At 69.3% G+C, this 461,373-nt stretch carries 412 protein-coding genes, 5 tRNA genes, 2 pseudogenes and 1 riboswitch (1 of these 420 running past the window's edge); of the genes and pseudogenes, 263 read left to right on the top strand and 156 right to left on the bottom strand.

Annotation, left to right across the window (positions count from 1 at the left end; genetic code table 11):
• Window positions 1-36 precede the first annotated feature (36 nt).
• The 3 genes from JOE30_RS15985 to JOE30_RS15975 are packed head-to-tail and all read left to right on the top strand — an operon-like array spanning window position 37 to window position 3,979.
• Window positions 37-1,941 carry a VWA domain-containing protein gene (locus JOE30_RS15985; RefSeq protein ID WP_204867811.1) on the top strand — a complete coding sequence of 635 codons (1,905 nt, stop codon included), beginning with the start codon at window positions 37-39 and terminating at the stop codon, window positions 1,939-1,941.
• Window positions 1,942-1,952: 11 nt separating this feature from the next.
• Window positions 1,953-2,573 carry a cob(I)yrinic acid a,c-diamide adenosyltransferase gene (cobO, locus tag JOE30_RS15980; protein ID WP_204867809.1) on the top strand — a complete coding sequence of 207 codons (621 nt, stop codon included), beginning with the start codon at window positions 1,953-1,955 and terminating at the stop codon, window positions 2,571-2,573.
• Complete coding sequence (locus JOE30_RS15975; protein ID WP_204867806.1) at window positions 2,567-3,979, top strand: cobyrinate a,c-diamide synthase; 1,413 nt, start codon at window positions 2,567-2,569, stop codon at window positions 3,977-3,979. Before cobO ends, JOE30_RS15975 begins: the two co-directional genes overlap by 7 nt.
• Here JOE30_RS15975 and JOE30_RS15970 read toward each other — a convergent pair.
• On the bottom strand, window positions 3,952-4,368 hold the full coding sequence (locus JOE30_RS15970; RefSeq protein ID WP_204867804.1) for a helix-turn-helix domain-containing protein: 417 nt from the start codon (window positions 4,366-4,368) through the stop codon (window positions 3,952-3,954). The two genes, JOE30_RS15975 and JOE30_RS15970, sit on opposite strands and share 28 nt — an antisense overlap.
• A gap of 151 nt (window positions 4,369-4,519) precedes the next feature.
• Here JOE30_RS15970 and JOE30_RS15965 point away from each other — a divergent pair, with 151 nt between their 5' ends.
• Genes JOE30_RS15965 through JOE30_RS15955 form a run of 3 tightly spaced genes read left to right on the top strand, consistent with a single transcriptional unit; the run spans window position 4,520 to window position 8,959 of the window.
• Window positions 4,520-6,202 carry an alkaline phosphatase D family protein gene (locus JOE30_RS15965; RefSeq protein WP_204867802.1) on the top strand — a complete coding sequence of 561 codons (1,683 nt, stop codon included), beginning with the start codon at window positions 4,520-4,522 and terminating at the stop codon, window positions 6,200-6,202.
• Between the two features lie 58 nt (window positions 6,203-6,260).
• On the top strand, window positions 6,261-7,493 hold the full coding sequence (cobA, locus tag JOE30_RS15960; RefSeq protein WP_204867801.1) for a uroporphyrinogen-III C-methyltransferase: 1,233 nt from the start codon (window positions 6,261-6,263) through the stop codon (window positions 7,491-7,493).
• Window positions 7,494-7,501: 8 nt separating this feature from the next.
• Window positions 7,502-8,959 (top strand): MFS transporter, encoded by a 1,458-nt coding sequence (locus JOE30_RS15955; protein WP_204867800.1) that lies wholly within the window; start codon window positions 7,502-7,504, stop codon window positions 8,957-8,959.
• On the opposite strand, the gene JOE30_RS15950 is transcribed toward JOE30_RS15955, so the two are convergent.
• Window positions 8,950-10,176: a DUF2786 domain-containing protein gene (locus tag JOE30_RS15950; protein ID WP_204867799.1), complete on the bottom strand. Its 1,227-nt coding sequence runs from the start codon at window positions 10,174-10,176 to the stop codon at window positions 8,950-8,952. The genes JOE30_RS15955 and JOE30_RS15950 overlap by 10 nt on opposite strands.
• Window positions 10,173-10,916 (bottom strand): peroxide stress protein YaaA, encoded by a 744-nt coding sequence (yaaA, locus tag JOE30_RS15945; protein WP_204867798.1) that lies wholly within the window; start codon window positions 10,914-10,916, stop codon window positions 10,173-10,175. Before yaaA ends, JOE30_RS15950 begins: the two co-directional genes overlap by 4 nt.
• Window positions 10,917-10,960: 44 nt before the next feature.
• Between yaaA and JOE30_RS15940 the strand changes: the two genes are divergently transcribed.
• Both JOE30_RS15940 and JOE30_RS15935 read left to right on the top strand, forming a co-directional pair.
• Window positions 10,961-12,715, top strand: coding sequence for a proline--tRNA ligase (locus JOE30_RS15940; protein ID WP_204867797.1), 1,755 nt, complete (start codon window positions 10,961-10,963; stop codon window positions 12,713-12,715).
• Complete coding sequence (locus tag JOE30_RS15935) at window positions 12,712-13,218, top strand: hypothetical protein (protein WP_204867795.1); 507 nt, start codon at window positions 12,712-12,714, stop codon at window positions 13,216-13,218. The genes JOE30_RS15940 and JOE30_RS15935 overlap by 4 nt, the downstream gene beginning before the upstream one ends.
• 25 nt (window positions 13,219-13,243) lie before the next feature.
• On the opposite strand, the gene JOE30_RS15930 is transcribed toward JOE30_RS15935, so the two are convergent.
• Window positions 13,244-13,690, bottom strand: a complete 447-nt coding sequence (locus JOE30_RS15930) for a ferritin-like domain-containing protein (protein ID WP_027505072.1) — start codon at window positions 13,688-13,690, stop codon at window positions 13,244-13,246.
• Window positions 13,687-14,226 (bottom strand): hypothetical protein, encoded by a 540-nt coding sequence (locus JOE30_RS15925; protein ID WP_307806199.1) that lies wholly within the window; start codon window positions 14,224-14,226, stop codon window positions 13,687-13,689. The genes JOE30_RS15930 and JOE30_RS15925 overlap by 4 nt, the downstream gene beginning before the upstream one ends.
• Window positions 14,227-14,388: 162 nt before the next feature.
• Between JOE30_RS15925 and rimP the strand changes: the two genes are divergently transcribed.
• The 11 genes from rimP (at window position 14,389) to truB (ending at window position 25,250) form a co-directional block, all read left to right on the top strand.
• Entirely contained in the window at window positions 14,389-15,003 is a 615-nt protein-coding gene (gene rimP, locus JOE30_RS15920) for a ribosome maturation factor RimP (RefSeq protein ID WP_204867793.1), read from the top strand.
• Between the two features lie 4 nt (window positions 15,004-15,007).
• Window positions 15,008-16,012, top strand: a complete 1,005-nt coding sequence (gene nusA / locus JOE30_RS15915) for a transcription termination factor NusA (protein ID WP_204870453.1) — start codon at window positions 15,008-15,010, stop codon at window positions 16,010-16,012.
• A 158-nt stretch (window positions 16,013-16,170) separates the two neighbouring features.
• Window positions 16,171-16,374: a YlxR family protein gene (locus JOE30_RS15910; protein WP_371831722.1), complete on the top strand. Its 204-nt coding sequence runs from the start codon at window positions 16,171-16,173 to the stop codon at window positions 16,372-16,374.
• Window positions 16,375-16,560: 186 nt separating this feature from the next.
• Window positions 16,561-19,434 carry a translation initiation factor IF-2 gene (gene infB, locus JOE30_RS15905; protein ID WP_204867791.1) on the top strand — a complete coding sequence of 958 codons (2,874 nt, stop codon included), beginning with the start codon at window positions 16,561-16,563 and terminating at the stop codon, window positions 19,432-19,434.
• Between the two features lie 94 nt (window positions 19,435-19,528).
• Entirely contained in the window at window positions 19,529-19,819 is a 291-nt protein-coding gene (locus tag JOE30_RS15900) for a DUF503 domain-containing protein (protein ID WP_027505078.1), read from the top strand.
• A gap of 19 nt (window positions 19,820-19,838) precedes the next feature.
• On the top strand, window positions 19,839-20,288 hold the full coding sequence (rbfA, locus tag JOE30_RS15895; protein WP_027505079.1) for a 30S ribosome-binding factor RbfA: 450 nt from the start codon (window positions 19,839-19,841) through the stop codon (window positions 20,286-20,288).
• Window positions 20,289-20,295: 7 nt separating this feature from the next.
• The gene (locus JOE30_RS15890) at window positions 20,296-21,261 is read left to right on the top strand and encodes a bifunctional oligoribonuclease/PAP phosphatase NrnA (RefSeq protein WP_307806198.1); all 966 of its coding nucleotides are present in this window, start codon (window positions 20,296-20,298) and stop codon (window positions 21,259-21,261) included.
• Entirely contained in the window at window positions 21,258-22,628 is a 1,371-nt protein-coding gene (locus JOE30_RS15885) for an MATE family efflux transporter (RefSeq protein WP_307806197.1), read from the top strand. Before JOE30_RS15890 ends, JOE30_RS15885 begins: the two co-directional genes overlap by 4 nt.
• A 2-nt stretch (window positions 22,629-22,630) precedes the next feature.
• Window positions 22,631-23,590 carry a metallophosphoesterase gene (locus tag JOE30_RS15880; RefSeq protein WP_204867789.1) on the top strand — a complete coding sequence of 320 codons (960 nt, stop codon included), beginning with the start codon at window positions 22,631-22,633 and terminating at the stop codon, window positions 23,588-23,590.
• Between the two features lie 20 nt (window positions 23,591-23,610).
• Window positions 23,611-24,285, top strand: coding sequence for a 4'-phosphopantetheinyl transferase (locus JOE30_RS15875; RefSeq protein ID WP_204870449.1), 675 nt, complete (start codon window positions 23,611-23,613; stop codon window positions 24,283-24,285).
• A 47-nt stretch (window positions 24,286-24,332) separates the two neighbouring features.
• Window positions 24,333-25,250, top strand: coding sequence for a tRNA pseudouridine(55) synthase TruB (gene truB / locus JOE30_RS15870; RefSeq protein WP_204867787.1), 918 nt, complete (start codon window positions 24,333-24,335; stop codon window positions 25,248-25,250).
• A gap of 21 nt (window positions 25,251-25,271) precedes the next feature.
• Here truB and JOE30_RS15865 read toward each other — a convergent pair whose 3' ends face one another.
• On the bottom strand, window positions 25,272-25,940 hold the full coding sequence (locus JOE30_RS15865; RefSeq protein ID WP_027505084.1) for a metal-dependent transcriptional regulator: 669 nt from the start codon (window positions 25,938-25,940) through the stop codon (window positions 25,272-25,274).
• Window positions 25,941-26,006: 66 nt separating this feature from the next.
• Between JOE30_RS15865 and JOE30_RS15860 the strand changes: the two genes are divergently transcribed.
• The 4 genes from JOE30_RS15860 to JOE30_RS15845 all read left to right on the top strand — a co-directional run bounded on the left by JOE30_RS15860 (window position 26,007) and on the right by JOE30_RS15845 (window position 31,394).
• Window positions 26,007-26,975 carry a bifunctional riboflavin kinase/FAD synthetase gene (locus JOE30_RS15860; protein ID WP_204867785.1) on the top strand — a complete coding sequence of 323 codons (969 nt, stop codon included), beginning with the start codon at window positions 26,007-26,009 and terminating at the stop codon, window positions 26,973-26,975.
• A 139-nt stretch (window positions 26,976-27,114) separates the two neighbouring features.
• The gene (gene rpsO, locus JOE30_RS15855) at window positions 27,115-27,384 is read left to right on the top strand and encodes a 30S ribosomal protein S15 (RefSeq protein ID WP_027505086.1); all 270 of its coding nucleotides are present in this window, start codon (window positions 27,115-27,117) and stop codon (window positions 27,382-27,384) included.
• 361 nt (window positions 27,385-27,745) lie between these two features.
• Complete coding sequence (locus JOE30_RS15850; protein ID WP_204867783.1) at window positions 27,746-30,028, top strand: polyribonucleotide nucleotidyltransferase; 2,283 nt, start codon at window positions 27,746-27,748, stop codon at window positions 30,026-30,028.
• Between the two features lie 61 nt (window positions 30,029-30,089).
• Window positions 30,090-31,394, top strand: a complete 1,305-nt coding sequence (locus JOE30_RS15845) for a pitrilysin family protein (RefSeq protein WP_204867781.1) — start codon at window positions 30,090-30,092, stop codon at window positions 31,392-31,394.
• Window positions 31,395-31,400: 6 nt separating this feature from the next.
• On the opposite strand, the gene JOE30_RS15840 is transcribed toward JOE30_RS15845, so the two are convergent.
• From JOE30_RS15840 to JOE30_RS15830, 3 genes are all read right to left on the bottom strand, one after another.
• Window positions 31,401-32,483 (bottom strand): fused (3R)-hydroxyacyl-ACP dehydratase subunits HadA/HadB, encoded by a 1,083-nt coding sequence (locus JOE30_RS15840; protein WP_204867779.1) that lies wholly within the window; start codon window positions 32,481-32,483, stop codon window positions 31,401-31,403.
• Window positions 32,484-32,603: 120 nt separating this feature from the next.
• The gene (locus JOE30_RS15835) at window positions 32,604-33,773 is read right to left on the bottom strand and encodes an FAD-dependent oxidoreductase (protein ID WP_307806196.1); all 1,170 of its coding nucleotides are present in this window, start codon (window positions 33,771-33,773) and stop codon (window positions 32,604-32,606) included.
• A complete protein-coding gene (locus JOE30_RS15830; protein ID WP_204867777.1) occupies window positions 33,770-34,099 on the bottom strand; it encodes a bifunctional 3-phenylpropionate/cinnamic acid dioxygenase ferredoxin subunit in 330 nt (109 codons plus the stop codon). The genes JOE30_RS15835 and JOE30_RS15830 overlap by 4 nt, the downstream gene beginning before the upstream one ends.
• 212 nt (window positions 34,100-34,311) lie before the next feature.
• Here JOE30_RS15830 and JOE30_RS15825 point away from each other — a divergent pair, with 212 nt between their 5' ends.
• The 14 genes from JOE30_RS15825 to JOE30_RS15760 all read left to right on the top strand — a co-directional run bounded on the left by JOE30_RS15825 (window position 34,312) and on the right by JOE30_RS15760 (window position 52,934).
• Window positions 34,312-36,786 carry an FAD-dependent oxidoreductase gene (locus JOE30_RS15825; protein ID WP_204867775.1) on the top strand — a complete coding sequence of 825 codons (2,475 nt, stop codon included), beginning with the start codon at window positions 34,312-34,314 and terminating at the stop codon, window positions 36,784-36,786.
• Window positions 36,783-37,925, top strand: coding sequence for an N-methyl-L-tryptophan oxidase (solA, locus tag JOE30_RS15820; protein WP_204867773.1), 1,143 nt, complete (start codon window positions 36,783-36,785; stop codon window positions 37,923-37,925). The genes JOE30_RS15825 and solA overlap by 4 nt, the downstream gene beginning before the upstream one ends.
• Complete coding sequence (locus JOE30_RS15815) at window positions 37,922-39,079, top strand: aromatic ring-hydroxylating dioxygenase subunit alpha (RefSeq protein WP_204867770.1); 1,158 nt, start codon at window positions 37,922-37,924, stop codon at window positions 39,077-39,079. The genes solA and JOE30_RS15815 overlap by 4 nt, the downstream gene beginning before the upstream one ends.
• Window positions 39,080-39,102: 23 nt before the next feature.
• Window positions 39,103-40,638, top strand: a complete 1,536-nt coding sequence (locus JOE30_RS15810; protein WP_204867767.1) for an aldehyde dehydrogenase family protein — start codon at window positions 39,103-39,105, stop codon at window positions 40,636-40,638.
• A gap of 91 nt (window positions 40,639-40,729) precedes the next feature.
• On the top strand, window positions 40,730-42,274 hold the full coding sequence (locus JOE30_RS15805) for an APC family permease (RefSeq protein WP_204867766.1): 1,545 nt from the start codon (window positions 40,730-40,732) through the stop codon (window positions 42,272-42,274).
• On the top strand, window positions 42,271-43,788 hold the full coding sequence (locus JOE30_RS15800; protein WP_204867765.1) for a GMC family oxidoreductase: 1,518 nt from the start codon (window positions 42,271-42,273) through the stop codon (window positions 43,786-43,788). Before JOE30_RS15805 ends, JOE30_RS15800 begins: the two co-directional genes overlap by 4 nt.
• On the top strand, window positions 43,766-45,670 hold the full coding sequence (locus JOE30_RS15795; protein ID WP_204867764.1) for a putative nucleotidyltransferase substrate binding domain-containing protein: 1,905 nt from the start codon (window positions 43,766-43,768) through the stop codon (window positions 45,668-45,670). Before JOE30_RS15800 ends, JOE30_RS15795 begins: the two co-directional genes overlap by 23 nt.
• 31 nt (window positions 45,671-45,701) lie before the next feature.
• Window positions 45,702-46,535 (top strand): IclR family transcriptional regulator, encoded by an 834-nt coding sequence (locus JOE30_RS15790; protein WP_204867763.1) that lies wholly within the window; start codon window positions 45,702-45,704, stop codon window positions 46,533-46,535.
• A 120-nt stretch (window positions 46,536-46,655) separates the two neighbouring features.
• Window positions 46,656-47,372: an AMP-binding protein gene (locus JOE30_RS15785; protein WP_204867762.1), complete on the top strand. Its 717-nt coding sequence runs from the start codon at window positions 46,656-46,658 to the stop codon at window positions 47,370-47,372.
• Between the two features lie 54 nt (window positions 47,373-47,426).
• Window positions 47,427-50,120, top strand: coding sequence for a glucosidase (locus JOE30_RS15780; protein ID WP_204867761.1), 2,694 nt, complete (start codon window positions 47,427-47,429; stop codon window positions 50,118-50,120).
• A gap of 9 nt (window positions 50,121-50,129) precedes the next feature.
• Entirely contained in the window at window positions 50,130-51,236 is a 1,107-nt protein-coding gene (locus JOE30_RS15775; RefSeq protein WP_204867760.1) for a zinc-binding dehydrogenase, read from the top strand.
• 35 nt (window positions 51,237-51,271) lie between these two features.
• A complete protein-coding gene (gene dapB / locus JOE30_RS15770; protein ID WP_027505103.1) occupies window positions 51,272-52,024 on the top strand; it encodes a 4-hydroxy-tetrahydrodipicolinate reductase in 753 nt (250 codons plus the stop codon).
• On the top strand, window positions 52,024-52,485 hold the full coding sequence (locus tag JOE30_RS15765; protein WP_204867759.1) for a hypothetical protein: 462 nt from the start codon (window positions 52,024-52,026) through the stop codon (window positions 52,483-52,485). Before dapB ends, JOE30_RS15765 begins: the two co-directional genes overlap by 1 nt.
• A complete protein-coding gene (locus JOE30_RS15760) occupies window positions 52,482-52,934 on the top strand; it encodes an NAD(P)H-dependent oxidoreductase (protein ID WP_307806195.1) in 453 nt (150 codons plus the stop codon). Before JOE30_RS15765 ends, JOE30_RS15760 begins: the two co-directional genes overlap by 4 nt.
• On the opposite strand, the gene JOE30_RS15755 is transcribed toward JOE30_RS15760, so the two are convergent.
• Together JOE30_RS15755 and JOE30_RS15750 are read right to left on the bottom strand one after the other, a co-directional pair.
• Complete coding sequence (locus JOE30_RS15755) at window positions 52,935-53,588, bottom strand: DUF3105 domain-containing protein (RefSeq protein WP_204867758.1); 654 nt, start codon at window positions 53,586-53,588, stop codon at window positions 52,935-52,937.
• Window positions 53,589-53,627: 39 nt separating this feature from the next.
• The gene (locus JOE30_RS15750; protein WP_204867756.1) at window positions 53,628-54,398 is read right to left on the bottom strand and encodes a trans-aconitate 2-methyltransferase; all 771 of its coding nucleotides are present in this window, start codon (window positions 54,396-54,398) and stop codon (window positions 53,628-53,630) included.
• Window positions 54,399-54,572: 174 nt separating this feature from the next.
• On the opposite strand from JOE30_RS15750, the gene JOE30_RS15745 reads away from it, so the two are divergent.
• From JOE30_RS15745 to JOE30_RS15730, 4 genes are read left to right on the top strand one after another with little or no spacing between them, the layout of a single operon-like run.
• On the top strand, window positions 54,573-55,814 hold the full coding sequence (locus JOE30_RS15745) for a winged helix-turn-helix domain-containing protein (protein WP_204867754.1): 1,242 nt from the start codon (window positions 54,573-54,575) through the stop codon (window positions 55,812-55,814).
• A gap of 26 nt (window positions 55,815-55,840) precedes the next feature.
• The gene (gene thyX, locus JOE30_RS15740) at window positions 55,841-56,614 is read left to right on the top strand and encodes an FAD-dependent thymidylate synthase (protein WP_204867752.1); all 774 of its coding nucleotides are present in this window, start codon (window positions 55,841-55,843) and stop codon (window positions 56,612-56,614) included.
• A 57-nt stretch (window positions 56,615-56,671) separates the two neighbouring features.
• Window positions 56,672-57,628, top strand: coding sequence for a 4-hydroxy-tetrahydrodipicolinate synthase (gene dapA / locus JOE30_RS15735; RefSeq protein ID WP_081821173.1), 957 nt, complete (start codon window positions 56,672-56,674; stop codon window positions 57,626-57,628).
• Window positions 57,628-59,652 carry a ribonuclease J gene (locus JOE30_RS15730; protein ID WP_204867749.1) on the top strand — a complete coding sequence of 675 codons (2,025 nt, stop codon included), beginning with the start codon at window positions 57,628-57,630 and terminating at the stop codon, window positions 59,650-59,652. Before dapA ends, JOE30_RS15730 begins: the two co-directional genes overlap by 1 nt.
• Before the next feature lie 80 nt (window positions 59,653-59,732).
• Here the strand turns inward: JOE30_RS15730 and JOE30_RS15725 are convergent, their stop codons facing one another.
• A complete protein-coding gene (locus tag JOE30_RS15725; RefSeq protein WP_204867747.1) occupies window positions 59,733-60,506 on the bottom strand; it encodes a sulfite exporter TauE/SafE family protein in 774 nt (257 codons plus the stop codon).
• A gap of 36 nt (window positions 60,507-60,542) precedes the next feature.
• On the opposite strand from JOE30_RS15725, the gene JOE30_RS15720 reads away from it, so the two are divergent.
• The 3 genes from JOE30_RS15720 (at window position 60,543) to JOE30_RS15710 (ending at window position 65,318) form a co-directional block, all read left to right on the top strand.
• Complete coding sequence (locus tag JOE30_RS15720) at window positions 60,543-61,172, top strand: TIGR03085 family metal-binding protein (protein ID WP_204867745.1); 630 nt, start codon at window positions 60,543-60,545, stop codon at window positions 61,170-61,172.
• 66 nt (window positions 61,173-61,238) lie between these two features.
• Window positions 61,239-63,950, top strand: a complete 2,712-nt coding sequence (locus JOE30_RS15715) for a DNA translocase FtsK (protein WP_204867743.1) — start codon at window positions 61,239-61,241, stop codon at window positions 63,948-63,950.
• Window positions 63,951-64,214: 264 nt separating this feature from the next.
• Window positions 64,215-65,318 (top strand): TerC family protein, encoded by a 1,104-nt coding sequence (locus tag JOE30_RS15710; RefSeq protein WP_204867742.1) that lies wholly within the window; start codon window positions 64,215-64,217, stop codon window positions 65,316-65,318.
• 76 nt (window positions 65,319-65,394) lie between these two features.
• On the opposite strand, the gene JOE30_RS15705 is transcribed toward JOE30_RS15710, so the two are convergent.
• Both JOE30_RS15705 and JOE30_RS15700 read right to left on the bottom strand, forming a co-directional pair.
• On the bottom strand, window positions 65,395-65,679 hold the full coding sequence (locus JOE30_RS15705; protein ID WP_027505116.1) for a YciI family protein: 285 nt from the start codon (window positions 65,677-65,679) through the stop codon (window positions 65,395-65,397).
• 38 nt (window positions 65,680-65,717) lie between these two features.
• The gene (locus JOE30_RS15700) at window positions 65,718-66,206 is read right to left on the bottom strand and encodes an amino-acid N-acetyltransferase (protein ID WP_037185496.1); all 489 of its coding nucleotides are present in this window, start codon (window positions 66,204-66,206) and stop codon (window positions 65,718-65,720) included.
• Window positions 66,207-66,484: 278 nt separating this feature from the next.
• Here JOE30_RS15700 and pgsA (JOE30_RS15695) point away from each other — a divergent pair, with 278 nt between their 5' ends.
• The 9 genes from pgsA (JOE30_RS15695) (at window position 66,485) to JOE30_RS15655 (ending at window position 73,129) form a co-directional block, all read left to right on the top strand.
• Complete coding sequence (pgsA, locus tag JOE30_RS15695; protein ID WP_239532845.1) at window positions 66,485-67,039, top strand: CDP-diacylglycerol--glycerol-3-phosphate 3-phosphatidyltransferase; 555 nt, start codon at window positions 66,485-66,487, stop codon at window positions 67,037-67,039.
• A gap of 201 nt (window positions 67,040-67,240) precedes the next feature.
• Window positions 67,241-67,591 (top strand): helix-turn-helix domain-containing protein, encoded by a 351-nt coding sequence (locus tag JOE30_RS15690; RefSeq protein ID WP_204867739.1) that lies wholly within the window; start codon window positions 67,241-67,243, stop codon window positions 67,589-67,591.
• 161 nt (window positions 67,592-67,752) lie between these two features.
• A complete protein-coding gene (gene pspA, locus JOE30_RS15685; protein WP_027505120.1) occupies window positions 67,753-68,571 on the top strand; it encodes a phage shock protein PspA in 819 nt (272 codons plus the stop codon).
• Between the two features lie 31 nt (window positions 68,572-68,602).
• Window positions 68,603-69,442 carry a hypothetical protein gene (locus tag JOE30_RS15680; protein ID WP_239532393.1) on the top strand — a complete coding sequence of 280 codons (840 nt, stop codon included), beginning with the start codon at window positions 68,603-68,605 and terminating at the stop codon, window positions 69,440-69,442.
• 198 nt (window positions 69,443-69,640) lie between these two features.
• Complete coding sequence (locus JOE30_RS15675; protein WP_204867738.1) at window positions 69,641-69,814, top strand: hypothetical protein; 174 nt, start codon at window positions 69,641-69,643, stop codon at window positions 69,812-69,814.
• A gap of 34 nt (window positions 69,815-69,848) precedes the next feature.
• A complete protein-coding gene (locus JOE30_RS15670; RefSeq protein WP_204867737.1) occupies window positions 69,849-71,027 on the top strand; it encodes a glycosyltransferase in 1,179 nt (392 codons plus the stop codon).
• Window positions 71,028-71,062: 35 nt separating this feature from the next.
• Window positions 71,063-71,257 carry a DUF3046 domain-containing protein gene (locus tag JOE30_RS15665; RefSeq protein ID WP_027505125.1) on the top strand — a complete coding sequence of 65 codons (195 nt, stop codon included), beginning with the start codon at window positions 71,063-71,065 and terminating at the stop codon, window positions 71,255-71,257.
• 166 nt (window positions 71,258-71,423) lie between these two features.
• Window positions 71,424-72,470 carry a recombinase RecA gene (gene recA / locus JOE30_RS15660; protein WP_027505126.1) on the top strand — a complete coding sequence of 349 codons (1,047 nt, stop codon included), beginning with the start codon at window positions 71,424-71,426 and terminating at the stop codon, window positions 72,468-72,470.
• A 17-nt stretch (window positions 72,471-72,487) separates the two neighbouring features.
• Window positions 72,488-73,129, top strand: coding sequence for a regulatory protein RecX (locus tag JOE30_RS15655; protein WP_204867735.1), 642 nt, complete (start codon window positions 72,488-72,490; stop codon window positions 73,127-73,129).
• 4 nt (window positions 73,130-73,133) lie between these two features.
• Here the strand turns inward: JOE30_RS15655 and JOE30_RS15650 are convergent, their stop codons facing one another.
• The 4 genes from JOE30_RS15650 to gluA all read right to left on the bottom strand — a co-directional run bounded on the left by JOE30_RS15650 (window position 73,134) and on the right by gluA (window position 76,426).
• Window positions 73,134-74,063, bottom strand: a complete 930-nt coding sequence (locus JOE30_RS15650) for an amino acid ABC transporter permease (RefSeq protein ID WP_204867734.1) — start codon at window positions 74,061-74,063, stop codon at window positions 73,134-73,136.
• Window positions 74,060-74,740, bottom strand: a complete 681-nt coding sequence (locus tag JOE30_RS15645; RefSeq protein ID WP_027505128.1) for an amino acid ABC transporter permease — start codon at window positions 74,738-74,740, stop codon at window positions 74,060-74,062. The genes JOE30_RS15650 and JOE30_RS15645 overlap by 4 nt, the downstream gene beginning before the upstream one ends.
• Before the next feature lie 86 nt (window positions 74,741-74,826).
• The gene (locus JOE30_RS15640) at window positions 74,827-75,660 is read right to left on the bottom strand and encodes a glutamate ABC transporter substrate-binding protein (RefSeq protein ID WP_027505129.1); all 834 of its coding nucleotides are present in this window, start codon (window positions 75,658-75,660) and stop codon (window positions 74,827-74,829) included.
• Between the two features lie 37 nt (window positions 75,661-75,697).
• Window positions 75,698-76,426 carry an amino acid ABC transporter ATP-binding protein gene (gene gluA / locus JOE30_RS15635; RefSeq protein ID WP_204870443.1) on the bottom strand — a complete coding sequence of 243 codons (729 nt, stop codon included), beginning with the start codon at window positions 76,424-76,426 and terminating at the stop codon, window positions 75,698-75,700.
• A gap of 184 nt (window positions 76,427-76,610) precedes the next feature.
• On the opposite strand from gluA, the gene miaB reads away from it, so the two are divergent.
• Both miaB and JOE30_RS15625 read left to right on the top strand, forming a co-directional pair.
• On the top strand, window positions 76,611-78,152 hold the full coding sequence (gene miaB / locus JOE30_RS15630; protein WP_204867733.1) for a tRNA (N6-isopentenyl adenosine(37)-C2)-methylthiotransferase MiaB: 1,542 nt from the start codon (window positions 76,611-76,613) through the stop codon (window positions 78,150-78,152).
• On the top strand, window positions 78,140-78,721 hold the full coding sequence (locus JOE30_RS15625; RefSeq protein ID WP_204867732.1) for a hypothetical protein: 582 nt from the start codon (window positions 78,140-78,142) through the stop codon (window positions 78,719-78,721). The genes miaB and JOE30_RS15625 overlap by 13 nt, the downstream gene beginning before the upstream one ends.
• 18 nt (window positions 78,722-78,739) lie before the next feature.
• Here the strand turns inward: JOE30_RS15625 and JOE30_RS15620 are convergent, their stop codons facing one another.
• Entirely contained in the window at window positions 78,740-80,203 is a 1,464-nt protein-coding gene (locus JOE30_RS15620) for a DUF349 domain-containing protein (RefSeq protein WP_204867731.1), read from the bottom strand.
• A gap of 155 nt (window positions 80,204-80,358) precedes the next feature.
• Here JOE30_RS15620 and JOE30_RS15615 point away from each other — a divergent pair, with 155 nt between their 5' ends.
• The 6 genes from JOE30_RS15615 (at window position 80,359) to JOE30_RS15590 (ending at window position 86,311) form a co-directional block, all read left to right on the top strand.
• Complete coding sequence (locus tag JOE30_RS15615) at window positions 80,359-81,081, top strand: hypothetical protein (RefSeq protein WP_209993101.1); 723 nt, start codon at window positions 80,359-80,361, stop codon at window positions 81,079-81,081.
• Window positions 81,078-81,992: a tRNA (adenosine(37)-N6)-dimethylallyltransferase MiaA gene (gene miaA, locus JOE30_RS15610; RefSeq protein WP_204867729.1), complete on the top strand. Its 915-nt coding sequence runs from the start codon at window positions 81,078-81,080 to the stop codon at window positions 81,990-81,992. Before JOE30_RS15615 ends, miaA begins: the two co-directional genes overlap by 4 nt.
• Window positions 81,989-82,843, top strand: coding sequence for an RNA methyltransferase (locus JOE30_RS15605; RefSeq protein WP_204867727.1), 855 nt, complete (start codon window positions 81,989-81,991; stop codon window positions 82,841-82,843). The genes miaA and JOE30_RS15605 overlap by 4 nt, the downstream gene beginning before the upstream one ends.
• A 4-nt stretch (window positions 82,844-82,847) precedes the next feature.
• A complete protein-coding gene (gene dapF, locus JOE30_RS15600) occupies window positions 82,848-83,720 on the top strand; it encodes a diaminopimelate epimerase (protein WP_204867725.1) in 873 nt (290 codons plus the stop codon).
• An 84-nt stretch (window positions 83,721-83,804) separates the two neighbouring features.
• A complete protein-coding gene (hflX, locus tag JOE30_RS15595; RefSeq protein WP_204867723.1) occupies window positions 83,805-85,268 on the top strand; it encodes a GTPase HflX in 1,464 nt (487 codons plus the stop codon).
• The gene (locus JOE30_RS15590; protein WP_204867721.1) at window positions 85,265-86,311 is read left to right on the top strand and encodes a hypothetical protein; all 1,047 of its coding nucleotides are present in this window, start codon (window positions 85,265-85,267) and stop codon (window positions 86,309-86,311) included. The genes hflX and JOE30_RS15590 overlap by 4 nt, the downstream gene beginning before the upstream one ends.
• A 65-nt stretch (window positions 86,312-86,376) precedes the next feature.
• Here the strand turns inward: JOE30_RS15590 and JOE30_RS15585 are convergent, their stop codons facing one another.
• The 4 genes from JOE30_RS15585 to JOE30_RS15570 all read right to left on the bottom strand — a co-directional run bounded on the left by JOE30_RS15585 (window position 86,377) and on the right by JOE30_RS15570 (window position 90,540).
• Window positions 86,377-86,634, bottom strand: a complete 258-nt coding sequence (locus JOE30_RS15585; protein WP_027505136.1) for an HPr family phosphocarrier protein — start codon at window positions 86,632-86,634, stop codon at window positions 86,377-86,379.
• Between the two features lie 73 nt (window positions 86,635-86,707).
• Window positions 86,708-88,744, bottom strand: a complete 2,037-nt coding sequence (locus tag JOE30_RS15580) for a fructose-specific PTS transporter subunit EIIC (RefSeq protein ID WP_204867718.1) — start codon at window positions 88,742-88,744, stop codon at window positions 86,708-86,710.
• Window positions 88,745-88,792: 48 nt separating this feature from the next.
• A complete protein-coding gene (locus tag JOE30_RS15575) occupies window positions 88,793-89,776 on the bottom strand; it encodes a 1-phosphofructokinase family hexose kinase (RefSeq protein WP_204867716.1) in 984 nt (327 codons plus the stop codon).
• Window positions 89,773-90,540: a DeoR/GlpR family DNA-binding transcription regulator gene (locus JOE30_RS15570; RefSeq protein WP_204870441.1), complete on the bottom strand. Its 768-nt coding sequence runs from the start codon at window positions 90,538-90,540 to the stop codon at window positions 89,773-89,775. Before JOE30_RS15570 ends, JOE30_RS15575 begins: the two co-directional genes overlap by 4 nt.
• Window positions 90,541-90,721: 181 nt before the next feature.
• On the opposite strand from JOE30_RS15570, the gene JOE30_RS15565 reads away from it, so the two are divergent.
• From JOE30_RS15565 to JOE30_RS15545, 5 genes are all read left to right on the top strand, one after another.
• Window positions 90,722-92,416, top strand: a complete 1,695-nt coding sequence (locus JOE30_RS15565; RefSeq protein WP_204867714.1) for a phosphoenolpyruvate--protein phosphotransferase — start codon at window positions 90,722-90,724, stop codon at window positions 92,414-92,416.
• A 24-nt stretch (window positions 92,417-92,440) separates the two neighbouring features.
• Window positions 92,441-93,724 (top strand): uracil-xanthine permease family protein, encoded by a 1,284-nt coding sequence (locus JOE30_RS15560; protein ID WP_204867712.1) that lies wholly within the window; start codon window positions 92,441-92,443, stop codon window positions 93,722-93,724.
• Window positions 93,725-93,747: 23 nt separating this feature from the next.
• Complete coding sequence (locus JOE30_RS15555; RefSeq protein WP_204867710.1) at window positions 93,748-94,233, top strand: hypothetical protein; 486 nt, start codon at window positions 93,748-93,750, stop codon at window positions 94,231-94,233.
• 9 nt (window positions 94,234-94,242) lie between these two features.
• The gene (locus JOE30_RS15550) at window positions 94,243-94,866 is read left to right on the top strand and encodes a YigZ family protein (RefSeq protein WP_204867709.1); all 624 of its coding nucleotides are present in this window, start codon (window positions 94,243-94,245) and stop codon (window positions 94,864-94,866) included.
• A gap of 163 nt (window positions 94,867-95,029) precedes the next feature.
• The gene (locus JOE30_RS15545; RefSeq protein WP_204867708.1) at window positions 95,030-96,172 is read left to right on the top strand and encodes an acyl-CoA dehydrogenase family protein; all 1,143 of its coding nucleotides are present in this window, start codon (window positions 95,030-95,032) and stop codon (window positions 96,170-96,172) included.
• Between the two features lie 61 nt (window positions 96,173-96,233).
• Here the strand turns inward: JOE30_RS15545 and lexA are convergent, their stop codons facing one another.
• Entirely contained in the window at window positions 96,234-97,016 is a 783-nt protein-coding gene (lexA, locus tag JOE30_RS15540) for a transcriptional repressor LexA (RefSeq protein WP_204867707.1), read from the bottom strand.
• Between the two features lie 263 nt (window positions 97,017-97,279).
• On the opposite strand from lexA, the gene JOE30_RS15535 reads away from it, so the two are divergent.
• Together JOE30_RS15535 and nrdR are read left to right on the top strand one after the other, a co-directional pair.
• Window positions 97,280-97,696 carry a hypothetical protein gene (locus JOE30_RS15535; RefSeq protein ID WP_204867706.1) on the top strand — a complete coding sequence of 139 codons (417 nt, stop codon included), beginning with the start codon at window positions 97,280-97,282 and terminating at the stop codon, window positions 97,694-97,696.
• A 112-nt stretch (window positions 97,697-97,808) separates the two neighbouring features.
• Window positions 97,809-98,306, top strand: coding sequence for a transcriptional regulator NrdR (gene nrdR / locus JOE30_RS15530; RefSeq protein ID WP_204867705.1), 498 nt, complete (start codon window positions 97,809-97,811; stop codon window positions 98,304-98,306).
• Between the two features lies 1 nt (window position 98,307).
• Here nrdR and hrpA read toward each other — a convergent pair whose 3' ends face one another.
• Entirely contained in the window at window positions 98,308-102,234 is a 3,927-nt protein-coding gene (hrpA, locus tag JOE30_RS15525) for an ATP-dependent RNA helicase HrpA (protein ID WP_204867704.1), read from the bottom strand.
• A gap of 20 nt (window positions 102,235-102,254) precedes the next feature.
• A complete protein-coding gene (gene map, locus JOE30_RS15520) occupies window positions 102,255-103,022 on the bottom strand; it encodes a type I methionyl aminopeptidase (protein WP_204867701.1) in 768 nt (255 codons plus the stop codon).
• 79 nt (window positions 103,023-103,101) lie between these two features.
• On the opposite strand from map, the gene JOE30_RS15515 reads away from it, so the two are divergent.
• The 4 genes from JOE30_RS15515 to JOE30_RS15500 are packed head-to-tail and all read left to right on the top strand — an operon-like array spanning window position 103,102 to window position 105,683.
• A complete protein-coding gene (locus JOE30_RS15515; RefSeq protein WP_204867700.1) occupies window positions 103,102-103,368 on the top strand; it encodes a helix-turn-helix transcriptional regulator in 267 nt (88 codons plus the stop codon).
• Window positions 103,369-103,416: 48 nt separating this feature from the next.
• Window positions 103,417-104,073, top strand: a complete 657-nt coding sequence (locus JOE30_RS15510) for a Pr6Pr family membrane protein (protein ID WP_204867698.1) — start codon at window positions 103,417-103,419, stop codon at window positions 104,071-104,073.
• Between the two features lie 57 nt (window positions 104,074-104,130).
• Window positions 104,131-105,336: an aspartate aminotransferase family protein gene (locus tag JOE30_RS15505; RefSeq protein WP_204870439.1), complete on the top strand. Its 1,206-nt coding sequence runs from the start codon at window positions 104,131-104,133 to the stop codon at window positions 105,334-105,336.
• A 5-nt stretch (window positions 105,337-105,341) separates the two neighbouring features.
• Window positions 105,342-105,683, top strand: coding sequence for a hypothetical protein (locus JOE30_RS15500; RefSeq protein ID WP_204867696.1), 342 nt, complete (start codon window positions 105,342-105,344; stop codon window positions 105,681-105,683).
• Window positions 105,684-105,758: 75 nt separating this feature from the next.
• Here JOE30_RS15500 and zapE (JOE30_RS15495) read toward each other — a convergent pair whose 3' ends face one another.
• Window positions 105,759-106,754 carry a cell division protein ZapE gene (gene zapE / locus JOE30_RS15495; protein WP_204867694.1) on the bottom strand — a complete coding sequence of 332 codons (996 nt, stop codon included), beginning with the start codon at window positions 106,752-106,754 and terminating at the stop codon, window positions 105,759-105,761.
• A 204-nt stretch (window positions 106,755-106,958) separates the two neighbouring features.
• Between zapE (JOE30_RS15495) and JOE30_RS15490 the strand changes: the two genes are divergently transcribed.
• On the top strand, window positions 106,959-107,540 hold the full coding sequence (locus JOE30_RS15490; protein WP_204867693.1) for a dihydrofolate reductase family protein: 582 nt from the start codon (window positions 106,959-106,961) through the stop codon (window positions 107,538-107,540).
• Window positions 107,537-108,409, top strand: a complete 873-nt coding sequence (locus JOE30_RS15485) for an SDR family NAD(P)-dependent oxidoreductase (RefSeq protein WP_204867692.1) — start codon at window positions 107,537-107,539, stop codon at window positions 108,407-108,409. The genes JOE30_RS15490 and JOE30_RS15485 overlap by 4 nt, the downstream gene beginning before the upstream one ends.
• Here JOE30_RS15485 and JOE30_RS15480 read toward each other — a convergent pair.
• The gene (locus JOE30_RS15480; protein ID WP_037185345.1) at window positions 108,406-108,597 is read right to left on the bottom strand and encodes a hypothetical protein; all 192 of its coding nucleotides are present in this window, start codon (window positions 108,595-108,597) and stop codon (window positions 108,406-108,408) included. The two genes, JOE30_RS15485 and JOE30_RS15480, sit on opposite strands and share 4 nt — an antisense overlap.
• Before the next feature lie 37 nt (window positions 108,598-108,634).
• On the opposite strand from JOE30_RS15480, the gene JOE30_RS15475 reads away from it, so the two are divergent.
• Entirely contained in the window at window positions 108,635-109,333 is a 699-nt protein-coding gene (locus tag JOE30_RS15475; RefSeq protein ID WP_204867691.1) for a hypothetical protein, read from the top strand.
• On the opposite strand, the gene JOE30_RS15470 is transcribed toward JOE30_RS15475, so the two are convergent.
• The 5 genes from JOE30_RS15470 to sthA form a co-directional block, all read right to left on the bottom strand.
• On the bottom strand, window positions 109,330-110,010 hold the full coding sequence (locus JOE30_RS15470) for a PhzF family phenazine biosynthesis protein (RefSeq protein ID WP_204867690.1): 681 nt from the start codon (window positions 110,008-110,010) through the stop codon (window positions 109,330-109,332). The genes JOE30_RS15475 and JOE30_RS15470 overlap by 4 nt on opposite strands.
• 10 nt (window positions 110,011-110,020) lie before the next feature.
• Complete coding sequence (locus JOE30_RS15465; protein WP_204867689.1) at window positions 110,021-112,519, bottom strand: RNA helicase; 2,499 nt, start codon at window positions 112,517-112,519, stop codon at window positions 110,021-110,023.
• A 9-nt stretch (window positions 112,520-112,528) separates the two neighbouring features.
• On the bottom strand, window positions 112,529-113,566 hold the full coding sequence (locus JOE30_RS15460; protein WP_204867688.1) for an alpha/beta fold hydrolase: 1,038 nt from the start codon (window positions 113,564-113,566) through the stop codon (window positions 112,529-112,531).
• Between the two features lie 109 nt (window positions 113,567-113,675).
• Window positions 113,676-114,653, bottom strand: a complete 978-nt coding sequence (locus tag JOE30_RS15455) for a proteasome assembly chaperone family protein (RefSeq protein WP_204867686.1) — start codon at window positions 114,651-114,653, stop codon at window positions 113,676-113,678.
• 149 nt (window positions 114,654-114,802) lie between these two features.
• Window positions 114,803-116,218: a Si-specific NAD(P)(+) transhydrogenase gene (gene sthA / locus JOE30_RS15450; protein WP_027505160.1), complete on the bottom strand. Its 1,416-nt coding sequence runs from the start codon at window positions 116,216-116,218 to the stop codon at window positions 114,803-114,805.
• A gap of 153 nt (window positions 116,219-116,371) precedes the next feature.
• Between sthA and JOE30_RS15445 the strand changes: the two genes are divergently transcribed.
• From JOE30_RS15445 to JOE30_RS15430, 4 genes are all read left to right on the top strand, one after another.
• Window positions 116,372-117,457, top strand: a complete 1,086-nt coding sequence (locus JOE30_RS15445) for an S-(hydroxymethyl)mycothiol dehydrogenase (RefSeq protein ID WP_204867684.1) — start codon at window positions 116,372-116,374, stop codon at window positions 117,455-117,457.
• Entirely contained in the window at window positions 117,454-118,092 is a 639-nt protein-coding gene (locus tag JOE30_RS15440) for an MBL fold metallo-hydrolase (protein WP_204867682.1), read from the top strand. The genes JOE30_RS15445 and JOE30_RS15440 overlap by 4 nt, the downstream gene beginning before the upstream one ends.
• 124 nt (window positions 118,093-118,216) lie before the next feature.
• The gene (locus JOE30_RS15435; protein ID WP_245217937.1) at window positions 118,217-119,023 is read left to right on the top strand and encodes a sensor domain-containing protein; all 807 of its coding nucleotides are present in this window, start codon (window positions 118,217-118,219) and stop codon (window positions 119,021-119,023) included.
• 4 nt (window positions 119,024-119,027) lie between these two features.
• Window positions 119,028-119,675 (top strand): trimeric intracellular cation channel family protein, encoded by a 648-nt coding sequence (locus JOE30_RS15430; RefSeq protein ID WP_204867678.1) that lies wholly within the window; start codon window positions 119,028-119,030, stop codon window positions 119,673-119,675.
• A gap of 11 nt (window positions 119,676-119,686) precedes the next feature.
• On the opposite strand, the gene dtd is transcribed toward JOE30_RS15430, so the two are convergent.
• Entirely contained in the window at window positions 119,687-120,118 is a 432-nt protein-coding gene (gene dtd / locus JOE30_RS15425; protein WP_204867676.1) for a D-aminoacyl-tRNA deacylase, read from the bottom strand.
• Between the two features lie 141 nt (window positions 120,119-120,259).
• Between dtd and JOE30_RS15420 the strand changes: the two genes are divergently transcribed.
• Entirely contained in the window at window positions 120,260-121,330 is a 1,071-nt protein-coding gene (locus JOE30_RS15420; protein WP_204867673.1) for a DUF4192 domain-containing protein, read from the top strand.
• A gap of 9 nt (window positions 121,331-121,339) precedes the next feature.
• On the opposite strand, the gene galE is transcribed toward JOE30_RS15420, so the two are convergent.
• Both galE and JOE30_RS15410 read right to left on the bottom strand, forming a co-directional pair.
• Window positions 121,340-122,323, bottom strand: a complete 984-nt coding sequence (galE, locus tag JOE30_RS15415; protein WP_204867671.1) for a UDP-glucose 4-epimerase GalE — start codon at window positions 122,321-122,323, stop codon at window positions 121,340-121,342.
• Window positions 122,324-122,371: 48 nt separating this feature from the next.
• Window positions 122,372-123,058 carry a metal-dependent transcriptional regulator gene (locus tag JOE30_RS15410; protein ID WP_027505168.1) on the bottom strand — a complete coding sequence of 229 codons (687 nt, stop codon included), beginning with the start codon at window positions 123,056-123,058 and terminating at the stop codon, window positions 122,372-122,374.
• 163 nt (window positions 123,059-123,221) lie between these two features.
• Here JOE30_RS15410 and JOE30_RS15405 point away from each other — a divergent pair, with 163 nt between their 5' ends.
• Together JOE30_RS15405 and JOE30_RS15400 are read left to right on the top strand one after the other, a co-directional pair.
• Window positions 123,222-124,487 carry an acetoin utilization protein AcuC gene (locus JOE30_RS15405; protein WP_204867669.1) on the top strand — a complete coding sequence of 422 codons (1,266 nt, stop codon included), beginning with the start codon at window positions 123,222-123,224 and terminating at the stop codon, window positions 124,485-124,487.
• 124 nt (window positions 124,488-124,611) lie between these two features.
• The gene (locus JOE30_RS15400) at window positions 124,612-127,197 is read left to right on the top strand and encodes a GNAT family N-acetyltransferase (RefSeq protein ID WP_307806305.1); all 2,586 of its coding nucleotides are present in this window, start codon (window positions 124,612-124,614) and stop codon (window positions 127,195-127,197) included.
• 79 nt (window positions 127,198-127,276) lie between these two features.
• Here the strand turns inward: JOE30_RS15400 and JOE30_RS15395 are convergent, their stop codons facing one another.
• The 3 genes from JOE30_RS15395 to JOE30_RS15385 form a co-directional block, all read right to left on the bottom strand.
• Window positions 127,277-128,245: a sigma-70 family RNA polymerase sigma factor gene (locus JOE30_RS15395; RefSeq protein ID WP_027505171.1), complete on the bottom strand. Its 969-nt coding sequence runs from the start codon at window positions 128,243-128,245 to the stop codon at window positions 127,277-127,279.
• A 147-nt stretch (window positions 128,246-128,392) separates the two neighbouring features.
• Entirely contained in the window at window positions 128,393-129,883 is a 1,491-nt protein-coding gene (locus JOE30_RS15390; RefSeq protein ID WP_204870437.1) for a class I SAM-dependent methyltransferase, read from the bottom strand.
• Between the two features lie 87 nt (window positions 129,884-129,970).
• On the bottom strand, window positions 129,971-130,372 hold the full coding sequence (locus JOE30_RS15385) for a DUF3099 domain-containing protein (RefSeq protein ID WP_056444840.1): 402 nt from the start codon (window positions 130,370-130,372) through the stop codon (window positions 129,971-129,973).
• A 94-nt stretch (window positions 130,373-130,466) separates the two neighbouring features.
• Between JOE30_RS15385 and JOE30_RS15380 the strand changes: the two genes are divergently transcribed.
• Window positions 130,467-130,703: a DUF3039 domain-containing protein gene (locus tag JOE30_RS15380; protein WP_027505173.1), complete on the top strand. Its 237-nt coding sequence runs from the start codon at window positions 130,467-130,469 to the stop codon at window positions 130,701-130,703.
• Here the strand turns inward: JOE30_RS15380 and JOE30_RS15375 are convergent.
• Window positions 130,676-131,818, bottom strand: coding sequence for a YihY/virulence factor BrkB family protein (locus tag JOE30_RS15375; RefSeq protein ID WP_204867668.1), 1,143 nt, complete (start codon window positions 131,816-131,818; stop codon window positions 130,676-130,678). The two genes, JOE30_RS15380 and JOE30_RS15375, sit on opposite strands and share 28 nt — an antisense overlap.
• A gap of 222 nt (window positions 131,819-132,040) precedes the next feature.
• Here JOE30_RS15375 and JOE30_RS15370 point away from each other — a divergent pair, with 222 nt between their 5' ends.
• Window positions 132,041-133,804 carry a DEAD/DEAH box helicase gene (locus JOE30_RS15370; RefSeq protein ID WP_204867667.1) on the top strand — a complete coding sequence of 588 codons (1,764 nt, stop codon included), beginning with the start codon at window positions 132,041-132,043 and terminating at the stop codon, window positions 133,802-133,804.
• Between the two features lie 111 nt (window positions 133,805-133,915).
• On the opposite strand, the gene JOE30_RS15365 is transcribed toward JOE30_RS15370, so the two are convergent.
• A complete protein-coding gene (locus JOE30_RS15365) occupies window positions 133,916-134,116 on the bottom strand; it encodes a hypothetical protein (protein ID WP_204867666.1) in 201 nt (66 codons plus the stop codon).
• Window positions 134,117-134,357: 241 nt separating this feature from the next.
• On the opposite strand from JOE30_RS15365, the gene JOE30_RS15360 reads away from it, so the two are divergent.
• A complete protein-coding gene (locus tag JOE30_RS15360; RefSeq protein WP_204867665.1) occupies window positions 134,358-135,305 on the top strand; it encodes a DMT family transporter in 948 nt (315 codons plus the stop codon).
• Complete coding sequence (locus tag JOE30_RS15355) at window positions 135,302-135,649, top strand: DUF952 domain-containing protein (protein ID WP_204867664.1); 348 nt, start codon at window positions 135,302-135,304, stop codon at window positions 135,647-135,649. The genes JOE30_RS15360 and JOE30_RS15355 overlap by 4 nt, the downstream gene beginning before the upstream one ends.
• Before the next feature lie 12 nt (window positions 135,650-135,661).
• Here JOE30_RS15355 and JOE30_RS15350 read toward each other — a convergent pair whose 3' ends face one another.
• Window positions 135,662-137,038 (bottom strand): RNA polymerase sigma factor, encoded by a 1,377-nt coding sequence (locus JOE30_RS15350; protein WP_056444837.1) that lies wholly within the window; start codon window positions 137,036-137,038, stop codon window positions 135,662-135,664.
• A 247-nt stretch (window positions 137,039-137,285) separates the two neighbouring features.
• Window positions 137,286-138,098, bottom strand: coding sequence for a polyphosphate--glucose phosphotransferase (gene ppgK / locus JOE30_RS15345; RefSeq protein WP_204867663.1), 813 nt, complete (start codon window positions 138,096-138,098; stop codon window positions 137,286-137,288).
• Between the two features lie 146 nt (window positions 138,099-138,244).
• Here ppgK and JOE30_RS15340 point away from each other — a divergent pair, with 146 nt between their 5' ends.
• Window positions 138,245-139,156, top strand: coding sequence for an inositol monophosphatase family protein (locus JOE30_RS15340; protein WP_204867661.1), 912 nt, complete (start codon window positions 138,245-138,247; stop codon window positions 139,154-139,156).
• 6 nt (window positions 139,157-139,162) lie between these two features.
• Here JOE30_RS15340 and cei read toward each other — a convergent pair whose 3' ends face one another.
• Window positions 139,163-139,843 (bottom strand): envelope integrity protein Cei, encoded by a 681-nt coding sequence (gene cei, locus JOE30_RS15335; protein WP_204867659.1) that lies wholly within the window; start codon window positions 139,841-139,843, stop codon window positions 139,163-139,165.
• Window positions 139,844-140,471: 628 nt separating this feature from the next.
• On the opposite strand from cei, the gene JOE30_RS15330 reads away from it, so the two are divergent.
• A complete protein-coding gene (locus JOE30_RS15330; protein ID WP_027505182.1) occupies window positions 140,472-140,774 on the top strand; it encodes a DUF4193 domain-containing protein in 303 nt (100 codons plus the stop codon).
• A gap of 15 nt (window positions 140,775-140,789) precedes the next feature.
• On the opposite strand, the gene JOE30_RS15325 is transcribed toward JOE30_RS15330, so the two are convergent.
• Window positions 140,790-141,335: a DUF3093 domain-containing protein gene (locus tag JOE30_RS15325; RefSeq protein WP_204867657.1), complete on the bottom strand. Its 546-nt coding sequence runs from the start codon at window positions 141,333-141,335 to the stop codon at window positions 140,790-140,792.
• 120 nt (window positions 141,336-141,455) lie between these two features.
• Here JOE30_RS15325 and dut point away from each other — a divergent pair, with 120 nt between their 5' ends.
• On the top strand, window positions 141,456-141,944 hold the full coding sequence (gene dut / locus JOE30_RS15320; RefSeq protein ID WP_204870436.1) for a dUTP diphosphatase: 489 nt from the start codon (window positions 141,456-141,458) through the stop codon (window positions 141,942-141,944).
• 2 nt (window positions 141,945-141,946) lie between these two features.
• Window positions 141,947-142,789 (top strand): DUF3710 domain-containing protein, encoded by an 843-nt coding sequence (locus JOE30_RS15315; protein ID WP_204867656.1) that lies wholly within the window; start codon window positions 141,947-141,949, stop codon window positions 142,787-142,789.
• 6 nt (window positions 142,790-142,795) lie between these two features.
• On the opposite strand, the gene JOE30_RS15310 is transcribed toward JOE30_RS15315, so the two are convergent.
• A complete protein-coding gene (locus JOE30_RS15310) occupies window positions 142,796-143,473 on the bottom strand; it encodes an alpha/beta fold hydrolase (protein ID WP_204870435.1) in 678 nt (225 codons plus the stop codon).
• 163 nt (window positions 143,474-143,636) lie between these two features.
• Between JOE30_RS15310 and JOE30_RS15305 the strand changes: the two genes are divergently transcribed.
• Together JOE30_RS15305 and JOE30_RS15300 are read left to right on the top strand one after the other, a co-directional pair.
• Window positions 143,637-144,014, top strand: coding sequence for an OB-fold nucleic acid binding domain-containing protein (locus JOE30_RS15305; RefSeq protein WP_027505186.1), 378 nt, complete (start codon window positions 143,637-143,639; stop codon window positions 144,012-144,014).
• Window positions 144,015-144,051: 37 nt separating this feature from the next.
• A complete protein-coding gene (locus tag JOE30_RS15300) occupies window positions 144,052-144,741 on the top strand; it encodes a DUF3159 domain-containing protein (protein WP_204867655.1) in 690 nt (229 codons plus the stop codon).
• 23 nt (window positions 144,742-144,764) lie between these two features.
• Here the strand turns inward: JOE30_RS15300 and JOE30_RS15295 are convergent, their stop codons facing one another.
• Complete coding sequence (locus tag JOE30_RS15295) at window positions 144,765-145,430, bottom strand: TrkA family potassium uptake protein (protein WP_027505188.1); 666 nt, start codon at window positions 145,428-145,430, stop codon at window positions 144,765-144,767.
• Between the two features lie 59 nt (window positions 145,431-145,489).
• Window positions 145,490-146,152: a TrkA family potassium uptake protein gene (locus JOE30_RS15290; RefSeq protein ID WP_027505189.1), complete on the bottom strand. Its 663-nt coding sequence runs from the start codon at window positions 146,150-146,152 to the stop codon at window positions 145,490-145,492.
• Window positions 146,153-146,275: 123 nt separating this feature from the next.
• Between JOE30_RS15290 and JOE30_RS15285 the strand changes: the two genes are divergently transcribed.
• Both JOE30_RS15285 and JOE30_RS15280 read left to right on the top strand, forming a co-directional pair.
• Window positions 146,276-148,288 carry an APC family permease gene (locus JOE30_RS15285; RefSeq protein WP_204867654.1) on the top strand — a complete coding sequence of 671 codons (2,013 nt, stop codon included), beginning with the start codon at window positions 146,276-146,278 and terminating at the stop codon, window positions 148,286-148,288.
• The gene (locus JOE30_RS15280; protein WP_204867653.1) at window positions 148,285-149,544 is read left to right on the top strand and encodes a class I SAM-dependent RNA methyltransferase; all 1,260 of its coding nucleotides are present in this window, start codon (window positions 148,285-148,287) and stop codon (window positions 149,542-149,544) included. Before JOE30_RS15285 ends, JOE30_RS15280 begins: the two co-directional genes overlap by 4 nt.
• A 4-nt stretch (window positions 149,545-149,548) precedes the next feature.
• Here the strand turns inward: JOE30_RS15280 and JOE30_RS15275 are convergent, their stop codons facing one another.
• Window positions 149,549-150,394, bottom strand: coding sequence for an ABC transporter permease (locus JOE30_RS15275; RefSeq protein WP_056444823.1), 846 nt, complete (start codon window positions 150,392-150,394; stop codon window positions 149,549-149,551).
• A 2-nt stretch (window positions 150,395-150,396) separates the two neighbouring features.
• The gene (locus JOE30_RS15270; RefSeq protein ID WP_204867652.1) at window positions 150,397-151,401 is read right to left on the bottom strand and encodes an ATP-binding cassette domain-containing protein; all 1,005 of its coding nucleotides are present in this window, start codon (window positions 151,399-151,401) and stop codon (window positions 150,397-150,399) included.
• Between the two features lie 304 nt (window positions 151,402-151,705).
• Here JOE30_RS15270 and JOE30_RS15265 point away from each other — a divergent pair, with 304 nt between their 5' ends.
• Window positions 151,706-152,389, top strand: coding sequence for a sigma-70 family RNA polymerase sigma factor (locus tag JOE30_RS15265; protein WP_268788561.1), 684 nt, complete (start codon window positions 151,706-151,708; stop codon window positions 152,387-152,389).
• On the top strand, window positions 152,382-153,236 hold the full coding sequence (locus tag JOE30_RS15260) for an anti-sigma factor domain-containing protein (RefSeq protein WP_204867651.1): 855 nt from the start codon (window positions 152,382-152,384) through the stop codon (window positions 153,234-153,236). Before JOE30_RS15265 ends, JOE30_RS15260 begins: the two co-directional genes overlap by 8 nt.
• 14 nt (window positions 153,237-153,250) lie before the next feature.
• Here the strand turns inward: JOE30_RS15260 and glsA are convergent, their stop codons facing one another.
• Window positions 153,251-155,095, bottom strand: a complete 1,845-nt coding sequence (gene glsA, locus JOE30_RS15255; RefSeq protein WP_204867649.1) for a glutaminase A — start codon at window positions 155,093-155,095, stop codon at window positions 153,251-153,253.
• A gap of 149 nt (window positions 155,096-155,244) precedes the next feature.
• On the opposite strand from glsA, the gene dxs reads away from it, so the two are divergent.
• On the top strand, window positions 155,245-157,134 hold the full coding sequence (dxs, locus tag JOE30_RS15250; RefSeq protein WP_204867648.1) for a 1-deoxy-D-xylulose-5-phosphate synthase: 1,890 nt from the start codon (window positions 155,245-155,247) through the stop codon (window positions 157,132-157,134).
• Between the two features lie 6 nt (window positions 157,135-157,140).
• On the opposite strand, the gene JOE30_RS15245 is transcribed toward dxs, so the two are convergent.
• From JOE30_RS15245 to JOE30_RS15225, 5 genes are all read right to left on the bottom strand, one after another.
• A complete protein-coding gene (locus tag JOE30_RS15245; protein ID WP_204867646.1) occupies window positions 157,141-158,151 on the bottom strand; it encodes an iron-siderophore ABC transporter substrate-binding protein in 1,011 nt (336 codons plus the stop codon).
• Window positions 158,152-158,241: 90 nt separating this feature from the next.
• Window positions 158,242-160,341: a 3-hydroxyacyl-CoA dehydrogenase NAD-binding domain-containing protein gene (locus JOE30_RS15240; RefSeq protein ID WP_239532390.1), complete on the bottom strand. Its 2,100-nt coding sequence runs from the start codon at window positions 160,339-160,341 to the stop codon at window positions 158,242-158,244.
• A gap of 5 nt (window positions 160,342-160,346) precedes the next feature.
• Entirely contained in the window at window positions 160,347-161,573 is a 1,227-nt protein-coding gene (locus tag JOE30_RS15235) for a thiolase family protein (RefSeq protein ID WP_204867642.1), read from the bottom strand.
• 65 nt (window positions 161,574-161,638) lie between these two features.
• Window positions 161,639-162,958 (bottom strand): ribonuclease D, encoded by a 1,320-nt coding sequence (locus JOE30_RS15230; RefSeq protein ID WP_204867640.1) that lies wholly within the window; start codon window positions 162,956-162,958, stop codon window positions 161,639-161,641.
• Between the two features lie 26 nt (window positions 162,959-162,984).
• Window positions 162,985-163,593 (bottom strand): DUF3000 domain-containing protein, encoded by a 609-nt coding sequence (locus tag JOE30_RS15225; protein WP_027505202.1) that lies wholly within the window; start codon window positions 163,591-163,593, stop codon window positions 162,985-162,987.
• Between the two features lie 82 nt (window positions 163,594-163,675).
• On the opposite strand from JOE30_RS15225, the gene hemE reads away from it, so the two are divergent.
• Genes hemE through JOE30_RS15200 form a run of 5 tightly spaced genes read left to right on the top strand, consistent with a single transcriptional unit; the run spans window position 163,676 to window position 169,870 of the window.
• Window positions 163,676-164,746, top strand: a complete 1,071-nt coding sequence (gene hemE / locus JOE30_RS15220; RefSeq protein WP_204867638.1) for a uroporphyrinogen decarboxylase — start codon at window positions 163,676-163,678, stop codon at window positions 164,744-164,746.
• The gene (locus JOE30_RS15215) at window positions 164,743-166,110 is read left to right on the top strand and encodes a protoporphyrinogen oxidase (protein ID WP_204867636.1); all 1,368 of its coding nucleotides are present in this window, start codon (window positions 164,743-164,745) and stop codon (window positions 166,108-166,110) included. Before hemE ends, JOE30_RS15215 begins: the two co-directional genes overlap by 4 nt.
• Window positions 166,111-166,148: 38 nt before the next feature.
• Complete coding sequence (gene hemQ, locus JOE30_RS15210; protein WP_204867634.1) at window positions 166,149-166,844, top strand: hydrogen peroxide-dependent heme synthase; 696 nt, start codon at window positions 166,149-166,151, stop codon at window positions 166,842-166,844.
• On the top strand, window positions 166,841-167,536 hold the full coding sequence (locus tag JOE30_RS15205; protein WP_204867632.1) for an HAD family hydrolase: 696 nt from the start codon (window positions 166,841-166,843) through the stop codon (window positions 167,534-167,536). Before hemQ ends, JOE30_RS15205 begins: the two co-directional genes overlap by 4 nt.
• A 36-nt stretch (window positions 167,537-167,572) precedes the next feature.
• Entirely contained in the window at window positions 167,573-169,870 is a 2,298-nt protein-coding gene (locus JOE30_RS15200) for a molybdopterin-dependent oxidoreductase (RefSeq protein WP_204867630.1), read from the top strand.
• Here JOE30_RS15200 and JOE30_RS15195 read toward each other — a convergent pair.
• Entirely contained in the window at window positions 169,861-170,319 is a 459-nt protein-coding gene (locus JOE30_RS15195; RefSeq protein WP_056444801.1) for a MaoC family dehydratase, read from the bottom strand. The genes JOE30_RS15200 and JOE30_RS15195 overlap by 10 nt on opposite strands.
• A 111-nt stretch (window positions 170,320-170,430) precedes the next feature.
• Between JOE30_RS15195 and JOE30_RS15190 the strand changes: the two genes are divergently transcribed.
• Window positions 170,431-170,931, top strand: a complete 501-nt coding sequence (locus JOE30_RS15190; protein WP_204867628.1) for an SRPBCC domain-containing protein — start codon at window positions 170,431-170,433, stop codon at window positions 170,929-170,931.
• Here the strand turns inward: JOE30_RS15190 and msrB are convergent.
• Genes msrB through JOE30_RS15170 form a run of 4 tightly spaced genes read right to left on the bottom strand, consistent with a single transcriptional unit; the run spans window position 170,909 to window position 174,983 of the window.
• Window positions 170,909-171,331: a peptide-methionine (R)-S-oxide reductase MsrB gene (gene msrB, locus JOE30_RS15185; protein WP_027505209.1), complete on the bottom strand. Its 423-nt coding sequence runs from the start codon at window positions 171,329-171,331 to the stop codon at window positions 170,909-170,911. The two genes, JOE30_RS15190 and msrB, sit on opposite strands and share 23 nt — an antisense overlap.
• A gap of 9 nt (window positions 171,332-171,340) precedes the next feature.
• Window positions 171,341-172,615: a glycosyltransferase family 87 protein gene (locus tag JOE30_RS15180; RefSeq protein ID WP_204867626.1), complete on the bottom strand. Its 1,275-nt coding sequence runs from the start codon at window positions 172,613-172,615 to the stop codon at window positions 171,341-171,343.
• 21 nt (window positions 172,616-172,636) lie between these two features.
• Window positions 172,637-174,214, bottom strand: a complete 1,578-nt coding sequence (locus JOE30_RS15175) for an alpha/beta hydrolase (RefSeq protein ID WP_239532388.1) — start codon at window positions 174,212-174,214, stop codon at window positions 172,637-172,639.
• A gap of 4 nt (window positions 174,215-174,218) precedes the next feature.
• Window positions 174,219-174,983 carry a pyrimidine reductase family protein gene (locus JOE30_RS15170; RefSeq protein WP_204867624.1) on the bottom strand — a complete coding sequence of 255 codons (765 nt, stop codon included), beginning with the start codon at window positions 174,981-174,983 and terminating at the stop codon, window positions 174,219-174,221.
• A 25-nt stretch (window positions 174,984-175,008) separates the two neighbouring features.
• On the opposite strand from JOE30_RS15170, the gene zapE (JOE30_RS15165) reads away from it, so the two are divergent.
• Window positions 175,009-176,019, top strand: coding sequence for a cell division protein ZapE (zapE, locus tag JOE30_RS15165; protein WP_204867621.1), 1,011 nt, complete (start codon window positions 175,009-175,011; stop codon window positions 176,017-176,019).
• A 7-nt stretch (window positions 176,020-176,026) separates the two neighbouring features.
• Here the strand turns inward: zapE (JOE30_RS15165) and JOE30_RS15160 are convergent, their stop codons facing one another.
• Both JOE30_RS15160 and JOE30_RS15155 read right to left on the bottom strand, forming a co-directional pair.
• Entirely contained in the window at window positions 176,027-176,524 is a 498-nt protein-coding gene (locus JOE30_RS15160; RefSeq protein ID WP_307806194.1) for a GNAT family N-acetyltransferase, read from the bottom strand.
• Between the two features lie 42 nt (window positions 176,525-176,566).
• Window positions 176,567-176,863 (bottom strand): hypothetical protein, encoded by a 297-nt coding sequence (locus JOE30_RS15155; protein ID WP_204867619.1) that lies wholly within the window; start codon window positions 176,861-176,863, stop codon window positions 176,567-176,569.
• A 185-nt stretch (window positions 176,864-177,048) separates the two neighbouring features.
• On the opposite strand from JOE30_RS15155, the gene JOE30_RS15150 reads away from it, so the two are divergent.
• Window positions 177,049-177,291 (top strand): hypothetical protein, encoded by a 243-nt coding sequence (locus JOE30_RS15150; protein WP_204867617.1) that lies wholly within the window; start codon window positions 177,049-177,051, stop codon window positions 177,289-177,291.
• A 46-nt stretch (window positions 177,292-177,337) separates the two neighbouring features.
• On the opposite strand, the gene JOE30_RS15145 is transcribed toward JOE30_RS15150, so the two are convergent.
• The 3 genes from JOE30_RS15145 to JOE30_RS15135 all read right to left on the bottom strand — a co-directional run bounded on the left by JOE30_RS15145 (window position 177,338) and on the right by JOE30_RS15135 (window position 177,626).
• Window positions 177,338-177,412 (bottom strand) — tRNA-Val (locus tag JOE30_RS15145).
• Between the two features lie 21 nt (window positions 177,413-177,433).
• Window positions 177,434-177,504 (bottom strand) — tRNA-Cys (locus JOE30_RS15140).
• Between the two features lie 49 nt (window positions 177,505-177,553).
• Window positions 177,554-177,626, bottom strand: a tRNA-Gly gene (locus tag JOE30_RS15135).
• 236 nt (window positions 177,627-177,862) lie between these two features.
• Here JOE30_RS15135 and JOE30_RS15130 point away from each other — a divergent pair.
• The 10 genes from JOE30_RS15130 (at window position 177,863) to pdxS (ending at window position 186,785) form a co-directional block, all read left to right on the top strand.
• Window positions 177,863-177,934 (top strand) — tRNA-Val (locus JOE30_RS15130).
• A 150-nt stretch (window positions 177,935-178,084) separates the two neighbouring features.
• Window positions 178,085-178,522 (top strand): TIGR02611 family protein, encoded by a 438-nt coding sequence (locus JOE30_RS15125; RefSeq protein ID WP_204870432.1) that lies wholly within the window; start codon window positions 178,085-178,087, stop codon window positions 178,520-178,522.
• Window positions 178,501-179,256, top strand: a complete 756-nt coding sequence (locus tag JOE30_RS21695) for a (2Fe-2S)-binding protein (RefSeq protein ID WP_204867615.1) — start codon at window positions 178,501-178,503, stop codon at window positions 179,254-179,256. Before JOE30_RS15125 ends, JOE30_RS21695 begins: the two co-directional genes overlap by 22 nt.
• A 137-nt stretch (window positions 179,257-179,393) precedes the next feature.
• Window positions 179,394-181,457 (top strand): threonine--tRNA ligase, encoded by a 2,064-nt coding sequence (gene thrS, locus JOE30_RS15115; RefSeq protein WP_204870431.1) that lies wholly within the window; start codon window positions 179,394-179,396, stop codon window positions 181,455-181,457.
• Complete coding sequence (locus JOE30_RS15110; protein ID WP_027505217.1) at window positions 181,454-182,014, top strand: HIT domain-containing protein; 561 nt, start codon at window positions 181,454-181,456, stop codon at window positions 182,012-182,014. Before thrS ends, JOE30_RS15110 begins: the two co-directional genes overlap by 4 nt.
• 7 nt (window positions 182,015-182,021) lie before the next feature.
• Entirely contained in the window at window positions 182,022-182,705 is a 684-nt protein-coding gene (gene pgsA, locus JOE30_RS15105) for a phosphatidylinositol phosphate synthase (RefSeq protein WP_204867614.1), read from the top strand.
• Complete coding sequence (locus JOE30_RS15100) at window positions 182,702-183,616, top strand: phosphatidylinositol mannoside acyltransferase (protein WP_204867611.1); 915 nt, start codon at window positions 182,702-182,704, stop codon at window positions 183,614-183,616. The genes pgsA (JOE30_RS15105) and JOE30_RS15100 overlap by 4 nt, the downstream gene beginning before the upstream one ends.
• Window positions 183,613-184,737 (top strand): glycosyltransferase family 4 protein, encoded by a 1,125-nt coding sequence (locus JOE30_RS15095; RefSeq protein WP_204867609.1) that lies wholly within the window; start codon window positions 183,613-183,615, stop codon window positions 184,735-184,737. The genes JOE30_RS15100 and JOE30_RS15095 overlap by 4 nt, the downstream gene beginning before the upstream one ends.
• Window positions 184,737-185,753: an NUDIX domain-containing protein gene (locus JOE30_RS15090; RefSeq protein ID WP_204867607.1), complete on the top strand. Its 1,017-nt coding sequence runs from the start codon at window positions 184,737-184,739 to the stop codon at window positions 185,751-185,753. The genes JOE30_RS15095 and JOE30_RS15090 overlap by 1 nt, the downstream gene beginning before the upstream one ends.
• Window positions 185,754-185,849: 96 nt before the next feature.
• Window positions 185,850-186,785: a pyridoxal 5'-phosphate synthase lyase subunit PdxS gene (gene pdxS / locus JOE30_RS15085; protein ID WP_204867606.1), complete on the top strand. Its 936-nt coding sequence runs from the start codon at window positions 185,850-185,852 to the stop codon at window positions 186,783-186,785.
• Between the two features lie 150 nt (window positions 186,786-186,935).
• Here the strand turns inward: pdxS and JOE30_RS15080 are convergent, their stop codons facing one another.
• Window positions 186,936-187,547, bottom strand: a complete 612-nt coding sequence (locus tag JOE30_RS15080) for a hypothetical protein (RefSeq protein WP_204867604.1) — start codon at window positions 187,545-187,547, stop codon at window positions 186,936-186,938.
• 135 nt (window positions 187,548-187,682) lie between these two features.
• Here JOE30_RS15080 and JOE30_RS15075 point away from each other — a divergent pair, with 135 nt between their 5' ends.
• The 12 genes from JOE30_RS15075 to JOE30_RS15020 all read left to right on the top strand — a co-directional run bounded on the left by JOE30_RS15075 (window position 187,683) and on the right by JOE30_RS15020 (window position 200,907).
• A complete protein-coding gene (locus JOE30_RS15075) occupies window positions 187,683-188,534 on the top strand; it encodes an acyl-CoA thioesterase II (RefSeq protein ID WP_204867602.1) in 852 nt (283 codons plus the stop codon).
• Complete coding sequence (gene pdxT / locus JOE30_RS15070; protein ID WP_204867600.1) at window positions 188,531-189,154, top strand: pyridoxal 5'-phosphate synthase glutaminase subunit PdxT; 624 nt, start codon at window positions 188,531-188,533, stop codon at window positions 189,152-189,154. Before JOE30_RS15075 ends, pdxT begins: the two co-directional genes overlap by 4 nt.
• A 41-nt stretch (window positions 189,155-189,195) precedes the next feature.
• Window positions 189,196-189,951 carry a YebC/PmpR family DNA-binding transcriptional regulator gene (locus JOE30_RS15065; RefSeq protein WP_027505225.1) on the top strand — a complete coding sequence of 252 codons (756 nt, stop codon included), beginning with the start codon at window positions 189,196-189,198 and terminating at the stop codon, window positions 189,949-189,951.
• A 107-nt stretch (window positions 189,952-190,058) separates the two neighbouring features.
• On the top strand, window positions 190,059-190,655 hold the full coding sequence (gene ruvC, locus JOE30_RS15060; protein ID WP_204867598.1) for a crossover junction endodeoxyribonuclease RuvC: 597 nt from the start codon (window positions 190,059-190,061) through the stop codon (window positions 190,653-190,655).
• A complete protein-coding gene (ruvA, locus tag JOE30_RS15055; protein WP_204867595.1) occupies window positions 190,652-191,254 on the top strand; it encodes a Holliday junction branch migration protein RuvA in 603 nt (200 codons plus the stop codon). The genes ruvC and ruvA overlap by 4 nt, the downstream gene beginning before the upstream one ends.
• Window positions 191,255-191,295: 41 nt before the next feature.
• Window positions 191,296-192,333, top strand: a complete 1,038-nt coding sequence (ruvB, locus tag JOE30_RS15050; RefSeq protein ID WP_056445240.1) for a Holliday junction branch migration DNA helicase RuvB — start codon at window positions 191,296-191,298, stop codon at window positions 192,331-192,333.
• A gap of 113 nt (window positions 192,334-192,446) precedes the next feature.
• On the top strand, window positions 192,447-192,851 hold the full coding sequence (gene yajC / locus JOE30_RS15045) for a preprotein translocase subunit YajC (protein WP_204867593.1): 405 nt from the start codon (window positions 192,447-192,449) through the stop codon (window positions 192,849-192,851).
• A 182-nt stretch (window positions 192,852-193,033) separates the two neighbouring features.
• A complete protein-coding gene (gene secD, locus JOE30_RS15040; protein WP_204867592.1) occupies window positions 193,034-194,830 on the top strand; it encodes a protein translocase subunit SecD in 1,797 nt (598 codons plus the stop codon).
• 3 nt (window positions 194,831-194,833) lie between these two features.
• The gene (gene secF, locus JOE30_RS15035) at window positions 194,834-196,030 is read left to right on the top strand and encodes a protein translocase subunit SecF (protein WP_204867591.1); all 1,197 of its coding nucleotides are present in this window, start codon (window positions 194,834-194,836) and stop codon (window positions 196,028-196,030) included.
• A 1-nt stretch (window position 196,031) separates the two neighbouring features.
• The gene (locus JOE30_RS15030) at window positions 196,032-197,753 is read left to right on the top strand and encodes an ABC transporter substrate-binding protein (protein ID WP_204867590.1); all 1,722 of its coding nucleotides are present in this window, start codon (window positions 196,032-196,034) and stop codon (window positions 197,751-197,753) included.
• On the top strand, window positions 197,750-198,310 hold the full coding sequence (locus JOE30_RS15025) for an adenine phosphoribosyltransferase (RefSeq protein ID WP_204867589.1): 561 nt from the start codon (window positions 197,750-197,752) through the stop codon (window positions 198,308-198,310). Before JOE30_RS15030 ends, JOE30_RS15025 begins: the two co-directional genes overlap by 4 nt.
• Window positions 198,311-198,405: 95 nt before the next feature.
• A complete protein-coding gene (locus JOE30_RS15020) occupies window positions 198,406-200,907 on the top strand; it encodes a RelA/SpoT family protein (RefSeq protein ID WP_239532387.1) in 2,502 nt (833 codons plus the stop codon).
• Window positions 200,908-201,056: 149 nt separating this feature from the next.
• Here the strand turns inward: JOE30_RS15020 and JOE30_RS15015 are convergent, their stop codons facing one another.
• Entirely contained in the window at window positions 201,057-201,929 is an 873-nt protein-coding gene (locus JOE30_RS15015; protein WP_204867588.1) for a peptidylprolyl isomerase, read from the bottom strand.
• A 192-nt stretch (window positions 201,930-202,121) separates the two neighbouring features.
• Here JOE30_RS15015 and JOE30_RS15010 point away from each other — a divergent pair, with 192 nt between their 5' ends.
• From JOE30_RS15010 to JOE30_RS15000, 3 genes are read left to right on the top strand one after another with little or no spacing between them, the layout of a single operon-like run.
• Entirely contained in the window at window positions 202,122-202,790 is a 669-nt protein-coding gene (locus JOE30_RS15010; RefSeq protein ID WP_204867587.1) for an MBL fold metallo-hydrolase, read from the top strand.
• A complete protein-coding gene (gene hisS, locus JOE30_RS15005) occupies window positions 202,787-204,076 on the top strand; it encodes a histidine--tRNA ligase (protein ID WP_204867586.1) in 1,290 nt (429 codons plus the stop codon). Before JOE30_RS15010 ends, hisS begins: the two co-directional genes overlap by 4 nt.
• A 2-nt stretch (window positions 204,077-204,078) precedes the next feature.
• Window positions 204,079-204,705: a hypothetical protein gene (locus JOE30_RS15000; protein ID WP_204867584.1), complete on the top strand. Its 627-nt coding sequence runs from the start codon at window positions 204,079-204,081 to the stop codon at window positions 204,703-204,705.
• On the opposite strand, the gene JOE30_RS14995 is transcribed toward JOE30_RS15000, so the two are convergent.
• From JOE30_RS14995 to JOE30_RS14985, 3 genes are all read right to left on the bottom strand, one after another.
• On the bottom strand, window positions 204,695-205,378 hold the full coding sequence (locus JOE30_RS14995; protein WP_204867582.1) for a TetR/AcrR family transcriptional regulator: 684 nt from the start codon (window positions 205,376-205,378) through the stop codon (window positions 204,695-204,697). The two genes, JOE30_RS15000 and JOE30_RS14995, sit on opposite strands and share 11 nt — an antisense overlap.
• 3 nt (window positions 205,379-205,381) lie before the next feature.
• Window positions 205,382-205,885, bottom strand: coding sequence for a DUF3237 domain-containing protein (locus JOE30_RS14990; protein WP_204867579.1), 504 nt, complete (start codon window positions 205,883-205,885; stop codon window positions 205,382-205,384).
• A gap of 162 nt (window positions 205,886-206,047) precedes the next feature.
• Window positions 206,048-207,313 carry an FAD-binding domain-containing protein gene (locus tag JOE30_RS14985; RefSeq protein ID WP_204867577.1) on the bottom strand — a complete coding sequence of 422 codons (1,266 nt, stop codon included), beginning with the start codon at window positions 207,311-207,313 and terminating at the stop codon, window positions 206,048-206,050.
• A 138-nt stretch (window positions 207,314-207,451) separates the two neighbouring features.
• Between JOE30_RS14985 and JOE30_RS14980 the strand changes: the two genes are divergently transcribed.
• A complete protein-coding gene (locus tag JOE30_RS14980) occupies window positions 207,452-208,489 on the top strand; it encodes an Rv2578c family radical SAM protein (protein ID WP_204867575.1) in 1,038 nt (345 codons plus the stop codon).
• A gap of 9 nt (window positions 208,490-208,498) precedes the next feature.
• Here JOE30_RS14980 and JOE30_RS14975 read toward each other — a convergent pair whose 3' ends face one another.
• Window positions 208,499-209,320: an MBL fold metallo-hydrolase gene (locus JOE30_RS14975; RefSeq protein WP_204867573.1), complete on the bottom strand. Its 822-nt coding sequence runs from the start codon at window positions 209,318-209,320 to the stop codon at window positions 208,499-208,501.
• A complete protein-coding gene (locus JOE30_RS14970; protein WP_204867570.1) occupies window positions 209,320-210,237 on the bottom strand; it encodes a neutral zinc metallopeptidase in 918 nt (305 codons plus the stop codon). Before JOE30_RS14970 ends, JOE30_RS14975 begins: the two co-directional genes overlap by 1 nt.
• 143 nt (window positions 210,238-210,380) lie before the next feature.
• Between JOE30_RS14970 and aspS the strand changes: the two genes are divergently transcribed.
• The 14 genes from aspS to aroB all read left to right on the top strand — a co-directional run bounded on the left by aspS (window position 210,381) and on the right by aroB (window position 228,762).
• Complete coding sequence (gene aspS, locus JOE30_RS14965) at window positions 210,381-212,204, top strand: aspartate--tRNA ligase (RefSeq protein ID WP_204867568.1); 1,824 nt, start codon at window positions 210,381-210,383, stop codon at window positions 212,202-212,204.
• A gap of 49 nt (window positions 212,205-212,253) precedes the next feature.
• Window positions 212,254-213,177, top strand: a complete 924-nt coding sequence (locus JOE30_RS14960) for a DUF389 domain-containing protein (RefSeq protein WP_204867566.1) — start codon at window positions 212,254-212,256, stop codon at window positions 213,175-213,177.
• 56 nt (window positions 213,178-213,233) lie between these two features.
• Window positions 213,234-215,861 (top strand): circularly permuted type 2 ATP-grasp protein, encoded by a 2,628-nt coding sequence (locus tag JOE30_RS14955; protein ID WP_204867564.1) that lies wholly within the window; start codon window positions 213,234-213,236, stop codon window positions 215,859-215,861.
• Window positions 215,858-216,760, top strand: coding sequence for a transglutaminase family protein (locus JOE30_RS14950; protein WP_204867562.1), 903 nt, complete (start codon window positions 215,858-215,860; stop codon window positions 216,758-216,760). The genes JOE30_RS14955 and JOE30_RS14950 overlap by 4 nt, the downstream gene beginning before the upstream one ends.
• A 237-nt stretch (window positions 216,761-216,997) precedes the next feature.
• Window positions 216,998-218,170, top strand: coding sequence for a kinase (locus JOE30_RS14945; RefSeq protein ID WP_204867560.1), 1,173 nt, complete (start codon window positions 216,998-217,000; stop codon window positions 218,168-218,170).
• Window positions 218,171-218,177: 7 nt separating this feature from the next.
• The gene (locus tag JOE30_RS14940) at window positions 218,178-219,539 is read left to right on the top strand and encodes a replication-associated recombination protein A (protein WP_204867558.1); all 1,362 of its coding nucleotides are present in this window, start codon (window positions 218,178-218,180) and stop codon (window positions 219,537-219,539) included.
• Between the two features lie 9 nt (window positions 219,540-219,548).
• Window positions 219,549-222,221: an alanine--tRNA ligase gene (alaS, locus tag JOE30_RS14935; protein ID WP_204867556.1), complete on the top strand. Its 2,673-nt coding sequence runs from the start codon at window positions 219,549-219,551 to the stop codon at window positions 222,219-222,221.
• Window positions 222,222-222,223: 2 nt separating this feature from the next.
• Window positions 222,224-222,802 carry a Holliday junction resolvase RuvX gene (ruvX, locus tag JOE30_RS14930; protein ID WP_204867554.1) on the top strand — a complete coding sequence of 193 codons (579 nt, stop codon included), beginning with the start codon at window positions 222,224-222,226 and terminating at the stop codon, window positions 222,800-222,802.
• Window positions 222,799-224,184, top strand: coding sequence for an endolytic transglycosylase MltG (mltG, locus tag JOE30_RS14925; RefSeq protein WP_204870856.1), 1,386 nt, complete (start codon window positions 222,799-222,801; stop codon window positions 224,182-224,184). The genes ruvX and mltG overlap by 4 nt, the downstream gene beginning before the upstream one ends.
• Entirely contained in the window at window positions 224,181-225,020 is an 840-nt protein-coding gene (locus JOE30_RS14920) for a shikimate dehydrogenase (RefSeq protein ID WP_204867552.1), read from the top strand. Before mltG ends, JOE30_RS14920 begins: the two co-directional genes overlap by 4 nt.
• Before the next feature lie 78 nt (window positions 225,021-225,098).
• Window positions 225,099-225,650, top strand: coding sequence for a prepilin peptidase (locus tag JOE30_RS14915; RefSeq protein ID WP_204867550.1), 552 nt, complete (start codon window positions 225,099-225,101; stop codon window positions 225,648-225,650).
• Window positions 225,651-225,662: 12 nt separating this feature from the next.
• The gene (aroC, locus tag JOE30_RS14910; protein WP_027505250.1) at window positions 225,663-226,850 is read left to right on the top strand and encodes a chorismate synthase; all 1,188 of its coding nucleotides are present in this window, start codon (window positions 225,663-225,665) and stop codon (window positions 226,848-226,850) included.
• 119 nt (window positions 226,851-226,969) lie between these two features.
• Window positions 226,970-227,656, top strand: coding sequence for a shikimate kinase (locus JOE30_RS14905; protein ID WP_307806303.1), 687 nt, complete (start codon window positions 226,970-226,972; stop codon window positions 227,654-227,656).
• Window positions 227,653-228,762 (top strand): 3-dehydroquinate synthase, encoded by a 1,110-nt coding sequence (aroB, locus tag JOE30_RS14900; RefSeq protein WP_027505251.1) that lies wholly within the window; start codon window positions 227,653-227,655, stop codon window positions 228,760-228,762. Before JOE30_RS14905 ends, aroB begins: the two co-directional genes overlap by 4 nt.
• A gap of 12 nt (window positions 228,763-228,774) precedes the next feature.
• On the opposite strand, the gene JOE30_RS14895 is transcribed toward aroB, so the two are convergent.
• Window positions 228,775-229,368, bottom strand: a complete 594-nt coding sequence (locus JOE30_RS14895; RefSeq protein ID WP_204867545.1) for a B-4DMT family transporter — start codon at window positions 229,366-229,368, stop codon at window positions 228,775-228,777.
• A 119-nt stretch (window positions 229,369-229,487) separates the two neighbouring features.
• On the opposite strand from JOE30_RS14895, the gene JOE30_RS14890 reads away from it, so the two are divergent.
• The 25 genes from JOE30_RS14890 (at window position 229,488) to JOE30_RS14770 (ending at window position 254,782) form a co-directional block, all read left to right on the top strand.
• A complete protein-coding gene (locus JOE30_RS14890; RefSeq protein ID WP_204867543.1) occupies window positions 229,488-230,597 on the top strand; it encodes a Xaa-Pro peptidase family protein in 1,110 nt (369 codons plus the stop codon).
• A 100-nt stretch (window positions 230,598-230,697) separates the two neighbouring features.
• On the top strand, window positions 230,698-231,261 hold the full coding sequence (gene efp / locus JOE30_RS14885) for an elongation factor P (RefSeq protein WP_027505254.1): 564 nt from the start codon (window positions 230,698-230,700) through the stop codon (window positions 231,259-231,261).
• The gene (nusB, locus tag JOE30_RS14880; protein WP_051613217.1) at window positions 231,262-231,822 is read left to right on the top strand and encodes a transcription antitermination factor NusB; all 561 of its coding nucleotides are present in this window, start codon (window positions 231,262-231,264) and stop codon (window positions 231,820-231,822) included.
• 90 nt (window positions 231,823-231,912) lie between these two features.
• Complete coding sequence (gene pyrR / locus JOE30_RS14875) at window positions 231,913-232,488, top strand: bifunctional pyr operon transcriptional regulator/uracil phosphoribosyltransferase PyrR (RefSeq protein ID WP_204867541.1); 576 nt, start codon at window positions 231,913-231,915, stop codon at window positions 232,486-232,488.
• Complete coding sequence (locus tag JOE30_RS14870; protein WP_307806193.1) at window positions 232,485-233,444, top strand: aspartate carbamoyltransferase catalytic subunit; 960 nt, start codon at window positions 232,485-232,487, stop codon at window positions 233,442-233,444. Before pyrR ends, JOE30_RS14870 begins: the two co-directional genes overlap by 4 nt.
• The gene (locus JOE30_RS14865; protein WP_204867539.1) at window positions 233,441-234,757 is read left to right on the top strand and encodes a dihydroorotase; all 1,317 of its coding nucleotides are present in this window, start codon (window positions 233,441-233,443) and stop codon (window positions 234,755-234,757) included. Before JOE30_RS14870 ends, JOE30_RS14865 begins: the two co-directional genes overlap by 4 nt.
• Window positions 234,758-235,261, top strand: coding sequence for a transporter (locus JOE30_RS14860; RefSeq protein WP_204867537.1), 504 nt, complete (start codon window positions 234,758-234,760; stop codon window positions 235,259-235,261).
• Window positions 235,258-236,412: a glutamine-hydrolyzing carbamoyl-phosphate synthase small subunit gene (carA, locus tag JOE30_RS14855; RefSeq protein ID WP_027505259.1), complete on the top strand. Its 1,155-nt coding sequence runs from the start codon at window positions 235,258-235,260 to the stop codon at window positions 236,410-236,412. The genes JOE30_RS14860 and carA overlap by 4 nt, the downstream gene beginning before the upstream one ends.
• On the top strand, window positions 236,412-239,807 hold the full coding sequence (gene carB / locus JOE30_RS14850; protein WP_204867535.1) for a carbamoyl-phosphate synthase large subunit: 3,396 nt from the start codon (window positions 236,412-236,414) through the stop codon (window positions 239,805-239,807). The genes carA and carB overlap by 1 nt, the downstream gene beginning before the upstream one ends.
• Entirely contained in the window at window positions 239,804-240,646 is an 843-nt protein-coding gene (gene pyrF, locus JOE30_RS14845; protein WP_307806192.1) for an orotidine-5'-phosphate decarboxylase, read from the top strand. Before carB ends, pyrF begins: the two co-directional genes overlap by 4 nt.
• Before the next feature lie 192 nt (window positions 240,647-240,838).
• On the top strand, window positions 240,839-241,159 hold the full coding sequence (mihF, locus tag JOE30_RS14840; protein WP_027505261.1) for an integration host factor, actinobacterial type: 321 nt from the start codon (window positions 240,839-240,841) through the stop codon (window positions 241,157-241,159).
• Window positions 241,160-241,232: 73 nt separating this feature from the next.
• Window positions 241,233-241,802, top strand: a complete 570-nt coding sequence (gene gmk, locus JOE30_RS14835; protein WP_056445214.1) for a guanylate kinase — start codon at window positions 241,233-241,235, stop codon at window positions 241,800-241,802.
• A 64-nt stretch (window positions 241,803-241,866) separates the two neighbouring features.
• Window positions 241,867-242,172: a DNA-directed RNA polymerase subunit omega gene (rpoZ, locus tag JOE30_RS14830; RefSeq protein WP_027505263.1), complete on the top strand. Its 306-nt coding sequence runs from the start codon at window positions 241,867-241,869 to the stop codon at window positions 242,170-242,172.
• The gene (coaBC, locus tag JOE30_RS14825) at window positions 242,169-243,479 is read left to right on the top strand and encodes a bifunctional phosphopantothenoylcysteine decarboxylase/phosphopantothenate--cysteine ligase CoaBC (protein WP_204867534.1); all 1,311 of its coding nucleotides are present in this window, start codon (window positions 242,169-242,171) and stop codon (window positions 243,477-243,479) included. The genes rpoZ and coaBC overlap by 4 nt, the downstream gene beginning before the upstream one ends.
• Window positions 243,480-243,584: 105 nt before the next feature.
• On the top strand, window positions 243,585-244,799 hold the full coding sequence (gene metK, locus JOE30_RS14820) for a methionine adenosyltransferase (protein WP_204867532.1): 1,215 nt from the start codon (window positions 243,585-243,587) through the stop codon (window positions 244,797-244,799).
• A gap of 110 nt (window positions 244,800-244,909) precedes the next feature.
• Entirely contained in the window at window positions 244,910-246,877 is a 1,968-nt protein-coding gene (locus JOE30_RS14815) for a primosomal protein N' (protein WP_204870427.1), read from the top strand.
• A gap of 5 nt (window positions 246,878-246,882) precedes the next feature.
• Window positions 246,883-247,806, top strand: coding sequence for a methionyl-tRNA formyltransferase (fmt, locus tag JOE30_RS14810; RefSeq protein WP_204867530.1), 924 nt, complete (start codon window positions 246,883-246,885; stop codon window positions 247,804-247,806).
• Entirely contained in the window at window positions 247,803-249,335 is a 1,533-nt protein-coding gene (locus JOE30_RS14805; protein WP_204867528.1) for an RsmB/NOP family class I SAM-dependent RNA methyltransferase, read from the top strand. Before fmt ends, JOE30_RS14805 begins: the two co-directional genes overlap by 4 nt.
• Before the next feature lie 46 nt (window positions 249,336-249,381).
• Complete coding sequence (locus tag JOE30_RS14800; RefSeq protein ID WP_204867526.1) at window positions 249,382-250,107, top strand: SGNH/GDSL hydrolase family protein; 726 nt, start codon at window positions 249,382-249,384, stop codon at window positions 250,105-250,107.
• Between the two features lie 30 nt (window positions 250,108-250,137).
• A complete protein-coding gene (gene rpe / locus JOE30_RS14795; protein WP_204870425.1) occupies window positions 250,138-250,806 on the top strand; it encodes a ribulose-phosphate 3-epimerase in 669 nt (222 codons plus the stop codon).
• A gap of 29 nt (window positions 250,807-250,835) precedes the next feature.
• A complete protein-coding gene (gene ribD, locus JOE30_RS14790) occupies window positions 250,836-251,834 on the top strand; it encodes a bifunctional diaminohydroxyphosphoribosylaminopyrimidine deaminase/5-amino-6-(5-phosphoribosylamino)uracil reductase RibD (protein WP_204870426.1) in 999 nt (332 codons plus the stop codon).
• Between the two features lie 47 nt (window positions 251,835-251,881).
• Window positions 251,882-252,484: a riboflavin synthase gene (locus tag JOE30_RS14785; protein WP_204870423.1), complete on the top strand. Its 603-nt coding sequence runs from the start codon at window positions 251,882-251,884 to the stop codon at window positions 252,482-252,484.
• 86 nt (window positions 252,485-252,570) lie between these two features.
• Window positions 252,571-253,842, top strand: a complete 1,272-nt coding sequence (locus JOE30_RS14780; protein ID WP_051613220.1) for a bifunctional 3,4-dihydroxy-2-butanone-4-phosphate synthase/GTP cyclohydrolase II — start codon at window positions 252,571-252,573, stop codon at window positions 253,840-253,842.
• Window positions 253,842-254,327 carry a 6,7-dimethyl-8-ribityllumazine synthase gene (gene ribH / locus JOE30_RS14775; RefSeq protein ID WP_027505272.1) on the top strand — a complete coding sequence of 162 codons (486 nt, stop codon included), beginning with the start codon at window positions 253,842-253,844 and terminating at the stop codon, window positions 254,325-254,327. Before JOE30_RS14780 ends, ribH begins: the two co-directional genes overlap by 1 nt.
• Window positions 254,324-254,782: a PH domain-containing protein gene (locus JOE30_RS14770; protein ID WP_204867525.1), complete on the top strand. Its 459-nt coding sequence runs from the start codon at window positions 254,324-254,326 to the stop codon at window positions 254,780-254,782. The genes ribH and JOE30_RS14770 overlap by 4 nt, the downstream gene beginning before the upstream one ends.
• A gap of 6 nt (window positions 254,783-254,788) precedes the next feature.
• Here the strand turns inward: JOE30_RS14770 and JOE30_RS14765 are convergent, their stop codons facing one another.
• A complete protein-coding gene (locus JOE30_RS14765; RefSeq protein WP_307806191.1) occupies window positions 254,789-256,747 on the bottom strand; it encodes a gamma-glutamyltransferase family protein in 1,959 nt (652 codons plus the stop codon).
• 83 nt (window positions 256,748-256,830) lie between these two features.
• On the opposite strand from JOE30_RS14765, the gene uvrC reads away from it, so the two are divergent.
• The 9 genes from uvrC (at window position 256,831) to ppc (ending at window position 268,310) form a co-directional block, all read left to right on the top strand.
• A complete protein-coding gene (uvrC, locus tag JOE30_RS14760) occupies window positions 256,831-259,035 on the top strand; it encodes an excinuclease ABC subunit UvrC (protein WP_371831678.1) in 2,205 nt (734 codons plus the stop codon).
• Window positions 259,032-259,949, top strand: a complete 918-nt coding sequence (rapZ, locus tag JOE30_RS14755) for an RNase adapter RapZ (protein WP_371831677.1) — start codon at window positions 259,032-259,034, stop codon at window positions 259,947-259,949. Before uvrC ends, rapZ begins: the two co-directional genes overlap by 4 nt.
• Window positions 259,946-260,977 (top strand): uridine diphosphate-N-acetylglucosamine-binding protein YvcK, encoded by a 1,032-nt coding sequence (gene yvcK, locus JOE30_RS14750; RefSeq protein ID WP_307806189.1) that lies wholly within the window; start codon window positions 259,946-259,948, stop codon window positions 260,975-260,977. Before rapZ ends, yvcK begins: the two co-directional genes overlap by 4 nt.
• Window positions 260,974-261,951, top strand: a complete 978-nt coding sequence (gene whiA / locus JOE30_RS14745) for a DNA-binding protein WhiA (RefSeq protein ID WP_197027771.1) — start codon at window positions 260,974-260,976, stop codon at window positions 261,949-261,951. The genes yvcK and whiA overlap by 4 nt, the downstream gene beginning before the upstream one ends.
• A gap of 175 nt (window positions 261,952-262,126) precedes the next feature.
• Window positions 262,127-263,146: a type I glyceraldehyde-3-phosphate dehydrogenase gene (gene gap / locus JOE30_RS14740; RefSeq protein ID WP_027505278.1), complete on the top strand. Its 1,020-nt coding sequence runs from the start codon at window positions 262,127-262,129 to the stop codon at window positions 263,144-263,146.
• A gap of 4 nt (window positions 263,147-263,150) precedes the next feature.
• Window positions 263,151-264,362, top strand: coding sequence for a phosphoglycerate kinase (gene pgk, locus JOE30_RS14735; RefSeq protein WP_204867524.1), 1,212 nt, complete (start codon window positions 263,151-263,153; stop codon window positions 264,360-264,362).
• Between the two features lie 3 nt (window positions 264,363-264,365).
• Window positions 264,366-265,151: a triose-phosphate isomerase gene (tpiA, locus tag JOE30_RS14730; protein ID WP_204867523.1), complete on the top strand. Its 786-nt coding sequence runs from the start codon at window positions 264,366-264,368 to the stop codon at window positions 265,149-265,151.
• Between the two features lie 89 nt (window positions 265,152-265,240).
• Window positions 265,241-265,474 (top strand): preprotein translocase subunit SecG, encoded by a 234-nt coding sequence (gene secG, locus JOE30_RS14725; RefSeq protein ID WP_027505281.1) that lies wholly within the window; start codon window positions 265,241-265,243, stop codon window positions 265,472-265,474.
• Window positions 265,475-265,541: 67 nt separating this feature from the next.
• Window positions 265,542-268,310: a phosphoenolpyruvate carboxylase gene (gene ppc, locus JOE30_RS14720; RefSeq protein ID WP_204867522.1), complete on the top strand. Its 2,769-nt coding sequence runs from the start codon at window positions 265,542-265,544 to the stop codon at window positions 268,308-268,310.
• Between the two features lie 221 nt (window positions 268,311-268,531).
• On the opposite strand, the gene pgl is transcribed toward ppc, so the two are convergent.
• The 5 genes from pgl to tkt are packed head-to-tail and all read right to left on the bottom strand — an operon-like array spanning window position 268,532 to window position 274,955.
• Window positions 268,532-269,272 carry a 6-phosphogluconolactonase gene (pgl, locus tag JOE30_RS14715; RefSeq protein WP_204867521.1) on the bottom strand — a complete coding sequence of 247 codons (741 nt, stop codon included), beginning with the start codon at window positions 269,270-269,272 and terminating at the stop codon, window positions 268,532-268,534.
• Window positions 269,265-270,170, bottom strand: a complete 906-nt coding sequence (gene opcA, locus JOE30_RS14710; RefSeq protein ID WP_204867520.1) for a glucose-6-phosphate dehydrogenase assembly protein OpcA — start codon at window positions 270,168-270,170, stop codon at window positions 269,265-269,267. Before opcA ends, pgl begins: the two co-directional genes overlap by 8 nt.
• On the bottom strand, window positions 270,167-271,726 hold the full coding sequence (gene zwf / locus JOE30_RS14705; RefSeq protein ID WP_204867519.1) for a glucose-6-phosphate dehydrogenase: 1,560 nt from the start codon (window positions 271,724-271,726) through the stop codon (window positions 270,167-270,169). Before zwf ends, opcA begins: the two co-directional genes overlap by 4 nt.
• A 3-nt stretch (window positions 271,727-271,729) precedes the next feature.
• Window positions 271,730-272,851, bottom strand: coding sequence for a transaldolase (gene tal / locus JOE30_RS14700; protein ID WP_204867517.1), 1,122 nt, complete (start codon window positions 272,849-272,851; stop codon window positions 271,730-271,732).
• A 4-nt stretch (window positions 272,852-272,855) separates the two neighbouring features.
• Window positions 272,856-274,955 carry a transketolase gene (gene tkt / locus JOE30_RS14695; RefSeq protein WP_204867515.1) on the bottom strand — a complete coding sequence of 700 codons (2,100 nt, stop codon included), beginning with the start codon at window positions 274,953-274,955 and terminating at the stop codon, window positions 272,856-272,858.
• A 337-nt stretch (window positions 274,956-275,292) separates the two neighbouring features.
• On the opposite strand from tkt, the gene JOE30_RS14690 reads away from it, so the two are divergent.
• A complete protein-coding gene (locus tag JOE30_RS14690; RefSeq protein WP_204870419.1) occupies window positions 275,293-276,270 on the top strand; it encodes a heme o synthase in 978 nt (325 codons plus the stop codon).
• 13 nt (window positions 276,271-276,283) lie between these two features.
• Here the strand turns inward: JOE30_RS14690 and JOE30_RS14685 are convergent, their stop codons facing one another.
• Window positions 276,284-277,249 carry a quinone oxidoreductase gene (locus JOE30_RS14685; protein ID WP_204867513.1) on the bottom strand — a complete coding sequence of 322 codons (966 nt, stop codon included), beginning with the start codon at window positions 277,247-277,249 and terminating at the stop codon, window positions 276,284-276,286.
• A gap of 104 nt (window positions 277,250-277,353) precedes the next feature.
• On the opposite strand from JOE30_RS14685, the gene JOE30_RS14680 reads away from it, so the two are divergent.
• On the top strand, window positions 277,354-277,734 hold the full coding sequence (locus JOE30_RS14680; protein WP_204867510.1) for a hypothetical protein: 381 nt from the start codon (window positions 277,354-277,356) through the stop codon (window positions 277,732-277,734).
• An 11-nt stretch (window positions 277,735-277,745) separates the two neighbouring features.
• Here the strand turns inward: JOE30_RS14680 and JOE30_RS14675 are convergent, their stop codons facing one another.
• The 4 genes from JOE30_RS14675 to mptB all read right to left on the bottom strand — a co-directional run bounded on the left by JOE30_RS14675 (window position 277,746) and on the right by mptB (window position 282,241).
• Window positions 277,746-278,729 (bottom strand): heme A synthase, encoded by a 984-nt coding sequence (locus JOE30_RS14675; RefSeq protein WP_204867508.1) that lies wholly within the window; start codon window positions 278,727-278,729, stop codon window positions 277,746-277,748.
• 76 nt (window positions 278,730-278,805) lie between these two features.
• Entirely contained in the window at window positions 278,806-279,606 is an 801-nt protein-coding gene (locus JOE30_RS14670; RefSeq protein WP_371831676.1) for an ABC transporter permease, read from the bottom strand.
• Window positions 279,603-280,577 (bottom strand): ABC transporter ATP-binding protein, encoded by a 975-nt coding sequence (locus JOE30_RS14665; protein ID WP_307806187.1) that lies wholly within the window; start codon window positions 280,575-280,577, stop codon window positions 279,603-279,605. Before JOE30_RS14665 ends, JOE30_RS14670 begins: the two co-directional genes overlap by 4 nt.
• Window positions 280,574-282,241: a polyprenol phosphomannose-dependent alpha 1,6 mannosyltransferase MptB gene (gene mptB, locus JOE30_RS14660; protein ID WP_204870417.1), complete on the bottom strand. Its 1,668-nt coding sequence runs from the start codon at window positions 282,239-282,241 to the stop codon at window positions 280,574-280,576. The genes JOE30_RS14665 and mptB overlap by 4 nt, the downstream gene beginning before the upstream one ends.
• 283 nt (window positions 282,242-282,524) lie before the next feature.
• On the opposite strand from mptB, the gene JOE30_RS14655 reads away from it, so the two are divergent.
• Genes JOE30_RS14655 through JOE30_RS14625 form a run of 7 tightly spaced genes read left to right on the top strand, consistent with a single transcriptional unit; the run spans window position 282,525 to window position 288,970 of the window.
• On the top strand, window positions 282,525-283,409 hold the full coding sequence (locus JOE30_RS14655; protein ID WP_204870413.1) for a metalloregulator ArsR/SmtB family transcription factor: 885 nt from the start codon (window positions 282,525-282,527) through the stop codon (window positions 283,407-283,409).
• Window positions 283,406-284,857, top strand: coding sequence for a Fe-S cluster assembly protein SufB (gene sufB, locus JOE30_RS14650; protein WP_027505295.1), 1,452 nt, complete (start codon window positions 283,406-283,408; stop codon window positions 284,855-284,857). The genes JOE30_RS14655 and sufB overlap by 4 nt, the downstream gene beginning before the upstream one ends.
• On the top strand, window positions 284,854-286,071 hold the full coding sequence (sufD, locus tag JOE30_RS14645; RefSeq protein ID WP_204867506.1) for a Fe-S cluster assembly protein SufD: 1,218 nt from the start codon (window positions 284,854-284,856) through the stop codon (window positions 286,069-286,071). Before sufB ends, sufD begins: the two co-directional genes overlap by 4 nt.
• A gap of 49 nt (window positions 286,072-286,120) precedes the next feature.
• The gene (gene sufC / locus JOE30_RS14640; RefSeq protein ID WP_027505297.1) at window positions 286,121-286,894 is read left to right on the top strand and encodes a Fe-S cluster assembly ATPase SufC; all 774 of its coding nucleotides are present in this window, start codon (window positions 286,121-286,123) and stop codon (window positions 286,892-286,894) included.
• Window positions 286,891-288,159: a cysteine desulfurase gene (locus tag JOE30_RS14635; RefSeq protein WP_204867504.1), complete on the top strand. Its 1,269-nt coding sequence runs from the start codon at window positions 286,891-286,893 to the stop codon at window positions 288,157-288,159. The genes sufC and JOE30_RS14635 overlap by 4 nt, the downstream gene beginning before the upstream one ends.
• Window positions 288,156-288,626, top strand: a complete 471-nt coding sequence (gene sufU, locus JOE30_RS14630) for a Fe-S cluster assembly sulfur transfer protein SufU (RefSeq protein WP_027505299.1) — start codon at window positions 288,156-288,158, stop codon at window positions 288,624-288,626. The genes JOE30_RS14635 and sufU overlap by 4 nt, the downstream gene beginning before the upstream one ends.
• Window positions 288,623-288,970 carry a metal-sulfur cluster assembly factor gene (locus tag JOE30_RS14625; RefSeq protein ID WP_027505300.1) on the top strand — a complete coding sequence of 116 codons (348 nt, stop codon included), beginning with the start codon at window positions 288,623-288,625 and terminating at the stop codon, window positions 288,968-288,970. Before sufU ends, JOE30_RS14625 begins: the two co-directional genes overlap by 4 nt.
• A gap of 7 nt (window positions 288,971-288,977) precedes the next feature.
• Here the strand turns inward: JOE30_RS14625 and JOE30_RS14620 are convergent, their stop codons facing one another.
• The 7 genes from JOE30_RS14620 to JOE30_RS14590 form a co-directional block, all read right to left on the bottom strand.
• The gene (locus JOE30_RS14620) at window positions 288,978-290,168 is read right to left on the bottom strand and encodes a GNAT family N-acetyltransferase (RefSeq protein WP_204867502.1); all 1,191 of its coding nucleotides are present in this window, start codon (window positions 290,166-290,168) and stop codon (window positions 288,978-288,980) included.
• Window positions 290,165-290,926, bottom strand: a complete 762-nt coding sequence (locus JOE30_RS14615) for a phosphatidylserine decarboxylase (RefSeq protein WP_204867500.1) — start codon at window positions 290,924-290,926, stop codon at window positions 290,165-290,167. Before JOE30_RS14615 ends, JOE30_RS14620 begins: the two co-directional genes overlap by 4 nt.
• Window positions 290,923-291,162, bottom strand: coding sequence for a hypothetical protein (locus tag JOE30_RS14610; protein WP_204867498.1), 240 nt, complete (start codon window positions 291,160-291,162; stop codon window positions 290,923-290,925). The genes JOE30_RS14615 and JOE30_RS14610 overlap by 4 nt, the downstream gene beginning before the upstream one ends.
• A 40-nt stretch (window positions 291,163-291,202) precedes the next feature.
• Window positions 291,203-292,453: an SDR family oxidoreductase gene (locus JOE30_RS14605; RefSeq protein WP_239532384.1), complete on the bottom strand. Its 1,251-nt coding sequence runs from the start codon at window positions 292,451-292,453 to the stop codon at window positions 291,203-291,205.
• Between the two features lie 183 nt (window positions 292,454-292,636).
• Window positions 292,637-293,659 (bottom strand): Ku protein, encoded by a 1,023-nt coding sequence (locus tag JOE30_RS14600; protein ID WP_204867496.1) that lies wholly within the window; start codon window positions 293,657-293,659, stop codon window positions 292,637-292,639.
• Between the two features lie 43 nt (window positions 293,660-293,702).
• Entirely contained in the window at window positions 293,703-294,830 is a 1,128-nt protein-coding gene (locus JOE30_RS14595; protein ID WP_204870410.1) for a lycopene cyclase family protein, read from the bottom strand.
• The gene (locus tag JOE30_RS14590) at window positions 294,827-295,597 is read right to left on the bottom strand and encodes an SDR family oxidoreductase (RefSeq protein WP_204867494.1); all 771 of its coding nucleotides are present in this window, start codon (window positions 295,595-295,597) and stop codon (window positions 294,827-294,829) included. Before JOE30_RS14590 ends, JOE30_RS14595 begins: the two co-directional genes overlap by 4 nt.
• A 140-nt stretch (window positions 295,598-295,737) precedes the next feature.
• Between JOE30_RS14590 and JOE30_RS14585 the strand changes: the two genes are divergently transcribed.
• Window positions 295,738-297,369 carry an ABC-F family ATP-binding cassette domain-containing protein gene (locus JOE30_RS14585; RefSeq protein WP_027505305.1) on the top strand — a complete coding sequence of 544 codons (1,632 nt, stop codon included), beginning with the start codon at window positions 295,738-295,740 and terminating at the stop codon, window positions 297,367-297,369.
• Between the two features lie 6 nt (window positions 297,370-297,375).
• Here JOE30_RS14585 and JOE30_RS14580 read toward each other — a convergent pair whose 3' ends face one another.
• Both JOE30_RS14580 and JOE30_RS14575 read right to left on the bottom strand, forming a co-directional pair.
• Window positions 297,376-297,945 carry a TetR/AcrR family transcriptional regulator gene (locus JOE30_RS14580; RefSeq protein WP_027505306.1) on the bottom strand — a complete coding sequence of 190 codons (570 nt, stop codon included), beginning with the start codon at window positions 297,943-297,945 and terminating at the stop codon, window positions 297,376-297,378.
• A 135-nt stretch (window positions 297,946-298,080) separates the two neighbouring features.
• Window positions 298,081-300,885, bottom strand: coding sequence for an aconitate hydratase (locus JOE30_RS14575; protein ID WP_307806186.1), 2,805 nt, complete (start codon window positions 300,883-300,885; stop codon window positions 298,081-298,083).
• Between the two features lie 379 nt (window positions 300,886-301,264).
• On the opposite strand from JOE30_RS14575, the gene JOE30_RS14570 reads away from it, so the two are divergent.
• The 8 genes from JOE30_RS14570 (at window position 301,265) to JOE30_RS14535 (ending at window position 309,985) form a co-directional block, all read left to right on the top strand.
• The gene (locus tag JOE30_RS14570) at window positions 301,265-301,834 is read left to right on the top strand and encodes a DUF6676 family protein (protein ID WP_204867492.1); all 570 of its coding nucleotides are present in this window, start codon (window positions 301,265-301,267) and stop codon (window positions 301,832-301,834) included.
• A 288-nt stretch (window positions 301,835-302,122) separates the two neighbouring features.
• Window positions 302,123-303,733: an NlpC/P60 family protein gene (locus tag JOE30_RS14565; RefSeq protein WP_371831675.1), complete on the top strand. Its 1,611-nt coding sequence runs from the start codon at window positions 302,123-302,125 to the stop codon at window positions 303,731-303,733.
• Window positions 303,734-303,828: 95 nt separating this feature from the next.
• On the top strand, window positions 303,829-305,109 hold the full coding sequence (locus JOE30_RS14560; protein ID WP_204867491.1) for an AAA family ATPase: 1,281 nt from the start codon (window positions 303,829-303,831) through the stop codon (window positions 305,107-305,109).
• Window positions 305,106-306,116 carry a DUF58 domain-containing protein gene (locus JOE30_RS14555; protein ID WP_371831721.1) on the top strand — a complete coding sequence of 337 codons (1,011 nt, stop codon included), beginning with the start codon at window positions 305,106-305,108 and terminating at the stop codon, window positions 306,114-306,116. Before JOE30_RS14560 ends, JOE30_RS14555 begins: the two co-directional genes overlap by 4 nt.
• A complete protein-coding gene (locus JOE30_RS14550) occupies window positions 306,113-307,108 on the top strand; it encodes a VWA domain-containing protein (protein WP_204867489.1) in 996 nt (331 codons plus the stop codon). Before JOE30_RS14555 ends, JOE30_RS14550 begins: the two co-directional genes overlap by 4 nt.
• A gap of 109 nt (window positions 307,109-307,217) precedes the next feature.
• On the top strand, window positions 307,218-307,976 hold the full coding sequence (fabG1, locus tag JOE30_RS14545; protein WP_204867488.1) for a 3-oxoacyl-ACP reductase FabG1: 759 nt from the start codon (window positions 307,218-307,220) through the stop codon (window positions 307,974-307,976).
• 68 nt (window positions 307,977-308,044) lie between these two features.
• Window positions 308,045-308,869, top strand: coding sequence for an NADH-dependent enoyl-ACP reductase InhA (inhA, locus tag JOE30_RS14540; RefSeq protein ID WP_204867487.1), 825 nt, complete (start codon window positions 308,045-308,047; stop codon window positions 308,867-308,869).
• A gap of 63 nt (window positions 308,870-308,932) precedes the next feature.
• Entirely contained in the window at window positions 308,933-309,985 is a 1,053-nt protein-coding gene (locus JOE30_RS14535) for a ferrochelatase (RefSeq protein WP_204867485.1), read from the top strand.
• A 105-nt stretch (window positions 309,986-310,090) separates the two neighbouring features.
• On the opposite strand, the gene JOE30_RS14530 is transcribed toward JOE30_RS14535, so the two are convergent.
• Window positions 310,091-310,912: a hypothetical protein gene (locus tag JOE30_RS14530; protein WP_204867483.1), complete on the bottom strand. Its 822-nt coding sequence runs from the start codon at window positions 310,910-310,912 to the stop codon at window positions 310,091-310,093.
• 133 nt (window positions 310,913-311,045) lie between these two features.
• Between JOE30_RS14530 and JOE30_RS14525 the strand changes: the two genes are divergently transcribed.
• The 3 genes from JOE30_RS14525 to JOE30_RS14515 all read left to right on the top strand — a co-directional run bounded on the left by JOE30_RS14525 (window position 311,046) and on the right by JOE30_RS14515 (window position 313,619).
• Complete coding sequence (locus JOE30_RS14525; RefSeq protein WP_056444639.1) at window positions 311,046-311,894, top strand: DUF3097 domain-containing protein; 849 nt, start codon at window positions 311,046-311,048, stop codon at window positions 311,892-311,894.
• A gap of 63 nt (window positions 311,895-311,957) precedes the next feature.
• Window positions 311,958-312,389, top strand: a complete 432-nt coding sequence (locus JOE30_RS14520; RefSeq protein WP_204867481.1) for an NfeD family protein — start codon at window positions 311,958-311,960, stop codon at window positions 312,387-312,389.
• The gene (locus JOE30_RS14515; RefSeq protein ID WP_204867480.1) at window positions 312,390-313,619 is read left to right on the top strand and encodes an SPFH domain-containing protein; all 1,230 of its coding nucleotides are present in this window, start codon (window positions 312,390-312,392) and stop codon (window positions 313,617-313,619) included. It begins immediately after the preceding gene.
• A gap of 3 nt (window positions 313,620-313,622) precedes the next feature.
• On the opposite strand, the gene JOE30_RS14510 is transcribed toward JOE30_RS14515, so the two are convergent.
• The 3 genes from JOE30_RS14510 to JOE30_RS14500 all read right to left on the bottom strand — a co-directional run bounded on the left by JOE30_RS14510 (window position 313,623) and on the right by JOE30_RS14500 (window position 315,537).
• Window positions 313,623-314,204 carry a hypothetical protein gene (locus JOE30_RS14510; RefSeq protein ID WP_204867477.1) on the bottom strand — a complete coding sequence of 194 codons (582 nt, stop codon included), beginning with the start codon at window positions 314,202-314,204 and terminating at the stop codon, window positions 313,623-313,625.
• A complete protein-coding gene (locus JOE30_RS14505; protein ID WP_204867476.1) occupies window positions 314,201-314,797 on the bottom strand; it encodes a hypothetical protein in 597 nt (198 codons plus the stop codon). The genes JOE30_RS14510 and JOE30_RS14505 overlap by 4 nt, the downstream gene beginning before the upstream one ends.
• 116 nt (window positions 314,798-314,913) lie before the next feature.
• Complete coding sequence (locus JOE30_RS14500) at window positions 314,914-315,537, bottom strand: TVP38/TMEM64 family protein (RefSeq protein WP_307806299.1); 624 nt, start codon at window positions 315,535-315,537, stop codon at window positions 314,914-314,916.
• 274 nt (window positions 315,538-315,811) lie between these two features.
• On the opposite strand from JOE30_RS14500, the gene JOE30_RS14495 reads away from it, so the two are divergent.
• The 3 genes from JOE30_RS14495 to meaB are packed head-to-tail and all read left to right on the top strand — an operon-like array spanning window position 315,812 to window position 321,032.
• Entirely contained in the window at window positions 315,812-317,743 is a 1,932-nt protein-coding gene (locus JOE30_RS14495; RefSeq protein WP_204867474.1) for a methylmalonyl-CoA mutase family protein, read from the top strand.
• Window positions 317,740-320,019 (top strand): methylmalonyl-CoA mutase, encoded by a 2,280-nt coding sequence (gene scpA, locus JOE30_RS14490; RefSeq protein ID WP_239532382.1) that lies wholly within the window; start codon window positions 317,740-317,742, stop codon window positions 320,017-320,019. Before JOE30_RS14495 ends, scpA begins: the two co-directional genes overlap by 4 nt.
• A gap of 2 nt (window positions 320,020-320,021) precedes the next feature.
• The gene (meaB, locus tag JOE30_RS14485) at window positions 320,022-321,032 is read left to right on the top strand and encodes a methylmalonyl Co-A mutase-associated GTPase MeaB (protein WP_204867472.1); all 1,011 of its coding nucleotides are present in this window, start codon (window positions 320,022-320,024) and stop codon (window positions 321,030-321,032) included.
• Window positions 321,033-321,034: 2 nt separating this feature from the next.
• On the opposite strand, the gene JOE30_RS14480 is transcribed toward meaB, so the two are convergent.
• From JOE30_RS14480 to JOE30_RS14455, 6 genes are all read right to left on the bottom strand, one after another.
• Window positions 321,035-322,078, bottom strand: coding sequence for a nucleoside hydrolase (locus JOE30_RS14480; RefSeq protein ID WP_204867470.1), 1,044 nt, complete (start codon window positions 322,076-322,078; stop codon window positions 321,035-321,037).
• Between the two features lie 12 nt (window positions 322,079-322,090).
• Window positions 322,091-323,515, bottom strand: coding sequence for a CoA transferase (locus JOE30_RS14475; protein ID WP_204867468.1), 1,425 nt, complete (start codon window positions 323,513-323,515; stop codon window positions 322,091-322,093).
• Window positions 323,512-324,831, bottom strand: a complete 1,320-nt coding sequence (locus JOE30_RS14470) for a trans-acting enoyl reductase family protein (RefSeq protein WP_204867466.1) — start codon at window positions 324,829-324,831, stop codon at window positions 323,512-323,514. The genes JOE30_RS14475 and JOE30_RS14470 overlap by 4 nt, the downstream gene beginning before the upstream one ends.
• Window positions 324,832-324,869: 38 nt before the next feature.
• Window positions 324,870-326,366, bottom strand: a complete 1,497-nt coding sequence (locus tag JOE30_RS14465) for a glutamate-cysteine ligase family protein (protein ID WP_204870406.1) — start codon at window positions 326,364-326,366, stop codon at window positions 324,870-324,872.
• Between the two features lie 57 nt (window positions 326,367-326,423).
• Complete coding sequence (locus JOE30_RS14460; protein ID WP_204867464.1) at window positions 326,424-327,896, bottom strand: SDR family NAD(P)-dependent oxidoreductase; 1,473 nt, start codon at window positions 327,894-327,896, stop codon at window positions 326,424-326,426.
• A gap of 78 nt (window positions 327,897-327,974) precedes the next feature.
• Window positions 327,975-328,060 (bottom strand) — tRNA-Leu (locus tag JOE30_RS14455).
• Window positions 328,061-328,213: 153 nt separating this feature from the next.
• On the opposite strand from JOE30_RS14455, the gene JOE30_RS14450 reads away from it, so the two are divergent.
• Together JOE30_RS14450 and JOE30_RS14445 are read left to right on the top strand one after the other, a co-directional pair.
• Entirely contained in the window at window positions 328,214-329,578 is a 1,365-nt protein-coding gene (locus JOE30_RS14450) for a M20/M25/M40 family metallo-hydrolase (RefSeq protein ID WP_204867462.1), read from the top strand.
• A gap of 39 nt (window positions 329,579-329,617) precedes the next feature.
• Window positions 329,618-330,148 carry a YbhB/YbcL family Raf kinase inhibitor-like protein gene (locus JOE30_RS14445; RefSeq protein WP_027505328.1) on the top strand — a complete coding sequence of 177 codons (531 nt, stop codon included), beginning with the start codon at window positions 329,618-329,620 and terminating at the stop codon, window positions 330,146-330,148.
• Window positions 330,149-330,159: 11 nt separating this feature from the next.
• Here JOE30_RS14445 and JOE30_RS14440 read toward each other — a convergent pair whose 3' ends face one another.
• From JOE30_RS14440 to JOE30_RS14430, 3 genes are read right to left on the bottom strand one after another with little or no spacing between them, the layout of a single operon-like run.
• Window positions 330,160-331,245 carry a quinone-dependent dihydroorotate dehydrogenase gene (locus JOE30_RS14440; protein WP_307806185.1) on the bottom strand — a complete coding sequence of 362 codons (1,086 nt, stop codon included), beginning with the start codon at window positions 331,243-331,245 and terminating at the stop codon, window positions 330,160-330,162.
• 55 nt (window positions 331,246-331,300) lie between these two features.
• Complete coding sequence (locus JOE30_RS14435) at window positions 331,301-331,519, bottom strand: DUF5703 family protein (protein WP_037185612.1); 219 nt, start codon at window positions 331,517-331,519, stop codon at window positions 331,301-331,303.
• Between the two features lie 48 nt (window positions 331,520-331,567).
• Window positions 331,568-332,611 (bottom strand): YncE family protein, encoded by a 1,044-nt coding sequence (locus JOE30_RS14430; RefSeq protein ID WP_204867460.1) that lies wholly within the window; start codon window positions 332,609-332,611, stop codon window positions 331,568-331,570.
• 140 nt (window positions 332,612-332,751) lie between these two features.
• On the opposite strand from JOE30_RS14430, the gene JOE30_RS14425 reads away from it, so the two are divergent.
• Window positions 332,752-333,108 (top strand): hypothetical protein, encoded by a 357-nt coding sequence (locus tag JOE30_RS14425; protein ID WP_204867458.1) that lies wholly within the window; start codon window positions 332,752-332,754, stop codon window positions 333,106-333,108.
• Between the two features lie 3 nt (window positions 333,109-333,111).
• Here JOE30_RS14425 and JOE30_RS14420 read toward each other — a convergent pair whose 3' ends face one another.
• Window positions 333,112-334,041, bottom strand: a complete 930-nt coding sequence (locus JOE30_RS14420) for an aldo/keto reductase (protein ID WP_204867456.1) — start codon at window positions 334,039-334,041, stop codon at window positions 333,112-333,114.
• 161 nt (window positions 334,042-334,202) lie between these two features.
• Between JOE30_RS14420 and JOE30_RS14415 the strand changes: the two genes are divergently transcribed.
• The 6 genes from JOE30_RS14415 to JOE30_RS21545 all read left to right on the top strand — a co-directional run bounded on the left by JOE30_RS14415 (window position 334,203) and on the right by JOE30_RS21545 (window position 339,612).
• Window positions 334,203-335,048, top strand: coding sequence for an undecaprenyl-diphosphate phosphatase (locus JOE30_RS14415; RefSeq protein WP_204870404.1), 846 nt, complete (start codon window positions 334,203-334,205; stop codon window positions 335,046-335,048).
• A 47-nt stretch (window positions 335,049-335,095) separates the two neighbouring features.
• The gene (locus tag JOE30_RS14410; RefSeq protein ID WP_204867455.1) at window positions 335,096-335,824 is read left to right on the top strand and encodes a histidine phosphatase family protein; all 729 of its coding nucleotides are present in this window, start codon (window positions 335,096-335,098) and stop codon (window positions 335,822-335,824) included.
• A 64-nt stretch (window positions 335,825-335,888) separates the two neighbouring features.
• Window positions 335,889-336,485 carry a DUF3090 domain-containing protein gene (locus JOE30_RS14405; RefSeq protein ID WP_204867454.1) on the top strand — a complete coding sequence of 199 codons (597 nt, stop codon included), beginning with the start codon at window positions 335,889-335,891 and terminating at the stop codon, window positions 336,483-336,485.
• Complete coding sequence (locus JOE30_RS14400; protein WP_371831719.1) at window positions 336,482-337,321, top strand: SCO1664 family protein; 840 nt, start codon at window positions 336,482-336,484, stop codon at window positions 337,319-337,321. The genes JOE30_RS14405 and JOE30_RS14400 overlap by 4 nt, the downstream gene beginning before the upstream one ends.
• A gap of 47 nt (window positions 337,322-337,368) precedes the next feature.
• Window positions 337,369-338,607, top strand: a complete 1,239-nt coding sequence (gene mshC, locus JOE30_RS14395) for a cysteine--1-D-myo-inosityl 2-amino-2-deoxy-alpha-D-glucopyranoside ligase (RefSeq protein WP_204867452.1) — start codon at window positions 337,369-337,371, stop codon at window positions 338,605-338,607.
• A gap of 177 nt (window positions 338,608-338,784) precedes the next feature.
• Complete coding sequence (locus JOE30_RS21545) at window positions 338,785-339,612, top strand: DUF559 domain-containing protein (protein WP_204867451.1); 828 nt, start codon at window positions 338,785-338,787, stop codon at window positions 339,610-339,612.
• A gap of 78 nt (window positions 339,613-339,690) precedes the next feature.
• On the opposite strand, the gene JOE30_RS14385 is transcribed toward JOE30_RS21545, so the two are convergent.
• The 8 genes from JOE30_RS14385 to JOE30_RS14350 all read right to left on the bottom strand — a co-directional run bounded on the left by JOE30_RS14385 (window position 339,691) and on the right by JOE30_RS14350 (window position 351,920).
• Entirely contained in the window at window positions 339,691-343,833 is a 4,143-nt protein-coding gene (locus JOE30_RS14385) for a TIGR02680 family protein (protein WP_204867450.1), read from the bottom strand.
• The gene (locus JOE30_RS14380; protein WP_204867449.1) at window positions 343,830-345,161 is read right to left on the bottom strand and encodes a DUF2398 family protein; all 1,332 of its coding nucleotides are present in this window, start codon (window positions 345,159-345,161) and stop codon (window positions 343,830-343,832) included. Before JOE30_RS14380 ends, JOE30_RS14385 begins: the two co-directional genes overlap by 4 nt.
• A complete protein-coding gene (locus JOE30_RS14375; protein ID WP_307806184.1) occupies window positions 345,158-346,648 on the bottom strand; it encodes a TIGR02677 family protein in 1,491 nt (496 codons plus the stop codon). The genes JOE30_RS14380 and JOE30_RS14375 overlap by 4 nt, the downstream gene beginning before the upstream one ends.
• A gap of 17 nt (window positions 346,649-346,665) precedes the next feature.
• Complete coding sequence (locus JOE30_RS14370) at window positions 346,666-346,983, bottom strand: Rieske 2Fe-2S domain-containing protein (protein ID WP_056444601.1); 318 nt, start codon at window positions 346,981-346,983, stop codon at window positions 346,666-346,668.
• Window positions 346,980-349,466 (bottom strand): nitrite reductase large subunit NirB, encoded by a 2,487-nt coding sequence (gene nirB, locus JOE30_RS14365; protein WP_204867447.1) that lies wholly within the window; start codon window positions 349,464-349,466, stop codon window positions 346,980-346,982. Before nirB ends, JOE30_RS14370 begins: the two co-directional genes overlap by 4 nt.
• Window positions 349,466-349,813, bottom strand: coding sequence for a molybdopterin oxidoreductase (locus JOE30_RS14360; RefSeq protein WP_204867445.1), 348 nt, complete (start codon window positions 349,811-349,813; stop codon window positions 349,466-349,468). The genes nirB and JOE30_RS14360 overlap by 1 nt, the downstream gene beginning before the upstream one ends.
• A gap of 90 nt (window positions 349,814-349,903) precedes the next feature.
• Window positions 349,904-351,037 carry an MFS transporter gene (locus tag JOE30_RS14355; protein WP_204867443.1) on the bottom strand — a complete coding sequence of 378 codons (1,134 nt, stop codon included), beginning with the start codon at window positions 351,035-351,037 and terminating at the stop codon, window positions 349,904-349,906.
• Between the two features lie 16 nt (window positions 351,038-351,053).
• On the bottom strand, window positions 351,054-351,920 hold the full coding sequence (locus JOE30_RS14350) for a PAC2 family protein (RefSeq protein ID WP_204870400.1): 867 nt from the start codon (window positions 351,918-351,920) through the stop codon (window positions 351,054-351,056).
• Between the two features lie 189 nt (window positions 351,921-352,109).
• Here JOE30_RS14350 and metH point away from each other — a divergent pair, with 189 nt between their 5' ends.
• The 4 genes from metH to hisG all read left to right on the top strand — a co-directional run bounded on the left by metH (window position 352,110) and on the right by hisG (window position 357,630).
• Window positions 352,110-355,679, top strand: a complete 3,570-nt coding sequence (gene metH, locus JOE30_RS14345) for a methionine synthase (protein WP_204867441.1) — start codon at window positions 352,110-352,112, stop codon at window positions 355,677-355,679.
• 53 nt (window positions 355,680-355,732) lie between these two features.
• Window positions 355,733-356,401, top strand: a complete 669-nt coding sequence (locus JOE30_RS14340; RefSeq protein ID WP_204867439.1) for an HAD family phosphatase — start codon at window positions 355,733-355,735, stop codon at window positions 356,399-356,401.
• Window positions 356,402-356,440: 39 nt separating this feature from the next.
• On the top strand, window positions 356,441-356,704 hold the full coding sequence (locus JOE30_RS14335) for a phosphoribosyl-ATP diphosphatase (RefSeq protein ID WP_027505348.1): 264 nt from the start codon (window positions 356,441-356,443) through the stop codon (window positions 356,702-356,704).
• A 74-nt stretch (window positions 356,705-356,778) separates the two neighbouring features.
• Window positions 356,779-357,630 carry an ATP phosphoribosyltransferase gene (gene hisG / locus JOE30_RS14330; RefSeq protein ID WP_204867437.1) on the top strand — a complete coding sequence of 284 codons (852 nt, stop codon included), beginning with the start codon at window positions 356,779-356,781 and terminating at the stop codon, window positions 357,628-357,630.
• A 6-nt stretch (window positions 357,631-357,636) separates the two neighbouring features.
• Here hisG and JOE30_RS14325 read toward each other — a convergent pair whose 3' ends face one another.
• Both JOE30_RS14325 and JOE30_RS14320 read right to left on the bottom strand, forming a co-directional pair.
• Window positions 357,637-358,440: a thioesterase family protein gene (locus JOE30_RS14325; protein ID WP_307806183.1), complete on the bottom strand. Its 804-nt coding sequence runs from the start codon at window positions 358,438-358,440 to the stop codon at window positions 357,637-357,639.
• Complete coding sequence (locus JOE30_RS14320; protein ID WP_027505352.1) at window positions 358,437-359,312, bottom strand: RecB family exonuclease; 876 nt, start codon at window positions 359,310-359,312, stop codon at window positions 358,437-358,439. Before JOE30_RS14320 ends, JOE30_RS14325 begins: the two co-directional genes overlap by 4 nt.
• A 128-nt stretch (window positions 359,313-359,440) precedes the next feature.
• Between JOE30_RS14320 and JOE30_RS14315 the strand changes: the two genes are divergently transcribed.
• On the top strand, window positions 359,441-360,322 hold the full coding sequence (locus tag JOE30_RS14315; RefSeq protein ID WP_204867433.1) for a tRNA (adenine-N1)-methyltransferase: 882 nt from the start codon (window positions 359,441-359,443) through the stop codon (window positions 360,320-360,322).
• 138 nt (window positions 360,323-360,460) lie between these two features.
• Window positions 360,461-362,254, top strand: a complete 1,794-nt coding sequence (gene arc, locus JOE30_RS14310) for a proteasome ATPase (protein ID WP_204867431.1) — start codon at window positions 360,461-360,463, stop codon at window positions 362,252-362,254.
• Here arc and JOE30_RS14305 read toward each other — a convergent pair.
• A complete protein-coding gene (locus JOE30_RS14305) occupies window positions 362,242-362,772 on the bottom strand; it encodes an NUDIX domain-containing protein (RefSeq protein ID WP_204867429.1) in 531 nt (176 codons plus the stop codon). The genes arc and JOE30_RS14305 overlap by 13 nt on opposite strands.
• Before the next feature lie 57 nt (window positions 362,773-362,829).
• Between JOE30_RS14305 and dop the strand changes: the two genes are divergently transcribed.
• The 4 genes from dop to prcA all read left to right on the top strand — a co-directional run bounded on the left by dop (window position 362,830) and on the right by prcA (window position 366,261).
• On the top strand, window positions 362,830-364,329 hold the full coding sequence (dop, locus tag JOE30_RS14300) for a depupylase/deamidase Dop (protein ID WP_027505356.1): 1,500 nt from the start codon (window positions 362,830-362,832) through the stop codon (window positions 364,327-364,329).
• A gap of 116 nt (window positions 364,330-364,445) precedes the next feature.
• Entirely contained in the window at window positions 364,446-364,637 is a 192-nt protein-coding gene (locus tag JOE30_RS14295) for a ubiquitin-like protein Pup (RefSeq protein ID WP_027505357.1), read from the top strand.
• Entirely contained in the window at window positions 364,634-365,512 is an 879-nt protein-coding gene (prcB, locus tag JOE30_RS14290; protein WP_027505358.1) for a proteasome subunit beta, read from the top strand. Before JOE30_RS14295 ends, prcB begins: the two co-directional genes overlap by 4 nt.
• Complete coding sequence (gene prcA / locus JOE30_RS14285; protein ID WP_204867427.1) at window positions 365,509-366,261, top strand: proteasome subunit alpha; 753 nt, start codon at window positions 365,509-365,511, stop codon at window positions 366,259-366,261. The genes prcB and prcA overlap by 4 nt, the downstream gene beginning before the upstream one ends.
• A gap of 22 nt (window positions 366,262-366,283) precedes the next feature.
• On the opposite strand, the gene JOE30_RS14280 is transcribed toward prcA, so the two are convergent.
• Window positions 366,284-367,567, bottom strand: a complete 1,284-nt coding sequence (locus tag JOE30_RS14280; protein WP_371831718.1) for a bifunctional phosphatase PAP2/diacylglycerol kinase family protein — start codon at window positions 367,565-367,567, stop codon at window positions 366,284-366,286.
• 272 nt (window positions 367,568-367,839) lie between these two features.
• On the opposite strand from JOE30_RS14280, the gene pafA reads away from it, so the two are divergent.
• The 7 genes from pafA (at window position 367,840) to JOE30_RS14245 (ending at window position 376,339) form a co-directional block, all read left to right on the top strand.
• Entirely contained in the window at window positions 367,840-369,198 is a 1,359-nt protein-coding gene (gene pafA / locus JOE30_RS14275; RefSeq protein ID WP_197027762.1) for a Pup--protein ligase, read from the top strand.
• A 93-nt stretch (window positions 369,199-369,291) separates the two neighbouring features.
• Window positions 369,292-370,308 (top strand): YafY family protein, encoded by a 1,017-nt coding sequence (locus tag JOE30_RS14270; RefSeq protein WP_204867425.1) that lies wholly within the window; start codon window positions 369,292-369,294, stop codon window positions 370,306-370,308.
• Window positions 370,305-371,267 (top strand): YafY family protein, encoded by a 963-nt coding sequence (locus JOE30_RS14265; protein WP_027505363.1) that lies wholly within the window; start codon window positions 370,305-370,307, stop codon window positions 371,265-371,267. The genes JOE30_RS14270 and JOE30_RS14265 overlap by 4 nt, the downstream gene beginning before the upstream one ends.
• 140 nt (window positions 371,268-371,407) lie before the next feature.
• Window positions 371,408-371,683: a Sec-independent protein translocase subunit TatA gene (gene tatA, locus JOE30_RS14260; protein ID WP_204867422.1), complete on the top strand. Its 276-nt coding sequence runs from the start codon at window positions 371,408-371,410 to the stop codon at window positions 371,681-371,683.
• A gap of 145 nt (window positions 371,684-371,828) precedes the next feature.
• A complete protein-coding gene (tatC, locus tag JOE30_RS14255; RefSeq protein WP_204867420.1) occupies window positions 371,829-372,770 on the top strand; it encodes a twin-arginine translocase subunit TatC in 942 nt (313 codons plus the stop codon).
• Window positions 372,771-372,876: 106 nt separating this feature from the next.
• Complete coding sequence (locus JOE30_RS14250; RefSeq protein WP_204870396.1) at window positions 372,877-375,606, top strand: RNA helicase; 2,730 nt, start codon at window positions 372,877-372,879, stop codon at window positions 375,604-375,606.
• 49 nt (window positions 375,607-375,655) lie between these two features.
• Window positions 375,656-376,339: a DUF4333 domain-containing protein gene (locus JOE30_RS14245; RefSeq protein WP_204867418.1), complete on the top strand. Its 684-nt coding sequence runs from the start codon at window positions 375,656-375,658 to the stop codon at window positions 376,337-376,339.
• Between the two features lies 1 nt (window position 376,340).
• On the opposite strand, the gene JOE30_RS14240 is transcribed toward JOE30_RS14245, so the two are convergent.
• Window positions 376,341-377,303, bottom strand: a complete 963-nt coding sequence (locus tag JOE30_RS14240; protein WP_204867416.1) for a 5'-3' exonuclease — start codon at window positions 377,301-377,303, stop codon at window positions 376,341-376,343.
• 42 nt (window positions 377,304-377,345) lie between these two features.
• Between JOE30_RS14240 and JOE30_RS14235 the strand changes: the two genes are divergently transcribed.
• The 3 genes from JOE30_RS14235 to JOE30_RS14225 all read left to right on the top strand — a co-directional run bounded on the left by JOE30_RS14235 (window position 377,346) and on the right by JOE30_RS14225 (window position 379,512).
• On the top strand, window positions 377,346-378,470 hold the full coding sequence (locus tag JOE30_RS14235) for a Xaa-Pro peptidase family protein (protein WP_204867414.1): 1,125 nt from the start codon (window positions 377,346-377,348) through the stop codon (window positions 378,468-378,470).
• Window positions 378,467-379,225 carry a maleylpyruvate isomerase family mycothiol-dependent enzyme gene (locus tag JOE30_RS14230; RefSeq protein ID WP_204867412.1) on the top strand — a complete coding sequence of 253 codons (759 nt, stop codon included), beginning with the start codon at window positions 378,467-378,469 and terminating at the stop codon, window positions 379,223-379,225. The genes JOE30_RS14235 and JOE30_RS14230 overlap by 4 nt, the downstream gene beginning before the upstream one ends.
• An 89-nt stretch (window positions 379,226-379,314) precedes the next feature.
• On the top strand, window positions 379,315-379,512 hold the full coding sequence (locus JOE30_RS14225) for a LuxR C-terminal-related transcriptional regulator (protein ID WP_204867411.1): 198 nt from the start codon (window positions 379,315-379,317) through the stop codon (window positions 379,510-379,512).
• A gap of 54 nt (window positions 379,513-379,566) precedes the next feature.
• Here the strand turns inward: JOE30_RS14225 and JOE30_RS14220 are convergent, their stop codons facing one another.
• Window positions 379,567-379,968, bottom strand: a complete 402-nt coding sequence (locus tag JOE30_RS14220) for a PPOX class F420-dependent oxidoreductase (RefSeq protein ID WP_204867410.1) — start codon at window positions 379,966-379,968, stop codon at window positions 379,567-379,569.
• Window positions 379,969-380,000: 32 nt separating this feature from the next.
• Between JOE30_RS14220 and JOE30_RS14215 the strand changes: the two genes are divergently transcribed.
• From JOE30_RS14215 to JOE30_RS14200, 4 genes are read left to right on the top strand one after another with little or no spacing between them, the layout of a single operon-like run.
• The gene (locus JOE30_RS14215; RefSeq protein WP_307806181.1) at window positions 380,001-380,783 is read left to right on the top strand and encodes an SDR family NAD(P)-dependent oxidoreductase; all 783 of its coding nucleotides are present in this window, start codon (window positions 380,001-380,003) and stop codon (window positions 380,781-380,783) included.
• Window positions 380,780-382,006, top strand: a complete 1,227-nt coding sequence (gene cbiE, locus JOE30_RS14210) for a precorrin-6y C5,15-methyltransferase (decarboxylating) subunit CbiE (RefSeq protein ID WP_204867409.1) — start codon at window positions 380,780-380,782, stop codon at window positions 382,004-382,006. Before JOE30_RS14215 ends, cbiE begins: the two co-directional genes overlap by 4 nt.
• The gene (gene cobM / locus JOE30_RS14205; protein ID WP_204867408.1) at window positions 382,003-382,752 is read left to right on the top strand and encodes a precorrin-4 C(11)-methyltransferase; all 750 of its coding nucleotides are present in this window, start codon (window positions 382,003-382,005) and stop codon (window positions 382,750-382,752) included. The genes cbiE and cobM overlap by 4 nt, the downstream gene beginning before the upstream one ends.
• A 27-nt stretch (window positions 382,753-382,779) precedes the next feature.
• Window positions 382,780-383,577: a cobalt-precorrin-6A reductase gene (locus tag JOE30_RS14200; protein WP_204867407.1), complete on the top strand. Its 798-nt coding sequence runs from the start codon at window positions 382,780-382,782 to the stop codon at window positions 383,575-383,577.
• Here the strand turns inward: JOE30_RS14200 and cobJ are convergent.
• Together cobJ and JOE30_RS14190 are read right to left on the bottom strand one after the other, a co-directional pair.
• Window positions 383,506-385,032, bottom strand: coding sequence for a precorrin-3B C(17)-methyltransferase (gene cobJ, locus JOE30_RS14195; RefSeq protein ID WP_204867406.1), 1,527 nt, complete (start codon window positions 385,030-385,032; stop codon window positions 383,506-383,508). The two genes, JOE30_RS14200 and cobJ, sit on opposite strands and share 72 nt — an antisense overlap.
• Window positions 385,029-385,655, bottom strand: coding sequence for a precorrin-8X methylmutase (locus JOE30_RS14190; RefSeq protein ID WP_056444549.1), 627 nt, complete (start codon window positions 385,653-385,655; stop codon window positions 385,029-385,031). Before JOE30_RS14190 ends, cobJ begins: the two co-directional genes overlap by 4 nt.
• Before the next feature lie 183 nt (window positions 385,656-385,838).
• On the opposite strand from JOE30_RS14190, the gene JOE30_RS21540 reads away from it, so the two are divergent.
• The gene (locus JOE30_RS21540; protein WP_275581302.1) at window positions 385,839-385,967 is read left to right on the top strand and encodes a hypothetical protein; all 129 of its coding nucleotides are present in this window, start codon (window positions 385,839-385,841) and stop codon (window positions 385,965-385,967) included.
• A gap of 15 nt (window positions 385,968-385,982) precedes the next feature.
• On the opposite strand, the gene cobG is transcribed toward JOE30_RS21540, so the two are convergent.
• On the bottom strand, window positions 385,983-387,116 hold the full coding sequence (cobG, locus tag JOE30_RS14185; RefSeq protein ID WP_204867404.1) for a precorrin-3B synthase: 1,134 nt from the start codon (window positions 387,114-387,116) through the stop codon (window positions 385,983-385,985).
• A gap of 40 nt (window positions 387,117-387,156) precedes the next feature.
• Window positions 387,157-387,221, top strand: a riboswitch (cobalamin riboswitch).
• Between the two features lie 58 nt (window positions 387,222-387,279).
• Here cobG and cobN point away from each other — a divergent pair.
• The 3 genes from cobN (at window position 387,280) to JOE30_RS14170 (ending at window position 392,978) form a co-directional block, all read left to right on the top strand.
• Complete coding sequence (cobN, locus tag JOE30_RS14180) at window positions 387,280-390,888, top strand: cobaltochelatase subunit CobN (RefSeq protein ID WP_204867402.1); 3,609 nt, start codon at window positions 387,280-387,282, stop codon at window positions 390,886-390,888.
• A gap of 19 nt (window positions 390,889-390,907) precedes the next feature.
• The gene (locus JOE30_RS14175; RefSeq protein WP_204867401.1) at window positions 390,908-391,288 is read left to right on the top strand and encodes a PPOX class F420-dependent oxidoreductase; all 381 of its coding nucleotides are present in this window, start codon (window positions 390,908-390,910) and stop codon (window positions 391,286-391,288) included.
• A gap of 265 nt (window positions 391,289-391,553) precedes the next feature.
• The gene (locus JOE30_RS14170) at window positions 391,554-392,978 is read left to right on the top strand and encodes an HNH endonuclease signature motif containing protein (RefSeq protein ID WP_204867400.1); all 1,425 of its coding nucleotides are present in this window, start codon (window positions 391,554-391,556) and stop codon (window positions 392,976-392,978) included.
• A gap of 5 nt (window positions 392,979-392,983) precedes the next feature.
• Here JOE30_RS14170 and JOE30_RS14165 read toward each other — a convergent pair whose 3' ends face one another.
• From JOE30_RS14165 to JOE30_RS14155, 3 genes are read right to left on the bottom strand one after another with little or no spacing between them, the layout of a single operon-like run.
• The gene (locus JOE30_RS14165; protein ID WP_204867399.1) at window positions 392,984-394,378 is read right to left on the bottom strand and encodes a metallopeptidase TldD-related protein; all 1,395 of its coding nucleotides are present in this window, start codon (window positions 394,376-394,378) and stop codon (window positions 392,984-392,986) included.
• The gene (locus JOE30_RS14160) at window positions 394,375-395,901 is read right to left on the bottom strand and encodes a TldD/PmbA family protein (RefSeq protein ID WP_204867398.1); all 1,527 of its coding nucleotides are present in this window, start codon (window positions 395,899-395,901) and stop codon (window positions 394,375-394,377) included. The genes JOE30_RS14165 and JOE30_RS14160 overlap by 4 nt, the downstream gene beginning before the upstream one ends.
• 10 nt (window positions 395,902-395,911) lie before the next feature.
• On the bottom strand, window positions 395,912-396,679 hold the full coding sequence (locus tag JOE30_RS14155; protein WP_204867397.1) for a TSUP family transporter: 768 nt from the start codon (window positions 396,677-396,679) through the stop codon (window positions 395,912-395,914).
• A 43-nt stretch (window positions 396,680-396,722) separates the two neighbouring features.
• Here JOE30_RS14155 and JOE30_RS14150 point away from each other — a divergent pair, with 43 nt between their 5' ends.
• The 6 genes from JOE30_RS14150 (at window position 396,723) to JOE30_RS14125 (ending at window position 416,296) form a co-directional block, all read left to right on the top strand.
• Complete coding sequence (locus JOE30_RS14150) at window positions 396,723-397,937, top strand: sensor histidine kinase (protein ID WP_204867395.1); 1,215 nt, start codon at window positions 396,723-396,725, stop codon at window positions 397,935-397,937.
• Window positions 397,938-397,947: 10 nt separating this feature from the next.
• A complete protein-coding gene (locus JOE30_RS14145; RefSeq protein WP_204867393.1) occupies window positions 397,948-398,610 on the top strand; it encodes a response regulator transcription factor in 663 nt (220 codons plus the stop codon).
• A gap of 77 nt (window positions 398,611-398,687) precedes the next feature.
• The gene (locus JOE30_RS14140; RefSeq protein WP_204867391.1) at window positions 398,688-399,224 is read left to right on the top strand and encodes an FxsA family protein; all 537 of its coding nucleotides are present in this window, start codon (window positions 398,688-398,690) and stop codon (window positions 399,222-399,224) included.
• 43 nt (window positions 399,225-399,267) lie between these two features.
• The gene (locus tag JOE30_RS14135; RefSeq protein WP_307806180.1) at window positions 399,268-400,857 is read left to right on the top strand and encodes an amidohydrolase family protein; all 1,590 of its coding nucleotides are present in this window, start codon (window positions 399,268-399,270) and stop codon (window positions 400,855-400,857) included.
• Window positions 400,854-402,434: an apolipoprotein N-acyltransferase gene (lnt, locus tag JOE30_RS14130; protein ID WP_307806179.1), complete on the top strand. Its 1,581-nt coding sequence runs from the start codon at window positions 400,854-400,856 to the stop codon at window positions 402,432-402,434. Before JOE30_RS14135 ends, lnt begins: the two co-directional genes overlap by 4 nt.
• Before the next feature lie 338 nt (window positions 402,435-402,772).
• Window positions 402,773-416,296, top strand: a complete 13,524-nt coding sequence (locus JOE30_RS14125) for an amino acid adenylation domain-containing protein (protein WP_204867389.1) — start codon at window positions 402,773-402,775, stop codon at window positions 416,294-416,296.
• A gap of 78 nt (window positions 416,297-416,374) precedes the next feature.
• Here the strand turns inward: JOE30_RS14125 and JOE30_RS14120 are convergent, their stop codons facing one another.
• Window positions 416,375-416,719: an RNA polymerase-binding protein RbpA gene (locus tag JOE30_RS14120; RefSeq protein WP_027505388.1), complete on the bottom strand. Its 345-nt coding sequence runs from the start codon at window positions 416,717-416,719 to the stop codon at window positions 416,375-416,377.
• A 141-nt stretch (window positions 416,720-416,860) separates the two neighbouring features.
• Between JOE30_RS14120 and JOE30_RS14115 the strand changes: the two genes are divergently transcribed.
• Complete coding sequence (locus JOE30_RS14115) at window positions 416,861-417,229, top strand: hypothetical protein (protein ID WP_204867387.1); 369 nt, start codon at window positions 416,861-416,863, stop codon at window positions 417,227-417,229.
• Between the two features lie 6 nt (window positions 417,230-417,235).
• On the opposite strand, the gene JOE30_RS14110 is transcribed toward JOE30_RS14115, so the two are convergent.
• The 5 genes from JOE30_RS14110 to JOE30_RS14090 all read right to left on the bottom strand — a co-directional run bounded on the left by JOE30_RS14110 (window position 417,236) and on the right by JOE30_RS14090 (window position 423,019).
• On the bottom strand, window positions 417,236-418,102 hold the full coding sequence (locus JOE30_RS14110; RefSeq protein ID WP_204867385.1) for an oxygenase MpaB family protein: 867 nt from the start codon (window positions 418,100-418,102) through the stop codon (window positions 417,236-417,238).
• Window positions 418,099-419,547, bottom strand: coding sequence for an aldehyde dehydrogenase family protein (locus JOE30_RS14105; protein ID WP_204867383.1), 1,449 nt, complete (start codon window positions 419,545-419,547; stop codon window positions 418,099-418,101). Before JOE30_RS14105 ends, JOE30_RS14110 begins: the two co-directional genes overlap by 4 nt.
• Before the next feature lie 110 nt (window positions 419,548-419,657).
• Window positions 419,658-420,938: a lipase family protein gene (locus JOE30_RS14100; RefSeq protein WP_204867380.1), complete on the bottom strand. Its 1,281-nt coding sequence runs from the start codon at window positions 420,936-420,938 to the stop codon at window positions 419,658-419,660.
• A 91-nt stretch (window positions 420,939-421,029) separates the two neighbouring features.
• Entirely contained in the window at window positions 421,030-421,584 is a 555-nt protein-coding gene (locus JOE30_RS14095) for a TetR/AcrR family transcriptional regulator (RefSeq protein WP_204867378.1), read from the bottom strand.
• A gap of 25 nt (window positions 421,585-421,609) precedes the next feature.
• A complete protein-coding gene (locus JOE30_RS14090) occupies window positions 421,610-423,019 on the bottom strand; it encodes a cytochrome P450 (RefSeq protein WP_204867376.1) in 1,410 nt (469 codons plus the stop codon).
• A 116-nt stretch (window positions 423,020-423,135) separates the two neighbouring features.
• On the opposite strand from JOE30_RS14090, the gene JOE30_RS14085 reads away from it, so the two are divergent.
• Window positions 423,136-423,714 carry a TetR/AcrR family transcriptional regulator gene (locus tag JOE30_RS14085; protein WP_204867374.1) on the top strand — a complete coding sequence of 193 codons (579 nt, stop codon included), beginning with the start codon at window positions 423,136-423,138 and terminating at the stop codon, window positions 423,712-423,714.
• A 13-nt stretch (window positions 423,715-423,727) separates the two neighbouring features.
• Here the strand turns inward: JOE30_RS14085 and JOE30_RS14080 are convergent, their stop codons facing one another.
• The 3 genes from JOE30_RS14080 to JOE30_RS14070 form a co-directional block, all read right to left on the bottom strand.
• Window positions 423,728-424,918 carry an FAD-dependent monooxygenase gene (locus JOE30_RS14080; RefSeq protein WP_204867372.1) on the bottom strand — a complete coding sequence of 397 codons (1,191 nt, stop codon included), beginning with the start codon at window positions 424,916-424,918 and terminating at the stop codon, window positions 423,728-423,730.
• 236 nt (window positions 424,919-425,154) lie between these two features.
• A complete protein-coding gene (locus JOE30_RS14075; RefSeq protein ID WP_204867370.1) occupies window positions 425,155-425,715 on the bottom strand; it encodes a dihydrofolate reductase family protein in 561 nt (186 codons plus the stop codon).
• Window positions 425,716-425,727: 12 nt separating this feature from the next.
• Window positions 425,728-426,291: a dihydrofolate reductase family protein gene (locus JOE30_RS14070; RefSeq protein ID WP_204867368.1), complete on the bottom strand. Its 564-nt coding sequence runs from the start codon at window positions 426,289-426,291 to the stop codon at window positions 425,728-425,730.
• A 109-nt stretch (window positions 426,292-426,400) separates the two neighbouring features.
• On the opposite strand from JOE30_RS14070, the gene JOE30_RS14065 reads away from it, so the two are divergent.
• Window positions 426,401-427,006: an FKBP-type peptidyl-prolyl cis-trans isomerase gene (locus tag JOE30_RS14065; protein ID WP_371831674.1), complete on the top strand. Its 606-nt coding sequence runs from the start codon at window positions 426,401-426,403 to the stop codon at window positions 427,004-427,006.
• A gap of 35 nt (window positions 427,007-427,041) precedes the next feature.
• Here the strand turns inward: JOE30_RS14065 and JOE30_RS14060 are convergent, their stop codons facing one another.
• Window positions 427,042-427,383 carry a nitroreductase/quinone reductase family protein gene (locus JOE30_RS14060; RefSeq protein ID WP_204867364.1) on the bottom strand — a complete coding sequence of 114 codons (342 nt, stop codon included), beginning with the start codon at window positions 427,381-427,383 and terminating at the stop codon, window positions 427,042-427,044.
• Window positions 427,384-427,542: 159 nt separating this feature from the next.
• On the opposite strand from JOE30_RS14060, the gene JOE30_RS14055 reads away from it, so the two are divergent.
• Entirely contained in the window at window positions 427,543-427,947 is a 405-nt protein-coding gene (locus JOE30_RS14055; RefSeq protein ID WP_239532770.1) for a Fur family transcriptional regulator, read from the top strand.
• Between the two features lie 93 nt (window positions 427,948-428,040).
• Entirely contained in the window at window positions 428,041-430,221 is a 2,181-nt protein-coding gene (gene katG, locus JOE30_RS14050) for a catalase/peroxidase HPI (protein ID WP_204867360.1), read from the top strand.
• A gap of 61 nt (window positions 430,222-430,282) precedes the next feature.
• Here katG and JOE30_RS14045 read toward each other — a convergent pair whose 3' ends face one another.
• The 4 genes from JOE30_RS14045 to JOE30_RS14030 are packed head-to-tail and all read right to left on the bottom strand — an operon-like array spanning window position 430,283 to window position 434,153.
• Complete coding sequence (locus tag JOE30_RS14045; protein ID WP_204867358.1) at window positions 430,283-431,611, bottom strand: lipase family protein; 1,329 nt, start codon at window positions 431,609-431,611, stop codon at window positions 430,283-430,285.
• A 59-nt stretch (window positions 431,612-431,670) separates the two neighbouring features.
• Window positions 431,671-432,660: an ABC transporter substrate-binding protein gene (locus tag JOE30_RS14040; RefSeq protein ID WP_204867356.1), complete on the bottom strand. Its 990-nt coding sequence runs from the start codon at window positions 432,658-432,660 to the stop codon at window positions 431,671-431,673.
• A 56-nt stretch (window positions 432,661-432,716) separates the two neighbouring features.
• Window positions 432,717-433,631 carry a TIGR03620 family F420-dependent LLM class oxidoreductase gene (locus JOE30_RS14035; protein ID WP_204867354.1) on the bottom strand — a complete coding sequence of 305 codons (915 nt, stop codon included), beginning with the start codon at window positions 433,629-433,631 and terminating at the stop codon, window positions 432,717-432,719.
• 27 nt (window positions 433,632-433,658) lie between these two features.
• Window positions 433,659-434,153, bottom strand: a complete 495-nt coding sequence (locus tag JOE30_RS14030; RefSeq protein ID WP_204867352.1) for an SRPBCC family protein — start codon at window positions 434,151-434,153, stop codon at window positions 433,659-433,661.
• A gap of 126 nt (window positions 434,154-434,279) precedes the next feature.
• On the opposite strand from JOE30_RS14030, the gene JOE30_RS14025 reads away from it, so the two are divergent.
• Entirely contained in the window at window positions 434,280-435,104 is an 825-nt protein-coding gene (locus JOE30_RS14025; RefSeq protein ID WP_204867350.1) for an SDR family oxidoreductase, read from the top strand.
• A gap of 17 nt (window positions 435,105-435,121) precedes the next feature.
• On the opposite strand, the gene JOE30_RS14020 is transcribed toward JOE30_RS14025, so the two are convergent.
• Window positions 435,122-435,841 carry a Clp protease N-terminal domain-containing protein gene (locus tag JOE30_RS14020; protein WP_204867349.1) on the bottom strand — a complete coding sequence of 240 codons (720 nt, stop codon included), beginning with the start codon at window positions 435,839-435,841 and terminating at the stop codon, window positions 435,122-435,124.
• A gap of 72 nt (window positions 435,842-435,913) precedes the next feature.
• On the bottom strand, window positions 435,914-437,443 hold the full coding sequence (locus JOE30_RS14015) for an NAD(P)/FAD-dependent oxidoreductase (RefSeq protein ID WP_204867348.1): 1,530 nt from the start codon (window positions 437,441-437,443) through the stop codon (window positions 435,914-435,916).
• A 90-nt stretch (window positions 437,444-437,533) separates the two neighbouring features.
• On the opposite strand from JOE30_RS14015, the gene JOE30_RS14010 reads away from it, so the two are divergent.
• The gene (locus tag JOE30_RS14010; RefSeq protein WP_204867347.1) at window positions 437,534-438,538 is read left to right on the top strand and encodes an AraC family transcriptional regulator; all 1,005 of its coding nucleotides are present in this window, start codon (window positions 437,534-437,536) and stop codon (window positions 438,536-438,538) included.
• Between the two features lie 6 nt (window positions 438,539-438,544).
• Here JOE30_RS14010 and JOE30_RS14005 read toward each other — a convergent pair whose 3' ends face one another.
• Window positions 438,545-439,222, bottom strand: a complete 678-nt coding sequence (locus JOE30_RS14005; RefSeq protein WP_204867346.1) for an SDR family oxidoreductase — start codon at window positions 439,220-439,222, stop codon at window positions 438,545-438,547.
• 1 nt (window position 439,223) lies between these two features.
• Window positions 439,224-440,099, bottom strand: coding sequence for an LLM class F420-dependent oxidoreductase (locus JOE30_RS14000; protein WP_204867345.1), 876 nt, complete (start codon window positions 440,097-440,099; stop codon window positions 439,224-439,226).
• Between the two features lie 90 nt (window positions 440,100-440,189).
• Between JOE30_RS14000 and JOE30_RS13995 the strand changes: the two are divergent.
• Window positions 440,190-441,140: pseudogene (locus JOE30_RS13995) on the top strand (NADP-dependent oxidoreductase).
• A gap of 78 nt (window positions 441,141-441,218) precedes the next feature.
• Window positions 441,219-442,557 (top strand): annotated as a pseudogene (locus JOE30_RS13990) (NAD(P)/FAD-dependent oxidoreductase); the annotation flags it as partial.
• A gap of 169 nt (window positions 442,558-442,726) precedes the next feature.
• On the opposite strand, the gene JOE30_RS13985 reads toward JOE30_RS13990, so the two are convergent.
• From JOE30_RS13985 to JOE30_RS13950, 8 genes are all read right to left on the bottom strand, one after another.
• Window positions 442,727-443,506 (bottom strand): urease accessory protein UreD, encoded by a 780-nt coding sequence (locus JOE30_RS13985; protein ID WP_307806177.1) that lies wholly within the window; start codon window positions 443,504-443,506, stop codon window positions 442,727-442,729.
• Between the two features lies 1 nt (window position 443,507).
• Window positions 443,508-444,188, bottom strand: a complete 681-nt coding sequence (ureG, locus tag JOE30_RS13980; RefSeq protein WP_204867343.1) for an urease accessory protein UreG — start codon at window positions 444,186-444,188, stop codon at window positions 443,508-443,510.
• A gap of 26 nt (window positions 444,189-444,214) precedes the next feature.
• Window positions 444,215-444,877: an urease accessory protein UreF gene (locus JOE30_RS13975; protein ID WP_204867341.1), complete on the bottom strand. Its 663-nt coding sequence runs from the start codon at window positions 444,875-444,877 to the stop codon at window positions 444,215-444,217.
• Window positions 444,877-446,598, bottom strand: a complete 1,722-nt coding sequence (locus tag JOE30_RS13970; protein WP_204867340.1) for an urease subunit alpha — start codon at window positions 446,596-446,598, stop codon at window positions 444,877-444,879. The genes JOE30_RS13975 and JOE30_RS13970 overlap by 1 nt, the downstream gene beginning before the upstream one ends.
• Window positions 446,598-446,930, bottom strand: coding sequence for an urease subunit beta (locus JOE30_RS13965; RefSeq protein ID WP_204867339.1), 333 nt, complete (start codon window positions 446,928-446,930; stop codon window positions 446,598-446,600). The genes JOE30_RS13970 and JOE30_RS13965 overlap by 1 nt, the downstream gene beginning before the upstream one ends.
• A gap of 10 nt (window positions 446,931-446,940) precedes the next feature.
• Window positions 446,941-447,243, bottom strand: a complete 303-nt coding sequence (locus tag JOE30_RS13960) for an urease subunit gamma (RefSeq protein ID WP_027505419.1) — start codon at window positions 447,241-447,243, stop codon at window positions 446,941-446,943.
• Window positions 447,244-447,324: 81 nt separating this feature from the next.
• Complete coding sequence (locus JOE30_RS13955; protein WP_204867333.1) at window positions 447,325-447,762, bottom strand: PaaI family thioesterase; 438 nt, start codon at window positions 447,760-447,762, stop codon at window positions 447,325-447,327.
• A gap of 159 nt (window positions 447,763-447,921) precedes the next feature.
• Window positions 447,922-448,635 (bottom strand): hypothetical protein, encoded by a 714-nt coding sequence (locus JOE30_RS13950; RefSeq protein WP_204867331.1) that lies wholly within the window; start codon window positions 448,633-448,635, stop codon window positions 447,922-447,924.
• A gap of 172 nt (window positions 448,636-448,807) precedes the next feature.
• Here JOE30_RS13950 and JOE30_RS13945 point away from each other — a divergent pair, with 172 nt between their 5' ends.
• The 3 genes from JOE30_RS13945 to JOE30_RS13935 are packed head-to-tail and all read left to right on the top strand — an operon-like array spanning window position 448,808 to window position 452,288.
• Entirely contained in the window at window positions 448,808-450,343 is a 1,536-nt protein-coding gene (locus JOE30_RS13945) for an iron ABC transporter permease (protein WP_204867329.1), read from the top strand.
• A complete protein-coding gene (locus JOE30_RS13940; RefSeq protein ID WP_307806176.1) occupies window positions 450,340-451,434 on the top strand; it encodes an iron chelate uptake ABC transporter family permease subunit in 1,095 nt (364 codons plus the stop codon). The genes JOE30_RS13945 and JOE30_RS13940 overlap by 4 nt, the downstream gene beginning before the upstream one ends.
• A complete protein-coding gene (locus JOE30_RS13935; protein WP_204867327.1) occupies window positions 451,431-452,288 on the top strand; it encodes an ABC transporter ATP-binding protein in 858 nt (285 codons plus the stop codon). The genes JOE30_RS13940 and JOE30_RS13935 overlap by 4 nt, the downstream gene beginning before the upstream one ends.
• 3 nt (window positions 452,289-452,291) lie before the next feature.
• On the opposite strand, the gene JOE30_RS13930 is transcribed toward JOE30_RS13935, so the two are convergent.
• Window positions 452,292-454,727, bottom strand: a complete 2,436-nt coding sequence (locus tag JOE30_RS13930) for a bifunctional lysylphosphatidylglycerol flippase/synthetase MprF (protein WP_204870390.1) — start codon at window positions 454,725-454,727, stop codon at window positions 452,292-452,294.
• 164 nt (window positions 454,728-454,891) lie between these two features.
• Window positions 454,892-456,190, bottom strand: coding sequence for an alpha/beta hydrolase-fold protein (locus JOE30_RS13925; protein WP_307806175.1), 1,299 nt, complete (start codon window positions 456,188-456,190; stop codon window positions 454,892-454,894).
• Between the two features lie 130 nt (window positions 456,191-456,320).
• On the opposite strand from JOE30_RS13925, the gene JOE30_RS13920 reads away from it, so the two are divergent.
• From JOE30_RS13920 to JOE30_RS13900, 5 genes are all read left to right on the top strand, one after another.
• Window positions 456,321-456,710 carry a BlaI/MecI/CopY family transcriptional regulator gene (locus JOE30_RS13920; protein WP_027505427.1) on the top strand — a complete coding sequence of 130 codons (390 nt, stop codon included), beginning with the start codon at window positions 456,321-456,323 and terminating at the stop codon, window positions 456,708-456,710.
• Window positions 456,711-456,752: 42 nt separating this feature from the next.
• Window positions 456,753-457,706 (top strand): M56 family metallopeptidase, encoded by a 954-nt coding sequence (locus JOE30_RS13915; RefSeq protein ID WP_027505428.1) that lies wholly within the window; start codon window positions 456,753-456,755, stop codon window positions 457,704-457,706.
• A gap of 284 nt (window positions 457,707-457,990) precedes the next feature.
• A complete protein-coding gene (locus tag JOE30_RS13910) occupies window positions 457,991-459,532 on the top strand; it encodes a DEAD/DEAH box helicase (protein ID WP_239532377.1) in 1,542 nt (513 codons plus the stop codon).
• Window positions 459,533-459,596: 64 nt separating this feature from the next.
• On the top strand, window positions 459,597-461,045 hold the full coding sequence (gndA, locus tag JOE30_RS13905; protein ID WP_027505429.1) for an NADP-dependent phosphogluconate dehydrogenase: 1,449 nt from the start codon (window positions 459,597-459,599) through the stop codon (window positions 461,043-461,045).
• 8 nt (window positions 461,046-461,053) lie between these two features.
• Window positions 461,054-461,373: the beginning of a DMT family transporter gene (locus JOE30_RS13900; RefSeq protein WP_307806174.1), read on the top strand. The gene runs 544 nt beyond the window's last position; 320 of the gene's 864 nt are visible here — the first part of the coding sequence; the start codon lies at window positions 461,054-461,056; the stop codon falls past the right edge of the window.

Below are 461,373 nucleotides of genomic sequence, written 5' to 3'. Positions count from 1 at the left end.
TCGGCGCGGTCACCGAGGTCGAACAGGACCACACGCGTGAATCCCGGATATCCGTTCTCCGCCATCGTCGGTCAGGACCGACTGCTGTTGGCGCTCTCACTCTGTGCCGTTCACCCCGGTATCGGCGGTGTGCTCGTACGCGGCGAGAAGGGCACGGCGAAATCGACCGCCGTGCGCGCGCTGACGGCGCTGATGCCCCCCGTCACGGACTCGGCGGGCACCCGGCCCGCTCGGCTCGTCGAACTGCCCGTCGGTGCGACCGAGGATCGAGTCGTCGGATCCATCGACTTCGAACGCATCGTCCGTGACGGCGAACGCGCCTTCACCCCCGGTCTGCTCGCGGCCGCAGACCGTGGCCTGCTGTACGTCGACGAGGTCAACCTCCTGCACGACCATCTCGTCGATCTGTTGCTCGATGCGGCGGCCATGGGCCGGGTTCACGTCGAGCGGGACGGCATCTCGCACTCCTACCCGTCGACCTTCGTGCTCGTCGGCACCATGAATCCCGAGGAGGGGGAGCTACGACCGCAGCTGCTCGATCGCTTCGGCCTCGCCGTGGACGTCTCCGCCTCCCGCGATGTCGACACGCGGATGACGGTCGTCCGCCGTCGACTCGACTACGAACGCGACGCCGAGGCGTTCGCCGAGGCGCATGCCGACGCCGACGCAGAGATCGCGGCCCGCATCGCCCTCGCGCGGGACCGTGTCGCCGACGTCGAGCTCCCCGACTCGGAACTGCGCCGTATCGCGGCCGTGTGTGCGGCCTTCGACGTCGACGGGATGCGCGGTGACCTCGTCGTCGCGCGCACCGCGACCGCTCACGCCGCGTGGCGGGGTGGGGCCACAGTGACCGAGGACGACGTGCGCGTCGCTGTCGAACTGGCGTTGCCGCATCGACGTCGGCGCGATCCGTTCGATGCGCCGGGGCTCGCGGACGGCGAGCTGGACGACGCGATGTCTCGAGCGGACGAGGACGTGCGGAACTCGGACCCCGACCCCGACCCCGAGCCCGATCCGGACCCGGACGGCGGTGGCGCACCCGATCCCGCTACCGAGGACGGTGCTCCTGAACACTCGAGCTCCGACGATGCACCGCCGGCCGACGAACCGCCCCCGCGGCCGTCGACCGGTGGCAGCTCCGGAACCGCCGCGTCCGGGGACGGCTTCGATGCTCGACTCCTGCAGATCGACGGTGTCGGCGACGGCGCACCCGGCCGTCGCTCGCGCGCGCGGGTGTCCTCGGGTCGTGTCGTGCGTTCGACCGACTTCACCGGCGGCTCACTCCATCTCGTCGGCACTCTGATGCGTGCCGCCGAGCGCAGGGGAGCGGCCGAGTCCGGCCGGTTGTCCATCGCGGGCGGTGATCTGCGCGGCGTCGATCGCGAAGGGCGCGAAGGCAATCTGATCGTCTTCGTCGTCGACGCGTCCGGTTCGATGGCGGCGCGTGATCGACTGTCCGCGGTCACCGGTGCCGTCGTGTCGTTGTTACGCGACGCCTACCGACGCCGCGACCGCGTCGCTGTCGTCTCGGTGCGTGGCACCGACGCGGAGGTGATCCTTCCGCCGACCCGGTCGGTGGACGTCGCCGTCACCCGTCTCCGCGACGTACGCACCGGCGGCCGAACGCCGCTCGCCTCGGGCTTCCTGACGACACGCGATGTCGTCGCACGCGAACGGGTCCGGGAGCCGGGACGTCGTGCCCTCGTCGTCACCCTGACCGACGGTCGAGCCACCGGTGGACCCGATCCGGTGGGGAGGGCCCGTCACGCCGCCGCACTGCTGGCCGCGGACAAGGTGGCTTCCGTGGTCGTCGACTGCGAATCCGGGATGGTTCGCCTCGGACTAGCCCGCGACCTCGCGACCGCCCTGCGCGGCACCTACATCTCACTGCCCGAACTGTCGTCGGCGAGCGTGGCCGGCGTCGTCCGGGCCGCAGCCTGAGGAGATCGTCCATGCCACAGGGAGTTCCGGCACCCGGCACCGTTCCCGACGACGGCCTGACCACCAGGCAGCGTCGCAACCTTCCCATCCTCGCCGTCCACACGGGCCCCGGGAAGGGGAAGTCCACCGCTGCGTTCGGCATGGCGATGCGCGCGTGGAACCAAGGCTTCGACGTCGCGGTCTTCCAGTTCGTCAAGAGCGCCAAGTGGAAGGTCGGCGAGGAGTCGGTGTTCCGCACCCTCGGCGATCTGCACGACGAGTCCGGCGTCGGCGGCGCCGTGGAGTGGCACAAGATGGGCTCGGGATGGTCCTGGTCGCGCAAGCGCGGCGACGAGGTCGACCATGCCGAGGACGCCCGTGAAGGGTGGGCGGAGATCGCGGCGCGCATCCGCGACGAACGGCACCGCTTCTACGTCCTCGACGAGTTCACCTATCCGCTGCACTGGGGATGGATCGACGTCGACGACGTGGTGCGCACCCTCACCGACCGGCCCGGCAACCAGCACGTCGTCATCACCGGCCGCAACGCACCCACCGCGCTGCTCGATGCCGCGGATCTGGTCACCGAGATGTCGAAGGTCAAGCACCCCATGGACGCGGGTCGCAAGGGTCAGCGCGGCATCGAATGGTGAACGACCTGCCCGCCGTCGTCATCGCTGCCCCCTCGTCCGGCAGCGGCAAGACCACCATCGCCACCGGCATCATGGGCGCACTGCGCGCCGCCGGACAGCGGGTCGCCCCGTTCAAGGTCGGCCCGGACTACATCGATCCCGGGTATCACGCCGTGGCTGCGGGCCGGCCCGGTCGCAACCTCGACGCCGTCATGATGGGCCGCGACGCGATGGTGCCTGCGCTGCGCTGGGGTGCGAGCGGTTGCGACATCGCGGTCGTCGAGGGCGTCATGGGTCTCTTCGACGGTCGCATCGACCCCCACGCAGCGGAAGCAGCTGCGGAAGGGTCCACGGCCGCGGTCGCGGCCGCGATCGGTGCGCCGGTGATCCTCGTGGTGGATTCGCGAGGGCACAGCCAGAGCATCGGCGCGCTGGTCCACGGGTTCTCGACGTACGACCCCTCGGTCCGCATCGCCGGGGTGATCCTCAACCGGGTCGGCAGCGAGCGACACGAGGCGGTGCTGCGACAGGCCTGCGACCGGGTCGGCATTCCCGTGATCGGGTCGGTGCCTCGCGCCGGCGCGCTGGAGGTGCCGTCGCGTCACCTCGGCCTGGTGACCGCCGCCGAGCACGGCTCCGCCGCGGTGGACGCCGTCGCGGCGATGACCGAGCTGGTGTCTCGCCATGTCGACGTCGACGCGCTCGCTCGCATCGCGGCGACGGCGCAGGTTCCGACCGCGGAGCCGTGGAGTCCGGACGCCGCGGTGGGGGAGCGGATGGAGGGTCCGCGTCCGGTGGTCGCCGTCGCCGGCGGCCCGGCGTTCACGTTCGGCTACGCCGAGCAACCGGAGGTGCTGCGTGCCGCGGGAGCGGACGTGGCGGTGTTCGATCCGCGCCACGACCGGTTGCCCGAGGGCGCCACCGGCCTGGTCGTTCCCGGCGGTTTCCCCGAGCTCCATGCCGCCGAGCTGGCATCCAACGAGTCACTGCTGGACGACATCCGCGCTCTCACCGACGCCGGGTGGCCGGTGCACGGTGAGTGCGCCGGCCTGCTGTACCTGGCCACCTCGCTGGACGGGCACCGCATGGCGGGAGTGCTCGACCTCGACGTCGAGTTCGGGTCGCGGCTCACCCTCGGCTATCGGGAGGCGGTGGCGCTGACGGAGTCGGTGATGTTCGACGTCGGCCAGCGCATCACCGGCCACGAGTTCCACCGCACCCACGTCGTCCGGGCGGGGGCGTTCGATCCCGCGTGGGCCTGGCGGCGCGACGGCAGCACGGTGCAGGAGGGATCCGTCGGAGTGGGCGGACGGGTGCACGCGTCGTATCTGCACACCCATCCGGTGGCGACGGCCCGCGGATTCGCTCGGTTCGTGGCGGCCTGTCGGCCGTCCGCCGATCACGCCGCGAGCAGTCCCTCCAGATAGTCCAGGAGCCGGGACACCTCGCGGGGGGCGCCGAGGACGACGACCTTGAGCCGGTCGCGTTGCGCGTCGTAGGCGGTGTTGACGCGCAACGGTTCGCTGTCGGGTCGCGCCTCCCCGGTGGCCCTGGCGAGCAGTGCCGTCAGCCGATCTGCGGTCTCGCGGTCGACGGTGTCGATGTCGACGATCGAGGTGACCTCGACGCGATGCTCGGTGCGCAACGTGGAGGCGGACTGCCCGGTGAACGTCTCGAGGTCCTCGCCGGAGATGCGGTACTGCTTGCCGATGCGGACGGCCGGGAGGCGCCCGGACCGCACGTAGCCGCGGACGGTGCGCACGTGCAGCCCCAGCATGTCGGCGACATCGTCGACCGAATACATCCGCACAGTCATCCAAACAACGTAAACATCCCCTGTCGCACACGTCAATTGGGACATCTACGTGCCCCGCGGCGGCTTTTCCCGGACATCTCGTCGGGAGACTTTTCCGACAGGTTGCCGGTGAACGGCGCGGAAATCGGGCAATGGTGGCAATCTGGATCGAATGACCGACATCGACCAGAGACTGATCCTGGGGCCGTTCGTCCGCTACGTCAGTACCGATCGCGCGACCTTCTGGGTGGAGACGTCGCACTCCTGCACCGTCACGGTCACCACGTCCTCGGGCGCCTCGGTGGACGAGCGCACGTGGGGTCTCCACGGGCACCACTACGCCCTCGTCGCCGTCGAGGATCTGCCCCAGAACTCCCTCGTCGACTACACCGTCGCGATCGACGGCGAGCAGGTGTGGCCCACTCCCGATCGCCGGGCCGCCGTGCACACGATGTGCGACGACGAGCCCGTCACCGTCGCCTTCGGATCCTGCAGGCGGGGTGACACCTACAGCGACGAGGCGTTGACGCGCATCGGCGCCGACGCGCTGGTCGGGCTCGCCGACCGCGTCGCGAGCGAGGAGCCCGACACCTGGCCGGATCTCCTGGTCTTCCTCGGCGATCAGGTCTACGCGGACGATCCGTCGCCCGAGATCGTCGAGCGCCTGCACGCCCGGCGCGAGGCCGGCGAGCGTGCTGCCGGTGCCCGCTCGGAGGAGGTCGAGGACGAGATCTGCGACTTCGAGGAGTACACCTGGCTCTACCAGGAGTCGTGGGGCGACGACCGCGTCCGCCACCTGATGGCCACGGTCCCGACGTGCATGATCCTCGACGACCACGATCTGCGGGACGACTGGAACTCCTCCGCGGACTGGCGCGCGGAGGTGACACAGGCGTCCTGGTGGGAGGACCGCGTGATCGGCGCCTTCTCGTCGTACTGGGTCTACCAGCACCTGGGCAACCTGTCCCCGCGCGAACTCGAGGACGACGCGATGTACGCGGCCGTGCGATCCGCCGCGAGCGACTGCGAGCGTGAGACGCTGCTCGCCGAGTTCGCCCTGAAGGCGGACGCGGAACCGTCCTCGGCGCGCTGGAGCTATCACCGTGACATCGGCAACACGCGTCTGGTGATGATCGACAGCCGGTGTTCGCGTGACCTGTCGCCCGAGCGCAGGGCCATGGTCGACGACGTCGAGTGGGCGTGGGTGCGCGAGCACACGCTGAACTCGGGCAAGGAGCACGTGCTCCTGGGGTCGTCGCTGCCCTTCCTCATGCTTCCGGGGCTGCACGCGGTGGAGCAGTGGAACGAGGCGGTGGCGCAGGGCGCGTGGGGGAAGCGGTTCGGTCGGATCGGGGAGAAGCTGCGTATCGCGCTCGATCTCGAGCACTGGGCCGCGTTCGGAAAGTCCTTCGGCGACATGGTGGATCTGGTCGACGAGGTGGTCGTGGGACCGGACGCGCCGAAGTCGGTGGTGTGGTTGTCGGGTGATGTGCACTGCTCCTACGTCGCGAAGGCGGAGACCCGTGTGTCGACGTCGACGTCTCTGTACCAGCTGACGATGTCGCCGTTCCGCAATCCCTTGAACCTGCCGATCCGGGCGGTCAATCGCCTGGCGATCCGTCGCCCGGTGGCGAGGATGCTCGCGCGCCTGGCGCGCGGAGCGAAGGCAGAACCGGTGCACGCGGAGTGGAGCACGGAGGCGGGTCCCTGGTTCGACAACGGGGTGATGTCGTTGACCACGGACTCGCAGGCGCTGCGGCTCGAGGTGAACCACGCCGCGGTGGTGGACGGGCGTCAGACCCTCAGCACCACGGCGCGCTACGACCTCACGCCGTCCGGGGTGCGGCAGCGCTGATCGTGCCCGTGCAGCGCGAGAAGTTGCGCTCGTGCCACGACAGGTAGGGTCTTCCGACGTGGACGCGACCGATTCTCCCTACCTCTCAGGGCTCGATCTGGCCGGTCGTCGCGTGGTCGTCGTCGGCGGGGGCAGTGTCGCGCAGCGGCGGCTCCCGCTGCTGGTGTCGTGCGGCGCGAAGGTCGTCGTCATCACCCGCGAGGCCACCCCGGCGGTCGAGGGCATGGCGAGCTTCGGTCAGATCGAGCTGGAGCTGCGCGACTACCGCGACGGCGATCTGCACGAGGCCTGGTACGCCATCGCCTGCACCGACGACGCCGAGACAAACGCGGCCGTCGTCGCGGAAGCGGCGCGCTCCCGAATCTTCTGCGTGCGCGCGGACGTGGCGAGAGACGGCACGGCGGTCACGCCTGCCAGCGCGGAGTACGACGGTCTGACCGTCGGCGTGCTCGCCAGCGGAGAACATCGCCGGTCCGCCGCCGTGCGCAACGCCGTGCTGGACGGGCTGCAGTCCGGGGCCATCGCGGACGCGCCGGAGACGTCGATCGCGGGGGTCGCACTCGTGGGCGGAGGACCGGGAGACCCGGACCTCATCACCGTGCGGGGACGCCGTCTGCTGGCGCGTGCCGACGTGGTCGTCGCCGACCGTCTCGCGCCACCCGAGCTGTTGGCCGAACTGGGACCGCACGTCGAGGTGATCGACGCATCGAAGATCCCGTACGGCCGGTTCATGGCGCAGGAGGCCATCAACGACGCGTTGATCACGCATGCCCGCGCCGGCCGGTTCGTGGTCCGCCTCAAGGGCGGCGATCCCTACGTCTTCGGTCGCGGGTACGAGGAACTCGAAGCGTGCACCGCAGCGGGCATTCCCGTCACCGTCGTTCCCGGCATCACCAGCGCCATCTCGGTGCCGTCCGCCGCAGGCATCCCGGTCACCCACCGTGGAGTCACGCACGAGTTCGTCGTCGTCAGCGGTCATCTGCGCCCGGATCACCCGGACTCACTCATCGACTGGCCGTCCCTGGGTCGGCTGCGCGGCACGATCGTGCTGCTCATGGCGGTCGAGCGCATCGGAGCCTTCGCGGACGTGCTCGTGGAGAACGGGCGCGCCGCGGACACGCCGGTGGTGGTGGTCCAGGAGGGCACGACGCGGTCGCAGCGGGTGGTCCGGGCAGATCTGGCCACCGTCGCCGAGCGGGTGCGCTCGGAGAACGTGCGCCCACCGGCCATCATCGTCATCGGACCGGTGGCGGGATTCGACGCCGCGGCCGAGATCGGCGCGGCCTCGTGACCCGGCCGATGACCTATCCCGTGACCGAGCGGGCCTTCGGGCTCGCGATCATCGCGCTCAGCGGCATGCAGTTGATGGCCGTGCTCGACGGCACCGTGGTGAACCTCGCGCTCGCCCCGCTGCAGGCCGAACTCGGCCTCAGCGATGCCGGTCGCAACTGGGTCGTCTCGTCGTACGTGCTGGCCTTCGGCGGTCTGATGCTCCTCGGCGGGCGCCTGGGCGACGCCTTCGGGCGCAAGCGCATGTTCCTCGTGGGAGTCGCGCTGTTCACGGTGGCGTCCGCGGCCTGCGGACTCGCGCAGAACGAGGCGATGCTGGTGCTGGCCCGGGTGATCCAGGGCGCCGGCGCCGCCGTCGCGTCGCCCACGGCGTTCGCACTGGTGGCCACCACGTTCGCGCCCGGGCCCGTCCGCAATCAGGCCATCGCCATCTACGCGGCCATGACCGGTGTCGGCTCCTTCTCCGGTCTCATCATCGGCGGCGCGCTCACCGAGGTCTCGTGGCGGTGGATCTTCCTCATCAACGTGCCGATCGGACTCGCCATCCTGGCCCTGGGGTGGCGCGCGCTCACCGAGACGGCCGGCGAACGGGCGCCCCTCGACGTGCCGGGGGCGATCCTCGCGACGCTCGGATCCACCGGTGTCGTGTTCGGCATCGTCGAGGGTCCGGAGCGAGGCTGGACGGACGTCGTCACTCTCACCGCGATCGTCGTCGGTCTGGTCCTGCTGCTCGCGTTCCTCACCGTCGAGCGGCGCGCCCGGAACCCACTGCTCCCCTTCGAGCTCTTCCACGACCGGGACCGCGTCGCCACCTTCGTCGCCATCTTCTTCTCCGGCGGCGCCCTGTTCGCGATGACCGTGATCGTCGCGGTGTTCGTCCAGGACGTGTTGGACTACAGCCCGCTGCGCGCCGGCATCTCCTTCATCCCGTTCGGAGGCGGCATGGCGCTCGCCGCCGTCGCGTCGTCGTGGCTGGCGCCGCGGGTCGCACCGCGCTGGATCATTGCGACCGGTGCGGTCCTCACCGTCGGGTACCTGATCTTCGCGTCGACCATCACAGTGGAGTCGACGTACTGGAAGAACCTGTTCCTGCCCATCGGCGGCATCGGTTTCGGTGTCGGACTCGCCGTCATCGCCCTTCCGCTGTGCGCGATCGCCAACGTCGACCAGAAGAACATCGGGCCCCTCACCGCCATCTCGCTCGTCGCGCAGAACCTGGGTGGCCCGCTCGGCCTCGCGGTGGTCAGCGCGATGGCGGCGTCGAAGACGCTCTCACTGGGCGGTCGGACGGGCTCGGCCGTCGACATGACGCGACCGGAGATCGTCGCGCTGGGAGAGGGCTACACGTTCGCTCTTCTCGGTTGCGCCGTACTCGCCGCCGTCGCCGCGGTCTCGGCGCTGTTCATCCGCTACAGCGCGGCCGACGTCGCCCAGGCCAAGGCAGCCCAGGACGCCGTTCACCGCTGACGGTCGGCGGGCAGCTCCGCCTCGTTCGCCGCCGCCCGGCCGGACTCCGATCCCGCGAGGTCCAGCCGGGGTCCACGGACCGACCGGGTGGCCGGGAACAGCCGCTCGACCTCGGCCTCGACGGCCACGGTCTGCATCGCCAACATCGGCAGCAGATCGCCGGAGCGTCGAGTCGCCTCCTCGAGGGCCAGTGCGTCCGACTCGGCGAGGCGTTCACCCAGCCGCACGGCGTAGGCCCACAGGAACGCGGTGTCGAACCCGGATGCCGCCTTCTTCCGCCGAGCCGGTCGGGGAGCGCGAGCCAGGGCGCGCGCCGCCTGCACCGAGAGCGAGGTGAAGAGCATCTCGGTCTGCTCCACGTCGACGGGCGCACCCACCACCGTCGCGATGGCGTGATCGGTGTCCCACACCACTCGCGTGCGGTTGACCGTCGCCACCACGTGCAGCAACTGCGCACGCGCATCCGCATGCGGATTGTCGACATGCACCCGCCTGCTCACGACGTCGGTCCGGCCCTCGGCGAGCACCAGGGTGTCGACGGAGTACTTCGTCATCAGTTCCTGCGCCTTCGCGGTGAACGCATCGGCCTCCTCCTCGAACTCGGTCGAGTCCGCCTTGGCGAGAAGCCCCCTGATGCGCCCGAGCATGCCGGACCCGACGACGGTGTCGGGCGGCAGCAGGCGTGCGGTCCGGGCCGACGGCCACTGCGAGGGCAGCGCACCGATCCGGGTGAGTCGGGGCAGGCTCTGCCACCGCCCGAGCAGCGTGAGCACAGCGATCCACTGGTCACTGACGGCAATGTAGTCGGACGCACCGCCGAGGCGTAGACGCGCGGCGAGCAGGCTCGGAGTCGCATCGACCGGTGACTCGACGTCCGGGCGCAGTGCCCGGATCTCCTTCACCTGGCGCACCCAGCTCGCGGGCGCGCGCGAGGTGGCGTCGGACAGCTCGGCCTCGTGCAGGAGAGCCGCCGCGGCGAGCCCGGTGACCTCGGCGGTGCAGTGGCGGCGGACCACGTGCAGCAGGTCGAGCGGTTGCCACCCCTCCTCGTACAGCGCGGTGATCGTGGACAGGAGCGTGACGGACCCCTGAGCGAGGGGATCCGCGTCGGTGCAGGCGACCAGCTGGTCCGCGACGTCGTCCACCACGCGTTGCGAAGCGGTGCGACCGACGGCGGCATCGGCGCCGCGCTGCAGCAGTTCCGGGACCGGGTTCATTCGGTCAGCACGATCACCTCGGTCGGCGATGCGACCTCGGCTCGGAGTCCCGCGCGGACGGCGACCGCGGCGACGGCCCGTGCGCTCGTGGGTTCGGCGCGGGTGACGGTCAGCGCCCGTGCCAGCAGTCCCTTGTGATGCTTGTTGAAGTGGCTGACGACGGTGCGGGATCCGTCGGGTTGCTCAGTGAGGACGGTGGCGGTGACGGCGCCGGGTATCAGGCCCAGGTTGCGGTAGATTCCCGAGCGCAGATCGACGACGAGACCGTCGGCGGCCGCGGTGACCGCCGCGGGCAGCACCGGCTTCCACAGGGCGCGGAGCGTGGGGAGCCCGGGCAGTGCGGACCCGCCCGAGAGCCGGTACGCCGGAACCGGATCGTCTGCTCGCACCGCACCGAAGAGGGCGGACCCGATCGCGAGGCGCTGCCGAGCCCTGGCCTTCTGCGCGCGGGTGAAGGATGCCGCGTCCAACGCGTCGAACAACACTCCGGTGTAGCGCTCGAGGGCCGGTCTCGTCGCCGAGACCGTCAGGGCAGCGTTGCGCTCGATCTCGTCGTCCTGCTTCGGCGAGAGACCCAGGGCCGTGCGGGAGGCCACGGGATCGTCGGCGAGGGACACCAGAGCGTCCACCAGCGTCGATCGCACGTCGGTGAGCTCCGGGAGCCACAGCTGGTCGAGATCGAGCGGATCACCGCGGCCCCCCGCGGACTTGGTTTCGGACGGTGGCAGAAGAACGAGCACGGCAGGAACGGTACCGACACACCCACGGACTAGGCTGTGCGCCTGTGATCACCCGTCTGTCCCACCTGTTCCTGCGCACGCTCCGCGACGATCCCGCCGATGCCGAGGTACCGAGCCACAAGCTCCTGGTGCGCGCCGGCTACGTCCGTCGCATCGCTCCCGGGGTGTACTCGTGGTTGCCGCTCGGACTCCGGGTGCTGCGCCGCGTCGAGCAGGTGGTGCGCGAGGAGATGAACGCGATCGGTGGCCAGGAGATCTCGCTGCCGGCGTTGCTGCCGCGTGAACCCTACGAGGTGACCAATCGCTGGACCGAGTACGGCGACGGGCTGTTCCGGCTGAAGGATCGCAAGGGCGTCGACATGCTGCTCGGGCCGACGCACGAGGAACTCTTCGCGCTGACGGTCAAGGGGGAGTACAGCTCCTACAAGGACCTGCCGGTCACGCTGTACCAGATCCAGACCAAGTACCGCGACGAGGAGCGTCCGCGTGCCGGCATCCTGCGCGGCCGTGAGTTCGTCATGAAGGACTCGTACTCGTTCGATCTGGACGAGGCGGGTCTGAAGACCTCCTACGAGGCCCATCGGGAGGCGTACCAGCGGATCTTCGAGCGCCTCGGTGTCAGCTACGTCATCGTCGCGGCCACGTCCGGTGCGATGGGCGGGAGCGCGTCCGAGGAGTTCCTCGCGGAATCGGTGGTCGGCGAGGACACCTACGTGCGGTGTGTCGAGTCCGGGTACGCCGCGAACGTCGAGGCCGTCACGACGACGGCTCCGCCGTCGATCCCCCTCGAGGGTCTGCCGCAGCCGACGGTGCACGAGACCGGCGACACCCCGACCATCGCGACGCTCGTCGACTGGGCGAACGGTGCCGATCTCGGCCGCACGGTCACCGCGGCGGACACGCTGAAGAACGTGCTGCTCAAGACGCGCATCCCCGGCGGTGAATGGGAACTGCTCGCCATCGGCGTTCCCGGTGACCGCGACGTGGACGAGAAGCGCCTCGAGGCCTCCCTCGCCCCTGCCGAGTTCGTCATGCTGGGCGACGCAGACTTCGCCGCCAACCCGTTCCTCGTCAAGGGTTACATCGGACCGAAGGCGTTGCAGGACAACGGCGTGCGTTACCTCGTCGACCCTCGCATCGTCGACGGCACGGCGTGGATCACAGGCGCGAACGAGAAGGGCAAGCACGTCGTCGATCTGGTCGCGGGCCGTGATTTCGTCGCGGACGGCACCATCGAGGCCGCCGAGGTGCGCGACGGTGATCCCTCGCCGGACGGCCGCGGTGCACTGGTGTCCGCTCGCGGCATCGAGATCGGCCACATCTTCCAGCTCGGTACCAAGTACACCGACGCCTTCGCGGTCGACGTCCTCGGCGAGAACGGCAAGCCCACTCGCCTCCTCCAGGGCTCGTACGGCGTCGGCGTCTCCCGCCTGGTGGCTGTCATCGCCGAGCAGATGCACGACGACAAGGGTCTGCGGTGGCCCGCGTCCGTCGCACCCGCCGACGTGCACATCGTCATCGCCAACAAGGACGTGGGCGCGCGCGAGGGTGCCGAGGCGCTCGCCGTCGAACTCGACGCGCACGGACTCGAGGTCATTCTGGACGACCGTCCCAAGGTGTCTCCCGGCGTGAAGTTCAAGGATTCCGAACTGATCGGTGTGCCGCTCGTCGTCGTCCTCGGTCGCGGCTGGGCGGACGGCACCGTCGAGCTGAAGGATCGATTCACCGGTGAGGCTCGCGACGTTCCGGCCGAGTCGGCGGGCCGGGAGGTCCTGCGCGCGGTCGGGCGACCCGTGTGAGCACCTCTTCGTCGAGCGAGTCTCTTCCTGCCGTCCTGGCCCGACTCGTCGATGCCCGACGAGTCCTGTTGATCGCGCCGACGCACGGCCGCTCGGCCGCTCTCGCGGCCGCCGCGGTCGGTGAGCACGGATCCGTCGTGGTGCTCGCCGCGGACGGGAGTGTCGCGTCCGTCCGGGCCGACACGGAGTCGGCTCGAGCCAGGGTGGTGATCGTCGCCGGCGAACCCGCCGGATCGTTGCCGCAGCTCCGCACGGACGACGACACGACCTTCGGTGTGGTGTCCGCCGACGTCTCACGGGCCGGTGCGGCCGAGGCCGTGCAGTACCTCGAGTGGGCGCTGGTGCTCGGTCGACCCGGGACCGCCGTGGTGGTCACCGGCGACGCCGACGGGGCGACGTGGACGGCGGTGCAGGACATGGTCGACAGTCACCCACGGCTCGCCGCAGCGTCGTGGACGGCGGGCGCCGCGGTGATCGTCGCCGCCGTGACGGATCAGCCCTGAGCCGAGTTCCCGACCGGCGGAAGGATCAGGTCGCCGGAGTGCCGGGGAAGGCCACCGTCGACGGGAAGATGCCGAGGATCGCCTTCCACGCCGAGGCGCGCCGAGCGGAGTCCGTGAGGGCGACGATGCCGATGTCGCGGGTGTGGCCGGACTGGGCCCGTTCGACGACCGACCGCCAGGCGACCGCGGCGTCGTCCTCGACCTGCGCCGCGAGTCGTGCCGCCGCCACCGCGTCGGTCACCGGGAACGGCACCGTGTACCCGGCTGCGGGTTCGGGTGCGGTGACGCTGGCCGCGGTCAGGGCGTCGATCGTGCCGTCGCGCCGCGCTCGGTGATCGGCGGCGTACTGCGCGACCATCGGATCGCGGGTGGGGTTCGAGAACGCGGCGATGACGCCGTAGGCGAAGACGGCGGCGAACTCCACGTTCAGCGCGTCCACGAGGGCCTGCTGCTCCGGGCCGAGGTCACTCATCCGGCCACCGCCGCGGACGCCAGCGTGCACGCGGCACTGATCGACCCGAGCAGGCCCGCTCGGTAGCCGGACAGCGCACGCGCGTCGTCGGCTGCGCTGCGGCCCGCGTCCGACAGGGCCGTGGACAGCTCGGTGAGTGCCGGGGCCGGAACCGGCTCGGCAGTGCCGGTCTCCGCAGCGGCGGTTCCGGACACCGTGGGCGGGGGAGTGAGGCGCGCGATCTCGGCGTCGAGCGCGTCGGCGTGGGCGGTCCGCTGATCGGCGATCACGGTGAGAGTGTCGACCGCCGCCGGGTTCTGCGCGATCGCCGCCGTCGCGGCGGCAGCGTCGCTGCGGGCCCGTGCGGCATGCGCTGCGAGCGGATCGGGCTGCGGCGCCTCGTCGTCCTGCGCACCGTCCGAGCACGCGACCGTCGAGGCGAGGATCGTCGTGCCCGCGACCACTGCTCCCGCACCGCGCAACATCGTGCGCCGCGAGAGCATCGAGAGACTGCGGCCGTGCAGGAAGACCGGTCGGTGCGGAACTGTCGGTGGCACCCGGTCATCGTGCCAGACACGGACACCGTCCCCGCGCCGGACACGAGCACTCCCGCCGCGACGACGCAGCGTGTCGGGAGACGCGCCCCGGTCGCGGTATCGTGGTCCCTTCCCAGTTCGCCGGTGGCGAGCTGTACAACTTCAGCGAGGAGTGGTCGAGCGATGCCGGTTCCATCCAGGGAGAGGGTCGTCGCACTCCTCTCCGCACACGTGGCGGGCCCGGGGTTCACCGACGGCGATCTCGATCTCGAGGACGTCACCGTCTCGAAGGCCGGTGCCCACAGCGTCGTCAAGGTGATCGTCGACCGGGATTCCGGATTCGAGCTCGACGCGCTCGCTCGACTGAGTCACGAGATCTCCGACATCCTGGACGCGGCAACCGAATTCGGGGACACCGCGTACAACCTCGAGGTGACCACGCCCGGTGTCGATCGACCCCTGACCGAGCCTCGCCACTGGCGTCGTGCTCGCGGCCGGATGGTCACCGTCGTGCTCGGGGACGAGACGATCGACGCCCGCGTCGGCGAGCTCAGGACCTCGGAGGGCGGAACGGCCGAACTGGATCTCGTACTCCGCTCGCGCACCGGTCCGACGCTGCGCACCGTGCCGCTCGACGCGGTCACGTCGGCCACCGTGCAGGTGGAGTTCAAGAAGCCCAACCCTGCGGAGCTCGAGATGGCGGGCGGCGTGACGCCCGGACGCTTCGATCCGCTGAATCCGCCGGAGGAGCCCGTCTCCGGTGACGAAGACGACGACTCAGACGACGAAAGCCGATAACGACGTGAACATCGACATGACTGCCCTCCGCGCGATCGAGGCGGAGAAAGGCATCACCATCGACGCGGTGATCGAGACGCTGCAGAGCGCGCTGCTCACCGCGTACAAGCACACGGCCGGTCACCGGTCCGACGCCTACATCGATGTGAATCGCAAGAGTGGCGAGGTCCGCGTGATGGCGCGCGAGACCGACGAGAACGGGAACTTCGTCTCCGAGTGGGACGACACCCCCGAGGGTTTCGGCCGCATCGCCGCGACCACCGCGCGTCAGGTCATCCTGCAGCGACTCCGGGACGCCGAGAACGAGAAGTCGTTCGGCGAGTACTCGACGCACGAGGGCGAGATCGTCGGCGGTGTCATCCAGGCCGACGCGCGGTTGAATTCCCGCGGCACGGTCGTGGTGCGGATCGGCAGCGACTCCGAGGGCGTGGACGCCACGATCCCGCCGGCGGAGCAGGTGCCCGGTGAGACGTACGAGCACGGCGATCGCATCAAGTGCTACGTCGTGGGCGTCACCCGCGGAAATCGCGGCCCGCAGGTCACCCTGTCCCGGACGCACCCCAACCTGGTCCGCAAGGTGTTCGCGCTCGAGGTGCCGGAGATCGCGGACGAGTCCGTCGAGATCGTGTCGGTGGCCCGCGAGGCGGGACACCGGTCGAAGATCGCCGTGCGGACGTCGGTGTCCGGCCTGAACGCCAAGGGCGCGTGCATCGGTCCGATGGGCCAGCGTGTCCGCAATGTCATGAGCGAGCTGGCCGGCGAGAAGATCGACATCATCGACTACGACGACGATCCCGCCGTGTTCGTCGGGAATGCGTTGTCACCGTCGAAGGTTGTCTCTGTCACGGTCGTCGACGCGGCCGCCCGCGCTGCGCGTGTGGTGGTGCCCGACTACCAGTTGTCGCTCGCGATCGGCAAGGAAGGTCAGAACGCACGGCTCGCCGCGCGCCTGACCGGGTGGCGTATCGACATCCGGAGCGACGCCGCGCCGACCGAGGACGATCACTGAGTCGGCGCGCGCGAGCGGGCGACGTTCCGAACCGGACCGAATCCGCGTTAGACTGTGACACGGCTCGACACGCGTTGTCCGACGACACCGCGTCCGCACCTGCTGGACCGGTGCGTACGTGCGTAGGATGCAGACAGCGTGAGTCGCCTTCCGCCTTGGTGCGGATCGTCGCCGGCGTCTCCGACACCGGCACGGTCAGCGCCGTGGTCGATCATCGCCGCAGACTGCCCGGCCGGGGTGCATGGTTGCATCCCGACGCGACTTGTCTGCAGCAGGCGGAGCGACGTCGAGCCTTCGGGCGTGCCTTGCGCGTGACCGGTCCGCTGGACCTGTCGGCGCTTGCCCGGGAGTTCGCACCGTGAGGGTGTGAACCACACTCGATCGACCGGCCGAACGGTCGCGGCACCTCGCCGCGCCACGAGGAGAACAGGTACACGAATTCATGAGCACACCGTGAAGCACCGACGATGAACATCGTTTCGAGATAACCCGAGGTCGTGCGGGCGCCTGCCATAGGAGCCGCGCTCGACCTCTCAGTGAGGAGAGCAGTGGCAGGCAAGGCCCGCGTGCACGAGTTGGCTAAAGAACTCGGTGTCACCAGCAAGGATCTACTCGCTCGGCTGAAAGAGCAGGGCGAGTTCGTGAAGTCGGCGTCGTCGACCGTGGAAGCACCGGTCGCGCGACGTCTCCGTGAGTCGTACCCGTCCGCGTCCGGCGACGCGGCACCGTCGACCGGCACCCGTCCGTCCGGAAACGGCGCAGGCCCGAAGCCGGGCGGCCCCCGGCCCGGTCCGAAGCCGGCTCCGGCCGCCCCCGAGGCACCGGCCGCAGCAGCACCCGAGGCGCCCGCCGCGCAGGCTCCGGCACCGTCGGCTCCCGCCGCTCCGACACCCGCAGCACCGGCCGCTCCCGCAGCACCGGCCGCTCCCGCGGCCCCGGCTGCTCCGGCGGCACCCGCCCCCGAGGCACCGGCAGCGTCGGCGCCCGCCGCGTCGGCTCCGAGCCGTCCCGCTGCTCCCGGCCCCAAGCCGGGACCGAAGGCACCGCGCGTCGGCAACAATCCCTACTCGTCCGCACCTGTCGAGCGCCCCGCGCCGCGTCCCGCTCCGGGACAGGCCGGTCCTCGACCCGGCGCACCGCGTCCGGCTCCGGGCCAGGGTGGACCTCGTCCGGCCGGCGGCGCACCCGCTCAGGGCGGAGCAGGTCGTCCCCCCGCAGGTCAGGGTGGACCGCGTCCCGGTGGGCCGCGACCCAATCCCGGCTCCATGCCTCCTCGCCCGAACCCCGGTGCCATGCCGAGTCGTTCGGCTCGTCCCGCTCCCGCAGCGGGTGGCCGTCCGGGTCGTCCCGGCGGCGCACCGGGCGGTCGTCCCGGCGGTGCCGGTGGCGGCGGCTACCGCGGTGGCGGCGGCGGAGCTCCCGGAGCTCCCGGTGCCGGCGCACCTGCCGGTGGCGGCTTCCGTGGTCGTCCCGGTGGCGGTGGCCGTCCCGGCCAGCGCGGTGCCGCGGCAGGCGCGTTCGGTCGTCCCGGCGGCGCGGTCCGTCGTGGCCGCAAGTCGAAGCGGGCGAAGCGCGCCGAGTACGAGTCGATGCAGGCCCCCGCAGTCGGTGGCGTGCGGTTGCCCCGTGGCAACGGTGAGACCATCCGTCTCGCCCGCGGCGCGTCGCTCTCGGACTTCGCGGACAAGATCGATGCCAATCCCGCTGCTCTGGTCCAGGCGTTGTTCAACCTCGGCGAGATGGTGACGGCGACTCAGTCGGTCAACGACGAGACGCTCGAACTGCTCGGCGGCGAGATGAACTACGTCGTCCAGGTCGTGAGCCCGGAGGACGAGGACCGCGAACTGCTGAACTCGTTCGACCTCACCTACGGCGAGGACGAGGGCGGTGAGGACGAGCTCGAGCAGCGTCCCCCCGTGGTCACCGTCATGGGTCACGTCGACCACGGCAAGACGCGACTGCTGGACTCGATCCGTAACGCCACCGTGCGTGAGGGCGAGGCCGGTGGCATCACGCAGCACATCGGTGCCTACCAGGTCCTCACGGAGCTCGAGGGCAACGAGCGTCTGGTCACCTTCATCGACACCCCCGGTCACGAGGCCTTCACGGCCATGCGTGCCCGTGGTGCGAAGGCCACCGACCTCGCGATCCTCGTGGTCGCGGCCGACGACGGCGTCATGCCGCAGACGGTCGAGGCGATCAACCACGCCCAGGCAGCAGACGTGCCGATCGTGGTCGCGGTCAACAAGATCGACAAGGAAGGCGCGAACCCGGACAAGATCCGGCAGCAGCTGACCGAGTACGGCCTCATCGCCGAGGAGTACGGCGGCGACACGATGTTCGTCGACATCTCGGCCAAGCAGGGCACCAACATCGATGCCCTTCTCGAGGCAGTGCTGTTGACAGCCGACGCGGCGCTCGATCTGCGCGCCAACCCGGACATGGACGCACAGGGTGTCGCCATCGAGGCGCATCTCGACCGTGGTCGCGGACCGGTGGCCACCGTGCTCATCGCTCGCGGAACCCTGCGTGTCGGTGACTCGATCGTCGCCGGCGATGCTTACGGCCGCGTCCGTCGCATGGTCGACGAGCACGGCGAGGACGTCATCGAGGCGCTCCCGTCGCGTCCCGTCCAGGTCATCGGCTTCACGTCGGTGCCGGGTGCCGGTGACAACCTGCTCGTCGTCGACGAGGACCGCATCGCCCGTCAGATCGCGGACCGCCGCAACGCTCGCAAGCGCAACGCGCTGGCAGCGAAGTCGCGCAAGCGGATCAGCCTCGACGATCTGGATGCCGCACTGAAGGAGACGTCGCAGCTCAACTTGATCCTGAAGGGCGACAACTCCGGCACCGTGGAGGCCTTGGAAGAGGCACTCGTCGGTATCCAGATCGACGACGAGGTCGAACTCCGCGTCATCGACCGTGGTGTCGGTGGTGTCACCGAGACCAACGTCAACCTGGCATCGGCGTCCAACGCGATCATCATCGGCTTCAACGTCCGTGCCGAGGGCAAGGCGACGGAGCTGGCGAACCGCGAGGGCGTGGACATCCGGTACTACTCGGTGATCTACCAGGCGATCGACGAGATCGAGAAGGCCCTCAAGGGTCTGCTCAAGCCGGTCTACGAAGAGGTCACGCTGGGCCAGGCCGAGATCCGCGCGCTGTTCCGTTCCTCGAAGGTCGGAAACATCGCCGGTTGCCTCGTCACCTCGGGTCTGGTGCGCCGCAACGCGAAGGCTCGACTGCTGCGTGACAACAACGTGGTCGCCGAGCTCGTCACCATCTCGTCGCTCCGGCGCGAGAAGGAGGACGCCACCGAGGTCCGCGAGGGCTACGAGTGTGGTCTGACGGTGACGTATTCCGACATCAAGGTCGGAGACGTGGTGGAGGCGTACGAGCTTCGGGAGAAGCCGCGCGACTGATCGACGAGAACGTACGAGTGTGGCCCGCGGTATGTCCGCGGGCCACACCCGTTCGTCGAAGACGGTGTCCGACCCTGCTATCGATGAGGTGCTCGTGTTTCTCGGTGCTCTCGAACTCGACATCCTGCTCGGCGACGTACATTCGCTGAAGGAGAAACGTTCGGTGATCAAGCCCGTCGTCGCTGCCCTGCAGCGCTTCGGTGTGTCGGCCGCCGAGACCGGGGAACAGGAGCGTTACCGTCGTTCGATGGTGGGTGTCGCCATCGCCACCGGGGACGTCGCCCACCTGCACGAGGTACTCGACTCGTGCGAGCGACACGTGGCCGAGAGGCCGGAACTACAACTACTCGCAGTTCGGCGCCGAGTGTTCGGGCCCGAGGACTGATGGACGAAGGAGACGCATCGTGGTGGACCAAGCCCGCGCTCGTAAACTGGCCAAGCGCATCGGTGCGATCGTCGCGACGGCCATCGATCACGAGATCAAGGACCCCCGGCTGTCGTTCGTGACGGTCACCGACACCAAGGTGACCCCGGACCTGCACGACGCCACCGTCTACTACACCGTGCGCGGCGAGACGCTCGACGCCGAGCCCGATTTCCAGGCTGCCGCGCTGGGTCTGGAGAAGGCCAAGGGCGCTCTGCGCACCAAGGTCGGTGCCGGTACCGGCGTGCGCTTCACCCCGACGCTGACCTTCCGTGCGGACACGGTGCCCGACACCGCGCGCCACATGGAGGAACTGCTCGAGCGTGCCCGCCAGATCGACGACAAGGTGGCTCAGGCCGCTGCGGGAGCGCAGCCCGCCGGTGATCCGGATCCGTACAAGGTGCCTCGAAGCGACACCGACGAGCTCTGAGACCCCGGTGACCGACACGCTGCGCGCAGACCTGCAGAAGGCCGTCCGTCTTCTCGAGGACGCCCGGACAGTGACTCTGCTGTGCCACGTGCAACCCGATGCCGACACCATCGGCAGCGCGCTCGCCCTGGCCATCGCGCTCTCGCGTCGCGGCGCGCGGCCGACGGTGTCGTTCGCGGCGCCCGCCTCGTTGCCCGAGTCGATGATCGGTCTGCCGGGAGCAGAGTTCCTGGTGCCGCCCGCCGAGGTCCCGGCGGACGCGGATCTGGTGGTCACCGTGGACGCGGGCAGCCGAGGCAGGCTCGGCTCACTGGGTGACCGGTTGGACGGCGCCGTGTCCCTGGTCGTCGACCATCACCGGTCCAACACCTTCTACGGCACACATCACGTGATCGACGCGAGTGCGGAGTCCACCACCGCGGTGGTCGCCGTGCTGTTCGACGAGTGGGGCGTCGAGATCGATCGGGACCTCGCGCACTGTCTGTTCGCCGGCCTCGTGACCGACACCGGGTCGTTCCGGTGGGTGCGGCCGGGCTCCCACGTGCTGGCCGAGCGACTTCTCGCGACCGGGATCGACGGCGCGGCCATCTCGCGTCGCCTGCTCGACACCCACCCCTTCGCCTGGCTGCCGATGCTGGGCGCCGTCCTGGGCTCGGCGCGCCTGGTGCCGGACGCGGCCGGATCCCGTGGGCTCGTCTACGCGATCGTGCGACTCGAGGACTCTCGCGGACTGCGTCCCGAGGAGATCGAGAGCGTCGTGGACATCGTGCGCACCACCGCAGAGGCCGAGGTGGCCGCGGTCTTCAAGCAGAACGAGGCGGGCTGGGCCGTGTCGTTGCGCGCGAAGAGCAGCGTCGACGTCTCCGTCGTGGCGTCCGCACTGGGTGGTGGCGGCCACAAGTTCTCCGCCGGCTACACCGCGACGGGCCCGATCGAGGACGACGTCGACGCCCTGGTCGCCGCGCTCGGGTGACCGATCGCTCCGCCGTGGACGGGCGGGTGTCCGCGCGCACCCTGTTCGGCCTCGCGTTCCCCGCACTCGGCGTCCTCGTTGCCGAGCCGCTCTACCTGCTCTTCGATTCCGCCGTGGTGGGTCGACTCGGCGCCCTCCCGCTCGCGGGTCTGGCCGTCGGTGGCCTCGTTCTCGCCCAGGTCGGTACGCAGCTGACGTTCCTCTCGTACGGGACGACCGCGCGCGCGGCCAGGCTGCACGGTGCGGGCCGGGACGACGACGCCCGCAACGAGGGCGTCCAGGCCACGTGGCTCGCAGTGGTGCTCGGCCTCCTGCTGATCCTGGTGGTCCAGCTCTTCGCGAACCCGATCCTGTCGGTGCTGGGCGGCGGGGGAGACATCACCGCCGAGGCCACCACGTGGCTCCGGGTCGGTGTGCTCGGAACCCCGTTGATCCTCGTCACGCTCGCCGGGAACGGGTGGATGCGCGGTGTGCAGGACACCGTGCGGCCGTTGCGGTACGTGGTGGCGGGGCTCGCGCTGTCGGCCGTGCTGTGTCCCGTACTCGTGCACGGTCTGATCGGCGTTCCGGCCCTCGGCCTCGTCGGATCCGCCGTGGCCAATGTCATCGGCCAGGCCGTCGCAGCGGCGCTGTTCGTCTCCGCCCTGATGCGCGGGCCGCGGACCCGCTCGCTCCGGCCGGATCTCGCGATCATCCGCCGCCAGCTCGTCCTCGGCCGGGACCTCGTGCTCCGCTCGTTCGCCTTCCAGGCCTGTTTCCTGTCCGCGGTGACCGTGGCGTCCCGCTTCGGTGCCGGTGCGGTCGGTGCCCATCAGGTGGTTCTGCAGTTGTGGAATCTCGTCGCGTTGATGCTGGACTCGTTGGCCATCGCCGCGCAGTCCCTGGTCGGCGCCGCGTTGGGAGCGGGGCGTGGCCGCGCCGCGTCGATGCTCGCCTCGCGGGTGACCGCGTGGTCCGTCGGTTTCGCCGTGGTACTCGCAGGACTGTTCGCCGCGACCCACGGCGTGATTCCGCCGCTCTTCACGTCCGACTCGTCGACCCTGACGAGCATCGACAGCATCTGGTGGTTGTTCGTCACGCTGATCCCCGTCGCCGGCATCGTGTTCGCCCTCGACGGTGTGCTGCTCGGGGCCGGTGACGCCGCCTTCCTGCGGAACGCGACTCTCGCGAGCGCCGTCGTCGGATTTCTGCCGCTGATCTGGCTCGCGGCGATTCTCGACTGGGGGTTGCCGGGAATCTGGGTGGGCCTGATGGTGTTCGTCAGCCTGAGAGCGGTCTCCGTGGTCTGGCGGACCGCGTCGGGCGCCTGGATCAGAACGGGGACCGATACCGTCGGGAGCCGAACATCAACCGCAGAAGGGTCGTGAGTGTGCCAGCCAAGTTGTGGGCCGTCAGCGACATCCACGTCGGTCACAAGGGCAACCGGCCCGTCACCGAGGCCATCGAACCGGAGAGCCCCGAGGACTGGCTGATCGTCGCCGGAGACGTGTCGGAGAAGACGGACGACATCCGCTGGGCGCTCGCCGAGCTGAAGTCCAAGTTCGACACCGTGATCTGGGTGCCGGGAAACCACGAGCTGTGGACCACGGTCAAGGACCCGGTGCAGATGCACGGTGAGGCCCGCTACGACTACCTGGTCACGATGTGCCGGGAACTGGGTGTGCTGACGCCCGAGGACCCGTTCCCGGTGTGGGAGGGGGAGGTCGGGCAGGCCGGGGGCGGGTCGGGACATGTGGGCCCTGTCACGCTGGTGCCGATGTTCGTGTTGTACGACTACTCGTTCCTGCCCGCAGGCACCACGAACAAGCTCGACGGTCTGGCGCTGGCGCGCAGCCGCAACGTGGTGGCCACCGACGAGTTCCTCATCACCCCGACGCCGTACGCCTCCCTGGACGCGTGGTGCGCGGCGCGGTTGGCGATCACCGAGAAGCGGTTGGCCGAGGTGGACACGTCCATCCCGACGGTGCTCATCAATCACTGGCCGCTGGTGCGGCAGCCCACCGAGGTGCTGTTCTATCCCGAGTTCGCCCTCTGGTGCGGAACCACGGCGACGAAGGACTGGCACACCCGCTACAACGCCCTGTGTGCGGTCTACGGCCACCTGCACATCCCCCGCACGACGTACTACGACGGCGTCCGGTTCGAGGAGGTGTCGGTGGGCTACCCGCGCGAGTGGAAGCGCCGCGGACTCCCGGATCAGGTGCTGCGACAAATTCTTCCGGTCCCCGAGTACCCGCCGGGATCGTTGAACAAGTTCGGCGGCCACTTCACGGTCACGCCGGAGATGGAAGCGGAAGTGGAGAAGATGCGAGCGGAGAAGCGACTGTGACGACGGCACGAGAGACCTCCCTGCTCGGCGGGCTGCTCGCGCGCGGCGTCGTCGCCGAGGAGCTGTTCGAGGATCCGCCCGGTCTCACCCCGCACCCGCGCGAGGCCCACCTCGTGGAGAAAGCCGTCGACAAGCGCAAGCGCGAGTTCACATCGGCGCGGCACTGCGCCCGGCTCGCGATGGGCCGGCTCGGACTCGAGCCCGGTCCGATCCTGCGCGGCGAGATGGGATCGCCGGTGTGGCCGGGCGGCGTGGTCGGCTCGCTCACACACTGCGACGGCTATCGCGCCGCCGCCGTGGGTTACGCGTTGCAGGTCCGCTCGGTGGGCATCGACGCGGAACCGCACGAACCGCTGCCGGACGGCGTGCTGAAGGCCGTGAGCATCGACGCCGAGCGCGAGGTCCTGGCCACCCGCACCGACGACGAGGTGCAGTGGGACAAGCTGCTGTTCTGCGCGAAGGAGGCGACGTACAAGGCCTGGTACCCGCTGACCGGGCGGTGGCTCGGATTCGAGGACGCGCACATCACCTTCGAGCGCGATGCCGACTCGGCGGGACGCTCGACCGTCACCGGTACCTTCCGCTCCCGGCTGCTGGTTCCCGGCGACACCACCAGCGGCGCACCGCTCACCTCCTTCGACGGACGCTGGGCGGTCTCCGACGGCCTCGTCGTCACTGCGATCACCGTCTTCTGACGGCCGGCCTCCGGCCTTCCCGCGATCTTCTGACAGACTTCTCCCTCGTGCCAGCTCACCCCAAACCCCCCACAGGACTCGACGGCGCCGGCCTTCTGGTGGTGGACAAGAGTGGCGGAGTCACCAGCCACGACGTCGTCTCCGCGTGTCGCAAGGCCTTGAAGACCCGCCGCATCGGACACGCCGGCACGCTCGATCCCATGGCGACGGGAGTGCTGGTGCTCGGTGTCGAGCGGGCGACCAAGATGCTGGGTCTGCTGTCGCTGACCACCAAGGAGTACACCGCGACCGTCCGCCTCGGAGCCGCCACCACCACCGACGACGCCGAGGGCGACACGGTGTCGACGGCGGACGCGAGTGCGGTGACGGACTCCGGGATCGACGAGGCCGTCGCCGCGCTGACCGGGAAGATCAGTCAGGTCCCGTCGAGTGTCAGCGCCATCAAGGTGGACGGCAAGCGAGCCCACGCTCTCGTTCGGGAGGGCGAGGACGTCGTGCTCGAACCGCGGACGGTCACCGTCTCCCGCTTCGACGTCCTGCAGCGTCGCCGGGGGAGCGACGTGATCGATCTGGACGTCCACGTCGAGTGCACGTCGGGGACCTACGTGCGGGCGCTCGCGCGCGACCTGGGTGCGGCCCTGGGCGTCGGCGGCCACCTGACAGCGTTGCGGCGCACCCGGGTCGGACCGTTCACGTTGGAGCACGCCCGCACTCTCGACGAGGTGCGGGACGACCCGCACGTGAGCCTCGACATCGACGCCGCCGCCCGCACGGCGTTCCCGCACCGGACGGTCACGTCGGACGAGGCCGAATCGCTGAGCCAGGGACGCTGGCTCGACCCGATCGGGATGTCCGGCATCTACGCGGCACTGGACGAGGACGGCCACACCATCGCCCTGGTGCAGGAACGCGGCAAGCGGGCGAGCACCGTGATGGTCGTGCGGCCGGCCACGCTGCGCCCCTGAGCTCGTCGGAGTGGTTCGGCGTCAGTCCGTCGTCATCCAGATCGCCTCGGCCGCAACATGGCCCAGGTCGAGGACCGTGTCGGCCACCTGCACGGCCACGGTCCCGGCGAAGTCGCGGCGCTCGACCATCGTGATCGACAGGTCGAGGGTGATGCCGATGGAATCGAAGTACCGCAACATGTCCGGATCCGAGTCGGAGATGCGGGTGACGTGGCCCTTCTGGCCCGCGACGAAATCGCTGAGCGGTACCGCCGGCGGCGCGGGAATGGTGCCGTCGATGGTGGGGATGGGATCACCGTGCGGGTCGCGGGACGGCCGACCGAGCTTGGCGTCGATGCGCTCGACGAGCAGGTCCGACACCGCGTGTTCGAGCACCTCGGCCTCGTCGTGCACCTCGTCCCAGCCGTAGCCCATCTCCTCGACCAGCCAGGTCTCGATGAGCCGATGCCTGCGGACCATGCCGATGGCGGCGCGTCGCCCGGCCTCGGTGAGCGTGATGGACCCGTACCGCGCGTGGTCGACGAGGCCCTGATCAGCGAGTTTGCGTACCGCCTCGGAGACCGTGGACGGCGAGACGCACATCCGGGACGCGAGCATCTTGGTGCTCACCGGCTCGTCGGAGTACTCGCTCGCGGTCCAGATGACCTTGAGGTAGTCCTGCGCGACGGTGGAGAGGGCAGGGGCTGGCACGCCGACAGCTTAGCCGTCGGTGCGCCGGACGTGACCGGTCGATCGCCGGGCCGTAGGCTCCTGGTCGTGGAGAGATGGCGAGGTCTCGACGATGTCCCGGCCGACTGGGGCAGATGTGTTCTGACGATCGGCGTGTTCGACGGCGTTCACCGCGGCCACGCCCAATTGATCGACCGCGCTGTCACATCGGCGGCGGCGCGCGGAGTGCCCAGCGTGCTCATGACCTTCGATCCGCACCCGATGGAAGTGGTCCGTCCGGGTAGTCATCCGGCCCAGTTGACCACCCTCACCCGGCGTGCCGAACTGGCCGAGGAGCTCGGCATCGACGTCTTCTGTGTGATGCCGTTCACGCACGAGTTCATGAAGCTCACCCCGGATCGCTACATCCACGACATCCTCGTCGAGCGTCTGCACGCTGCCGAGGTGGTGGTGGGGGAGAACTTCACGTTCGGCAAGAAGGCTGCGGGCAACGTCGACCTGCTCCGCTCGGCCGGTACGCGGTTCGGCTTCGCGGTCGATGGTGTCACCCTGCTCGCGGAGGAGTCGGTCACGTTCTCCTCCACCTACATTCGCGCGTGCGTGGACGCAGGTGACGTCGCGGCTGCCGCCGACGCACTCGGTCGGCCCCACCGAGTCGAGGGCGTGGTGGTGCACGGCGACGGCCGTGGCCGCACCATCGGCTACCCCACGGCCAACGTCAAGCCGCCCATGCACGCCGCCATCCCGGCGGACGGGGTGTACGCGTCGTGGTTCACGGTGCTCGGGCCCGGACCGATCATGGGTACCGTGACTCCCGGAAAGCGTTGTCGCGCAGCGGTGTCGGTGGGGACCAATCCCACGTTCTCGGGACGCACACGCACGGTGGAGGCGTTCGTCCTGGACGGCGACGCCGATCTCTACGGTCAGCACGTCGCGGTGGACTTCGTCGAGCGTCTGCGCGGCATGGAGGCCTTCGCCTCGGTGGACGAGCTGATCGCGCAGATGGATCTCGACGTCGACCGTGCCCGCGACGTCCTCGCCGCCCTGGATGCCTGAATCCGAGGTGTCGTTCGGGCCTCGTCCACTGAGGTAGGATGGACGACTGTTGTTCGCTGCGGTCCGCGGCGGCTGCAACACCGCGCCCTCGGGTGCGGCACCATCCACGCGCGGACGGCACTGCATCAGGAGTTTCACTGTGGCATTGACCACCGAACAGAAGAAGCAGATCCTCGGCGAGTACGGCGTCCACGAGACGGACACCGGATCGCCGGAAGCCCAGGTGGCGATGCTCACCAAGCGCATCCAGGATCTCACCGAGCACCTCAAGGTGCACAAGCACGATCACCACTCGCGTCGCGGCCTGCTGCTGCTCGTGGGTCGTCGTCGTCGTCTGCTCAAGTACGTGCAGAAGGTCGACGTCGCGCGATACCGCTCGCTCATCGAGCGTCTGGGACTGCGTCGATAATTTCCGTCATGGTTCACGCGATCGCGCCGGCGAGGCAGCCCACGGCTGTTCCTCGTCGGCCGCTCGTCGTGGACCGGTAGTGTCACAGCAGTACTCCCCAACCGGGAGTGCACAGCACCACAGGTAGGCCGCCGACTCGGCGGTGAGCACCATCAGCCGTTCGTCCCCGACACATGTCGCGGTGTCGGTCTTCGGTAGTGGTCTCTCGGTTTCCGGACGCGCAGAGCGCGTCCCGGCCCGGGGGACTTCGATCGTGGGCCGCCTCCGCTCGCACGTCGACTCGGGGACGCCGCACCGAACCACCGGGTTCGAGTGCGCGCCCGGGTGGGCACGGCGAAGACGAGAGGACGAGAAGACTTCCATGTCAGAGACCACCACGAACACCGCAGCGGCCACCGAGGTCGACGAGGGCGTGTTCGAGACCACCGCCGTCATCGACAACGGGTCGTACGGCACCCGCACCATCCGCTTCGAGACCGGCCGGCTGGCCAAGCAGTCCGCCGGCGCCGTCGTCGCGTACCTGGACGACGAGACCATGCTGCTCTCGGCCACCAGCGCCTCGAAGCATCCCAAGGACCACTTCGACTTCTTCCCGCTCACGGTGGACGTCGAGGAGCGGATGTACGCCGCCGGCCGCATCCCCGGGTCGTTCTTCCGTCGTGAGGGACGCCCCAGCACCGACGCCATCCTGACCTGTCGCCTGATCGACCGGCCGCTGCGTCCGACGTTCGTCGACGGACTGCGCAACGAGATCCAGGTCGTCATCACCGTGATGAGCCTCGATCCCAAGGACCTGTACGACGTCGTGGCCATCAACGCCGCGTCGGCATCCACCCAGCTCGCGGGCCTGCCGTTCTCCGGCCCCATCGGCGGCGTCCGTGTCGCACTGATCGACAAGCAGTGGGTCGCGTTCCCCACCAACGAGCAGCTCGAGAAGGCCGTGTTCAACATGGTCGTCGCCGGCCGCGTCGTCTCGGGCACCGGTGCGGACGCCGACGTCGCGATCATGATGGTCGAGGCCGAGGCGACCGAGAAGGTCATCGCCCTCATCGAGGACGGCGCGCAGGCGCCCACCGAGGCCATCGTGGCCGAGGGCCTCGAAGCAGCGAAGCCGTTCATCGCATCGCTGTGCGAGGCGCAGAAGCAGCTCGCCTCGGCGGCCGCCAAGCCCACCGGCGACTTCCCGCTCTTCCCCGCGTACCAGTCCGACGTGTTCGAGGCTGTCGAGGGTGCGGCGCAGATCCCGCTCAACGAGGCGCTCACCATCGCCGGCAAGACCGAGCGTGAGAGCAAGCTCGACGAGGTCAAGAACCAGATCCTCACCAGCGTGGGCGACCGGTTCGAGGGTCGCGAGAAGGAGATCGGCGCAGCGTTCCGCTCGCTGACCAAGAAGCTCGTGCGTCAGCGCATCCTGCGCGACCAGTTCCGCATCGACGGCCGCGGCATCACGGACATCCGTGAGCTCTCCGCCGAGGTCGCCGTCATCCCCCGCGCCCACGGCAGCGCGTTGTTCGAGCGCGGCGAGACCCAGATCCTGGGCGTCACCACCCTCGACATGGTCAAGATGGCCCAGCAGATCGACTCGCTCGGACCCGAGACCAGCAAGCGCTACATGCACCACTACAACTTCCCGCCGTACTCCACCGGCGAGACCGGACGCGTCGGGTCGCCGAAGCGCCGCGAGATCGGCCACGGCGCCCTGGCGGAGCGTGCCTTGCTCCCCGTGCTCCCCAGCCAGGAGGAGTTCCCCTACGCCATCCGTCAGGTCTCGGAGGCGCTGAGCTCGAACGGCTCCACGTCGATGGGCTCGGTCTGCGCGTCGACGCTGGGCATGCTCAACGCCGGTGTGCCGCTGAAGGCGCCGGTCGCCGGCATCGCCATGGGTCTGGTCTCCGACCAGGTCGACGGTGAGACCCGCTACGTCGCCCTCACCGACATCCTCGGTGCGGAGGACGCGTTCGGCGACATGGACTTCAAGGTCGCCGGCACCCGTGAGTTCGTCACCGCCCTGCAGCTGGACACGAAGCTCGACGGCATCCCGTCGCAGGTTCTGGCCGGTGCGCTGTCGCAGGCCAAGGACGCGCGCGTCACGATCCTCGACGTCATGGCCGAGGCCATCGACGCTCCGGACGAGATGAGCCCGTACGCACCGCGCGTCACCGCGATCAAGGTCCCCGTGGACAAGATCGGCGAGGTCATCGGGCCCAAGGGCAAGATGATCAACTCGATCACCGAGCAGACCGGCGCCAACATCTCGATCGAGGATGACGGCACCGTCTACGTCGGTGCCGCGGACGGCCCGTCCGCGCAGGCCGCGATCGACATGATCAACGCCATCGCGAACCCGCAGCTGCCCAAGGTCGGCGAGCGGTTCCTCGGAACCGTCGTCAAGACCACGGCGTTTGGCGCGTTCGTCTCGCTGCTCCCCGGTCGTGACGGCCTGGTGCACATCTCCAAGCTGGGCAGTGGCAAGCGCATCAACAAGGTCGAGGACGTCGTCAGCGTCGGATCGAAGCTCCGCGTGGAGATCGCCGACATCGACAACCGCGGCAAGATCAGCCTCGTCCCGGTCGAGGACGACGCGGCAACCGCCGCGCCGGCCGACGATCAGGTCGCCACCTCCGACGAGGTCAGCGCTGAGTAAGAAGTACACGAACGCGGCGGCGCGGTCTGCGGAGCTCTCGGGCTCCCGGCCGCGCCGCCGTGTGCGTACACCCGAACCGTCCGGCGTCCGTCGCACGGTGTTGCCGGGCGGCGTCCGCGTCGTCACGGAGTACGTTCCCGGCGTGCGGTCCGCCTCGGTCGGCGTCTGGGTCGCCGTCGGTTCGCGCGACGAGGGCCGCACCGTCGCCGGTGCCGCGCACTTCCTGGAACACCTGCTGTTCAAGGCCACGCCCACTCGTACGGCTCTGGACATCGCGCAGGTGATGGACGGAGTCGGCGGCGAGCTGAACGCGTTCACGTCCAAGGAGCACACATGCTTCTACGCGCACGTGCTCGACGAGGACCTGCACCTCGGACTCGACCTGGTGGCGGACGTGGTGCTCCGCGGTCGCTGCCGCGCCGAGGATGTCGACGTCGAACGACAGGTGGTGCTCGAGGAGATCTCGATGCGCGACGACGACCCCGAGGATCTGCTCGGTGACGCCTTCCTCACCGCGCTGTTCGGTGACCACCCCATCGGTCGTCCCGTCATCGGATCGGTGGAGTCCATCGAGTCCATGACGCGAAATCAGCTGCACTCGTTCCACACTCGCCGATACACCCCGCCGCGCATGGTGGTGGCGGTCGCCGGCAACGTCGACCACGACGACGTGGTGGCGGGTGTCCGTCGCAGTTTCGCCGACCGGATCACCGGTGCCGCCGAACCGGCACCGCGGCGCGGGGGAGCGGGCCGCATCACCGCGCGCCCGGCCCTGAGCCTGACGACTCGGGACAGCGAACAGGCGCACCTCTGCCTGGGGGTGCGGGCGTTCGGACGCCACGAGGGTCATCGGTGGGCGTTGTCGGTTCTGAACACCGCCATCGGTGGTGGGCTCAGTTCCCGTCTCTTCCAGGAGATCAGGGAGGAGCGCGGTCTCGCGTACTCGGTGTACTCGTCGGTGGACACGTTCTCCGACACGGGTGCGTTCTCGGTGTACGCCGGATGCCAGCCCGAGAATCTCGGCGAGGTCACCTCGGTGATCCGCGACGTGCTCGCGTCCGTGGCCACCGACGGCATCACGGACGCGGAGTGCGCTCGCGCGAAGGGATCCATGCGCGGGGGACTGGTTCTCGGACTGGAGGATTCCGGATCGAGGATGAACCGGATCGGTCGCAGCGAGCTCAACTACGGCGACCACAGGTCGGTGGAGGAGACGCTCGCGCGCATCGACCAGGTGACTAACGACGAGGTACGCGACGTCGCCCGCACCCTGCTGGCGCGGCCCATGGCGGCCGCCGTGGTCGGGCCGTTCGCGACGGTGTCGAAGCTCCCGGCCTCAGTACGCGGAGCCGTGGCCGGGAGCTGAGGCGTCTCAGGCCAGGTGAACGGTGGCCATGGCCTTGTGGCCGAGGATGCGCTTGCCCTTGTAGCGGGCGTCGATCGAGACCACGGCAGTCCGGGTCGCCTCGTCCTTCGATTTCACCGTGCCGTCGATGACGATCTCCGACTTGGTCACCGGGTCCACCATGACGGGGCTGGTGAAGCGCACGGTGCAGTCCTTCAGGGCACCCGGATCACCGAGCCACTCGGACACGAAACCGGTGCCGAGGCCCATGGTGAGCATGCCGTGCGCGACGACGGTGTCGAGTTCGAGCAGCGACGCGAAGTGGTCGCTCCAGTGCACGGGGTTGTTGTCACCGACCACGCCCGCGTAGTTCACGAGATCGCCGCGGGAGAGCAGCACCGTCCTGGTGGGCAGCGCGTCGCCGACCGCCACGTCCTCGAAGCGCCGACGGGCATGGCCGGTGTGCGGGACGACGACGGGCGGGGCGTAGACCGTCTCGAGGTCGTCGCCGCCGGGATTGACGTCGGCCACCTCGTCGGACGTGGAGAGGGTGAACATGCCGTTCATGACCATGCCGCGCGCGACGTCCGCGATGCTGTCGTCGCCGTCGTCGGCGCGCCCGATGAGCAGTGTGGTGTACGTGATCTGCGCCAGCTCGTTGCGCTGGTTGGTGATGACGGTCTTGGTCACCAACATGTCGCGGCCGACGACCGTGCGGAAGGAGTCGAGCGAGACGTCGCACGTGAGCCGGTCGCCCGCCAGGATCGGCGCGAAGTACTCGGCGTGCTGGTCGGTCTGCAGCATCCGGCTGAGGTCGTACCCGGTGGCGATGCGCTCGAGCAGCTTCTGCTGGGCGATGATGCCGACCAGCGAGAAGAACGTGGGCGGCGCCATCAGCGCCGGATAGCCGACCTCGAGTGCGCCCTCCTCGGTCCAGTGGACCGGATGGAAGTCACGGACGGCCTTCGCGTACTCCCGCACCTTCTCGCGGCCGACCTCGTAGTAGTCGTCGGCGCGGTAGTGGTAGCCCACCATGTCCAGCGCGTGCTGCGCCGGGTCGAACGTGGTGTCGCTCGCGACGGCGTCGGTGGCCAGGATCTCGGCGGTCATGACGGCAACCTATCCCCGGCGACGAGCGCTGTGCAGTGCCGACGGAGTTCTCCGGGCTGATCACAGAAAAGCGACTGCGAGATTGTTATACGCACCCAATGCTGATCGGCATCCGGAGAATCAGGCTCCGAGGCTCTTCCTCATCCTGGTGAACGATCGGGCGTTGTTCATCGCCAGGACTGCGACGATGTCGTCCGCGCGCTCGTACACGGCGACGAACGAGCCGGCCTCCGGGTCGCCCTCGATCACGCGCACCGAGTCGGTCGACTGACGACGGCCGGCGAATTGGATGCGAGAGCCGTACTGGTCCGACCAGAAGTACGGAACACCGGACGGGGCGGGCTGCGCCCCCACGATCGACCGCGCCACTCGCCGAGCCTGGGTGACCGCGTGTGACCAGTGTTCGCTGCGATGGTGGTCCTGCAGCACCTCGTCGAACGCGCGAGCGCAGTCCCCGATCGCGTAGACGCCCGGCACGGTGGTGCGGCACTGCTCATCGGTGACGAAGCCACCGTCGATGGCGAGGCCGGACGCTGCCGCCCACTCCGTGTTGGGGATCGACCCGATCCCGATCACCACGACGTCTGCGGGCAGCACCGTCCCGTCCCCGAGCAGGACGGAGGTGACGGCACCGTTGCGGCCCTCGAGAGAGTCGACGGCCGCGCCGAGCAGGAGAGTCACGCCGTTCGCGCGATGCAGATCGACGCAGACCTCCGCCATCGTCAGGCCGAGCGGGCCGGACAGGGGAGCGGTGGACGCCTCGACGATGGTGACGGAGATGCCGAGACCGGCGGCCGTGGACGCCACCTCGGCTCCGATGAATCCCGCGCCGATCACCACCATGGTGGTCGCTGTGGCCAGCGACGAGCGCAGTGCGGCGGCGTCGTCCAACGTGCGCAGCGTGTGGACGCCGCGGAGGCCGTCGGCGCCCAGCAGGGTCCGTGCACGCGCGCCGGTCGCGATGACGACGACGTCGGCACTCACCTCCCGCCCGTCCGCGAGCTCCACGCTCCGGCCGGTCATGCCGACCGCCGGGGTCCCGAGCACCCAGTCGACGTCGAGCGCATCGGGTTCGGGAACGAGCCACGGGTCGGGGGCGGATCCCTGCAGGAAGGCCTTGGAGAGGGGCGGGCGATCGTACGGCAGGTGGGGCTCGTCGCCGACGACGGTGACGCGGCCCGTGAACCCGTCCTCGCGGAGAGCGGTCGCGACGGTCGAGCCCGCGAGCGACGCCCCGACGACCAGGACGGAGTCCACCGTCTCCCGGTCCGACCCGTCGGGGGCCGTCACGAGCCGGGGAGGTCGAGCACGACCGCGCCGTCGACGACGTGCACCGCATACGTCCGAACCGGAGTCTTCGCCGGTGTGCCGGAGGGGGCACCGGTCCGCAGATCGAAGCACGACTCGTGGAGCGGGCACTCGACCGCGCAGTTCTCCACCCATCCGTCGGCGAGGGAGGCGTCCTGGTGGGTGCACGTGTCGTCGATCGCGAAGAGTCCCTCCTCGGTGTGGAAGACGGAGATCGCGGTGTGACCCGGCGGGGTGACGGTGGCGACCTCGCCGAGGGGAAGGGCCGATGCGGAGCAGACGGCGACGCGATGAACGGTATCCGGCATGATGTCTCCCGCAAGTGTGACGGTGTTGCGTCGATCGCAACGATGATCGATCTGCGCAACAGGATGCACCAGGATGATCCACGACGTCAATTGCTGCGACGGTGTGTCGAACCACAGCGTGCCGGGTTGACAGCCCGGCCCGGGACGTCGAGTCTGTGTTGCGTAAACCACCCATCGTTGCGCTGATCGCAACAGGTCCCAGGGGGACGCTCGTGACACCTCGTATCGTCGTCATCGGCGCCGGAATCGTCGGGACCTCCCTGGCGGACGAACTGACCGCCCGCGGGTGGTCGGACGTCACCGTGCTCGACCAGGGCCCGCTGTTCTCCACCGGCGGATCCACCTCGCACGCCCCCGGCCTGGTGTTCCAGACCAATCCCTCGCGCTCCATGGCCCGCTTCGCGGCGTACACGGCCGACAAGTTCCGCGCACTCACGCACGACGACGGGCCGTGCTTCGACACGCTCGGCGGCCTCGAGATCGCGACGACCGAGGCTCGGTGGACGGATCTGCAACGCAAGGCCGGGTGGGCGCGCTCCTGGGGTATCGAGGGACGGCTCGTCGACGCCGCGGCCGCGGCTGCGCTGCACCCGCTCGTGGATCCGGACGTCGTGCTCGGCGCGTTCCACACTCCGAGCGACGGTCTCGCCCGTGCGGTGCGGGCCGCCGAGATGCAGGCGCGCGCGGCGCAGGCGCGCGGGGCGGTGTTCCGGGGGGACAGTCCGGTGACCGAGATCCTCCACGCGAGTGGACGTGTGACGGGGGTGCGGACCCCGCACGGCGACGTGCCGGCGGACATCGTCGTCTCGGCCGCGGGCTTCTGGGGTGCCGAGCTCGGGCGCACCGTGGGGCTGACCGTTCCCCTGGTCCCGATGGCGCACCAGTACGCCTACACCGGACAGATCGAGGCGCTGGTCGGCCGGAACACCGGAGCGTCGGACGCGAGTCTGCCGATCCTTCGTCATCAGGACGGCGACCTCTACTACCGGGAGCACGGGGATCGTCTCGGCATCGGCTACTACGGCCACGACCCGATGCCCGCGGACATGGGCGCGCTGTCGTGGGACGCGGACGGAGACGCGTCGTCCGTGGCGCCCCCACCGATGCCGTCGATGCTGCCGTTCACCGAGGACGATTTCGCGCCGGCCTGGCGTGAGTCCGCGAGAGTGCTCCCGGCGCTGCGGGACTCGAAGGTCGAATCCGGATTCAACGGCATCTTCTCCTTCACCCCCGACGGTCACTCGATCGTCGGGGAGCACCGGGATCTCGCCGGCTTCTGGGTGGCCGAAGCCGTGTGGGTGACGCACTCCGCCGGTATCGCGCGCGCCCTCGCCCAGACTCTGATCGACGGCGCCTCGGAGATCGACCTCCACGAGTCCGATCTGTACCGCTTCGAATCGGTCGAGCGCAGTCCCGCCTTCATCGCCGCGACCAGCGCGCAGGCGTTCGTGGAGGTGTACGACATCGTGCACCCCCGCCAGCAGCGCACGGCACTGCGAGGACTGCGGCGCAGCCCGTTCCACGCCGCGGAGGTCGCGCTGGACGCCAGCTTCGTCCAGGGCGGAGGCTGGGAACGCCCTGCCTGGTACGAGAGCAACGCGGGCGAACTCGCAGCACTCCTCGAGGCCGGGTTCCACCTTCCGGTCCGCGACGAGTGGTCCGCGCGTCACTTCTCCGACATCGCCGTGGCCGAGGCCGCGGTGACGCGGAGCCGGGTCGCGATGTACGACATGACACCGCTCACCCGGTACGACGTGGAGGGACCCGGTGCAGCCCACTTCCTGCAGCACCTCACCACCAACGACGTGGACACCGCGATCGGCCGTGTCACCTACACACTGATGCTCGACGAGAGAGGCGGGATCCGCAGCGACCTCACGGTCGCGCGACTCGGCGCCGATCACTATCGCGTCGGAGCGAACGGTCCACTCGACCTCGATGCGATGCTGCGCCGCGCCAGGGCGGGAACGCCCGACGGTTCGGTGACGGTGCGGGACCTCACCGGAGCGACGTGCTGTGTCGGAGTGTGGGGTCCCCGTGCCCGCGCGATGGTGGCACCGCTGGCCGACGCGGACCTGGGACACAAGGCCTTCGGCTACTTCCGCGCCGTGCGGACGTACCTCGGTGCGATCCCGGTGATCATGATGCGGGTGTCGTACGTCGGTGAACTCGGGTGGGAGATCTACACCGACGCCGAGTACGGCGGCGCTCTGTGGGACCTGTTGTGGGAGGCCGGGTCCGACCACGGGGTGATCGCTGCCGGCCGGCTCGCGTTCGACAGCCTGCGACTCGAGAAGGGGTACCGCGCCTGGGGGCACGACATGACCTCCGAGGACACCCCGGCCGACGCGGGCGTCGAGTTCGCCGTCAAGGACACGACGGACTTCGTCGGTCGCTCTGCTCTGGCCGCTCGGCCCGCGACGCGGCGGCTGCGGACCCTCGTGTTCGACGACCCGGACGCGGTGGTGCTCGGGAAGGAGCCCGTCTCGCTCGACGGCACGGTCGTCGGGTACGTCACGAGTGCGGGATGGTCGGCAACGCTCGGGCGGTGTGTCGCGTACGCCTGGCTTCCGCTGGACACTCCACTCGGCACCGCCGTGTCGGTGACCTACTTCACCGCCGCACTGGGTGCGACGGTGTCCGACGACGCGGTCGTCGATCCCGCCGGACAGCTGATCAGGAGATGAGCCACGTGAGCTACGACGTCATCGTCATCGGACTCGGCGGCATGGGCAGCGCCGCCGCCTTCCATCTCGCCGACCGCGGACAGCGGGTGCTGGGGCTCGAGAAGTTCACCCCCGCGCACGACAAGGGATCGAGCCACGGCGGATCGCGGATCATCCGGCAGTCCTACTTCGAGGACCCGGCCTACGTCCCGCTCCTCCTGCGGTCCTACGAACTGTGGGACGAACTGAGAAGCATGTCCGGTAAGGAGGTGCATCGGATCACCGGAGGACTGTTCCTCGGCCGCGAGAGCTCGGTGACGTTCTCGGGCTCGCTGCTGGCGTCACGGCAATGGTCGCTGCCGCACGAGATCCTGGACGCCGCGCAGGTGCGCGAGGCGTTCCCCACCTTCGATCCCGACCCCGACGAGATGGCGCTGTTCGAGGCCGCCGCCGGTTTCGCGAGGCCGGAACTCACCGTTCAGGCCCATCTCGACCTCGCTGAGAATCGCGGTGCGACACTGCAGTTCGGTGAGACGGTCCTCGGCTGGGAGGAGGCGGGGGACGGCGTCACCGTCACCACCGACAAGGGGACCTATGCGGCGGGCCAGGTGGTGATCTGCCCCGGTGCCTGGGCGCCGCAGTTGCTCGAGCAGTTCGCGGTACCGATCGTCGTCGAGCGCCAGGTACTGCACTGGTTCGGCGCGAGCGCCGGTACCGCCGCGTACGAGAACAACCCGATCTTCATCCACGAGGCCGCGGACGGTATGCAGGACTACGGTTTTCCGGCGATCGACGGTCCCGACGGCGGCGTCAAGGTGGCCTTCTTCCGCAAGGGCATCGAGTGCACGCCGGACACCATCGACCGCACGGTGCACCCGCACGAGATCGAGGCGATGCAGAGCCGGGTGCGGCAGACGGTGCCCGGCCTCGACGGGCCGAGCGTGCACTCCGCGACGTGCATGTACTCCAACACTCCGGACGAGCACTTCGTCATCGCGCGGCACCCCGACGCCACCAACGTCACCGTCGCGTGCGGATTCTCCGGCCACGGCTTCAAGTTCGTCCCCGTCGTCGGCGAGATCCTGGCCGACCTCGCGACCACCGGGACGACCGCGCACCCCATCACCCTCTTCGATCCCCGCCGATTGGTGACCGTATGACCAGCACCGCGCCCCGCACTCAGTCGTTGATCCCCACGCTCCCCGGATTCTGGTACACCAGCGCGGAGACGTTCCTGGCCGAGCAGGAGCACGTGTTCGAGACGATGTGGTTCTGCGCCGTCCGCAGTGCCGATCTCGCGGCACCCGGTGCCTTCCGCCGCGTCGACGTGGGCCGCGAGAGCGTGCTGGTGGTGCGCGGGCGTGACGGGGCTCTGCGCGCGTTCCTCAACGTGTGCCGTCACCGCGGCGCGCAGATCTGCACGGAGGAATCGGGCCAGGTCAAGCGTAATCTGCAGTGTCCCTACCACGCCTGGACGTACGGGCTGGACGGGAAGCTCGTGGCCGCTCCCAATCTGTCCGCGTTGTCGGACGGGTCCGGTGCCCCGCTCGACCGCACGGAGTGGGGTCTGATCCCCGTCGCGCTCCGGGAGTGGCTCGGCTACACGTGGCTGTGCCTGGCGGACGAGCCGCCGTCCTTCGAGGACGAGGTGATCGGCGCGGTCACCGAGCGGCTCGGCGACCCGACGGCCATCGACCGGTACGACATGCCGTCCCTCGAACTCGGTCGCCGCGAGGTCTACGACGTGGCGGCCAACTGGAAGCTGATCGTCGAGAACTTCATGGAGTGCTATCACTGCGCCACGATCCACCCGGAGCTGACCGAAGTCCTCCCCGAGTTCGCGGACGGGCTGGCGGCCCAGTACTTCGTCGGCCACGGTGCGGAGTTCGGCGCGGAGATCGACGGATTCACCGTGGACGGCTCCGTGGGGTTCGACGCCCTGCCGACGCTCTCGGAGGACCAGGACCGGCGGTACTACGCCATCACGGTCAAGCCGACCGTCTTCGTCAACCTGGTTCCCGACCACGTGATCCTGCACCGCATGTATCCGGTGTCCGCGGACCGCACCGTCGTCGAGTGCGACTGGCTGTACACGCGGGACGTCGTCGAGTCGGGCCGCGACGTCAGCCGATCGGTCGAGCTGTTCCATCGCGTCAACGTGCAGGATTTCGACGCATGTGAGCGAACCCAACCGGCGATGAGCTCACGGGCATACCGTGACGGTGGCGTTCTGGTCCCGGCCGAGCATCACATCGGGCTCTTCCACGACTGGCTGGTGGAACGCCTGCGGGAGGATGAGCGCCTGCAGGGGTGACCGATCGGTGAAAGGGTGGGGCAGTGAATCAACAGACCGGGAACGACACCGACTTCGATCCGACCCTGTTCGAGCGCGTACTCCTCATCGGGGGTCAGTGGATCCCCGCCACCTCGGGCGAGACCCGCGACTGCATCGACCCCGCGACCGGTCGCGTTCTGGTGTCGGTCGACGAGGCCTCGCCGGACGACGCCCGCGCGGCCGTCGCGGCGGCCCGTGCCACCTTCGATCGCGGCGACTGGCCCGCCACCGCGGTCGCGGAACGCTGTGCGGTGCTCGACCGCGTGGCGGATCTCCTGCAGCGCGACAAGGAGCGACTGTCGGTCATCGAGACCCTCGACACCGGGAAGACGTTGGCGGAGAGCCGCATCGACATCGACGACGTCACCTCGGTGTTCCGGTACTACGCTCAGCTCGCCGCCGTCTCGAGCGATCGTCTCGTCGACGTGGGTAATCCGGCGGTCATCTCGCGCGTGGTGCACGAGCCGATCGGTGTCTGCGTGATGATCGCGCCCTGGAACTACCCACTGCTGCAGATCTCGTGGAAGATCGCGCCTGCGCTGGCTGCCGGCTGCACGATGGTGCTCAAGCCGAGCGAGGTCACCCCGCTGAGTACCATCGCGTTCACCCATCTGCTGGAGGAAGCGGGGGTGCCGGACGGTGTCGTCAATCTGCTGCAGGGCAGCGGCGCGACCATCGGGTCGGCGCTCACGGACAATGCGGACGTCGACTTCGTGTCGTTCACCGGTGGACTGGCGACCGGCAGCGCGATCCTCGCGAGTGCCGCTCCGCACGTGACCAAGGTGGCGGTGGAACTCGGGGGCAAGAATCCGCACATCGTGTTCGCGGACGCCGCCGGCGAGGACACGTTCGACGCCTCCGTCGACCAGGTGCTCACCGGCGTCTTCCTGCACTCCGGCCAGGTGTGTTCTGCCGGTACACGTCTCATCGTCGAGGACTCGGTGGCGGATCGGTTCGTCGACGAGATCGTGCGCCGCGCCGAAGCCATCCGGATGGGACCGGGAACGGACCCGGCCAGCGAGACGGGGCCACTGGTCTCCACGACCCAGCGCGACAAGATGGAGGCGTTCGTCGAGACCGCCGTCGCGGAGGGTGCAGTTCTGCGCACGGGCGGCCGCGCACCGTCCGATCCGGCTCTGGCGGACGGAAGTTACTTCCTGCCCACGGTGTTCGATCACTGCTCTCGTGAGATGGACATCGTGCAGCTCGAGACGTTCGGGCCCATACTGACCGTCGAACGGTTCACCACCGAGGCGGAGGCACTGCGACTGGGCAACGACACGGAGTACGGTCTCGCGGCCGGTGTGCGCACCACCGATCCCGAACGCGGCGAACGCATGGTGCGCGGGCTGCGACACGGAACCGTGTGGCTCAACGACTTCGGGTACTACACGGCCGCGGCCGAGTGGGGCGGTTTCAAGAAGTCGGGCAACGGGCGCGAACTCGGCCCCGCGGGACTCCACGAATACCAGGAGACCAAGCACATCTGGAACAACACCGCTGCACCTCGGGCGGAGTGGTTCGGCACCGGCGGGTAGGCCGGAGGCCGGTCGAGGATCAGCGGGTAGGCCGGAGGCCGGCCGGGGTCGGACGAGCTAGTTTCTTCCATTCTCACGTGAGCGAGGCGACATGGTGTCTTCCACTTCCGACGTCGAGGACGGCGGTCTCGGTGATTTCGGATACAAGGAATCGCTCGACCGCAGTCTGGGCAAGTTCGCGAGTTTCGCGGCCGGCGTCAGCTACATCTCGATCCTGACCGGCACGTTCCAGCTGTTCTACTTCGGATTCGGGTCCGCGGGCCCGGCCTATCTGTGGTCCTGGCCCATCGTCTTCGTCGGGCAGATGGCCGTGGCGCTGTGTTTCATGGAGCTCGCGGCCAAATATCCGGTGGCGGGATCGGTCTACAACTGGGCCAAGCTGCTCGGCAGCCGCATCGTCGGGTGGTCGTCGGGGTGGCTCATGCTCACCGCGTCGATCGTCACGTTGTCAGCGGTGGTGCTCGCCCTGCAGGTGAACCTGCCTCGATTGTGGTCCGGGTTCCAGTTGATCGGGGACGGCACGGGGGAGTACGACTACGCCACCAATGCCGTCGTTCTCGGCACCATCATGATCGCGTTCACGACGCTGGTGAACGCCGCGGGCATCCGGTTGATGGCGCGGATCAACAGCGCCGGCGTCTTCATCGAACTCGTCGCGGCCGTGCTCATCGCCGTGATCCTGGCATTCAACATCCAGCGCGGCCCGGAGATCTTCTTCTCCACCAACGGGTACGGGACCGAGGAGAGTGCCGGGTACCTGGGCGCGTTCCTCGTGGCCTCGCTGGCCTCGGGCTACGTGATGTACGGCTTCGACACGGCGAGCTCGCTCGGTGAGGAGACCGTCGAACCGCGGCGCACCGCCCCAAAGGCGATCCTGCGGGCCATTCTCGCGTCGTTCGTCATCGGCGGCGCCATCCTCGTGTTCGCCGTCATGGCGGCGCCGGATCTGAACGATCCCGAGCTGGGCACGCCGCAGGGTGGACTGCAGTCCATCGTCACCTCGGTGCTGTCCGGACCCCTGGGAACGGTGTTCCTGATCTGCATCCTGGTGGCCGTCACGGTGTGCTCGCTCGCGGTGCACACGGCGGCGATCCGCCTCACCTTCGCGATGGCGCGCGACAATGCGCTGCCGTTCGGCGAGCGGCTGGCCACCGTGCATCCGAAGTACCAGACGCCCGTGGTGCCCGCCGTCGTGATCGGTCTGCTCTCGATCCTGATCCTGGTGATCAACGTGGGGCAGCCCAAGATCTTCACGGTGCTCACATCGATCGCGATCATCATGATCTACCTGGCGTATCTGATGGTCACGGGACCGCTGCTGAAGAAGCGACTGAGGGGCGAGTGGCCGCCGAAGGACCTGAAGGAGGGTGGCTACTTCACGATGGGTCGCTGGGGTCTGCCCGTCAACATCTTCGCGGTGGTGTGGGGCGCCGGCATGGCGCTGAATCTGGCGTGGCCGCGCGAAGCCGTCTACGGGACACCCTGGTACAACACCTGGGGTGCCTTCGTCTACATCGGCGTCATCCTCGGGCTCGGATATCTGTGGTACTTCACCGTCGGTCGCGGACACATCGGTACGTTGACGTCACACGCAGCGACCACCACAGCGGGTACGGCGGAAGGCGAAAAAGTATGACGGACGCGATCTTCGATTACGTCATCGCGGGCGGCGGAACCGCGGGATGTGTTCTCGCCGCACGCCTCAGCGAGGATCCCACCGTGACCGTGTGTCTCGTCGAGGCGGGACCCACGGACGTGGGGAACGACGACATCCTGGTGCTCGACCGGTGGATGCACCTGCTCGACTCCGGCTACGACTGGGACTATCCCGTCGAGCCGCAGGAGCGCGGCAACAGCTTCATGCGCCATGCGCGGGCGAAGGTGTTGGGCGGCTGCTCGTCTCACAACTCGTGCATCGCGTTCCATCCACCGGCCGGGATCCTGGACGACTGGGAGGCCATGGGCGCCACGGGCTGGAACGCCGAGTCGATCCTCCCGTACGTCTCGCGCGTCACCGGACCGGTCACGCTGCGGGACGTTCCGCCCCTCGATCCGTGTGGTGCCGCCGTCCTCGAGTCCGCGGCCGGCGTGGGACTGCCGACCGTGCAGTTCAATCGCGGTGAGACGGTGCTCAACGGGGCCGGTTGGTTCCAGATCAACTCGTCCGACGACGGGTTGCGCATGTCCACATCGCACGCGTACCTGCATCCGATCATGGCGACGCGGCCCAATCTCGAGGTCCGCACGGGCTGCTGGGTCAGCGAGATCGTCATCGACGACTCGCTCACGGCCACCGGAGTGCGGTATCAGCGTCCCGATCTGACGGGGCACGACGTCGTCTCCGCGCGTCGCGAGGTCATCGTCACCGCGGGTGCGATCGACACCCCGAAACTGTTGATGCTGTCGGGAATCGGGCCCTCGGTGCACCTGCGCGAGATGGGGATTCCGGTGCGTGTCGACTCGGCGGGCGTCGGCGCGAACCTCGACGACCACGTCGAGGGCCTGGTGTTCTGGGAGGCGTCGAAGCCGATGGTCACCACGTCGTCGCAGTGGTGGGAGATCGGCCTGTTCGCCACGACCGAGGACGATCTGACCTACCCGGACGTGATGATGCACTACGGCAGCGTGCCGTTCGACATGAACACGCTGCGCTGGGGCTACCCCACCACGGACAACGGTTTCTGTCTGACTCCGAATGTGACACAGGGTCGTTCACGCGGAACCGTCCGACTGCGCTCACGGGATTTCCGTGATCGGGCCAAGGTCGACCCGCGGTACTTCACCGACAGCGAGGGGCACGACGACCGCGTGATGCTCGCCGGTCTCAAGCTCGCTCGACGCATCGCCGAGCAGCCGCAGCTGAAGGACTGGATCGCCCGCGAGTTGGCGCCGGGGCCGGACGCCGTCACCGACGACGATCTCCTCGACTACGTGCATCGCACCCACAACACCGTGTACCACCCGGCCGGCACCGCGAAGATGGGTGCCGCGTCGGATCCGATGGCGGTGCTCGATCCCGAGTTGCGCGTCAAGGGAGTGCACAACCTGCGGGTGGTCGATGCGTCGGCGATGCCGAAGCTGCCGGCGGTGAACCCGAACATCACGGTGATGACGATGGCGGAACGGTGTGCCGACCTCGTCACCGGCTGACACGCTCGCAGAATTTCTCGCCGGTCACTCTCCGTTCGACTCGCTGACCAGGAGCGAGCTCACCGATCTGGCGGCGACGGCGTCCACCGCCGAGTACGCGGCGGGCGATGTCGTGGTGGGGCCGGGTGTCGACGACATCGACGCGGTGTGGGTGGTGTGGTCCGGCAGCGTCGACCTGCTGCACCCTGACGACGTCGACGGCGCCGCGCCGCTCGACACCATCGAGCCGGGTGGGCTGTTCGGATTCTCGGCCATGCTCGTCGGTCTGCGCACGACCTTCACGGCCACCGCGGCGCGGCCGTCGGTCGTCGTGCGCCTGCCGGGTCCGTCCGTGCGACCGGTGTTCGCGAGCACTGCGGGCGTGACATACCTGGCTCGCACGATCGCGCAGTCCTTCGGCGGCCGATCGATCGCCTCACCGAGTCCCGACGGCTCCGGCCTGTCGTCGGCGCCCGGCGGCACCGCGGCCGCCCTCGTGCGTCGTGCGGCGGCGACCGTGGACGCCGACACCTCGATCCGCGACGCCGTCTGCCTGATGACGGAGCGCGGGTCGTCGTGCGTGGTGATCCCGACGACGCGGGGCCGGTACGGCATCTTCACCGATCGAGACCTGCGGACGCGGGTGGTCGCCGCGGGTGTGCCGGTGGACACGCGGATCGGATCCGTCATGACAGCGCCGGCGGCCGTGGTCGACGCGGACCGGACGCCCGCCGGCGTCCTGCTCGAGATGTTGGAGCTCGGCGTTCAACACATGCCGGTCGTCGATGTCCGGGGCGGTCTGGTCGGTGTCCTCGAGAGCGCCGATCTGCTGGCCAACTCGACGACCCGGAGCTTCACGTTGCGTCGACACGTCGAGGCCGCCGTGTCCACCGACGCGTTGATCGAGGTGAGTGCGGGTCTGCGTCCGCTGATCGTGGACCTGTGGCGCACCGGGACCACCGCGGGGGCCGCGTCCGGGATCCTGTCCGTGGTGGTGGACGCCCTCGTCCGTCGTGCCCTGGAGCTGGCGATCGCGGCATCGCCGACTCAACTGCGCGGCCGGGATCTCGCGTGGTTGTCGCTGGGGAGTGTCGGACGACGGGAGGCGATGCCGTCGTCCGATGTGGACAGCGCACTGTCCTGGAGCGACGGTCTCGTCGGCCGCGAGGAGGCGCTCCGCGACCTCGCCCGCGCCGTGCACCGCACGCTCGACGCCTGCGGACTGCCCGCCGACACCAACAACGCGATCGCGTCCAGCCCTCGCTTCGCCCGATCGGCCTCCGCGTGGCGCGCGGCCGCGAGCGGCTGGCTCGACGACCCCCTCGGCGATCGCGGCATCGTCATGTCCTCGCTCCTGGTCGACGGCCGGGTGGTGTGGGGCGATCCCGATCTCCACTCGGTTCCGGACGCCTACCGCGAGATGGCCGTCGAGCATCCCGAGGCTCTGCGACTCCAGCTCCGCGATGCGCTGGCCACCCGCGCCCGGGTGCGGTCGGTGCGCGACGTGCTCGCGCGGCGCGGCACGACGGTGGATCTCAAGTCGCACGCGGTGTCGCCGATCGTGAACCTGGCGCGGTGGGGCGGTATGAGCGTCGGCGTCGCCTGTGCGTCGACACCCGCCCGGCTGACCGCGGCGGCCGGCAACGGGTTGCTGTCGGAACCCGATTCACGCGTGCTCGTCGATGTATTCGAGCGACTGCAGCACCTGCGCTTCGGACATCAGGTGGACTGCCTGAGCGACGGGCGCACCCCGACCGACGTCGTGGCCCTCGGTGAGCTGTCGCCCCTCGAACGCAGCATGGTGATGGACGCGATCCGGGAGATCGCGTCGGTCCAGCGCAGGGTGGGCCACGTGGCGTCCACAGTGGGTGTGCCCGTACCCCGCGCGGTGCGTGACCGCTGAGATTCGGTGCCGGATAGAATCGGACACCATCATGGCTTCTTCCGAGATCTCCGTTTCCGACACGTCCGGCACCGACGACGGCGACGACGCGGGGAGAGCGGTGACGCGCGGCAGCGCGGTGCAGTCGGTCGACCGCGCTCTCGAGGTCCTCGAGATCGTCGCTCGACTCGGGACGGCCGGTGTCACGGCCATCGCCGACGAACTCGGGGTGCACAAGTCCACCGTCTCGCGGCTACTGGGGGTGTTGGATGCCCGCGGCTTCGTGGAGCAGGTGGGTGAACGGGGCAAGTACCGACTGGGGTTCACCATCGTCCGCCTCGCCGGGTCCGCGACGGCCGAACGCGACCTCGCGAAGGCAGCGCAGGGCATCTGCGACCTGTTGGCCGAGAAGGTGGGGGAGACCACCAACGTCGCGGTGCTCGACGAGGACCGCGCGGTGAACATCGTGAAGGCTCGGTCGGAGTCCGAGGTCGCGCTGCGTACGTGGGTGGGCCAGGGCAGCCCGGTCCACGCCACGTCGAGCGGGAAGATCCTCCTCAGCGGACTGCCGCGGGACGAGGTACGTCGGCGGCTCCCGTCCCGGTTGGACTCCTTCACGGAGACCACGGTGACCTCGCTGACCGCGCTGGAACAGGAACTCGAGGCGGTGCGCTCGCGCGGCTGGGCCTCGGTGCGCGAGGAGCTCGAGATCGGGCTGAACGCTGTGTCCGCGCCCGTTCGTGATCACACGGGGGACGTCGTGGCCGCCCTCAGTGTCTCGGGTCCGGCCTACCGGCTCGAATCGGACGACTTCGCGTCCGTCGCTGCGGACGCGATGAGTGCCGCTCTCGAGATCAGTCGCAGGCTGGGTTACGGCGGCGACTGACGTCGTGACTGTTCACCAGGTCCGTGGTGATGTTGACGAGGACAAACATACTTCAGGTATGGTTACGGAGTCCTTGACCTGATCGCCGGTGATTTCCTCGGCAGTTGGCGGTGTTGCGGTATGACCGTTCTCCACTCGCGTGGTGTGCCCGACGCGCCGTCGTCCGTGCTCGAGAGCGGTGTCGTCGCAGCGATCGACGCGGTGGCTCGGCGGAACCCGTCGAGTCTCGCGCTGGTCTCACCCTCCGAGTCGATCTCCTACGGCGAGCTCGCCGTGGCCGGCAGGAACCGCGGCGCCGCGCTGCGCCGTGCCCACGCCGGCGATCGCGTCCCGCTCGCCGTCCTCGCCGACGGCTCGGTCGACGCGGTCACCTCCGTCCTGGCCGTCCTCGCATCCGGGCATCCCCTGTTCGCCGTCGACGCGGAACTTCCCGACGTGCTCCGCGCGCACGCCTCCGCAGCCGTCGGCGCCGTACCGGCCGCGTCGGTGACGTTCGATGCTCGTCGCGACGCCGTCGTGCATCACGACGGTGTCTGGTGGGAGTCGCCCGCCTGGGATCAGGGCCTCACCGAAGCCGGCCGACCCACCGCACTCGACGCCTGGCGGCCCGCCCTCGTCGCGCTCGGTCCGGGTGCGACCGGACGCGTGACCGTCACGCACGAGGAGTTGGCCGCGTCGGTGTCCGATCTCGCCGTCCGTGCGGGTCTCGCGCCCGGCACTCTCTTCGACCTGTCCCACCCGTCGGCCTCGGTCGCGGGTCTCGTGGGACTGCTGGCCGGTCTGGTCGCCGGCTGCACCGTCAGCGCGCCGGGACGGGGATTTCCCGCGTCGGTGTGATGCCCGGCCCGGCGGCGCGATGCACGTCCGCGCCCGTCGGGGCACACTGTGGCGGTGACCGACGCCGCAGATCAGCCTGCACACCCGACCGTCGAGCACTCTCGGCTCGCCGAATCGCCCGGAGCGCAGAGCGCCTGGCGTACCTGGGGCCCGTATCTCGCGGGCCGTCAGTGGGGCACCGTGCGCGAGGACTACTCCGAGGACGGCAACGCCTGGGAATCCTTCCCGTTCGACCACGCACGCTCGCGCGCCTATCGGTGGGGCGAGGACGGCCTCGGGGGCATCTGCGACCGCTTCGGCTTCCTCAACTTCTCGGTGGCCCTGTGGAATCGGCGCGATCCCATCCTCAAGGAGCGGCTGTTCGGACTCACCAACGGTGAGGGCAATCACGGCGAGGACGCCAAGGAGTACTGGTGGGCGCTCGACGGAACGCCCACCCACAGCTGGATGACCTGGCTCTACCGTTACCCGCAGGCCGAGTACCCCTACGAGGGGCTGCGTGAGGCGAGCCGCGCGCGGACGCGCATGGACCGCGAGTTCGAACTGGCCGACACCGGAGTGCTGGACGAGAACCGGTTCTTCGACGTGGTCGTCACCTACGCCAAGGCGTCGCCCGACGACGTGTGCATCGTCGTCGATGTCACCAATCACGGGCCCGAGGCCGCATCGGTGGACGTGGTGCCGCACCTGTGGCTGCGCAACACGTGGTCCTGGGGACGCGACGATCGCACCGCCTCCATCGTCGACGTCACGGCGGACGCGCTTCCCGGTGACATGGCCGTGGTGCGTGCGGAGCACGGTTTCCTCGGCCGGTACCACCTCGCCGCGCAGGGTGACGCGCGGGTGTTGTTCTGCGACAACGAGACCAATGCGGTGGAGCTGTTCGGCGCTCCGGAGAATCTCTCGGCCTGGACGAAGGACGGCATCGGGCGGCGCATCGTCGAGGGCGACGAGTCGGCCGTCAATCCGGACGGCACGGGGACGAAGAGTGCGTTCTGGTACTCGCTCGACGACGTGGCGCCCGGCGAGACCCGCAGCATCCGTCTCCGGTTGAGCACCGCGGTGCCGGACTCCTTCACGTTCGGTCCCGGCTTCGACGCGGTCCTCGCCGACCGACGGTACGAGGCGGACCAGTTCTACGACCACGTCATCGGCCCGGATCTGTCCGCCGCCGACCGCCACGTCGCACGCCGCGCGTACGCCGGCCTGCTGTGGTGCAAACAGCTCTACCGCTACGACGTACGCGAGTGGGCGCAGGGTGATCCGGTGGGAGCCTCGGCGCCGCAGTCGCGACTCGACGCGACGGCCCGCAACCATGCCTGGTCGCACTTCTCGCTCGCGGACGTCGTCTCCATGCCGGACGAGTGGGAGTACCCGTGGTTCGCCGCATGGGATCTCGCCTTCCACACCATTCCGCTGGCGCACGTCGACCCGGACTTCGCCAAGGAACAGCTCGTGCTCATGTGTCGCGAGTGGGCGATGCACCCCAACGGTCAACTGCCCGCGTACGAATGGGAGTTCGGGGACGTCAACCCGCCGGTCCACGCCTGGGCGGTGTGGCAGGTCTACCGCATCGACGGACACCGCGACCGTGAGTTCCTGGTCCGGGTGTTCACCAAGCTGCTGTTGAACTTCTCGTGGTGGGTCAACCGCAAGGACGCGGGCGGCTCCAACATCTTCGAGGGCGGCTTCCTCGGGATGGACAACATCGGCATGTTCAACCGCTCGGAACCACTGCCTCCCGGATTCCGACTCGAGCAGTCCGATGCGACCAGCTGGATGGCGTTCTACTGCCAGCAGATGTTCAAGATCGCGATCGAACTGGCACGCCACGACTCCGCCTGGGACGACGTCGCGACGAAGTTCTTCGCGCACTTCCTGTCCATCGCGGAGGCCGTCGGATCCTTCGGATCGGCGCAGATGTCGCTGTGGCACGAGGAGGACGGGTTCTTCTACGACGTCCTCGCCCCACCACACGGTGACGCGGTGCCGTTGCGGGTGCGCTCGATGGTGGGCCTCCTGCCGATCCTGGGGGCCACCGAGATCCCCTCGTGGGTGCCGAAGGAGTGTCCGGACCTGACCTCCCGGTTGCGGTGGCTGCAGCACCGGAGACCGGACCTGGTGTCCCCGATGATGTCGCGCAACGACAACGGCACCTGGCGCATGCTGCTCGCCCTCGTGGATCCCGATCGGCTGCGGCGCATCCTCGAGCGCATGTTCGACAGCGACGAGTTCCTGTCGTCCTTCGGCATCCGGTCGCTGTCCGCGTCCTACCGCGACGGCGTCACGATGGAAATCGAGGGCCGATCGCTGTCCATCGAGTACGAGCCGGGGGAGTCCCGCACGTCGATGTTCGGCGGGAACTCGAACTGGCGTGGCCCGGTGTGGTTCCCGGTCAACGTGCTGCTCGCCGACAAGCTCCGCGCCTACGGTCGCTACTTCGGCGACACGTTCACCATCGAGATCCCCACCGGGTCCGGCGTGCAGCACACCCTGGTCGAGGCCGCAGAGATTATCGAGAACGGCCTCGCGGACCTGTTCCGGGTGCGGGGATCCGGGCGGCCGTCGGACGGCGATCGCATCGAGTCCTCGGACGATCCGCTGTGGGCCGAGCACCCGACCTTCAGCGAGTACTTCGACGGGGACACCGGTGAGGGGCTCGGCGCCAGCCATCAGACGGGCTGGACGGCGCTGGTCGCGCATCTTCTCAATCCCAGAGTGCCGCAACCGCCGACGCCGCCGGGTTAACGTGGCGGCATGAAGATTCGCGGAGCTGTCCTGGAAGAGATCGGCCGTTCGCGGCCGTTCGCGGAGTCGCGTCCCCTGACGGTGTCCGAGCTCGAGCTCGATCCTCCCGGCGAGGGGGAGATCCTCGTACGCATCGAGGCGGCAGGACTGTGCCACTCGGACCTGTCGGTCGTCGACGGCAACCGCGTACGGCCCGTCCCGATGCTGCTGGGGCACGAGGCCGCCGGCATCGTCGAGGGCGTCGGTCCGGGGGTCGACCTCGCGCTCGGCACGCGCGTGGTGATGACCTTCCTGCCTCGATGCGGTGAGTGCTCGGGGTGCCGGTCGAACGGGCGCACACCGTGCATCCCCGGCAGCGCGGCCAACAACGCCGGCACTCTGCTCGGCGGAGACGTGCGGCTGCGCCGCGACGGCGTCGAGGTCAAGCACCACCTCGGGGTGTCCGGTTTCGCGACGCACACGGTGGTGGACCGCCGGTCGGTGGTTCCCGTGGGCGACGACGTCCCGCCGGCCGTCGCCGCGGTGCTCGGGTGCGCGGTGCTCACCGGCGGCGGCGCACTGCTGAACGCCGCGTCCCCCACCGAGGGCGACACCATCATGGTGGTCGGGCTCGGCGGAGTGGGCATGGCCGCGGTGCTCACCGCGGCCTCGCTCGGACTGGGCGACGTCATCGGGGTCGACTCGATGCCGGAGAAGCTGGAGACGGCGCGCGAGTTGGGCGCCACGTCCGTCTACACCCCGCAGGAACTGGCCGAGTCCGGCGTGCGTGCCCAGATCGTCGTGGAGGCCGCCGGCAACGCGCGCGCCTTCGAGACCGCGCTCGCTGCCACGGCGCCGGGCGGCACCACCGTGACGGTGGGCCTGCCGTCGCCGGACGCCCGCGCGTCGATCTCGCCCCTCACGCTCGTGGCCGAGGCGCGCACCATCGTCGGGAGCTACCTCGGGTCCGCCGTTCCCGAACGGGACATCCCGACCTACGAGCAGATGTGGCGCGAGGGCCGCTTCCCGGTGGAGAAACTGGTGTCCTCGCGCATCACTCTCGACGGGATCAACCAGGCGATGGACGAGCTGGCGGACGGCAAGGCGATTCGTCAGGTCATCGAGTTCGACCACTAGGCTGTCCCCGACGGTTCCAGGTGAGGGGTGAACAGGTGACAGAGGCGATACGTGTCGGAGTGCTCGGCGCGGCCGGCAAGGTCGGCCAGGCGGTGTGCGAGGCCGTCGAGGCCGCAGCCGACACGGAGCTCGTCGCTCGCGTGGACAAGGACGACCGGCTCGAGACGTTCGCGGAGAACGGCGCGCAGGTCGTGGTCGACTTCACGCACCCCAGTGTCGTCATGGACAACCTGCAGTACCTGATCGGCGCCGGGATCCATGCCGTCGTGGGCACCACCGGGTTCGACGACGAGCGACTCGATCAGGTGCGGTCCTGGCTCGCGGACTCGCCCGCGACCGGAGTGCTCATCGCTCCCAACTTCGCCATCGGCGCCGTGCTCTCGATGGCGTTCGCCCAGCAGGCGGCACGCTTCTTCGACTCGGTCGAGGTGATCGAGCTGCACCACCCGAACAAGGCCGACGCGCCGTCCGGCACCGCGTACCGCACGGCGGCGCTCATCGCGGACGCTCGGCGCGCGGCGGGTGTGGGCCCGAGCCCCGACGCGACCACCACCGAACTCGACGGTGCGCGCGGCGCCGACGTCGACGGTGTGCGTGTGCACTCCGTGCGCCTCGCCGGTCTGGTGGCGCACCAGGAGGTGCTCCTGGGAACGCAGGGCGAGACTCTCACCATCCGGCACGACTCGATCGACCGCACCTCCTTCACTCCCGGTGTGCTGCTGGGTGTCCGGTCCATCGCGGCGCGGCCCGGGTTGACGCTGGGCATCGAACCGCTGATGGATCTGTGATGAGCAAGTATTCGCGAGTGGTCGCGATCATCGCCGTGATGGTGGTGGTTCTCGGCGTCTACTTCGTCATTCTGGGCGGGCGCGGGATCGACTTCATCAAGCTCGGCGGACCGGTGAACATCGGGTTGGGTATCGGTGTGCTGATCCTTCCGCTGCTGGGCCTGTGGATCGTGGCGGCAACGCTGCGAGCGGGTTTCCGGCACCAGCACCTCGCCCGTCGGATCCACGACGAGAATCTCGAGCTGGACGTCGAGGACCTTCCGCGTTTGCCGTCCGGACGCATCGAGCGCGGCGCGGCGGATTCGCTCTTCGCGGACGTCAAGGATGAGTACGAGAAGTCGCCCGACGACTGGCGCACGAACTACCGTCTCGCCCGCGCGTACGACTACGCGGGCGATCGCGGGCGCGCACGCGAGATCATGCGGCGCGCTGTGGAACTCGAGCGCATCGAGAGCGCGTGACCGTTCTGCTGGTGGTGCACCACACGGTGTCGCCGCCCATGGCGGAGATGCTCGAGGCGGTGCTGGCCGGCGCGCGGGATCCCGACATCGAGGGTGTCGACGTCCGAGTGCGTCCCGCCCTGGGTGCCACGATCACCGATGTGGTCGACGCGGACGGCATCCTCCTCGGCACTCCCGCGAACTTCGGGTACATGTCCGGTGCCCTCAAGCATTTCCTCGACACGGTGTACTACCCGACACTCGGGTCGATGAACGGAAAGCCCTGGGGCGCCTGGGTGTACGGCAACAACGACACCGCGGGCGCGGTCCGCGCACTGACGAGCATCGTGAGCGGATGGGGCCTCGAGCCGGCGGCGGCGCCCGTCGAGGTGACCGGGTTCGACGCCTCTGCGCGGGAACGGCTCGTCGAACTCGGTGGCACGCTGGCCGCGACGATCATGCCTGCCTGATCACTCCGGAAGGGTCAGAGGCGAGGCGGGATCCGGCGCGCTCTCGACGAAGGCCGGCGGATTCGCCGTGTCGAACGTGGTGGGCAGGGTCGCGCACGTCGCGCCGGGCTCCGGAAAAGTGTTCGGATTCAGACGCAGTGCCGAGACGAAGCGGTCGATGCGCTCGTCGTCGCTGCTCGCCACTGCCAGGCGATGCCCCCACGACTGCAGCGAGATTCGACGATCCATGCCCGGATACGGCGACATCATCAGGTACGGCTCGCCCTCCACCCGCGCGGCCAGCGCTGCGATCTCGCCGTCGTCGAGCGCTGCGGGGTCGTACGCGATCCACACGGCACCGTGTTCGAGGGAGTGCACCATGTTCTCGGTGCGCACGGCCTCCGGATAGACCACGCCGGTGCACGTCGCCCACGCGTTGTCGTGTCGACCACCCATCGGCGGTGAGACGGTGTACGCCACACGGTAGTTCGGCAGGACATGATAGGCGGGTGGGAAGTCGATCACCTCGATGCCGTCGAGCGCGAGTGAAGGATCGGGATTGTCGGCGGTGGGCACCCACGCGTCGGCCGTCGGACGACCCTCGACAGCCCTGCCGCAGCCCCCGGCGAGGAGGGCGGCCGTCAGGATCAGGGGAACGAGCGCCGACCGATGCATGACCCGAGAGTATCCGTCCGGCCGCACCGTTCCCGCTCGTCAGCCGTTCCGCACCACTGCGACGACGAACACGCGTCGGAACGGGAAGAACGTGGTCCCGTCGGGACGTGCCGGGTAGGCGTCGGCCAACAGCGGAGCGAGGTCGTCGCGGAACTCGGCCCGACCCTCCTCGTCCAGGAGGTCGAAGATCGGGGTGAGAGCGGTACCGGAGACCCAGTCGAGAACAGGTCGGGCTCCCCGGAGTTGCTGGACGTACGTGGTCTCCCAGGCGTCCACGGCGCAACCCCGCGCGGCCAGCAGGTCGGCGTACTGATCGGGATCGTCCACGGCGTTCGCGTGCCGCAGCTCGAGAGCGGGAAGTCGCGGTGCCCAGGCGCCCGATGTCGCGAGGTCCCGGATGATGCGGTGCGACGGCGCATCGAAGTTGCCGGGCATCTGCACGGCGATCACGGCACCGTCCGGCAACTGGCCGGGCCAGCGCGCCAGCAGTTCCCGGTGTTCGGGCACCCACTGCAGAGTCGCATTGGAGACGACGACGTCGGTGTCGGAGGACGGCGCCCAGTCCCGTACGTCGAGCACGGTGGCGTCCAGACCGGCAGCGCGCGCGGCCGCGACCATGTCCGGCGAGTTGTCCGACGCCTCGACGACGGCGTCCGGCCAGCGGTCCGCCAGCAACGCCGTCGCATTGCCCGGGCCGCAGCCGAGATCGGCGACGCGCCGGGGACTCTCGGTGGCGATGCGTGCGAGCAGCTCCCGGAACGGGCGGGTGCGCTCATCGGCGAAGGTGAGGTAGTCGGACGGGCTCCACATGATGGCTCCTTCGACGGACCGGCAAACAGTACGCTTGTACTGTTAAGCACGCTACGCCGGAGCGAGCAGCACTGTCCACCGGCGTCCCGGCGGTCGTCACACTCCTCGAACCTCTCACCGGTACCGTCCTGGCAGTGATCCTGCTGGACGAACTATCGAACGCAGGCGGTGCCCATGCGTGAGCTGTCCGCTGCGGCAGCGCGCCGCACGGCCGTCGCGGCCCAGGGGTTCGGTCGGGCGCGGTCGGGCGCGGTCTCCGGCCGGCGCGCGGTGGCGGGTGTCGTGCGCTCGACGAAGCTGCTGCAGATCGATTCGGTCTCCGCGGCGGTGCGGGCGCACTACGCGCCGGTGTTCAGTCGTGTCGGTCCGTACGACCGTCAGGCGCTGGACGATGCGGCGTGGACCGACACGGCGCGGTCGCCGCGCCTGCTCGTCGAGTACTGGGCGCACGAGGCGGCATTCCTGCCCGTCGCCGACTGGCCGCTGATGCGGTGGCGGATGGACCAGTACGAGCACGGTCGGTGGGGCGGCGCCGCGAGGGTGGCGGCGCGCAGTCCCGGGCTGGTGGAGGACGTGCTCGACGCGATCCGCGACCAGGGGCCCGTCACCGCGCGAGATCTCGAAGTTCTGTTGGATCGCCGGAGACCCGGCCCCAAGGGGCCGTGGTGGGACCACAGCGACGTCAAGGTGGTGTGCGAGCAGCTCTTCGCCGGCGGCGTGTTGTCGGTACCGCGCCGGGAACGGTTCACGAGGCTGTACGACCTCGCCGAGCGCGTGCTGCCCGCGGACGTCGTGTCGCGACGGGTGGGCGAGGTGGACGCGGTGCGTCAGCTCGTCGAGAAGTCGGCCGAGGCGATGGGGGTCGCCACGGCGGCCGACCTGCGCGATCACTACCGGCTGTCGGCGGCCCAGACCACTCGGGCCGTGGCCGACCTGGTGGACGCGGGCGTGCTGGTGCCCGTCACCGTGACCGGATGGCGGGATCAGGCCTTCCTGCATCGCGACACCCGGGTACCGCTGTCGGTCGAGTCGGCCGCACTGCTGTGCCCGTTCGACCCGTTGATCTTCGGCCGTCCGCGCACCGAGCGTCTCTTCGGCTTCCACTACCGCATCGAGATCTACACGCCCGAGCCGAAGCGGACGTACGGGTACTACGTCTTCCCGTTCCTGCTGCACGACGAGCTCGTCGCCCGCGTCGACATCCGGGTCGATCGCGCCGCCGGAGTGCTCACGGTGCCCGGTGCGTTCACCGAGCCCTCCGTCGACGCCCGCGGCCGTCGGGGCGAGGTGGCGGCGGCGCTGGCCGCGTCGGTGACGGAGATGGCGCGATGGCTGGACGTGGCCGACGTCGTGGTCGGTGACCGTGGTGATCTCGCGGCCGACCTGGGCCGCGAGGTACGCGCCGTCTCTCGATGACTCCGCCACCCCATAGTCTGTGTCGAATGTCCCAGCGTCCAGTGTCAGAGCATCGAGCCGGTGCCCCGTTGTCCGTTCAGCTCGTGGCCGCGACGTCCTTCACCGCTCCGTCGGAGGTGCCGTGGGAGACCGACGCCGACGGCGGTCAGGCGTTGGTCGAGTTCGCCGGCCGGGCCTGCTACCAGAGCTGGTCGAAGCCCAATCCGCGCACCGCGACCAACGCCGGGTACCTCAACCACCTACTGGCCGTGGGTAACTGGTCGGTGTTCGAGCACGCGTCCGCGAGCTTCTACATCACCGGCATCTCACGCTCCTGCAGTCACGAGTTGATCCGGCACCGCCACTTCTCGTTCTCGCAGCTCTCCCAGCGTTCGGTGTCAGAACGCGACGCGCTGATGGTCGTGCCTCCGGCTCTCGAGTCCGACGCGACGTTGCGTGAGTTGTTCCAGAATGCGACCGACTCGTCCCGTGCCGCGTACGACGCGTTGCTGTCCGCACTCGAAGCGGAGACCGGTGCGGACTCAGCTGCTGGCGTCGCCGGGAAGCAGGCGCGGCAGGCCGCGCGCTCGGTGCTCCCGAACGCCGTGGAGACGCGCCTGGTGATGACCGGGAACTACCGGTCGTGGCGGCATTTCGTCACCATGCGGGCCTCCGAGCACGCTGATCTCGAGATCCGTCGGCTCGCGGTGGCCTGTCTGCGGCGCCTCGTCGAGGTCGCACCCGACGTCTTCGCCGACTTCGAGATCGAGACACTGGCCGACGGAACGGAAGTCGCCAGGAGTTCGTACGCGGGGGAATAGGCGGCGCGGGTCGTGGGGGTCCGGCGGCCGGACGGGGACCGGGTAACCTTCCTGACCATGACCATCGGTGACACCGCGAGGACTGTCGACGCTGCGGGGACTGTCGACACTGCGGCACGAGTGCAGACGAGCAGCACGCCCTCGCCGTTCGGTGCCGTCTCCGTCGCGATGGTGACACCGTTCACTCCGGACGGTGCTCTCGACATCGACGCCTCCGTCGCCTTGGCCGCGCATCTGGTCTCGAGTGGATGCGACAGCCTCGTGATCTCGGGAACGACGGGCGAGTCGCCGACCACGACGGATCGTGAGAAGGCCGACCTGCTGCGCGCCGTGGTCGCCGCCGTCGGAGATCGCGCTCGCATCGTCGCCGGCGCCGGTACCAACGACACCGCGCACAGCATCGAACTCGCCCGTGCCGCAGCCGACGCCGGGGCACACGGACTGCTCGTCGTCACCCCGTACTACTCGCGCCCGCCGCAGGCCGGCCTGTACGCCCACTTCGTCGCCGTGGCCGACTCCACCGATCTGCCCGTCATGCTCTACGACATCCCGCCCCGTTCGGTCGTGCCGATCGAGACGGAGACGTTGCGTCGTCTCGCCGATCATCCGCGGATCCTCGCCGTCAAGGACGCGAAGGGCGACCTCGCCGCGGGAGCCGAGCTCATCGCCTCGACCGGTCTCGAGTACTTCTCGGGCGACGACCCGCTCAATCTGCCGTGGCTGTCGGTCGGAGCCGTCGGCTTCGTCAGCGTGATCGGGCACCTCGTGCCCGGCAAGCTCCGGGATCTCCACTCCGCCTGGGCCGCGGGCGACATCGCCGCAGCGCAGGCCATCAACGTCGGTCTGCTCCCGATCGTGCGGTCGTTCGCCCGACTCGGCGGCGTCACAGGCTCCAAGGCGGGCCTTCGTCTTCTCGGCATCGACGTGGGGGAACCCCGTCTGCCACAAGTTCCACCGTCCACCGATCAGATCGATGCTCTGGCAGCCGATCTTCACCGTGCAGGAGTTCTTTGATGACTCGACCGCCCAGGCGGCGCAGCGCCACCCGTAGTGCCGGACCGCCCGCGGACCTTCCTCCGCAGGAACCGCAGCCCGCTCCTCCCGCACCGAAAGCCGAGGCCGCGCCCGTGCAGGACGCCCCGGCGGCGCAGGCGCCGGCGAAGGCCGCTCCCGTGAAGGAGGCGCCCGTGAAGGAGGCGCCGACCGGCCGCGACCGCCAGTCGGGCGGCTCGCGATCGTCGAACGGCAACTCGGGCTCGGGTGGGGGTCGCGGTCCTCGGTCGCGTCCCGCGCGCACTCCGCAGAACTCCGCTGCCATCCAGCGACCCGACGCGCGCACGGTCGTGGACAAGACACAGCGACTCGGAGCTCCGCCCAAGGCCCCGAAGAACGGTCTCCGCGTGGTCGCCCTCGGCGGCATCGGCGAGATCGGCCGCAACATGACGGTCTTCGAGCACAAGGGCAAGCTGCTCATCGTCGACTGCGGTGTGCTCTTCCCCGAGGACGCGCAGCCCGGTGTCGACCTGATCCTCCCGGACTTCCGCCACATCGAGAACCGGATGGACGACGTGGTCGCCCTGGTGCTCACCCATGGTCACGAGGACCACATCGGTGCCGTCCCGTTCCTGTTGCGCCTGCGCCCGGACATCCCGGTCATCGGCTCCAAGTTCACGTTGGCGCTGCTGGCGGCGAAGTGCCGTGAGCACCGCCAGAAGCCGAAGCTCGTCGAGGTGCGTGAGGGTGAGAGCACGAACCACGGACCGTTCGAGCTCGAGTACTTCGCGGTCAACCACTCGATCCCCGACGCGCTCGCCGTCGCCATCCGTACCGACGCCGGTGTCGCGCTGCACACCGGCGACATCAAGCTCGACCAGTTGCCGCTCGACGGCCGCCTGACCGATCTCGGCGGGTTCTCGCGACTCGGCGACGAGGGTGTCGATCTGTTCCTGGTGGACTCCACCAATGCCGAGGTGCCCGGATTCGTCACGCCGGAGCGCGAGATCGGCGGTGTCCTGGACACGGTCATCGGCAAGGCGAAGAACCGCGTGATCGTCGCGTCGTTCGCGAGCCACGTGCACCGCATCCAGCAGGTCATCGACGTCGCACACCGCTACAACCGCAAGGTCGCCTTCGTCGGTCGGTCGATGGTGCGCAACATGGCCATCGCCCAGGAGCTCGGATACCTGACGGTGCCGTCGGGTGTCGAGGTCGACATGGACACCGCGACGAAACTCGCGGACGACAAGCTGGTCCTGGTCTCGACCGGATCGCAGGGCGAGCCGCTCTCGGCGCTGTCGCGTATGGCGCGGGGTGAGCATCGTCAGATCAACATCCGTGCCGACGACCTGGTCGTCCTCGCGTCGTCGCTCATCCCCGGCAACGAGAACTCCGTGTTCGCCGTCGTCAACGGGCTCGCGAAGCGTGGCGCCAAGGTGGTCACGCAGCAGAGCGCCAAGGTGCACGTCTCCGGCCACGCGTCGGCCGGCGAGCTGCTGTACCTCTACAACGCGGTCCGTCCCACCAACGCGATGCCCGTGCACGGCGAGTGGCGGCACCTGCGCGCCAACGCCGCTCTCGCGGTGTCGACGGGTGTGCCGGAGGAGCGCGTGGTGCTGGCCGAGGACGGCGTCGTCGTGGACATGGTCGACGGCCTCGCCGAGATCGTCGGCCAGGTGCCGGTCGGCCACGTGTACGTCGACGGACTGTCCGTCGGCGACGTGGGCGACTCGACGTTGTCCGACCGCCTCGTCCTGGGTGAGGGCGGCTTCATCGCCATCACCATGGCCGTGGACACCACCACCGGCAAGTCCGTCGGCACTCCCGAGGTCTCGGGCCGCGGCTTCTCCGACGATCCCGCGGCACTGAAGGAAGCGGCGCAGTTGGTCGAGGCGGAGCTGGTGCGTCTCGCCGGCGAGGGTGTGCGGGACACGCACCGCATCGCGCAATCGGTCCGGCGCATCGTCGGTCGCTGGGTGGCGGACAAGTACCGCCGCAAGCCGATGATCGTGCCGACCGTGCTCGAGGTCACGCCGAGCTGACACGTTCGCATTCGACAGGCCGGCCCCGGGAAACCCGGGCGCCGGCCTGTCGTGTCTCTCGCCCTGTCGTCGTCGGCAGGCTAGGCGAGCAGGTTGTACAGACCGACGAGGCCGAGCAGGACGATGCAGGCGCGCAGCACCCGCGGTGACAGGCGCCGGCCGTACCGTGCTCCGACCGCGCCGCCGATCAGGGAGCTGACGGCGATGAGACCGGCTGCCGCCCAACTGATCCGGTCGAAGGCGAAGATGATGAACGATGCCGCCGCCACGACGTTGACCACGAGCGACAGCAGATTCTTGGCCGCGTTCATGCGCTGGATGTTCTCCGGCAGCAACGCGCCCATGACGCCCATGAGCAGAATGCCCTGGGCCGCGGTGAAATAGCCGCCGTAGACGCCCACGGCGAACGTGCCGATCACCAGCAGCACGAACCGCCCCCGCCCGATCCCGGCGGCGGTGTCCGACTCGGAGCGCTTCTGGGCCCAGGCCTGGATGCGAGGGCCGGTCACCACGAGGATCAGCGCGAGGATCAGCAGCACCGGAACCACTGCGGTGAAGGTCTTCTCGGGAAGGTGGCGCAAGAGCCAGGCGCCGAGCACGCCGCCGAGCAGGGATCCGGGAAGCTGCCAGCGCAGCCGCGACCACTGGCCGCGCAGTTCGCGGCGATAACCCCACGCACCCGAGGCGCTGCCCGCCACCAGTCCGATCGCGTTGCTCATGGTCGCCGTGACGGGCGGGTACCCGAAGGCGATGAGGGTGGGGAACGTGATGAGCGTTCCTGATCCGACGACGGCGTTGATGCCACCGGCGGCGAACCCCGCGAGCAGCACGAGGACTATTTCGGAGACGGGCACACCGGCGACCGTACGACACGGCTAGATTCGTGTGTCATGAGCCTTGCGCACGACGAACGTCTGGAACTGGCCGACACGATGGCGAAGGTCGGTCCGGACGCTCCCACCCTGTGCGGTGACTGGACCGTCCGGGATCTGGCGGCGCATCTGGTGATCCGCGAACGCCGTCTCGATGCGGCTCCGGGGATCTTCCTGCCGCCGCTGGCGGGGTACACGCGCCGCGTGCAGGACTCGGTCGCCGCGGGGGAGTGGGTGGGTCTCGTCGACGACGTGCGCACGGGACCTCCGGTGTGGTCGCCCTACAAGCTCCTCGACGCGCAGATCAACCTCGGCGAGATGTTCGTCCACCACGAGGACGTCCGGCGGGCCGACGGATCCGCACCGACTCCGCGAGAACTGAGCGCCGAGATGCAGGCTGCCCTGTGGGGTCTGCTGGGTCTGCTCGGACGCGTCGCCTACCGGGGAGCCCCGGTGGCCGTGGACGTGGAGACCCCGGACGGTCGTCGGCGGACCTTCGGGAAGAAGTCGGCCTCGCGCCGGGTGGCGCTGCGCGGGGAGCCGTCGGAGCTGGTGCTGCACGCGTTCGGCCGCGATGCCGTGGTGCTGGAGTTCGACGGCGACTCGGCGGACGTCGCCGCGGTGAAGGGCCTCGACCGCGGCGTGTGACAGCGGTCGGGCTGTTACTGGTGTTGCGGATGGTCCGGATGGGGTCGACCGACTAGCCTGACGGGTATGGCAGGCAAGACGAGTACGCGCGCGTCCCGATCCGGCACGGCCGGATCGAGCAAGGTAGGCACCGGCACGAGTGGTGCCTCCACCGGACGCGGGCGGACGGTCACGACGCCGCGCAAGCCCACCGCCCCCCGGTCGTCCACCGGGCGCACCCCGGCGACTCGCTCGTCCGGTGCCGCACGGTCGTCGTCCGGAGCCCGACCTCGCAGCGCCCCCAAGCGCACGATCTCGCCCGGCCGCGCGGCCCTGAACTCCGTCGGTCGCGGCATCGGCAAGGGGTGGGGCCTCGCCGCCCGCGGACTCGGCGCCACCACTCGCACCGTCGGCAAGGCCGCCGACATAGAACACGGCCACCGCCGCGACGGCATCGCTCTCGGGTGCCTCGCGGTCAGCGTGGTCGTCGCGGCCGGTCTCTGGTTCTCGGCCGGTGGGCCGGTCGGAGAGTGGATCGAGATCGGACTGCGCGCCGTCGTCGGCAGCGCGGCCATCCTGCTGCCGTTGCTCGGCATCGGGGTCGCCGTCGCCCTGATGCGGACCGAACCTGCTCCCGACGATCGCCCCCGGCTCGTCCTCGGGTCTCTGCTCGTCGGCCTGCCGATGCTCGGACTCTGGCATCTGGGTTCCGGGTCTCCGGACGACCTGGCCGGACGCGCGTCCGGCGGCGGCTTCGTCGGCTTCGTCGTCGGCGGTCCGCTCAGCAGCGGTGTCACCGTCTGGCTCGCCGTGCCGTTGCTGCTGCTCGCCGTCCTGTTCGGCGTTCTGCTCCTCACCGGCACGACGGTGCGCGACATCCCCGCGCGTCTGCGGACCCTGTTCGGTACGGCCAACCGCGGCGACGAGTACAGCGACTACGAGGACTGGGAGGAGGAGTCGCACCTCGGTGACTTCGCACCGGACGGGTACGACTCCGCGGGCTACGGCTCCTCGTACGACGAGTACGACCCCGCCCTGTTCGACGCCGACGGCTACCCGGTCGACGAGAAGCCGACGAAGTCGCGTCGCCGCCGATCTTCCGCGCCGGCCGACGCGTACCCGGTGGAGGAGTCGGCACCGGTCGACGACGCTCCCACCGAGTACGTACCGGTGGCAGCGCCCGTCCGCACGCGTGCGAAGGCACCGGTGGCCGAGCCGACGCCGAAGCCCGCTCCGGTCGTCGCGGCGACTCCGCCGAAGCCGAAGGAGGACGACAAACTCGTCGTGGACCGTGTCGTCGACGGCGACTACGTCCTGCCCTCGCTGTCCCTGCTGATCGACGGCGACCCGCCGAAGACACGCAGCCAGGCGAACGACGCGATGATCGAGGCGATCTCCGAGGTCCTCGAGCAGTTCAAGATCGACGCCGCCGTCACCGGCTTCACTCGGGGACCGACTGTCACGCGTTACGAGGTCGAGCTCGGGCCCGGCGTCAAGGTCGAGAAGATCACGGCGCTCGCCCGCAACATCGCGTACGCGGTGGCCACCGACAACGTGCGGCTCCTGGCCCCCATCCCCGGCAAGTCGGCGGTGGGCATCGAGGTGCCCAACTCCGACCGTGAGATGGTCCGCCTGGCCGACGTGCTCACGGCGCCGTCGACCCGCAAGGACCACCATCCCCTGGTCATCGGCCTCGGCAAGGACATCGAGGGCGACTTCGTCAGCGCCAACCTCGCGAAGATGCCGCACCTCCTGGTGGCCGGCTCCACCGGCTCGGGCAAGTCGAGCTTCGTCAACTCCATGCTGGTGTCACTGCTCGCGCGGGCGACGCCGGAGGAGGTCCGGATGATCCTCATCGACCCCAAGATGGTCGAGCTGACCCCGTACGAGGGGATCCCGCACCTCATCACGCCGATCATCACGCAGCCGAAGAAGGCTGCCGCGGCCCTCGCCTGGCTGGTCGAGGAGATGGAGCAGCGCTACCAGGACATGCAGGCCAACCGGGTGCGCCATGTCGACGACTTCAACAAGAAGGTGAGGTCGGGCGAGATCACCGCACCGCTCGGCAGTGAGCGCGTCTACAAGCCCTACCCGTACATCCTCGCGATCGTCGACGAGCTCGCCGACCTGATGATGACCGCGCCGCGGGACGTGGAGGAGGCGATCGTCCGCATCACGCAGAAGGCGCGCGCGGCCGGCATCCACCTCGTGCTCGCGACCCAGCGCCCGTCCGTCGACGTCGTCACGGGACTGATCAAGACCAACGTCCCGTCAAGGCTCGCGTTCGCCACGTCGTCGCTGACCGACTCCCGCGTCATCCTGGATCAGCAGGGTGCGGAGAAGCTCATCGGTATGGGCGACGCCCTGTTCCTGCCGATGGGCGCGGGCAAGCCCACCCGTCTGCAGGGCGCCTTCATCACCGACGAGGAGATCACCGCGGTCGTCGACTTCGCCAAGAACCAGGCGGAGCCGGAGTACCAGGAGGGCGTCACCGCGCAGAAGGCCGCGGAGAAGAAGGACGTCGACGCCGACATCGGCGATGATCTCGACGTGCTGCTCCAAGCCGTCGAACTCGTCGTGACCAGCCAGTTCGGCTCGACGTCCATGCTCCAGCGCAAGTTGCGCGTCGGCTTCGCCAAGGCCGGCAGGCTCATGGATCTGATGGAGACGCGCGGAGTGGTCGGCCCGAGCGAGGGATCGAAGGCCCGAGACGTCCTGGTCAAGCCCGACGAGTTGGACGGGCTGCTGTGGTCGATCAAGGGCGGGGATCCGGGAGAGTCGGACAATCCGGACGAGTGACGGTGGCCCCGTTGTGAATTGACTCTCACGCTAGCTGAGTTTTACCTGTGCATTACCCTTCGCGTGCCTCCATACGGCCGGGGCTGTGGCATGGTTGTTCTCAGGAGGGGAGTATCCCCAGCTTGCGAAGGACCCGTCAGCACGATCGAGCCCTGCCTCGATCCGGGTCATCGGCAGACACAGTGGTCACACGAGACATCATCACTGGTTCTGTGGGAGAGACCTCCGGAGCCCACCCATGGACTACCGGAGGTAGTTGCTCACATGAATGTCTCGTCCACAGTCTGGATCGTCACCATCGTGGTGATCCTGGGACTCTTCGTCTTCGACTTCTTCGCTCACGTGAAGACCCCCCACGAGCCGACCTTCAAGGAATCGGCGACGTGGTCCGTCGTCTACATCACGATCGCCATTCTCTTCGGCGGGATCGTGTTCTGGCAGTACGGCGCGACCTACGGCGGTGAGTACTTCGCCGGCTACGTCACCGAGAAGGCGCTCAGCGTCGACAACCTGTTCGTCTTCCTCATCATCATGACGACGTTCGCCGTACCGCGTCAGTACCAGCAGAAGGTGCTGCTCATCGGCATCGTGATGGCACTCGTCATGCGCGGTGGCTTCATCGCCCTCGGTGCCGCGGCCATCAACAACTTCAGCTGGGTCTTCTACCTCTTCGGTGCGTTCCTCATCTACACGGCCTACAAGCTCATCAAGGAGGCCGGGGAAGAGGAGGAGAACGAGGTCCAGCAGGACACCAAGATCATGAAGTTCGCCAAGAAGATCCTCCCCACCACGGACGAGTACCACGGTGATCGTCTGACGGTGAAGATCGACGGCAAGCGCGTGGTCACCCCGATGCTGCTGGCCCTGGTCGTCATCGGCTTCACCGACATCCTGTTCGCGTTGGACTCGATCCCCGCGATCTACGGTCTCACCACCGAGCCGTACATCGTCTTCACGGCGAACGCGTTCGCCCTGATGGGTCTGCGCCAGCTGTACTTCCTGATCGGCGGCCTGCTCGATCGCCTGGTCTACCTGTCCTACGGCCTGTCCCTGGTACTGGCGTTCATCGGCGTCAAGCTCGTCCTCCACGCGCTCCACGAGAACGAGCTCGGCTTCATCAACGGCGGAGAGAACCTCTCGGTCCCGGAGATCAGCACCGGAGTGTCGCTCAGTGTCATCATGGGCATCCTGATCGTCACCACCGTGGCGAGCCTGCTCAAGACCCGCGGCGACGCGAAGCCCGCGGTGAAGGACGGCGAGACCGGAAGCCCGGTCCTCGGCGACGACACCACGGCCGCCTCGACCGGCACCACGTCGACCGGCACCACCTCGACCAGCGTCACGGACACCGAGCGCGACTCGCGCTGATCCGTCCCGCACGACAACAGCCCGGCACCGAGAGGTGCCGGGCTGTTCGCGTGTCCGGTGGATGCCGGGGGATGGGTCACTCCGCGAGGACGCCCATCACCGGCTTCCACTCCTGGATCGCCACGGCGTCGACGAGCTTCTCCACCGCGAACGGATCCTCGGCGAACAGCGTCCCCACCTGGTCCGCGCTCTCACCCTTGACGATGATGGTGGCGCCGCTGTCGTCCGCGTACGGCCCCGCAACCACCACGATGTCGCGAGCGAGCAGATCCCGCAGCCAGTCGCGGTGCTCGGCGCGGACGCGGTCGCGTCCCTCGGCGGTCGCCGACGAGTACGTGTAGTTGACGAGGAAGTGGGCCATCGATGTTCTCCTGCGGTGTGTGATCGGGTGGTGGGGGATCAGAGCGTGAGCAGCATGCGGGTGTTGCCGAGGGTGTTCGGCTTGACGTAGCTGAGATCGAGGAACTCGGCGACACCGGTGTCGTACGAGCGACACATCTCCGCGTAGACCTCGGCGGTGACCGGGGTTCCGTCGATCTCGGAGAACCCGTGGCGGGCGAAGAACGGCACCTCGAAGGTGAGCACGAAGATGCGGGAGAGCTGCAGTTCGCGGGCGACGTCGATCAACCGGGACACGATGAGGTGGCCCACACCGTGGCCCTTGACCGACGGATCGACGGCGACCGTGCGGATCTCGCCGAGGTCCGCCCACAGCACGTGCAGCGCGCCGCAGCCGGCGACGACACCGTCGACCTCGGCGACCCAGAACTCCTGGACCGCCTCGTAGAGGGTCACGAGATTCTTCTCGAGCAGGATCCGGCCCGCGTAGATGTCGATGAGTCGCTTGATCTCCGGGATGTCGGAGGTGCGGGCCCGGCGCAGCCGCACGCGCTCGGTGGTGGCCCCGGACGCGGTCCGGACGTCTGCGCGATCCTGCGCCGCCCGGGAGCCCGTCTCCGGATCGAGGTCGGAAGTCATGGGGTGAACAGTAGTCATCGGGCGTACCGATATTGTGACCGTGTGTCCCGCGCCGGTAACTCACGTCACGTCCCGAGAGCGGGCTCGGCGACGTGAGCGCACAGTACGACGTCGGTCGTGGCCCCGGTGACGCGTCCGCGCCGACGCCGGACGCCGTCGTCGGCTCGGGCCCACTCACTCCGGCTCCTCTGCTCAACATCGCCAACGTCCTGACCGTGCTGCGGATCGCGCTGGTTCCGGTCTTCCTGTGGGCTCTGTTCGCGGACGGTGGCCAGGAGACCGGGTGGCGGCTCGTGGCCTTCGGGATCTTCGTCGTCGCGGCGATCACCGATCGCATCGACGGCCAACTGGCGCGCAAACACGGGCTCGTGACGGAGTTCGGCAAGATGGCGGACCCCATCGCCGACAAGGCGCTGATCGGGGCGGCCCTGGTCGGTCTGTCCATGCTGGGGGACCTGCCCTGGTGGATCACCCTGGTCATCGGAGCCCGCGAGATCGGCATCACGCTCCTGCGGTTCGCCGTCCTGCGGCACGGTGTCATCCCCGCGGGACGCGGCGGCAAGCTCAAGACCCTCGTCCAGAGCGTGGCCATCGGGGTCTACGTTCTGCCGCTGCCCGACGCGGTGATCCCGGCAGCCATGGTGCTGATGATCGTGGCCGTGGCGCTGACCGTGATCACGGGACTGGACTACGTGGTGCAAGCGGTGCGGCCGAGGGTCCGGACTCCACACGACGGGCGATGAGCCGTCCGGTGCTCCGCCGCGTGCGGCTCGCGGGCGGGGGTTAGGGTTCTCTCACCCGTTCCGACGGGTGTCCACACGCGGCGCGGGAACCGATCGGACCGTTCCGGCGTTGTAGGTGGACGAGGGTCGAGCGACGATGCACCGACAGGCGTTCCCGCGGTCGACCACGACGTAGTTCGAACACGATGAAGGAGGGGCCACATGGCGCTGCTCTTGCGTGAGGCATTGGGCGACAGTCTTCGCCGCACACGGGTCGCTCAGAGCCGCACGTTGCGCGAGGTCTCCAACACGGCGCGCGTCAGCCTCGGGTATCTCTCGGAGGTCGAGCGTGGCCGCAAGGAGGCGTCGAGCGAACTGCTCAACGCCATCTGCGATGCCCTCGACGTCCCACTGTCGGACGTTCTGTTCGACGTGAGCGAGTCGCTCACGGACACGATGGCGAGCGCGGCCGCGTCGACGGGTGTTTCCGCCGAGCACGGTGCGGCCCACATCTCCGACGAGACGCGCGTGGTCATCCCGGCCCCGTCCGCGCGGGCGCTCGCCGCTGCCTGATCTTCGCGTCCCGTTTCCGACCATTCGTGGTTCGACATGGGATCATGGCGGGTACCGATCACAGACAGACCGCGTGTCCCGGACACGCGCAGCACCACCGGCGGTGACGGTCGCCAGCCGGGTCGCGTACGCGGCGGATCACATGGAGGCAGGAAGAACCGATGGCCAATCCTTTCGTCAAGGGCTGGAAGTATCTGATGGCTCTGTTCAACTCCAAGATCGACGAGAAGGCGGATCCGCAGGTCCAGATCCAGCAGGCCATCGAGGACGCCCAGCGTCAACACCAGGCGCTCTCGCAGCAGGCCGCGTCCGTCATCGGTAACCAGCGTCAGCTCGAGATGAAGCTCAGCCGCCAGCTCGACGAGGTGGAGAAGCTGAACGCCAACGCGCGCCAGGCCGTCACCCTCGCCGATCAGGCCAATGCGGCAGCCGACGTCGAGAAGGCCACCCAGTACACCAACGCGGCGGAGGCCTTCGCGGCCCAGCTCGTCACCGCCGAGCAGAGCGTCGAGGACCTCAAGGTGCTCCACGATCAGGCGCTCCAGGCGGCGACCCAGGCCAAGAAGGCCGTCGAGCAGAACGCGATGACACTGCAGGCGAAGGTCGCCGAGCGCACCAAGCTGCTCAGCCAGCTCGAGCAGGCGAAGATGCAGGAGCGCGTCAGCGAGTCGCTGCGGTCGATGGACTCCACGCTGTCCGCGCCGGGCAACACGCCCAGCCTCGACGCCGTCCGGGACAAGATCGAGCGCCGTTACGCCAACGCGCTCGGCTCCGCGGAGCTCGCTCAGAACTCGGTGCAGGGCCGCATGATGGAGGTCCAGCAGGCGAGTGTCCAGATGGCCGGACACAGCCGCCTCGAGCAGATCCGCGCCTCCATGGCGGGCGACTCGCTCACCGCCGGCCCCTCCGCGGACGGCGTGTCCACGCAGAAGAATCTGTCGTCCCCGCAGGCGACCCCCGAGCCTCCTCAGGCCAACTGATCCGCCTGCACGAGACCCTCACGGAGCGTTGATGTCCGGACACGGCGACCCGCACCGACGGCCGATGTGGCACGAGCGGCCCGCTGCACCGGCCGAGGTGGGGCGCGCTGCCGACACGGTGCGCGCTCGGGCTCGCGGCGTCGTCGACGTCACGCGGCCGTTCCTCGACGCCGCCAGGTCGTGGAACGACCCGCGAAAGAAGGCCGAACGCCGGATCCGTCGGACTCGCCGGCGGGCCACGCTCTTCGGCGCGGCGTCCGGGTCCATGGGCGTCGCCACCGTCACGGTGGCGGCCACGTCGGCACCCGACTGGATCGTCGTCGGGGGATCGGGCACCACGTTGCTGTTCGCGGTGCCTGCCGTCGCCGCGGCGGCGGCCTACCGACGGCTGCGGGGTCAGCCTCTGCCTGCAGCAGCGCCGGTCCGCCGCGCCCTGCCTCCGGTGGGCTCCGCGGCTCGCGAGCCCATCGAACGTCTCGCGGCCGCCGAACGCAGTCTGCACGAGCTGACGGGCATCCTCGCCCGGTCCGGGGCGGTCGCCGCGGACGACGTGCACGACACGACCCGGATCGCCGCGGCTGCGTCGGCAGCCCTCACCGAGGTCGCTCACGACATCGTCGCGATGGAGAGAGCAGCGCTGGGAAGTCCGGCTGCGGCGGTCCATCTGTCCGGGTCCATCGGGTCCACCGCGGCCCGGTTGACGGACGGTGTGCACCAGTACGACGGTCTCGTCGCCGCGGCTGCGCTGCTCACCGCGCCGGGCTCCTCCGGCTCGCTCACCGCACTCGACGCACGACGGGACGCTCTCCAGTTCGCGTCCGATCGCCTCGAGGGCTGGGCATTCGGCCTCGAGCACCTCCAGAAGCCCTGACCTCGCCGTCGGTCTCACCCCGGACGCGACCCTGAGACCGACGCACCGTCCTCGGGGTCGACCCCGATCTTCACCCTGAACTCCGCGCTGAACGGGTGCTGTCCCAGTTCGGTTCTGGCAGTGTCGAACTCGTCGACGGATCGCCGGTGAACACCACCGCGACCGACGGCGGAAGCCCCCGACGAGAAGGAGTTCGACATGTTCTGGAAGATTCTCGGTGCGATCGTTCTGGTGTGGATCGGCATCGTCGTTCTCGGCGCCCTGCTGAAGGCGCTGTTCCCCCTGGTGGCGCTGGCCGTGGTGGGAACCGGTCTCTACTTCCTGTTCCGCGCGATGAGCGGCGATCGCGAGTCCGCGAAGTCACCCTTCTGACGTCCCCGGTGCCGCGCTGACCTAGGCTTCGCCCATGCTCGTCGCGGTGGTCGCCGGCCCCGATGCGGGGCACGCCTTCCCTGCCATCGCGCTCGCGAAGGCGCTGACGGCCGCAGGAGACACGGCCGTGGTCTACACCGGCGATCGGTGGCTCGACGCCGCGCGAGCGGACGGGGTGGACACTCGCCTGCTGCCGGGACTGGAACCGCGGCCCGAGGACGACGACGCGGACGCCGGCCGCAGAATTCACGAGCGGGCGGCCCACATGTCCTCGATGCTGCTGCCGGTGCTCTCCGCGTCGGCTCCCGATCTGGTGGTCTCGGACATCCTCACGGCCGGTGGCGGTCTCGCTGCCGAGCGGTTGGGAGTGCCCTGGGTGGAACTGTCGCCGCACCCGCTCTACCGGCCCTCCGTGTCGTTGCCCCCGATCGGGAGTGGCCTCGCCCCGGGCACGGGACTGCGAGGTCGGCTGCGGGACATCGTGATGCGGGCCCTGACGGACCGCTCCGTCCGAGCGGGGCTGGCGCAACGCGCTCGGGCGCGCGAGGGCGTCGGTCTGCCCGCGCTGGACCCGGGCCCTGCGCGGCGACTCGTCGCGACCATCCCCGCGCTCGAGGTGCCGCGGTCGGACTGGCCGGCTGACGCGCGCGTCGTCGGTCCGCTGTTGTGGGAGCCGACGACCGCTCTCCTCGACCCGCCGCCCGGGACCGGACCGCTGGTCCTGCTGGCACCGTCGACGGCCGCGACCGGCGCCGTGTCCATGGTCGAGGCCACTGTCGAGGCGACGGCGGCCTCGCGTGCGCGCGGCCGGAGTCGTCGACTGGTGATCACCACGGTGGACGACGTTCCGGCCGATCTACCGTCCTGGGCGGTGGGCGGACTGGGGCGCCAGGACGCGCTGCTGCCGCTGGCGTCTGTGGTGGTGTGCGGCGGCGGCCACGGGATGCTGGCGAAGGCGCTGTCCGCCGGCGTCCCGGTGGTCGTGATCCCCGGCGGGGGAGATCAGTGGGAACTGGCCAACCGCGCGGCCCGGCAGGGAAGCGCCACGATCGTGCGTCCGGTGTCCGTCGACGCCGTGGCGGACGCGATCGACCGGGTGCTGGGCGACCCGACGTACGCGGCCGCGGCAGCTCGCGCCGCGGCGACGGCGGCCGCGGTGAAGGATCCCGTCGCGGTGTGCCGCAGCGTGATCGCCGACTCCCGCCCGCGCTGAGTGGGAGCGCGGACGTCCCGGGTTACGGTGACATGGTGCGCCTGACCGACTTCCACGACCGTGTCGCCGAACAGTTCGGAACCGTGACCGGGGACTCGATGCTGGTCGACCACCTGCTGCTGAGCCTCGGGAACCGCACCGCCGCGCAGGCCATCGAGGACGGCGAGGATCCGAAGGACGTGTGGCGCGCACTGTGCGTCGAGTTCGACGTTCCTCGATCGCGATGGTGACCCTCCGGCGTGTCGCTGGGTATCGAACACCTGTTCGCTTATAGTCGTGTGCAGAGTCGACGGGAATCGCACGGCAGCGGTTCTTGTCGGTACCCCCCTCTACCTTGGCGACAGATCGACGGGGTACAGACGCTTCGGGGACAAGAACTTCGAGAAGGAGACCATGATGGCTGCAGCTGCATACGATCGGGACAAGGCGCTCGATCTCGCGCTCGCGCAGATCGACAAGAACTTCGGCAAGGGGTCGGTCATGCGTCTCGGCGACGAGGCCCGTGTGCCCATCGCCGTCATCCCCACCGGTTCGATCGCGCTGGACGTCGCGCTCGGCATCGGCGGACTCCCGCGCGGCCGCATCGTCGAGGTCTACGGCCCGGAGTCCTCGGGTAAGACGACGGTCGCGCTCCACGCGGTCGCCAACGCACAGGCCGCCGGCGGCATCGCCGCGTTCATCGACGCGGAGCACGCCCTCGATCCCGACTACGCCGCCAAGCTCGGTGTCGACACCGACGCGCTGCTGGTCTCCCAGCCCGACACCGGTGAGCAGGCGCTCGAGATCGCGGACATGCTGATCCGGTCCGGTGCCATCGACATCCTGGTCGTCGACTCCGTCGCAGCCCTGGTTCCCCGTGCCGAGATCGAGGGCGAGATGGGTGACAGCCACGTCGGTCTGCAGGCCCGCCTGATGAGCCAGGCCCTGCGCAAGATCACCGGCGCCATCAGCTCGTCCGGCACCACGGTCATCTTCATCAACCAGCTGCGCGAGAAGATCGGCGTCATGTTCGGTTCGCCCGAGACCACGACGGGCGGTAAGGCGCTGAAGTTCTACGCGTCGGTGCGCCTGGACATCCGTCGTATCGAGACGCTCAAGGACGGAACGGACGCAGTCGGTAACCGCACCCGCGTCAAGGTGGTCAAGAACAAGGTGTCGCCGCCGTTCAAGCAGGCAGAGTTCGACATCCTGTACGGCAAGGGCATCAGCAAGGAAGGCTCGCTCATCGACATGGGTGTCGAGCACGGCTTCGTGCGCAAGTCCGGCTCCTGGTTCACCTACGAGGGTGATCAGCTGGGCCAGGGCAAGGAGAACGCGCGCAAGTTCCTGCTCGAGAACACCGACATCCGTGACGAGATAGAGAAGAAGATCAAGGAGAAGCTCGGCATCGGTGCAGACGTGCGTACGCCCGACGAGGCCGTCGCTGCTCCGGTCGACTTCTGACAGCAGGTCTCTCGACTGTGAACGACGACGAGTTTCCGGACTCGCGTGCACCGGGCGCCCGACGTACGTCGGGCGCCCGGTCCCGTTCCGGCCGCCGATCAGGCGAGACGCCGCCCCCGATCGGGGGCACCGCGGTGCAGGCCAAGGATGCCGCGTTGCGGTTGCTCACAGATCGCGCCCGAAGCCGCGCCGAGCTCGAACAGCGGTTGGCGGCCAAAGGATTCACGGACGAGATCATCGCGTCCGTGCTCGACAGGCTGACCGAGATCAAGCTGGTCGACGATCGCGACTTCGCCCATCAGTGGGTCCGCTCGCGGCACACGTACTCGGGCCGAGGCAAGCAGGCGCTGCGCACAGAACTACGCACCAAGGGCATCGACCCGGTGCTGGCCACCGAGGCACTCGACACGATCGAGCCCGAGGACGAGCGGGAGCGCGCGCGGGAACTGGTCGTCAAGAAGCTTCGAGCCCCGGCTCTGCTGTCCGCTCTGAACGAGGAGATCGAAGATCCGCGGGAGCGACGCGCACAACGCGACAAGGTGGTGCGCAAGCTCGTGTCGATGCTCGCGCGCCGTGGGTTCGCCCAGGGTATGGCCTTCGACGTGGTCCGGACGGAACTCGAGGCCCTCGGAAACGATTCCGAAGGCCTCGAGTACTAGAACGTCAGAGCCGGACGCCGCCCGTGGCGGATGCAGCGCCCTGGTCCACCCGGACCGGTGACTTCTTTGCTCGTCGCAGTCGCTTCTCCACCTTCGTGGCGAGGTACGTCAGCAACGAGTTCAGGATGATCATGATGATGGCCACGATGATGAGGGCGGGCAGGAAGTTGCCGTAGAAGGCACCGACCTGCTGCCCCGACCGGACCACCTCGACGTAGCCGATGATGTAGCCCAGCGCGGAGTCCTTCAGCGCCACCACCATCTGCGAGATGATGGCCGGCAACATCGCGGTCACGGCCTGGGGGAGCAGGATCATCCGCATGATCTGGCCTTTGCGCAGGCCGACGGCCATGGCGGCCTCGGTCTGACCCTTGGGCAGGGACTGGATGCCCGACCGCACGATCTCGGCGATGACCGAGCCGTTGTAGAGCGTCAGGCCCGTCACCACCGCGGCCAGCGCCAGGTAGCGGGACTTGAACACCTGGTACTCGGCGAAGAACTGGTACAGGAAGATCATCAGGATCAGCACCGGGATGGCGCGGAACAGTTCCACGAAGAAACCTGCGACCATCCGCACCGGTCGGTGGTCCGACAGGCGCGCGATACCCAGGACGGCGCCCAGGATCAGTGCCAGCACGATCGACAGGCCCGCGGCGACCAGGGTGCCCTGGATGCCGGGAACCAGGTACGTCGTCCAGGTCGACGACTCGACGAACGGACTCCACTTCTCCGACGTCAACTGGCCCTTCTCGTCCAGCTTCGCGTAGATCACGTACGCCGCCAGCAGTACCAGGACGAGTACGACTGCCGAGATGATGTGGTTGCGCACCTTGGCGCGGGGCCCCGGAGCGTCGTAGAGAACGGTGGCGCGTTCGGCGGAGGCGACCTTCTTGGGCGGTGCCTCGGTGCTCAGAGGTGCGTTCGCTGTGGTCATCGGGCAACCGCCAATCGCTTGCCGAGGTAGCCGAAGAAGAGGCCGGTGGGGAAGGTCAGGATGACGAAGCCGAGCGCGAAGATACCGCCGACGACGAAGATCGCCGCCTCGTTCTCGATCATCTCCTTCATCAGGATGGCCGCTTCGAGAACGCCGATCGCCGCGGCGACGGTCGTGTTCTTCGTCAGGGCGATGAGCACGCTGCCCAGCGGGCCGATGACCGCACGGAACGCCTGGGGGAGCACGATGAAGCGCAGGTTCTGCGAGAACGTCAGACCGAGCGATCGCCCGGCCTCCGCCTGCCCGACGTTCACCGTGTTGATTCCGGACCGCAGCGACTCGCACACGAACGAGGCCGTGTAGATGCTCAGACCGAGAACGGCGAGCCGGAAGTTGTTGTCCGCCTGCCCGGTCGGGGACGCCTGATCGGCGAGCGTGACGCCCAGGGTCTGGTAGAGGCCGAAGGCGCAGAACAGCAGGATCAGCGTGAGCGGGGTGTTGCGGAAGATGGTGACGTAGGTGGCACCGATCCACCGGGCGACGGGAACGGGGGAGACCCGCATCGCCGCGAGCAGGGTGCCGAGGACGAGAGCGCCGATGGCGGAGAGCACCGTCAGCTTGATCGTCATCCAGAACGCGTCGAGGAGTTCGGGCGCGTAGTCACTCAGTATGTCCACCGGCGACTCCTTCCGAGAGCGGTGACGAGTCGAACGGGCGGTTCACCGGTGTGAACCGCCCGTTCGGGTCTCGCGAAGAGTGGTGATCAGTAGCGATCGACGGTCGGCTGTGCGGGCAGCGGGTACCCGGACGGTCCGACGGTGTCCTCGAACGCCTTCTGCCACGACCCGTCCTCGATCATGGCGTCGATCGCGTCGTTGATCTTGGTGCGGGTCTCGTCGTCGCCCTTGGCCAGGCCGATGCCGTAGCGCTCCTCGGTGAACGGCTCGCCGACCACTTTGAGCTCACCCGGGTACTGAGCCGCGTAGCCGGCCAGGATGATGTCGTCGGTGGTCACCGCGTCGACGGCGCCGTTGCGCAGTGCCTCGACACAGGCGGAGTAGGTGTCGAACTCCTGCAGCTGCACGTCCTGCGCGTACTGGTCTTTGACCTTCTGCGCGGGGGTGGAGCCGGAGACGGAGCAGAGGCGCTTGCCGCCGCTGAGCGACTCGGGGCCCGTGATGTCGGTGTTGCCGTCGGCGACGAGGAGCGACTGTCCGGCGACGAAGTACGGTCCGGCGAAGTCGACCTTCTCCTTGCGGGCGTCGGTGATCGAGTAGGTGGCGACGATGTAGTCGACCTCACCGTTCTCGATGAGGGTCTCGCGCTGCGCCGACGGCGACTCCTTGAACGTGATGTTCTCCGGTGTGACACCGAGCTTGCCGGCGACGTACTTCGCCACCTCGACGTCGAAGCCGCTGAACGAGCCGTCGGGGGTGCGCAGGCCGAGGCCCGGCTGGTCGAACTTGATGCCGACGGTCAGCTTGCCGCTCTCGGCGCTGGACGACGCGCTGGTGGCCTCGTCGCCACCACACGCGGTGGCGGCGAAGGCGAGCGCGAGTGCGGCGACGCCGACGCGAGCGGTACGGGTGATTCTCATCGAGATCCTCCAGAAGGTGTGACGAACGGGTGGGAGATCAGTGACTCAGGATCTTGCCGAGGAAGTCCCTGGCACGATCGGATTTCGGTGTGGTGAAGAAGGTCTCGGGGTCGGTGTCCTCGACGATCTGGCCGTCGGCCATGAAGATGACGCGATCGCCGGCGCGGCGGGCGAAACCCATCTCGTGGGTCACGACCACCATGGTCATGCCCTCCTTGGCCAGCGACGTCATGACGTCGAGCACCTCGTTGACCATCTCGGGATCGAGCGCCGAGGTCGGCTCGTCGAAGAGCATCACCTTGGGGTTCATCGCGAGTGCGCGCGCGATGGCGACACGTTGCTGCTGGCCGCCGGAGAGCTGCGCCGGGTACTTGTCGGCCTGGTTGGCGATGCCGACGCGTTCGAGCAGACGCTGTGCGGTCTTCTCCGCCTCGTCCTTCTTCATCTTGCGGACCTTGGTCGGCCCGAGCATGACGTTCTCGCGAATCGTCTTGTGCGCGAAGAGGTTGAAGGACTGGAAGACCATGCCGACGTCCGCGCGGAGCGCGGCGAGCGACTTGCCCTCGGAGGGGAGCGCCTTGCCGTCGACCTCGATGGTTCCCTCGTCGACGGGCTCGAGTCGGTTGATCGTGCGGCACAACGTCGACTTACCCGACCCGGACGGGCCGAGGACGATGACGACCTGGCCGCTGGGAACGTCGAGTTCGATGTCCTTGAGGACGTGCAGATCACCGAAATGTTTCTGAACGCCGTGCATCGCGATCATGGGGGCAGACGATGCTGTGGGCGAGCTGTGAGCGTGCTCGCCGTCAGGGTGGGTCATGGCGATGACCCTAGAGGTAGTTTCCACCGCCACTGCTCGTTTTGGTGCGGGGACCGCGGATATGTAATGGAAACTTTACTCGGACCGCTCGGTGGGTCGGGTTCGAGCGCCGCCGTACCCTGGAGGGGTGGACACGATCGACACCCAGACTCTGCCTGCGCGGTCCGGGACTGCGCGCACCTACGAGGTGCGCACGTACGGCTGCCAGATGAACGTGCACGATTCCGAACGACTGTCCGGCCTTCTCGAGGAGGCCGGCTACGAGAAGGCCGACTCCGGGTCGGCCCCCGATCTCGTCGTCTTCAACACCTGCGCGGTACGCGAGAACGCCGACAACAAGTTGTACGGCAACCTCGGCCAGCTCCGGCCGGCCAAGGACGAGAACCCCGACATGCAGATCGCCGTCGGCGGGTGCCTCGCACAGAAGGACCGCGACGTCGTGGTCACGAAGGCACCGTGGGTGGACGTCGTGTTCGGCACCCACAACATCGGATCCCTGCCGGCGCTGCTCGATCGGGCGCGCCACAACCAGCGCGCCGAGGTCGAGATCCTCGAGTCGCTGGACGCGTTCCCGTCGACCCTCCCGGCCAAGCGTGACTCCGCCTACTCCGGGTGGGTGTCCATATCGGTGGGGTGCAACAACACCTGCACCTTCTGCATCGTGCCCGCACTGCGCGGCAAGGAGGTCGACCGCAGGCCGGGTGACATCCTCGCCGAGGTGCAGGCCCTCGTCGACGAGGGCGTGCTCGAGGTGACGCTGCTCGGACAGAACGTCAACGCGTACGGCGCCTCGTTCGCGGATCCCGACCAGCCGCGTGACCGGGGTGCGTTCGCGTCGCTGCTGCGTGCGTGCGGGGAGATCGACGGGCTCGAGCGCGTCCGGTTCACCTCGCCGCATCCCGCCGAGTTCACCGACGACGTCATCGAGGCGATGGCGTCGACGCCCAACGTGTGCCCGACGCTGCACATGCCTCTGCAGTCCGGATCGGACCGCGTACTGCGTGCCATGCGCCGCTCGTACCGCAAGGAGAAGTTCCTCGGCATCATCGACCGGGTGCGGGCGGCCATCCCGCACGCGTCGCTGACGACGGACATCATCGTGGGCTTCCCCGGGGAGACCGAGGAGGACTTCCAGGAGACCCTCGACGTCGTCCGTCGCGCTCGCTTCAGCAGCGCCTACACGTTCCAGTACTCCAAGCGACCGGGAACGCCGGCCGCCGACATGGCGGACCAGGTACCCAAGGCCGTGGTGCAGGAGCGGTACGAACGGCTCGCCGCTCTGCAGGAGGAGATCTCCCACGAGGAGAACCGCCGCGTCGTCGGCGCCGAGGTGGAGTTGCTCGTCGCCGACGGCGCCGGACGCAAGAATGCCGTCACCGAGCGGATGAGTGGACGCACCCGTGACGGGCGACTCGTGCACTTCACCCCGACGGGCGCCATCGACCGCGCCGTCCGGCCCGGCGACGTCGTCGTCACCACGGTGACCGACGCGAAGCCGTACCACCTGGTCGCCGACGTCCCGGTGCGCTCGCACCGGCGCACCACGGCCGGCGACCGCCACGAGCGGGGCACGATGCCCCGGACCGCACCGGTCGGTGTCGGGTTGGGGTTGCCGTCCGTCGGCGCCCCGGCGCCCGAGCCGGTCACGACGATGGGATGTGCACTGTGAGTACCGAGCCGACGACAGGATCCGATCCGGCGGCCGCCGAGAAGCGGATCTCGGGTCGTATCGACCCGGGGGTCCGCGCCGTCGTCGTGGCAGTGGTCGTGTTGTTGCTGTTGCTGAGCTTCGCGCTGCCGCACACAGGTTCGGCCAACGCGTGGGACGTGCTGGTGCACGACGAGGACGCGGTGGCGGAGTCGGTGGCACTGCCCTCACGCATCTTCGTGTGGCTGACCCTCGTGTTCGCCGTCGGCTTCTCGGCCCTCGCCCTGGTCACTCAACGCTGGGCGCTGGCCTGGGTCGCGCTCTACGGGTCCGGGGTGGCGACGGTGCTGGGCATCCTGGCCATCTGGTCGCGTCAGACCGTTCCGGTCGGCCTCACCGGGGCCGGCCCCGGGCTGGGCCTCGTCCTCGGCTGGTTGCTCGTGGTCGTGCTGGCGTTCCACTGGTTCAAGGTGGTGTGGAACCGCTCCAACGCTCAGTGGGCGGCTGCCGCCGCCCGCCGGGACGCGGCAGTGATGGACGAGGCGCGGCGCGAGAACGTGCTGGACACGTCCCGGCGCCGCGACAGCTGATCCCCCAGACCTGGAGACCTAGAGACCGCCGAGGGCGCTGTCGGCGGCGTCGGCCCACTCGCGCCACTGTTGTGCTTGCGCACGGGCCTTCTCGGCGTCCTTGGCCTTGCCCGCGGCCTCGGCCTTCTGGGCCTGCTCCTCGAACTGCGCGACCCGCTCGCGGAACTGAGCCGCGCGCGCCATCGCCTCGGGGTCGGTGCGTCGCCACTCGGAGTCGGCGGCGTCGCGGACCCGCTTCTCGATCGCGCGGAGCTTGCCCTCGAGATCGTGCATCTTCTCTCGCGGGACCTTGCCGATGGCGTCCCACTTGTCCTGCAGTGTCCGCAGAGCCGCCTTGGCGGCGTCGATGTCCTTGGACGGGTCGATGTGACCGGACTCGGCCAGCAGTCGTTCCTTCGCCTCGGCGTTCTGCTCGAATTCCGCGTTCTGCTCGGACTGCGCCGCGTTGCGTGCCTCGAAGAACACGTCCTGGGCGCCCTTGAACTTCTGCCACAGCGAGTCGTCGGCGTCGCGGGGAGCCCGGCCGGCGGCCTTCCACTCGGTCAGAAGATCGCGGAACACCTGCGCGGTGCCCACCCAGTCGGTGGACGACGACAGTTCCTCGGCCTTGGCGACCAGTTCTTCCTTGCGCACCTTGGCGGCGCCGCGTTCGCGGTCGAGATCGGCGAAGTGCGCGCCGCGGCGACGGTTGAACGCTTCCCGTGCCTTGGAGTAGCGCTTCCACAGTGCGTCGTCCACCTTGCGGTCGACGCCGCGGATGGTCTTCCACTCCTCGAGAATGACGCGCAGACGGTCACCCGCGGCCTTCCACTGCGTGGACTCGCTGCCGATGGTCTCGGCCTCGACGGCCAGCGCCTCCTTGCGAGCGGTCGATTCGGTCCGCTCGGAGTCCTTGCGCTTGCGATGCTCGGCGGCGACCTCGTCGGAGTGTTCGATCACGGCCTGCAGGCGGGTCGCCAGCGCGTCGACGTCGCCGATCACAGCAGCGGTGGGCAGGGTCTCGGCGAGCGTGACGGCGGCGGTCTTCGTCTTCTTGGCGTCACCGGCGCCGGAGGCGAGTCGCGCCTCGAGCAGTGCGACCTCGGTGGCGAGATCGTCGTAGCGGCGCCCGAAGTGTGCGAGGCCCTCGGCCGCGTCACCGGCTTGCCAGGAACCGACCTGCCGCTCTCCGTCGGTGGTACGGACCCACGCTGAACCGTCCTCGTCGACCCGGCCCCAGCGGGACGGATCGGTGACGACCGGGACGACAGCGGGGGTCGTCGGTACGTGGTGGGCAGCCGGATGAGGCGTCGGGTGTGACTCCCCGTCGCCTGCGGACGTCGACGACGGCGGTGCGGACGGATCGGCCGGGGCACTGGGCCGGGTCGGCGCCGGGCGCGGTGCGCCGCCGGGTCGAGGACCCGGTCGGGGCCCGGGCCGGGGAGGCGTGGTGCTCGCCTGCGACTCGGCGGGGGCGTTCTCGGTCGTCTCGTGCTCGGTCATGGTTCTCTCCGTCTCTGCCGCGCGTCACGGCTGCCTGGCGCTACGTGGTTCTCTGCTCGGTGGTTCTGGGCCCATTCAACCCCCTCCGCGCGTCGGCGACCATGCAAACCCCGAGGGACGCGCGGAAAAGGGACGCCCTCGGACGGTCGACTACCGTGGCATCCGTGCTGTCCGCCCTCGCCTTCGTCCCGTCGCCTCCGTTGTTGCTCGCGGAGCTCGCCGGTTCCGCCACAGGCGAACTGGACGATCTGCGTGCAGCCGTGCGCGAGGTGTGCGACGACCTGGGGCAGACCTGTCACGGCTGGATCGGGATCGGGGTCGGTGCGACCACGACCTGGATCGACGGCGACGCCGCGGGTACGTACGCCGGTTTCGGGGCCGATGTCGTGGTCGGTCTCACCCCGGATCAGGGGCCCGTCGATCGCGAGATGGAGTTGGCCGCGCTGACCGTCGGGCTGCTCCGCGGGCAGGCTGTTCCGCAGTGGTCGGTCCCCGTACAGCTCGTCGCCCGGAACGCGAGTGTCCAGGACGTGGCGGCGCTGGCGCTCGACCTGCGCGCCCGCGTCGACGCCGTGCCCGGCCCGGTGGGGCTGCTCGTCGTCGGTGACGGAGCGACGACCCTGACCGACAAGGCGCCCGGCGCATTCGACGAGCGCGCCGAAGCGGTGCAGCACGCGATCGACGACGCGCTCGGCAGGGCCGACCTCGATGCGCTGGCGTCCCTGGATTCTGCGCTGTGCGATGCCCTCGGCGTGGACGGGCGGGTGGCATGGCAGGTCGCGGCCGCGCTGGTGGGACCCGTACGAGTGGTGCCGCACAGTCTCTTTCGCGGTGCCCCCTACGGAGTCGGGTACCACGTCGCCTCGTGGTCGCTGTGACGCGACCTACCCCGGTCGCGGTGATCGGACCCACGGCCACGGGCAAGTCGGCCCTCGCGCTCGATCTCGCCGAGCACCTCGGCGGGCACATCGTGAACATCGACGCGATGCAGCAGTACCGCGGCATGGACATCGGCACGGCGAAGACGCCCGTGGCGGAGCGCCGCGGCATCCCGCACCACCGACTCGACGTCCTGGACGTCACGGAGACGGCAACGGTGGCGGCGTACCAGGACGCCGCGGTGCGAGAGATCGAGGAGCTGCTCGAGCAGTCCGTCGTGCCCGTCGTCGTCGGCGGATCGATGATGTACGTCCAGGCTCTGCTGGACCGCTGGCAGTTCCCGGCCACGGATGCCGCGGTGCGGGCCGAACTCGAGGCCCGGCTCGCCGCCGAGGGGGTCGCGGCGCTGCACCGCGCACTCGCGGAGTCCGATCCGGCGGCCGCGACATCGATCCTGCCGACCGACGGCCGACGCATCGTCCGCGCGCTCGAGGTGGGACGCCTCACCGGGAAGCCGTTCGCCGCATCGGCGCCCACCATCGGCGAGCCGCGCTGGGACACCGTCATCCTCGGCATCGACCGTGACACCGACGAGCTGGACGCGCGCATCGCGGCACGCACCGACGCGATGTTCGCCGAGGGGCTCGTCGCCGAGGTCGAGACCCTCGTGGGACAGGGCCTGCGCGAGGGGGTCACCGCCCCGAGAGCGATCGGCTACGCGCAGGTTCTGCAACTGCTGGACGGCGAGATCGACGAGGCGGCGGCGCGAGAGGCGACCTTCGTCGGTACCCGCCGCTATGTTCGCCGGCAACGGTCCTGGTTCGGCCGCGATCCCCGCGTGCACTGGCTGCGCGGGGGCGCATCGGACCTGCTGGACGCCGCACTGCGCACGAGGGGAGAACACCGATGAGCGATGCGCTCGTCCTGTCGAGGAACGCACGGTTCCAGCAGTGGCAGTCCTACCTCGTCACCCGCGGCAAGCGCACCAAGGCGGGGGTCTTCCTCGTGCAGGGAGTGCGGCCGGTGACGCTGGCCGTCGAGCACGGGTGGTCTCTCGAGTCCGTGCTCTACCGAACGGGCGACTCCCTGTCGTCCTGGGCCACGTCGACCGTGGACCGCTGCCGGGCCGCGGGCGTGTCCGCCGTGGGTGTCGCGCCGGAATTGATGGCGGAGCTCGGCGAACGCGTCGATCAACCCCCGGAGGTACTGCTGCTCGCACGGTCCCGGCTCCTCGATCCCGGACAGTGGACTCCGACGGGCGACACGCCGGTGGTGGTCGCGTTCGATCGGCCGACGTCGCCGGGCAATCTCGGCACCCTCATCCGGTCCTCGGACGCCTTCGGAGCGTCCGGGCTGCTGGTCAGCGGTCATGCCGCGGACCCGTTCGATCCCGCGTGCGTCCGCGCGACCACCGGGTCACTGTTCGCACTCCCCGTGGGGCAGGTCGGCGGTCCGGAGCAGGTTCGCGCGATGGTGGACAGGCTTCGGCAGCAGGGCACCGACATGACGATCGTGGGTACCGACGAGACCGGCACGGTGGCAGCGCACGAGCACGATTTCACCGGAGGAACGGTGCTGGTGGTGGGCAACGAGACCCGGGGCATGAGCGCCGCGTGGCGGGAGGCCTGCGACGTCGTCGTGTCCATCCCGATAGGCGGCGCGGCGAGTTCCCTCGGAGCGCCGTCCGCCGGCGCCGTCGGGCTGTACGAGATCACCCGTCAACGGCTGATCGCGCGGACGTCCGCGCCGGTGGGAGACTGATCCCATGCAGTTCACCAAGGGCCACGGAACGCAGAACGATTTCGTCGTGCTGCCGGATCCGGACGCACTCCTCGATCTGAGCGCACACCGCGTGGCGACGCTGTGCGATCGCCGCGCCGGGCTCGGCGCGGACGGGGTACTGCGGGTCGCCCGCAGCGGTGCCCTCGTCGAGCGCGGTGTGCTCGACGCGCTGCCCGAGGGCGTGTCCGCCTCCGACTGGTTCATGGACTACCGCAATGCGGACGGGTCCATCGCGGAGATGTGCGGCAACGGTGTCCGGGTGTTCTCCCACTACGTTCGTGCGGCGGGTCTCGTGGACTCGGACGAGTTCGTCGTCGGATCGCGCGCCGGCGGGAAACCGGTCACCGTGCACTCGCACGACGACACCGACGCCGTGGTCACCGTCGAGATGGGCACCCCGCGGGTCTTCGAGACCTCCGACACAGAGGTCGACGGCAGGTCCTTCACGGGCATCGGCGTCGACGTCGGCAATCCGCACCTGGCCTGCGTGTCCGCCGATCTCGATGCGGAGACCCTCGGCGACCTCGACCTCACGGCGCAACCCGCCTTCGACAGTGCGGTGTACCCGCACGGGGTCAACATCGAGTTCGTCACGGTCCCGAAGGACGGTGCGGTGAGCATGCGCGTCCACGAGCGCGGCGTCGGGGAGACCCGATCGTGTGGCACGGGCATCGTCGCTGCCGCCGTCGCCGCGCTGCGGTTCGACGGGACCGGCGACGGTGAGCTGGCCGTCCACGTTCCCGGTGGTGTCGTGTCGGTGCGCGTGTCGAACGGTTCCGCGTCGATGCGGGGGCCGTCCGTGCTGGTCGCGTCGGGGGAGCTGTCGGATGCCTGGTGGGCGGGGCTGGAAGCGTGACGGCCGGAGTGCGGGTATTCCCCGCGACACGGTTGCGTAAATGACAGTGCACGTCAGGGCGTTCTCGTGGATCATGGGTCTCGTATGACGACAACGAATGCAGCGGCCGACAGGGCCGACACGACAGGTCCCTCCCACAGCGACGAGTTCGAGCAGGACGCCGAGTGGTCCACCGGCGACATGCAGCTCGACGATCGCAGCGCACTGCGCCGTGTGGCTGGGCTCTCCACCGAGCTCACCGATGTCACCGAGGTCGAGTACCGCCAGTTGCGGCTCGAGCGCGTGGTGCTCGTCGGTGTCTGGACCAGCGGTTCCGCCGAGGAGGCGGAGTCCAGCATGACCGAACTCGCGGCTCTGGCCGAGACGGCGGGTTCCGAGGTGCTGGAGGGGCTCGTGCAGCGGCGCGACCGACCCGACGCCTCCACCTACATCGGCTCCGGCAAGGCGAAGGAACTGCGCGAGGTGGTCATCGCGACCGGCGCGGACACCGTCGTGTGCGACGGTGAATTGACGCCTGCGCAGCTGACGGCCCTGGAGAAGATCGTGAAGGTGAAGGTCATCGACCGCACCGCGCTGATCCTCGACATCTTCGCTCAGCACGCGTCCTCCCGCGAGGGCAAGGCGCAGGTCGCTCTGGCGCAGATGGAGTACATGCTCCCGCGTCTGCGCGGCTGGGGTGAGTCCATGTCGCGTCAGGCGGGTGGCCGCGCCGGCAGCAACGGCGGTGTGGGTCTGCGTGGTCCGGGTGAGACCAAGATCGAGACCGACCGTCGACGCATTCGCGAGCGCATGGCGAAGCTGCGTCGCGAGATCCGGGGCATGAAGCAGGCCCGCGACACCAAGCGTGAGCGCCGGCTGCAGGGCAACGTTCCGTCCATCGCCATCGTCGGCTACACCAACGCGGGGAAGTCGTCGCTGCTCAACTCGCTCACCGGATCCGGTGTGCTGGTACAGAACGCACTGTTCGCGACCCTGGATCCGACCACGCGCAAGGCGACGCTCGAGGACGGCCGCGAGTGCGTGCTCACCGACACCGTCGGCTTCGTCCGCCACCTGCCGACCCAGTTGGTCGAGGCGTTCCGCTCCACACTCGAGGAGGTGACGGACGCCGATCTGCTGCTGCACGTGGTGGACGGGTCCGATCCGCTTCCCATCGGGCAGATCGAGGCAGTGCGCGAGGTCATCGTCTCGGTGGTGCGCGAGCAGAACGCCGCAGCTCCCGAGGAACTGATCGTGGTCAACAAGATCGACGCTGCGGATCCCGTCACGCTCACGCAGCTGCGCGGACTGCTGCCGGGTGCGGTCTTCGTGTCCGCGAAGACCAGCGAGGGTATCGAGGAGCTGCGGACACGACTGGGCGAGCTGGTGCGCCCGCCCGAGGTGTCGGTGAGCGTCCTGCTGCCGTACGACCGTGGCGACCTGGTGTCGCGCATCCACGCGGACGGACGGATCTCGAGCACCAGTCACGAGAGCGGCGGTACGCGCATCGACGCGACTGTGCCGACGGCGCTGGCCTCGATACTCACGCGATACGCCCACAGCGCGTGAGCCGCCGGTTCGCGCCGGTGCTCGGTGCTGCCGTGATGGCGCTCGTGGCAGCGTCTCCCGCGGCGGCGCAGACCGAGGCACCGGATGCGGAGCCGTACTGTGTGCCGACCGATCCGGGACTGTCCGAACTCTCGGGCATGACGGTGCTCGACGGGACGGTGTACGCGATCGGGGACAGCGGCGCCGACGACCGTGTCGCGCGCCTCGACTCCGAGTGTGCTGTCGCGGAGTGGCTTCCGAATCCGGTGGACCCGTACGACGTCGAGGAACTTTCGTCGTTCGAGGGGTCGTTGTGGCTCGCGGACATCGGCGACAACGACCGTCGACGCGACGCCGTGGCCCTCACCCGGATGGATCCTGCGGCCGGTGGTGCCGGTGAACTGCACCGGCTCACCTATCCCGACGGTGCGCACGACGCCGAGGCACTCCTCATCGGGTCCGACGGCCGTCCCGTGATCGTCACGAAGGACGGTCTCGGGACCGGTGGCGTGTACACGGCTGACACGTCGGTGTCCGATCTCCCGAGTCCCGGTCCCACTCCGCTGCGCCGCGTGGCCGACTTCGCGCCGTCCGCGACCACCACCCCCGGGGGCCCGCCGCTGCTCGACGGCAGTCGCCTGGTCACCGGTGGCGGCGTGAGTGCGGACGGATCGATGGCCGCCGTGCGCACCTACACCGATCTGTATCTGTGGTCCGTGCGGGACGGTGACGTGGCCGCGGCCTTCGATTCGGCTCCCGCCCGCGTCGTCGCGCTCCCGCCGCAGCCGCAGGGCGAGTCGATCGCGTTCACCCCCGACGACGAGGTGCTGCTCGGGTCCGAGCAAGGTGTGGACACGGCCGCAGCTCTTCCCGCCGTCCTCGTCCTGCGTGACGTGGCAGCCTCCACCCCGGCCGGCCCGGAGGCCACCGAGACCGCGGACTCCGAAGCACCCGCTGAGCCCACCGGGTCCATCCTCGTTCCGTTGGTCGCCGCCGCGGCGTCCGTCGGTGTGGTCGTGGTGCTGACGCTGTTCTTCGTGCGTCGACTGTTCCGGTCGCGGTAGACACAGCAGCACAGATGACGACGGCCCCCACAGTGTGTGGGGGCCGTCGTCATCTGTGCGAAAGATCAGGCGTCGAGATCCGACGCGACTAGTGCGGCGACCTTGTCGAGCGTGGCCTGATCGTCACTGGTGATCGTGACCTCAGTGCCCTTGGTGGCCCCCAGCGTCATGATCATGAGCGCGGAGCCGCCGTCGACGGCCTCCTCGCCCTCCACCTCGAGGGTGACGTCGACGCCGGAGTCGGCGACCGCCTCGGCGATGACGGCGGCGGGGCGGGCGTGCAGGCCGATGGCGGATCCGACCGTGACCGTGGTGCTGGGCATCGTGGTGATCTCCTTCTTCGTCAGGTGAGTGCTGGTGTCGATACTGCCAGCTGTGGGGGTGATGACGTGGGTGTCAGGCTGCGACCGCGACGGGTTCGTCGATGATCTCCGCAGGCTTCTTGCCGGCGAACTGCTTGGCCGCGGTGATGAGCGCCGCGGAGACCACGGTGCCGATCGCCAGAGCCAGGAGGAACAGGAAGAAGTTGTTCATCGCGAAGAACACCAGCAGTCCGCCGTGGGGTGCGCTGAGCGTCGTCCCGAAGGACATGATCAGAGCGCCGGTCACAGCGCCACCGGCCATCATCGAGGGGATGACGCGCAGCGGGTCGGTCGCGGCGAACGGGATCGCACCTTCGGAGATGAACGCAGCTCCGAGAAGCCATGCAGCCTTGCCGTTCTCGCGCTCGGCCTCGCTGTAGAGCTTCGGACGCAGAGTCGACGAGAGAGCCATGGCGAGCGGGGGAACCATGCCGGCAGCCATGACGGCGGCCATGATGCGCAGCGATGCCTCGTTGTCGACGCTCAGGCCGGCGGTGGCGAAGGCGTAGGCGGCCTTGTTCACCGGTCCGCCGAGGTCGAAGCACATCATGAGGCCCAGGATGATGCCGAGAATGATGACCGACGAGCCGGAGAGACCGTTGAGGAAGTTGGTCAGGCCGGTGGTGATGGCGGCGAGCGGGCGACCCAGCACGAGGAACATCAGACCGCCGACGACGAGGGTCGCACCCAGCGGGATGATGACGACGGGCATCAGGCCACGGAGCCACGGCGGAACGGCGATTCGGCTGATCCACAGTGCGACGAAGCCGGCGATGAGGCCACCGACCAGGCCACCGATGAAGCCGGCGCCGACGAACAGGGCCACCGCACCGGCAGTGAAGCCGGGGGCGATACCGGGACGGTCCGCGATGGCGAAGGCGATGTAGCCGGACAGGGCCGGGACGAGGAAGCCGAAGGCCAGGCCGCCGAGCTGGAACAGCACCGCGCCGATGAAGATGCGGAGCCCTCCGTCGGGAAGGTTGGTGAGGCTGTTGTTGGTCATGATGTCCTCGGCGACACCCTTGATCTCGTAACCACCGAGAAGGAAGCCGAGGGCGATGAGGAGTCCACCGGCCGCGACGAACGGGATCATGTAGCTGACACCGGTCAGGAGGATCTGGCGCAACCGGGTGCCCCAACCGAGTCCACCGGCAGCGGCGGCAGCGGACGCTCCCGGTGCGGTGCCGGAGACGCGTGCGGCGCTCGGGTCACCGCCGGCGCGCAGGGCTTCGGCGACCATCTTGTCGGGCTCGTTGATCGCGCGCTTGACGCCGGACTCGATGACGGGCTTGCCCGCGAAGCGCTCGCGGCCCTTGACGCCCACGTCGGTGGCGAAGATGACGGCCTCGGCCGAGGCGATGAGTGCCGGGTCGAGCGCGGTGGAGCCGCTCGAGCCCTGGGTCTCGACGTGCACGGTGACGCCCGCACGATCGCCGGCGTCCTTGAGGGAGTCGGCAGCCATGTAGGTGTGGGCGATGCCGGTGGGGCATGCGGTGATCGCGACGATGTGCTTGGCAGCGTCCGCCGTGGCGGTCGGAGCGGGAGGCGCGGTCTTCGTGGTCGTGACGGGGGCGGCGGCCTTCGGAGCTTTCGGGGCGAGGACGCCCTCGACCAGTGCGACGACGTCGGCGGGGGTGGCGGCCTCGCGCAACGACGTCACGAACGCCGGCTTGACCAGTGCGCGTGCCAACGAGGACAGCAGCTTCATGTGCTCGGCGCCCGCGCCGTCCGGTGCGGCGATGAGGAAGACGAGGTCCGCGTCGCCGTCGGGTGCGCCGAACTCCACCTTCGGGTTCAGTCGGGCGAAGCCCAGCGATGCCGTGGTGACGGCCGCGGACCGGCAGTGCGGGATCGCGATGCCGCCGGGCAGGCCGGTGGCCGACTGCGCCTCACGAGCCATCGCGGCATCGCGCAGGGCGTCGGCGTCCGAGGCGCGCCCCGCGTCGGTGAGGACGCGAGCGAGGCGGGCGATGACGTCGTCCTTCGTCGAGCCGAGATCGGCGTCGAGCAGGATGAGGTCCTCGGCGATGATGCCGGGCTTCGCATCGGAAGCCGTGGTGGGACTGGACATGTCGTTTCCTCTGGGAGTGGAGTGGAGCTGAGAGATCAGGACGGGGGATCAGGACTGGGGTACGGCGGGTGACGAGTCGAGGGTGTGGACGGGAACGGCGGTGACGTCGACGTCGGACGGCGTCGGCAACCGGGTCCCGGGTAGGGCCGCGGCTGCGGATCCGTAGGCGACGGCCCGAGCGAGTCGACCGGCACCGTCCTCGCCGTCGAGATCGGCCAGGATGTATCCGGCCAACGACGAGTCGCCCGCGCCGACGGTGCTTCGCGGGGTGATCGGGGGAGGGGTGGCGAACCAGGACCCGGTCGCGGTCACCAACACGGCGCCGGAACCGCCGAGTGTCGCCAGGACGGCGGCCACCCCGCGATCGACGAGCACGCGTGCGGCGTCGACGGTCGGGTACGGATCACCCTGTGCGGCACTGGCTTCGAGTGCCGCGCCGTCGCGTCCCGTGAGGTGTGCGAGCTCCTCCGCGTTCGGTTTGATCAGGTCCGGTGCCGTGGCGGGGAATCCCGCGGCGAGCGCGGAGAGCGGATCGTCGGAGGTGTCCACTGCAACCTTCGCCGACACCTCGTGCAGTGCGGCGACGAGGCGGCCGTACCAGGTGGCGTCGACTCCGGGCGGGATCGATCCGGACAGGACGACCCAGTCGGCGCGCTGCGCGAGTTCCAGGACCGACGCCATCAGTGCGTCGACCGTCTCGGGCGCGAGTCCGGCGCCGGGCTCGTTGATCTTGGTCGTCGTCCCGTCGGACTCGCTGATGGTCAGGTTCGTGCGCGCGACACCCGACGTGGGTACGGCGTGGTACCGGACTCCGAGGGTGCCGAGAGCGCTGAGCAGCGGATCGGAACCGCTGCACGGGAGCACCGCGGTGGCGGTCCGTCCGGCGGAGGTGACGACGCGTGCGACGTTGACGCCTTTGCCGCCGGGTTCCGTCGTGGTCAGTGCGCTGCGATGCACCGATCCGCGCACCAACGGCACGTCGAGGGAGACCGTGCGATCCATGCTGGGGTTGGCCGTCAGGGTGAGGATCATGCGACCACCACCTCCAATCCGTGTTGCTGCAGACGGGTGCAGTCGGTGTCGGTGATGCCGTCGTCGGTGACGAGGACGTCCACACAGTCCAGTGCGGCGAAGGACATGAAGAACTGGAGCCCGATCTTGGCCGAGTCGGTGACGACGACGACACGATCCGCGGACCCGACCATCGCGCGCTTGACGGCGGCCTCGTCGGTGTCGGGGGTGGAGAGGCCGTGCGTGACGCTGATCGCGTTGGTGCCCATGAAGGCGACGTCGACGCGAACGGTTCCCAGGACGCGGAGTGTGTCCTCGCCGACGGTGGCCTGAGTGACACCGCGGACCCGACCACCGAGCAGGTGCAGGTCCAGCGAGGACACTGCGGCGAGCCGGGTCGCGATGGGAAGCGAGTTGGTCACCACCGTCAGATCCGACTCGACGGGGATCAGCGCGGCGAGGCGTCCGGTGGTGGTGCCGGCATCGAGCGCGATGGACCCGCCGGGTGCCGGCAGGTAGGCGAGGGCGGCCGCGGCGATGCGGTCCTTCTCCTTCGCGCGGGTGTGTTCGCGCTCGGCCATGCCGGGCTCCACCGCGGTGACCGACGTGGCGGGAACTGCGCCGCCGTGCACGCGGCGCACGACGCCCATGCGGTCGAGCGAGGCCAGGTCACGGCGCACGGTCTCGGTGGTGACACCGAACGTGTCGGCCAGGTCGGCGACGGAGACGCGACCGCGCTGTCCGATGAGGCCGGCGATGGCGTTCTGCCGCTCTTCCGCGTACATCGTGTTCACCGCCCCTCCGTCCGATCCGTTGTTTCACTGTTGGTTTATGTTGTTTTACGCCCGTCTCTGTTGACATGTCAAGAGGTTCGAGTAATCTGAGTCACAAGAGCCATCGCGGGAGACGCGATGCACAGCGGGTCGGCGAGATGCCCCCGTACCACCGCGCAGCAGGAGGAAGCAGATGACGGGATCGCTCACCGCGAACGAGGCACAGCCGACGGCCCACGCGGTGCAGGGCACGCCGGTGGTGCCCGGCGTCGGCTACGGCCCCGCGATCCGCCCGGCGCCGCGCCCTTCGCGCCCCGACACGGCTGTCGAGATCGCCGAGGACGCGCGTGACGCCGAGAAGGAGCGATTCCGCGCCGCAGCGGCCGAGGTCGGTCGACGTCTGCAGGCCCGCGCCGCACTGGCAACCGGCTCCGCGTCCGAGGTGCTCGCCGCCAACGCCGCGATGGCCGAGGACCGCGGGTGGATCGGCGCCGGCGTCAAGGCCATCGGCAAGGGTTCCGACGCGGCATTCGCCGCGGTCACCGCGACGGATCAGTTCGTCGCCATGTTCGCCAAGCTCGGCGGACGCATGGCCGAGCGCATCACCGACCTCATGGACATCTGCGACCGCGTGATCGCCGAGCTGTCCGATCTCCCGGAGCCCGGCGTGCCCACCCCGTCGGAGCCGTCGGTTCTCCTGGCGGAAGACCTCGCACCCGCCGACACCGCGGGACTCGACGCCACGCTGGTCGTCGGCCTCGCGACGTCACTCGGTGGACCCACCAGCCACACCGCGATCATCGCCCGTCAGCTCGGTATCCCGTGCATCGTCGCGGCGACGGGTCTCGACGACGTCGCCGCCGGGACGCTGGTCATGGTGGACGGCGCCACCGGCCGTATCGAGATCGAGCCCGATCCGTCCACGGCACGCTCCGCGGTCGAGGAATCGGCCACCCACCTCGCCGAGGTCGCCGACTGGAGCGGACCGGGCCGGACGTCCGACGGTCACCGTGTCGACATCCTCGCGAACGTGCAGGACGGCGCCGGCGCTCGCGCGGCCCGGTCGACCGCGGCCGACGGCGTCGGACTCTTCCGCACCGAACTCAGCTTCCTCGACCGTGACGTCGAGCCCACCGTCGACGAGCAGGCCTCGATCTACGCCGAGGTGCTCACCGCATTCGAGGGCACCAAGGTGGTCGTCCGCACGCTCGACGCCGGCTCGGACAAGCCGCTGCGCTTCGCGAACCACGCCGACGAGGCCAATCCGGCCCTCGGTGTGCGCGGCATCCGTATCGCCGAGGGCAATCGCGGCATCCTGCATCGCCAGCTCGACGCCATCGCGGCCGCAGCGGCCTCGACCGATTCCTCCCCGTGGGTGATGGCCCCGATGATCGCCACGTCTGCCGAGGCGCAGGCCTTCGCCGCCGACGTGCGGGAACGCGGGCTCACCCCCGGCGTCATGATCGAGGTGCCCGCCGCGGCGTTGCTCGCGGACCGGATCCTCGATCACGTCGACTTCCTGTCCATCGGAACCAACGACCTGGCGCAGTACACGATGGCGGCCGACCGGATGTCCGCCGATCTCGCCGCACTGACCGATCCGTGGCAGCCCGCCGTGCTGACGCTCGTCGCCCACGCGGCGAAGGCCGGCGCGGCCGTGAACAAGCCGGTCGGTGTCTGCGGTGAGGCCGCCGCGGATCCGTTGTTGGCCTGTGTCCTCGTCGGCTTCGGCGTCACATCCCTCTCGGCCGCGTCGGCCGCGGTGGCCGGTGTCGGCGCGAAGCTCGGCACCGTCACGCTCGAGCAGTGCATGGCGGCGGCCGAGGCCGTGCTGTCCACCTCCAGCCCTGCCGAAGCACGCGAGGTGGCCGCCGGCCTGCTCGGGTGACGAGCTCGTGACATCATTTCCGCCGTGACGACAACTCGATCCAGGCAGTTCTTCCCTCGCTGGTCCGTGCACGGCGACGGTCGCACCGTGGCCCCGGACGCGGTAGTCGCTCCCGACGAACGGCTCTCGTGGCCGCGCACGGTGGGCATCGGGATGCAGCACGTCGTCGCGATGTTCGGCGCCACGCTGCTGGTTCCCACCATCACCGGGTTCCCGGTCACGACGACGCTGTTCTTCTCCGGTTTGGGTACTGCGATCTTCCTGCTCGCCACGCGCGGCCGGATCCCGAGCTACCTGGGCTCGTCCTTCGCCTTCATCGCACCCTTGGCGGCGACGGCGGGCGACGGTCCCGCTGCGCAGCTCGGCGCGGTGCTCGTGGTGGGCGTGGTGCTCTTCCTGGTCGGTCTGCTCGTCCGGCTGGCGGGGAGCCGCGTTCTCGACGCCGTCATGCCGCCGCTGGTGACCGGCGCGATCGTGGCGCTCATCGGCCTGAACCTCGCGTCCACCGCCGCGACCTCGTACGAGGCTCAGCCGCTGGTCGCCACCGTGACCCTGGTGGCGGTCCTGCTGGTCACCGTCGCGGTACCCGGGCTGATCGGTCGCCTCGGCATCCTCGTCGGCGTCGTCGTCGGTTGGGTGTTCGCAGCCGTCACCGGTGCTCTCGATCCCGCACGCGTCGACGCACTCGGCAGCGCGTCGTGGATCGGACTGCCCGAGTTCACGGGCCCCTCGTTCCAGCTCTCCGTCGTGCTCGTCGCACTGCCCGTCGTCGTGGTGCTCGTCGCCGAGAACGTCGGTCACGTGAAGGCGGTCGCGGCGATGACGGGTCGGTCTCTCGACGACGTCGCCGGTGACGCCCTCATGGCGGACGGCGCGGCGACCGTCCTCGCCGGTGCCGGTGGTGGTTCGGGCACCACGACGTACGCGGAGAACATCGGCGTCATGGCCGCCACCCGCGTGTACTCCACCGCTGCCTACTGGGTCGCCGCTGCGACGGCGCTGGTGCTCTCGTTCTCCCCGAAGTTCGGCGCTCTGATCTTCACGGTCCCGAACGGTGTCATCGGCGGCGCGACTCTGGTGCTCTACGGTCTCATCGGCCTTCTCGGCGTGCGGATCTGGCAGGAAGCGGAGATCGACTTCACCAAGCCGCTCAACCTCATGGTCGCGGCGGCCGCCCTCGTCGCCGGTGTCGGTGACCTGACTCTGACCATCGGATCCGTCGAACTCGGCGGCATCGTGTGGGGCTCGGTCGGCATCCTGGTCGCGTACCCGGTGCTGCGCGCGCTGTCGGAGCGGCGACGAGACTGAGCGGTCTGTGCCACGCTGAGGTGGTGAGCCAAGCACCCCTCGACCCGATGCGACCCGTGCGCCTCGCGCCCGACGAGTGGCCGTCGACGCCGGCGTGGAAGATGCCGGCGCTCATAGCGGTCTCGGCTGTAGCGGCCGTCTCGACGCTCGCTCTGCCGAACACTGCTGCTCGTGTGACCGTTGCGGCTGTTGCCCTGATCGTTGCCGTCGTGCTCGCCGTTGCGTCGACGAGGCGGACGGTGCGCGAGAGCGGCGACCAGCGCATCTCATGGTTGCGCGGACCGGCGGTGCGTCGCCGTGACGTCGACCTGCTTCACGGTTGCAGTGGGTCTGCTCTGTTCGTCGGGGCCTTGGCGCTGAACTCCGTTCCGGGTTGGTACTGGTGGGTCACCGCGGCGCTCGTCGTCTGGGTCCTGCCGACTCTCGTCCTGCAGGCTCGGCACAATCGCCGCGTCGCGCGATCCGGTGCAGATTCCGTCGCTCACCGACGGTTTCTGCACCGGATCTAGGCTGGTTCCGTGCCGCACACCCTCGTCTCGTCCCGACCCGTCGATGCGGAAACGGTGATCGAGCGGAGCCGGTTCCTCGCCCGCGTGGTCACCGTCCACACCGAGTCCGCGGCGCTCGACGTGGTCGCCGCGGTGACCGCAGAGTTCCCCGATGCGGGCCACCACTGCTGGGCATTCGTCGTCGGCGCAGATCAGGAGCACCGTCGTCAGCGCGCATCGGACGACGGTGAACCCGGTGGCACGGCGGGCGTTCCGATGCTCGGAGTGCTGACCGGCCGCGACCTGGTCGACGTGGTGGCCGTCGTCAGTCGGTGGTTCGGGGGCGTCAAGCTCGGCGCCGGTGGTCTGGTGCGCGCCTACTCGGGTGCGGTGAGTGCGGCGCTCGACCGCGCGGAGGTCGGCGAGCTCGCGCGAGTAGACGTCCTGGAGATGGCCTTGTCCCACGCTGATGCCGGTCGAGTGGAGGGCGTCCTGCGAGTGCACGGATTCGCCGTCGACGACGTCGCCTACGGATCCGACGTGCGGCTCCGGGTGATCGGTGACGGCGACCGGCTCGACGGTGTCCTCGCGTCGGCGACCAGCGGCAGTGTGGTCGCCGAGCGAGTCGGACACCGGTGGGTGCTCGGGCTCTGAGGCGGCTGGGTGCGCTGAGCCGCGGATACCGCGGCTCACCGCACCGAACTCTGCCCGGCGACGGCACCGCAGTCACCGAACGTGCTCGCACTGGTCATCGACCCAGCGTGCACTCCGGTTCTACTCTCGAATGAGATCCGCCGTACGCCTGACGAGGAGAACCATGAAGCGCACGTTGTTCGAGCCCGAGCACGACCTGTTCCGCAGCTCGTACAAGAAGTTTCTCGAGCAGCACGTCGCGCCGCATCACGCGGAGTGGGAGACGCAGAACATCGTCGACAGAGGTGTCTGGGTCGAGGCCGGCAAGCAGGGCTTCCTGGGCATGGCAGTGCCGGAGGAGTTCGGCGGCGGCGGAGTCAAGGACTTCCGCTACAACGCCATCGTCACCGAGGAGACCACGGCGGGCGGCTACAGCGGCATCGGGTTCACGCTGCACAACGACGTCGTCGCTCCGTACCTGATCGAGCTGACGAACGACGAGCAGAAGCAGCGCTGGCTGCCCGGGTTCTGCTCCGGCGAGCTGATCACCGCGATCGCGATGACCGAGCCGGGCACGGGCAGTGACCTGCAGGGCATCAAGACCAAGGCTGTTCGGGACGGTGACGACTGGGTGCTCAACGGCTCCAAGACGTTCATCACCAACGGCATCAACGCCGACATCATCATCGTCGTGGCCTGCACCGATCCGGAGAAGGGCGCGCAGGGTTTCAGCCTGTTCGTCGTCGAGCGCGACATGCCGGGCTTCGAGCGCGGCCGCAACCTCGACAAGATCGGTATGAAGGCGCAGGACACCGCGGAGCTCAGCTTCACCGACGTCCGCATCCCCGCCGCCAACATGCTCGGCGAGGAGGGCATGGGGTTCATCTACCTGATGCAGAACCTCCCGCAGGAGCGTCTGTCGATCGCCGTCGTCGCGGCTGCCGCGATGGAATCGGCGCTGGCGATGACGATCCAGTACTGCAAGGACCGCAAGGCGTTCGGGAAGCCGATCGGCAAGTTCCAGAACACGCGCTTCGTGCTCGCCGAGTGCGCGACCGAGACGACCGCCGTCCGCATCATGGTGGACAAGTACATCGAGCAGCTCAACGCGAACGAGCTGTCGGTGCAGGAAGCCGCCATGGCCAAGTGGTGGACCACCGAGAACCAGGTCAAGCTCATCGACCGGTGCCTGCAGCTGCACGGTGGCTACGGCTACATGAAGGAGTACCCGATCGCCAAGGCGTACATGGACTCTCGTGTGCAGACCATCTACGGCGGTACGACGGAGATCATGAAGGAGATCATCGGTCGCGGGTTGGATCTGTAACCAGACCGAACACGACGACGCCGGCGCTGGATTTCCAGCGCCGGCTTTCGTCTGTCGTGGATCAGAGCTTGCGCATCACCGTGACGACTTTGCCCAGCACCACGGCGTCGTTCCCGGGAATGGGCTCGAACAGGTCGTTGTGGGGGAGCAGCCAGACGTCCCCGCCAGTCCGCCTGAACGTCTTGACGGTCGCTTCGCCGTCGATCATGGCGGCGACGATGTCCCCGTTCTCGGCCACGTTCTGCTGACGCACGACCACCCAGTCACCGTCGCAGATGGCGGCGTCGATCATCGACTCACCGACGACGCGGAGAAGGAACAGCGAGCCGGTGCCGACGAGCTCGCGCGGAAGCGGGAACACGTCCTCCACGGCCTGCTCCGCGAGGATCGGACCGCCCGCGGCGATACGTCCCAGGACGGGGACGAAGGTCGGCGCGGGAAGGCGATCGTCGTCCGACGACGGTGTGTCCGCGCTGTCGAGGTGATTCGTGGTGTCCGGGGCGACGAGGTCGTCCTGTGCCACGACTGAGACCTCTTCGGGGCGCCCGTTCTCGCCCGGCAGACGCACGTCGACGGCGCGGGGACGGTTGGGGTCGCGGCGCAGGAACCCCTTGCGTTCGAGGGTGCGCAGTTGGTGCGCGACCGACGAGGTGGACGTCAACCCGACAGCGTCACCGATCTCCCGGATGCTCGGGGGATAGCCGCGCTCGACGACCGACGCACGGATCACCTCGAGCACTCGCCGCTGACGTTCAGTGAGACCGGACTCGGTGTCGGCGGTCGTGGCCGAGCCGGCCGCTGACGTGCGCCCGCCGACCGTGCCGGATGAGCTGTCGTCCTTCATCGAGATACCTCCATCGGTAGCAGTGGACGTGGGGCAGGTGGTGCTGGTGTCACGTCCGTTGTGCGTGTGTCGAACCTAAACCGAAACGGGACTCGGATCAAACACCTGTTCGAAGCGTGTCGCGTGTTCGATGCACTTTGTCGGACCGGACTGCTATACATCGAACATGCGTTCATTCGAACGCGTGGGCGAATGTGTTGTTCGAACACCTCGGTGCATCGGCGACGCGGACGGCCACCGGCTATCCACGAGGAGTGGTTGCAATGACTCGAAGTGACCTGCTGACTGTCGGCACCGCACGTTCCATCGACCCGCACGCCTCTGTCCGTACGCGCTGGACCTGCGACGACGACTCCTACTGGGGCGTGGCCGACCGCGCGACCGGGTCGACGATGACCGACGTGCGCGAGCGCACCACGGTTCGCCGGAGCCCCGCTCCGCGCGATTCCCGCCGCCCCGACGCCGGCACCGTCGACTACCGTCGCCGCTCGAACGGTGTCTCTCAGGTCGAACACCGCACTCGTCGGGGACACGGATTCGCGACGTCCGTCGCTGTGGCGCTGATCACAGCGGTGTCCGCTCTAGGGCTGGTGGGACTGGCGAACATGCGCTCCGCCGACGTTCCGGCGCAGCCGTCCATCTCGCAGCAGGCGGAGATGGGCGTCGTCTCCGGACGCTGACACCGGCCGGACACGCCCCCGGGGCCGCGGTAGGCCGTCCCGGTACGCTGGACACACCGAGAGCTGCCGTGGCGCTCGGGAAATGCCCGAGCCATCGAGGGGTCTCTGTCCGATGCACTGCCCGTTCTGCCGCCACCCCGACTCACGCGTCGTCGATTCGCGTGAAGCGGAAGAGGGCCAGGCGATCCGGCGGCGTCGTTCCTGCCCCGAATGCGGTCGACGGTTCACCACGGTGGAGACAGCGGTTCTCTCCGTCGTGAAGCGCAGTGGCGTCAGTGAGCCGTTCAGCCGCGAGAAGGTGGTCAAGGGAGTCCGACGAGCCTGCCAGGGCCGCCAGGTCGACAACGACGCGCTCGTCCTCCTCGCCCAGCAGGTCGAGGACACGGTGCGGGCTTCCGGGTCGGCCGAGATTCCCAGCAACGAGGTCGGTCTCGCCATCCTCGGGCCACTGCGCGATCTCGACGAGGTGGCCTACCTCCGATTCGCGTCCGTCTACCGCTCGTTCAGCAGTGCGGACGACTTCGAGCGCGAGATCGAAGACCTTCGTCGACACCGCGCCGAGCACGATGCCGCCCCCGCCGAGGACGCGGAGCCCGCAGCTCAGCGGTGAGTCAGCGCCGCACCGCACGTCGGACGTCGTCGATGGCCTTGCGCACTCGCTTCTCGCTCACCGGGTAGAGCGTCCCGAGGGTCTGAGCGAACAGATTCACCCGCAGCTCCTCGATCATCCAGGCAATCTCCCGCACGGCGTCGCTGCGTCCCACCGAGTCCGGTACCGACCCGAGCAGGGCGTCGTAGTCCGCGTACACGCGGTCCAGCACGTCCATCCCGGCCGCGTCGCGGCGAGCGCTGGACGGAAACGCGCGTAGTCGGCGCTCGGCTGCCTCGAGGTAGCGCGGAAGTTGAGGCAGGTGCGCTTCGCCGGTCTCGAAGACGTACCCGGGGAAGATCAGCCCGTCCAGCTGCTGGCGCACGTCGTCCGCGGCGTCACCCGTCGCGTCGTCGAGCGCGAGGCGGACCCTCGTCGCGGCACCGAGAGACGGTTCCGCCATGCGCAGCACCGCGGCCGTCCGGCCGGCGAGCTCGCCCCGAACCGCCTTCTCCAGCGCCGCATACGCCTCGGGCGTGGACACCGGTCCGCCGTGCTTCATCATGAGCTCGTCGGCCGCAAGGGTGCGGCAGTCCTCGACGAACGCCTCGATGCTCCCGTGCGGATTCTGCCCCAGCGCGAGTCGTTGTGCCGGGGAGCGCCCGGTGAGTAGATTCTTGGTCGACAACGGAATGGCGTCGAGCAGCAGGCGGCGAGTGCCTTCGCGCATCGCTGCTCGCTGCTCGGCGGCGGTGCCCAGGATACGAACGGCGACCCCGCCCTTCTCCGGAACCAGAGCGGGATACCCGGTCACCTTCTGCGAGTTGACAGTTCGGGTGACGGTGGGCTCGAGTGTGCCGATGGTCTCCGACGTCCACCGTGTCACCGGGCCCTTCTCCGAGTCCTTGGCCGCGACGCCGACCGCAGCGGCCGCGGCGGCGCCGAGTCGGGTGCGCAACGCGGAGAGGGACGTGTCCTTGTCCAGTCGACGGCCGCGATCATCGACCACCACGAACGTCATCTTCAGGTGGCGGGGCAGCGCGGACGGGTCGAAATCCGACGGTGCGATCGGCACGGCGCCCATGCGGGTGAGCTCGCGTGACAGTGCTACCAGCAGCGGTTCCGTCCTCGGACGCATCGCCGCGACGGCGGCCACTGCATGGTCGGGTGCCGGGACGACGTTGCGGCGCAATTCCTTTGGCAGAGTCTTGATCAGGGCCGTCACCAATTCGACGCGCATCCCCGGGACGAGCCAGTCGAATCCGACGTCGGCGACGCGGGGGAGGAGGGCGATGGGAATGGTGATGGTGACGCCGTCGTCCTCCTTACCCGGCTCGAACTGGTACGTAAGGGGGAATTGCGCCTCGCCCTGACGCCAGGCGTCGGGGTAGTCGCCCTCGACGACAGCGGCCGCGTCCGGGTTGACGACGGTGGCGCGGTCGAAGTCCAGCAGGTCCGGCGTCGTGCGGGACGTCTTCTTCCACCACCGGTCGAAGTGACGGGCCGACACCACGGTCGCGGGTACGCGCTCGTCGTAGAAGGCGAAGAGGGTGTCGTCGTCGACGACGATGTCGCGTCGGCGGGCGCGCGACTCCAGTTCCTCGGCGTCGCTGCGCATCTCCTGGTTCGCGTGGAAGAAGCGGTGGTGCGTACGCCACTCGCCCTGGACGAGAGCGTGGCGGATGAACAGATCCCGCGAGATCTCGGGATCGATCGAGCTGAACGTGACCGGGCGGCGAGCCGCGAGCGGAATCCCGTACAGCGTGACGCGCTCGTAGGCCATCGCCACTTCGCGCTTCGTCGACCAGTGCGGTTCCGAGTACTGGCGTTTGATCAGGTGTGGTGCCAGCTTCTCGGCCCACTCGGGTTCGATGCGTGCACCCATCCGGGCCCACAGGCGGCTGGTCTCCACGAGCTCGGCCGCCATGATCCAGCGCGGGGGCTTACGGAACAGGCTCGAACCGGGGAAGACGGCGAAGGTGGACCCACGTGCTCCGAGGAAATCCTTCTTGTCGCCCTCACGAAGACCGATGTGCGACAGCAGACCCGGCAGTAGTGCCTGGTGGATCACGGCATGGTTCGGCTCCGAGGAGTCGCCCGCATCAGGCATGGTCCAGCCCAGGCCGCGAGTGATCTGGCGCAGCTGTCCGTGCAGGTCCTGCCATTCGCGAATGCGCAGATAGTGCAGGAACTCCGATCGGCACATGCGTCGGAACTGGTTGGAGGACAGCTCTCGTCGCTGGTCTCCCAGATACGTCCACAGTTGCCAGAGTGCGAGAAAGTCCGAACCTTCCACGACGAAGCGCTTGTGCATCTCGTCGGCGGCCTGCTGGTGCTCGGCGGGCCGCTCGCGCACGTCCTGGATCGAGAGCGCCGAGACGATGACGAGAACTTCCCGCAGGCATCCGTTGCGATTGGCCTCCACGAGCATGCGCGCCATGCGTGGATCGACCGGCAGTCCGGCGAGTTCCTTGCCGAGCGGGGTGAGCACAGGCCCGTCCTCGCCCTGCGACTCGAGCGCTCCGAGCTCGTCGAGCAGTCCCAGGCCGTCACGGATGCTGCGCGGGTCGGGTGCCTCGACGAACGGGAATGCGTCGATACGCCCGAGACCCAGCGAGGCCATCTGCAGGATGACGGATGCGAGATTCGTGCGCAGGATCTCTGGGTCGGTGTACTCGGGGCGGGCGTCGAAGTCCTCCTCCGAGTACAGCCGGATGCAGATGCCGTCCGCGACGCGACCGCATCGGCCGGCGCGCTGACGGGCCGAGGCCTGCGAGATCGGTTCGATCGGCAGACGCTGCACCTTGGTACGCAGCGAGTACCGCGAGATGCGTGCCGTCCCCGGGTCGACGACGTAGCGGATACCCGGCACGGTGAGTGACGTCTCGGCGACGTTGGTGGACAACACGACTCGTCGACCGGTGTGGCCGGTGAAGACGCGGTGCTGCTCGGCTGCGGACAGCCGGGCGTAGAGCGGGAGGATCTCGACGTTGCGCAGTCGGCGATCCTTCAGTGCGTCGGCGGTGTCGCGGATTTCCCGTTCGCCCGACAGGAACACCAGCACGTCGCCCTCGGGTTCGGTGAGCAGTTCCTCGACGGCGTCGCACGTGGCGTCGACAGGGTCGAGTTCGATGGTCTGCTCGCCGTTCTCGACCGTGAGCGGCCGATACCGGACCTCGACGGGGAACGTACGGCCCGAGACCTCGACGATCGGCGCGTCGACGCCGTTCACCGCGAAGTGGTGCGCGAAGCGGCCGGGGTCGATGGTGGCCGAGGTGACGATGACCTTCAGATCGGGACGCTGCGGCAGGAGGCGCGCGAGGTAACCGAGGATGAAGTCGATGTTGAGGCTGCGCTCGTGCGCCTCGTCGATGATGATCGTGTCGTACCGACGCAGCAGCCTGTCCCGCTGGATCTCGGCGAGCAGGATGCCGTCCGTCATCAGCTTGACGAGGGTGTTGTCGCTGGAGTGGTCGGTGAAGCGCACCGTGTAACCGACGGCATCGCCGATCTCCTGCCCGAGTTCGTCGGCGATACGTTCCGCCACCGTTCGGGCCGCCAGCCGCCGGGGCTGTGTGTGTCCGATGACACCCTGGACGCCGCGACCGAGCTCGAGGCAGATCTTGGGAATCTGTGTCGTCTTGCCCGAGCCGGTCTCGCCCGCGACGATGACGACCTGGTTCTCCGCGATGGCGGCTGCGATGTCGTCCTTGCGGGCGGACACCGGCAGTGCCTCGGGGTACGTGATCGTGGGAACGGAGGCTCGACGCGACGCGATCGTCGCTTCGGCCCGGCCGATGTCGGCAGCGATCGACTCGAGTTCGGCGGGCTTGCGGCTGCGATCCAGCCGGCGGCGCAGCCTGTGCGCGTCACGGAAGGTGAGGTCGGACAGGCGGGCCGTGAGGTCGCGGCGGGTGTGTCCGGAGGACGGGGGAGCAGATGTCGACATGGCTCACGCCAGTTTATCCGTCATCGCTGCGTCAGGATGCGTGGCCCGTCGTCCGTGATCGCGATGGTGTGCTCGGAATGGGCGGTCATGGAGCCGTCGGCCGACCGGAGGGTCCATCCGTCCGGGTCCATGACCAGCTTCGCCGTCCCGCGGGACCACCAGGGTTCCAAGGCGAGGGTCATGCCGGCCCGGAGTGTCAATCCCGATCCCGCACGACCGGCGTTGGCCACGTGCGGGTCCTCGTGCATCGTCCGGCCCAGGCCGTGACCACCGAAATCGGTGTTGACCTGCTTTCCGGTCTCCCGCGCGACACTCTCGATCGCCGCTGAGATGTCGCCGAGTCGGCCACCGACGACTGCCGCGGCGATACCGGCGTCCAGGGCGCGCCGAGTGCTCTCGATCAATTCGACATCTGCGGGATCGGGGTCGTCGCCGACGACGACGGTGAGCGCCGAGTCGGCGACCCATCCGTCGATGGACACCGCGAAGTCCAGACTGAGGACGTGACCTGCCGCAAGCGTGTGATCGAACGGAAGGCCGTGCAGCACACGGTCGTTGACCGACAGGCAGATGACGTTGCGAAACGGTCCGCTGCCGAACTCGGGGGCGTAGTCCCAGTAGCAGGACACTGCGCCGCGGGTGGCGACGAGGTCACGGCAGTGATGTTCGAGATCCATCAGGTTCACGCCGGGCTGCGCCTGCTCCGACAGCGTCGTCAGTGTCTCGGCAACGAACGCGCCGGTCACCGCCATCTTGTCGATCTCGGCAGGGCCCTTGAGCTCGATCATCCGTCCATCGCTTCCTGTCGGTATTTCAATACCAACGAACGGTAGCAGACCGGTACAGGAATACCGCTATGCTGACCTTGTGGTCCGTATTCCCCTGAGTCCCGAGCAGGTCGAGGCCGGTCGTCGCCTCGGCGCCGTCCTGCGCGCCGCACGAGCGGGACGAGACCCCGAGATCGTCGCCCGCGACGCCCGCATCTCACCTGAGACGCTCCGCAAGATCGAGGTGGGGCGGATCGCGAGCCCTAGCTTCGGGACCGTGCTGCAGATCTGTGCGGCACTGGGACTGCCGGTCTCCGAGGCGGTGGACGCATGGCAGGGCGACCGGGAGCATCGCGTCGCGATCTAGTGCTTCGTTGCTCGGCGCCACGGGCCGCGCTCGTGTGAAGATCGCTCCATGACCTCGCCGGACGATCGCGTCGACACCCCGGTCGCGCTACGCGTATTCCGTGTCGTCGCCGCGCTGCTCGGACTGGCCGCGTTGATCTGGATACCCGTTCGGTCCTCGGATGTCGCCGGGTTCTCGCTCGCCAACTTCTTCAGCTACTTCACCGTGCTGAGCAACGTGTCGGCCGTGGTGGTCTTCCTGGTCGGCGGGGTCGTCGATCCCCGTTCCGAGACCTTCGACAAGGTCCGCGGGGCGGCCACGACCTACATGGTGATCACCGGGATCGTGTACGCGGTGCTGCTGTCGAACGTGGACGTGCAGATCCAGGACGCGTGGACCAACTCGGTGCTGCACCGCATCGTGCCCGTCCTCATCGTTCTCGATTGGGTTCTCGACCCACCACGGCGTCGGAACAGTGAGTTCGCACCGCTGGTGTGGTTGGCGTTCCCCGTGGTCTACGGCGTCTACAGCCTGATCCGCGGCCCCGTCGTCGACTGGTATCCATACCCGTTCCTGGACCCTCGGGAGCGGGGGTACGGCCCCCTCGCGATCGGGCTCGCCGTCCTGGTCGCGGCGTTCCTGCTCATCGCCCTGGCGGTCGACAGAGTGGGGGAGCTGGCGGCGTCCCGCCGGTCGCGGAAGCACGCCGCGAGTGGCCTAGGCTGACCTCTCGTGACCACTCCCCAGCACACGTCCTCCGCGTTCTGGCACGGCTTCGCCGACATGCACACCGTCGAGTCCGGCGGCCGATTCGTCGTCGCCCGAGGTGAGGGTGCGCGCATCTGGGACACGGCCGGCACCGAGTACCTCGACGGCACCGCAGGTCTGTGGTTCACGAACGTGGGCCACGGCCGCACCGCCATCGCAGACGCCGTGGCGCGGCAGCTGTCCACGCTCGCGCACTACTCGACGTTCGGCGACGTCGTTCCCGACGTGACGCTGGAACTCGCCGATCGCCTCGCAGCGATCGCGCCCGTCGCGGACAGCAAGATCTTCTTCACCTCGGGCGGCTCCGACTCCATCGACACCGCTGCCAAGCTGGCCCGGCGTTACTGGCACCAGATGGGCAAGCCAGGCAAGACCGTCGTCGTCGGCCGCCAGAAGGCATACCACGGCATGCACGTCGCCGGCACCGCACTGTCCGGGCTCCCGCTGAACCGTGAGAACTACGGCGAGCTGATGACGGATGCGCGGACGGTCGCGTGGGACGAGGGCAAGGCGCTGCTCGAGCTGATCGAGAAGGAGGGCGCGGACACCATCGCCGCGTTCTTCGCCGAGCCGATCATCGGTGCCGGCGGGGTCTACCTGCCGCCCGAGGGCTACCTGCACGAGGTGCGTCAGATCTGCCGCGACCACGACATCCTGTTCGTGGCCGACGAGGTGGTGACCGGATTCGGTCGTATCGGCGGAGCGTGGTTCGCGTCGTCGAAGCTGGGTCTGGAGCCCGACATGATGTGCACCGCAAAGGGTCTGACGTCGGGCTACGTGCCGATGGGCGCGGTCTTCGTCGCCCCGCGTGTCGCCGAGCCGTTCTACGAGGGCGGCGCCTGGTGGCGCCACGGCTACACGTACGGCGGGCATGCCGGCGCCGCTGCCGCGGCCATGGCCAACCTCGACATCATCGAGAACGAGGACCTGCTGACGCACGCGTCGCGTCTCGAAGCCACGCTGCACCGGCATCTCTCGCCCCTGGCCTCGCACGACCTGGTCAGCGAGGTCCGCAGTGGGATGGGTGTCGTCGCCGCGGTGCAGTTCGCCGATCCGTCCTACGCGATGCCGTTCGTCAAGACTCTGCGCCGCGAAGGTGTCTCCGCGCGAGCGGCCGGCAACGGCGCGATCCAGTTCTCGCCGGCGTTCGTCATGACCGACGAGCAGGTCGAACAGATGGCAGCGTCCATGGCACGGGCGCTGGACGCCACGGCGAGCTGAGCGTCGTGGCAGTTCCCGATCACTGGATCCCGCACGCCCGTGAGGACGGCGAGGTGATCGGGTGGATCGACATGCAGACGGCGACTCCGAACCTGATCCCCATCGATCGACTGGGCCGACCCCTGCCGGCGGTGTCCGAGTGGCCCGATGCGGAAGAGGCACTGGAGCGCCGCGGCCTCCGGTTCCTCATGAACAGGTTTTGGTTCGAGGGGCGCACGGTGCGCATCCGATCTCTGGACGACCACCGCATCGTCGTGACCACCGCCGCGTCCGATGCTGTGGGGGACGTGGGCGAGGAATACGTGCTCGACTTCCCCGCGGGGCCGGAGTTGGCGGAGTCGCCGTAGTTCCCGCGGACGTCATCGGGAATGGTGGATGCTGCAGCATCAGCGGGAACCGATTCGATCCGCGGGACGGACTGATCATGGAGTTGTCTGCAGCTGGCCCAGACGACTCGCCATACGTTCGACATCGACCGGAAGATGCCGGCTCCGGAGGAACTGTCCGAGCGGAGCCTCTGCGAGAAAATCAGTGCGTATCGACGCGTCGTGGAGCACGTCGACGAGACTGCCGAATCGATGGGCGGCGTCTCGTCCGAGGCGGTCGGGACCTGGCACCCCGCTGATGACCCACCGAGGAAATCGGTCCGCGAGGTGGAGGAAGTCGGACGGCGCGGTGGGTCGCTCGCACAGAGCGTCGAAGGTGAACCACACCAGGTCCGGACGCACAGCTCGGGCGACGACCGTACGTAACCCGATCGAGAGTGAGACCGCCTCTGCGTCACCCGGTTCTCGTCGATCGGGAAATCGGCTTCCCGTCATCCACCGTCCCGCGGCGAACCCGCTGCGCGGTGTGTCGAGGTCCAGGGTGCGATAGTCGATCGGGCCGTCGACGTGCACGATCGCCAGTGCCTGCTCGATGCGGTGGATAGTGGGCTCGAACATGCTGTGGAACAAGGGGTTCGGAAGTAGCTGTCCGGGAGGGTAGTTGGACGTCATTATCACGGTGACGGGCCGCCGGAACAACGCGTCGAGCAGTCGGTCGACGAAGATGCCGTCCGCCGGGTCATGGACGTGGAACTCGTCGAAGCACACCAGTTCCGCATCACCGAGCATGTGATCGAGCGCGATGTCGAGGTCGTGAGCGCGCAGGTTCAACTCGGTATGCAGGTCGGCGAAGAACCGGTGAAAGTGCGTCCTCGTCGTCCGGCCGGTGCGTGCCTGCGCGAGGAATGTGTCCATCAGCCAGCTCTTGCCCCGACCGGGCGGACCCCAGAGGTACACCCCCCGGCCGGCCATGGTTTCGAGGCCGGCTGCGGCCTCGAGCTGAGACGTGTCGAGAACAAGCCCCTGCGTCGCCGCGGCTGCGGCCAGCGTTCCTTCGGGTACGAGAGAACCGCGAACGCGTCGTCGCCACATCGTTCGACGGTACGAAACCCGGGCGGCGCGCGATACGTGTCCTGTGCCACGCCGACACGATCGTCACGATTTCTGCCGATCCGCAGAATGTGCCGCGATCGTGTGGCGTCAGGTGCGCCCCATGTGCAGCCACCACGAAAATGGGGTCGCGCGCTCGCTGGTCGAGCACTTACCGTGCAAGGTCCGACCGAGAGGGGTTCGCCCATGCGAGAACTGACCTACTACGTCGCCACGAGCTTGGACGGGCGCATTGCAGCACCCGACGGCACGTGGGGTGCGTTTCTCGACGAGGGCGATCACATGGACGTGCTCGTCGACGAGTACGCCGACACTCTTCCCGGTCACGTTCAGAACGCACTCGGGATCCGTTCCAGCGGAACACTGTTCGATACGGTGATCATGGGCTGGACGACATATGCGGCGGCTCTGGACGCGGGCATCGTCAGCCCGTACCCGCATCTGCGGCAGTTCGTGGCGACCCGGCACCGGCAGTCGGAGTCGCCGGACGTGACGGTCACCGCGGATCCCGTCGCCACCGTCCGCGAGCTTCGCGAGGAGGACGGCGCGGGGATCTGGTTGGCGGGTGGCGGCGATCTCGCGGGAACGCTGATCGATTCCGTCGACCGGCTGATCCTGAAGATCAATCCCGTGGTGCTCGGCGACGGAGTGCCACTGTTCGGCGGCGCGTCCTATGCGGATCGGTCGTTCGAGCGCACCCGACTGCGGGCTTTCGACTCCGGCGTCGTCATCGCCGAATACACCCGTCGAGCAGGGGGCGGATCATGAGCGGCCGGGTGTGGTTGATCACCGGTGCGAGTCGAGGGCTCGGTCGTGCGCTGGTGGACCGTGTGCTCCACGTGGGGGACACCGTGATCGCGACCGTGAGGGGCGAGGCAGACTTTCCCGCTCACGAGCGACTCGTCGTCGATCACCTGGACGTGCGCGATCGCGGCGCGGCGCGGGCGGTCGTCTGCTCCGTCGTCGAGAAGTTCGGCCGCCTCGACGTACTGGTCGACAACGCGGGTCACGGGGCGGTGGGTGCCATCGAGGAGACGACGGAGCAGGAGGCCCGCGACATCGTCGACACGAACTTCTTCGGTGCGCTCTGGCTCAGTCAGGCGGCCGTCGAGGTCATGCGGCCTCGGCGGTCCGGCCACATCGTGCAGATCTCGACCGTCGGAGCCGTCGGTACGATGCCCACCCTCGGCCTGTACGCCGCGTCGAAGTGGGCGCTCGAAGCCTTCAGTGAGGCAATGGCAGCAGAGGTGAAGGATTTCGGGATACGCGTGACCCTTGCGGAGCTCGGTGCGGTCGACACCCAGTGGGGCACGGGAAGCATGCGATTCAGCGCTCCGTCTCCCGACTACGACGATCTGCGGACCGCGGTGTTCGGCGCTCCCGCCGTGCCGTGGCCGCGGGAGGGGACGGGCGGTGGGACGGCGCCCGCGGATGCTGCGGCGGCGATCGTCGACCATGTCCGCAGCCCGAGCGACGACAGGCTGCGACTGCTGGTGGGCGATGACGCGCCCGGACAGGTTGCCGAGGCGCTCACGCGCCGACTGGGGGACTATCGGCGCGACGAGCGTTTTCCCACGACTGCGCTCGCTCGCTCGATCACCACTCCGATCGACTACGAGGTGACGATCGAACGCTAGCGCTTCGTGGACGTGGCGACGGCCAGCCGCTGGTGCAACCGCTCGCGCACCTCGTCCGGTTCGTACTGGCGACGCTGACGCTCGTTGCGGGCGACGAGGACGCCGGACGCTGCCACGCCGACGGCGCCGGCGAGACCTGCGACCTTCAGCAGACCACGCACGGAGATCTTTCGGGATCGTGCAGCCATTCATGAAGGCTAGCGCCACGAACTAGGCTCGTCGTCGATGAGCGTCGACGGAGTGTCCTCAGTCAACCTCGCCACCGCCGTGGAGACCACGCGGACAGGCGATCTCTGGATCTTCCGTGGCCGGTCGGCGGCGGATCGTGCGATCCAGACGCTGACGAACAGCCCGGTCAATCACGTGGGAATGGCCGTGGTCCTCGACGATCTTCCGCCCTTGATGTGGCATGCCGAGTTGGGCCAGTCGTTGCCCGACATGTGGACCGGGCGGCATCAGCGCGGCGTGCAGCTGCACGATCTCCACGATGCCGTCCGCCACTGGGGTGAGCGATACGACCAGCGGTGCTGGTTCCGTCAGCTGCAGACGCCGATCACCCGCGCGCAGGAGGACGAGCTGATGCGCACGATCGCCCGCCTCGACGGGACGGCATTTCCCACGACGGCTCGACTCGCCGGTCGGTGGTTCGCCGGCCGTCTGCCGTCGCTGCGCCGGTCGGAGGAGGACAGTGTCCGTCTCGAGACGGCGTACTGCGCCGAGGTGGTCGCGCTGACCTACGAGGCCATGGGTCTGCTCCACCCGCGCGAGTCACCCGAGCCGCTGAAACCGTTCGACAAGGTGGGCCTGAAGCCGCCGCGCCGACGAGCCAACTGGTACGACCCCGGCAGGTTCTGGAGCGGTGATCACCTGCCGTTGGCGGAGGGTGTCGAGCTGGGGCGGGAGATCGCGGTCGTGCTCGACTAGAGGGTCCGCGACTCGTCCACCACCACGCGCCCGCCGAGCTCCACCCACCCGTCGTCGGACAGCGTGGTCGACAGCACCGAGCCTCGGCCCTGCACGATGCCCAGGTCGCGACCGAGCAGTTCGGTGACGCGGACGGCGGCCGCGCCCGTGGCTTCGTCCTCGGGGACGCCCATGTCGGGTGCGAACATGCGGGAACGGATCGCACCTCGGTCTTCGTCCACCCACGCCCAGACGTAGTGGTGACCCTCGGTGAAGTCGGACGGGTCCACGTCGAGGACATCGGCAGGTGAAGAGACCCGATGGAACTCGAACTGCGGCGCCCACGCCGGCCGGGCCCGGACGTAGGTGACGCCGTCGGCGACTCGGACGGCAACCTCGCCCGCTGGGACGAGCAACGTCTCCACGGGCGTGCCGCGGTCGGCCAGCCATGCTGCCGTGCCCACGGTGGGGTGCCCCGCGAACGGCAGTTCGACCGCGGGCGTGTGGATGCGGAGAGCGGTGGAGTCGACAGGGCCGGTGGGAACATCGACGAACACCGTCTCGCTGTACTGCAACTCGTGCGCCACGGACTGGCGATCGGACGGGGCGACGGCGGTGGCATCGACGATGCCGAGGGGGTTGCCCCACCGACCCTGGTCGTCGGTGAACACCCGCACGACATGGACGTCGAATGGCATGGTCTTCCTCTCAGCCTGCGGTGACGGTGATGTCGTCGAACACGACCTCGGCGAGGGCGTCGGACTCCTCGACGTCCACGGTCGCGTCCAGCGACCAGCCGTGGTCGCCGTCCGGATCGTCGAGAACCTGACGCGCAGTGGTCTCCTCGCGCGTCTGGACGAACGAGAACAGGTGCGGTCCGCGGGCGGCGGGCGTCATGCCGATCTCGCCGTACTCCTCGAAGTAGGGCTCGAGCTCGTCCTGCCAGTCGACCTCGTCGCCCAACTCCTCGAGAAGGTCCCAGCGCCGACGGGACGCCAGCTCGACGCGTCGGAACAGGGCGTTGCGCACCATGATTCGGAACGCTCGGGGGTTCGCGGAGATGGGTTTCGGTGTGTCGGCTCCGTAGGCGACGACGGGGGTGCCGTCTTCCTCGAACGTCGGGTCGGTGAGGTTCTCCCACTCGTCGAGAAGGCTGGAGTCGACCTGGCGCACGGTCTCGCCGAGCCACTCGGTGATGTCCTGCACGTCTTCGGTCCGTGCCTCGGGCGGAACCGTCTGTCGCAGAGCGCGATAGGCGTCGGCGAGGTACCGCAGCACCGACCCCTCCGAGCGGGACAGACCGTAGTGCGAGATCAGCTCCGTGAACGTCATCGACTTCTCGATCATGTCGCGCACCACGGACTTGGGGGAGAGGCCGAACTCGGACAGCCACGGGTGCCCACCGCGGTAGATCTCGAAGGCGGGGCCCAGAAGATCGGCCAGCGGCTTGGGCCACGTGACCTCCTCGAGCAGCTCCATACGCTCTTCGTACTCGAGGCCGTCCGCCTTCATCTGCGCGACCGCCTCTCCGCGTGCCGCGTGCTGCTGGGCCATCAGGATCTGGCGCGGGTCGTCCAGGGTTGCCTCGATGACGGACACGACGTCGAGGGCGTAGGACGGCGACTCCTGGTCGAGCAACTCGAACGATGCGAGGGCGAACGGCGACAGCGGCTGATTGAGAGCGAAATCGCGCTGCAGGTCGACGGTGAGCCGTGCGGTGCGCCCGTCCTCGTCCGGCTCGGGAAGCTGCTCGACGATGCCGGCGTCGCGTAGACCGCGGTACAACCGCACCGCCTGGAGAATGTGCCGCCGTTGGTTCGCCCTGGTCTCGTGGTTGTCCTCGAGCAGATGCCGCATCGCGTCGAAGCAACTGCCGGGGCGGGCGATGACGTTGAGCAGCATCGAGTTGTTCACCGAGAACTTCGAGGTCAGCGGCTCCGGGCTCGCCGCCACGAGTCGTTCGAAGCTCGGCTTGCCCCAGGAGACGAAGCCGTCGGGTGCCTTCTTGCGCTGAATGCGTTTGAGTTTCTTGGGGTCGTCGCCCGCCTTGGCCACCAACCGGGCGTTCTCCACCTCGTGTTCGGGTGCCTGCACCATGACGGTGCCGAGGGTGTCGTACCCGGCTCTGCCTGCGCGACCGGCGATCTGATGGAACTCGCGGGCGCGCAACTGGCGCGTGCGGACACCGTCGTACTTCGTCAGTCCGGTGAGCAGCACGGTGCGGATGGGCACGTTGATCCCGACGCCCAGAGTGTCCGTTCCGCAGATGACGGCGAGCAGACCCTCCTGGGCGAGCTTCTCGACGAGCCGTCGGTAGCGCGGCAGCATGCCCGCATGGTGCACGCCGATACCGTGACGGACCAAGCGGGACAACGTCTTACCGAAGCCGGTGGTGAACCGGAAACCGCCGATGGCCTCGGCGATGGCTGCACGGGTCTCCTTGGAGGCGACGGTGATCGAGGTGAGTGCCTGAGCGCGTTCGAGTGCGGAGGCCTGAGTGAAGTGCACGACGTAGACGGGTGCGAGGTGCGTGGAGACGAGTTCCTCGATGGTCTCGACGACGGGTGTGAGCCGATAGGAGAACATCAGCGGCACAGGGCGTTCGGAGCCCTCGACGACGGTGGTGACCCGTCCGGTCCGGCGGGTCAGGTCGTCGCGGAAGAAGGAGACGTCGCCGAGAGTGGCGGACATCAACAGGAACTGGGCGTGGGGAAGTTCGATGAGCGGCACCTGCCACGCCCAGCCGCGATCGGGCTCGGAGTAGTAGTGGAACTCGTCCATGATCACCTGGCCGATGGACGAGTCCGGTCCTTCCCGCAGTGCCATGTTGGCGACGATCTCCGCTGTCGCACAGATGATGGGTGCCGATGCGTTGACCGAGGCGTCGCCCGTGACCATGCCGACCTTGTCCGCGCCGAAGATCTCGCACAGTGCGAAGAACTTCTCGCTGACGAGCGCTTTGATCGGCGCCGTGTAGAACGATCGGATGCCGGCCGCGTAGGCGGCGAAGTGAGCGGCGATGGCCACCATCGACTTTCCCGACCCGGTGGGGGTGGCGAGCACCACGTTGTTGCCGGAGACCAGCTCGATGACCGCCTCGTCCTGCAGCGGATACAGCTCGAGTCCACGGTCGGAGACCCAGGTGGTGAACGCGTCGTACAGATCGTCGGCCGACGCGGAGTCAGGAACCATCTCGGTCAGCAGCATCACTACAGGTTACGTAGCCGACCTCTCGTCCGACCCCATGGCACCCAGGACCGCCTGCCTCGTCGTCGCACTGCCGGTGATGGCGTCCTCGCCGACACCGGAGACGAGCATCTGCCGCCACCGCTGTTCGTCGAACTTCAGCGGCATCGTCGTACCGAGGAAGTTCTCCAGGACCTCGAGGAATCGCATCGGATCGTCGCGGTACGGGAAGTGGCCGGCGCCGGCGAAGACGTCGAGGCGGGAGCCGGGCATCGCGGCGTGAGCGAGCGTCGCGTGGGCAATGGGGATGACCGTGTCCTGATCACCCCAGATGAGTTGCACGGGCAGGTTCTCGGTCAGGTAACACCGGTCGAGCATGGTGACCACCTGCCCGCGCCAGTCGACGACGGCCCGCAGCGTGCGCAGGTAGGCGTCGTAGGCGGTGGAGTCGAGAAGGTTGCCGAGGACGCGGACCAGATCGGGCGTGTCGTGCAGGACGGCTCCCGGATGCAGGGGAGTGCCGTCCAACTGGTCGATCGCAGCGCCCGCCATGCGCAGCAGGCGCATGGCTCCGGGCAGGCGCAGCAGTTTGAACGCCTCGTTGACGATGGGCGTGGACATGAGTCGCAGTGCCGGGTGGACGTCCTTGGTGACACCGCCCGCCGAGACGAGGACGAGGCGCTCCACCATGTCCGGGTACTGGTACGCGAATTGCATGGCCACACCGCCGCCGAGCGAGTGGCCCACCACGGACACCGCATCGATGTTCAGGGTGACGAGCAGATCGCGGATGCCGTTCGCGTACGCGGCCACCGAGTAGTCGGCACGAGGCTTGTCGCTCAGTCCGTGCCCGAGCAGGTCCGGCGCGATGACGGTGTACTTCGACGCGAGATGGGGGAGAACGTCCAGCCAGGTCTCAGAGCTGTCACCGATGCCGTGGATCAGCAGCAGTACCGGCCCTTCTCCCGCCATCCGGAAGGCACGTCGATAACCGTGCACCGTGCGGAAGTGCAGCCGCGGTTCCGCATCGGGAACCGGACGCAGGGCGCGGCGGCGTGTGTCGGACATCCCGGCCCCTCTCGATCGGCGGCACCGTGTGTGTCGCCGACCGAGCCTAAACCGGGATCCTCACCGTTCACACAGCCCTCGGGTTACGGCTGAGTAAGAACTATCTACGTCAGGAGCGGTCGGTTCCGTCTTCGGGACCCTCGTGCGTCTCGGGTGACGGCTCGTCCTCGACGAACTCGGTCTGCTCCGCGAGGAACTTCTCGAACTCGGCGCCCAGCTCGTCACCACTGGGCAATTCCTCGTCCGCGGCGAGGAGCGTCGACTGCTGCTCCTGTGCCGTGACGAAGGTGTCGTACTGACGCTCGAGTGCCTGGACCACGGACTGGACCTCGGGGTTGCCCTCGACGTGCTGGTCGACCTGCTCGCGTACCCGTGCCGCCGATTCCGTCAGTGCGTTCAACGGGATGGTCAGCTTCGACGATTCGGCGACCAGCTCGAGCAGCGTCTCCGCCGCACTCGGGTACGCCGTCTGTGCCAGGTAGTGCGGCACGTGCACCGAGAAGCCCATCGACTCGTGGCCGTGCTGAGCCATGCGGTACTCGAGCAGGGACGAGGCGCTGGCCGGCACCTGCAGCTCACCCGACCACTTGTGGTGCTCACCCACCAGGTCGGTGTCGCTGGAGTGGGCGGTGACGCCCAGCGGCCGGGTGTGCGGCACCGCCATCGGAATGGAGTTCAAGCCGATGGTGCGGCGCACTCCCAGTTGCTCCGACAGCAGACGCACCGCGGTGGTGAACTTCTCCCACTTCAGGTCGGGCTCGAGACCCGCCAACAGCAGGAACGGAGTACCCACGGCGTCCTGCACCGCGTAGAGGTTGAGGTGTGGCTCGTCGTAGTCGGAGAAATGGTCGGCGGAGAACGTCATCATCGGGCGACGCGAGCGGTAGTCGAGAAGCTCGTCGACGTCGAAGGACGCCACCAGTTCGGTCTCGAGGGTCTCGCGCAGATGCGTGGTGGCCAGCTTGACCGCGTGACCTGCGTCGGAGAAACCTTCGAGGCCGTGGACCAGCACTGGGCCCACACCGTCCTCGGACGACACTCGGGGCGCTGGAAACTCCAGCTCGTACATTCTCGACTTCTCGTCCATGCCGGTGTCCTTCCTCGTCGCCGTGCGTGTCCTGCCGGGTCACCACTGTGCGGTTACCCCATTTTCCCACAGCGACCCTGCGCGACCGGGCTTCACCCGTTTCTCCTCCCAACGACGGCGGGGACCCCGACATTCCCCGCCGTCGCCGGTCAGCGCGTGAAGGCCTCCAGAGCCCGGATCTTGTTGGCGACGTCCAGTGCCGCGACTTTGTACGCCTCGGACATGGTCGGATAGTTGAAGACGGCGTCGACCAGATAGTCGACCGTGCCCCCGCATCCCATGACCGCCTGGCCGATGTGCACGAGGTCGGTCGCGCCGGAACCGAAGATGTGCACGCCGAGGACCCGTCGGTCGACGGTGGACACGATCAGTTTCAGCATCCCGTGGGAGTCTCCCGCGATCTGTCCGCGCGCGAGTTCGCGGTAGCGGGACACGCCCACCTCGTAGGGAACCGAGTTCTTCGTCAGTTCCACCTCGGTCGCGCCGACGTAGGACACCTCCGGGATGGAGTAGATGCCGATGGGTTGGAGGTCGGTGAGCTTGTTCCCCGGCTCGCCGAAGGCGTGATAAGCAGCCAGTCGACCCTGATCCATCGATGTCGCGGCCAACGCGGGGAATCCGATGACATCGCCGACCGCGTAGATCGTGTCCACCTTGGTCTGGAAGTCGTCGTCGACGTCGATCCGTCCTCGGGCGTCCGCCTCCAGTCCGGCCTTCTCCAAGTCCAGACCGTCGGTCATGCCCTGACGTCCGGCCGAGTACATCACCGTCTCGGCAGGAATCTTCTTCCCGCTCGCGAGTGTGGTGACCGTTCCCGACGGTCCCACGTCGACGGCCGTGACCGCCTCGCCGAAGCGGAACGTGACCGCGAGGTCTCGCAGGTGGAACTGCAGCGACTCGACGATCTCGCGGTCACAGAAGTCGAGCATGGTGTCGCGCTTCTCGACCACGGTCACCTTGCATCCGAGCGCCGCGAACATGGACGCGTACTCGATCCCGATGACGCCGGCTCCGACCACCACCATCGACGACGGGATGAATTGCAGATCCAGAATGCCGTCGGAGTCCAGCACGCGGTAGTTGTCGAACTCGACGTCGTCGGGACGGGCGGGTGCCGTCCCGGTGGCGATCACGACGTTCCGCGCGCCGACCGTGATGCGCTCGCCGCGGCTGCGGTCGTCCACCGCGATGGTGTGCGCGTCGAGAAACCTGCCCTCGCCGGTGATCATCTCTATTCGGTTGCGCAGCAATTGCGATCGGACGACCTCGACCTCCTTGCCGATCACATGGGACGTCCGGGCCAGCAGATCCGACGGCGTGATGTTCGCCTTGACGCGATAGCTCGCTCCGTAGAGCTCCCGCTGATTGAGGCCGGTCAGATAGAGAACCGCCTCGCGCAGCGTCTTCGACGGGATGGTGCCCGTGTTGACGCACACGCCGCCGAGCATGCTGCCCTTCTCGATGATGGCGACGCGCTTGCCCAGTTTCGCCGCCGCGATCGCGGCCTTCTGCCCTCCCGGTCCGGAACCGATGACTACCAGGTCGTATTCGAGTTGGTCCGACATGCCCCAACAAGTAGTCCCATCAGGAGAATCCGGTGTGCCGTGTGTGTCACGACTGGGTGAACACCTCGCCGATGCAGCAGTTCGCACCTGTGCATCGTTAGGGTGACGGTCAGGTTCGCAGCACCCGGCAGTACCGACAGATGGAGGCAAGAAATGCCACAGCAGGTCCGCGGCGTCGTCGCTCGCAGCAAGGGCGCTCCGGTGTCCCTCGAGACGATCGTCATCCCCGATCCGGGCTCGAACGACGTGGTCGTGCGGGTGCAGGCCTGCGGCGTCTGCCACACCGACCTGCACTACCGCGAGGGTGGCATCAACGACGAGTTCCCGTTCCTGCTCGGCCACGAGGCGGCCGGCATCGTGGAGACGGTCGGTGACGCGGTCACCCACGTCGAGGTCGGCGACTTCGTGGTGCTCAACTGGCGCGCCGTGTGCGGTCAGTGTCGTGCCTGCAAGCGCGGTGAGCCCTGGTACTGCTTCGACACGCACAACGCCTCGCAGAAGATGACGCTCGAGGACGGCACGGAACTCTCGCCCGCACTGGGCATCGGTGCCTTCGCCGACAAGACCCTCGTGCACGAGGGCCAGTGCACCAAGGTCGATCCCTCCGCCGACCCCGCCGTCGTCGGACTGCTCGGCTGCGGCGTCATGGCAGGCCTCGGCGCGGCGATGAACACCGGCAACGTCGGTCGCGGCGACTCGGTCGCGGTGATCGGCTGCGGTGGTGTCGGCGACGCCGCCATCGCCGGTGCCCGGCTCGCCGGAGCGGGCACGATCATCGCTGTGGACCGCGACAAGGGCAAGCTCGAATGGGCGAAGGGCCTGGGTGCCACGCACACCGTCGATGCCTCCGACGTGGACGCGGTCGAGGCCATCCAGGAGTTGACCGGCGGCTTCGGTGCCGACGTGGTGATCGACGCCGTCGGACGCCCCGAGACGTGGAAGCAGGCCTTCTACGCCCGCGACCTGGCCGGCACCGTCGTCCTGGTCGGTGTGCCGACGCCGGACATGACGCTCGAGATGCCGTTGATCGACTTCTTCAGTCGCGGCGGTTCGCTCAAGTCGTCGTGGTACGGAGACTGCCTTCCCGAGCGCGACTTCCCGATGCTGGTCGACCTGTACCAGCAGGGTCGCCTGCCGCTGGAGAAGTTCGTGACCGAGCGCATCGCGCTGGACGACGTCGAGGCGGCGTTCGACACCATGGCCAAGGGACAGGTCCTGCGTTCGGTGGTGGTCCTGTGACCGCGCCGTCCGGCTTCCGGGTCGAGAAGGTCGTCACCTCGGGCACGTTCGAGCTCGACGGCGGATCCTGGGCCGTCGACAACAACATCTGGATCGTCGGCGACGATTCCGAGGTGGTGATCGTCGACGCGGCGCACGACGCGGCCCCGATCATCGACGCGGTCGGCGGCCGGAAGGTCGTCGCCGTGGTGTGCACGCACGGACACAACGATCACGTGACGGTCGCTCCCCAGCTCGCGGAGCGGCTCGACGCACCGATTCTGCTGCACCCGGCAGACGACGTGCTCTGGGAACAGACGCACCCGGGACTGGCTCACCGTGATCTGGCGGACGGGGACCGGATCTCGGTCGCCGGCACCGAGATCGAGGTTCTGCACACGCCGGGACACTCACCCGGGTCGAATTGCCTGTACCTTCCCGAGGCCGGCCAGCTCTTCAGTGGCGACACGTTGTTCTCCGGTGGGCCCGGTGCCACCGGCCGGTCCTACTCGGACTTCCCGACGATCATCGGCAGTATTCGGGAGCGACTGTTCGCGCTGTCACCGGAGACGGTGGTCAACACCGGCCACGGTGACGGGACGTCCATCGGCGACGAATCGCCCCACCTCGAGGAATGGATCGCTCGCGGGTCCTGAGCCGAGCGCCGGATAACGAACCGGACACCCCTCGGTGTGGCCCGCGGACGGGCGGCCGCCGGTGTGGCAGCGTCGAGGCCACGCAGCTTCCCGGACGCCCGGGGGCCACACCGACAGGGGAGACATGCAGACGCGAGCGACGAGTTCCGATGCTACCAGCAGAGTGTCCGCGGTGCGGGCCGGTGCGCTCGTCGCCCTCGCGGCCGCCGTGCTGGCGGGATGCGGTGGCTCCACGGTGAGCGGGACTCCGGAGGCCGGCGGTCCGCCGCCCTCCGCCGCTCCGTCGAGTGCACCCGGATCATCGTCGACGACCACCACACCGTCGAGCACTCCGTCCAGCACCTCGGCGAGTCCCGACGCGGCGGGATCGCTGTCGGCCCTGCTTCTCGATCCCAGCACCTTCACGGCGCCGTACCAGGCCGTGGTGCTGCCCCCGCAGGCCGTGGCGCAGGCGGCTCAGGACCTCGACGGCATCGCGGCCGACGCGTCCGTCGAACCGGCGGGATGCAAGCCGGAGGCACGATCGTCCGATCCCGACTCGACGGCACTGCTGGTCGCGACCGATCCCGAGAACCGGGCCACCATCTCCATCGAGCTGTCCCGGGTGGACACGACGCTGGAGGATCGGAAGGCGTTGTGGCAGGAGTGCTCGGAGGTCGAGGCCACCTCTGCCGGTGTGACGAGCCTGGTGACCACCGACATCGTTCCGCCGCCGCCGATCGGCGCCGACGACACCCTTGCGCTGCGTCGTACCGTCACCTCCGGCGGCCAGGCGGGCGAGGTCACGCAGTCCATGCTGTCGCTGCTGGCCCAGGTCGACGACGTCCGCGTCACGGCGACGTACATGTCTTTCGGGGAACTGACGCCCGACTCCACCACGCTCGACCGCACCTTCACCGCCGCGGTACAGAAGGTCAAGGCCGGGGGATAACCCCATGACCGTGGCCGTACCCGAGCTGTTCCGGGTCCTCGACCTCACGGGTGTCTTCGCCAACGCGCTGCTCGGCGGCGCCGTCGCCCGGGCCTTTCGCTTCGACCTGGTCGGCTTCTCGGTTCTCGCCATCGTCTCGGGGCTCGGCGGCGGCATCATCCGCGACACGCTGCTCCAGGCCGGGCCGCCCGTCGCACTCACCGACTACCGCTACCTGACGGTGGCACTGATCGGCGCAGTCGTCGCGTTCGCCGTGCGCTTCGAAGGGCGTGGGTGGGACCGAGTCTTCCCGTACGTCGACGCGCTGGCACTCGGCTGTTGGGCCGCGGCAGGGGCGCAAAAGACCCTCGGCGTCGGACTCGGGTGGCTCCCGGCCATCGGACTCGGCGCCGTCACCGCGGTGGGCGGCGGCGCGATCCGCGACGTGGCGGTCGGCCGCATCCCCACCATCTTCGGCGGCAACACGCTCTACGCGTCGTGCGCCCTGATCGCGAGCGCCACCCTCGTGGTGGTGCAGGCTGCAGGGCAACCGACGATCGCTCTGATCGCAGCGACCGTGGTCGGCGCGGCTCTGTGTCTCCTCGCGCGCCGTCGCGGGTGGATGCTGCCGGAGGAAGTGGTGTGGCGCCGTAGGCGGCGTCGCCGACGCTGAGGAACCGCGGGTCAGGGGCTGTCGACGAGGACGGTGACGGGCCCGTCGTTCACCGACTGCACCGCCATGTGCGCGCCGAACACACCCGTCGCGACCGTGATGCCGCGTGCACGGAGCGAGGCCACCACCGCATCGACCAGCGGTTCCGCTGTCTCACCCGACGCCGCACCGTTCCACGACGGCCGACGACCCTTGCGCGTGTCCCCGTACAGCGTGAACTGGGACACGACCAGGATCTCGGCTGCGCCGGGATCGTCCGAGACCGATCGCTCGTCCGGCAGGATGCGGAGATCAGCGACCTTGCGGGCGATGTACTCGACGTCCGCGTCGCCGTCCGACGGTGACACCCCGACCAGGGCCAGGAGTCCGGCGCCGATACTTCCGACCACCACGCCGTCGACTCGAACGGTTGCTTCGCTCACTCGCTGAATCACTGCGCGCACGGTTGCCTCTCGTCGTCTCGTCCTGACGAGTGTGGCAGCCGGGCGAGCGTCCATCCCCGGGCGCGGGCCGATCCACAGGCTGTTCCATCTGCCCAGGTCGACTCCGAACGACCTGTCGGCCGCACGCGGACAGTCCTCCTCATGACTCGACGCCCGTACCCCGTTCCCCGCCATCGATCCCCGTCGTCCGCGACGGCGGACCACCCCGTCGTGACGTCGGTGGGCGACCTCATCGCCGCCGTTCCGGCGCTGCTCGGCTTCGTGCCGGCGCGGTCCATCGTGCTCATCTGCCTCAGCACCGGCAGCCCCACCGTCGTGGAGATGTGCATGCGACAGGACCTCTCCGACCGGCTCGACTCACCCGAGCTCGCCGACGTGATCGAGCGGTGCGGCGAGGTCTGCACGAGAGAGGGTCTGGACGCGGTCGTCGCGGTGCTGATCACCGGGTCGAAGTTCACGATGCCGTACGAGGTGGTGGCCGATGCGCTGCGGGACACACTCGACCCGCGCGGGATCGACCTGTTCGGTGTGCACCACGTGTCCCACCTGGCGGCCGGACAGCGGTGGCGCAGCCTGGGTGGTGATCCGCGGTGCGGCACGCTGCCCGATCCCGGATCGTCGCAGGTCGCGGCGTCCCGAGTGATGGCGGGACGGCAGATCCGCACGTCCCGTTCGGAGATCGCGCTGCTGCTGCAACCCGTTCCGGAGTCGGAGTGCGAACGGTTCCGCAACAGCCGACTGCGGGTCGAGCTGGAGGACGGGCCGGTCGGCCACTCGGACCTGCTGGCGGACACGGTCGTCTTCCTCGAGGCGCTGCACGCCTCCGACGAGCTCGACCACCTGACGGCGGCACGCATCATGGTGGCGATCAGCACGATCGCGGTGCGGGACGCCGTTCTCGGCCTCGCGACGACCGCGCTGGGGCCCACGGCCGAGGCGGTGTGGGTCGAGCTGACTCGGCGGGTCAGCGGTCCGGACCGAGCGCACCCCGCGACGATGTTGGGGGCGTGGGCGTACCTGCGCGGAGACGGCCCGCTCGCCGGGGTGGCCCTGCAGACAGCCTTGACCGCGGATCCGGACTACCGCTTCGCGCAGTTGTTGGACACCGCACTCCAGAACGGGGTTAGGCCGACGGTCGTCCGCGAGCTGGTGCTGTCCGCGCGATCGCTGGCGGAGGATCTGGGGGTCGAGTTGCCGCCGGACGCGGAGTGAGGTCCGGGGTCAGCGACGGGCGGAGTGCGCCCTGTCGCCGAGAGACTGCAGGAACGCCCAGGCGTCCGCGACGATCACGTCGAGATCGGTGAGCTCGGGCTTCCAGCCGAGCTCGGCCATGGCCTTCTCGCTCGACGCGACGAGCACTGCCGGATCGCCGGCACGCCGGGGTGCGTCCGTGACGGCGATGTCGACGCCGGTGACGCGGCGGCACGCGTCGACGACCTCACGCACCGAGAACCCTTCGCCACTACCCAGATTGAAGATCCTGTGACTCCCGGGGACGCTTTGGGACAGGGCGCGCAGGTGCGCGTCGGCCAGATCGCGGACGTGGATGTAGTCACGGACGGCCGTACCGTCCGGTGTCGGCCAATCGGTGCCGAACACCGAGATGGACTCACGATGTCCGAGAGCGACCTGCAGGACGAGAGGAATGAGGTGGGTCTCGACGACACGGTTCTCGCCGAGGCCGGCGTGTGCTCCGGCCACGTTGAAGTACCGGAGGCTGGTCGCGCCGAACCCGCGCGCCGCGGTGTATCCCGTGATCGCGTGGTCGATCGCGAGCTTGCTCGCTCCGTACGGGTTGGTGGGCCGAGTGGGAAAGTCCTCCGTGATGGGCGTGCGCTCGGGCTCCCCGTACGTCGCGGCGGTCGAGGAGAACACGAGGCGCGGAACCTGGTGCTCGACGATGGCATCGAGCAGTTCCAACGCCGCACCGAGGTTGCCGCGCCAGTACTTCTCCGGCTTCTCCACCGACTCGCCGACCAACGACTGGGCCGCGAAGTGGAGGACACCGTCGACCTTCTCGCGTCCGAGCACCGACGAGATGACCTCGGCGACGGGGCCCTCGACGAACTCCGCACCCGAGGGCACCCCGTCGGCGTTGCCGGTGGACAGATCGTCCACCACGACGACCTCGTGGTCGTTCTCCATCAGGACGGCCGCGCACACGCTGCCGACGTAGCCGGCGCCGCCGGTCACCACGAACTTCACTCGAACTCCGATTCCTGTGTCTGGGAACTCCGCGAGAGACCCGAGCAGCTAGATGGTGCGCACCTGAACGGCGTGCGCCATCTCCTCGGACAGATCGACGTCGTCGTGGCCCGGCACGGTGATGGTGACGGCGCCCGGCGTGACGGACACGGTGACGCGCGCGTCCGGGACGACTCCGGCCTCGCGCAGGCGCGCGATCGTGTCGGGGTCGGACTGCACGTACTCCGCGAGGCGGCGCACCACCACGGCGGTGGGCGTTCCCGGCGCGATGTCGCTGAGGCGGACCAGGTCCTCCGGCTGCTCGGTCGGCCGGGACGAACCCAGCAGTGCGAGACCGGGAATCGGGTTTCCGTACGGCGAGGTGGTCGGGTTGTCCAGCACCTCGACCAGGCGCCGTTCGACCTCCTCGCTCATGACGTGCTCCCAGCGGCAGGCCTCGGCGTGCACGTCCTCCCAGCGCAGGCCGATCACGTCCACGAGCAGCCGCTCCGCGAGCCGGTGCTTGCGCATCACGGCGACCGCGAGCTCGCGGCCCTTCTCCGTCAGCTGCAGATGCCGGTCGCCCGCGACCAGGAGCAGCCCGTCGCGCTCCATCCGGGCCACGGTCTGGCTCACGGTCGGTCCGCTCTGCTCGAGGCGCTCGGCGATGCGGGCGCGCAGGGGAACGACCCCTTCTTCTTCCAAGTCGTAGATGGTCCGGAGATACATCTCGGTGGTGTCCACCAGATCCTTCACAATCACACCCTTCGTCGTTGTGGATTCTACCGGTACGGACGGTTCACCGGTGGGTCCAGGTGCGGGCGTGGTGAGCCGCGGTGCGTCCGCCCCGCCACGACCCGTCGAGCAGGTGTGCGCGAGTCGATCACGAACGCCGAATCGGACACGTAGGTTGAGGGCCATGACTCTGCAGTCGTCCTCGACATCGCAGTCGCCTCCGGGGCAGCCCGCTCTGGTCTGGAGCGCGGACTACCTGAACTACCGGTGGAGCGACGACCACCCGATGAATCCCACCCGCCTGGCGCTCACCATGGATCTGGCACGGGGGGTCGGTCTGCTCGAGGGGACCGAACTGCTGCCGCCGGAGGTCGCGTCGGACAGTGAGCTGTTGCGGGTGCACACACCGGGGTACGTCGAGGCGGTCAAGCGCGCGCCGCGTGACCTACCGCTGGGTTCGCGGGCGTCCGAGGTGCTGCACGGTCTCGGATCCGAGGACAACCCGGTGTTCCCCGACATGCACGAGGCCAGTGCGGTGATCGCGGGTGGCACCCTCACCGCCGCGCGGGCCATCGCCTCGGGACGCTCGCGCCGCGCCGTGAGCATCGGCGGGGGCATGCACCACGCCATGGCGGACTGGGCGTCGGGCTTCTGCGTCTACAACGACGCGGCCATCGCCATCTCGTGGCTGCTCGACAACGGGTACGACCGCATCGCCTACATCGACGTGGACGCTCATCACGGTGACGGTGTCCAGGCGGCCTTCCTCGCCGATCCCCGCGTCATGACGGTCTCGGTGCACCAGCACCCGGCCACGCTGTGGCCCAACACCGGATGGTCCACCGAGGTGGGTGCCGACGCCGCGGAGGGCACCTCCGTCAACGTGCCGGTTCTTCCCGGCACTGGAGATCGGTTGTGGCTGAGAGCGTTTCACGCGGTGGTGCCCGGAGCGGTGGCGGCGTTCAAGCCGCAGATCATCATCAGCCAGTGCGGCGTGGACAGTCATCGCGAGGATCCGCTCGCCGATCTCGGACTCACCGTGGACGGGCAGCGCGCCGCGTTCCGTGCGATGCGCGACCTCGCCGATCAGGTCTGCGAGGGTCGGTGGCTCGCGGTGGGCGGTGGCGGATACGGGTTGGTGCGAGTGGTGCCACGTGCCTGGACCCATCTCATCGCCGCGGTGCTCGACCGCGATCTCGATCCGACGACGTCCATTCCGGACGAGTGGCACGAGAAGGTGCGGCTCGCCGCGCCGAGCATCGACCTGCCGTCCACGATGAGCGACGACGGAGACGTGGAGTACCCGCCGTGGGACGGGCCGGGTGGTTCCCCGGAGTCGGGTGTGGAGCACGTCGATCGCGCCATCCAACGCATCGACACCGCCATCGTGGCCACCCGCCGCGCCGTCTACCCGCTGTGGGGACTCGACCCGGAGGATCCGCGTGACTGACGAGACACCCGCACCCGAGACACCGGACGCGCCGGCGCCGCCGGATCCCAAGGAGCTCGAGCGGCAGCGGGCCGAGAACTACCCGCGGCACTGGGCCGCCGACGTCCTCGCGTCCGACGGCCGCGTGGTGCACCTGCGGCCGATCGTGCCCGGTGACGCAGACGCCCTGGTCGAGTTCCACGGCAAGCTGTCCGAGCGGACGCGATACCTGCGCTACTTCGGTCCGTACCCCACCATGCCCAAGCGCGACATCCTCAACTTCACGACGGTCGATCACACGTCGCGGGTGGCCCTCGTCGCGACGCTCGGCGACGAGATCATCGCCGTCGGCCGGTACGAGCGCCTGCCGCAGGGCGACGGCAACTCCGCCGAGGTGGCTTTCGTCGTCGCCGATGCGCACCAGGGTCGTGGGCTCGGTCCGATCCTGCTCGAGCACCTGGCGGGGGCGGCCGCCGAGAACGGGGTACGCCGCTTCGTCGCCGAGGTCCTCGCGGAGAACCGCAACATGGTCACCGTGTTCCGCCAGGCCGGCTACCAGGTGAGCCGCAGCTTCGACGGCGGCGTGCTGAACCTGGACTTCGACATCGATCCCAGCGACGCGCTCGTCCAGGTGCGCAACTCCCGCGAGCGCGCGGCCGAGGCCCGCAGCGTCCGCAACGTGCTCGGCCCACGCTCCGTCGCCGTCATCGGTGCCTCGACGGACCCCGAGAAGGTGGGCAACGCGGTGCTGACCAACCTGCTGCGGGGATCGTTCACCGGACCCGTCTATCCCGTGAACGCGGAACACACGTCGGTGCGCGGAGTGCGCGCGTACCCGACGGTGCGGGACATTCCCGACGAGGTGGATCTCGCGGTGGCCGCCGTGCCGGCCGACCAGATCGACGCGGTGCTCGACGACTGTCTCGCCAAGGGTGTGAAGGCGCTGGTGGTGGTGTCGTCCGGGTTCGGTGAGACGGGGGAGGACGGTCGCGCGAACGAACGGCGCCTGGTGCACTCCGCTCGTGCCCACGGCATGCGCCTGGTCGGACCCAACGCTCTGGGCGTCGCGAATCTCGATCCCGCGGTGTCGCTCAACGCCACGCTGGCGACGGACCTCCCTGGTCGCGGGCGTGTGGGCTTCTTCTGCCAGTCGGGCGCCCTGGGTATCGCCATCCTGGCGCAGGCGTCGAAGCGGCTCCTGGGACTGTCGACTTTCGTCTCCGCCGGCAACCGCGCCGACCTGTCCGGCAACGACCTGCTGCAGTACTGGGACCAGGACGAGGCCACCGAGGTGGTCCTGCTCTACCTCGAGAGCTTCGGCAACGCCCGCAAGTTCTGGCGCATCGCGCGCCGGGTGGCGCGGTCCAAGCCGATCGTCGCGGTCAAGAGTGGACGCGGAGCCGTGCCGCCGGCGCTGGCGACCGGCACCGACATCGACGACACGATCGTGCGTGCCCTCTTCGAGCAGGCGGGGGTGATCCAGGTCGACTCGATCGCCGAACTGTTCGACTGCGCCATCCTTCTGGGTTATCAGCCGCTGCCGGCAGGTCCGCGGGTCGCGGTGGTCGGCAACTCGACGGCGCTCGGTGTCCTCGCCGTCGACGCCGCGCGGGACAGCGGTATGACCGCGCCGGACCCGGTCGACGTGGGCGCGCAGGCCACGCCCGAAGAGTTCGCGGCCGCGGTCACCACGGCGCTGCGGTCGGACGACGTGGACACCGTTCTCGCGGTCTTCGTTCCCCCGGTCGCCGTCCGTGTCGCCTCCTACGCCGAGGCGCTCGGCGCGGCGGTCCGCGGCGCCGACAAGCCGGTGCTGACGACCTTCCTCGCCGCCGAGGGCATTCCGGACGTGCTGGCGGTCCGCGGCGACGACGGAACGCCGATCCGCGGATCGGTGCCGTCGTATCCTGACCCGGCGCGAGCGGTCTACGCGCTGCAGAAGGCGTGGCGGTACGCCTCGTGGCTGAATCGTCCGGCCGACACCGTGGTGCGGCCCGGCGGCGTAGACGCCGACGCGGCGCGCGCACTGGTGGCCGGCTGGATGGCGGCCAGTCCCTCAGGGCGGTGGCTCTCCGACGTCGAGACCGAGCAGCTGCTGCGGTGCTACGGCGTGGAGATCGCCGCCTTCCGCACGGTGACGGACGAGGCCGAGGCGGTGGAGGCGGCCCGCGAGCTGGGAGGACCCGTCGCAGTGAAGGCCACCGGTGATCAGTGGCGACACCGCCCCGACCTGAGCGGTGTCCGTCTCGACGTCGTGGGGCCGGACGCCGTCGCCCGCGCGTACCGGGATCTGTTCGAGGCATCGGGCACCCCGGTGATGCAGGTGCAGCGGATGGCGACCAAGGGAATCGGGTGCCTGGTGCGGGTCCAGGACGATCCGTCGTTCGGCTCGCTGGTGTCGTTCGGGCTGTCCGGCATCATGTCGGATCTACTGGGAGACAGGGCGTACCGCGTGCTCCCACTCACCGAGAGGGAAGCGGCGGAGCTCATCGACGCGCCGCGGGCCGCGCCGATGCTCTCGGGGTACCGCACCGCGTCGCCGGTGAACAAGGGCGCGCTGGTCGACGTCGTGCTCCGGGTCTCCACGCTGGCGGACGATCTGTCCGAGGTGCGCGAGCTGGTGTGCGACCCGGTCCTCGCATCGCCGAGCGGCGCGGAGACCACCGACGCGAGGATCCGCATCGGACCCGAGCCCAGTCGCATCGATCTGGGCCCGCGTCGCCTGCGCTGACCCCTGGAACGACGACAGGCCCCGGAACGACGACAGGCCCCCGGCGAGAGCCGGGGGCCTGTCGTGATGCGGGGGACGATCAGCTGGCGTAGGACCGCAGTCGCTCGGCGCGGTCGCCCTGGCGCAGCTTGCCCATGACCTCGCGCTCGATCTGGCGTACGCGCTCACGCGAGAGGCCGAACAGCTTGCCGATCTGGTCGAGGGTGCGCGGCTGACCGTCGTCGAGGCCGTAGCGCAACCGGATGACCTGCTGCTCACGCTCGTCGAGTGTGGCGAGCACGCTGCGTACGTCGGTGTGCAGCAGTCCGGCGATCACGGCATTCTCGGCGGACGTGGCTTCCGAGTCCTCGATGAAGTCGCCCAGCGGTGCTTCCTCGTCGCTGCCGACGGGCATGTCGAGCGACACCGGGTCGCGGCTGTGGTCGAGCAGGTCCGCGATCTTCTCGACCGGGATGCCGGACTCCTCGGCGAGCTCGTCGTCGGTGGCCTCGCGGCCGAGCTGCTGGTGCAGCTCACGCTTGATCCGCGCGAGCTTGTTCACCTGCTCCACCAGATGGACGGGGAGCCGGATGGTGCGGCTCTGGTCCGCCATGCCGCGCGTGATGGCCTGACGGATCCACCAGGTGGCGTACGTCGAGAACTTGAAGCCCTTGGCGTAGTCGAACTTCTCCATCGCGCGGATCAGACCCAGGTTGCCCTCCTGGATGAGGTCCAGCAGCGGCATGCCGCGGCCCGTGTAGCGCTTGGCGAGCGAGACGACGAGGCGGAGGTTGGCCTCGAGGAGGTGTGCCCGAGCGGACTGGCCCTCGCGCACGATGAGCGCGAGGTCACGCTTCTTGGCGGGGGAGAGGCGCTTGCCGGTCGCGAGCACATGGGTCGCGTACAAGCCCACCTCGATCTTCTTCGCCAGATCGACTTCCTCCGCGGCCGTCAGCAGTGCCGTGCGTCCGATACCGTTGAGGTAGACGCGAACGAGGTCCGCTGCCGGGCTCTGTGCGTCCAGGTCGGCATCACTCGGTCGAGGGCGAATGGTGGTGGGGCTGGTCATGACGTGCCTCCTGATCGGTGGTGTCTCACTGGGTACAACGCCGGGACACGTCAGAAAAGTTCCCGAACCCCACCTCCGTCAAACACTCTGAGCTGCGGTTTCACCACCTCAGCCCTGAGAAGTTGCTGAGAGAAACGACTGCTCGGCTCAGGTGGGGATCACCAACCCGTGCACGACGAGCCCCGCGACCAAGGCGACGACCGAATCCGTCAGCTCCGCGGCGTCCACGCCGCGTGCGGCCGCGAGAAGCTCGGTGAGGTCGCCGACCGTCAGTCCGCCCGTGCGCATCCCGGCCAGGAGTGCTGCCCCGTCCGCGTCGATCTCGTGGGACCATGCGGGGCCGTCGCCGCGGTGGACCCGGCGTACGACGGTGGTCCACCCACCGTCCGGATCGGGGGTGGAGACCTCCTCGAGAGCCGTCGTCGGGGCGACGGTCACACACTCGTCGAGCAGATCGTGTGTGCGGAGCCAGTCGACCCGGTCCAGGACGTCGAGTGCCTCGTCGCCGAGGGGATCCTCGTACCCGTGCATCAGGTCCTCCGCGAGGACGCTGGTGGGCCGGTCTGTCCGGCGGAGGTACACGAAGCCGAAGCCGACACCCGTGACGCCGGCGGCGTCGAGGTGATCGAGCCAGGCGGTCGCCGTCTCGTCGACGGCAGGGTCTCGCAGATCGAGTCCGCCGTCCCGCAACCACGTGCCCACGTAGAGAGCGGGGTCCGCGATGTCGCGCTGCACGATCCACGCGTCGACACCGTGGTCGGGCAGCCACGACGCGACCCGTGACCGCCAGTCCTCGCCGTCCACGTGAACCCAGGAGGCGAGCAACGAGGCGGTCCCGCCCGGAGCGAGATGCTCCGGTGCCGCTCCCACGACGAGGCTGCTGGCACCGTCGAGGTCCAGGCCGGAATCACGGTAGGAGTGGGAGACTCGGCCCGATCCGACGACGAAGGGCGGGTTGGCGACGATGCGATCGAAGGTCCGCCCCGCGACGGGTGCGAACCACGAGCCCGGGATCGTCTCGAAGTCCAGACCGTTGAGGGCCGCCGTCATGCGGGTGAGGGCGATGGCCCGATCACTGACGTCGGTGGCGGTGATCGACAGGGCGTACGGCGCCGCATGGAGAGCCTGGATGCCGCAGCCGGTGCCGAGATCCAGGACGGTGGGCGGAGTCCCGTCCACACGGGTGGGTGTCCCGCGGACCAGCGACAACGACGCGTGCCCGACGCCGAGCACGTGATCGGACCCGATACGGACGTCGCGCATGCTGCCGTCGATGTCGGACACCACCCACCGAGTGCCCGTGCCGAGATCGAGGGGGCGGATGTCGAGCAGACTGCGCACGGTGTCGCTGCCGGTGTCGAGCAGGCCGGCTGCGACCGCAGCGTCGAGAGGCGTCGGCGCGAGGGCGGTGGTCGCGGCATCGATCACCACGTCATCGGAGAGCAGGAACAGTCGGATGAGCGTGCCGAGCTGACCGAGTTCTCCGCAGCGCCGGCGCACCGGTGCGGGTTCTCCTCGTCCCAGCGCGGCATGGACCGAGCCGCCCAGTGCCTCCAGGATCCCGTCCGCGGTGAAGTCTGCTCGGTCGAACGCGATCCGCAGCGTGGACGCGAGGTCGACGAGGCGGTCCGCGTCCACCGGGACGGACGGGGGAGGCGAGGTGCGGTGGTTCGAGTCGGTCACCGGGTCAGTGTGTCAGCAGACCGATCTCGGGACGGCGCCGTCTCAGGACGTGGCGCGCGGATTCGAGATCGCGCGTCGGTCGAGATCGGGTTCCTCATCGAGGTTCACCACGGGGTGACTGCGTGCCTCCAGCGCGGTGGAATCGGTCGCCCGCCAGCCGTAGCGGCTGGGCTCGTCCGCAGTCCGCGGCGGTCGGTCGTTGGCGATCAGGACGGCCATCCACGGGAGGGGGATCGACACGCCGACGATGGCCATGGCGATCCACGGGTTCTGCCACGCGCCGTACGACAGCGCCGCGAGGACCAGCGCCGGGATACGGAAGGACATGATGAAGAGGTATTTGCGCACGCGCGCTCGGTGCTGCTCCTCGACCGACGTTCGTGCCTCGGTGATCAGTACGGCCTCGCGAACGCTGTCGCGGGGTGAGATGCCGTCGTGTGCCATGACTCCACTGTGTCACTACTGAACGAAGTGTGCAGTAATCGGAGGTGGTGAGATGTGCGACGCGCGTGTCGGGAACAACCGTCATAATCGATGCATGAGCACGCAGACCAAGGAACGCCCCGACGTCAGCACCGACGAGACCACCGACGACGACACTCCCAAGTTCTTCCACTACGTGAAGAAGAACCGCATCGCCGAGAGCGCGGTGATGGGCACCCACGTCGTCGCACTGTGCGGCGAGGTCTTCCCCGTCACGAAGTCGGCCAAGCCCGGGTCACCCGTGTGCCCCGACTGCAAGAAGGTCTACGACGGCTTGCGCAAGGGCGAGTGATCCTGTCGCTCACGCGTCACCTGACGCTTCTCCGGTGACTCGTCGCCGTCCCGATCCGACCGTGCGATGCGGATCGGGCCGGTGGCGAGTCGGCCGAGCGCGCCCACGGTGCCCGCACCCGGATCGGCGGCCTTCTCGGCGATCCATCCCTTGACCTGGTCCATGCGTGTCGCTCGCGCCGGCCAGAACTCCTGGACCGTGGCGTTGAACTCCGCCCCCAGCACCACCGCGAATCCCAGGAAGAACGTGAAGAGCAGGAAGGCGATCGGAGCCGCGAGCGCGCCGTAGGTGTAGCCCGTTCCGGTGACCCAGGACAGGTAGGTGCGCAGCACCGCACTCGCCAGCATGAAGAACACCCCGGCCAGCAGCGATCCGCCGAGCAGGCGGTGCCACGGCAGCGAGGTGTGCAGAGCCACCTTGTAGAGCGTCGTCAGGCCGACGATGAGCAGCAGTCCGACACCCGGGTAGTACGCGATGTCGATCACCTGCGAGCCGATCTCGAACCACGACGACGGCAGCACCTGACCGATGATGGTGGGCCCCAGCGCGACGAGGGGCAGGACGAACACCGCGACGATCAGGAACGCGACGTACAGCAGGAGAGCGAAGATGCGCTGCCACACGGGGTTGCGCGCGTCCTGCTGACCGTGCGCCTCGACGATGGAGTCGACGAAGGTGGAGATCGCCGACGAGCCGGCCCACAACGACAGCAGGAAGCCGACGGACACGACGGGACCGTGTCCGCTGTTGAGGATGTCCGTCAGCGTGGGGGCGATGATCTCGTCCACGACGTTGTCGCTGAACAGCGTCGAGCTGAACGTCACGATCTTCGACTCGATGATGTCGAGAGTGTTCGGTCCGAACCACCCCGCGATGTAGGTGAGGCTGCCGAGGAGTGCGAGCACCAGCGGCGGCAGCGACAGGGTCTGCCAGAAGGCAGCGGTGGCGGACTTGCCGAAGATGGAGTCGTCCCACGCCTTGTCCGCCGTCCTCGCGACGACGCGCCACGCCGTGCGCAGCGGTCGTCCGGGTACGGGACCGGGCTCGGGCTTTCCGTCGGACGTCGACGCTGCCGCGGTGTCCCGATCGGACGTGTTGTCGGCGGGTGCGCTCATGATGACTCCAGCATGGCCCACCGGCGTCGCTCGGGCACGTCCGCGCCCGGTGTGTCGCCGTCGCGGGTACCGGCGGCGACGTGCGCATTGGTGGGCGCGCCGACGTCCGCGATAGTCTCATCGACGGATGTGCACACGAGACGACGAGCCGAACGGGAGTTCCATGCCACGGGTGGTTCGCATCCTTTCAGGTGAAAGTACGGCGCCGGACGAGGTCCGTTCATGACGGCCGAGATCGGCGAGAAGGTCGACAGCGCAGGAGGACTCCCTGTGACAGGGCCGGCCGGAGTCACCCTGCCGCCACTGCGCGCCTGGCAGCGGCGAGCACTCACGAAGTACCTGTCGGCGGGTCCGACCGACTTCCTCGCCGTCGCCACTCCCGGAGCCGGCAAGACCACGTTCGCGCTGCGCGTGGCCCTCGAGCTATTGAGCGACCGCACCGTGGATCAGATCACGGTCGTCGCTCCCACCGAGCACCTCAAGCACCAGTGGGCGGAGGCGGCGGCGCGCGTCGGACTTGCGCTCGACTCCCGGTTCTCCAACAGCACCGGGCAGACGTCCAGCGACTTCCACGGCATCGTCGTCACGTACGCACAGGTGGCGTCGCACCCCTCACGCCACCGGGTGCGGACCGAGAACCGCAAGACGCTCGTGATTCTCGACGAGATCCACCACGGCGGCGACGCCAAGAGCTGGGGCGAGGGCATCCGCGAGGCCTACGGGGACGCGACGCGCCGCCTGGCTCTCACGGGAACGCCCTTCCGCAGCGACGACAGCCCCATCCCGTTCGTGAACTACGAGCCGGACGACGAGGGCCTGCCCCGGTCGCGCCCGGACCACAGCTACGGCTACGCCGACGCGCTGGCGGACGGCGTCGTGCGGCCGGTCGTCTTTCTCGCGTACTCGGGCGAGGCGCGCTGGCGCAACAGTGCGGGCGAGGAGTTCGCCGCCCGGCTCGGCGAGCCGCTCAGCGCCGAGCAGACGGCGCGCGCCTGGCGCACCGCTCTCGACCCGTCGGGCGAATGGGTGCCGTCGGTGCTCGCCGCGGCGAACACCCGGCTGCACCAACTCCGTCAGGGCGGCATTCCCGACGCGGGTGGCCTCGTCATCGCGTCGGACCAGACCACCGCGCGCGCCTACGCGGGAATTCTCGAGGCGGCGACGGGGGAGACCCCGACGCTCGTGCTGTCCGACGATCCCGGGTCCTCGGCCCGCATCGCCGAGTTCGGCGCGGGAACGTCGACGTGGATGGTGGCCGTGCGCATGGTGTCGGAGGGCGTGGACGTCCCGCGCCTCGCGGTCGGCGTCTACGCGACCAGCGCCTCCACGCCGCTGTACTTCGCCCAGGCCGTCGGGCGCTTCGTGCGTTCTCGCCGCAAGGGTGAGACCGCGAGCGTGTTCCTGCCCTCGGTGCCGGTGCTCCTGGACCTGGCCAGCCAGCTCGAGGCGCAGCGCGACCATGTCATCGGGAAGCCGCACCGGGAGAAGGACGGTCTCGACGACGACCTGCTCATCGAGGCGAACCAGCAGAAGGACGAGCCCGGCGAGGAGGAGAAGGCCTTCACTTCGCTCGGTGCCGACGCAGAGCTCGACCAGGTGATCTTCGACGGCTCGTCCTTCGGCACCGCGACGTTCTCGGGCAGCGACGACGAGGCGGACTATCTCGGCCTGCCGGGCCTGTTGGACGGTGACCAGATGCGCGCGCTGCTGCGGAAACGTCAGGAGACGCAGCTCGCGCGCCCGGCGGCACCCACGGAAACTCCGGCTCCGGTCACCCTCCCGCCCGCCGGGCGGTCCGCGGACGCCGCGAAGCTGGCCGATCTGCGTAAGGAGCTCAACGGTCTGGTGGCGATGCATCACCACCGCACCGGCAAGGCCCACGGCATCATCCACGGCGAACTCCGGCGGAGCTGCGGTGGGCCGCCCACCGCGATCGCGACGGCGGAGCAGCTCACCGAGAGGATCTCGGCTCTGCGGTCGTGGTGATCGCGACTGCACGAGCCCCGCGCACGACGAAGGGCGACCACCGAATCGGTGGTCGCCCTTCGTGGTGTCAGGAGTCGAGTGCTGATGCTGTGGGACCGAGTCCCCCGGTCATCACGCCATGGCGTCGGAATCCGCATCCGCGACGATGGTGGCGTTCATCTCGAGGAGACGCGCTTCGTGCTCGTTGGCGTGGTGACGGCAGAACAGCAGTTCTCCGCCGGTGGGGAGGACGGCACGCACCCGCGCTCCCGCTCCGCAACGATCGCACCTGTCGGCAGCGGTGAGGGTGGTGTCGGTCAACAATCCGGGCATGACTCCTCCGTACTGACCGTGACAACACGGTCCTGGGGTCGGTCCGCCACGTCGGTTCGACGCGGTTCGTTCACTCTTACAGACGTATGGGGTTCGTGCGTTGTTCCCACGCGGATGGCCGTGTGTTGTCACTAACACGAAACATGCTGGTGAACCACCTCCCTCGTGAGCATCGTTCGCTGTCGGCAGAACGCACCCGCCCCTGTGCGCCCGTGTCGCGACCGGTGGATACGGTTCGACCATGACGGATGTGGACGCGCGCGGTCTCGCGTCGGTGGGGCGTTCGTTTCCGCCGTGGTCGGTGCCGTTCGTCTTCGTGGTCGGCGCGCTCGTGCAGTATCTCGGTGCCGCCATCGGCGTCCATCTCTTCGACACCATCTCGCCGGCGGCCGTGGCGTGGCTGCGCGCGGCAGGCGCAGCGGCCGTTCTGCTGGCCTGGCGTCGTCCCTGGCGCACGCGATGGACGGCCCGCACCATCGTGGTGGCCGGTGGGTTCGGCGTCGTCACGGTGGGAATGAACCTGGCGTTCTACGAGGCGATCGCCCGCATCCCGTTGGGCACCGCCGTGGCGATCGAGTTCCTCGGCCCGGTCCTCGTCGCCGCACTCGGATCGCGGCGTGCTCGCGACGTCCTCGCGCTCGTCCTGGTGGTCGCGGGAGTCGCGCTGGTGGCCGGAGCGCGATTCGACGTGGGTCTGGTCGGGGTCGGCTTCGCACTCCTCGCCGCCGGACTGTGGGCCGGCTACGTGGTGCTCGGGAAATCGGTCGCGACCGCGGGCGACGGCCTGGACTCCCTCGCCGTCGGCATGGCGGTGGCGTCGGTGATCCTCGCCCCGCTCGCGTTGACGCCCCAGGTGCTCGACGATCCGTCGGTGTTCACCGCGCCGTCCACGTGGCTGCTGGGTGTCGGGGTGGGCGTGTTGTCGAGCGTGATCCCCTACGCACTCGACCAGGTGGTCCTGCGCACGGTCGGACGGGCACGGTTCGCGTTGTTGCTCGCGCTGCTGCCCACCACGGCGACGGTGGTCGGCGTCGTGGTGCTGCGGCAGGTGCCCTCGCTCGCCGAACTCGCGGGCATCCTGTGTGTGATCGTCGCCGTCGCGCTGGGCGGTGTGGAACGACGTGCACGACCGGCACCACCGGCCGACACGAATCGACTGCAGGACCCGACACGAGAGGACGGCCGATGACCGAGATCCTGGTGCACATGTGCCCTGCGGCGGACTGGGAGGCGAGCGTGGCCGCGGGGGAGGTGGCACCCGCATCGCTCGCCGAGCAGGGGTTCGTTCATCTGTCGACACCGCAGCAGGTTCATCTGCCGGCGAACCGGCTGTTCGCCGGGCGCCGGGACATCGTGCTGTTGTCGGTGGACCCGACGCGGCTGAAGGGCCGACTGGAATGGGAGCCGGGAGTGCCCGGCGGTCCCGGTTCGATGCTGTTCCCGCACCTCTACGGACCGGTCCCGCTCACCGCGGTGGTCGAGGTGCAGCCCTACCTGCCCGACGACGACGGGACGTTCGTCGCCGTCGGGTGAGGTACGGAACTGTCAGTCGAGGTAGTCGCGCAGAACCTGCGACCGGCTCGGGTGCCGCAGCTTCGACATGGTCTTCGACTCGATCTGTCGGATGCGCTCACGCGTGACCCCGTAGACCTGGCCGATCTCGTCGAGCGTGCGCGGCTGGCCGTCGGTGAGGCCGAAACGCAGTCGCACGACACCTGCCTCGCGCTCGGAGAGAGTCTCGAGTACCGACTGGAGCTGGTCCTGCAGGAGGGTGAACGACACCGCGTCGACTGCGACGACGGCCTCGGAGTCCTCGATGAAGTCACCGAGCTGGCTGTCGCCCTCGTCGCCGATGGTCTGGTCGAGGGAGATCGGCTCGCGAGCGTACTGCTGGATCTCCAGCACCTTCTCGGGCGTGATGTCCATCTCCTTGGCGAGTTCCTCGGGAGTGGGCTCACGACCCAGATCCTGCAGGAGCTCACGCTGGATGCGTCCGAGCTTGTTGATGACCTCGACCATGTGCACCGGGATACGAATGGTGCGGGCCTGGTCCGCCATGGCGCGGGTGATGGCCTGACGGATCCACCACGTCGCGTACGTCGAGAACTTGTAGCCCTTGGTGTAGTCGAACTTCTCCACCGCGCGGATCAGACCGAGGTTGCCCTCCTGGATGAGGTCCAGGAAAGCCATGCCGCGGCCCGTGTACCGCTTGGCCAGCGAGACCACGAGACGAAGGTTGGCCTCGAGCAGATGGTTCTTCGCCCGGTTGCCGTCGCGGCAGATCCAGGTCATGTCGCGGCGCTGGGCCACGGGGAGCTTCTCGCCCTTCTCGGCGGACTCGGCCATGAGCTGGACGGCGTAGAGACCGGCCTCGATGCGCTTGGCGAGCTCGACCTCCTCCTCGGCGTTGAGGAGGGCGACCTTGCCGATCTGCTTGAGGTAGGCGCGGACGGAGTCGGCGGAGGCGGTGAGCTCGGCGTCCTTGCGGGCCTGTCGCAGCGCCTCGGACTCCTCCTCGTCCCACACGAAGTCGCCCGACGCCTTGTCCTCCGGCGTGGGTTCGGTGGTCGCGTCGTCCTCGACCTCGTCGCCCACGGCGACGACCTCGACGACGTCCGACTCGGCTGCGAGCTCGCCCTCGGGAACGTCGATGTCCTCGATGTCCGCGGTGGGCTCGTCGGCGTCGTCGCCGGTCGCAGGAGACGTCGCCTTCTTCGCTGCGGTCTTCTTCGCTGCGGCCTTGCGCGGCGCGGCCTTCTTGGCTGCTGCCTTGCGCGGAGCCGCCTTCTTGGCCGGGGCCTTCGCGGGTGCGGTTCCGACGGCGCCGGGTGCGGTGCCGTCGGCCGACGCGGTGTCGACGGCCGGAGTGCTGTCGACTGCCGGCGCGGTGTCCGCGGTCTGACGAATATCGATGGCTGCCACGTACGCCCTTTCGTGACGGTGTCGTGCGGCGTCACGCCAGAGTGATGATCCGGCGGAGAGGTCTGTGGATTTCCCGGCGTGAAACCGGGGCGTGGACCATTGTAACGACCGCCGCGAGTGCACAGCACCAACGCGCGGGAGGACGCCGAGGTTCCCGGCTCGCCGGCAGTGGGGTGTGACTCACATCGCGCACCGGCGGGCCGACGCGGCGCAGGTCAGAGGGACGCGGACACGCCCTCGAGAATGATCAGGGCGCCACACCGGACTGGGCGGCGAGGGCCGCGCCGACGATTCCGGCGGCGTTGCGCAGTGTCGCGGGCTGCACCGGGGTGCGGTTGGTGAGCAGGGGGATCCACTTCTCGGCCTTGCGGCTGATGCCGCCGCCGGCGATGAAGAGGTCCGGCCAGAACAGATCCTCGATGCGCTCGAGCACGCGCGAGACCTCCTTGGCCCAGGCCTTGTACGACAGTCCGTCGTCGTCCTTGACCGACGACGCCGCGCGGTGCTCGGCCTCCTTGCCGTCCACCTCCATGTGCCCGAGTTCCGTGTTGGGCAGCAGGACGCCGTTCTGCAGGATGGCGGACCCGATGCCGGTGCCGAAGGTGAGCAGGATGACGACACCCTTGGAGTCCTTGCCGCCGCCGAACTTGTCCTCCGCGATGCCCGCGGCGTCGGCGTCGTTGAGCACGGTCACCGAACGACCACCGAGATGCTCACGGAACAGCGCGCCGGCGTCGGTCCCGATCCAGCCCTTGTCGACGTTCGCGGCGGTCCGCGCCACGCCCCCGGTGACGACGCAGGGGAGGGTGATGCCCACGTCCCCGGTCCACTCGAAGTGGTCGACGATCGCCGCGACCGTCTCGGCCACCGCGGTGGGAGTCGACGGCTGCGGGGTCTCGATCTTGTAGCGCTCACCGATCAGTTCGCCGGTGGCGAGATCGACCACGCCACCCTTGACGCCACTGCCACCGACGTCGACACCGAAGCCTCGGCCCTCGGGGTGCGAGCCCGTCTTCCCGGCGATGGAGACCGGGCCGGGTTCGGTGTGGTCGTTCGTCATGACAGAACCTCCTGGTGGCGCACTCACGCGTCGGAGACCGGCGCGCTCGTGCGAGATCTGGTGCGCGCACGCCACCCTAGTTGCTGACGGCGTTCCCGGTCGCGCGGCACCGCGGTGGGTGGCGCGCCGTACCGTTCCGCCGCCCGATGTGTTCGGATTACCGGGTGACTCCTCATGACGATGTGCCGCAGGACGACTCGACGAGCACGCTCGACCCGGAGATGTTGCGCCGCATCGCCGTCGACGTCGCACGCGAGGCGGGACGCCACGTACGTCGGCGTCGGCCGGAGGTGTTCGGCGCGGGCGGTGCAGCGGTGGACGCGGTCCGGTCGAAGTCGACGCCCACCGATCCGGTGACGGTGGTCGACACCGAGACCGAACACGTCATCCGGGACCTGTTGAGCCGGCTGCGTCCCGACGACGCGGTACTGGGTGAGGAGGGCGGCGGGGAGGACATCGCCCCGTCCGGTGTCCGGTGGGTCCTCGATCCGATCGACGGCACGGTGAACTTCCTCTACGGCATCCCCGCCTACTCGGTCTCCGTGGCCGCGCAGATCGACGGCGCGTCGGTGGCGGGCGCCGTGGAGGACGTGGTGGGGGACCGCACGTACGCGGCGTCGCTCGGCGGCGGCGCGTGGTGCTCGGACGCGGGCGGGGACTGGATGCGCTTGCGAGTCAACGACATCGACGACGTGGCACTCACGTTGGTGGCCACGGGTTTCGGCTACGACGCAGCGCGCCGCCGCCGTCAGGGTGCGCTGATCGCGGCTCTGTTGCCCGAAGTGCGGGACGTTCGTCGCATCGGCTCGGCGGCACTGGATCTGTGCATGGTGGCGGCGGGACGCGTCGACGCCCACTTCGAGCACGGGCTCAGCCCGTGGGACTGGGCGGCGGGCGCCCTGGTCGCGGCGGAGGCGGGTGCGCGGGTGATCACCCCGTCGCCGCACTCCCGCAGCGACGACGGCGAGGTGACGATCGCCGTGGCGGCAGGTGTGGCAGACGGGTTCCTGTCCGTCCTCGACCGTCTCGGTGGCGTCGCCGCTATTCCGAAGGCCTGACCCGGGTCAGCAGTTGACGCGGTGCGCGGCGGCGAGCAGATCGACGTCGAGGTTCGGTGCCGCGGCGCCCGGAGCGACGTCCGCGAGCGAGCGGATGACCTCCTCGCCGTCGGTGTTCGGTTCCAGCGCACGGAAGTTGGTGCCCAGCGCGAGATCCACGGTGTCGTCCTCGCGGGTGTCCTGAACGAACTCGGCGCACGGCGCTACCAGTGCGACGGTGCCCGCGGCGGCCACTCCGGCCGCGCCGAACCGGATCTGAGCGATGCACTGCATGTTCTGATCGACGTAGACGGGGTCGTTGCCCACCTGCACGTCCGGTGCGCTGGCGAAGCCGAAATCGCTGAGATCGGCGGCGATCTCGGCGGCCTGGCCGCCCTGTCCGTTCGCGTTGAACACGCGCACGCGGGTGGCGGACAACGGGGCGGGCTGGGTGTCCGTGACCATCGAGGCGTCCACGACGCTGCCGGGCTCGGCCGCCGCGGGGGCGGCGGGGTCGGAGGCCGGCTGGGGGGCGTTGCAGGCGACGGCGTCCGTGCCGGTCTCGGTCGTGGTCAGGATGTTCACCCACACGGCCGCACCGGCGAGGGCGAGCACGACGAGCACCACGAGGATCGGGAAGGCCCGACGCCGCGCGTACGGCCGTCCCTTGTCGTCGGTCGAGGAGCCGTGAGTGATGAGTGAGACCACGGGAGCGTGCCCTTCTGCTGATACGTGTCGCGCTGTCGTGTCACGGGCGGTGACTCGCTCACTGTAGTGGGCCGCGTCGGCATGTGACGCGCGACGCACGGCGGGTGGGAACGTCTGCGCGGTCGACGGCGTTGGGCGGGATGAACAGGGGAGATGCGGTTCCCGCGGGAGCCGTTCACACCACGACACACCGCGCTGGGCAGGGTGTTTTCCACACCGGCTCGTCGTCGGCTATTGTCTGGCGGCCCGGCGGATCGAACTCACGGCCGGTCGGGCTCCTCGGGCCTGCACGCCCGCAGCAAGAGAATGTTTCCCGTCACGGGGATTCGGGCACAGTCGGCTCACCCGCACGCCGGCCGTCATCCGTCAGGACGACGGCTGCGAATAGGTGAGCGAGAAGGGCGGAGATCCTTCCGGCGGAAGTCGGGAAGAAGTCCGACCGGATCGATGTTCTGCCACGAACAGCAGACGAGGAACACGAACGACCTGCATCGGGATCCGAGGGTGTGAGTCCGACAGAGGACGAGTTCGTCGAACAAGAAGCGGTCGACGTCTTGAACATCCCCCATGAAGGCGATCGAAGGAGACCGGGCACACCCGGTCTCAGCAGGAAGGTAAGGGGAACAACATGGCCACCGATTACGACGCACCACGCCGTACCGAGTCCGACGACGTGTCGGAGGACTCCCTCGAGGAACTGAAGGCACGCCGCAACGAGGCGCAGTCCGCCGTCGTCGACATCGACGAGACGGACACCGCGGAGTCCTTCGAACTGCCGGGCGCAGACCTGTCCGGTGAGGAACTGTCCGTACGTGTCGTGCCGAAGCAGGCCGACGAGTTCACGTGCTCGAGCTGCTTCCTGGTGCATCACCGCTCACGGCTGTCGTCAGACAACGGCGGCGTGCTGGTCTGCCGCGACTGCGCGGCCTGACCGAGGAGGCCTCCGTCAGGAGGTCGGTGGCTGCGGAGTCAGAGCCGCAGCCACTGCATCCGGGTTCCGGGTGCTCACCAACCAGTACGGTGTCGGATCGTTCTCGTCGTCGAGGACGACCAACACCATCGGCTTGACCCACGAGCGATGCTGCACGAAGGCGGACGGGTCCAGCTGGCGTCCGAGGGCGGCGCTCTTCGCTGTCCCCGGCACCACCGCCACCCGATCGATCACCGATGCGGGGAGGCGGGCCTTGCCGGCGTGCAGCATGCGCTCGCCGTTCTGCTCCGTGACGTCGACGCGCATCCGGCCCAGGTACGTGACCACCCAGATCGCGAACGGCACCAGCACCATGTACGGAAGCCAGGCCATCACGCCGGGTGACCCCATGTGGACCTCGGCCGACAGGATCGCCGCGACGCCGATCGCGGCCACCCAGTACCACACGGGTACGCGGAGCCGTTCGCTGTAGACGACTGTCTCACCCCCGCCATCGTGTGCCGTCCCGGACGTCCGGGTGGCGTGATCTGCTGAGGTCTCTCTCGGAGCGGCGTCGGACACCTCTCCAGAGTAGAGGGTCGGACGGGCGGGAGGTCGACGGTGCGTCGGCGAGTAATCTCGACCGATGTGAGCGATCTGACGGCCGAGACGGCGGCACGCACCACCCGCAGCGACCAGGGACTGGCACCGGCCGTCGAGACGGTGGCCGTCAGACGACTCGATCCGGACATCCCGCTGCCCGTCCGTGCGCACGCCGGCGACGCGGGTGTGGATCTGTGTTCCACCGTCGACATCGTCATCGAACCCGGTGAGCGTGCCATGGTCGGTACGGGCATCGCCGTGGCGCTGCCGGTCGGCACCGTCGGCCTGATCCACCCCCGGTCCGGCCTCGCCGCGCGAGCGGGGTTGTCGGTGGTCAACACACCGGGAACGGTCGATGCCGGTTATCGCGGCGAGATCAGGGTCTGCCTCATCAACCACGATCCACGCACCCCCATCGAACTGCGGCGCGGGGACCGCATCGCCCAGCTGCTGGTGCAGCGGGTCGAACTGCCCGACTTCGTCGAGGTGGCCGAGCTGGACGACACCACCCGTGGTGTCGGCGGCTACGGCTCCAGCGGCGGACACGCGGTTCTCGATGCAGTCACCGCCGGCGAGAAGGAGAACTGAGCATGTTCGGACGCAAGAAGAAGGGGCGCGACGACATCGACGCCACCGATCTCGACTCCGCACAGGACGTCGCGGTCGAGGAGGTGGACGAGGTCGACGAGGTGGACGGAACGGCGGACGACACCACCGGGCCGTGGTCGATCGACGACCTGGACGGCGACCGCGAGAGCATCGCGGAGGGACGGCTCGATCTGGGTTCCGTGCTGCTGATGCTTCCTGCCGGCGGACAGCTGCAGGTCGAGATGACGCAGGCCGGCGCACCCCAGGCCGTCCACATCGTCACTCCCGACGGTCGCATCACCGTGGCGGCCTTCGCCGCTCCGAAGTCACCCGGTCAGTGGCGTGACGTCGCCGCCGAGTTGGCCGACACGTTGCGCCGCGACAACGCACGGGTGGCCACCGAGACCGGTCCGTGGGGCCGTGAGGTGGTGGGCTCCGCGGCCGGCGGAGATCTGCGTTTCATCGGCGTCGACGGATACCGCTGGATGATCCGCGGCGTGGCGAGCGGACCGGCAGGCAGTGTCGAGGCCGGATCTCCGCTGGTCGAGCAGGCGCGTGCCGTCGTGGCGGCGACCGTGGTCGATCGCGGCTCGGACCCGCACCCGGTGCGGACGCCGTTGCCCATCAGTCTGCCGCCGGCACTCGCGCAGCAGCTCGCGGCCGCGCAGCAACAGCAGATGGCTGCCGCACAGGCGCAGGCTCAGGCGGCGGTGCAGCAGCAGGTACCCCAGCAGCAGGTACCCCAGCAGCCGGTACCTCAGCAGCAGGCCCCCGACGCGGACGCCGCTGCCGAGGCGCAACGTCGGCGTGGGCCCTCCGGTTCGGCGATGCAGCAGCTCGACTGAGAACCGCTACCCGCCCGTCGCACGCCGGAGCGCCCTGACGCCCAGCCGCCCGAGCTCGCTCGGGAACGCGGCGAGGACGTCGAGCGCAAAGGTGTCGAGGTGGGCCGTCGGAAGTGCCGCGCACCAGTCCTGCGCGACACCGAGCGGGTGCACGGGGTCGTCGGTCGCAGCCACCACGCCGACCGGGACCGCGAGGGATCGCAGGTCGTCGAGGGTGGGTGCCACGTACCGGGCGGCGTCGTCCAGCGCCGTCGGCAGCTGCGGCCACTGTGCTCGCCACGACCGCGTCAGCGCCTCGGCGAGCCACCGCGGACTCGACTGCGCCATCGCCGCCACCGACGCGTCGAGGCCGAGGGCTCGCAGCGTCGCCGCCGTCGCGGCGGCACCGACCGCTGCGGGGGAGTTGCCCGGAGATCCGGTCCACGCCGGCATCGCGAGGATCGCTCCCTGCGCGGCGCCGGGATGGTCGAGCGCCCACCGCGCCGCGACCGCCGCGCCGAGTGAGACACCGCCCACGATCACCTCCCCTCGAACAGTGCCTCGTACGTGGTCGAGCGCACGCTCGTAGCCCCCGACGACGTCGGCCGGTTCGGGCTCGATCACCCGCAGTGACCAGCCGAGATCCGTCACGGCCGCACCGAAGGCCCTCTCGACGAACGACGCGTCGGAGCCGGTGCCGGGCAGCAGTACGACGGTGGTTGTCTCCATGGCGTCCGCATCTTCTCGTGGCGTTCACCGACCCGACCGGCCGGGTGTGGTGAGGCGTGCTCGGTAAGGTCTACAGTGGCGCTGACAGAAGCAGAACATCCGCCGCGGAAGGCCCGCGCGAACCGCTCCAGGAGCACTCATGGCACCCGCTGCCGCAGGATACTTCCGCCGCATGGCCCGGAAGTTGACCGAGGACATCGATCAACTCGATGCCGAGGAGTTGGAGTCGACGTCGAAGGCGTCCGGCGCCCAACGAGCATGCGATTGCACTCGCGGTGACGAGGTCACCATGGTCGGACGGCTCCGCAGCGTCGAGACGTGCAGCAAGGCCGCCAACGCCATCGTCGAGGCCGAGTTCTTCGACGGCACCGACACCATCTCGCTGATCTGGATCGGCCGACGCAAGATCGCCGGCATCGAGTCCGGCACGCAGCTGCTGGTCCGCGGTCGCGTGGGGGAGCGCGAGGGCCGCAAGGTCATCTACAACCCCTACTACGAGCTGCGCACCGAGGACTAGTTCTTCGGGAACCGCATCGTCTGGCACCCTGAACTGCATGAGCGAGTCACCGAACAGTCAGCCCACAGAGGACGCGCCTCCCGAGACGATCCTCTCCCAGCTCGGTGGGGTCAGCGGACTGGTGTTCTCCACCCTGCCCGTGTTGGTCTTCGTTCCGGTCAACTCTCTCGCCGGGCTCACACCGGCCATCTGGGCCGCCCTCGGTCTGGCCGTCGCCATCCTGGTGTGGCGCCTCGTGAAGCGGGACCCGATCCAACCGGCCGTGTCGGGATTCTTCGGCGTGGCGGTGTGCGCGTTCATCGCCCACCGCACCGGAGATGCCAAAGGCTACTTCTTGTTCGGGATCTACACCTCGCTCGCGTACGGCGGGGTGTTCCTCGTCTCGATCCTTGCTCGCCGGCCACTCGTCGGCATCGTGTGGGGCTACCTCAACGGCACCGGCAAGGCGTGGCGCGAGCATCGGGCGGCCGTCCGCGCGTACGACATCGCGACGTTCGCCTGGGTTCTCGTGTTCGTCGCGCGCTACGTCGTGCAGTCGCAGCTCTACGACTCGGACCAGACCGGGTGGCTCGCGGTCGCTCGTATCGCGATGGGCTGGCCGCTCGCGGCGGTCGCGTTCGCCGTCACGTTCTGGGCCGTGCGACGGGCCGACGCTGTCGTGGCCGCCGTGACGCACCGGGAGAGCGAGACCGCCGAGGTCGTGGACGCGGACCGCAGCGAGCCCTGACGGCTGTCAGCCGGTCCGGTCCGTCAACGCTGGGAGAGTCCCAGCACCTCGCGGAGTTCGTCCTCGACGTCGACGGTGGTGACGAACAGCAGCTCGTCGCCGCCCTCGAGCGGGTCGTCCTTCTCCGGAACGATGACGCGGCCACCGCGCAGGATGGTGACCAGCGCGACATCGCGAGGAAGCGTGATGCGCCGCACCGGCTTGCCCGCCAGCGGCGTGTTCGCCGGCAACGTGATCTCCACGAGGTTCGCCTTGCCCTGGCGCAACGTCATCAGGCGCACCAGATCTCCCACCGAGACCGCCTCCTCGACGAGCGAGGCCAGCATGCGCGGTGTCGACACGGCGACGTCGACTCCCCACGACGCGTCGAACAACCACTCGTTGCGCGGATCGTTGACACGGGCCACGACCCGGTCGACGCCGAACTCGGTCTTCGCCAGCAGGCTCAGGACCAGGTTGGCCTTGTCGTCGCCCGTGGCGGCGATGACCACGTCGTAGGACTCGATGCCGGCGCCCTCGAGAGTGGCGAGCTCACACGCGTCCGCGTGGATCCACTCGGCCGCCTCGACCGACGCCGGGTCGACGTGGTCGGCCTTGCGTTCGATCAGCAGGACGTGATGGTCGGACCTGAGGAGCTCGCGGGCGATCGAACGGCCCACGGCTCCCGCTCCGGCGATGGCGACTCTCATGACGAATCCTTCGGTGACAGGTCTGGGGCGGGGACGGACACGAGGTGAGGCAGGAGCCGTCAGTCCTCGGGCGGAGGGTTGCTCGCGAGCGCCACGGCCTCGGCGACCATGCCGTCGACCGCCGCGATCCACACCTCGTCGTCGGCCTGGATCACGGTCTTGCGGTCGGGCAGGAGTCCGGCACCGAAGCGGATGATGAAGGCCACACGGGACTTGGTCGCGCTCTCGAGCGCGGTCACGCCCTTGCCCACCCATCCCTCGCCGATGTCGAGGCGGGCCACCGCGACGCTGCCCGACGGATCGCGCCACTTGGTGAGCTCGTTGTCGTGGATCAGCGTGTGCAGGAATCGATCCGTCGTCCACGGCACCGTGGCCACCGTGGGGATGCCGAGGCGTTCGTACACCGCGGCGCGCTTGGCGTCGTAGATGCGCGCGACGACGCGCTCGACACCGAACGTCTCGCGGGCGACACGCGCGGAGATGATGTTCGAGTTGTCACCGGAGGACACCGCGGCCAGCGCGTCGGCCTTCTCGATGCCCGCCTCGACGAGCACGTCCCGATCGAATCCCATGCCGATCACCTGACGTCCGGTGAAGTTCGGTCCGAGCCGGTGGAACGCGGTGGGATCGCGGTCGATGACGGCGACCTCGTGGCCGATGCGGGTGAGTGCACCCGCGAGGGCGGAGCCGACGCGGCCACACCCCATGACGACTACGTACAACAGACGCTCCGTTCGGGAGTCGAGACGACGGTGCCCAGGTGATTGCTGCCGGGAAGGACTTCGCGCCACGCTATCGGTCACCCTGCCCCGCGGTCGAGCCCGGTACGGCCTACGCTCTGCGATGTGTCCAAGCTTTCGACGGCCACCAAGAGGCTGCTGCTGGGTAGGCCGTTCCGTAGCGACACGCTCGGACACACGCTCCTGCCCAAACGCATCGCTCTCCCGGTGTTCGCGTCCGATGCCATGTCGTCCGTCGCCTACGCGCCCGAAGAGATCTTTCTGGTGCTGTCGGTCGCCGGGATCTCGGCGTACTCCTTCTCCATCTGGGTCGGTCTCGCCGTCGCCGTCGTCATGGCCGTGGTCGTGGCGAGTTACCGGCAGAACGTGCACGCCTACCCGTCCGGCGGTGGCGACTACGAGGTGGCCACCACGAACCTCGGACCGACCGCGGGCCTCACCGTCGGCAGCGCCCTCCTCGTCGACTACGTGCTCACGGTCGCCGTCTCCATCTCGGCCGCCGCCTCCAACATCGGATCGGCCCTGCCGTTCGTCGCGGAGCACAAGGTGCTGTTCGCGGTCGCCGCCATCGTGCTCATCACCTCGATCAACCTGCGCGGCGTCCGCGAGTCCGGTACCGCGTTCGCGATCCCCACCTACGCGTTCATGGTGGGCATGATCGTCATGCTCGTGTGGGGCCTGGTGCAGGTGTACGTCCTCGGCGACGACGTGTCGGCCGAGTCGTCGAACTTCGAGCTGCAGGCGGAGGACAGTCACCTGTACGGCATCGCGTTCGCCTTCCTGCTGGCACGCGCGTTCTCGTCCGGGTGTGCGGCGCTGACGGGTGTCGAGGCCATCTCCAACGGCGTGCCCGCCTTCCGCAAACCGAAGTCGCGCAACGCCGCCACGACGCTCCTGCTGCTCGGCTCCATCGGCATCACGCTGCTGCTCGGCATCATCCTGCTGGCCGAGAAGATCGGTGTGAAGTACGCGGCCGACCCCGCGACCCAGCTCGTCGGTGCTCCCGAGAACTACCAGCAGAAGACGCTCATCGCGCAGCTGGCCGAGGCCGTCTTCCGGCACTTCACGCCCGGCTTCTACTTCATCACCATCGTGACGGCGCTGATCCTGGTGCTGGCCGCCAACACCGCCTTCAACGGGTTCCCGGTACTCGGGTCGATCCTGGCCCAGGACCGATTCCTACCCCGCCAGTTCCACACCCGCGGCGACCGGCTCGCGTTCAGCAACGGCATCCTGTTCCTCTCGGCCGCCGCCATCTTCTTCGTCGTCATGTTCGGCGCCGAGGTGACCAAGCTGATCCAGCTCTACATCGTCGGCGTGTTCGTCTCGTTCACGCTCAGTCAGACCGGCATGGTGCGGCACTGGACCCGGTTGTTGCGGACCGAGACGGACCCCGCGCAGCGCCGGTCGATGATGCGCTCGCGTGTCGTCAACGGCATCGGACTGGCCATGACGGGTGCCGTGCTGGTCATCGTTCTGCTGACCAAGTTCCTCGCGGGTGCCTGGATCGCGATCATCGCGATGCTGGCGATCTTCGGACTGATGAAACTGATCCGCAAGCACTACGACTCGGTGGCCACCGAGCTCGCCGACGTCGAGTGGGACGGTGTGCTCCCCAGCCGCACGCACTCCATCGTGCTCGTGTCCAAGCTGCACAGCCCGACTCTCCGCGCCCTCGCCTATGCCCGTGCGACCAGGCCGGACACCCTCGAGGCGATCACGGTCAACGTCGACGAGGCGGACACCCGCACCCTGGTGCGCGAGTGGGAGAAGAGCGACCTCAGTGTCCCGCTCAAGGTGGTCGAGTCGCCGTACCGCGAGATCACCAAGCCTGTGCTCGACTACGTGCGCCGGGTCAAGCGGGACTCTCCGCGCGACGTCGTCACCGTGTTCATTCCGGAGTACGTGGTGGGTCACTGGTGGGAGCAGGTGCTGCACAACCAGAGTGCACTGCGACTGAAGAGTCGCCTGCTGTTCCAGCCCGGCGTCATGGTCACCAGCGTGCCGTGGCAGCTCAACTCCTCCGAACGTGCGAAGCGTGAGAGCCTCGAGAACGCGCCGGGCTCGTCCCGTCGTGGCTACGAACCCACCTCGGCCGAACGGCGATCCGACCGATGATCGACTCGTGGCTCGGCAGGGTCGTCGAGGTCCGCGTGGGCAGGCCGGGACACGGCGGCTTCTGCGTCGCACGGCACGAGGGCCGCGTCATGTTCGTCCGGCACAGCCTTCCCGGCGAGCTGGTGAACGCGCGGGTCACCGAGGACACCGGCAAGTCCTTCTGCCGCGCAGACGCGGTCGAGATCCTGGAGGCCTCGCCCGACCGCATCGTGCCGCTGTGTCCCATCTCCGGCCCCGGTGGGTCGGGATGCTGCGACTTCTCCCATGCGACAGCCGAGGCCGGACGCCAGATCAAGGCGGCCGTGGTCGCCGAGCAGTTGAGCCGCGTCGGGGGCATCGAACGCACCGTCGAGGTGGAGTCGCTCGGCGATCAGACCGGCTGGCGAACGCGCATACGGTTGGGTGTGGACGACGAGGGACGGCCCGGTTTCCACCGGCTCCGCAGCGCCGACATCGTGACGGATCTGGCCTGCCCGCAAGCGGTTCCGGGGATGTACGACGGGCTTGCTGCCCGGTCGTGGACGCCCGGCGCCGATCTCGCGGTGGCCGTCGACTCCGACGGCACCCGCCACGTCGTGGAGATCGCTCCTGCCGTCGACCGCCGCGTGCGCGCCGACACCGGTCGTCGCGGCGCCTCCTCGCGCCGCGCCGCGAAGTCCGGTGACCGCGCGCACCGGGTGCGCGAGGGCTCGGGACGGGCCGTCGAGCGCGTCGGGTCGCGCGAGTGGACCGTGGACTCGTGGGGGTTCTGGCAGGCTCACCGGGCGGCTGCCACGCAGTACGCCGAGGTGGTCCGAGAGTGGTCCGGTGCTGGGCCCGGCGACACGGCCTGGGATCTCTACGCCGGTGCGGGCACCTTCGCGTCCGTCGTCGCCGAGGCGGTCGGACCGGGCGGCACCGTCGCCGCGGTCGAGTTCTCCCACCGGGCGGTGGTGGACGGGCGTGCGGCGGTGACGGACCTGCCGCAGCTGTCGATGCAGGCAGCGCCCGTCGAGCGCGCGATCGGATCCCTGCCGCCGCAGCCGTCCGTCGTCGTCCTCGACCCGCCACGATCCGGCGCCGGCAGACAGGTGATCGCGGCGGTCGCCGGCGCGCACCCGAATCGCGTCGTGCACATCGGGTGCGACCCCGCGTCCTTCGCGCGGGACGCGGGGCTCTACCTCTCGCACGGCTACCGACTGGAGAATCTCCGTGCGTTCGACGCCTTCCCGATGACCAGCCACGTCGAGTGCATCGGATCGTTCGTCCGGGACTGACGCGTCACTTGGCGTTGTACAGGCGCATCGTGATCGGTCCGAACACCGCCAGCAGTCCGACGGACCAGATGCCGGTCCACATCAGCGCGTCCGTCTCGAGCACACCGTCGGCGAAGCCGCGCAGCGTCGTCACCAGATGCGACACCGGATTGACCGACACGAACGCCTGCAGCCACCCGGGCATCGTCGTCGGGTCGACGAAGATGTTGCTGGCGAAGGTCAGCGGGAACAGCACGAGCATGGACACGCTCATCACCGCGGTCTCGCTGCGCAGCATCAGCGCGAACATCGTCCACACCCACGAGACGCAGAACGAGAACGCCAGCAGCAACGCCACGGATGCCAGCACGCCGAGTACGCCGCCCGCCGGCCGGAAGCCCAGCGCGAGACCCAGCACGAGCACGATCGTCGACGCGAGGGTGTAGCGGACCACGTCTCCGAGCAGGGCGCCGACCAACGGCGCCGGCCGCCAGATGGGCAGCGACCGGAACCGGTCGAAGACGCCCTTCTCGATGTCCTTGTTCAAGGTCAGACCCGTGTACATGGTGATCATGACGACGGTCTGCACCAGGATTCCCGGCAGCAGGAACTGGATGTAGGCACTGGTCGAGCCCGCCAGGGCGCCGCCGAACAGGAACGTGAACATCAGCGTGAACATCACCGGGAACATGGTCACGTCGAACAGCTGCTCGGGGACGTGCTTGATCTTCAGCAGTGCTCGCCACCCGAACGAGAGCGCAGCCGACATCGACGACGGTCGATCGGGACGGGGACCGGAGTCGCGGAGCAACTCGGCGATGGTCGGCTGCGCGGTGCCCGTCGCGGCGGTGGGGGAGTTGGTGGTGGTCATTCTCAGGACGCCTCCAGTTCTGTCGTTCGTCCGGTCAGTGCCAGGAACACCTCGTCCAGGCTGGGTTGCCCGAGGGCGTAGGTGGTGACGCCGATGCCGTCGTCCGACAGCGTCGCGAGTGCGCGGGCCACCAGGGCGGTGTCGTCGACCAGCGCGGTGACGGCGAAGGGATCGGACTCGAGAGTCACGTCGGTGTGCAGGGTCGCGCGCAGGACGTCGGCGGCGTCGTCGCGGCGCGACTGTTCCGCGACGCGGACGTGCAGCGACCCCGAGCCGACCGACGCCTTGAGCTGACCGGTGGTGCCCTCGGCGATCACGCGGCCCCGGTCGATGACGGCCACCCGGTCGGCCAGCTGATCGGCCTCGTCGAGGTATTGCGTGGTGAGCAGGACCGTCGTGCCGCCGGCGACCAGGGAGCGCACGATCTCCCACACCTGGTTGCGGCTGCGGGGATCGAGACCTGTGGTCGGCTCGTCCAGGAACATCAGCTCCGGCGTGACCACCAGACTCGCCGCGATGTCGAGACGGCGCCGCATACCGCCGGAGTATGCCTTGACCTGCTTGCCGCCGGCCTCCACCAGATCGAAGACGCCCAGCAGCAGATCGGCACGCTCCCGCGACGCCGGGCGCGAGAACCCGTACAGCCGCGAGAGGAGCACCAGGTTCTCCACTCCGGTCAGGTCCTCGTCCAGCGAGGCGAACTGGCCCGTGAGCGCCACCTTCGACCGCACCGCGTCGGACTCCGTCGCCACGTCGTGGCCGAGCACGCGGGCCGACCCGCCGTCGATGCCGGTCAACGTCGCCAACATGCGCATCGTCGTGGTCTTGCCGGCCCCGTTCGGCCCCAGCACCCCGTAGACCCCGCCCCGCGGGACGGCGAGATCCACGCCGTCCACCGCCACGGTGTCCCCGAACCTCTTCACCAGGCCGACCGCCTCGATCGCCAGGCCTCCGGCCTTCCCGATCTCCAGCGGCCGGCCTCCGGCCTTCCCGTCATGTGTCGTCATGTGGGTGCTGACTCCTGATCCGCCGCGATCTCATCGGTATGTCCGGATCGTCCGATCCGGTGCGACGAGCGTCCCGCAGTCATTGCAGGTCCGCAACGGGTTTTTCGCCGGAGACGCCGGTCACCGATCCACTCACGCCCCGGTGACGAATGATTCGTGCACGATGTTCGCCCCGTGGCGTGGGCGCCACGACCACGACGCGCAGGACCACGATCGCCGAGGGGGTGAGGATATGACGACGATGGCCACTAGTCTCATGGTCGATGAACTCGACGATGAACGTCTCGCAGCGAGGTGGGGGTCTGTGAGCGCCGGAGGAACGAGCGCAGCCGACCCGAGCGCCGGCGAGCCTCGGCACCGACGCGCTCCGGACGACACCGCCGATCCGTCGTGCCCCGTCCCCGATCCCGACCTCAAGCGTCGACGTGTCGCCGAGGCCGACGAACTGCGGGCGCTGCTCGCGCGTGTCGCCACCGGCGACCGTCGAGCGTTCGCCGATCTGTACGACGCGACCTCGTCTCGGGTGTTCGGCATGGTGCTGCGAGTGCTGCGCGATCCCGGGTTCAGCGAGGAGACCGCGCAGGAGGTGTTCCTGCAGATCTGGAAGACGGCCGATCGATACGACCCCGCGCAGGGGTCTCCGCTCGCCTGGATGATGACCTTGGCTCATCGCCGCGCCGTCGACCGCGTCCGGTCGGAGCAGTCCGGCACGGATCGCGAAGCGCTCTACGGCTCGTCGACTCACAGCCCCGCACACGACGAGGTCCTCGAATCCGTCACCCAGACCCTGGAGTCGGAGTCGGTGGTCCGATGCCTGGACACGCTGACCGAGACGCAGCGCGAATCGGTACGGATGGCGTACTACAGCGGGTTGACCTATCGGGAAGTGGCCGAGCGCCTGGGCGTGGCCGTTCCCACCGTGAAGTCCCGGATCCGGGACGGTCTGATCAAGTTGAAGAATTGTCTGGGGGTGGAGACCGGTGAGTGACGGAGAAGGTCGCCATCGCCGCCACGACGACGCGTCAACACCCGACGACGTGTCGGAGCAGGATGCGATGCAGGACGTGAACGAGATGAACGACAGCGTGGTGGGGGACGCCTACGCCTACGCACTGGACGCGATCGACCCCGCCGAGAGGGCGGACATCGAGCGCAGGCTCGCGCACTCGGACGCGGCGACGCGGTCGTGGTTCGAGAGCATCGTCGAGTCGGTCGACGAGACGATGGCGCTCAGCGCGTCGTCCACGGCCACGGAACCGCCCTCGTCGTTGCGCGCGAGCATTCTCGCCGCGGTGGAGACCACTCCGCAGGGCGAGGCGCAGCCACTGGCCGATCCCGTCGACGACGCTCCGGTGGCCCCGGTGGTGTCGCTCGACGATCGCCGCCGCACGCGCCTGCGCGTGCTCGCTGCTGCCGCAGCGGCCGTCGTGATCGTCGGAGTGGGCGGCGCCGTGGTCACGCAGCAACTGGGAGACGCACCGTCGTCGCCCACATCGCAGGTGCTCGCCGCCGGTGACATCAGGACCAGCACCGTCGAGGTCGAGGGCGGTGGTACCGCCACCGTGCGCTGGTCGCGCTCGCAGGACGCCGCCGTGATCACGCTCGACGGACTCGCCGCGCCCGGCGACGGCAAGGTGTTCGAGATGTGGCTCATCGGAGAGGATCCCGCGCCGCGTCCGGCCGGTCTCGTTCCCGCCGATGCCGCCACGCCCGCTCGCGAGCACGTCCTCACAGGCTTGAACGACGCGACCACGTGGGCGGTGACGGTCGAGCCCGAGAGCGGTTCGGACGCACCCACCACCACGCCGATCGCCGCGGTCACGCTCGACGCCTGAGCGCGGCCGGCGTCTCAGACGACGCCGGAACGGCGCAGTGCGGCGACGATCGACTCGGCCTGCTCGTACGCGCGATCGAGAAGCACCTCCAGCAAGGCCGTCTTCGCATGGGGGTTGCTCTCGGTCAGCGCGTCGAAATCCTTCGGGCCGAGGATCGCGACCGTGGTGTCCTTCACCGCGGTGATGCGGAGCCCGAAGCGTGAGCGCCGCACCAACGGCATCTCACCGAAACTCATGCCGGCGGACAGCGTCGACACGGCGCGGGCCCGGCCGTCGGCGCCGATGAAGTCGACCGCGACGCGGCCGGACAGCACCATCACCAGACCCAGTGACACGTCACCGACCTCGGCGATGACGGTGCCGGCGCTGTAGTGCGCGTCCGTCGTGCGGGAGGTGACCGCATCGCGGTAGGCCTCGTCCAACGCGGTGATGATCGGATGCTGAACGACCGTCACCTCCGTGGGTTGCCGGGCGCCGCCGCACCATCGGTCGAGGACGGTGTCCTCGCCCCAGCGCAGTGCGGAGTCCAGATCGTCGAACACCCGGCCACTGCCGTCGTGTTCGGACAGGGACGACACGGTGTGGGCCATCGCACCTCGGGGATCGACCAGGACGGCGGCGCAGCCCTGTCGGCGGAGCCCGGCGGCGAGGGTGTCCAGCATCGAGCGGGCGACGTCGCTCACCTCGTCGACTCGACGCATGTCCAGGATCACGCCGTCGAGGGCGCTGCCGTCGTCGGCGCCGTGGTCGACGGCCGTGGACACCGCGCGCACGACGCTCTCCGCTGCCGAGAACAGCAGGTCGCCGTGCAGTTCGAAGACGCGCACTCGGCGTCCCCGGGCGGCGAGCGTCTCCTGCTCGGCTGCGGTGCGCCGGCGACGCGAGGGGGAGTCGGCGACGGTGTACTCGGCGCGCACGGCGCTGCGTGCGGCTCGGCCGACGTGGAGGAAGTGCAGTTCGAGGCGTGACGACAGCTCGCGGCACGCCATGACTCCGCGCACGCTGTTGCCGTGTGCGTCGAGTCTGGGTGAGAACACCGAGATGCCGAGCTGACCGGGCAGGACCGCGAGCACCGCACCGGCGACACCGCTCTTGGCGGGGAGTCCTACGCGGTTCACCCAGTCGCCGGCTCCGTCGTACATGCCGCACGTCGTCATGACACTCAGCACCCGCTCGACGAGCACCGGTTCGAGGGCTCGGACGTCGGTGCACGGGTTGAGGCCGTTGTTGGCCAGGGTCGCCGCCATGACGCCGATGTCGCGGCACGTGACGTCCAGCGAACACTGGCGGAAGTAGAGGTCGACCATCGCGTCCGGATCGCCCTCGACGATGCCGAAGGAGCGCAGCATGTGGCCGATGGCGCGGTTGCGGTGGCCGGTGCGCGATTCGGAGGCGTGCACGGCGGCGTTCATGGCGAGTTCACGTCCCGCGTACCGCGAGAACGAGGCCCGAATCCGTTCGAACTGCTCGTCGGGCGTCGCGCCTCGCACCAGCGACGCGGAGGTGATGGCGCCCGCATTGATCATCGGGTTGCGTGGCCGCTCGGTGACGGGGTCGAGGCTGATCTCGTTGAACGGCTCACCGGACGGCTCCACGTCGATCTTGCGGGCCACCGCGGACTCACCCCGATCGGTGAGAGCAAGGGCATAGGTGAACGGTTTGGACACCGACTGGATCGTGAAGGGCACGTCCGTGTCGCCCACCTGGTACACGTGGCCGTCGGCAGTAGTGAGGCAGATACCGAAGCGATCGGGGTTCGCGGCCGCCAGTTCGGGGATGTAGTCCGCGACGCCCCCGGAGGTGTCCGCCACACACAGCGCGTGGACCTCCTCCAGAATCTCCTGCACGACGTCGGTCATCGTCACCACTCTCTCGATTCTGTACCGCGGCTCGGCGCTCGTACGGTAACCCGCCGATCAGGGTCCACGTAGACTTGTCCGAACTGGCCTGTCCGAGTGCCTCACGGCACGACGGACGACAAGGCAATCTTCGGAGGGGAGCGATTTCGTTGGGTGTTCTGGACGGCGTGCACGAGCCCAGCGACCTGCGTGCCCTCGGCCCGGTGGAGCTGGCCGAACTGGCGGACGAGATCCGCCGGTTCCTGGTCGAGAAGGTGTCTGCCACGGGTGGCCACCTCGGACCCAACCTCGGTGTCGTCGAGCTGACTCTGGCCATCCACCGCGTCTTCGACTCGCCTCGTGACCCGGTGATCTTCGACACCGGCCACCAGGCGTACGTGCACAAGATGGTCACCGGTCGAGCGGACCGCTTCGACTCCCTGCGCAAGGAGGGTGGCCTGTCCGGCTACCCGTCTCGCAGCGAGAGCGAGCACGACTGGGTCGAGTCCTCGCACGCGTCGGCATCCCTCTCCTACGCCGACGGCCTCGCCAAGGCCTTCGAACTGACCGGGCGTGGCGATCGTCACGTCGTCGCGGTCGTCGGAGACGGCGCCCTCACCGGTGGCATGTGCTGGGAGGCGCTCAACAACATCGCGGCCGGCAAGGATCGTTCCGTCGTGATCGTCGTGAACGACAACGGCCGCTCCTACTCGCCGACCATCGGCGGTCTCGCCGACCATCTCGCGACGCTGCGCCTGCAGCCCAACTACGAGCGTGCGTTGGACACCGGCCGTCACATGGTGAAGAACCTGCCCGTGGTCGGGTCGGCCGCGTACGCGATGTTGCACGGAATGAAGGCCGGCCTCAAGGACGCCATCAGCCCGCAGGTCATGTTCACCGATCTGGGCATCAAGTACCTCGGCCCGGTCGACGGACACGATCAGGCGGCTCTGGAGTCGGCACTGCGCCGCGCGAAGGCCTTCGGCGGGCCGGTCATCGTCCACGCCGTGACGCGCAAAGGCAATGGTTACTCGTTCGCCGAGAACGACGTCGCCGACCAGATGCACTCCACGGGCGTCATCGATCCGCTCACCGGTCTGGCGACCAGCGTCGCGGCTCCGGACTGGACGTCGGAGTTCTCCCGTCAACTCATCGCCCTGGGAACCGACCGCGAGGACGTCGTGGCCATCACCGCCGCGATGGCCGGACCGACCGGGCTCGCCGCGTTCGGTGAGGTGTTCCCGGACCGATTCTTCGACGTCGGGATCGCCGAGCAACACGCGCTCACGTCCGCCGCCGGTCTCGCACTCGGTGGACTGCACCCCGTGGTGGCGATCTACTCGACGTTCCTCAACCGGGCGTTCGATCAGCTGCTGATGGACGTGGCACTACTGGCGCTGCCGGTCACCCTGGTGCTCGATCGCGCCGGGGTCACCGGTTCGGACGGTGCCAGCCACAACGGCATGTGGGACATGTCGCTGCTCGGCATCGTGCCGAACATGCGCGTGGCGGCGCCCCGCGACGGAGCGACCCTGCGCGAGGAGCTCGCCGAGGCACTCGCGGTGTCCGACGGTCCCACCGCGCTGCGCTTCCCCAAGGGCGCCATCCCCGACGACATCGAGGCGGTGCGGCGTCTGGACGACTCCGTCGACGTGCTGCACGAGCCCGAGGGGGAGTCGGACGTGCTCCTCGTCGCCGTCGGGCCGTTCGCATCGTTGGCACTGGACACGGCGAGAGAGCTCGCCGCGGACGGTGTCTCGGCCACGGTCGTCGATCCCCGGTGGGTACTGCCCGTTCCGGACTCGCTCGTGAAGCTCGCCGCGGACTTCCGTCTGGTGGTCACGCTCGAGGACAGCGGACTGCACGGCGGCATCGGTGCATCCGTGTCGGCCGCCCTGCGCGCCGGCGGCGTCGATGTACCCTGTCGGGATCTCGGTGTGCCGCAGCAGTTCCTGGACCACAGCTCGCGGGACCGTATTCACGCCGACATCGGCCTCACCCCGTCGGACATCGCCGGCCGGGTGCGCGGATGGATCGCACACCGGCCCGGCGACATCTGACGGTCGCTACGCCGCCTTGGTGGCGGCGTCCTTCAACTGCGGGAGAATCCGGTCGAGTACCCACGGGGTGCTCACCGGGTTGACGTTGCTCAGACCGGCGATGACCTGCTCGTCGCTGAGCGCGACCGCGGAACCGGAGGCGACCGCGGGCAACGTTGCCAGAGCCGGAACCGAGGCGAGGTCGTAACCCTCGGGCGTGAAGGCGACGATCACGTCCGCGTCGAAGCTCTGCACGTTCTCGAGGGACACGGTGGAGAAGAAGGTGTCCGCGGAGTCGGCCTCGTCGAGTGCCACGACGCCGGGGGCGTTGACGAAGCCCATCTCGTTGAGAACCTGCACGCGAGGATCGGACGGCATGTACACGTTCGCCTGACCGGTGTCCGTGTCCAGGTTCACCACCGCGACAGTCTTGCCCGCGAACTCCGGATTCGCCTCGGCTTCCGAGGCGAGTCGCTGGCCCATTCCGTCGATGAGAGCCTGTGCCTCCGTCGGCTTCCCGACTGCCTCACCGATCATCGTGGTCTGGTCCTGCCACGTCGTCTGCCAGGCCTCACCGGGGTAGGCGACGACGGGCGAGACAGCGGACAACGTGTCGTAGTACGACTGCGGAAAGCCCTCGTAGGGCGCGAGCACCAGGTCCGGCGCCAGGGTCGCGAGGGCCTCGACGTCGGGCTCACCCGCAGCCGGATCCTCGTACAGGGTGGTGGCGTCCGCGTCGTAGAACTCCTGCGCCCACGGCATCACGCCGTTCTCGTCGGCACCGTAGGTGTACTTCGGCTGGCCGACGGGCGTGATGTCGAGGGCGCCGAGGATGTCCTGTGCGTTCCAGCCCATCGTGACGATGCGCTCCGGTGCGGCGTCGATGGTGGTCGAACCGAAGGCGTGATCGATGGTGACGGGGAACGCGCCACTCGACGCGGCGGCGGGCGCGTCGGAGTCGGCATCGGACGAACATCCGGCGACGAGGGCGAGCGCGGCAGTGGCCGCGACGGCGGGGAGAAGGCGAGAGCGTTTCACATGGTTAGCCTAACCTATGTATGGCCTCCGGCCCCGTGCGCCCTTTGCGTATCCAGAGATACGCGAAGGGCGCACGAGGGCGCAGCCCACTCACACGCTCGCGACACCCTCGTCGAGGAACCGGTGGCCGGTGACGGCCTCGGAGGTGCCCGTGCGATCGAGGTACGGCACGATGCCGCCGTTCCAGAACCCGAAGCCGCCGCCGAGGATCAGGCAGAGGTCGATGTCCTGGGCGGCTGCGACGACGCCCTCCTGCAGCATGATGTCGATCTCCTCCGCGAAGGCGCGACGGGTGCGATCGAGCACCTGCTCGGACGTCGACGGTGAGTCACCCTGCGGCCACAGATCGGCGATCTCGGGGTCGACGGTCTTGGCTCCGTCGGCGCCGTAGGTCCACACCGCGGACTTCTTGTTCGCGACCATCGCCTGCAGGCCGGGAGAGTCGTGGAACCGCTCCGGGTAGTACTCGGCCATGGTCTCGCCGGTGTGCAGTGCGACGGCGGGGCCGACGAGCGAGAGCAGCGTGAGCGGACTCATCGGCATGCCGAGCTCGCTGATGGCGTTGTCCGCGACATCGAAGGGAGTGCCCTCGTCGATCGCGTTCATGACCTCGCCGAGGGCGCGGGTGAGGAGGCGGTTGAAGACGAAGCCGGGCTTGTCGGCGATCAGCACGGCCGACTTCTTCAACGACTTGGCCGTCGCGAATGCCGTTGCGAGAGTAGCGTCGTCGGTCTTGTCACCGCGGACGATCTCCAGCAGCGGAAGCACGGCGACGGGGTTGAAGAAGTGGAATCCGACGACCCGCTCGGGGTGCTTCAGCTCCGCCGCCATGCGGGTGATCGACAGCGACGACGTGTTGGTCGCGAGGATCGTCTCGGGGGAGACGAACTCTTCGAGCTCGGCGAAGACCTTCTTCTTGACGTCGAGATTCTCGAAGACCGCCTCGATGACCCAGTCGGTCCTCGCGAACGCGGCCTTGTCGAGCGATCCGGACACCAGTGCCTTGAGGCGGTTCGCGGCGTCGGGGGACAGCCGCTTCTTACCCTGCAGCTTGTCGATCTCGGCGCGGACGTAACCGACGCCCTTGTCGATGCGCTCCTGATCGATGTCGGTGAGGATCACCGGCACCTTCAGCTGACGCACGAACAGCAGCGCGAGCTGGCTGGCCATGAGACCGGCGCCCACGATGCCGACGCCGGTGACCTTGCGCGCGAGGGACTTGTCGGGCGCTCCGGCGGGTCGCTTGGCACGCTTCTGCACCAGATCGAAGGCGTAGAGCCCGGCCCGCAGCTCGTCGGCCATGAGGAGGTCGGCCAGCGCCTCGTCCTCGGCAGCGAATGCGGTGTCGAGCGACGCGGAGTCGGTGATGTCGGTCGACTTCGCCAGCTCCAGAAGCTGCACGGCGCGCACCGGGCCCGGTGCGTGGTCTCCCGTCTTGCCGGACACGATGGCCTTGGCCTGGGCGATCGCGTCGTCCCATCCCTGGCCGCGATCGATCTCGGGGCGGGTCGGGGTGACGTCCCCGGCGACGACCTTCGCGGCCCACAGCAGGGACTGCTCGAGGAAGTCGGCTCCGCCGAAGACCTCGTCCGCGATCCCGAGCTTCAGCGCGTCCGCGGGCTTGAGCATCCGGTTCTGGTTGAGCGCGTTCTCGATCACCACGGTGACTGCATTGGCCGGCCCGATCAGGTTGGGCAGCAACTGAGTTCCGCCCCACCCGGGAACCAGACCCAGGAAGGTCTCCGGAAGACCCAGTGCCGCAGCGTTGTCCGCGACGGTGCGGTAGTGGCAGTGCAGCGCGATCTCGAGTCCACCGCCCAGAGCGGCGCCGTTCACGAACGCGAACGTCGGAACCGTCGACTCGCGAAGACGTCGGAACACCCTGTGTCCCAACGTGCCGATCTCCAGGGCGACCGCCCGGTCGGAGATGTTCGGCACGCCGTTCAGGTCTGCGCCGACGGCGAAGACGAAGGGCTTGCCGGTCACCGCGACGGCCACCGGATCTGCGGCGTAGGCCGCATCCAGGGCGGCATCGAGCTCGGTGAGTCCGGCAGGTCCGAAGGTGGACGGCTTGGTGTGGTCGAAACCGTTGTCGAGGGTGACGATGGCGACCGGGCCGTCGAGGCCGGGCACGGTGACGATCTTGGTGAACGCGTGGGTCACCACTTCATCGGAGAAGGCAGAAGTCATGGCAATCACTTGCTTCCGTCGTAGGCGGGGTTTTCCCAGATGACGCTGCCGCCCATGCCGAGGCCGATGCACATGGTGGTGAGGCCGTAGCGGACATCGGGACGGGTGGCGAACTGTCGGCTGAGCTGGGTCATCAGTCGGACGCCCGAGGACGCGAGGGGATGACCGCAGGCGATGGCGCCGCCCCACTGATTGATCCGGGCGTCGTCGTCGGCGATGCCGAAGTGCTCGGTGAACGCGAGGACCTGGATCGCGAAGGCCTCGTTGATCTCGAACAGGCCGATGTCCTCGATCGACAGGCCGGTGCGCCCGAGCAGCTTCTCGGTGGCGGGGACGGGACCGATGCCCATCACGGCGGGATCGACGCCGGCGAACGAGAAGCCGACCATGCGCATGCCGACCGTCAGGCCGAGCTCGGCGGCGGTGTCCTCACCGGCGAGGATCGCGGCGGTCGCACCGTCGTTGAGGCCGGCGGCATTTCCGGCGGTGACGCGTCCGGCGGGGCGGAACGGCGTCTTCAGCTTCGCCAGGTCCTCGAGCGTGGTGCCGGGGCGAGGCGGCTCGTCCTCGGTGGCCAGACCCCAGCCCGCTGCGGACTTCGTGGCGACGGGGACCAGTGTCTCGGCGATCAGGCCGGCCTTCTTGGCCGCGTCGTACTTCTCCTGGCTCGCGACGGCGTAGGCGTCGGTGCGGTCCTTGGTGATCGACGGGTACCGGTCGTGCAGGTTCTCGGCGGTGTTGCCCATGACCAGTGCACTCGGGTCGACGAGCTTGTCCGCGAGGAAGCGCGGGTTCGGGTCGACACCCTCGCCCATCGGGTGGCGGCCCATGTGCTCGACGCCACCGGCGATGACGACGTCGTACTGGCCGAAGCCGATGCCCGACGCGGTGGTGGTCACCGCGGTCATCGCGCCCGCGCACATCCGGTCGACGGCGAAACCGGGCACGCTGCGGGGGAGCCCGGCGAGCAGTGCCGACGTGCGGCCGATTGTCAGGCCCTGGTCGCCGGTCTGCGTCGTGGCGGCGATGCCGACCTCGTCGACGCGCTCGGGCGGCAGTTCGGGGTTGCGGCGGAGCAGCTCACGGATCGCTTTGACCACGAGGTCGTCCGCTCGGGTGTCCGCGTACATACCCTTGGGGCCGGCCTTGCCGAACGGCGTACGAACACCGTCGACGAACGCGACGCCGCGACTGGACGCGGATCGAGCGGGAGCGGGTTTAGGAGAAGACATGGTTCCTTCCGGCAGGCGCTGGAACGAGCCGGACGCCCGGCTCGCGCGCCCACTCTAACCCGTGCCTACTCGCCGGTAACTTCGGCCGTCCTCGACTCCTCGGCGGTCCGCAGGCCTGCCGCCACGACGGGACCGGCCACCTCGCGCTGCCAGGGCCGCGACCCGTGCGCCTCGAGGAAACGGTCGACGAGCACGTCCTCGTCCGTCCCGTACTCCGCGACGAGAGCGGGGTGGTCCCAGCAGATCCGACGGACGAGATCGGGAGTCAGCAGGTTCTCGACAGGAATCGCGACATCCGCGGACAGGGCGGCCAGCGCGTCGCGGACGGCGGACAGACGCCCGGCGGCCTCCGGATCGCGCCGCGCCCACCGACTGACCGGCGGAGGCCCCACGAAGGGCTGGGTCACCGGGGGCAGCGCGTCGTCGGGAAGTGCGCGGGCGTGCTCGATCGCGTCCATCCACACCCGCGCCTGGCGGCGTTGACGAGGTCCGCCGAAGACGGGCAACGCGTTCAGCTCGGACACCGTGGCGGGGTTCTTCTGCGCGGCGGCGACGATCGCGGAGTCCGGCAGGACGCGGCTCGGCGCGATGTCGCGGCGCCGCGCGAGATCGTCGCGGGCGGTCCACAGAGCGCGGACGACGGCGAGTGTCCGCGCGTTCTTGATGGTGTGGATACCCGATGTGCGGCGCCAGCGGTCGGGCTTGGGAGGCGCCGGGGGTGCGGTGCGAATGTACTCGAATTCCTGTGTGGCCCAGTCGGTCTTGCCCTGGCTCTCGAGCTCCTCGGCCATGGCGTCGCGCAACTCGACGAGCACCTCGACATCGAGTGCCGCGTAGTTGAGCCAGGTGTCGGGCAACGGTCGGGTGGACCAGTCCGCCGCACCGTGACCCTTCTGCAACGACAGGCCGAGCGTGCGTTCGACGATGGCCGCCAGACCGACACGGTCGAAGCCGGCCAGTCGGCCCGCCAACTCCGTGTCGTACAGCGATGCGGGCGTCATGCCGAGCTCGGCGAGCCCCGGCAGATCCTGATCGGCGGAGTGCAGTACCCACTCCATGTCGTTCACGACGGCGGCGAAGCCCTCGAGCGCCTCGACACCACCATCGCGGACCACCGGTATGGGATCGAGCAGGACGGTGCCCGCATCCCGGCGACGGAACTGCAGCAGATACGCGCGAGCCGAGTATCGGAAACCCGATGCGCGTTCCGCGTCGACCGCCAACGGCCCGGTCCCCGATGCCAACAGCTCCGCGGCCGCTCGCACCGCGTCCGCGGTGTCCGTCAACGGCGGGACCCCCTCGCGCGGCGCGAGAAGTGGAGTCGCCTCCGGCTCGACGGCGGTGTCGCCGGAGGAGGCAGGAGTCGAGTCGGGCGTGTCGGGCATTGTTCGAACTCTAGGCTGTCCGACGATCAGGCGTCGGAGCTGCCCGAGTCGGCGCGTGCACCCAGCGCCGTGATGCCCGCCGGGGGCAGGCCCGCGGCGTAGGCGAGAACTTCGCCGAACGCCTCCACGTGCACCGACAGTTCCTCGCTGAGCGCAGTCCACGAGGCCCGCAGCTCGAGCTGGTGGGCACGCGGTGGGCCGGCGATGTCCCCGTACCGCACCGAACTGGTCGACGTGACCGTGCCGCCCAGAGCCGTCAGCGGCTCGGACCGCGCCTCGAAGGCGTCGACCAGCCAACTCCACGCCACCTCCGGCAGCAGCGGATCCGACGCGAGCGACGCGTCGACGTCGGCCTGGATGTAGGCGACCAGGCGCATGGTGCCGTTCCACGCCTCGTCGCCGTCCGGGTCGTACAACAGGATGAGGCGCCCGAACGCGTCACCCTCGCTCTGCTCGGGCACCGACTCCGTCTCGGAGTGGCGCACCTCGGCCCCCAGTGCGTAACTGAACGGTGCCAGGCGCTGCGGAGGCCGGATCGGCCCGACCTCGATGCTCGGGTGGACCGTCGCCCGGTGCATCGCGTCGATGGCGGCGCGGAAGGGCGCAGGCTGCGAGGCGCTCTCGGACGTGGTCACGTGTGCGGACGTTAGCCGCGTCCGTCGGCCCAGCGGAGGAGGCGCGCCGGGCGGGTGTGGGTCTCTGGCAGCATGGACGCCGATGAACACCACCCCTGACGCCGTCGGCCCGCGTCGAAGCCTGCCCGAAGCTCCCTTCCTCGCGGCCGCGACGGGACGGACGCCGTCGCGTCGGCCCGTGTGGTTCATGCGTCAGGCCGGTCGGTCGCTACCCGAGTACCGCTCGCTACGGGAGGGCACCTCCATGCTCGCCTCCTGCTTCGACCCCGAGATGGTCTGCGAGATCACGATGCAGCCGGTCCGGCGGCACGGGGTCGACGCGGCGATCCTGTTCTCCGACATCGTCGTGCCGCTCAAGGCGGCCGGCGTCGACCTCGAGATCGTGGCCGGTACGGGTCCCGTCGTGGCGAACCCGGTGCGGTCCGTGGCCGACGTGCAGTCCTTGCCGGTCCTGCAGTCGGAGCAGATCGAGCCGGTCGCGAAGGCCATCTCCCTGCTCCTGGCCGAGTTGAAGGACGTGCCCCTCATCGGCTTCGCTGGTGCGCCGTTCACACTGGCGTCCTACCTGGTCGAAGGTGGTCCGAGTCGTAACCACGAGCGCACCAAGGCGCTCATGCACTCGGATCCGCAGACGTGGCACGCGTTGCTCTCGTCGTTGGCCGACATGACCATCGCCTTCCTCACCGCGCAGGCCGATGCCGGCGTCGACGCGGTCCAGCTCTTCGACTCGTGGGCCGGGGCACTGTCCCTCGCCGAGTACCGCGAGTTCGTGTTCCCCCACTCGAGCCGAGTGTTCGAGGCCATGGCGTCGGCCGGCGTGCCGCGCATCCACTTCGGCGTCGGGACGGGCGAGCTGCTCGGTGCGATGGGGGAGGCGGGCGCGGACGTCGTCGGTGTCGACTGGCGGATCCCACTCGACGTCGCCGCGCGTCGGGTCGGTCCGGGCAAGGCTCTGCAGGGCAATCTCGACCCCGCCGTGCTGTTCGCAGGCCCCGACGCGGTGCGCCGCGAGGTCACCCGCATCGTGGGCGAGGCGGACGCCGCACTCACGGCCGGCGCCACCGGGCACATCTTCAACCTGGGCCACGGGGTCCTGCCCGCCACCGATCCCGACGTGGTGACGTCGGTGGTGGAGCTGGTGCACTCGCTGTGACCTCGGTCGCCGTCGTCGGAGCGGGCATCAGCGGTCTGGTGGCCGCGTACCGGCTGCGGCAGTCGCTGGGACCCACCGCGCGGATCGTGGTGGTCGAGAAGGCGCCGCGCATCGGCGGCAAACTCCGGTCGGTGGATCTGGCGGGTGGCCCGGTCGACGTCGGTGCCGAGGCGTTCATCGCGCGTCGTCCCGAGGTCCCCGCTCTGCTCGACGAGCTCGGACTCGCCGATCAGCTCGTGCGTCCGTCGCCCGCCGCCCGCCCGCTCCTGCGCTCGGGCGGTGCCCTGCACGGACTGCCGACCGGGACGTTGATGGGCATCCCGGCCACGTCCGACTCGGTGCGGACCCTGGTCGACGACGCCACCTGCCGCCGCATCGACACCGATCGCGACCGGCCGCTGCGGTGGACGCCCGGCGACGACGCGTCGGTGGGCGACCTGGTGTCCGAGCGCTTCGGCTCCCAGGTGACCGCGCGGAGCGTCGACCCGCTGCTGGGCGGCGTCTACTCCGGGCTGGCCGTCACCACGAGCATCCGCGCTGCGTTGCCGACGCTCGCCGCCGCTCTGGACGCCGGTGCCCCCTCGCTGGTGGACGCCGTCGAGCGAGCGCGCCCGACGTCTGCGCCGGGACCGGTGTTCGGCGGACTGCGCGGTGGCTACGGCGTGCTTCTCGACGCGCTGCTCGCCGCCTCCGGTGCCGAACTCGTCGCCGCGGACGTGCGGCGCGTGACGTCCGACGACCGTGGCGCGTGGCACGTCGACGGCGTCGGGACGGTGGACGGCGTCGTCCTCGCCGCGCCCGCACCGCAGACGGTCTCGATGCTGCTCGACACGGCGCCCGCGCTCGCGCGGGAACTCGGGGGCGTGGAACTCGCCTCGTCGGCGGTGGTGGCCCTCGGATTCGAGGACGGGGGACTTCCGCAGAACTCGGGTGTCCTGGTCGCCACGGGGGAGCTCGACTCCTCCGGTGTTCCGTTGCGCGCCAAGGCATTCACGTTGTCGAGCCGCAAGTGGCCACATCTCGCCGAGCGCGGCGGCCAGCTGGTGCGGGTCTCCTTCGGACGCTTCGGGGACGCAGACATCGTGGACCGGCCCGACGCGGACCTGGTGTCGGCGGCCCGCACGGATCTGCACGAGGTGCTCGGTGTGGACGAGGAACCGACGACGACGTTCGTGCAGCGCTGGTACGGCGGCCTGCCGCAGTACCGCCCCGGTCACACCGACCTCGTGGCCCGTGTCGAGGACGCCGCCTCGGCGGTGCGCCGACTCGAACTCGCGGGCGCGTACCTGCACGGGGTCGGAGTTCCCGCGTGCGTCGCGACGGCGTCCGCGGCGGCGGCTCGGCTGGCGGACGCGCTGGCCTGACGGCCCGATCGGGACGTGCGGGTGGCACGATGGGTGTCATGGCACGTCTCGATTTCGAAGCACTCAATTCCACGTTGCGCTACTCGATGCACTCGGTCTTCACGGCTCGGTCGGGCGCCCTCGGTGAGGACCGGGCGGCGGCGCTCGCCGAGGCACGCGCGTTCTTCGACGGTCTCGACGAGACCGACGTCGTGGTGCGCGGGATCTACGACGTCGCCGGACTGCGCGCCGACGCCGACTTCATGATCTGGTGGCACGCGGAGAAGATCGAGGACCTGCAGGCCGCGTATGCGCGCTTCCGTCGGTCCACGGCTCTCGGCCGCGCGTGCGACGCGTTCTGGAGCAACGCCGCGTTGCACCGCCCCGCAGAGTTCAACAAGTCGCACGTTCCGGCTTTCATCGCCGGCGAGGAGCCGGGCGCCTACATCTGCGTGTACCCGTTCGTCCGCTCGCTCGACTGGTACCTGCTGCCCGACGCGGAGCGTCGCACGATGCTCGCCGACCACGGCAAGGCGGCACGCGGCTACAAGGACGTGCGCGCCAACACCGTCCCGTCGTTCGCGCTGGGCGACTACGAGTGGATCCTCGCGTTCGAGGCTCCCACGCTGGATCGCATCGTCGACCTCATGCGCGATCTGCGTGCGACCGAGGCCAGGCGTCATGTGCGGGAGGAAGTCCCGTTCTTCAGCGGACCCCGGGTGACGGTCGAGGCGCTCGTCGAGTCGCTTCCGTGACCACGCCGGCTGCGGTGCTGTTCGACTTCTCCGGCACCCTCTTCCGTCTCGAGGAGGACGAGAGCTGGTTCACCGATCTGCGCGTCGGCGACGACGAGCAGATCGACGGCCGGTTCCAGGCCGAGTTGATGCGCCGCATGACCCAGCCCGTCGGATCGGTGGTCACCCTGGACGACGACGGTCACCGGGCCTGGGAGGCTCGCGATCTCGACCCCGCGATGCACCGGGCCGCCTACCTGGCAGTGCTGAAGGCGTCGGGTGTGCACCGCGTCGAGCACGCCGAGGCGTTGTACGACAAGGTGATCGACCCGTCCTCGTGGACGCCGTACCCCGACACGGCGCGAGTGCTGCAGGGCCTGGCCGATCGCGGCGTTCCCGTGGCGGTGGTCAGCAACATCGCCTTCGACCTGCGCGCGGCGTTCGACCTGCTCGGCGTGCACGACACCGTCGCGCACTACGCACTGTCGTTCGAGGTGGGCGCCGTCAAGCCCGACGCCGCGATCTTCCGTTCCGCCGTGGACGCTCTGGGCGTCGACCCGGCCTCGTGCCTGATGGTCGGCGACAGCGAGGAGGCCGACGGCGGAGCGCGCGCACTCGGCATGTCCTTCGCGCTGCTCGATCCGCTGCCGACGTCCGAACGACCGTCGGCACTGCTCGACGCCGTGGCGGCGCACGGTCTCGCGCTCGCGTAGGGCGCTGTGACGTCCGCGCGCCGTGGGGTGCAGCACATGGCCCACTTCGGCATGTACACCGCCGACACGGACGGCCGGGACGTGGTCGCGGTCCGTCCGCCGACGGGCGACGCCGATCCGTCCCCGATCCTGGGCAACGTTCCCGGGTCGGTGACCCATCGCTCGCGCATCCGTCGACCGGCGGTGCGCCGAGGCTGGCTCGAGAACGGTCCCGGGCCGTCCACCGAGCGTGGCGCCGACGCGTTCGTCGAGATGGAGTGGGACGAGTTCCTCCCCCTGCTCGCCGGCGAGTTCCGTCGAGTCCTGCGCGAGCACGGCAACGAGGCCGTCTTCGGTGGGTCCTACGGGTGGGGCAGCGCGGGCCGGTTCCACCACGCGCAGAGCCAGGTTCACCGGTTCCTGAACACCCTCGGTGGCTACACGCGGTCGGTGGGCAGCTACTCCCTCGGCGCCACCGGCACGATCATGCCGCGGGTCATGGGGACGCACTGGAAGATGTTCTCGCGCTCCACCTCGTGGGACGTGATCGCCGAGCACACCGATCTGCTGGTCGCGTTCGGTGGGGTTCCGCTGAAGAACACGTCGGTCAATCACGGTGGCACCAGCGATCATCCGACGCGCGACGCGCTGCATCGCCTCCGTGCGCGCGGCGGCCGCATCGTCTCGATCTCGCCGCTGCGGGACGACACCGACGGAGCGGCGGAGTGGATCGCACCCGTACCGGGGTCGGACGTCGCCCTCATGCTGGGGTTGGCACACGTGCTCGCCTCGGAGGGGTTGCACGACACCGCGTTCCTGCAGCGGTACACCACCGGGTACGACGTCTTCGAGCGCTACCTGCTCGGCGAGACGGACGGTGTCCCGAAGTCACCGGAGTGGGCGCAGAGTCTGACGGGCGTCCCGGCGTCGGACATCACCGCCCTGGCGCGGCGCATGGCTCGCGCCACCACGCTGGTCACCGTCACCTGGTCACTGCAGCGCATCCGCCACGGGGAGCAGGCGCCGTGGATGGGTCTCACGCTCGCCGCGATGCTCGGCGGCGTCGGTGTGCCCGGCGCGGGCTTCGGCCACGGCTACGGGTCGATGAACGAACCCGGCCTGGCACCCGTGCCGTATCCGCTGCCCACGCTGCCCCAGGGCCTCAACGCTGTGTCGACGTCGATTCCGGTCGCTGCGATCTCGGACATGCTGCTGAACCCGGGTGGGCGGTACGACGCGGACGGTACCTCGTCGACGTATCCGGACATCCGGCTGCTGCACTGGGCAGGCGGCAACCCGTTCCACCACCACCAGGACATCGGCCGGTTGCGCACCGCACTGGCTCGACCCGAGACCATCGTCGTGCACGAGCCGTACTGGACGCCGATGGCACGGCACGCGGACTTCGTGGTGCCGTCGACGACGACGCTCGAGCGCGACGACCTGAGCTGCACTCGCAACGACCCGCTGCTCGTCGCGATGCAGGCTGCCGTTCCGCCGTTCGCCGACAGCCGCGACGACTACGACACCTTCGCGCTGCTCGCCCGGGAGCTCGGCGTCGAGTACGAGTTCACGGAGGGGCGCTCGTCCGCCGACTGGCTGCGGCACCTCTACGAACAATGGCGACGTTTCGTGGCCGATGCGGGACGGGTGACGCCGCCCGTGTTCGACGAGTTCTGGACGGAGGGAACGTTCCGGATGGACACCGAGGACGGTCTCACGCTGCTGTCCGATTTTCGCGACGATCCCGAGCGAGCCCCCTTGCGGACACCGAGCGGGCGCATCGAGATCTTCTCGGCCGACATCGAGTCGTTCGGCTACGCCGACTGCGGGGGACACCCACGGTGGTACGCACCGGACGAGTGGCTGAACGGTGAACGCGCACAGTCGTTCCCGCTGCACCTGATCGCGAATCAACCGCGGACCCGGTTGCACAGCCAACTCGATCACGGCGCCGTGAGCCTCGCGTCGAAGATCCGGGGCCGAGAACCGATGCGGATGCATCCCGCGGACGCCGCGGCGCGCGGACTACGCGACGGCGACGTGGTGCGGGTGTTCAACGACCGTGGCTCGTGCCTTGCGGGGCTCGTCGTCGACGACCGCCTGCGCGAGCGTGTGGTGCAGCTGTCGACCGGCGCCTGGTACGACCCGCTCGATCCGTCGGACCCGCGCTCGATGTGCGTGCACGGCAACCCGAACGTGCTCACCGCCGACCGCGGAACGTCGTCGCTCGCGCAGGGATCCACCGGTCAGCACGTACTCGTGGACGTCGAGAAGTGGACCGGCGAACTGCCGGCGATCCGCGCGCACGATCAGCCGGAGTTCGTCGATCGTGGGGACGTGCGTCAGAAGTAGACGCGGCTGATGACCTGGGCGACCAGCGCGGGCTTCGTTGCACCCTCGATCTCGATGGTCGAATCGACGGTCATCTGCACCGCTCCGCCGTCCAGCCGATCCGCTGCGGCGAGGACCGCCGTCAGGCGAACGCGCGACCCGACGAGCACGGGATTGACGAAGCGAACCTTGTTGCTGCCGTAGTTGACTCCCATCGTGGAGTTCTCGACCGTGTAGGTCTGCCAGGACAGGGCCGGCAGCAGGGACAGCGTGAGGTATCCGTGGGCGACGGGACCGCCGAAGGGGCTCTCCTTCGCGGCGCGCTCGGGATCCACGTGGATCCACTGGTGGTCGCCGGTGGCGTCGGCGAACTGGTTCACGCGCTCCTGCGTGATCTCCAGCCAGTCGCTGGTGCCGATGGTCTCGCCGAGGGCGGACACGATGTCGTCCGCGGACGTGAAAGTACGCATGGAGCCGACACTAGCGGCGGCGAGCCGTTCTGCACAGAACCTCTGTCGGGGCGCCACATCCGGCCGCGCGGACCCGGCCTGTGTGCAGGCAGAGCGCAGTACGATGCGCCGATGACATCGCACCCGGAACCCACCGGCAGGCTCGAGCGCACCGAGACGGGTGTCGACCTCGTGCTGGAGCGCGTCCTGGACGTCTCGCTCGGGGACGTCTGGGACAGCATCACCGTCAGTGAGCGCACCGCGCGGTGGTACGGCAGCTGGGAGGGAAGGCCCGGGGCCGGCAGCACCGTGCGGGTGACGATGGGGTTCGAGGAGAACGCACCCGCCTCCGACCTGACGATCCTGGCGTGTGACGCCCCGCGGTATCTCGCTCTGGAGTCCGACGGGTGGACGTTCGACGTGACGCTCAGGGCCACGGGAGACGGGACCACGCTGACGTTCCGTCACCACCTGACGACGACGGACGGCCTCGAGGACATCGGCCCCGGGTGGGAGTACTACCTCGACGTGCTGGTCTCCACACACGTGAACGGGTGGTCGCCGTCCTTCGACGACTACCACCCGTCCCAGTGTGGGTACTACGGCTCGCTCAGCCCTTCGGCTCCAGCGTGAGCGAGATCGAGTTGATGCAGTACCGCTGATCGGTCGGGGTGGGGTAGCCCTCGCCCTCGAAGACGTGGCCGAGGTGGCTGTGGCAGTTGCTGCACAGAACCTCGGTGCGCTTCATGCCCATCGACCGGTCGACCTTCAGGATCACGGCGTCGGTGTCCTTGGGATCGAAGAAGGACGGCCACCCGCAGTGGGACTCGAACTTCTCGGTGCTGCGGAACAGTTCGGCGTCACAGGCACGGCACTTGTAGACGCCCTCGGTGGTGGTGTCGGTGTACTCACCGACGAACGGCCGTTCGGTGCCGGCCTTGCGCAGCACGGCGTACTCGGCTGCGGTGAGCTTGGTACGCCACTCGTCGTCGGACAGCTCGAACGTGGGCTTCTTTTCTGGTGCGGAACTCATGCCTCCACGCTAATGCGTGGCCGCGGTTCCTGCTGTCGTCGCAGGTACAGGCTTCGGCGAGGTCGTGTTCTCGTCGAGCAGGAACGCCGGATCGATGCCGCCGTCCAGCCGGCCCTCGCGGCGCGCGGTGAGATAGCGACCGACGAGCACGGCGAAGATCACGATGATGATCAGCGACCAACCCCACGTCGTGCGGAGGTATTCGATGGAGCGCCCGAACTCCGGGAAACGGCCGACGAGCCAGCTGTCGTAGCTGAGGAATCCGTACACGGCGAGCCACGCCGGCCAGTTGCGCATCACCGAGTTGCGCAGCACCACCGACATGATCAGCGGGAACAGCATCATCGAGTAGTACATCTGGCCCAGCGACGCGAGCAGGAACGAGGCGACCAGCAGCAACCCACCCGCGGTGGTCACGAAGAACAGTTCGTCGTGGCGGTAGTACTTCCACAGCAACCACAGGGACACGAGCACCATCACGGCGAACACGGCTCGGAGCGCCAGCACCAGCGCGGTCGGCAGTCCGTAGTAGAGGCCGTTACCGACGATCGCGCTGTTGAAGTAGTCCCGCGTCTCGAGGAGGTAGGGCACCGTGTGGGAGACGAAGGCCATCGGGTCGACCGACAGCGGGAGGGCGAGCAGCGTCAGAACGACCGGGATACCGACGGCGGTGACGAAGACGCGCCACTCCTTGCGGACGAGCGGCAGCAGAAGCAGCGGTGCGAGCGTCGGTTTGACGGCGATCGTCAGGCCGATGGCGGCGCCGGACCAGTACGGGTGCCGCCTCAGCAGCAGCATCATGAACAGCACTTCGCCGAGCAGGATCAGGCCGTTGATGTTGGTGAAGATCAGTGTGTTGGTGACGGTCTCGGTGGAGAACGCGGCGAGCAGCACCACCGGTGCGGCCACCGACGACAGGCCGAGCTGGAACATGCGGAGCAGCAGGTAGAGCGCGACGATCACGGCGACGGCGTTGACGCCGATGAACAACCAGCGTGACCGCTCGGGGTCCAGCACGGCCAGCGGCGCGATGATCAGCGTCCCGCTCGGGGGATAGAGATAGTGCGGGTCGACCGAGTCGAAGTTCGCCGTGTAGACCTCGCGCCGGTTCAGGAATGCCAACGCGGCGTTGTAGACCGGGCGGAAATCGTCGGTGATGTTGCCGTTGACGGCCTTGACGATCACGCGATTGAGGACCGTCAGGATGGCGATGGGCCACAACGCGAAACGGATCACCTGCGCGGTGGTCTCACCTGTTCGCGGTTCGAGATGACGGAACGACACCCGGAGACGGTACCCCGGCAACTAGGCCGGACACGCATTACCGCCTTCCGGCACGTCGCCCGTTTCGAGGTACGTCGCGACGGCCGCGCGCCCGCACCCGGAGCCCACCGACACGGGGTGTCCGATGCCGTCCCAGGTGATCGTCGTGGTGGCCGCGCCGGCGGCACCCAGCGCTCCCGTGACCGCCGGGAGCGGCTCCGTACCGGTGACGGCGTCGGCGTTCCCGCTGAGAACCAGGACCGGGAGCCCCAGGGTGGAGGGGACGGGCGGCGGGGTGGTCGCCGGCCACGCCGAGCAGGTGAGCAGGTTCAACGCCGCCGTCGCACCGAACGCCGGGTACTGGCCCGACCACGACGTCTGCAGCTCGCGGACCCGGTCGGGCGCGGGCCACTGCTGGCCGTCGGTGCAGCGGCTCACGAAATGACCGTCGGTCTCGGTCAGGGCGCGCACCTCGTCGACCGCGTCGTCGAGTGCGGTGGTGTTCCCCGCGAGGGCACCTGCCACCGTGTCCGACGTGGAGCGCACCCGCTCGGCGCCGTCGGCGGTGGACGGATATGCCAGCAGGTGGACGACTGCCTGTCGAACGGTGGCGCCGGACAGCGGTGCGAGGTCACCGGCGTCGGCGCGACGGAACAGCTCCACCACCTGTGATCGCGGATCCGCCCCGAGCGAGCATCCGGCGGCGGCGCATCGGGTGGCGAACGCCGTCAGGGCGGCCTCCTCCCCGCGCACGGTCTGCTCGGCGCTGGTGACGGCATCGGTGATGACGCTGGTGGGGGAGTCGAGGACGAGGCGGGCGACGTGGTCGCCGTACGCGGCCGCGTATCCGAGCGCGACGAGGGCGCCGTTGCCCGATCCCAGGAACGACAGGGCCCGCACTCCCCACGCCTCCCGGAGCGCCTCGAGGTCGTCGGCGCTGTTGGTGACCCCGAAGATGAGTGCCTCGGGAAGCAGGAAGTCGGTGCATGCGATCGTCGCCTCGCGGGCGAGGGTCGCGACCTTGTCGGCCGCGTCGGTGCCGGGTGAGTACTGCCCGAGGTCGGTCAGCGCGTCGCGGGTGGACGTGGCACCCGAGTAGCAGTCGAACGGCGCGGAGTTGCCGATGCCGCGCCGATCGACACCGACGATCGGGTGGGCGTCGAGGAGCGCTGTGTCCGGCTGCGCGGCGAGCGCCGCCATGTCCGCGGACGACGGCCGATCGGTGCCGGACGTGTAGACCAACGGCGCCGCGTCCGCCGGCGTGGCGGCCGTGCGTACGCGGACCGCAGAGAGTTCGAACGTGCCGTCCGAGGCGACGGTGCGGTCGATGGGCGCGGGGAACGTCGCGCAGTCCACCAGCACTCCCGGTGCGGCCGTGATCCCGCGAGCCGCAGTGGCGCGGGCCGTGCAGTCGGTCCAGTTCAGGTCGGTGACCGGTGCCTCGAGGGGAGGCGGTCCCTCGTCGGTGGGTTCGGTCGTCGCGGGCCCGCCGTCCGACCCGGCCGATCCACCCTCGATCGCCACGTCCGGACGCGTCGACGGTCCGGCCCCGCACGCGGCGGCGACCACGACGACGGCCGTCAGGGCGGCGAGCCGTGACCCGAACCTCGACATCTGCATACGTTCAGCGTGCCATCTCGCGCGCACGTACCCAGCGCACCAGGATGGTTCCGTCGTCGTCGAGCAGGATGTGGCCCGGGGTCATCGGGCGGTCGACGGCGGCGTCGGACGTGGCCATCCGGCCCGAGGTCCCGGCGCTGAGGGTGGGCGAGGTGGTCACGCAGACCTCGTCGACGACATCTGCTGCGAGAAGCGATCCGAAGAGTCCGGGCCCGCCCTCGCACAGCACTCGCTGCAGGCCGAGGTCCTGCAGCAGTGCGACCACGACGTCGCCGGTGAGGTCGCCGTCGGCGCGGACGACGGTGAGCCCGGCGTCGCGCAGTGCCTGCACCTTGTCCTCGGGCGCGTGCGAGGTGGTCAGAACGATCGGCGGTACCTCCGCGCCGGTGACGAGCGTGGACTCGGGGTCGACGCTCGCCGAGCCGGTCACCACGACGATCGGGGGGACCTCGCTCTGACCGCGCGCGGTGCGCGCGGCGCGCACCGCGTCGGACACCTCGACACCGCCGTAGTTCTCTGCCGTGACGGTGCCCGATCCCACCAGGACGGCATCGGCCAGCGCGCGAAGCTCGCCGAAGACCGCCTTGTCGGCAGGGGTCCCCAGGCCACCGGACACCCCGTCCTGCGACACCGCACCGTCGATGCCCGCCACGAAGTTGACGCGGATCCAGGGGGAGTGGAGTTCGGCCGGATACGCGTAGAGATCGGTGAGATCGTCGTCGGTCACTGTGAGGTAGGTCCCATTATCGATACGCTGCACAAAAGCCATCACACCACGTCGTTAACCTCGACCCATGCCACAACGCCTCGTCGACCGCGATCCCGTGGTGCCCGCCGACCAGCTGATCGCCCAGATGGTGCCGCCGGCGATGTTCGACGACGTGAGTTTCGCGTCCTACATCCCCGACCCGAACGAGCCCACGCAGGCCGAGGCCGTGCGCAAGGCGGAGGAGTTCGCCGGCAAGGTCGCGAAGATCCGGTCCGGCGGGAAGCGCGGCCTGTTCGGGAAGAAGACCCCGGCCTCCGGCGCGGGTCTGTATCTCGACGGCGGGTTCGGTGTCGGCAAGACCCACCTGCTGGCGTCGATCTTCCACGCGTCGCCGGAGCCCAAGGCGTTCGGCACCTTCGTCGAGCTGACGCACGTCGTCGGAGCTCTCGGATTCACGAAGGCGCTCGACGAGCTGTCCGGGCACAGCGTGCTGTGCATCGACGAGTTCGAGCTCGACGATCCGGGCGACACGATGCTGGTGTCCCGGTTGCTCACCGAGCTGGCCGCCACGGGCGTCTCCATCGTCGCGACGTCCAACACGCTGCCCGGCCAGTTGGGCGAGGGCCGCTTCGCCGCTCAGGACTTCCTGCGTGAGATCAAGAAGCTCGGCTCGATCTTCGAGTCCATTCGTGTCGACGGTCCCGACTACCGGCACCGCGACCTGCCCCCGGCTCCGGACCCGATCGGCGCGGACCAGATCGAGGCCGCCGCGGCGGCCGTCGAGGGATCGACGCTCGACGATTTCGACGCGTTGGTGAAGCATCTCAGTACCCTGCACCCGTCGCGCTACGGGAAGCTGATCGACGGTGTCACGGCAGTCTTCATCGAGAACGTCCACGCGGCACCCGACCAGTCCGTGGCGCTGCGCCTCGTCGTGCTGGCCGACCGCCTGTACGACGCGGGTACGCCGGTCACCGTGTCGGGTGCGAAGCTCGACGAGCTCTTCACCGAGGAGATGCTCCAGGGCGGATACCGGAAGAAGTACCTGCGCGCGACATCGCGACTGCTGGCGCTCTCGCGCTTCGCCTCCGTCTGAGTCGGCGTCAGGTGAGGTCGCGCTGCATGACGAAGTCCTCGTGCAGCACGGCTCCCAGCGCGAAACGCTTCTCTCCCAGCTGCCGGAAACCGCGACGCCGATAGAACGCCAGCGCGCGGGCGTTCTGCTGGTTCACTCCGAGCCACAGCGCGCTGCGGCCGAGCAGTCGAGCCTCGTCCGCGGCCGACTCCATCAGTGCTGCAGCAACTCCCGTGCCGTGCGCGGCAGGGTCGCTGTACATCTTGCTCACCTCCACGGCGTCTGTGGCCGTGAGGGCTCTCGACACGTCCGGGTCGGTCGACGCAGACAGGATCAGCATCGTGTACCCGACCACTGCGGTGCCCTGCGGAGCCACGCGCACGATGCGGTCGTCGTCGTCGAGGTAGGCGTGGAACGCCGACTCCGACAGCACGGTCGCCATGAAGTGGTCGATGTCTTCCTGCAGGGTTCCCGGTGGACACGCCAGGGGGAAGGTTCGTGCCGCCAGATCGGCGAGGGTCGGCACGTCGGCGTGCGTGGCGCGTCTCGTGGGCTGTGTCGCCACCAGTCAGGCCGATCGAGGGTGGCCGGCGTGGGGGCGGTCCGCCGCCTCCACGGCGTCCACCACGTTCTTCGCCTGTCGCAGAGGCATTCCCGTGCGATCGCGCAGCAGCGACATCGCCTGCGCCGGCTTGCGAGCGTGCACCAGAGCGGCCACGGCGGTGTGCGTCTCGGCGTCGACGGGATGACGGTCGACGGTCTCCGTCCGTGCGGCGGCGGTGCGGTGTCGCAGCGCGAACCAGGTGACGACGACGGCGAGATCGATGACCACGAGAGCCACGACGAACCAACCCCAGGTAGGCATGTGGCAAGTCAATCACCCTGCGCCGGACGCACACGGCGATTCGAGTGATCGACGGCCGTTCGTCGTTGTGTCTTCTCACTCGCGGCGCCGAAGACGTGTCGTTCACGACACCGGACGATCGGGTAGGCGGAGGATGAACGACAGCGACGCATGCGACGCACGAGTGTGACGACGAGAGGATCGACATGAGCGAACAGATGACGCTGCAGTACTTCACGGGTCGCGTGGACCGAGTCAAGGCAGCGGTTCAGAAGGCCGTCGACGAGGCCGGCGCGTACGGCAGCGATCAGCTGGTGGCGGATTTCGAGTGGATCCAGTACGCCCACGATCACGTGCACGTGACGACGCGCGACGAGGTGGACTACGTCGACGACGAGACGACGACGCGGCACCTCGACGAGCTGTTCGAGCGGTATCGCGTGGGATGAGGCGGAACGCACGAAGCCCCCGTCCGAGGACGGGGGCTTCGTGTGATGGTGCGCGATACTGGGATTGAACCAGTGACCTCTTCCGTGTCAGGGAAGCGCTCTCCCGCTGAGCTAATCGCGCGGGACCCGGTGACGGGTGACGAGGTGGAGACGGGAATCGAACCCGTGTGCACGGCTTTGCAGGCCGTTGCCTCACCACTCGGCCACTCCACCGTGGTGACGAGAACCCCGGCTCGTGAGAACCGAGGACTCGATACCCTCGAGCGGACGACGGGATTCGAACCCGCGACCCCAACCTTGGCAAGGTTGTGCGCTACCAGCTGCGCCACGTCCGCACACTCCTCGGTGGCGTTTCCGCCTCCGTGGTGCGGTTCGAAACATTAGCCCACGTCGGCCGGAAGTCACAAATCCGCTGTTCACATCGTGTTTCCCTGCCGTCACTCCTGTCACGACCGCCGCAGGGTCGGTCGGTCGCAGCAGTGGCCGGCGGCGGTCGGGGTCCGTGTTGGGAGCACCCTCGGAGACGTGTTAACGTTTCCCCTCGTTCGGACGGCGTGCTCGCACGCGGCCCGGTCCCGTGGCTCAGTGGAAGAGCGTCCCGTTCACACCGGGAAGGTCGCTGGTTCGATCCCAGCCGGGACCACAGAGAAGACGACAGGCCCTCGCAGCAGCGGGGGCCTTTCGCCGTTCCTGGGCCGGTGCCCCCGGGTATGGTGACCTGGTGAGTACCGACAAGGCCCCCGCAGACAGGGTCGCCCCCGCAGAGCGAGCAGCGACTGCCGACCCGTCCGCGGTGACGGACTCCGGATCGCGTGAGCGCGGCGACGGCGAGCGCGACGAGCGCAGCCGGTACCGCGAGTGGCGTGACGGCATCGCCTCGCGGCCGACCGTGGACCGTGCCTACCGCATCGCGGTCGCCGCGGTGGGAACCGTCGTCCTCGCCCTCGGCATCGTCGCCATCCCTTATCCCGGTCCCGGTTGGCTCATCGTCTTCGCCGGTCTCGGCATCCTCGCCTCCGAGTTCGCATGGGCCAAGACAGTCCTGCACTGGGTGCGCGCGCGGTACGACACGTTCATGGAGTGGTTCGGTCGACAGAACATCGTCGTCAAGGGACTCGGCGCACTGTTGACCACCGTCGTCGTACTCGCCACGCTGTGGCTGCTCGGCGCACTCGAGCTGGTCGCCGGCTGGGTGGGCCTGGACTGGGCGTGGCTGCAGAGCCCACTCTGACCGCCGCGGACATCGTCACGCGCACCGCGCGGGCGCTCCCGTGGACCGCGAACCTCATGATGGTCCCGCCCGGGGACGGCTGGAACATCGCGGATCCCGCGCTTCTCGACGTCGCGCTCGCTCGGTCCGCCGCGCGGTGGCCGGACGTCTCGGACACCACGGGCGCGACGCTGTGGTGGTACGGCTCCAGTTCGACGGTCGCACTGGTCCTCGGCGCGCAGATCCTCGTCACCGGACACTGCGTCGACCCGACGGCCCCCGATGCGGTGACGGCGATCGGCGACACCGGGACCGTCGCCGCGCTGACGTCGCCCACGGTGGCGCCGTCCGCGGACACAGCCATGGCCGACCTGGTCGAGCGCATGGTCGGAGGTCTCGCGCAGCGCGTACCGGGGCTGTCGGCGCCGAGTCTGTGGGCGATCGCCTCGGATTCCGTGGCCAACCGGGTGCTCGACGTGGCGTCCGCACTCGGACGCGTGGCCGACGCCACTGCGGCCGCGCGGCTCCTCACGTCGCAGTCTCGGACGCATCGGTTCCCCGAACCGCGTTTCGTGGACGTGACGGCGGACGCGATCGTCACGCCGGCGACCGGGAGTGCGCCGGATGCACACTCTCGCCGCGTCGTCCGTCGCGGATCGTGCTGTCTGGTCTTCGAGGCCGGGGTCGACATGTGCGTCAGCTGCCCGCGTCGCGCCCCCGAGGACAGAGCCCGACGGTGGTCGGCGCTTCTCTGACGCGCCAGGCGTTCGGGCGAGGTGTCTGCCGCGTCTCCGATGCCGATACGCTGTGCACGACACCCGACCCACCCCTGTCGCTGCCGCCCCACGCGGGCGGCACCGACCCACGTCCGTAGGAGCGCATCACCGTGAGCATGCCCGATTCCGCTGTCCTCGCACCTCGCATCAGCGTGGCCGCAGGGACGACCGCCGGAACGGCGCTGCGCGACACCGGCCTTCCCAACAAGGGGCCGGACGCCATCGTGGTGGTCCGGGACGAGGAGGGACGACTGCGCGACCTGTCGTGGGCGCCCGAGGCGGACACCGAGGTCGAGCCCGTGCGCGCCGACAGTGAGGACGGCCGCAGCGTCATCCGCCACTCGGCCGCGCACGTGCTGGCCCAGGCGGTCCAGGAGATGTTCCCGAACGCGAAGCTGGGTATCGGCCCGCCCATCGAGAACGGCTTCTACTACGACTTCGACGTGGAGAACCCGTTCACGCCGGAGGACCTGACCAAGCTCGAGAAGAAGATGAAGCAGATCATCAAGAGTGGTCAGCGCTTCTCACGGCGCGTCTACGACTCTCTCGACGCCGCCAAGGCCGAGCTGGCCGACGAGCCGTACAAGCTCGAACTCGTCGACGACAAGGGCTCGGTCGACGATCCCGAGGTCATGGAGGTGGGTGGGGGAGAGCTCACCGCCTACGACAACCTGAACCCGCGGACCGGCGATCGCGAGTGGGGCGATCTGTGCCGCGGCCCGCACGTGCCCACCACCAAGTACATTCCGGCGTTCAAGCTCACGCGCAGCTCGGCCGCGTACTGGCGCGGCGATCAGTCGAAGGCCGATCTGCAGCGCGTGTACGGCACCGCGTGGGAGTCGCAGGAGGCGCTCGACGCGTACCTCGAACTGCTCGCGGAGGCCGAGCGTCGCGATCACCGCAAGCTGGGGTCGGAGCTGGACCTGTTCAGCTTCCCCGACGAGTTGGGATCCGGCCTGCCGGTGTTCCATCCGAAGGGCGGCATCGTCCGCAAGGAGCTCGAGGACTACTCACGCCAGCGCCATGTCGAGCAGGGCTACGAGTTCGTCTACTCACCGCACATCACCAAGAGCACGCTGTACGAGGTCTCCGGTCACCTCGACTGGTACAAGGACGGCATGTTCCCCGCGATGCATCTCGACGCGGAGCTGGCCGAGGACGGCACGGTGCGCAAGCCCGGCCAGGACTACTACCTCAAGCCGATGAACTGCCCGATGCACAACCTGATCTTCGACTCCCGCGGCCGCTCCTACCGCGAGCTTCCGTTGCGGCTCTTCGAGTTCGGGTCGGTGTACCGCTACGAGAAGTCGGGCGTCATCCACGGGCTGACCCGAGTGCGCGGCATGACGCAGGACGATGCCCACATCTACTGCACCCGTGAGCAGATGCACGACGAGCTCACGAACACCCTGAACTTCGTCCTCGGACTGTTGAAGGACTACGGCCTCGACGATTTCTACCTCGAGTTGTCGACCCGCAACCCCGACAAGTCCGTCGGCTCCGACGAGGTGTGGGAGGAGGCCACCGCCACCCTCGCCGAGGTCGCCGCGGCCTCCGGGCTGCACCTCGTTCCCGATCCGGGCGGCGCCGCGTTCTACGGGCCCAAGATCTCGGTGCAGGCGAAGGATGCGCTCGGCCGGACGTGGCAGATGTCGACCATTCAGCTCGACTTCAACCTGCCCGACCGTTTCGGCCTCGAGTACACCGGCAACGACGGTGTGAAGACGCGCCCGGTCATGATCCACCGCGCACTGTTCGGTTCCATCGAACGCTTCTTCGGCGTGCTGACCGAGCACTACGCGGGTGCCTTCCCGGCGTGGCTCGCCCCCGTGCAGGTGGTGGGCATCCCCGTCGCCGAGGCGTACGCGGACCACCTCTTCGGTGTGATCGCCGCGCTGCGGAAGGCGGGAATCCGAGCCGAGGTCGACGCCAGTGACGACCGCATGCAGAAGAAGATCCGCAACCACACCACGCAGAAGGTGCCGTTCATGCTGCTGGCCGGGCAGAACGACGCGGATGCCGGTGCGGTGAGCTTCCGCTTCCGTGACGGCACTCAGATCAACGGTGTCCCTGTCGACGACGCGGTCGCGGCGGTGGCCTCGTGGGTGGCGCAGCGCCGCAACGAGTCCCCGACGGCGGACACCTTCGACACCATCCCCGGTGGGAGTGACGGAGCATGAGCGAGGACGACGCCACCGCCGACGCGGGAGCCATCGTGGACACCGGGACGGGTGACGAGGACCGCCTGCAGCGGCTCTGGTCCCCGCACCGGATGTCCTACATCGCGACGGCTCCCAAGGTCGACGACAAGATGGCGTCGGAGCCGTTCACTCAGATTCCCACGCTGGAGGACGAGGACGGGCTCATCGTCGCGCGCGGGGAGCACGTGTACGCGGTGCTGAATCTCTACCCGTACAACCCGGGTCACCTGATGGTGGTGCCGTACCGCAAGGTGGCCGACCTCGAGGACCTCACGGACGAGGAGAGCGTGGAGCTGATGCGGTTCACGCAGCACGCGATCCGCACGATGAAGCGCGTCTCGCGTCCGCACGGGTTCAACGTCGGCCTCAATCTCGGTGCGCCCGCAGGCGGTTCGCTCGCCGAACACCTGCACCAGCACGTCGTCCCGCGGTGGGGCGGAGACGCCAACTTCATCACCGTCATCGGCGGCGCGAAGGTCATGCCGCAACTCCTCCGAGACACTCGCGCATTGCTCGCCGCCGCGTGGAAGGACTGACTCCGTCGTGCTGAGCATCTTCGGTAGGGCATCGGCGTCCAAGGTCACCGCGCCGCTGGGCCGCGCCCTCAACAGCACCGGTCTCACGCCGGACTCCGTCACCATCATCGGCACCGTCGCGAGCGTCGTCGCCGCGATCACGCTGTTCCCCACGGACCATCTGTTCATCGGCACGCTGGTGATCTGGCTGTTCGTCATGTTCGACATGCTCGACGGTGCGATGGCACGTGCCCGGGGCGGCGGCAGCAAGTACGGCGCCGTGCTCGATGCGACGTGCGACCGCGTGGCCGACGGCGCCATCTTCGCCGGGTTGTCGTGGTGGGCGGTCTTCCACCAGAACGATCGGCCGCTGTTCGTCGCGATGCTCGTCTGCCTGGTGACGTCGCAGGTCATCTCCTACGCCAAGGCCCGTGCCGAGGCGAGCGGACTGTCTGCCGACGGAGGCCTGATCGAACGTCCGGACCGCCTGGTGATCGTCCTCGTCGGATCCGGGCTCACCGGTATCGGCCAACTCGCCGATCTCAGTTGGCTGCAGTTCGCGCTGCCCGTCGCGACGTACTTCCTGGCCGCCGCGAGCATCGTCACGGTGTTCCAGCGTGTGCTGGCCGTCCGTAACTCCGCCGGCGCCCGCGACATCATTCCGATCCAGCCGAAGGCCAACCGGATCGAGCCGGACAGCACGGCTGGATGAGTCTGTCGGAGCGGCTCGGCGCCGCGGGATACATCGCCGGATGGCGGGTCGTCCGGGCGCTGCCCGACGGCGTCGCGACCCGGCTCTTCGACGCCGGCGCCGACCTCGCCGCGCGCCGCAACGGTGGCCCGGAGCAGCTGCGCCGCAACCTCGCCCGCGTGCTGGGCACCACCGCGGACGCGGTGCCGGACGACCTCGTGCAGGCGTCGGTGCGCTCCTACGCGCGGTACTGGCGCGAAGCGTTCCGGTTGCCGTCCATGGATCTCGCGGCGCAGGCCGCGGCCATCGACGACGCCGTCGTCGGTCAGGAACATCTGGACGCGGCACTGGCGTCCGGCCGCGGCGCCGTGCTCGCCCTCCCGCACAGCGGGAACTGGGACATGGCGGGCGTCTGGCTCACTCGCACCCGCGGCCAGTTCACCACGGTGGCCGAACGGTTGCAGCCGGAGTCGCTCTACCAGCGCTTCGTTGCGTACCGCGAGTCCCTCGGGTTCGAGATCTTTCCGCTCAGCGGCGGGGAACGCCCGCCGTTCGAGCAACTCTCCGAGCGTCTGCGAGACGGAAAGGTCGTGTGCCTCCTCGGTGAGCGCGACCTCGCCCGCCACGGGGTGCCCGTCACGTTCTTCGGGGAGCCGACCCGCATGCCGGCCGGACCCGCGCGCCTCGCGATCGACACCGGTGCAGCTCTGCTCCCGGTGCACTGCTGGTTCACCCCCACCGGCTGGGGTTTCTCGATCGAGCCCCCGATCGATGTCTCCGCCGGCGTCGAGCAGGCCACCCAGTCTCTCGCCGACCACTTCGCCGCCAACATCGCCGCGCATCCGGCCGACTGGCACATGCTGCAGCCGCTGTGGTGGGACGACCTCTCGCAGGGCCGTCGTGACCGCATGACCGGTGAGGCCGACCGGTGAAGATCGGCATCGTCTGCCCGTACTCGTTCGATGTCCCGGGTGGTGTGCAGGCGCACGTCGCGGAGCTGGCCGAGGTGCTGATCCAGCGCGGTCACCGTGTCAGCGTCCTGGCTCCGGCGAGCGACGAGACGGCGCTGCCCGATTTCGTCGTCTCGACGGGCAAGGCCCTGAGCTTCCCGTACAACGGCTCGGTGGCGCGCCTGGCGTTCGGTCCGGTGACCTACACCCGCATCCGGGCGTGGATCGAGAAGGGCGAGTTCGAGGTGCTGCACATCCATGAGCCGAACGCGCCCAGTCTGTCGATGCTGTCGCTCAAGATCGCCGACGGTCCGATCGTGGCCACGTTCCACGCCTCGACCACGAAGTCGTTGCTGCTGAGCACCTTTCAGGGTGTGCTGCGCCCGTATCACGAGAAGATCGCCGGGCGCATCGCCGTCTCGGAGCTGGCGCGGCGGTGGCAGGTGGAGGCTCTGGGGTCCGATGCGGTGGAGATCCCGAACGGGGTCCACGTTCCCGCGTTCGCGACGGCGCCCGTGCTGCCCGGGTACCCCCGGCCGGGTCGGACGCTGGTGTTCATCGGCCGCTACGACGAGCCACGCAAGGGCATGCAGACCCTGCTGGCCGCGCTCCGGCCGATCGCCGCGGTGTTCCCGGACATCGAGGTGCTGGTCGTGGGCCGCGGCGACGAGCAGAAGCTGTGCCGGGAGGCCGGCGACCTGGCGAAGCACTTCCGCTTCCTGGGCCAGACGACGGACGCCGAGAAGGCGTCGGCACTGCGCAGTGCCGACATCTACTGTGCTCCCAACACCGGCGGCGAGAGCTTCGGCATCGTGCTGGTGGAGGCCATGGCCGCGGGCGCGCCCGTGGTCGCGAGCAACCTGGACGCGTTCCGCCGCGTGCTGCGGGACGGTACGGCCGGTGTGCTCTTCCCGGTGGGCGATTCCGAGGCCATGGCGGACGCGGTGATCCGCGTGCTGTCCGACGACGACGAGCGGGCCGACCTGGTGCGCCAGGCGAGCCGCGCCGCCGTGTCCTACGACTGGCCCGTCGTCGCGGAGCAGATCGTCCGAGTGTACGAAGCGGTCGCGGTGGCCGGTCGCACGGTGAAGGTGATCGACTGATGACGTTCTGGGTGGCCGCCGCTGTCGTGGTCGTGGCACTGCTGGTCCTGTTCCTCGGCCTGTGGGCCTACTCGACGGCGCACCGTCTCGACCGACTGCACGTGCGCTCGGACCGCTCCTGGCAGTCGCTCGAAGCCGCACTGGCTCGCCGGTCGGTGGTCACACGCGCCGTCGCGGCCGCCCTGGACGCGCCGGGATCGGTGGAGAGCCGCACGCTGACGACGCTCGCGGATCGGGCGGAACGGGCGGAGCGCGCCGACCGGGAGCGCGCCGAGAACGCGGTGTCCGTCGCGCTGGGCCGTATCGACCTCGCCCGGCTGAATCCACAGATGATCTCCGAACTCGCCGACGCGGAGGCGCGGGTGCAGATTGCTCGGCGGTTCCACAACGACGCGGTCCGCGACACCGTCGCACTGCGATCGCGGCGACCCGTGCGCCTGCTCCGACTCGGCGGAACGGCCGCGATGCCGACCTACTTCGAGCTCTCCGAGAGCGAGGCGACCCTCGAGGAGGTCGAGGGCGCATCGACTCGGACATCGGCGCGCGTCGTGCTGCTCGACGGCCGCGGCCGCGTACTGCTGCTGCGGGGTCACGATCCGGCGGTGCCAAACGTGCACTTCTGGTTCACCATCGGTGGGGGTGTCGAGGTGGGGGAGACCCTGCGCGACGCCGCCGTTCGCGAACTGCGTGAGGAGACCGGCATGGTCGCCTCGGCGGAGGACCTGCGCGGGCCCATGTGGCGTCGGACCGCGACGTTCTCCTTCGACGGCGTCGTGATCCGGTCGGAGGAGCTGTTCTTCGCCCTCCGCGCCGAGGCGTTCGAGCCGGTGCGCACAGGCTTCACGGAGCTCGAGCGACGCGTCGTCACCGGACACCGGTGGTGCACGGCGGACGAGATCCGGTCACTGGCCGCCTCGGGCGACGCGGTCTATCCGCGCGCGATGGCGGAGCTGCTCGACGAGGCGGACACAGTGCTGGCTCTCCGCACCGATCCGGACGTGCGCGCCATCCACTGACCTGGTGTGATGGCAGCCATAGCGGGCCAGTGTGGTCGAAGTGGTTATCGCGACGAGGTCCAGCTGAGCCTAGGCTCGCGGTGCACACATTCCCGCATGCCTGAGGAGACCACCGTGACCACCACCCTCCCGTCCGAGCAGGACGCCACGCCGTCCACCGGAACCGCCCGCGTCAAACGCGGCATGGCAGAGATGCTCAAGGGTGGCGTCATCATGGACGTGGTCACCGCCGACCAGGCCAAGATCGCAGAGCAGTCCGGCGCCGTCGCCGTCATGGCCCTCGAGCGCGTGCCCGCGGACATCCGCGCGCAGGGCGGCGTCTCGCGGATGAGCGATCCCGACATGATCGACAGCATCATCTCCTCGGTCAGCATCCCCGTCATGGCGAAGGCACGCATCGGCCACTTCGTCGAGGCGCAGATCCTGCAGAGCCTCGGCGTCGACTACGTCGACGAGTCCGAGGTGCTGACCCCCGCGGACTACGCGAACCACATCGACAAGTGGAAGTTCACGGTTCCCTTCGTCTGTGGTGCGACCAACCTCGGCGAGGCGCTGCGCCGAATCACCGAGGGCGCGGCCATGATCCGCTCGAAGGGCGAGGCCGGCACCGGCGACGTGTCCAACGCCACCACGCACATGCGCACCCTGCGTGACCAGATCCGCCACCTGACGTCGCTGCCCGAGGACGAGCTGTACGTCGCCGCCAAGGAGCTGCAAGCTCCCTACGATCTCGTCGTCGAGGTCGCCCGCGCGGGCAAGCTCCCCGTCACCCTGTTCACCGCCGGTGGCATCGCCACCCCGGCGGACGCCGCGATGATGATGCAGCTCGGCGCCGAGGGTGTCTTCGTCGGCTCCGGCATCTTCAAGTCCGGCAACCCCGAGCAGCGCGCTGCCGCCATCGTCAAGGCCACCACCTTCTTCGACGACCCGGACGTGCTGGCGAAGGTCTCCCGCGGCCTGGGTGAGGCCATGGTCGGCATCAACGTCGACGAGATCCCGCAGCCGCACCGCCTCGCCGAGCGCGGCTGGTGATCTGACACCACCTCTCGTCCCCGCGAGCCCCCACCTCCCGCGAGTCCCCACCTCCCGCGAGTACGCCCGAACTGTCGTCGAACGGCCTCTGATCGCGACGGTATCGGCGTACTCGCGAGGTGGTGGCGCAAAGGTGGGGACGCTGGGCGGTCAGCGTTCGACGAGCAGGGCCGGGCGGTCGGGGTGGTCCATTCGCACCTCGACGTCCGCCCGTTCGCCGTGCTCCGCGTGCGCCGTCAGGGCGGGCACCGTCCAGCGCAGCTGCTCCGGGGTGAGGCGCGACGCGGTGCGCTCGGTGAGCGTCAGCGCCACCGTGACGTCGAGATCGAGGCCACGCCCGAGCAGCATGGGGCCCGCGACGACCACCACCTGGTTCTGCGCCGCCGTTCGAGGCCGGGCGCGAGCGGAGCGATCGGACCGCTCGTCCCACAGCGCGGGCAGCCACCGATCCCGCGTGTGCACAGCCGTGATCACCTCTCGCGTCAGTGCTTCGTAGTCGAACCACAGGGTGCGGTAGGAGAGTTCGTCCTCGTGCCCGTACTCGAGTCGCAGCGACGCGGGCCGCACCCAGTCGTGCAGGGAGACGAGATCGGCGGCGCGGCCGTCCGCGCGGAGCCGGGTGACGACTTGCTGAGCGAAAGCCACCGGATCGGCGGCGTCCGCACCGTCGACGGCCACCACGCACCGTCCGTCGACGGTGTCGATGCGGTCGACGACGTGGTCCACCACCGCGTCGGGAGTCGTGGGGGAGAAGCGGGGCACGGCTTCGATCCTGCCCGACGCGCCGCCTCCGCCCCCCGCGAGTACGGCCGAAGTGTCGTTCAGGGGCCCGATTCTGCGACACTTCTGCCGTACTCGCGGGGCAGGTCCCGTCTGTCCCGACCGGAAAGGGTGATCATGGCCGGAATCGAAGAGATCCTCGAGCTCGAGCGCATCGAGAACGACATCTATCGCGGGAGCTCCGTCCCGAGTGAACTGCAGCGCACCTTCGGCGGTCAGGTCGCCGGTCAGTCGCTGGTGTCCGCGGCGAAGACGGTGGATCCCGCGTTCCGCGTGCACTCGCTGCACGGATACTTCCTGCGCCCCGGAAACCCGAACGAGCCCACCGTCTTCACAGTGGATCGCATCCGCGACGGCCGGTCGTTCGCCACGCGTCGTGTCACGGGCATCCAGGACGGCCAGGCGATCTTCACGATGTCGGCGTCGTTCAATGTGGAGGACGACGGCATCGAGCATCAGGACCGCATGCCCGTCGTGGTGGGTCCGGAGGATCTGCCCGACATCGCCGAGGACGAGGCGTGGCGGACGAAGATGTTCTACAAGGAATGGCCCCGGTGGGACGTGCGGCTCGTTCCGCAGGACCGGGTCACTCGAAGCTCCAGTCTGGCTGCGCAGCAACAGGTCTGGATTCGATACCGCGATCCGCTGCCCGACGATCAGGTCTTCCACGTGTGCGCGCTGGCGTACATGTCCGACATGACGCTGCTGGGTTCGGCGAAGGTCCCGCACGAGGACGTCGCCACGCAGACGGCATCGCTGGATCATGCGTTGTGGTTCCTGCGCCCGTTCCGCGCGGACGAGTGGCTGCTGTACGACCAGACGTCCCCCTCCGCGGGACTGGGCCGCGCGTTGACCCAGGGCCGGATCTACGACCGTCAGGGCCGGATGGTCGCGGCCGTCACGCAGGAGGGTCTGATGCGCTACGACCGCTCGGCGCAGCACACGCCGGGCCTCGAGGCGTCGCGGTGACCTCTCCGACCATCGGAGTGCTCGCGCTGCAGGGTGACGTGCGAGAGCATCTCGAGGCGCTCACCGCCGCCGGTGCGAGCGCGGTGACGGTGCGCCGTCCCGAGGAGCTCGCGGCCGTCGACGGTCTGGTGCTGCCCGGCGGCGAGTCGACCACGATGGGGAAGCTGCTGCGAATCTTCGATCTTCTCGATCCGCTCCGCGAGCGCCTCGCCGCCGGCATGCCGGCCTACGGGTCCTGCGCCGGCATGATCCTGCTGGCCTCGAACATCCTCGACACCACACCGGATGCCGTGCACCTGAACGGCCTCGACATCACGGTGCGGCGCAACGCCTTCGGGCGTCAGGTCGACTCCTTCGAGACCGACCTCGACGTCGTTCGGGTGGGCGGCGAGCCGATGCGTGCCGTGTTCATCCGGGCGCCGTGGGTCGAGCGGGTCGGCGACGGAGTCGAGGTACTGGCCACTGTCCCGGAGGGCCCCGCGGCGGGCCGCGTCGTGGCCGTGCGGCAGGGCGACGTGCTCGCGACGTCGTTCCATCCCGAGGTCACGGGGGACCGCCGGGTCCACGCCCTGTTCGCCGACATGGTGCGGGAGCGAAGAACCTCGTCCACGCCCGCGTAAGATGGGCGTGTTCTCTGCCGGTACGAAAGGGGCTATTGCCGATGAGCGGCCACTCCAAATGGGCGACCACGAAGCACAAGAAGGCTGTCGTCGACGCCCGCCGATCGAAGTCCTTCGCCAAGTTGGTGAAGAACATCGAGGTCGCCGCGCGCACGGGTGGCGGCGACCCCGTCGGTAACCCCACGTTGTACGACGCCATCCAGAAGGCGAAGAAGACCTCGGTCCCCAACGACAACATCGAGCGTGCGCGCAAGCGCGGCGCCGGTGAGGAAGCGGGCGGCGCCGACTGGCAGACCATCATGTACGAGGGCTACGGGCCAAACGGTGTCGCCGTCCTCATCGAGTGCCTCACCGACAACCGCAACCGCGCGGCCGGCGAGGTCCGTGTCGCGATGACCCGCAACGGCGGCAACATGGCCGACCCGGGTTCCGTGTCCTACCTGTTCTCCCGCAAGGGCGTCGTCACCCTGGAGAAGAACGGTCAGTCCGAGGACGACGTCCTCATGGCCGTGCTCGACGCCGGCGCCGAGGAGGTCAACGACAACGGGGACACCTTCGAGGTGGTCTCGGAGCCGACCGATCTGGTGGCCGTGCGCACCGCGCTGCAGGAGGCGGGTATCGACTACGACTCCGCCGAGGCCAGCTTCCAGCCGTCCGTGAGTGTGCCCGTCGACGTCGACGGAGCGCGCAAGGTGTTCAAGCTGATCGACGCGCTCGAGGACAGCGACGACGTGCAGAACGTGTGGTCCAACGTCGATCTCTCCGACGAGGTGCTCGCGCAGCTCGACGAGGACTGACTCCAGCGCGCCGCCCACACTCGTCACCGTCTCGCCGCTAAGGTATCGAACAACAGTTCTACGTGTTCGAAGGCCCGGAGCGGCCGAATCCGGTGAGGGAGTGGGCGTTGCGTGTCATGGGAGTCGACCCCGGGTTGACCCGGTGTGGACTGAGCCTGGTCGAGTCCGGCGCAGGCAGAGCGGTCACGGCGCTCGACGTCGACGTGGTGCGGACACCGGCGGACATGGATCTGGCGCAGCGACTTCTCCTGATCGCCGAGTCCGCCGAGTACTGGCTGGACACCCATCGGCCGACGGTCGTCGCCGTCGAACGGGTGTTCTCCCAGAACAACGTTCGCACCGCGATGGGCACCGCGCAGGCCGGGGGAGTGATCGCCCTCGCGGCCGCCCGGCGCGGCATCCCGGTCGCCTTCCACACTCCGTCCGAGGTCAAAGCGGCGGTCACCGGGAACGGCACCGCGGACAAGGCTCAGGTGACGGCCATGGTGACCCGCATCCTCGGCATGCAGCAGGCCCCCCGACCTGCCGATGCCGCCGATGCTCTCGCCCTGGCGATCTGTCACTGCTGGCGAGCACCCATGATGGCGCGGATGGCCGCCGCCGAGGCGCAGGCAGCAGCGGCGAAGGCCGCGTACGAGAAGAAACTGAAGCAGCAGCGCGCGGCCGTGCGGGCCGCCGCGAGGACGGGAGCGCAGCCGCGATGATCAGCTCGGTACGGGGCGAGGTGCTCGAGATCGCCCTCGACCACGCGGTGGTGGAAGCGGCAGGCATCGGCTACCGCGTCAACGCGACGCCGGCGACGCTGGCCGGTCTCTCTCGTGGAACCGAAGCGCGACTGGTCATCTCGATGATCGTGCGCGAGGACTCCATGACGCTGTACGGCTTCGCGGACGCCACGTCGCGGGATCTCTTCGGCCTGCTCCAGACCGTGTCCGGCGTCGGTCCCCGGCTCGCCATGGCCGTGCTGGCAGTACTCGAACCCGACGCACTGCGGACCGCGTTGACCGACGGCAACGTCACCGCGCTGATGCGGGTACCGGGTATTGGCAAGCGCGGCGCCGAGCGCCTCGTGGTCGAACTGCGCGACAAGGTCGACGCGGTGGTGTCCGGTCCGGCCGGGGTGGCCGCACCCGGCCACTCGGCGAGCCCCGTGCGTGATCAGGTGGTCGAGGCGCTTCTCGGCCTCGGGTTCCCGGCCAAGCAGGCCGAGCCCGCCGTCGATGCCGTGCTGGCAGACGACCCCGCCGTCGGAACGGCGCAGGCTCTGCGCTCGGCCCTGGTGAGTTTGGGCAGGTCGCGGTGACGGACCCGGACGGCGTCGACGAGTCCCTGGTCACCGCCGAGATGGTGCCGGACGACGGCGATCTCGATGCGAGTCTGCGGCCGAAGTCGCTCGACGACTTCATCGGTCAGCCCCGCGTGCGGGAGCAACTGCAGCTCGTCCTGCAGGGCGCGACGCAACGCGGCGGCACGCCGGACCACATCCTGCTGTCCGGTCCGCCCGGACTCGGCAAGACCAGCATGGCGATGATCATCGCGGGGGAGCTGAACTCGGCGCTGCGACTGACGTCCGGTCCGGCCCTCGAACGAGCGGGGGACCTCGCTGCGATGCTGAGCAACCTCGTCGAGGGCGACGTGCTGTTCATCGACGAGATCCATCGCATCGCCCGGCCGGCCGAGGAGATGCTGTACCTCGCGATGGAGGACTTCCGCGTCGACGTGGTCGTCGGCAAGGGGCCTGGCGCCACCTCGATCCCGCTCGACGTCGCACCGTTCACGCTCGTCGGCGCCACCACCCGGTCCGGCGCCCTCACCGGCCCGCTGCGCGATCGGTTCGGATTCACCGCGCACATGGACTTCTACGACCCGCGCGAACTGCAGCGCATCCTGACGCGGTCGGCAGGAATCCTCGGGGTGCGCATCGAGGCGGACGCGGCCGCGGAGATCGCGGGACGGTCGCGCGGCACACCCCGCATCGCCAACCGCTTGCTGCGCCGGGTGCGGGACTACGCCGAGGTGCGTGCCGACGGCCGCGTGACCCTCGAGGTCGCCCGTGCGGCCCTCGAGGTCTACGACGTGGACGAGCTCGGCCTCGATCGCCTCGACCGAGCGGTGCTCGGGGCACTCGTCCGCAGCTTCGGCGGCGGACCCGTGGGTGTCTCGACGCTCGCGGTCGCGGTCGGGGAGGAACCGGCCACCGTGGAGGAGGTGTGCGAGCCCTACCTCGTCCGCGCCGGCATGATCGCGCGCACGCCGCGCGGTCGGGTGGCCACGGCCGCTGCCTGGGAACGAATGGGTCTCACACCTCCGCCGGATCTCGCTGTCGGCGGCATCTCGGTGCGGACGAACGAGCCGCAGCGCACGCTCTTCGACGAGACCTGAGCCGGTGGAACCCGACGATCCCGGCGTTTCGGGCGCTCGACACGCCCGGTGGCCCGACCGAACGTGGCACACTGAAGGTTCCGAGTCCCAAGATCTAAGGATTGACGTTTCTGATGGAACTGCTGTTTCCGCTTCTCGTTCTCGCCCTGCTCGTGCCCATGTTTCTCGGCATCCGCCGCCAGAAGCGTGAGGTGGCCAAGACGGTCGAGCTGCAGGAAGCGCTGTCCATCGGCGATCGCGTCCTGACCACGTCCGGGCTGCACGGTCTCGTCGACGGCCTCACCGAGACCACCGTCGACCTGGAGATCGCTCCCGGCATCATCACCACCTGGTCGCGTGCCGTCGTGCGCGACGTGCTGCCCGACGAGGACGAGCTGGCCGAGTCGGGTACCGAGAACGCCGGTCTGACCAGCGATTTCGAGGACCACAGCGACGCCGGGTCGCGCGTCGACAGCCTGGAGAACGGCCTCGGCGGCGCAGACGACGGCCGATCGCAGGCACGACTCACCAAGGAGTGAGACAAAGCGGATACACCGCCCCCGGGGTCGTCCTCGGGGGCGGTGCGTCGTTGTGGAGAGGGTACGGTCGGTCAGGCTCCGGCCGTCCGTGACACCCGCCGCCGCCGCGCTCCACCCCCGTCCGACCAGCAGCAGGTCCGTCTCGTTTAGCCGGTCCGTCTCACTCAGGAGAAGCACTCACCGTGGCCCCATCCAGCGGATCCTCGTATCCGGTGCGGTATCTCGCCGTGTTCGGCGTCTTCATCGCCCTCGTGTACGTCCTGGTCTTTTTCACCGGTGACAAGTCCCCGACTCCCAAGCTGGGCATCGACCTCCAGGGTGGAACACGCGTCACGCTCACCGCGCGCACGCCCGACGGCAGTGCCCCGAGCCAGGAGAGCCTGCGTCAGGCGCAGCAGATCATCGAGACCCGAGTCAACGGTCTCGGCGTCTCCGGCTCCGAGGTGGTGGTCGACGGTCAGAACCTGGTCATCACGGTTCCCGGCGACGACAGCTCGCAGGCCCGCACACTCGGGCAGACGGCCCGGCTCTACATCCGCCCGGTGCTGACGTCCCAGGCCCCCACTCCGGCGGGCACTCCCGATCCCGCGGCGACCGATCCCGCCGCCGACCCCGCGGCCGCCGATCCCGCCGCGGCGGACCCTGCAGCCACCACGGCTCCCGCGACACCGGCACCGCAGAACCGGCCCTTCCCGGCGCAGGACCCCACGGACACCCCCGCCCCGTCCGAGACGACTGCCCCGTCCGAGACGACTGCTCCGTCCGAGACACCCGCGCCGTCCGACACCTCCGCCTCCGAGCCCGGTGCCGCCCCGCCCGCGTCGTCGGCGGACGAGACCGCCGACGCGATCGCCGAGGCGAAGGCGCAGCGGCAGAGCACCGACCCGACCGTGCAGCAGGAGGCCATGGCCACGATCGACTGTTCGGCGCCCGACCCCCTGCAGGGCAACGACGATCCGGCCCTGCCGCTCGTCACCTGCTCCACGGACGGCACCGCGGTCTACATTCTCGAGCCGTCGATCATCGACGGACAGCAGATCGCCGACGCCAGCTCGCAGTTCGACACGCAGCAGTCCCGCAACGTCGTCTCCCTCAGCTTCACCACCGAGGGCGGCGACACCTGGGCTCAGTTCACGTCGGCGAACATCGGCAAGCAGGCCGCGTTCACGCTCGACTCCAAGGTCGTCAGCGCACCGGTGATCCAGGGCGCGACCCCCGCGGGCAGCGCCACGCAGATCACCGGCAACTTCACCGCCGACAGTGCCCGCGAGCTCGCCAACACCCTGAAGTACGGATCGCTGCCGCTGTCGTTCGCCGCCTCGGAGGCGGAGACCGTGTCGGCGACGCTGGGACTCGCGTCGCTCGAGGCAGGCCTGATCGCCGGCGCCATCGGCCTCGTGTTCGTCCTCCTCTACTGCCTCCTCTACTACCGCATGCTCGGCATCCTCACGGCGCTGTCGCTGGTGCTGTCGCTGGCCGCCATCTACGGCATCCTCGTACTGCTCGGTCGGTGGATCTCGTTCACGCTCGATCTCGCCGGCATCGCCGGTCTGATCATCGGTATCGGTATGACCGCCGACTCGTTCGTGGTGTTCTTCGAGCGCATCAAGGACGAGATACGCGAGGGTCGCAGCTTCCGCTCGGCGGTTCCGCGTGGTTGGGCCAGGGCACGGCGCACCATCCTGTCCGGCAACGCGGTGAGCTTCATCGCGGCCGCTGTGCTGTACGTGCTCGCCGTCGGTCAGGTGCGTGGCTTCGCGTTCACGCTCGGCCTGTCGACCCTGCTCGACATCATCATCGTGGTTCTCGTGACGTGGCCCCTGGTCAATCTCGCCTCGCGGTCCGAGTTCTGGTCCAAGCCGTCGATCAACGGTCTCGGTGCGGTGCAGGAGATCGCCCGCGCGCGCAAACGCGCTGCCGCCGCCAAGACCACCCGCGATGCTGCTGTCGCGGCAGCCGGCCCGAGCAAGGAGGCCTGACCCATGGCCGAGACGACGACCACCACCACCGAGGACACCGTTCCCGACGCGCCCGAGGCCGGTCGCGGACTCCTGTCGCGGCTGTACACGGGCACCGGCGCGTTCGACATCATCGGGCGCCGTCGCCTCTGGTACGGCGTCACCGCGGGCTTCGTGCTCGTGTCGTTGCTGTCGATCGCCGTCCGCGGCTTCACGCTCGGCATCGACTTCGAGGGCGGCACGCGCGTGCAGTTCCCGGCTCCGCAGGGCGTCGACACCGCGCAGGTCGAGGAGATCTACTCCGACACCCTCGGTCAGGACGCCGTCGCCGTCCAGACCGTGGGCACCGGATCCGGCGCCACCGTGCAGATCCGGTCCGAGTCGCTGGACCAGGATCAGGCGTCCTCGCTGCAGACGGCTCTGTTCGATGCGTTCCAGCCCGCCAACGCGGAGGGCGAGACCACGCGCGATGCGGTCTCCTTCACCGACGTCAGCGAGACCTGGGGTTCTCAGATCACCGACAAGGCGCTGATCGCGCTCGTGGTGTTCCTGGTGATCGTGAGCATCTACATCGCGGTCCGGTACGAGCGGGACATGGCGCTCGCCGGTATCGCGGCCCTGTTCTTCGACATCCTCGTCACGGCGGGTGTCTACTCGCTGGTCGGGTTCGAGGTCACTCCCGCGACCGTCATCGGACTGCTGACCATTCTGGGCTTCTCGCTGTACGACTCCGTGGTGGTGTTCGACAAGGTCGAGGAGAACACACGCGGCATCCTGCACCTGAACAGGCGCACGTATGCCGAGCAGGCCAACCTTGCGGTGAACCAGACATTGATGCGCTCGATCAACACCACCGTCATCAGCGTGCTCCCGGTCATAGCTCTCATCGTGATCGCTGTCTGGCTGCTGGGCGTGGGAACACTGAAGGATCTCGCGTTGGTCCAGCTCGTCGGCATCGTCATCGGTGCCTACTCGTCGATCTTCTTCGCGACGCCTCTGGTGGTCACCCTCAAGGAGAAGTGGGGTCCCGTCGCGGCACACACGAAGAAAGTGCTCGCGAAGCGAGAGGGGACGGCGCGTCCACGTACCGACAGCCCGGTCGCGGCCGGGACGGTCGGCGCCACTGTCGTCGACGCTCCGGCCCGGACCGCGCGTGCTGCGGCCGCGGCGCCTCGCGCAGGCGCGCGACCGACGGGTAAGCGCGGCAAGCGGAGGAACTGACATGCGCGCGTCGTCAGGGGTCAGGACAGGCGTCGCCGTGGCGGTGCTCGCCGCGATCACGGCCACGACACTCGTGGCGTGCGGCGACGAGGACACCCGCATTCCGTCCATCGGCTACGCCGTCGACAACACCGTCACGACCTACAACGGCGGAACCACGGCCGGATCGGTCTCGGCTGCGCCGCAAGCCTTCTCGCGAGCCCTGCCCGGATTCGCGCTCACCGCTCCGAGCGGCGGCGCCGTGAGCGACACCGACATCGGGACGGCCGTGGAGGTACCCGGCGAGCAGCAGGTGGTCACCTACACGCTCGCCGCGCCCGCGGTGTGGTCCGACGGTGTGCCGATGACCTGTGACGACATCGTGCTGGCGTGGGCCGCACGCAGCGGCCGGACCGCCGCGGACGGCGCGCCGCTCTTCGACGCCGCGTCCACCGCCGGTTACACCGACATCGAGCGCATCGACTGCGCTCCCGCGGACAAGGTCGCGACCGTGACGTTCCGCTCGGGACGCGGGTACGTGGAGTGGCAGTCCCTCTTCGGCGCCGGGACGATGATGCCCGCACACGTCGCGGCCCGCATCGCCGGCGTGCCGGACGTGGTGAGCACCCTCGCCGGCGGCGACCAGGACGCACTGCGGCGCGTCGCGGACGTCTGGAACACCGGATGGGACCTCACCCCGGCGGAGGGGGAGGACGTCGGAACCGTCGACCCGGCGGTCTTCGTGTCGTCCGGACCCTTCCGCATCGAGTCGTACTCGGTCGAGAACGGTCTCGCGCTCGTTCCCAACGAACGGTGGTGGGGTGTGCCCGCCGCCACCGACCGTGTCGTCGTGTGGCCCAAGGGCGCCGACATCGCGGCCAAGGCGGCGTCGGGCGACATCGAGGTCGTCGACGCCGACGGTGGCACGGCGACTCCCGACGGCTTCACGTCGACGGCACAGCCGTCCTTCGGAGTCGAGCAGTTGATCTTGGCGACATCCGGTGTCTTCGTGGATCCGGCCGCACGCCGCGCCTTCGCGGCGTGCGTTCCGCGCGGCGAGCTGTACGCGCAGCACGGCCACCCCGGATACGAGGCGGAGACCGGCCGCGGATCCGGCATCGTCGACAGCCGGACCACCCTTCCGGCGACGCTGCCCTACCGCTCGGTGGCGGCCACCGCAGCGGAGCGGTACCGCACTCCGGACGTCGCCGGCGTGACCGCGGGTCTCGCCGAAGCGGGTCTGACCGACCCCGTCGTCCGCGTGGGCTACCTGGGGCCCGACGAGCGCCGCGCGGCCGTCGTCGCCGCCATTGCGTCGTCCTGCGCACCACTCGGTATCGAGATCGTGGACGCGTCGTCACCGACCTTCTCGCCGCTCGCTCTGCGCGCCGGGGAGGTGGACGCCGTCCTGGCCTCCACCGCCGGGCAGGCGGGTGCGTCGGGCACGTCCTCCGCCGATCCCGGTCGCTTCGCCCTGCGCGGCGGTCAGGGCGTCAACGTCGGCGGGTACGCCAACGGGCGTCTCGATGAGCTGATCGATCGCCTCGCCGTCGACCAGTCCGACGCCACCGTGCTCTCCGCGGCTGTCGAAGCGGAGAACATCCTGTGGACCGACATGCCCACACTTCCGCTCTACAACGCGCCGCGCGTCACCGCCGTGGCGTCCGGGATGCGCGGTGTGCAGTCGAACCCGACGGTCGCGGGTGCGGGCTGGAACATGGACAAGTGGATACTCGTCGGATGAGCACACCCGGATCGAGCAGCCCCACCACGAGCGCACCCGGCGGATCGGACGTCGTCGCCCGGTTGACGCGATGGGCCGACGACTTCCCCACGCCGGGAGTGCGCTTCGCCGATCTCACCCCCGTGTTCGCCGACGCGGAGGGGCTGCGCACCGTGGTGGACTCACTCGCCGAGGCGGGTCGGGACGCCGACGTCGTGGCCGGTATCGATGCGCGCGGCTTCCTGCTCGGTGCCGGCGTCGCGCTGGCGTTGAACACCGGCGTGATCGCCGTCCGCAAGGCCGGGAAGTTGCCCCCACCGGTGCACCGACAGTCGTACGAACTCGAGTACGGCACGGCGGAACTCGAGATCTCCGCGGAGGGCATCGCGCTCGAGGGTCGCCGCGTACTCGTCGTCGACGACGTGCTGGCGACCGGCGGCACGCTCGAGGCCGCCGCCGAACTGTTGACACGCTGCGGAGCGATCGTGGTGGGCGCCGCCGTCGTTCTCGAGGTGGAAGTTCTGAGCGGCCGCGAGCGTTGGAAGCATGGACCGCTCACGACACTGGGCGTCGTCTGAGCATCCGACCTCGAGGAGATGTGAGGGCGTGCGCTGTGCGCTCCGGTGACGGCGGATAGAGTCGGGTCTCTCGAGCAGCTGAGGAGGTGTCGATCATGACGCGATACATCGGTCGTACCGCCGAGGAGTCCGCAGCAGTGCCGCCTGCCGACGCTGCCGGGCCTGACACCGACGTGTCTGTCGATGCCGCTGCGCCCGTGGATTCCACCGCGACGGAGCCCGTGTCGTCCGGGGCCGAGCTCGCCGATCCGACCGCGCGCACCGATGCCCTGACGCCGGAGCCGGTCGCACCCGCTGCGGAGCCCGTGCCCGATCCCGCACCCTCGTCCGCCACCCCCACTGCACCGTCGTCCGCGTCCCGGCGCGTCCGCGCGCGGCTGGCCCGCCGCATCACCGCGCAGCGCAACACCGCGGTGAAGCCGGTGCTGGAACCGTTGGCCGGCACCCACCGCTCGATGTACCCGAAGGCCGACCTCGGGCTGCTGCAACGCGCCTACGACGTCGCCGACGAGCGGCACGCCACGCAGATGCGCAAGTCGGGTGACCCGTACATCACGCACCCGCTCGCGGTTGCCAACATCCTGGCCGAGCTGGGAATGGACACCACGACGCTCGTCGCGGCGTTGCTGCACGACACCGTCGAGGACACCGGTTACTCGCTGGACCAGTTGCGCGCCGAGTTCGGCGACGAGGTCGCCCACCTCGTCGACGGCGTGACGAAGCTCGACAAGGTCGCCCTCGGTACCGCCGCCGAGGGCGAGACCATCCGCAAGATGATCATCGCGATGGCGCGGGATCCGCGGGTGCTGGTCATCAAGGTGGCCGACCGACTGCACAACATGCGCACGATGCGGTTCCTGCCGCCGGAGAAGCAGGCGCGCAAGGCGAAGGAGACCCTCGAGGTCATCGCGCCGCTCGCGCACCGCCTCGGCATGGCGACGGTCAAGTGGGAGCTCGAAGACCTCGCCTTCGCGATCCTGCACCCCAAGAAATACGACGAGATCGTGCGTCTCGTCGCCGACCGGGCACCCTCTCGCGACACCTACCTGGCCAAGGTCCGCGCCGAGATCAACGCGACCCTGTCGGCCTCCCGCATCAGCGCCGTGGTCGAGGGTCGGCCCAAGCACTACTGGTCGATCTACCAGAAGATGATCGTCAAGGGCCGCGACTTCGACGACATCCACGATCTGGTCGGCGTGCGCATCCTGTGCGACGAGATCCGGGACTGCTACGCGGCCGTCGGCGTGGTCCACTCGCTGTGGCAGCCGATGGCCGGACGCTTCAAGGACTACATCGCGCAGCCGCGCTACGGGGTCTACCAGTCGCTGCACACCACGGTCGTCGGTCCCGAGGGCAAGCCCCTCGAGGTGCAGATCCGCACCCGCGACATGCACCGGACCGCAGAATTCGGCATCGCCGCGCACTGGCGATACAAGGAGACGAAGGGTCGTCACTCCGGTGACGCCACCGAGCTCGACGACATGGCGTGGATGCGCCAGCTGCTCGACTGGCAGCGAGAGGCCGCGGATCCCGGAGAATTCCTCGAGTCGCTGCGGTACGACCTCGCGGTCAAGGAGATCTTCGTCTTCACCCCCAAGGGCGACGTGGTCACTCTGCCCGCAGGATCGTGTCCCGTGGACTTCGCCTACGCCGTGCACACCGAGGTGGGGCACCGGTGCATCGGTGCCCGCGTCAACGGGCGCCTCGTCGCACTGGAGCGTCAGCTCGACAACGGCGAGGTGGTCGAGGTGTTCACCTCGAAGGCCCCGACAGCCGGGCCGAGCCGCGACTGGGCCACCTTCGTCGCGTCGCCGCGTGCGAAGACCAAGATCCGCCAGTGGTTCGCCAAGGAACGCCGCGAGGAAGCACTCGAGGCCGGCAAGGACGCCATCGCCAAGGAGGTGCGGCGCGGGGGACTTCCCTTGCAGCGCTTGATGAACGGCGAGTCGATGTCGGCCATCGCGCACGAGTTGCGGTACGTCGACGTCTCGGCTCTCTACACCGCGGTGGGGGAGAACCACGTCTCGGCCCAGCACGTCGTGCAGCGCCTCGTCGCGCACCTCGGCGGTGTCGGCGATGTCGAGGAGGAACTGGCCGAGCGGTCCACCCCGTCCACCATTCCCACCCGCCCGCGCCGTGTCGGTGACGCAGGCGTCATGGTGTCGGGTGCGGACGGTGTCGTCGCCAAGCTGGCGAAGTGCTGCACCCCGGTTCCCGGGGACGACATCATGGGCTTCGTCACCCGCGGCGGCTCGGTGAGCGTGCACCGCACCGACTGCACCAATGCCGGGTCGCTGCAGACGCAGTCGGAGCGACTGATCGAGGTCGAGTGGGCACCGTCGCCGTCGTCGGTGTTCCTCGTCGCGATCCAGATCGAGGCGCTCGACCGCCACCGTCTGCTCTCCGACGTCACGAAGGCGCTGGCCGACGAGAAGGTCAACATCCTGTCGGCGTCGGTGACCACCTCGGGCGACCGGGTCGCCATCTCGAAGTTCACCTTCGAGATGGGTGATCCCAAGCATCTGGGCCACGTGCTCAACGTGGTGCGCAACGTCGAGGGCGTGTACGACGTGTACCGCCTGACCTCGGCTGCCTAGAGCTCGAACCCTCCCCGCGAGTACGGCCTCTCTGCGGGTACGGCCTCTCTGCGGGTACGGCCTCCCCGCGAGTACGGCCACAGTGTCGTGATCCCGCCCGGAATCACGACACTGTCGGCGTACTTGCGGGGAGGGTGCCGGGTGAGCCGTCAGGCCAGGTCGAGCCGCACCGTGTTCAGGGTGGTCGCGAGAGTTGGCGCACCGTCCTGCGCGCCACCCTCGACACCCGCTGCGGCGATCTTGTCGAGCGTCGCGAGGCCGGTCTCGTCGATCGTGCCGAACACCGTGTAGTTCGGGGGCAGCTGCGAATCGCCGAACACGAGGAAGAACTGGCTGCCGTTGGTGTCGGCGCCGGCGTTCGCCATCGCGATGGTTCCGCGGGGGTACAGGACGGGAGACTGCAGCGCGGCCGGATCGTCGGCGTACTGGTCCGTGGGGAACTCGTTGGCGTACTGGTAGCCGGGGCCGCCCGTTCCGGCGCCGGTCGGATCACCGCACTGCAGGACCTTCAGGCTGTCGGCCGTGGTCAGACGGTGGCAGGGAGTGTCGTCGTAGTAGTTCTGCCCGGCCAGCGAGGCGAAGCTGTTCACGGTGCAGGGCGCCTTCGTGGCGTCGAGCGACAGGCCGATCGGGCCCTGCGAGGTGTCCATGCTGACGCTGACGTTGTCGTCCGTGGTGGGCACGTTCTCGGTCTGCGGAGCGTTCGCCGGCTTCGCGGCGGTGCCGCCGGCGGGGTAGGAGCAGCTCACGGTCTCGGGGAGCGGTTCCGAGCGGCCGGCGGGCAGCATGCCCTCCGGGGTCGCGTTCTCGCTGGTGGGGGAGTCGGAGGCCTCGACGGCGGTGTCGTCGTCGCCGCGTGTCACACCGATGGCGACAGCGACGCCGCCGACCACGACGACCAGTCCGATGACGGCGGCGGCGATGGTCGCCTGCTTGCGTCGGCGCGCCCGAGCGGCACGGTTCTCGAGCTGGCGTTCGAGCTTGCGCTTGGCAGCGTCACGTCGTTGTTCGTTCGTCGGCACGGTTGGCGTTCCTCTTCTCGCTGGAGCGGGTGAGCAGCAGAAGTGTGCCAGGCTTCCCTGAGAGGCACCTGACCCGGTGGACGGCCGAGGTGCCTGCCCCACGTTCCGGGGCGCCCGGTCGCACCGCCTACGCTGGTGGCATTCGTCCGATCGCGGATCGCTGCACCGCAAAGCAATGAGGAGTCCTTCACTGTGCGTGTCACCGGATTCCCCGCCGGCATGTTCCAGACGAACTGCTACGTCGTCAGTCGGGACGAGGGGACGGACTGCATCGTCGTCGATCCCGGCCAGGACGCCGCGGCGCCGCTCTACTCGTTCCTCGACGACGCGGGCCTGACGCCCCTCGCAGTGCTCCTCACGCACGGCCACCTCGATCACATGTGGGACGCGACGCCGGTGTGCGCGCGCTTCGACATTCCCCTGTACGTGCATCCCGACGACCGCCACATGCTCACCGATCCGGCGTCCGGTATCGGCCCGGTCCTGGCGCCGCTGATCGCACATTCCACCTTCGAGGAGCCCGCGATGGTGGTGGAACTGGCGCACGGCGATGTTCTCGACGTGGCCGGACTCGGTGTCACCGTCGCGCACACGCCCGGTCACACCCGCGGCTCCGTCGTCTTCCGTCTCGACGGGGGCGAGCAGCAGGTGATCTTCTCGGGGGACACGCTCTTCGCGGGATCGATCGGCCGCTCCGATCTGCCCGGCGGTGACCACGAGCAGTTGCTCTCCTCGATCGCCGAGCACCTGCTGTGCCTCGACGACGAGACCGCCGTGCTGCCCGGACACGGCGAGTCCACCACCATCGGCGCGGAGCGCGGCAGCAACCCGTTCCTCGTGGGACTCGGTGGTGTGCGATGACCGGCGACACCCAGCGCATCCAGCCGTTCGCCGCCCCCAAGGGCGTCCCGGACTATCTGCCGCCCGACTCCGCGACCTTCGTGGCCGTGCGCGACGGTCTCACCGCCGCCGCTCGGGCCGCGGGCTACGGCCACATCGAACTCCCCATCTTCGAGGACACGGCGCTGTTCGCACGCGGCGTGGGTGAGTCCACCGACGTGGTGAGCAAGGAGATGTACACCTTCGCCGACAAGGGTGACCGCAGTGTCACGCTGCGACCCGAGGGCACCGCCGGCGTGATGCGCGCGGTCATCGAGCACAGCCTCGACCGCGGAGCGCTCCCGGTGAAGGTCAGCTACTCCGGCCCGTTCTTCCGCTACGAGCGCCCCCAGGCCGGTCGGTACCGGCAGCTGCAGCAGGTCGGTGTCGAGGCCATCGGAGTCGACGATCCGGCGCTCGACGCCGAGGTCATCGCCGTGGCCGACCGTGGGTTCCGGAGCGTCGGTCTCACCGGTTTCCGGCTCGAGCTCACCTCGCTCGGCGACGAGACCTGCCGCCCGCAGTACCGGGAGCTGTTGCAGGACTTCCTGTTCGGTCTCGATCTGGACGAGGACACGCGTCGCCGCGCCGAGATCAATCCGCTCCGCGTCTTGGACGACAAGCGACCGCACGTCCGTGAGATGACGGCCGACGCGCCGTTGATGATGGACCACCTGTCGGAGTCGGCTCGCGTCCACTTCGACACCGTGCGTGCCCATCTCGACGCGATGGGCGTGCCGTACGTGGTCAATCCGCGCATGGTGCGTGGTCTCGACTACTACACCAAGACCACCTTCGAATTCGTCCACGACGGTCTCGGCGCGCAGTCCGGCATCGGCGGCGGTGGACGGTACGACGGTCTCATGGCACAACTCGGCGGGCAGCCCCTGTCGGGCATCGGTTTCGGTCTCGGCGTGGACCGCACGGTGCTGGCTCTCGCCGCCGAGGGCGTCACACCCGCGTCGACGGCCCGGTGCGAGGTGTACGGCGTGCCCATGGGTCCGGAGGCCAAGCTGCGTCTCGCGGTGATCGCGCAGGAACTGCGGGCCGCCGGCGTCCGCGTGGACCTCGCCTACGGCGACCGCGGAATGAAGGGCGCCATGAAGGGTGCCGATCGTTCCGGTGCCCGCCTCGCGCTCGTGCTCGGTGACCGCGATCTCGAGGCCGGAGAGATCGGCCTGAAGGATCTCGCCACCGGCGAGCAGTCGTCGATCCCGTTGTCCGAGGCCACCGCTCGCGTGCGTGCCACGCTGTCGCCAGTGAGCTGACCATGGCCGACAGAGGGCTGGTGGCGCTCGATCTGGTGCCGCCGGAGCTCATCGTTCCGCGGCTCCGCGTTGCCGGTGCGGTGTTCGCCGTGGTCGGTGCCGTGCTCGGTGTGGTCGCCGGAGTGTTGATCTCGCCGTACGTCGGTGTCGCGCTGGGAGCTGCGCTCGTCGCCACGGCCGGATTCGCCGTCGTGTCGGGCGGCCGCAGACGCGTGTGGATCGATCACGGTGTGGTGAGCCGACGCGGGTCGTTCCGCGTGCGACGGGTCAACCTGTCGGACGCGACGAAGGTCGAGGTCCTCGTGCGGGTCGCGCGCGTCAGCCAGGTGCTGATCCGTGTCGGCGACTCGTCCGGCGACGTCACGGTCGGCGTGGCGATGTACACGACCGACGGCGGTCGCGAACTGCAGCCGATCGCGCTGCGTGCGGTGGCGGACGGACTGGCCTCGTCCCCGCTCGCCTCGGCCCTGGCGCTGTCGTCGGTGCTGGTGACCCAGCTGCGCGCCGAGGCCCGCGAGGCCGGGCTGTCGGAGCGCCCGCTCTATCGGGCGATCGACGTGGTCCGCACGTCCGGGCGCGCCCCGGCGACCGTGCTCACCGATGCCGAGGTCGCGGCACTCACCGACTGACAGGCCGAGCGGCGGCGAGGAGTGTCGTGGCCGTGTCACGGAGCGACGCCGTCGAGCCCGTCCACCCCAGTACGCGCACCGCGGCGTCGGCGATCGTGTCGGGCGTCGCGAGGGAGTGCCGTGTCGACTCCGCATCGGACCGGGCGCTGATCACCGATTCGACGATGCGGAACGGGAGGTGTGTGAGTTCCTCGGAGACCACCAGCGTGCCGATGTCGACGAGAGCATCCCGCGACAGCGAGGCATAAAGCGCCATGAGGTCGGAGCGTCGAGTGCGGAACTGTTCGAACCGTGCACTGCGCAGCTCGGGGACGAGGTACAGGGCGCCGAGGTTCCACCGCGAGGTCATGAGTTGGTCCGCGTCGAACCACACCAGCGCATACAGCGTGCTCGGGGCATCGGCCGCGGCGTCACGCAGCGCCTGCGCACAGGCCAGGGTTGCGTCGACGGTCCCCACCAGCAACGCGGCGAGCATGTCGTCCTTGGTAGCGAAGTGGTGGTACAGCGACGCCTGCCGGACCCCGACCGCGTCGGCGATCATGCGGGTGGAGGTGCTGGTGACACCCCGCGTCGTGAACAGCTCCGCCGCCGCGTCGAGGATCTCCTCCCGCGCCGTGGCTCCCGGTCGCTTACGGGTGGTGAGCCGGGGACGCCCGGCACCGGTGGTGGTCATCGACTAGGTGACCAGGAACGCGTCGACCACGGACTGGGTGCCCTGACGCGAGCCGGAGGTGACGATCACGGCCCTGTTCAGGTAGGCCAGCGTCCGGATCGACGTGGACACCGTGAGGGTGCCGCGAAAGTAGTAGAGCGCGGACTCGACGTCCTCCCCGCGATCGAGGGACTCGATGACCTCGGCCGATCCGAAACGGACGGAGTTCAGCGTCAACCGCATCACGCCGCTCGGGTCGTCCGACTCGACGTCGGCCAGCAGATCGGTGGAGTAGGTGGTCGATCCGTCCGCTCGAACGTGGGCGTGCTCGGTACCGACGGCGCGGACGACGGCCTCGACCCCGGGACCGCTCAGCACACCACCCACGACGGGTGCCACGGACTCCGCGCCGACGGGAGTGTCGCCGAGCTGCACCGGATCCGCGGTGCGCAGCACGATGCGCAGCAGCGGCTCGAGCGTGGGAGCGGTCGGTTCGATCGACGCGGACGGGTCCGTGGGTTCGGTCACGCGCTCGACCGTATCCGATCCACCTAGTGCCCTCCTGTCTACTTCCCGGCCGGGCTCCGCCCTTCCCGCCTACTTCCCGGCCGGGCTCCGCCCTTCCCGCCTACTTCCCGGCCGGCCTCCGGCCTTCCCGCCTAATTCCCGGCCGGGCTCCGCCCTCCCCGCCTACTTCCCGGCCGGGCTCCGCCCTCCCCGCTCCGACGCCCGGCGCCACGCACTGAACGACCGCACCGACGATCGGGTCGGACGCACCAACCACGGCCACGGGTGCACCTCCACCGGATCGAGGGCGGCCGCGATGCGTGCCCACCCCGGTACCGGGGCATGGGTCGCGGCGAGGCGCCGTCCGGCGAGCTCGTCGGCGACCCGGCCGCGCCGTACCTCCAGCGGTCGGACAGCGGCGAGTTCACCCAGAGTCTCGGCGAGGAAGACCAGCCGCTTTCCGGACAACCGCAGCCGTCGGAGCAGCGGCTCGTCGAACACGAACACCGCGGGGCGAGCGTCGTCGGCAGCCAGAGCCGGGTCGACGCTGCCGAGCGACTCGGCCGTCAGCCACACCTCGTCGCCGCCCTCGCCCACGGTCTCCGCGGGGCCGGCCGGGGTGTCGCCGGTCGCCAGACTCGGTCCATCGACCGACGGGCCGAGAGCGGCCGTCGGCCAGTCCTGAATGGGACACGCGGACGACAACGCGCAGGATCCGCACAGGCTGGGTGCGCGTTTCTCCACCTGCCAGCGACTGAACCCGTAGACCTTGCCGCTGCCCGTACCGACGGTCCACTGCCAGCCCAGTCGGTTGGCCGCTCTCGAGCCGTCGATGAGATGGGTGAACATCTGGTCCTCACCGTCCCGCCACGTCGCGCCGGCCCGGACGGCCCACTGCGACGCCAGCCACATGCGCGTCTGGTTCACCAGCCACCCGTCCTCGTGCAGCTCGTCGACGATGGACTCCATGCAGCGCATCCGGGCCGGCCACGGATCGTCGGACCAGGTGTCGTGCGCCGAGACGGTAGGACGGGGCTGCTCGCGCGTGAGGGACGCCCCCAGGTGCGAGCCCACCCGTGCGTACAGGTGGCGGGCGTACTCCTGCCAGAGCAACTCGTCGCGGTAGCGCGACCGGTCGCGGGTCGGTGCGTCCGCCACCGCGTCCCACACCTCGTTCAGCGTGAGCAGGCCGTGCCGGATGTACGGGGACATGCGACTCGCCCCGCGCCGCGACGGCGGTTCCACCGTGCTGCGGGACCGGGCGTAGCCCGTGATGTCCAGGCTCGCGAGAGCGGCGTCGGCTGCCGACTGTCCGCCGCGCAGACCGCCCGCCCGGATCTCCTCGGGTTCTTCGAGGGTGAGGTCACCGAGGTGCTCGGCGACCCAGGCGACGACGTCGTCGGACCGGGCGCCGTCCGCAGGTGACGGGGGAGACGGAAGGAGGGCCATGTCCACCGACACTACCGAAGAGTTGACACCTCGATAGAACGAATGTTCGACTGTCTGCGATTCGTCGATCGATCGTGTGTTCGAGGCATCGGCGTGCCGGGTCGCCGGAGAACAGGTCGCCGGAGAACAGGAGGGGTCATGCGGTGGGACGGTCAGACACTCGACGCTCCCGACGGAGCGCTTCCCGGCCTCGAGCGCACCGGAATGGTGCGTGCCGGCCTGGTCCGCACCGTCCGTACACCTGAGTTCGAGGGCGTCACCTTCCACGAGGTGCTCTGCAAGAGCGCCCTCAATCGGGTGCCCGAGGAGTCGGCGCTGCCGTTCCGTTGGACCATCAACCCCGCGCGCGGGTGCTCGCACGCCTGCCGCTACTGCTTCGCCCGGCCCACCCACGAGTACCTCGACCTCGATGCCGGCCGCGACTTCGACTCGCAGATCGTGGTCAAGACCAACATCGTCTCGGTGCTGCGCAAGGAACTCGCCCGCGCCTCGTGGAAACGTGACCCGGTCGCCCTGGGCACCAACACCGACCCGTACCAGCGCGCGGAGGGTCGCTACGAGCTCATGCCGGGCATCATCCGGGCGCTCACCGAGTCCGGCACCTCGTTCTCGATTCTGACCAAGGGGACGCTGCTGCGACGAGATCTGCCGCTGTTGACCCTCGCCGCTCAGCAGGTGAACGTGCAGGTGAGTGTCAGCCTCGCCTTTCACGACGAGGATCTGCAGAAGTCGCTCGAGCCGGGGGCGCCGTCACCGCGCGCTCGCCTCGACATGATCCGGGCCATCACCGACGCGGGTCTGTCGTGCCACGTGCTCATCGCGCCCGTCATCCCGTTCCTGACCGACAGCCCCAAACACCTCAGCGCGCTGATGGCGGCCCTCGAGGAGGCGGGCGCGACCGGTGTGACCGCGCTGCCGATGCACCTGCGGTCCAGCACCAAGGAGTGGTTCATGAGCTGGCTCGCCGAGCATCATCCGGCTCTCGTGCGCCGCTATCGGGTGCTCTACGGACGCGGGGCGTACGTCAGCCCGGAGTACAAGCAATGGCTCCGCGACAAGGTGGAACCGTTGCGGGAGAAGCACTCATTGACGGGACTCGATCCGGCCGGCGCGCGGCGTGTGGCCAGGGCGGTCCCCGCGGAGCCCGCACCGGAACCGGCCATGACGCTGTTCTGAGTCGACCGGTCAGAAGCCGGGGGCCACGCCGATGTGCTCGAGGTAGCGCCGAGCCGAGCGGACCACCGCGCCGTGTGCGTCCTCCTCGACGACCCGGTCCCACCACGCCCCGACGATGCGTTCGAAGGTCACGTTCTCGAGGAGGGCGACCGTTCGGCGGATCGTGTCGGGATGTTCGGGAATCAGGTTGGGGTAGCTGTACATGAACGAGACCCATCGGCGGTCGGACACCACCTGGACGATGTCCCCGGTGCACAGCGCGCCGCGGCCGTCGGTGCCCGGCCAGTGCAGCACCGAACCGCCGGCGAAGTGCACCCGGGTGTTGATCAGCGTCCGCCCCGGCAGTATCTCCAGGGAGTCGCCCGACCACGTGCGGATGTTGCCGGCGCGGGGCAGCCACGCTCGGTCGGACTCGTGCACGTAGATCGGCACGTCGCCGAAGGCCTCGCTCCACTCGACCATCGCGCTGTAGTAGTGCGGGTGGGACAGAGCGACGGCCGACACGCCGCCCAGTTCGGTGACTCGGGCGATCGCGGCGTCGTCGATCGTGGTGATGCTGTCCCACAGCAGATTTCCACCGTCGCCGGGGACCAGCAGTGCACGTTGACCGATCGCGAAGGTCGGCTCGGTGCCGATGCCCCACAGGCCCGGGTACTCCTCGCGCACCACGGTCCGGTGCGACGCCGACACCTCGGCGACGGTGGTCCACCGCTGCCCGCCGCGTCCGACGTACTGGCGCTCGTCGGTGCAGATCGGGCACTCGTCCGGATCGACGCGGTCGAACTGCACGCCGCACGTCTCACAGACCGGCAGCTCCGTGCGGGACGACATCAGCGGACGGACGACGGGTCGTTCAGGTCCGACGCGTCGTAGGTGTTGCAGGCGGCGACAGCTCCCGTGCGGTAGCCGGCGTCGAACCACGCCTGTCGCTGGTCGGACGAGCCGTGCGTCCAGCCCTCCGGGTTCACTCGGCCCGTCGAGGCCTGTTGGATCCGGTCGTCGCCGACGGACGACGCGGCCGACAACGCGTCGGACACGTCCTGATCGGTGAGCGGATCGAGCAGCGGCTCGGAACTGCCGGGTGCGGGAATGTCGTCGGCCTTGTTCGCCCACACGCCGGCGTAGCAGTCGGCCTGGAGCTCGGTGCGTACGGCGCCGGACTCGGGCCCGTTCGGGTCGGCCTGCGCCCGGCCGATGTCGCCCAGCTGGTTCTGGATGTGATGGCCGAATTCGTGGGCCACGACGTACTCCTGCGCGAGCGGGCCACCGCTGGAACCGAACTGGTCGACGAGCACCTGGAAGAAACCGGTGTCGAAGTACGCGGTGGAGTCGGCGGGGCAGTAGAACGGGCCGACGTCGGACGTGGCGGCGCCGCACCCGGTGGAGACCTGACCGGAGAAGATGTCGACCTCGGGGCGCTCGTACGGCACGCCCGTCTGTGCTGCCAACTCGGCGTCCCACACCTGATCGAGACTGTTCACGGTGGCCGTGACCCGGCAGTCGACGTTCGCGTTGGCGTCGGCTCCGGTGTCACAGTTCTCGATGGTGCCGCTGCCCGAGTCCTGCGACGTGGCCTCGCCGCCGCCGAGCTGCCCGATCACCGACGACGGATCGCCGCCGAGCAGCAGGGTGATCACCACGATGACGATGCCGCCGAGACCGCCGCCGACGGCGATGCCCTTGCCGCGGCCACCGGAGGACCGTCGAACCCGGGAGGAGTCGATCCGGGCGTCGGGGTCGAACGTCATGAGTCACCACTTTCGTCGGCGTGTGCGGCTCACAGCTTCGCACGTGGCACCACCGACGCAGCGCTGTTTCTCCCGGCGTCGGGGTGGGCGCGGATGGTCCGTAGGATCACCAGCTGTATTCGTCTACTTCTGGAAGGACTCCTGTGCTGCGCACGCACCTCGCCGGTTCGCTTCGAGCCGAGCACGCGGACCGACACGTCACCCTGACCGGTTGGGTCGCTCGTCGGCGCGATCACGGCGGAGTCATCTTCATCGACCTGCGTGACGCCTCCGGAGTGGTCCAGGCCGTGTTCCGCGACGGTCCGGCGGCCGAGCAGTCGCACCGCCTGCGCGCGGAGTTCTGCGTGAAGATCACCGGCACGGTCGAGATCCGACCCGAGGGCAACCAAAATTACGAGATCCCCACGGGCGCCGTGGAAGTGAACGTCACCGAACTCGAGGTGCTCGGCGAGAGTGCCCCGTTGCCGTTCCAGCTCGACGAGACCCCCGGCGAGGAAGCTCGCCTGAAGTACCGCTACCTCGACCTGCGTCGCGCCGGACCGGGCCACGCCATCCGCCTGCGCTCCAAGGTCAACGCGGCGGCGCGGTCGGTGCTCGCGCACCACGAGTTCGTCGAGGTCGAGACCCCCACCCTCACGCGGTCGACCCCCGAGGGCGCGCGCGACTTCCTGGTGCCCGCACGGCTGCAGCCGGGCAGCTTCTACGCGCTCCCGCAGAGCCCGCAGCTGTTCAAGCAGCTGCTGATGGTCGGCGGCATCGAGCGGTACTACCAGATCGCTCGCTGCTACCGCGACGAGGATTTCCGCGCGGACCGTCAGCCCGAGTTCACTCAGCTCGACGTCGAGATGAGCTTCGTGACGCAGGACGACGTCATCGTTCTCGCCGAGGAGATTCTGACGTCGCTGTGGAACCTCATCGGCTACGAGATCACCACCCCGATCCCGCGCATGACCTACGCCGACGCGATGCGGCGATACGGATCCGACAAGCCCGATCTGCGGTTCGGCGTCGAGCTGGTCGAGTGCGCCGAGTACTTCGCCGACACGCCGTTCCGCGTGTTCCAGGCGCCCTACGTGGGCGCCGTCGTCATGCCAGGCGGCGCGTCGCAGCCGCGTCGTCAGCTCGACGCGTGGCAGGACTGGGCGAAGCAGCGCGGCGCCAAGGGCCTCGCGTACGTCCTGATCCAGGAGGACGGGACGCTCGGCGGACCCGTCGCGAAGAACCTGTCGGAATCCGAGCGCGACGGCCTCGCAGCCCACGTCGGCGCAAAGCCCGGCGATTGCGTCTTCTTCGCCGCCGGTCCTGCCAAGGCGCAGCGCGCACTGCTCGGCGCCGCCCGCGGCGAGATCGCGCGCAAGCAGGGCCTCATCGACGAGAACGAGTGGGCCTTCGTCTGGATCGTCGACGCGCCGCTGTTCGAGCCGACGTCCGACGCCACCGCCAGCGGCGACGTCGCAGTCGGCTCGGGATCGTGGACCGCGGTGCACCATGCGTTCACCTCGCCCAAGCCGGAGTCGATGGACACCTTCGACACCGATCCCGGCAACGCTCTGGCCTACGCGTACGACATCGTCTGCAACGGCAACGAGATCGGCGGCGGTTCGATCCGTATCCACCGCAAGGACATTCAGGAGCGCGTCTTCGCGATCATGGGTATCGACGCCGAGCAGGCGCAGGAGAAGTTCGGCTTCCTCCTCGACGCCTTCGCCTTCGGTGCTCCGCCCCACGGCGGCATCGCCTTCGGGTGGGACCGCATCACGGCCCTGCTGGCCGGAGTGGACTCCATCCGCGAGGTCATCGCCTTCCCGAAGTCGGGCGGCGGCGTCGATCCGCTGACCGACGCGCCGGCACCGATCACGCCGGCGCAGCGCAAGGAGTCGGGTATCGACGCGAAGCCGGTGCCGCGCAACGCGGTGGCGAGCGGCGCATCGGGCGAGAAGCCCGCATCGGAGGGTCCCACGACCTAGGGTCGAGGCGTCGCCGGTCACGCGTCGACGACGCGCGGACGGAGAGTGCATGCAGAATCTCAGGGTGGTCAGTCCGTCGGACCGGACCGACGAGGTGCTGCGGGTGCTCGACGAGACTCCCGGCGTGGCTCACGTCGTCGTCCTGCGCGGCGCCGCCGTCCGTCCGGAGGGCGACGTCGTGGACGCGGTCGTCGTGCGGGAGTGTGCGAACCAGGTCCTCGACGGTCTGCGCTCGCTGCGCCTGACACACGACGGGGCCATCACCATGCAACCGGTGGAGACGGTGCTGTCGGACGCCGCGCGCAGCGCGGAGAAGAAGGCGCCGGGCGACCCCGACGACGCGATCGTCTGGGACGAGTTGATCGGCCGCACTCGCGAGGAATCGTCCCTGACCCTGACGTTCGTCGCCTTCCTGACCATCGCCCTGCTGCTGGCGGCCATCGGCGTGGTGACCGATTCGCCGGTCACCATCGTCGGGGCCATGGTGGTGGGGCCGGAGTTCGGTCCGCTGGCCGCGCTGTCGGTCGGCCTGGTGCGACGGCAGCGATCGCTGATCCGTCGATCGCTGCTGGCGCTGCTCGTGGGTTTCCCGACCGCGATGGTCATCACGGCACTGGGGGCGTTCGGGGCCGAGGCGCTCGGATGGATTCGACCGGAGGCGATGGACGACCTGCAGCAGGTCGACTTCATCTACCAGGTGGGTCCGTTCTCTCTCGTCGTGGCTCTGCTCGCGGGAGCCGCCGGCATGCTCGCGCTGGTGTCGGCGAAATCGGCCGCACTGGTCGGGGTCTTCATCTCCGTGACCACTGTTCCCGCAGCAGGTTTCGCCGTCGTCGCGGCCACGGTGGGGAGCTGGCGTATCGCCGCTCTGTCCGCGGGACAGCTGGGTATCAACCTGCTCGGCATCGTCGTCGCGGCGACCTTCGTACTCTCTCTGCACCGGCGATCGGCTCGGGCGCAGGCGGACAGGTAGATTTCTCGCGGACGTGCGCCGAGCGCGGTGCCGGTCGTCTGTGAAGGGGGAGTTGCGTGCAGCAGGGTGATGCCACGTCTCCCGTGCTCGCGGCGTACCTCGACGAGATCCGTCCGGACGGCCACGACGACCTCGTGGAGAACCCCGTCGACGGTGGTCCGCGACTGCGAGATCGCTGGGCGGCCCTCGTGGGCGTCGAGGACGTGTCCCCGTCGGACCTTGCCGCCGCGCAGTTGCGCGTGGGCCGTCTCGTGGACGACTCCGGCATCACCTACAACGACACGGCGGACGCGTCGTCGGAGTCGGCGTCGTCGACGCAGTCCGGTGCACGGTGGGAACTCGACGTGGTCCCGACGGTGGTGTCGGCACCGGACTGGGATCGGCTCGAGGCCGGCATGCTGCAGCGCTCGCGCATCCTCGACGCGGTGCTCACCGATCTGTACGGCGAGCGCACCCTGATCCGCCGCGGCCTGCTGCCGCCGGAGATCGTCTTCCGGCATCGCGGCTACCTCCGCGCCGCGCACGGCATCACCATCCCCGGCCCGCATCAGCTCTTCTTCCACGCGGCGGACATCGCACGATGCACCGACGGCGAGTTCCGAGTCCTCTCCGACCGCACCCAGGCACCGTCGGGCGCCGGCTACGCCCTGGCGGACCGGTCGATCGTCGCGCGCGCGGTACCGGCTGTCTTCGGCCGGGTGGCGCCCCGTCCTGCGAGCACCTACGTGGGTGCGATGCGCGTGGCCCTCGTCGAGGTGGCGCCTGCCGCCGCCGAGAATCCGCTCGTGGTGGTGCTCAGTCCCGGGGTCTGGTCGGAGACGGCGTTCGACCAGGCGCATCTCGCCTCGGTGCTCGGATTTCCGTTGGTCGAGTCCGCTGATCTGGTCGTCCGCGACGGCGCCCTGTGGATGCGCTCGCTCGGCACCCTGCGCCGCGTCGACGTCGTGGTGCGCCGTGTCGACGACGACTACGTGGATCCGCTCGACCTGCGCCCCGAGTCACGCCTCGGTGTCGTGGGACTGCTCGAGGTCGCGCGGCGCGGAGCCGTCACCGTGGTCAACACGATCGGCAGCGGCGTCCTCGAGAACGCGGCGCTGTTCGGACGGCTGCCGGAGCTCGGCCGGGCACTGCTCGGGGAGGAGCCCCTGCTCGACTCGGTCCCGGCCTTCTGGGCGGGGGATCCACAAGGCTTGTCGCACATCGTCTCTCGCATCGGTTCGCTCGTGGTGTACGCGATCGGCTCGCACGAGAGCGTCGTCGGTCCCGCGCTGTCGATGCGCGAACGGGACGAGCTGGTGCGGCGGATCGGGGCGGACCCGACGGGGTGGGCGGCGCGGGCGATACCGGATCTGGCGACGTCGCCCGTCGGGCCCGTCGGTCATCGGCGGCACGACGCCGCCGTGCTGCCGAGGCCCGTCGGCATCCGGTTGTTCGACGTGGCCGGGCGCCGGGGCTACACCCCGATGACGGGCGGTCTCGCTCAGGTGTTGGTCACGGATCCGCCGTCGGAGCCCATGGCCACGACCGCTGCCAAGGACGTGTGGGTGCTGGCCGAGCGTCGCGTCCGGTCGGATCAACCGGACGTGTCGAGCGTCGTCGACGCACCGCGTCCGATGGGTGGGCGCCGCCCGCGGGTCATCGACTCGGTGAGCACGCCGCGTGTGCTCGACGACCTGTACTGGATGGGGCGCTACGGCGAGCGTGCCGAGGCGACGGCCCGCCTGCTGGTGGCCGCGAACCAGATGGTCCGCGATCATCGCGGGGAGACGCCGTTCGGAGCGCAGGCGCGGTCCGACACGGACGCCGCCCTGGCCGTGGTGCTCGACGCGGTGACCTCGGTGACCGCGACGGCGCCGGGGTTCCGCGCCGCGACCACGCGGTCGGACCTGCTCGCGGAGTTCCGGTCGCTGACGGTGCGGACGCGCCGCACCGGCTCGCTCGCGCACGCCGTGGCGGCATTGCAGACCTGTGCCCGCGCCGTGCGGGACCAGCTGGGAGAGGACACCTGGGCGGTGTTCAACCGGCTCGACACCGCGCTCGCCGAGTGTGGGGCGTCGCCGGTGTCCGACGAGGCGGGTCTCTGGTCGACGCAGAGCCGCGTCGTGGGGTCGATGCTCGCTGTCGCCGGTCTGTCGGCCGAGTCGATGGTGCACGATCCGGGCTGGTTCCTCATGGACACGGGCAAGCGGATCGAGCGCGCTCTGCAGATCACCGCCCTGCTCGCCGAAACGGTGGGCACGGCGCGCCCACCCGCCGTCGAACAGGCCGTGCTCGGGGCCGTGCTGAACGCCGCAGACTCGTCGGTCACCTACCGGCGCCGCTATCGCGGTGCTCCCGAGGTGGGAGCCGTGGCCGAGCTCGTGCTCTTCGACGGCGGCAACCCGCGCTCGGTCATCCACTCGGTGGAACGGGCAGCGGTGAACCTCGCATCGCTGCCCGGTTCGACGGGGACCTCCCGCACCGATCGGGCGCTCGAGCGCATCGTCGCGACGCTGCGCCGGGTCGACCCGTCCGATCTCGAGGACGTCGACGCCACCGGGACCCGATCGGAGTTCGACGACGTCGTCCGGTCGGTGCACACCGATCTGCTCGACCTCTCCGAGTCGATCACCGCGGCGCACCTGACGTTGCCCGGCGGGACGCAGCCGTTGTGGGGACGCGGCGGGGGACGGGTGTTGTCGTGACCGATCACGAGGGTGCGCGGTGGTACGCCATCACCCACCGCACCGAGTACGTCTATCAGGGCACCGTGTCGTCGTCGTACGGCCGCGGCCACCTCTTCCCGCGCTCGACCTCGGAGCAGCGGTGCCTCGACGCCTCCGTCACCGTCACGCCGACGCCGACCGACCGGTCCACCGGTGTCGACCTGTTCGGGAACGAGGACGTCTACTTCCACGTCACCACCGATCACGATCGGTTGTGCGTGACCGCGCGTGCCCTGGTCGCCGTCGACCCTCCCGACCCCGCTCGCCTCACCACTTGGGCTGCGACGACGGCGTGGGAGAGTGCTCGTCCCACCAGGGTCGACGGGGCCCTGGACGTCGACTTCGTTCTCGATCTGGTGCCACCGGAGATCACCGACGAGGTGCACGAGTACGCCGCGCTCTCGCTGACCGAGGGCCGACCGTTGGTGGAGGCCGTGTTCGACCTAAACCATCGGATCAACACCGATTTCGCCTACCTGTCGGGGTCGACGACCATCTCGACGACCGTCGCGGACGTCCTCGCCGCCCGCACCGGTGTGTGTCAGGACTTCGCGCGGGTCGCCGTCGCGTGCCTGCGCTCGCACGGCCTCGCCGCGCGCTACGTCTCCGGCTACCTCGCGACTCAGCCGCCGCCCGGCAAGGAACGCATGGTGGGCGTGGACGCCACCCATGCGTGGGCGGCGGTGCGATCACCGGACGGCTCGTGGCTGGCCTTCGACCCGACCAACGATCAATGGGTGGACGAGCGCTACGTGACGGTGGCGTGGGGCCGCGACTACGACGACGTCCCGCCGTTGCGCGGCATCATCTACACGGAGTCGGCGGGGAGCCGGATCGCCGTGTCGGTCGACGTCGCGCCGATCGTCCGAGCGGTCTGACCTCGGTCGTTGCCTGTCCGTGGGCACCGCGGTCCCGCCGTAGCCCCCGAGCTGTCGGGGGAGTGCGATAGGGTCGAGAAACCGCACGGCGAGCCCGTTTCATCGACTGCGGAGCGGGGAACCCGATCCTGCTCCCGCAGTACGCACACAGCACCACAGTCGGCCCACGCGGGCCGACACGAGTACGGAAACGAGGAATGACCTGCCCGTTCACGGACGAGGTGGGTCGGACAATCGATGACGGCAATGTTGGCAGATCCGATCACCGAAGCAGTGGCAGCAGCACGAGAACTCCTCACCAGACGCACGGGAGCGTCGGTGACCCTGGTCGATCCGGTCGATCTCGGCGGCAGCGGGCGCACCGTGGTCATCCGTGTCCGGGTGGCCGAGAACCCGTTCCAGTTGCCGCGCACGCTCGTGATCAAGCAGGTTCGCGAGACGTCCACGGAGTCCGTGTCCCGCACGGGTCTCGGCGCCGGAGACCACACCGCGTTCCTGCGCGAAGCGGTCTCGTACCAGTTCGCCACCGCCCTCGCGACGCACACCCGCCCCGGTCCTTCCCTCATCGCGTACGACCTGAAGGAACGGCTCCTCGTCCTCAGTGACCTGGGGGATGCCGCGCCGTTCACGAGTCTGATCGCGAACCCGGACCCGTCGTCCGTCACCAACTCGCTCATGGCTCTCGCCCAGGCACTCGGGCGGATGCACGCCGCCACGTTCGGCCGCGAGGAGGATTTCGGGGCGCTTCTCGGCCGCGCCGGTGTCGCCGACTCTCGCGACGGGCTGGCCGATCAGGTCGCGGTGGCCCAGTCGGACGTTCCAGCGATGCTCGCCGCGGATCTCGGCATCGAGGTGCCGCCCGCGGTCGCCGCCGCCGTCGCCCGCGCGGCCAAACTCTTCGGCTCCGGCGGACACCGCGCCTTCAGTCCGTCGGACCTGTGCCCGGACAACATCATCGTCAACGACGAGGGCGTGCGATTCCTGGACTACGAGTGGGGCGGCTTCCGGGACGCCACTCTCGATGTGGCCTACACGCTCCTGTCCTACCCCGGCTGCCTGTGCCGTCTCGATCTCACCCCGGAACGCGCCGAGGCCATGGTAGATGCGTGGCGCGCCGAGGTGGTCGGAATCTGGCCGCACCTCGCCGACGACGACGTCCTGCACGCCAAGTTGCTGGACGCCCAGTTGGTGTGGGCCTGGCTCACGACGCACTGGTTCCTCCCCGACGACGACACCCGCAACGCCGCACTGCGTCGGCACCACCTCTCGGTGCCCCGCGCCGCCGCGCTGACCACGCGGTGGTCCATCCTCTCGGAGTACGCGCGCTTCGTCGGGCACCACGATCTCGCGGACTTCGCGGGCGATGTCCGGCAGGCACTCGCGGCGCGGTGGCCCGCCGCCGCGTCCTGAGCGTCCGATGAGCGCCGACGACTCCCTCTTCGACGACGACACCGCCGCTCCTGACGGGGACGCGTTCGTCCCGTCCCCGCGTGCGAGCACGCCGGGTGCGCCGCTGGCCGTGCGGATGCGTCCACGATCGTTGGACGAGGTCGTGGGCCAGGGTCACCTCCTCACCCCGGGCGCCCCGCTGCGCCGCCTGGTGGAGGGATCCGGGGCGGCGTCGGTCATGCTCTACGGCCCGCCCGGCACCGGCAAGACCACGCTCGCATCCCTGATCTCAGGTGCCACCGGCCGCAAGTTCGAGGCCCTGTCCGCGCTCTCCGCGGGCGTCAAGGACGTTCGGGCCGTCATCGATCTGGCGCGTCGCCGGCTGCTGAACAACGAGCAGACCGTGCTCTTCATCGACGAGGTGCACCGGTTCTCCAAGACCCAGCAGGACGCTCTGCTCGCCGCCGTCGAGAACCGGATCGTGCTGCTCGTCGCCGCGACGACGGAGAATCCGTCGTTCTCCGTCGTGTCGCCGCTGCTGTCACGGTCCCTGGTGCTGCAGCTCCGGTCGCTCACCGACGACGACATCCGCGAGGTGCTCACGCGGGCCCTGGCGGACGAGCGCGGTCTCGGCGGGTCGGTGACGGTGACCGACGAGGCGCTCGGACACCTCGTGCGGCTGGCCGGCGGTGACGCTCGACGGGGTCTGACAGCGCTCGAGGCGGCCGCCGACACGGCGGGTGCGGGCGGCAGCGTGGATCTCGAGACCGTGGAGAAGAGTGTCGACCGAGCCGCGGTGCGGTACGACCGGGACGGTGACCAGCACTACGACGTCATCAGCGCGTTCATCAAGTCGATCCGCGGTTCCGACGTCGATGCGGCCATGCACTACCTCGCCCGGATGATCACCGCCGGTGAGGACGCCCGCTTCATCGCCCGCAGGCTCGTGGTGCACGCCAGCGAGGACATCGGCATGGCCGACCCCACCGCGTTGCTGGTCGCGACGGCGGCGTCGCAGGCGGTGCAGACGATCGGGATGCCCGAGGCGCGGCTCGCCCTCGCCCAGGCCACCATCCACCTCGCCACCGCACCGAAGTCCGGTGCCGTCACCAGCGCGCTGTCCGCGGCGATGGCCGACATCGCGGCGGGGAAGGCAGGCGCCGTGCCGCCGCACCTGCGCGACGGGCACTACACGGGAGCCGCCTCCCTGGGCAACGCGGTGGGCTACAAGTTTCCGCACGACGACCCCGACGGTGTGCTCGCCCAGCAGTACCCGCCCGACGAGCTGGTGGGCACCGACTACTACCGGCCCACCAACCACGGAGCGGAGCGCGACCTCGAGACGCGCGTCGGCAAGCTCCGCAGAATCGTGCGTGCTCTCGCGCGCTAGGGTGTTTCCGTGCAGACTCACGAGATTCGCCGTCGTTTCCTCGACCATTTCGAGAAGCTGGGACACACCCCCGTCCCCAGCGCCTCGCTGGTCCTCGACGACCCGAATCTGCTGTTCATCAACGCCGGCATGGTGCAGTTCGTCCCGTACTTCCTCGGGCAGCGCACCCCGCCGTTCGCGCGCGCCGTGAGCGTGCAGAAGTGTGTGCGCACCGGCGACATCGAGAATGTGGGCGTGACCACCCGCCACAACACGTTCTTCCAGATGGCGGGCAACTTCTCGTTCGGCGACTACTTCAAGCGCGAGGTCATCGGCTTCGCATGGACGCTGCTCACCTCGTCCGTCGAGGAGGGTGGCTACGGCTTCGATCCCGAGAGAATTTGGGCCACAGCGTATCTCGACGACGACGAGGCCATTCAGATCTGGAAGGACGTCGCCGGCCTGCCCGACGAGCGCATCCAGCGCCGAGGCATGGCCGACAACTACTGGTCCATGGGCATCCCCGGACCCTGCGGGCCGTGCTCGGAGATCTACTACGACCGCGGACCCGAGTTCGGCAAGGAGGGCGGTCCGGAGGCGGACGAGGACCGCTACATCGAGATCTGGAATCTCGTCTTCATGCAGAACGAGCGCGGACAGGGGACGTCGAAGGACGACTTCGAGATCCTGGGACCGTTGCCGCGCAAGAACATCGACACCGGCATGGGTGTCGAGCGCGTGGCGTTCCTGCTGCAGGACGTCGACAACGTCTACGAGACCGATCTGGTCCGTCCCGTCATCACCGAGGCCGAGGCACTGTCCGGCCGTCGCTACGGAGAGAACCACGACGCGGACGTACGGTTCCGCGTCATCGCCGATCACGCTCGCACCGCGGTCATGCTCATCGCCGACGGCGTGACGCCGGGCAACGACGGCCGTGGCTACGTGCTGCGGCGTCTGCTGCGCCGGATCGTGCGCAGCGCGCGGTTGCTCGGTGCCGAGGACCCCTCGATGGCCCGGTTCGTCACGGTGGTCCGCGACACGATGGCCGAGTCGTACCCGGAACTGGTCGAGGACTTCGCGCGCATCGAGTCGGTCGCCGTCGGCGAGGAGAAGGCGTTCCTCGCGACCCTCACCTCCGGATCGCGTCTCTTCGACAACGCTGCTCAGGCCGTGACCGCGTCCGGCGGAACCCGCATCAGTGGTGACGAGGCCTTCGTCCTGCACGACACGTACGGCTTCCCCATCGACCTCACACTCGAGATGGCGGCCGAGGCGGGCCTGCAGGTCGACGAGGCCGGATTCCGCACGCTCATGGCGGAGCAGCGCAACCGCGCGAAGGCCGATGCGCAGTCGCGCAAGCACGCGCACACCGATCTGACGGTGTACAGGGAGTTCGTCGACCGCGGTCCCACCGAGTTCACCGGTTTCGACGAGCTGGACAGCGAGGCAACGGTTCTCGCGATCATCGCCGGGGGCGTGCGGGTGCCCACCGCCGCTGCGGGGGAGAAGGTCGAGGTCATCCTCGACCGCAGCCCGCTGTATGCCGAGTCCGGTGGACAGCTGGCGGACATCGGCACCCTCACGGGCGCGGGACTGACAGTCACCGTCGGGGACGTACAGAAGATCGCGAAGACCGTGTGGGTGCACAAGGTCACCGTCGACGAGGGGCAGCTCACCGAGGGCGACGTCGTCACCGCGCACGTCGACCAGCAGTGGCGCCGCGGCGCCACCCAGGGACACTCCGGCACTCACATGGTGCACGCCGCACTCCGCCAGATCCTGGGCCCGAACGCGGTACAGGCCGGATCGCTGAACAAGCCCGGCTACCTGCGGTTCGACTTCACGTACCAGGGTTCGCTGTCGGAGTCGCAGCGCGAGGACATCGAGGCCGTCACCAACGACGCCGTCGCGTCGGACTTCGCGGTCAACACCTTCGTCACCGATCTCGACGACGCCAAGGCCATGGGCGCGATGGCGCTGTTCGGTGAGAACTACGGCGACGAGGTCCGGGTCGTGGAGATCGGCGGACCCTTCTCGATGGAACTGTGCGGCGGTACCCACGTCCAGCACTCGTCGCAGATCGGCCCGGTGACGATCCTCGGTGAGTCGTCGGTCGGGTCGGGTGTGCGACGCGTCGAGGCCTTCGTCGGCCTCGACTCGTACAAGTACCTCGCGAAGGAGCGGGCGCTGCTCGCCGGTGTCGCCTCGTCGCTCAAGGTGCCCACCGACGAGGTGCCCGCGCGGATCGAGAACCTCGTCGAACGGCTCCGCGTCGCCGAGAAGGAGCTCGAGGCCACTCGCGCCGCCGCCGTGCTCTCCTCCGCCGGGTCCTACGTCGACACGGCGCGTCGGGTCGGGTCGCTGCTCGTCGTCGCGGAACCCGCGCCGGCCGGCGTCGGCGCTGCCGATCTGCGCACGCTCGTCGGCGATGTTCGCGGCCGGTTCGGCACGCAGCCCGCAGTGGTGGCGCTGTTCGGTGACGTCGACGGCAAGGTGCCGTTCGTCGTGTCGACGACGAAGGCCGCGCAGGAACTCGGCGTGAAGGCCGGTGAACTGGTGGGCGCATTCGGTCCGAGCATCGGTGGTCGCGGCGGCGGCAAGGCCGACACCGCGCAGGGAGCCGGGTCCGACGCGGCGGGAATTCCCGTGGCGATCGAGGCTCTGCTCGGTCGCGTCACCGAGATCGCCGGGAACTCCTGACGGTGGCCGCCGGCAGCGCCGCGCCCGACCGGCCGGGCGCCGACGACCCGGGCCGGGGGCGGCGGCTCGCGATCGACGTCGGGAGCGTGCGCGTCGGAGTGGCGTCCTCCGATCCCGACGGCACCCTCGCCACGCCCGTCGAGACCGTGCCGCGCGCGGCGAAGACGCACACCGACTCCGCCGACGTCCAGCGGATCGTCGCGCTCGCCGAGGAGTACGAGGCCGTCGAGGTCATCGTCGGTCTGCCGCGCACGCTGCGCGGAGAGCGCGGAACCGCCGCCACGCTGGCTGTCCGTTTCGCCCGAGTCCTGCACCGTGCGCTGCCCGGCGTGCCGGTGCGGCTGTCCGACGAACGCTTGACTACGGTGAGTGCCGCGCGTGGTCTTCGAGACAGCGGCGTCCGCGCGAGAGACCAACGGTCGATGATCGACCAGGCGGCGGCGGTCGCCATCCTGCAAGGGTGGCTCGACGAGCGCCGCAGTGTGCTGGCGCGAGCGATGGTCGCCCAGGCGAACGAGGAGGGGGCAACGGTGCCCGAGAATCACGGTCCGGAGCAGGACACACCGGGGACGACCCCGTGACGGACGACGGTCGTGGACAGCGGCCCGGCCGGCGCGACGAGTGGGACACCGACGAGCTGAATCTCCCGGTCGACGACCTGCGCCGTCAGCCGCTCGCCGACGGCCGGCGCGCGCCTCGCCGGGCCGAGCGCGGTGGATCGGCCGACGATCGCCGCGCCCGCCCTGCCCGAGTGGCGTCCGGTCCCGGTGACCGCCCGAGCCGCGCGGACACCCGCCGCGACCGCGCCGCGGCCGGTCGCAAGCGTCGCTCGCGCATCATCGGCGGACTCGGTGTGCTGGTCCTGGTCGGCCTCGTGGCCGTCGGAGGTGTGTGGGGAGTGTCGAAGTTCACCGGCGGCGGGGCCGCGGTCGCGGAGGACTACCCCGGGCCCGGCGGCGACGCCGTGGTGGTGCAGGTCGCCTCGGGCGACACCGCGCAGGAGATCGCGACCGAGATGGCGGACAAGGACGTCACCGCAAGCTCGGCGGCCTTCTACGAAGCCGCGGTCCAGAACACCGCGATGACCTCCGTGCAGCCCGGTTTCTATCGGATGCGCTCGCAGATGGCAGCGTCCGACGCCGTCTCCGCGTTGGTGGACCCGGCATCGCGAGTGGGCCAGATCCAGATCGCCGAGGGTCGGCAGCTGCACGACTCCACCGACGTCAACACAGGCGCCGTCCGCAAGGGCATCTACACGCTGATCTCCGAGGCCAGTTGTGCTGTCGGAGAGGGTCTTCCGTGCGTCACGTACGACGACCTGAACCTCGCGGGCGCGGGCGACGATCCCTCCGCACTCGGTGTCGCCGACTGGGCGACCGACGCGGTGCGGCAGGTGCCGGATCGCGATCGTCAGCTCGAGGGGCTCATCGCCGCAGGCACCTTCAACTTCGACCCCAGCGCCGCACCGACGGACATCCTGCGTCAGCTGGTGTCCGAGAGTGCCGCGATCTACGAGGACACCGGTCTGCTCGAGGCGGGCGCGTCCTCGGGCCTCGACCCCTACCAGGTGCTGGTGGCGTCGTCCCTCATCGAGCGCGAGGCGCTGCCGCAGGACTTCGCCAAGGTGGCGCGTGTCATCCTCAACCGTCTCGCCATCGGGCAGCGTCTGGAGTTCGACTCCACGGTCAACTACTCGCTGGACACCACCGAGGTGGCCACCACCGACGCCGACCGCGCGAACGTCACTCCGTGGAACACCTATGCCAAGGAGGGTCTGCCGGCGACGCCGATCTGCTCTCCCGGCGTGGCTGCGGTGCAGGCCGCGGAGGCCCCCGAGCCCGGAAACTGGCTCTACTTCGTCACCATCAACGCCGCCGGTGAGACGCTCTTCACCGACGACTACCAGGTGCACCTGGACAACATCACGAAGGTCGAGGGCGGGTTCCTCGACAGCGGCCGGTGACGTCCGTTTCCGACGCCTCCTCGCCGAGGCGCGCGGCCGTTCTGGGGTCTCCGGTGGCGCACTCGCGCTCACCGATCCTGCACGCGGCGGCCTACCGGGAGCTCGGGCTCGCCGGGTGGACGTACGAGCGGGTGGAGTGCACCGCGGAACGGCTCCCGGAGTTCGTGGACGGCCTCGGACCCGAGTGGGTGGGACTGTCGGTGACGATGCCGGGCAAGTTCGCGGCCTTGGCGCACGCGACCGAGCGGACGCAGCGCGCAGTCGCCGTCGGCTCGGCGAACACCCTTCTGCGCACCGACTCGGGCTGGCGCGCCGACTGCACCGACGTCGACGGTGTCACGGGCGCCCTCGGCACGGTCGGTGTCCGCGATCTGTCGGGTTCGTCGGTGGTCGTCGTCGGGGCGGGCGGAACGTCGCGCCCGGCGCTCGTCGCTCTGCGTGATCTCGGGGCGATCGCGGTCACCGTCGTCTCGCGGGACGAGGAGCGGGCGGAGGGAGCTCTGGTCTGTGCTCGCGACGCCGGTCTCACCGCCCGGTGGAGCGCACCGGACGACGACGCTTTGCCGCGAGCGGTCGCGGACGCGGCGGCCGTGGTGTCCACCGTCCCGCCCGAGGGCGGCGCGGCGATGATCGACGCACTGCGCGGGACGCGCGTGCTGCTGGACGCGATCTACCACCCGTGGCCCACCCCGCTGGCCGCCGCGGTCGAGGAGTCCGGCGGCGTCGTCGTCGGCGGTCTCGAGATGTTGCTGCACCAGGCCTTCGGTCAGGTGGAGCAGTTCACCGGTATGTCGGCCCCGCGCGCGGCGATGGAACAGGCTCTGCGGGAGTCCTGACCATCCCCGGGTGCGCCGTCATCCCCGGGTGCTCGCCGTGGCCCGGATCGTCGGAGTCGCCGGTGCCACCGTGACTCCATGACCGTCCTCCTCGGATCCGCACTGTGTTGCCTCGCTGTTCTCACCGTCGGTCGGTGGGTGACGCCGACGGTGCCCGACCTGCTCGCGGCCGCCGCCGTCGGCGCCGCGCTCGGCGCGGTCACCACCGACACGGCGGTCCTCGCGGTCGGGGCGTGGTCGTGTGCCGTCGCGCTCGTCGACCTGGTCCGTCACCGTCTGCCGAACGATCTGACGCTGCCCGCCGCGGGTGCGGTGTTCCTGGCGGCCGCGCACCAGGGTGGCGGCGAGTCGGCGCTCCTCGGCGGCCTGGCTCTGGCCGGTGTCCATCTCGTCGGGTCGGTGGTGTCACCCGGATCGATCGGAGGCGGCGACGTGAAGTTGTGCCTCGCGCTCGGGGGACTGGGCGCGGTATCGGGGCCGTCCACGTGGACGGTGGCCGCCGTGCTGGCACCGACGACGACGCTGGTGCTGGCGGCGATGACGGGACGAACCGGGGGAGCGGCGGGGATTCCGCACGGACCCGCTCTGTGCGCGGCGACCCTGGTGGCGTGGGTGAACGCCGGGACGTGAAAAGATCGATCCGTGTTGCGATGGATCACTGCCGGAGAATCTCACGGCCCTGCCCTGGTTTCCATTCTCGAGGGCATGGTGGCCGGAGTCGAGGTGACCTCCGAGGACATCGGAGCTCAGCTCGCCCGACGACGCCTGGGCTACGGCCGCGGCGCTCGCATGAAGTTCGAGGCCGACAAGGTCACCGTCATCGGCGGTGTCCGGCACGGCTCGACCCTCGGCGGCCCCGTCGCCATCGAGATCGGCAACACGGAATGGCCGAAGTGGGAGACCGTCATGGCGGCCGACCCGGTCGATCCCGCCGTGCTCGCCGACCTCGCGCGCAACGCGCCGCTGACTCGTCCGCGCCCCGGCCACGCCGACTACTCGGGCATGCTCAAGTACGGCTTCGACGACGCCCGGCCCGTGCTCGAGCGCGCCAGCGCACGGGAGACCGCCGCCCGCGTCGCGGTGGGTACCGTCGCCCGACAGTTCTTGAAGCAGGTCCTCGGCGTCGACGTCCTGTCGCACGTCATCTCCATCGGTGCGTCCGACCCGTACGAGGGCCCGGAGCCGTCGGCGGGAGACATCGAGGCGATCGACGCGAGCCCCGTGCGGGCCTTCGACGCCGTGGCCGAGCAGTCCATGATCACCGAGATCGAAGCGGCCAAGCGCGACGGGGACACCCTCGGCGGCATCGTCGAGGTGGTCGTCCACGGCCTTCCCGTGGGACTCGGCTCCTTCGTCACCGGTGACAGCAAGCTCGACGCACAGCTCGCCGCAGCACTCATGGGCATCCAGGCCATCAAGGGTGTCGAGGTCGGCGACGGGTTCGAGACCGCACGCCGCCGCGGCAGCGCTGCCCACGACGAGATTCTCCCCGGCCCGGACGGAATCGTCCGCACCACCAACCGCGCCGGCGGCATCGAGGGCGGCATGACCAACGGTGCCCCGCTACGGGTGCGTGCGGCCATGAAGCCCATCTCCACGGTTCCGCGTGCCCTGGCGACGGTGGACATGTCCACCGGCGAGGGTGCGGTGGCCATCCACCAGCGCAGCGACGTCTGCGCCGTGCCGGCCGCGGGTGTCGTCGCGGAGACCATGGTGGCGCTGGTGCTGGCCCGCGCCACGCTCGAGAAGTTCGGAGGCGACTCCGTCGCCGAGACCGCCGGCAACGTGCGCCGCTACGTGGAGAACGCGCAAGCCCGTCCGCCGCGATGACCGGGCAGGCCGGAGGCCGGTCGGATGATCCCGGGCAGGCCGGAGGCCGGTCGCAGGATGCCGGGCAGGCCGGGGCCGGGGCGGGGGAGACCAGGGAGGTCTCCGGTCCGCCGCGGGCGGTGCTGATCGGGCCACCCGGCGCCGGGAAGTCCACCATCGGCCGACGGCTGGCTCAGGCCCTGGGCACACAGGTGTACGACACGGACGTGGCCATCGAGAAGGACACCGGCCGCACCATCCCGCAGATCTTCGCCGAGAGCGGTGAGGCGGAGTTCCGTGCCATCGAGGAGCGCATCGTGCTCAATGCGCTGCGAACGTATCCGGGCATCGTGTCCCTGGGCGGTGGGGCGATCCTGTCCTCGCGCACCCGTGCGGCGCTCCGCGGTCACACCGTCGTCTACCTCGAGATCAGTGTCGGCGAGGGCCTCCGGCGCACCGGCGCGACCAGTGCCAACGCCTCGCGACCCCTGTTGGCCGGCTCGGATCCGCGGGCGAAGTACCGCGAACTCATGCGTACTCGGCGACCGCTGTACCGGGAGGTGTCCACCATCCGTGTCCGCACGGACGGCCGCAGCCCCGCTCGCGTCGTCACCGCGGTCCTCGGCCGTCTCGGTGTCGCCCCCGCCGACCGCGTCCCCGCGCCGGCCGCACCACCGCAGCGGACCTCGCCGCGGCGCCGGATCCGGCGCAAGGGCGGACGTCCGATCCCCACCGATCCGGGACCGTTGCCGCGGCAGCCGGCACCACGGACCGGCCGTACCCGACCACCGCAGGATCCACCCCCAGTACAGGAGACGCTCTCGTGACAGAACCTGTTCGTATCGACGTCCGGACGGCGAACCCGTACCCCGTGATCATCGGTCGCGGTCTGCTCACCGACCTTGTGGAGCAGCTCGCTGGCACTCGCACCGTCGCGATCTTCCATCAGCCTCCGCTCGCCGAGACCGCCGAGGCCGTCCGAGCAGCGTTGGCGGACAACGGAATCGACGCACACCGTATCGAGATCCCCGATGCCGAGGACGGCAAGGAACTCGCCGTCGCCGGATTCTGCTGGGAGGTGCTCGGCCGCATCGGTCTGACGCGGAGCGACGCCGTGGTCAGCCTGGGCGGCGGGGCGGCCACCGATCTTGCCGGCTTCGTCGCGGCCACCTGGATGCGCGGCGTCCGCATCGTGCACGTGCCCACCACGCTGCTCGCCATGGTCGACGCGGCCGTGGGAGGCAAGACCGGCATCAACACCGATGCCGGGAAGAACCTCGTCGGTGCCTTCCACGAGCCTGCGGCAGTCCTGGTGGATCTGGCGACACTCGAGACGGTGCCGCACAACGAGATCGTGGCCGGGCTCGCCGAGGTGATCAAGACCGGATTCATCGCCGACCCGGTCATCCTCGACCTCATAGAGGCGGACCCTGCTGCCGCGCTGGATCCGACGGGCGAGGTGTTGCCGGAGCTGATCCGGCGCTCCATCGAGGTGAAGGCCAGGGTCGTCGCGGCCGATCTCCGGGAGTCCGATCTTCGCGAGATCCTGAACTACGGCCACACCCTGGGGCACGCGATCGAGCGCCGCGAGAAGTACAAGTGGCGCCACGGCGCCGCGGTCTCCGTGGGTCTGGTGTTCGCCGCCGAGCTGGGACGTCTCGCGGGGCGACTGTCGGACGATGTCGCCGACCGGCACCGCAGCATCCTGCAGGCGGTGGGACTGCCCGTCAGTTACGACGCGGACGCGTTCGCCCATCTGCTGTCGGGCATGCAGACGGACAAGAAGAACCGAAACGGGTTGCTGCGCTTCGTCGTGCTGGACGGACTGGCCAAGCCGGGACGCCTCGAAGGACCGGATCCGGCGCTTCTGGCCGCCGCGTACTCCGCGGTGGCGCGTGAGGAGCCGACGACGGGGTCGTCGATCTTTCTCTGACGACGGGGCCGGTCAGGAGGAGCGGTCGCCCTTCGCGAGGTTCGGGCGCCGATCGGAGTCCCGGACCGGGGCGAAGACCTCGGTGTCGGCATCCGACTCGCCGCGTGCGGGTGCTCCGGAGGTCACGCGGTCGCGCTCGGTCGCGTCCTCCTTCTTGCCCGGCCGCAGTTCCTCCTGCTTGTCGTCGCCGCGTCCGGCCAACCAGCGGCCCACCGTGACGGCGATGACCGTGGGGATGAAGACGAGCAGGATCGTGAACGCCGCACCGGAGGTGACCTCGAAGAAGAGGGAGTTGCTGCTCACCGCGAGGTTTGCCACCGCCGAGAACACCCAGCAGACGAACCCGGCGAGGACACCGGCCACGACCGACGCCTTCAGCCACAGCATCGTGAAGTCGGTCCGGTCCTCGCCGTGGTCACCGCGGCGATGCGCGTTGATGCCGTCGATCCCGCCCCACACGACCGCCACGAGAATCACGGCGGCCAGCGTGATCATGCGCAGGACGGACCCCTGCGCGGGCCAGGCGGACACCGCCAGCGCGAGCAGCACTCGTGCCACCACATGAACCAGCGCCATCCCCACACCGCGAACCACCCACCCAGTCATGCTGCACACAGTAATCACCCCGGTCGGTCGCGTGTGCTTCTGCCCACATATCGGAGTGCGGTGTCGGCGGGCGGACCGGTGTCGCCGACCGTCGGTGACGGCGGCGGTAGGTTCGGGAGATGCCGTCCTCCGACCGCGCCGCACGGCGCGACGCCCTCAGAGAACTCGTCCGCGACCGGGAGGCCGACGCGCTCCTGGTGACCGACCTGCTCAACGTCCGCTACCTCACGGGGTTCACCGGTTCCAATGCCGCGCTGCTGCTGAGTGCGCACGACTCCGCCTCCGACGAGTCCGGCACCGTGGTGTGCACCGACGGTCGGTACGTGACCCAGGTGGCCGAGCAGGTGCCCGACCTCGCTGCGGTGATCGACCGCGCGGGCCCTGTTCGCTTGCTGCAGGACGCCGGCGGTGCGCGGGGCGGGCAGACCGTCGGATTCGAATCACACGTCGTGTCCGTCGACGAGCATCAGGCGTGGTCCGACGCTGCGTCCTCGCTCTCTCTCCAGCGCATGCCGCGCCTGGTGGAGAAGCTGCGGATGATCAAGGACGAGAGCGAGATCGACGCGCTGCGACGCGCCTGCGGCGTCGCCGACGCCGCGCTGGCCGCGTTGATCGAGCGGGGCGGCATCAGCGCCGGACGGACCGAGAAGCAGGTCGCGATCGATCTGGAGTTCCTCATGCTCGAGCTGGGAGCGCACGCCATCTCGTTCGAGACGATCGTGGCTGCGGGCGCCCACTCGGCGGTGCCGCACCACCGCCCCACCGGTGCGGTGCTCGAGCAGGGCGACCTGGTGAAGCTGGACTTCGGCGCGGAGGTGGACGGGTACCACTCCGACATGACGCGTACCTACGTGCTGGGCACCCCCGCCGACTGGCAGCGCGAGCTCTACGCCCTCGTCGAACGATCCCAGGCCGCCGGACGCGCCGCCGTTCTTCCCGGTGCCGACGTGCAGGCGGTGGACGGAGCGGCTCGCTCGGTCATCGTGGACGCGGGGCACGGGGACAAGTTCCTGCACGGACTCGGCCACGGCGTGGGACTCGAGATCCACGAAGCGCCGGGAATCGGTGCCACCGGCACCGGTACACTGCTCTGCGGTGCTGCGGTGACAGTCGAGCCCGGCGTGTACTTCTCCGGTCGCGGAGGCGTACGGATCGAGGACACGCTCATCGTTCGAGAGAACGAGCCGGAACTGCTGACGCTCACCAGCAAAGAGTTCACCGTTCTGTAGGCGAGGGCCTGCCGACCAGTGCTTGTCAGGCCCGGAGGCCATGCGCGGCGTCCGGGTGCCGAGAGACCGAGACGACAGTCGACGAGGAGACGCGAAGCAAGTGGCTTCCACCAGTGATTTCAAGAACGGACTCGTTCTCAACATCGAGAACCAGTTGTGGTCCATCATCGAGTTCCAGCACGTCAAGCCCGGTAAGGGACCGGCCTTCGTGCGCACCAAGCTCAAGAACGTCACGTCGGGCAAGGTCGTCGACAAGACCTTCAACGCGGGCGTCAAGGTCGAGACGGCGACGGTCGACCGACGCGACATGACGTACCTGTACCACGACGGTTCGGACTACGTCTTCATGGACGGCGACACCTTCGACCAGATCTCCGTCGCCGAGGCGACCATCGGCGAGGTCTCGCGCTTCCTGCTCGAGAACATGAAGGTCCAGGTGGCGATGCACGAGGGTCTGCCGCTCTACGTCGAGTTGCCGGTCACGGTCGAGCTGATCGTCCAGCACACCGATCCGGGCCTGCAGGGCGACCGTTCCACCGGCGGCACCAAGCCGGCGACCCTCGAGACGGGCGCCGAGATCAACGTGCCGCTCTTCATCAACACCGGCGACAAGCTCAAGGTGGACTCCCGCGACGGCAACTACCTCGGGCGCGTGAATTCCTGAGTGAGCGAGCCTTCCAAGAACCCTGCCGCACCGGGCAAGCCGGCGGCGAAGAAGCTCGGAGCTCGGCACAAGGCGCGTAAGCGCGCCGTCGACTTCCTCTTCGAGGCCGAGGCTCGGGACCTCGATCCCGTGGTGCTCGCGACCGAGCGCGGCGAGCTGTCCGCTCACGAGGAGACGGTGGCGCCGGTCAACGCGTACACCACGACTCTCGTGACCGGAGTGGCCGAGAACCTCGACCGCGTCGACTCGGTCATCGGGGATCACCTGCATCAGTGGACTCTCGATCGTCTCCCCGCCGTCGACCGCGCGATCCTGCGCGTCGCGGTGTGGGAACTGCTCAACGCGGTCGACGTCCCGCCGGTGGTCGCTGTCGACGAGGCGGTCGAGCTGGCCAAGCAACTCTCCACCGACGACTCGCCGTCCTTCGTCAACGGGGTGCTGGGCCAGATCGTGCTCGTCGCACCCCAGGTGCGCGCCGCCGCGGCGGCGCGTCCGGCGGCGCAGAGCCGGCCCGTGACGGAGAACACCGCCGACGACGCGGTGCCGCCCGCCTCGAGCTGAGTTCGAGCCCGGCGTGGTTGGTATAGTCACCGCGTCAGACATCCTTTAACGATCCGTCCAGTGAGGCGGAGAAGGAGGTCACCTGTTCTCGTGTCCTCAGACGAGCCCGGTACCCCCGGTTCAGCAGGCCAGTCCCGCGAGCTGTTGTCGTCGGCGGACGTCGGCCGCACCATCGCCCGGATGGCCCACCAGATCATCGAGAAGACCGCGTTCGGCTCGGCCGATGCCGCTCCGCTGGTTCTCGTGGGAATCCCCACTCGCGGTTCCACTCTCGCCACGCGTCTCGCGGCGCGGATCGAGGAGTACTCGGGACTCCGCCCGCCGGTCGGCTCTCTCGACATCACGCTCTACCGCGACGATCTGCGCAGCAAGCCACATCGGGCGCTCGAGCGCACCTCGATGCCCGACACCGGCGTGGACGGCGCTCTCGTCGTGATCGTCGACGACGTGCTGTTCTCCGGCCGATCGGTGCGCGCCGCACTCGACGCTCTCCGCGATCTCGGGCGTCCGCGGGCCGTGCAGCTCGCGGTGCTCATCGACCGCGGCCACCGCGAACTCCCGCTCCGCGCGGACTACGTGGGCAAGAACGTGCCGACCGCGCGCACCGAGGACGTCTCGGTACTGCTCGACGAGCACGACGGTCGAGACGGGGTGGAGCTCTCGTGAGCGCCCGGCACCTGCTGTCGACGATGGATCTGAGCCGCGACGACGCGACCGACATCCTGGACGAAGCGGAGCGCTTCGAGCAGGCGCTGCTCGGCCGCGACGTGCGCAAACTCCCCACTCTGCGCGGCAAGACGGTCATGACCGTCTTCTACGAGAACTCGACGCGTACCCGAGTGTCGTTCGAGGTGGCGGGCAAGTGGATGAGCGCGGACGTCATCAACGTCAGCGCGAGCAGCTCGTCCGCGTCGAAGGGCGAGTCGCTGCGCGACACCGCCCTCACCCTGCGAGCGGCCGGCGCGGACGCCTTGATCGTGCGGCACCCCGCGTCCGGTGCGGCGCACCGCATCGCCCAGTGGACGGCCCTGCCCGACGGATCGGGGCCGGCCGTGATCAACGCCGGCGACGGCACGCACGAGCATCCCACCCAGGCCCTGCTCGACGCGCTGACGTTGCGCCAGCGCCTCGGCGGAATCGAGGGCCGCCGCATCGCCATCGTCGGTGACGTCCTGCACAGCCGCGTCGCGCGGTCCAACGCGTTCCTGCTGGCCACCCTCGGTGCGGAGGTGGTGGTCATCGCGCCGCGCACTCTGCTGCCGGTCGGCATCGACTCCTGGCCCGTCACCGTGGCACCGTCGCTCGACTCCGAGCTGCCGGCGCTCGACGCCGTCATGATGCTGCGCGTCCAGGCCGAACGCATGAACGGTGGCTTCTTCCCGTCGGCGCGGGAGTACTCCATCGGATACGGGTTGTCGCAGAAGCGATTCGATCTGCTTCCCGACCACGCGGTGGTGCTGCACCCCGGTCCGATGCTCCGCGGCATGGAGATCGGTTTCTCGGTCGCCGACGCACCCGAGACCGCCGTCCTGCAACAAGTCCAGAATGGAGTGCACGTGCGTATGGCAGTGCTGTTCCGCCTGCTCATCGGATCCGAGCCGACACCGGGACTCGCTCGATGAGCGGGACCGTGGTGCTGCGCTCGGTGCGCCCCTACGGCGAGGGTGATCCCGTGGACGTGGTGGTCTCGGACGGCGTCATCGACGCGATCGGCGCGGACGTCACCGTTCCCGAGGGTGCCGAGATCGTGGACGGTGCCGGTGGCGTTCTGTTGCCCGGCTTCGTCGATCTGCACACCCATGTGCGGGAGCCGGGCCGCGAGGACACCGAGACCATCGAGACCGGTTCCGCCGCAGCAGCTCTCGGCGGATACACCGCCGTCTTCGCGATGGCGAACACGTCGCCGGTCGCGGACTCCGTGGTGATCACCGACCACGTCTGGCGTCGCGGCCAGGAGGTCGGGCTGGTCGACGTCCACCCCGTCGGCGCCGTCACCGTGGGCCTGCAGGGCAAGGCCCTGGCGGAGATGGCCACCATGAACGCCGGTGTCGGTGCTGTCCGGATGTTCTCGGACGACGGTCACTGCGTCGCCGACCCACTGCTGATGCGCCGCGCCCTCGAGTACTCGGCCGGCCTGGGAGTGCTCATCGCCCAGCACGCCGAGGAGCCGCGGCTCACCGAAGGTGCCGTCGCCCACGAGGGTCCGACCGCGGCGCGGCTGGGCCTGACCGGATGGCCCCGGTCCGCGGAGGAATCCATCGTCGCCCGCGACGCGATCCTCGCGCGGGACGCGCGCAGCCGCGTCCACATCTGCCACGCCTCCACCGCCGGCACCGTCGAGCTCCTCGACTGGGCGAAGAAGCAGGGCATCGCCATCACCGCCGAGGTGACACCGCACCATCTGTTCCTGGACGACACGCGTCTCGAGACCTACGACGCCGTGAACAAGGTGAACCCGCCGTTGCGGGAGGCCTCCGACGTCCAGGCGCTGCGCGCGGCGCTGGCTTCGGGTGTCGTGGACTGCGTGGCCACCGATCACGCGCCGCATGCCGAGCAGGACAAGTGCTGCGAGTTCTCGCAGGCCCGACCCGGCATGCTCGGCCTCGAGACCGCCCTGTCGGTGATCGTCACGACCATGGTGGAGACCGGTCTGCTCGACTGGCGCGGCGTCGCACGGGTCATGAGCGAGCGACCGGCGGAGATCGTCGGGCTCACCGACCAGGGACGGCCCATCGCGGTCGGAGAGCCCGCCAACCTGACGATCGTCGACCCGGACGTCCGGTGGACGGTCGTCCCGAAGGATCTGGCCTCGCTGTCCGCCAACACCCCGTACGAGTCGCTCGAGCTGCCCGCGAAGGTCACCGCGACGCTGCTGCGCGGACGAATCACCAGCCGCGACGGAGTCGCGGCCGCGCCTTCGGGAGGGATGAACTAGATGGACAGAGTGCTGTTGGTGGTCGGCTTCCTCGTGTTCTGGGTCGCCATGATCGGCCTGATCATCTGGGGCTGGAAGAACCGTCAGAAGCGTCAGGCCGACGCGATCGGAACCCTCCCGGCCGTGCCGGAGCAGCTCGGCGCCGTCCTCACCCCGGCCTGTACCGGTCTGTACGTGGGATCGACGTTGGCCCCGAGCTGGCAGAACCGGATCGCCGTGGGCGACATGGGCCATCGCGCCACCGGAACACTGACGCGCTACGAGACGGGCATCCTGCTCGAGCGCACGGGGGAGTCCGACATCTGGATGCCCGCCGACTCGCTCCGCGCCGTGCGGACCGAGCGTGGCCTCGCCGGCAAGGTCATGACCAGGGACGGCCTGCTGGTCGTCCGCTGGGAACTGCCCACCGGCACCGAAATCGACACCGGCTTCCGAGCCGACGACAAGACGGTCTACCCGCAGTGGGTGGACGACACGAGCAGTGACGAGAAGGAGACCGCGTGAGCACCCAGGACGCCGCGGCACTGGTCCTCGAGGACGGGCGCATCTTCCGTGGCACCGCGTTCGGAGCCCGGGGTTCGACCCTGGGCGAGGCGGTGTTCTGCACCGGCATGACCGGCTACCAGGAGACGCTGACCGATCCGAGCTACCACCGCCAGATCGTGGTGGCCACGGCCCCGCAGATCGGCAACACCGGCTGGAACGGTGAGGACAACGAGTCCGTCGGACGCACCGGCGACGCCGACGACTCCCGTATGTGGGTCGCCGGGTTCGCCGTCCGCGACCCCAGCCGCCGGAGCTCGAGCTGGCGCTCGACCGGCACCCTGGGCGAGGAGATGGCGCGGCAGGACGTCGTCGGCATCGCCGAGATCGACACCCGCGCGCTGGTGCGGCACCTGCGCACCCGCGGGTCGATGAAGGCGGGCATCTTCTCCGGAGAGGCCCTCACCGACGTCGACGCGCTGATCGAGACCGTGCGCAGTCAGCCGAGCATGGTGGGTGCGGACCTGGCGGGCGAGGTGAGCACGACCGAGGGCTACACGGTCGATCCCGAGGGTGAGCCCCGGTACTCGGTCGTCGCGGTCGACCTCGGCATCAAGTCGAACACGCCGCGCATGTTCGCGCAGCGGGGAATCCGGGTCCACGTGGTCCCGGCGAACGCCGACATCGACCAGGTGCGGGCACTCGGCGCGGACGGCGTGTTCCTGTCCAACGGACCGGGCGACCCGGCCACCGCGGACTCCGTGGTGCGTCTGACCGAGCAGGTGCTCGGTGACGGCACCCCGCTGTTCGGCATCTGCTTCGGCAACCAGATCCTCGGCCGCGCACTCGGCCGCTCCACCTACAAGATGACCTTCGGTCACCGCGGCATGAACATCCCGGTGATCGAACACGGCACGGGCCGCATCTCCATCACGGCCCAGAACCACGGGTTCGCGCTCGAGGGCGAGGCCGGCGAGGAGTTCGACACCCCGTTCGGCCGGGCGATCGTCAGCCACACGTGCGCGAACGACGGCACCGTCGAAGGTGTCCGCCTGCTCGACGACTCGGCGTTCTCGGTGCAGTACCACCCCGAGGCCGCGGCCGGTCCGCACGACGCCGAGTACCTCTTCGACCGTTTCCTGCAGCTCCTCGACAAGAAAGCCGGCCAGTAATGCCACGGCGCACAGACCTCCAGCACATCCTGGTCATCGGATCCGGACCGATCGTCATCGGTCAGGCCTGCGAGTTCGACTACTCCGGAACGCAGGCCTGCCGTGTGCTCCGCGAGGAGGGCCTGCGGGTCAGCCTCGTGAACTCGAACCCGGCGACCATCATGACGGACCCCGAGTTCGCGGACTCCACCTATGTCGAGCCCATCACGGCGGAGTTCGTCGAGAAGGTCATCGCGAAGGAGAAGGCCGAGGGCCATCCCATCGACGCGGTGCTCGCCACTCTCGGCGGCCAGACGGCGCTCAACTGCGCGGTGGCTCTGCACGAGCAGGGGATTCTCGAGAAGTACGACGTCGAGCTCATCGGAGCCGACTTCGAGGCCATCCAGCGCGGTGAGGATCGCCAGAAGTTCAAGGACATCGTCGCGAAGGTCGGCGGCGAGAGTGCCCGGTCGCGTGTCTGCTACACGATGGCCGAGGTGCACGACACCGTCGCCGAACTCGGCCTGCCCGTCGTCATCCGGCCCAGCTTCACCATGGGCGGTCTCGGCTCCGGCATGGCGTACACGACCGAGGATCTCGAGCGTCTCGCCGGCGGCGGACTGGCCGCGTCGCCGTCCGCCAACGTGCTCATCGAGGAGTCCATCTACGGGTGGAAGGAGTACGAGCTCGAGCTGATGCGCGACAACCGCGACAACGTGGTGATCGTGTGTTCCATCGAGAACGTCGACCCGATGGGTGTGCACACGGGCGACTCCATGACGGTCGCTCCGGCGATGACGCTCACCGACCGCGAGTACCAGAAGATGCGCGATCTGGGCATCGCCATCCTCCGCGAGGTCGGCGTCGACACGGGCGGATGCAACATCCAGTTCGCGATCGATCCGAAGGACGGTCGCCTGATCGTCATCGAGATGAACCCACGCGTCTCGCGGTCGAGTGCACTCGCCTCCAAGGCGACGGGATTCCCGATCGCCAAGATCGCGGCGAAGCTCGCGGTGGGGTACAGCCTCGACGAGATCGTCAACGACATCACGGGCGAGACACCGGCCTGTTTCGAGCCGACGTTGGACTACGTCGTCGTCAAGGCGCCGCGCTTCGCGTTCGAGAAGTTCCCCGGAGCCGACGCCACCCTCACGACGACGATGAAGTCGGTCGGCGAGGCGATGAGCCTGGGCCGCAACTTCACCGAGGCGCTGGGCAAGGTGCTGCGGTCGCTCGAGACCAAGGCCACCGGATTCTGGACCACGTCGGACGAGGTGCTGGCGGGGGAGCGGGCGCACGATCTGCAGTCGGTGCTCGCCGACCTGAAGGTTCCCACCGAGGGACGCATCTACGACGCCGAGTTGGCACTGCGCCTCGGCGGCACCGTCGAGGAGGTCGCGGCCGCGTCCGGTATCGACCCGTGGTTCATCGACGAGATCGCCGGTCTGGTGGAACTGCGGACCCGGCTGCTCGACGCTCCCGTCCTCGACGAGAACCTCTTGCGTCGGGCGAAGCACTCGGGCCTGTCCGATCGGCAGATCGCGGCACTGCGTCCCGAGCTCGCGGGCGAGGACGGGGTGCGCTCGCTGCGCCACCGGCTGGGAGTGCGGCCCGTGTTCAAAACCGTCGACACGTGCGCCGCGGAGTTCGAGGCCAAGACGCCGTACCACTACTCCACGTACGAGCTCGATCCCGGCGCGGAGACCGAGGTGGCCCCGCAGACCACGCTCGGCAAGGTACTCATCCTGGGCTCCGGTCCGAACCGCATCGGCCAGGGCATCGAGTTCGACTACTCGTGCGTGCACGCGGCCACGACGCTCTCGGCCGCCGGCTACGAGACCGTGATGGTGAACTGCAACCCCGAGACCGTCTCCACCGACTACGACACGGCAGATCGTCTGTACTTCGAGCCGCTCACGTTCGAGGACGTGCTCGAGGTGTATCTGGCGGAGAAGGAGTCGGGCGAGGGCGGACCCGGTGTCGTCGGCGTCCTCTGCCAGCTCGGCGGACAGACGCCGCTCGGTCTCGCCCAGCGACTGCAGGACGCGGGTGTGCCGATCGTCGGCACGTCGCCCGAGGCGATCGATCTGGCAGAGGACCGCAAGGCGTTCGGTGAGGTGCTCGTCGCCGCCGGTCTGCCCGCGCCGAAGTTCGGCACGGCCACCACGTTCGACGGCGCGAAGCGCATCGCGGGCGAGATCGGTTACCCCGTGCTCGTACGTCCGTCGTACGTGCTGGGCGGACGCGGCATGGAGATCGTCTACGACGAGGCGTCGCTGGACGACTACATCTCCCGCGCCACCGAGCTCACGCCCGAACACCCCGTGTTGGTGGACCGGTTCCTCGAGGACGCGATCGAGATCGACGTCGACGCCCTCTGCGACGGCACCGAGGTCTACCTCGGCGGCGTCATGGAGCACATCGAGGAGGCCGGCATCCATTCCGGCGACTCCGCGTGTGCGCTGCCCCCGATCACACTCGGCCGGACCGACATCGATGCCGTTCGCCGGTCGACGGAGGCGCTGGCGTTCGGCATCGGGGTCCGCGGGCTGCTCAACGTGCAGTACGCCCTCAAGGACGACGTCCTCTACGTGCTCGAGGCCAACCCCCGTGCGAGCCGGACGGTGCCCTTCGTCTCCAAGGCCACGGCGGTGCCGCTCGCGAAGGCCGCCGCCCGGATCGCTCTCGGCGCGACCATCGCGGAGTTGCGGGCGGACGGTGTGTTGCCGCCCACCGGCGACGGTGGCCACGCTGCCTTCGACGCACCGGTCGCGGTCAAGGAGGCCGTGCTGCCCTTCAACCGGTTCCGCAAGGCGGACGGCAGTGGCGTCGACACCCTCCTGAGCCCCGAGATGAAGTCGACCGGCGAGGTGATGGGGATCGACGCGGACTTCGGTACCGCGTTCGCGAAGAGTCAGACCGCCGCGTACGGCTCGCTGCCGACGACGGGGTCGATCTTCGTGTCCATCGCGAACCGCGACAAGCGGTCGATGGTGTTCCCGGTCAAGCGGCTCGCCGATCTGGGTTTCCGCATCCTCGCGACCGAGGGAACGGCGGAGATGTTGCGCCGCAACGGCATCAGCAGCGACGTGGTGCGCAAGCACTCCGACGTGCTCGAGGCCGGCGAGCGGACCATCGTGGACCTGATCCGCGAGGGCGAGGTCGACATGGTGTTCAACACACCGTTCGGCAACTCCGGCCCGCGGGTCGACGGGTACGAGATCCGCAGTGCCGCGGTGGCGCGGAACATTCCGTGCATCACCACCGTGCAGGGTGCCGCCGCGGCGGTGCAGGGCATCGAGGCGAGCATCCGCGGCGACATCGGGGTGCAGTCGCTCCAGGATCTGCACAGCTCGCTCACGACGTACCTGCGAGCGGGCACCGGGCCGGCCGAACAGGTCACTCCTCGGTGACGGGACGTCCGGAGGCCGGGGTGTGGCGCAGGAAGCTGACCGCGGCCGTCCGGTCGCGGGGACGCCTGTGTGTCGGCATCGATCCGCACGCGGCGATCCTCGCCTCGTGGGGCCTCGACGACTCCGTGTCGGGCCTCGACCGCTTCGCGCGTCTCTGCGTCGAGGCGTTCGCGTCGGACATCGGGGTGGTCAAGCCGCAGGTGGCGTTCTTCGAGCGCTTCGGGTCCGGCGGACTGGCCGTGCTCGAGCGGACCATCGCCGATCTGCGTGCGGCGGGCGTGCTCGTCGTCGCGGACGCGAAGCGTGGGGACATCGGGTCCACGTCCGAGGCGTACGCCCGGGCGTGGCTGGACCCGTCCTCACCACTCGCCTCGGACGCCGTGACGGTCTCGCCCTACCTCGGGGTGGGTGCGCTGGCGCCGTTCGTCGAGCAGGCGACTGAGCACGGTTGCGGCCTGTTCGTGCTCGCACGCACGTCGAACCCCGAGGGGGCGACGCTGCAACAGGCCGTCACCCCCACCGGTGCGAGCGTCGCGCAGGCCGTGGTCGACGAGGCCGCGGCGGTCAATGCGCGGGCGAACGACGACGTCATGGGTCTGGTGGTGGGTGCGACACGCGGACACGGGCTCGATCTGCGGACGTTCCCGGGGCCGATCCTCGCGCCCGGACTCGGCGCCCAGGGTGCCACCGCGCAGGACCTGCCGTCCCTGTTCCAGGGCTCGTCAGAGTTGTTGCTGCCCAACTCTTCCCGCGACGTGCTGCGACACGGTCCGGACGTGGCGGCTCTGCGGGAGGCAGCGGTCATCGCTCGCGACGCCGTCGAGCACGCCCTCGCATAGACCACCATCGAGGCGACACGGCGGCGGGGGGCAAGTTCGCAATCGGCGCCCTGCCCGGGTACGGTCGCTATCGCCGCTGGTCAATCCGGTGGCAGTGACTGGATGTACCAGAACGGCCGGCTCGCGCACATCGCGTGACGCGGGTACGGAATGCACTTCTCGACAGAGATTCACCGATGAGACGGAGGAACCGTGGCCCTTCCCCAGTTGACCGATGAGCAGCGCGCTGCTGCCTTGGAGAAGGCGGCACAAGCTCGTCGTGTCCGGGCTGAGCTCAAGGAACGCCTCAAGCGCGGCGGCACCGACCTCAAGCAGGTCCTCAAGGACGCCGAAGAGGACGAGATCCTCGGCAAGATGAAGGTGTCCGCGCTGCTCGAGGCCCTGCCCAAGGTCGGCAAGGTCAAGGCGCAGGAGATCATGACCGAGCTGGAGATCGCACCCACCCGCCGCCTGCGCGGACTGGGCGATCGTCAGCGCAAGGCGCTTCTCGCCAGGTTCGATTTCGAGGCCTGACAGCGACGTGTCGACCGACAACGAGTCGACGGCAGTGTCGAGCGAGGACTCCTCGCTCAGGAAGGGCCGGCTGGTGGTACTGGCCGGCCCTTCCGCCGTCGGTAAGTCCAGTGTGGTCGCGAAGGTGCGTCAGCAGCTTCCCGATCTGTACTTCAGCGTGTCGGCGACGACGCGCGACCCCCGCCCCGGTGAGGTGCACGGACAGGACTACCGGTTCGTGGACGCCGCGGAGTTCGATCGCATGATCGAGGCCGGTGATCTGCTCGAATGGGCGGAGATCCACCGCGGCCTGCACCGCAGCGGTACGCCCGCCGAGCCCGTGCGTCGCGCGCTCGCCGCCGGTGAGCCGGTTCTCCTCGAGGTGGACCTGCAGGGGGCGCGCGCGGTCCGTGCCGCCGCCCCGGAGGCTCTGCTCGTGTTCCTCGCGCCGCCCTCCTGGGACGTGCTGGTGGGTCGGCTCACCGGCCGCGGCACCGAACCGCAGGACGTCATCGAGCGCCGGCTCGAGACCGCGCGCGAGGAATTGGCGGCGTCCGACGAGTTCGACACGGTCATCGTGAACGATGATGTCGACCGAGCGTGCGCGGAGTTGGTATCCTTGTTGGTCGGTGGCGTCCCGAACGGTGAGTTCGGGACCGCGTGACCGCACAGGTAACACCAGTTTTCTCTTCCGAGGCATCCGCCCCGGTGAATCTTCAGGAGCATTTGTGAGTAGTCCCTTGGCGAACGTGTCCGATTCCTTCTCCCGTATCGACGTGGCGACGTACGACACCCCGCTGGGCATCACCAACCCGCCCATCGACGAGTTGCTCGATCGGACGTCGTCGAAGTACGCGCTGGTCATCTACGCCGCCAAGCGCGCGCGTCAGATCAACGACTACTACAACCAGCTCGGTGACGGCATCCTCGAGTACGTCGGCCCCCTCGTCGAGCCGGGTCTGCAGGAGAAGCCGCTGTCCATCGCCATGCGCGAGATCCACGCCGACCTTCTCGAGCACGTCGAAGGCGAGTGAGTTCCCTGTCTCCCTCGGACACGGCGACACGGCGTCACGTCGTGGTCGGTGTCGGGGGAGGGATCGCCGCGTACAAGGCGTGCGGGCTGATCCGCCACTTCACCGAGGCGGGGGACGATGTCCGCGTCGTCCCCACCGAGTCCGCGCTGCAGTTCGTCGGCCGGGCCACCTTCGAGGCGTTGTCGGGTAACCCGGTGCACACCGGAGTGTTCGCCGACGTCCCGGAGGTACCGCACGTCCGCCTCGGCCAGAACGCCGATCTGGTCGTCGTCGCCCCGGCCACGGCCGACCTGCTGTCGCGGGCCGCTGCCGGACGCGCCGACGACCTGCTGACGGCGACGTTGCTCACCGCGCGGTGCCCGATCGTGTTCGCGCCCGCCATGCACACCGAGATGTGGGACCACCCCGCGACCGTCGAGAACGTCGCGACGTTGCGACGCCGCGGTGTCACGGTGATCGAGCCGGCCTCGGGTCGGCTCACCGGCAAGGACACCGGAGCCGGCCGTCTGCCCGAGCCGGACGAGATCGCCGGCATCGCCGAGCTGCTGCTCGAACGGCCCGATGCGTTGCCTCGTGACCTCGAGGGGCGGCGCGTCGTCGTCTCCGCCGGCGGCACGCGCGAGCCGTTGGACCCGGTGCGGTTCCTCGGCAACCGCAGTTCCGGCAAGCAGGGATATGCGCTCGCGCGAGTCGCCGCCCAGCGCGGTGCCGACGTGCTGCTGATCTCCGGCTACACCAGTGACCTGTCCGCGCCCGCCAGCGTCCGCGTCGAGACGGTCCGCACCGCCGAGGACATGCGCACCGCGGTCACGGCCGCCGCCGTCGGTGCCGACGCGGTGATCATGGCCGCCGCCGTCGCCGATTTCCGGCCGACGACGCTCGCCACCAGCAAGATCAAGAAGGGTGCCGACGAGCCGGACACCATCCCGCTCACGCGCAACGCCGACATCCTGGCCGGCCTCGTCGCCGCACGCGATGCCGGTGACCTGGCCGCGGATGCCGCGATCGTCGGCTTCGCGGCCGAGACGGGCGACCAGCACGGTGACGTGTTGACGCACGCCCGCGCCAAGCTGGCGCGCAAGAAGTGCGACCTCCTGGTTGTGAATGCGGTCGGTGAGGGTAAAGCATTCGAGATGGACGACAACGACGGCTGGATCCTGTCCGCGGACGGGACCGAGCTGGCGCTCGAACACGGATCGAAGGCGCTCATGTCGTCTCGTGTGATCGATGCGTTGGTGCCCCTGTTGCGCGTGCGTCAACCGTCACCGACGTCGCAGGAGTGTACGAGCGCCGACGACTCGCGGTGACCCGCAGTACTCGAGACGTCGGTGGCTCCGTCTATCGTCGACTGGCGTCTCGGGGAGCGGTTCGATCATGTCGACACATTCATGCGTGTACGAGAGGAAACATCTGTGAGCACGTCCGCCAGTCGGCTCTTCACCAGCGAGTCCGTCACCGAGGGTCATCCCGACAAGATCTGCGACGCCATCAGCGACTCCATCCTGGATGCGCTCCTTACCGACGATCCGCGCGCACGCGTCGCCGTCGAGACCCTGGTGACCACCGGGCAGGTTCACGTCGCCGGTGAGGTCAACACCACCGCGTACGCCGACATCCCGCACATCGTGCGCGAGAAGGTGCTCGAGATCGGCTACGACTCGTCGGCCAAGGGCTTCGACGGCAACTCCTGTGGCGTCAACGTCGCCATCGGCGCGCAGTCCCCGGAGATCGCTCAGGGCGTCGACAACTCGCACGAGTCCCGTGTCGAGGGTCTGACGGACGACGAGATCGACCGCCAGGGTGCCGGTGACCAGGGCCTGATGTTCGGCTATGCCATCAAGGACACGCCCGAGCTCATGCCGTTGCCGATCGCACTGGCGCACCGGCTGGCGCGTCGCCTCACCGAGGTGCGCAAGACCGAGGTGCTGCCGTACCTGCGTCCCGACGGCAAGACTCAGGTCACCATCGAGTACGAGGGCAACAAGGCCGTCCGCCTCGACACCGTCGTCGTCTCCACCCAGCACGCGGCCGACATCGATCTCGAGAACATGCTGACCCCGGACATCCGGACGCATGTCCTCGAGGCCGTGCTGGCCGAGCTCGGGCACGATTCGCTCGACACCTCGTCGGTACGCCTGCTCGTCAATCCCACCGGCAAGTTCGTCCTCGGCGGGCCGATGGGCGACGCCGGTCTGACCGGTCGCAAGATCATCGTCGACACCTACGGTGGCTGGGCCCGCCACGGCGGCGGCGCGTTCTCGGGTAAGGATCCGTCGAAGGTCGACCGCAGTGCCGCGTACGCGATGCGGTGGGTGGCCAAGAACGTCGTGGCCGCGGACCTGGCGGAGCGGGTCGAGGTACAGGTCGCCTACGCCATCGGCAAGGCCGCTCCCGTCGGCCTGTTCGTCGAGACGTTCGGATCCGAGAACGTGGATCCGCTCAAGATCCAGTCCGCCATCACCGACGTGTTCGACCTGCGTCCCGGCGCGATCATCCGTGATCTGGACCTGCTGCGTCCGATCTACGCGCCCACCGCGGCGTACGGCCACTTCGGCCGCACGGACATCGATCTGCCGTGGGAGAACACCGACCGCGCCGAGAAGTTGCGGTCCGCCGCAGGTCTGTAACGTCTCGCTCCACTTCGTGATCATCGTCTGAAAGGGGTCGGTCGGTGAGTGCCACCGCATCCGGTGTGCGCTCACCGGCCCCCACCAGGCCGATCGCCCGCGTGCTTCCCATGCTCGCGTTGTCCCACCTCGATCGCGATTTCGACTACGTCGTCCCCGCCGAACTCGATGCCGTGGCGCAGCCCGGTGTGCGTGTCCGCGTCCGCTTCGCCGGGCGTCTGGTCGACGGGTTCCTGCTCGCCCGCCTCGACACCAGCGACCATCCGGGGAAGCTCGGCTTCCTCGACAAGGTGGTCTCCGCCGAGCCGGTGCTCGGCCCCGAACTGCTCGGCCTCGTCGACGCCGTCGCGACGCGCTACGCCGGCACCCGTCCGGACGTTCTTCGTCTCGCGATTCCACCCCGACACGCGCGGGTGGAGAACGAATCCCTCGCCTCCGGTGTGCAGTCGATCCCCGTCCTCCGCCGCGACGAGTGGTCCGCGTACCGGCACGGCGCCGATTTCCTCGACGCGCTCGGCGGCGGTCGGGCGCCGCGGGCGGTCTGGCAGGCGTTGCCGGGGGAGGACTGGGCCGCCCGGCTCGCCGACCTGGCCGCCGTGGCCGTGTCCTCCGGACGGGGAGCCGTTCTCGTCGTCCCGGACCAGCGCGATCTCGATCGCGTGGACACCGCCTGTCGGGCCGTCCTCGACGACGACGCGGTGGTCGCGCTCGCCGCGGGGCTCGGTCCCGCAGAACGCTACCGACGGTGGCTCGCTTCCGCTCGGGGCCGCGCTCGCGTCGTGATCGGCACGCGCAGCGCCGTCTTCGCCCCGGTGCACGACCCGGGACTGGTGGTCGTCTGGGACGACGGCGACGACTCGCTGTCGGAGCCGCGTGCGCCGTACCCCCACGCCCGTGAGGTCGCGTTGCTGCGTGCACACCGAGCCGGGTGCGCCGCCGTGGTGGGCGGATTTTCTCGTACGGCGGAAGCGCAGGCTCTGGTCGAGACGGGATGGGCGCACGATCTCGTGGCCACCCGCGACATTGTCCGTGGGCGCGTTCCACGGGTCACCGCTCTCGCGGACAGCGACCACGCGCTCGCCCGGGACCCCGGGGCGCGCGCGGCGCGGCTCCCGGCGATCGCCTTCGCGGCGGCCCGAGCGTCGCTCACCGCCGGGCACCCCGTGCTGGTCCAGGTCCCGCGGCGCGGGTACGTGCCCTCCCTCGCCTGCTCCAAGTGCAGGACGCCCGCCCGGTGCCGACGGTGCCACGGACCCCTGGCGCTGCCGTCCGCGCCCGGCGCCGACGGTGCGGGCAGCCCCACGTGCAAGTGGTGCGGTACCGCCGACCCGTCGTACTCGTGCCCCACGTGCGGTTCACGAGCACTGCGCGCCGTCGTGGTCGGCGCGGGACGGACGGCGGAGGAACTGGGCCGGGCGTTCAGCGGAGTCACCGTGCGGCAGTCCGGCGGCACCTCGGTGCTCGACACGGTGCCGGGCGGCCCGGCCATCGTCGTGTCCACCGTGGGCGCCGAGCCCGTCGCGGACGGCGGCTACGGTGCCGCGCTGCTGCTGGACGGGTGGGCGCTGCTGGGTCGAGCGGATCTGCGCGCCGCCGAGCAGACCCTTCGCCGCTGGATGGCCGCCGCCACCCTCGTGCGCCCGTCGACCGAGGGCGGTGAGGTGGTCGTGGTCGCCGATTCGGGACTGCCCACCGTGCAGGCGTTGGTGCGGTGGGACCCCGTCGGACACGCGCGCACCGAACTCGCCGAACGCACCGAGGTCGGGTTTCCACCCGCGGTGCACATCGCCGCCGTGGACGGCACCACCGAATCGCTGCGCGCCCTGCTGGACTCGGCGCGGCTCCCGGACGACGCCGTCACGCTGGGACCCGTGGACCTGCCACCCGGCGAGCGGCTGCCGTTCGGCAGCGAGATCGACGCCGACTCGTCCGCGCCCGTCGAGCGGATGCTGGTCCGCGTCCCGCGATCGTCCGGTGCGGCCCTCTCCCGCGCACTCGGTGAGGCACGGGCCGTGGTGGGAGCGAAGAAGACCGCGTCGGCGCTGCGAATCCAGGTCGACCCGCTCCGCATAGGGTGAACGGCGTGCGCCTCGTCTTCGCCGGTACTCCCGACCCCGCTCTCCCGTCGCTGCGGCGACTTCTCGACTCCCCCCGTCACGAGGTGGTCGGTGTGCTCACCCGGCCCGACACGGTGGCCGGCCGGGGCCGCAAGGTCGTGCGGTCGCCCGTCGCGATGTTGGCCGACGAGCACGGAATCCCGGTGCTGCAACCCGCGAAGCCGTCCGATCCCGAGGCGATGGCCGCGCTTCGCGATCTGGAACCGGACTGCTGTCCCGTCGTCGCCTACGGTGCTCTGCTGCCGCAGCCGGTGCTCGGAATCCCGCGACACGGCTGGATCAATCTGCACTTCTCCCTGCTGCCGGCCTGGCGCGGGGCCGCGCCGGTGCAGGCCGCGATCGCCGCGGGTGACGAGGTCACCGGCGCGTCGACATTTCTTCTCGAGCAGGGGCTGGACACCGGTCCGGTGTACGGGGTCGTGACCGAGAGGGTGCGCCCCACGGACACCGCGGGAGATCTGTTGACCCGGCTCGCGGACAGCGGGAGCCAGTTGCTCGCGTCCACCCTCGACGGGATCGACGACGGTGCACTGCAGGCGGTTCCGCAGTCGAGCGACGGCGTGTCACACGCGCCGAAGGTGACCGTGGATTCGGCCCGCATCGACTTCGGTCGTGCAGCGCACCTGATCGACCGGCACATCCGGAGCGTGACACCGGCACCCGGAGCGTGGACCGAGATCGGCGACGTCCGCGTCAAGATCGGTCCGGTGACGATCACCGACGAGGAGCTCGAACCCGGGCTCGTCGAGGTACGGAAGAAGGCGGTTCTGGTGGGTACCGCGACGACGGCCGTGTCGCTCGGGCTCGTACAGCCGCACGGCAAGAAGCAGATGGCAGCGACCGACTGGGCGCGCGGCGCCCGCGATGTGAACGGAGCGACTGCACGATGAGCGGTGAGCAGACACCGGGGTCCGGCGGTCCTCGTAAGCGGGGCGGGAAGGCCGGAGGCCGGCCGAGTGAGAGCGGGAAGGCCGGAGGCCGGCCGGCGGTGGCCGGGGGTTCGGGCAAGGCCGCTGGGCGGTCGGGGAATTCGCGTCCGAAGCAGCCGGGTCGCCCGAATCCGGCCGAGGCGGGGTTGGACCCGGCTCGGATCGCGGCACGGGACGTCCTGCGCGCGGTGCGGGAGCGTGACGCGTACGCGAACCTGGTGCTCCCGGGTCTGCTCCGGGATCGCCGGTTGAACGAGCGTGATGCCGCCCTCGCGACGGAGTTGGCGTACGGCGCGGCCCGCGCACAGGGGGTGCTGGACGCGGTGGTGGAGCACGCGGCCTCGCGTCCGGTGTCGGACATCGACGGTCGACTGTTGGACGTCCTCCGGCTCGGTGCGTACCAGTTGCTGCGTACGCGGGTGGCCCCGCACGCTGCGGTGGCGACGTCGGTCGACCTGGTCCGGAGCGAGGCCGGGCAGGGTCAGGCAGGGTTCGTCAACGCCGTGTTGCGCCGCGTCTCCGAGCGCACGGAAGCGGAGTGGGTCGAGTTGCTGGCTCCCGACGCCGAGCGAGATCCGGTGGGGCACTCGGCCTTCCGGCACGCGCATCCCGCCTGGATCGCACAGGCGTTCAACGATGCGCTGGGAGCGGATGCGGCGGAGCTGGACGAGGCGCTCGCCGCCGACGACGCCCGCCCACTGGTGCACCTGGTGGCGCGGCCCGGCGAGATCTCGGCGGACGAGCTCGCGTCGATCACCGGTGGTGAGCCCGGACCGTGGTCGCCGTACGCGGTGCATCTGGACAGTGGCGGCGATCCGGGTCGCCTCGACGCCGTACGTGAGGGGCTGGCCGGCGTCCAGGACGAGGGTAGTCAGCTGGTCGCGCGGGCTCTGACGCTCGCGGAGCTCGACGGGCCGGACGGAGGTCGGTGGTTGGATCTGTGCGCCGGTCCCGGCGGCAAGGCTGCGCTGCTCGGCGCCATCGCGGCGATCGACGGTGCGACGGTCGATGCCGTGGAACCGTCCGAGCATCGAGCCGAGTTGGTCCGCAAGACGGTGCGCGATCTCCCGGTCACCGTGCACGCGGTAGACGGTCGTGCGAGCGGACTGGACGCGGGATACGACCGCGTCCTCGTCGACGCACCCTGCACCGGCCTGGGCGCGCTCCGTCGTCGCCCCGAGGCGCGGTGGCGTCGTCAGGCGAGCGACGTGGCGGGTCTGGTGACGTTGCAACGCGAGTTGCTCGCGGCAGCAGTGGACCTGGTGCGTCCGGGCGGGGTGGTCCTCTACTCGACGTGTTCGCCGCACCTGTCCGAGACGGTCGGCGTCGTGGCCGATGCGGTCCGACGTCACGGTCTGACCGCGCTCGACACCGCGACACTCGCGCCCGGCGTACCGCGGGCGGCCTCGGGAACGTCGGTGCAGCTGTGGCCGCACCGACACGGAACGGACGCGATGTTCTTCGCCGCGCTGCGCAAGGATGCCTCCTGACCGCGCTCGTTACCGGCCGGCAACGACTCGCGGGTACAACAGGGACGTGACTCTGCGACTCCTTCGACGCCGCGCGCGCGGGGCATCGGTGGCCGCCCTCGCTTCGGTCGCGGTGCTGGGTGGCTGCTCGCTGTCCCCGTCGGCGACGGCAGGTACGGCCTCGGCGCGGACCGCCGACGCGGAGCGCGTGGTCGCGGCAGAGTCGGCGTCGAGCGCGGTCCGCGTGTCGGTGATCGGCGACTCCTTCTCCGCAGGCTCCCTGAACGACGTGGTGTGGCCGGACGTCCTGGCGGAGGAGCACGGATTCGAGGTGACCAACGCGAGCCTCGGCGGCGCGGGCTACGAGGCGGGCGACGACTATCTCGGCACGTTCGCGGACCAGGTCGCCTACGCCACCGAGGAGAACCCGACGGTCATCCTCGTGGTCGGCAGCGAGAACGACGTCGACGCGGATCCGGCGGACGTGCTCGCCGACGCCACCGACCTGTACGCGTCGCTGCGCGAGCGCTCTCCCGAGGCCCGCATCGTCGTCATCGGACCGATCTGGAGCGGGGAGGCGGTGAGCGAGGAGATGTGGGACGTGGACGCCGCCGTCTCCGCCGCCGCGGTGTCGGCCGGTCTGGACTATGTCGACGCGCTGCCGCAGGAGTGGCTGGCGGACCCGCTGATCATCCAGGACGACGGTGATCACCCGACCGACGAGGGTCAGTACCTCCTCGCCGGTCACATCGACGACGCTCTGATACAGGTGGATCCGGACCTACTAGGCTGATCGCCCGTGGCCCAGACTCCGCAGCACCCGATGATCGCACCGTCCATCCTGTCCGCCGATTTCGCGCGGCTCGCCGACGAGGCCGCTGCCGTCGCGGGCAGCGACTGGCTGCACGTCGATGTGATGGACGCGCACTTCGTCCCGAATCTCACCCTGGGTCTGCCCGTGGTGGAGAGCCTGCTGAAGGCGACCGACATCCCGCTCGACTGCCACCTCATGATCGAGGACCCGGCCCGCTGGGCGCCGCCCTACGCCGAGGCCGGCGCGTACAACGTGACGTTCCACGCCGAGGCCACCGATGATCCGCGCGCGGTCGCTCGCGACATCCGGGCGGCGGGCGCGAAGGCTGGGCTGTCGGTCAAGCCAGGCACCTCGATCGAGCCGTACCTGGAGGTCCTGAAGGATTTCGACACTCTGTTGATCATGAGCGTCGAACCGGGATTCGGCGGCCAGAGTTTCATGCCGGAGGTGCTGGACAAGGCACGCGCCGTCCGCCGGCTGGTCGATTCGGGTGACCTGACGCTGGTGATCGAGATCGACGGCGGCATCAACGCCGACACCGTGGAGCAGGCCGCTGCCGCGGGCATCGACTGCTTCGTCGCGGGCTCGGCGGTGTACTCGACCAGCGACCCCGCGGGTGCCGTGCGTTCGCTGCGAGACTCCGCCGCGAACGCCTCGCCGCACCTGTCCGGCCGGTGACCGGGAGCCTCGACCCGATCGATGCCGCGATGCGGCGGGCGATCGAGGCGTCGGTCGCGGCGCGTGGTGTCAGCACTCCCAACCCGCCCGTCGGCGCCGTCGTGCTGGACCGGGACGGGCTGGTGGCCGGAGTCGGCGCCACCGCGGCACCGGGCGGCCCCCACGCGGAGGTCGTCGCGCTCGCGCAGGCGGGCGAGCGAGCGCGCGGCGGCACCGCCGTGGTGACGCTGGAGCCGTGCGACCACACGGGGCGCACGGGTCCGTGCTCGCAGGCGTTGCTGCGTGCGGGGGTCGTCCGCGTCGTGCACGCGCTCGGCGATCCGAACCCGCTGGCGGCGGGCGGCGCGGAGACTCTGCGCCGTGCCGGCGTCGAGGTACGGTCCGGCGTTCTCGCCGATCTCGCCGCGGCCGGGCCGATGCGTGCCTGGTTGCATCGGCAGCGCACCGGGCGTCCGATGCTCACGTGGAAGTACGCCGCCACGCTCGACGGCCGCACCGCGGCACCGGACAGCACCAGCCGTTGGATCACGGGGGAGATCGCTCGTGCACACGTCCACGCCGAGCGCGCCCGCGTCGATGCCGTCGTCGTCGGTACCGGGACCGTGCTCGCCGACGATCCGGTGCTGACGGCGCGACTGCCCGACGGGTCGCTCGCCGCACACCAGCCGGTCCGCGTGGTCGTCGGGCTGCGCGACATCCCTGCCGGGTCTCGGATCCTCGACGACTCCGCCCCCACCCGCATCGTGCGGACCCGTGACCCGCTCGCGGTGACGGCGGCCCTCGCGGATCTGACCGACGTGGTGCTGGAGGGCGGATCGACCCTCACCGGAGCGTTCCTGTCGGCGGGCCTGGTCGACCGTGTCACGGCGTACATCGCCCCTGTCGTGCTGGGTGAGGGTCCGACCGCCGTGCGGGGGACGGGTGTCGGAACAATTGCCGAAGCGATGAGGTTTCGACGAGAGTCGGTGGAGGCGCTGGGCGACGATCTGCTCGTCCAGCTCGCTCCGCTACGGTCGTCCGACCACTGAGCCGAACAGAGATCACTGCACCAGCAGGTGCCGAGAGGATGACGAGCATGTTCACCGGAATCGTCGAGGAACTGGGCAGTGTCACCGCCAAGGAGGATCTGGCGGACGCGGCTCGCTTCACCGTGCGTGGCCCGCTGGTCACCTCCGATGCGTCGCACGGAGATTCGATCGCCGTGAACGGCGTGTGCCTCACCGTCGTCGAGGTCGCGGACGGCGCGTTCACGGCCGACGTGATGCAGGAGACACTGAACCGTTCGTCACTGCAGTCCCTGGCCGTGGGGTCACCGGTGAACCTCGAGCGTGCCGCTTCGCTCGCATCGCGGCTCGGCGGGCATCTCGTCCAGGGCCACGTCGACGGGACCGGGGTGGTGCTCTCGCGCACCCCGTCGGACAACTGGACCGTGGTACGCGTCTCGCTGCCCCGTGACATCGCCCGATACGTCGTGCACAAGGGGTCCATCACGGTCGACGGGGTGTCGCTGACGGTGTCCGCACTGGGCGGCGAGAAGGACGACCAGTACTTCGAAATCTCTTTGATTCCCACCACCCTGTCGCTCACCACACTGGGCGAGGCAGAGGCGGGAACGCAGGTCAACCTCGAGGTCGACGTGATCGCGAAGTACGTCGAGCGGTTGCAGAAGGTCGACTGAACATCGGCCCCCACAGCGGGGGTCGTAGTCTTGAGAGCACAGGATCTGCCCGACACTGCGGGCAGCAGACGTGGGGAGCGCACGGCGTGACCAGGTTCGACACCATCGAGCGCGCTGTCGCCGACATCGCCGCCGGCAAGGCCGTCGTCGTCGTCGACGACGAGGACCGCGAGAACGAGGGCGATCTCATCTTCGCCGCAGAGAAGGCCACACCGGAGCTGGTGGCCTTCATGGTGCGGTACACCTCGGGATACCTCTGCGTTCCGCTGTCGGGCGAGGACTGCGATCGCCTCGGACTGCCTCCCATGTACTCCACGAACCAGGACAAGCACGGCACCGCGTACACCGTGACCGTCGACGCGCGCGTCGGTATCGGTACGGGCATCTCGGCATCGGACCGCGCCGCCACCATGCGTCTGCTCGCGGATCCCGACACCGGCGCGAACGATTTCACCCGTCCCGGTCACGTCGTCCCGTTGCGGGCGAAGGAGGGTGGCGTGCTGCGTCGCCCCGGCCACACCGAGGCCGCGGTCGACCTCGCCCGAATGGCGGATCTGCGCCCGGCCGGCGTCATCTGCGAGATCGTGTCGCAGAAGGACGAGGGCGAGATGGCCCGCACGGACGAACTCCGTGTCTTCGCCGACGACCACGACCTCGCGCTCATCTCCATCGCCGACCTCATCGCCTGGCGACGCAAGCACGAGAAGCACGTGGTGCGCATCGCCGAGGCGCGCATCCCGACGGCGCACGGCGAGTTCCGCGCGGTGGGTTATCAGAGCGTCTACGAGGACGTCGAACACGTGGCGCTGGTGCGCGGCGACATCGCCGGGCCCGACGGCGACGGCAGCGACGTCCTGGTCCGCGTCCACTCCGAGTGTCTGACCGGCGACGTGTTCGGCTCGCTGCGCTGCGACTGCGGTCCGCAGTTGGACGCAGCGCTCGACATGGTGGCGCAGGAGGGTCGCGGAGTCGTGCTCTACATGCGCGGTCACGAGGGCCGCGGCATCGGCCTGCTGCACAAGCTGCAGGCCTACCAGCTGCAGGACGCCGGCACCGACACCGTCGACGCCAACCTCGCGCTCGGCCTGCCCGCCGATGCGCGGGACTACGGCATCGGAGCGCAGATCCTCGTCGACCTGGGCATCTCGTCGATGCGTCTGCTGACCAACAACCCGGCCAAACGGGTCGGCCTCGACGGTTACGGCCTGCACATCACCGAGCGGGTGCCGATGCCGCTGCGCGCCAACGCCGAGAACCTGACCTACCTGCGCACCAAGCGTGACCGGATGGGCCACGATCTCGTCGGACTGGACGATTTCGAGACGCCGGTGGTCACCCCCGACGCCGGTGGCCTCTGATGAGCGGCGAGGGCGAACCGGTCCTGCAGCTCTCGGGCGCCGAGGACCTCGAGGTCGCGATCGTCGCGGGCCAGTGGCACGAGAAGGTCAGCACCGCACTCGTGGACGGCGCACTCCGCAAGGCCGACGAGGTGGGACTGCGGAACGTGACTCTCGTGCGCGTCGCCGGAGCCATCGAGATCCCGGTGGTCGCGCAGCAGCTCGCCCGCACCCACGACGCGGTGGTGGCTCTGGGCGTCGTGATCCGGGGCGGGACACCGCACTTCGAGTACGTGTGCGACGCCGTGACCGCCGGGCTCACCCGAGTGTCGCTGGACGAGTCCACCCCGGTCACCAACGGAGTGCTCACCGTGAACGACGAGCAGCAGGCACTCGATCGCGCAGGTCTTCCCGGGTCCAAGGAGGACAAGGGTGCGCAGGCCGTCGCAGCCGCCGTCGACACGGCGTTGACGCTGAAGGGTCTGCGTCACGGGAGTCCGTCGTGACCGAAGCACCGAGTCAGCAGTGGGAACTGGAGGCGCGGCCGCGCAAGAGCGCGAAGTACGCCGTCGGTGTCGCCGCGCTCCTCGTCATCGTGCACACCACCCTGGGGATTCTGCTGCGGACCGGCAACACCGGAGTGTTCTTCCAGCGCGTGGACCAGTTCGCCATGATCGCCATCGGGTGCGGCATGGCCGCGGGCGTGCTGTTGCTGACCCGTCCGCGGATCAAGGTCGGAGCGCAGGGCGTGCTGGTGCGCAACCTCGTCACCGAGAAGCTGATCCCGTGGGACCTGGTGCGCGGCTTGTCCTTCTCGCCCGGATCGAGCTGGGCTCGCGTGGAACTGCCGGACGACGAGTACGTGCCGGTCATGGCGATCCAGTCGAACGATCGCGAGTACGCGGTGCACGCCGCGCGTACGTTCCGCTCTCTCGAGCAGAAGTACGCCGCAGCGAGCTGATCGAGGTCACTCGATCGCGTCTCCCATGACGACACCCTCGCGTCGTGGATCGGCACCGCCGATCCAGCCGTCGTCCGTTCGGACCAGGGCACTCGAGCCGCTGGACTGATCGGCCACCGACACCTGGTGGCCCATCGCCCGCAGAGCCGACACCAGCGGATCTGCGGCACCGTCGTTCTGCGCGTCGATGTTCGGGTGCTCGCCGCCCACGTTCGTCGTCGGCGCGTTGGCCGCACCCACGTTCACGGCGGACACGGCCTGCTGCGGATCCAGGCCCCAGTCGAGCATGCCGACGAGGTTCTTCACGACGAACTGGATGATCACCGAACCGCCGGGTGATCCGGTCACCAGCCGCACGTCGCCCCGCGCTCCGTCGTCCCCGCGGTCGAACACGATCGTCGGCGCCATCGAACTGCGAGGGCGCTTGCCGGGCTCCACGCGGTTGGCCACGGCCACTCCGTCGGGACCCTCGGGTGCGGCAGAGAAGTCGGTCAGCTGGTTGTTGAGAAGGAAACCCTCCGTCATGTGGAAGGAGCCGAACGCCGACTCCACCGTGGTGGTCATCGACGCGACGTTCCCCGCGCTGTCCACGATGCTGAGGTGACTGGTCCCTGCCTCCGGACCGGCGTAGCTGCTCAGGGGGATCGGGCCGAAATCACCCGGCTGAGCCGTGCCCATGCTGCGAGCGGGATCGATGGTGCGGGCGCGCTGCTCGAGGTAGCCCGGATCGAGCAGCTCGGCGGGGCTGCCGCCGGGCAGGGGGATGTAGTCGGGATCGGCGACGTACTTGTCGCGGTCGGCGTACGAGAGGCGCTCCGCCTCGGCGATGAGATGGACGCCCTCCGCGTCGGGGACTCCGCCGTCGGCATCGGGGGAGGCGGGTGCGTACTGCTCCATGTCGAAGTGGGACAGGATGCCCATCGTGGACGCGACCGCGATACCGCCCGACGACGGGCCCGGCATGCCGCACACGTCCGTGTCGCGGTACGGCACGCACACCGCGTCCCGCTCCTTCGCCTCGTATCCGGCGAGGTCGTCGAGTGTCAGCCGGCCGGGGGTGCGCCCGCCCGTCGTGTCCGCCGTCGCGTCGACGATCGACTGCGCCAGCGCACCGGTGTAGAACGCGTCGGCACCCTCGCCGGCGATCGCGCCGAGCGTCTTGGCCATCGCGGGGTTCGTCAGCGTCGTCCCCGCCGCCTTCGGGCTGCCGTCCGGCTCGAGGAAGTAGTCGCGAGAGGCCGGATCGAGTGCCAGTTTCGGCGCCGAGTCGGCGATGGACGACGCCATCCGCGGGCTGATCTCGAAGCCGTCGTCGGACAGCGCGATGGCCGGATCGAACAGTGACCGCCACTCCTTGCTCCCGTGATCGCGGTGGACGTCGTCCAGCATGCGGACGACGCCGGGAACGCCGATCGCGCGGCCGCTCGACCGGGCATCGGGCTTCGGCACGGACAGATCGGCGGGTGCACCCGGGGCAGCCGTGTCGTCCACGAAGCGCAGATAGTTCGCGGTAGCGGAGGCGGGGGCAGTCTCACGGCCGTCGTAGGCACGCAGACTCCGCGACTCGGCGTCGTAGTACAGCAGGAAGGCGCCGCCGCCGATACCGGAGCTCTGCGGCTCGACCAGCCCGAGCACCGTCTGCGCCGCGACCAGCGCGTCGGCCGCGGTCCCGCCGTCGCGCAGCACCTCGCACGCCGCCTCCGTCGACACCGGGTTGGCGGTCGACACCGCGTACGTGGCGGTGCGCACCGCGGTCATTCCGGTGCGGTAGCCGGTGGCGACCTCCGGCGCACCGTCCGGTCCCGTGCCCGGGTCCGCGGTGACGGGGGTGCCGCCTCCGCCGGCGACGCACGAGGGGGTCGAGCCGGCAGCGTCGTCACCGCCGCCCGTGGAGCAGGACACGGCGGTGAGAGCGACGACGGCCGCGAGGGCGAGAGGACGAGTCAGTGATCGGCGGGAAGTCACCGATCCATGACACCGCGTCCGCGCGTGGTTCGCAGCCCGAACGGCGGATTTCGACTGTCGGTCTCGACGACTACCGTGGAGGTGTGTCCGACCCCGCTACGTACCGCCCGGCCACCGGAACCATTCCGGTCGAGCCAGGGGTCTACAAATTTCGTGATCCGCACGGCCGCGTCATCTACGTCGGCAAGGCGAAGAGCCTGCGCAGCCGTCTCAATTCCTACTTCGCCGACATCGCCGGCCTGCATCCGCGCACACGTCAGATGGTCACCACGGCTGCCAGCGTCGAATGGACGGTCGTCACCACCGAGGTGGAGGCGCTCCAGCTCGAGTACAACTGGATCAAGGAGTTCGATCCTCGATTCAACGTCCGGTACCGGGACGACAAGAGCTACCCGATGCTCGCGGTCACGCTCAACGAGGAGTACCCGCGGTTGTTCGTCTACCGCGGTCCTCGGCGCAAGGGTGTGCGCTACTTCGGTCCGTACGCGCACGCCTGGGCCATCCGCGAGACGTTGGACCTTCTCTTGCGGGTGTTCCCGGCGCGGACGTGCTCCGCTGGAGTGTTCAAGCGGCACAACCAGATCGGTCGGCCCTGTCTGCTCGGGTACATCGACAAGTGTTCGGCGCCGTGCGTCGGACGCGTGTCGGCGGCCGAACACCGTGCGACCGTCGAGAACTTCTGCGACTTCCTGTCGGGCAAGACAGACAAGCTCGTCCGCGAGCTCGAGAACCGGATGCAGAAGGCATCGGAGGACCTGGACTTCGAGACGGCGGCTCGGCTGCGTGACGATGTGGGGGCACTGCGGCGTGCGCTGGAAAAGCAGGCCGTGGTGCTCGGCGACGGTACCGACGCCGATCTCGTCGCCTTCGCGAGCGACGACCTCGAAGCGGCGGTCCAGGTGTTCCACGTCCGCGGCGGTCGCGTGCGCGGTCAGCGCGGGTGGGTCGTGGAGAAGGCCGGCGAGGTGATCGACGCCGCGGTCGCGGCCGAGGCGACGTCGGCCGGGGCCGACGACCGCGCCGAGGCGCAGGACGCTCCGGTGGACGCGGCGGCGGCGTCCGACCTGCCGGCGCTCGTCGAGCAGTTCCTCACCCAGTTCTACGGCGAGCAGGCATCGCTGTCGTCGTCCACCGAGGACGCCGCTGCCAACGCCGTACCCCGCGAGGTGCTCGTTCCCGTACTGCCCCCGAACGCCGACGAGGTGCAGGCGTGGCTCAGTTCGCTGCGCGGGTCCGCGGTGCAGCTACGAGTGCCTCGTCGCGGCGACAAGAAGGAACTCGCCAAGACGGTGTACCGCAACGCCGTCGAAGCCCTGCAGCAGCACAAGATGAAGCGTGCGGGCGACTTCACGTCGCGCTCCGCCGCGTTGCAGGGCATCCAGGAAGCGCTCGACCTCGACAGTGCACCGTTGCGCATCGAGTGCATCGACATCTCGCACGTCCAGGGCACCGATGTGGTCGCCTCGCTGGTGGTGTTCGAGGACGGGTTGCCGCGCAAGAGCGACTACCGCCACTACTCCATCAAGGAGGCCGCGGGGGACGGTCACTCGGACGATGTCGCGAGCATCGCCGAGGTCACACGCCGGCGGTTCCTGCGTCACGGCAAGGACTCCGGCGGCGACCTGGCACCCGAGGCATCCCTCGACCCGCAGACGGGTCGGCCCCGCCGCTTCGCCTACCCACCGAACCTCTTCGTCGTCGACGGCGGCGCTCCGCAGGTGGCCGCGGCGGCCGAGGTGCTCGACGAGCTGGGTGTCACCGACGTCGCGGTGGTGGGTCTCGCGAAACGGCTCGAGGAGGTGTGGGTGCCGGGGGAGAGCGACCCCGTGATCCTGCCGCGCACCAGCGAGTCGCTGTACCTCCTCCAGCGGGTTCGCGACGAGGCGCACCGTTTCGCCATCACGTTCCATCGCAGCAAGCGGTCCAAGCGCATGACGGCGTCCGCGCTGGACTCGGTGCGCGGGCTCGGCGAGGCGCGTCGCACGGCGTTGGTGACACACTTCGGCTCGGTGGCGAAGCTCAAGCAGGCCGAGGTGTCCGAGATCGTGAAGGTGCCGGGTATCGGCGAGACGACGGCACGCGCGGTCCTCGATGCCTTGGGAGTTTCGCAGGAGCCGGACACGGCGTCCGTGTCGGAACAGACCGCGGTGCCCGACAACGAAGCGCACGGCGCCGCGGTACGACATGATGAACGCACCGACGGCAGCGACCGTGACGAGCTGCCGGCACCGTCCGGTGAGCCGCTGTCGGTGGCCGCGCATCGAGGAACAGGACACCGGGACGAGTGAACGTGCAGCGAGAGCAGGTGGGTGACCCCGTTCGACCGCACTCCGACATCGACGTCGCTCTGGTCACAGGGCTGTCGGGGGCCGGGCTCGGCACGGCGGCGAAGGTCCTCGAGGATCTGGGCTGGTACGTCGCCGACAACATGCCGCCCGAGCTGATCACTCGCATGATCGAGATCGGTCGCACGTCGGACCCGGGCATCGAGCGGCTCGCCCTGGTGGTCGACGTGCGCAGCCGATTGTTCAACGGCGACGTCGGCACCCTGCTGGCCGATCTGGCCGCGGACGGGGTGCGCCCGCGCGTGTTGTTCCTGGACGCGTCCGACGACGTGTTGATCCGGCGGTTCGAGTCGGTGCGCCGTAGCCACCCGCTGCAGAATTACGGGGTGGACGGCACGCTCACCGAGGGCATCTCGGACGAGCGGGCCCGGTTGGCCACCGTCAAGGAGTCCGCGGACATCGTCATCGACACGAGCTCGCTCTCCGTGCACGGTCTGCGTGATCGCGTCGCCGCGGCGTTCGGCGACGACGTGGTGGGCACCGTGGCCGTCACCGTCGAGTCCTTCGGCTTCAAGTACGGGGTACCGCTCGACGCGGACGTGCTGAGCGACATGCGGTTCCTTCCTAACCCGCACTGGATTCCCGAGCTGCGCCCGCTCACCGGCAAGGACGCCGGCGTGCGGGACTACGTGCTGGGCCAGCCCGACGCGGAGGAGTATCTCGAGCTGTACCACCGCCTGCTGACGATGACGCTCGCCGGCTACCGGCGCGAGGGCAAGCGGTACATGACCGTCGCCGTCGGCTGCACCGGCGGCAAGCATCGCAGCGTCGCCATGACCGAGGCGCTCGCCGAACGGCTGCGTGCCGATGCCGACACCAGTGTCCGCGTCGTGCACCGCGACCTGGGTCGAGAGTGAGCGCGGACGGCGGACGCGGCGACGACGACGCTCCGCACATCGTCGCGCTCGGCGGCGGACACGGCCTCTACGCGACCCTGTCCGCCGTGCGGTCGCTCTCCACGCGGGTGACGGCGGTGGTCACCGTCGCCGACGACGGTGGGTCGTCCGGCCGACTGCGCGCGGAGCTCGGCATGATCCCGCCCGGCGATCTGCGCATGGCGCTCGCGGCGCTGGCCGCGGAGACGCCGCAGGGCAAACTCTGGGCCGACATCCTGCAGCACCGCTTCGGCGGCAGCGGCGCGCTCGCCGGACACTCGGTGGGCAATCTTCTCCTCGCCGGACTGTCGGAGGTGCTGGGTGACCCGGTCGCCGCACTCGACGAGGCCGCTCGACTGCTCGGCGTCGACGGGCGGGTACTGCCGATGTCGCCCATCGCCCTGGACATCGAGGCGGACGTGTGGGGACTCGAGTCCGACCCGCGCGTGAGCCGCGTCATCCGCGGGCAGGTCGCCGTCGCCACCACTCCCGGCAAGGTGCGGCGCGTCCGACTGCGGCCGTCGGATCCGCCGGCCACCGAGCAGGCCGTCACCGCCGTCGGCGCCGCCGATCTCGTCGTCCTCGGACCCGGGTCCTGGTTCTCCAGCGTGTTGCCGCACGTCCTCGTGCCCGAGCTCGCCTCCGCGCTGCGCGCCACCGAGGCCCGCAAGGTGTTGGTGCTCAACCTCGGTCCGGAGCCGGGGGAGACCACGGGATTCTCGGCGGAGCGTCATCTCCACGTACTGTCCCAACACGCGCCGGGTTTTCGGGTGCATCACGTGGTGGTCGACTCGACGTCGGTGCCGCCGGGGTCCGAGCGTGATCACCTCGCGCGGGCCGCCGCGGTGTTCGGCGCCGACGTGATCCACGCCGACGTCGCGGGGGCTACACCACACGCACACGACCCGAGCAAGCTCGCGGCCGTGTTCGCCGCTGTTCTCGAGGGCACCGACCGGGCCGACCTCGACAGCAGCACCGACAGCAGGAAGGGATCGACGTCGTGGCCATGACAGCCGATGTCAAGGACGAACTGAGCCGCCTCACCATCACGGCGGTCAGCTGCCGCAAGGCGGAGGTCGCCGCGTTGCTGCGCTTCGCCGGGGGGCTGCACATCGTGGCCGGTCGCGTCGTCGTCGAGGCGGAGGTGGACCAGCTGTCCATCGCCCGGCGGCTCAAGCGCGAGGTGTTCGACCTGTTCGGCTACAACGCGGACGTGCACTCCATCGGCGCGGGCGGGCTGCGCAAGTCGACCCGCTACATCGTCCGGGTGGCCAAGGACGGTGAGGCCCTGGCGCGCCAGACCGGGCTCCTCGACATGCGTGGTCGGCCGGTGCGCGGACTTCCTGCCCAGGTGGTGGGCGGCACCGTCGCCGATTCCGAGGCGGCGTGGCGCGGTGCGTTCCTGGCGCACGGCTCGCTCACCGAACCCGGCCGATCGTCCGCGCTCGAGGTCAGCTGCCCCGGACCCGAGGCCGCCCTCGCACTGGTCGGCGCCGCCCGCCGGCTCGGTGTGGCGGCCAAGGCGCGGGAGGTGCGCGGCGCCGATCGCGTGGTCGTGCGCGACGGCGAGGCCATCGGTGTCCTCCTCACGAGGATGGGCGCCCAGGACACCCGCCTCACGTGGGAGGAGCGCCGGATGCGCCGCGAGGTGCGGGCCACGGCCAATCGGCTCGCGAACTTCGACGACGCCAACCTGCGCCGCTCCGCGCGGGCGGCCGTCGCGGCCGCGGCGCGAGTCGAGAGGGCGCTGGCCATTCTCGGCGAGGACGTCCCCGACCACCTCGCCGCGGCGGGCCACCTGCGCGTGCAGCATCGCCAGGCGTCGCTCGAGGAGCTCGGGCAGCTCGCCGATCCGCCCATGACGAAGGACGCGGTGGCGGGCCGGATCCGCCGACTGCTGTCCATGGCGGACCGCAAGGCGAAGGACTCGGGCATCCCGGACACGGAGTCCGCCGTCACCGCCGACCTGCTCGACGAGGCATGAGCGCGGGTGCCTGACCGAGAACTGCACCACCCCGAACCATTAGGGTGATCACAGGTCACGGAGCGGCTCGGTCGCCCGTGACGGACACGTCCGCACCATCACGTGCGGTAGAGGAAACCGGTGCACGACCCGTGCATCGACGCGGAACACGAGTTTCAACACAAAGGAGCGAACAGTGACGGTTCGGGTTGGCGTGAACGGCTTCGGTCGTATCGGACGTAACTTCTTCCGGGCGGTCGATGCGCAGAAGGCGCTCGGCACCACCGACATCGAGATCGTTGCGGTGAACGACCTCACCGACAACGCAACGCTCGCTCACCTGCTCAAGTACGACTCCATCCTCGGCCGCCTCCCGCACGACGTCTCGCTCGAGGGCGACGACACCATCGTCGTCGGCGACCGGAAGATCAAGGCTCTCTCGCTGCGCGAGGGACCCTCCGCCCTGCCGTGGGGAGACCTGGGCGTCGACGTCGTCGTCGAGTCCACCGGCATCTTCACCGACGCGTCGAAGGCTCAGGGCCACATCGACGCCGGTGCCAAGAAGGTCATCATCTCCGCGCCTGCCAAGGGCGAGGACATCACCATCGTCATGGGCGTCAACGACGACAAGTACGACGGCAGCCAGAACATCATCTCCAACGCCTCGTGCACCACCAACTGCCTCGGCCCCATCGCCAAGGTGCTCGACGACGAGTTCGGCATCGTCAAGGGCCTCATGACCACGATCCATGCCTACACCCAGGATCAGAACCTGCAGGACGGTCCGCACTCGGACCTGCGTCGTGCCCGCGCCGCCGCGCTGAACGTCGTGCCCACGGGCACCGGCGCCGCGAAGGCCATCGGCCTTGTGCTCCCGCAGCTGCTCGGCAAGCTCGACGGCTACGCGCTGCGCGTCCCGATCCCCACGGGCTCGGTCACCGACCTCACCGCCCAGGTGCGCAAGACCGCCTCGGTCGAGGAGATCAACGCGGCCATGAAGGCTGCGGCCGAGGGCCCGCTGAAGGGCATCCTGAAGTACACCGACGCACCGATCGTCTCCTCCGACATCGTCACCGACCCGGCGTCGTCGATCTTCGACTCGGGTCTGACCAAGGTCATCGAGGACCAGGTCAAGATCGTCTCCTGGTACGACAACGAGTGGGGCTACTCCAACCGCCTCGTCGACCTCATCGGACTCGTCGGAAAGTCGCTCTGACCCGATGGCCGTCAAGACACTGCAGGATCTCATCGACGAGGGCGTCGACGGTCGCGGCGTGCTCGTCCGCGCCGATTTCAACGTCCCGCTGGAGAACGGGCAGATCACGGACGCCGGCCGCATCGAGGCGTCGCTCCCGACGTTGTCGACACTGCTCGAGGCCGGTGCCAAGCTCATCGTCACCGCCCACCTCGGTCGGCCCGACGGCACCCCGGACGCCACGTTCTCGTTGGCACCGGTGGCCGCCAAGCTGGGTGAACTGCTGGGACGCCACGTCCAGCTCGCCGGGGACGTCGTCGGCCAGGACGCCGAGGCTCGCGCCGAGGGTCTGACCGACGGAGACGTCCTCCTGCTCGAGAACATCCGCTTCGATCCGCGCGAGACCAGCAAAGACGACGCCGAGCGGCTGGCGCTCGCGAAGGAACTGGCCACGCTGGCCGGCGACGACGCCGCGTTCGTGTCCGACGGCTTCGGTGTCGTGCACCGCAAGCAGGCGTCGGTCTACGACGTCGCGACGCTGCTCCCGCACTACGCGGGCACGCTGGTCGCGACAGAGGTCGACGTCCTGACGAAGCTGACCGAGACCCCCGAGCGTCCCTACGCCGTGGTGCTCGGCGGCTCCAAGGTGTCCGACAAGATCGGTGTCATCGAGGCGCTGGCGCCGAAGGTCGACACGCTGGTCATCGGCGGCGGAATGGCCTTCACCTTCCTTGCGGCGCAGGGGTATTCGGTGGGTACGTCCTTGCTGCAGGAAGATCGCATCGAGACCTGCAAGGACCTGCTCGAGCGTTTCGGTGACGTCATCCATCTCCCGACGGACGTCGTCGTCGCCGACAGCTTCTCCGCCGATGCCGAGTCGAAGACCGTGAAGGCGTCGGAGATCCCCGACGGCTGGATGGGTCTGGACGTGGGACCGGACTCGGTGGATCGGTTCGAGGCGGTGCTCAGCAACGCCAAGACCATCTTCTGGAACGGTCCCGCCGGAGTCTTCGAGTTCGAGAAGTTCTCGAAGGGCACCGAAGGTATCGCTCGGGCGATCATCGCGGCGACCACGAAGGGCGCGTTCAGTGTCGTCGGCGGTGGCGACTCCGCCGCGGCCGTGCGCACTCTGGGTCTCCCGGATGCCGGTTTCTCGCACATCTCCACCGGTGGCGGTGCCTCGCTCGAGTACCTCGAGGGCAAGCAGCTCCCCGGCCTGTCGGTACTGGAGGGCTGACACATGGCACGGACCCCGTTCATCGCCGGTAACTGGAAGATGAATCTCAACCACCTCGAGGCCATCGCCCTGGTGCAGAAGATCGCCTTCTCGTTGCCCGCGAAGTACTTCGAGAAGGTCGATGTCGCGGTCATCCCGCCGTTCACCGACATCCGCAGTGTCCAGACGTTGATCGAGGGCGACAAGCTCCTGCTCACGTTCGGCGCGCAGGATCTCTCGCCGCACGACTCCGGCGCGTACACCGGCGACATCAGCGGTGCCTTCCTGGCCAAGCTGGGGTGCACGTATGTCGTGGTCGGACACTCGGAGCGTCGCGCCGGACACGGCGAGACCGACGAGACGGTGCTGGCCAAGACCAAGGCCGCGCTGAAGCACGGACTCGTGCCGATCGTCTGCATCGGGGAGGGTCTCGAGGTGCGCGAGGCCGGCGAGCACGTGGCGTTCAACGTCGAGCAGCTCCGCGGGTCCCTCGCGGGTCTGAGTGCCGAGGAAATCGGGAAGATCGTCGTCGCCTACGAGCCGGTGTGGGCCATCGGTACCGGCCGCGTGGCCAGTGCCGCGGACGCACAGGAGGTCTGCGGCGCCATCCGTCAGGAGCTGGCGTCGCTCGCCGACGTCGACACCGCGGCGGCTGTCCGTGTGCTGTACGGCGGATCGGTCAGCTCGAAGAACGTCGGCGAGATCGTCGGCCAGACCGACGTCGACGGTGCGCTGGTGGGCGGTGCGTCGCTGAAGGCGGACGAGTTCGCCACCCTGTGCGCCATCGCCGCCGGGGGACCTCTTCCCTGACCTACCGCACATCACCGATCGGAGGGCATGTCGCACACGCGACGTGCCCTTCGTCGTTCGGCGGCGTGTGGCCTGTAACATGGTTCATCATGCGCACGTTCCTGGACATCCTGCTGGTGGTCACCAGCATCGGCCTGCTCGTCTTCGTCCTGCTGCACCGCGGCAAGGGCGGCGGCCTGTCGAGCCTGTTCGGTGGTGGCGTGCAGTCGTCTCTGTCCGGGTCCAGCGTCGTCGAGAAGAACCTCGACCGTGTCACCGTCTTCACCGGTGTCGTCTGGCTCATCTGCATCCTGGGCATCGGCCTGGAGATCAAGTTCGCCTGACCGGGTGACGTGACCCCGCCGTGAGCCCCGCGCTGCGGTCCGGAGGTGCGCCGACAATACTGTTCCCATGACAGTCGTGGATCCAGGTCTGCCCGCCACCGAACCTCTCCGAGAGGACATTCGGCTCCTCGGCGGTATTCTCGGTTCCGTCGTCCGGGACCACGAGGGCGAGGAGATCTTCGACCTCGTCGAGCAGGCCCGGGTGGAGTCGTTCCGCGTGCGCCGGTCGGAGATCGACCGCGGCGAACTCGCCCAGCTCTTCGACGGCATCGACATCACGCGCGCCATCCCGGTGATCCGGGCGTTCAGTCACTTCTCGCTTCTCGCCAACCTGGCGGAGGACATTCATCGCGAGCGTCGGCGCGCAGTGCACGTGCGCGCCGGGGAGCCGCCCCAGGACAGCAGTCTCGCCTCCACCTACAGCAAGCTCGATGCGGCACGCCTCGACGCTGCCACGGTGGAGGACCTGCTCCGTGACGCCCTGGTCTCGCCGGTCATCACCGCGCATCCCACCGAGACGCGTCGTCGCACCGTGTCGGAGATCCAGAGCCGCATCACCGATCTGATGCGCTTCCGCGAGCGCACGGAACTGGACGACACGGAGATCGCGGAGACCGACGCGAAGATCGAGCGGCAGATCCTTGCCCTGTGGCAGACGGCACTGATCCGCCTGTCCCGCTTGCGGATCCAGGACGAGATCGAGGTGGGTCTGCGCTACTACGACATGTCGCTCTTCGACGTGATCCCGCGCATCAACACCGAACTGCGGGCAGCGCTGCGCAGCCGCTGGCCGGATGCCGACCTGCTGACGCGGCCGATGCTACGACCCGGATCGTGGATCGGCGGCGACCGGGACGGCAACCCCTTCGTCACCGGGGAGATCGTGCACCGCGCGACCAACCGCGCCGCGCAGGTCGCGTTCACCCGGTATCTCGCCGACCTCGTCGGTCTGGAGCACGAGCTGTCCATGTCGGCTCGGCTGATCGACGTCGACGCGGACCTGCAGGCCCTGGCCGACGCGTCGAAGGACGAGTCGGCGTTCCGTGCGGACGAGCCCTTCCGCCGGGCCGTGCGCGGTATCCGCGGGCGACTGTCGGCGACGGCACGCCGCATGCTGGACGTGGTGCCGGACAACACCCTCGACTCGCCGGAACTCGAGCCGTACGCGGCCCCGCAGGAGATGCTCGACGATCTGGACCTGCTGGACCGCTCGTTGCGCCGCACGGCCAACGGCGTCATCGCCGACGACCGACTCGCGACGCTCCGGCAGGCGCTCGAGACCTTCGGGTTCCATCTGTCCGGGCTCGACATGCGGCAGAATTCCGAGATCCACGAGCAGGTCGTGGCGGAGTTGCTGGCCTGGGCGGGTGTGCACTCGGACTACGCGTCACTGTCCGAGGACGAGCGCGTCGCGATCCTGTCCGCGGAGCTCGAGACGCGGCGTCCCCTCATCGGGCCACGCGCGGAGTTCAGCGAGCAGACGGCCAAGGAACTGGCGATCGTCGAGTCCGCCGCGGACGCCGTGCGCACCTTCGGCGGCGGCGCGGTGCCGAACTACATCATCAGCATGTGCACCTCGGTCAGCGACATGCTCGAGGCCGCGGTGCTGCTCAAGGAGGCGGGCATCCTCGATCCCGGCGACGCCGAGACGGGGCCGTCCTCGCCCGTCGGTGTGGTGCCGTTGTTCGAGACCATCGACGATCTCCAGCAGGGCGCGGCGACCCTCACCGCGACGTTGTCCATCCCCGTCTACCGCGCGCTGGTGACGTCCCGTGGGGACAACCAGGAAGTGATGCTGGGGTACTCCGACTCCAACAAGGACGGCGGCTATCTGGCCGCGAACTGGGCGCTCTATCGTGCCGAACTCGACCTCGTCGAGGCCGCACGCGCCGCCGGGATCCGGCTGCGACTGTTCCACGGCCGTGGCGGCACCGTGGGCCGCGGCGGTGGCCCCAGCTACGACGCCATCCTCGCTCAGCCCACCGGTGCGGTCACCGGCTCGCTGCGGATCACCGAGCAGGGCGAAGTCATCGCGGCGAAGTACGCGGAGCCCCGCCTGGCGCGCCGCAACCTCGAGACGCTGTTGGCGGCGACCATCGAGAGCACACTGCTCGACGTCGAGGGGCTCGGGGACGACGCCGAGCCGGCCTACGCGCTGCTCGACGATCTGGCGGCACGCGCCCAGGCCGCGTACGGGGCGCTGGTCCACGAGACGCCGGGATTCGTCGAGTACTTCCGGATGTCCACCCCGGTCGCCGAGATCGGGGAGCTCAACATCGGCAGTCGGCCGGCGTCGCGGAAGCCCACCAACTCGGTGTACGACCTGCGGGCGATCCCGTGGGTGATGTCGTGGAGTCAGTCGCGGGTGATGTTGCCCGGCTGGTACGGAGTGGGTACCGCGTTCGAGGACTGGGTCGGCGGCGACGCGGACAAGCTGGCGACGTTGACCGATCTGTACCGGCGGTGGCCGTTCTTCCGGACGGTGCTCTCCAACATGGCGCAGGTCATGGCCAAGTCGGATCTGGGGCTCGCCGCCCGGTACTCCGAACTGGTTCCGGACGAGCAGCTCCGCAAGACCGTGTTCGACATGATCTCGACCGAGCACGCGAAGACCGTGTCGATGTACCTGAAGATCACGGGGCACGACGGGTTGCTCGACGACAACCCGGCGCTGGCCCGGTCGGTGTTCAACCGCTTCCCGTACCTCGAGCCGCTGAACCACCTGCAGGTGGAACTGCTCAGGCAACTCCGTGCGGGAGACGACCGCGAACAGGTCAAGCGCGGCATCCTGCTGACCATGAACGGGCTCGCGACCGCGTTGCGCAACAGCGGGTAGAGGGAACCACGAGGACCTTCCCGGCGTCGAACAGAACAGACCCATTCGACGCCGGGAGGACATCCGTCATGATTCCGCAGAACGAACACCGTTGCACCGCAACCGGATCCGAGTGGCGCAGGGGAGTGCCCCGGCGTCGACCAGCGGCCTCGACGCCCGTCCGACCCAAGGACGATCAGCCGGGACGGCCGCCGACCTGACAGTCGTCGGAGGCGCGTCGCTCAGAGGCGGGACGCCGAGCCCGCGTCCAGGAACCACACGGTGGACTCGAGGCCGTGTGCCCCGGCGGCCGGATGCTCGACCGGATCCGCGCCCCCGACACAGGCGGCCACGGCATCGGCCTTGCCCTCGCCCGACACGAGGAACCACACGTGCCGAGACCTGTTCACCGCCGGGAGCGTCAGCGTGATGCGCACGGGAGGCGGCTTGGGGGAGTCGGTCACGGCCACGACCCAGCGTGACGCCTCCTGCACCGCGTCACCGTGGGCGAAGAGAGAGTTGACGTGCGAGTCCGGGCCCATGCCGAGCAGGTGGATGTCGAAGGCAGGTCCGTCCTCCGGTGCGAAGGCTGCCACCGACTGCAGGTAGGTCACCGCCGCGGCCTCGACGTCGTCGCCCAGCGGGGAGTCGGACGGCGCCATGACGTGCACGCGATCGGGATCGACCCCGACGTGATCGAGCAGGGCGTCGCGGGCCTGCACGTAGTTGCGTTCGGGGTCGCCCTCGGGGAGAAAGCGTTCGTCACCGAAGAAGACGTCGACGGCGGACCAGTCGATGTCGCTGCCGAGATCGCGGACGGCAGCCAGGGTCGCGACACCGGTGCCGCCACCGGTCAGCACGACGGAGGCGGTACCGCGTGCTCGCTGGGCGGCGACCACCACCGACACGAAGCGCTCCGCCGCAGCGCGGGCGAGAGCCGCCGTGTCGTCGGAACGGTGGATCTCCGGTCGTGTCTCACTCATAGGTCACCTTCGTCAGGCCGGCGAGGGCCTCTTCGTAGATCTCGTCACGGTCGAGTCGACGCAACTCCTCCGCGAGGCAGTCGCGGGTCTCGCGCCGGGCGAGCGAAACCAACGTGTCCGGTTGTCCGGTGCGGATGAGCGTGGCGGTGGTGCCGGTCTGCGGCCTGCTGATGGACACGGTGCTGTCGGCCAGCACCATCTCCACACGCAGGTCGCCGACCTTGCGCACCACGGGGACGTCGAGGCGGGCGGCGAACCACCCGGCGAGAATGTCCAGTGCGGGCTCCTCGCGCAGACCCGACACGGTCACCGATCGCACCGGCTCGGCCTGCTGATCGAGCGCCGTCGTGAGCAGTGCACGCCAATAGGTGATGCGCGACCAGGCGAGGTCGGAATCGCCCTCGGCATACGACTCGAGGCGCGACGAGATGGCAGCGCGTGGGTCGGGCGAATTGGTCGCGTCGGTGATCCGTCGGATGGCGAGCCGACCCACCGGGTCCTCCTTCGGGACCGCCGGTGCTCCGCTCGGCCACCAGGCCACCACGGGGGTGTCCGGCAGCAGGAAGGGCAGGACGACGCTCTGCTCGTGTTCCGACAGCTCGCCCCGCAGTCGCAGGAAGACCACCTCGGACGCGCCCGCGTCGCCGCCGACGCGGATCTGCGCATCCAGCACGTCGTCGTCGTCACGTTCGCCGCGGGCCAACACGATGACGCGACACGGATGCTCCCGGCTGGCCTCGTTGGCCGCCTCGATCGCCGCTTCGAACTTCGCCGGATCACGGATGACGACGACCAGGGTGAGCACCCGACCGAGCGTGACGGCGCCGCCCGATTCGCGGAGCTCCACCAACTTCTTCGAGACGGCACCGGTAGTGGTGGCGGGCAGATCGACGATCACGGCCTTCTCCATTCGCGTCCGGTGCGCTGCATCATCTCGTTGGCCGAGTCGGGGCCCCACGTGCCGGCCTCGTACGGATCCGCCGCGCCTCCGGACGCCCAGTACTCGAGAATGGGATCGAGGATCTTCCACGACAGCTCGACCTCGGCATTGACCGGGAAGAGCGACGGCTCGCCGAGCAGCACGTCGAGGATGAGACGCTCGTACGCCTCGGGCGACGACTCGGTGAAGGCCTGGCCGTAACTGAAGTCCATGCTGACGTCCCGCACCTGCATGCTGGACCCCGGCACCTTCGATCCGAAGCGCAGCGTGACGCCCTCGTCGGGCTGCACGCGGATGACGAGCGCGTTCTGGCCCAGTTCCTCGGTCATCGTGGCGTCGAACGGCAGATGCGGTGCGCGTTTGAAGATCATCGCGATCTCGGTCACGCGCCGTCCGAGCGACTTACCGGTACGGAGGTAGAACGGGACACCGCCCCACCGCCGGGTGTCCACCTCGAGGGTGATGGCCGCGTAGGTCTCGGTGTTCGACTCCGCGTCGAACCCCTCCTCCTCCTTGAGCCCCTTCACCTTCTGGCTGCCCTGCCACCCCGAGGTGTACTGCCCCCGGGCGGCGGTCTGCGCGAAGGGCTCCGCCAACCGCGTCGACGAGAGGACCTTGATCTTCTCGCTCTGCAGCTCGCTGGGGCTGAAGCTGACCGGCTCCTCCATCGCGGTGATGGCGAGCAACTGCAGCAGGTGGTTCTGGATCACGTCGCGCGCGGCGCCGATGCCGTCGTAGTACCCGGCTCGACCACCCAGGCCGATGTCCTCGGCCATCGTGATCTGCACGTGGTCCACATAGTGAGCGTTCCAGATCGGATCGAACAGCTGGTTGGCGAAGCGCAGCGCCAGGATGTTCTGGACCGTCTCCTTGCCGAGGTAGTGGTCGATGCGGAAGACACGATCCTCCGGGAACACCCGGTTGACGATCGCGTTGAGCTCCTTCGCGCTCTCGAGATCGTGGCCGAAGGGCTTCTCGATCACCACTCGACGCCAGTGCCGCGGCGTCTCGTCCTCGGACTCCGGTCCGGTGGCGAGGCCGGACGCCGACAACTGTTCGAGCACCGTGGGGAACGCGCCCGGCGGGATGGACAGGTAGAACGCGTGATTCCCACCGGTTCCACGCTCGACGTCGAGTTCCGCCAGCGTCGTCGTGAGCTGATCGAACGCAGCGGCATCGTCGAAGGATCCCTGTACGAAGCGGATGCCTTCCGACAACCGTTCCCACACGTCCTCACGGAACGGCGTCCGGGAGTGCTCCCGCACGGCGTCGTGCACGATGGTGCCGAAGTCCTGGTCCGACCAGTCACGCCGGGCGAACCCGACCAGCGCGAACCCCGGCGGCAGGAGCCCCCGGTTCGCGAGGTCGTACACCGCCGGCATCAACTTCTTGCGCGCCAGGTCGCCGGTGACACCGAAGATCACCAGGCTGCAGGGCCCGGCGATCCTCGGGAGACGCTTGTCTCTGCTGTCACGGAGCGGATTCACCCAGGGTGTGGCTGACTCCGTCGCCACGGTTCAGCTCTTCGACGCGGCGGAGAGTTGCTCGGAGGTGGCGTCGAGCAGTTCGCCCCACGACGCCTCGAACTTCTGGACGCCCTCGTTCTCGAGCACGAGGAAGACGTCGGTCAGATCGATGCCCAGTGCGCTGATGGCGTCGAAGACGGCCTGCGACTCCTGGCCCTTGCCCGTGATGGTGTCGCCGGTGACCTCGCCGTGGTCGGCGAAGGCGTCCATCGTCTTCTCGGGCATGGTGTTGACGGTGTTCGGTGCGACCAGCTCGGACACGTACAGCGTGTCGGGCAGGGTCGGGTCCTTCACACCGGTGGAGGCCCAGAGCGGGCGCTGCGGCCGCGCGTTGTCGGTCAGCATGCCCTGGAAGCGCGACCCGATCTCGAACACCTGCTGGTAGGCGACGTACGCGAGACGTGCGTTGGCCAGTGCGGCCTTGCCCTTCAGGTCGGTCGCCTCCGGCGTGCCGATGGCGTCGAGACGCTTGTCGATCTCGGTGTCGACCCGCGAGACGAAGAACGACGCGACCGAGTGGATCGACGACAGATCGTGGCCCGCGGCCTTCGCCGACTCGAGTCCCTCGAGGTAGGCGTTCATGACGGCCTCGTAGCGCTCGACCGAGAAGATGAGCGTGACGTTGACGCTGATGCCCTCGCCGATGACCTTGGCGATCGCGGGGATGCCGGCCTCGGTGGCGGGGATCTTGATCAGCACGTTGGGCCGGTCGACGATCTTCCACAGCTCGACGGCCTGCGCGACCGTCTTGTCGGTGTCGTGGGCCAGGCGGGGATCGACCTCGATGGACACCCGTCCGTCGACTCCGTTGGTCGCCTCGTACACCGGTGCGAGCACGTCGCACGCGTTGCGCACGTCGTCGGTGGTGACCGTGCGGATGACGGAGTCGACGTCGGCGCCGCGGGCGGCGAGTTCGTTCACCTGCTCGTCGTACGAGGTGCCCTTCGACAGGGCGGCCTGGAAGATCGACGGGTTCGTGGTGACGCCGACGACCGACTTGGAGTCGATCAGGTCCTTCAGGTTGCCCGAGGAGATCCGGTCACGGGAGAGGTCGTCCAGCCAGACCGACACTCCGGCGGCGGACAGGTCTGCGAGATTCTGGTTCTGAGTCATGCTGTCATCCCTTCACGTTGGTGATGGAGCGCTGAGCTGCGGCCACGACGGCCTCGGCCGTGAAGCCGTACTCGCGGAAGAGCGTGGCCGCGTCCGCGGACTCGCCGAAGTGCTCGAGCGAGATGATCTCGCCGTAGCCGCCGACGATCTTGTACCAGGGCATCGCGATGCCGGCCTCGATCGAGACACGGGCCTTCACGGTGGGCGGAAGGACCTGGTCGCGGTAGTTCTGGTCCTGGCTCTCGAACCACTCGACACACGGCATCGAAACGACGCGCGCCGCGATGTCCTGTGCCTCGAGGAGCTTCTGCGCCTCCACGGCGTACTGCACCTCGGAACCGGTCGCGACGATGATCACGTCGGGTGCGGCCTTGGACGACTCGACCAGGACGTACCCGCCCTTGGAGACACCCTCGTAGCTGGTGCCGTCGAGAATCGGGATGCCCTGACGGGTGAGCGCGAGGCCGACGGGGCCGCTGCTCGACGAGCGCGCGAGCACCGCGCGCCAGGCGTGGGCGGTCTCGTTCGCGTCGCCGGGGCGCACGACCGAGAGGTTCGGGATCGCGCGCAGTGCCGCGAGGTGCTCGACAGGCTGGTGCGTCGGGCCGTCCTCGCCGAGACCGACGGAGTCGTGGGTCCAGACGTAGATGGGATCGATGTCCATCAGCGACGCGAGGCGCACCGCGGGGCGCATGTAGTCACTGAACTGCATGAAGGTGCCGCCGTACGCACGCGTCGGTCCGTGCATGACGATGCCGGACAGGATCGCGCCCATCGCGTGCTCGCGGATACCGAAGTGCAGCGTGCGGCCGTAGGGCTCGGCGTCCCAGTCGTCGGTGGAGATCGACGTCGGGCCGAAGGACTTGGCGCCCTTCATGGTGGTGTTGTTGCTGCCGGCGAGGTCGGCGGAGCCGCCCCACAGCTCCGGCAGGACCGGGGCGACAGCACTGAGGACCTCACCGGACGCGGCGCGCGTCGCGATGGCCTTGCCGCCCGGCTCCCAGGTGGGGAGGACGTCGGTCCAACCGTCGGGCAGCGTGCCCTCGGTCAGACGGTCCAGCAGGCGGCGACGGTCGGGTTCGCGCTCGCTCCACGCGTCGAAGTCCTTGCTCCACGCCTCGTGCGCCGCGCGGCCACGCGCCTGCAGACCGCGGGTGTGCTCGATGACCTCGTCGGTGACCTCGAACGTCTTCTCGGGATCGAAGCCGAGCGCCTTCTTCACGGCGGCGACCTCGTCGTCACCCAGAGCGGCACCGTGGACGGCGCCGGTGTTCATCATCGTGGGGGCCGGGAAGCCGATGATGGTGCGCAGCACGATGATCGAGGGCTTGTCGGTGACGGCCTTGGCCGCCTCGACCGCCTCCTCGATGGCGGTGACGTTCTCGCCGCCCTCGACGACCTGCACGTGCCAGCCGTACGCCTCGTAGCGCTTGGCGGTGTCCTCGGACAGCGCGATGTCGGTGGAGTGCTCGATGGAGATCTTGTTGTCGTCGTAGAACAGGATCAGGTTGCCGAGCTGCTGTGTGCCGGCGAGCGAGGACGCCTCGGAGGTGATGCCCTCCTCGATGTCGCCGTCGGACGCGATGACGTAGATGTAGTGGTCGAACGGGCTGTCGCCCCACGCGGGCTCGGGATCGAAGAGTCCACGCTCACGGCGCGACGCCATGGCCATGCCGACGGCCGAGGCCAGGCCCTGACCGAGCGGGCCGGTGGTGATCTCGACGCCCTTGGTGTGGCGGAACTCCGGGTGGCCGGGGGTCTTCGACTTGAACGTGCGCAGCGCTTCGAGATCGGCGAGCTCGAGGCCGAAGCCGCCCAGGTAGAGCTGGATGTACAGCGTGAGGCTCGAGTGGCCGCACGAGAGCACGAAGCGATCGCGGCCGATCCACGTGGTGTCCGTGGGATCGTGGCGCATCGTGCGCTGGAAGAGCGAGTACGCCAGGGGAGCGAGGCTCATGGCGGTTCCGGGGTGGCCGTTGCCGACCTTCTGCACCGCGTCGGCAGCGAGAACACGCACAGTGTCCACCGCCCGTGTGTCCAGATCGGTCCAGTCGCTCGGATGGTGAGCGCTGGTGAGAACGGTGATGTCGTCTGTGATCGACACGGGTGGAGATCTCCTGACACTGTCGGGGTGGGGTGGCCAGTAGTGCACGGGCGCGGCGCACTCGTCGACGCTCCGCGCGTGATGAGCCTAGTTCCCCGGCGGATCGGTCGGGGATACCCGGTTCACCGGTAGAGCCTAGTTCCGTCGGGGACGCCTCGCTGGTTCCGTGGCGGGTGGTCCGCCGCCGATCCGTCACGCGACGCCCGCACCATCCGACTACCCGCCGATTGGGGTGATGACACAGGCGGCGTCTACCATCGCTTGTAGTAGCACCATTCCGCTCGGTAACTGGGCCGGGTGGTGGAGCGGACGGTGCGAGAGGGAGATTCGAGTGGGTATGCGGCAGAGCCCGAGCGGACACGGGTTCACCGACAGTCCGACCCGGGACGTGTCGACCGCTCCCACGTCGCGACTCGGCCGGCTGACGGCCAAGCCCGCCGCCTACATAGCGCTGACGAAGCCGCGCGTGATCGAGCTCCTCCTGGTCGCGACGATCCCCACGATGCTTCTCGCGGACCGCGGCACGGTGAACCTCCCGCTCCTGTTCGCCACGCTGTTCGGCGGGTGGATGGGTGCTGCCAGCGCCAACACCCTCAACTGCGTGGTCGACGCGGACATCGACAAGGTCATGAAGCGCACGGCGCGGCGGCCACTGGCCCGCGAGGCCGTGCCGACGTCGCACGCCTTCGTCTTCGGCGCGCTCCTCGGAGTCGGATCCTTCCTCTGGCTCTGGTGGGCGGCGAATCTCCTCAGCGGAATCCTGGTCGTCGCGACGATTCTGTTCTACGTCCTCGTCTACACGATGGTGCTCAAGCGCCGGACCTCGCAGAACGTGGTTTGGGGCGGTGCCGCGGGATGCATGCCCGCACTCGTCGGATGGTCCGCCGTGACCGGGACCATCGGGTGGCAGGCGATCGTCCTGTTCCTCGTCATCTTCTTCTGGACTCCGCCCCACACGTGGGCCCTGGCCATGCGGTACAAGGACGACTACAAGGCGGCTGGCGTGCCCATGCTGCCCGTCGTCGCCACCGAGCAGGTCGTCACCCGGCAGATCGTCCTCTACACGTGGGCCACGGTCGCGGCCACGGCTGCGCTGATCCCGGCGGCCGGTGTCGTCTACGCCGCGGTCGCCTTGGCGGCGGGTGCCTGGTTCCTGCTCATGGCGCATCAGCTGTACTCCGGCGTGCGACGCGGTGAGGCCGTGAAGCCGCTGCGCCTGTTCCTGCAGTCGAACAACTACCTCGCGGTGGTGTTCATCGGTCTCGCCGTCGATTCCGTGCTCGGAATGTCCACGGTCTCCGACTTCTTCTCCTGACACCCGCTCCGAGTCAAGGCTCCAGCACGATCGATCCCGCCGTCTTCCGGCTCTCGAGGTCGGTGTGCGCCTGCCGGGCCTGCTCGAGCGGATAGCGATGCTCGACTCTGACCGTCAGGGTTCCGTCCGCCAGCGCGCGCACCACGTCGCCGCCGCGCCATTCCAGCTCTGCCCGGTCGCGGATATGGTGCGCGAGAGTGGGACGGGTCAGGAACACCGAGCCGGCCTTGTTGAGGCGCTGTGGGTCCACCGGCGGTACCGGCCCGCTCGCGGCACCGAACAGGGCCACGGTCCCGCGGATGCGCACGCTCTCGAGACTCGAGTCGAACGTCGAGGCACCGACGCCGTCGTACACCGCCGCGACGCCGACACCGTCGGTGATGTCGCGCACGCGTGCCGGGATGTCGTCGTCGTAACGGAGAACGTGAGCCGCGCCTGCCTCGCGTGACAACGCCTCCTTCTCGTCGGTGGACACGGTGGTGATCACCGACGCGCCCTTCGCCGTGACGAGCTGCGTGAGGATCAGCCCGACTCCGCCCGCGCCGGCGTGCACCAACACCACGTCGCCGGACTGCACGGGGTACGTCGACTCGATCAGATAGTGTGCCGTCATGCCCTGGAGCAGCACGGACGCTGCCTGTGGGGGATCCACACCCGTCGGCACCGCGATGGCCGAGGCTGCCGGGACCCGCACGAGTTCGGCGTAGCTCCCGGGCGCCGCGGCCCAGGCGACGCGATCGCCGACCGAGAACTCGGACACCTCCGAGCCCACCTGCTCGACGACGCCGGTGCCCTCGTCGCCCGGGACGTACGGCAGCTCCCGCGGGTAGGACCCGCTACGGAAGTACGTGTCGATGTAGTTGATTCCGGAGGCCTGGACCCGCACCAGCAGATCGGCCGGGCCGGCCACCGGATCGGGGACCTCGGTCACGTCGAGGACGTCGGGTCCGCCGGTTCGGGTCACGAGTACAGCGCGCATGGGAAAAGTCTGCCACTGTGCGCGCGGCAGCGGGGGCAGGACCGACCCGCCGCGGCGTTACCGGCCAGTAGGCCGCGCGAGACGCACCGGGTATTCTCACGACCATGAGCACCGAGAGCATCGAGAACGCACCCAAGGGTGACTCCGGGCAGAGCACCGAGACGGCGGCCCCGCCGTCGAACCTGGTGTCCTCGATCGAGTCGTTCGTCGCAGCGCACGGCGGGTCCGCGACGGTGGTGCTGCAGCCGCTCGGCCGCGCCGGTGTCCGCATGACGCTGGTCGGTGCCGACGGGATCCTGGGGGACCGGGTCGCCGGCAATCTCCGCGTCGCGCACGCAGTGGTGGACTCGCTCGACTCCGTGACCCTCGGTGACTGGGACCGCGAGCTGACGAGCATCGTCACCCCGCGCAAGGGCCACTTCGCGCAGATGGCGGGATGGGTGGCTCGTCAGTCGCGTTTCCCGAAGGCGCGCAACGGTCTCTGACCGCGTCCGGCTCAGTCCGCGCGGGCCAGCCGCGGCGAGGTCACGTCGGTGTCCTCGGCTGCCGGCACGGTCTCCCGCTCGCGCAGGGACACCCAGAGAGCGGCCGTGGCCGCCGTGGCCGCGGCAGCACCGGCGACGTGGACGGCGACGAGGGCCGCGGGGACATCGGTGAAGTACTGGACGATGCCGACGGACGCCTGGGCGACGACGATCGCGATGACCACCTGCAGGCGCTTCTTGATGGCCGAGGCTCCGGACGGACTGACGGCGTAGACCGCGAACGTGAGCCCCACCAACAGCGCCAGGTATCCCACCAGCAGTTCGGCGTGCAGATGCACGAGGGTGACGATCTCCACCTCGAGCCGGGCCACGTCCGCGTCACCGGCATGCGGTCCCGCGCCGGTGACCATGGTGCCCGCCACCAGAACTCCGGCGAGCAGGACCGCGGACAGCACGGTCAGCCACCGCAGCGGCGCGGGCACGGCGGGGACCGAGACGCCTTCGTCCTTCTCCCCGATCTTGTGGAACAGCAGCGTCGCGAGCCAGACCATCAGCATCGAGATGACGAGGTGCACGGCCACGGTCCACCACAGCAGCCCGGTGAGCACCGTGATGCCGCCGACGCCGGCCTGCAGCACCGTGCCCGCGGGCATGAGCCACGCATAGACGACCACCTCGCGGCGTCGCCGAGCCCGCGTCACCGCCAGGACGATGGCGGCGGCGGTGAGAACCACGGCGAAGGTGAGCATGCGGTTGCCGAATTCGACCGCCTGGTGCAGGACGGGCACCTCGGACACGCCGACGGGCGTGAAACTGCCGGGGAAGCACTGCGGCCACGTGGGGCACCCGAGCCCGGAGCCCGTCACCCGGACCACGGCGCCCGTCACCGAGATACCGCCCTGCGTCAGGATCACGACGAACGCGATGATCCGCTGGACGCGAACGGAGGGGACCGGGAGGCGGTCGACCACGGAGAAGTACGCACGGGAGAGCACACGTCGATGGTAGACGGCATCTCCTACGCTGCGTAGTTGGCCTGCGGCACCGGGTGGTCGGCCTGCGGCACCGGTGTCAGGTGAACGAGAACTTGCGGGTCGCCCAGAAGCCGCAGACCGCTGCCCACACGACGAGGACCAGGATGCCGAACAGATCGGCTCGCCCGACGACGGCCTGCTCCAGCGTCTCCGCCATCGCGCCGGACGGGATCAGCCGCGCGATCATGCGGACGCCACCGGGGAGTGCCTCGTTCGCGAACACCACGCTGCCGATGCCGAGCATCACGAACCACGCGATGTTGGCGAGGGCGAGCACGATCTCGGCCCGCAGCGTCCCGCCGAGCAGGAGGCCCATCGTGGCGAAGGTGACGGTGCCCAGAGCGATGACCAGCGCGCCCAGCACGAGTCCGCCGGGGGTCGGACGCCACCCGAGGGCGAGGCCGATGGCACCGAGCAGCACCGACTGCAGCACGACCACGAGGAGGACGGCGATCGACTTCCCGGCGATCGCGCCCCACTTCGGCAGGGCGGTGGCGCCGAGTCTCTTGAGGGCGCCGTAGCGCCGGTCGAAGCCGACGGCTATGGCCTGACCAGTGAACGCGGTCGACATCACCGCGACGGTCATCACGGCGGGCACGACGGTGCCGACGCGCTCGGTGCCGAAGTCGCCGAACGGCAGGAGCGTGAGCCCGATGAGCAAGGTCACCGGGATGAACATCGTCAGCAGCAGCTGCTCCCCGTTGCGCAGCAGCAGAAGCAGTTCGAGGCGGCTCTGTGCCAGCAGCATGCGGCGTCGCGGCGCGGGCCGGGGATCCGGTGTGAACGTCCCCGGTGCGAATCGGTCGGACGCACGTTCGGACCGTGATGTCACGCTCACCCTCTCAGTTCCCGCCCCGTGAGGTCGAGGAAGACGTCCTCGAGGCTGCGCTGTTCCACACGGAGATCGGTGGCCAGCACGTTCAGTCGAGCACACCACGAGGTCACCGTCGCGAGCACCTGGGGGTCGATGGTCCCCTCGAGCAGATACGAGCCCGGGGAACTCTCGACCGGATCGAACCCCTCGGGCAGCACCATCTGCAGCAACGACAGATCGAGGCCGGACGGCGCGGAGAAGCGCAACTGGCCCTCGGCGCCCCGTCGCGTGAGCTCGGTGGGCGTACCGGAGGCCACGACCTGACCGTGGTCGATGATCACGAGGTCGTCCGCGAGGTGCTCTGCCTCGTCCATGAGGTGGGTGGTCAGCAGAATGCTCACGCCGTCGCGCCGCAGTGCCTCGATGAGGTCCCACACGAGGAGCCGCGCCTGCGCGTCGAGCCCGGCGGTCGGCTCGTCGAGGAACACCAGCTCGGGCCGGCCGACCAGCGCGCAGGCCAGCGAGAGGCGCTGTTGCTGACCGCCGGAGAGTCGCCGGTACGGCGTGCGGACCGCATCGGTGAGCCCCAACTGTCCGAGGAGCCAGGCGGGATCGAGCGGGTCGGCCGAATACGCGGCGACGAGGTCGAGCATCTCGCCGGCACGCGAGCCGGGGTAGGCGCCGCCGCCCTGCAGCATCACACCGATCCGCGGCTTGAGACGGTCGGAGTCGGCGATGGGATCGAGCCCCAGGACGCGAACCTCACCGGAGTCGGGCGTGTGGAAGCCCTCGCACATCTCGACGGTGGTGGTCTTGCCGGCCCCGTTGGGACCGAGGAGTGCGAGCACCCGGCCGCGCTGCAGCTCGATGTCGAGTCCGTCGACGGCCGCGACGTCACCGAAGTGCTTGACCACACCGCGGAGCGACACCGCCGGAGAGTCCGTCGGCGTCCCGGCATCGGACGCCGTGGGCGGAGGGACAGGTCGGGCGGTCACGATGATCCAGCGTAGGCGTCCGAAGGACGGTCCGGCGCCGCCGCCCCGTCGCGTGCCCGCCAGGGCAGCAGTCGCCTCGTCGTGGCGTACAGCACGGCGATCGTCAGGACGGTCGCCACCGCCGCCTGGACGATGACGAAGGGCTGGACCTCACCGCCGGTCGGCATGACGATCAGCGACACGAACGCGGAGAAGACGATCACCGGCACCCGGAACGCCGGTCGGGTGGCCCAGGCGGCCAGCGGGGTCACGGCCCACAGCAGGTACCAGGGCTGGACGACGGGGAAGAGCAGCACCAGTGCTCCGAGCGACACGCCGAGGGCGCCGATGGGGTGGAGCCGGCCCAGCAGGACCGACACGAGCATCCGCATGATGATCAGCGCGGCCACCAGGGAGGCGATCGGGCGGGTGAGGGACAGCACGGCCGTGGTGTGGTCGCCGATGCCCAGGAGGACGCCGGCGCCTCCCGTGGCGAGGCCGAGCAGTGTGGGCAACGACATCCAGCTGCGCACGGCGTTGGCCGTGCCCAGGGTGTCCAACCAACCGAATCCGAGCCCGCTCGCGACGCTGACACCGAGGATCACGGCGACCGTCACCGCGCCGAGCAGTGCGGCGGCGGCCGCGACGTCGCGGGGCCGACCACCCCATCGACGCGCCAACGCCATGCCCACGAATCCGAGCGCGAGCACCGACGGGATCTTGATCGTCGCGGACAGGGCGATGACCGCCGCACCCGCGAGCAGCAGCACACCCGTACGTCCCCGCAGTGGTGCCGCGGACTCGACTGCGCGGAACGAGAGTTCGAGCCCCGCGAGCATCAGGCCCAGCATCGCGGCCTCGTTGTGGATTCCGGCGACGAGGTGGAAGAGCAGGAGCGGATTTGCGGCACCGAGCCACAGCGCCGCCACGCTGGACACTCCGCACCGGGCGGCGAGGCGGGGGAGTGCCCACACGATGAGCGCGACCCCGACGAGCGCGACGATGCGATGCAGGAAGATTCCGGCGACGATGTCGTCACCGGTGAGCGCGGTGATGCCCCGACCGATCCACAGGAAGAACGGTCCGTAGGGCGCCGGGGTGTCGCGCCAGATGTTCGGCACGGTGCGGGTGAGTACATGGTCGACGCCGAGTGCCGCCTGCGGACCGATGGCGTACGGATCGAGTCCGCGGGCCGTGATCTCGCTCTGCGCCAGGTACGAGTAGACGTCCTTGCTGAACATCGGTGGCGCGACACACAGCGGCACGATCCACAGCGCGAGCGTGCGGTCCAGCTGGGAGCGAGACATCCGGCGCGGCGACGAGTGCGCGCCGAAGGATCCCACGGCGAGGCGGCCGAGGAGCAGCCACGCGAGCACCACGACGGCGGTGCCGATCATCGTGACGGTGAGTGCGGCGGGGAGCGCGCGAGCGAAGAGTCCGAGCACGCGGACGCCCTGCACCGGGTTCTGGAGAACCGGTTGCGCGCCGGCGCCCAGTGCACCGAGGGCCATCATCGCGGCGCCGATGGCACCGAAGCGGCGGATCCGTGTGAGATCGCGCACCTCGGCGGCGTTCAGTTCGGGGCGCTCGGGCTCGTTGTCGTGCAGAAACGCGACGCGATCGCTGCGCGGGGACCCCTCGAGCCCCAGCACCCGACGCGTCGCTGCACGTGCCGTCGCCCGCATCCTGGCGGCCGTACCGGGTCGGGTCGGCTCCGTCGCGCCCGCCGTGACCACGTCGTCGGTGCCGCCCGCGGGGGACGCCGAGGCGTCGGTCGGTGTCACCGGCGCGGTGGGCACGGGGTCGTCGGCAGGTGCGGGCACAGAACGGAGCGTATCGACACCGGCGCCGATCACGAACGTCGCCGCAGCATCGGTCCTGCTACCCAGGGTGCCCTTGCTGGAACCTCTCCGGTAATTCGGTCACACTGGTGTTGTGAAAACGACTACCGAACGTTCCGGCGAGCGCATCAGCGCCCGCGCCGACGTCGCGTCGGTCACCGTCACCCCGAATTCGGCGACGTCCGGTTCGGCAACGTCGGGTTCGGCAACGTCGGAGGGCCGCACGCGGTCGTCCGTCGTGACGCTCCTGCTCGAGGAGGGTCCGATCAGTGCCACCGAGGTCGGGTCCCGTCTCGGCATCAGCGCCGCCGGCGTGCGCCGCCACCTCGATGCTCTCATCGACGCGGGCGACGCGCGCGTCACGATGACCTCGCGTCCCGGCGCGCGTACCCGCGGTCGCCCCGCGAAGCTGTTCTCCCTGACCGCGCACGGACGCTCTCGACTCGGCCACTCGTACGACGATCTCGCCGGTGCGGCCATGCGGCACCTGCGGGAGATCGGCGGCGACGACGCGGTGCGCACGTTCGCCCGCCGACGCATCCAGTCGATCGTCGGCGACGTCGAGCCGGCCGACACGTCCTCGCAGCAGTCCGTCTCCGAGACGGCCGACGCCATTGCCGAGGCGCTCACCGAGTCGGGCTTCGCCGCCTCCACCCGCCCGGTCGGCAACGGGGTGCAGATCTGCCAGCACCACTGCCCGGTGTCGCACGTCGCGGCCGAGTTCCCCGAGCTGTGCACCGCCGAGCGCGAGGCGTTCGCCGACCTGCTCGGAACGCACGTACAGCGTCTCGCCACCATCGCCAACGGTGACTGCGCGTGCACCACCCATGTGCCCCTTCGCACACTCTCGACTCCCGAATCAGGCAATACCGACGACGATGTCGGCGTTGCACCGAGTGATGCTGCCGACAGCGGCACGGTCCACCCCGACCGAACAGCTCTCGATTCGGCCCGTACCACCAGCTCCAGCCCGAACAGCCCGCTCGATCGTCTCCGGAAGGAGCCCGCATGACCGTCACACCAGACCAGGTGACCCCCACGGTGCCCGCGACACTCACGCAGGACGAGACCATCGCGTCTCTCGGGACCTACGGATACGGCTGGTCCGACTCCGACGTCGCCGGTGCGAGCGCCAAGCGCGGCATCAGCGATGCGGTCGTCCGCGACATCTCCGACAAGAAGAGCGAGCCCGAGTGGATGCTCGAGGCGCGCCTGAAGGCGCTGCGCACGTTCGAGCGCAAGCCCATGCCGAACTGGGGATCGAACCTTGACGGCATCGACTTCGACAACATCAAGTACTTCGTGCGGTCCAGCGAGAAGCAGGCCGCCACGTGGGACGATCTGCCCGCCGACATCAAGAACACGTACGACCGTCTCGGCATCCCGGAGGCGGAGAAGCAGCGCCTCGTGTCGGGTGTCGCCGCTCAGTACGAGTCCGAGGTCGTCTACCACTCGATCCGTGAGGATCTCGAGGAGCAGGGCGTCATCTTCCTGGACACCGACTCGGGTCTGCGTGAGCACCCGGAGCTGTTCCAGGAGTACTTCGGTTCGGTGATCCCGGCCGGTGACAACAAGTTCTCCGCGCTGAACACCGCGGTGTGGTCCGGTGGGTCCTTCATCTACGTGCCGCCGGGCGTCCACGTGGACATCCCGCTGCAGGCGTACTTCCGCATCAACACCGAGAACATGGGCCAGTTCGAGCGGACGCTCATCATCGTCGACGAGGGTGCCTACGTGCACTACGTCGAGGGATGCACCGCGCCCATCTACAAGTCCGACTCGCTGCACTCGGCAGTCGTCGAGATCATCGTCAAGAAGGGTGGTCGGTGCCGCTACACCACCATCCAGAACTGGTCGAACAACGTCTACAACCTCGTCACCAAGCGCGCCAAGGCCGAGGCCGGCGCGACGATGGAGTGGATCGACGGCAACATCGGCTCGAAGGTCACGATGAAGTACCCGGCCGTGTGGATGACCGGTGAGCACGCCAAGGGCGAAGTTCTGTCGGTGGCGTTCGCCGGTGAGGGCCAGCACCAGGACACCGGCTCGAAGATGCTCCACCTCGCGCCGAACACGTCGTCCAACATCGTGAGCAAGTCCGTCGCTCGCGGCGGCGGCCGGGCGTCCTACCGCGGCCTGATCCAGATCAACAAGGGTGCGCACGGGTCGAAGTCGACCGTCAAGTGCGATGCACTGCTGGTCGATCAGATCAGCCGCAGCGACACCTACCCGTACGTCGACATCCGCGAGGACGACGTGACGATGGGCCACGAGGCCACCGTCTCGAAGGTCAGCGACGATCAGCTGTTCTACCTGATGAGCCGCGGCATGACCGAGGACGAGGCCATGGCCATGGTGGTGCGTGGGTTCGTCGAGCCCATCGCGAAGGAACTCCCGATGGAGTACGCCCTCGAGCTCAACCGCCTGATCGAGCTGCAGATGGAGGGATCGGTCGGATGACCCTGCCCCACACCGACACCGGGGTGAAGGCTGCCGTCACCGGCGAGAACCCCGCCACCGAGAACAAGCGCGCGATCGTCGCGAACAAGGGCGCGCAGTTCTCGTCCTACGACGTCGCCGCGTTCGAGGTGCCGTCCGGCCGCGACGAGATCTGGCGCTTCACACCGCTGCGGCGCCTGCGTGGTCTCCACGACGGCACCGCCGTGGCCACGGGCTCCGCGACCGTGACGGTCACCGACGCGCCCGAGTCCGTGCGCGTCGAGACCGTCGGTCGTGACGACGTGCGGCTCGGCACCGCGGGTGCGCCGGCCGATCGCGTCGCCGCACAGGCGTACTCGTCCTTCGACTCGGCCACCGTCGTCACGGTGGCCTCCGAGGCCGAGCTCGCGGATCCGCTGATCGTCACGGTCGACGGTCCCGGAGCGGACGCCGTCGCCTACGGCCACGTCCAGATCCGCGTCGAGGCGTTCGCGAAGGCGACCGTCGTACTCGAGCAGCGCGGCAGCGGAACGTACGCCGAGAACGTCGAGTTCGTCGTCGCGGACAGCGCGCACCTCACGGTCGTGGCTCTGCAGGAGTGGGACGACGACGCGGTGCACGTCGCGTCGCATCACGCGAAGGTGGGCCGCGACAGCGTCCTGCGCTACGTGTCGGTCAGCCTTGGCGGCGATCTGGTGCGCCTGACCCCGACGGTGAACTTCACCGGTCCGGGCGGCGATGCCGAGCTCTTGGGCCTGTACTTCGCGGACGACGGTCAGCATCTCGAGCAGCGCCTGCTGGTCAACCACACCGCGCCGCACTGCAAGTCCAACGTGGTCTACAAGGGTGCCCTGCAGGGCGACCCGGCGTCGAAGAAGCCCGACACCCACACCGTGTGGGTCGGCGACGTCGTCATCGGTGCGAAGGCGGAGGGCACGGACACGTTCGAGCTCAACCGCAACCTGATTCTCACCGACGGCGCGCGTGCGGACTCCGTGCCGAACCTCGAGATCGAGACCGGCGAGATCGTCGGGGCCGGTCACGCGAGTGCGACGGGTCGCTTCGACGACGAGCAGCTGTTCTACCTCCGTGCCCGCGGCATCCCGGAGGACCAGGCACGCAAGCTCGTCGTGCGCGGTTTCTTCCACGACATCATCGCGAAGATCCCGGTGGCGTCGATCCGCGAGCGTCTCTCCGACGCGGTCGAGGCGGAACTCGCCATCACCGGAGTCTGACCCCTCGCGCGACCACCTTCTCCCGATTCACAGACAGGCAAGGAACATCATGTCCACTCTCGAAATCCGCGATCTGCACGTCGACGTCGCGAACACCGACGATGCCGCGCAGCCGATCGAGATCCTGAAGGGCGTCGATCTGACGGTCTCGTCGGGCGAGACGCACGCCATCATGGGCCCCAACGGCTCGGGCAAGTCGACGCTGTCCTACGCGATCGCCGGCCATCCCAAGTACCGCGTCACCTCGGGCACCATCCTGCTCGACGGTGAGGACGTCCAGGAGATGTCCGTGGACGAGCGCGCTCGCGCCGGCCTGTTCCTCGCGATGCAGTACCCCGTCGAGGTCCCCGGTGTGTCCATGTCCAACTTCCTCCGCACCGCGGCCACTGCCGTGCGAGGCGAGGCCCCGAAGCTGCGGCACTGGGTGAAGGAGGCCAAGGAGGCGATGACCGAGCTCGACATCGATCCGGCCTTCGCCGAGCGCAGCGTCAACGAAGGTTTCTCCGGTGGCGAGAAGAAGCGCCACGAGATCCTGCAGCTGGGCCTGCTCAAGCCGAAGATCGCCATCCTCGACGAGACCGACTCGGGCCTCGACGTCGACGCTCTGCGCGTCGTGTCGGAGGGTGTCAACCGCTACAAGGAACGGGAGAACGGCGGCATTCTCCTGATCACGCACTACACCCGCATCCTGCGCTACATCACGCCCGATCACGTGCACGTGTTCTCCGCGGGCCGCATCGTCGAGTCCGGTGGACCGGAGCTGGCCGACGAGCTCGAGGCCAACGGATACGAGCGCTTCACGAAGACCACCGCGGGCGCATGACGGCCGTCGCGTCGGTCGGCACCCTGGACGTCGCGAGGCTTCGGGAGGACTTCCCGATCCTCGGTCGTACCGTGCGCGACGACAAGCCACTGGTGTACCTCGACTCGGGCGCGACGTCTCAACGTCCGGTGCAGGTGCTCGACGCCGAGCGGCACTTCCTCACCACCTGCAACGCGGCCGTGCACCGCGGGGCGCACCAGCTGGCCGAGGAGGCCACGGACGCCTACGAGGGCGCCCGCGCCGGCATCGCGGCCTTCGTGGGTGCCCGCGCGGACGAGATCGTGTTCACCAAGAACGCCACCGAGTCGCTCAACCTCGTGACGCACGTCCTCGGCGACGACCGCTTCGCGCGCTCGTTGCGTCCCGGTGACGAGATCGTCATCACCGAGCTCGAGCACCACGCCAATCTTGTTCCGTGGCAGGAGCTCTCGCGTCGCACCGGTGCGACGCTCCGGTGGTACGGGGTCACCGACGACGGCCGGATCGATCTCGACTCGCTCGAGCTCACCGACCGCACGCGCGTGGTCGCGTTCACTCATCAGTCCAACGTGACGGGCGCGGTGGCTCCCACCGAGGAACTCGTCCGCCGTGCACGTGCGGTCGACGCACTGGTCGTCCTCGACGCGTGCCAGTCGGTGCCGCACATGCCGGTCGACGTCTCCGCGCTCGACGTCGACTTCGCGGCGTTCTCCGGGCACAAGATGCTCGGACCGTCCGGAGTCGGTGTCCTGTACGGCAAGGCGGCGCTCCTGGCCGCGATGCCTCCCTTCATCACCGGTGGGTCGATGATCGAGACCGTGACGATGGAGCAGACCACCTACGCACCGCCCCCGCAGCGGTTCGAGGCCGGTGTGCCCATGACGTCGCAGGTCGTCGGCCTGGGTGCGGCCGTGCAGTACCTGAACGCGCTGGGGATGGACGCCGTCGCCGCGCACGAACAGACGCTCACGGCTGCCGCACTGTCGGAGCTCGCCACCATCGACGGGCTCCGCATCATCGGGCCGACGGACACGCAGGATCGCGGGGGAGCCGTGTCGTTCGTCGTCGACGGCATCCACGCGCACGATCTGGGACAGATCCTCGACGACGAGGGTGTCGCCATCCGCGTCGGTCACCACTGCGCGTGGCCGCTGCACCGTCGTTTCGGCGTGGCCGCGACGGCCCGTGCCTCGTTCGCCGTCTACAACACGGTGGAGGAAGTGCACGCGCTGCGCGACGCGATCCGCACGGCACAGACGTTCTTCGGCGTCGGCGGTGCCGCGTGAGAATGGAACAGATGTACCAGGAAGTGATCCTCGATCACTACAAGCACCCGCACGGTCGCGGGCTCCGCGAGCCGTTCGGCGCCGAGGTGCACCACGTCAACCCCACCTGCGGTGACGAGGTCACGTTGCGCGTGAACGTCGCCGACGGTGTCGTGGCCGACGTGTCCTACGACGGGCAGGGGTGCTCCATCAGTCAGGCGGCCACCTCGGTCCTGACCGACCAGGTCGTCGGACTCTCCGTCGAGGACGCGCTCCTCACGGTGGACGCCTTCTCGGCGATGGTCGGCAGCCGCGGCACCGTCGAGGGTGACGAGGACGTCATCGGCGACGGCATCGCCTTCGCGGGTGTGGCGAAGTACCCGGCACGCGTGAAGTGCGCGCTGCTCGGATGGATGGCATTCAAGGACGCCGTTGTTCGTACTGTGGAGACGCAGGACGAGCACGCGAACAGTGGAGGACGATCATGACCGATACCGACAACGGCGCAGTGGCGCCCGATTCCGTCATCGAGGACCTCGAGGAGGCCATGCGTGACGTCGTCGACCCCGAGCTCGGCATCAACGTCGTCGACCTCGGACTGGTCTACGGAATCACCATCGACGACGAGGCCGTGGTCACTCTCGACATGACACTGACGTCTGCGGCGTGCCCGTTGACCGACGTGATCGAGGACCAGAGCCGCACCGCGCTGGTGCGCAGTGGTCTCGCCGAGGACCTGAAGATCAACTGGGTCTGGATGCCGCCGTGGGGACCGGACAAGATCACCGACGACGGCCGCGAGCAGTTGCGCGCGCTCGGCTTCACCGTCTAGAGCCGGCTCACCCGATCTCACGCGAGAAGATGCGGTACGTCCTGCTCGGATCCACCGGGTAGGACGCCCGCACCGAGCGGAACCAGCCGCCGTCGGCGAGTACCGGTGCGGCTTCGATGGAGTCGTACCCGCGGTCGTGGATGCGCTGGAACAGCTCGAAGATCAGCAGTGCCGAGGTGCCCTTGTCGGGGCAGCTCGGGTCCACGAACATCATGTCCAGCCGCACGTGAGTGCGATGTCGGCGTCCGCCGGGCCCACGCCACCGTGCGATCGTGTGGAGATCGCGCACGATGCCGAACCGTGAGCGCACCGCCCCCAGGGCTGCCCTGTTCACATCGGGAATGCCCATGACGAAGCCGACGACCTCGCCGTCGAGTTCGGCGAACAGTACGATCTCGGGGTCGAGAATCGGGCGCATGGTCGCCACGAGCGCATCGAGTTCGTCGGGTTCCACCGGCGTGAATCCCCAGAACGACGCGAATGCGGTGTTGTAGAGCACCCGCAACTTCGCCACGTCCTCGTCGAACGTCGCCGGATTCATCGGCCGCACGACGACCGACGATCGCGCCTTCCACCTCTGGCCCATCGCGTACTTCCGTGCGAACGGCGGCGATTGCACGAGCGTGTGCGGATCGTCGTGATAGAAGCTGTGGAACTCCTTTATGCTGGTCATGCCCCACGACTCGAGGAGATCGGCGTAGTAGGGGGGATTGTGGGGCATGCCGACCAGCGGCGGAATGTCGTTGCCGTGCACCAGTACTCCCGCGCTCCACAGCAGTGACGGGCTCATCGGCCCCACCACGGCGCTCAGCGACCGGCCCCGAGCCCAGTCGGCCACGGCGTCGAGCAGAGCGTGCGCGGCCTCCCGGTCGTCGAGACATTCGAAGTATCCGAAGTACGCGGTCTGCTGCTCGTAGTGCGAGATGAAGACCAGGTCGGCGATGGCCGCGATCCGCCCCACGAGCCGCCGACCGCGATACGCGAGGAAGGCCTGGCTCGTCATCCGGCTCCGCGTCTTCTCCGACGGCCGACGCAGCATCGACCCCACGTCCGCGATGTCGCCGGGAATCCAGTTCGGGTCGTCCCGGTAGACCGTGAACGGCACCTTCGCGAAGGTCGACCAGTCGCGACGGGTGCGCACCGCCGTGACGGTCACGGCATCGGTCGTGTCCGGCCGACAGTCCGTACGCGAGGTCATGAGAGGGCCTCCTCGAGGTCGTCCTGCATCGGGCTCCGGGTTGTCGGTGCCGGCCCCACGACGGACCGGGCGAGCACCGACTCACCGGCCCACACGTACTGCCCCGGCCGTACCAGGACGTCACCGTCGAGCAGAGCGTCGGGTAGGAACACGTCGCACTGCGATCCGAAGCGGATCAGGCCGTACTGCTCGCCGCGAGCGAGGTGCTCACCGACCTCGACGTGGGCGACTATCCGATCCACCCACAGATCGGCGATCTGCGTGACGAAGACGGTGGGGCCGTCGGCGTGCCGGACACCGATGGTGAGTCGCTCGTTGGTCAGGAGGTACTCGCACCCCTCGTCGTACGGCGTGCGGTGCAGAAACAGGTTCGCCGTCATGCGAGCCATCGACCGGTTGAACGGCGCCGCGCCGCGGTGTTCACGCACCACCACCGCTCCCTCGATCGGTGCGCGGTTGCGGTGGACCGAGTGCTCGGTCATATAGGTGCCGACGAGCCACCCGCTCGCGTCGGAGTCGATACCGGCGTACTCGGACAGCCGGATGGTGCGTCTCTTCTTCACGGCGACGGGGATCTGCCCGGACTCGACTCGCTTGACGTAGGTGACGTACCCGTCGGCGGCCGACACGATGGACGACGGGTCCGAGGGCACCGATCGATCCGGATCACGGAGAAAGGCGGCGCTGCGCCAGTACGAGTACCCGCCGACGAGGGCGGCCAGAGCCACGGTTCCGGCGGTGGTGGCTGCTCGGGTCACGACGGCTCCACCACCGTCTCCTTACCGTGGTCGATGCGCTCGACCAGCGCGATGAACGCGTCGTAGAGATGGGTGCGAAGCACGGCGTCGACCCCGACGGCGAGCACTCCGAGGGTCGCGCAGGCGACGTAGTAGACGAGTCCGAGGGTGAAGTTCACGAAGTCGCCGAGGAACACCCGGACCCGGTACCGCGCGCCGGATTCCAGGAACATCGGTTGCGGCGGGACGCGACTCATCGTGCACGGCCGAGGACGTCGCGGGTCTGTGCGCTACTGCTCACGCGGTGACCAGTCGGGGTCGGCGAGCCGTCGCATCGCGGAACTGGATGACCGACAGGTACAGCGCGAAGAGCGCATCGTGGTCCCACGAGGATCCGTCGAAGGACGACGGCATGAGCGACGGTGCGTTGGAACGGCGGATGAGGTCGTTGACGTCGGACCCGAGCAGGGACGCCGTCTTCTCCGCCGGGATCGCGCGGTCGACGATCGCTTTGAACTCTGCCCACGGCACCAGGTCCAGGCCGAGAGCCGATGCCAGGACGGCATTGCTGTACGGCACCGGATTGGACGGCACGAGGTGGGGGAGCGTGTCGTCGCCGAGCGCATTGTCCGCCAGCACGCTCGCGAGTACGTCGACGGGAGCGTAGTTCATGCCGGGGCCGTCCCACATCGCACCGACACTGCTCGCCAGCTCGATCGCACGCCAGAAGCTGTAGACGCGGCCGGGGTCCTTGCCGACGGTGGTGCTGCCGAGCACGTACGGCGACTCGACCAGGGTCACGGACGCGACGCCGTCCCGCGCGAGCCACCCGAGGAGCTGACCGTTGATCCACTTCATCTGGCAGTAGCCCGAGTACCACCAGGAATCAGGACGCAGGAAGTCTTCCGGGCTGGTGTAGATGAAGGCGCCGATGGACCCCATGTAGGTGAGGTGCTTGCGGCGATCCTCCAGGGTGAACTGGACCACGCGCAGCAGGGAGACGAACCAGTCGTGTCGGAGCTCGAGGTAGCTCGAGTCGTAGTCCGTGGAGCTGGCCGAGTTGAACACCTGGTCCACTGTGCGGCGGAGCTGCAGGTAGGTGTCCTCGTCGAGACCGAAGTTCGTCCGGGTCGGAACCGCCTCGACGACGACGATCTTCGCGAGATCGATCCCGGTGATCGAGTACTGAGCGACGGTCTCCTCGAAACGCTCGGCGGCCGAGGAGTCACCGGCGGATCGGACACCGGCGTAGACCGTCGTGATTCCGGGCCGCACAGACAGTTCCGCGACGAGATGCGCTCCCACGAAGCCGTTCGCACCGAACACCAGCGCGACCTCGGCCGCGGGCGGCGCCATGGAGCGCACCTGCTCGGCAGTGCTCGGATCGACGATCGGTCGCAGCAACTCGTGGTCGCCGGCGGACAGCGCCGCGACGTCCGCGTACTTGCGCGAGAACAACAGCGACGGAGCGTCGCCCGTCAGAGCGACGACCGGGCTGACCAGGTGCGCGTCGTTGGCGACAGTGGTGAACGTGTAATCGTCGAACATGTGATCTCCCCCGATGGATGCGGCACCCGTCCCGGGTGTGACCGGGACGACTCGCTGTGTCTCTCCAGAGACCCTAAGAGCATCCGCGGGGTGATCAACCACGTTTGACGTTGTGAGACATACGGTTCCGTGGGCGCTTGATTGTGAGGCCAGTGCGCACGCGCACGACGTGGTCGTGAGACCTCACGCCCCCTTGCGCTGCTGGTCCTCGTCCTTCGACGACGTGCCACTCCCGGCCTTCTTCGCCGCCGCCTTCTTCGCGGCCGTCTTCTTTGCGGGGGCCTTCTTCGCTGCCGCTTTCTTGGCCGGCGCCTTCGTCGCGGCTGTCTTCTTCGCCGGAGCCTTCGTCGCGGACTCCTCGTTCTCCGACTCGTCCTTCGTCGACGCCGAGTCGGTGTCGCCGCGACGACCACGGCCGGACCGGCCTGCCGCCTCGACGCTGCGCTGGAGTGCGGCGACCAGATCGACGACCTCGGCGTCCTCGCCCGAGTCGGTGTCCTCCGCTTCGGCGTGGACCACCTTCTCACCGCCGTTCTCGATCATCTCGTCGAGGACTTTGCGGAGTTCGATCTGGTAGTCGTCGGTGTACTCGGACGGGTCGAAGTCGCCCGACATGCTCTCGACGAGTGCCCCCGCCATCTTCAGTTCGTTGGGGCGGGGCGCGGTGACGTCGTCGAGCGAGGAGAACTCGGCGGCCCGCACCTCGTCGGGCCACAGCAGCGTCTGGATCATCAGCACGTCGTCGTGCACGCGCAGGGCCGCGAGGCGTGTCTTCTGTCGCAGCGTGAAGTGCACCAGTGCGGTGCGATCGGTGGTGGACAAGGTCTCCCGCAGGAGCACGTAGGCCTTCGGGGACGTGGAGTCCGGCTCCAGGTAGTAGCTCTTGTCGAACAGGATCGGATCGATCTGGTCGGTCGGCACGAACTCGAGAACCGGGATCTCGTGCTTCTCGGCGGCGGGCAGCGACGAGAAGTCCTGATCGGTCAGGATCACCCGGTCGCCGTCAGGGGTCTCGTAGGCCTTGTCGATGTCGGCGAACTGCACCGACTCACCGCACACGGAGCACTTCCGGTCGTACTTGATGCGACCGCCGTCCTTGCCGTGGACCTGGTGGAACTTGATGTCGTGGTCCTCGGTGGCCGTGTACACCTTGACCGGCACGTTCACCAGGCCGAAGGCGATGGAGCCTTTCCAGATCGATCGCATATGTCCAATCTTGGGGTACGCCCGGTCACATTTCCACCACCCGTCACGAACGCGTCCCCACCGCCGCGGAGAACACCGCCCGGCGCACCGCTCCGAGGATCACGCGGCGGTCGGACGAGTTGATCCGCGAGAACAACGTCAGCATCGCCCGGGACATGCCGGCGACGTCGTCGTCCGACGACAGATAGGCCCGTTGCAGCGTCGACGGCATCTCGAAGAATCGGTCGAAGAACGGCGCGAGGGCATCGGGCGGGAAGGACAGCAGAGCGTCCGCGCCCACCGACCGCAGCCGGTTGACCGCCCGCGATCCCGCCGAGTCGACGCCGCCGCCGTGCAGCACGGCCGACGCGATCACGTCCGCTCGGCGCAGGGAGGCAGCGACGCTGTACCCGGTCGCGGTGTGCAGAGCCGGACTCCGCGTGCCGGTGGTGACGACCCCGCGGGTGGGGCCGGCCGGCGGGCGCATCGCGAAGCGCACCCGCTCGACGGGCTCGTCGCCGCGCAAAGTCACACCCCGCGCGGCCAATCGTGTGACGAGCCGACGTGAGAGCTCGGGAGAGGCGAGGCCGGGCCGACCGACCAGGCAGGTCTCCTCGAGCAGCACCGCGCCGCCGCCGAGCGGCACCACGTACAGGAAGGACGGCACCGCGTCCGCGTCCGCACCGTTGTCCCGCCGCCAGTCCATGATGACCGCGGACTCGTCGCCGCACGCACGCGCCGCGGTCTCCTCGTCGACCACGACCCCGTGGGCCGTCTGCTCGGGGACGCCGGGTCCGACCGCCGAGCCGCGGGCGTCGATCACCGTGCCGCCGGACAGGGCCGCGCCGTTCCGCAGGGTCACCGACGTGGGCGTGAGCGCTACCGCGGAGTCTGCGACGACCGACACTCCGTCGAGCGTGAGGCCGTCCTGCAGTCGACCGGTGTCGAGCACCGAGTACTCCCGGTCCACCACGTGTCGTCGTGTGCCGACCACGACGGGGGCGCGGGACGTGGACGCGCGCGTCGACGCCGGCACCCAGTCCGGAATCTCGTCTGTCCACATCCCGTACGTGTTGATCCATCGACGATCCGGATGCGGGTCGACGAGTGTCACCGTTGCACCCTCGGCCGCGCAGCGATGTGCCGCCGCGCGACCGGACGGGCCGGCGCCGACGACGAGGACGTCGGTCAGAACGTCCCCGTCGCCAGCAGGCCGCCGTCGACGCGCACCGTCTCACCGGTGATCCACGACGCGGCGTCGGACACGAGGAACCCGACGAGCGAGGCCACGTCCTCGGGCGTTCCCAGTCGCTTCATCGGATAGCCGGCGGCCGCCGCCTCCTCGCCGTTGGCGACGAGTGCCTCGGCGAACTTGGTCTTGACGACGCCGGGGGCCACCGCGTTCACACGGATCGATGGTCCGAGCTGCCACGCGAGCTCCTCGGTCAGCCGGATGAGCGCCGCCTTGGACGAGCCGTACGCGGCGATGACTCCGGTGGAGCGAATTCCCGCCACGCTGGCGAGGTTCACGATCGAGCCGCCGTGCTCGCCCATCCACGCGCGGTGCGCCTCCTGGATGAAGCCGAGCGTCGCCACGACGTTGACCTCGAAGATCTTGCGGACACCGGCCAGGTCGGCCTCCATCAGCGATCCGTACACCGGATTGATGCCGGTGTTGTTGATCAGGATGTCGAGTGAGCCGAGCTCGGCGACCGTGCGGTCGACCGTCTCGCGGCGGGACTCCTCGTCCCCGGCGTTGCCGGCGATGGTGAGCACGGTGGCCCCCGGTACCGCTGCGCGCAACTCCTCGGCGGTGGCGTCGAGCTGGTCCTTCTTGCGGGCGGTCACCGTCACGGCGGCGCCGCGAGCGAGCAGGTCGGCCGCGATGGCCCGACCGATTCCGCGGCTCGCGCCGGTGACCACGGCGACACGCCCCTGCAGATCCTGTTCCTTCTCCATGCGTCGAACGTTAGCGGAGTCACGTCTGCGTGGACCGTGGGAGCCTGCGGAGGCGTTAAAATGAGGGATTGCTACGCAGTCGACTTCGCGCTGCGCCCGGTCTGTGACCGGACAACTACGACGATCGAGGAGTTCGCACCGTGATCACCGCCACCGACCTGGAGGTTCGTGCCGGCGTGCGTACTCTTCTGTCCGCTCCCGGGCCCGCCCTGCGCGTGCAGGCCGGGGACCGCATCGGCCTCGTGGGCCGCAACGGCGCCGGGAAGACCACCACTCTCCGCATTCTGGCAGGGGAGGGCGAGCCCTACGCCGGCTCGGTCACCCGCACCGGGGACATCGGTTACCTGCCGCAGGACCCCAAGGAGGGCGACCTCGACCTGCTGGCCAAGGATCGCGTCCTGTCCGCCCGCGGACTCGACACCTTGCTGCACGACATGGAGAAGCAGCAGGCACTCATGGCCGAGGTGGCCGACGAGGACCGGCTCGACAAGGCCGTCCGCCGGTACGGCGAGCTCGAGGAGCGTTTCGCCTCGCTCGGCGGCTACGTGGCCGAGAGCGAGGCGGCGCGCATCTGCAACAGCCTCGGACTGCCCGACCGTGTCCTGGCGCAGCCCTTGCGCACCCTCTCCGGCGGTCAGCGTCGCCGTGTGGAGCTGGCACGCATTCTGTTCGCGGCGTCCGACGGCAGTGGCGGTCGCTCGGCCACCACACTCCTGCTCGACGAGCCCACCAACCACCTCGACGCCGATTCCATCACCTGGCTCCGCGGCTTCCTGCAGAGCCACGAGGGCGGGCTCATCGTGATCAGTCACGACGTGGAACTGCTGAACGACGTCGTGAACCGCGTATGGTTTCTCGATGCCGTCCGCGGCGAGCCGGACGTCTACAACATGAACTGGAAGAAGTACCTCGACGCTCGGTCGACGGACGAGCAGCGTCGTCGCCGCGAGCGGGCCAACGCGGAGAAGAAGGCCGGAGCTCTGCGCGCCCAGGCCGCGAAGATGGGTGCGAAGGCCACCAAGGCCGTGGCGGCCCAGAACATGGCCAAGCGTGCCGACAAGTTGATGGCGAACCTCGACGAGGAGCGCGTGTCCGACCGGGTGGCTCACATTCGCTTCCCCGAGCCCGCACCGTGCGGCAAGACGCCGCTCATGGCGTCGAACCTCACCAAGATGTACGGGTCCCTGGAGATCTTCGCGGGTGTGGATCTGGCCATCGACCGCGGTTCCCGCGTCGTGGTGCTCGGCCTCAACGGCGCCGGCAAGACGACTCTGCTCCGCATCCTGGCGGGCACGGAGAAGAGCGATTCGGGCCAGATCGAACCGGGTCACGGTCTGCGCATCGGCTACTTCGCCCAGGAGCACGACACGCTCGACGACATGGCGTCGGTCTGGGAGAACGTGCGGCACGCGGCACCGGACACCCCGGAGCAGGAGCTGCGGTCGCTGCTCGGTGCGTTCATGTTCACCGGCCCGCAGCTCGAGCAGCCCGCGGGCACGCTCTCCGGCGGTGAGAAGACGCGACTCGCGCTCGCCGGCCTCGTCTCGTCGGCGGCCAACGTGCTGCTGCTCGACGAGCCGACCAACAACCTCGACCCGATCTCGCGTGAGCAGGTACTCGAGGCGCTGCGCAGCTACAAGGGCGCCGTCGTGCTGGTGACGCACGATCCGGGTGCGGCCGAGGCGCTGTCTCCCGAACGAGTGATTCTCCTGCCGGACGGCAACGAGGACCACTGGTCGCAGGACTACCTCGACCTGATCACGCTCGCCTGAGTCGGCTCACGGCCGATCGCGACGGACCGACTCCTCGACCAGATCGAGGACGGCCGACAGGTTCTCGGTGCCCTGGCCCGACGCGATGCGGGTCACGAGACCGTCCATGACGAGGTCGAGGTATCCCAGCAGCACCGCGGTGGGTACGTCGTCCCGCAGTCGGCCGGCGGACTTCTGACGCTCGAGACGTGACAGGACGGCGTCCTGCAGCTCGACCGAGCGCTCCGACCACCCGGCACGGAACTCGGCGTCGGTCTTGAGCCGTCGAGCGATCTCCAGACGTGTTCCGAGCCAGTCGAACTGGTCGGGAGCGGCGAGCATGTCCCGCATCACCTGGACGAGCCCCTGCTCGGCGGCCACGTCGGCCATGCGGCGCGCGTCGTCGCGGGCGAGCGCGAGGAACAGCCCGTCCTTGTCCTTGAAGTGGTGGAAGATCGCTCCTCGCGAGAGCGAGGTGGCCTCCTCGAGACGCCGCACCGTGGCGCCCTCGTAACCGTATTCGGCGAAACAGCGGCGCGCGCCGTCGAGGATCTGACTTCGGCGCGCCGCGAGATGGTCGTCGCTGACCTTCGGCACTCGGTGCTCCTGTCGTGTGCTGGGGGACATCGTGCTGATCGCAGAACGCGCACGACCGAACCGGCGATACACGCGGTATCGCGGCGCGGTCGTGCGCGTTCTGCTCCCCTCACGGGGTGGTGACCACCGCGGTGATCAGCCGATCATGTTGCGCAGCACGTACTGCAGGATGCCGCCGTTGCGGTAGTACTCCGCCTCGCCGGGGGTGTCGATGCGGACCACGGCGTCGAACTCGACGGCAGAGCCGTCTTCCTTCGTCGCGGTGACGTGCATCGTCTTCGGCGTCCGGCCCTCGTTCAGTTCGGTGATGCCCGAGATGTCGAAGGTCTCGGTGCCGTCGAGCTTCAGCGACGCCGCCGACTCACCGGCGGGGAACTGCAGCGGGACGACGCCCATGCCGATGAGGTTGGAGCGGTGGATGCGCTCGAACGACTCGGTGATGACGGCCTTGACGCCGAGCAGGCGGGTGCCCTTGGCGGCCCAGTCACGCGAGGATCCGGAGCCGTACTCCTTGCCGCCCAGGACGACCAGTGGGATGCCGGCGTTCTGGTAGTTCTGCGACGCGTCGTAGATGAAGGCCTGCGGGCCACCGTCCTGCGTGAAGTCGCGGGTGTAGCCACCCGAGACGTCGTCGAGGAGCTGGTTGCGCAGCCGGATGTTCGCAAACGTTCCGCGGATCATGACCTCGTGGTTGCCGCGACGCGAGCCGAAGGAGTTGTAGTCCTTGCGCTCGACACCGTGCTCGTCGAGGTACTGCGCGGCAGGCGTTCCCGCCTTGATGTTGCCGGCAGGGGAGATGTGGTCGGTGGTGACCGAGTCACCGAGGTACGCCAGCACGCGCGCACCGGAGATGTCCGTGACGGCCTCCGGATCCTTGGGCATGCCGTCGAAGTACGGGGGCTTCCGCACGTAGGTCGACTGCGGGTCCCACTCGAACGTCTTGCCGTCCGGGGTGGGCAGTCCGCGCCAGCGCTCGTCGCCCTTGAAGACGTCGGCGTAGCCCTTGGTGTACATCTCCTTGGAGATGGACGAGTCGATCGTGTCCTGGATCTCCTTGGGCGAGGGCCAGATGTCCTTCAGGAAGACGTCGTTGCCCTCGTTGTCCTGACCGAGAGCGTCGTGCTCGAAGTCGAAGTCCATCGTGCCGGCCAGCGCGTAGGCGATGACGAGCGGCGGGGACGCGAGGTAGTTCATCTTCACGTCGGGGGAGATGCGACCCTCGAAGTTGCGGTTACCGGACAGGACAGCGGTGACCGTGAGGTCGTTGTCCTGGATTGCCTCGGAGATCTTGGGATCGAGCGGTCCCGAGTTACCGATACACGTGGCGCAGCCGTATCCGACGAGGAAGAAGCCGAGCTTCTCCAGGTACGGCCACATGCCGGCCTTGTCGTAGTAGTCGGTGACCACCTGTGAGCCCGGCGCCATCGAGGTCTTGACCCACGGCTTGCTGGTCAGGCCCTTGTCGACAGCCTTCTTGGCGAGCAGTGCCGCACCGAGCATGACCGACGGGTTCGAGGTGTTGGTGCACGAGGTGATCGACGCGATGGCGACGGCGCCGTGGTCGAGGACGAACGAGCCCTGCTCGTCCGAGTCGACGCGCACCGGGTTGGTCGGGCGACCCTCGGCGTTGCCGGCGGCGGAGTGCAGCGGAGCCGCATCGTCGTCGGCGAAGGACAGGGTGGCGGGATCGGAACCGGGGAAGGTCTCGTCGAGCGCCTCGTCCAGCTTCGACGGGGTGGCGTCGACGTCCTCGCCGCCCACGTAGTTGTGGATGTCTTTACGGAACGCGATCTTCGACTCCGACAACAGGATTCGGTCCTGCGGGCGCTTCGGTCCGGCGATGGACGGCACCACGTCGCCGAGGTCGAGCTCGAGGTACTCGGAGTACGTCGCCTCGTTCTCGGGGTCGTGCCACATGCCCTGTTCCTTGGCATACGCCTCGACGAGAGCGAGCTGCTCGTCGGAGCGCCCGGTCAGGCGCAGGTAGTCGACGGTCTCCGAGTCGATCGGGAAGATCGCCGCGGTGGAACCGAACTCGGGGCTCATGTTGCCGAGCGTCGCGCGGTTCGCCAGGGGGACCTCGGCCACACCCTCGCCGTAGAACTCGACGAACTTGCCGACGACGCCGTGCTTGCGCAGCATGTCGGTGACGGTGAGCACGACGTCGGTCGCGGTGACACCGGGCTTGATCTCGCCGCTGAGCTTGAAGCCCACGACACGGGGGATGAGCATGGAGACGGGCTGGCCGAGCATGGCCGCCTCGGCCTCGATGCCGCCGACGCCCCAGCCGAGCACACCGAGGCCGTTGACCATGGTGGTGTGCGAGTCGGTGCCGACACACGTGTCGGGGTACGCCTGACCGTTCCGGACCATGACGGTGCGCGCGAGGTGTTCGATGTTGACCTGGTGCACGATGCCGGTGCCCGGGGGGACGACCTTGAAGTCGTCGAACGCGCCCTGGCCCCAGCGCAGGAACTGGTAGCGCTCGCCGTTGCGCTGGTACTCGATGTCGACGTTGCGCTCGAACGCGTCGGCACGGCCGAACACGTCGATGATGACGGAGTGGTCGATGACCATCTCGGCCGGAGCGAGCGGGTTGACCTTCTCCGGGTCGCCGCCGAGAGCGGTGACGGCCTCACGCATGGTCGCGAGGTCCACGATGCAGGGGACACCGGTGAAGTCCTGCATGATCACGCGGGCCGGCGTGAACTGGATCTCGATGCTCGGATCGGCGGACGGGTCCCACGCGGCGATCGCGTCGATGTGGTCCTTGGTGATGTTCGCGCCGTCCTCGGTACGCAGGAGATTCTCCGCGAGGACCTTGAGGGCATAGGGCAACTTCTCGGTGCCGGGGACGGCCTTCAGGCGGAAGATCTCGTACGAGTTCTCTCCGACCTCCAGCGTTCCCTTGGCGCCGAACGAATCGATACTTGCGGTCACGTCAGCTCCACTCGTCTTCTGGGCTGCCGTCGACGGGGCTGTGTCGACGGCGTGGCGAGAGCGGGCGGACATCGCCGTGGGTGAGGGTGCACCCGGGTGGCGTCGAGGCCGCCGCAGTCTCGGTGTTTCGATTCTAACAGTACGCTTGTCCTGTGAGAACGAGTGGCCGAATCGCCGTGTCGTTCTCACCGTGTTGCGCACTCATCGTTCCCCGGCAGCGTTCCGGGCGCAACGAAGGGCTGCCTCCGTGCACCTCGGTGCGCCTCGGGCTCGGCAACGGTCCCGTCCCGTAGGGTCCGGCTCGACGGCGCACACATTTCGACCATCATCGCCTCGCGATCCACCGCATCGCCTCGCGATCGACGACAACGGACGGACGATGTCTCTCTCTCCTCTCCCGGCCCTACCGCTGAGTGATCAGTTGCTGTTCGCCCTACCGATGATCAGTGAGGTGCCGACGTTCGTCGACCTGCAGGCGACTCTCGCCGACGTCGCGGACGACGGGGTGGCCGCGCCGGGTCAGGACGTGGTCGGGCTCGAGGGTGTCGTGGCGCGCGCCGACGAACACGGGATCGACCTGAGCATCGTCGTGCTCGACGCGCCGGCGCCGCTCGATTCGCAGCTCCGCGATCTCGCCACCTCGGTCGGTGCCACCGACGGTGGAACGGTCCTCGTGATCGGTCCGGGACAGGTCGGCACATTCAGCGACTCGATCGATCGCGTGACGCTCGAAGCGGGTCAGGACCAGGCGTACACCGGCAACGCGGTGCAGTCCGCGGGCAATTTTCTCGACGTGCTCGTGGAGCCCGGCCCGCCGTGGACCGGCATCACTCTCGGCCTGGTTCTCGTGGTCGTCGCCGTGCTCGGCGGCACGTGGTGGGCGAACGAACGCCGTCATCGTTCGGGAGAAGTCACCGATCGAGAGGCCGTCACGCCCGACGGGCAGTGACCGTTCCCAAAAAAGTCCGAATGATTTTTTCTCGGACAACGTCCTGATCAGCGCCGATGTGGTCCGCGGAATGACACATGTGTCATTTGTGACTGGAGTTCCTTAAGCGTTCGAAGTGTCGTACGGTTCGCATGGCACTGCTTGGGGAAGAAGTGTCGCAGAGGGGCTGATCATTGCTCCCGGGTCGGCCGTTGTCGGCTGTGATCCGGGATCCTGTCACGCTGCGTCGTGTCCTCCCCACGCGTGTGGTGGGTGAATCCGCACTGCGGACGTGAGGGAGACGAACAGGTGAAGCGATACTCCGGAGGTCGACGGCACATCGGTCGACCGCGGGCTCTGCGTCGCACGATCGGGGGCGCCGTCGTCGCGACGACGCTGCTGCTGTCCGGGACGGGGTTCCTCGCACCGAGTCTCGCGTCCGCCGTGCCGCCACCCCCTCCCAATCCCTCCGACTCCGACATCGCCGCCGCCGGTGCACGCGTGGGGGACCAACTCGGCCGAGTCGGCCAACTCATCGACCAGGTCGCCTCGGCCAACCAGCAGCTCGCCGCGATCGACGCGCAGGTGGCCGTCAAGCGCGAGGATGTCAACAAGGCCCTCGTCGACCTGCAGAACGCCCGCACCGTCGCCGACGCCGCCGCCGCGGCCGTCGGCATCGCGCAGCAGGCCCTTCGCGACGCCGGCCAGATGATCTCCGACGCGCAGAAGAAGTTCGACGCCTTCGCTGTCACCGACTACGTCAAGGGCACCGGGTCCGCCGGTGTCTCCTCCCTGCTGGACGCGCAGGGGCCGCAGGACGTGCTCGATCGAGCGCAGATCCTGCGGATGCTGTCCGCCAAGCAGAACGCCACCCTGGACAGCCTGCAGCGGGCGCGTACCGAGGAGGCCAACCGAGACTCCACCGCACGCCAGAGCAAGATCGAGGCCGATCGTGCCTCCGCGGAAGCGGACGCGAAGAAGGACGAGGCGGAGCAGGCCATCGCCGCGGCCGTGGCCGCACAGCAGGAGCAGGCAGCACAGAAGGCGGCCGTCGAGGCGCAGCGAGACAGCGCCTCCGCCGAACTCGAGCAGGCGCGCAACGACGCCGCGGGACTCGAGGGACAGCGCGACGCGTACTCGCAGTGGGACCAGCAGCGTCAGGCGGAGGAAGCCGCCGCCGCGGCAGCCGCGCAGGCAGCGCAGGAGGCAGCGGTGGCCGCGGCCGCCCGGGTGGCCGCGAACCAGGCCGCCGCCGATCGTGCCGCTGCGTTGGTGGACGGGGAGCGCGACCACACCGACCTGACCGGATCGACGTCGAACGGCACCTCGTCGGGGAGCACGTCGTCCGGTACCTCGTCCTCGGGAAGCACGTCGTCCGGTACCTCGTCCTCGGGCGGCACGTCCTCGGGTACCTCGTCGTCGGGCAGCACGTCGTCGGGCAGCACGTCGTCCGGCGGCGGTCGCGGAACCGCCACCAAGGATCCGTCGCTCACCGGGTCCGCAGCCATCGAACTCGTCATCGACCGCGGCATGTCCGTGTTGGGCACCCCCTACTCGTGGGGTGGCGGCAACGAGAACGGGCCGACCAAGGGCATCCGCGACGGCGGTGTCGCCGACAGCTACGGCGACTACAACAAGGTGGGCTTCGACTGCTCCGGCCTCATGATGTACGCCTTCGGTGGTCTCGGGATCTCGCTCCCGCACTACACCGGCTACCAGTACACGGCCGGCAAGCAGGTGCCGTCGTCCCAGATGCGCCGCGGCGACATGATCTTCTACGGTCCGGGCGCCTCGCAGCACGTCGCCCTCTACCTCGGTGACGGCAAGATGCTCGAGGCTCCGCAGTCGGGATCGGTGGTGAAGGTGTCGCCCGTCCGTTTCGACGGCATGACGCCGTACGCCGTCCGCATGGTGGAGTGACACCCCGTCCGAGCAGGTAGAACGTCATGTGTCCTCGCCACCTGCAATAGTGGTGCTCGGCAGCAGAGTCCGGGTAGAAAGCGGTGGTTCCACAGGTGACGTCACGAGAGACCGACACGACCGACATCTCTCGGGACGTGCAGACGCTCGAGAAGGCCGTCTACGAGGTCAAACGCGTCATCGTCGGTCAGGACCGACTGGTGGAACGCATCCTCGTCGGGCTTCTCGCACGTGGGCACGTCCTGCTCGAGGGTGTTCCCGGTGTGGCGAAGACGTTGGCGGTGGAGACGTTCGCGACGGTGGTCGGGGGCTCGTTCTCCCGCGTGCAGTTCACGCCGGACCTGGTGCCCACCGACCTCATCGGTACGCGCATCTACCGTCAGGGCAAAGAAGAATTCGACACCGAGCTCGGCCCGGTTGTCGCGAACTTCGTGCTCGCGGACGAGATCAACCGAGCTCCGGCCAAGGTGCAGTCGGCTCTCCTCGAGGTCATGGCCGAGCGCCACGTCTCCATCGGTGGTCACACGTATCCCATGCCGGATCCGTTCCTGGTCATGGCGACGCAGAACCCCATCGAGAACGAGGGCGTGTACCCCCTTCCCGAGGCGCAGCGCGACCGCTTCCTGTTCAAGATCGTCGTGGACTACCCGACGGTCGAGGAGGAGCGCGAGATCGTCTATCGCATGGGCGTCGCGGCTCCGCAGCCTAAGCAGATCCTCGACCCGGTCGAGTTGGTGCGCCTTCAGAACGTCGCGGCGTCCGTGTTCGTCCACCACGCTCTGGTCGACTACGTGGTGCGCGTCATCGCCGCCACCCGTACTCCGCGCGACGTGGGCCTCGACGACGTGGCCGGCTGGATCGCCTACGGCGCGTCGCCCCGAGCGACCCTCGGCATCATCAGCGCCTCCCGTGCGCTGGCGTTCCTGCGTGGACGGGACTACGTCGTGCCGCAGGACGTCCTCGACGTGGTGCCGGACGTGCTGCGGCACCGCCTCGTGCTCTCGTACGACGCCCTGGCCGACGAGATCACGCCCGAGCAGATCATCACGCGCATCCTGCAGACGGTGGGCCTGCCGCAGGTCGGCGCGCAGCCGGTCCAGCAGCAGGCACCGGCTCCCCAGCACAACGGTCCTCCGCAGAACGGACCTCAGCAGCAGGGCCCCCAGCAGCAGGGACCGGGCGGACCGCAGCAGTTCCAGCCCGGACCGCCCACGCAGCCCGGTCCCGACGGATCGTCGCAGCAGAACGGTCCCCAGCAGAATGGTCCGCAGCAGAACGGTCCTCAGCAGGGTGGTCCGCAGCAGAACGGCCCCCAGCAGGGTGGTCCGGCGCCGTGGATGCAGAAGCAGACCCCCGCGACCGATCCCACGCGGTGACCATGGCGTCACCCACGGGTGGCCGGCCCGGTGATCCGGTGTTCGGGGCGCCCGCCGTGCAGCAGTCGTTGCGCGGCGCGCCCCCGTCCTTCGCCTCGGGGTCGCTGGAGGACCCTCGGTTGTCGGCTGCGCTGCGCACCCTCGAGCTGACCGTTCGTCGGCGCCTCGACGGCGTGCTGCACGGCGATCATCTGGGTCTCATCCCTGGTCCGGGTTCCGAACCGGGCGATGCACGCGAGTACCAGCCGGGCGACGACGTACGGCAGATGGACTGGTCCGTCACCGCCCGGACGACGCACCCCCACGTCCGTCAGAGTGTCGCGGACCGCGAGCTCGAGACGTGGATGGCGGTCGACCTGTCGGCCTCCCTCGACTTCGGCACCGCGGGGTGCGAGAAGAGGGACCTCGCCGTCGCGGCCACGTCGGCCATCGCGCATCTGACCAGTGGCGGCGGCAACCGCATCGGTGCCGTTGTCGCGACGGGCGAACGTGTCGTCCGCGTTCCTGCACGTGGGGGTCGGGCGCACATCCAGTCCCTGCTCCGCACGGTGGCCACCACACCGCACGCGCCCGACGGCACTCGCGGCGACTTCGTCGGCGCCATCGACGCTCTGCGACGGCCCGAACGTCGACGCGGCATGGTGGTCGTCGTCAGTGACTTCCTCGGTCCGACGGACTGGGAGCGTCCGCTCCGAGCTCTGGCGGCGCGCCACGACGTGCTGGCGGTGGAGGTCGTCGATCCCCGCGACCTCGAGTTGCCCGATGTCGGTGACGTGGTGTTGCACGACCCGGAGACGGGACGGACGCGGGAGTTCAGCACGACACCCCGCCTGCGGGAGGACTTCGCGGCCGCCGCCGCGGCGCACCGCGCGAACGTCGAGAAGATCCTGCGTGGCTGCAGCGCGCCTCGGCTCACCCTGCGGACGGACGGCGACTGGATCGCCGACGTCGTCCGCTTCGTGTCCCGGCGACGCCACGGCGCGAGCATGGGAGCGAGTACGCGGTGAGCCTGTCCGATTTCTCGTCACCCTGGTGGCTGCTCTTCCTCGTCGTGGTCGCGGGCCTGGTGGTGGCCTACGTGCTCGCGCAGCGCCGCCGTCAGCGCAACACCATGCGCTTCACCAACATGGAGTTGCTCGAACGCGTCGCACCGCAGCGCCCCGGGCTGGTGCGCCACGTCCCCACGGCGCTCGTGCTCGTGGGGCTGCTCTTCCTGACCGTCGCACTGGCCGGGCCGACGTCCGATCAACGGGTTCCGCGTAACCGGGCGACGGTCATGCTCGTCATCGACGTGTCGTTGTCGATGGAGGCCACCGACGTCCAGCCGACGCGACTCGCAGCGGCGCAGGAGGCCGGCAAGCAATTCGCCGACGGCCTGACTCCCGGCATCAACCTGGGGCTCGTCGCGTTCGCGGGTACGGCGTCGGTGCTGGTCTCACCGACCACCGATCGTGAGGCGACGAAGTCGGCCATCGATCGGCTGCAGCTGGCCGAGCGGACCGCCACGGGCGAGTCCATCTTCACGGCGATGCAGTCGATCGAGACACTCGGCGCGGTGCTCGGTGGATCGGACGCGGCGCCGCCGGCGCGGATCGTGCTGTTGTCCGACGGCAAGCAGACCGTTCCCGAGAACCCGGACGATCCGCGCGGTGGATACACGGCGGCCCGCGAGGCGGAGACGAAGGGCATCCCGGTCTCCACGATCTCGTTCGGCACCAGTTACGGCACGGTGGACATCACCGACGAGCAGGGCGACACCCAGCGCGTCGCGGTGCCCGTCGACGACCCGTCTCTCGAGGAGATCGCACGCCTGTCCGGTGGCAACTTCTTCACGGCGTCGAGTCTCGAGGAACTCACCGAGGTGTACGACACGCTCGAGGAGCAGATCGGCTACGAGACCACCCGCGGTGACGCCAGTCGGCCCTGGTTGATCGCCGGAGTGCTGTTCGTGTCGGCGGGACTTGTCACAGCATTGTCGCTACGCCAGCGAGTCCCCTGACACGCATCGGTAAAGTACGCGCGGGTCGAGGCGATCGACGACGTCCGTGATCGCCCACCGACTGGCCGTTGCTGCTAGCAGCACCCCCCGAGAGAGAAGGTTCATCCGTATGTCCTCTGCGCCCGAGTCCGCGACACCCGACGCGACGGCCGGCGGGGGATTCGTCTCCCGGTCCGTGCTCGTCACCGGCGGTAATCGGGGCATCGGCCTGGCCGTGGCCCGCCGCCTCGCCGCGGACGGCCACAAGGTCGCGGTCACGCACCGCAGCTCGGGTGCACCGGAAGGGCTGTTCGGGGTGCAGTGCGACGTCACCGACACCGCGTCCGTCGATGCCGCGTTCACCGAGGTGGAGAAGCATCAGGGCCCCGTCGAGGTGCTCGTCGCCAACGCGGGCATCACGGACGACACCCTGCTGATGCGCATGACCGAGGAGCAGTTCACCTCCGTCGTCGACGCCAATCTCACCGGCGCGTTCCGGGTGGCCAAGCGAGCGAGCCGATCGATGCTGCGGGCACGCTTCGGACGGTTCGTCTTCCTCGGTTCCGTCGTCGGTCAGATGGGCGGACCCGGCCAGATCAACTACGCGTCCTCCAAGGCGGGTGTCGTCGGCATGGCGCGCTCGCTCACCCGTGAGCTGGGCTCGCGCTCGATCACCGCGAACGTCGTGGCCCCCGGGTTCATCGAGACCGACATGACGGCCGAGCTCGACGACAAGCTCCGGGACACCGCACGCGAGTACATCCCGCTCAAGCGACTCGGCACTCCCGAGGACGTCGCGGCGGTGGTGAGCTTCCTCGCGTCGCCCGATTCGAGCTACGTCTCCGGCGCGATCATCCCGGTCGACGGCGGTATGGGCATGGGCCACTAGCCCACCTCGTCCCGACTCCTGCCCGATCGACTCGGGCACACCAGACTTCACACGAAAGGCACACGCACATGGGCGGACTGCTCGAAGGCAAGACCATCCTGATCACGGGCATCATCACCGACGCGTCCATCGCGTTCCACGCGGCCAAGGTCGCGCAGGAGCAGGGCGCCAAGGTCGTCATCACCGGGTTCGACCGGCTGCGACTGATCGACAGGATCGCTCAGCGACTGCCGGAGCCCGTGCCGCCGGCGATCGAGCTGGACGCGACGAACGAGGAGCATCTCGCCGCGCTCGCCGGTCGCGTCTCCGAGGTGGCTCCGGAGGGCATCGACGGCGTTCTGCACTCCATCGCGTTCGCTCCGCGCACCCTGATGGGCCCGGGGTCGAAGCCGTTCCTCGAGGGACCGGGTCCCGACGCTGCCGCCGCGTTCCAGATCTCCGCCTGGTCCTACGCCTCGCTCGCACGCGCCGTGCTCCCCGTCATGAACGAGGGCGGATCGATCGTCGGCATGGATTTCGATCCGCGCACGGCGATGCCGTTCTACAACTGGATGGGTGTGGCGAAGGCCGCGCTCGAGTCGGTCAACCGCTACGTCGCCCGCGAGGTCGGCGAGGCCAAGAAGGTGCGCTCCAACCTGGTCGCCGCGGGTCCGATCAAGACGCTCGCCGCCAAGGCCATCGCGGGTACCGCGACGGGTGACGCGGACAAGATGAACCAGCTCAACGAGTACTGGGACGGTGCGTCCCCGATCGGCTGGAACTTCAACGACCCGACGGCCGTGGCCAAGTCGATCTGCGCGCTGCTGTCGGACTGGCTGCCGGCGACGACCGGGTCGATCATCTACGTCGACGGCGGCGCGAGTCACAACACCTGGCTGCCCGAGAATCTCTGACATCTCGACTCCATCCGAGCATCCTCTCGGGTCCACCGAAACGGGTTCCGGCACAATGGCGTCATGACCTACGACGCGCTTCTGCTGCTGTCCTTCGGTGGGCCCGAGGGGCCGGACCAGGTGCGGCCGTTCCTGGAGAACGTCACGCGCGGCCGCGGAATCCCGCCCGAGCGCCTCGATGCCGTCGCCGAGCATTACCACCACTTCGGTGGGGTGTCGCCGATCAACCGACTCAATCGCGAGATCATCGCCGCGGTCGAGACCGAGTTCGCCCTCACGGGCATCGATCTGCCGGTGTACTTCGGTAACCGCAACTGGCATCCCATGGCGGAGGACACCGTCGCCGCGATGAAGGCCGACGGCGTGCGCAACGCGCTGGTGTTCCCCACCTCGGCCTGGGGCGGGTACTCGGGCTGTCGGCAGTACCACGAGGACATCGCCCGCGCCCGTGCCGCCGTGGGGGAGGGCGCTCCGCAGCTCACCAAACTGCGCCAGTACTACGACCATCCGCTCATGGTGGATGCCTTCGCCGACGCGATCCGCGCGGCGATCGGCAGGCTTCCGGCGGACCGCCGAGCCGGTGCTCGCGTGGTCTTCACGGCGCACTCGGTGCCCGTCTCGGCGGACGAGGCCGCGGGTCCGCCGTCGGCGGGCGGCCACCTCTACAGCCGTCAGGTCACCGAGGCGTCCCGATTGTGCGCCGCCGCAGCAGGTGTCGACGAGTTCGATGTCGTGTGGCAGTCCCGGTCGGGACCGCCGCAGATCCCGTGGCTGGACCCCGACATCTGCGATCACCTCGAAGCCCTGGCGGAGGCGGGCGTCGATGCCGTGGTGATCTGCCCGGTCGGGTTCGTCTCGGATCACCTCGAGGTGGTGTGGGACCTGGACACCGAGGCGGTCGAGAAGGCGCAGGAACTGGGCATCGCTCTCGAGCGTGCCGGCACACCGGGTGCGGACCCTCGATTCGCTCGGCTCGTGCGCACGTTGGTCGAGGAACGGACCGTGGGCACTGCGCCGCTGCGTCTGGGTTCCGAGCCCGCCTTCGGAACGACCGTCGACGGAACGCCGTGCAATCCCGGCTGCTGTGAGCCCCCGGTGCGTCGCCGCCCGGCCTGACAGCTCGAACACCCCGGAACCACCCACCCGCGAGTACGCCGAAAGTGTCGTGATCCGGGCCTGGACCACGACACTTTCGGCGTACTCGCGCGCGGGGGAGTACCGCTAGCGTCGATCGGGGGACAGGTACCCGTCCACGGCAGCGCGCACGGCGGCACGTCGCGCGGCGCGCACGGCGCGACGCAACGGTCGGAGCACTGCTTCGCGGGCCTCGGCACCGCTGCTGCTGGGTGCCTCCGAGGGCGCCGACGTCTGCGCGGCCGCGAGGATGGCGTCCACCCGGTCGGCCGTGTCGAGAACCCGGGTGGTGCGTTCGGGGAGCGGCGGATAGCGATGGCGGCTCGCGATGGCGAGGCGCTCGGCGATCATCGTGTGCGGATCACCGCCGGAGCGGCCGGTGTCGACCGTCTGCACCGCGGTGAGGGCCTCCGCCGCACTCCGGACGGTGTCCCGCATCGAGTACTCGATCTCCCCGAGCGCCAGTTCCTGGTAGGTGACCGGCACGGTGACGGTGAACACCGTCCACCGCATGACGTCGGGGCCCTCGTCGGTGGGGACGAGTCCGACACCCGGCCGCCCCGGCGCTCCGATGACGACGCTTTCGCCCGCGAGCACGGCGGCGGACGCGAACGCGGAATCGGTCGGCAGCCCGGCGACGTCACCGGGGGCGGGAAGAACCATGTCGACGGTCACCTCGCGGTCGCCGACTGGTGCCGCGGCGCGGACGACGCGAAGCAACTGGGCGATGCCGACGTCACGAGGAGTGGGCCACGGGAGGTCGTGCCGCTCGGCGGTCTCGGGATCGGCGGCGACGACGAGGGCCAACGGTGCCCACTCGGTGAGGGCATCGATCACGTCGTCGGGCGGCGCGGCTCCGGCGAGCCAGGCGCCGCACCAGATGGCGAGGCTCGAGGATGGGGACGACACCGTCCGATCATAGTCGGCGTCGGAAGCGACCGGCGTGGCTGCGGTGGGGGAGCGCGCGGCGCCGATACCGTGAGACGGCCCGGTGACCCGACAGTTCTGTCCCGGGAGTGAGCGCGGAGGGCGAGGGAAGACGATGACAGCGGACAACCGGTACGGCGGCGACATCTTCGCCGGGCACGCGAGGCGAGCGCGACGCGTGGTCCCGACGATGGCGGCCGAACGGGACGTGGTGGTCGAGGACGCGGCGACCGGATTCTGCGGCGCCGTGGTGGGTTTCGAGCGTACCTACGACGGTGACTTCGTCCGGCTCGAGGACGGCCGAGGTGTGCGGAGGCTTTTCGCGATGCGCGAGGCCGCCTTCCTCGTCGACGGAAGCCCGGTGACGCTGACGCGGCCGGCGCCGACCCGTGCCGTCGCCCCGACCCGCTCGGCCTCGGGGTCGACGCGGGTGGAGAACGTACGGGCGAAAGTGGCTCTGCCCAGCCGCATCTGGGTGGAGGGCATCCACGACGCCGCCATCGTCGAACGAGTCTGGGGCCACGACCTGCGGGTCGAGGGTGTGGTCGTCGAGCATCTCGAGGGACTCGACAACCTGGCAGAGCGGTTGCAGGAGTTCGGACCCGGGCCGGGACGCAGGGTGGGGGTTCTCGTCGACCACCTCGTCGACGGCTCGAAGGAGGACCGCCTGACGCGGTCGCTCGGCCCGTACGTGACGGTCACGGGACACCCCTACATCGATGTGTGGGAGGCGGTGAAGCCCGCCGCGGTGGGCATCGAGGCGTGGCCGCGGATCCCGCGCGGCACCGATTGGAAGACCGGAATCTGCCGCGAATTGGGTTGGGGCACACCGCAGGACGGGTGGCGCCGCGTCTACGGTGCGGTGTCCAGTTTTCGCGATCTCGAAGCGCCGCTCATCGGCGCGGTGGAGCGCCTCGTCGACTTCGTCACCCTGGGTGACGAGAACGGGGAGACAGGTCGGTAACGATCTCCCCACGACGGTCGTGCGCACCCCACGGGCTCGTCGTTCGTCGCTACTGTGGGGTTCGTGGTTGCACTTCTGTGGCTCGTCGGAGCGGTGATTCTCGCTGCGGGTGAAGCGCTGTCCGGAGATTTCTTCCTTCTCATGCTGGCCGGTGGAGCCCTGGGTACCGCGGGCGTCTCGGCGCTGACCGACTTTCCCGTGTGGGGCGATGCGATCGTGTTCGCGATCCTGTCCGGAGCCCTCATCCTGGGTGTCCGGCCGGTGCTGACCCGCCGGTTCTCGACGCCCCCGCCGACTCCCACCGGCATCGCGGCGCTCACCGGTCGTTCCGCGCAGGTGATCGATGCGATCGATCAGCATTCCGGCACGGTGAGGCTGGACGGTGACGTGTGGACGGCTCGTCCGCTGGATCCCACCGAGGTGTACACGGCCGGAACGACCGTGACCGTGATGAAGATCGACGGCGCCACGGCCGTCGTGTGGAAAGGACCCTAGATGGGTGACTATGCCGCCTTGATCGCCCTTGCCGTGGTGGTGCTGTTCGTCGCCGTGGTGGTGGCGAAGTCGGTGACGCTCGTGCCGCAGGCCGAGGCCGCGGTGATCGAGCGTCTGGGCCGGTACTCCAAGACGGTCTCCGGGCAGCTCACGTTCCTGGTGCCGTTCGTCGACCGTGTCCGAGCGAAGGTCGACCTGCGTGAGCGCGTCGTGTCCTTCCCGCCGCAGCCGGTGATCACGCAGGACAACCTGACGGTGTCCATCGACACCGTCGTGTACTTCCAGGTCACCACCCCGCAGGCCGCGGTCTACGAGATCAGCAACTACATCGTCGGTGTCGAGCAGCTCACCACGACGACGCTCCGCAACGTGGTCGGCGGTATGACCCTGGAGGAGACACTCACCTCGCGTGACTCCATCAACGGTCAGCTCCGCGGAGTGTTGGACGAGGCCACCGGTCGGTGGGGCCTGCGCGTCGCCCGCGTGGAGCTCAAGAGCATCGATCCGCCGCCCTCCATCCAGGAGTCGATGGAGAAGCAGATGAAGGCGGACCGCGAGAAGCGCGCCACCATCCTCACGGCCGAGGGGCACCGTGAGTCGTCCATCAAGACGGCCGAGGGTGACAAGCAGTCGCAGATCCTGTCCGCGGAGGGCGCCAAGCAGGCCGCCATTCTCTCCGCCGAGGGCGAGCGTCAGTCCCGCATCCTGCGTGCGCAGGGTGAGCGGGCGGCGAAGTACCTCAACGCGCAGGGTGAGGCGAAGGCCATCGAGAAGGTGTTCGAGGCGATCAAGGCCGGCAAGCCGACGCCCGAGTTGCTCGCGTACCAGTACCTGCAGACGCTGCCGAAGATGGCGCAGGGTGACGCCAACAAGATGTGGGTGGTGCCGTCCGATTTCGGCGACGCTCTGAAGGGCTTCGCCAAGAATCTCGGTGCACCGGGCGACGACGGCGTGTTCCGTTTCGAGCCCAGCGACCAGGGCGAGACGCACTCCAAGCCGGAGGACGACTCCGCGGAGGTGGCCGACTGGTTCGACACGAAGACGGACCCGGCCATCGCTCGGGCGGTCGCCGACGCCGAGGCCGTGGCACGCAAGCCTGTCGACACCTCGTTGGCCGCCGCACCGAACCCGGTCAGGGACTCGGCTCCGGAGCCCGCGAAGTCCGTCGAGGCCTCGTTGCCGGACGGGTCCGGGTCGGGCGACGACGCACCGCGTGAACTGGACCGCTGACGGTCAGGCCGCCAGACCCGCGCCGACGCCGCCCGCGGCGAGTGCCCAGAGCACGCTGGTGAAGGTGCCGATGATGAAGTACTCGGAGGCCCGCGGGTCGCGGAGTTCGGGGTAGCGCGCGAGTCCCTTCACCGCGAGCACCACGGCGATGCCCTCGGGCCACCCCGTGAGCACCGCGACCACGACGGCGATGCGTTCGAGTGTGCCGATGACGAGCCCCCCACGCAGGACGGGGCGCTCGTCGTCGGCATCGCCGTCTCCGGGCTCGGGCCGCCGGCGTGCGAGATGGAAGACCGCGGGAACGACGACGGTGCCGCCGGTGACGGCGACCGCGACGACCAGGACCAGCGCGACGACGAGTGCTGGCCCGGTGACCGGTGCGCTGACGATCGCGGCGGCGAGACCCGCCAGTGCGAGCATCCCGGCGGACAGGAGTGCCGGGACCCACCAGCGCAGCGGCGGCAGCCACCGGACGCGTCGTCCCGGCGCAGCCGTCGGTGGAATCGTCGGCACCGGCCGGGCGGGAAGCAGTGCCGCTCCGGCGGAGAGCGCGAGCGCGAGCAGCGCGAGGGTGGTCGCCATCATGCGTCCGTTCCGCGTGCGCGCAGATCGGCGAGCGCGAGCATCCGCGCGACGACCGGTCGAGCCGCACGCTCCGCCTGCCACCCCGCGACGGCCAGTCGTTGCGACACAGCCTGCGGTGTGATGGACAGTTCCTCGGCGACGGCGGTCTGCGATCCGAGCCTGCGGACACTGTCGACCGCGGCGCGGCCCTGCTCGGTGCGCCGGACCAGGAGTAGTGCGAGCAGTGCCACGACGGCGTCGGCATCACCGGCGGACTCGGCGTCACCGCCGCGGACCGCGATGTGGGCGACGGCGTTCTTGGCGCTGTCGACGGCGTCCCGCGCGGCTTCGAACGCCGGGCCCCGACCCGCTCTGGTGGAGCGTGGCAACGGATCCTCCACGGCGCCCACCCCGATCCCGACGCTCCAGTGCCCGTCCTCGAGGAAGTCGAGGGCGAGGTCGAGTGCCACCGACGCGTCGTCCGCCACACCCTGGACCTCGTCGCCCGCCGTGCGTTCGAACGGGCGCACCAGGCCGGTGGCTCGGTCGAGGATGTCGGCGACGCGATCGATGTCGCGGCGACTTCCTCGTTGGTCCACTGTCAGAACGAACATCGATCAACCCTAGAAGCTTGATCAGGCGGAATCAAGCCTCGAGTCTTGATGCGCTGCGTTGTCGCGGAGTTCGTCGTTGACCTTGATCCGGCTACATCAAGCCCGTGGCCTTGACCTCATCGATCGCCGGCCACCGGCATCCGCGCGTCCAGAATCAGTCCCACGACGCCCACCGCGATGCAGACTCCCGAGATCGCCAGCAGGACCGGATCGCCGTGACCGGCCAGAGCGTCGCCGAGCAACACGATGCCGACCGTCCCCGGGATCACTCCGACCACCGTCGCCAGCGCGAACGGCACCACGGCCACCGAGGACAGGCCGGCGGAGTAGTTGACCACCGAGAACGGCACCGGCGCGATGAGTCGAAGGCTCCCCACCGCCAGCCATCCCCGTCGCGCGAGGCGAGTGTCGACGGCCCGGATCACGGGATGGCCCCAGCGTGCGGTCACCACGTCGCGGCCGAGCGCTCGGACCAGCAGGAACGCGAGCACCGCGCTCACGGTGGTCGCCGCGACCGCCACACCGACCCCCGTCACGGGTCCGAACAGCACACCCGCCGACACCGTGAACAGGGTGCGGGGGATCGGCGCCACCGTGATGATCGCGTGCGCCGCGAAGAAGACGAGCGGGAAGGCCGGCCCGACGGCGACGGCCCACTCGCGCACGCGGTCGATGGTGGGGAGGGGGACCAGCAACGCCACGACGATCAGCGCGACGAGCACCGTGACGGTCGCGGCCACGCGCAGCACGAGCGCGCGGCGACCTCCGACGACGATCGACTCCTCCGACGGCACGGTGTCGTGCGGCTCGATGTCGGGGGTCGTCACGTCTGCTCACGCTACCGAAGAGCGCTGCGAGCGGTGCTCCTCGAGGCGGTCGGGGCGGTCGCTAGGAGGACCGATGCTCGGACGCCCTACTAGTGTGAAGTTTGTCTCAGGCCGCTGTGATGAGACTCGGGATAGCGTGCCCGGAGTGCGGTTAACATCACAGCATCCGTAGGCGCGAAAGGGACACATGGCCACGTCACACACCGGGACACCGGATTCCGTCGCTGCCGAGGACGTCGGCGCGGCCGTACCGGTGAGCAGCGCCGAGGAGGGTTTCGCGACCTGGCGGCGCGGCGTGGCCGGGGTGCTGGCCAAGGCTCGTCGGGTGGACGTCTCGGAGCTGCCCGAGCATCCGGAGACGCTGCTCGAGGTGACCACGTACGACGGGGTCACGGTGCGGCCCCTCTACGGCCCGCTGGACGAGACTGCCGAGGCGCCGCTGCCCGGCACCTTCCCCTTCACGCGTGGCACGGACGCGCATCGCGACGTCAACGTCGGGTGGCAGGTCGCCGGTCGGTTCGGCCGTTCCGTCGGTGCGGATTCGGACGCGGCGACGCTCAACGACCAGCTCCTCGACGCGCTGCAGAACGGCACGAGCGCCCTCTGGCTCGACACCGCGTCCGTGGGCGCCGAGGGCCTGGGCCGCGCGCTCGACGGGGTCCTGCTCGACCTCGCGCCGCTGACGCTGGACGCCGGCGCCGACGTCGCATCGGTGGCCGACGCGCTGTACGCGCTCCTCGACGAGCGCGGCGCGGCCGCCGACGTCCGACTGGGGGCGTCGCCGCTGACCGATCGATTCGCCGACATCGCGGGTGCGAGCGAGCAGGACGCGATCGATCTCGCGGTGCGGGCAGCGGCGCGCACCGAGCGGGTACGCGCGATCACGCTGGACGGCACCGTGTTCCACGCTGCCGGGTCGGCGGACGCGCAGGAGGTCGGGCTGACCGCCGCGGCCGGGCTCGAGTATCTGCGCGCGCTCACGGCGGCGGGACTGTCCGCTGCCGAGGCGTTGGGACAGGTGGAGTTCCGGTTCGCGGCCACCGACGAGCAGTTCGAGACCATCGCCAAGTTCCGCGCGGCCCGGCGGGTCTGGGCCCGGGTGGCCGAGGTGCTCGGGGCGCCGGAACACGGGGGTGCCCCACAGCACGCCGTCACCTCGGCGGCGATGATGACGCAGCGCGATCCCTGGGTGAACATGCTGCGCACGACGCTGGCCGCGTTCGGCGCCGGTGTGGGCGGAGCCGACGCGGTGACCGTCCTGCCGTTCGACGCCGCGATTCCCGGCGGCGCCGCGGACGTCTCGCAGACCTTCGCCGCACGAATCGCGCGCAACACCCAGCTGCTCCTGCTCGAGGAGTCCCACCTGGGTCGGGTGCTCGATCCGGCCGGTGGGTCCTGGTACGTCGAGTCGCTCACCGACGCGCTCGCGGACTCGGCGTGGTCGCTTCTGCAGGCGGTCGAGGCCGCCGGCGGTTACCGCGCCGCGCTGGAGTCCGGTGAGATCGCGCGCCGGGTCGAGGAGACCCGAGCTGCCCGCGCGAGCGACATCGCCCACCGCCGCACCGCGGTCACCGGTGTCAACGAGTTCCCGAACCTGCAGGAGCCGTCGCCCGCGGCCTCGGGGGACGGCACCGTCGCCGGACGTCCCGCGACGCGGTACGCCGCCGAGTTCGAGGCGCTCCGCGATCGCAGCGACGCGGTGCTGGCGGACAAGGGCAGTCGCCCGGTGGTGCTGCTGGCGCCGCTGGGTAGCGTCGCGGAACACAACGGTCGCACCACGTTCGCGGCGAACCTCATGGCGTCGGGCGGGATCGAGGCGGTGAATCCCGGTGCGGGAGCAGATCTCGCCGCGGTGGCGCGCGAGACCGCGTCGCCGATCGCCGTGCTGTGCGGCACCGACAAGCGCTACGCCGCCGAGGGACCGGACGCCGTCGCCGCCCTGCGATCGGCGGGAGTGCAGACGGTGCTGGTCGCCGGCGGTGCCGCTGCCTTCGCGGACGCGTCGCCGGAACAGACCCCGGACGGACATCTCACGCTCACCATCGATGCCGTCGCCGAACTGAGTGCTCTCCTCGATGCACTCACCGGCGAGGCTCGTACGGAAGGACACACCGCATGACCGACGACGCTGGTGACATGGGCACCGTGGGCAGTTTCGCGGACGTTCCGCTCGTCGATCCCCACGGCGCGGAGGCGACAGCACCGGCGGCCGACGATGCGCGCGCACACGTCGAGGCGGCCGCGTCGGCTCACGGCTACTCACCCGAGCAGGTGGTGTGGTCCACCCCCGAGGGCATCGACGTCCGCCCCCTGTACACCGGCGCCGATCGAGCGGAGGCGGCCGAGGCCGGGTACCCGCTCGACTCCTACCCGGGCACGGCGCCGTTCCTGCGCGGTCCGTACCCCACGATGTACGTCAACCAGCCGTGGACGATTCGTCAGTACGCGGGCTTCTCGACCGCATCGGAGTCCAACGCGTTCTACCGTCGCAACCTCGCTGCCGGCCAGAAGGGGCTGTCGGTCGCGTTCGACCTCGCGACGCACCGCGGCTACGACAGTGACCACCCCCGCGTCCAGGGTGACGTGGGTATGGCGGGTGTCGCTATCGACTCGATCTACGACATGCGGCAACTCTTCGACGGGATCGACCTGGGGTCGGTGTCGGTGTCGATGACCATGAACGGTGCGGTGCTGCCGATCCTCGCGCTGTACGTCGTGGCGGCGGAGGAGCAGGGCGTCGGACCCGAGAAGCTCGCCGGCACCATCCAGAACGACATCCTCAAAGAGTTCATGGTGCGCAACACCTACATCTACCCACCCGAGCCGTCGATGCGGATCATCTCCGACATCTTCGCCTACAGCTCCACGCACATGCCGAAGTTCAATTCGATCTCCATCTCCGGCTACCACATCCAAGAGGCCGGCGCGACGGCCGATCTGGAGCTCGCGTACACCCTCGCCGACGGGGTGGAGTACATCCGCGCCGGGCTGGCCGCTGGCATGGACATCGACACGTTCGCTCCGCGCCTGTCCTTCTTCTGGGCCATCGGTATGAACTTCTTCATGGAGGTCGCCAAGCTCCGCGCCGGGCGTCTCCTGTGGGCCGAGTTGGTTCAGAAGTTCGACCCGTCGAGTGCCAAATCGCTGTCCCTGCGCACACATTCGCAGACATCGGGCTGGTCGCTGACGGCGCAGGACGTCTTCAACAACGTCTCCCGCACGTGTATCGAGGCGATGGCCGCGACGCAGGGGCACACGCAGTCGCTGCACACCAACGCGCTCGACGAGGCGCTCGCGCTGCCCACCGACTTCTCCGCCCGGATCGCCCGCAACACCCAGCTCCTGCTGCAGCAGGAGTCCGGCACGACGCGGCCCATCGATCCGTGGGGCGGCTCGTACTACGTGGAGTGGCTGACCCACCAGCTCGCCGATCGGGCCCGCGCGCACATCGCCGAGGTCGAGGAGGCCGGCGGAATGGCCAAGGCCATCGGCGAGGGCATCCCGAAGCTCCGCATCGAGGAGGCGGCGGCGCGGACGCAGGCGCGCATCGACTCCGGTCGGCAGCCGCTGGTGGGTGTCAACAAGTACGTTCCCGACGAGCCCGACGCCATCGAGGTGCTCAAGGTCGAGAACTCGCGGGTGCGCACCGAGCAGATCGAGAAGCTCGAGCGGCTGCGCGAGGAGCGCGACCCCGGCCGCGTCGAGGCGGCGCTGTCCGCCCTGACCGCGGCGGCCGCGTCCACCGACGGCGGGATGGAGAACAACCTGCTCGCCCTCGCGGTCGACGCGGCGCGGGCCATGGCGACGGTGGGCGAGATCTCCGACGCTCTCGAGAAGGTCTACGGACGGCACCGCGCCGAGATCCGCACGATCAGCGGTGTCTACCGGGACGAGGCGGGGAAGGCCACGAACATGGTGCATGCAGGCGAGCTGGCGACGGCGTTCGCGAAGGCGGAGGGCCGCCGACCCCGCATCCTGGTGGCGAAGATGGGGCAGGACGGACACGATCGCGGGCAGAAGGTCATCGCGACGGCGTTCGCCGACATCGGCTTCGACGTCGACGTCGGCCCGCTGTTCCAGACCCCAGAGGAGGTGGCGAACCAGGCCGCCGACAACGACGTCCACGTCATCGGGGTGTCGTCGCTCGCCGCCGGTCACCTGACGCTGGTTCCGGCGCTGCGGGAAGCACTCGCCGCCGTCGGCCGGTCCGACATCATGGTCGTGGTCGGCGGCGTCATCCCGCCGGGCGACTTCGACGCGCTGCGTGAGGCCGGTGCGTCCGCGATCTTCCCACCCGGCACGGTGATCGCCGACGCCGCCGTCGATCTCATCGGCCAGCTCGCGGAGAGCCTGGGCCACGGCGCGGCCGTCTCGGACGCAGGAGCGAACGCCTGAGCATGTCCGACGCGACCGCAGCACGTCCCACGCGTCCGGCGATCGATCTCGACGCGCTCGTGGCCTCGGTGCGGGCCGGCGAGCGTGCCGGGCTGGCGCGCGCCATCACCCTCGTCGAGTCCACCCGCGACGACCATCGCGACCTCGCCCAACAGATGCTGCTCGAGCTCCTTCCGCACGCCGGGGGGTCACACCGGGTGGGCATCACGGGCGTACCGGGAGTCGGCAAGTCGACGTTCATCGACGCCCTGGGCATGACGCTCATCGAGAAGGGCCACCGCGTCGCGGTTCTCGCGGTGGACCCGTCCTCGACCCGTACCGGGGGGTCCATCCTCGGGGACAAGACCCGGATGGCACGGCTCACGGTGGCGCCCGAGGCGTACATCCGGCCGTCGCCGACGTCGGGAACCCTCGGCGGTGTCGCGAAGGCGACCCGCGAGACGATCGTGCTGCTCGAGGCGGCCGGCTACGACGTCGTGCTCGTGGAGACAGTCGGGGTCGGGCAGTCCGAGATCACGGTCGCGGGCATGGTGGACACCTTCTGCTTCCTGACGCTGGCGCGCACGGGAGATCAGCTGCAGGGCATCAAGAAGGGCGTCCTCGAACTCGCCGACGTGGTCGCTGTCAACAAGGCCGACGGGAACCATCTCCGCGACGCCAAGGGTGCTGCGCGCGAACTCGCCGGAGCGCTCCGACTGATCTACCCGCACGACTCGCTGTGGACCCCTCCCGTGCTGACGATGAGCGCGATCGAGGAGACCGGACTCACGGAGTTCTGGGACACCGTGTGCCGCCACCGCGACGTCCTCACCGCGGCAGGCGACTCCGATGCCCGCCGCCGCGATCAGCAGGTCCAGTGGGTGTGGACCATGGTGCAGGACCAACTGATGCGCCGACTGTCGTCGAACCCCGCGGTGACTGCCGTCCGCGCGGACGTGGAGAGGCGCGTGGCCGACGGATCGCTCACCGCCGCACTGGGTGCGCAGGAGATCCTGACCGCCTTCGACGGCTGACGTCAGCGCCCGGCGGCGAACGCCCCGACCGTCTCGAGCAGATGGTCGAAGAAGGCGTCCGGATCGGTGGACACGGCGATCGCGGCGTTGGGGCGACGTCCCCAGAAGCCGCGCCGGTCGGCCACCGTCGTTCCCCTCGTGAGGGTCCCGACGAGTTCGACGTCGACGGTGGCCAGGGCGTACTCGGCGATCTCCGGGTGCAGTGCGACGGCCGCCGCGAACGGGTCGTGCATGTGCGCCAGGTATCCCTCACCCTGCGCGTGGTGGAACTCCATGTAGAACCGCACCGCGTCGGTCAGGTACCGCACGACGGGCACCGACGCCGTCGAGCGTGCGCCCACCTCGTCGATCGAGAGGTGCTCCACCGGAACAGATCCTGCGATCTCCGCCAGACGCGCCACATGCGACGGATGCATCTCGATCCGTTCCGTCAGCCCCAGGGCGCACACGATCGGCTCCCGGCCCGAGGGCACCGCGTCGAAGGCGTCGAACACCTCCTTGGCGGCTTCCGGGTCGACCGCCACGTTCCATTCGGAGGTGGGCGTCGTGTTTCCCGGGTGGTCGATGCTGCCGCCCATGATCACCAGACGCTTCAACAGAACGGGCAGTGCGGGCTCGAGCCGCAGTGCCAGAGCCAGATTCGTCATCGGACCGGTCACCAGCCCGACCAGCTCGCCCGGATTCTCCCGCGCCAGGTCCACCCACGCCTGCGCCGCCGTGCGACCGGAGACGGTCATGGTGGGTGCCGGCAGATCCGCGTAGCCCACTCCGAGCGGACCGTGCGTGTCCTCCGTCGTCATCAACGGGGCGACCAGGGGTGCGTCGACGCCGACCGCCACCTCCACATCGGCCAGACCACAGATCTCCAACCAGGACAGCGTGTTCCGCGTCACCTGCGCGGTGGGCACATTGCCCGCCGTGCAGCACACGGCCACGATCTCGGCCTCGGGACTCGCCGCCAGGTACACCAGGGCGAGTGAATCGTCGATTCCCGTGTCGACGTCGACGAGAAGTCGAGTGCGGGCGGGGGAGTCGACGTCGGTCATGCCGCCATCCTGTCAGGACGGGAAGCGCGGCTCGTCGCGTCCCCACGGGCGGGCCGGGAAGGGGTGATCGTCGTACTCCGCGAGCGCCGGACGCGCCGTACGCACGTCGTCGTGGAGAACAGTGTGCTCGTCCGTCGGCAACACTGGGTCGGCCGGGCCGTCGACCCTGCCGTCGGCATCGAGCAGCCAGGCGGCAGTGCGGGCCAGCGAGACCGACACCGTTCTGCCGATGCCACCGTCGAGCCGCTGGGTCAGAGCGTCGACGATTCCCGCCGCCAGCAGGTGGCCGGACGCGTGATCGAGCGCCTGTACCGGCAACGCCCCCGGAACCCCGGCCTTCCCGCCATCACCCCCGGCCTTCCCGCCATCACCCGACCGGCCTCCGGCCTTCCCGCCATCACCCGACCGGCCTCCGGCCTTCCCGCCGCAGACATGCGCGATTCCGGACGCCGCCTGCACAAGGCTGTCGAATCCGCGCCGTCGTGCCCACGGCCCCCGGCCGCCCCACGCACTCACCGTCCCGATGATCGCTCCGCTCGGCCGGTGCGCGCGGAGGTGGTCGTCGATGTACGAGCCCGGCCGGTACCCGCCGACCACCACGTCCACCGAGGACATCAGCGCCGTCAGTCGCTCGTCGTCGTCGTCGACGAGGACGTCCAGAAGGGTCGAGAACTTACCGGCGCCGGTGTCGAGGTGCTGGGCCTCGATCTCCGGGAGCAGAGGCGAGTCGACCCGCAGTACCGATGCACCGAGGAGGGCCAGATCGCGCGAGGCTACCGGGCCGGCGATGACCCGCGTGAGATCCACTACCCGCACCCCGGCCAGCGGTCGCATCGGGTCGGTCGGGGGCTCGGGGAGCGACGGCAGACCGTCGGGACGCACGGTGGACGAGACGATGGGGCCGGTCCGCGTGAAGCGGCCCGGCGCCGAGCCGAACCACTCGTCCGGGGTCCGCACCGCCACGACGAGGGCGCCGAGCTCTGCTGCACGCCCCTCGACATCCAGAGCCTCGTGGCGGAGGAGAGCCGCCGCGACGGCGGTGTGGTCGGCGTCGTCGGCGAGCTCGAGGAGCGAGAGCAGTCGCGCCCGGTGGTGCGGGTAGTTGGCGTGGGTGCGCACCCAGCCGTCCGCGGTGCGGAAGAAGCCGGACAGAGCGGCGAACCCCGCGACCGGCCGCCCGTCGATGCGCAACAGTCTGTCTCCCGCGTACGACGCGGCGACTCGGTCGCCGACCACCACGCGCGGTGACGGTGCGGCCAGCCCCGAGGCGACGCGGAACCGGTCGACGGCGGAACCGAGTGCGGCGACCGCACCGACGGCCAGCGCGGCCACCGGCAGGGTCGACGACAGCACGCCCTCGGACACGGGGTGCACCGTGATGTCGGCGGCCTGAGCGAGCCCCAGGTCGGCCTGGTAGCGGTGCAGCAGGTCGGTCATACCTTGCGCGCGGAGATCTCCATGCCGGCGCCGCGGAGTCGGTGGATCAGCGCGTCACCGATTCCGGAGGCCGGGGTGAGCACGCCGCCGCCGACGGAGGGGAGTGCGTCACGGTCGAGCGCGAGCGCCAGTGCCGATTCGCCCAGCATCATGGCGGTGGCCGCGTAGCCGGGATCGCCCTTCGCCTTCACGCGCGAGACGTACCGGTCACCGGTGCTGGTGGTGGTGTAGACGTCGATCGTGAAATGCCCCTTCTGCCGGGTCTTCTCGCTGGGACCGTCGCCCGGCTTGGGCAGGATCTTGTCGAGCAGGAACCGGGTGGGCTTGAAGGCCATGCCCGCGACGAAGGCGCCCAGTCCGGCGAGCACGGCGCCGGCGATCACCGGGGAGGCGGGCGACGAGCCGACGCTCATGACCTCGCTGTAGCGGAAGTTCTTGCCGTACGGGTATCCGAGCAGCGCGTTCGTGCGGCGCACGACCCGAGTGTTGTACGAGGACATCACGAACGGTGCCTTCCACCCCTTCAGATCGGGATGGATGTCGGCGCCCTTGACGATGGGGGTGTCGCTCTGCCGCCCCAGATCCGGCTCGATCGAGCGGTCGGGGCTGAGCGAGTAGGGGCTTGCCGCCATCTTCGCCGCGGCGCGGTCCTTCGTGATCTCGTCGATCTGGCCACGAAGCGAGTCGATGGTGCCGCCGCTGACTCCGCCGCTCATCGACGTCACGACGAGGGTGGTGTCGGTCAGGTCGCCGGCACCGTCCTCGTGGACCTTGGAGTACAGCGCGTGCACGCCGATGTCGGACGGCACCGAGTCGAAGCCGCAGGAGTGCACGATCCGAGCGCCGGTGGAGTGTGCGAGATCGTGGTTCTGGTCGGCGCTGAGACGAGCGAACAGCACCTCGCCGGTGAGGTCGACGTAGTCGGTGCCCTGCGCCGCGCAGACGTGCGCGAGCGTGCGGCCGAACTTCGCGTACGGCCCGACCGTGGTGATGACGACCTGTGTGCGAGAAGCGATGTCGGTGAGCGCGGCCTCGTCGTCCGCGTCCGCGACGAGCAGCGGCCAGTCGGCGGCGCGGGACGGCAGACCACGACGGGTCGACTCCAGCTTGGATCGGGACCGACCCGCGAGTGCGATCGACGTGCCCTGCGGTGCGTGGTTCGCCAGGTACTCGGCGGTGAGCGCGCCCACGAAACCGGTGGCGCCGTAGACGACGACGTCGAACTCGCGATCCCCTGCCGTGTCGAGTTCGGAAACCGCGTCGAGTTCGGACGCCGCGTCGAGTTCGGATGGGTCAGGTGCGGATGTCTCGGCCATCAGCCGAGCCTACAAGCGCTCCCGTGACCGACCACCACTCACCACGACCACGTGTGGACGGCCTCGCCCTCGTGCATGAGCTGCAGGTAGTCGGACAACATGCCGGCCACGGCGCGTTCGCGCGTCTCTCCGGCACGCTCGCGTGCGACGACGGCGTTGCGTTGCCACACCGATCCGGACTGACGGCGCAGGCATCGACCCTCGATGACCCGGAGGTAGCGGTCGCGGACCTCGGTGTCCACGCCGTACGACGCGAGACCCGCCTCGGCCATGGGCAGCAGTCGACGCAGGACCAGCTCCTGCGGCGAGATCCAGCCGACCTCCGGCCAGTAGAGCCGCGAGTCGAACCCGCCGCGGGCCGCCGAGTGCAGGTTCTCCACGGCGGCGTCGAACGACATCTGCGTCCACACCGGCCGATCCGCGTCGACCAGCGACCGCAGGGTGCCGTAGTACAGCGCCGCGTCGGCGAGAACGTCGAGCACGGTCGGCCCCGCGGGTAGAACGCGGTTCTCGAGGCGGATGTGCTGCTCGCCGTTCGAGGTGTCGTAGATCGGACGGTTCCATCGGTAGACGGTGCCGTTGTGCATCTTCAGCTCGGTCAGGCCGGGCGCTCGGCCCGCCGCGAGTTCGGCCATCGGATCCTCGTCGGACACGACCGGCAGGAGCGCCGGGAAGTACCGCGAGTTCTCCTCGAACAGATCGAAGATCGACGTGATCCAGCGCTCGCCGAACCACACGCGGGGTCGCACTCCCTGGTTCTTGAGTTCCTGTGGGCGCGTGTCGGTCGCCTGTTCGAACAGGGGGATACGGGTCTCGTGCCACAGTGCCTTGCCGGCGAGGAAGGGGGAGTTGGCAGCCAGTGCCACCTGCACTCCCGCCAGCGCCTGCGCGGCGTTCCAGTGGGCGGGGAACTCTGTCGGCGAGACCTGCAGGTGTAGTTGCACGGACGTGCACGCGGCCTCGGGGAGAATGGTGTCGGAGATCTCGTTCAACGACTCGATGTCGTGACTGCCGGGCAGAGGGACCCCGGTGATCGACAGTTCGATGTCCTCGCCGCGCGCCGCGAATATCTGTTGATTGAGCAAGTCGTACCGCGGATTGCTCGACAACCACTGGTGACCGAAGTGATCCTTGCCCAGCGTGGGCAGCATCCCGATCATCGCCAGAGCGCATCCCTGCTCGCGAGCACGCGCGTCGGCGGTGTCCAGGGAGGTGCGTAATCCGTTCTCCAGGATGCGCATCCGGTCGCCCGCCAACGGTTCCGGGGCCACGTTGATCTCGATGTTGAACTGGCCCAGTTCGGTCTGGAAGTCCGGATCGGCGATGGCCTCGAGCACGGCCGCGTTGGCCATGGCCGGCTGCATCGACTCGTCCACCAGGTTGAGCTCGATCTCCATGCCCAGGCGTGGCTCGTCCACCCGGAAGGTGTCGTCCGCCAGCATGGCCCCCAGGGCGTCCAGACACTCCTGCACCTTGTGCCGGAACATCTGCCGGTCCTTACGGCTGAACGTGCGCTGCTCGACCTCGTCGCCCATCACGACATTGCACCACGTGCGCAGTCGCCATGCGGACGACACGGGGGTTCGGCGGTGTCACCAGGGCGAAGCCGCGTAGTCCTTGAGGAACTTCCCGTGCAGATCGACACCGAGCTCACCCTGGACGATGGGGTCGTAGACGCGGGCCGCGCCGTCCACCAGATCCAGGGGCGCGTGGAAGCCCTCGTCGGCGAGGCGGATCTTCGTCGGATGCGGGCGTTCGTCCGTGATCCAGCCGGTGTCCACCGCGCTCATCGAGATACCGTCGTCGAGCATCTCGTTCGCACTGGTACGCGTCAGCATGTTCAGCGCGGCCTTGGCCATGTTCGTGTGGGGATGACCCGGACCCTTGTAGCCGCGGCCGAACTGGCCCTCCATCGCGGAGACGTTGACGACATAGGACCGGCGATGCGGCGACGCGGCCAGGGCGGCGCGCAGGCGTGAGACGAGGATGAACGGCGCCACCGAATTGCACAGCTGCACCTCGAGCAGCTCGACGGGATCCACTTGGTCCACGGTGTGGACCCAGCTGTTCGTCGGTGCCTCGTCGGGAACCAGCCCGCCCGCGTCGATCGCCGTTCCGGCAGCCATGCGCTGCAGGGACGCCGAACCGGCGACGAGGGCCATGGAGGTCACCTGCGACGGCCCCATGTTCGCCATGACGGCGGTGTCGAGAGCGACGGCGTCGCCGTCGCTCTCGCCGAACGCCCCCACCAGAGCGGCCGGGTGGGCATCGCTCGTGGCGCCGAACGTGCGCACCCCGAGCGCTGCCAGATCGACGCCGTGCTCACCGTCCTCGAGGGCGGTGTAGGAGCCGGCGGAACGCTTGACGGTCTGAGCGGCGTTGTTGATCAGGATGTCGAGCGGGCCTTCTGCGGCGACGGTGTCCGCGAATGCGACCACCTGCGCGGGATCGCGCAGGTCGATGCCGACGACGGACAGTCGATGCATCCAGTCGTGGCTGTCGGACATCGAGGAGAACCGGCGCACCGCGTCCGCGGGGAACCGCGTCGTGATGGTCAGGTGAGCACCGTCGCGCAGCAGGCGCAACGCGATGTACATGCCGATCTTCGCGCGCCCACCGGTGAGTACGGCGCGGCGGCCGGTGAGATCGGTCCGAGCGTCCCGCTTCGCGTGGTTCAGGGCGGCGCACTCGGGGCAGAGCTGGTGATAGAACGCGTCCACCACCGTGTACCGCTGCTTGCAGATGTAGCAGGGACGCGCGCGCTGCAGTATGCCCGCGGTCTCGGTGGTGGTGGCCGACGTGAGCGCCAGTCCGGCGGTCTCGTCGTCGATGCGGTCGGGTGATCCGGTCGCCGTGGCGGCGACGACGGCGCGGTCCGCGTCGGCCACGCGGGCGCGCGACTCCAGGCGGCGACGCTTCTTCGCTGCCTTGAACATGCCGGCCGTGGCGCGCTGCACGGTCACGGCGTCGGGGTGGTCGTCGTCCAGGGCCGCCGCGCGGTCGAGCACGCGCAGGCACGCAGCGAGTTCGTCGGGGTCGATGCCCGTCACGCTGTGCTCCGTCATCGCCGCCTCCACGCTCCCGAGTCATGACGAAAGCCCCGATTCCGTGAGGAATCGGGGCTTTCGTCGGTCTGTCTTCGGTGTCCGAGGGGGGACTTGAACCCCCACGTCCGTTAATAGGACACTAGCACCTCAAGCTAGCGCGTCTGCCATTCCGCCACTCGGACATCACACGTCACACCCTGCTGGTCACACACAGTTCACGATCGCGTCGCACCCGTGTTCTCGGTGCGGTCGCTAAATCTAGCCGATACCGCGCCCTGGACCAAAACCGCACGTCGGAGCACCTGCCGAGGCACCTCGAGTGGTAGGAACGAGCTGTGTCCGCAACAGGAGAGAACGACCACCAGACCGAGAAGCAGACAGTGGCCGTGGACGAGGTCGTCGACCTCGTCTCGTCGCTGATCCGCTTCGACACCTCCAACACCGGGGAACTCGAGACCACCGTCGGCGAGAAGGAGTGCGCCGAGTGGGTGGCGCGCCAGCTCGAGGCCGTGGGGTACGAGACCGAGTACGTCGAGTCGGGTGCGCCCGGCCGCGGCAACGTCTTCGCCCGCCTGGCCGGCGCCGACAGCTCACGCGGCGCGTTGCTCGTGCACGGCCACCTCGACGTCGTCCCGGCCGAGCCCGCGGACTGGAGCGTGCATCCCTTCTCCGGCGCCGTCGAGGACGGCTATCTGTGGGGACGCGGCGCCGTCGACATGAAGGACATGGTCGGCATGGCCCTGGCGCTGGCACGACAGTTCAAGTCGGCCGGCACCGTCCCGCCCCGCGACCTCGTCTTCGCGTTCCTGGCCGACGAGGAGGCCGGGGGCCGGTACGGGTCGCACTGGCTCGTCGAGCACCGGCCGGACCTGTTCGAGGGTGTCACCGAGGCCGTCGGCGAGGTCGGCGGTTTCTCGCTGACGGTGTCCACCCCCGAGGGCGACGAGCGTCGCCTCTACCTCGTCGAGACCGCGGAGAAGGGCCTCGCCTGGATGCGTCTGACGGCCAAGGCCCGCGCCGGTCACGGATCGTTCCTGCACGAGGACAACGCCGTGACGTACCTCGCCGAAGCTGTTGCAGCACTGGGCAATCACCAGTTCCCGCTGGTGATGACCGACTCGGTGACCGAGTTCCTCGCCGCCGTGAGCTCCGAGACCGGTCTGGCCTTCGACCCCGAGTCGCCCGACATCGACGGCACCCTCGCCAAGCTCGGCAGCATCGCCCGCATCGTCGGCGCGACACTGCGCGACACGGCCAACCCCACGATGCTGTCCGCCGGGTACAAGGCCAACGTCATCCCGCAGACCGCCTCCGCCACCATCGACTGCCGCGTCCTACCGGGACGCAAGGCCGAGTTCGAGCGCGAGGTCGACGCCCTCATCGGTCCGCACGTCGAACGGTCCTGGATCACCGATCTGGAGCCGTACGAGACCACGTTCGACGGGCACCTCGTCGACGCGATGAACGACGCGATCCTCGCGTTCGACGAGAACGGACGCACGGTGCCGTACATGCTGTCCGGCGGCACCGACGCCAAGGCGTTCGCCAAGCTGGGCATCCGATGCTTCGGTTTCGCGCCGCTCAAGCTGCCGCCGGAGCTCGACTTCGCGGCGTTGTTCCACGGCGTCGACGAACGGGTACCCGTCGAGTCGTTGATCTTCGGAACCAAGGTCTTCGAGCACTTCCTTCTGCACAGCTGACTCATCCCCGAACTGACAGACAACCCCCGAGAGGACCCCATGTCACACGATCCCTACGCCGCACTGCCGTCGCTGCCGTCGTTCGAGCTCACGTCGGACAACGTCACCGACGGTCAGCCGCTCCACGAGGACCAGGTCAGCGGCATCATGGGCGCGGGCGGCCACGACAACTCGCCGCAGCTGTCGTGGTCTGGCTTCCCGGAGGAGACCAAGAGCTTCGCCGTCACCGTCTACGACCCCGATGCGCCGACGGCGTCCGGTTTCTGGCACTGGGCGGTGGCGAACATTCCCGTCTCGACGACCACCCTGGTCACCGGAGCGGGCGACGACAGCTCCACCGGGTTGCCGAACGACGCGATCACGCTGCGCAACGACGCGGGCCTGGCCCGGTTCATCGGTGCCGCACCCCCGCAGGGGCACGGACCGCATCGCTACTTCGTGGCGGTACACGCCGTCGACGTCGAGAAGCTCGAGATCGACGAGAGTGCGTCGCCGGCGTACCTCGGATTCAACCTGTTCAGTCACGCCATCGCGCGTGCCGTCATCGTGGGCACGTACGAGCAGAGCTGACGAGGCCTGAGTCAGCGCGGTCCGGGCCGCGGGACCGTCTCCGTGCCGACCGCGTCGGCCACCGAGGCGAATCCCGCGGCCCGGGCTCGTCGAGCGACACCGACGGCGATGCGACGCGCCCAGAACGGTCCGCCGTAGACGAAACCGGTGTACCCCTGCACGAGGGTGGCGCCGGCGAGGATGCGTTCCCACGCGTCGTCGGCGGTCTCGATACCGCCGACGGAGATCAGCGTCATCGAATCGCCGACGCGCGCGCGGAGGCGGCGCAGCACGTCGAGGGATCGGTCCGCGACGTACGGCCCCGAGACGCCACCCGCCCCGAGTTCCACCGCACCGGCAGTCCGCAGTCCGTCGCGCCCGATGGTCGTGTTGGTCGCCACGATGCCGGCGGATCCCAGTTCCATGGCCAGATCCGCCACCGCGTCGACATCGTCGTCCGACAGGTCGGGCGCGATCTTCACCAGAACGGGCACCGTCACCACACTCGCCACGGCGGCCAGCAGAGGCCGCAGTGATTCCACCGCCTGCAGATCTCGCAGTCCCGGGGTGTTGGGAGAACTCACGTTGACGACGACGAAGTCCGACAGGGGGCCGAGCAGCCGCGCGCTCTCGGTGTAGTCGATCGCGGCGTCCGCCGCGGGAACCACCTTGGTCTTGCCGATGTTGGCGCCGACCGGGATGTCCCCGCGTCGACCGCGCAGACGCTCGGCCACCGCCGCCGCACCCGGATTGTTGAAGCCCATGCGGTTGAGCAGGCCGCGGTCGTCGGGAAGCCGGAAGAGTCGAGGCTGTGGGTTTCCGGGTTGCGCCTGCGCGGTCACGGTGCCGACCTCCGCGAAACCGAATCCCAGCGGACCCCACGCGTCGACACCCTCACCGGTCTTGTCGAACCCGGCGGCCAGGCCCACCGGGGTGGGGAACGTCACGCCGAAGGCCGTCGTCCGCAGCGCCGGATCTCGGACCGAGAGCACGCGCGAGACGAGCGCGCGCAGGGGAGCGAATCGAGTCACCGCGACCATTGCCGCGAATGCGAGGTGATGAATGCGTTCCGGAGGGAGCAGGAACATCGCGCGGAGCAGCAGCCGGTACGGGCTCACAGCCTGGGAACCTCTCGTCGGGGGATCTCGTCGGGGGTACGGCGCCGCCACCGGGTCAGAGACCGGGATCGGGCACGTGGTGTGCGGTCTTGCGTCGCTTGAGAAGTACTCGCCTGCTGCCGTCGGTGTACAGCCGGACCCGGGAGAGCTCCCACCCACCGAACTCGGCCGAGATGGCCAGCCGCATGGAGGCCGTCACTCGGGTGACGTCCGGCGGCAGCTTGATGGGCACGTACTCCCAGTCGTCCGACTGGGTCTCCCAGCCGACGGGCATCGCACGGTTGTTCCGGTTCACGTGTCTCGCTCTCGTCCTCGCGGGCACTCACGCCCGGGTCGGGATCACCTGGACCCCGGCGCCACTGTTCGAGCCTACGAAAAGTTCGCCGGACTGCGAGTCCACGGCGAGCGAGTCGGGCTGGCGCACTGTGGGGAACCGTGCCGTTTCGACAGGAATTCCGGAGGTGATGTCGAATCCCACCACCTCGTTCAGTGCGGTCGCCGTCACCCACACGGTTCCGTCGTCCTCGCACGCGACGGCGAACGGGGAACCGGCGACGGGGTAGCGCTGACGCATGATCAGATCGGGGTCGCCCGTGAAGACGAGCAGTTCGTCGTCGGTCGTGTCGGCGACCACGACGGCACCGTCGGCGCATCCGGTCATGCGGGTGGCCCCGTCGCCTGCGCGCAGCGCGGCGCCGAGACGTTCGGCACCGACGTTCACCGACGTCACCGACGTCTGCCGGGTGTCCAGGGACACCAGATCGTCTCCCGTGCGCACGAGACCGTCGACCGAGGCCTGACCGGTGACGGTGCTCTCGACCGAGCCGTCGGCCCCTGTGATCACCACGATTCCGGTCGGCGTCCCGACGGCGTACCCGTCGTCCCACGGCGTCACCGAGGCTGCGCCGCCGTCGACCGCGATGTCCGTCGTCTCTCCGGACCGCGCCTCGACCCGGCTGATGCCCGACGACGTCGTGACCAGAAGTTCGCCGTCCCGGCCGGCGGAGACGGACGAGCCGGGGGCGGAGAGTCGCACCGAGCGCGGATCCTCCTCGGAGTCGAGCGGGGTCAGCAGCAGCGTCGTACCGTCGTCGACGAGGATCCCGGCGATCCGGTCGCGGGGCTCGATCGCGAGGCCGTCGACGGTGGCCGGACCGCCGAAGCGCGGGTCGGCCGTGACGCCCGCCGGCGTGACCGTCGTCTCGGGGGACACCGCGGCGACCTCCGGCTCACGCGTGTTCAGCTGCTCCGGATCGTCGGAGTTCGCGCATCCTGCTGTGACCGTCGTCACCAGGGCGAGGCCGAGAAGGGCGAAACGGGTAGTGCTGCGTCGTGCCGGGTGGGCACTGGTCGATCGGGGTGCCATGGGGGTGATTCTCCTTCAGGTCTTCTCCCATCCGATCATCTCGCCGTCGTGGCGCGAGCACAGGGGATGGATGTGGACGCCATGACGCGTCTGTAGGTTTCGACGAGTGCCTGTCGACGAAGGAGAGCGAAGGAGGACGCATGACCGGGCCGAGCAATGCGGAGTTCTCGGTGGAGGACGTGTCGGTGGGGGCGCACGCCCACGGGTTCGGGTCCACTCCGGACGGTCGGAGCTTCGCCTTCCGGGTGCGCGGTAAGTCGTTGCGCGTGGAGGTCTACCGCGCCGACCTCGCGCAGGCCGTTCCCGACGATCTCGACGTCGACGCGGTCGCGGAACGCGATGTCACCGATGTCGACCTCTCGGACGAGCGCTCGATCGTCGCCGCGGTCCGGGACGCGGTCGCCGACGTCCGTCCGCTCGATTCGCCGCAACCACCGGACACCACGCTCCTGCGATCGCTGCTCGGGCGCTTGGGCAACGCGATCGATCCGACATGACGGTCAGGAGCTGACGTCGTCCAGCGCCGAGGTGATGGCCGACGGGAGCGCGACGTCCTCGGCGGCCAGCACGCCCGTCAGCTGACCGATGTCACGAGTCCCCACCACGACGGACGCGACACCGGGGCGATCACGAGCCCACGCCAGAGCCACCGCGAGCGGCGACGTGCCCAGACCGTCGGCCGCCGTGAGGACGGCCTCGACGACCTTCCCGCTGTCCTCCCCGAGGAAGGGTGCGAGCGCGTGCCGTCGGTGATCGTCCGCGCCGCGTGAATCCGCGGGCACACCGTCCCGGTACTTGCCCGTGAGCACCCCGCCCGCCAGAGCCGACACCGCGAGTACACCCACGCCGTGATGGTCGGCCGCGGGGAACAGCTCGTCCTCGGCGCCGCGCGCGAGCAGGGAATACTCCGCTTGTGCTGCGGTGATGTCGACGGACGCCGACACGGTGGCCAGCTGCCACGCCGTGAAGCCGCGGACACCCGCGTAGCGGACCCGCCCGGACGAGACCGCGTGCTCCAAGGTCGCCGCCACCTCACCGAGTGGGGTCTGGGGATCCCAGGCGCCGACACTCCACAGATCGAGGTGATCGGTGCCGAGCTCGCGCAGCGTCCTGTCGAGGTCGGCGAGGAGCGCGCGTCGCGAGCAGTCGACGGTCCAGTGTCCCGAGGTGTCCGGACGCGAGACGCCGGAATCGATGCTGAGCACGAGGTCACCACGCGGAACCACGTCGTCGACGATCTCGGCCAACACCCGCACCGCGCGCCCGTCTCCGTAGGAGGCGGACGCATCGACGAGGGTCCCGCCTGCGTCGACGAACGCCGTCACCTGTGCCGCGGCGTCGTCACCGTCGACTCCGCGTCCCCATTCACCCGTTCCGAGCCCCAGGCGTGACACCCGCAGCCCGCTGCTCCCGACCGTTCTGTGCTTCATGAAGGCAGTGCATCCGTTTCGCCGTGTTCCGTCCATGTCTCGTCCTGCCGACACGGTGGTCGAGGCACGACCCTAGTACGGTCGTGCCTCGTGACTTCGACAGGAAACCTCGTCGGTGGTGTCTGCGCGTCGCGGAATCGGACGGCAGGAGAACAGCGATGATCGCGGAATCGATGTCCTGGGTGCAGGCCCTGGTCCTGGGCGCCGTGCAGGGGTTGACCGAGTTCCTCCCCATCTCCTCCTCGGCGCACCTGCGCATCGTCTCCGAGGTCTTCTTCGGTGACGACGCCGGCGCATCGTTCACCGCGGTGACGCAGCTCGGCACCGAGGCAGCGGTCCTGCTCTACTTCGCCCGCGACATCGGGCGCATCGTGGCGGCGTGGTTCCGCGGCATCGCCGACAAGTCCCAGCGCGACACGCTGGACTACCGCATGGGCTGGTACGTCATCTTCGCCACCATCCCGATCGGGGTGCTCGGCTTCGTCTTCAAGGACGCGATCCGGACGGGCGCGCGCAACCTGTGGATCATCGCGACGCTGCTCATCGTGTTCGCGGTGGTCATCGCCATCGCGGAGAAGGTAGGCCGACAGACGAGGCCGATCGAGAAACTCACCACTCGGGACGGCCTCGTCATGGGCGCCGCGCAGTGTCTCGCGCTCATTCCGGGCGTGTCGCGATCCGGCGCCACCACGAGCGCCGGTCTGTTCATGGGCCTGACGCGTGCCGCCGCGGTCCGCTTCTCGTTCCTGCTCGCCATCCCGGCCGTCACCGCGTCCGGGCTCTTCTCGTTGCCGGACGCCTTCGAACCGGCGGGCGAAGGTCTGCAGGCGTCGGGATCCCAGCTCGTCGTGGCGACGCTCGTGGCTTTCGTGCTGGGGTACGCCTCCATCGCCTGGTTGCTGCGCTTCGTCGAGAACCACTCGCTGTACTGGTTCGTCGGGTACCGCATCGTGGTCGGCTTCGCGGTTCTCGGACTCCTCGCCACGGGCGTCGTCGCAGCGAACTGACGCCACCGCGACGCCGGACGCCCCTCGCGTCTCACTAGGCTGAGGTCATGACGGTCATACTTCTGCGCCACGGACGCTCGACGTCCAACACGGCCGGCACGCTCGCGGGCAGGTCGGACGGCGTGGAACTCGACGATCTCGGTCGGGAGCAGGCGGAGCGTGTGGTCGCCCGCCTCGAGGTGCTTCCACTCGCGGCGATCGTGCGATCACCGTTGCTCCGGTGCGAGCAGACGGTCGCGCCCCTCGCTGCGGCCCGCGAGCTCGATCCCGTCGTGGAGGATCGCCTGCTCGAGGTCGACTACGGCGAGTGGACCGGCAAGCCGATCAAGGATCTCCTGGGGGAGCCGCTGTGGAAGGTGGTGCAGCAGCACCCGTCCGCCGCCGTCTTCCCCGGGGGTGAAGGCCTCGCCGACGTGCAGATCAGAGCGGTGCGCGCGATCCGCGAGATCGACGCGCGGCTCGCCGCCGAGCACGGCTCCGATGTGCTGTGGGTGGCCTGCTCGCACGGTGACGTGATCAAGTCCGTCCTGGCCGACGCTCTGGGGTCGCACCTGGACCAGTTCCAGCGCATCGTGGTGGACCCGGCGTCGATCAGCGTCGTCCGCTACACGGAGACGCGGCCGTTCGTCCATCGTCTCGGCGATCTGGGTGGGGATCTGACGCAGTTCGTTCCGAAGCCGCCCGCCGAGACGGACGCCACTGCGGAGGCCCCGTCCGACCAGGCTCCGACCGCGTCGGAATCGGACGCCGTCCCCGGTGGTTCCACCGGACAGTGACAACACGCGGATAATGGAGTCACAGCCGCGACAGTTCGGCGGCGCGATCTTTGGAGGTGCAGATATGCCACGCGCGATTCACGTCTTTCGCACCCCCGACCGGTTCGTCGCCGGAACGGTGGGTGAGCCCGGCGATCGATCCTTCTACCTCCAGGCAGTGCACGACGCCCGAGTGGTGTCGGTGGCGCTCGAGAAGCAGCAGGTTCAGGTGTTGGCCGACCGTGTCGGGCTTCTGCTCGACGAGGTGGCGAGGCGTTTCGGCACCGAGGTGCCGCCCGAGGAAGCCGATCCCAGCGACGTCGACCCACTGGTGATGCCTGTGGACGCCGAGTTCCGGGTCGGGACCATGGGTCTGGGCTGGGACGCCGACGCCGGCGCCGTCGTGGTGGAGCTGCTCGCCATCACCGAGACCGAGATCGACGAGTCGGTGGTTCTCGACGACACCGACGAGGGTCCGGACGCCGTGCGGGTGTTCCTGAGTCCGGAGCAGGCCCGCGAGTTCGCTGCGCGCAGCGAGCGCGTCATCGCCGCCGGTCGGCCCCCGTGCCCGCTCTGCGGTGAGCCCCTCGCGCCCGGTGGTCACATGTGCGTGCGGACCAACGGGTACCGGCGCGGAACCGTGCTGGGAACCGACACCACCGAGTTCGGGGACGAGTCCTGACCTCCGCCGGCGACGCCACCGCGCCCTGGACCGACGACGACACGGACCTGCTCGCGCACGGCGAGATGACCATCGTCGGTCGCGTGGTGCAGGCGTCCAACGCGACGCTCGTGTGCGAGATCGAGCGTGAGGATCCGGCGCCGGCACTGCGCTGTGTCTACAAGCCGGTGCGTGGGGAACAGCCGCTGTGGGACTTCCCCGACGGCACGCTGGCGGGCCGCGAGATCTCGTCCTACCTCATCTCCGACGCACTGGGCTGGGGCGTCGTGCCCACGACGGTGCTGCGGGACGGTCCGCTCGGTGTCGGCATGGTGCAGCGGTGGATCGACACCGTCGAGCGGCTCCCCGAGAAGGGCGAGGGCTACGACATGGTGGACCTCTGCCGCCCCGACCTCGTGCCCTCGTCCTACATCCCCGTGCTCCGCGCCTACGACGATGCCGGCGACGAGGTGGCCCTGGTGCACGCGGACGATCCGCGACTGCACCGGATGGCCGTCCTCGACGTCGTCATCAACAACGCCGACCGCAAGGGCGGGCACGTGCTCGAGGCGCTCGACGGCTCCGTATACGGCGTGGACCACGGCATCGCCCTGCACCGGCAGAACAAGCTGCGGACCGTGCTGTGGGGGTGGGCCGGTCGACCCGTCGACGCCGCACTGGTGGCCGACCTCGTCGACTTCTCCCGCGACCTGCGCGGTGCCTTCGGGGACACCCTCTCGCCGCACATCACCGACGAGGAGATCGAGGCGCTGGGCGGTCGCGTGTCGCGGTTGCTCGCGGAACCGGTCATGCCGGCACCCGACTCCAGCAGGCCCATTCCCTGGCCCGCGTTCTAGGCCGGGCACGCGGCGGCGGCTCCGGCCCGACCGGATAGTCTTCACCCATGCAGTCGTGGCCCGAAGTGGACGTTCCCAGCGTGCCGGGCGAGGGCCCGCCGCTCCGTTTGTACGACACGGCCGATCGCGCCGTGCGTCCCGTCGCGCCCGGTTCGACCGCCACCATGTACGTCTGCGGCATCACCCCGTACGACGCGACGCACTTGGGCCACGCGGCCACCTACCTGACGTTCGACCTCGTCAACCGGGTCTGGCGCGACGCCGGCCACGACGTGCACTACGTCCAGAACGTCACCGACGTCGACGACCCGCTCTTCGAGCGCGCGGCACGCGACGGCGACGACTGGGTGTCGCTCGGACAGCGCGAGACCGACCTCTTCCGGTCGGACATGACCGCGCTCCGCGTCATCCCGCCGCGCGACTACATCGGCGCGGTCGAGTCCGTGACCGAGGTCGTGGAACTCGTCGAGAAGCTCGTCGCCTCGGGCGCCGCCTACGTGGTGGACGACGCCGAGTACCCCGACGTGTACTTCCGCGCGGACGCCACCGAGCAGTTCGGTTACGAGTCCGGGTACGACCGGACGACGATGGACACCTTCTTCGCCGAGCGCGGCGGAGATCCCGACCGCCCCGGCAAGCGCGACCCTCTCGACGCCCTCGTCTGGAAGGCCGAACGTCCGGGCGAGCCGTCGTGGCCCTCGCCGTTCGGTCCGGGGCGCCCGGGTTGGCACATCGAGTGCGCGGCGATTGCGTTGAACCGCATCGGATCCGGCTTCGACGTGCAGGGCGGGGGCAGCGACCTCATCTTCCCGCACCACGAGTTCTCCGCGGCCCACGCCGAATCTCTCACGGGCGCAGACCGTTTCGCGCGGCACTACGTGCACACCGGCATGATCGGCCTCGACGGCGAGAAGATGTCGAAGTCGCTGGGCAACCTCGTCCTGGTCTCGAAGCTCACCGCTGCGGGTGTCGATCCCGGTGCCATCCGCCTCGGTCTCCTCGCCGGCCACTACCGGCAGGACCGCACCTGGACCGACGAGATCCTCGCCGCTGCGCAGGACCGACTCGCGCTGTGGCGCAAGGCTGTGGCGCTCGAGTCGGCACAGTCCGCCGAGGACACCGTCGCCCGCGTGCGCCAGCACCTGGCCGACGATCTCGACTCCGCCAAGGCACTCGACGCGATCGATGCGTGGGCGCGAGATGCCGTGACGCTCGGCGGCTCCGACCCCGCGGCGCCGGGGCTGGTGTCGCTGGCGGTGGACGCGCTGCTGGGTGTGAAGCTCTAGCTCGTCGGGAGTGGTGTTTTTGCTCCTCTCGGTGCGCGTACGAGCGGGATCCCGCCGATTCGGCGCTCGAACGGGGCAAAAACTCCACATCCACAGGTAGCCGTCCGTCCCCGGGGTGGACCATCGCCGCAGTTCGCGGCTATCGGGCAGTGTTCGCGATGCGTCATCGTCGATGGTGTGCCTGTCAATCGAGTGTCGACTCTTGCCCAGTTGATCGGTGCCGGCATGTCCGCCACGACGATTCGTCGACGCTTCCACCGCGTGCTGCCCGGAGTCTTCTGCCAGGAGGAGCCCGCCTGGTTCGATCGCTGCCTGGCCGTGACTCTGTGGCGCCCCGACGCGCTGCTGAGTCATACGAGTGCTGCCCGGCTTTACGGGTGGATCGGCGAACCGTCCGGGGTTCACGCTCTGGTCGACGAATCCGCGAGGCTACGGACACCCGAATGGTTGACGGTCCGCAGACGCAGGCAGGGTGCCTGCGACGAGGTGCTGGGGTTGCCGGTGACCACTCGGGAGCAGACTCTCATCGACTGCGCAACGGTGCTGGGCGATGCCGCCGCCGAGCGGCTCGTGGACGACGCTCTGGTGCACGAGGTCGACGAGAACCGCGTTCGCGCGCTCCTCGACGCAGAACCTGGCCGGCGCGGGCACGTCCGTGTGCGGCGCCTCGTCGACACCGCTGCGCGGGGCTTTGCCTCCGAGCCCGAGCGAGTTCTCGGGCGTGAGCTGATCCGGCGACATCTCCGCATGCAGACCAATGTCCGGGTGGGTGCGTTCGTGGTGGACTTCTACGACGAGCTGGCCAACCTGGTGGTGGAGGTGGACGGGTACGCGTTCCACAGTGCACCGGAGGTGTTCCGCCACGACAGGAGACGGCAGAACGTGCTGGTACTCGACGATCTGCGAGTTCTGCGGTACGCCGCGTTCGACGTGCTGAAGGATCCCGGTGCCGTCGCCGACCAGATCGTCGCGGAGGTAAGACGTCGTCGGCACGCGCGGCGGTGATCGTTCTGCTCCGCTCGCCCGACTTTCGGGCGGGTTCCCGCTCGAAAGGGGTCACGAGAGGAGCAGAACACCCACTCGTCACACCTCCGCGAAGTCCAGCCCACCCTCCGCGGGGAGGTCGACGCGGCGGCTCAGCGGCGAGCCCAGTGCCGCAGCGAGGTCGGACCCGTCGTGCTCCGCGAGCAACTCCCCGTTCTCCCACACGAGAAGCGCTGCGCTGACGGTGTTCTCGGCCGTGGAGTGCGCGAGGTCGTAGTGCGCGCACCCGGGCACGTCGCGGTAGGTGATCCAGAGGTCGTAGCCGGTCATGAACAGGTCCAGGTCGAACTGCACACTGAGGCCGAGGAGCTCGCTGCGGCCGTTGTCGTCGACACCCGCGAACGCCTCGTCCAGTGCGAGCAACCGCGGTGAATGCGGGTCCGCGGACGACAGCATCACGTGCGCCGCCGCGAAGAGCGGGAGGTGCAGCGACACCGACTGCTCACCTCCCGAGAGCGCACTGTGGCGTGCGACGGTGAGCCGGTCCTCGGACCCGTCACCGGCGATGAGCGTGAACGCGAAGACGCGCCACTGTCGGTAATCCAGTGCAGCAGTGAGGATCTCCGGGTACGAGCGCTCGGGATGCTGCGCCCGCGCCGTCCGGATCTGCGCTGCGAAGTGCACGCGCATCTCGGCGAGTTCCTCAGGGCCGAGCGCGGAGGCGTCCCGCTCGAGCAGCTTCGACACGGCGCGGGTGCTGTCGTCGAGGTTGTCCGCGAGAACCCAGTGCACGCCGATGGTGTTGCCCGACGACATGCGGCGCTGCTTCATCTCCGATCCCATGCGGGCGATCAGTTCGCGGGCGTCGACAGTGCGCTCGTGGATCTGCTGCGCCAGACCGGTGAGCAGAGCGTCCTCGAGGATGCGACGCTCGGCATCGGTGAGCAGCGTCTCCTGGTCGCGTCGTGCCGCGTCGATGCGATCGGCGAAGTCCGCGATGGTGGAGTGGCCCTGCTCGTCCTGCACCCGCACCACGGTGACCCCGTCGGCCGCGTCCCAACTGAGTCGGAAATCCTGACCCGACGCGGCCAGCTGAGCGTCGAACTCCTGCAACGCCGCCGTCAGCGCGCTGCGCGTGGAGCGACGGCTCGCATCGCTGACCTTGACGTGCGCCGTCGCCTCGGTGAGCTCGGTGTGCAGTCGGTGCACTTCCGGGGGCAGCACATCGGGGGCCTCGTCGGGCCCGGCAGCCGTGTCGGTTCGGTAGAGCAGTTGCTCGACCGTCGACCAGGCCGCGTCGCTCGCCGGCCAGGAGCAGTCGCGCGCCGCACCGAGCACAGCAAGCAGATCGCGATGCGCGTAGGGAGCCAGTCGCGCGGCGTCGCTGAGAGCTTCGGTCAACGCGGTCGTCAGTCCGGCGACGGCCGTCTCGTGCGCGCCCTCCGCCTTGCCGATGGCCTCGCCCGATTCACGGTCCGCCTTCGTGGCGGCGCGCTGCTCGGTCTTGCACGCCTCGATGCGCATCCTGATCGCGTCGAGTTCGGCGTCGATCTTCTCGGCGCTCGCACCGAGCGAGTCCCGCAGCATCTCCAACTTGGCGTGCTGTTGCTCGTAGTCGGATTCGGCGATGGCCGCCTCCTCCGCGTACTCCTCGGCCAGGATCATGGCCTCGTCGAGGCGACCGGCAGCTTCCCGGTCGCGCTCGGCGGACCGGTCCGCGTCGCCGCGGTGGCGCAGGATGGCGGAACCGGTGTTCTCGAAGTGGCGGATCGCCGCAGCGAGCGCGTCGAGGTCTCGCGGCGTGAACGGAGCCCGCCGCGCGACGGCGTCCGTCCGCAGACGTCGTTCGGCGGCAGACAGTTCGGCGATCGCGTGGTCCAGCTCTTGGTCGGCGGACGCGACCGACTCGGTCGTCGATCGGAGAGCGCCGGCGGCCGACGTGACCGCCCGCAGCGCCGCGGTGACCTCCGACGTACGCGGAACCGTCGAGACGGCGGCGCGGATCGAGTCGAGACGTTCTCGACACTGCTCGGCGACCCGATCGGCCTCGTCGCGCCGCGCGGTGGCCACCTCGAGGGCCTCGTCGATCTCCGCGATACGGGATGCGCGCCGTGCGGCACGAGCCGTCGCTCCGATGTACTCGGCGGCGTCCTTGTGGTGCGCGCCGCGCACGAGACCGTGCGCGAAGCTCCCGTCCCGTCCGACCCCCGCAGAACTGCCCACGTCGTCCAGAGCGATCGAGTCGAGAATCGCCCGCACGGTGCTGTGCTGCACGGGGATGTCGTCCTCGACGACGAGGACGTCGGCCAGCGACCGCCCGGTCACCGGTGCGGTGGCGGCCAGATACTGATCCGAGGCGAGCCCCGTCGGCACCGTGTCCGCGACCCACGCGTCCAGCAGGGTGGCCGCGTCGAGCGCGGCCTCGAGCGCCGCGGCATCGTCTGCGGTGACGCTGTCGGCGAAGCGAACGAGTGTCCAGAACGGTGCGCCGTCGAGTCCCGCACGGTCGCCGGTACGGGTGCGCAGCGCAGGGGGAGCGTCGTCGTGCTCGGCGGCGACGGACGCGCGCTCGGTCGTCAGCTCCGCGATGGTGCGCGCCGCGTCGTCCCGGTCCTGCAGTGCAGCACTCCGTCGGTCCCGCACCGTGTCGAGCAGCTCGCGAACTCCGTCGCCGAGTACTTCGCCGAGCGTGGGTGCGTCGTCCTCGCCGATGCGTGCGAGTGCGGTGTGCAACGACTCGAGGATCTCGCCGTCGTCCAGTGCCGAGGCGTGCGTGGCCCACCACGCGCGCAGCGATTCCGCCGTCGCGGCGCGGGACGACTCCACGGCGGCCTCGGCCTCGCGGACGGAGGCCACCGCGGCGTCGTGCAGTGTGTGGGCGCGGTCGGCGGCCCGTTCGGTACGGGCACGCTCGGTGGTGGCACGGTCGACGACGGACAGCGCGGCACGCACGGCCCGGACGTCCCCGTCCCGCTCCTCGGCATGACCGCGCACCGCCGCCGTGATCTGGTCGGTACGGGCGTCGCGGGGGAGTGGTGTCCAGGCGATGCCGGCGTCCTCGGCGGCCGCGAGGAGCTCGTCCTCGGCGCGGACGATCGAGGCGGTCGACTCCCGCAGCGCCACTGCGGCTTCGTCCGCTTCTCGTCGCCGGACGTCGACGGCCTCCGTCGCCTTGCGCGCCTTGTCGCGCTGCTGTGCGGTGGACACCTCGAGCTTGCGGACCGCGTCGGCGAGATCGTCGAGCTGCTGCTTGCCCTCGTAGGCGGTGGACCGTTGCAGGGTCTGCTGGTCGGCGACGGCGAGATCGAGTGCTCGCTCGGCTGCCTCGTACCGCTTCTCCGCCTCGACGCGTTCGGTGCGGCGTCGTTCACGCAGACCCTTGGCGGCGAAGAGGGCGACGGTGGCGTGGTCGACGGCCTCGAGACGTCGACCGACCTGATCGACGTCGGTGCGGGCCTGGACGGCGAGGTACTTCGAGTAGACCTCGACGAAACGTTTCGACGCGTGGTCGGCCTGCACCAGGCCCTCGAGGGCACGGCCCACCTCCTCCATGTCGCTGAAGGAGCGCGCCGCCTCGAGGACGAGGTGCTCGTCGAGGGGGCGCAGTCCGTCGGACAGCGCGCGCGACAAGCCCTTCGGGTCAAGGTTCTTGGCCAGCTGCGGGCGCCGCAGCGTGAGAATCAGGGTGATGAGCTGGTCGTACCGCTCGGCGCCGAGACCGAACAGTCGCGCGTCGATGGCGGCGCGGTAGTCCACCGGCCGATCGACGATGGCGTCGGTCCCGATCTGCTCGGCCAGTTGCTTCTTCGTCAGCGGCCTGTCGTCGGTGCCCAGTAGCGAGAAGTCGACGCCCACGCGGCCGTCGGCGACGAAATACCACCGCGTCACCTTGTCCGCCGACCGTGTCGCGCGCATGCCGATGCCGACGGTCACCGCCTCGGGCTCGTCCCGATCGCCGCGTGCGAACTCCATCCACACGTACGAGTGGGCCGAATCCTGGCCGCGGTAGAGCAGATTGGACTTCATGGTGCGTTCCTCACCCGCGAACGGGTTGAGGCGACGCGGCTCGATCCGGCCGTCGAACACGAACGGGAACAGCACCTCGAGCGCCTTGGTCTTGCCGGATCCGTTGGGGCCACGCAACACCAGCCGACCGTCGGCGAACGAGAACTCCTGATCGCGGTAGTCCCAGAGGTTGATGATGCCGGCGCGCGTGGGCCGGAATCGGGTGCTGCGCGTCACGGGGTGTGCTCCTCGAGGGTGCTCGTGTGATCGGTGGGAAAGAGGCTGGCGGACGCCTGTTCTCGGACGGTGACGACCACTCCGCGATAACGCGCCAGAGCCGGCAACGCGACGATGCCCCCGCGTACCGGTGCCACCAGGGTGAGATTCGTCAGGAGTGCGACAGCGGCCGCGCGAACCCCGGCACGGTCCGCCTGCCACTGAGCGGCGAAGGTGCGGCCGTAGGCGTCGACGAGGGCGCCGACGGTCTCGTCGAGCCAGGAGTCGGCGACGAACGGGTGCCGGATCTTCTCGTTCGACGCCTCCACCGTGTCCGGAACGACCGGGTCGTCGACCAGGTCGTCCACGACGCCTCCGTCCGGGATCGCGCTGTCGAGGGCCGCGAGCAGTGCGTCGGTCGGGTCGATGTCCGCCTCGAGCGTGGTCCGATCGTCGGCATCGGGATCGAGCACCCGCTCCGCGATCTCGCCGGCGAGGAGAAGTGCGACCTGCGCGACCGTGCCGGTGGACGGAAACCTGATGTCCGACAGGCGTCCCGACGTGTCGATGAGCGCGATGCCCTCCGCCCGGCGCTCGACGGACAGTCCGGTCAGCAGCCGAACGTCCTCGACGGACCGGTCGTCCGGCACCGAGTCGGGGCCGTGGACCACGGGCTGCTCGACGAGCGCGCGGCGGGCACGGCGAGCGCGATCGGCGGGGTCGTCGGTGGGGCTGTGCAGCAGATGCGCCGTGCTGCGCAGGTGTTGGAGCGCGCGCGGTGGACGGAACAGGGCCACGACGACGGAGCGGTCGATGTCGTACAAGGCCTCTCCCGCGTCGGGGTTGTGCGCCCACCCGCCGGCATCGCCGTCGGCCAGGGTGATCGCACCGCGAACGGACAACCAGCCGACGGCGTCGACGAAGGCGTCCCGGTCGGTCGCGCGTTCGGTGTCGAGGTCGACCCCGATCACCCGTCCGGCATCGGAGGCGACCTGAACCGCCAACTCGGACAACGTGATCTGGTCACCCGCGCGGCCGAGTGCCGCCAGGGTGAGCGCCAGGAATGCGTAGCGGCGACGGTCGAAGACGCGGTCGGAGGTGGTACGGGCCGGTCGACTCGCGTCCAGTCGGTCGAGTACGGGGTAGAGCCGGGCCGTGGTCTCGGTGACCTCGAGCCGGTACCCGAAGAGATCGAGCATGTCCTCGCGCAGTTCCGTGGCCCATCGGCGAACCAGGGGCAGGGCGATGCGGTCCGGGTAGGTGCGGGTGATCAGGTGGTGGGACAACACGACTCGGGCGGCGCGTTGGTAGGAGTCGAGTGCGAGGCTCGGAATCGTGCGTGCTCTCATCGCCGCGCACCGATGGTGAGTGAGAGCCGTTCGAGGTGCAGCAGACCGCGTTCGGTGCGCACCACGGTGGACTGCTCGTGCGGTGCCAGTGTCAGGGTGACGCCACCCTCGGATCCGGTGGAGCTTCCCACGCGGCCGCTGACCGGGACGCGTGCGGTGAGGGCGGCGTTGAGCAGCCCGAGCAGCACGTCGGTCTCCTCGTTGGTCAGATCCCGTTCGTACACACCGTGTTCGGCGAGTGATCTCGCGGCCTGCGCGCGGCGGCGCTGCACGCCCAGCTGTTCCTCGCGCAGACGCCGGACACCGGCGTCGTTGCGGTGCACCCTGGCAGGCGCACCGGCGGCGGGGGGCCGCCCGGTCTCGGCGAGCGTGCGCGAGATCTCGACGGGCGGAGCGTCCCACCACGATCGGGTGGCGGGGATGATGTCGTCGTCCGGGTGGACCATCGACAGGTGGCGCGGGCGGCCGAGGCCGAAGACGGCGCCGAAGAGGGCGTGGGCGGACTCCTCGGAGGGAGCGGACGCGAACCACCCGGCCAGATGTCGCAGCTGGGACTCGCGACTGACTCCGCCCTTGCGGGTCTCGGTGACGCGTCGCAGCAGCGACAGCACGGCGGCGATGGCGCTCATGGTGCCCTCGCGCAGACGATCCGACTCGGTGAGCTCGCCGTCGGTGGAGGTGAACCAGTGCACGAGACCGGTCCACCGGCCCGCCCAGTCGGCGCGGCGCTCCTCCCGGCCGAGGAAGACGCGTTCGTCACTGGCTGCCACCCGGTCGAGCAGGGTGTCGAGTCCGGTGGCGTCCACCCGTTCGATGGCGGCGGTGAGCTTGGGGCCGAAGCGGGCGAGGTCGAGAGAGAACTCCCGCATGTGGGAGAGCAGCGCGTCCTTGTGGGCAAGGAACGACTCGGGTGTGACGTCCGTGGTGCGGACGAGGTCGCCCAACGACAGGTAGAAGTGCGCGGCGCGGGTGGCCATGTCGTTGAGAGCGGTGTCGAGGCGGTCGAGTTTGCGGTACACCAGATCGGCGTCCCCGGCGAGGTTCGCCGCCGCGAGATCCTCCAGATCGGCGAGCAGCTCGGGCAGCACCAGACGCGAGAGCGAGGCGTCCTCGGGGCGGGCGGCCAGGACGTCCTCGACGGCGCGGTACGCCTGATAGCCGACCTGTCCGAACTGGTAGACGTAGTGGCGATTGCGGTACTCGGCCAGTGTGGCGGCGCGGGTGCCGTCGTAGCTGCGTTCGAGAACGCCCCACGTGTGCAACTGCTCGAGCAGCGGGCCGATCTCGAGGCCCGTCAGAGTGTCGCCGCCGTCGGTGCGGGCCAGGATCTCGGCCACCTCGCCGGCGTGCAGCAGAACGACGTAGCCGGTGCGGGCATGTTCGAATGCGCGCAGAACCCGCAGGTAGTCGGCCCGTTTCTCGGCTGTCGCGAACGAGAAGAGTCGGAGCCTGTCGTCCACCACGGAGGAGTCGGCGGATTCGGTCACTGCAACAGGGTAGGCGGTCAGGACAGTCGGACAGCCACCTGCCCGTCGACGACGTCGGCACGGTGGGTCGCGACCGTTCCGATGCCGTCGGTGGTGCACCGGCCGGTGTCCAGGGAGAACTGGTACTGGTGCAGGGGACACACGACGACGGCCCCGTCGATCTGTCCGTCCGCCAGCGGCCCGCCGCGATGGGGGCACACCGCGTCCATGGCGCGGACCGTCCCGTCGGTCAGGAGAAAGACGGCGATCTGTCGCCCGTCGACCACGTAGGTCCGGCCCTCGCCGGGGGTGAGATCGTCGACTGTCCCCACCACGGTTGCCTGTGCCGTCGTCATCGAACCGGCACCTGAGGGAGGGGGAGAAGCGGGAGGGAGGGTGCGAATTGTGCCGGCGACCGCGGCGCCGCACGTTCCTTCCACGGATCGGTGTAGCCGTCGATCGAGATCTGGATGCGCTCGTCGAGCCCGGCGCACAGTCCTTCGGCGTCGTCGACCAACAGTCGCTGCAGCGTCTCGAGGCCGACCCGCGGCACGAAGGCGTAGGTCCGCTCGAGCCACTTGGCCTCCTCGCGGTAGTACTGGATGAACCGGCCCGCGAGGGCGAGGACCTCCTCGGGGGAGTCGACGGTCGCGAGGACATCGCCCTTGCGGATGTGTGCGCCGGCCGCGCCGCCGATGTAGATCTCCCACCGTCCGTCGCCGACGGCCACCACACCGAAGTCCTTGCAGAGCGCCTCGGAGCAGTTTCGGGGGCAGCCTGCCACAGCGAGCTTGAGCTTCGCGGGCGTCTCGAGACCCTGGAACCGTTCCTCGATGGCGATGCCGAGAGCGGTGGAGTCGCCGAGTCCGAAGCGGCAGAAATCACTACCGACGCAGGTCTTCACGGTGCGCATGCTCTTGCCGTACGCGTAGCCCGACGGCATGTCGAGATCGCCCCACACCTTCGGCAGGTCTTCCTTCTTGATGCCGAGCAGGTCGATGCGCTGACCACCGGTGACCTTGACCAGTGGGACCCCGTACTTGTCCGCGACGTCCGCGATCTTCCGCAGCTGGTCCGGGGTCGTCACGCCGCCCTTCATCTGTGGGACGACGGAGAAGGTGCCGTCGCGCTGGATGTTGGCGTGAACGCGGTCGTTGATGAACAGCGCGCCTCGCTCGTCGACCCAGTCGGGTCCCCACACCACGCGCAGCAACGAGGCGAGCGGCATCTTCGCGGTCGCGTCCTCGGCATCGGCCAGCGCATCGAACACTGCGGAGACGGATCGGAGGTTCTGCGAGCGGACGGCCTCGATGAGTTCGGGCTTGGACATCGGAATGCAGGGGACGTACCAGTCGGCCGCGGGATCGACCGTCAGCGCTCCGCCGGCAGCGCAGGCGACGATGTCCGCGACCAGGCCCTTGCAGGATCCGCATCCCTTGCCCGCACGGGTCTTTCCCACGACCTCGGAGACGGTGGTGGCCCCGCCGTGCACGCAGGCGACGATGTCGCCCTTGGTGACCCCGTTGCAGTTGCACACCTGGACGTCGTCGGACAGCTCGGCGGCGCCGGTCTCCGCGCTGGGTGTGCCCATGTCGAACAGCATGCTGATGCGCTCGTCGGGAAGCGGCACCTTCTCGTCGAACGCCTGCGTCAGGAAGCTCACCTTGCTGATGTCGCCCAGCAGCATCGCGCCGATCAGCTTGTTGTCGCGCACCACCACCGACTTGTAGGTGCCGCTGCGGGGTTCGTAGAACTGCACGAACTCGTCGGTGTCCCGCTCGGGGCCCTTGACCCCCATCGCCGCGACATCGACGCCCGCGACCTTCAGCTTCGTCGTCAGCCGTGAACCATGGTATGCCGCAGCCGGATTCGCACCGGTCAGCACGTCCGCCAGGACCGCCGCCTGTTCCCACAGCGGGGCCACGAGGCCGTACACCTCACCGCGGTGCTGACAGCATTCCCCGACCGCGTGGATCGCTCCCTCGTCCTCGCACCGCATCTGATCGTCGACGACGATGCCGCGCTCGATCACCAGTCCGGCACGCCGTGCGAGGTCGACGTTGGGGCGGATGCCGGCAGTCACGACGATCATGTCCGCGGGCAGGGTGGAACCGTCGTTGAACGCGACGCCGGTGACGGCGCCGCTGTCGTCCCGCAGCACCGCCGTGGTGCGCTTGGACGTGTGGACGCCGACGCCGAGGTCCTCGATCTTGTTGCGCAGCACGCGTCCACCGCGTTCGTCGAGCTGCTGGTTCATCAGGTGTCCGGGGGAGTGCACGACGTCCACGTCGATGCCCTGCGTGCGCAGACCGTAGGCGGCTTCGAGGCCCAGCAGTCCGCCACCGATGACGACGGCGCGGATGCCGTCGCGGGAGGACGCCATCTGCAGCATGCCGTTGGTGTCCTCGATCGTCCGGAAACCGAAGACGCCGCGCGCCAGTCTGCCGTCGGCCTCACGCAGTCCGTCCATGTTGGGAAAGAACGTCGTGCTCCCGGTCGCGATGATCACGGTGTCGTACGGGACGACGCGTCCGCTCTCGCACGTCACGTTCTTGGCGAAGCGGTCCAGTGCCACCGCCCGGTCTCCGACGTGGAGGGTGACGCCGTTCTCCCGGTACCAGGCCATCGGGTTGAGCATCAGATCGTCGTCGTCGATGGACGACTCGCCCGAGAGCACGTGCGAGAGCATGATGCGGTTGTAGTTGCCGTACGGCTCGTCGCCGATCATCGTGACGTCGAACTTCTCACGGTCGCGGCCGAGGATCTCCTCGACGGTGCGGGCCCCCGCCATTCCGTTGCCGACGACGAGCAGGCGGTGCCGTTCTCCTGCAGGCGACATCAGAAGACCATCATCCCGAAGTCGACGACGACCTCGCCGCTGCAGCCGTCGGGTGCCGCGACGGTGAGTTCGAGAACCGAGTCGGGATCGACGTCCTCGACGACGCGCAGGGGAACGTTGACGCTCGCCTTCGCGCCCATCGGGAACACCCGCATGGACTCCCCGTCGCGCGTGAGCGTGACGACGACCAGTTCGTCGGAGGAGTTACCGCCGCGGAAGTACAGCGGCTGGGCGGTCAGGCCCGACGGAACGGTGTACGACGTGGCGGCGTCGAGAAGCTCGGACTTGCCCAGGCCGTGCCCGACGAAGGGAAAGACGCCTTGGATGAACTTCGGAGTGCTGGCCATGAGACGACTGTCCGTGCACGCGGTGACGGCACTGCTGCGCCCGTGTTACGGCGGCGTCATCATTCACTCTCGAGCGCGGCCGCCGCATTGTCAGGTCTTCCGCCCGGTCATCACCAGCGGTGCGACCACTGCCAGCAGGACGGCGGGAATGACGAAGGCCAACGTCGGGTGCACCCCGTAAAGCGGGGTGAGCGCGAGAGGAGCGAAGGCCGCCCCGGAGAACCGGAACGACTGGACGACCGACACGGCGCCGCCGCGGTTCGCCCCCGACGAGCCGAGGACAGCGGCGTTGACGCCGACGAGGATGAACTGGCTCGCGACACCCGCTGCCGCCCAGACGAGGCCGACGACCACCAGGCTGGGCATGGTGCCGGCGAGGGCGATGAGGACCGCGCCGACAGGAGCGGCACCCACGATCGCTCGGCGTGGCCCGATGCGGTCGATCAGTCCACCGACTCGTCGCGCCACCAGAATTCCGGCGACGCCGAACACGGTCAGCAGCAGTCCGCGCTGGGTGGAGGACAGGCCGAACGTGTCCTCCGCGCGGAAGGCGACGAGGAAGTTGAGTCCCCCGAGGGCGCCCCAGCCGAGGAGCGCCACCACCGCCACGCGCAGGACCGGGACCGTGAGAGCGTCGCGCAACCGCTCGGGACGACCGCCGGGAGTGGACGGCGAGGTCGCCGCAGGGAGCCCGACCAGGCCGAGGATCGCGGCGACGACGGCCAGCACGACGAACGCGTACCGCCAGTCGAACTCGGCGGCGAGGCCACCGACCAGCGGCGCACTGGTCTGACCTGCCGCCTGCAGGGCGCCGAAGGTACCCAGCACCCGTCCCAGGCGCTCGCGGGGAGTCACGGCCGCCAGTGACGCGAGAAGCAGCGGCGTCGTGAAGGAATTGCCGATGCCCTGCAGCGCACGCGCACCCAGCAACAGGTCGAGCGTGGGCGCGACCGCACACAGGAGTGAGGAAACGACGTAGAGCAGGTAGGCGAGACGCACCGTGCGCACCCGGCCCCACCGCGCGCCGAGGGTGCCCGACACGAGCATGGCCAGAGCGAACGGAAACAGATACGCGCTGAGAGTCGATGCCGCCGACCCGGTGGACACCCCCAGATCCGCGCCCATCTCGGGCAGCATGGAGGACACCACTCCGCCGCCGAACGGGCCGAGGAAGCCACCGGCGTACAGAGCGCCGATGCGGAGCCGTGCGAGTCGCGCGCTCACCGGTGACGAGCGCGCGTCACAACCCGAAGCTTCCGGGACCCCGTCGGCGCAGGTACCGCTCGAACTCCGCGGCCAGGGCGTCGCCGTCGACCTTCGAGACCGCCTCGGACATGTCGACCTCCGCGTCGCCCCGCTCCTCGAGGGTGCGGACGTACTCGGCGATCTCGTCGTCGTCCTTGGTCATCTCGGTGACCGACTCCTCCCAGTCCTCCGCCTGGGAGGGCAGCTCGCCGAGCGGCACCTCGATGTCGAGGACGTCCTCGACACGCTGGAGCAGGGCGACGGTGGCCTTGGGGTTCGGCGGCTGCGAGACGTAGTGCGGAACCGCTGCCCACAGGGACACGGCCGGGATGCCTGCCTTGACGCATTCGTCCTGAAGCACTCCGGTGATGCCGGTCGGGCCCTCGTACCGGGTCTGCTCGAGGTTGAACTGCTCCGCCGACTCGGTGCTGTACGCGGTGCCGGTCACGGGAACGGGCCGGGTGTGAGGCGTGTCGGCGAGCAGCGCGCCGAGGATGACGACCGTCTCGACGCCGAGCTGGTCGATGAACTCGAGCAAGTCGTCGCAGAAGCTCCGCCAGCGCATGTTGGGCTCGATCCCACGCAGCAGCACCACGTCGCGGTCGCTGCCGGGGGGCGAACACACCGACAACCGCGTCGACGGCCACTCGATCTCGCGGGTCACACCGTCCATCTGGCGGACCGTCGGACGATTGACCTGGTAGTCGTAGTAGTCCTCGGAGTCGAGCTCGGCCAGCGGCGTCGCGTCCCAGATCAGTTCGAGATGCTCCACCGCGCCGCTCGCGGCGTCGCCCGCGTCGTTCCATCCCTCGAACGCCGCGACGAGGATCGGGCTGCGCAGCACCGGCAAGATCTCGTCCAACTCGGACTCGTCCGTCGCGGAGTCCTGATCGTCCGCTCCGACACCGGCCACCAGCTCGGCAGCGACGCCGGCGGCGAGGTCTGTCGGGGGGTCCTGGACCACGGGGAGATCGCCCTCGGGCGTTTCTGGCGCACTCACCCACCCAGCCTACGACCAGAGCTGTCGGGACAGACCACTACGCTTGGGGGTATGCCTGTCGAATTCCGATCACGCCTGCTCGATGCGCTGTCCCAGCGTGTTGTCATCGGCGACGGTGCCATGGGAACGATGCTGCAGGCCGCAGACCTGACGCTGGACGATTTCCGCGGCCTCGAAGGCTGTAACGAGATCCTCAACGACACGCGTCCCGACGTGCTCCGCCAGATCCACCGGGAGTACTTCGAGGCGGGTGCGGACGCCGTCGAGACCAACACATTCGGGTGCAACCTCCCCAACCTCGCCGACTACGACATCTCGGACCGCATCCGCGAACTGTCGTACAAGGGAACGATCCTGGCCCGCGAGGTCGCCGACGAGATGGGTACCGGACGAGACGGCATGGGTCGCTTCGTGCTCGGGTCCATGGGACCGGGCACCAAGCTGCCCACCCTCGGCCACGCTCCGTTCCGCGCGCTGCGCGATGCCTACGCCGAAGCCGCGTTAGGAATGATCGACGGCGGCGCCGACGCCGTGCTGATCGAGACGTGCCAGGACCTGCTCCAGGTGAAGGCCGCCATCCTCGGCAGCCAGGCAGCGATGGAGCAGCTGGGCATCCGCATCCCGATCATCACGCACGTGACGGTCGAGACCACCGGCACCATGTTGCTGGGCAGCGAGATCGGTGCGGCGCTGACGGCGATCGAGCCGCTCGGGGTCGACCTGATCGGCCTCAACTGCGCCACCGGACCGGCCGAGATGAGCGAGCACCTGCGCCACCTCAGCAGGCATGCCACCGTGCCGGTCTCCGTCATGCCCAATGCCGGCCTGCCGCAGCTCGGCCCCAAGGGTGCCGAGTACCCGCTCGGTCCGGACGAGCTGGCCGAGGCGCTCAGCGGCTTCGTCACCGAGTTCGGCCTCTCCCTGGTCGGTGGCTGCTGTGGAACGACTCCCGAGCACATCCGCCAGGTCGCCGACGCGGTGCACGACGCGCGTCGCGGAGTGCGGGACCCGAAGCCGGAGAAGGGTGTCTCGTCCCTCTACGCAGCGGTGCCGTTCGAGCAGGACGCCAGCATCCTCATGATCGGCGAGCGCACCAACTCCAACGGTTCGAAGGCGTTCCGTGACGCGATGCTGGCCGAGGACTACCAGAAGTGCCTCGACATCGCGAAGGACCAGACCCGCGACGGCGCGCACATGCTCGATCTCAACGTCGACTACGTCGGCCGCGACGGTGCTGCCGACATGTCGGCTCTGGCCTCACGCCTGGCCACCTCCTCGACGCTGCCGATCATGCTCGACTCCACGGAGCCCGCAGTCCTGGAGGCCGGTCTGGAGCACCTCGGTGGGCGCAGCGCCGTCAACTCCGTCAACTACGAGGACGGCGACGGGCCCGACTCGCGCTTCCAGCGCATCATGACTCTGGTCAAGCGCCACGGTGCGGCGGTCGTCGCGCTGACGATCGACGAGGAGGGTCAGGCCCGGACGGCGGACTGGAAGATCCGCATCGCTGAGCGTCTCATCGCGGACATCCGCGACAACTGGGGTCTGCCGGAATCGGACATCATCCTCGACACCCTGACGTTCCCCATCTCGACGGGCCAGGAAGAGGTCCGCCGGGACGGCATCGAGACCATCGAGGCCATCCGTCGACTGCACGAGAGCCATCCCGAGGTGCACTTCACCCTGGGTATCTCCAACATTTCGTTCGGCCTCAATCCTGCTGCACGGCAGGTGCTCAACTCGGTGTTCCTGCACGAGTGCACGCAGGCCGGGCTCGACACGGCCATCGTCCACGCGTCGAAGATCCTCCCCATGGCGCGTATTCCCGAGGAGCAGCGCCAGGTCGCCCTCGACCTCGTGTACGACCGTCGCCGCGAGGGCTACGACCCGCTGCAGGCGCTGATGGCGCTGTTCGAGGGCGTCTCGGCGGCATCGGCTCGCGAGACACGCGCCCAGGAACTGGCCGGACTCCCGCTGTTCGACCGGCTCGAGCGTCGCATCGTGGACGGTGAACGCGCCGGCCTCGGCGACGATCTCGACGAGGCGATGACGGAGAAGCCGCCGCTCGCGATCATCAACGAGACCCTGCTGTCCGGTATGAAGACCGTCGGTGAGCTGTTCGGATCCGGACAGATGCAGTTGCCGTTCGTCCTGCAGTCCGCAGAGGTGATGAAAGCTGCTGTGGCACACCTCGAGCCGCACATGGAAGCGTCGGACGAGGACGGCAAGGGGCGTATCGTCCTGGCCACCGTCAAGGGCGACGTCCACGACATCGGCAAGAACCTCGTCGACATCATTCTGAGCAACAACGGCTACGAGGTGGTCAACCTCGGCATCAAGCAGCCCATCTCGGCGATCCTCGACGCCGCCGTCGACAAGCGAGCGGACGTGATCGGCATGTCCGGTCTGCTGGTGAAGTCGACGGTGGTCATGAAGGAGAACCTGCTCGAGATGAACGCCAAAGGCGTCTCGGAGAAATTCCCCGTCATGCTCGGTGGCGCAGCGCTCACCCGGTCCTATGTCGAGAACGATCTCGCCGAGGTCTACGAGGGTGAGGTGTCGTACGCGCGTGACGCGTTCGAGGGCCTGCGCCTGATGGACACGATCATGAACACCAAGCGCGGTGTGGCGCCGGCTCCGGACAGCGAGGAGGCGCTCGCCGCTCAGCAGAAGACCGCGGAGCGCAAGGAGCGGCACGAGCGTTCGCGTCGCATCGCGGAGAAGCGCAAGGCCGCGGAGACCCCGGTCGTCGTTCCCGAGCGCTCCGACGTCTCCGTCGAGAAGGAGCTTCCGGCGCCGCCGTTCTGGGGCAGCAGGATCGTCAAGGGAATCTCGCTGTCCGAGTACTCGGGGCTCCTCGACGAGCGTGCCCTGTTCCTCGGTCAGTGGGGTCTGCGCGGCGCACGCGCCGGTGAGGGCCCGTCGTACGAGGACCTGGTGGAGACCGAGGGCCGTCCGCGCCTGCGGTACTGGCTCGACCGCCTCAGCACAGACGGCATCCTCGCGCACGCGGCACTGGTGTACGGGTACTTCCCGGCAGTGTCCAAAGGTGACGACGTGGTGGTTCTCGAGTCCCCGGAACCCGATGCGGCCGAGCGCTTCCGATTCACGTTCCCGCGCCAGGACCGTGGCAGGTTCCTCTGCATCGCGGACTTCGTGCGGTCGCGAGACCTCGCCCGCGAGACCGGGGTGGTCGACGTCCTGCCGATGAACCTGGTGACGATGGGTCAGCCCATCGCCGATTTCGCCAACGAACTCTTCAAGGCGGATGCGTACCGCGACTACCTCGAGGTGCACGGCATCGGCGTGCAACTCACCGAGGCGCTGGCGGAGTACTGGCACCGCCGCGTCCGCGAGGAGCTGGTGCTGCCCAGCGGCCGCTCCCTCGTGGATCAGGATCCGTCCGACGTGGAGGGGTACTTCAAGCTCGAGTACCGCGGTGCCCGGTACTCCTTCGGGTACGGCGCGTGCCCCGATCTGGAGGACCGCATCAAGCTCGTCGCCATGCTCGAACCCCAGCGCATCGGGGTGGATCTGTCCGACGAGCTGCAGTTGCACCCCGAGCAGTCGACGGATGCGTTCGTTCTGCACCACCCGGAGGCGAAGTACTTCAATGTCTAGCGGGCAGGCCGGAGGCCGGTCGGAGTTGAGCGGGCAGGCCGGAGGCCGGTCGGATGGCTGAGCTTCACGCGGTTCTGTTCGACATGGACGGGACGCTGTTGGACTCGGAGCGCCTGTGGGACATCGCTGTGTACGAGCTCTCCGAGTCTCTCGGGCGCGAGCTCACTCCGGAGGTGCGGGAGTCGACGCTGGGCAACTCGATGGTGGGTGCCCTGGCGAAGGTCTACGAGCATGTGGGACGAGAGGCGTCACCGCAGAACCTGGCGGAGTCCGCCGCCTGGCTGAACGGCCGTGTGGTCGAATTGTTCGCGGGTGGCCTGCCGTGGCGTCCTGGTGCGGAGGCGGCGCTGGATCTGGTGCGATCGGCCGGTCTGGGGTGTGCCCTCGTCACCAACACCGAGCGCATGTTGACGGAGATCGCGCTCGAGACGCTGGGCCGCCACCGGTTCGGCGCCACTGTCTGCGGCGACGAGGTGACGCACGCGAAGCCCGCTCCCGATCCGTACCGCCGGGGCGCAGAGCTACTCGGCGTCGACACGGCGTCGTGCGTCGCCGTCGAGGATTCGCCCACGGGTACCGAGTCCGCCGTCTCGGCGGGATGCGCCGTCGTCGTGGTGCCGTCCGAGGTGCAGGTGCCCAGCGGACCGGGCCGTACGTTCCGCACCACTCTCGAGGGGCTCACCCTCGACGATCTCCGGTCTGCGCGCGCCGGGGGACACTGATAGCGGTCCGCGGGCCGCGTCGTGGAACAATCATCACCCGTGAAGAACTTCGAGTCCCTGTTCGCCGAGCTCACCGACCGCGCCGCCACCAGGCCCGAGGGCTCGGGCACCGTCGCCGCGTTGGACGCGGGTGTGCATCAGCAGGGCAAGAAGATTCTCGAGGAGGCCGGCGAGGTGTGGATCGCCGCGGAGCACGAGACGGACGAGGCGCTGGCGGAGGAGATCTCTCAGCTCCTGTATTGGATCCAGGTGTTGATGGTCGGGAAGAACCTCTCCCTCGAGGATGTCTACCGACATCTGTGAGCGGACCACCCCACCACCACCGCCACCGATCTTCCCGAACGGCCTCCGGCCTTCCCGCCCCCAGGAGTCTCACCATGCTTCGCGTCGCCGTCCCCAACAAAGGTTCCCTGTCCGAGCTCGCCGGAGAGATTCTGAGCGAGGCGGGCTACCGTCGCCGCGCCGATTCCCGCGATCTCACCGTGCTCGACAACGCCAACAACGTCGAGTTCTTCTTCCTCCGTCCCAAGGACATCGCCATCTACGTGGGCTCGGGTGAGCTCGATCTCGGCATCACCGGCCGGGATCTGTCGCTCGATTCGGGCGCACCCGTGACCGAGCGGCTCGCACTCGGATTCGGCAACAGCACCTTCCGCTACGCCGCGCCGGCCGGCAAGGAGTGGACCCCGAACGATCTGGCCGGGCTCCGCATCGCCACGTCGTACCCCAACCTGGTCCGCCGGGACCTCGCGGCGCGGGGCCTCGAGGCCACCGTGATCCGTCTGGACGGAGCCGTCGAGATCTCCATCCAGCTGGGTGTCGCCGATGCGATCGCCGACGTCGTGGGCTCGGGACGCACACTGCGCCAACACAACCTGGTGGCGTTCGGTGAATCCCTGTGCGATTCGGAGGGCGTGCTCATCGAGCAGGCGGGCTCGCCCGTCGACGACAAGGCGCGCAACCAGCTCATCGCGCGTGTCCAGGGCGTCGTCTTCGCCCAGCAGTACCTGATGCTCGACTACGACTGCCCGCGCAGCATCCTCGACGACGCCGTCAAGATCACGCCCGGCCTCGAGTCGCCGACGCTGTCCCCGTTGGCCGACGAAGCCTGGGTCGCGATCCGCGCGATGGTGCCGCGCAAGGGCCACAACGCCGTCATGGACGAACTCGCCGACCTCGGTGCCAAGGCGATCTTGGCGTCCGACATCAGGTCCTGCCGAGCGTTCTAGTTCCGCTCAGCTTCGGGCGCGCACCTCGAGCGTCTGGAACGTACGGCCCACCGCTCCCGTCGCGTCGTACAAGGTCGAGGTGCACAGCCCGATACCGTCGTCGCCGATCGCGGTGCGGGCCTGCACACCCACCCATTCGCCGACGGGTTCGCGCACGATCTGCACCGTCAGATCGGTGTTGAGGAACGTCCACTCCGTCGGATCGAGAAGCGCCGCGACGCCGTTGGCGATGTCGGCCACGGCGAACAGTCCGACGATCGGCGACGTCTGCTCGCCGGCCACCACGGGATACCTCGGACGTGCCCACACCCGGCCGGGCTCCGACGCCGTCACCGTGCGGGCGCCCCGGAACTCGAGACTGTCGAGGAACCCGCCGTGCCAGTGGTCCGGAAAGGCCCACCCGGCCTCGGACTCGTCCGGACCGGGCACCAGCGGCGAATCGAGAGTCTGCGCGGCCGCCGAGGTGTCGGTCATCGCCACGCGCCAGGCCGTGGCACGAGCGACTGCCCTGCTCGACCCGTCGGGCAGGTCCGTGACGAGGTCGGCCGACAGCATGGCGACCCGGCGACCGGGGCGTTCGACACGGGCCTGCACAGTGAGTTCTCCGACGGGCACCGGCCCGAGGATCTCCATCGTGACCCGCGCGAGCCGGGTGCCCGGCACCGGCGAACACTGCTCCAGCGCTCGTGCGAGCAGCGCGGACGGGGGAGCGCCGTGTTGCATGGTCTCCGCCCACACACTCGTGGTGAGCCGCGTGGCGCGATAGCGATCGGTTCCCTCGACACGGACGAAGAGTGCATCCTCGTTCACGCCGTGACCTCCGTCGGCTCGCTCGGCCACCCCGGGTACTCGGGCGGAGTGCCGCCGAAGGACGGGCACAGGGCCTGGAAGTCGCACCATCCGCACAGCTTTCCGGGCTTGGGGCGGAAGTCGCCCGTCTCACCGGCGGACCGGATGGCCGTCCAGATGGCGGACAGCGTCCGTTCGAACCGGCGCAGCTCGTCCTCGTCCGGGGCGTAGGTGAGAATCTGGCTGTCCTTCAGGAACAGCAGGCGCAGCTGCGCGGGCACGATGCCGCGCGTGCGCATCAGCACGACCGCGTAGAACTTCATCTGGAACAGCGCCTTGGCCTCGGCGATCTCGCGCGGCGCCTTGCCCGTCTTGTAGTCGACGACGCGCAGCTGCCCGGTGGGCGCGACGTCGATGCGGTCGATGTAGCCGCGCAACAGCACGCCGTCGTCCAGTTCGGTCTCGACGAGCTGCTCGCACGACTCGGGGTCGAACCGTGTGGGGTCCTCGAGCGAGTAGTAGGACGCCACGAGCGACTGCGCCTCCGCGACGAACTTCTCGCGCTCGTGCTCCTCGACGAGATCGGCCGCGTACTCGTGCGACACGACCATCGCGTCCCATTCCTCCTGCACGAGGGTGCCGGCCCGCGTCGAGACCCGGTCCGCCGCGGGCAACGCGTAGAGCGACTCGAGGGCGGAGTGCACGAGGGTGCCGCGCAACTGCGCCTTCGACGGCGGTGCGGGCAGGCGGTCGATGGCCCGGAACCGGTAGAGCAGGGGGCACTGCTTGTAATCCGCTGCGCGCGAGGGTGACAACGCGGGACGACGGCGAGGACGGTCGGGTGCCGCCGCAGCGACGTCGGTGACGACGGGGTCTTCGGTCGAGATACTCACGGCGCCGACACTATGCCCGCTCACCGACACGATCCGGTATCTGCCCTACAGTTCCCCGGGGCGCGTCGCGCCCCGAGAGCGCCCCGCATCGTGGGCAGTACCAGAGTGCACCGGAAAGAGGACCACCCGTGGAACCGACCGACACCGACACGTCTCCGCGCGCGAGCGGACCGTTCCGCGTCGGTGATCGCGTGCAGCTCACCGACGCCAAGGGGCGGCACTACACGGTGGTGCTCGACGCGGCCAAGGAGTTCCACACCCACCGCGGCGGGATCCGCCACGACGACCTGATCGGTGTCGACGAGGGCAGTGTCGTGAAGTCGACCAACGGCACCCCGTATCTCGCTCTGCGTCCGCTCCTCGTCGACTACGTGCTGTCGATGCCGCGCGGCGCGCAGGTCATCTACCCCAAGGACGCCGCCCAGATCGTGCACGAGGGCGACGTCTTCCCGGGTGCCCGTGTGCTCGAGGCCGGTGCCGGTTCCGGCGCGCTGACGTGTTCGCTGCTCCGCGCCGTCGGTCCGCAGGGTCGCGTCATCTCCTACGAGGTGCGCGAGGACCACGCCGTGCACGCGGTGCGCAACGTGGAGACCTTCTTCGGCGAGCGGCCGGAGAACTGGGATCTGGTGATCGACGACGTCGCGGCGTTCGACGTCGCGCGTCACGAGGGCATGGTCGACCGCGTGGTGCTGGACATGCTGGCGCCGTGGGACGCACTCGACGCCGTCGCCGGTGCGCTGGTTCCGGGCGGTGTGCTGATCGTCTACGTGGCCACCGTCACGCAGTTGTCCAAGGTCGTCGAGGCCCTGCGCGCGCAGGAGTGCTGGACCGAGCCGCGGTCGTGGGAGTCGATCGTGCGCGGGTGGCACGTCGTCGGGCTGGCCGTGCGACCCGAGCACCGCATGCAGGGACACACCGCGTTCCTGGTCAGTGCGCGTCGTCTGGCCGAGGGCACCGTCACCCCGAAACCGCAGCGACGGGCCGGTAAGACTCCTACCGAACCCGCCTGACACCCGGGGTTCATGCACCGACCGTGTGGCGTTCGTCCGGTGTCTGTCGGTGGTCGGTGACAGTGTCTGACCACGGTCGTCACACACGTTTGCGTTTCGCCCGGTAGCGTTGAGAAATCGCTTTGGGAGGAGTCCTGCATGAGCCCTACAGACAACCCGGACCAGTCCGCAGTCCTGGCCGAACTCGATGCCCTGCGAGCCGAGGCCACCGTCCTGCGCCGACAACTCGACGCTTCCCGTGGGAGTGCGCCGTCGGCGGACACCCGTAACACCGACGTGCGTGATCTCGAGTCGCGGGTCGACTCGCTCTCCACGCGCAACACCAAGCTGATGGAGACGCTCAAGGAGGCGCGCCAGCAGCTCATCGCGCTGCGCGAGGAGGTCGATCGCCTCGGCGCACCGCCCAGCGGGTACGGCGTCCTGGTGCACACGTACGACGACTCGACGGTGGATGTGTTCACCTCCGGTCGCAAGATGCGCCTGACGTGCTCGCCGAACGTCGACGCCACCGCACTCCGGCCCGGCCAGACCGTGCGTCTGAACGAGGCCCTCACCATCGTCGAGGCCTGCGAGTTCGAACGCGTCGGCGAGATCAGCTCCCTGCGCGAGATCCTCGAGGACGGCAAGCGCGCCCTCGTCGTCGGCCACGCCGACGAGGAACGTGTCGTGTGGTTGGCGACTCCCCTGCAGGAGATGGCCGACGACGAGGCACCGGAGGATCCGGACGGGCCGTCGCGCCGCCTGCGGCCCGGCGATTCGTTGCTGGTCGACACCAAGGCCGGCTACGCCTTCGAGCGCATTCCCAAGGCCGAGGTCGAGGACCTCGTGCTCGAGGAGGTGCCCGACGTCGGCTACGAGGACATCGGCGGCCTCGGGCGGCAGATCGAGCAGATCCGCGACGCCGTGGAACTGCCCTTCCTGCACAAGGATCTGTTCCGTGAGTACTCGCTGCGCCCGCCCAAGGGTGTATTGCTCTACGGGCCTCCCGGGTGCGGCAAGACGCTCATCGCGAAGGCGGTCGCCAACTCACTGGCGAAGAAGATCGCCGAGGCACGGGGGCAGGACGCACGCGACGCGAAGTCCTACTTCCTCAACATCAAGGGCCCCGAGCTGCTGAACAAGTTCGTCGGTGAGACCGAGCGCCACATCCGGTTGATCTTCCAGCGGGCTCGCGAGAAGGCGTCCGAGGGCACTCCGGTCATCGTGTTCTTCGACGAGATGGACTCCATCTTCCGGACCCGAGGGTCGGGTGTCTCCTCGGACGTGGAGACCACCGTCGTTCCTCAGCTGCTGGCCGAGATCGACGGCGTCGAGGGACTCGAGAACGTCATCGTGATCGGTGCGTCCAACCGCGAGGACATGATCGACCCGGCCATCCTGCGCCCGGGCCGTCTGGACGTGAAGATCAAGATCGAGCGACCGGACGCCGAGTCCGCGCTCGACATCTTCTCGAAGTACCTCGACGACTCGTTGCCCGTCAACGCCGACGATCTCGCGGAGTTCGGCGGCGATCGCGCCGCCTGCATCCGCGGCATGATCGAACGCGTCGTCGAGCGCATGTACGCCGAGAGCGACGACAACCGCTTCCTCGAGGTCACCTACGCCAACGGCGACAAGGAGGTCCTGTACTTCAAGGACTTCAACTCGGGCGCGATGATCCAGAACATCGTCGACCGCGCGAAGAAGTACGCCATCAAGTCGGTGCTCGAGACCGGGACACCGGGTCTGCGTGTCGGACACCTCTTCGACTCCATCGTCGACGAGTTCGCCGAGAACGAGGATCTGCCCAACACCACCAATCCTGATGACTGGGCACGCATCTCGGGCAAGAAGGGTGAGCGGATCGTCTACATCCGCACGCTCGTCACCGGCAAGAACGCCAGTGCGAGCCGCTCCATCGACACCGAGTCGAACACGGGTCAATACCTCTGACCGCCCACCTGTAGCAGGGCCGAGACGATCACGCGGGTGTCCGGAACGAAGGGCCACGCGGGATCGTCCAGGTGTGCCAGCACCTCGACGTCCGACCACCACCAGCCGTCCGCGATCTCGGACGGCTGGTGGTGCATCGGCCCGTCATGGCGCACCTCGTACGCGAACAGGTGGCAGCGCACCGTCGCGGCGCCGGATCGTCCCGTCCAGCGGCCGATCACCGGGTCGCCCGTCACGTCCGCGACGACGCCGAGTTCCTCGGTGAGTTCTCGCGAGGCGGTCTGTCGAGGGTCCTCACCGGCATCGACGACCCCACCGGCGAGAACGTCGTGCATCCCCGCGAACACCGACTTGGTCGTCGTACGGCGGTGGACGTACACGCGTGACCCGTCGGTGGATCGCACCAGCACACCGGCACTCGCGTGCCACAGGCCGCGCTCGTACACCTCGGTGCGCGGCGCCGCACCCACCACGTGGCCATGCTCGTCGTACACGGCCACGATCTCGTCGTCAGGCATGCGTCACCGCTCCCACTCGATCAGGGGTCACAGGGTCGATAGCCTAGGGTCGAGAGTATGCAGCGCATCATCGGCATCGAGGTCGAGTACGGAATTTCCTCTCCTACCGAGCCTTCCGCCAATCCGATCCTGACGTCCACCCAAGCGGTGCTGGCGTACGCCGCCGCCGCGGGTGTGCCGCGGGCCAAGCGGACGCGCTGGGACTACGAGGTGGAGTCCCCGCTGCGTGACGCACGCGGGTTCGACCTGGGTCGGTTCAGTGGACCGGCGCCGATCATCGACGCCGATGAGGTCGGCGCGGCCAACATGATCCTCACCAACGGCGCGCGTCTCTACGTCGACCACGCCCATCCGGAGTACTCGGCGCCGGAGGTGCGCGATCCTCTCGACGCCGTCATCTGGGACAAGGCGGGGGAGCGCGTCATGGAAGCGGCTGCGCGCCATGCCTCGAGCGTGCCCGGCGCCCCGCGCCTGCAGTTGTACAAGAACAACGTCGACGGCAAGGGCGCGTCCTACGGCACCCACGAGAACTACCTGATGTCTCGCGAGACCCCGTTCTCCGCGATCATCGCCGGGCTCTCGCCGTTCTTCGCGTCCCGCCAGGTGTTCACCGGCTCGGGCCGCGTCGGCATCGGTCAGTCCGGAGACGAGCCCGGATTCCAGCTCTCGCAGCGCGCGGACTACATCGAGGTCGAGGTGGGCCTCGAGACGACGCTCAAGCGCGGCATCATCAACACCCGCGACGAGCCGCACGCCGACGCCGACAAGTACCGGCGCCTGCACGTGATCATCGGTGACGCCAACCTCGCCGAGATGGCGACCTATCTCAAAGTCGGAACAACGGCCCTGGTGCTCGACATCGTCGAGGCCGGCGTGGACCTGTCCGATCTGCAGCTGGCCCGTCCGGTGACGGCGGTGCACCAGATCAGTCACGACCCGACGTTGCGCCGCACGGTCGCACTGGCGGACGGTCGTGAGCTGACGGCGTTGGCACTGCAGCGCATCTACCTCGAGCGCGTCTCCGCGCATCTCGACGCGCAGGGCGAGAAGGATCCCCGCGCCGCCGACGTCGTCGAGAAGTGGGCGATGATCCTCGACAAGCTCGAGCGCGACCCGATGGACTGCGCGTCCCTCCTCGACTGGCCGGCGAAACTGCGGCTGCTCGAAGGGTTCCGCAACCGAGAGGGACTCGGCTGGTCGGCGCCGCGACTGCATCTCGTGGATCTGCAGTACTCGGACGTCCGCCTCGACAAGGGCCTCTACAACCGACTCGTCGCGCGCGGATCGATGGAACGGCTGGTCTCCGAGCAGGACGTCATGGACGCCGTCTCGAACCCTCCGACCGACACCCGCGCCTACTTCCGCGGCGAGTGCCTCCGCAAGTTCGGCCGCGACATCGCGGCCGCGAGCTGGGACTCGGTCATCTTCGATCTCGGTGGGGACTCGCTGGTGCGCATCCCCACCCTCGAGCCACTGCGGGGGAGCAAGGCCCACGTCGGTGCTCTGCTCGAGTCGGTGGACTCGGCCGCAGAACTGGTGGACCAGCTCACCACCTGATGCTCCGCCCCTGCTGGACGTACGGTGGGTTGTCACCCTGTGACGGCGCATGCTCGGTAGGGTGAAGTTCCGCTGCGTGTCGAGAGAACACGCGGTTCGTGACGAGGAGGTCGGCTATGGCACAAGAGCAGACCACACGCTCCGGCGGTGGCGATGACGACGACGGTTCGGCCGAGGGCGCATCGGGTCAGGAACGACGCGAGAAGCTCGCCGAGGAGACCGACGATCTCCTCGACGAGATCGACGACGTGCTCGAGGAGAACGCGGAGGACTTCGTCCGCGCCTACGTGCAAAAGGGCGGCCAGTGACGGACGCGAACTCCGTTCCCCGTCCCCACGAGAGCGACACCACCCTGCGCTACGGGTCGCCGTTCTCCTCCTTCAGTGAACACCTGCGGGCCTACGCACCGCACCTGTTGCCCGAGAACCGTTTTCGTGCGGATCTTGCTCTGTCCCCGGAGGCGACGATGCAGTCCGACATCGCACCGCACGGCACCACCATCGTGGCCGTCACCTTCGACGGCGGCGTCATCCTCGCGGGTGACCGCCGGGCGACGATGGGCAACCTCATCGCCAGTCGCGACGTCGACAAGGTGTATGTCACGGACGACTACTCGGCCGCCGGGATCGCGGGTACCGCGGGCATGGCGATCGAGTTGGTGCGGTTGTTCGCCGTGGAACTCGAACACTACGAGAAGATCGAGGGCGTCTCCCTCACCTTCAACGGCAAGGCCAACAAACTGTCCTCGATGGTGCGGGCCAATCTCGGTGCGGCCATGCAGGGTCTGGCCGTGGTCCCGCTACTCGTCGGCTACGACCTCGACGCCGCCGACGCCCGCCACGCAGGGCGCATCGTGTCCTACGACGTGGTCGGTGGTCGCTACGAGGAACGGTCCGGCTACCACGCGGTGGGATCGGGATCGCTGTTCGCGAAGTCGGCCATGAAGAAGCTCTACCGCGAGGACATGACCGAGGACGAGGCACTGCGCGTCGCGGTCGAATCGCTGTACGACGCTGCCGACGACGATTCGGCGACCGGCGGACCGGATCTGACCCGCGGCATCTACCCGACGGCGGTGGCCATCGGTGCCGGGGGAGCGAACCTGGTGGGATCGGACCGCATCGAGGCTCTGGCCCGTGCGGTACTGCAGGACCGATCGGAAGAAGGGGGTGCGCGCCGATGACGATGCCGTACTACGCGTCCGCCGAACAGATCATGCGCGATCGTTCGGAACTGGCGCGCAAGGGAATCGCTCGCGGTCGCAGCGTGGTCGTGTTGACCTACGCGGACGGCGTGCTCTTCGTCGCCGAGAACCGGTCCTCCGCACTGCACAAGGTGAGTGAGCTGTACGACCGCCTCGGCTTCGCCGCGGTGGGCAAGTACAACGAGTTCGAGAATCTGCGCCGCGCCGGCATCGTGCACGCCGACACCAAGGGCTACACCTACGACCGTGCGGACGTCACCGGACGATCGTTGGCCAAGGCGTACGCGCAGACGCTCGGCACCATCTTCACCGAGCAGCTCAAGCCGTACGAGGTGGAGATCTGCGTGGCCGAGGTCGGTGCCGTCGACGAGAGCCCCCGGTCCCAGCTCTACCGCATCACGTACGACGGTTCGATCGTCGACGAGGTCGACTTCGTGGTCATGGGCGGTGCCACCGAACCGATCTCGACGGTCCTACGCGAGAAGTACCGCTCCGGGCTCGATCTCGACGCGGCGGTCGCGCTGGCCGTCGGTGCGCTCCAGGACTCCACATCGACGCCGCCGACCAACGGCGCCGCGGGCGAGCCCGCGGAGAAGCGCGTCCTCGAGGTCACGAGCCTCGAGGTGGCCGTTCTCGAACAGACGCGGCCGAGGCGTGCGTTCCGGCGGATCTCCGGTGCGGCGCTCCAGGCACTGCTGCCCCCTGGTTCGGAACCGGCGGGCACCTGACAGAACCGGGTACGAGGCACCGTCACGCGCGCGGCGCGTCGGCGGTGCCCGTCCCGTACAGCGTGAGCAGCGAGGGCCGGGTCCGGTAGTCGAAGGCCCGGCCCTCGCCGGCCACCTCCCCGTCGACCGCCACCGCGACCGTGGTCTGCAGGTTGCGCACCGAGACCGCCGGCACCCGCAGATGTCGGTAGGTGGGCGACGTGCCGAGAGTCCCGGTCATCGCGGCGAGTGCGAGGCGGGTACGCGAGAGCCGCATGTGCGCGCGCAGGAACCGCACGTCCAGCACACCGCTCGCGATCGACGGCCGCGACATGGGCACCTGATCACCCGGCGTGTAGGTGCCGTTGCCGACGAACATCATCCACACCGAGTCGCGCCGCCCGTCGATCTCCACCTGCATCGGCTCGGCCACCGCCAGGACGGCCACCATCGCGGCCGCGGCCGCGGGCCACTTCCCGATGCGTGAGCTCCACTTCTCCCGCAGCCGAACCGAATCCGGGTAGCCCCCGATGCTGGCGGTGTTGACGAAGAGGATCTCCTCATCGCCGTCGATGCTCACACCGCCGAGGTCCACCCGGCTGGACGCGCCGCGAGTGACGGCGTCCGCGGTGACCGACACCTCGACCGCGCCGACGTCCCGAGCGAAGTGGTTCAGCGTGCCGCCGGGGAACACCGCGAGAGGAAGCCCTGTCTGCACCGCGGCAGCGACGGCGGCAGCCACCGTGCCGTCGCCTCCGCAGACTCCGAGCGCGAGCGCGTCCGACCCTGCGGCACGGACGAACTGGGCGATGAAGTCCTCGTCGGCGTCCGGCTCGAGGAACCGCGCCCTCGGCAGGGCCTTCGCCACGTCGGCGACGACCTCCGAGTTGTGGGTGCCCGCGCCCGGATTGACCAGCACGAGCATCCCCTCACCCTCGTGCAGGGCGGGCGCGAGACCCGAGGGGCCCAGCTCGGCCGACTCGGTGGAGCGCACGGCCCACCAGCGGCGGGTCGACAGAGCGACCGCGACCCCGAGCGCCGCGCCCACCACCACGTCCGACGGCCAGTGCACACCGACGTGCACTCGCGAGTACGCGACCGTCGCGGCCAGCGGGGCGACCAAGAGCCCGGCGAGCGGAGCCTCCAGCGCCACGCCCGTCGCGAACGCCGCGGCGGAGGCGGCGTGGCCGGACGGGAACGACGACGACACGGGCGGGGTCATGATCCGCCGGAGCGCGGGGACCGACGCGGCCGGTGGACGATCGCGGGGGAGCAGCGGCTTGAGCACCCCGTTCGCGAGCGAGCTGGCGCCCACGACCGCGAGCATGCCGCGTACGGCACCGCGTCGTCGGGGGCCGCCGGACGCGGCGAGCGCCGACGCCACGATCGCCCACAGAACGCTGTGATCGGCGAGCCCGGTGAGCGTGCGCAGCGCCGGGTCCAACCCCGACGGTCGCGACGCGAAACTGGCCTTCACCAGCGCCAGATCGACGGAACGGGTACGGCCGCGCAGCGATCGGGGATTCACCTGCGCCACACTACGGCTGCTGCGGGCTCGGGTAGCCGATGCGGCGGTCGATGCCGTTGTACTGTCGAAGTGTGCAGCGACGAATCATGGGGATCGAGACCGAGTTCGGTGTGACGTGCACGTTCCACGGGCACCGTCGACTCAGCCCGGACGAGGTGGCCCGGTATCTGTTCCGGCGCGTCGTGTCCTGGGGACGCAGCTCCAACGTGTTCCTGCGCAACGGTGCGCGGCTCTACCTGGACGTCGGATCCCATCCCGAGTACGCCACTGCCGAGTGCGACAGCCTCCTGCAGCTGGTCACGCACGACCGTGCCGGTGAGCGTGTTCTCGAGGACCTGCTCATCGATGCAGAGCAACGTCTCGTCGAGGAGGGCATCGGCGGCGACATCTACCTGTTCAAGAACAACACCGACTCCGCGGGCAACTCCTACGGCTGCCACGAGAACTACCTCGTGGTGCGCGCCGGCGAGTTCTCCCGCATCTCCGACGTGCTGTTGCCGTTCCTGGTCACCCGCCAGCTCATCTGCGGCGCGGGCAAGATCCTGCAGACGCCGAAGGCCGCCACGTTCTGCCTGTCGCAGCGCGCCGAGCACATCTGGGAGGGTGTGTCGTCCGCGACCACGCGCTCGCGGCCCATCATCAACACGCGCGACGAACCGCACGCCGACGCCGAGAAGTACCGTCGCCTGCACGTCATCGTCGGCGACTCCAACATGGCCGAGCCGACGACCATGCTCAAGGTCGGCACCGCAGCGCTCGTCCTGGAGATGATCGAGGCGGGCGTCTCGTTCCGAGACTTCGCCCTGGACAACCCGATTCGCGCCATCCGCGAGGTGTCCCACGACTCGACGGGTAGGCGTCCTGTCCGTCTCGCGGGTGGACGGCAGGCCAGTGCACTCGAGATCCAGCGTGAGTACCACGCGCGCGCCGTCGAGCACCTGCGCAACCGGGAGCCCGACGCGCAGATCGAGCAGGTCGTCGACCTGTGGGGCCGCACCCTCGACGCCGTCGAGGCGCAGGACTTCGCCAAGGTGGACACCGAGATCGACTGGGTGATCAAGCGCAAGCTGTTCGATCGCTACCAGGACCGGTACTCGATGGACCTGTCCGACCCGAAGATCGCCCAGCTCGACCTCGCCTACCACGACATCAAGCGCGGCCGCGGCGTCTTCGACGTGCTCCAACGCAAGGGTCTGGTCAAGCGCGTCACCGAGGACGACCAGATCGACGAGGCGGTGAACACGCCGCCGCAGACGACGCGCGCGAAACTGCGCGGCGAGTTCATCAGCGCCGCACAGGAGGCGGGCCGCGACTTCACCGTCGACTGGGTGCATCTCAAGCTCAACGATCAGGCCCAGCGCACGGTGCTGTGCAAGGACCCGTTCCGCTCGGTCGACGAGCGTGTGGAGCGCCTGATCGCGTCGATGTAGAGGCCGACGGTCCTCCTTCTCCACAGGAGTCCCGTCCTCCCCACCCCGGCGATGCGCACGGGTGGGGAGATGCTCAGCCACTAGGCTGGGTCGGTGGCGATCTCCAAAGTCGAGCGGTTGATGAACCTCGTCATCTGCCTGCTCTCGACACGGCAGTACCTGACCGCCGAGCGCATCCGCGAGTCCGTCGCCGGATACGAGGACTCGGCGAGCGACGAGGCCTTCAGTCGCATGTTCGAGCGCGACAAGAACGAATTGCGCGATCTCGGCGTCCCGCTCGAGACCGGCCAGATCTCGCGCTTCTCGACGGTCGAGGGATACCGCATCAATCGCGATCGGTACGAACTTCCCGACATCGACCTGGCCAGCGACGAGGCCGCGTCGGTCGCCGTGGCCGTCCAGCTGTGGGAGTCGCCCGAGCTCACCTCCGCCGCGCAGAGCGCGATGCTGAAGTTGCGCGCCGCGGGCGTGCAGGTGGACACCGAGAACTCGCCGGCCGCCGTGACCGCCGTTCCGTCCCGCAGTCGAGGTTCCGAGCCCGCACTGGGCAAGCTGCTCGCCGCGATCGATGCCGGCCGGTCCGTACGGTTCTCGCACCGCTCCACCCCGGCCGCTCCCTTCCGTGAGCGCACCGTCGAGCCGTGGGGAGTGGTCACCCACTCCGGACGCTGGTACCTCGTGGGACACGACACCGAGCGCGACGCCGTCCGTACCTTCCGCCTGTCGCGGATCGGGGACGACGTCGTGGCCTTCGGTCCGGTGGGATCGGTGCGCAAGCCCGACGACGTCGATCTCGGTGTCATCGTGGCCCGCGCCGCCGCGAGCGGCGACGTGGCGGGCAGCGCCGACGTCTGGGTGTCGGAGGGACGCGGTCTCGAACTGCGCCGACTCGGCACGGAGGTGGAGACCCGTGACCTCGTGGGGCGCCGCGGTTCCGTGGTGCGCATCCCGGTGCGGTCGTGGGAGTGGATCGCCCGGGTGGTCGCCGGCCACGGCGCCGACGCGATCGTGCTGTCGCCGACGGAGCTTCGCGACATCGTCGTCGGCACCCTGTCCGAGAGCGCGCACCGCGCGCCGACCGACGCCGTCTCGCCCGGGAGCAGCTCATGAGTGTTCGCCTGTCCTCGCGCCTGGCCCGGCTGCTCAACCTCGTGCCCTACTTCATCGCCAATCCGGGTATCAGCGCGGCCGACGCCGCGGCCGAGCTCGGGGTCACGACCAAACAGCTGATGGACGACCTGAACCAGCTGTGGATGTGCGGACTGCCCGGATACGGTCCGGGCGATCTCATCGACCTGTCGTTCTCCGAGGACAGCATCGAGGTCACGTTCTCCGCCGGTATCGACAGGCCGCTGCGCCTGACGTCCACGGAAGCGACCGCGCTGCTCATCGCGTTGCGGTCACTCGTCGAGATGCCCGGCATGGTGGACCCGTCCGCGGCGTACCGCGCCATCGCCAAGATCGAGGCCGCGGCGGGTGTCGCGGCGGCCGAGGGGCCGGACGACACGCCCGAGCCGCAGGAGAGTCCCAGCGTCACGACCGTCCGGGGGGCGCTCGCCCGCGGTCGCGCGCTGCACATCACGTACTACTCGGCATCGCGGGACGTGGTGTCCGAGCGCACCGTCGATCCGTTGCGCATCGTCCTCGTCGACGATCAGAGCTACCTGCAGGCATGGTGCCGCGACGCGGAGGGCGTCCGGCTGTTCCGGCTGGACCGCATCGATGCCGCGACCGAGCTGGACGAGCCGTCCGCACCACCCGAGCAGGCCCGGACCGGTGGGGACGCACTCGATCTCTTCCACGACGATCCGTCACTGCCGCTCGCACGGCTCGTCGTCGCGCCCGACCACGTGTGGATCCTGGACTACTACCCGATGACGCAGACCGCTGCGCACGACGACGGCTCGATCGAGGTCTCGATGCGATTCGCCACGCTCGACTGGATGAGCCGCCTGGCGCTGGGGCTGGGATCGGGAGTGCGTGTGCTCGGACCGCCCGCACTGGTTCGTGAGGTCACCGCTCGGTCGCGCGACGCCCTCGATGTCTATCGCGCCGTCTCGGGAGCCTGACCGGCCGATCCGGCCTCGTCGAGACATGCAGGACTCGTCCGGTGAACTCTGGGCGAACGGTCGGAACGCGGGTACACCGGACACCGGGTGAGAGCCCTCAGGTCCGGTAGCATCGAGTCCACCGAAACTGGGAGGTTTTCATGGGTGCGTTACAACCCTGGCACTGGATCGTTCTGATCGTCGTGCTCGTACTGCTGTTCGGATCGAAGAAGCTGCCCGAGGCCGCACGTGGCCTGGGACGCTCGATGCGCATCTTCAAGAGTGAAGTTCAGGAGATGCAGAACGACGGCAAGAAGCCGGACACCACCACGAACACGGCGCCGGCACCGCAGTCGCAGTTGCCGTCCCCGAACACGGTCAGCCCGACCGTCGCGTCGACCGAACCGACGCACGAGCAGCACCCGCGCTCGGCCTGACACTCGCAGGCACCACGGTCGGGGCGATTCCGCCTCGGCCGTTTCGTGGGTGGTGACCGAGGTTCGCGCCCGCTACGGCGTGCCCCCCCCCCCCCCCCGGCACCCGTCACCTCTACACAGTCAAGTGGACAGGCGAAGAGTCACCGTGCGCATACCGTTCGATCCGCGACAGCGCAGGCGTCGCGTCAATCCCGACGGCACCATGTCGTTGGTGGAGCACCTCTACGAGCTCCGCACGCGACTGTTGTGGTCGATGCTCGCGATCGTCCTCACCACGATCGTGGGCTTCTTCTGGTACTCGCACTCACTTCTGGGCATCGAGTCGCTCGGTGACCTGCTTCGTGGGCCGTACTGCTCGCTCCCGTCAGAGAGTCGAGCCGAGCTCACCGACGACGGCACGTGTCGGCTGCTCGCCACCGGACCGTTCGAGCAGTTCATGCTCCGGTTCAAGGTGGCCATCACCGCGGGCGTCGTTCTCGCGTGCCCCATCTGGCTCTACCAGGTGTGGGCGTTCATCACCCCGGGTCTCTATCGCCAGGAACGGCGCTACGCCATCTCGTTCGTCACGGCGGCGGCCGTGCTCTTCGTCTCCGGCGCCGTCCTCGCCTACATCGTCGTCGCGAAGGCCCTACACTTCCTGCTGACCATCGGCGACAACGTCCAGGTCACCGCTCTCAGTGGCGCCGAGTACTTCGGCTTCGTCATCAACCTGCTCGTCATCTTCGGCGTCAGCTTCGAGATTCCGCTCCTGATCGTCGCTCTCAACGCCGTCGGCGTCCTCAAGTACGAGAAGCTCCGCGGCTGGCGTCGCGGGCTCATCTTCGCGATGTTCGCCTTCGCCGCCGTTGTCACGCCCGGCGGTGACCCCTTCTCGATGACCGCGCTGGCGCTGGCGCTCAGCATTCTCGTCGAGTTCGCCATCCAGATCGCGCGCATCAACGATCGACGGCGCGCACGGCGCGAGACCGAGGAGTGGGGGAACGTCTCCGACGACGAGGCGTCGCCTCTCGACACCTCCGCCGCCCCGGTCGGCAGTCCCGTCCCGGTGCGGCACGACGCCGACGCCGACTACTCCGACACTCTCTGAGGTGCCCACGCTGTCTGAGTGACCCCCATCGGCGGACACCCTCTAATCTGGAGTCGTGGCCAATCACAGCGGGCAGCAGAACATCGGCGACATCCGGACTCGACTCGTGGACGGGCCGAAGCTGACAGAGTTCGCGGCGTCGCTTCCGTTCCCGCTCGATCCCTTCCAGATCCGTGCGTGCTCGGCCCTCGAGGACGGGCACGGCGTTCTGGTGTGTGCGCCGACCGGAGCCGGCAAGACCGTCGTCGGCGAGTTCGCCGTCCACCTCGCTCTCACCAGCGGCGCGAAGTGTTTCTACACCACCCCCATCAAGGCGCTGAGCAACCAGAAGTACGCCGAGCTCGTCGCGCGCTACGGCAAGGGCTACGTCGGCCTGCTGACCGGTGACCAGAGCATCAACTCGGACGCACCCATCGTCATCATGACCACCGAGGTGCTCCGCAACATGCTGTACGCGGAATCGCCTGCGCTGCGCGGACTCTCACATGTGGTGATGGACGAGGTGCACTACCTCGCCGACCGGTTCCGCGGCGCCGTGTGGGAGGAGGTCATCCTGCACCTGTCCGAGGACGTCCGCCTCGTCAGCCTGTCGGCGACGGTGAGCAACGCCGAGGAGTTCGGCGCCTGGATGGAAACGGTGCGCGGCAACACCACCGTCGTCGTCGACGAGACCCGCCCGGTTCCGCTGTGGCAACACATCCTCGTCGGTCGTCGCCTGTTCGACCTCTTCGACGTCGAGGCGAACAACGGTGCTCCGGGCGGCGTGGTCGTGGACAAGAACCTCGTCCGGTACGTCAAGGAGCGAGTGCAGGCCGAGCGGATGGGCGCCTGGGAGGCCCCGCGCGGCCGTGGCCCGCGGTCAGGTCGGTCCGGCGGCCGCCCCGGCCGTCCGGAGTCTCGTCCGATCCCGCGGCCCGACGTCATCAAACTCCTCGACGAGGAGGGGCTGCTCCCCGCCATCACGTTCATCTTCAGCCGCGCCGGATGCGACGGCGCGGTCGATCAGTGCCTGCGGTCGGGGCTGCGGCTGACCTCCGAGGAGCAGGCGCGCGAGATCACCGAGGTCGTCGAACGCCACACCGCCGAGATCCCGCGCAGCGACCTCGAGGTGCTCGGCTACTGGGAGTGGCGCGACGCGCTCGAGCGGGGTATCGCCGCGCACCACGCCGGAATGCTGCCCGTGTTCCGGCACACGGTCGAGGAGCTGTTCGTCCGCGGTCTGGTCCGCGCCGTCTTCGCGACGGAGACCCTCGCCCTCGGGATCAACATGCCGGCGCGGACGGTGGTGCTCGAGCGCCTCGTGAAGTTCAACGGTGAGGCGCACGCCAACCTGTCGGCGGGGGAGTACACGCAGCTCACCGGCCGCGCCGGTCGCCGCGGTATCGATGTCGAGGGCCATGCGGTCGTGCTGTGGCAGTCCGGCGTCGAGCCGACCGAGGTGGCCGGGTTGGCCTCCACCCGCACGTTCCCCCTGCGGAGTTCGTTCCGCCCGTCGTACAACATGGCGGTGAACCTGGTCGACCGGATGGGTGTCGACGCGTCGAGGATGCTGCTCGAACGGTCGTTCGCGCAGTACCAGGCCGATGCTTCCGTCGTCGGCTTGGTGCGCGGTATCGAGAAGAACGCCGTGGCCAGGCGCGAGTTGCTCGGCAAGTTGGGCGGCGAGGACTCGCCCTACGTCGAGTACACCGCCCTGCGCGCGCGGCTCAAGGAACGCGAACGTGAGCTCGAACGCCAGGGCCGCACGGATCGTCGCAACGATGCGGTCACGTCGCTGGTGTCGCTGCGGCGCGGCGACGTCATCTCCATCCCGTCCGGTCGACGCTCGGGACTGGCTGTCGTCCTGGAGACGGACGCGAACTCGGTGGATCCGCGGCCGCTGGTGCTCACCGAGGACAAGTGGGCGGGGCGCGTGTCGTCGGCCGACTTTCCCACACCGGTGTCGGCTCTCGGGCACATGCGCCTTCCCCGCCACGTCGATCACCGCACGGCGCAGACCCGTCGAGATCTGGCGTCCGCGCTCCGGGGAACGGGGATCAGCGCGCCGGGCCGGGGTCGGCGCCGGCAGTCGTCGGCAGGCGACGATCGCGAACTCGGCGTGCTGCGCCGCGCAGTCCGCTCGCACCCGTGCCACACCTGGCCGGATCGTGAGCACCTCGCCCGGCTGGCCGAGAAGTACAGCCGGCTCGAACGTGACACCGAGGCGATGAAGCAGAAGGTCGCCGCGACCACGAACTCGTTGGCCCGCACCTTCGACCGCATCCTGGCGCTGCTCACCGAGCGCGGCTACCTGGCAGCCGGTGCCGACGGCGAGGTCGCGGTCACCGAACGCGGAGCCAAGCTGGGACGTCTGTACTCGGAGTCGGACCTGCTGGTCGCCGAGTGCCTCGCCGAGGGAATTTGGCGCGGCCTCGGGCCGGCCGAGCTCGCCGCCGTGGTCTCGACCGTCGTGTACGAGTCGCGCCAGGAGGGGGAGAGCGCGGAGCAGGGTCCGACCGGAAACATCCGACACGCGTTGACCCGCACCGTCGCCGCGTGGCACGAGCTCCGCGCGGACGAGATCCGACTGAAGCTGCCTCCGACGCGGGAACCCGACACCGGGTTCGCGGTGGCCGTCTACAAGTGGGCCCGCAAGGAGTCGCTCGAAGACGTGCTGTTCGCAGCGGGTCAGCACGGCCGCGCCCTGTCCGGCGGAGACTTCGTGCGGTGGTGCCGCCAGGTCATCGATCTGCTCGACCAGATCCGCTCGGCGTCCCCCGACGACGAGGTCACCGCGACCGCCACGAAGGCGATCTCGGCGATACGGCGCGGAGTCGTCGCCGTCGATGCCGCATGATGGTCACCACAGTCACAGCAGTCACCACAGGCACCTACCGGAGGCGATGATGAGCGGCCCGTACAACCCCGACGACCGTTCCTCGGCCGGTGAGGACACGCCCACCAGCCAGTACCCGAGCGGGCAGCAGCCGGGGTACGACCAGCAGGCCTACGGTCAACAGCCGTACGGTCAACAGCCCTACGGTCAGCAGCCGGGGTACGACCAGCAGGCTTACGGCCAGCAACCCCAGTACGGTCAACAGCCCCAGTACGGTCAACAGCCCCAGTACGGCCAGCAGCCCTATGGCCAGCAGCCCCAGTACGGGCAGCAGCCTTATGGCCAACAGCCCTATGGCCAACAACCCCCGTACGGCCAACAGCCCTACGGTCAGCCGGGCTACCCGCAGGGCAACCAGCAGTGGAACGCCGCGCCGGCGCAGAAGCAGTCGAAGGTGCCGTTCATCGTCGGCGGGGTCGTCATCGCTGCGATCGTCGTGGCGGGTGGGATCTACGCGGCCACGTCGCTGGGCGGCGACACTCTGGACAACGCCGCGGTGCAGAGCGGAGTGGCCAAGATCGTGACCGAGTCCTACGGCGCGATCGACGTCTCCGCGGTGTCCTGCCCGTCGGGCCAGAAGGTGGAGGCGAACACGACCTTCTCCTGCGACCTGACGGTGGACGGTGAGGCTCGCTCGGTGACGGTGACCGTCAAGGACGACCAGGGCACCTACGAGGTCGGCCGGCCCCAGTAGATCACCGCGCCATCGCGGTGAGCAGACGGCCGACGGAGTTCTGCACGCCGAGCTCCTCGGCCAGTGCGGCGAGGCGTTCCGGATCGACGGGTTGGTGCGGCAGCACGTCGGGGCGCGAGAAGATGATGTCCGCATCGGTCACCACCCGTACCACCGGGAGTGCGGCGTCGATGTAGTCGCGGGAGCTCTGGATCTTCGCGCGCACCCCGGCCGACATCTCGGGATCGCCCGAGTCGGCGGCGTCGAGCAACGCCTCGAGGGAGCCGAACTTCTGCATGAGCGACGCCGCGGTCTTCTCCCCGACACCCTTGACCCCCGGCAGCCCGTCGGACGAATCACCGCGCAGCAGAGCAAGTTCCGCGTAGCCCGGCCCGGGCCGGTCCGACGGCACCCCGTACTTCTCGGCCACCTCCGCGGGGCCAAACAGCTCGGCTTTCGCCAGTCCGCGTCCCGCGTAGAGCACGCGCACCGGAACCGGATCGTCGGAGACGACCTGCAACAGGTCGCGGTCTCCGCTGACCACCACCACGGTGCCGTCGCGCTCGGTGGCGGCGAGCGTGCCCAACACGTCGTCCGCCTCGAGACCCTCCGCTCCGGCCGTCGCGATGCCCGCGGCCTCGAGAATCTCCAGGATCAGGTTCACCTGTGGACCCAGTGCGTCGGGTGCCTCCTCTGCGTCCGGGCCCGCGGCGGACTCGGTGAGCACCCGGTGCGCCTTGTAGGACGGCACCAGATCGACCCGGAAGGTAGGACGCCAGTCGAGGTCGAGGCACACGGCCAGTCGGGACGCACCCGTCCGCGTGATGAGGGACGCGACCATGTCGGTGAAACCACGCACCGCGTTCACCGGCCGACCGTCGGGCGCCGTCATCGATTCGGGCAACGCGTGGAAGGCCCGGAACCACAGGCTCGCCGCATCGAGGAGAAGTACCGTGTCTCTGCTCTCGGCCGTCATGCGCCACATCCTGCCGCATGTGGGCGGCACCGGAGTCGATAGCCTGGCGTCATGACGTCTCGGTTTCCCTCCTCCGTGTATCGCACCCGCCTCGACCGAGCGGCGGCTCTCGCCGCCGAGGCCGGTCTCGACGCGCTGCTGATCACGCCCGGACCCGACCTGCGCTACCTGCTCGGCTCGCGAGCCGAGTCGTTCGAGCGACTGACCTGCCTCGTCGTCCCGGCAGACGGCACGCCCGCATCGGTGGTGGTGCCTCGTATCGAGTTGGCGGCGCTGAAGGACTCGGCTGCGGCCGACCTCGGAATCGAGCTGCGAGACTGGGTCGACGGCGTGAATCCGCATCAGGCGGTCGCGGCGTTGCTTCCCGGCCCGGCCCGGACGGCTGTCACCGACGCCATGCCCGCCCTGCATCTCGTTCCGCTGACCGAGGCGCTCGGCGCGATGCCCGTCCTGGCGACGGCGGTCCTGCGCGAGCTCCGGATGACCAAGGACGACGCGGAGATCGGAGCGTTGCGCACGGCGGGCGCGGCCATCGACCGCGTCCACGCCCGTATGGGTGAGTTCCTCGCGGCTGGACGCACCGAAGCGCAGGTCGCCGCCGACATCTCGGCCGCGATCCTCGAGGAGGGGCACACCGAGGCGGCGTTCGTCATCGTCGGCTCCGGACCGCACGGCGCCGACCCGCACCACGAGGTGTCCGAGCGCGTCATCGAGGAGGGCGACGTCGTCGTCATCGACATCGGCGGCCCTGTCGAGCCGGGCTACAACTCGGACTCCACCCGGACCTACAGCATCGGCGAGCCGTCGGACTCGGTCGCTGCGACCGTGGCGGTCCTCGAGCGCGCGCAGCAGGCAGCCGTCGATGCAGTCCGTCCCGGAGTCACCGCGGAGACGATCGACGCCGCCGCGCGCGACATCCTGGTCGACGCCGGCTACGGCGACGTGTTCGTGCACCGCACCGGGCACGGCATCGGCCTCTCGGTGCACGAGGAGCCGTACATCGTGGCGGGCAACGACATTCCGCTCGAGGTGGGGATGGCCTTCAGCATCGAGCCGGGGGTGTACTTCACCGGCGAGTGGGGCGCCCGCATCGAGGACATCGTCATCGTGACCCCGGAGGGCTGCGAGTCGGTCAACACGCGCCCGCACGGTCTCACCGTGCTTCCGGTGCGATGAGCCTCGACCTCCTCGCCACACTGCGACGCGAGGGCGACCGCCTCGCGTCGATGCCTGTCGACGCCCTGACGGCTCCGGTACCCACCGTGCCGGGATGGACGCTCGAGCACGTGGTCCGACACACGGGCAAGGTCCACCGGTGGGCGAACGCGGTGATCCTCGCGGGCCCGGGTGCGGACACGGGCGCGGTGGCGAAGCAGCAGGTCGAGTCGTTGCCCAAGGGCCCCGAGTGTCTCCCTGCATACCGGTCGTCGCTGGCGGCGATGGTCGCCACGTTCGAGTCGGTGGATCTCGAGGCGGTCGTGGAGACGTTCGTCGGCGCACGCACGGCCGCGTGGTGGCTCCGACGGCAGGCACACGAGGTCGCCGTGCATCGCATCGACGCCGCCGACGCCGTGCGCGCCGCCGGCGGAGTGGCGCCCGAGGCGCTCGATCCCGATGCGGCCGCGGACGCCGTGGCCGAGCTGACGGAGGTGCAGTATCCGCACCGACTGCTTCTCGACCGCCTGACGCCCGAGTCGATCGGGCGCACCGTGCACGTGCACGGTACGGACGTGGACGACCTGGAGTGGACGTTCACACTCGGGGCCGAGGGCCTCACCAGTGCGCGCGGACACGCGAAAGCCGATGTGGCACTGCGAGGTACGGCAGCGCACCTGCTGCTGGTGCTCTGCCGTCGTCGACCACTCGACGTGCTCACCGTCTTCGGTGACACTTCGGTCGCGGAGTCACTGCTGGACGCGTCCCGCTTCTGACGTCAGGTCACGAGGCTGTTCAGCTGAGGGTGGGGTGTCACCACAGCCTCGGCCGACCAGACTAGGAGAACGCTCGCAGCATGTGCGGCGTGAACGCGATCATCCACACGGCGAGTGCAGTCACCAGCGCTTGTCCGATCCGGCCTGTGGTGATACCCGTGATCGGCGATCAGTTGCACCTCGCTGAAAGCTCCATCAAGACCCACGTCGCGTCGATTTTCCTTCGGCTCGACACAACCAATCGCGTGCAGGCCGCCATCGTTGCTCACCAACTCGGGCTGGTCTGACAGAGGTTGACACACCTGGTGGTGGCTCGTCCCGGACGGCCGCCGCCCGATCGCTCAGTCGCGCAACGACTGGGACCCCATCACCCTGGTGACGGTGATCTCGATGACCACCCGCTCCGGGTTCTCCCGCGGCGTGCGGTAGCGCTGGGCGTACCGGTTCTCCGCATCCCGTACGGCGTCGGGTGCGCGCAGGATGCGTGCCGGCCCCTCGAGGGTCAGCCATCGCGCCCCGTCGACCTGTGTCACGGCGCCGTAGCCGCCGCGCTCGGCGTTACGCACCTTCTGCGACCCGTCGCGTGTGATCACCCGCGCCACACCTGCCTCGGCATCCCACGTGAATCCGACCGCCACCACGTGCGGTGTGCCGTCCTGACGCTTCGTGGCCAGCGTTGCCAGATGACGCTCGGTGAGGAAGGTTCCGGCGTCGGCGTTCAGCGAGGAGGGGGTGGCGGGCATGACCGCCACGATAATCGAGGACACTGGACGCCGTGACCCACCCACCGGCCGGCCGTGACCTGACCACACCCGACCAGTCGAGCACCGGCATTCTGCTGCTCCTCGGTGGTCGCAGCGACATCGGTCTCGAGATCGCGGAGCGCCTCGCGCGCGGCCGCCACGTCGTCCTCGCCGCCCGGCGATCCGACGATCTGGTCGCCGAGTCGGAACGAGTGCGCGCGGCCGGCGCGACTCGGGTGACGACGCTGGAGTTCGACGCCGACGACCTCGCGTCGCACCACGGTCTCGTGACGTCGGTTCTGGCTCACGGGCCGATCGACACGGCAGTCCTGGCCTTCGGCATCCTCGGCGATCAAACGCGCGCCGAGACGGATGCGGCGCACGCGGTGGCCGTCGTCCACACTGACTACGTGGCGCAGGTGAGCATACTGACGCATCTCTCGACATCGTTGCGCGAGCAGGGATCCGGCCGGCTCGTCGTCTTCTCCTCCGTCGCCGGCGCTCGGGTCCGCCGCGCCAACTACGTCTACGGGTCGGCGAAGGCCGGCCTGGACGGTTTCGCGTCCGGTCTCGCCGACGCACTGCACGGGACCGGCGTGCGGTTGCTGCTGATCCGACCGGGTTTCGTCATCGGCCGGATGACCGAGGGGATGTCTCCCGCGCCGATGTCGAGCACACCCGGCCAGGTGGCCGACGCTGTGGTCCGCGCGCTGGGCTCACGGACAGACGTCGTGTGGGTGCCCGGCCGCCTGCGCCTGCTCGTCGCCGTCATGCGCGTCCTCCCGCGCCCGATCTGGCGTCGGATGCCGCGATGACCGGACTCGACCGCTCGTCGACGATCGACGTCGTGGGCGTGGGCGCCGACGGGTGGGCCGGGCTGTCGCCGACGTCACGCGACGCCGTCGAGTCCGCGGACGTCCTGTTCGGCTCCGAGCGTCAACTCGACGCTGTGCCGGGCACCGCGGCTCGGCGAATCGCGTGGCCCACCCCGATGCTGCCCGCTCTGGCCGGCCTGCTGGACGAGCATGCCGGCGCGCGGCGATGCGTGCTCGCCAGCGGTGACCCGATGTTCCACGGAATCGGGGTGACGTTGACGCGGTTGCTCGGTGCCGATGCCCTGCGCGTTCTCCCGCATCCCTCGTCGGCGTCGCTCGCGTGCGCCCGTCTCGGCTGGGCGCTCCACGACGTCGAGGTGGTGTCCCTGGTGAACAGGCCGATCGAGACCGTACTGCCCGCCCTGGCGCATCGACGACGCGTCCTGGTGCTCGCCGAGAACGAGAGCACCGCAGCGGAACTGGCGACTCTGCTGCTGCGCCGTGGCCTCGGCTCCAGCGCCATGTCCGTGCTCGAGCAACTCGGGGGACCGCGTGAGCGGGTGCGTGCGCTGCCCGTCACCGACTGGGTGGATGCGCGCGACGTCGACTCACTGAGCGTCGTCGCGCTCGAGGTGCGGGGCAACACCGTCTCGCGGGCACCCGGACTCGACGACGCCCTCTACGTGGGCGACGGTCAGCTGACCAAGCGTGAGGTCCGCGCGCTGACCCTCAGCGCCCTCGCACCATCACCGGGTGAACGTCTGTGGGACGTCGGCGGCGGGTCGGGAAGCATCGCGATCGAGTGGATGCGCACGCATCCGGCATGTTCCGCGATCGCGTTCGAACGCGTCGACTCCAGATCCGCCACCATCCGGACCAACGCTGTCGCCCTGGGGGTTCCGTCGCTCGTCGTCCGCGGGGCGGCACCCGATTCCTTCGTCGGTGCGCCCGAGCCCGACGCCGTGTTCGTCGGGGGCGGCGCGACACAACCCGGAGTGATGGACGCCTGCTGGGACGCACTGCCCGAGGGTGGACGGTTGGTGGCCAATGCCGTCACTGCCGAGTCGGAATCGCTTCTCCTGCAGTGGTATCAGCGGCACGGTGGTCTACTGCGACGACTGCAGGTGCACCGCGGCGAACCGCTCGGCGGATTCACCGGGTGGCGACCGCAGATGCCGGTGACGCAGTGGAGCGTTGCGAAGAACGAGAAGGAGACAGCGTGACCGTCAGATTCGTCGGCGCGGGACCCGGTGCGGCCGACCTCGTCACCGTCCGCGCAGCCCGCGTCATCGCGTCGAGCCCGGTCTGCCTGTACGCCGGGTCGTTGGTGCCGCACGAGCTGCTCGACACCTGCCCGGCGGACGCACGCGTCGTGAACACCGCTCGCATGACGCTCGACGCGATCGTCGACGAACTCGTCACCGCCTCGCGTGACGGTCTCGACGTCGCCCGCGTGCACTCCGGCGATCCGTCGCTGTACAGCGCCGTCGCCGAGCAGTCGCGACGACTCGACGCGGCGGGTGTGGACTACGAGATAGTGCCGGGTGTTCCGGCGTTCGCTGCGGCTGCGGCCGCCCTGGGCCGCGAACTCACCGTGCCCGGGATCTCGCAGAGCGTGGTGCTGACGCGCGTGTCGACGTTGTCGACCGCGATGCCCGACGGCGAGGATCTGCCCACGCTGGCGCGGAGCGGAGCGACGCTGGTCATTCATCTCGGCGCACGCCAGATCCACAGCATCACCGAGCAGCTCGTGCCGCACTACGGATCCGACTGTCCCGCAGCGGTGGTGGCCTTCGCCAGCCGCGCGGACGAGGTGATCGTGCGGGGCACCCTGGCGGATCTCGCGGACGCGACAGTGGCGGCGGGCATCGTGAAGACGGCGGTCGTGGTCGTGGGCCGCGTGCTGTCGGCCGAGGGCTTCCCGGACAGCTTCCTGTACTCCGCGGCCCGGCGACGGCTCGATCACTGACCGTCCGCGGCCGGTAAGGTCGCCCCAATGCATGTTCTGGTTCTCGGTGGCACGTCCGAAGCACGTCAGCTCGCGATCAAGCTGGACGGACTGCACGGCACCACCGTGACCTCCTCGCTCGCCGGCCGGGTGGCCGATCCCGTGCTCCCGGTGGGGGAGGTGCGGATCGGCGGCTTCGGTGGAGTGGACGGACTTCGCGAGTGGATCACGGAGCACGAGGTGACGCACGTCGTCGACGCCACGCATCCCTACGCAGCGACGATGACGGCGCACGCGGTCGAGGTCTGCACGGCCGTCGACGTGCCGCTGGTGCTGGTGCGTCGCGCGCCGTGGAGCCCGCTGGCCGAGGACGACTGGATCACGGTGCCGTCGATGGAGGCGGCAGCGCAGGCACTCACGGAGCGCCCAGCTCTCGCCCGCGTCCTCCTCACCATCGGCCGACAGGGCGTGCACCACTTCGCGTCCCTGGACGACCGGCAGTTCATCGTGCGGTGCATCGATCCGCCCGAGGGCGAGGTCCCCGCGCACTCGAGCATTCTGGAGTCACGCGGGCCGTTCGACCTCGAGGGCGAGCGCGAATTGTTGGACGAGCACCGCATCGACGTGGTGGTGAGCAAGAACAGCGGCGGCAAGCTCACGTCGGCCAAGCTGCAGGCCGCCCGCGAGCGCGGCATCCCCGTGATCATGGTCGAACGGCCGCCCGTTCAGGACGACGTCCCCGTGGTACCGACGGCCGACAAGTGCGTGACCTGGTTACTGAAGCGACGCACTCCCCGCGCCGCTCCCGACGCGGGCGATGGGATCGACGGTGTCGTAACGCCGTGACGTGAACACCCGCGGGCCGTCCGCGGTGTGATCGACCGTCGTGGTGGACGCTCCGACGATGAGCAGACAGCGCATGTCGATCGTGGCCGGGTCGAGATCCCCGAGCCGGACGACGGTCACCGATTCCTCGGGTCCCGAGACGTCGCGGCCCACGACGACCGGAGTGTCCGGACCGCGGTGCTCGAGCACGAGCGTCTTGAGCGCCTCCACCTGCCAGGTCCGCGAGCGCGAGGCCGGGTTGTAGACGGCGAACGCCATGTCGGCAGCCGCGACCGCGCGGATGCGGCGCTCGACCACGTCCCACGGCTTGAGACGATCGGACAGGGACAGGACGGCGTAGTCGTGGCCCAGGGGCGCGCCGACGCGGCTCGCGACCGCATTGGCGGCCGTGACCCCGGGGCAGACTCGCACGGGAACGTGGCGCCACCGGTCCTGCGCGGCCACCTCGAGAACCGCTGCAGCCATGGCGAACACGCCGGGATCGCCGGAGGACACGACGACGACTCGACCGCCACGAGACGCGAGGTCGAGTGCCATCTCGGCACGTTCCGATTCGACCCGGTTGTCGCTCGCGTGCCGACGCTGGCCCGCGCGGACCGGCACCCGGTCGATGTACGTGGTGTAGCCCACGAGATCGGTGGCGCGGAGCAGTTCGTCGCGCACCTCCGGCGTGGTCCACTCCGCGGAGCCTGGCCCGAGCCCGACGACGACCACCTCGCCCGACGCAGCGGTTTCGGTGACGACGTAGGACGGGCTCGAGACCACGGCGATGGAGAAGTAGGGCACGTCCGTCGCGTCGTCGGCGGCGAGAACGCGTTCGCCGGTGGTGCTCGCGCGCTCGACGTAGCGGGCGCGGTCGATCATGCCGCTGTCGCGCAAGGCTTCGCGCACAGCGGGATATGTGCGGCCCAGCTTGAGGATCGCGGCGGAGTCGGTGTCCTTGAGTCGCCGCGTGAGCTCGGCGCGGGGCAGGGTCCCCGGCAGGATCGTCAGGACCTCGTCGCCCTCGACGAGCGGTTCTCCGACTGCCGCGGACGCCGCACTGACCGACGTGACGCCGGGGATCACCTCGGTGTCGAAGCGGTGCGCCAGACGAACGTGCATGTGCTGGTACGAGCTGTAGAACATCGGGTCGCCGGCGGCCAGCAGCGCGACCGAGCGGCCGGCCTCGAGGTGTGCGGCGAGCCGCTCGGACGCCTCGACGTAGAAGTCGGCGAGCGCGCCGTCGTATCCGCCGGGGTGATCGGTGCCCTCGGTGGTCACCGGGTAGACCAGGTGCTCCTCGATCTGCCCCTCGCGCAGGTACGGCTCCGCGGTGCGGCGGGAGATGCTCTTGCCGTGCCGAGCGCTGTGGAAGGCGACGACGTCGGCGGCGGTGATGACCCGCGCGGCCTTGACCGTCACCAGCTCGGGATCACCCGGGCCGATTCCGACACCCCAGAGCTTGCCGCTCATTCTCGTTCCGTCGCAATGGCATTGACGGCGGCGGCGGCGATGGCGCTGCCACCGCGGCGGCCTAGCACGAGCAGATGGTCGAGTCCGAGACCGGAGGCGACGAGGTCGTCCTTCGACTCCGCGGCGCCGATGAAGCCGACGGGCCCACCCAGGATGGCGGACGGGCGCGGTGCGCCTTGCTGGATCAGCTCCATGAGCCGGAACAACGCGGTGGGTGCGTTGCCGATCGCGACGACGGCGCCGTCGAGATGGTCGACCCACAGATCCACCGCTGCCGCGGTTCTGGTGGTGCCGCGCTCGCGCGCCATCTCCGGGACGTCCGGTGCATTGAGGGTGCAGATCACCTCGTTGTCGGCCGGAAGCCGTCGACGAGTGATGCCGGACGCGACCATCGTGGCATCGCACAGCACCGGGGCTCCGGCGCGCAGTGCTGCACGACCCTTGGCCACGACGTCGGGCGTGGACGCGATCGACTGTGCGAGATTCACCTCGCCGCAGGCATGGATCATGCGCACGACGACCTGAGCCACATCGTCGGAGAAGGCCGACAGATCGGCTTCCTCGCGAATGGTCGCGAAAGAGCGCCGGTAGATCTCGTCGCCGTCGCGGATGTAGTCGTGCATGGCTCCACGATAGGGAGCGACGACGCGCCGTGGTCGGCCAGGGTCCGGGGTCGGGGCGCGGGGGAGACGCATCACGAATCGACACCGAATCGTGACGATCGGTTTGTTCCGGTCGCGCCGCGTGGTCCGTAACGTTACCGAGACGAACGACCACGGGGTCGTCAGCGAGAGCGGAGCCGAGCCATGTTTCCGAGCGATCTGTTCGACCTCGTCGGCCACTGGCTGGTCGACAACTACGCCTTCCCCGGACAACAGATTCTGACCATCGGTGCCGCGCTGTACTACCTGATCGTGTCCGCACCGGGTTCCTGATCGGGTGCCCGCGGCTCAGGAGCGCTGATAACCATCCTCGGTCGCGACCACGTCGGTGACCTCACCGCGGGGTCGGCCACATCGGCGCTCACACCCCACCCAGTGCTCGCGGCCGTCGCCCACCTCGCCGTTCTCCACGGCGGCGTCGAGATCGGCGCGCACGTCGGAGTGCGACTTCGCGCAGCCGGGGGAGCCGACGCACGAGCTCGCCCGCACCCACGGCGACTCCGCATCGAAGATCAGGCCCATCGGGGCCAACACGCGCACGACCTGCTCGGCGACGCCCTCGTCGAGATCGACGAGCACGATGCCGCGCCACGGCGTGACGTGGATCGGCCTCTCGACGGCCGCGAGGAAAAGTGCGGTGCGAGCCGGCAGCACGCCGTGAGCGAGGGCGGCACCGAGAGCGACGGTCGCGTCGTCCTGCACGAACCATCCGATGGGCGGATCCACCGACGTCTCGACGGTGACCTTCGGCTGGCCCCCGACGCCGTGATCGACGTGACCGAGCACGGCCTCCACGCCGTTCGGCATCTCCGCGATGCGCCAATGCCCCTGCCGCTCACGGCGGAATCCGCGCGCTGCGTCGAGCATCACCGCGACCGCGTCGGCCCGCGGGACTCGGACGCCGCTGTCGGCGCCCGCGAGGATGAGGGCGAAAGAGTCCTCGTCGACGGCGTGGACACCGATGTCGGCGCCGAAACCCGTCACGTCGCCGCGACCGTCGTCGACCGAGAAGAGCACCCGGCCCGGCAGCTCCGACAGTTCCGGATCACCGGTCAGCCGGGTGTCGAGGTCGGTTACCAGGTCGCGGACATCGGCCGTTCCGCCCAGACGACCCGACAGTGGCGACGCCAGAATGTTGCGAACCCGCTCGTGGGTCTCCGACGGCAGGAGTCCCGCGCCCGCGAGTCGGTCGGCCAGGTCGTCGGGATCGCGCACCGCCCGGAGCTGGATGTTCCCTCGGGAGGTGAGCACCAACTCGCCGTCCGACAAGTCCGTCGAGGCCGCCGCGAGCACACCCATCTGCTCGGCGGTGAGCACGCCGCCGGGAAGACGCACCCGAGCCAGCAGGCCGTCCTTCGCCTCGTGCAGCTGGAGAGCTCCGGGGCAGGCGTCCCGTCGGCTCCTGTCCCCTGCATCACTCATGCAGTCCAGGCTACGACGTACGATCACTGCGAAGCACCCCGGAAGCCGGTGAGACTCCGGCGCGGTCGCGCCACTGTGACTCCAGCGTCTCTGGAGAAGTCAGACCTGGGGTGCACACCGACGCCGACGGGGCGCGAAAACCCCAGGGAAAGGCTCCACCATCGTGATTCTGCTGCTCTCGACGTCCGACACCGACCTGCTGAGCGCGCGTGCTTCCGGCGCCGAGTACCGCTGGGCCAACCCGTCCCGCATCCTCGTCGACGCCGACCTACCGGCGCTCATGGACGGCGTCGACCTGGTGGTCGTGCGCATCCTCGGCGGGCGCCGGATGTGGGAGAGCGGTATCGACGCCGTGCTCCGCGGCCCCGTTCCGGTGGTCATGCTGGGCGGCGAGCAGGCTCCCGATGCCGAGTTGATGGAACTGTCGACGGTTCCGGCCAACGTCGCTGCGCAGGCACACCAGTACCTGGCCGAGGGCGGCGCGGACAACCTCGAGCAGCTCGCCTACTTCCTGTCCGACACGGTGCTGCTGACGGGCCACGGGTTCGCCCCGCCCGCCCATCTCCCCACCTGGGGTGTGCTGCGCACCCGTTCGCGCACGTCGTCCTCGGAACCCACGATCGCCGTCCTGTACTACCGAGCCCAGCACCTCGCGGGCAACGTCGACTACATCCATGCGCTGTGCGACGCCATCGAGGCGAAGGGCGCCCGCGCGCTCCCGATCTACTGTGCGTCGCTGCGCAGCGCGGAACCCGAACTGCTCGAGGCGTTGCGTGAGGCCGACTCCATGGTGGTCACCGTGCTCGCGGCCGGTGGAACGCGCCCGGCCAATGTCGGTGCCGGTGGCGACGACGAGGCCTGGGACGTCGCCGAGCTCGCCGCACTCGACGTGCCGATCCTGCAGGGCCTGTGCCTCACCAGCTCCCGCGCCATGTGGGACGCGAACGACGACGGCATGTCGCCGCTGGACGTCGCGACCCAGGTCGCGGTGCCCGAGTTCGACGGTCGCATCATCACCGTTCCGTTCTCGTTCAAGGAGATCGACGCGGACGGCCTCAGCACGTACGTGCCGGACCACGAGCGGTGCGCACGCGTCGCCGGCATCGCGGTGCGCCACGCGCGGTTGCGGCGCATCCCTGCCGCGGACAAGCGCATCGCGCTGATGCTGTCCGCCTACCCGACCAAGCACGCCCGCATCGGCAACGCCGTCGGACTGGACACCCCGGCGTCGGCGATCGGTCTACTGACGCGAATGCGCGAACTGGGCTACGACATCGGACCCGTCGACGGCGACGACGCGGTGCCCGGCCTCGCCGCGCAGGACGGCGACGCTCTCATCCACGCGCTCATCGCCGCGGGCGGGCAGGATGCCGACTGGCTCACCGCCGAACAGCTCGAGGGCAACCCCATCCGCATCTCCGCCGCGCGCTACCGGCGTTGGTTCGACACGCTGCCCGAGGACCTGCGTTCCGGCGTCGTCGAGCACTGGGGCGAGGCGCCGGGCGAGCTGTACGTCGATCGTTCGGCGGATCCGGAGGGCGAGATCGTCATCGCCGCACTGCGTTTCTCGAACGTCGTCCTCATGGTGCAGCCGCCTCGTGGGTTCGGCGAGAACCCCGTGGCGATCTACCACGATCCGGATCTGCCCCCCAGCCACCACTACCTCGCCGCCTACCGCTGGCTCGCGGCACCGGAGGAGGACGGCGGTTTCGCCGCCGACGCCGTCGTGCACCTGGGCAAGCACGGCAACCTCGAATGGTTGCCCGGAAAGACTCTCGGCATGTCCGCCTCGTGCGGCACGGACGCCGCGCTGGGCGATCTGCCCTTGATCTACCCGTTCCTGGTCAACGACCCGGGTGAGGGGACGCAGGCCAAGCGCCGCGCGCACGCGACTCTCGTCGACCACCTCATCCCGCCGATGGCCCGCGCCGAGAGCTACGGCGACATCACCCGCCTCGAGCAGTTGCTCGACGAACACTCGAACATCTCGACGCTCGACCCGGCCAAGTTGCCCGCGATCCGTCAGCAGATCTGGACACTGATGACCGCGGCGCAGATGCACAAGGACCTCGGCCTGGAGGAACGCCCCGACGAGGAGGTGTTCGACGACATGCTGCTGCACGTCGACGGCTGGCTGTGCGAGATCAAGGACGTGCAGATCCGCGACGGGCTCCACGTTCTCGGTCAGGCTCCGCGCGGCGAGGCGGAGGTCGACCTCGTCCTGGCCATGCTGCGGGCCCGTCAGATGTGGGGCGGGGAGCGCACGGTTCCGGGTCTGCGGGAAGCGTTGGGTCTCAGCGAGGACGGCGACGAGGCTCGGACGTCGGTCGATGCCGTCGAGGAGCAGGCACGAGGTCTCGTCGCGGCACTACACCGCGCCGACTGGTCGGTGGACGCCGTCGACGGCATCGCCGCGGGTCTGCCCGACACGGTCGCCGAGATCCTCCGCTTCGCGGCCACCGAGGTGGTTCCCCGACTGCGCGGGACCGACCAGGAGATCGACCGCGTGCTGCACGCGCTGAACGGCGGATTCATCCCGGCAGGTCCCAGCGGGTCGCCGCTGCGTGGACTCATCAACGTGCTGCCGACCGGCCGCAACTTCTACTCGGTCGATCCCAAGGCGGTGCCGTCGCGGCTCGCGTGGGAGACCGGCCAGGCGATGGCCGAGTCGCTGGTGGCCCGCTACCTGCAGGATCACGGCGAGTACCCGCGCTCTGTCGGGTTGTCGGTGTGGGGAACCAGCGCCATGCGCACCTCGGGTGACGACGTGGCCGAGGTGTTCGCTCTGCTCGGTGTGTTGCCCGTGTGGGACGAGGCGTCGCGCCGCGTCACGCATCTCGAACCGATCGCTCTGGACGAGCTGAAACGGCCGCGTATCGACGTGACGGTCCGCATCTCCGGCTTCTTCCGCGACGCGTTCCCGCACGTGCTCGCGATGATGGACGACGCCGTCCGCATGGTCGCGGGCTTGGACGAGACCGACGAGCAGAACTACGTGCGCGCGCACGCACAGGCCGATCTCGAGGAGCACGGCGACGACCGCCGAGCCACCACCCGCATCTTCGGATCCAAGCCCGGCACGTACGGCGCCGGACTGCTGCAGCTGATCGACAGCAAGAGCTGGCGCAGTGACGAGGACCTGGCGCAGGTCTACACGACGTGGGGCGGCTTCGCGTACGGCCGCGGACTGAACGGCGTCCCGGCGGCGGACGACATGCGATCGTCCTACCGGCGCATCGCGGTCGCCGCGAAGAACACCGACACCCGCGAGCACGACATCGCCGACTCCGACGACTACTTCCAGTATCACGGCGGCATGGTGGCGACCGTGCGCGCGCTCACCGGCACGTCCCCCGAGGCGTACATCGGTGACAGCACCCGCCCGGAGTCGGTGCGCACCCGCACGCTGCACGAGGAGACGTCCCGCGTGTTCCGTGCGCGCGTCGTCAACCCGCGCTGGATGGACGCGATGCGGCGGCACGGATACAAGGGCGCGTTCGAGATGGCCGCGACGGTCGACTACCTGTTCGGGTACGACGCCACCACGGGAGTCGTGCAGGACTGGATGTACGAGAAGCTCACGCAGGAGTACGTCCTCGACGAGACCAACCGCAAGTTCATGTCGACGTCCAATCCCTGGGCGCTGCACGGTATCTCCGAGCGACTGCTCGAAGCCGTGGAACGCGGCATGTGGGCGGAACCGGACCCGGCGGTGCTCGCCGATCTCCGTGCGGCCTACCTCGAGAGCGAAGGCGAGCTCGAGGGCGACTGACCGGCCTATCCTGTCTCGTATGAGCAACCCGTTCGGTGACGTCGGCACCGCGAAGTACGTCCTCCTGACCACGTTCACCAAGGACGGCACCCCCAAGCCGACACCCATCTGGGCGGCGCTCGACGGCGACCGGCTCCTCATGTGGACGCAGCGGGAGTCGTGGAAGGTCAAGCGGATCCGCAACACGCCGCGCGTCACGGTCGCGACCTGCGACCGGAGCGGAAACAACGCCGGCCCCGCCATGGACTGTGTCGCCGAGGTGCTCGACGACGCGGGCACCGCGCGTACCCGCGACGTGGTGATCGACAAGTACGGCATCACCGGCCGTATCGCGGTGACGATGAGCTCGCTCTTCAAAGGCAAGAGCAGCACCGTCGGTCTGGCGCTCCGCGCGGCCTGATTCCCGCAGCAGCTGTCGAGTAGACCTCACCGAACGTCTGCCGGTTCAGGCGCTCCCGCTGACACTCCATGTTCCCGGAGGAGTTGCACCGTCAGCGAGAACGTGGAACGTCCTCGAGAAGCTGTGCGGCCCTATTCGAACATGCGTTCGAGTTTCTGTCGGTGAGGTGGGTTAGTGTCTGTTCAGGTCGTCGGGGGGCGGCCTGATCGGGACATCACCGGGGGGTGAATTCGTGTACGACACAGCGGTTTCGACGGATGTGTTGGTGTCGGCGAAAGTCGAGGCCCAGGCCTCGTTCGCCCGCACCGTCGCCGCGTCGTGCTCCTACGTTCACGAGGAATCCCGGCGTCCCGCGGTGCTAGGTCCGGGTGGGGTGTTCGACGCCGATGCCGCCGAAGCGTGCGCTGTTGCCGAGGTCGCCTCGGCGCTGTCAGTGTCCACCGGGACTGTCACCGAGTGGCTGTTTCTGATTCGTACTGCTCGCCCTGCTGTGCAGGGAGCATTCGATGCGGGCCGGTTGGCGTACGCGGCGTTCCGGACGGTGTGCCGGTCGCTGGCCAGGGTCCCGAATGCAACCGAAGCGTTGCTGCAGCGGGTGATTGCTGCCGCATCGAGGTGCACTCCGGGTGCGGTGGCGTCGGCGATCGACCGGATCCTCGCCGACTTCGACGCCGACTGGCACCGGGTCGTCCGGGAGCGGGCGGCATCGGAGCGGTCGGCGACGGTGCGGAAACGTCCTCGGGATCAGGCTGAGTTGACGGTGCGTGGTCCGGCGGAGCAGGTCGCGGCCGTGTGGCGGGCGATCGTGTCGGCGGCGCATGGGGTGTGCGCGACGGATCCGCGGCCGCTGTCCGCGCGGTTGTTCGATGCGGCTCACGCGGTGCTCACCGGCGGAGTTGTCGGGTGTGAGTGTGCTGATCAGGACTGCGAACGGCGGGTACCGGTCACCCGTCCCGACACCACTGCGGTGATCGTGCTCGATGCGGCCACGGCGGCGGGGTTGGCGGGGGAACCCGGTCACCTCGTCGGCTGGGGACCTGTCCCGGCCGATGTGGCCCGCACGATCGCCGGAGATGCGACCTGGCAAGCACTCATCACCGCAGCGAGAGTTCCTGCACCGCGGGCGGGATGCAGTTGCCCATGCCCACAGCACGACGCACCGATAGACACCGAACCGCCCGACCCGCCGGTGCCGATCGAAGAGCGAGAAGTTCGCCGCACCCGCCGCATGCCGCCGGGCTGGACGCCTACCTCCGGGAACGTCCGCAGCGCACACGCCAGAAAGGTGAGGGAGCAGGTCGAGTACCTCCGCACGCTCCCGCCATCAGCGTTGGACCGTGCCGTCGAGAACCCCGACGGCCACGGCGGATTCGCCGTGCCCCCGGCCGGGGCATTGGCTTACCGGCCATCCGAGGCGGTTGCAGCGCTGGTGACAGCGCTGTATCCGACGTGCGTTCACCCGGGGTGCGCGGTGCCCAGTGAGGACTGCGACCTCGACCACGTCGTCCCGTTCGATCACACCGACCCACGGAGGGGCGGCTGGACCGTCACGGGCAACCTCGAACCGCTGTGCCGCCGGCACCACGGACTGAAAACCCGCCGGCAGTGGCACTATCGCATGCTCCGCGACGGCATCGTCCACATCCGTGACTCCCACGGCACCGACTACCTCACCGCACCCGGCGAATGAGCGGACTACTGGGCCGCACTCACGGACGACATGTGGAAGTCCGGGACCCGCAACGGCGGCATCGCCGCGCGCGTGAACCAGTCCGACCACTCACGCGGCAGGGTGGGCACCGTCGTGCCCGCCTCCGTCGCGCGGCGCAGGATGTCGAGCGGGCTCTCGTTGAACCGGAAGTTGTTCACGGCAGCGGTCACTCGGCCGTCCTCGACCAGATAGACGCCGTCCCGCGTCAACCCGGTGAGGAGCATCGTCGTGGGGTCCACCTCGCGGATGTACCAGAGTGTCGTCAGCAACAGTCCGCGTTCGGTGCGCGCGACGAGGTCGTCGACCGAACCGCCGGCGCCGCCCACCATGACGAGGTTGTCACCGGGCACAGTGGGTGTGGCCCCGAATTCTGCTGCGGCGGAACGCGGGTAGGCAAGGGAGGTGATCGCACCGTCGCGGATCCAGTCGGTGCGGCCTGCGTCCATTCCGTTGTCGAACACCGACACCGCGTCGCTCGAGGATCCGGTGACCACGAACGGGGCGTACTCGAGGCCGTTCTCGGACGGGTCGGAGTACAGCGTGAGACCGAGGTGTCCGAGCACCTCACCGATGCGGGTGCCGCCGCCGGGAGCGGACAGGGCCGTGCGGCCCTCCTGCGCGCCACGGCCGTCCATCGACCACAGCAGATCGATCATCAGATCGGCGACCGCGGACGGCGGAAGAATCGTCTCGTAGCGTCCCGCGGGCAGGTCGACGGTCCGGGCGGACCAGTCGAGCCGACGCGTCAGTTCGGCCAGAGACGCATCGAGATCGACGTCGCGGAAGTCTCGGGTACCGGTGCCCACCCAGGCACTGGCACCGCCCGAGAGACCACCCCTCTTAGCGTTGATCTCGAGCGACCCGACAGGTTCGACGACGCGCCGCCGCACCCCGGTGGACGTGCCCAGCCACACGGTGCGGACCGTGTGATGCGCGAAGCCGTACAACGCATCGGCTCCGTCAAATCCCCGCGCCAGGCCCGGTACCACGGAGTCGAACACGTCGATCCCTGTGCGGAGCGGGACGTCGCCCCAGCCGGAGTCCGGAGTCGCGGCACCCTCGACGAGGGGCATCGCGTCGGTCGCGGGTTGACCTGCACGAGCGGCGTCCTCGGCCGCGGTCACGACGCCGGCGACGTCCTCGGGGTCCATGCTCGTGGACGAGACCGTTCCCACCCGTGCCGCCGCGCCGTCCCGCACGATCGAGACGACGGTCCAGGACCTCGAGTCACCCACGCCGTTGGTGGTCATCGAGTTTCCGGCCCACCGCAGGGATGCCTCCGAGATGTCGGCGACGATCACGACGGTGTCCGAGACGGTGGCGTACGACAGCGCACGCTCCACCAGATCATGGCCGCCGAGGGGAGTGCTGACGCTCACTGACCCGCCTCCGTTCGTGTGTTGAGGACATTGACCGAACGGAAGAGGGCAGCAGGGCAGCCGTGCGACACCGCCGCCACCTGACCGGGCTGGGCCTTGCCGCAATTGAACGCGCCGCCCAGACGCCACGTCGACGGTCCGCCCACCGCCTCCATCGAGCCCCAGAAATCGGTGGTCGTCGCCTGGTACGCCAGGTCTCGGACCTGACCGGCGAGAGCGCCGTTCTCGATGCGGAAGAAGCGCTGGCCGGTGAACTGGAAGTTGTAGCGCTGCATGTCGATCGACCACGACTTGTCGCCCACCACGTACACGCCGTGCTCGACGTCGGCGATGAGATCGTCGACGCTGCGATCGACGTGCGGGTCCGGTTGCAGCGAGACGTTGGCCATCCGCTGGATCGGGACGTGATGGGGCGAGTCCGCGTACGAGCACCCGTTCGACCGGTCGAGCCCGAGGCGGGGCGCGAACACCCTGTCGAGCTGGTAGCCGACGAGGACACCGTCACGCACCAGATCCCACGACTGCGACGCCACGCCATCGTCGTCCCACCCGATGCTGGACAACCCGTGTCGTTCGGTGCGGTCGGCGGTCACGTGCATCGACTCACTGCCGTAGCGCAGCGTGCCGAGCTGGTCGGGCGTCGCGAAGGACGTTCCGGCGTAGGCGGCCTCGTAGCCGATGGCTCGGTCGTACTCCGTGGCGTGGCCGATGGACTCGTGGATGGTGAGCCACAGGTTGGTCGGGTCGATCACCAGATCGGTGAGACCCGGCTCCACGCCGGGGGCCTTCGTCTTCTCGGCGAGCCAGTCCGGGATGCGCGAGAGTTCGTCGTCCCAGTCCCACAGTCCGTCGGCACCGGTCCCGTCGGAGGTCAGGTACTCCCAGCCGCGTCCCGTCGGGGGAGCGAGGGTGCGCATCGAGTCGAAGCCACCCGACGCGGAGTCGACGGAGACAGCGTCGATCTGCGGGTGGAGTCGCACCCGTTGCTGCGTGATGCGCGACCCGGCGAGGTCGGCGTAGAACGTCTGCTCCTTGACCTGCAGCACGGAGGCACCCACGTGGTCGACGCCGTCCGAGGCCAGCAGGCGGCCGGAGTACTCGCCCAGCAGATCGACCTTGTCGGTGGTGGGGACGTCGAAGGGATCGATCTCGTAGTCCGACACCCACGACACGTTCTCGTACACCGGCTCGGAGGCGAGCACGACGGGATCCCGGTTCAGGTCGCGCAATGCCTGTGCGACGAGCACGGCGCGCGAGGTGACGGAGACGGCTTCGTCCACCGACAGCACCGCTCCGGACGCGAAGCCCCAGGTTCCGTCGACGATCACCCGGACCGCGAGGCCCAGCGTCGTCGCCTCGACACTCGACTGCACCTCGCCGTCGCGGAGAGCGAGCGACTGCGTCCGCAGTCGATGCACCCGCAGATCCGCATGCGTGGCACCGGACGCACGTGCCGCTGTCAGCGCCGCGTCCGCGAGCGCGTGCAGTGGCAGGGCGACGAAATCGCTGTCGACGTCTCTCACATCGGTGACGCTAGCCGAACTGTTGCCACCCGAGTCGGATGACGAGCGCGAACACCACCACCAGCAACACGATGCGCACGAACCCGGCGCCCCGCGAGATCGCCATGCGTGAGCCGACCAGCGAGCCCGCGACGTTCGCGACGGCCATGGCGAGGCCGAGCAACCACAGGACGTCGTCGGTCGCCGAGAAGTACAGGAGGGCGCCGATGTTGGATCCCAGGTTCAGCACCTTCGCCATCGCCGCGCTGCGCACGAACTCGGTGCCGAGCAGGGTGGCGAACGTGATGATGAGGAAGGTTCCGGTGCCCGGACCGAGGATGCCGTCGTAGAACCCGATGGCGACGGCGGCCACCACCACCACGATGGTGATGCGGCGCCGCGTCGGCGGATCACCCATCACGACGCCGACGGTGGGGCGCAGCGTCACCAGCACCGCGACGCCGACCAGCACCACCAGCACGATGGGAATGAAGAGGTCCTTGTCGATGAGGCTGACGATGGCGGCGCCGAACGCCGCGCCGACCGCGGCCACCACTCCGGCGGGAGCGAGGAGCCGCCAGTTCATCGGGACCTTGCGGGAGAAGGTCAGCACGGCGGCGGTGGTGCCGGCGACGGAGGCCAGCTTGTTGGTGGCCAGCACCGTCTGCTGGGTCGTGGCCGCCGGTGTGACCAACAGGAGCGCGGGCAGCAGGATGAGCCCGCCGCCACCGACCACGGCGTCCACCCAGCCCGCCGCCAGCGCGGCAGCCAGCAACACCGACCAGTCACCAGCACCCATGGCGGACATTCGATCACAGCTCCCGCGCTACGCTTCGACCACGATGCGCCGATTCAGCGAATGGCTCCGCCACCGTCCGTTCGCGGTCGACTGTGCGCTGGCGGTGTCACTCTTCCTCATCGAGCTCACGGCCGTCGCTGCCGTGCAGCAGCCCCTCGTCTACGTGGCGATGGCCGTCGCCGTGTCCACGCCGATCGCCTGGCGCCGCCGCTACCCGGTGGCCGCCGCCTGGACGGCGCTCGCACTCGGCCAGGTCGCGACTCTGATGGTGTGGGCATCGGAGGAACCGCGCACGCTGCCACCCGGGCAGCTCGGCTTCGTGGTGATGCTCTACACGTTGGCCGTGTACACCGACCGGCGCACGACCCTGCTGTTCGCGCTGGGCCTCGCGGCCGACATCGTGGTCGTGCGACTCGTGCTCGGGTCCGACTGGACCTCCACCATCTTCTTCGTTCTGCTCTACGCCCTGGCCTACATCACGGCGGAGTTCCTCGGGACTCGCCGGGCCTACGTCGCCGAGGTCAGCGCACGGCTCGCCGTCGCCGAATCCGATCGTGACCGACGCGCCGTCGAGGCGGTGTCCGCCGAGCGCACCCGCATCGCCCGCGAGCTGCACGACGTGGTGGCCCACGCGGTGAGCGTCATGATCGTGCAGGCGGACGGGGCGTCCTACGCACTGCGGTCGGACCCGGACCGGGCCGCGGCGGCACTCGCGAACATCTCCGCGACCGGCCGCACCGCACTCACCGAGCTCCGACGCACCGTGTCGCTGTTGCGGACCGACGAGTCGTCCGAGTCCCACCCCGAGTACGGCACCGCGGCGCTCGCCAAGATCGTGGAGTTGATGCGCGCCGCCGGGCTGCGGGTGTCCATCGAGCAGACGGGCGAACTCGACGACCTGCCGCCGGCGGTGTCGCTCGGGGTGCACAGGCTCGTGCAGGAATCGCTCACCAACGTGCTGCGCCACGGCGGCGAGCGGCCCCGAGCCGTGGTGGCAGTGCGCCGCGAACCGTCCGCGGTGACGGTGTCGGTGATCAACTCCTCGGACGACACCGGCCCGGCCGTCGACATCCACACCGATGCGGCCGCTCCCACCACCGGCGGTTTCGGCGTCATCGGCATGCGCGAACGTGTCGCCGTGCTGGGCGGGGAACTTCGAGCCGGTCCACTGCCGGACGGCCGGTGGCGCGTGGCGGCGACGCTGCCCCTCGAACTGAAGGCCGCGCTGGGCGTCGACCAGGACCACCCGGACCGCTAGGTTGTCTCCCGTGTCCATCTCGGTGCTCCTGGTCGACGACCAGGAACTGATGCGCATGGGTCTGTCGATGGTTCTCGGCGCGCAACCCGACATCGACGTGGTGGGCGACGTCCCCGACGGTGCCTCCGCGATCGCCGCGGCCGCGCGCCTCGAACCGGACGTCGTGCTGATGGACGTTCGCATGCCCGGCATCGACGGTGTCTCGGCAACCGAACGCATCATCGCCGCACAGCCCGAGGTGCGGGTCATCGTCATGACGACCTTCGACCTGGACGAACACGCCCTGGGCGCACTGCGTGCCGGTGCCAGCGGATTCCTCCTCAAGGACACGCCTCCGGAGGACCTGGTGTCCGCGATCCGCAGCGTGGCGGCGGGGGACGCCGTCGTCTCGCCGCGGGTGACCCGGCGCCTGCTGTCCCGCATCGTCGCCGGGCAACCGCGCGACGTTCCCGGGCGATCGGCCGCCGTCGAGTCGCTCACCGACCGCGAGCGCGAGGTGCTGCTGCTCATCGCCGCCGGCAAGTCGAACGCCGAGATCGCGGGCGAGCTGTTCCTGTCCGAGGCGACCGTGAAGACCCACGTCGGCCGCATGCTCGCCAAGCTGGGGCTGCGCGACCGGGTCCAGGCCGTCGTGCTCGCCTACGAGCTCGGACTGGTCACTCCGGGCGCCTGACCGGCCGGGAGAAAAACGAGGCTGTCGCGCGTTGACACGGCAGACGGGTTCGACCAGTCGCCGAAAGGACTCCCGCGATGCCACTGCTCTACTTCTTCCTCTACCTCGTCGTCGAGATCAGCGCCCTCGTGTGGCTCGGCTCGGCGATCGGCGTCCTGTGGACGGTGTTCGTGGTGATCGCCCTGTCCGCTCTCGGCATGGTCGCGATCCGCTCGCAGGGTCGGCGCGTGCTGTCCGAACTGCGCTCCGCCAATGCCGGACGCCGCTCACCCGGCGGCGCGGTCGCGGACGGTGCGCTCGTGGCCCTCGGCTCGGTGCTGCTGACGATCCCCGGGCTCGTGTCCAGCGTCCTCGGCCTCCTGCTGATGATCCCGCTGACCCGCGCCTTGCTGCGTCCGATCATTGCGCGGTTCGCGGCCCGGCGCGTCGAGACAGCCGTGGTCTCGGGGCGTGCGTTCCCACCCGGCGGCTTCCGGCCGCAGGGATTCGGGCCGCAGGGCTTCGGCGCCGGGCACGTGGTCATCGATGGCGACGTGATGCCGGAACCCGGTGATTCGGGTCCTCGCGACACCCGCGGTGTGATCGACGGCACCACAGGCCGCGACGAGCGCTGACCCCCGGCACCCCGGCCGCCCGACACCGGGCACACTGGCGAGCGTGAGTACGCATCTGCTGGTCGGCGGACGGATCTACAGCCCGTCCGCGCCCGACGCGACAGCCATGGCCGTCACCGACGGCACCGTCGTCTGGATCGGTGAGGATCGCCCCGCGCGGGCGCTGCACCCCGACGCCGAGGTGGTGGAACTGAACGGGGAGTTCGTGACTCCCGCGTTCGTGGACACCCACGTCCACACCACCGCGACCGGTCTGGCGCTCATCGGACTCGATCTGAGCGGCGCTCGGTCTCTCGACGAGTGCCTACGCGCGCTCGCCGCCTACGCGGCCGAGGACGGGGGCACCCTGATCTGGGGACAGAACTGGGACGAGTCGACGTGGCCGGAAGGGCGCGGCCCCACCACCGCAGAGCTCGACGCCGCGGCGCCCGGACGGGCCGTGTACCTCTCGCGCATCGACGCGCACTCGGCGGCATGCTCGACGGTGCTGCGCCGCGCCGCCGGAGACGTGGTCGCGGCAGCGGACCCGCAGCGGCCGCTCATCGCGGAGGCGCATCATGCCGTGCGCACCAGGGCGTTGGAGCTCTTGAGCCCCGCGGGCCGGCACCGCGCCCGCGTCGCCGCGCTCGATCATGCTGCCGCGCACGGGGTCGCCGCTGTGCACGAGTGCGCCGGCCCCGACATCTCCGGCCGCGTCGACCTGGCCGAACTCCTCGCCCTCGAGCACGGAGTCGAGGTGCGCGCCTACTGGGGCGAGGCCGTCTCGACCCCGGACGAGGCGACGGCACTTCTGGCCGCGACCGGCGCGCACGCTCTGGGCGGGGATCTCTTCGTCGACGGTTCGATCGGCTCGCACACCGCCTGGCTGCACGACCACTACGCCGATCACTCCGGTTGCGGCCGTTCGTATCTCGACGTCGACGCGATCGCGGCGCACGTCTCCGCCTGCACCCGCGCCGGAATCCAGGCCGGCTTCCACGTCATCGGCGACGCCGCCACCAGCGCTGTGGTCGAGGCGTTCGGGCGGGTCGTGGCCGAGCTCGGCGGCCCCGCCGTCGCGTCCCGCGGCCATCGCCTCGAGCACATCGAGATGGTGTCGTCCGAGCAGGCCGACGCCCTCGCCGCGTGGGGTGTCATCGCGAGCGTGCAACCGGTGTTCGACACCTATTGGGGCGGCGAGGAGGGCCTGTACGCCACCCGACTCGGCGCGGAGCGTGCTCGCGCGCTCAACCCGCTGGCGATGATGGCCTCTGCCGGGGTGTCGCTGGCCATCGGGTCGGACGCACCCGTCACGCCGCTCGAGCCGTGGCGCGGTGTACGCGGAGCGGTCAACCACCGCACACCGGGCAGTGCCGTCTCGCCCCGCGCCGCGTTCTCCGCGGCGACGCGCGGCGCCTGGCGCGCCGGGGGAGTGCGCGACGGCCTGGCCGGCACGCTGGTGCCGGGAGCGCCGGCCAGCTATGCGGTGTGGGACGCCGCGGAGCTGGTCGTCAGCGCACCTCGGGACTCGGTGCAGCGCTGGTCCACCGACCCGCGGTCACGAGTTCCGGCCCTGCCTCGCCTCGATCCCGAGGCGCCGGATCCGGTGTGCCTGGAGACCGTGCACCGCGGCACCACGGTGTACCGCGCGTGAGCGTTCCCGCTCGACTGATCCCACCCGCGCGGCTCGCTCTCTCGGCCGGCGCCGGCGCACTCCTGTTCGCGTCGTTCCCACCGCGGTCGCTATGGTTCCTCGCGCCCGTCGCCCTGGCGCTCGTCACGTTCGTCCTGACCGAGCGGCGGGTCGACGATCCGGCGCGCGCCCTGTCGCTGAAGGGCGGCTTCCTGTACGGGTTCGCCTTCGGCCTCGGCTTCTTCCTGCCGCTGCTCCCGTGGATCGGCGTGTACGTCGGACCCCTGCCGTGGATCGCGCTGGCCGTCGCGGAGTCACTGTTCCTCGGCCTGTTCGGACTGCTCGCTGTGGTGGTGTCCCGCCTGCCGTTCGCCGCGGTGTGGATCACCATGGTGTGGTCGCTGACGGAGTGGTTGCGCAGCACGGTCCCGTTCGGCGGATTCCCTTGGGGCCGACTGGCCTTCGGGCAGTCCGAGTCACCCCTCCTTCCGCTGGCCGCCCTCGGCGGCGCCCCGCTGCTCAGCGCCGCGGTGGCACTGATCGGTGTGTGCCTGACGTTGCTGTGCAGGACGGTGCGCACCGGCTTCGCCGTCACCTCGGTCGCCGGGCTGGTCGCGCTCGCCGCCGTCGCGCCGGTCGTCGCTGTCGCGATGCGCCCTACGCTCGCGGGTCCACAGGACGGCGACGACACGATCACCGTCGCGGCCATCCAGGGCAGCGTTCCTCGGCTCGGCCTCGACTTCAACGCGCAACGCCGCCAGGTGCTCGACAACCACGTCGACGAGACTCTCCGTCTGGCGGAGGAGGTCGAGGCTGGTCGGACCCCGAAGCCCGACGTCGTCGTCTGGCCGGAGAACGCGTCGGACGTCGATCCCACCCGCGACGCGACGGCAGCGGCCGAGATCACAGCCGCCTCCGTGCGGATCGATGCACCGATTCTCGTGGGCGCGGTGCTGTCGAATGCCGACGGCACCTCCACCAACTCGGTCATCGCCTGGGACGGAGCCGCCGGACCGGGGGAGCGCCACGACAAGAAGATCGTCCAACCGTTCGGGGAGTACCTGCCGTACCGCAGCTTCTTCCGGTTGTTCTCCTCGTACGCCGACTCGGCGGGCAATTTCGTGCCCGGCGACGGTGACGGCGTCGTGCACGTGCCCGCCGGTACGGATCGCGAGCAGCGCGCACTCGCGGTGGGTGTCGCCACCTGCTACGAGGTCGCCTTCGACCGTGCACCCACCGAGGCGGTGCGCGCCGGCGCGCAGATTCTCGCGGTGCCCACCAACAACGCGACCTTCGGTGACACGGAGATGACCTACCAGCAGCTGGCCATGTCGCGAGTCCGGGCCGTGGAGCACTCCAGAACCGTCGTGGTCGCCGCCACCAGCGGGGTCAGCGCGGTCATCGCGCCCGACGGTTCCGTGACGTCGCGAACCGCTCTCTTCGACGCCGACCACCTGGTCGCCACGGTGGGTCTGCGGACCGACACCACACTGGCGACGCGGCTGGGATCCACCGTCGAGTACGTGTTCGTGGCTCTCGGCGTCCTGAGTGTGATCGGCGCCACGATACCGAACGTTCGACGGCGCCGGGCCCCCTGACCGGGCATACGGCTCCGCCTCCGCTGGTCGAGGCGGTCTCTTCGCACTTTTCGTGATCTGTCACCGCAATGGGCGTAACGTTTCGGGTCCCCAAACCGAGAAGTTGGTAAGTCTCACCCATCCACGGCGGGTGGTTGTGCGAATGCCACATACAGCTCAGTACAGAGTGCGACCACGGTCGGGGACACCGGAAGTCACACACAGCAACCAGACGTGCGGCCAGGACGGCCGCTGCGTCGATGCTCTCTGCGTCCGTTCGGTGGAGGTGTGCGTCGTCTCGCACAGCCCGGGGAGCGGTATCGCTCCTCGGCCACGGGACCGACGAGGAGGAGCGAACGATGACGACGTCGGACAGCGCACCGAGAACCACCGAACCGGCCGACGCGACACCTGCCGTGGACCGGGCAGCGTCCGATCCCTTCCCGCTCTCTCCGGCGCAGGCCAGCCTGTGGTTCGCCCAGAAGCTCGCTCCCGAGGTTCCCCTCACCGTCGCGCAGTACGTCGACGTGAAGGGTGACCTCGACATCGACCTGCTCGAGCGCGTGGGCGCCCGCGCGGCCGCGGAACTTCAGTCCGGCGAGATCCGGCTCGTGGAGATCGACGGTCAGCCGTATCAGGTCGTCGACCCGGCAGCCACCGTGCGCACCACTCGGCTAGACGTCCGGTCCGAGGCGGATCCGATCGCCGCGGCCCTGGCCTGGATGCAGAAGGAGATGCGCTCCCCGGTCGACCTGGACCGTGATCCGCTCACCGTCAACGTCGTCTTCCGCGTCGAGGACCACCGCTACTTCTGGTACACCCGCATGCACCACATCGCCGGTGACGGATACGGCGCCGTCACCGCCATGAAGCGCGTCGCCGAGCTCTACACCAACGAGCAGGCCGACGTTCCCACTCCGGACAGCAAGGCCGGCGACCTGGCCACGCTGTACGCGGCAGAACGCGCATACCGCACCTCCACCCGGTTCGAGACCGACCGCGCCTTCTGGCGGGACACGCTCCAGGGTCTGCCGGACACGTTCTCCCTGGCCGACCGCACCGCCCCGGCCACGCCGAGTCGCCTGCGAATCGACGGCGTCACCGACGAGACCGTCGGCGACATGCTCACCTCCGCGGAGGCACGATTCGACGCCAGTGCCGCTGCCGTCGTGGCCGCATCTTTCGCCGCCTATCTGCACCGGGTCACCGGGCGCGCCGACGTCGTCATGAGCCTGCCGGTGTCGGTCCGCACCACCGCGGCGCTGCGCCGCTCGGGCGGCATGGTGTCCAACGTCGTACCGATCCGCGTGCACATCTCGCCCGACATGAACATCGGCGACCTGGTGTCGTCGGTGACCCTCGAGATCACCGGCGCGCTGCGCCACCAGAAGTATCGCCACGAGGACATCCGCCGCGATCACGGCAGCTCGACCATGCACCGCGGGTTCTTCGGACCCATGGTGAACATCATGCTGTTCGACTGGACCGTCGGTCTGGGTGATCTGGTGGGGCGGCTGCACCTGCTCTCCAGCGGTCCCATCGAGGACTTCACCTTCAACGTCTACAACAGCGGCGGCAACTCGCTGAACATCGACTTCGAGGGCAACCCGTCGCTCTACGACCAGGACACCCTGGCCGCCCATCACCGGCGGTTCCTCGCCTTCTTCGAGAGCTTCCTGGGACGCGGGGCACGAACTCGCGTCTCCGGTCTCGACGTCGTGCTGCCCGACGAGTACGACCGTGTGGTCACCGAGTTCAACGACACCGCCGTGAGCGTTCCGCGGACCACCCTGCCCGCGCTGTTCGACGCGCAGGTGCGGCGTACGCCGGACGCGACGGCCCTGGAGTTCGCCGGCACCGCACTGACGTACGCGGAACTCGATCGCCGCTCGTCCCGTCTGGCGCGGGCATTGATCGCCCGTGGCGTCGGACCGGACGTACTCGTGGGTCTGGCCATGCAGCGCTCGCTCGACCTGATCGTCGCGATGTACGCGATCGAAAAGGCCGGCGGCGCGTACGTACCGCTCGACCCCGATCATCCCGCCGAGCGGCTCGGCCACGTCCTCGACACGGCCCGGACCGCGTGCGTGCTGACGGTGTCCACGCAGGGTGTCGTCCTGCCCGACACCGCTGCGCGCGTCGACGTCGATGCGCTCGATCTCTCCGGCCTCGCCGACACACCGATCGGTGACGGCGAGCGCACGGCGACTCTGCTGCCCGACTCGCTGGCGTACGTGATCTTCACGTCGGGATCCACGGGCCGCCCCAAGGGCGTCGGTGTGTCGCACCAGGCGATCGTCAACCGTCTGCTGTGGATGCAGAACGAGTACTACCTCGGCGCCGACGACGCGGTGCTGCAGAAGACTCCGGCGACGTTCGACGTGTCGGTGTGGGAGTTCTTCTGGCCGCTCCAGGTCGGCGCCCGCCTGGTGATCGCGGAGCCCGACGGGCATCGCGATCCGCGCTACCTCGCCTCGATCATCGCCGGATCACGGGTCACCACAGCACATTTCGTGCCCTCGATGCTCGGCGCCTTCGTCGCGGAACTGCGTGCGTCCGACGCCCGGCTCGGTGACCTGCGTCAGGTGTTCTGCAGCGGTGAAGCGCTGCCCGCGGAGACGGCAGCGGCCTTCCGCTCGCTCACCGGGTCCGCGCTGCACAACCTCTACGGACCGACCGAGGCCGCCGTCGACGTCACCTACTGGGAGGTGACCGACGCCGACGCCGTCACGGTGCCGATCGGACGGCCGGTGTGGAACACCGCTCTGCAGATCCTCGACGCACGGCTCGAGCCGGTCCCGGTGGGAACGGCGGGTGAGCTCTACCTCGCGGGCGACCAACTCGCCCGTGGCTACGTCGGTCGGCCCGATCTGAGCGCCGACCGGTTCGTCGCCGACCCGTTGTCGGTGCACGGCACCCGCATGTACCGCACCGGCGACCTGGCGCGTTGGCGGGCCGACGGCGCCGTCGAGTACCTGGGCCGCACCGACTTCCAGGTCAAGATCCGCGGGCTGCGTATCGAGCTCGGCGACGTCGAGGCGGCACTGGTCGCGCATCCCGCCGTGCACCACGCGGTGGCCGTGGCCCACGTCGACGAGCGCGGCGAGACCACGCTCGTCGCGTACGTCGCACCCGAGCCCGGCACCGACGCGGCGAGCGTCGAGGTCCGCGCCGTCGCCGCGACCGTCGCCGACCGACTCCCGTCCTACATGGTGCCGTCACTGGTGATCGTTCTCGACGCACTCCCGTTGAGCGCCAACGGCAAGGTCGACCGCAAGGCACTGCCGGAACCGGTCCGCCGTCGGTCCGACGTGCCCTCGGTCCCGCCGCGCACCGAGGTCGAGCGACGCATCGCGGAGACCATCGCCGAGGTGCTCGACGTCCCCGTTCCCGGTGTCCACGACAGCTTCTTCGAGATCGGCGGCAACTCGCTGCTGGCCACGCGCGTGGTCTCCCGCATCAGCGCCGAGCTCGGTGCCGACGTGGGCATCAAGGACCTCTTCGAGGCGCCGACCGTGGCACGTCTGGCCGATCGCGTCGCCCATGCGCCCGTGGTCACCACCGGACCGCCACTGGTCGCGGGGCCTCGCCCGGATCGCATTCCCCTCTCGCTCGCCCAACAGCGACTGTGGTTCCTGAACCGGTTCGACGCGGCGTCCCCGGCGTACAACATGCCGTTCGCCATCACGCTGCACGGTGACCTCGACGCGGACGCTCTGAGTGTCGCGCTCGCCGACGTCCTGGAGCGCCACGAGACGCTGCGCACCGTGTATCCCGACTCCGCCGACGGCCCGCACCAGGTGGTGCAGGACGCCGCACACCACGACCTCGCACCGATCGACACCGGCGAAGCGGAGCTGGCCGACACCGTGCGGGAGTTCGCGTCTCACGGGTTCGACGTCACGCGGGAGCACCCGGTCCGCGTCCGCCTGTTCCGCACGTCGGCGACGTCGCACACGCTGGCCGTGGTGCTGCATCACATCGCGTCGGACGGGTTCTCCTTCGGCCCCCTCGCGACCGATGTCATGACCGCCTACGCCGCGCGGACGCAGGGGAGCGCGCCGCTGTGGGCACCCCTCGACGTGCAGTACGCGGACTTCACGCTCTGGCAGCACGCCGCTCTCGGAGACGAGAACGATCCGACCTCGATTTTGAGCAGCCAGATCGACTATTGGACCGCGCGGTTGAACGGCCTGCCCGACACCCTCGAGCTGCCGACGGATCGCGCCCGTCCCGCCGCACCGTCGCACCGCGGCGGCGCCCACGACTTCCGCATCGACGCCGATCTGCACCAGCAGCTTGTCGCGCTCGCATCGGACACCTCGGCCAGCCTGTTCATGGTGTTGCACGCGGCACTGTCCGCGCTGCTGGGACGGCTCGCGGACTCGGACGACGTCGCGATCGGGTCGCCCATCGCCGGTCGCGGCCACCGCGCGCTCGACGGACTCGTCGGCATGTTCGTCAACACACTGGTGCTGCGGTCGACGCCGGCGCCGCACGTCCCGTTCACCGACCTCCTCCGCGAGGTACGCGATCACGACCTCGAGGCGTTCGCCCGCGCGGACGTCCCGTTCGAGCGTGTCGTCGACGCGGTGGCACCGGAACGCTCGACGTCGCGCCACCCGCTGTTCCAGGTCGTTCTCTCCTTCGAGAACCTCGCGCCGGTACGCGTCGAGATGGCCGGACTGGATGTCGAGGTCGCCGAGATCGACTCCGGCACCGCCAAGTTCGACCTGACACTGCAGCTCTCGGAGCGCACCACGGTCGACGGTCGGCCCGACGGGGTCGATGCGCGACTGGGCTACGCCCGCGATCTGTTCGACGACGCGACCGCCGCGACGATGGCGCAGCGACTGGTGTCGGTCCTGCGATCGGTCGCGGTGGATCCCACCCGATCGATCGGCGACATCGACCTGGCCACGTCCACCGATGCTCCTGCCGTCCTCGCGGGCGCGGCAGCCGGGCCCACCTCGTCGCTCGCCGACATCCTCGTCTCGGCCGCGCGGCGCGATCCGTCCGCCACCGCCGTCGTCACGGCGGACGGCTCCGTCACGTACGGCGAACTCGACGACGCGTCGGACCTGCTGGCGCACGCGTTGATCGCCGAGGGAGTCGGCCCGGAATCGATCGTGCCCGTGTGCCTCGAGCGCTCGATCGACTCGATCGTCGCGACCTGGGCCGTGACGAAGACCGGCGCCGCCTTCCTCCCGGTGGATCCGCGCTACCCGGCGGACCGCATCGAGCGCATGGTCACCGACGTCGGCGCGTCCCTCGGCATCGCTGCCGCGGGAGCCGCACTGCCCGCCGCGGTGCGGTGGGTCACCGTCGATCACCGATCCGACGGATCCTCGGCACTGCCCGTACGGGTGCGCCCGGAGAACCCGGCCTACCTCATCTTCACGTCCGGATCCACGGGCACCCCCAAGGCGGTCGTGGTGCCGCACCGCGGTCTCGCCGATTTCGCCCGCGAGCAGGTGGCGACCTACCGGGTCGGACCACGTTCGCGCACACTGCATTTCGCCTCGCCGAGTTTCGACGCCTCGATCCTGGAACTGCTCATGGGATTCGCCGCGGGCGCGACCGTCGTGGTCGCCGGTACCGACGTCTACGGCGGCGACCGCCTCACCGCACTGCTGCGTGATCAGCGGGTGACCCACGCCTTCGTCACCCCTGCTGCTCTCGAGACGGTCGACCCCGCGGACCTCGGCGCTCTGACCTTCGTCGGGGTGGGCGGCGACGTCTGCAGTCCCGCCCTCGTCGAGCGCTGGGCGCCCGGCCGCCGCATGCTCAACCTGTACGGCCCGTCCGAGGCGACCGTCGTCGCGACCCTCACACCGCCGATGACACCCGGATCGCCCGTCACCATCGGCGCCCCGCGCCGCGGCGTCGACGTGCGCGTGCTCGATCGTCGTCTGCGCCCGGTGGTCCCCGGAGTTCCCGGCGAGCTCTACCTGTCCGGGCCGGCACTGGCCCGCGGGTACCTCGGGCGACTGCCGCTGACCTCCACCCGCTTCGTCGCCGATCCGTTCGGCACCCCGGGTGACCGCATGTACCGCACCGGCGACGTCGTCGCCGCCGTGACCACCGCTACCGGAACCGAACTGGTGTTCCGCGGCCGCGCCGACGACCAGGTCAAGGTGCGGGGCCACCGTATCGAACTCGCCGAGATCGACGCGGTGCTCCAGCGTCATCCGTCGGTCACGTTCTCCGTCACCGGTGTGCAGAACGCGAGCCGGGCCGACGCCCGCCTGGTCTCGCACCTCACCCTCGCACCCGGCAGCGCCGGAACCGAGCCGATCCTCGAGCATGCCCGCCGCACCCTGCCCGGGTACATGGTGCCGTCCGCGGTGGTCGTGCTCGACGAGGTGCCGCTCACCGCGTCGGGCAAGCTCGATCGCCGCGCGCTGCCGATGCCCACACCGGAGACGACGGAGGCGGCGTACCGCGAGCCCCGCACCGAGACCGAGTGGACCGTCGCTCGGGCGTTCGCGGACGTCCTGACGGTGCCCCGGGTCGGTCTGGACGACAGCTTCTTCGACGCCGGTGGCAACTCGTTGATGGCGACCCGTGTCACGAGCGCGATCGGCGCCGCCCTGAGCCGTGAGGTGGAGGTGCGCACGCTCTTCGAGGCCCCGACCGTCGAGGCGCTCGCGGCTCACCTCGACGCCGACAGCGGGGCAGTGTCCCGGATCCCGCTCGTCGCGATCCCTGCGGCGAGCCGTCCGGACCGGATCCCGCTGTCGTCGCCGCAGCAACGGCTGTGGTTCCTCAACCGCTTCGACCCGACCTCCGACGCCTACAACATCTCGTTCTCGGTGCACCTGGACGGCGTCCTCGACGCCCCGGCGATGGCACTGGCGTTGGCCGACGTGGTGGAACGGCACGAGAGCCTGCGGACCGTGTTCCCCGAGAGCGATCACGGACCGCACCAGGTCGTCGAACCGGCGGCACCTGTACCGCTCACGACGACCGTCGTCGACCGCGACGGCGTCACGGAGGCGCTGACACGGTTCGCCCGTGAAGGATTCGATCTCACCGTCGAGACCCCGCTGCGCACCACTCTTCTGTCGATCTCCGAGACGGAGCACGTGCTCGGTCTCGTCGTGCACCACATCGCCGCGGACGGGTGGTCCCTCGGACCGCTGACTCGCGACGTCATGGTCGCCTACGCCGCCCGCACCCGCGGAGCGGCTCCGCAGTGGACCCCACTTCCAGTGCAGTACAGCGACTTCACACTGTGGCAGCGGGCCGTGCTCGGAGACGAGGCCGACCCCGCGAGCCGGGCACACCGCGAACTCTCCTTCTGGACCGACACTCTCGCCGACCTCCCGGACGAGTGCACCCTGCCCGGCGATCGCGTCCGTCCGGCGGCGCCGTCCCACCGGGCCGGCGTCCACGAATTCGCCGTCGATCAGACCGCGATGATCGCACTGTCGGCCGTCGCCGAGCGCCGGGGCGGCACCACGTTCATGGCGATGCACGCCGTGCTCGCGGTCGCACTCGCTCGGCTCGCGGACACCCGGGACGTGGTGATCGGCACCCCGATCGCCGGCCGACGCGATCGCGCACTGGACGAGCTCGTCGGCATGTTCGTCGGCACCCTGGTCCTGCGCTCCGACGTGGCGCCGTCCGACACGTTCGCCGACCTCCTCGGCCGGGTCCGCGGCACCGATCTCGATGCGTTCGCCCACGCGGACCTGCCGTTCGAGCGTCTGGTGGACGCGCTGTCGCCGTCGCGGACGGCCGGGCGACACCCGCTCGTGCAGGTCGTGCTGGCCTTCCAGTCCGAGGGTGTGACCAGCGGCGAACTCGACGGTCTCACCGTCACCGCGTCGGAGATCGACCTGCAGCGCAGCAAGTTCGACGTCGAGCTCGCCGTCACGGAGAGCACCGACGCCGACGGTGGACGGTCGTGGCGGTTCCGCGTCACCTACACGCGCGATCTCTACGACGAGAGCACCATCGCCGCCTTCGCCGACCGTGTCAGCGCCGTGCTCACCACCGTGGCCCGAGACCCGTCGGTGACCGTGGGAGACATCGATCTCCTGTCCCATCAGGAGTCCCGCGAGCTGACGACACGGGCCGGCGAGCGTCCCGGCGCACCGGTACCGCTACCCGACCTGTGGGCGGCCGTCGCGCGGGAAAACGCGAACGCCACTGCACTGGTACATGATCCGTCCCACGGCGCCGACGCCGCGGCGCGGCGGTCGCGCACGTACGCCGAGCTCGACGCCGACGCCACTCGTCTCGCTCGGGTCCTCCTCGAACGCGGAGCCGGACCCGAGCGTGTCGTCGCCCTGGCCCTCACCCGGTCGGCGGAGTCCGTCGCGGCGATGCTCGCCGTGGCGATGACGGGCGCGGCCTGGGTCCCCGTCGATCCGCGCTACCCGGCCGACCGCATCGACCACATGCTCAGCGACAGCGGGGCCGACCTCGGTGTCTGCACCGCGGCCGACCGCCCGACGGCAGGGCTGGGCGTCGACTGGATCGTGCTGGACGACCCGGCCACCGTCGCCGACATCGCGACCCGGTCGACGGAACCCGTCACCGACCGTGACAGGACGTCCACGCTGCGTGTCGACCATCCGGCCTACGTCATCTACACCTCCGGATCGACCGGACTGCCCAAGGGCGTCGCGGTGACGCACTCGGGCCTGTCCTCCTTCGCGGCGGTGCAGCGCTCGACGTTCGGCATCACCGGAACGTCGCGGACCCTGCACTTCGCCTCGCCGAGCTTCGATGCGTCGGTGCTCGAGATCCTGATGGCGATGGGCGCCGGCTCCACCGTCGTCGTCGCCCCGAGCGACGTCTACGGCGGCGCTGAACTGGCCGAATTGATCGACCGCGAGTCGGTCTCGCACGCCTTCGTCACTCCGGCCGCGCTCGCGACCGTCGACGTCGCCGCCGGATCACTGCCGAGTCTGACCACCGTGGTGGTGGGCGGCGACACGTGCTCCGCGGACCTGGTGCGGCGCTGGTCGGTCGGACGTTCGCTGTACAACGGGTACGGCCCGACGGAGGCGACCATCGTCGCCGCCATCGCGGAACTGCGTGCCGACGAACCGGTCACCATCGGTACGCCCATCGCCGGAGTCCGCGCCGTGGTGCTCGATGCGCGTCTGCATCCGGTCCCGGTCGGTGTCACGGGTGAGCTGTACCTGTCGGGTGTCGGCGTCGCTCGCGGCTACCTCGACCGCGCGGGACTGACGGCGGGCCGGTTCGTGGCCGATCCGTACGGCACCGCGGGGGAGCGGATGTACCGCACCGGCGACGTCGTGCGATGGACTGCGGACGGCCGGCTCGACTACGTCGGACGCTCGGACACACAGGTCAAGATCCGCGGATTCCGGATCGAGCTCGGCGAGATCGACGCCGCGCTGACGAGGGACGCGTCCGTCGGTTTCGCGCACACTCTGGTGCACACCGACACCTCGGGCCGTGCCTCGCTGGCGTCCTACGTCGTCGCCGCCACCGGACACGACATCGACGTCGACGCGGTCACGGGCGGTGTCCGCTCCGTCCTGCCCGGCCACATGGTGCCGGCATCGATGACGGTTCTCGAGCGCATCCCGCTCACTCCCGTCGGCAAGCTGGACGTGCGGGCGCTTCCCGCCCCCGCCGTCGTGGCCGTCGACCGCACTCACGATGCGCCCGCCTCCGAGACCGAGCGGACCGTCGCCGAGATCGTCGCGGCAGTGCTGGACCTCGACGTCGAGGTCGGACGCGACGACAGCTTCTTCGCACTCGGCGGCAATTCCCTGCTGGCCACGCAGGTCGCCTCCCGCCTGGGTTCCACTCGCGGCGTTCGGGTTCCGGTCCGGGCACTCTTCGAGCACCCCACGGTCGCAGCCCTCGCCGCGCACGTCGACGGGCTCGCCGAGTCCGCCGGCCCCGCTCTCGAGGCCCGGCCTCGACCGGACCGGATCCCGCTGTCCTCGGCGCAGCAACGCCTGTGGTTCCTCAACAGATTCGACCGGGCGTCGGGGGCGTACAACGTGCCCTTCGCGGTGCGCCTGACGGGACCGCTCGACATCGCCGCACTGGAGGCGGCGCTGCGCGATCTCGTCGAACGCCACGAAGTACTCCGGACCGTGTACCCGGACTCGCCCGAGGGCCCGCACCAGGTCATCCTGTCTGCGCACGAGGTGCCGGTGGCACTGGAGCCCGTCGCGACCGAGCCCTCCGCGGTGACGGCCGCGGTCGTCACGAGCGCGGCCCGCGGGTTCGACGTGACCGCACAGGCACCGCTGCGGGTGGACCTGCTCGAGGTGACGGCCGGGGACGAGCACGTCCTCGTCGTCACGCTGCACCACATCGCCGCGGACGGCTGGTCGCTGGCTCCGCTCGCCGCCGACCTGCTCACCGCCTACACCGCGCGGTCCACCGGCACGGCGCCCGCGACGGAGCCACTGCCGGTGCAGTACGCCGACTACACGCTGTGGCAGCGTGACCGGCTCGGCTCCGAGGACGACTCGTCGAGCCTCGTCTCGACCCAACTGGCGTACTGGACGGCGGCGCTGACCGGAGCTCCCGACCGCATCGACATCCCCACCGACCGTCCGCGGCCGAGCGTGCCGTCCCACCGCGGCGCGGTGGCCACCACCACGGTGGGTGTCGACACGCACCGGCGGCTCCTCGAACTCGCGCGGCGGGAGAACGCGACACTGTTCATGGCCGTCCACACCGCCCTCGCCGTCGTGCTCGGTCGTCTCGCCGGCCGCTTCGACACGTCCGTCGGTACCGCGGTCGCCGGCCGCGGCGACCAGGCACTGGACGCCCTGGTGGGGATGTTCGTCAACACGCTGGTGCTGCGCACGCGGGTCTCGCCGACCGCGTCGCTGACCGAGGCGTTGCAGCACGTGCGCGAGGTCGATCTGGACGCTTTCGCGCACCCCGACGTTCCGTTCGAACGGCTGGTGGACGTGCTGCACCCGCAGCGCAGCACGAGCCGTCACCCGTTGTTCCAGATCATGTTGTCGTCGCAGGACGACGTTCCGACGACTGCTCGTATGGGCGAGGTGACCGTCGACGCGGCCGAGGTGGACGTCGCCGTCGCCAAGTTCGACGTGCAGTTCACGGTCACCGACCGGCGCACCGACGACCGGGAGCCGGCGGGGCTGACCGTCACCGCCGACTACGCGAGGGATCTGTTCGACGCCGCCACCGTGACCACCATGCTCGATCGCCTGGTGTGCGTGTTGGGCGTCCTGGCCACCGAACCCGACCGCAGCGTGGGCAGCGTCGAGATGTTGACCCCGAAGGAGCGAGCCCACCTGGTGCCCGTGCACGGCGGCGAGACCGATCCCGATCCGTCGCTGACCCTGTCCGAGGTGTTCGAGCAGACCGCACGCCGGGTTCCCGACCGCATCGCCGCGGAGTACCTCGGTGCCCACATCACCTACGGCGAGCTCGACCGGCGTTCGACCACGGTTGCCCGAGCTCTCGTCCGGCGCGGTGTCGGACCGGAATCGCTGGTGGCCCTGGGCTTCACGCGATCCTTCGACTCCCTCGTCGCGGTCCTGGCCGTCGCGAAGGCCGGCGGCGCCTTCGTTCCGGTCGACCCGCACTACCCGGCCGACCGCGTCCGCCACATGCTGACCGACTCGGCGACCACGTGGGGATTGACGACCGCGGAGCACCTGGCGGCCGTGGACGGGGTCTCCTCGACACGGTGGCTCGTGCTCGACGACGCGGACACTCGGGCCGAGCTGGCTCGTACGTCCGACGAACCCCTCACGCCCGCAGAGCTTCTCGGACCCATCGGCCTCGCGCACCCCGCATACGTCATCTACACCTCGGGGTCGACCGGGACACCGAAGGGCGTCGTCGTCACCCACGCCGGCCTGTCGAACTTCGCCGGCGAGCTGCGCGATCGGTTCGAGGTCGACGACACGGCGCGTGTGCTGCACTTCGCGACACCGAGTTTCGACGCCGCCGTCATGGACCAGCTGTTCGCGTACGGATCCGGTGCGACACTCGTCGTGTCACCGCCCGGGGTCTACGGCGGCCGCGAACTGGGCGACCTGCTGGGATCGGAACGCATCACGCACGCCTTCGTCACGACCGCGGCGTTGTCGACCGCCGACCCGGCGAGCGCGACGTCGTTGCGTCACATCCTCGTCGGCGGCGAGGCGTGCCCACCGGAACTGGTGGAGCGCTGGGCCCCGGGCCGCTCGCTGTACAACGTGTACGGGCCGACGGAGACGACCATCGTCACGACGATGAGTGCGCCGATGGTCCCCAAGAGTCCGGTCACGATCGGTGGACCGATCCGCGGCGTCGCGGCGCAGGTCCTCGACCGGCAGCTGCAACCAGTGCCGTTCGGCGTCGTCGGTGAGCTGTACCTCGCCGGACCTGAACTCGCTCGCGGGTACCTCGGGCGCACTGCGTTGACGTCGTCGCGGTTCGTCGCAGATCCGCACGGCAAGCCGGGTGAGCGTCTCTACCGCACCGGTGACCTGGTGCGCTGGCGCGAGTCCACTGACGGCGATCCGACCCTGTCCTACGTGGGCCGGACCGATGATCAGGTCAAGATTCGCGGGTTCCGCATCGAGTTGGGTGAGATCGACGCCGCGTTCGACGTGCACGACGGCGTGGACTTCGCGACCACGATGGGCCACGTCCTGCCCTCGGGGGACACCGTGCTGGTGTCCTACGTCCTGCCGCACCGGGAGTCGTCGGTCGACACGGCGTCGCTGCGTCGCCATCTGCAGGAGCGGCTGCCCGGCTACATGGTGCCGCAGTCGATCATGCTGCTGGACGAGCTGCCGCTGACCTCCGTCGGCAAACTCGATCGGCGGGCGCTGCCCGCTCCGGAGTTCGCCGTCACCGGGGAGCATCGCGATCCGGGCACCGCGACCGAGCGCGCCGTCTGCGCTGTCTTCGAGGAGATCCTGGGGGTGTCCGGGGTCGGACTCGACGACAGCTTCTTCGAGCTCGGCGGCACATCGCTGGTCGGGACGCGCGTGGTCGCCCGACTCGAGGAGACCGTCGGCACCACAGTTCCGATGCAGTGGTTGTTCACCGACTCCACGCCGGCCGCTCTCGCCGCGCGTATCGACGACACCGCGCACCTGTCCGCGGACGAGGTCGCAGCGACGGCCACGGCGTCACTGGACATGCTGCTGCCGTTGCGGCCGCAGGGTTCGGCGTCACCGGTGTTCTGCATCCATCCGGCGTTCGGACTCTCCTGGAGTTACAGCGGTCTGCTCGCCCACCTCGACACGGATCAGCCCGTGTACGGGCTGCAGTCACCCGTCGTGTCGGGAAGGACCGAGGAGTTCGACACGGTCGAGGAGCTGGCCCGGTACTACGTTCGCGAGATCCGCTCAATCCAGCCGCACGGTCCGTACCACCTGCTGGGCTGGTCGCTCGGCGGCCTCATCGCTCACGCGATGACCGTCGAGCTGCAGCGGGTGGGGGAGAGCGTGGCGACGCTGACCATGCTCGACAGCTACGTGCTCGCCGACGAGTACCTCGAGTCGACACCGTCGGTGCGCGATCTCATCGAGGAGTTCACCGGCCACGAGTTACCGGCAGGCGTGGAACCGACGATCGCGGAGGCGGCGGCCGCGCTGCAGTCCGAGGGTGGTCCGATGGCGGCGATGACCGTCGACACCCTCGAGCGGCTGTATGCGGGCTACGTGAACGGGACCTCGCTGGCGCACGGGTACTCACCGGGCGTCGTGGACTGCGACGTGCTGTTCTTCACCGCGACCGAGGACGAGGTGAACCGAAACGACGTACGGCGGACCGCCTCGGCCTGGCGTCGACACGTCCGCGGTGCCATCCACGATCACGCGGTGCCGGTCGCACACTCCGCGATGACCGATCCGCAGGCACTCGCGATCATCGGACCGACAGTCGCGCAGCACCTGCGCTGATCTCGGACGGACCCGAGAGACACCGAGGGCCCCGGAGCAGATGCTCCGGGGCCCTCGGTGACGACAGGGGAGAGGCGGTCAGACTCCGGCGCCGCGACGCTTCGCCTTGAGCAGATCCATCCGCTCCTTGAGCAGCTCCTCGAGCTCCTCCACCGAACGACGCTCGAGCAGCATGTCCCAGTGGGTGCGCGGGGGCTTGACCTTCTTGGCCTCGGGCGCGGTGCCCTCGATCAGACTGCCCTCGAGACCGTTGCGGCAGAGCCAGGTACCGGGCAGCTCGGCGTCGTCGGCGAAGGGAACGTCGAACTCCTCGCCGTTGTCCGTCCGGTATCGAGCCATGCGCCGGGGCGCGAGGTCGTGGTCGCGATCGGTCTCGTAGCTCACCGCTCCGAGTCGACTACCTCGTAGAACGCGATCTGCCATGGTGGAGTCCTCTCTCGATCGTGGTACGCGTGTCTCGTCCGCTCATGTCAACGCACGTGGTGCGCGGAACGTTCCCGCACGCGAACGCCCCATTCTAGCCGGTGAGCGGCAGGGTCCGCGCACGTCGGTATCGTCGGGTCGATGCGGGGTGAATCCGGGACGGTGGGCGGTGGGATCGGTCGGTCCCGCGCACGGCGCCCGAGCACGTGTCTGTGGTGCGGTCGGCCGGTGATCGAGGGCGCTGCGGGCCGGCGCCGACGGTACTGCCGTCAGTCCTGCCGTCAGCGCGCCTACGAACAGCGGATGTCGCTGAAGGACACCGTCGTCGCGGACGATGCCGTGGTGCTCACGGAGGCCGAGGCCGGCGCCGCCGCCGATCGAGCGTTCGGAGTCCGATGCGCCGCGGAGGACGTGGCCACGGCCGTCGCGGAGGGCGCCGACGCGGCCGAACTCGCCGAGCTCTGCGACCGACTGGTCACCCTGGCCAAGGACGCGGAACGACTGCGCTGACCCGGCTCAGACTCCCAGGTCACTCGGGTGGTAGCCCTGCGGGTAACCGGGGTACGTCCGGTTGCGCGGATCCTGCGCCGACCGAGATGCCGTCCGCTTGGGCAGCAGACGCTCCACGCGGCCTCGGGCTCGCAGCGCCGACTCGAGCGCCGGGCGCGCGGCGGGGACCGGGTCGCGAAAGCCGAACGCGCGGGTCATGTCCTGATCGATCATCGACAGCACGGCGCCGCGCACCGCGGAGCGGACCGGGTGCGGGTACCACGACGCCAGGAGGTCGCGGGTGTACTCGCCGATGGCCCTGTTGTCGTCGGAGTAGACGAACTGCTCGCGCTCGTACCGCACCTTGAAAGCGTGGAAGTCGGCTGTCGACGCCGGAATGTCCCGGATGCCCATCCGGATCCCGACCTCGCGGTAGAACGCGACGCTCGCGATCCGCTCGTGCGGATGCAGGCGCCGCCACCCGTAGCGGTCGATCCAGTCCAGCGGATCGAAGGCGAAGGTGGAGAGCACGTACAGCATGTCGTCGTTCGAGATGTCGTAGCGCGCGTGCATGCGGTTGACCACACGGAGCGACGCGCGCCCGCGCTCGGAGTCGTAGCCGTGTTCCACGAGTTCCGACATGAGCAGCGCGGTGTCGTCGTACCGCTTCTGTGGGCGGTGCTCGAACTCTCCCGTCCTGCGGAGCAGGGCCGAGATAGTGGGCACGCAGTAGGTGCGGAACAGCGCGAACTCCAACGCGCGCTGGTAGTCCCACGGAAATTCGCAGCCCGCTGTGATCTTGAGGACGGTGGCCGCGTCCGCCACGGGATCCAGCTCGTCGATCACCCGCACCCACCCGTACCGCCCGAAGCGCGGTCGGGGGAGGGTGGTCATCGCCCGTAGACCTTGGTCAACAACAGGCGCGCGACCGCGACGTCGCGCCGCTTGCGCGTCATCGTCACCAGGCCCAGCGGGGCGGCGAAGCGCTGCTTCGTCACCGACTTCACTCGGGAGAACTCCCGCAACCCGTCGGCGCCGTGGATCCGTCCGAAGCCCGAGTCGCCCACTCCGCCGAACGGCAGCGCGCCCACCGCCGCGAAGCCCAGCACGGAGTTGACCGTCACCACTCCCACGCGGAGCCGGTCCGCCGCCCGCTCGGCCGCGGCCTTCGACGCGGTGAAGACCGACGCACCCAGCCCGTACTTCGAGGCGTTGGCCCGCTCGATGCCCTCGTCGAGATCACGGACGCGGTTGACCACCACGGTCGGACCGAACGTCTCCTCGGCCACGGCCGAGCTGTCCTCCGGCACGTCGAGCAGCACGATGGGATCGACGTACGGCGCCCGCACGGATTCGAGTCCGCCGACGACGGCGCGCCCACCGCGAGCCAGGGCGTCCTCGACCTGGTCCCGCACGATGTCGACCTGCTTCGGCAACGTCATGCGTCCGTACTGCGCATCGTCCGCGTCGCCGACCCGGAGGTCGCGTACGCGGGAGGTCAGGATGTCCACGAAACGATCGGCGACCTCCTCGACCACGTAGATGCGCTCCACACCCGCGCAGGTCTGGCCCGCGTTGCCCATGGCGCCGAACGCGGCGAAGGTCGCCGCGGCCTCGAGGTCGGCGGTGGCGTCGACGAGGAGTGCGTCCTTGCCGCCGCCCTCGACCACGATCGGCGTGAGCGTCTCCGCGCACACCGCCATGACCTTCTTCGCCGTCGCGGTGGACCCGGTGAAGGCCAGCTTGTCCACTCCCGAGCGGCACAGCGCCTCGCCGACCCGACCGTCGCCGGTGACGGTCTGGAGCACCTGGTGCGGCGCCGCCAGCGACGCCCAGGCGTCTGCCAGCCAGGTGCCGGTCCGGGGAGTGAGCTCACTGGGCTTGAAGACGACGGCGTTGCCGGCGGCCATCGCGTACGCGAGCGACCCCATCGGTGTGTAGACCGGATAGTTCCACGGGCCGATCACGCCCACGACGCCCATCGGTTGATACCGCACGGAGGCAGCGTGATTGATGCTGACCAGACCCGGGTGGACGGACCGCTCCCGCAGAACTCGTCGGGCGTTCTTCGCGGCCCACGTGAGATGCTCCACCGCGAGCATGACCTCGAGCAGAGCGTCGTCCTTCGGCTTGCCCGTCTCCTCGCGCACGGTGTCGATGAGCGACGCCGACGTCCGGGCGATCCTGGATCGGAACTCGAGCAGCCACCCCTTGCGATCCGTGAAATCGAGGGCGCCCCACCACAGTGCCGCGTCACGCGCGCGGGCGACGGCCGCGTGCACCTCTCCGTCGGACGGCGTCGGTGCCGTGGTGCGTTCCGGAGAGTGCTGGACGGTCATGTGTGTACCCCTCAGTCAGCCGAATGATCCACTGTGATCGGTGACACTATGGCGGATCGCCGTCCGCGACAATGACCGAGCCGACCGTGGTCGGTGACCCGAACCGGTCGTCAGGCGATGTCGCATCCAGCGGTGGGGACGTCGGCGAACCTGTCCATCAGGTACGCCGCGGCCGCACCGCCGTAGCCGTCGATGATCTGCGGACCGAAGTGGTTGGGCAGCACCGCACCCGGCAGGATCGGCGGCAGCGGGTTCGACCGGAACGTCACCGACGCACCCTGGCCGCACCACTCCTCCGCCAACGTCCGCGCCTGCTCGTACGGCACCGTGTCGTCGTTGATGCCGCTGGTGATGAACACCGGGGCCGACGGCCGCAGGGTGCCGGTGCGCAACTTGTCGAAGATGGGACCGGCCTCCGGAACGGACCGCAGGTTCTCGGACATCGACAGCCCGTCCTTCGTCAGCGTCTCGGTGCGCAGGAACGGATACTTCAGGATGGTGTCGGCGATGCACTCGGTGGAGAGGTCGCTCAGAACCGCCTTGCCGTGGTCGGACACACGCTCCTCGACCCGTGAGCGCAGCGACGGGTTGCGTTCGAGAACTCCGTTCAGTGCGTACCCGATGACGCCGCCGATGAGAGTGCCGTCCACCGTGTTCAGCACGTCGAGCAGGTCTGCCGTCGGTGCGCCCGCCCAGGTGCCCTTGATGTTCAACTCCGGTGCGTAACTCGCCGCCGACTCGGCCGCGGCGGCGGTGGCACCGCCGCCCTGCGAATAGCCCCACAGACCGATGGGGGAGTCGGGATCGCCCGCCAGCGCGTTCGCCGCTCGCGCGCCGTCGAGCACCGCGTGCGCCTCCTCCGGCCGGTTGACATACGTGTGCAACCCCGGCGTGCCGAGACCGATGTAGTCGGTCACGAAGACGCGTGCGCCCATCGACCCCCAGAGCGTCGACGACACGAGTTCCTGGTTCGCCGAGAGTGACAGCGGGTCCGTCGTGAGATTCAGCCCGAGCGGGAACGCCCGCGACGGCGCGCACTGGTCGCCCTGCCCCACCGTTCCCGGAGCGACCACGACGGTGGGTCGGGGACCGGCGCCGCGCCAGGGAACGGCCGAGTCGATGAACGTTCCGGTCACCGCGACGGGCTCGTCGTTCTCGGTCCGCGAGGTGTACATGACGCGCTGCGCGGTGGCCGGATAGCGACCGTCCACTCCGGGCGCGGCGAGGAAGAGCGACATCGGCTCGGTGCGGAGCACCGTGCCCGGCGCACCCGCGACCTCCGTCGGTGGGGAGTAGAAGTCGTCACCGGGGGCTGCGTGGGCGGGTGCGGCTGCGACACCGACCAACGCCACGAGCACCGCTCCCACGACCAGACTGCGTGACAGAGCCATCGACTTCCTTCCCGCTGCGCGGACCCCCCGGCAGGCGCCCTGAAGTTAGACAGTCCCAGCGTCAGGTGTCAAGGTCGCGAGGTGAAGCCGGTCACCCCGGCGGCACGGTCATCGACGCCGGGAGCCACCGCAGGAGGAAGGCGCGGAGGTCGTCGTCGTCCGCGATGGACGGATCGTCGAACAGCACGACGGACAGTCCGAGACGAGTGGTGATGAGGACGATGTCGTCCAACACCTCCGCGACCCGAGGGTCGAGTGCGGTCAGCGGGGACAGCAGATCTCGCACGACGGGAATGGCGTGCTGGACGACATCGGGATGCAGCACCGGGTTGATGCCGTCCAACCGCAGCAGCGCTCCCATCGCGGGAATGTCGCGCACCGCCCGCCGACCGCCGATCACCATCTCCACGACGTAGTCGCGCACGGTCTCCGGGCCGTCGAGGCGCGACCGGATCTCGGTCATGACCTCGACCGCCAAATGCTCCATCGTGCGGGTCACCAACACCTCGCGTGTGCCGAAGATGGAGTACACGGTCTGGCGGGAGACCCCGGCGGCGGCGGACACTCCCGCGATGGTGACGCCGTCGAAACCGTGCTCCGCGATCACCTCGAGGGTGGCCTCCATGATCTTGCCGCTCGATCGCATGGGACCAGTGTGCGGGAACTCTGCGTCAGCTGCGGTCGCGCCGAGCCACCTCGAGCTCGAACCCGGCCGGCATGAGAGTGAGGCGTTCCTCGATGGCGAGCTCGTAGGCCGGATCGGGAGCGACGTCGAAGGTCTGGAGGATCGTGCCGAGCACCAGTAGCGACTCGTGGAGGGCGAACTGGCGCCCGATGCAGGCACGCTCGCCCGTCCCGAACGGCTTGTAGGCGTGCGGTGGCCTGGCCCGCACGTTCGCCGACAGGAAGCGGTCCGGGTCGAACACCTCGGGATCCGGCCCCCAGACGGGATCGCGATGCAGACCGGGGATCAGCACCAGAACCCAGTCTCCCGCGGCCATGGAACGCCCGCCGACCGTCGTGTCGTGGCGTGCCTCCCGCGCGTAACCGGGGGCCGTCGGCCACAGGCGCAGTCCCTCGTCGAGCACCCGTCGGACGAAGCGCAACTTCGCCACCTGCTCGAAGGACGGCGTGTCCGCGCCCCACACCTCGTCCACTTCGGCACGCGCCCGAGCCCACATCTCGGGATGCCTCGACAGGTAGTACAGGGCGAATGACAGTGAGCCGGAGGTGGTCTCGTGCCCGGCGATGAGGAAGGTGACGATCTGATGCCGGATGTTCACCTCGTCCAGCGCGTTGGGATCGCCGTCGCGTGCCGCCTCGAGCATGATGTCCAGCAGATCGCCGTCGCCGCTCGTCTCGCCGTCCCGGCGGGCCCGCACGATGTCGTCGAGCAGCCCGGCCATGAAAGCCTTGTCTGCGTCGTTCCGCCGTTCGCGACGCCGGAACACCAGATCGCCGACGACAGGAAGCGGCAGCAGGGCGCGGCGCTGGTTGTGCTGCAGGGTCCGCACCATCGCGCGGACGAACGGGTGCGTCTCGGCGCGGACGAACGGGTGCGTCTCGGCGCGGGTGAACGAGTCGAAGCTGTAACTGAACCCGGTGCGGCCGATGGTCTCGAGGGTCAACTTGGTCATGTCCGAGGAGACGTCGACCCGATCACGGGACGACCAGTGCGACACCAGCTGTCCGGCGACGTTCACCATGATGTCGTGGTAGCTCCGCATGGCCGACTGCGTGAACGCCGGCCGGAGCAGATCGTGGGCCTTGCGCCAGTTCGGTTCGTGCGAGTACGCCGTGAACAGTCCGTCTCCGCCGATCGAGCGCAGTCCGGCGACCGCGGGTGCCACGTGCTTGACGAACCGCGACTCGTCGCTGAGTTCCTCCACGAGATCGGCGCCCGAGACGATCACGAACCGGCGCCCCAGGACCACCCGCTCGAAGATGGGGCCCAGCTGCGCGGCCAGCGCCACCGAATCCTGCACCGGGGTGCTCGCGTGGACGCCCAGCACGTCGCCCAGCACCGGGAGCCGTCGAGGGGGATGGGGAAGCGGAGAAGTGGACGAGATCGTGGTGACCACGGTCGGACCCTTTCGCGTGGGTGGCCGGCGTACTGAACCGGGATACAACAGCGGACGGTACGCCCTACTGAACGCGTGTCAAGTATCACGACGAGTCCCGTAGCATGGCGCAGGTCATGACCACGCCCCGCAGACGCCTGTCGCCCGATCAGCGTCGGCACCAGTTGCTCGAGATCGGGTCACGACTGTTCGCGGAACGGCCCTACGACGAGGTGTGGATCGAGGAGGTCGCCGATCTGGCCGGCGTCTCGCGTGGGCTGATGTACCACTACTTTCCGTCCAAGAGAGATTTCTTCGCCGACATCATCCGACTCGAATCCGCCCGGATGGTCGAGATCACGGCCCCCGACACCACGCTGCCCGTCGAGCACCAGGTGTCCGCTGGACTGCGCGCGTACATCCGCTACTCCACCGATCACGCTCACGGACTGCGGGCCATCAATCGGGGGACGATGTCGGGCGACGTCGGTATCCAGGCGATCCTCACGGCGGAGTTCGAGACGCAGCAGCAGCGGATCCTCGCGGCTCTGGGGCCCGACGAGGGCGCGGACGAGGTGACTCGGGTCGCCGTGGCCGGGTGGGTGTCGTTCGTTCGCGCCGTGTGCGTGGACTGGGTGGACCGGCAGTCGATCTCGGCCGACGAGGTGCATGATCTCTGCATGCGCGCACTGCACGGGCTCCTGCGCCGTTCCTGAGCATCCAGCAGCGTCAGCGGTAGTCGCTCAGATCGAGATTCGCGTCGTCCGAGCCGCCGAACCTGCCGGCCAGCGCTCGCACCGGCGCCGAACCGGCCAGTCGCACAGCCGAATTGAAGACCACGAGCCCCACTGCCGTCTTCGGGTGCGCCAGCCTCGGCGTTCCCGGTGGCAGAGACTGCGCCGTGTCGACGAAGGGCCGCATCCGCGCGTCCCACGCCGTGAACGCGGCCCGGTGATCGTCGGTGCGGGCGAGTTCGGCCGCCAGTACGTAGGCACCGGCGATCGCCAGTGTCGTGCCCATCCCACTCACCGGAGTCGCGCACCAGGCCGCATCGCCCACCATCGCCACGCGGCCCGACGACCACCGTGGGGCGCGAACCTGAGCGAGACGGTCGACGTACAGCTCCGAGGCGGAATCGAGCGACTCCAGGATGCGGGGAGTCTCCCAGCCGGCGCCGGCGAACGTCGTCCGAAGGGCGGCGACGACCTCCGACTGCCCTGCCCGTTCGAGGCCCGTCGGCCCCGACGACCAGGACAGGCTGAAGCGCGTGGTGCCCTGGTTGTCCGGGCGCAAGCCGGCCACACGTCCGCCGGTCGCGTTGTACCAGCGCCACCATGCATCGTCGTCCGGGGTGCGGGGGAGCACCCCGTAGGCGGTGTAGAGCCCGAGATCTCGCGTGACGGCCTCACCGGGAAAGACGATCTCCCGGCTCCCGGACCGCACTCCGTCGGCGAACACCACGAGGTCGTAGCGCTCGGGAGCGCCGCGCTCGAACGTCACGTCGACACCCTGAGCGTCCTGAACGCAGCCCACGACGCGGTCGCCGTAGCGGTACTCGACGTCCGGTCCCGACGCGTCGACGAGGATTCGCGCGAGTTCGCCGCGCAGGATCTCCAGCTCGGCCGTCGCGCCGCCGCTGTCCGCCGTACCGGCCGGGAACGCCGCGATCGTCACACCCCGTCGATCGACGAACCGCGTGCCCTGTTCCGTCGTGGTCGCGGCGAAGAGAGCGTCCTCCAGACCCATGCGGCGCACGACCTCGCGGCCGGGACCACGAATGTCGATGTTCTGCCCGCCGAGCCGAGGCGACGGAGCACGCTCGACGACCGTCACGGCGTGAGCCGACCTGGCGAGCCAGTACGCGAGGGTCGGTCCGGCGATGCTGGCCCCGGTGATCAGTACGCGTCGTTCTGTGGTCACGATCTTCGCCTTCCGTGCTCACGACCTGTGCGGCACAGGAAGGACTTCGTCGACCGACGGTACGTCGGTCGCCGTGCGCGGGTGTCCACAAGTCGGGTCGATCGACGGGATCCCGTCGATTCGGTCGAGTTGTGGACGCTCAGGCACGGTGTTCAGGTGGTATCGGCACGGTGTTCAGGTGATATCAGTTTGTGCCGATAATCGACATTATGTCAACTATTGTGAATCTCCCGCCCCTACCGCACCAGGTACCTCGCCAGGTGCAGTCCACCCGAGAACGTCCGCGTCTCCACCAACTCCAGACCCGCCCACTCGTCGAGCGCCGTGAAGAATGGCGTACCGGCGCCCACTAGAACGGGGTGCGTCATGATCACGTACTCGTCGATCAGCCCGGCCCGCATCGCCGCCGCGGCCAGTGTGGCGCCGCCGATGTCCATCGGCCCACCGTCGCCGGCCTTCAGCCGGACGATCTCCGCCACGGCGTCACCTGTGACGAGCCGCGCGTTGCCCTCCACCGCGTCCAGGGTGGACGAGAACACCACCTTGGGCATGTCGCGCCACCGACGGGCGTACGCGACATGTGCGGGTGTCGCCCCTGGCTGCCGATCGGCCGTCGGCCAGTGCGCGTTCATCGACTCCCACAGCCTCCGCCCGTAGAGCGTGAGTCCCGTCGAGTCGACGCGGTCGGACCACCACTGGAACGCCTCGTCGCTCGGCACGCTCCAGCCGAGGACGCCATCGGGCGCCGCGACGTAACCGTCCACACTCGCGTTCATCGCGAATCTCAGTGTCCGCATGACGTTTCCCAGTCAGCGGCGCACATCGAACACCTGTTTCTGGACACCGTTGCCGTAGACCTCGTGCTCGACGAGCGTCAGCACCGTGGCGTCCTTGTCCGAGTCGCTGAACAGGCGCAGTCCGGCGCCGAGCAGCAACGGGAACACCAGCAGGTGGTACCTGTCCACCAGTCCGGCGTCGGCCAACGCACGTCCCAGCGTCGCGCTCCCGTGCACGAGGATCGGTCCACCCTCGGTCTCCTTCAGCGCGGCGACGTCGTCGAGTGATCGAAGAACCGTTGCGGGCCAACGCGAATCATCACCGTCGAGCGTCGTCGAGACCACGTACCGCGGCATGGCGTTGTATCCGGCGAAGTCCTCCATCGTCGGCCACACGGGCGCGAACGCCTCGTAGGACCGGCGACCGAGCAGCAGCGCGGCGGCCTCCCCCTGCTCCCGCCCCTTGATCTCGTACGCGGCCTCGTCGAACTCGATGTCCGTGAAGGTCCAGCCTGCGTTCCGGTACCCGGGCTCTCCACCCGGCGCCTCCATCACGCCGTCGAGCGAGACGAACGCGGTGACGATCAACGTGCGCATGGGAGAACCCTCTCGTGGTGATGGTGGCCAGTGGCCCTCGAACACTACGACCGCCGTTGGGGCCGAAAGTCATCGGTTGCGTCGAGCATCGGGCTGTAGCGTGTCCGGCGTGAACTCTTCTCGTACCCTCGGTGTCCTGCTGGCCTCGTCCGCGTCTCTCGTCCTGGTGCTGTCCGGATGCAGTTCCGATGCCGACACGACATCTGCCGGCACCTCGACCAGTGGCGCGTCGTCCTCGGCCGCCGCTGCGGCTGCGGAGTCCTGCCCCACGGCCGAGCCCGAGTCGGGTGCCGCCGCCGAGTGGAACCTCGACGGTGACACCGGCAGCATCGCGGTGACCGGATCCACCGACGACGCCGCTCCCCTGGTGACCGTCGAGGCCCCCTTCAGCGTCGCGGAGACACAGGTGCAGACCCTGCAGGCCGGCGACGGCCCCGTCGTCGCTCGTGATGCGACGGTCTCCGTCTGCTACATGGGCGTCAACGGTCGCGACGGGTCCACCTTCGACAGCAGCTACCAGCGCGGCGCCCCGGTCGAATTCCCGCTCGACGGCGTCGTGGCGGGCTTCCAGAAGGCCATCGCCGGTCAGACCGTCGGCTCCACCATCGGCGTCGCCGTGACGTCCGCGGACGGTTACCCCAACGGTCAGCCGCGCGCCGGCATCCAGCAGGGCGACTCTCTGATCTTCGCGATCAAGGTCCTCTCCGTCAGCTGAGCATCGAGCCGGGCGCCCCAGCAGACTCCCGACGATCAGCTGTCGAGCGTGATCACCACACGCACACCACCCTTGTCGGAGACCACCGCCTGTGCGCTGCCCCGATGCTGATCTCCCGCGATGTCGACGGTCACCGGGGCGGGATCGGGATGGAAGTTGCGCCACCAGGCTTTCTGGCTCGGTGCCGCGACCATCACGGTCACCGTGTCGCCCGACCGCCGGTAGGAGACGGGCAGCGAGATCGTCCGGCCCGACCGTCGGCCGGTGTAGGTGATGGTGGCCAGACCGCGCCCGAGAACGGCGGACAGCACAGGCACTCGCATCAGCGGTCGAACGACCTGGTTCGCGGCGTTGGCGACGGTCTGGAACGCGGTCATCTACGTACCCCTTGCGAGCGATGGATGTCGCCTCGCATCATGCCCCGGCGGGGGCCGGACGACACGCCGTTCGGCCGGTGTTCGCGCCCCGTTTCCTGACTCATTCCAGAAAAGTCGTGCATACTGTTCGACGTGAGCCCATCGTCGAACTACCCGGAGATGCTGCGTGGTGCCGCGCTCCGAGTCACCCGCCCCCGTCTGGCGGTGCTCGACGCGGTGCACGAACATCCGCACGCCGACACCGACACCGTCTACGGAGCTGTTCGGGCCACCCTGCCCGATGTCTCCCGCCAGGCCGTGTACGACGTGCTCCACGCTCTCACCACCGCGGGACTGGTACGGCGCATCCAGCCGTCCGGTTCGGTCTCGCGGTACGAGAGCAGAATCGGCGACAATCACCACCATGTCGTGTGCCGCGCGTGCGGCACCATCGCCGACGTGGAATGCGCCGTCGGCGAGGCTCCGTGCCTCACTCCGTCGGAGGCTCGTGGTTTCGTCGTCGACGAGGCAGAGGTCATCTACTGGGGCCTGTGCGAGAACTGCTCCACCAGCGTCAGCCCCTGATCTCGAGGCGTGAAGGCGCCCCGCGAATCAGTTCATTCATCTTCTCTTGGAGGGAAACTCGTGTCCGAGGACCACACAACACGCGAAAAAGAGATGAACCAGGACCAGCCGCAGGACGCCTCCGGCGGCTGCCCTGTCATGCACGACAAGATGCCGATGCCGGTCGAGGGTGGCAGCAACCACGAGTGGTGGCCCAAGGCACTGAACCTCAAGATCTTGAAGAAGAACCCCGCCGTCGGTGATCCGATGGGCGCCGACTACGACTATGCGGCCGAGTTCAACTCGCTCGATCTCGCCGAGGTCAAGCGCGACATCGAAGCCGTCATGACGAACTCGCAGCCCTGGTGGCCCGCGGACTTCGGCCACTACGGCCCCTTCTTCATCCGCATGGCGTGGCACGCTGCCGGCACGTACCGCAAGCAGGACGGACGCGGCGGGGCCGGAGCCGGCATGCAGCGTTTCGCACCGCTGAACAGTTGGCCGGACAACGCGAGCCTGGACAAGGCCCGTCGCCTGATCTGGCCCGTGAAGCAGAAGTACGGCCGCAAGCTCTCCTGGGCCGACCTCATCGTCCTCACCGGCAACGTCGCCATCGAGTCCATGGGACTGCCGACCTACGGCTACGCCGGCGGTCGCGTCGACGCCTGGGAGCCGGACGAGGACGTCTACTGGGGCCCCGAGCAGACCTGGCTGGGTGACGAGCGCTACGACGGTGATCGCACGAGCCTCGAGAACCCGCTGGCCGCCGTGCAGATGGGTCTGATCTACGTCAATCCCGAAGGCCCGAACGGCAACCCGGATCCCGTGCAGTCCGCACTGGACATCCGCGAGACCTTCGGCCGCATGGCCATGAACGACGTCGAGACCGCAGCACTGGCCGTCGGCGGACACACCTTCGGCAAGACCCACGGTGCCGCCGACCCCGATGCGCACATCGGTGCCGAGCCCGAGGGCGCCCCGATCGAGCAGATGGGCCTCGGCTGGAAGAACAGCTTCCAGAGCGGTGTCGGCGCAGACGCGATCACGAGTGGCCTCGAGGTCATCTGGACCCCGACCCCGACGCAGTGGGACAACACCTTCCTCGAGACCCTCTACGGCTTCGAGTGGGAGCTCTACAAGAGCCCCGGTGGCGCACACCAGTGGCGTCCGAAGAACGGTGAGGGCGCGGACCTGGTCCCCGACCCCGCGGACCCGACCAAGCGTCGCCACCCGTCGATGCTCACCTCGGACATCGCGATGCGCGTCGACCCGATCTACGAGCAGATCACCCGTCGCTGGCTCGACCACCCCGAAGAGCTCGCAGAAGAGTTCCAGAAGGCGTGGTTCAAGCTCACCCACCGCGACATGGGACCCGTCACCCGGTACCTCGGACCCGAGGTGCCGTCGGAGACCCTGCTGTGGCAGGACCCGATCCCGGCCGTCGACCACGAGCTGATCGGTGACGCAGAGATCGCCGAGCTCAAGTCCACGATCCTGGATTCCGGACTGAGCACCGAGCAGCTCATCTCGACCGCGTGGGCCGCAGCGTCGTCCTTCCGCGTCAGCGACAAGCGCGGTGGCGCCAACGGTGGACGTCTGCGCCTGCAGCCGCAGGCCGGCTGGGAGGTCAACGAGCCCGACGAGTTGGCACAGGTCATTCGCGTGCTCGAGGGCATCCAGGAGTCGTTCTCCGGAACGGTCTCGTTCGCCGACCTCGTCGTCCTCGGCGGCGTCGCGGCGCTCGAGAAGGCATCGGGCGTCAGCGTTCCGTTCACCCCGGGCCGCATGGACACCACGCAGGAGCAGACGGACGTCGACTCGTTCTCCGACCTCGAGCTGAAGGCCGACGGCTTCCGTAACTTCCTCGGCAAGGGCCAGAAGCTGCCGGCGGAGTACTCCCTCGTCGACCGGGCGAACCTGTTGTCCCTCAGCGCACCCGAGCTGACCGTCCTCGTCGGTGGTCTGCGCGTTCTCGGTGCCAACTACCAGAACTCGTCGCACGGCGTTCTGACCGACAAGGTCGGCACCCTGACCAACGACTTCTTCGTGAATCTCCTCGACATGGGCACCGAGTGGGTTCCGACGTCCGAGGACGGCATCTACGAGGCCAAGGATGCCGCCACCGGTGAGACGAAGTGGACGGGCACCCGTAACGACCTGGTCTTCGGCTCGAACTCCGAGCTGCGCGCCATCGCCGAGGTGTACGCCTGCGACGACGCGAAGGACAAGTTCGTCCAGGACTTCGTCGCCGCGTGGGACAAGGTCATGATGCTGGATCGCTTCGAACTGGCCTGATCTCGTCACCGAACACCACACCACCCCCGCACCGATTACTCGGTGCGGGGGTGGTGTCGTCTCAGCGTCGGGTGCGGCGGACGGAGATGGGCAGGCCGGTCAGCGCTCTCGCCGCCGAGCCCGCCATGGCCAGATAGCCCGCGGCACTGCGCCATGACGCCGCCACCGAGACGACGGTCCTGGTGGCCGCGGGTCCCGGTCGACGCCCGGCGAATCGGTCGTCGAGCCATCGGAGCGTCAGCGGGACCGACAGCGGCAGCAGCGTGATGTGCTCGCTCGTGCGATCGCGCACGTACTCGACCTCGGCACCCGCGTCTCGGTAGCGCGTCACCTGCCCGTCGACGTCGTCCACGGCGATGATCTGATCGTGCGTCGCCTGCAGGACGAGCAACGGGAATCCGGGCGCCGAGCGGCCCGGCTGAATTTCCTCGAAGATCGTCACCATCTCCGGACGAGCCATGACGTCGGCGATGGGAATGGTCGAGTAGGCGTCGAGGTCGAATCCGCGAAGCGCGATGATGGCCTGCATCGTGGTCATCTTGTTCGTCGACGCCAGCAGCTCGAGACCCTCCTCGGTGACGAACTCCTGCATCACCACGTCCAGGGCCGGGTAGGTACGCCGCAGACCCTCGATGACGAGAGTCGGCAGCGCGGCGTAGCGGGTGGCGTTCAATCGGAAGAACGCCGACGCCGGATCACCCACCGGCGACCCGAGAACGGCTCCGACGACATCGATCTCGGGCGCGTACTCCCCCGCGGCCTCCGCCGCCCAGGACGACGCGAGCCCGCCACCCGAATATCCCCACAGTCCGACCGGTGTGGTCGTGTCGAGACCCAGCTCGTCGAATGAGAGCGCGGCCCGAACGGCGTCGAGAGTGCAGTACCCGGGCTCGAGCGGCGCGCCCCAATGCCCTTCGGCTCCTTCGTGATCCGGGATCGAGACCGCCCAACCCAGACGCAGGGCGTGCAGGACGAGCAGGAACTCGTACTGCGGCACCGTGCCGCGCGCGCGTGACCCGAGCCGGAGCGCGTAGGAGGGGAACGATCGACCGGAGACGGCGTCGATGGCGCACTGATACGACAGGAGTGGACGCGTCGCGTCCGGGAGGGCTCCGGCGGGCAGCAGGACCGTGGTGACACTCACGCGCGGCACGCGCTCGAGGTCCTCGGTGCGATACAGCAGCTGCCAGGCCTGCACGCGCTGCCGCACCCGACCGAACACGCCGATGCGCACGGGCCTGGTGCGCAGGACGTCGCCGCACGCGGCACGCTCGAAACCGTCGGGTGCGACGTAGAACGGGTCCCGCTCCGGGGTGGTGACCGGGCCTTCGGACCAGTGCTCGGCCTGCGGTGGGCCGCCCCCGTCCCTGTCGTACTGCTCGATGCTCATACCCACGGTTACCCCTGTCGTCGGGTCACACTAACCTTCCGACCCGTGCGCAGGACCGATCAGCCCTCGACGGTGCCGACGCGGGTGGCCGGATCGTCGTCCGTCGCCCGTGCGAGCACCGGAACGAGCGCGTCCACCGCGTAGGGAAGGCTGAGGGGGCTGGCGAACCCGAGAGCGGCCGGCACGGTGGTTCCGAACTCGCCGACGTAGACGGTGCGGTCCTCCTTCACCACGTTCAGGCTCTGTAGCAGCGGATCACCGGCGACGTCCTCGGGGGTGACGCCGAGCAGCACGAGCGTCTGCTGATCGAGCAGGTCGTAGCGCTCGGGGCTCACCGTTCCGGTGGTCTCGGGCGTCGCGAAACCCAGGTCGGTGAAGAACCGGTTCCGCGGGTCCCCGCCGTCGAGGATGTAGAAGGTGCCGTCGAGGTAGAGCGCGACCGCAGCCGTGCGGCCGGCGAAGGACGGGTTCTGGGTCGTGGCGTCTACGAACGTCGCGTCGACCTCGTCCCGCACGGTCTCTGCCTCGGCCGTCTTGCCCAGGGCGGTTCCGTACGCAGCCAACTGATCTCGCCACGACGGGGTCTCCGACCCGTCCGAGCCGGGGACGTCGCCGACCGTCGTGGCGATCTGTCCGAGCTGCTGGTACTCGGGCTCGTCGAGATAGGCGTATGTCGCCATGATGAGGTCGGGCTCCGCGGCCGCGACACCCTCCAGATCGAGTGTGTCGCTTCCCACCTCGGGGATCGTGGCACCGTTCAGCTGCTGCTGAGCCCACGGGCGGGTGGTGTAGTCGTATCCGGTGAACCCACGGGTGGCCACGGGTGTGACACCGAGAGCGAGCGCGAAGTCCTGGTCGTTGTACCCGGCGGTCACCAGACGCTCCGGCGCACCCTCGACCGTCACGGTCCCGAACTTGTCGGTGACCTCGGCCGGGAAGGCTCCCGACGCGTCCGCAGCCGGCGCCGAGTCCGTGTCCGACGAGCTGCACGCCGCCGTTCCGAGCAGAAGAACGGTGGCCGCGACGGACACACCGACGGAGACGCGCATGAAGAACCTTTCGGGGACGACTGATGGAGCAGGCTTGCGGTAAGGCTACCCTCAGCTCACCGGGAGAGCTCGAGGGCCTCACCCAGTCGACGCCAGTCGTCCACCGGCGGAACGTTCATCGCGGATCCGAGGACCTGGACGACGACACTGGTCGCTCCGGCCTCGATGTGCTCGCGCACTCGGGCCACGGTCGCGTCCAGTCCCCGCGTCACCATCGCCTCGGCGAGCTTCTCGCTACCGCCGCGGACGAAGTCGTCCTGCCCGAAACCCAGACGCTCCCAGTTGTTCCGGTAGTTGGGCAGCCCGGTGTAGATGTTCAGATGCGCGTGCGCGCGTTTGGCCCACACCTCCGCGTCGGTGTCGGCGACCGGGTCCACCACCGCCGCCTGCTCCACGACCAGTTCCGGTCGCTTCTCGCCGTCCCCGGCATCGAGGATCTCGCGGGCCATCGCCGTGTGCTCCGGTGTGACGAGGTAGGGATGCGCCCCCGCGGTGCGATCGCGGGACAGCTCGAGCATCTTCGGACCCAGCGCCGCCAGCAGTCGTGGCGGGTTCTGCTCCTCCCCCGCCACTGCCGCGGGTGCGTTGTCGAGTGCGTCGAGGTACTCCCGCATCGCGGCGACGGGCTTGCCGTAATTGTGCCCGCGCATGCGTTCGACCAGCGGAGCATGCGACACCCCGAGGCCCAGTACGAACCGACCACCCGAGACGGCGTGCAGGGTGCGGGCCGCCGACGCGGTCGCTACTGCGTCGCGGGCGTAGATGCTCGCGATCCCGGTACCGACGATCAGCGACGACGACGCTCCGAGGTACATCTGCGCGGCGGTGAGCGCCTCGCGTCCGTAGGCCTCGCCGAACCACAGCGAGTGCCAGCCCTGCGACTCCACCTCCCCCACCACGTCGGGAACCGCGGAGGCGGAGACCCCGTCGAGCGTTCCGGTCCAGATGCCGATCGTCGCGTGTCCAGTCATGCCGTCCAGTGTGCCCGCACTCGCACCCTACGAATCCGCGGGACCGTCGACGGTCTGCCGGAGCCGTTCGAGGGTGGCCGCGATGTGGTCACCGTTGACGGTGGCGCGGTCGCGGACACCCGTCGCCAGTCCGCCGACACCCACGAACCACCGGGGCCGCCGGTCCCACATCCGCTCGGTCACCGTGGTCTCACCGCCGTCGCCACCGCTGTCGATGTCGTAGCGCCAGTGCGCGATCGGCAGCGAGAACGGGCCGTAGTGCACGTCGAAGGCAAAGGCCGATCCGGGGTCGGCCACGGTCACGGTGCACGTGGTCGACCACCGGTGCAGACCGTTGCGGTTCCGACCGACGAAGGACGCACCGGGACGGGCGCCGGAGCTCCCCACCCACCGCATCGAGTGCGTCTCGTCCGCCAGATCGGCGAGCCGGTCGAGATCGGTCAGGATGGCGTACACGTTCTCGGCAGCGGCGCGGACCGTCACGGATCCGGACGCGAGCGGAGCGGTCGAGTCAGGCGTCACCGGTGCACCGTAGCGATTCGACCGCCTCGAAACGGGCGATCGACGGTGGTGTCGCCTGAAGTCAAGAACGACGGCCCATCGTCCGCGATGATCGAGACGTTGGTACCGCCGAGCTCAGGAGTTCTCATGTCGTCCTTGCCCCCCTTCCGCTTTCCCGGCGCCACCGCGCTCGTCACCGGCGCCGCCAGTGGCATGGGTGAGCAGATGGCCCACGAACTCGCGCGACGGGGCACCGATCTGATCCTGCTCGACCGGGACGCCGATCGGCTCGCCGACGTCGCACGCGCCATCGAGTCCGCCTCACCGGCACGCAGTGTCGACGCGGTCGTCGCGGACCTCTCCGACCTCGACGCGCTCGGCGTGGTCATCGACGGTGTGATCGAGCGGCACGAGCGCATCGACCTGCTGATCAACAACGCCGGTATCGCGTTCGGCGGCTCGTTCGAGCAACTCACCGCCAAGGACTTCGACTCGGTGATGACCATCAACTTCCATGCGCCGGTGGACATCACCCGTCGCCTGCTGCCGACCATGCGTCGATCCACGGGCGCGCACATCGTCAATGTGTCGAGCTTGTTCGGCATCGTGGCGCCTCCGGGGCAGTCCGCCTACTCGTCGTCGAAGTTCGCCATCCGCGGGTTCACCGAGTGCCTGCGCCACGAATTGGCGCCGACCATCGGCGTGACGTCGGTGCACCCCGGCGGCATCAAGACCCGCATCGCCGAGACCGCCGGTTCGGCCGCGGGCGCGACGGACAAGGAGATCGCGGACGGCAAGGCCACCTTCGCCAAACTGCTCACCTATCCCGCGGACAAGGCGGCACTCCACATCCTCGACGGGGTCGAGAAGCGCAAGGGCCGGGTCCTCATCGCAGCGAGTGCCCACACCGTCGACATCCTCGCCCGCGTGTTCCCCTCCGCCTACTACGCCGTGATGCGCCGCGGCATGTGACGGACGCGCTGCCGCTCTCAGGACAGATCGAGAGCGGCAGCGAGGTCGGTCTCCACCCGGTCCCTCGTCACGCCCAGACCACTGAGCAACCCCGTCCCGTTCTCGAACTCCAGCAGCGCGAGGAGCACGTGTTCGGTGCCGACGTAGTCGTGGCCGAGGCGTAGCGCCTCGCGGAACGTCAGTTCCAGAATCTTCGCCGTCGCAGCGTCGAACGGAACGAGTGCCGGCGGGTCACCGTGCTCCCCCGCCGACGAACCTCGTGCCGCGACGGCGGCGCGTACGTCGTCGGGCGTCACCGACTGCGTCGCGAGCAGACGGGTGCCGAACGAGTCGGGGTCGTGCACCAGTCCGATCACCAGATGGTCGGGAGTGATCGACGATGCTCGTTGCGCTCGGGCCTCGGTCTGCGCCGCCACCACGATGTTCTTCGCACGCTCGGTGAAACGAGCGAAACCCTGGCTCGCGTTCAACGCCTCGTCGGCGTGCGGCCTGGCCACGAACTTCTTCTGCACGGCCTGTTTGCTCACTCCCATACTGCGGCCGATGTCGGTCCAGGACGCCCCGGACCGACGAGCCTGGTCGACGAAGTGTCCGACGAGATGGTCGGCCACGTCGCCGAGTCGCTCGGCGGCGACGACGGCTCGCGAGAGCTGGATCAGGGGGTCGGTATCGGTGCGAGAGACGGCGACGATCAGATCGTCGAGGCGCACGCCGGGCGCGGGGTCGGTATCGGTCATGCGTCAACCGTAGGGTGACGACCGCCCACCGTCAACCCCAAGTTGACGATGGGTGGTCTTCTGCGTTGCGCGTCAGGCGACTCCGGCGGCGCGTCGCACCGACCGACGCGGCGTGCCCGAAAGGGTCTTGCCGAGGTCGCCCCGCAGCGTGGTGATGGAGTCGAGGATGTAGTTCTGACGCACCAGCCACGGGCCGTGATCGCCCTGCCGGGGAAAGGCGTCGATCGAGCGCTGGACGTAGCCGGACTGCAGGTCCAGCAGCGGACGCTCCTCGAGCGGTCCGTCGGGCTGCGGGACGATGGACGCGAAGTCCTTGTCGTCCATGTAGCCGAGCACGCGGCACACGAGACGCGACGTCAGATCGGCGCGCAGAGTCCACGACGCGTTGGTGTAGCCGATGCAGATGGCGAAGTTGGGGACACCCGTCATCATGGCGCCCTGCCACACGAACTGCTTCGACAGCTCGACGGTCACGCCGTCCACCTTGGGCTCGATGCCGCCGAAGGCGAGCAACTGCAGCCCCGTCGCGGTGACGATGACGTCGGCGGGCAACGAGGCGCCCGATTGCAGGTCGATGCCGTCGGGGCGCACGGAGGCGATGCGGTCGGTGACGACCGACGCCTTCCCCTTCTTCATCGCCTTGAACAGATCGGCATCGGGGACGGCGCACAGTCGCTGATCCCAGGGGTTGTACTCGGGCGTGAAGTGCTCGGCCACCAGCTTCTCGTCGCCCAGGATCTTGGTCGAGAGATTGGTGAGGAGCCGCCGTGCCGCCTGCGGACGACGCCGACAGAACTGGTAGAAACCGGTGCTGAACAGAATGTTCTTGACGCGGATCACGCTGTGCGCCAAACCTGCCGGGAGAAGATCACGGATCTTGTCCGCCTGCTTGTCCCGTCCGGGGACCGCGCTGATCCAGGTGGGTGAACGCTGCAGCATCGTGACGTGACCGGCGTCGCGCGCCATCGACGGCACGAGAGTCACCGCGGTGGCGCCACTGCCGATCACGACGACGTTCTTGCCGGCGTAGTCCAGATCGTCGGGCCAGAACTGGGGATGCACCACGGTGCCCTCGAACGTGTCGAGTCCCGGGATGTCGGGGTTGTAGCCCTTGGCGTAGTCGTAGTAGCCCGAGCAGCAGTACAGGAAGCCGCAGGTGATCTGCTGCTGCGAGGTGCCCGACTCGTCGGTCACGTCGAGAGTCAGGGTCCAGCGAGCCTCCGCGGTGGAGAAATCTGCGCCGACGACGCGGGTCCCGTACCGGATGTGCTCGTCGATCCCGAACTCCGAAGCGGTCTCCTTGATGTACGACAGAATCGAGTGCCCGTCGGCGATGGACTTCGCCTCGCGCCACGGCTTGAACTGGTATCCGAGCGTGTACATGTCGGAGTCCGAGCGCACACCCGGGTAGCGGAACAGATCCCAGGTGCCGCCCATCGAGGACCGCGCCTCGAGGATGGCCCACGACTTGCCGGGGTGCTCCGTCGACAGGCGGTAGCCCGCACCGACGCCGGAGAGCCCGGCGCCGACGACGATCACGTCGAGATGCTCGAGGGTGGTGTCGGTCGGGGACGAGTCGAGTCGATCGGTGGTGGACGTCATGACTCCAGTGTCCTCGCGCCGCCATCCGATGGCTTGACTTCACACGACAACTAGTTGACTTCAGACGACAGCTGACCCAGGGTGAGCGCTGTGCCCGCCATCCGCTCCGCCGGTCTCCGCGGCTTCCGCGCGACCGTGGCCGAACTGGGCGGGGACGCCGAGGCGTACGCCGTCGCGGCGGGGCTGCCCGTGGACGCGCTCGACGCCGACGATCTCCTCGTCGAGGACGTCGCCATGGCCGCGGTTCTCGAGATCGCCGCGGCGGAGCTGGCGTGCCCCGATCTGGGGTTGCGGATCGCACGGCGCCAGGATCTCGGCATGCTCGGGCCGCTCGCACTCGCGATCCAGAACTCCTCGACCGTGGGCGAGGCACTCGAGTGCACCGAGCACTACCTGTTCATCCACGCCCAGTCACTCAGCCTGCGGGCCGAACCGGACCCGTACGGGACGCCGGGAATCGTCGCGCTGCGGTACGGAACGAAGCCCGGGGTCGTCGCGCCGGTCCAGGGCACCGACATGGGCCTCGGGTTCCTCCACCGCGCGACCATCGCACTGGTCGGCGGGTCGTACGGACTCCGCTCGGTCGAGCTCCCCTACGTGCCGGCGGCTCCGGTGTCGGTCTACGAGAACTTCTTCGGCGTCGCGGTCAGCGTCGGCCGTCCCGCCGCCGTCCTCCGGGTTCCTGCCACACTCCAGAACCGACCGCTGCACGGCGGGGATTCGAACCTCAAACGGCTGGCCCTGGCCTTCCTCGCTCGGCAGGGCGCCGGACCCACCACCGAGGTGGCGCCGCGAGTGCGCACCATCCTGCAGCAGTCCCTCGGCACCACCCCACCGCACATCGACGGTGCCGCACATCTGCTGAACCTGCACCCGCGGACGTTGCAACGCCGATTGGCCGGGGAGGGAACGTCGTTCGCGGCGATCGTCGACGAGGTGCGCCGCACGGAGGCCCATCGGTACCTCACGACGACGTCGCTGCCGATGAGTCAGATCGCGGCCGCGGTGGGACTGTCCGAGCAGTCCGCCTTCACTCGTGCGTGCCGACGGTGGTGGAACGCGACGCCCACCACCGTCCGCCGCGGCGCGCTCTGACCCGACTCAACTGAAGTCGGTCGACGCCAGATCCTTCTCGTCGTCCGCGATGGCCTTGACGATCCGGTCCGCGACAGCGTCCGGATCGAGACCGTCGGGCATGGTGGGCGCCGTGCCCGCGATCGCGCGCCCGGCCAGACCGGTCTCGGTGTGCGGCGGACGAACGTCCACGACGCGCACTTTCCGCCGACGCGCTTCCGGTCGAGCCGCCTCGACGAACGCGCTGATGCCGGCCTTCGCCGCGCAGTACGCCGCCATCCCGCCGACGGGCTTCTCCGCGATCACCCCACTGATGCTGACGACGACGCCCCCGGCCGCCACCTCGGTGAGCGCCGATCGCACCAGCCGCAGTGGCGCCAGCAGATCCACCAGCAGCAGGTCGTCGACGGTGTCGTCGTCCACCTCGGCCGCGGGTCCGAACGCCACCACGCCCGAGGCGATGACGACGCCGTCGAGCGTCCCGGTGTGGCTCTTGGCCGCCGCGATCAGGTCGGCCGGGGCCGCGGGGTGGGTCAGGTCCGACGCCACGAGGTGCGCGCTGCCCAGGTCGACACCGGCCAGCGTCTGTTCCGAACGGCCGGACGCGGTGACGGTGGCGCCGGCGTCGAGCAGGCGGCGAGTGATGCGCGATCCGAGAGCGCCGGACGCGCCGGTCACCAGGAAGTGCTTGCCCGCGAGGTCCATGTCAGTTCTCCAATCCTGCGAGTGTGTCGACCACGGATGCGGTGGCGGACCGGGTCCAGGTCACCGGGTCCTGTCCCTGGGGGCTCACGCACACGGTGTCGACTCCGAGCGCGGCGAACCCTTCCATCTCCCGGATGAAGCCGGACTCGTCGGCCACCGGGTCGAGCGAGGTGATGATGGTCTTCTCGATCTCCGCGTAGTCGCGGTTCTCGCGCTCGCAGTGACCGCGCAGCACGTCGAGCTTGTGCGCCACCGTCTCCTGGTCGGGCGCGAAGAGGTTGCACAGGGAGGCGTACCGCGCGACGAACGCGAGTGTCTTCTTCTCCCCCGACCCGCCGACCATGATGGGCGGGCCCGGACTCTGCAGCGGTCGCGGCTCACAGAGCGTCTCGGCCAGCGAGTAGTGCGTGCCCTCGAACGGTCCGTCGTCGTCGCTCCACATCTGCGTGCAGATGCGCAACGCCTCCTCCAAGCGCTCGAAGCGCTCGGCCATCGCCGGGAACGGCACGCCGAGGCCACGGTGCTCGCGCTCGTACCAGGCCGCGCCGATGCCGAGCATCGCCCGACCGCCGGAGAGTACGTCCAGGGTCGTCACCGTCTTCGCCAGGAGCCCCGGATGCCGATAGGTCACGCCCGTGACCAGCAGGCCCAGGCGAATGCTCTCGGTCCGGCCCGCGAGAAAGCCCAGCGAGGTGTAGCCCTCGAGCATGGGGTCCTGCGCGGTCGCCAGGTTCTCCATCTGGAACCAGTGGTCCATGAGCGTGAACAGCGTGCACCCGCCGTCCTCCGCAGCGCGTGCGGAGTCGGAGAGCAGTCCCGCCGTGGCCGCGGGGCCACCCGGAAGGGTGAAGTAGGGATAGTGGACTGCCAACTGCACGATGGTTCTCCTCGATGGTCGGATCAGCACTCCGCCGACGCGGGGCGCTCCCGGGGAACATTCGGAACACCGGGCACCGTTGGTGCTGACATGACTGGTCCGAGAACGACACGCACCGTGGTGGCCACGGCCTTCGGCGGCCCCGACGTCCTGGCGATCCACGACGAGGTGGTCGACGAACCCGGTGCCGGCCAGGTCGTCGTGGAGGTCCGCGCCGCGGGCGTCGATCCGTTCGACCACAAGCTCTACAGCGGCGCCTTCGGGACGGACGAAGGCACACTCCCGCTGCACCTCGGCAGCGAGGCATCGGGCGTGGTGTCCGCGGTGGGGCCCGACGCCGTCGGGCCGGCAGGTCCCGTGCGGGTCGGCGACGAGGTGATCGTCCTGGCAGACGGTGCGTACGCCGATCGCCTGCTCGTCGATGCCGACGCGGTGCTGCCGAAACCGCGAGCGCTCGGTTAGGAGGAAGCCGCCGGGTACTCCCTCACCGCGGCCACCGCGTACGACATGGCGGAACTGGCGAGCATCGGCGAGGGTGACTGCGTCCTGGTCCACGGAGCGTCCGGCGCCGTCGGCTCGCAGGTGGTCCAGCTCGCCCTGCACCGCGGAGCACAGGTGATCGGCACCGCGAATCCCCGCAACCTCGAGGCGGTGCGCGCCCTCGGCGCCGTCGCGGTCGCGTACGGCGACGGCCTGCTCGACCGGGTACGCACCGCGGCGCCCGACGGGGTGGATGCCGCGCTGGACACGGCCGGCACCGACGAGGCAATCGACGTGTCCCTGGCGGTGGTGCAGGACCGGACGCGCATCGTGACCATCACTGCCTTCGGTCGGGCAGCCGACGAGGGTTTCCGGTCCGCGGGCGGCGGGAACAACGAGAGCGCCGCACGGCGCAAGGAGGCGCGTATGCCTCTGCTCGAGCTGGCCGGATCGGTGATCACCGTGACGCTGGCCGGGACGTTTCCCCTCGCGGAGGCGGCCACCGCCCACCGCGAACTGCAGACACACCACCCGCGCGGCAAGTACGTCCTCGTCCCCTGACGACGGCCTCGCGGAGACGCGCGGGGGTGGGGAGACTACCGTTGAGCTCAGAACGCATAGACATCTAGGAGCGGATACATGAGCGTCGAGACGAACGAGAAGAAGCGCCACCGCGTCGTCGTCATCGGTTCCGGCTTTGGTGGCCTCTTCGGCACACAGGCCCTCAAGCGAGCCGATGTGGACGTCACGCTCATCGCGCGTACCACCCACCACCTGTTCCAGCCACTGCTCTACCAGGTGGCCACGGGCATCCTCTCGGTCGGCGAGATCGCCCCCGCGACCCGCGTCATCCTGCGCAAGCAGAAGAACGCCGAGGTGCTGATGGGTGACGTCGAGACCATCGACCTGACGAACAAGACCGTCACCTCGCGGCTGCTCGAGCGCGAGACCGTCACGCCGTTCGACAGCCTCATCGTGGCCGCGGGCGCGCAGCAGTCCTACTTCGGCAACGATCACTTCGCCGAGTTCGCACCCGGCATGAAGACGATCGACGACGCCCTGGAACTGCGCGGACGCATCCTCGGCGCGTTCGAGCAGGCCGAGCTGTCCACCGATCCGGCCGAGCGTGAGCGCCTGATGACGTTCGTCGTGGTCGGCGCCGGACCCACCGGCGTCGAGCTCGCGGGCCAGATCTCCGAGCTCGCGACGCGCACGCTCGACGGAGCCTTCCGCAACATCGACGCCAAGGACGCGAAGGTGGTGCTGCTCGACGCCGCGCCCGCCGTGCTCCCCCCGATGGGCAAGAAGCTCGGCGAGAAGGCCGCGAAGCGCCTCACCAAGCTCGGCGTCGACATCCAGCTCAACGCGATGGTCACCGGCGTCGACAACGACGGTCTCACCGTCAAGGACAAGGACGGCACCGAACGCCGCATCGAGGCGCAGTGCAAGGTCTGGTCCGCCGGCGTGCAGGCCAGCCCGCTGGGCAAGCAGCTCGCCGACCAGTCCGACGGCACCGAGGTCGACCGCGCGGGCCGCGTCGTGGTGGAACCGGATCTGACCATCAAGGGACACCCCAACGTGTTCGTGGTCGGCGACATGATGTCCGTCAAGGACGTCCCGGGGATGGCACAGGGCGCGATCCAGGGCGCCAAGTACGCGGTGAAGCAGATCAAGGCGTCACTCGACGGACAGAACCCGACCGAGCGCAAGCCGTTCTCGTACTTCGACAAGGGATCGATGGCCACCGTGTCGCGATTCAGCGCCGTGTGCAAGGTCGGCAAGCTGGAGTTCGGCGGATTCATCGCCTGGGTCGCATGGCTCGGACTCCACCTCTTTTACCAGGTGGGATACCGCAACCGTCTGACGACGGTGATCTCCTGGTTCGTCACCTTCCTGGGCAAGGGTCGGGCGCAGATGGCGTCCACCGAACAGCAGGTGTTCGCGCGCCTCGCGATCGAGCAACTCCACACGCTCGAGCAGGAGAACCGCGTCGACGGAGTGGCAATCCCCACCCGCACGGTCGAGGCGACCTCGAAAGCGGCGGACCGCGAGTCCGGTGCCACGGCCGACGCAGCGGAACAGAGCAAGCAGCTCGACAGCACGGAGAAGCGGGCCGCCTCCGGTGCCTCACCCACGCCGGCGGAGCGTCAGGGCGAGGAACCGTCCGCGAACGACGGAGCGGCGGAGACTGCGGAGGCCAAGCGCGCGGGCTGATCTCCCCGCGCCGAGAGCGCAGCGACCGACCGGGTGACCGGGAGCCGATGGCCGAGCCAGGTGGACAACGTTCCGCCGCCGGCCATCGGCATCGTCGTCTCCAGACCCGTCACGGTGTCCCCGGAGGGGCTCTCCGCCAGACACTCCGGCCAGGTCAACGTACTGATCGACGCGGTCGGCGCGAACAGCGCGTCGTGCCCTGCGGCGCCCCTACCCAGGTCGAGTCGGTGGCGGAGCACCGGACCGGCCACGCCGTCCACCCGGAAGACGCCCGACCATCGACCGTCCACTTCGCCGCTGCGGCCGATCTGGATCCGTTCGCGCACGGCGGCGCGTACCCGGTCGCCGAGATGCAGCGACAGCGACGATCGATGGTCCGCCGATCCGGCGACGATGGTGGGCTCCGGGTCCACGATCACCTCGGCACCGTCCTCGACCTCCACGGTCCACGACGCGTGCGACACGTCGGTCGAGCGCCCGGGCAACGCCACCGAGGCGGCGACACTGCACACGTGCAGCCGCGCCCCCGCCTCGACCACGATTCGGACGTCGATGGTGTCCCCACCCAGCGGGGTCGCGGCCGAGCCGACGAGGTGGACGCGGTCGACTCCGGTCCGGCGTACGGCGAGCCCACCCACCGCCTCGATGCGCGGTGACCTGCTCCGCGACGCGACGACGAGCACCGTCGAGCGCAGGGCGCCGGGCGTCGTCACGTCAGGCGGCGACGGCAGCGAGCTGCTCTCGCACCCAGGTGAGCACCAACGTCGCGGCAGGATCCTCCGTGAGCGAGATCAGAGCGGTGGGACGACCCTCGCGCACCCGCACCGCGTCGTTCTCCATGACCGTGAGGTCGGCACCCACCATGGGCGCGAGATCTGTCTTGTTGATCACGAGCAGATCCGAGAACGTCACGCCGGGACCGCCCTTGCGCGGCACCTTGTCGCCGCCGGCGACGTCCACGACGAAGATCTGCACATCGATGAGCCCGGACGAGAAGGTCGCGGTGAGGTTGTCGCCGCCCGACTCGACGAGGATCAGATCGAGCGGCGGATTGGCCTCGACCAGATCGTCGATGGCGTCGAGATTCGCCGTGATGTCGTCGCGGATCGCCGTGTGCGGGCAGCCGCCGGTCTGTACGGCCGTGATGCGCTCGTCCGGCAGAACTGCGTGACGGCGCAGGAAGTCGGCGTCCTCCGTCGTGTAGATGTCGTTGGTCAGCACGGCCAGCGACAGTTCTTCGCGCAGCTGGCGACACAACGCCGCCACCAGTGCGGTCTTGCCCGATCCGACGGGACCGCCGATCCCCACGCGCAGCGCCTCTCCGGGGGTACGGACGCGCTTGGGCCGGTCCAGGGCGTGGGAGTGGGGCTCGCCGTCGATGAGATGCGGAGGCATGGGTGTTCTCTCTTTCTGTGGGGTGATCAGGAGACGAAGAGGGGGCGTTCACGTCGGACGTGACGTTCGCCCAGGTGGTCCAGCAGCGGATCCGACTCGTCGGACAGAGCCGGGAGCGTGCGGGCGACGGAAGCCGCGATCCGGTCGCACTCGGCCGCGAGCGCCACGGTGCACCCCGCCACAGCGCCCGGGTCCAGCGCGAGAAGTCGCTGGGCCGCGATGGCGGCGCCCGTCATGGCCGTGTAGATCTGCACGGACGCCGTCTCGTACGGTCCCGCACCGGTGACGGCGCCGACGACTCCCGCCACGACGGGCAGGTGCGGGCGGCGTCCGACCGCCGTCCAGTCGTGGTCCGGCCACACCGTCTCGGCGAGGCGACGCAGACCCCTCCCCTGGGCGCGGGACGCGGCGCGAGCCGCCGGCGACGGCGTGCGGGCGTCGGTCTCGCGATCGGCGGCATCAGCGGGCAGCACACCGGCGGCGACGGCGGCAGCGATCGACGCCGCCACGGCGCCACTGATGCGCATGCGCCGCAGCAGATACGCCTCGAGAGTCGGCAGGTCCCGGACGAGTCCCTCGGCGATCGCCTCCTCGACTCCCCCCGAGTGCACGTGCCCACCGATCGGGAGCCGGGAGTCGGCGAGGGTGAGCAACGTCGCGAGGCCGACACCGGAATGCGGAACCGTCATCAGAACAGGAAGTACCGCTGCGCCATCGGCAACTCCGTCGCCGGCTGCTCGGTCCAGACGTCGCCGTCGATGCGGACGGTGAAGGTGTCCGGATCCACCTCGATGCGGGGAACCGCGTCGTTGTTCACCATCTGCGCCTTCCCGATGCCGCGGACGTTCCCGACGGGAACGAGTCGACGCGCGACGTCGAGGCGATCGGCCAGCCCGTCGTCGAGCGCCTGGGGCGCGACGAAGTGCACGGACGTTGCGGCCGCCGCTCTGGGTGCCGCACCGAACATCGGTCGCGGCAGTTCCGGCTGCGGTGTCGGAATCGAGGCGTTGGCGTCGCCCATGGTGGCCCACGCGATCATGCCGCCCTTGATCACCAGATGCGGTCGGACACCGAAGAAGGCCGGCTCCCACAGCACGAGGTCGGCCAACTTACCGGGCTCGACGGATCCGACCTCGCCGTCGAGTCCGTGCGCCACGGCCGGGCAGATCGTGTATTTCGCGACGTACCGCATCGCGCGGTTGTTGTCGGCACGGTAGTCACCGGCGAGGAATCCACGACGCTTCTTCATCACGTGGGCCGTCTGCCACGTGCGCATGACCACCTCGCCGATGCGTCCCATGGCCTGCGAGTCGCTGCCGATCATCGAGATGGCACCCATGTCGTGCAACAGATCCTCGGCCGCGATGGTCGAGGGGCGGATGCGGCTCTCGGCGAAGGCGAGGTCCTCGGGAATGGACGGGCTCAGGTGGTGACAGACCATGAGCATGTCCAGATGCTCGTCGAGGGTGTTGACCGTGTGCGGCCGAGTCGGGTTGGTCGAACTCGGGAGCACGTGGGGCTGCGAGGCGACCGTGATGATGTCCGGCGCGTGCCCGCCGCCCGCACCCTCCGTGTGGTACGAGTGGATGCCGCGACCGGCGATCGCGCCGAGGGTGTCCTCGACGAAGCCCGCCTCGTTGAGCGTGTCCGAGTGGAGCGCCGCCTGCACCCCGGCCTCGTCGCAGACCCGCAGGCACGCGTCGATGGCGGCCGGGGTCGAGCCCCAGTCCTCGTGCAGCTTGAATCCTGATGCGCCGGAACGTAACTGCTCCCACATCGCGTCGGGTGAGACGGTGTTGCCCTTGCCCAGCAGCGCCACGTTCAGCGGCCACCCGTCCATGGCCTCGAGCATCCGCGCCAGATGCCAGGCACCCGGGGTCACGGTCGTCGCCTTCGTGCCCTCGGCCGGGCCGGTGCCACCGGCGATGATGGTGGTGATGCCCCCGCCGAGCGCCTCCTCCATGAGCTGGGGGGCGATGAGGTGCACGTGGCAGTCGATGGCGCCGGCGGTCAGGATCTTGCCGTTGCCGGCGATGATCTCGGTGGACGGCCCGATGACGAGACCGGGATGCACTCCCGGCATGGTGTCCGGGTTCCCGGCCTTGCCGAGCGCGACGATCCGGCCGTCACGCAGCCCGACGTCGGCCTTGATCACGCCCCAGTGATCGAGCACCACCACACCGGTGATGACGGTGTCGGGCGCACCGTCGGCCCGCGTGGCCCGTGACTGTCCCATCGACTCGCGGATCACCTTGCCGCCGCCGAACACGGCCTCGTCGCCGGCGAGACCCGGTCCACCGCTGCGGTCCTCGGTGATCTCGATCAGCAGGTCCGTGTCGGCGAGACGGATCCGGTCACCCGTCGTGGGTCCGTACAGCTCCGCGTAGCGCGAACGATCGAGGTACGCCATCAGTGACCGTCCCGAGGTGTCGTGTCGTCCAGTGCGCCGGGCGGGGTGAGGGAGATGCCGTGGACCTCGCGGAGACCGCCGATGTCGACGAGCACGACCTCCTGTGCGATACCCGGTTCGAACCGCACCGCAGTGCCCGCCGGGATGTCGAGGCGCTTCCCGTGCGCGGCGACGCGATCGAACGTCAGCGCGGCGTTGGCCTGCGGCAGATGGACATGACTGCCCACCTGCACCGGCCGATCACCGTCGTTCACGACGTCGAGGGTGACCGACGCACGACCGGCGTTGAGCTCGATCGATCCGTCCTCGGTGAGGATCTCTCCGGGAATCACGCGCACTCCTTCACGAGATCGGGTCATGAACGGTGATGAGCTTGGTGCCGTCCGGGAAGGTGGCCTCCACCTGCACCTCGTGCAGCATCTCCGGGATGCCGTCCATCACGTCGGCGCGGGTCAGCACCTCACGGCCCGACGACATCAGTTCCGCCACGGACCGCCCGTCGCGGGCGCCCTCGAGCAGGTGGTCGGTGATCAGCGCGATCGCCTCCGGATGGTTCAACCGGAGTCCGCGCTGCTGCCGGCGACGCGCCAGTTCCGCGGCGTAGCTGAGCAGCAACCTCTCCTGCTCGTGCGGAGACAATCTCATGGGGGGCACTTCCCTTCGCGGCGAACGACGGCGACAGGCAATGCTGGCACGACCTCGGCCGTCGCGCTCGTCGGACGCGCGTCAGGACGCGCCGATCCGCCCCGTGTCCTCGATGTTCTGCAGTCGCACCTGGCCGCGGGCGATGAGACGGTTCGCGGCATCGGTGATCGTGACGGTCCAGATCTGCTGGGTGCGCCCTCGGTGCACGGGCAGTGCCTCGGCGGCGAGCACGCCCTCGCGGGCCGCGCGGATGAAGTCGGTGGTGTTGTTGACCCCGACGACGTGGCCGCGGTCCCCCAACCACAGGGCGCCCGCCGTGCTCGCCAGCGACTCGACGACGGCGCAGTGCACGCCGCCGTGCACGATTCCGAACGGCTGCAGGAGTTCCGGGCGCACGGTCCACTCCGCGGTGACCCGATCAGGTCCCAGTTCGCGGAACTGCAGACCCAGCACCTTCCCGAAACCGCTGTCCAGCTGCTCTCGAAGTTCGTCCGACACCGACGGTGACACATCGCTCATGGCGTTCAGTGAATCACGTGGACGGAGACGAAGCGGCGGGCCTCGCAGTGTGTCGCGAGGCCCGCCGGGGCACGGACGCCGACGTCGCTGCAGCCCTCAGGACGTCGGCACGATCCGAAGTTCGTGTGGCTCAGACTATACAGGATAGCCTTGCCTAAATCACGCAGGTCGTCGCAACCGAACGCGCCACCCCGCGTCGACGAACGCGTCGAGGAGCATCTGCCCCCTGCGCCAGCCACCGTCACGAGACACGCCACCCAGCAACGGAACTCGCGCCGAGGCGCCGAGCACCGACTCGCCCACGATGCGGCTCATCTGCGTGGCGTCCAGAGGACCGAGCGCGGACAACCCCGCCGCGGCGACCTCGAGCGATCGAGCAGCGCGATGCGCGGTCCAGGCGGCGAGCGCCTCGTCGCACGGCATGACCACCGTTCCCGCAGTCGCGCCCGAGCCGGACACCGAGCGCAGCGCCGTGTCTCGCACACCCGCCCAGTCGATGCCCACGTCGCTGTCGAGATGGATCCAGAGATTCTCGGGGCCGGGATCCCACACCCGTCCGCAGCCGATGAACGCCGCGGCCGACCGTCCCACGACCGCGTGCACGAGAGCGGCCGCCACCTGGTCCACCGCTCGGCGCGGATCCGGATGGTCGAGCGACGACCGGCGCAGCAGAGCCTCGAAGCGGCCCGTCTCGAGCCCGGTGGCGAACGACCACCAACGGCGCTTGCTCTGTTCGGCCATGTCCGCGACGGCGTACACGCGCGGGGCCTCCGGGTCGAGGTGTCGCAGAGCGGTCATGGTGTGCCGGAAGGCGGTGGACACCGCGGCGCGACGATCGTGCGGTGAGACGACGGTGTCGACAGTGACTGTCATCGGATGGAACTCCTCGTCTACAGGTGCCCGGACGGTGACACGCACCGACCGATCGAGGCGACCGGTCGAGCCATAAGGTAAGCCTAACCAATACACCGAAGACAACCGGGTGTGGTTCGCATCACCGCGAGACCGCGCCGCCACACGACTGCTTAGGCTTGCGTAACCTTCCATGAGAGACACCACCACACCGATCGAGGAGGACCGCGTGACCGACACCGCGTCCGGACCTCTCGCATCTCACCCCTCCCCGAACGACCTCCCCGAGCCCGGCGCCACGGTCCGTCCCGATCGCGACTACTCGATCGCCGACGAAGACCGGCGGGCGCCCGGCCGCGTGACCGTCGCGGCAGCCGCTGCGGTCGACGTCGGTGTCGTCCTGCTTCCCCTCGTGCTCGGCCTCGTCGTCGTCCGATCACTCGCCGACGACAACGGCGGCGGCCAGGTCGACCGCGCGGTCTTCGGCGTCATCGCCGTGCTCGCGGCGGCGGGTGCGCTCGTATGGAACCGGGGTTTCCGGGACGGTCGCGCCGGACAGAGCGTCGGCAAGTCCCTGTTCGCCCTGGTACTGAGAGACGCCGAGACCGGTGACGCCGTGGGCGTCCGACCTGCTCTGGCGCTGCGTCGCAGGCCCGGTGTCGAGACGGTCCGGCTCACCGTCGCGGTCGCCGAGGACTTCGAACCGGTCGCTCCGGACACCTCCTCGGCAGCGACCCGTCGTCGGCGCACCTCCGGACTGATCATTCTCGTCGCCGCCATCGTGCTCGTCACGCTCATGAGCGTGGCCGTCGGTGCGCGGCCGCTCACCTTCGCCGAGATCTTCCACGCGCTGTTCTCCGCCACCGGGACCGACACCGACGTGATCGTCCGGTCGCTACGCCTCCCCCGCACGATCCTCGGACTCGTCGTGGGCATCGCACTCGGCGTCGCCGGCGCCCTGATCCAGGGCCACACCCGCAATCCGCTCGCCGATGCCGGGTTACTCGGCCTCAACGCCGGTGCCGCCTTCTTCGTCGTCATGGCGATCTACCTCTTCGGTATCACCTCTCCCGGTGGCTACCTGTGGTTCGCCTTCGCCGGCGCCGCCGCGGCCAGCATCGTCGTGTTCGGTACCGCGTCTCTGGGCGGGGCGCGGGCGAACCCGCTGTCCCTGGCCCTGGCGGGAGCCGCGATCGCGTTCTTCCTGCAGGCCATGACCAACGCGGTGGTGCTGCTCGATCAGACCACCCTCGACAGCTACCGGTTCTGGGTCGTCGGTTCCGTCGCCGGACGCGGACCGGACATCTTCTGGACGGTGCTCCCGTTCATCGTCATCGGGTTGATCATCGCCGTCGCGGGCACGCCCGCCCTCAACACGATCAGCCTCGGTGACGACGTCGCCCGCTCACTGGGCACCAACATCACCCTCACGCGCGTCGTCGGCATCGTGGCCATCACGCTCCTGACCGGCGCGGCGACCGCTGCGTGTGGGCCCGTGGCCTTCGTCGGGTTGGTGGTGCCCCACATCGCGCGTGCCATCACCGGACCGGACTATCGCTGGCTGCTCCCCTTCGCCGGCGCGCTGGGCGGTGTCCTGCTCGTACTCGCCGACGTCATCGGTCGCGTCGTCGTGCGGCCCGGTGAACTGCAGGTCGGCATCGTGCTCGCGCTGATCGGCGCGCCGTTCTTCATCGCCCTGGTACGCCGTCGGACGTTGGTGTCGCTGTGACCGCGCACCCGACCGTCCGTTCCGCGGCTCCGCCGTCGGTGGCGGGTCGCCCGGCCTTCCGCCTGGGCCCGCTGTCCACGGTCCGCCGCCCCGCCCGGGTGCTCGTCGTACTCGCTCTCGCGATCGTGCTGTTCCTCGTGTTCTGTCTGAACGTCGGGCGCGGCGACTACCCGCTGTCGATCCCCGACGTCGTGAACGTGCTGGTGGGCGGCGGCTCGCGGATCGAGCGTTTCGTCGTCATGGACCTCCGCCTGCCGCGTGCCCTCACGGGCGCGCTCGTCGGCGCCGCGCTCGCCGTCTCCGGCGCGTTGATGCAGTCGATCACCCGCAACTCGCTCGCGAGCCCGGACATCCTCGGCATCACGTCCGGCGCGAGCGTCGCCGCCATCTCGCTGATCGTCCTGAGCGGCACGAGCACGGCCGTGGGCCTGTTCGCCACGCTCGGCGTGACCCTCGCCGCTCTCGTCGGCGGGCTGCTCACCGCGGCGCTGGTGTACCTGCTGTCGTGGCGGGGCGGAGTGCAGGGCATGCGGCTGGTGCTCGTGGGCATCGCGATCAACGCCATGATGGTCGCCCTGATCGGCTGGATGTTGGTCAACGCCGACATCACCGACGTCACCCGCGCCCAGCTGTGGCTCACCGGGACGCTGTCCGGCGCCACGTGGTCGCAGGTCTGGCCCGTCACCGCTGCCGTGGTCCTTCTCGGTGCGGGCTCGGTGATCATGTCGTTCCGACTGTCCGCCATGCGGCTCGGGCCGGACACCGCCCGCTCGCTGGGCGTGGACGTGCAACGGTCCCAGGCCGTCCTGCTGGTCATCTCGGTCGCGATGGCCGCCATCGCCACCAGCGTCGCCGGCCCGATCGGATTCGTGGCCCTCGCCGCGCCGCAGATCGCTCTGCGCCTGACGCGGTGCGCCGAGCCTCCGCTGATCGCCTCGGCCCTCACCGGCGCCGTCACCGTGGTGGGCTCCGACCTGGTGGCGCGCACAATTCTGCCGGTCGAGCTCCCCGTCGGCATCGTCACGTCCGTCCTCGGCGGACCGTTCCTCCTCTATCTGCTGGTCCGAGTCAACCGAAAGGCGACAGTATGAGCGTGCACGCGCATCCGGAGACCACCGGAGCCACACCTCCGCACCGTCTCGCCGCGGAGAACATCTCGGTCGGCTACGGCGACCGCATCATCATCGAGGGGCTCGACCTCGAGATCCACACCGGCGTCGTCACGACGGTCATCGGACCCAACGGCTGCGGCAAGTCGACGCTGCTGCGTGCCCTCGGCCGCCTGCTGTCCCCGCGCCAGGGCCAGGTCACGCTGGACGGGAAGGCGATCGGCCACATGAAGACCCGCGACGTCGCGCGCACTCTCGGGGTGCTCCCGCAGTCGCCGATCGCCCCGGAGGGGCTCACCGTGGCGGACCTGGTGGCACGAGGCCGCCATCCCCACCAGTCCTGGATCCGGCAGTGGTCCCGCGACGACGAGTCCGAGGTGGCGCGTGCGCTGAAGCTCACCGGCATCGAGGATCTCGCCGAACGTCCCGTGGACCAGCTCTCGGGAGGACAGCGCCAGCGTGCCTGGATCTCCATGGCACTGGCGCAGGGCACCGACGTCCTGCTCCTCGACGAGCCGACCACCTACCTCGATCTCGCGCACTCCATCGAGGTCCTCGACCTGGTGGACCGGATGCACGACGAGATGGGCCGGACCGTGGTGATGGTGCTGCACGACCTCAACCTGGCCGTCCGCTACAGCGACCGTCTCGTGGTCATGCACGAGGGAGCGATCGTCGCCAGCGGCACACCGTCCGAGGTCATCTCCGAGAAGATGCTCTTCGACGTCTTCGGCCTGTCCGCGGCTGTCATCGACGACCCGGTCTCCGATCGTCCGCTGATCGTGCCCATCGGCACCCGCCACGTCCGGGCGGGCGCCGGCATCCGACCGGCCTGACGGTCAGCGGTCGATCATCGTCTTCACGAGCCGGACACTCTGACCGAAGGACACGTCCGGCAGGTAGGCCCGCCCGATGGCGTTGCCGATGCTCGGCAGCGCGGCCGGGTCGGGGAACGTCATGTACATCGGCTCGTACACCGGCTGGAACTTCGACTTGAACGCCAGCAGCGAGCGGAAGCCGTAGACCGGTTCGAGCGTGCGGCCCACGACGTCGAGAAGACGCTCGAGCATCCCCGAGAGTGTCGACGTCTGCGCCGTGTCCTCGGTCGGATCGCCCACCTTCGCCAGCGGCGCTCCCGACAGACTGAGGAACTGCGCGCCCTCCTCCTGCAGGGACAGCGCGGCGGACGCGATGAGGAACTCCATCGCGGGCCGGAAGCCCTCGGATCGACGGCGCATGAAGTCCAGTGTCCAGCCCACGACGACGCCGTCGCGGTACACCGGCATCCACGAGGTGATGCCGTGCACGGTGCGCTGCTCGTCCACGGCGATGAGGCACCGCACCTGCGGATCGTCGACCTCGTCCAGACCACCGAGCGTGAAGCCCATCTCGGGCATGCCCTTGTCGGCGACCCACTCCTCGGATATCGCGGTGATCTGGTCCGTGATCGCCAGCGGCGCCGTCGGGAACGAGATCCACTCGGCCTCGACACCGGCCTTCTTCGCCCGGTTCACCGCGGTGCGGACGTCCTGGAACTTCTTGCCCGTGAAGGCGAGATCCGCCAGCGGGAGCACGGTCTCCTCCCCCACCTGGATGCTCTCCCAGCCGAGAGCGCCGGTGATGGCCGCGACGTCCGGCGTGACCGAGTAGAAGCAGGGCGACCATCCGTTTTCGGCGGCGTACTCGGAGAAGCCGACGATGGCCGCCTCCCGGTCCGCGGGCGGACCCACCGGATCTCCGGTGGTGAGGGCGATGCCCGAGATCACCCGGAACGCGACGTAACTGTGACCGTCGGGCGAGAACCAGTACCGGTTGCCGCGCCACGTCGTCATCCAGGACAGGGCGCTGCCGCTGCTGCTCGTCAGCACCGCCCGAGCGCGCTCGGTGGCGTCGGTCTCCACGCCGTACGCCGGTCTCACGAACGATCCCGCGGTCGCGACGACCAGCACCGCCCAGAACACGATGCCCGTCCATTCGTAGAGCACGGTGGCGAGCCAGCTCGTCGGCAGGAAGGGCGGGTCGAACCACTGCAGCAGAACCGGGGGCACGAGGCGCTGCGGGAAGTCGCCGAGCAACGTCAGCACTCCCGGGCTGCCGTCGAAGCCGGAGCGGATCAGCGCGCCGACCGCGACGTAGAGAACGGCGAGAACCGCGCCGGCTCCGACCACTGTCGCCCACAGGCGCGTGTACGTACCGGCAGGCGCGGACACGTCGAAGTTCGTGCGCGTGATCACCAGCAGTGCCATGACCGCCAGAGGGACGACGAACGGAACGGCGGTGCGGTAGAGCGTCGGATCTGCGACGCCGTAGAACAGCGTGTCGCCGTTGTCCAGATCGGCGAAGCGGATCAGGTAGTTGGCCAGCGCCAGGGCCAGGAGCACGACCTGCGAGACCATCGCACCGATCCAGGCGAAGCGACGCCCGCGGCGCAGTCCGTCGCTGAGGACCAGCAGATAGACCGAGGGCATGACGCTGGCCAGCACCGGTCCCACGCCGCCGAGTCGGAGATCGAGCAACCCGCGTCGGCAGTCGGTGGACCCCGGATCTGCACCACAGACCAGGTTCACCTCGTCGAGCGTCCACTCCTGGCTGCGGAACAACTCGCGCAGGACGGCGAACGGGCCCACCGCATTGGGCGAGAAGGCCGCGATCATCGGGCCGATCGCGGACGCCGCGACGATGAGGGCCACGAGCACCCGACCCTCGCGGCGGGTACCGGCGAGATGGGTCGCGCGAGAGGACCTTCCGACGATGAACGGTCCCGCCACTGCGCCGACCACGACCGAGCCGAGAGCGGTGATGTCTGCGAGATGGCCACCGAACAGGGCCATCACGACGGTCAGCGCCACGAGGCCCACCCGCACCCGCCGACGCCAGAGCGTTCCCATGTTCGCGCTGGCCACCATCAGCGTGCCGAGGATCCAGGCCGTGGGGCCCGAGGTGACACCGAGATGGAGCTGGAAGCCCCACCCCTCGTCGAGCAGCTGCCCGAGAGCGGCCAGCGCGAGACCCAGCAGCGAGCCGCCCACCTGGGTCACCAGGACGGCGACCGCGAAACGCCGGGTACCCATCCGGTGCTCGATCGGTGCGGCCACGACGAGGAACAACGCGGTGGCGACGACGAAGGCGGCCACCCCCACGGCGAAGAGCCCCGACGTCACGGGGGTCCAGAGCCGCAGGTTCTCGATCGGAACGATGCCCAGCGCGGTGTGGTGGTCGAGGAAGCTGCGATAGCTGCGCGTGGTGAGGGAGAGCACGACGAGCCCCCCCCACATGACGGCCAGCAGCGCCAGGCTGACCGGAGCCCCCTTGGCGCCATAGGCGATCGTGGACCCCAACCGAGCGGCCTGGCGACGGGTTCGTCCCCACCACGCGGCGACGTCGGTCCGCGCACGGGCGACCGGACCCGGTGCGGGAGATCCTGCGGCGGACGGATCGGTCACGACGTCGACCCCAGCCGGGTGCAGAGCCAGTCCAGCTCCAACTTCAGGCCCGCAGACCACGTCTCGTAACTGTGTCCACCCGGGACCTCGGCATAACGCACGTCCATTCCGGCTTTCTGTGCGGCGGCGAACAGCTGCTTCGCCGAGTTCTGGTAATCGGGGTCACTGGCACCGACGACGAAGGCGCCGGCGCTGGTGGGGTACTGACGTGTGGCCATGAGGTTCATCGGGTTCACGGCCTCGAACGCGGCCTCGCTTCCGCCGAACGCCGCGTCCAGCGTGCGCTGCTTGTCACCCAATGTCGGTTCGAGCTGGCCCGAGAGAACGAGGAAGGTCGGGTAGAGCTGCGGGTAGTTGGTGGTCATCTGCATGGCGCAGGTACCGCCGTAGGAGAGCCCGCCGATCGCCCAGTGCGCCGGATCGGTGTCCACCTGCAGGGTCGCGTTCACCCATGCCGGCACGTCCTTCGCCAGATAGGACGCCACGTTGCCGAGCGGAGAGTCGACGCAGAGCGGATTGGCGATGGTGGAACCGGTCGCGTCCGCCACCACCACGACGGGTGCGAGACCTGCGTGATCGGCGGCGTAGGCGTCCATGGTCTGGACCAACCGGCCGCCGGTGAGCCAGTCGTCGGGCGCTCCGGGTTGGCCGGCGAGCAGCACGAGGACGGGCAACAGCGGGCGACGTGCGGTGAAGTACGCGGGCGGCAGATAGACCTTCGCGTTCCGGGCGGAGAAACCCGACTCCGTGCCCGGGATCGGCGTGTCCAGGATGCGACCACCGGTCGGCATGTCGGCGGGGGCGGTCCACACGCTCGCGAGAGGTGTACCGGTGATCGGGTCGGCGGTGCGGCCGGTGACGTCGTCGACGTCCACCTCCTGCACGGACGAGATCCCCAGGGCGGTGCCGACGGTGGGGTAGGCGTCGAAGACGAGGTTGACCTGCAGCGCGGACGTCGCGACCACGGCCACCGTCGCGATCACGGTCACCACGCGGGTCCACCACCGCGTCGCGGCCAGCATCCGCGGCACGAGAAGGAACAGGCCCAGGACTCCGAGACCGACCCAGACGTAGACCGACGTCTCGACGGGATCGGGGAAGACTCGCCAGATCTTCTCGATGCCGAACCACGCCGCCACCGTGAGGACGGCCGCCACCGCGACGGCCACCGGGACCGCGCGGGTGAGGTGCCGCCGACGCCGTGCGAGCACGAGCCAGACGAGCCCGAGCACTCCGACGACCGTGACGACGATCGGGACCGGTCCACTGACCAACGACGTGTCGACGAATGCCACGGCGTAACAGTAGCCTCGCAGCACTTCTCGACGCGTGTTTCCGCGCGGGTGGACGCGCGCCGACGTGCGACGACCCGCTGCTACATCGTGTAGTACGCATTTGCGTCGGAGTGGCCGTATCATCTGACGAATGGCAGGCCTGGGCGATCTCGAACGAGCAGTGATGGAACATTTGTGGTCGAGTTCGGAGCCGCAGACCGTCCGTCAGGTCCACGAGGCACTGGCGTCGAAGCGTGAGCTCGCCTACACGACGGTCATGACGGTCCTTCAGCGTCTGGCGAAGAAGAAGCTCGTCACCCAGCAGCGGGACGACCGCGCGCATCGGTACGCTCCGGTACATGGGCGCGAAGAGCTTGTCGCCAGCCTCATGGTCGACGCCCTCCAGCAGGCCGACCGCTCCGGCGGGCGCGCCGCGGCCCTGGTCCACTTCGTGGGTCGGGTCGGTGCCGACGAGGCCGCCGCACTCCGGGAGGCCCTCGCGGCACTGGAGACGCAGGACGACGGTTCCTCCAACGCCTGACCTCTCGACCCTCGACACTCCCTCCCACACGACGGTGAGGACATGAACGCACCGACAGCACTGGTCTTCGCGGTACTTGCGTTGATCCTGACGGGCCCGGTTCCCGCGATGCTGTCCCGTGCGACGTGGCCACACCGGACTCCGCGCGCCGCCCTCGTGCTGTGGCAGGCGATCGCACTCGCCGCGGTGCTGTCGGCCTTCAGTTCCGGGCTCGCGATCGCGAGCCAGCTACTCGTCCCCGGGCCGGACGGCCGGCCCACCACGGCGCCCACGGCCGAGATCGACGCCCTCGGCCTCCCGCTGTGGATCCTCTACGTGACGGTGCTCGCGATCACCCTCGTCATCGGCGCACGGCTCGTCTGGGCCACGTCGCTGGTCGCGATCAAGACCCGGCGACGGCGTGCGCGACACCGCACGCTGGTCGACATCCTCGATCGCAGTGCGGGCGAGACCAGTGCCCACGGAACCGACGTGCGGGTCCTCGAGAGTCTCGACCCCATCGCCTACTGCCTGCCCGGACTGCGGCAACGCGTCGTGGTCAGCGAGGGCACGTTGTCCAACCTGGACGACGACGAACTGGCAGCCATCCTGACCCACGAGCGGTCCCACCTGCGCGCGCGGCACGATCTCGTTCTCGAGGCGTTCATGGCCGTCAACCAGGCGTTCCCGCACGTCGTGCGCAGCCGGTCCGCGCTGGGGTCGGTGCAGCTGCTGGTCGAGTTGCTCGCGGACGACTCCGCGGTGCGCGTCACAGGTCCTCGTCCTCTCGCCCGCGCTCTCGTGGCCTGCTCCGGGTCGTCGGCGCCGCGGGGAGCGCTGGCCGCGGGTGGGCCGAGCACGCTGGTGCGGGTACGCCGGTTGGCCACTCCCGGCTCCACCCCCGGTGTCGCCACTCTCGCCTATCTCGCGTCGGCAGCCATCCTCGTGGTGCCGACCATCTACGTCGCCGTGCCGTGGTTGACCGAGCTGACGCGCCTCGCGCGACACGGTTCGTGACTACTGGCTCACACGAGTCGGCATCGGCACCACTCGTCGCGTAGTGTTACCCGTGGTTCATCAGAACCATCCGTTTGTCGATATGGCACAAATTTCGCCGTCGCTCCGCTCCGTCCCCTCGTGGACGCCACGGAGTCGTACCGGTGACAAGACACCTCACATTGCGCCCGAGCTCCGCTTGCGCATCGATGACCAGGTGATGTGTGCCCTGGCTCGTCACGCTGCGCGGTGATTCATCGTTGCTGTGCACCGACGCGCCTGCAACCCCGAGAGGTACCACCGCGTTGACCAGCGCCACCCCCGTTTCTGCTTCTGCCACCAGCACTCCCGAGGCGTCCGAGACCACGTTCTCCGACCTCGGACTTCCCGCGACCATCGTCGCGGCGCTCGCCAAGAACGGCATCACCGTTCCCTCGCCCATCCAGAAGATGGCCATCCTCGACGCCCTCGCCGGACGTAACGTCCTCGGCCGCGCACAGACCGGATCGGGCAAGACGCTCGCCTTCGGCCTGCCGATGCTCACTCGCCTGGCGTCGACCGGTACCAAGCCCGCCGCGAAGCGTCCTCGCGCACTGGTGCTGGTCCCCACCCGCGAGCTCGCCTTCCAGGTCGTCGACTCACTGCAGTCCTACGCCACCGTCCTCGGACTGAGCGTGCGTCCGGCCGTCGGCGGCACCCCCTTCGGTCGGCAGGCCGATCAGCTCCGTCGCGGCGTCGACGTTCTCGTCGCCACCCCCGGACGCCTCGGCGACCACCTGCGTCAGGGCACCTGCGTCCTCGAGGCAGTGGAGATCACCGCACTCGACGAGGCCGACCAGATGGCCGACATGGGCTTCCTGCCCGAGGTGCGCGACATCCTCGGACAGACCGCGAACGGTGGCCAGCGCATGCTGTTCTCCGCCACGCTCGACCGCGAGGTCCAGTCGTTGGTCCGCCAGTTCCTGGCCGACCACGTCCAGCACTCGACCGGCGACAGCAAGGCCGCCGTCGAGTCGATGGATCACTACATCCTCAACGTCGGCCGCGGACAGAAGGACATCGTCCTGTCCGAGATCGCCGCTCGCGAGGGTGGCCGGACCATCATGTTCGCCCGCACCAAGCTCGGCTGCGACGGGATCACCGATCGCCTGCGCGCCGTCGGCATCCACGCCGAGTCGCTGCACGGCGGCAAGGCCCAGAACCAGCGCACCCGCGTGCTCGACCGCTTCAAGAGCGGCCGCACCCCCGTGCTCGTCGCCACCGACGTCGCCGCACGCGGCATCCACGTCGACGGCATCGACCTGGTCGTGCACGTCGATCCGCCCGCGGATCACAAGGACTACATGCACCGCGCCGGCCGTACGGCACGTGCCGGTGCCGCGGGCACCGTCGTCGCCATCGCGCTGCCCAACCAGCGCCGCATCATCAGCCGGCTGACCGGTCAGGCCGGCGTCAAGGTCACCTCGGTGGACGTCTCCCCCGGTTCGGTGGAGCTCGGTTCCATCACCGGAGCCAAGGCTCCGTCCGGCGAGCCGGTGCGTGAGGCACCGCGTCGCGAGCGTCCCAGCGGCCCCTCGCGCTTCGGCGCCTCGGGATCCCCGCGCACCGGTGGCTACCGTGGCGGCGACTCCGGCGGATACCGGGGTCGCGACGAGAACCGCACCGGCGGGTACCGCGGCGGCGAGTCCAGCGGTGGCTACAAGGGCCGCGACGAGAACCGCACCGGCGGCTACCGCGGCGGCGAGTCCAGCGGTGGCTACAAGGGCCGCGACGAGAACCGCACGGGCGCAACGGCTTCGCGCACCGGCGGGTTCCGCAGCCGTGCTGCGGGCACCGCGCGCGACTGACAGCTCTCCCGTCCTTGTCCGGCCCCGACTTTCGCGTCGGGGCCGGGCAGGGAAAGCTGGGGGAATGACTTCCTCGGATTCTTCACCTCTCGCCCAGATCGGTGTCACCGGCCTCGCTGTCATGGGGTCCAATCTGGCGCGGAACTTCGCCCGCCACGGACACGTGGTCGCGGTGCACAACCGGAGTTACTCCAAGACACAGACTCTGCTCGACGCGCACGGCAGTGACGGCACCTTCGTCGCGTCGGAGAGCATCGAGGACTTCGTGGCCAGCCTCGAGAAGCCACGCAAGGTCGTCATCATGGTCAAGGCCGGCGATCCCACGGACGCGGTCATCGAGGAACTCGCCGGCGTCATGGACGAGGGCGACATCATCATCGATGGCGGCAACGCCCTCTACACGGACACCATCCGCCGCGAGTCCTCGCTGAAGGACCGCGGCCTTCTCTTCGTCGGCGCCGGCATCTCCGGCGGCGAGGAGGGCGCACTCAACGGCCCCTCGATCATGCCCGGTGGCCCCGCGAAGTCGTACGAGTCGGTCGGGCCCCTGCTCGAGTCGATCTCGGCGCACGTGGACGGCACCCCGTGCTGCACCCACATCGGCCCCGACGGGTCCGGGCACTTCGTGAAGATGGTGCACAACGGCATCGAGTACGCCGACATGCAGCTCATCGGTGAGGCCTACAACCTGCTGCGCGACGCGCTGGGCATGGATCCGGACGCGGTCGCCGACGTCTTCCGGCAGTGGAACGAGGGCGACCTCGAGAGCTACCTCGTCGAGATCACCGCGCAGGTGCTCGCTCACAAGGACGCGAAGACCGGGAAGCCCTTGGTCGACGTCATCGTCGACGCCGCCGAGCAGAAGGGCACCGGTCGCTGGACCGTCAAGTCCGCGCTCGATCTCGGAGTCCCCGTCACCGGCATCGCCGAGGCCGTGTTCGCCCGAGCGCTCTCGGGCGCGCGCGGCCAGCGCGAGGCGTCCAAGGGTCTGGCATCGGGAACGCTCTCGGCGAAGCCCGAGGACATCGAGACCTTCACCGAGGACATCCGTTCCGCCCTGTACGCCTCCAAGGTCGTCGCCTACTCGCAGGGCTTCGATCAGATCGCCGCCGGTTCGGCCGAGTACGACTGGAATCTGCACCCCGGCGATCTCGCCACCATCTGGCGCGGCGGGTGCATCATCCGGGCCCGGTTCCTGAACCGCATCAAGGACGCCTACGACGAGAACCCGGAACTACCCGCGCTGTTGCTGGCGCCGTACTTCCGTGACGCCGTCGAGAACGCCGTCGACAGCTGGCGTCGTGTCGTCTCCACCGCGACACTCCTCGGCATCCCGGTGCCCGGCTTCGCCTCCGCCCTGTCGTACTACGACGGACTGCGCGCCGAACGTCTGCCCGCCGCGCTGACGCAGGGTCTGCGCGACTTCTTCGGAGCACACACGTACGAGCGCATCGACGCCGACGGCAAGTTCCACACCCTGTGGAGTGAGGACCGGTCCGAGATCGAGGCCTGACCACCGCCGTGAGTTCGTCCGTGCTCGCGGTCGGGCTCTCGCTCGTCGCGGCATTTCTCTTCGCCTGCGCCGCCGTCGCTCAGCAGACGGCGGCGTCGGCGGTCGCGGACGGGGACTCGTTGATCTCGGGTCTCGTGCGCAGCCCGCGATGGTGGGCCGGGGTGGTCGGCGACCTGAGCGGTTACCTGGTGCAGGTGGCGGCGCTGGCCGTCGGATCGGTGTCCGTGGTGCAGCCATTGCTCGTGAGCATGCTGCTGTTCGCGCTCCCCCTCGCCGCGAAGTACTCCGGCCTGCGGATGCGGCGCGCCACCTGGGTCTCAGCCGCGGG

This window comes from Rhodococcus sp. PvP016, assembly GCF_017832185.1.
Classification (GTDB): domain Bacteria; phylum Actinomycetota; class Actinomycetes; order Mycobacteriales; family Mycobacteriaceae; genus Rhodococcoides.
Note: the sequence above shows the minus strand (reverse complement) of the source record. Positions and strands in the feature narration are given on the sequence as shown.

Excerpts from the sequence above, each read along its gene's own strand:
- JOE30_RS13930 (WP_204870390.1), bottom strand. The coding sequence starts at position 454,727 with ATGTGGGGGGGGCTCGTCGTGCTCTCCCTCACCACGCGCAGCTATCGC.
- JOE30_RS14055 (WP_239532770.1), top strand. The coding sequence starts at position 427,543 with ATGCTGCGTGGTGCCGCGCTCCGAGTCACCCGCCCCCGTCTGGCGGTG.
- dapF (WP_204867725.1), top strand. The coding sequence starts at position 82,848 with ATGCAGTTCACCAAGGGCCACGGAACGCAGAACGATTTCGTCGTGCTG.
- JOE30_RS15465 (WP_204867689.1), bottom strand. The coding sequence starts at position 112,519 with ATGCTGCTGACCGAGATGGTTCCTGACTCCGCGTCGGCCGACGATCTG.
- JOE30_RS15625 (WP_204867732.1), top strand. The coding sequence starts at position 78,140 with ATGTGCACTGTGAGTACCGAGCCGACGACAGGATCCGATCCGGCGGCC.
- JOE30_RS15195 (WP_056444801.1), bottom strand. The coding sequence starts at position 170,319 with ATGCGTACTTTCACGTCCGCGGACGACATCGTGTCCGCCCTCGGCGAG.
- JOE30_RS15485 (WP_204867692.1), top strand. The coding sequence starts at position 107,537 with ATGAGCGGCCGGGTGTGGTTGATCACCGGTGCGAGTCGAGGGCTCGGT.
- JOE30_RS15270 (WP_204867652.1), bottom strand. The coding sequence starts at position 151,401 with ATGACGACACATGACGGGAAGGCCGGAGGCCGGCCGCTGGAGATCGGG.
- JOE30_RS15375 (WP_204867668.1), bottom strand. The coding sequence starts at position 131,818 with ATGAGCGCACCCGCCGACAACACGTCCGATCGGGACACCGCGGCAGCG.
- JOE30_RS15000 (WP_204867584.1), top strand. The coding sequence starts at position 204,079 with ATGGCCGACAGAGGGCTGGTGGCGCTCGATCTGGTGCCGCCGGAGCTC.
- JOE30_RS15800 (WP_204867765.1), top strand. The coding sequence starts at position 42,271 with ATGACGGACGCGATCTTCGATTACGTCATCGCGGGCGGCGGAACCGCG.
- JOE30_RS14045 (WP_204867358.1), bottom strand. The coding sequence starts at position 431,611 with ATGAGCATCGAGCAGTACGACAGGGACGGGGGCGGCCCACCGCAGGCC.
- JOE30_RS14020 (WP_204867349.1), bottom strand. The coding sequence starts at position 435,841 with ATGACCGATACCGACCCCGCGCCCGGCGTGCGCCTCGACGATCTGATC.
- JOE30_RS15535 (WP_204867706.1), top strand. The coding sequence starts at position 97,280 with ATGACTCGAAGTGACCTGCTGACTGTCGGCACCGCACGTTCCATCGAC.
- pspA (WP_027505120.1), top strand. The coding sequence starts at position 67,753 with ATGGCCAATCCTTTCGTCAAGGGCTGGAAGTATCTGATGGCTCTGTTC.
- JOE30_RS15575 (WP_204867716.1), bottom strand. The coding sequence starts at position 89,776 with ATGATCCTCACCCTGACGGCCAACCCCAGCATGGATCGCACGGTCTCC.
- JOE30_RS14115 (WP_204867387.1), top strand. The coding sequence starts at position 416,861 with ATGCGGGGTGAATCCGGGACGGTGGGCGGTGGGATCGGTCGGTCCCGC.
- JOE30_RS14430 (WP_204867460.1), bottom strand. The coding sequence starts at position 332,611 with ATGGCACCCCGATCGACCAGTGCCCACCCGGCACGACGCAGCACTACC.
- JOE30_RS15930 (WP_027505072.1), bottom strand. The coding sequence starts at position 13,690 with ATGAGTGACCTCGGCCCGGAGCAGCAGGCCCTCGTGGACGCGCTGAAC.
- JOE30_RS14685 (WP_204867513.1), bottom strand. The coding sequence starts at position 277,249 with ATGCGCGCTGTACTCGTGACCCGAACCGGCGGACCCGACGTCCTCGAC.
- JOE30_RS14140 (WP_204867391.1), top strand. The coding sequence starts at position 398,688 with ATGCCACTGCTCTACTTCTTCCTCTACCTCGTCGTCGAGATCAGCGCC.
- JOE30_RS15385 (WP_056444840.1), bottom strand. The coding sequence starts at position 130,372 with ATGGCACACGACGGCATCTCACCCCGCGACAGCGTTCGCGAGGCCGTA.
- JOE30_RS14945 (WP_204867560.1), top strand. The coding sequence starts at position 216,998 with ATGACGGCAATGTTGGCAGATCCGATCACCGAAGCAGTGGCAGCAGCA.
- JOE30_RS14175 (WP_204867401.1), top strand. The coding sequence starts at position 390,908 with ATGAGCAACCCGTTCGGTGACGTCGGCACCGCGAAGTACGTCCTCCTG.
- JOE30_RS14370 (WP_056444601.1), bottom strand. The coding sequence starts at position 346,983 with ATGACGACGGCACAGGCAACCGTGGTGGGGACAGTCGACGATCTCACC.
- JOE30_RS14100 (WP_204867380.1), bottom strand. The coding sequence starts at position 420,938 with ATGGCTCTGTCACGCAGTCTGGTCGTGGGAGCGGTGCTCGTGGCGTTG.
- JOE30_RS13915 (WP_027505428.1), top strand. The coding sequence starts at position 456,753 with ATGAACGCACCGACAGCACTGGTCTTCGCGGTACTTGCGTTGATCCTG.
- JOE30_RS15775 (WP_204867760.1), top strand. The coding sequence starts at position 50,130 with ATGAAGATTCGCGGAGCTGTCCTGGAAGAGATCGGCCGTTCGCGGCCG.
- yajC (WP_204867593.1), top strand. The coding sequence starts at position 192,447 with ATGGAACTGCTGTTTCCGCTTCTCGTTCTCGCCCTGCTCGTGCCCATG.
- JOE30_RS15315 (WP_204867656.1), top strand. The coding sequence starts at position 141,947 with ATGTTCGGACGCAAGAAGAAGGGGCGCGACGACATCGACGCCACCGAT.
- ppgK (WP_204867663.1), bottom strand. The coding sequence starts at position 138,098 with ATGACGAACGACCACACCGAACCCGGCCCGGTCTCCATCGCCGGGAAG.
- JOE30_RS14230 (WP_204867412.1), top strand. The coding sequence starts at position 378,467 with ATGAGCCTCGACCTCCTCGCCACACTGCGACGCGAGGGCGACCGCCTC.
- JOE30_RS14590 (WP_204867494.1), bottom strand. The coding sequence starts at position 295,597 with ATGGAGAAGGAACAGGATCTGCAGGGGCGTGTCGCCGTGGTCACCGGC.
- JOE30_RS14610 (WP_204867498.1), bottom strand. The coding sequence starts at position 291,162 with ATGAGTCGCGTCCCGCCGCAACCGATGTTCCTGGAATCCGGCGCGCGG.
- JOE30_RS14360 (WP_204867445.1), bottom strand. The coding sequence starts at position 349,813 with ATGGCCAGCACTCCGAAGTTCATCCAAGGCGTCTTTCCCTTCGTCGGG.
- JOE30_RS14240 (WP_204867416.1), bottom strand. The coding sequence starts at position 377,303 with ATGTGGCGCATGACGGCCGAGAGCAGAGACACGGTACTTCTCCTCGAT.
- JOE30_RS14005 (WP_204867346.1), bottom strand. The coding sequence starts at position 439,222 with ATGGACCTCGCGGGCAAGCACTTCCTGGTGACCGGCGCGTCCGGCGCT.
- JOE30_RS15100 (WP_204867611.1), top strand. The coding sequence starts at position 182,702 with ATGAGTCTGTCGGAGCGGCTCGGCGCCGCGGGATACATCGCCGGATGG.
- glsA (WP_204867649.1), bottom strand. The coding sequence starts at position 155,095 with ATGACCGACGTCGTGCAGGAGATTCTGGAGGAGGTCCACGCGCTGTGT.
- JOE30_RS13920 (WP_027505427.1), top strand. The coding sequence starts at position 456,321 with ATGGCAGGCCTGGGCGATCTCGAACGAGCAGTGATGGAACATTTGTGG.
- JOE30_RS14865 (WP_204867539.1), top strand. The coding sequence starts at position 233,441 with ATGAGCGGGACCGTGGTGCTGCGCTCGGTGCGCCCCTACGGCGAGGGT.
- whiA (WP_197027771.1), top strand. The coding sequence starts at position 260,974 with ATGACAGCCGATGTCAAGGACGAACTGAGCCGCCTCACCATCACGGCG.
- JOE30_RS15720 (WP_204867745.1), top strand. The coding sequence starts at position 60,543 with ATGAGCCTTGCGCACGACGAACGTCTGGAACTGGCCGACACGATGGCG.
- JOE30_RS14425 (WP_204867458.1), top strand. The coding sequence starts at position 332,752 with ATGACCGGGCCGAGCAATGCGGAGTTCTCGGTGGAGGACGTGTCGGTG.
- tpiA (WP_204867523.1), top strand. The coding sequence starts at position 264,366 with ATGGCACGGACCCCGTTCATCGCCGGTAACTGGAAGATGAATCTCAAC.
- JOE30_RS15730 (WP_204867749.1), top strand. The coding sequence starts at position 57,628 with ATGACTCGACCGCCCAGGCGGCGCAGCGCCACCCGTAGTGCCGGACCG.
- JOE30_RS14815 (WP_204870427.1), top strand. The coding sequence starts at position 244,910 with ATGCTCGCGTTGTCCCACCTCGATCGCGATTTCGACTACGTCGTCCCC.
- recA (WP_027505126.1), top strand. The coding sequence starts at position 71,424 with ATGGCTGCAGCTGCATACGATCGGGACAAGGCGCTCGATCTCGCGCTC.
- JOE30_RS15475 (WP_204867691.1), top strand. The coding sequence starts at position 108,635 with ATGAGCGTCGACGGAGTGTCCTCAGTCAACCTCGCCACCGCCGTGGAG.
- thrS (WP_204870431.1), top strand. The coding sequence starts at position 179,394 with ATGCCCGATTCCGCTGTCCTCGCACCTCGCATCAGCGTGGCCGCAGGG.
- pgl (WP_204867521.1), bottom strand. The coding sequence starts at position 269,272 with ATGAGTGAGACACGACCGGAGATCCACCGTTCCGACGACACGGCGGCT.
- JOE30_RS15680 (WP_239532393.1), top strand. The coding sequence starts at position 68,603 with ATGTCCGGACACGGCGACCCGCACCGACGGCCGATGTGGCACGAGCGG.
- JOE30_RS15790 (WP_204867763.1), top strand. The coding sequence starts at position 45,702 with ATGGCTTCTTCCGAGATCTCCGTTTCCGACACGTCCGGCACCGACGAC.
- JOE30_RS13955 (WP_204867333.1), bottom strand. The coding sequence starts at position 447,762 with ATGAGCGATGTGTCACCGTCGGTGTCGGACGAACTTCGAGAGCAGCTG.
- JOE30_RS15230 (WP_204867640.1), bottom strand. The coding sequence starts at position 162,958 with ATGCCCGACACGCCCGACTCGACTCCTGCCTCCTCCGGCGACACCGCC.
- JOE30_RS14305 (WP_204867429.1), bottom strand. The coding sequence starts at position 362,772 with ATGCCTGACGACGAGATCGTGGCCGTGTACGACGAGCATGGCCACGTG.
- JOE30_RS14280 (WP_371831718.1), bottom strand. The coding sequence starts at position 367,567 with ATGCTCGCGGTCGTGGGCGCCAGCTCGCTCGCGAACGGGGTGCTCAAG.
- JOE30_RS15065 (WP_027505225.1), top strand. The coding sequence starts at position 189,196 with ATGAGCGGCCACTCCAAATGGGCGACCACGAAGCACAAGAAGGCTGTC.
- JOE30_RS15175 (WP_239532388.1), bottom strand. The coding sequence starts at position 174,214 with ATGCAGATGTCGAGGTTCGGGTCACGGCTCGCCGCCCTGACGGCCGTC.
- JOE30_RS14460 (WP_204867464.1), bottom strand. The coding sequence starts at position 327,896 with ATGACGGAGCACAGCGTGACGGGCATCGACCCCGACGAACTCGCTGCG.
- thyX (WP_204867752.1), top strand. The coding sequence starts at position 55,841 with ATGTCCCAGCGTCCAGTGTCAGAGCATCGAGCCGGTGCCCCGTTGTCC.
- JOE30_RS15155 (WP_204867619.1), bottom strand. The coding sequence starts at position 176,863 with ATGCCTACCTGGGGTTGGTTCGTCGTGGCTCTCGTGGTCATCGATCTC.
- JOE30_RS14915 (WP_204867550.1), top strand. The coding sequence starts at position 225,099 with ATGACCGTCCTCCTCGGATCCGCACTGTGTTGCCTCGCTGTTCTCACC.
- JOE30_RS15830 (WP_204867777.1), bottom strand. The coding sequence starts at position 34,099 with ATGCCGGATACCGTTCATCGCGTCGCCGTCTGCTCCGCATCGGCCCTT.
- JOE30_RS15330 (WP_027505182.1), top strand. The coding sequence starts at position 140,472 with ATGGCCACCGATTACGACGCACCACGCCGTACCGAGTCCGACGACGTG.
- JOE30_RS15235 (WP_204867642.1), bottom strand. The coding sequence starts at position 161,573 with ATGTCTTCTCCTAAACCCGCTCCCGCTCGATCCGCGTCCAGTCGCGGC.
- JOE30_RS15110 (WP_027505217.1), top strand. The coding sequence starts at position 181,454 with ATGAGCGAGGACGACGCCACCGCCGACGCGGGAGCCATCGTGGACACC.
- hemQ (WP_204867634.1), top strand. The coding sequence starts at position 166,149 with ATGGCACGTCTCGATTTCGAAGCACTCAATTCCACGTTGCGCTACTCG.
- JOE30_RS14480 (WP_204867470.1), bottom strand. The coding sequence starts at position 322,078 with ATGACCGACGTCGACTCCCCCGCCCGCACTCGACTTCTCGTCGACGTC.
- JOE30_RS14200 (WP_204867407.1), top strand. The coding sequence starts at position 382,780 with ATGCATGTTCTGGTTCTCGGTGGCACGTCCGAAGCACGTCAGCTCGCG.
- cbiE (WP_204867409.1), top strand. The coding sequence starts at position 380,780 with ATGACCGGACTCGACCGCTCGTCGACGATCGACGTCGTGGGCGTGGGC.
- ruvB (WP_056445240.1), top strand. The coding sequence starts at position 191,296 with ATGGTGCCGGACGACGGCGATCTCGATGCGAGTCTGCGGCCGAAGTCG.
- ruvA (WP_204867595.1), top strand. The coding sequence starts at position 190,652 with ATGATCAGCTCGGTACGGGGCGAGGTGCTCGAGATCGCCCTCGACCAC.
- JOE30_RS14495 (WP_204867474.1), top strand. The coding sequence starts at position 315,812 with ATGGCCACGTCACACACCGGGACACCGGATTCCGTCGCTGCCGAGGAC.
- sufB (WP_027505295.1), top strand. The coding sequence starts at position 283,406 with ATGACCGTCACACCAGACCAGGTGACCCCCACGGTGCCCGCGACACTC.
- JOE30_RS15455 (WP_204867686.1), bottom strand. The coding sequence starts at position 114,653 with ATGGACGAGAAGTCGAGAATGTACGAGCTGGAGTTTCCAGCGCCCCGA.
- cobG (WP_204867404.1), bottom strand. The coding sequence starts at position 387,116 with ATGAGTGATGCAGGGGACAGGAGCCGACGGGACGCCTGCCCCGGAGCT.
- JOE30_RS14025 (WP_204867350.1), top strand. The coding sequence starts at position 434,280 with ATGTCGTCCTTGCCCCCCTTCCGCTTTCCCGGCGCCACCGCGCTCGTC.
- JOE30_RS15360 (WP_204867665.1), top strand. The coding sequence starts at position 134,358 with ATGACGGATGTGGACGCGCGCGGTCTCGCGTCGGTGGGGCGTTCGTTT.
- JOE30_RS15705 (WP_027505116.1), bottom strand. The coding sequence starts at position 65,679 with ATGGCCCACTTCCTCGTCAACTACACGTACTCGTCGGCGACCGCCGAG.
- JOE30_RS14860 (WP_204867537.1), top strand. The coding sequence starts at position 234,758 with ATGGACAGAGTGCTGTTGGTGGTCGGCTTCCTCGTGTTCTGGGTCGCC.
- sufC (WP_027505297.1), top strand. The coding sequence starts at position 286,121 with ATGTCCACTCTCGAAATCCGCGATCTGCACGTCGACGTCGCGAACACC.
- mptB (WP_204870417.1), bottom strand. The coding sequence starts at position 282,241 with ATGCGGGCGACGGCACGTGCAGCGACGCGTCGGGTGCTGGGGCTCGAG.
- JOE30_RS14420 (WP_204867456.1), bottom strand. The coding sequence starts at position 334,041 with ATGAAGCACAGAACGGTCGGGAGCAGCGGGCTGCGGGTGTCACGCCTG.
- JOE30_RS15370 (WP_204867667.1), top strand. The coding sequence starts at position 132,041 with ATGACGGCCGAGATCGGCGAGAAGGTCGACAGCGCAGGAGGACTCCCT.
- fabG1 (WP_204867488.1), top strand. The coding sequence starts at position 307,218 with ATGTCCTCTGCGCCCGAGTCCGCGACACCCGACGCGACGGCCGGCGGG.
- JOE30_RS15395 (WP_027505171.1), bottom strand. The coding sequence starts at position 128,245 with ATGACCAGCCCCACCACCATTCGCCCTCGACCGAGTGATGCCGACCTG.
- JOE30_RS14060 (WP_204867364.1), bottom strand. The coding sequence starts at position 427,383 with ATGACCGCGTTCCAGACCGTCGCCAACGCCGCGAACCAGGTCGTTCGA.
- JOE30_RS14515 (WP_204867480.1), top strand. The coding sequence starts at position 312,390 with ATGGGTGACTATGCCGCCTTGATCGCCCTTGCCGTGGTGGTGCTGTTC.
- ureG (WP_204867343.1), bottom strand. The coding sequence starts at position 444,188 with ATGCCTCCGCATCTCATCGACGGCGAGCCCCACTCCCACGCCCTGGAC.
- mshC (WP_204867452.1), top strand. The coding sequence starts at position 337,369 with ATGCAGTCGTGGCCCGAAGTGGACGTTCCCAGCGTGCCGGGCGAGGGC.
- JOE30_RS14105 (WP_204867383.1), bottom strand. The coding sequence starts at position 419,547 with ATGACCGTCCAGCACTCTCCGGAACGCACCACGGCACCGACGCCGTCC.
- JOE30_RS15430 (WP_204867678.1), top strand. The coding sequence starts at position 119,028 with ATGACCGTGGCCGTACCCGAGCTGTTCCGGGTCCTCGACCTCACGGGT.
- map (WP_204867701.1), bottom strand. The coding sequence starts at position 103,022 with ATGATCGAGCTCAAGGGCCCTGCCGAGATCGACAAGATGGCGGTGACC.
- prcA (WP_204867427.1), top strand. The coding sequence starts at position 365,509 with ATGACGATGCCGTACTACGCGTCCGCCGAACAGATCATGCGCGATCGT.
- JOE30_RS14035 (WP_204867354.1), bottom strand. The coding sequence starts at position 433,631 with ATGACTGGACACGCGACGATCGGCATCTGGACCGGAACGCTCGACGGG.
- nirB (WP_204867447.1), bottom strand. The coding sequence starts at position 349,466 with ATGTCGCCTGCAGGAGAACGGCACCGCCTGCTCGTCGTCGGCAACGGA.
- JOE30_RS14445 (WP_027505328.1), top strand. The coding sequence starts at position 329,618 with ATGTCACACGATCCCTACGCCGCACTGCCGTCGCTGCCGTCGTTCGAG.
- JOE30_RS15300 (WP_204867655.1), top strand. The coding sequence starts at position 144,052 with ATGAGCGAGTCACCGAACAGTCAGCCCACAGAGGACGCGCCTCCCGAG.
- cobJ (WP_204867406.1), bottom strand. The coding sequence starts at position 385,032 with ATGAGCGGCAAGCTCTGGGGTGTCGGAATCGGCCCGGGTGATCCCGAG.
- JOE30_RS15815 (WP_204867770.1), top strand. The coding sequence starts at position 37,922 with ATGACCAGCACCGCGCCCCGCACTCAGTCGTTGATCCCCACGCTCCCC.
- JOE30_RS14190 (WP_056444549.1), bottom strand. The coding sequence starts at position 385,655 with ATGCACGACTACATCCGCGACGGCGACGAGATCTACCGGCGCTCTTTC.
- JOE30_RS14620 (WP_204867502.1), bottom strand. The coding sequence starts at position 290,168 with ATGACCTCGCGTACGGACTGTCGGCCGGACACGACCGATGCCGTGACC.
- tatA (WP_204867422.1), top strand. The coding sequence starts at position 371,408 with ATGGGTGCGTTACAACCCTGGCACTGGATCGTTCTGATCGTCGTGCTC.
- JOE30_RS14805 (WP_204867528.1), top strand. The coding sequence starts at position 247,803 with ATGAGCGGTGAGCAGACACCGGGGTCCGGCGGTCCTCGTAAGCGGGGC.
- JOE30_RS15490 (WP_204867693.1), top strand. The coding sequence starts at position 106,959 with ATGCGAGAACTGACCTACTACGTCGCCACGAGCTTGGACGGGCGCATT.
- hflX (WP_204867723.1), top strand. The coding sequence starts at position 83,805 with ATGACGACAACGAATGCAGCGGCCGACAGGGCCGACACGACAGGTCCC.
- JOE30_RS14125 (WP_204867389.1), top strand. The coding sequence starts at position 402,773 with ATGACGACGTCGGACAGCGCACCGAGAACCACCGAACCGGCCGACGCG.
- JOE30_RS15170 (WP_204867624.1), bottom strand. The coding sequence starts at position 174,983 with ATGGCTTTTGTGCAGCGTATCGATAATGGGACCTACCTCACAGTGACC.
- JOE30_RS15445 (WP_204867684.1), top strand. The coding sequence starts at position 116,372 with ATGCCACAGCAGGTCCGCGGCGTCGTCGCTCGCAGCAAGGGCGCTCCG.
- JOE30_RS14605 (WP_239532384.1), bottom strand. The coding sequence starts at position 292,453 with ATGTTCGACGATTACACGTTCACCACTGTCGCCAACGACGCGCACCTG.
- JOE30_RS14110 (WP_204867385.1), bottom strand. The coding sequence starts at position 418,102 with ATGACCACCCTCCCCCGACCGCGCTTCGGGCGGTACGGGTGGGTGCGG.
- JOE30_RS15405 (WP_204867669.1), top strand. The coding sequence starts at position 123,222 with ATGACTCTGCAGTCGTCCTCGACATCGCAGTCGCCTCCGGGGCAGCCC.
- hisG (WP_204867437.1), top strand. The coding sequence starts at position 356,779 with ATGCTTCGCGTCGCCGTCCCCAACAAAGGTTCCCTGTCCGAGCTCGCC.
- JOE30_RS15565 (WP_204867714.1), top strand. The coding sequence starts at position 90,722 with ATGACGGGATCGCTCACCGCGAACGAGGCACAGCCGACGGCCCACGCG.
- JOE30_RS14085 (WP_204867374.1), top strand. The coding sequence starts at position 423,136 with ATGACCACGCCCCGCAGACGCCTGTCGCCCGATCAGCGTCGGCACCAG.
- JOE30_RS14155 (WP_204867397.1), bottom strand. The coding sequence starts at position 396,679 with ATGGGTGCTGGTGACTGGTCGGTGTTGCTGGCTGCCGCGCTGGCGGCG.
- JOE30_RS14890 (WP_204867543.1), top strand. The coding sequence starts at position 229,488 with ATGCCGTCCTCCGACCGCGCCGCACGGCGCGACGCCCTCAGAGAACTC.
- nrdR (WP_204867705.1), top strand. The coding sequence starts at position 97,809 with ATGCACTGCCCGTTCTGCCGCCACCCCGACTCACGCGTCGTCGATTCG.
- JOE30_RS15750 (WP_204867756.1), bottom strand. The coding sequence starts at position 54,398 with ATGTGGAGCCCGTCCGACTACCTCACCTTCGCCGATGAGCGCACCCGC.
- cobO (WP_204867809.1), top strand. The coding sequence starts at position 1,953 with ATGCCACAGGGAGTTCCGGCACCCGGCACCGTTCCCGACGACGGCCTG.
- JOE30_RS14635 (WP_204867504.1), top strand. The coding sequence starts at position 286,891 with ATGACGGCCGTCGCGTCGGTCGGCACCCTGGACGTCGCGAGGCTTCGG.
- arc (WP_204867431.1), top strand. The coding sequence starts at position 360,461 with ATGAGCCCTACAGACAACCCGGACCAGTCCGCAGTCCTGGCCGAACTC.
- tal (WP_204867517.1), bottom strand. The coding sequence starts at position 272,851 with ATGACTCAGAACCAGAATCTCGCAGACCTGTCCGCCGCCGGAGTGTCG.
- JOE30_RS14570 (WP_204867492.1), top strand. The coding sequence starts at position 301,265 with ATGTCTCTCTCTCCTCTCCCGGCCCTACCGCTGAGTGATCAGTTGCTG.
- JOE30_RS14405 (WP_204867454.1), top strand. The coding sequence starts at position 335,889 with ATGCCACGCGCGATTCACGTCTTTCGCACCCCCGACCGGTTCGTCGCC.
- JOE30_RS14410 (WP_204867455.1), top strand. The coding sequence starts at position 335,096 with ATGACGGTCATACTTCTGCGCCACGGACGCTCGACGTCCAACACGGCC.
- JOE30_RS15950 (WP_204867799.1), bottom strand. The coding sequence starts at position 10,176 with ATGAACCCGGTCCCGGAACTGCTGCAGCGCGGCGCCGATGCCGCCGTC.
- lexA (WP_204867707.1), bottom strand. The coding sequence starts at position 97,016 with ATGAAGGACGACAGCTCATCCGGCACGGTCGGCGGGCGCACGTCAGCG.
- JOE30_RS14435 (WP_037185612.1), bottom strand. The coding sequence starts at position 331,519 with ATGCCCGTCGGCTGGGAGACCCAGTCGGACGACTGGGAGTACGTGCCC.
- scpA (WP_239532382.1), top strand. The coding sequence starts at position 317,740 with ATGACCGACGACGCTGGTGACATGGGCACCGTGGGCAGTTTCGCGGAC.
- metH (WP_204867441.1), top strand. The coding sequence starts at position 352,110 with ATGCCTGTCGAATTCCGATCACGCCTGCTCGATGCGCTGTCCCAGCGT.
- JOE30_RS15965 (WP_204867802.1), top strand. The coding sequence starts at position 4,520 with ATGACCGACATCGACCAGAGACTGATCCTGGGGCCGTTCGTCCGCTAC.
- JOE30_RS14295 (WP_027505357.1), top strand. The coding sequence starts at position 364,446 with ATGGCACAAGAGCAGACCACACGCTCCGGCGGTGGCGATGACGACGAC.
- JOE30_RS15470 (WP_204867690.1), bottom strand. The coding sequence starts at position 110,010 with ATGCCATTCGACGTCCATGTCGTGCGGGTGTTCACCGACGACCAGGGT.
- JOE30_RS15510 (WP_204867698.1), top strand. The coding sequence starts at position 103,417 with ATGACCTCGCCGGACGATCGCGTCGACACCCCGGTCGCGCTACGCGTA.
- JOE30_RS15020 (WP_239532387.1), top strand. The coding sequence starts at position 198,406 with ATGACGCGATACATCGGTCGTACCGCCGAGGAGTCCGCAGCAGTGCCG.
- sufD (WP_204867506.1), top strand. The coding sequence starts at position 284,854 with ATGACCCTGCCCCACACCGACACCGGGGTGAAGGCTGCCGTCACCGGC.
- JOE30_RS15545 (WP_204867708.1), top strand. The coding sequence starts at position 95,030 with ATGAAGCGCACGTTGTTCGAGCCCGAGCACGACCTGTTCCGCAGCTCG.
- inhA (WP_204867487.1), top strand. The coding sequence starts at position 308,045 with ATGGGCGGACTGCTCGAAGGCAAGACCATCCTGATCACGGGCATCATC.
- JOE30_RS14015 (WP_204867348.1), bottom strand. The coding sequence starts at position 437,443 with ATGACGTCCACCACCGATCGACTCGACTCGTCCCCGACCGACACCACC.
- gndA (WP_027505429.1), top strand. The coding sequence starts at position 459,597 with ATGACTTCCTCGGATTCTTCACCTCTCGCCCAGATCGGTGTCACCGGC.
- JOE30_RS14980 (WP_204867575.1), top strand. The coding sequence starts at position 207,452 with ATGCGGTGGGACGGTCAGACACTCGACGCTCCCGACGGAGCGCTTCCC.
- JOE30_RS13960 (WP_027505419.1), bottom strand. The coding sequence starts at position 447,243 with ATGAGATTGTCTCCGCACGAGCAGGAGAGGTTGCTGCTCAGCTACGCC.
- JOE30_RS14940 (WP_204867558.1), top strand. The coding sequence starts at position 218,178 with ATGAGCGCCGACGACTCCCTCTTCGACGACGACACCGCCGCTCCTGAC.
- JOE30_RS15850 (WP_204867783.1), top strand. The coding sequence starts at position 27,746 with ATGTCAGAGACCACCACGAACACCGCAGCGGCCACCGAGGTCGACGAG.
- JOE30_RS14265 (WP_027505363.1), top strand. The coding sequence starts at position 370,305 with ATGAGTGTTCGCCTGTCCTCGCGCCTGGCCCGGCTGCTCAACCTCGTG.
- JOE30_RS14690 (WP_204870419.1), top strand. The coding sequence starts at position 275,293 with ATGCGGCAGAGCCCGAGCGGACACGGGTTCACCGACAGTCCGACCCGG.
- JOE30_RS14995 (WP_204867582.1), bottom strand. The coding sequence starts at position 205,378 with ATGACCACCACCGGTGCCGGGCGTCCCCGGCTCACCACCCGTAAGCGA.
- JOE30_RS14960 (WP_204867566.1), top strand. The coding sequence starts at position 212,254 with ATGCAGAATCTCAGGGTGGTCAGTCCGTCGGACCGGACCGACGAGGTG.
- JOE30_RS15715 (WP_204867743.1), top strand. The coding sequence starts at position 61,239 with ATGGCAGGCAAGACGAGTACGCGCGCGTCCCGATCCGGCACGGCCGGA.
- JOE30_RS14985 (WP_204867577.1), bottom strand. The coding sequence starts at position 207,313 with ATGGCCCTCCTTCCGTCTCCCCCGTCACCTGCGGACGGCGCCCGGTCC.
- JOE30_RS14075 (WP_204867370.1), bottom strand. The coding sequence starts at position 425,715 with ATGCGGACACTGAGATTCGCGATGAACGCGAGTGTGGACGGTTACGTC.
- JOE30_RS15280 (WP_204867653.1), top strand. The coding sequence starts at position 148,285 with ATGATCGACTCGTGGCTCGGCAGGGTCGTCGAGGTCCGCGTGGGCAGG.
- JOE30_RS15840 (WP_204867779.1), bottom strand. The coding sequence starts at position 32,483 with ATGACCGCCGAGATCCTGGCCACCGACGCCGTCGCGAGCGACACCACG.
- zapE (WP_204867694.1), bottom strand. The coding sequence starts at position 106,754 with ATGTGGCGACGACGCGTTCGCGGTTCTCTCGTACCCGAAGGAACGCTG.
- gluA (WP_204870443.1), bottom strand. The coding sequence starts at position 76,426 with ATGATCGCGATGCACGGCGTTCAGAAACATTTCGGTGATCTGCACGTC.
- JOE30_RS14475 (WP_204867468.1), bottom strand. The coding sequence starts at position 323,515 with ATGACCGACCTGCTGCACCGCTACCAGGCCGACCTGGGGCTCGCTCAG.
- JOE30_RS15190 (WP_204867628.1), top strand. The coding sequence starts at position 170,431 with ATGACATCGCACCCGGAACCCACCGGCAGGCTCGAGCGCACCGAGACG.
- ppc (WP_204867522.1), top strand. The coding sequence starts at position 265,542 with ATGACAGTCGTGGATCCAGGTCTGCCCGCCACCGAACCTCTCCGAGAG.
- hemE (WP_204867638.1), top strand. The coding sequence starts at position 163,676 with ATGAACACCACCCCTGACGCCGTCGGCCCGCGTCGAAGCCTGCCCGAA.
- JOE30_RS15075 (WP_204867602.1), top strand. The coding sequence starts at position 187,683 with ATGGCCGGAATCGAAGAGATCCTCGAGCTCGAGCGCATCGAGAACGAC.
- JOE30_RS15970 (WP_204867804.1), bottom strand. The coding sequence starts at position 4,368 with ATGACTGTGCGGATGTATTCGGTCGACGATGTCGCCGACATGCTGGGG.
- JOE30_RS15340 (WP_204867661.1), top strand. The coding sequence starts at position 138,245 with ATGTGTTCGGATTACCGGGTGACTCCTCATGACGATGTGCCGCAGGAC.
- JOE30_RS15765 (WP_204867759.1), top strand. The coding sequence starts at position 52,024 with ATGAGCAAGTATTCGCGAGTGGTCGCGATCATCGCCGTGATGGTGGTG.
- JOE30_RS13975 (WP_204867341.1), bottom strand. The coding sequence starts at position 444,877 with ATGACGGTTCCGCATTCCGGTGTCGGCCTCGCGACGTTGCTCACCCTC.
- JOE30_RS14680 (WP_204867510.1), top strand. The coding sequence starts at position 277,354 with ATGAGCACCGAGAGCATCGAGAACGCACCCAAGGGTGACTCCGGGCAG.
- JOE30_RS14975 (WP_204867573.1), bottom strand. The coding sequence starts at position 209,320 with ATGTCGTCCCGCACGGAGCTGCCGGTCTGTGAGACGTGCGGCGTGCAG.
- rpe (WP_204870425.1), top strand. The coding sequence starts at position 250,138 with ATGATCGCACCGTCCATCCTGTCCGCCGATTTCGCGCGGCTCGCCGAC.
- JOE30_RS13970 (WP_204867340.1), bottom strand. The coding sequence starts at position 446,598 with ATGGCGTACCTCGATCGTTCGCGCTACGCGGAGCTGTACGGACCCACG.
- JOE30_RS15785 (WP_204867762.1), top strand. The coding sequence starts at position 46,656 with ATGACCGTTCTCCACTCGCGTGGTGTGCCCGACGCGCCGTCGTCCGTG.
- carB (WP_204867535.1), top strand. The coding sequence starts at position 236,412 with ATGCCACGGCGCACAGACCTCCAGCACATCCTGGTCATCGGATCCGGA.
- JOE30_RS14040 (WP_204867356.1), bottom strand. The coding sequence starts at position 432,660 with ATGCGCGTCTCCGTCGGTGTGTCCGTCGCGGCCACCGTTCTTCTGCTC.
- JOE30_RS15380 (WP_027505173.1), top strand. The coding sequence starts at position 130,467 with ATGAGCACGCAGACCAAGGAACGCCCCGACGTCAGCACCGACGAGACC.
- JOE30_RS14245 (WP_204867418.1), top strand. The coding sequence starts at position 375,656 with ATGAGCGGCCCGTACAACCCCGACGACCGTTCCTCGGCCGGTGAGGAC.
- JOE30_RS15955 (WP_204867800.1), top strand. The coding sequence starts at position 7,502 with ATGACCTATCCCGTGACCGAGCGGGCCTTCGGGCTCGCGATCATCGCG.
- JOE30_RS14120 (WP_027505388.1), bottom strand. The coding sequence starts at position 416,719 with ATGGCAGATCGCGTTCTACGAGGTAGTCGACTCGGAGCGGTGAGCTAC.
- JOE30_RS15605 (WP_204867727.1), top strand. The coding sequence starts at position 81,989 with ATGAGCGATGCGCTCGTCCTGTCGAGGAACGCACGGTTCCAGCAGTGG.
- JOE30_RS15805 (WP_204867766.1), top strand. The coding sequence starts at position 40,730 with ATGGTGTCTTCCACTTCCGACGTCGAGGACGGCGGTCTCGGTGATTTC.
- JOE30_RS14235 (WP_204867414.1), top strand. The coding sequence starts at position 377,346 with ATGACGTCTCGGTTTCCCTCCTCCGTGTATCGCACCCGCCTCGACCGA.
- JOE30_RS15355 (WP_204867664.1), top strand. The coding sequence starts at position 135,302 with ATGACCGAGATCCTGGTGCACATGTGCCCTGCGGCGGACTGGGAGGCG.
- JOE30_RS15640 (WP_027505129.1), bottom strand. The coding sequence starts at position 75,660 with ATGAGAATCACCCGTACCGCTCGCGTCGGCGTCGCCGCACTCGCGCTC.
- pgk (WP_204867524.1), top strand. The coding sequence starts at position 263,151 with ATGGCCGTCAAGACACTGCAGGATCTCATCGACGAGGGCGTCGACGGT.
- JOE30_RS14220 (WP_204867410.1), bottom strand. The coding sequence starts at position 379,968 with ATGCCCGCCACCCCCTCCTCGCTGAACGCCGACGCCGGAACCTTCCTC.
- secG (WP_027505281.1), top strand. The coding sequence starts at position 265,241 with ATGCGCACGTTCCTGGACATCCTGCTGGTGGTCACCAGCATCGGCCTG.
- JOE30_RS14525 (WP_056444639.1), top strand. The coding sequence starts at position 311,046 with ATGACAGCGGACAACCGGTACGGCGGCGACATCTTCGCCGGGCACGCG.
- JOE30_RS14470 (WP_204867466.1), bottom strand. The coding sequence starts at position 324,831 with ATGGCCGAGACATCCGCACCTGACCCATCCGAACTCGACGCGGCGTCC.
- solA (WP_204867773.1), top strand. The coding sequence starts at position 36,783 with ATGAGCCACGTGAGCTACGACGTCATCGTCATCGGACTCGGCGGCATG.
- JOE30_RS15420 (WP_204867673.1), top strand. The coding sequence starts at position 120,260 with ATGACTCGACGCCCGTACCCCGTTCCCCGCCATCGATCCCCGTCGTCC.
- JOE30_RS15570 (WP_204870441.1), bottom strand. The coding sequence starts at position 90,540 with ATGTACGCGGAAGAGCGGCAGAACGCCATCGCCGGCCTCATCGGACAG.
- JOE30_RS14625 (WP_027505300.1), top strand. The coding sequence starts at position 288,623 with ATGACCGATACCGACAACGGCGCAGTGGCGCCCGATTCCGTCATCGAG.
- JOE30_RS14150 (WP_204867395.1), top strand. The coding sequence starts at position 396,723 with ATGCGCCGATTCAGCGAATGGCTCCGCCACCGTCCGTTCGCGGTCGAC.
- JOE30_RS15975 (WP_204867806.1), top strand. The coding sequence starts at position 2,567 with ATGGTGAACGACCTGCCCGCCGTCGTCATCGCTGCCCCCTCGTCCGGC.
- JOE30_RS15670 (WP_204867737.1), top strand. The coding sequence starts at position 69,849 with ATGCTCGTCGCGGTGGTCGCCGGCCCCGATGCGGGGCACGCCTTCCCT.
- JOE30_RS14895 (WP_204867545.1), bottom strand. The coding sequence starts at position 229,368 with ATGACTGGGTGGGTGGTTCGCGGTGTGGGGATGGCGCTGGTTCATGTG.
- JOE30_RS14070 (WP_204867368.1), bottom strand. The coding sequence starts at position 426,291 with ATGCGCACGTTGATCGTCACCGCGTTCGTCTCGCTCGACGGCGTGATG.
- JOE30_RS15305 (WP_027505186.1), top strand. The coding sequence starts at position 143,637 with ATGGCACCCGCTGCCGCAGGATACTTCCGCCGCATGGCCCGGAAGTTG.
- JOE30_RS13950 (WP_204867331.1), bottom strand. The coding sequence starts at position 448,635 with ATGACAGTCACTGTCGACACCGTCGTCTCACCGCACGATCGTCGCGCC.
- JOE30_RS15025 (WP_204867589.1), top strand. The coding sequence starts at position 197,750 with ATGAGCACACCCGGATCGAGCAGCCCCACCACGAGCGCACCCGGCGGA.
- JOE30_RS15480 (WP_037185345.1), bottom strand. The coding sequence starts at position 108,597 with ATGGCTGCACGATCCCGAAAGATCTCCGTGCGTGGTCTGCTGAAGGTC.
- JOE30_RS14970 (WP_204867570.1), bottom strand. The coding sequence starts at position 210,237 with ATGACGTTCGACCCCGACGCCCGGATCGACTCCTCCCGGGTTCGACGG.
- JOE30_RS14600 (WP_204867496.1), bottom strand. The coding sequence starts at position 293,659 with ATGCGATCGATCTGGAAAGGCTCCATCGCCTTCGGCCTGGTGAACGTG.
- JOE30_RS14785 (WP_204870423.1), top strand. The coding sequence starts at position 251,882 with ATGTTCACCGGAATCGTCGAGGAACTGGGCAGTGTCACCGCCAAGGAG.
- JOE30_RS15090 (WP_204867607.1), top strand. The coding sequence starts at position 184,737 with ATGACGTTCTGGGTGGCCGCCGCTGTCGTGGTCGTGGCACTGCTGGTC.
- JOE30_RS14510 (WP_204867477.1), bottom strand. The coding sequence starts at position 314,204 with ATGATGGCGACCACCCTCGCGCTGCTCGCGCTCGCGCTCTCCGCCGGA.
- dapA (WP_081821173.1), top strand. The coding sequence starts at position 56,672 with ATGACCATCGGTGACACCGCGAGGACTGTCGACGCTGCGGGGACTGTC.
- JOE30_RS15505 (WP_204870439.1), top strand. The coding sequence starts at position 104,131 with ATGCACACCGTCGAGTCCGGCGGCCGATTCGTCGTCGCCCGAGGTGAG.
- JOE30_RS15295 (WP_027505188.1), bottom strand. The coding sequence starts at position 145,430 with ATGAGAGTCGCCATCGCCGGAGCGGGAGCCGTGGGCCGTTCGATCGCC.
- hrpA (WP_204867704.1), bottom strand. The coding sequence starts at position 102,234 with ATGTCGACATCTGCTCCCCCGTCCTCCGGACACACCCGCCGCGACCTC.
- katG (WP_204867360.1), top strand. The coding sequence starts at position 428,041 with ATGAACCAGGACCAGCCGCAGGACGCCTCCGGCGGCTGCCCTGTCATG.
- rimP (WP_204867793.1), top strand. The coding sequence starts at position 14,389 with ATGCCGGTTCCATCCAGGGAGAGGGTCGTCGCACTCCTCTCCGCACAC.
- JOE30_RS15620 (WP_204867731.1), bottom strand. The coding sequence starts at position 80,203 with ATGACCGAGCACGAGACGACCGAGAACGCCCCCGCCGAGTCGCAGGCG.
- ribH (WP_027505272.1), top strand. The coding sequence starts at position 253,842 with ATGAGCGGCGAGGGCGAACCGGTCCTGCAGCTCTCGGGCGCCGAGGAC.
- JOE30_RS15580 (WP_204867718.1), bottom strand. The coding sequence starts at position 88,744 with ATGTCCAGTCCCACCACGGCTTCCGATGCGAAGCCCGGCATCATCGCC.
- JOE30_RS14535 (WP_204867485.1), top strand. The coding sequence starts at position 308,933 with ATGACCTACGACGCGCTTCTGCTGCTGTCCTTCGGTGGGCCCGAGGGG.
- JOE30_RS15755 (WP_204867758.1), bottom strand. The coding sequence starts at position 53,588 with ATGCATCGGTCGGCGCTCGTTCCCCTGATCCTGACGGCCGCCCTCCTC.
- secF (WP_204867591.1), top strand. The coding sequence starts at position 194,834 with ATGGCCGAGACGACGACCACCACCACCGAGGACACCGTTCCCGACGCG.
- JOE30_RS15460 (WP_204867688.1), bottom strand. The coding sequence starts at position 113,566 with ATGTCCGACACACGCCGCCGCGCCCTGCGTCCGGTTCCCGATGCGGAA.
- JOE30_RS15240 (WP_239532390.1), bottom strand. The coding sequence starts at position 160,341 with ATGACTTCTGCCTTCTCCGATGAAGTGGTGACCCACGCGTTCACCAAG.
- meaB (WP_204867472.1), top strand. The coding sequence starts at position 320,022 with ATGTCCGACGCGACCGCAGCACGTCCCACGCGTCCGGCGATCGATCTC.
- JOE30_RS14340 (WP_204867439.1), top strand. The coding sequence starts at position 355,733 with ATGGCTGAGCTTCACGCGGTTCTGTTCGACATGGACGGGACGCTGTTG.
- msrB (WP_027505209.1), bottom strand. The coding sequence starts at position 171,331 with ATGAGTTCCGCACCAGAAAAGAAGCCCACGTTCGAGCTGTCCGACGAC.
- JOE30_RS13945 (WP_204867329.1), top strand. The coding sequence starts at position 448,808 with ATGAGAGACACCACCACACCGATCGAGGAGGACCGCGTGACCGACACC.
- JOE30_RS15435 (WP_245217937.1), top strand. The coding sequence starts at position 118,217 with ATGCAGACGCGAGCGACGAGTTCCGATGCTACCAGCAGAGTGTCCGCG.
- hisS (WP_204867586.1), top strand. The coding sequence starts at position 202,787 with ATGACCGGCGACACCCAGCGCATCCAGCCGTTCGCCGCCCCCAAGGGC.
- JOE30_RS14380 (WP_204867449.1), bottom strand. The coding sequence starts at position 345,161 with ATGAGAGCACGCACGATTCCGAGCCTCGCACTCGACTCCTACCAACGC.
- JOE30_RS14505 (WP_204867476.1), bottom strand. The coding sequence starts at position 314,797 with ATGTTCGTTCTGACAGTGGACCAACGAGGAAGTCGCCGCGACATCGAT.
- ribD (WP_204870426.1), top strand. The coding sequence starts at position 250,836 with ATGCGGCGGGCGATCGAGGCGTCGGTCGCGGCGCGTGGTGTCAGCACT.
- JOE30_RS15200 (WP_204867630.1), top strand. The coding sequence starts at position 167,573 with ATGGCCCACTTCGGCATGTACACCGCCGACACGGACGGCCGGGACGTG.
- JOE30_RS15365 (WP_204867666.1), bottom strand. The coding sequence starts at position 134,116 with ATGCCCGGATTGTTGACCGACACCACCCTCACCGCTGCCGACAGGTGC.
- JOE30_RS15150 (WP_204867617.1), top strand. The coding sequence starts at position 177,049 with ATGAGCGAACAGATGACGCTGCAGTACTTCACGGGTCGCGTGGACCGA.
- JOE30_RS15585 (WP_027505136.1), bottom strand. The coding sequence starts at position 86,634 with ATGCCCAGCACCACGGTCACGGTCGGATCCGCCATCGGCCTGCACGCC.
- zapE (WP_204867621.1), top strand. The coding sequence starts at position 175,009 with ATGCCACAACGCCTCGTCGACCGCGATCCCGTGGTGCCCGCCGACCAG.
- JOE30_RS15710 (WP_204867742.1), top strand. The coding sequence starts at position 64,215 with ATGAATGTCTCGTCCACAGTCTGGATCGTCACCATCGTGGTGATCCTG.
- pdxS (WP_204867606.1), top strand. The coding sequence starts at position 185,850 with ATGCCTGAGGAGACCACCGTGACCACCACCCTCCCGTCCGAGCAGGAC.
- JOE30_RS15690 (WP_204867739.1), top strand. The coding sequence starts at position 67,241 with ATGGCGCTGCTCTTGCGTGAGGCATTGGGCGACAGTCTTCGCCGCACA.
- dop (WP_027505356.1), top strand. The coding sequence starts at position 362,830 with ATGCAGCGCATCATCGGCATCGAGGTCGAGTACGGAATTTCCTCTCCT.
- JOE30_RS14095 (WP_204867378.1), bottom strand. The coding sequence starts at position 421,584 with ATGCGATCGAGCGGCAAGATCATGGAGGCCACCCTCGAGGTGATCGCG.
- sthA (WP_027505160.1), bottom strand. The coding sequence starts at position 116,218 with ATGTCGGACCAACTCGAATACGACCTGGTAGTCATCGGTTCCGGACCG.
- JOE30_RS15030 (WP_204867590.1), top strand. The coding sequence starts at position 196,032 with ATGCGCGCGTCGTCAGGGGTCAGGACAGGCGTCGCCGTGGCGGTGCTC.
- JOE30_RS15675 (WP_204867738.1), top strand. The coding sequence starts at position 69,641 with ATGTTCTGGAAGATTCTCGGTGCGATCGTTCTGGTGTGGATCGGCATC.
- JOE30_RS15275 (WP_056444823.1), bottom strand. The coding sequence starts at position 150,394 with ATGACCACCACCAACTCCCCCACCGCCGCGACGGGCACCGCGCAGCCG.
- JOE30_RS14465 (WP_204870406.1), bottom strand. The coding sequence starts at position 326,366 with ATGGGCGACGAGGTCGAGCAGCGCACGTTCAGCCGTAAGGACCGGCAG.
- JOE30_RS15650 (WP_204867734.1), bottom strand. The coding sequence starts at position 74,063 with ATGACCACAGCGAACGCACCTCTGAGCACCGAGGCACCGCCCAAGAAG.
- JOE30_RS13935 (WP_204867327.1), top strand. The coding sequence starts at position 451,431 with ATGAGCGTGCACGCGCATCCGGAGACCACCGGAGCCACACCTCCGCAC.
- JOE30_RS21540 (WP_275581302.1), top strand. The coding sequence starts at position 385,839 with ATGTTTCCGAGCGATCTGTTCGACCTCGTCGGCCACTGGCTGGTCGAC.
- JOE30_RS15745 (WP_204867754.1), top strand. The coding sequence starts at position 54,573 with ATGCGTGAGCTGTCCGCTGCGGCAGCGCGCCGCACGGCCGTCGCGGCC.